Here is a 417,319-nt window from a genome sequence, read left to right as displayed (position 1 = left end):
GTAGAGGACGTTCTGCAGGCGCGCCGGCTGGGTGAGCGGGCGCAGCGTGCGGGGCGCGGGGCGGTGGCGTGCGGTCACCGCCCCATCGTCGCACCTGGCGGTCGCCGGGAATGAGAGGCCGCCCGCGAGGCGTTGCCCGCATGATCCCGAACATCGCAGGAGGAACGCGTGCTGATCACCGCAGTGACGCCCGGGGAGAGGGCTGGCGCGAGCGCGCTGGTCGCACCGCACGGTCTAGGCTGGACGACGATGCAGAACGACCCCCAGCCCTTGACCGACGACACAGAGGCCCGCGCCGCCGCGCTCGCGGACGCCGCTGTGGACGTGGCGACCGAGACCCCGGAGGAGCGCGCGGCGCGCTTCGAGCGTGAGGCGATGCCGCTGCTGGACCAGATGTACAGCGCCGCTCTCCGCACGACGCGCAACCCCACGGACGCCGAGGACCTGGTCCAGGAGACCTACGCCAAGGCCTTCGCCGCCTTCCACCAGTACCGTCCGGGCACCAACCTCAAGGCCTGGATGTACCGCATCCTGACCAACAGCTACATCAACACCTACCGCAAGAAGCAGCGCCAGCCGCTGGAGTCCGACGCCGCCGAGATCGAGGACTACCAGCTGGCCCGCGCGGCCTCCCACCACTCCTCCGGGCTGCGCTCGGCCGAGACCGAGGCGCTGGACCACCTTCCCGACAGCGACGTGAAGGAGGCGCTGGCCTCGATCGGCGAGGACTTCCGGCTCGCCGTCTATCTCGCGGACGTGGAGGGCTTCTCCTACAAGGAGATCGCCGAGATCATGAGCACGCCGATCGGCACCGTCATGTCCCGGCTCCACCGGGGGCGCAAGCAGCTGCGCGAGCTGCTCACCGACTACGCCGTCGAGCGCGGCGTCATCTCCGCCGAGGAGGGCCGGTCATGAGCCAGCACGAGGACCGGGCCGCGGACTGCGCAGACGTCGTCCTGCGGCTCTTCGAGTACGTCGACCACGAGCTCGGTCCCCTCGACGGTGACCGGATCAGGACCCACCTCGAGGAGTGCGGCTCCTGCCTGGCCGAGTACGAGCGCGACCTCCTCATCAAGGCCCTCGTCCGCCGGGCCTGCGCCTGCGAGCAGGCGCCGGCCGAGCTGCGCACCCAGATCCTGACCCGGATCACCGCCACCCGGGTGACGTGGGGCCAGCCCGGCTAGGACGACGCAGGCCACCAGGCAGCACGAGGCCCGGCCCACCCCTGGGGTGGACCGGGCCTCGTGACGTCCGGTCGGACCGGTCTCAGGCGTTGGGCTTGCGCCCGTGGTTCGCGCCCTTCTTCTTGCGGTCACGACGCTTGCGTGCGCGCTTGCTCATGAGTGCCTCCTCGTGCTGGGGTCGTGGGTCTGGGGTCGTGGGTCTGCGACGGGCCCGGGATCGGCCAGGGGTCGCAACGCTCTATCATCGCACACAGGCCCGACCGGCTCCCACTGGGCTGTGATGCGCGTCACAGCAATGGTAAAGACTTGTTCAAGTCTGCGGCACAGCTCTGGTCGCCGACGATCGGCTGTGCCAGATTGGACGGAAGACCAGGCGAGATCCCTGCTGGTCGACGTCCTCCTCGGACGCAGCATCACGAAAGGACCTTCCCGTGCTCCAGCTCCTGCTCGACCTCCTCAGCTCCGGTTTCCTCGACCTCGTCAGCGAGATCCAGATCATCTCCTGGGAGGACTGACGCCTCAGCACCGCCCGACGCGGGGTCTGCGCCACACCGGCGCGGGCCCCGCGTCTGCGCGTGTCTGGGTCTACGTCCTCTGCCTGGCGGCGGCGGCGGCCGTCCTGGTCTGGTGGGGGCTGCGCCTGGAGCCTGACGACGGTGCGGAGCCGGGCGTCGTGATGATCCTCGTGGTCCTGGGCAGCGTCGGCGTCAACCTGCGTGAGCGCGACCTGGGACCGCACCTGGGTGTCTCGCTGGCCACCGTGGTCCTGGCCGCAGCGCTGCCGCTCGTCGGCGTGGGCGCCGTGGTCGTCGGTCTGGTCTCCTACGCGCTCGACCTGCGCCCGCAGCGGGCGCAGACGAGGGCCTTCAACGTCAGCATGACCGCGTGCGTGGCGGCGCTGGGGGCGGTGGTCTACCTGGTCCTGGGTGGACAGCGGGTCGAGGACGCCACGGGCGGGGCGCTCCGGCTCCTCGTGGGGGTGGGGGCCCCGCTCCTGGCCGCCTACGTCGCCATGTTCGTCGCCAACGCCTTCCTGTATGCCGTGATGTCGCGTCTCGTGCGCGGCACCCGGGTCGTCACCACGGCGTGGCAGGCCGTGCGCAGACTGGGGCTGGCCTACGTGTCCCACGTGGTCATCGCGTTCCTCTTCGCCGTGCTGTGGGGTCCGGCGGGGCTGGGGGCGCTGAGTGCTCTGTTCGTCCTCGGGCCCCTCGTCGCGGCGCACTGGTCGATGGGCCGGGAGGCGCTGGCCCGACGGGAGCACGAGGAGACCGTCGTCACGTTCGTGGCCGCTCTCGAGGAGGCCGACCCCGGCTCCGTGGGCCACAGCGCGCGGGTGGCCGAGCTCGCGGACCTGCTGGCGCCCCACCTGGGCTTCGACGCCCGCGAGGCCCAGGACCTGCGCTACGCCGCCCTCCTGCACGACATCGGCCTGGTCACCACGCGGCACCAGCTGGCCGAGGACCCGGCTCGTGACGAGGTGGCCTACCTCACGGCTCTCAGCGTCCACCCCGAGGCCGGGGCCCGGGTGCTGGCCGGGCTGGACTTCCTCACCGGGGCGCTGCCGGGGATCGCCCACCACCACGAGCGCTGGGACGGTCTGGGCTTCCCGTCGGGGCTCAGCGGTGAGGAGATCCCGCTGACGGCCCGCGTGATCGCCGTCGCGGACGCCTTCGACGCGCTCACGGGCGTCCCCGGGGGCCTCGAGCCCGCCGCCGCTGTCGAGCTGCTGCGTGAGCGCGCCGGCAGCCACCTGGACCCGGAGATCGTCGATGCCCTCGCGGCGGTGCTGCCCCAGGTCGTGCTGGCCAGCAGCGTCCCGGGGCCGGTCACGATCGGCCTCCGGGACCAGCTGGCTCCCGCGTCGGTGGCACCGGACGGGATGCCGGACCACGACCACCCGTCCGTGAGCGACGCCTTCGCGGCGTGGCAGCCCGAGGGGGTGCGCAGCCCATGACGCTCGCTGTCGCGCTCGTCGCCTTCGTCACCCTCCTGCTGGGGGAGGCCTGGCGGGTGCCGGAGCCGGGACTGTCCCGCGAGGCTCCTCTGGCCCAGGCCACCATCGTCGCGCTCGTCATCTCGACGTCCTGGCCCGTGCCTGCCCGCCAGCCGGAGGCCGGGGGACAAGGGTGGCTCGTGCTCGGTCCCTACGTGGGTCTCGTCGGTCCCCTGCTCCTGGCGGTCCTGGCCACGCTGGTGGTCGCCCTCGTCCGTGGTCCGCTCCGGTCGGTGCCCGGGGAGCTGCTCCGCTCCGCCCTGACCGCCCTCGTCACGGGCGTGCTGGTGCGGGTCCCGCTCCCCACCGGGCGGACGTTGCACGACTACGCGAGCAGCGCGCCCGGGGCGCAGCGGGGCTTTGTGGCGTTGCTCCTCCTCCTGGCGGCGGCGGCGGCCGTGGCGGCGCCGCTGCTGGTCAGGGCCCTGGCCCGCGCCAGGCTCGACCAGGAGCCCTTCTGGTCGGTGACCGGCGCCGAGCTGCGCCGGCACGGCCTCCTGGCGGCGGCCGCGGCGACGACCGGTGTCGTCACCGCGCTCGCGGTCCAGGTGCTGGGGCCGGTGTCCTTCGTCCTCGTGCTCGTCCCGCTCATGGTCCTGCTCCCCGCGGTCGGCCGACAGCGCCAGATCCGCGCGGCCCAGCGGCAGACGATCTTCGCCCTGGCTCGGCTCACCGACCAGGCGGGGCTGACCTCGAGCGGCCACGCGGCGCGGGTCGCGCGGTTGGCCGTGCCCGTGGCCCGGGAGGTGGGGGTGGAGGACGCGGACCTCGCCGACGTCGAGACGGCCGCCCTCCTGCACGACGTGGGTCAAGTGGGGCTGCGCCGCCCCATCCCGGACGGCGCGACCACCGAGGTCTCCGCGGTGGACCAGCGGCGGGTGGCGACGGCCGGCGCCGCGATCCTGGCGAGGACCGCGGAGCTGTCCCGGCTCGCTCCCACCGTCGCCGACGTGGGCATCCCCCACCACCGGGCCGTCGTGCGGGGGGACGTGCCGCTGGCCTCGCGGGTGGTGCGCGTGGCGTCCGCCTACGACGACCACCTCGCCTCGGCGCGACCGGTCGACGCGGTGGTCAGGCTGCTGCGCAGCACGCCCCACGAGTACGACCCCGCCGTCGTCGGAGCCCTCGTGCGCCACCTCGAGCGCCGGGGCACGCTCTCGACAGGCGAGGCGGCCGCGCTGCGGGCGCTCGCGGCGGCGCGAGGCCCGGCGGCGTAATCTGGGCGGGTGCTGCTCGCCATCGACACCTCCACGACCGTCATCGGCGCCGCCGTCCACGACGGGACCTCGGTGCTGGCCGCCGTGCGGCACGAGGACGCCCGACGGCACGGGGAGCTGCTCGCCCCGGCGGTCCAGCAGGTCCTGCAGGACGCCGGTGTCGACCGGCGGGAGCTGGCGGAGATCGTCTGCGGCACCGGTCCCGGGCCGTTCACCGGTCTGCGGGTCGGCGTCGTGACCGCACTGGTCCTGGCGCACGCCCTCGGACTGCCCACGCCCCGCGGGATCTGCTCGCTGGACGCGCTCGCCCATGACCTCGTCGGCCGGCACGTCGGTCCGCTGCTCGTCGCGACCGACGCACGGCGCAAGGAGGTCTACTGGGCCACCTACCACCTTGACGGCTCGGCGGCGCGGCGGGTCACCGGGCCTGCCGTCGCCCGCGCGCAGGACCTCCCCGAGGAGGTCCGCTCGCTCCCCGTGGTCGGGCGAGGTGCCCAGCTGTATGCCGAGGCGCTGCCCCGGGCCGTCCCGGACGCTCCCCGCGACGTCGACCCCGTGGCCCTGGCCGACCTCGCCGTCGCCCTGCGCTCCGGGGACCATCCCGACGCCCACGCCGGTCCGGACCGCGGGCTCCTGGCCCCGGAGCCGCTCTACCTGCGCCGCCCGGACGCGGTGGCCAACGTGCCGGCCGGGCCGACCCGATGAGGCTGCGGGACGCCGACTGGCGGGACCTGGCACCGATGGCCGAGATCGAGGCGCGGTCCTTCCCGGCCGACGCCTGGCCCCCGGCCACCTTCTGGGCCGAGCACGCGGCGCGGCCGCGACGCAGCTACGTCGTCGCGATCGACGAGCACCGCGTCGTGGGCTATGCAGGGCTTGACCTGGCCGGGGACGTCGCGGACGTGATGACGGTGACGGTCCACCCCGACCGACGCGGCACCGGGCTCGGCGCGCACCTGCTGGAGGAGCTGCATACCCGCGCCAGGGCGGCGGGAGCCGCCGCCGTCATGCTCGAGGTCCGCGCGGACAACGGTCCGGCGCGTGGGCTCTACGGGTCCCGAGGCTACGCGGTGGTGCACACCCGGTCCGGCTACTACCGGTCCGCGGACGGAGGCCCGTCCGTGGACGCCCTGATCATGCGCAAGGAGCTGTCGTGAGCGAGCAACCCCTGGTCCTGGGGATCGAGACCAGCTGCGACGAGACCGGCGTCGGGATCGTGCGCGGCCAGACGTTGCTCGTCGACGCCGTGGCCAGCAGCGTCGACGAGCACGCCCGGTTCGGGGGTGTCGTGCCGGAGGTCGCCAGCCGCGCCCACCTGGAGGCGATGGTGCCCACCGTCGAGCGGGCCTGCCGGGACGCCGGGGTCCGTCTCGAGGACCTCGACGCGATCTCGGTGACGGCCGGTCCCGGCCTGGCCGGCGCGCTGCTCGTCGGCGTGGCGGCGGCCAAGGCGCTCGCGGTGGGCCTGGGGGTGCCGATCTACGGCGTCAACCACCTGGCGGCCCACGTCGCGGTGGACATCGTCGAGCACGGCCCCCTGCCCGAGCCGACGATGGGTCTGCTCGTGAGCGGCGGGCACTCCAACCTGCTGCTCGTCCCCGACGTCACCCACGACATCCGCAGCCTGGGGTCGACGATCGACGACGCGGCCGGGGAGGCCTTCGACAAGGTCGCCCGGCTGCTCGGGCTGCCCTTTCCTGGCGGTCCTCACGTCGACCGGGTGGCGCGCGAGGGAGACCGGGTCGCGATCGACTTCCCGCGCGGTCTGACGAGCGGGCGTGACCTGGAGCGGCACCGCTTCGACTACTCCTTCTCCGGGCTGAAGACCGCGGTCGCCCGCTGGGTCCAGGCGCGCGAGGCGGCGGGGGAGCCGGTGCCGGTGGCAGACGTCGCGGCGAGCTTCCAGGAGGCCGTCGTCGACGTGCTGACCCGCAAGGCGGTGGCTGCGTGTCGGGAGCACGGGGTGGACGACCTGCTGATCGGCGGTGGCGTCGCGGCGAACAGCCGGCTGCGGGCGCTCGCCCAGGAGCGCTGTGACGCCCACGGCATCCGGCTGCGGGTGCCGCGCCCGGGTCTCTGCACCGACAACGGGGCGATGGTCGCGGCGCTTGGCGCCCAGATGGTCAGCAAGGGCCGCCAGGCCTCCCGCCTGGACCTGCCCGCCGACTCCAGCCAGCCCGTGGAGCAGGTCAGCAGCTGAGCGCCGGTTGCGCGCCGCGCTCCGGGCGCGGATCATTGCCGCTCGTGCGACGCGTCCTGAGCCACCCTGCGCGGCTGGTGAGCCTCGGCTTCCTCCTGCAGATGGTGGTGGGCACGGTCCTGCTCCTCCTGCCCGTCTCGCGCGCCGAGGGCGCACCCGCCGACCTGCTCGTCGCCGCCTTCACCACCGTCTCCGCGACCTGCGTGACCGGGCTCATCACGGTCGACACCGCGACCTACTGGTCGCCCTTCGGCCAGGTGGTCATCATGGGGCTCATCCAGGTCGGCGGGATCGGCGTGATGACGCTGGCGACGCTGCTCGCCCTCACCGTCCGCGGCCGGCTCGGGCTGCGGACCTCCCTGGCCGCGCAGGCTGACTCGCACAGCCTGGACCTGGGTGACGTGCGCAGGGTGGTCCTGCGGATCGTCGGTCTCGCGCTCACCATCGAGGCGTTCATCGCGGTGCTGCTGACCCTGCGCTTCGCCCTGGGTTACGGGATGGGCTGGGGGACGGCGGTCTGGCACGGTCTGTTCCACGCCGTGTCGTCGTTCAACAACGCCGGCTTCGCGCTCTACACCGACAACGTCATCGGCTTCGTGGGCGACCTCTGGATCATCGGTCCTCTCTGCCTGGCGCTGATCCTCGGCGGCCTGGGCTTCCCGGTCCTGCGCGAGCTGCTGTCCGGAGCGCCCGCCCGACGGTGGAGCGTGCACACCCGCCTCACGGTGTGGGGCACCTCGACCCTGTTCGTGCTGGGCATCCTGGCGTTCTGGTTCTTCGAGGGGGCGGCCGGGGGCACGCTGGCCCACCTCCCGCCGGCCCAGCAGGCGGTCGGGGCGCTCGCGGGTGGCGTCTTCCCCCGCACGGCCGGCTTCAACGCGGTCGACTACGCCCACGTCACCGAGGAGACGGAGGCGATCACCATGGTGCTGATGTTCATCGGGGGCGGGAGCGCCGGCACGGCAGGTGGTGTGAAGGTGACGACCTTCCTCCTGCTCGCCGCGGTGATCTGGGCCGAGGTGCGCGGTGAACCCGATGTCGTCATCGGCCAGCGCAGGGTCGCCGCGCCGGTCCAGCGGCAGGCCCTGACGGTCGCCCTCCTCGCGGTGGGCCTGGTCATCGGTTCGACGCTGGTGCTCATGATGCTCACCGACATCCCGTCGTTGGACCTGGGCTTCGAGGTGATCTCGGCCTTCGCGACGGTCGGCCTGTCGACCGGCATCACCGCCCAGCTGCCGGCGGCCGGGCAGGTCCTCCTCATGGTCCTGATGTTCCTGGGGCGCGTCGGCACCATCACGGTCGCCAGCGCCATCGCCCTCAACACCCGTCACCGGCACTACCGACTCCCGGAGGAGAGACCCATTGTTGGCTAGGTTCAGCAAGCAGGCCCGCGCGGCGAGCACCGATCCCGTCCTCGTCGTCGGCCTGGGTCGCTTCGGCAGCGCCGTGTGCGAGTCGCTCGTCCGCCAGGGCGTCGAGGTGCTCGCGGTCGACACCGACGAGGCCCGCGTCCAGGAGTACGCCGACGAGTTCACCCACACGGTCCGGGCCGACGCCACCGACGGGGAGGCGATGCGTCAGCTGGGCGCAGGCGACCTGACCCGGGCCGTGGTCGCCATCGGCTCGGACATCGAGGCGAGCGTCCTGTCGGTCATCACGCTGGCGGAGGCGGGGGTCGACACGATCTACGCCAAGGCCATCAGCCGCAAGCACGGCAAGATCCTCACGAGCATCGGGGCGACCCATGTGATCTACCCCGAGCACGTCATGGGTCAGCGGGTGGGTCACATGGTCACGGGCGGGCTCTCGGACTACCTGGAGTTCGAGGACGAGTTCGCGATCGCCCGGTGCTACGCGCCCGAGGAGACGTGGGATCGTCCGCTGTCCGAGTCGGCCGTCCGCAGGAAGCACACCATCACGGTCGTCGGGGTCAAGCGGCCGGGCGAGCCGTTCACGTATGCCGTGCCCGAGACCGTGGTGCACCGGGGCGACGAGCTGGTCCTCTCGGGCCGCATCGCCGACGTCGAGCGCTTCACCGCCCTGGCGCCGCGGGCCTGACGACGATCGCGGAGGGCGTCCCCGCGACCCTGGTCAGCACGAGCGTGGCCTCCGCCGCTCCCCGGCCGCCGCGCAGCCGCAGGTCGGCACGGAAACGGTCCGGGTCGGTGGGCACGCCGCGCTTCTTCAGCGTGACCCGCGCGATGCCGCGCTCCCGGAGCCAGGCGCGCACCACCTTGGCGTGCAGGGGCAGCACCTCGTCCACCGCGAACCACCGCACCCAGGGCAGGGCGACCGGCGCCGGCGCGCTGACGTAGCCGACGTCCGCGTCCAGCTCACGACCGCCGACGGCCTCCGCGCAGGACGGGGCCAGCCCCGCCGCAAGGACGGCCCGGTCGGGCTCGGCCAGCCACGGCCCGACCTGGTCCTGTGCGGTCAGCGGCTCCGGCGGGGCGGCAGCCGGTCGCACGGTGACCCATGATCCGCCCGCCCCGACGACGGCGCTCACGCCCGGTCGTCGCACGGCGCCGCCCCACCACACCACGCACTCGACGACCTCGCCGTCCACCGAGACCCACTCGGCCTCGGCGCCGGTGGGCAGGTCGGCGGCCGAGAAGCCGGGGGAGAGCTTGGCCCCGGTCGCGCGGGCCGTGCGACCGACCGCCCGGACGTGCTCCCAGCTGGGCGTGAGCTCGCTGAGCCGGAAGAGGCGACGGGTGCGGCCGCGCGCGTCGGCGACGCCGGGCCGGCGGCGCGCGGGGTCGAGCCAGGCTCCGTCGCCCGGGGGCACCTCGACCGTGGTGGCGTCCGCCTGCACGACCCTCGCCCGCGGGTACGGCGCGAGGTTGGCCGCTGCGGCGACGGCCACGGTCTCGTCGCGTTCGACGGCGGTCACCGCGAGCCCGGCCCGGGCGAGCGCCAGGGCGTCCAGACCCAGCCCGCTGCCCAGGTCCCAGACGTGCTGCACGCCCGCCTCGACGAACCTCTGCGCGTGCCGCTCCGCAACGGCTGTGCGCGTCGCCTGCTCGAGGCCGTCCGTCGTGAGGAGCAGGGTGTCGGCCAGCGGCCCGAGCCGGTCACGGGCGCGCGCCCGCAGCCGGGACTGCGTGAGCGCCGCCGACACCAGGGCCGGGTCCACGCCCTCGGCACGCAACCGGGCGGACAGCGCGATGACCTGACCCTCGTCATACCGGGGGAGGGAGGCCAGCAGCGCCCGTCCCTCGGGGGCGGCGAGCCGGGCCATCAGCGCGGCGGTGCCGCCGGGGCCGGGCGGTGCGGGGTCGTCGTCGGTCACCGGTCCATTGTCGCTGGGTAGATTGACCGTCATGCGCCTCACGCTGACCAGCCGGGATCGCGGACTGCTCCGCCGCGTGCGGAGGTATGCCGTGCGGGGGGCCGGTCTCGGTGTCGCTGCCCAGCTGACCGTGGCGGTCGGGCTGATGGCCGGCGACGCCGTCCGCAAGCGGCGCCGCACCGACGAGCCCACGGCTCCGGCGGACCCCCCGCTGCGCGCCAGGGTGGGCGACGACGTCACCACGACCTACACCTACGGCCAGGACCTGTACGACGACATGCTGGCCGCCATCGACTCGGCCGAGGAGTTCATCTACCTCGCGTCCTACATCTGGAAGGGCGACGAGACCGGTCAGGCGTTCAAGGAAGCGGTCGTGCGGGCGGCCGAGCGGGGGGTGCTGGTCTGCGTCGTCTACGACGGCTTCGCCAACCTCGTCGTGCCGAGGGAGTTCATCCGCTTCCCCGACCCGGTCCACGTGCTGCGCTTCCCGGTGGTGCGCTCCGGCCTGCCGATCATCGACTTCCGCCGCAGCGGCCGGGACCACCGCAAGATCCTCGTCGTGGACGGACGGGTGGGCTTCGTCGGGGGCTACAACATCGGGTCGCTGTACGCCACGCACTGGCGCGACACCCACGTGCAGCTCGAGGGGCCGTCCGTGTGGGAGCTGCAGAACGCGTTCGTGGACTTCTGGAACCGCCACCGGCGGGCCGAGCTGCCCGAGCTGCCCGACTCGGGGTCGCCCCACTGGAACGCCGCGATCCGCGCGGCCCGCAACGAGCCCAGCCGGCTCGTCTACCCGGTGCGGGCGCTCTACCTGGAGGCCATCGACCGCGCGACCGACCGCGTCTGGATCACGCAGGGCTACTTCATCCCGGACCGGGAGATCCTCGACACCCTGCTCAAGGTGGCCGCCCGCGGGGTCGACGTGCGGGTGATCATGCCGGAGCGCTCCAACCACATCCTGGCGGACGTCGTCGCTCGCTACTACTGGCACGACCTGCTCGCGGGAGGTGTGCGGATCTTCCTCTACCAGGACGTGATGGTGCACGCCAAGACCGCCACCATCGACGGGGTCTGGGCCACGATCGGCACCGCCAACATCGACCGGCTCTCGCTGGTCGGCAACTACGAGATCAACCTCGAGCTCGTGGACGACACGCAGGCGGCGCACATGGAGGAGATCTTCCGGCGCGACCTGCAGCGCTGCCGGGAGATGACCATGGAGGAGTGGCAGGGTCGTCCGTGGCACTACCGCGCGGCCGAGCGCATCCTGCAGCCGCTGGAGTGGGCGCTCTGAGCGGAGGGCCGGCGTCGTGGTCCTCACGGCTGTGCCGTCCGTCACTGGCACTCGGCTTGACCGAGTGCTAAGACCGGCCTAGATTTCCACTTAGCACTCTCGGCACGCAAGTGCCAGTCGTCCACCGGCAGGCTGACCCCCGCGACGGCGGCCCACCTGGTGGAGGACGAGTCCTGAGCACCATCTCACACCACCACGCCGGGGCCGTCAGGCCGCCCGGCAGAACGAAAGGGAAGGGTAACCGTGTCGGTTTCCATCAAGCCCCTCGAGGACCGCATCGTCGTCAAGACCGTCGAGGCCGAGCAGACCACCGCGTCCGGCCTCGTCATCCCGGACACCGCCAAGGAGAAGCCCCAGGAGGGCGAGGTCCTGGCCGTCGGCCCGGGCCGCTGGAACGAGGACGGCGACGAGCGCGTGCCCATGGACGTCAAGGTCGGCGACCGCGTCCTCTACAGCAAGTACGGCGGCACCGAGGTCAAGCACGGCGGCACCGAGTACCTGATCCTCTCGGCGCGCGACGTCCTCGCCATCGTCGGCTGAGTCACCGTCCTTCGTCGGCTGACCGCTGACATCCCAGCCTGACCCACGCCCCGCGCGCCCGGCCGACGCCGAGGTGGGCGGGGCGTGGGTGCGTGCACACGTCATACCGAAAGGAGCTGACCGCCGATGGCGAAGCAGCTGAAGTTCAACGACGAGGGTCGCAAGGCCCTCGAGCGGGGCGTCGACGCCCTGGCCAACGCCGTCAAGGTGACGCTCGGCCCGAAGGGCCGCAACGTCGTCCTGGACAAGAAGTGGGGCGCCCCCACGATCACCAACGACGGTGTCACCATCGCCCGTGAGGTCGAGCTGGAGGACCCGTACGAGAACCTCGGCGCCCAGCTCGCCAAGGAGGTGGCGACCAAGACCAACGACGTCGCCGGCGACGGGACGACGACCGCGACGGTCCTCGCCCAGGCGCTCGTCAAGGAGGGTCTGCGCAACGTGGCCGCCGGTGCGGCCCCGTCCGGGCTCAAGCGGGGCATCGACGCGGCCGTGGCCGCGATCAACGACCGCCTCCTGGAGACCGCCCGTGAGCTCCAGGGCCGCGACGAGATCGCCCAGGTGGCGAGCCTGTCGGCCCAGGACAAGGAGATCGGCGAGCTGATCGCCGACGCCTTCGACAAGGTCGGCAAGGACGGCGTCATCACCGTCGAGGAGTCCTCGACCACCGCGATGGAGCTGCAGTTCACCGAGGGTATGCAGTTCGACAAGGGCTACCTCTCGCCCTACTTCGTCACCGACACCGAGCGCATGGAGGGGGTCCTGGAGGACGCCCTCGTGCTGCTCCACCAGGGCAAGATCTCCTCGGTCGCCGATCTCCTCCCGCTGCTGGAGAAGGTCGTCGGCGCCGGCAAGCCGCTGCTGATCATCGCCGAGGACGTCGAGGGCGAGGCGCTGTCGACGCTCGTCGTCAACAAGATCCGTGGCACCTTCAACGCCGTCGCGGTCAAGGCGCCCGGCTTCGGCGACCGCCGCAAGGCGATGCTGCAGGACATGGCCATCCTCACCGGCGGCCAGGTCGTCGCGGAGGAGGTCGGTCTCAAGCTCGACCAGGTCGGCCTCGAGGTGCTCGGCTCGGCTCGCCGCGTCGTGACCACCAAGGACTCCACGACCATCGTCGAGGGTGCCGGTGACGCCCAGGTCGTCGCGGACCGCGTCGCCCAGCTCCAGGCCGAGGCCGCCGCCACGGACAGCGACTGGGACCGCGAGAAGCTCCAGGAGCGGATCGCCAAGCTGGCCGGTGGCGTCTGCGTCATCAAGGTCGGTGCCCACACCGAGGTCGAGCTCAAGGAGAAGAAGCACCGCATCGAGGACGCCGTCTCCGCGACGCGCGCCGCGATCGAGGAGGGCATCGTCGCGGGTGGCGGCTCCGCCCTCGTGCACGCGGCGCCGGCCGTGGACGCTCTCGAGCTCTCCGGTGACGAGGCCGTCGGCGCGCAGGTCGTGCGTCGCGCCGTCGTCGAGCCGCTGCGGTGGATCGCCGAGAACGCCGGCCTCCAGGGCTACGTGGCGACCGCCAAGGTCGCCGAGCTCCCTGTCGGCCAGGGCCTCAACGCCGCGACCGGTGAGTATGGCGATCTCGTCGCCGCCGGCGTCATCGACCCGGTGAAGGTGACGCGCTCGGCGCTGCGCAACGCGGCCTCGATCGCCTCCATGGTGCTGACCACCGACACGCTCGTCGTGGACAAGCCGGAGGACGAGGACGAGGACGGCCACGGTCACGGCCACTCGCACTGACCCACGCAGTGACGCGGTCGGCCCCCGCACCCGGTCAGGGTGCGGGGGCCGACCGCGTCATGGGCTGTCCGTGGCGATCGCTAGGACGCCTCGGGGGTGGTGAGTGGAGAGGTCGCGGGGCGAGCGGTGATCTCCGGGAGGACCGGGGTCTCACCCGCGTCGACGGCGTCGTGGTAGGCCTGACGCTCGTCCTCGGTCATCCCTCCCCACACGCCGTAGGGCTCTCTGGCCTCGAGCGCCTGGGTGCGGCACTCGAGGAGCACGGGGCAGGTCGCGCAGACCTGCTTGGCGCGCTCGTCACGCCGACGGCGCGCGGGACCGCGCTCTCCCTCGGGGTGAAAAAAGACCTCGGGGCTCGCGGTCCTGCAGGCCCCCTGGTACTGCCACTCCCACAGCTCGGCGACCGGTCCTGGTTGATTGACGGCGTCTGCCACCTCGGAGTACTCCTCTCGACAGGCACGTTCAGTGTAGTTCGGAGACGTCGGTGCGAGAACCCGCCCCCGCTGGGCCATGGCACACGCGACGTCCTGTGTCATGCTAAGCGGAAGCCGCCTGGCAGGGGCGGATCCGCGGGAAGGGACTGTCAGTGTCGCTTGTCCAGCTCGAGGCACCGATCGGTGCTGCCGGGGTCCAGGAGCTGCGCGCCCTCGTCCCCGCCGCCCGGCAGGGGGAGGAGCGCGCGTCCAGCGAGCTGCTCGTGCAGGTGCACCGCATCGCCCACCGCTACGCCCGGGCCCGGCTGGGCACCTACCCGTCCGCGATCGAAGTCAGCGACGACGTGGCCCAGGAGGTCTGCCTCGGCGTCCTGCGGGCCCTGCCCCGCTACGAGGAACGTGGCCTGCCGTTCGAGGCCTTCGTCTATCGCATCGCTGCCCGCAAGGTGGCCGACGCCCAACGGGCGTTCGCGCATGGGCCGGTCACGGTCGACCACGCCGCCTCGGACCTCTTCGACGAGCCGGTCGACAGCCACGAGCACGACGTGGTCGCCCGCGACGAGGCGTCCCGGGCGTGGGTCCTGATGGAGTCGCTCCCGCCCCGGCAGCGGGAGGTCCTCGTCCTGCGGGTCGCGGTCGGCATGTCGGCTCAGGAGACCGCCGACGCCCTGGGGATGACCGCGGTGTCAGTGCGCGTCACCCAGATGCGGGCTCTCCGCGAGCTGCGACGGCGCTGGGCCGAGGGGAGCCCGCGATGAGCGTCCGCCGGCTGGACCACGCGGAGCTCGAGCGCACCGCACGCGTGCTCGACGACCTCGGCGCCCGGCGGCACCCGGCGGGCGGGTCGGACGACCCGCTCCTCGCCGCTCTGGCTGACTGGACCACGGCGATCGACACGGCGACGTCCTCGGGCGTGATCCGACCTGCCAGGGCTGGCGCTCGGCGCCTGGCCCCCGTGACGCCGCTGGCACCTGCGACCGTCAGGCGAGGCGGTCGGCACCGCGTGGTGCGTCGCGCCGTCGGAGGCAGCCTTCTCACGGCGATGGCTCTGGCCGGGTCCTCGGTGGCGGCCGCGCTCAGCGGAGGCCAGGTGCCGGTGCTCAGCGGCCTCGGGACGGTCCTCGTCGATGCCGTGCCGATGCTCGACGCGCCCGTCGATGTCGGCGTGCCCGTCTCGCCGCCACGCGTGGACGCCACGGGTGGCGGCGGGCCGGTCAGTGCGCCCGTCGACGGCTCGGCACCCCTGGCCGTCGACCTCTCCTCGCTGTCGACTCCCGCGACGGCAGACGCGCCGACGGCCGACGCGCCGACGGCAGACGCGCCGACGGCAGACGCGCCGATCGCGGTGGCGCCGGGCGCCGCCAGACCTCGTGCCGGCAGCGCGGTCCACCGCGACGAGCTCGCACCGCCCCGCGCGCCCGGTGCCGGACAGGGTGCAGCGCTGGGCCTGCCCAGGGCACCCGGCGACGGGGCACCGCCCGCTCACGGCCGCCCGCTGGTGCCGCCGCAGTCCTGGCTCAGCCCGCCACCGGGTCTCGGCGACCGCGCCGGTGACGAGGTAGCGAAGGGAGGGGCGGACCGCCCGGGCCGGGCCGTCGGCGCCTCGCACGGCCGCACCGGAGGGCGGGCCGAGGCGGTGCGCCAGTCTGGCGAGCGCGGAGGCAAGGGCGTCGAGCGCCCCGGCCGTCCGTCGCCGGTGGACCAGCCCGAACCCCCGGCCACCCGCCCCGCGAACACGCCGTGCGCGGCCGCCCCTGGCGAGCCGCCCAGGTCCGGGCCCCGTGACGACATGGCCCCGCCCGCGGGGCCGCCGGTGGAGACCGGGCCGCCCTGCGAGGCGGGCCCGGCCACCGACCCGCCGGCGGAGACCTCGCCGCCGGCGGACGCCGAGCCGCCGGTCGTGGTGCCCCCGTCAGACCCTGCGCAGCCCGCGCCTCCGACGGCCACAGAGCCGCCGGCGGACCCCGCACCTCCCGCGGCGGAGGAGCCAGCGCCTCCGGCGGACGCAGAGCCTCCGGCGGATCCCGCGCCTCCGGCGGTCCCGGAGCCTCCCGCGGAGACGGAGGACCCGCCTCCTGCGGTCGGGTCGCCGTAGCGGCGGGGGCTGTCTGTCAGCAGCACTAGAATGGGGTGCCTATGACCCCGGCTGACGAGAACGCACCCCTGCCGCCCGCCTTCGCCAGGATGGGCCTGACCTACGACGACGTCCTCCTGCTGCCCGGCGAGACCGACCTCACCCCGGACGAGATCGACACGACCAGCCGACTGACCCGGGAGATCAGCCTCCGGCTGCCGCTGGTCTCGGCGGCCATGGACACGGTCACCGAGGCCCGGATGGCGATCGCCATGGCGCGTCAGGGCGGCATCGGCATCCTGCACCGCAACCTCTCGATCGAGGACCAGGCCTACCAGGTCGACCTCGTCAAGCGCACCCAGACAGGGCGCATCACCAACCCGATCACCATCGGTCCGGACGCGTCGCTGGAGGACCTCGACCGCATCTGCGGGCAGTACCGCGTGTCCGGTCTGCCGGTCGTGGACGAGGGAGGCCACCTGCTCGGGATCTGCACCAACCGCGACCTGCGCTTCACCCCCGTCGCCGAGTGGGAGCGCACCCTCGTCCGGGACGTCATGACGCCGATGCCGCTGGTGACGGCGCCCTCCGACGTCAGCCGGGAGGACGCCACGGCCATCCTGCGGGCGCACAAGCGGGAGCGGCTCCCGCTCGTCGACGCCGAGGGGCGGTTGGCAGGCCTCATCACGGTCAAGGACTTCGTGAAGTCCGAGCAGTTCCCGAGGGCCAGCAAGGACGGGGAAGGTCGGCTGCTCGTCGGGGCGGCCATCGGCTACTTCGGTGACGCCTGGGAGCGGGCCACGACGCTCATCGACGCCGGGGTCGACGTGCTGGTCGCCGACACCGCCCACGGCCACGTGCGCATGCTGATCGAGATGGTGCAGCGGCTCAAGGCCGACCCCGCCACCCGGCACGTCCAGGTCGTCGGCGGCAACGTCGCGACGGGGGCGGGTGCGCGCGCGTTCGTCGAGGCCGGCGCGGACGCCGTCAAGGTGGGCGTCGGCCCGGGGGCGATCTGCACCACCCGTGTCGTGACGGGCGTCGGGGTCCCGCAGCTCACGGCGGTCCACGAGGCGGCCATGGCCGCCCGGGAGTCAGGCGTGCCGGTCATCGCCGACGGCGGGATGAAGTACTCCGGAGACATCGCCAAGGCTCTGGTCGCCGGGGCCGAGTCGGTGATGATGGGCTCCATGCTCGCCGGCTGCGAGGAGAGCCCGGGAGAGCTGATCTTCGTCAACGGCAAGCAGTACAAGAGCTACCGCGGGATGGGCTCCCTGGGCGCGATGAGCTCGCGCGGCAAGAAGTCCTTCTCCAAGGACCGCTACTTCCAGGCGGAGGTCACCAGCGACGACCAGCTGGTGCCCGAGGGTGTCGAGGGCAAGGTCGCCTACCGCGGCGCGGCCGCGGCCGTCGTGCACCAGATGGCGGGCGGCCTGCGGCAGGCGATGTTCTACGTCGGCGCCCGGACCGTGCCCGAGCTGCAGGAGAAGGGCCAGTTCGTGCGCATCACGCAGGCCAGCCTCCAGGAGTCGCACCCGCACGACATCGAGATGACCGCCGAGGCGCCCAACTACGCCTCGCACTGACGCAGACGGACGACGCCCCTCGACCCGGCCGGGTCGAGGGGCGTCGTGCGTGCGGCGGCCCGGCGCGGGCCTACGCGAACTGCCAGGAGCGCTTGGACAGGCCGTACCAGAAGCCGTCGATCGCCGTGTCGGCCTCGACCCCGCCGGAGGCCTCGGCGGCACCGAGCGCAAGGTAGAGCGGCGCCCAGTGCTCGGTGCGCGGGTGAGCCTGCCGGGCGGCCGGCGCGCGGTGCTCGAAGTCCAGGACGGCGTCCACGTCGCCCCGGGCCAGCGCCTCGGCGGCCCAGTGGTCGAACTCCGCCGAGGGGGTGGGCGGCGGCGCCGCGGAGTCGTTGCGCGGGTTGAACCAGGCCAGGTTGTGCGTGGTGAAGCCGGACCCGACGATCAGCGTCCCCTGGTCGCGCAGCGGCGCGAGCCGGCGACCGAGCTCGAAGAGCTGACGGGGGTCGAGCGTCGGCATCGACATCTGCAGCACGGGGATGTCCGCGTCCGGGAACATCTCGACGAGCGGCACGTAGGCGCCGTGGTCGAGGCCACGGGTCTCGTCGCGGTGGACCCCGCCGTGCACGAGGTCACTGACCAGACCCTCGACGTCGTCGGCCAGCTCGGGGGCGAGCGGGGCGTCATACGTCACGGTGTAGTACTTCTGGGGGAACCCCCAGAAGTCGTAGACCAGCGGCTGGGCCGTGGTGGTCGCGGAGAGCGACAGTGGAGCGTTCTCCCAGTGCGCCGACACCATGAGGATGTTGGTCGGGGTGGGCAGGTCGGCCGACCAGCGGGCCAGCTGCTCGGTCCACACGGCGTCGTCCGCCAGGGGCGGGGCACCGTGCGAGAGGTAGAGGATCGGCATACGCGAGGGCGCGGTCTGGGTGCTCACGGTCCTAGTATGCGTGATGTGTCACCTATCTGGCAAGGGTGCCGCTCCTCGGAGTGTGTGTCGGGATCCGGGGCTCACGCTGGGTAGCCTGTCCGGGTGAGCGAGATCGAGATCGGCCGTGGCAAGCGCGGCCGCCGGGCCTACACCTTCGACGACATCGCGGTCGTCCCCTCCCGGCGGACCCGCGACCCCGAGGAGGTGTCCATCTCCTGGCAGATCGACGCCTACCACTTCGAGCTGCCCGTGCTGGCGGCCCCGATGGACTCGGTGATGTCACCGCAGACGGCGATCGAGGTGGGTCGGCTGGGCGGTCTCGGCGTGCTCGACCTCGAGGGTCTGTGGACGCGCTACGAGGACCCAGGTCCCGCGCTGGAGGAGATCGCCACGCTCCCTGCCGAGCGCACCACCGCGCGGATGCGTGAGCTGTATGCCGCGCCCGTGCGCCCCGACCTGATCACCCGTCGCCTGCGGGAGGTGCGCGAGGCTGGTGTGACCGTCGCCGGTGCCCTCTCGCCGCAGCGCACCCAGCAGTTCTGGAAGGTCGTCGTCGACGCGGGTGTCGACCTGTTCGTCATCCGCGGCACCACCGTGTCCGCCGAGCACGTCTCCTCCCGCGCGGAGCCGCTCAACCTCAAGCGGTTCATCTACGAGCTCGACGTCCCGGTCATCGTGGGCGGGGCGTCCACCTACACCGCGGCGCTGCACCTGATGCGCACCGGCGCGGCTGGGGTCCTCGTCGGCTTCGGCGGGGGCTCGGCCCACCGCACCCGCACCACGCTGGGCATCCACGCCCCGGCGGCGACGGCCATCGCCGACGTGGCCGCCGCGCGCCGTGACTACCTCGACGAGTCCGGTGGTCGCTACGTCCACGTCATCGCCGACGGCGGGGCCAGCGTGTCCGGGGAGATCGTCAAGGCCATCGCGTGCGGCGCCGACGCCATCATGCTCGGTGCCGCGCTGGCCCGGGCGAAGGAGGCGCCGGGCCAGGGCTTCCACTGGGGCTCCGAGGCGCACCACCCCGAGCTGCCGCGCGGGGAGCGCGTGGACGTCGGCACCGTCGGCACGCTGGCCGAGATTCTCGTCGGGCCGGCCACGGGGGCGGACGGCACCACCAACATGACGGGAGCCCTGCGCCGGGCGATGGCGACGACGGGCTACACCGAGCTCAAGGAGTTCCAGCGGGTGGAAGTGGTGGTGGCTCCGTATGGGGCGCAGTGACGGCCGCGACCTGGACGCGACGGAGTCCTACCGCTCCTGGGCCACGGACGGCGAACCCGGCTACGACGAGTACTCCGTGCGGTCGGACGACCGGTGGGGCTCGGACGAGGGGATGACGCGGGCCCGCCGCCGGCTGCTCGTGCGCAAGGAGAGCACGTACGTCAGGCGCCGACGCGTGGTCTTCGGCGGGCTCGGGGTGCTCGCCGCCCTGCTCGTGGTCGCTCTCCTCTCCCTCACCCTGGGACAGGGCGGTGCGGGCAGGGCCCTGGCTGACATCGCCGCCGGCAAGGACGCCGGTCAGGACCCCGGGGCGGTCGTCGCCCCACCCGGCGACACGGCGCCGTCGGCCTCGGACGGGAGCGCGGCCGATGACGCGGCGGCCACGACCCAGGCCGAGGAGGCCGCGGTCTGGCAGCAGCAGCCTGCGCCGCTCGAGCACGCCAGCGACCTCACCGCGCTGACCCAGGTCGACTACATCACCGAGGGGACGCCCAAGTCGATCGTCTCCTCCGGGCACGGGCTGATGATCAGCAACAACATGATGTACAGCCACACCTCCTCGGTCTGGGACAGCCGCAGCCGCGAGGTGCTGACCCGCCTGGACGACGCGGTCGACCTCAGCGACTTCGGGATCGAGGGGCATCCCGGGATCTCGCAGGGCTCTCCGGTCGAGGCGACCTGGACCGCCGACGGCCGCTACGCCTACGTCTCCAACTACTCGATGTACGGCGAGAACTTCGGCGTCGAGGGCTTCGACGACTGCTTCAAGGACAGCGGCGTCGGCGCCTCGACGGTCTACCGGTTCGACGCCGAGGAGATGGCCTGGGACCAGGTGATCACGGTGGGCGCGGTGCCGAAGTACCTCGAGATCACGCCGGACCAGTCCACGCTCCTCGTGAGCAACTGGTGCGACTACACCGTCTCCGTCGTCGACATCGCGACCGGCAAGGAGACCGGCACCCTCGACGTCGGCCGCAACCCCCGCGGCATCGTGGTCATGCCGGACAACCGGACCGCCATCGTGACCGCCATGTGGAACCAGCAGGTCTGGCGCCTCGACCTGGAGGAGATGACGAGCGAGGTCGTCATGGAGACCCCGCCGGGTCCGCGGCACCTCAACCTCACCGCCGACGGCTCCCTCCTCTATCTCGTCGTGGCCCGCTCCGACGTCATCTACAAGCTCGACGCCAGGACCATGGAGATCCTCGACGAGGTCAACCCCGGGCTCGAGCCGCGCAGCATGGCGATGTCCCCGGACGAGAAGGCGCTCTACGTCGTCAACTACGACGAGGCGACGGTCTCCAAGATCCGCACCTCGGACATGGAGGTGATCGACAAGGTCAACGTCGACGCGGTCCCGATCGGCATCGACTACGACCCGGTGACCAACACCGTCTGGGTGGCCTGCTACAACGGCGGCGTCTACGTCTTCGACGACCAGAGCACCCTGCTGGCCGCCGCAGGCTGATCACCTACCCTGACCCGGTGATCAAGACCGCCCTGCGACCCGGCTGGCTGGCGCTGCTGGCCCTGCTCGTCGCCGTGGTGGTCTCCTTCTACCAGCTCGGTATGTGGCAGCTCGGCGTCTCGTCCAACAAGGCCGCGCGCGAGCTGGCCGCCGCGCAGGCCGCGCGCCCCACCCAGCCGTTGGAGCAGGTCACCGGGCCGCACCAGCCGTTCCCGGCGGACGGCGCCGGGCTTCCGGTCTCGGTCGAGGGGGAGTATGACGCCTCCCTCCAGTTCCTCGTCCCGGACCGGCTGTTGGAGGGGGAGCGGGGCTACTGGGTGGTGACCCCGCTGCGCACCGGGGCCGCCGGCGAGCAGGCCCTGCTGCCGGTCCTGCGCGGCTTCGTCGCCGATCCCGCCGACGCCGACCAGCCGTCGGCCGAGCCGGTCTCGGTGGTCGGCACGCTCGCCCCCTCCGAGTTCGCGCCCGCCGGCCCAGAGGTGCCCGGCCAGCGCACCGGGATCGACACCGCGGACCTCGTCAACGACTGGGGCGAGCCGCTCTACAACGCGTTCGTCTTCCTTGCCGAGGAGGACCCTGCCCTGACCTCCGCCGGCGTCACCCGCGTCCCGGCCCCCGTGTTCGGGGAGTCGGGCATCGACCCGCGCAACGTCGGCTACGCCCTGCAGTGGTTCGTCTTCGCCCTCTTCGCCGTGTACATGTACTACCGCTTCCTCCGCCAGGCCGCGCACCCCGCGCCCGCGCCGAGTCCTGCACCCGCCCAGCCCACGTCATACCCAGGAGACACCGCATGACCCCCCGCGCCAAGCTCGCCTTCTTCCGCATCATGGCTTTCGTCGTGGGCGTCGGCCTGCTGCTGCTCACGCTGCACATGGTGCTGCGCTACGGCTTCGACAACCACGCCCTGGCGTGGTGGCCCGTGCCGCACGGCTGGGTCTACATGGTCTACCTCGTGGCCGTGGCCCTCCTCGGCTTCGAGCTGCGCTGGGGCCTGGGCACCATGGTCGGCGTCATGCTCGCCGGCTGCGTGCCGTTCCTCTCCTTCTGGGTCGAGCACAAGGTCCACGAGGACGCCGCCGCGCGGATCGCGGCGCGCGAGGCCGGCACGGATAAGGTGTCCGCGTGACCTCCCCGCTCGATGCCCGCCCTGTCCTCGTCGTCGACTTCGGCGCGCAGTACGCCCAGCTGATCGCCCGCCGCGTCCGCGAGGCGAGCGTCTACAGCGAGATCGTCCCGCACACGATGTCGGCCGCGGAGATGCTGGCCAAGGACCCTGCCGCGATCATCCTCTCGGGTGGCCCTTCCTCGGTGTATGCCGAGGACGCCCCGGTCCTCGAGGAGGCGGTCGTCACCTCGGGCGTGCCTGTGTTCGGCATCTGCTACGGCTTCCAGGCGATGTCCCGCGCGCTCGGCGGCGAGGTCGAGCGCACCGGCCAGCGTGAGTACGGCGAGACCCGGGCGAGCGTGTCCGGCGAGGACAGCACGCTCTTCGCCGGCCAGCCCGCGGACCAGGTCGTGTGGATGTCGCACGGCGACTCGGTGAGCGTGGCCCCCGAGGGGGCACGGGTGACCGCGCAGACCCCCGGGGCGCCCGTCGCCGCGTTCGAGGATGACGAGCGCCGCCTCTACGGCGTCCAGTGGCACCCGGAGGTGCTGCACTCCGCCCACGGCCAGCGGGTCCTCGAGAACTTCCTGCACCGCGGCGCCGGCATCGAGCCGACCTGGACGAGCGGCAACGTCGTGGAGCAGCTCGTGGACGACATCCGCGCCCGCGTCGGCGACGACCGCGTGATCTGCGGCCTGTCGGGCGGCGTCGACTCCTCGGTGGCGGCCGCCCTGGTGCAGCGCGCCGTGGGGGACCAGCTGACCTGCGTCTTCGTCGACCACGGTCTGCTGCGCGAGGGCGAGGCCGAGCAGGTCGAGCAGGACTTCGTCGCGGCGACCGGGGTGGACCTCGTCGTGGTCGACGCGCGCGAGCGCTTCCTGTCCGCGCTGGCCGGGGTCAGCGACCCGGAGGAGAAGCGCAAGATCATCGGCCGCGAGTTCATCCGCGTCTTCGAGCAGGCGGCCCGCGACGTGGTGGCCGCCCATGCCGGTGCCGAGGCGCAGGCGCACGGCGACCACCCCGTGAAGTGGCTCGTGCAGGGCACCCTCTACCCGGACGTCGTCGAGAGCGGCGGCGGCACCGGCACGGCCAACATCAAGAGCCACCACAACGTCGGCGGTCTGCCCGACGACCTGCAGTTCCAGCTCATCGAGCCGCTGCGCACGCTCTTCAAGGACGAGGTCCGTCAGGTCGGCCTCGAGCTCGGCGTCCCCGAGACGATCGTCTGGCGCCAGCCCTTCCCCGGCCCCGGCCTGGGGATCCGCATCGTCGGCGAGGTGACCGGCGAGCGGCTGGAGATCCTGCGCCAGGCCGACGCCATCGCTCGTGCCGAGCTGACCGCAGCGGGGCTCGACCGCGACGTGTGGCAGTGCCCTGTGGTGCTCCTCGCCGACGTCCGCTCGGTGGGCGTGCAGGGCGACGGGCGCACCTACGGGCACCCGATCGTGCTGCGCCCGGTCTCCAGCGAGGACGCGATGACGGCCGACTGGACCCGGGTGCCCTACGACGTGCTGGCCCGCATCTCCTCGCGCATCACCAACGAGGTCGAGGAGGTCAACCGGGTGGTCCTCGACGTGACGAGCAAGCCGCCGGGCACCATCGAGTGGGAGTGAGCGGTATGCGGCCACGCACCACCGCAGCGCTCGCAGCCGGCAAGGTGGCCCGCTTCGCCTCGCGGCTGCGGGGTGGCGGGTCCGCCCTGCCCGGCCTGGTGACCGAGCGGATCGACCCTGCCGTGCTGCGGCATACCCTCGGATCCCTGCCGCGCGGCGTCGTCGTGGTCTCCGGGACCAACGGCAAGACGACGACGACCAAGATGCTCGTGGCGCTGCTGCGCGCCCACGGGCTGAGGGTGTTCACCAACCCGACCGGCTCCAACTTCACGCGCGGGGTGATCTCCTCGATGCTGGGGGAGATCGGGCTGCGGGGTCGGCTGGACGCCGAGGTCGCCGTGGTCGAGCTGGACGAGGCGCACGCGCTGCACTTCGCGGCTCAGGTGCGCCCGACCCACGCCCTGCTGCTCAACGTCGCCCGCGACCAGCTCGACCGGTTCGCCGAGATCGACCACACCGCCCAGCTGCTGACCCGCCTGGGGGAGCAGACCACCGAGGCGGTGGTGCTCAACGCCGACGACTCCTTCATCTCCCGGATCCAGGACCGGCTGCGGCCGGGCGTCCAGGTGCGCTGGTTCGGCGTCGACCCGACGATCGCCGACCGGCTGCCCGAGCTGCAGGAGGCCGACGTCCGCTTCGAGGACGCGCAGGCGCGTCCGGACCTGGACGGTGAGGACGCCCTGCTGCTGCCGGCGGACGACGGGCGCTCCTTCACCGTGCGCATCCCGGGCGGTCAGGACGTCGGACCCGTCACGCTGCGCCAGCGCGGGCTGGCCGCCATGATCAACGCGACGGCGGCGACGACGATGGCCAGGCAGCTGCTCGGCGAGGACTTCTCCGTGGCGGTCGCGGTGCGGGCGCTGGAGGCCGTCAACCCGCCGTTCGGGCGCGGTGAGGTGATCGACGTCGACGCGTCGCCGCTGGAGCTCGTGCTCGTGAAGAACCCCGCCGGTTTCACGGTCGCGCTCGGGACCTACGGCAACGAGCCGGTCGCGACCATGGTGGCGATCAACGACAACTACGCCGACGGGCGTGACGTGTCCTGGCTCTACGACGTCTCGTTCGAGTCGCTGCGCGAGCGCGGCGTCGCCCTCACCTCGGGCGTGCGCGGGTGGGACATGGCGCTGCGCCTGCGCTACGACGGCGTGGAGGTGGGTGAGGTGGAGACGGACCTCGACGTGGCGCTCGACCGCTTCCTGGCCGCGCACGCGGGGCAGCCCACCCGGATCTTCTGCACCTACACCGCGATGATGCACCTGCGTCGTCGGCTGGCCGACCGCTTCGGTCTGGCGCGCTTCGGAGAGGACCCCGCGGCATGAGCACGCAGAGCTCCCGTTTGCTGCCCGACGCGGTGGCGGGCCTCGCCGGTCGCCCGGCAGACAAGGGTGAGGTCCACCTCGTGCACCTCTACCCACGGGAGATGAGCATCTACGGCGACCTCGGCAACACCCGCTGCCTGGCAGCCCGGCTGCGGTGGCACGGCTACACCCCGGTCGTCCACGACCACCACCCCGGAGCCCCGTGGCCGGAGCGAGCCGACCTGCTGCTCGGTGGCGGGGGCCAGGACAGCGGGCAGGTGCGCGTGCAGGACGACCTCGCCGTCCACGCGGACCGGCTGCGTGAGCTGGCGGCCGACGGTGTGCCGATGCTGATGATCTGCGGGATGTACCAGCTCTTCGGCGAGGCCTTCATCACCGTCGAGGGGCAGCGCCTGCCCGGGCTGGGCATCCTCGACGTGACGACGCGCGGCAACGCCACGAGGATGATCGGGCCGGTCGTCCTGGACACGGAGTTCGGCCCGGTCGTCGGCTACGAGAACCACTCCGGCTCCACCGTGCTCGGCGAGTCGCAGCAGTCCTTCGGCCGGGTCCGTCACGGCAGCGGCAACAACGGCTCCGACGGCACCGAGGGAGCCCGCACGCACAACGTCATCGGCTCCTACCTCCACGGCCCGGTCCTGCCCGCCAACCCGGCGCTGGCCGACGGCCTCCTCGAGGTCGCAGCGCGCCGGGCGACGGGCGGGTGGGCGCCGGAAGAGATCGACGACGCGATCGCCCACCAGGCCCACGACCGTCAGGTCCGCAGGCTCCTCGGCTGAGGGCGCTGGGCTCAGCCGAGGGCGGCGTCCATCAGTCGCTGACCGGCCGCGTCGAAGAGGTCGCGCATCTCGCCCTCCGGGTAGCGGGCGGCCAGGGCGGTCGCCGTGAGGGCTGCACCGACGAGGATCTCCGGGCGGCGGTCGGCGCGCGGGTCGAGGCGCGGGTCCGGCCACGGGTCGGGCCAGGGGAAGGGCCAGCGACGGGGCCAGCCGGTGCCGCACCAGTCCTCCAGATCCTCCCAGAAGGCGTGGACCGCGGACTCCTCACGCCCGCCGACGACGATGATGCCGCGGGCCATGGCGAGCATCACCCGCTGGCCGATCTCCGGCGGCTCGGGCGGGAGGGGCTGGGGGTTGAGCGCCACCGACTCGAGCCGGTGCCGCCACCCCTGCGGGCCACCACCGACGATCTCCCAGAGGCGATCGTCGAGGTGGGCGAAGAACCCGAGCCGGTCCCCCTTGGTCAGGAGCCGGGCGAGGTCGTGAGCTGAAGCCATGGGAGCCTCCCTGGTCACTGTGGCCGGCGCTCGCCGGCATCCTCACAGAGGAGGGCCCGACGTCCGCAGATACGCCAGGGCCACCCTGGACGCGGAGGTCAGCCGCGCGCCTCGGCGGCACCGGCGCGCCGGTGCATGCCGACCCGCCAGGCGGCCAGGGCAGCGACCCCGAAGGGCACCACGACGAGGTGCGCGTACACGGCATACAGCAACGCCGTCGCGGAGGCGGCACCCGGGCTGCCACCGAAGAGGACCAGCAGCCCGGCGGTGCCGACCTCGGTGACGCCGAGGCCTCCGGGGGTCACGGCGAGGGCGGTGAGCAGCTGGCGGAAGGTGTAGGCGGCGATCAGCTCGGCGACAGGCAGGTCCAGACCCACCGCGCGGGCGGCGAACCAGTAGAGCCCGAAGAGCAGGACGAACATCCCGGCCATGCCCAGCGTCATCTCGACGCCACCGCGACGGACCAGTGTCTCCACGCGGCGCCGCTGGTCGGTCACGAGGTGGTCCACACGCCGGAGCCGGTCGCCGCGACCCACCCAGCCGGCGACGGTCTCCACGGCGCGCACGACCCCGGCGGCGACGGAGTCGCTGAAGATCATCAGCGCGGCGAGCACGATCAGCCCGGTGCCGACCGCACCGGCGATGAGGGCGGCCCGCACGACGATCGCCGGTGCGTCGACGGGCCCGGCCACGAGGATGAGGCAGCCGACGACGGGCAGCGCGATGCGGGCCAGCAGGTTCCACAGCGCGGTCACGAGCATGGAGCTGGAGATCTCGCGGGAGGCGAAGCCCCACGAGCGCAGCATGACGAAGGACAGGGCCGCCCCGACCGCTGCCCCCAGCGGCATCACGTTGGAGACGAGCGAGGCCACGGCGTTGACCTTGAGCGCCTGGAGGTGGGAGACCCCGGGCAGCGACCCGCGCACCACCCAGGTGTAGCAGAACAGGCCCGCGATGAGCAGCCCGGCCATCGCGAGGGCGTGGCCGGGCTCCACGCGGGCGAGCTGCGCGCCGATCTCCGACCAGGTGGTGCGCAGGATGCGGGGGAGCCCGAAGGCGATGAGCAGCACCACTAGCACCAGCCCGGCCACCGACTTGGTGACGTCGCGCCACCCCAGCGGGCTCAGGCCCGGGCCCTGCTCGCTCGCCTCTTCGCTCATGCCACCCCGTCGCTCTCCACCCCGTCGCTCTCGGCCCCGTGCGCCTGCGCCCTCGCCCCCTGCGGGGAGAGCAGCCACCACAGTCCTACCACGGGCAGGACGAGCGGGATGAAGAGGTAGCCCTGCCCGAAGTGGCTCCACACCGTGGCGTCGGGGAACATCTGCGGTGCCAGGTAGCTCCAGGCACCGACGGCCAGGACGCCCGCCAGCTCCACGGAGAGCGCCACCACGCTCACCCACCAGGCCCGCGGTCCCCGCGACGCGAGGGAGACCAGCGCCACGACATACACGACCGCAGCGACGGCGGACAGGGTGTAGGCGAGCGGCGCCTCGGAGAAGCGGGTCGAGATCTGGGCGGCCGAGCGGGACACCGTCCCGATGACGAAGACGAGGTAGAGGGCCAGGATGACCCGGCCGGGCCCGTGGCGCCGGTCGCCGGCGTGGGCCAGCGAACGGCTCACGGGGTCATCCCCACGCCGTACCAGATCTGGGCCGCGCGGGCCGCCATGACGGCCGCCGTGAAGGCGGCGACCGAGAGCACGAAGGTGCTCCACCGGGTCCGTTCCTCCCTGGCCCAGACCAGGGCGAGCGCGGGCAGCATGACGACCGTCACGAGGTAGGCCCACAGCTCCCAGGCGGGCCCGACCGGGGACTCGCCCCGCAGCTGGCGGACCAGGTAGAGCACGGCATAGCCGAGCACACCCAGCTGCAGCAGCAGGGTCAGAGCCACGGTGACGCGGCCCGGCGGACGGCCGTTGAGGCCGGCGACGAGGGTGACGAGGGCGACGACGAGGCCGCCCACGAGGGCGGCCAGGGTCGGGGAGTCGAGGTAGGCCGATGAGCCGGTCACGCGCGTCCGTCCAGGGTCACGGGAGGAAGAAGCACAGGCCCCAGGGTATGTCGCGTGGCTGGGGACGAGCCGAAGGTCGCTGTCGGTGGGCGCGCCTAGGATGGTCGCCAGGATGAGCAACCTCTTCGACCACCTGTCCTTCGACCTTCCGCTGCCCTCGATGGCGCCCGGCGCCGCGAGCGGGCACGCCGAGGACGACGCCCACGCCGTCGACCACCGCGGGGTGCCCTCGTGGGCGCTCGGCGAGGGGGAGGCGCCCGCGCCCGAGGGTCGACCGACGGCCCGGACGGCGGACGGCCGGACCGTCGAGGAGCTGCTGGCGGGGCTCAACGAGCCGCAGCGCGAGGCGGTCACGCATGCGGGGAGCCCGCTGCTCATCGTCGCCGGCGCGGGGTCGGGCAAGACCCGGGTGCTCACGCACCGGATCGCCTACCTGCTGGCCGAACGGCACGTGCACCCCGGGCAGATCCTGGCGATCACCTTCACCAACAAGGCGGCCGCAGAGATGCGTGAGCGTGTCGAGACGCTCGTGGGTCCGCGGGCCAAGGCGATGTGGGTCTCGACCTTCCACTCAGCGTGCGTGCGGATCCTGCGTCGCGAGGCCCAGACCGCGGGGCTGAAGTCCTCCTTCTCCATCTACGACGCCGCGGACAGCCAGCGGCTGATGGGGATGGTCATCCGTGATCTCGACCTGGACCCCAAGCGCTACCCGGCGCGGGCGTTCCTGGCGAAGGTCTCCAACGCCAAGAACGAGCTGGTCGACGAGGAGACCTTCGCCGCGCAGGTGGGCAACAACCCCTACGAGCAGAAGGTCGCCGAGGCCTACACGCTCTACCAGCGGCGGCTGCGGGCGGCCAACGCGCTCGACTTCGACGACATCATCTCGACGACGGTGCACGTGCTGCGTGCGTTCCCCGACGTGCGCGAGCACTACCGCCGGCGCTTCCGGCATGTCATGGTCGACGAGTACCAGGACACCAACCACGCGCAGTACGCCCTGGTGCGCGAGCTCGTGGGGGTGGAGGGGGACATCGTCGACGGGGGCAGCCGGGCGCTGCCGCCCGCCGAGCTGTGCGTCGTCGGTGACGCCGACCAGTCGATCTACGCCTTCCGCGGCGCGACCATCCGCAACATCGTGGAGTTCGAGGAGGACTACCCCGACGCGCGGACGATCCTGCTCGAGCAGAACTACCGCTCGACCGCGACGATCCTCTCGGCGGCCAACGCGGTGATCGCCCGCAACCCCAAGCGCCGTGAGAAGAAGCTGTGGACGGACGCGGGGGAGGGCGAGCGGATCGTGGGCTACGTCGCCGACAGCGAGCACGACGAGGCCTCGTTCGTGGCGCGCCGCATCGACGAGCTGGGCGACCAGCGCGGGGTACGGCCGGGGGACGTCGCGGTCTTCTACCGGACCAACGCCCAGTCGCGGGCGCTGGAGGAGATCCTCGTCCGGACGGGGCTGCCCTACAAGGTCGTCGGTGGGACGCGCTTCTACGAGCGCAAGGAGGTCAAGGACGCGCTCGCCTACCTGCGGGTGATCGCCAACCCGGCCGACGACGTCAACCTGCGCCGGATCCTCAACACGCCCAAGCGCGGGATCGGCGACCGGGCCGTCGGAGCCGTCTCGGCGCTCGCCGAGCGGGAGCGCATCCCGTTCGTCGCGGCGCTGGGCCGGGCCGAGGACGCGCCCGCGATCGCGAGCCGCTCGGTCGCGGCGATCCACGGGTTCACCGCGCTGCTGGAGGGACTGGGTCAGATCGCGGCGGACCCGGACAGGGGCGTCGGGGATCTGCTCGAGGAGATCCTCGACCGTTCTGGCTACCTCGCCGAGCTGCGGGCGAGCCCCGATCCTCAGGACGAGACGCGCGTGGAGAACCTCGCCGAGCTGGTCTCGGTGGCCCGGGAGTTCGACGAGACCTACCCGGAGGGCGGGCTCGTCGACTTCCTCGAGCAGGTCTCGCTGGTGGCCGATGCCGACGAGATCCCCGAGGGTGACGAGTCGTCGGGGGTGGTGACGCTGATGACCCTGCACACGGCCAAGGGGCTGGAGTTCCCCGTGGTCTTCCTCACCGGCATGGAGGACGGCACCTTCCCGCACCAGCGCAGCCTCGACGACCCTGACGAGCTCGAGGAAGAACGACGCCTGGCCTACGTCGGCATCACCCGCGCGCGGGAGCAGCTCCACATCTCGCGTGCCGGCAGCCGGGCCGCCTTCGGCGCGCCGCAGTACTTCCCGCCGTCCCGCTTCCTCGACGAGATCCCGGACCACCTCATCACCTGGGAGCGCACCGACGCCGACCGCTCGAGCTTCGGCGGGCGCCGCTCGGCCTCGGAGGGGATGAGCTGGGGCGGCGGGTATGCCGCGCGCGGCGGGTCGGGCGGCTTCGGGGGCCGTCCTGAGGTGGTGCGGCTCAACCCGCGGGGCAGCGCGCCCCGCAAGGAGCGCTCCGCGCAGGAGGTGGCCGAGATCGAGGCGCTGTCCTCCGGCGACCGGGTCAGCCACGACACCTTCGGGCTCGGCACCGTCGTGCGGGTCGAGGGCACCGGCAAGCACACCATGGCGCACGTCGACTTCGGTGGTGACACCGGCGTCAAGCGGCTCCTCGTGCGCGTGGCCCCCCTCGTCAAGCTCTGATCCCCATTCCCACCGAGCGCGTGACGTGGTTGCAGGGAAGGCCGGAAGGAACCACTCGGTGCCTTCGGCGGGCTGTGGGGCAACCACGTGGCGCGGTCGGTGGGGCGAATAGGGTGGTCGGCCGTGAGCACCTCGACGACGAGACCTGAACCGACCACCTCCCGACCCAGCCTGGCGCGCCTGCGGGAGATCGCGCCATACCTCTCCCGCTGGCTGGCGACGCAGGTCGAGTGCCGGCAGGTGCCGGGCGCCCAGGTCGCCGTCCGGCTGGGCGAGGAGCTCGTGCTCTCCGAGGCCTACGGCGTGGCCGATCTCGCGACGGGGCAGCCGCTGACGACGGAGCACATCTTCCGCGTCGCGAGCCACAGCAAGACCTTCACCGCCGTCGCGGTCCTGCAGCTCGTCGAGCAGGGGCGCCTGCGGCTGGACGACACCGTCGCCGACGTGCTGGAGGACTACCGCGAGACCCCGCTCGCGCAGGTCACGGTCCGCGAGCTGCTCAGCCACACCGGCGGCGTCATCCGCGACGGCGTCGACTCCGACTTCTGGCAGCTCGACCGCCCCTTCCCGGACGCCGACGCGCTGCTGGCCGTGGCCCTCGAGCACGGCGCGACCTACGAGCCGCAGGAGCACTTCAAGTACTCCAACATCGGCTACGGCGTCCTCGGCGCGATGGTGGAGCAGGTGACGGGCACGGGGTATGCCGAGCACGTCACCTCGGCGGTCCTCGCCCCCCTCGGCCTGACCTCCACCACCCCCGAGCTGACCGACGCGGCGCTGGCGACCGCGGTGACCGGCCACAGCCGCCCCCACGGGCGGACCCGGGACAGGGTCACCGTGGATCACGTGGGGACCGGCGCGCTGGCCGCGGCGACCGGCTTCGCGTCGACGGCCGAGGAGCTCAGCCGGTTCTTCGGGGCGCTGGCCCTGGGGTCGGGGGAGCTGCTCACCGACCGCAGCCTGCGGCTCATGCACCGCCCCGAGTCGACGTTCACCCGGCGCGGGGTGCAGGTGTCCTACGGGATGGGTCTCATCGGCGCCACGATCGGCGAGCGGAGGACGGTGGGCCACTCCGGCGGCTTCCCTGGGCAGATCACGCGCACCATGGTCGACCCCGCGACCGGCCTGGTCGTCTGCGTGCTCACCAACGCCGTCGACGGCCCGGCCGAGACGCTGGCGACCGGACTGGTCCAGCTGGTCGACGTGCTCACCAAGGACTCCGCCGACTGGCAGGCACTCCCGGACGGAGTCACCCCGGACGACCTGGACCGGCTGACCGGGCGTTATCTCTCGCTCTGGGGAGAGGTCGACGTCGTCCGCGGCGGTGACCGGCTGGTCATGCTCGATCCGACGACCCCGGGACCGTTGGACGCCCTCGAGGAGGTGCGGGCGATCGACGCGACCACGCTCCGCGTCGAGGACAAGGACGGCTTCGGCGGGTCGGGGGAGCGGGTGCCCTTCGAGATCGACGAGGAGGGACGGGTGGTCAGGCTGCGCATCACCGGCGTCAGCTCGTGGCCCGAGGAGACCTACCTGGCCCGGCGCGGCGCCTCCTGGACCCACGCGCCAGGGCAGGCCGCGCCCGTCCCGGCGTCATGATCGGCGCCCTCGCTGCGATATCCTGCGCGCCATGACCCCATCCCCGCTGCGTGTGGTCGTGGCCAAGCCGGGCCTCGACGGCCACGACCGCGGTGCCAAGGTGGTCGCCCGTGCGCTGCGCGACGCCGGCGTCGAGGTGATCTACACCGGGCTGCACCAGACCCCGGAGCAGATCGTCGCTGCCGCCGTCGCCGAGGACGCGGACGCCATCGGTCTGTCCGTCCTCTCCGGGGCCCACCTGACCCTCTTCAAGCGGGTCCTGGACCTCCTCGCGGAGCAGGACGCCTCCGACATCGTCGTCTTCGGCGGGGGGATCATCCCGGACGACGACGTGGTCGCCCTCCGCGAGATGGGGGTCGCCGAGGTCTTCACGCCCGGTGCGAGCACGACCGCGATCACCGACTGGGTGCGCGAGCACCTGGCCCACCAGACCCCAGCCGGGCCCGCCTGAGCGCGGACCCGCCCGACGCCATACCTCTGCCCTGAACACCATCACTCACACGACGGGAAGCTGACCTGTGGATCTGTTCGAGTACCAGGCACGTGACATGTTCGAGAAGCACGGGGTGCCCGTGCTCGCCGGTGCGACGGCCGACACCCCGGAGGCGGCCCGCGACGCCGCCGAGGAGATCGGCCCCAAGTCCGGTGGCGTGACCGTCGTCAAGGCCCAGGTCAAGACCGGCGGCCGCGGCAAGGCCGGTGGCGTCAAGGTCGCCAAGAGCGCCGACGAGGCCGAGCAGCACGCGGCCGCCATCCTCGGCATGGACATCAAGGGTCACACCGTCCACCGCGTGATGATCGCGCAGGGCGCCAGGATCGCCGAGGAGTACTACTTCTCGATCCTGCTCGACCGCGCCAACCGCTCGCTCCTGGCCATGTGCTCCAAGGAGGGCGGTATGGAGATCGAGCAGCTTGCCGTGGAGCGCCCCGAGGCCCTGGCCAAGGTCGAGGTCGACGCCAACACCGGCATCGACGAGGCCAAGGCCCAGGAGATCGTCGACCAGGCCGGCTTCGACGCCGAGACCGGCGCCAAGATCGTCCCGGTCCTGCAGAAGCTGTGGACCGTCTACCGCGACGAGGACGCCACGCTGGTCGAGGTCAACCCCCTCGTCAAGACCGAGGACGGCGAGATCGTCGCGCTCGACGGCAAGGTCACCCTGGACGGCAACGCCGACTTCCGCCAGCCGCACCACGCCGAGCTGGAGGACAAGGCCTCGACCGACCCGCTCGAGGCGCAGGCCAAGGAGCTCGACCTCAACTACGTCAAGCTCGACGGCAACGTCGGCATCATCGGCAACGGCGCGGGTCTGGTCATGTCGACGCTCGACGTGGTCGCCTACGCCGGGGAGGACTACACCGGCGGCGTCGCCAAGCCGGCGAACTTCCTCGACATCGGCGGTGGCGCCTCGGCCGAGGTGATGGCCAACGGTCTGCACGTCATCCTCGGTGACGAGCAGGTCAAGTCGGTCTTCGTCAACGTCTTCGGGGGCATCACCGCGTGCGACGCGGTCGCCAACGGCATCGTCAAGGCCCTGGAGATGCTCGGCGACGAGGAGACCAAGCCCCTCGTCGTGCGCCTCGACGGCAACAACGTCGAGGAGGGCCGCCGCATCCTCGCCGAGGCCAACCACCCGCTGGTCTCCATCGAGGACACGATGGACGGCGCCGCCCGCAAGGCCGCCGAGCTGGCCGCCGCCGCGAACTGACCGCCCCAAGACTGACGCAAAGGATCACGAGACCAACCATGGCGATCTTCCTCAACAACGACTCCAAGGTCATCGTCCAGGGCATGACCGGCTCCGAGGGCATGAAGCACACCCAGCGCATGCTCGCCTCCGGCACCGCCGTCGTCGGCGGCGTCAACCCGCGCAAGGCCGGCACGGAGGTCGAGTTCGAGGGCGGCACGACCGTCCCCGTCTTCGGCACGGTCGCCGAGGCGATGGAGGCCACCGGTGCCAACGTCTCCGTCGTGTTCGTCCCGCCGGCCTTCGCCAAGAGCGCGGTCGTCGAGGCCGTGGACGCCGGTATGCCGCTGCTCGTCGTCATCACCGAGGGCATCGCGGTGCGCGACACGGCCGAGTTCTGGGCCTACGCCCGCGACAAGGGCACGACCCGCATCATCGGCCCGAACTGCCCCGGCCTGATCAGCCCCGGCCAGTCCAACGCCGGCATCATCCCGGCCGACATCGCCGGCCCCGGCAAGATCGGCCTGGTGTCCAAGTCGGGCACCCTGACCTACCAGATGATGTACGAGCTGCGTGAGATCGGCTTCTCCACCGCCGTCGGCATCGGTGGTGACCCGATCATCGGCACCACCCACATCGACTGCCTCGAGGCCTTCGAGGCCGACCCGGAGACCGTCGCGATCGTCATGATCGGCGAGATCGGCGGCGACGCCGAGGAGCGCGCGGCCGCCTACATCCAGGAGCACGTCACCAAGCCGGTCGTCGGCTACGTGGCGGGCTTCACCGCGCCCGAGGGCAAGACGATGGGCCACGCCGGCGCCATCGTGTCCGGCTCCTCCGGCACCGCGCAGGCCAAGAAGGAGGCCCTCGAGGCCGCCGGCGTCAAGGTCGGCAAGACGCCGTCCGAGACCGCCCAGCTCATGCGCGAGGTCATCGCCTCCCTCTGAGTCACCCGCACCACGCCCCGGGGCGGCACCTGGACCACGGTGCCGCCCCTCGGCATACCCGGATTCTCGAGGGCCTCGCCCGACCGCTGTCGGCCGCGAGCGGCGCGCCTCCCCGGGCAGCGGGGGTCCCCGGGACACCATGGCTGCGTCATGACTCTCCTGCAGCGACCCGAGACCTCCCAGGACGAGCCCCCGGGCCCGGACCCGACCCCCGGACTCACGCTCGGCCGCGTCGTCGAGCTGCTGACCGCCGCCGTCGCCGGCGCCGTGTGCGTCCTCCTGGGCGTGCTCGCCGTGGCCGTGCCGGTCCTGGTCACCTGGCTCGCCGACGAGCGCAGCACGGCGTCGTTCTGGCAGAGCGTCGGGGTCTCCGTCGACTTCTGGGCGCTCGCGCACCGCGCCGAGGTCCGGGCGCCCGGCGCGGACGTCGTGCTCGCGCCGCTGCTCCTCACCGCGGGCCTCGTCGTCCTGTGCTGGTACGCCGCCCGCCAGGTCGTCTTCAACCGTCCCGACCTCATGGCCCGCGTCCCGCTGATCCGCGGCTGGCGCTCGGCCTGGCACGCGCTCGGCGGCGAGGACGCCACCGCGTTCGTGGCCGGGTATGTCGTCGCCGGCCTTCTCGTCGCCCACACCGCGAGCTTCGGGCTGGCTCCGGTCTGGCTGCCGAGCCTGGTCCCGGGGGCGGTGCTCGTCCCGCTGCTGTCCGTGGTGCTCGTGTGGTGGCTGGAGCACCGCCGCGACGACCATCCGGCGGTCGACGCGGGCCTGCGCTGGGTGCGTCGGCGCACCCCCGTCCTCGTGAGCCGCGGCGTGCCGGCCGCGGTCGAGGTGCTCGTGGGCCTGTCGGCGGTCTGCTTCCTCATGGTGGTGGGGCTGCTGCTCATCCGGGGGGAGCGGGTCCTCACGCTCTACGGCGCGCTGGACGCCGGGGTGGTCGGCACGACGGTGCTGACGGTCGGGCAGCTGCTGGCGCTGCCCAACCTCATGCTGTGGGCGCTCGCCTGGCTGACGGGCGCGGGGCTGACGGTCGGCACGGTGCACGTCGGCTGGACGGAGTCCACGCCGGGCGACCTGCCCGTCCTCCCCGTGCTGGGTGCGCTGCCCGAGCCGGGCGCCATGCCGCCGGGGCTGTGGGCGATGGCTCTGGTGCCGCTCGTGGCGGGCGGCTGGCTGGGCTATCGCGCCGTCGACGGGACGCCGCGGCTGGCGAGCTGGTGGACCAAGACCCAGATCGCGCTGTTCGGCGCCCTCGTCGTGGGAGTGGCAGCGCTGGTGCTCGGCTGGCTCGCCACCGGGGGTCTGACGCCGGGACTGCTGGGCACCGTGGGCGTCGAGCCGTGGCGCTTCGCAGCACTGCTGACCGCCGAGGTCGCGGCCGGTGCTGTGCTGGTCGTCACCGTCCTGCACCTCAGCGGGGCCCGGCGGGTCGTCCCTCGGGGCGGACCTAGACTGCAGGCGTGACCACCGCCCCGCCCGCGCAGCCTGCCTCGGTCGTCGTCCTCGTCTCCGGCTCCGGCACCCTGCTGCAGGCGCTGCTCGACGCTGCCGCCGACCCGGGCTACGGGGTGCGCGTCGTCGCCGTGGGGGCCGACCGGGACGGGATCGAGGGTCTGGCGCGCGCCGAGCGCGCCGGCGTCCCGACCTTCGTGGTCCGGCTGGGCGACCACCCCGACCGGGCAGCCTGGGACCTCGCCCTCGCCGACGCGATCGGTGCCCACGACCCCGACCTCGTCGTCTCGGCCGGCTTCATGAAGATCATCGGCGAACCCAGCCTGAGCCGGTTCCGGATCGTCAACACCCACCCGGCGCTCCTGCCCAGCTTTCCCGGTGCGCACGGCGTGCGGGACGCGCTGGCCCATGGCGTGAAGGTCACCGGCACCACGCTCTTCGAGGTGGACCCCGGCGTCGACACCGGCCGGATCCTGGCCCAGCGAGCGGTCGAGGTGCTCCCGGGCGACACCGAGGAGACGCTCCACGAGCGCATCAAGGGCGTCGAGCGGGCGATCCTCGTCGAGGAGCTCCCTGGGCTCCTGCGAGGTGACCTCGCACCCTCCGCCCACGGCTAGACTGGCCGCACACGACTGGCGCGGGTGGTCCACCACCGGGGAGTGAGAGTTCGTGGGCATCGCCCGCCTGGGTGCCCGCCGGAGCATGCCGCATCGCTGCAGCACGTCCGCACACCGCCGACCGCGAGGAGCACCACGTGACCACCGACCAGCGCCCCGTCCGCCGCGCTCTCGTCTCCGTCTACGACAAGACCGGGCTCGAGGACCTCGTCCGCAGCCTGCACGAGGCGGGCGTCGAGATCGTCTCCACGGGCGGCTCCGCCCGGCTCGTCGAGAGCCTCGGCCTGCCGGTCACCAAGGTCGAGGACCTCACCGGCTTCCCGGAGTGCCTGGACGGTCGCGTCAAGACCCTCCACCCGCGCGTGCACGCCGGCATCCTGGCCGACACCACCAACCCCGACCACGTCCGCCAGCTCGAGGAGCTGGACGTCGAGGGCTTCGACCTGGTCGTCGTCAACCTCTACCCCTTCACCGACACGGTGATGTCCGGGGCGTCGCAGGAGGAGTGCGTCGAGCAGATCGACATCGGCGGTCCGACCATGGTGCGCGCGGCCGCGAAGAACCACCGCAGCGTCGCCGTGGTCACCAGCCCCACGGCATACCCCCAGGTCGTCGAGGCCGTGCGCGCCGGCGGTTTCACCCTCGCGCAGCGGCAGACCCTCGCGGCGCAGGCCTTCGTCCACACCGCCACGTATGACGTGCACGTCGCCTCGTGGATGGGCAACGTCGTGGCCGACACCAGCGACGGCACCGGGTTCCCGGCGTGGGCCGGAGCCACCTGGGACAAGGCCGCGGTGCTGCGCTACGGCGAGAACCCCCACCAGCGCGCCGCGCTCTACGTCGACGGCTTCGTGCCCGAGCCCGGCCTGGCCCAGGCCGAGCAGCTGGGCGGCAAGGAGATGTCGTTCAACAACTACGTGGACGCCGACGCCGCCCGCCGCGCCGCCCACGACCACGGCGACCGCCCCACCGTCGCGATCATCAAGCACGCCAACCCCTGCGGCATCGCCGTCGGCGCCGACGTCGCCGAGGCGCACCGCAAGGCGCACGAGTGCGACCCCGTGTCGGCCTTCGGCGGCATCATCGCCACCAACGTCCCGGTCACCCGGGCGATGGCCGAGCAGGTCGCCGAGGTCTTCACCGAGGTGGTCGTCGCTCCCGACTTCGACGAGGACGCCCTCGAGCTGCTGCGCGGCAGGAAGAACCTGCGGCTGCTCAAGGCGTCCTCCCCGAGCCGGGGCGGCATCGAGACCCGTCCCATCTCCGGGGGCCTGCTCATGCAGTCCGTGGACGCGCTCGACGCCGAGGTCGAGGGCGGGGGGGACGACGCGTCCCGCTGGCGGCTCGTGGCCGGGGACCCGGCCGACGAGGCGACGCTGGGTGACCTGCAGTTCGCCTGGCGCGCCGTCCGCGCGACGAAGTCCAACGCGATCCTGCTGGCCGACGACGGCGCGAGCGTCGGTGTCGGTATGGGGCAGGTCAACCGGGTCGACTCCTGCCACCTCGCGGTGAGCCGGGCCGGTGAGCGGGCGGCCGGCTCCGTGGCGGCCTCTGACGCCTTCTTCCCCTTCGCAGACGGTCTGCAGGTGCTCCTCGACGCTGGTGTCCGGGCCGTGGTCGCGCCCGGCGGATCGGTCCGCGACGAGGAGGTCGTCGAGGCGGCGCGCGCTGCTGGCGTCACCCTCTACTTCACCGGGACCCGGCACTTCGCGCACTGAGCCCGGCGGCACGGGAGCCGCCCGCAGGCCGGTTCCGGGCGCCGCTAGAGTCAGGCCATGACCACACTCGTGCTCACCGTGATCGGCGACGACCGTGCAGGTCTCGTCAGTGCGCTCGCCGACGTCGTCGACGAGCACGGCGGCAGCTGGGGCCGTAGCCAGCTCGCCGAGCTCGCCGGCAAGTTCGCCGGCATCGTGACCGTCGAGGTCCCTCAGGACCGCGTCGAGGCACTCACCGCAGCCCTCGAGCCGCTGCATGGCGTGCTTGACACGACGGTCCACGAGGCCGCGGCCGCCTCGGCCGAGCACGAGGGGACGGCCTACCGCCTGGAGCTGGTCGGCAACGACCACCCGGGCATCGTGCGCCAGGTCAGCGGCGCACTGGCCGAGCAAGGGCTGAGCATCGAGTCGCTGGAGTCACGCACGGTGCCCACCCCCGAGTCCGGTGGTCAGACGTTCGAGGCGGAGATCGTGCTGCGCCCGGCCACGGGCGCTGACCTCGACGCACTGCAGAACGCCCTGGAGGGGCTCGCCGACGACCTCATGGTCGACATCACCCTGGAAGCTGAGGAGTCATGACCGCGACGATGCTGGACGGCAAGGCCGTCCTCGCGACCATCAAGGACGAGCTGCGTGTGCGTGTGCAGGCGCTGGCCGAGCGCGGGGTCGTGCCCGGGCTGGGCACCGTCCTGGTCGGGGACAACCCCGCCAGCACGTGGTACGTCGGCGCCAAGCACCGCGACTGCGCGGAGATCGGCATCGCGAGCATCCGGCGCGACCTGCCCGGCGACTCCTCGCTGGAGGAGGTGCTGGGTGTCGTCGACGAGCTCAACGCCGACCCCGCCTGCACCGCCTTCCTGGTGCAGCAGCCGACCGGCCTGGACGAGTTCGCGATCCTCTCACGGGTCGACCCGGCCAAGGACGTCGACGGCCTGCACCCGCACAACCTGGGCTGCCTGGTGATGGGCGAGCCGGCGCCGCTGCCCTGCACGCCGGTGGGGGCCGTCGAGCTCCTGCGTCGCTACGAGGTGCCGATCAAGGGTGCCGAGGTCGTCATCGTCGGTCGCGGGCTCACGGTCGGACGCCCGCTCGGCCTCATCCTCACCCGCCGCAGCGAGAACGCCACGGTCACGCTGTGCCACACCGGCACCAAGGATCTTGCGGCCCACACCCGCAACGCCGACATCATCATCGCCGCAGCCGGTGTCCCCGACATCATCACCCCTGACATGGTCAAGGAGGGCGCGGCCGTCCTGGACGTCGGCGTCTCCCGCCGGGACGGCAAGATCGCCGGCGACGTGCACCCCGACGTCGCCGAGGTCGCCGGGTGGCTCACCCCCAACCCCGGCGGCGTGGGTCCGATGACGCGGGCCATGCTCCTGGTCAACGTCGTGGAGGCGGCTGAGCGCGCCGCCGGCGTCGTCCCGGCGTGACCGCTCCGGGGGACGACCCCGAGGCCGAGGTCCGGGCGGCGGCGCCGCGCCAGCCGCTCGGGCTCTGGTGGCTGGCCGTCATCGGTCTGGCCCTGGCGGGCCTCCTGCTGGTGACGAGCAACCTGCGTGCCTACGGGTATGCCGTCGGCGTCACCCTCGCCGTGCTCGCGCTGCTGCGCGCGACCTTGCCCGAGCCCGCGCTGGGCGGCCTCGTGGTGCGCCAGCGCTGGACGGACGTGGCGACGCTGTCCTTCCTGGGATCGGCCGTGGCCATCCTGGCCAGCACGCTGCGGCTCACGGACCTGTAGGTCGCCGAGCTGCCCCGACAGCGACGGGCCGCGGCGGTCAGATCGACCGCCGCGGCCCGTCGCCGTCCGTGAGGGAGGTCAGCCCAGCAGGCCGAGCTCGGTCACCGCCTTGCGCTCCTCGTCGAGCTCGGCCACCGACGCGTCGATCTTGCCGCGCGAGAACTCATCGATCTCCAGGCCCTGGACGATCTCCCAGCGGCCGTCCTTGACGGTCACGGGGAAGGAGCTCACCAGACCCTCCGGCACGCCGTAGGAGCCGTCGGAGCGGACCGCCATCGAGACCCAGTCGCCCTCGGCGGTGCCCTCGACCCAGGTGCGGGCGTGGTCGATGGTCGCGGACGCGGCGGAGGCAGCGGAGGAGGCACCGCGCGCCTCGATGATCGCCGCACCACGCTTGGCGACGGTGGGGATGAAGGTGTTGGCCAGCCACTCCTGGTCGCCGACGGCCTCCGCGGCGTTCTGGCCGGAGACCTCCGCGTGGAACAGGTCGGGGTACTGGGTGGCGGAGTGGTTGCCCCAGATCGTCATACGACGGATCTCGGTGACCGGCACGCCGAGCTTGGCAGCCAGCTGGCTGATGGCACGGTTGTGGTCCAGGCGAGTCAGCGCGGAGAAGCGCTCGGTCGGGATGTCGGGCGCGTTGCTCATCGCGATGAGGGCGTTGGTGTTCGCCGGGTTGCCGGTGACCGTGACCCGGATGTCGTCGGCGGCCACGTCGTTGAGGGCCTTGCCCTGCGGGGCGAAGATGCCGCCGTTGGCCTCCAGCAGGTCGCCGCGCTCCATACCGGGGCCGCGCGGGCGGGCACCGACGAGCAGGGCGTGGTTGACGCCGTCGAACACCTTCGTGGCGTCGTCCCCGATCTCCACCTTGGCCAGGGTCGGGAACGCGCAGTCGTCCAGCTCCATCACGACGCCCTCGAGCGCCTTCAGCGCCGGCGTGATCTCCAGCAGCCGCAGCTCGACGGGGGTGTCCGGACCCAGCAGGGCACCGCTGGCGATGCGGAAGAGCAGGCTGTAGCCGATCTGGCCGGCGGCGCCGGTGACGGCGACCTTGACAGGAGAGTTCACGACGGAGATCCCTTCGGGAGGTGGGGCAGGTCGGACCCGCCGACGTCGGCGTGAAGCCGGGGATCGCTGCGCCCGACGCTAGCACCCGCGGGGTGGCTGACCCGAGCCTGTCGACCTCCGCACCCAGAATCTCGGGTGGCCGATGTGAAGGAACCCGATTACGGTAGTCGGCGGACCGGGCGAGGGTGACCCCCCGAGGGGCGCTGAACGTGCCCCGACCCTGCCTGCCGGAAGGAAGGATTGAGCGATGGGTTTCTTCGACAAGGTCAAGGACGCGCTGACCACCTCTGACGCCGAGCGCGCTGAGAAGGCGCAGGAGGCCGCCGACAAGGCCACCCAGGAGTACCGCGAGACGGCCGACCAGGCCAAGGCCGAGTACCGCGACGAGGCCAAGGAGGCCAAGGAGCGCGAGCTCGAGGCGCGCCAGAAGGCTGCCGAGGCCCGCGAGAAGGCCGGTCTGCAGGCGGAGGAGAAGGTGGAGGCCAAGGCCGAGAAGGCTGAGGACAAGGCTGCCGAGGCGCGCGAGAAGGCCGAGAAGGCCGCCGAGGAGCGCGAGGAGAAGGCCGCCTCCCGCGACGCGGACAAGCCGGACTACCGCACCTACACCGTCAAGTCCGGCGACACGCTCTCCGGCATCGCCGCTCAGTACGGCGTCGACTGGCGTGAGATGGCCCGCCTGAACAAGCTCGACAACCCGGACCTGATCTACCCCGGTCAGGTCTTCAAGGTGCCGAACAACTGAGGATCCGCACCTGGTGGTCGGGCCCCGGAGCGTCTCGCTGCGGGGCCCGACCCGTGCGCGGCGGAGGCCAAGTAGGGTGTGGCCCGTGACCACCGACGGATCCGCACCCTCTGTCTCCCCGGTGGTCGGGGTCGCGATCCCGGTCCCCGAGCCCTGGGGCAGCTACCTGCAGCAGCAGCGGCGCGACTACGGCGACTCCCGCGCCGACCACACCCCCACGCACGTGACCCTCCTGCCGCCGACCCCGCTGCGGCCCGACCAGATCCGACCCTTCCGTGAGCACCTGGCCCACGTGGCCCGGAGCCAGCCCAGCTTCGAGGTCGTGCTCCGTGGCACCGGGACCTTCCGTCCCGTCTCCGAGGTCGTCTACGTCCAGCTGGCGCAGGGGGTCAGCAGCTGCGAGCGCCTGGAGAGCGCCGTCCGCTCCGGGCCTGTGGAGCGCACGCTGGCCTTCCCGTACCACCCGCACGTCACGGTGGTGCACGACGGGCCCGGGCATGTCCTCGACCGGGCCTTCGAGGACCTGGCCGCCTTCACCTGTCGTTTCGAGGTGGAGTCGTTCCGCCTCTACCTCCACTCCGGCGACGAGGTGTGGAGCCAGGTGGAGGACTACCGGCTCACGCCACGGACCGGCTGAAGTCCCGGATCGCCAGCGCGTAGTGGTCGAGCAGCTGCTCGACCAGCGCGGGCCAGGAGCGCGTCACCACCCGGTCGCGCGCCGCGAGCCCCATCCGCTCGCGCAGCTCGGCCGCCTCGGGGCCGACGAGCGGCGCCACCTTGGCGGCCAGGTCGCCCGGCCGGTCGGGGTCGAAGAGGTCGCCGGTGACCCCGACCTCGACGAGGTCGAGCGGACCGCCGCGCGCGGGCGCGACCACCGGGAGGCCGGCCGCGGCCGCCTCCTGGATGGTCTGCCCGAAGGTCTCGCGGGTGCCGGTGTGCACGAAGACGTCGAAAGCGGCATACGCCCGGGCCAGGTCCTCGCCCTCGCGACGACCCAGGAAGACGGCGCCGGGGAGGCTGGCGGCGAGCATCTCGCTGCTGGGACCCTCGCCGACGAGGACGAGCCGGGTGCCGGGCACCCTGGCCAGCTCGACGAGTCGGTGCAGCTCCTTCTCCGGGGCCAGCCGGCCCACGTAGCCCAGCAGCGTCTCTCCGCGGGGGGCGAGCCGGGCCCGGAGCGCAGCGGTGCCGGGGTCCGTGCGGCGGGCGGGGTGGAAGAGGTCGGAGTCCACGCCCCGGCCCCACTGGGCGATCCGGGGGACGTCGTGGGCGGCGAGGTCCTGCAGCGCCGCGCTGGAGGGAGCGAGGGTGAGGTCTGCCTGCTGGTGGATGCGCCGGATCCAGCGCCAGGCCGCCCGCGCCGTCAGGTCGCCGGCCGGCCCCGAGTGCTGCCGGATGTAGGACGGCATGTCCGTCTGGTAGATGGCCACGGACGGTATGCCGAGCGCGCGCGCCGCGGTCAGGCCCCGCACCCCCAGCACGAAGGGGGAGGCGACGTGCATGACGTCCGGCCGGAAGCGGTGGAGCACCGTCTCGATCTCGTAGGAGGGCAGGCCCACCCGGAACTGGCGCACCGGCACGCTCGTCACGCTGTGCACCGGGAAGCCTGCGTAGTGCTCCGGGGTCATGGTCGGGCTCCACGGGCTGGTGCCGGGGGCGATGACCAGTGCGTCATGGCCCTGGGCGCGCAGCGACTCCAGCACCTTGCACACGCTCGTGGTCACGCCGTTGAGCGCGGGCAGGAAGGACTCGGTGACGATGGCGACCCTCACGTGCTCCAGCCTCGCGGGAGCCGGTGTGTCGGCGGCGACATCCGGGGGTGTGTCGGGTGATCGGCGGGTGACGAGTGGATGACCGATGGCATCGCGCAGACGTCCCGTCGACGACGGCCGCCCGCGGTGCGCTCCTGGGGGATGGCTCAGGTCAGCTCCTCCCTGCCCGTGCCGTGGAGCAGCGCCACGACGTTCCTGACCTCCTGCGCGCGCTCGCGCGTGGTGACGAGCAGGGCGTCGGCCGTGTCTACCACGACGACGTCGTCCAGGCCCAGCGTGACGACGGTCCTCCCGGACCGCGCGACCACCACACCCGTCGAGCCGACGTTGACGACCTTGTCGGGGTCCCCGAGGACCCGGAGGCCCTGGTCGTCGGCGGAGTCTTCCAGAAGATCTGCGAGAGAGGCGAAGTCGCCGACGTCGTCCCAGTCGAACGGTGCCTTCACGACCGCCACGCGTCCCGCGGCGGCCGCGGGCTCGGCCACGGCGTGGTCGATGGCCACCGCGGTCAGCGTCCCCCACAGCTCCTCGAGCCGCGCCGGCGCCGCGGCGATCTCGCGCAGCACCTCGACCATCCGGGGGTGCTGCTGGTCCAGCAGCTCCAGCAGGACGGTGGCGCGGACGACGAACATGCCGGCGTTCCACAGGTAGTCGCCGGACTCGAGGTAGGTGCGGGCCCGCTCCGCGTCCGGCTTCTCGACGAACGCCCGGACGTGGTGGGAGTCGGGGGAGTCGGCCGTCTGCAGGCGGGGGCCGACGCGGATGTAGCCGAAGCCGGTCGCCGGGTGGGTGGGGCTGATCCCGAGCGTCACCAGCCACCCCTCGCGGGCGGCGCGCACCGCCTGCCCCACGCGGTCGTGAAAGACGTCGAGGTCACCGATGACGTGGTCGGCGGCGAAGGAGGCGAGGACCGCCTGGGGGTCTCGCCGTTCCAGCACGGCGGCGGCCAGCCCGATCGCCGGCATCGAGTCGCGGGCCGACGGCTCGACGAGCAGGTCGCGCAGCTCCGGCACCTGCGCGCGCACGGCGTCGGCGTGCCGTCGGCCGGTGACGACCATCACCCGGTCGCCCACGAGGGGGCGCAGGCGGTCGACGGTGGCCTGGAGGAGGGTCCGTCCGCTGCCGGTGAGGTCGTGGAGGAACTTGGGGGAGCCGGCCCTCGACAACGGCCACAGCCGCGTTCCCGACCCCCCGGCGGGGATCACCGCGGTGAGGTCGGGGATCCCGTCGACGACATGCTCTGCGGAAGGCATGCGGTTCAGTGTATGGAGCCTCTTAGGGTTGACCCATGACGTCCGCTCCCGCGCCCACCCCCAGGCCAGCCGCACCGGCGACGAGGCGGGTAGCCCGCCTGGCTGCCGACGCGGCATACGCGCGCCTCGCCCGCCCCCTCCTGTGGCGCCTCGACGCCGAGACCGCGCACCACGGCACCGTGGTCGCGGCCGACCTGCTCGGACGCGTCCCGGTGACGCGCGCGCTCACGAGCCTGGCCGGGTATGCCGTGGGCCCGGCGGTCGAGCCCGACCCCGTGGAGGTGCTCGGGCTGCGCTTCCCGCACCGCGTGGGTCTCGCCGCGGGCATGGACAAGGACGGCCGTGGGCTCGCGAGCTGGGGAGCCCTCGGCTTCGGGCACGTCGAGCTGGGGACGGTCACGGCCAGGCCCCAGCCGGGCAACCCGCGCCCGCGCCTGGTCCGGCTGCCGCGCAGCCGCGCCGTCATCAACCGCATGGGCTTCAACAACCAGGGGGTCCACGCCCTCGCCGACCGCCTCCGGGCCGCGCGTGAGGCGGGACTCGTCCGCATCCCGGTGGGCGTGAGCATCGGCAAGAGCAAGGTCACGCCGGTCGAGGATGCCGTGGGGGACTACCTCGAGTCGGTCGCGGCGCTCGAGGGTCTGGCGGACTACCTGGCGGTCAACGTCTCCAGCCCCAACACCCCCGGGCTGCGCTCCCTGCAGGACGCCGGTCCGCTGGCCGAGCTGCTCGGCGCCGTGGTCACGGCCGCGGGGGCGACGCCCGTGCTGGTCAAGCTGGCCCCCGACCTCACCGACCACGCGCTCGACGAGGCGCTGGAGGTCGCCGTCGGGGCCGGGGTGTCTGGCGTCATCGCGACCAACACGACGCTGTCCCGCGAGGGGGTGCACCGCGTCGACGCGCTGACGGCGCAGAGCGAGGCCGGCGGCCTCTCGGGGGCGCCGCTCACGATGCGGGCGCGCGAGGTCGTCGCCCACGTCGCCTCCCGCACGGACCTGCCGGTCATCGGGGTCGGTGGGGTCATGAGCGGCGAGGACGCCCGGGCGCTGCTCGACGCCGGCGCCAGCCTGGTGCAGCTCTACACGGGGCTCGTCTACGCCGGTCCGGGGCTGGTGGGCGCCGCGGTGGAGGCCACCGCCCGGCGGTAGTCTGCGGGCATGTCAGAGGCGACCACGGAGTCCGGACTGCCGATGAAGGCCGTCTACGGGCCGGATGACCTGCAGGACTTCGACCCTGCCACCATGCTCGGCGAGCCCGGGAGCTACCCGTTCACCCGGGGTGTCTACCCCAGCATGTACACCGGCCGGCCCTGGACCATGCGCCAGTACGCCGGCTTTGGCACCGCCGCCGAGTCCAACGCCCGTTACCGCGAGCTGGTCGCCAACGGCACCGGCGGACTGTCCGTCGCCTTCGACCTGCCGACCCAGATGGGCTACGACTCCGACCACCAGCTGGCCGCTGGCGAGGTCGGCAAGGTCGGCGTCGCGATCGACTCGGTCGACGACATGGCCGTCCTCTTCGACGGCCTGCCGCTCGACGAGGTGTCGACCTCGATGACGATCAACGCGCCGGCCGCCTCGCTGCTGCTCATGTACCAGCTCGTGGCGGAGGCGAACGGCATACCGGCCTCCAGGCTCACCGGCACCATCCAGAACGACGTGCTCAAGGAGTACATCGCGCGGGGCACCTACATCTACCCGCCGGCGCAGTCGCTGCGGCTGATCTCCAACATCTTCGCCTACTGCCACGCCGAGATCCCGCGCTGGAACACCATCTCCATCTCCGGCTACCACATGGCCGAGGCGGGGGCGACGCCCGTGCAGGAGATCGCGTTCACGCTGGCCAACGCCAAGGCCTACGTGCAGGCGGCCGTGGACGCGGGGCTGCAGGTCGACGACTTCGCGCCACGCCTGTCCTTCTTCTTCGTCGCGCGCACCACGCTCCTGGAGGAGGTGGCGAAGTTCCGCGCGGCCCGCCGGATCTGGGCGCGGATCATGAAGGAGGAGTTCGGCGCCCAGAACCCGAAGTCGATGATGCTGCGCTTCCACACGCAGACGGCGGGGGTGCAGCTCACCGCCCAGCAGCCGGAGGTCAACCTCGTGCGGGTCGCCGTCCAGGGGCTGGCCGCGGTGCTCGGCGGCACCCAGTCGCTGCACACCAACTCCTTCGACGAGGCGATCGCGCTGCCGACCGCCAAGGCGGCGCGGCTGGCGCTGCGCACCCAGCAGGTGCTCGCCTACGAGACCGACGTCACCAGGACGGTCGACCCGTTCGCCGGTTCGTATGTCGTGGAGAGCCTCACCGACGAGGTGGAGGAGGCGGCCATGGAGCTGATCCGAGCCGTCGACGACCGCGGGGGAGCGGTGCACGCGATCGAGCAGGGCTTCCAGAAGAGCGAGATCGAGCGGTCCGCCTACGAGACCGCCCTCCAGATCGACTCCGGCGAGCGGGTGGTGGTGGGGCAGAACCGCTACAGGATCGAGGACGAGGAGCGCTACGAGCCGCTCCGGGTCGACCCGGCGATCGAGGTGGCGCAGGCCGAGCGGCTGGCCCGGCTGCGCGCGGAGCGGGACGGCGACGCGGTCGACCGGGCCCTGGACGGGGTGCGGGCGGCCGCGCGAGGCACGGACAACGTCCTCTACCCGATGCTCGACGCGCTGCGCGCCCGGGCCACGGGTGGCGAGGTGGCCGACGCGCTCCGGGAGGTCTGGGGGCAGTACACGCCCCGCGAGACGTTCTGAGGAGGGTACCGCCACGGATGTACCCTGGGACGAACGCCGCGCCGCGTCGTGGGTTCCGGGCCCTGTCTCGACCTGGAGTGACCTGATCCGGGCGCGGCCTACCCATGACCGCCGATCCGTAGCGAAGAAGACGTGACCATCGACACCGCCAACCATCCTCGCCCCACCGCCACCGCTGGGGGCCAGGCCCCGCCCGCACGCACGATGGTGGAGCGCGTGGCTCACGAGGTGGACGCCCTGGCCGAGGAGCTGGTGGAGCTGCGTCAGGCGGTCCACGCGCATCCTGAGCTCTCCTGGCACGAGCTGCGCACCACGTCGATGCTCGTCGACCGCCTGACCGCGGCCGGGATCGCGCACCGCACCCTGCCCGGCTCCGGTCTGGTCGCCGACCTCGGCGCGCCCGAGCCGCGGTTCCGCGTCGCCCTGCGGGCCGACCTGGACGCGCTCCCGCTCGAGGAGGTCACCGGGCTGCCGTTCGCGTCCCGGACGCTCGGCGTCTGCCACGCCTGCGGTCACGACGTGCACACGGTCGGTCTGCTGGGTGCCGGGCTCGCCCTGAAGGCGCTGGAGCCGGAGCTGGTCGCGCAGGGGCTCGCCGTGCGTCTGCTCTTCCAGCCCGCCGAGGAGACGATCCCCGGCGGGGCGCACGCGGTGATGGAGCACGGTGGTCTGGACGGCGTCGACCGCCTCTACGCCCTCCACTGCGACCCGTCGATCGACGTGGGCACGATCGGTCTGCGGGTCGGCCCGATCACCGCCGCCTCCGACTCCGTGCACGTCACGCTGACCGGGCGCGGGGGCCACACCTCCCGCCCGCACCTGACCCAGGACCTGACGTATGCCCTCGGGAAGGTCGTCACGGAGGTGCCGGCGGTGCTGTCGCGCCGGCTGGACCCGCGGTCCGGCACCACGCTCGTGTGGGGCGTGGTCCGGGCCGGCTCCGCGCCCAACGTCATCCCGACCCAGGCCGAGTGCATCGGGACGGTGCGCATGCTCGACTCCGAGACCTGGGACTCCGTGGCCCCGCTGGTGGAGGAGATCGTGCACGCCGTCGTCGCGCCCTACGGCGTGACCGCCACCGTCCTGCACACCCGCGGTGTGCCGCCGGTGGACAACGACAACGCGGCCGTCGTCGCGATGTCCCGGGCCGCGATGTCGCTCCTCGGGGCCGGGGCGGTGCTGCCGGCGCGCCAGTCCATGGGTGGCGAGGACCTGGGCTGGTACCTCACCGAGGTGCCGGGCGCGATGGCTCGTCTCGGTACCCGCACGCCCGGCGGTCCCACCTACGAGCTGCACCAGGGAGACCTGGTGGTGGACGAGCGCGCGGTGGCCATCGCGGCCAAGGTCCTCGCCTCGAGCGTGTTCACCTCGGTCGGGGCCGACGAGCACGTCTGACCGGCAAAGGTCACGAATTCGTCACCTTTCCGTCGACAGGAGGTCACCTCCCCGAAGGATGTGCGAAGCCGAGATAGGATCGGGGCGGCAACCCTTCCTGCTCACAAAGGAGTTCCCCGTGCGTCGGGTTCTGAAGCTCGCGGCCGTCGGTGCGGCCGCCACCATGGTGCTGGCCGGCTGCGGCCAGGCTCCGGACAGCAACACCGGCTCGACCGGCTCGGCCGGTGGCACCGCCGACGCCGGCAGCACCTCGACCGGCGAGGCCGCCGGCGACTTCAAGGCATGCATGGTCTCCGACTCCGGCGGTTTCGACGACCAGTCGTTCAACCAGTCGGGCAAGGAGGGTCTCGACGCAGCCAAGGACGAGCTGGGCATCGAGACCGTCGAGGTCGAGTCCCAGGCCGACACCGACTACGCCACCAACGTCAACAACCTCGTCTCCCAGGGCTGCAACCTGACCATCGGTGTCGGCTTCCTGCTCGAGGACGCCATCCAGACCGCGGCCGAGGGCAACCCGGACAGCAACTTCGCGCTGATCGACTCCGCCTTCTCCGATGCCGAGTTCAAGCCGGTCGAGCTGGACAACGCCAAGCCGATCCTCTTCAACACCGCCGAGGCCAGCTTCCTCGCCGGTTACCTGGCGGCCGGGATGACCGAGTCGGGCACCGTCGCGACCTTCGGCGGTATGCAGATCCCGTCCGTCTCGATCTTCATGGACGGCTTCGCCGACGGCGTCGCCAAGTACAACGAGGACAACGGCAGCGACGTCAAACTCCTCGGCTGGGACAAGGACAAGCAGGAGGGGGCCTTCTCCGGCGACTTCGAGAACCAGAGCCAGGGCCAGACCCTGACCGAGCAGTTCATCGCCCAGGGCGCGGACATCGTCATGCCGGTCGCCGGCCCGGTCGGCCTGGGTGCCGCCGCCGCTGCTGCCGGTGCCGACGGCGTGAAGCTGATCTGGGTCGACTCGGACGGCTACCTCACGGCCGCTGAGTACAAGGACCTCATGCTGACCTCCGTGATGAAGCAGATCGGTGCGGCGGTCCAGGACACCGTCGCGCAGACCGTCGAGGGCGGCTTCACCAACGAGCCCTACGTCGGCACCCTCGAGAACGGCGGCGTCGGCCTGGCCGAGGTCCGCGGCGCCGAGGTGCCCGCCGAGCTGCAGACCAAGCTCGACGAGTACAAGGAGCAGATCATCTCCGGCGAGCTGAAGATCGAGACGCCGAACGCGCCGTGACGCGCGTCTGACCGGCGTCGGACGATCCGGCGACCCACCGCATGACGGCCCGGCCCCAGGGGGGCCGGGCCGTTACGCTGTCCCTCCGAGGCGGTCCACCGCCTCTCACCGCCCCACCCGTGAGGTGCTGATGAAGCAGGAACTGCCATGAAGCTCGAGCTGCAGGGCATCACCAAGGTGTTCGGTCCCCTCGTGGCCAACGACCACATCGACCTGGTGGTCGAGCCGGGGGAGATCCACGCTCTGCTCGGCGAGAACGGCGCCGGCAAGAGCACGCTGATGAACGTCCTCTACGGTCTCTACGACCCGGACGACGGCCAGATCCTGCTCGACGGGCAGCCCGTCAGGTTCAAGGGCCCGGGCGACGCCGTCGCAGCCGGCATCGGCATGGTGCACCAGCACTTCATGCTCGTGCCGGTCTTCACCGTCGCCGAGTCGGTGGCGCTGGGCTACGAGCCCACCGGGGCGGCCGGCGTCCTCAAGCTGGACGAGGCGCGGCGACGCGTCACTGAGATCTCCGACCGCTTCGGCTTCCACGTCGACCCCGACGCCCTCATCGAGGACCTTCCGGTCGGCGTGCAGCAGCGCGTCGAGATCATCAAGGCGCTCTCCAGGGACGCCAAGGTGCTCATCCTCGACGAGCCGACCGCCGTCCTGACGCCCCAGGAGACCGACGAGCTGATCGGGATCATGGGTGAGCTCAAGGAGTCCGGCACCTCGATCGTCTTCATCACCCACAAGCTGCGCGAGGTCCGCGCCATCGCCGACCGCATCACCGTCATCCGTCGGGGCAAGGTCGTGGGGGAGGCCAGCCCGACGTCCACCGAGACCGAGCTCGCCTCGCTCATGGTGGGCCGGTCGGTCAACCTCTCGGTCGAGAAGGCACCCGCCGAGCCCGGCGTGGCCGCCTTCCAGGTCGAGGGTCTGAGCGTGATCGCCCCCAACGGCACCCTGCTGGTCGACAACCTCACCTTCGACGTGCGCGGTGGCGAGATCCTGTGCGTGGCGGGCGTCCAGGGCAACGGCCAGACCGAGCTGGCGGAGGTCATCCTGGGCCTGGAGGAGGCCGACGCCGGCCGGCTGACGCTCGACGGCACCGACCTGCTGGCCCGGTCGGTGAAGCAGCGCCTGCGTGCGGGCATCGGCTTCGTGCCGGAGGACCGCTCGACCGACGGGGTCGTGGCCAGCTTCAGCATCGCCGAGAACCTCATCCTCGACCTCTACGACACCGAGCCCTTCGCGCGCGGCATCTCGCTGAGCCCGGCGAAGGTGGCGGCGAACGCCGAGCGACGCACCGAGGAGTTCGACGTTCGCTACACCTCGGTGCACGACCCCATCTCCACGCTCTCCGGCGGCAACGCGCAGAAGGTCGTCCTGGCCCGCGAGATGTCCCGGCCGCTGCGCCTGCTCGTCGCCTCGCAGCCCACCCGCGGACTCGACGTGGGCTCGATCGAGTTCGTGCACAAGCGCATCGTGGCCGAGCGGGACAACGGCACCCCGGTGCTCATCGTGTCCACCGAGCTCGACGAGGTCCTCAACCTCGCCGACCGCATCGCGGTGATGTACCGCGGCAGGATCGTCGGCATCGTCGACGTGGCCGAGGAGAACGCCCAGGCCGGGGGAGTGAGCCGCGACATGCTCGGCCTGATGATGGCCGGGGTCCCCATGGACGAGGCACGCGCCCAGGCGGCCGAGCACCGCTCCGTCCTGGGCCAGGCCGACCTGGACGGCGACGGCATACCTGATGCGGCGCCGGAGGCGCCCACCGCAGTCTCGACGGAGGCGACCACGACGCCCACCCCCACCACCGAGAGGCAGGACTCGTGAGCGACCAGCCCCACGCGAGCAGCTCGCACGGCTCCGACGCCGGCAGCGAGCAGGCGGTCGCCGCCGCGCCGCCGGCCGCCGTCGGCACCGAGGGCGGGCACGGCCCGACACGACGCGACGACGACGGGGGGTCGGTCCTGCACCAGATCCTGTCCGGCAGCGCGCTCATGTCGGCCCTGGCCATCGTGCTGGCGCTGCTGCTCGGCGGGCTCCTCATCGCCTTCGCCGACGAGGACACCCGAGCGGCCTCCAGCTATTTCTTCGCGCGCCCGACCGACACCCTGGCCGCGGCGTGGGACGCCATGTGGCAGGCCTACGTCGCCCTCTTCCGCGGCTCCGTCCTCGACTGGCAGGCCGACAGCGTCGTCGGGATGGTCAAGCCGCTGACCGAGTCGATGGTCTTCTCCGTCCCGCTGATCCTCGCCGGCCTGGGCATCGCGGTCGGCTTCCGCGCGGGGCTGTTCAACATCGGTGCCCAGGGGCAGATCATCGTCGGTGCCATCGTCGCCGCCTGGCTCGGCTTCGCCGTCGACCTGCCTCCGGTCGTGCACCTGCTGGTCGCGGTCCTCGGCGGCGTCGTGGGCGGGGCGGTCTACGCCGGCATCCCGGGCGTGCTCAAGGCCCGCTTCGGGGCCAACGAGGTGATCGTCACGATCATGCTCAACTACATCGCCGTCTACCTGATCAGCTACATGCTCAAGCAGCCCTCGTTCAACCCGGGACGCACCGGGCAGCGCAGCCCAGCCGTCCAGCCCGAGGCGCTCTACCCCGCGCTCGTCCCCGACGCGCTGGTCGAGAACGACTTCCGGCTCCACTGGGGCTTCGTCGTGGCGATCCTGGCGACGGTCTTCGTCTGGTGGCTGCTCGAGCGGTCCACGACGGGCTTCCAGATCAGGGCCGTCGGAGCCAACCCGGCCGCCGCACGCACGGCCGGCATGTCGGTCGGCCGGATCACGATCATCACGATGGTGATCGCGGGCGCGCTGGCCGGTCTCGCGGCCGGAGGGCAGGTGCTGGGCACCGAGCGTTCGCTGACCGCCGGGGTGGCGGCCTCCTTCGGCTTCGACGCGATCACCGTCGCGCTGCTGGGGCGCTCGCGCCCGTGGGGCACCTTCTTCGCCGGGCTGCTCTTCGGCGCCCTCAAGGCCGGCGGCTTCCTGATGCAGTCGCTCACCCAGACCCCGATCGACATCATCCTGGTCGTCCAGTCGCTCATCGTGCTGCTCATCGCGGCGCCGCCGCTCGTCCGCTCGGTCTTCCGGCTCCCGGCCCCGACGCCCAGACCGCGCCGGCCCCGCCCGGCCCGCACCACCCCGAAGGAGGTAGCGGCATGAGCGCCGCGACCGTTCCCCACGCCCGAGACGTCGACGCCCCGACGACGGCGCGGCCGAAGGTCAGCGTGAAGACGCCCGTCGTCTACGCGCTGGCCGCGCTGGTGACGCTCGCGCTCCTGCTGCCGGGCGTGGGCGCGGACGAGTCGACCACCTTCCAGTTCAGCGCCGGCGCGGAGTGGTTCTCCCTGCCCAACCTCACGGTCCCCGCGCTGATGACGCTCGTGGTGCTCACCGTGGTGATGGCGGCCGCTGCCGCGTGGGCCTTCGTCCTCGTCCGGCAGCGGCGCCACGCCCCGCCCTGGCTGCACGTCGTCGTCGGGCTGGCCTTCGTGCTGGCCTTCCTCACCTACGCCGGTGCCGGGAAGACGTCGGTCATCCCGATGGTGTCGCTGCTCGCCGGGGCCCTCGCCCTGTCGGTGCCACTGGTCTTCGGTGCCCTCTCCGGTGTCATCTGCGAGCGCTCGGGCATCATCAACATCGCCATCGAGGGGCAGCTGCTGTTCGGTGCGTTCGCCGCCGCGGTGACGGCCTCGGCGCTCGGCAGCGGTTACTGGGGGCTGATCGCGGCGCCCGTCGCGGGCGCGCTCGTGGGCGCCCTGCTCGCCTGGTTCGCGGTGAGCTACCAGGTCAACCAGATCATCGTGGGCGTGGTCCTCAACACCCTGATCCTGGGCCTGACCGGGTTCCTTTTCGCGACCGTGCTCTCGGACAACAAGGCGCTGTGGAACACCCGCATGCCGCTGCCCCGCCTGCGGATCCCGGTCCTGGCCGAGATCCCGGTCCTCGGGCCGGTCCTGTTCAACCAGACCGTGCTGATCTACCTTATGTACGTCATCGTCGTGGTCCTCAACGTCATGCTCTTCCGCAGCCGCTGGGGCCTGCGCACCCGCGCGGTCGGTGAGCACCCCAAGGCCGCGGACACCGTGGGCATCAAGGTCAACGTGCGCCGGGTCTGGAACACCATCCTCGGCGGTGCGGTCGCGGGCCTGGGCGGGGCCTTCTTTACGGTCGGCTCGGGGCTGGCGTTCGGCCGCGAGATGTCGGCCGGCACCGGCTTCATCGCGCTAGCCGCGATGATCCTGGGCAAATGGAACCCCTACGGCGCGGTCGCCGCGGCCCTGCTCTTCGGCTTCTCCAAAAACCTCGGCAACGTGCTGTCCACCATCGGCAGCGGGGTCCCCTCGGAGCTGCTGCTGATGCTGCCCTACCTGATCACGATCTTCGCCGTCGCCGGCTTCGTGGGGCGGGTCCGCCCGCCCGCGGCCGAGGGCATTCCCTACACCAAGAGCTAGAGAGGTATGGAGTGAGCGACCCCGTGGACTGGGACGTGCTGCACGCCGCCGCCGTCGAGGTCATGCGGCGCGCCTACGTCCCGTACTCCCACTACCCGGTCGGGGTGGCCGGCCTGGTCGACGACGGTCGGGTGGTGCGCGGGTGCAACGTGGAGAACGCCGGCTACGGCGTGACGCTGTGCGCCGAGTGCGGGATGGTCTCCGACCTGGTCGCCGGTGGCGGCGGACGTCTGCTCGCGGTGTGGTGCGTCAACGCCGACGGGGACACGATCATGCCCTGCGGCCGCTGCCGTCAGCTGATCTGGGAGCACGGGGGAGCGGAGTGCCGGCTGCAGACCCCGCGCGGGATCCTGCGGATGGACGAGGTCCTGCCCCAGGCCTTCGGGCCCGACGACCTCGCGGCCGTCGAGCACCCCACCCCCTGACCGGACAGGCGTTCCTGCCACGGCCGCACCCACCACCCGACCGGACAGGCGTTCCTGCCACGCCCACACCCACCACCCGACCGGACAGGCGTTCCTGCCACCACAGCACCCGCCACCCGACCGGACAGGCGTTCCTGCCACGGCCGCAGCGGCACTACTGCCTGTCCGGTCGGAGTGAAGGGGCGCTCAGGCGAGCGTGTTGACCGGACAGGCGTTGCTGACACGACCGCAGCGGCACTACTGCCTGTCCGGTCGGCGTGGAGGGGCGCTCAGGCGAGCGTGTTGACCAGGCAGGCGCGCGGCATACCGGCATCGAGGGCGAGCTGGGCCGCCTCGGGCGACCGGGCGATGTAGACCGCGCGTCCGCCGATGCCCTGCACCCGCTCCTGGAGCGTGCGGACCGTCCCGGCGTCCACCACGACGCGGCCCTGCTCGGCCGGGAGGAACGGCGCGTCGCCGAAGGTGCCGCTGGTGTCCGACCCCGTGCGCGCCACCTGCGTGACGTGAATCGGCCGCTGAGAGAGACCGGCGGCGAGGGCCGCGAGGATGCCGCCGTTCGCGGGGTCGCCGCCGTCCACGGGCACCGAGAAGCGGGTCGCTGCGCCCTCGCCGGTGATCTCCTGCAGGACGTACTTGGCGTGGCGCTCCCGCGTCATCACCGAGTAGGTGAGCGCCGGCGTGCCGTCCAGCTCAGCCTCCGCCGCCAGGACGAGGGCCTCGGCGCCCAGCCCGACGGCCAGCGTCTGGGCGCAGCTGAGGGTGGCCGCCATCCGAGGGGTGGAGACCGCGGCCACGACACGCTCGTTGCGGATTGCGATGATGGTGGGGAACATCGGCTGCGCCCCTGCCGTCCCATCCCCGGTGCGCGAGCGGCGCAGCAGTTCGGTCACGGGAGGAACGACGAGCGTCATGATGTCAGCGATGAGCACGCGGGACAGGATGTCACACGAGGGCGGGAGCCGATGAACATGCGCAGACTGCCCGTCTGGGGCTGGATCCTCCTCGCCTTCGTGACGCTGCGGGTCGCGGGCGAGCTGGACATCCCGGTCCTTCCCCTCCTGGTCCTCGGCTGGGTGGCGTACACGGTCTGGGGCCACAAGCTCGGCCGTGGGCGCTCAGGTCGGCCCGGCGGGACGCTCGGACGGGTCGAGCGCCCGCAGGGGGTCGCCTGGCCCCAGGAGACCTCCCGACCGACCTCGCCCGGGCCGCTCCAGCCGGACAGCCCGATGCCGACGATCGACGTGCCGCGTTACCCGGGAGCGGCGGGGCAGGGTATGTCGTCGCTCGGCTCCGATCCCGCGGTCTCCCTCGCGCAGCTCCAGCTGGGCCAGGTCGGTCGTGACCTCGACCAGGCCGCGGGCAGCGGCGACGACAGCCGGGTGGAGCAGGCTCTGCGGCGCGCGCAGAGCACGGTGCAGCAGGTGAAGGGCTCCCTGGAGGTGGCGGGTAGCCCCGAGGCCAGCAGGCTGCGCGCCTCGCTGGACGGCCTGGGAGGTGCTGTCGCCAGGGCCCTGGCGGAGACGCCGGGACCGGGGCGCTCGTCGCTGGTGCAGCGGATCATCCAGACCTGCCGGGGCCCGGCGCTCTAGCGGGACGGCATACCCGCAGGTCGCAGGCGATGCGCGAGACTGGTCCCATGAGTGAGTCCTTCGACGCCGTCGACATCATCCGGACCAAGCGTGACCGGGGCGAGCTGAGCCCCGAGCAGATCGCCTGGGTGGTCGACGCCTACACCCGCGAGGTCGTGGCGGACGAGCAGATGTCCGCGCTGGCGATGGCGATCCTGCTCAACGGCATGAACCGCCGCGAGATCGGCGACTGGACCGCGGCGATGATCGCCTCGGGCGAGCGGATGGACTTCTCCGGCCTCTCGCGCCCGACCGCCGACAAGCACTCGACCGGCGGTGTCGGCGATAAGATCACCCTGCCGCTCGCCCCCCTCGTCGCGGCCTGCGGGGTGGCGGTGCCGCAGCTGTCGGGGCGCGGGCTGGGCCACACGGGCGGCACCCTCGACAAGCTGGAGGCGGTGCCGGGCTGGCGCGCCGCGCTGTCCAACGAGGAGATGTTCGCGCAGCTGGAGGACGTCGGCGCGGTGATCTGCGCGGCGGGCTCGGGGCTGGCGCCGGCGGACAAGCGGCTCTACTCCCTGCGCGACGTCACCGGCACCGTCGAGGCGATCCCGCTCATCGCCTCCTCGATCATGAGCAAGAAGATCGCCGAGGGGACCGGGGTGCTCGTCCTCGACGTCAAGGTCGGGTCGGGTGCGTTCATGAAGACCCAGGCGGACGCCAGCGAGCTGGCCCGCACCATGGTCGAGCTCGGCACCGACGCGGGCGTGCACACCGTCGCCCTGCTCACCGACATGTCGACTCCGCTCGGGCTCACCGCGGGCAACGGGCTGGAGGTGCAGGAGTCGGTCGAGGTGCTGGCCGGCGGCGGCCCGGCTGACGTCGTCGAGCTCACCCTGGCGCTGGCTCGCGAGATGCTCGCTGGGGCGGGCCGTGGGGACGTCGACCCCGCCGACGCGCTCGCCGACGGCCGGGCCATGGACGTGTGGCGCCGGATGATCGCCGCCCAGGGCGGCGACCCGGACGCCCCGCTCCCCGTCGCCAAGGACACCCACGTCGTCACCGCACCGGCCGACGGTGTGCTCACCAGGCTGGACGCGCTCGCCGTGGGCGTCGCGGCGTGGCGCCTGGGTGCCGGCCGGGCCCGCAAGGAGGACCCGGTGCAGGCCGCGGCCGGGGTGCAGATGCACGCCAAGCCGGGTGACCCCGTCCGCGCGGGTCAGCCGCTGCTCACGCTGCACACGGACGAGCCGGACCGGTTCGCCCGGGCGCTCGAGGCGCTCGAGGGCGGGTATGCCGTGGGCTCAGCCTCCGAGGTGGAGGCCCCCGCGCAGGTGGTCATCGACCGGATCGCCTGAGGTCCGCCCGCGGCACGATCGCCTGTCCGGTCCGGCACGATCGCCTGTCCGGTCCGGCACGATCGCCTGTCCGGTCGGGCACGACGCCTGTCCGCCCGCGGCACGATCGCCTGTCCGGTCCGGCACGATCGCCTGTCCGGTCGGGCTGAGGGGACGGAAGCCTCAGCCTCAGCCTCAGTAGCCCTGGCCGTCGGCGCCGGCGACGTCGGCGCCCGGCTGCGGGACGACGAGCGTCCCTGCGGCCTCGCGCTCACGGGCGCCGGCGAGCAGCGCAGCGGTCGAGGACGTGCCGATGCGGGTGACGCCCTCGGCGCACATCGCGAGCAGCGTGTCGATGTCGCGCACGCCGCCGGAGGCCTTCACCTGCACCTGCGGCCCGGTGTTCGCGCGCATCAGCCGCACGTCCGGCAGGGTCGCGCCACCGCCGGCGAAGCCGGTCGAGGTCTTGACGAAGTCGGCTCCCGCCTCCTCGCTGGCGCGGCAGGCGGCGACCTTCTGCGCCTCGTCCAGCAGGGCGGTCTCGAAGATGACCTTGACGATCCGGCCCTCGGCGTGGCCGACCTCGACGACGGCCGCGATGTCCTCGCGCACCGCGTCCACGTCGCCTCCGCGCAGCCGGCCGATGTTCAGCACCATGTCCAGCTCGGTCGCGCCGTCGGCCAGGGCCTGCCGCGCCTCGGCGACCTTGGCCGCCGTGGACGTCGTGCCGTGCGGGAAGCCGATGACCGTGCAGACCTGGGTCCTGTGGCCCTCGACCGCGGTCAGGGCCAGCGAGACGTCCGACGGCCGCACGCACACCGACCAGATCTCCTCCCGCGCGAGCTCGCGGCAGGACACCTCGACCTCCTGCGGCGTCAGCTCGGGCTTGAGCAGGGCGTGGTCGATGAGATCGGCGACGTCCTGGACGGTCAGGGCGCTGCCCGGCGCGTACGTGTTCGGCATACCCCCGAGTCTAGGGCGGCCGAGGGCGGGGCCCGCCTGCCTAGGATCGGGCCATGACGACCCTCGACACCCGTGAGCTGCCCAAGGTCGTGCTCCACGACCACCTCGACGGCGGGCTGCGGCCCGCGACCGTGCTCGAGCTTGCGCAGGAGCAGGGGTATGCCGCGCTGCCCGCCTCGGACGTGGGGACGCTCGCCGCGTGGTTCGCCGACGCGGCGGACTCGGGATCCCTGGTCCGCTACCTGGAGACCTTCGACCACACGGTCGGGGTGATGCAGACCGAGGACGCGCTGGCCCGGGTCGCGCGCGAGTGCGTCGTGGACCTCGCCGAGGACGGGGTCGTCTACGCCGAGGTGAGGTATGCCCCCGAGCAGCACCTCCAGCGCGGGCTGACGCTGGACCAGGTGGTGGAGGCCGCCAATCGCGGCTTCCGCGAGGGCGAGGAGGAGGCTGCGAGCGCCGGCCGGCGGATCAGGGTACGGGTCCTGCCGAGCGCGATGCGGCACGCGGCACGCGCCGTCGAGATCGCCCAGCTCACCGTGCGACACCTGGGCGACCAGGTGGCCGGGTTCGACATCGCCGGTGCCGAGGACGGCCACCCGCCCACGCGGCACCTGGCGGCCTTCGACTACCTGCGTCAGCACAACGCGCACTTCACGATCCACGCGGGCGAGGCGTTCGGGCTGCCGAGCATCTGGGAGGCGATCCAGTTCTGCGGGGCCGAGCGGCTGGGTCACGGCGTGCGCATCGTCGACGACATCCGGCTGGACGGCCGCCCCGTGACCGACGACCTGGCCGGCGCCATCCGGTGGGCGGCGGTGGAGCCAAACGCCTTCGAGCTGGGCCCGCTCGCGGCCTACGTTAAGGACCGTCGGATCCCGCTGGAGATGTGCCCGAGCAGCAACGTGCAGACCGGTGCCGCGGAGTCCATCGAGACGCATCCGATCTCGCTGCTCAAGGACCTCAACTTCCGGGTCACGCTCAACACCGACAACCGCCTGATGAGCGCCACCTCGATGAGCCGGGAGGCGCAGCTGCTCGTCGACCGTGCGGACTGGCAGCTGAGCGACCTGCGGCGGGTCGCGGTCAACGCCATGAAGTCGGCCTTCCTGCCCTTCGACGAGCGCCTCGAGATCATCGAGGGCGTCCTCAAGCCGGCCTACGACGTCGGCTGAGGACGATCTAGCTCAGCAGACGGGAGCGCAGGGCGTCGGCGCGCTCCATCCGCTGCTCGTCGCGGCGCCGTCGCTCCGCGAGCACGGCCGCCAGCACCGACTCCGGGTGCGCCTGGGGCGGCGGCGGGGGAGCGACGTGGGGGAGGAGCGCGGCATACAGCTCGGAGGCGGTGCGCCCCCGGGCCTCGGGGGTCAGCGACCCGGTGCGCTGCAGGAACTGCCGCACCGCGACGGCGAGCGCGGCCGGGAGCACGCCGAGGTCGGCCTGGGCCGCCCAGGCGCGCAGCTCCTCCGGCATCACCGGCCCCTCGGGCAGGCGCAGGCGGACCCGGTCGCGCACGACGTAGGTCCCGGCGAGCAGGTCACCGATGCGACGGGCCTTCTCGTTGGTGGTGGCGACGAGCAGCGCCAGCCCGCCGAGCGTCATCCACAGCTCGACCGTGCCGGCCAGCGCGCGGATGATCGCGTGCCGCAGCCCGATCGGGCCGGTGTCGTCACGCACGGTGCGCAGCCCCATGACCAGCTTGCCGACCGTGCGACCGCGGGTCAGCGTCTCCAGGGTGATCGGCAGCCCGGCCATGACCACCGCCACCAGCACGACCCCGAAGGCCTGCCCCAGGGCGGAGTCGCGGGCGAAGAGCTGTGCCGGCAGCACCAGGACGAGGAGCAGCACCCCCGCCGCCACCACGACCAGGTCGATGAGCCCCGAGACCATCCGCAGCGGCAGCGCCGCCGCAGGCAGCTCGATCTCGACCGCCTCGCTGGTGACGAAGCGCTCGCTGTCGAAGATCCCCCGCTGGGCCATGGCGGGCAGGCTACCCCGGTCCCCGGCCGTGCACCCGAGGAGCCGCGCGGGGAGCCCGGCGCGACGGCATACAGTGACGGGGTGGACCTCGACGCGCTGGTGGGACGTCGACGGGGGGACTGGCAACGGCTGGCGACCCTGTCGCGGCAGCGCCACCTGTCCGGGGCCGAGGCGGACGAGCTGCTGGACGGTTACCAGCGTGCCGCGACCGACCTGTCGACCGTGCGGTCGTCCGCGCCCGACGCGCAGGTGGTCGCGCACCTGTCCACCCTGATCGCCACGGCCCGGGCCCGGGCCTCGCGCGTGCCGACCTTCAGCTGGGAGGGGGTGGGGCGGTTCGTCGCGGAGGACTTCCCCGCGGCGCTCTACCGCCTGCGCTGGTGGTGGGGCATCACGGCGCTGGCCAACGTCGTCGTCGGTCTCCTGCTCGGCTGGTGGCTCACCGCGCACCCAGTCGTCGAGAACAGCCTGCTCACCCCCGAGGAGGTGCAGCTGCTGGTCAACGTGCAGTTCGAGTCCTACTACTCCGAGCACGCAGCCTCGAGCTTCTCGACGCTCGTGTGGGTCAACAACGCCTGGGTGGCCGCGCGCTGCATCGGGATGGGGGTGCTCGGCGTCCCGGTCGTCTGGCTGCTGTGGCAGAACATCGCCAATGTCGCGGTGATCGGCTCCCTCATGCACAGGCACGGCCGGGGGGAGGTCTTCTGGGGCTTGATCACCCCGCACGGCCTGCTGGAGCTGATGGCGATCTTCGTCGCGGCCGGAGTGGGGCTGCGGCTGTTCTGGGCCTGGGTAGCGCCGGGGCCGCGGACCCGTCTCGCCAGCCTCGCGGCCGAGGGGCGCACGGCGGCCGGTGTCTCCGTCGGGCTCGTGATCGTGCTGCTGATCTCAGGCGTCATCGAGGGCTTCGTGACGCCGTCGCCGCTGCCGACGTGGGCGAGGGTGGGCATCGGTGTCCTCGCCCTGCTGGGGTTCTTCGTCTACGTCTTCACGCTGGGGCGCCGCGCGGCGCGCGCCGGCGTCACTGGTGACGTCGCGGAGGAGCTGCAGGCGGCGAGCGCGCCCACCGTCGGCTGACCAGCTGGCCGGTAGCCGGCTGACGGGCTGACGGGATCCGTGCCGGCGACACGCCGTCCGCGACCGGCTCCAGCGAGCACGTGCACGCGTGAGCGGCTGTGCTCGGGCGTGTCGCCGGGACAGATCAACCTCGCTGGCCCTGGGGACGGGTCGGCACCATCCGACGCCCACCACCTCACGCTGACCCCCGACCCTCCCACCCCGCGCTCACACAGCCAGCCGCCAGGCCTCCACCTCGGCGGCCAGCTCTGCAGCCCGGGCCGCCGGGAGCCACGAGCCGGTGAAGCTGTTGGTGGCGAGCCTGGCCAGGTCGTCGCGTCCCAGTGCCGTCTCCGCCCTGAGCGCCGCGTAGTTGTCGTCCACGTAGCCGCCGAAGTAGGCCGGGTCGTCGCTGTTCACGGTCACCAGCACGTCCGCGGCGAGGAGCTGCGGGAGCGGGTGCGCGGCGATCGACCCGACCGCCCGCAGCCGCACGTTGGACAGCGGGCAGACGGTCAGCGGCACCTGCTCCTCGCGCAGGCGCGCCACGAGGTCCGGGTCGTCCGCCGCGCGGATCCCGTGGTCGACGCGCTCGACGCCGAGCACGTCGAGGACCTCGGTGACGTTGGACGCCGGTCCCTCCTCGCCCGCGTGGGCGGTCAGGCGCAGCCCCTCGGCCCGCGCCCGCAGGAAGACGTCCGCGAACGGCGCGGCCGGGTGCCCGACCTCCGCGGAGTCCAGCCCGACCCCGGCGATGGGAGCGCCCGCTCGCAGCAGCGCCTCGAGCACCTCCATCGCCTCGCCGGCCGGCCTGTCCCTGAGGAAGGCCGCGACGAGCAGGCTCGAGACGCCGAGCTCGGCACCGAGCGCCATGCCGGCGGCAAGTCCCTCGACGACCTCCTCGATCGGTATGCCGCGCGCCAGGTGGGCCTGCGGGTCGAACATCACCTCCGCGTGGCGCACGTGCGCGACGGCCGCGCGCCGCAGGTAGGCCGCCATCAGCTCCGCGAAGTCCTGCGCCGTGCGCAGCACCGCGGTGTTGGCGTAGTAGAGGTCGAGGAAGGACTGCAGGTCAGTGAACGCCAGGCGCGCCCTCAGGTCCTCGGCATCGGCATACGGGAGGGGTATGCCGATGCGCTCGCCGAGGGCGAGCACCATCTCGGGCTCGAGCGTCCCCTCGACGTGCAGGTGCAGCTCGGCGCACGGGGGCGTGTCCATGCCTCCGACACTAGGCCCCCGACGCGCTGGCCGTCAGACGCCGATGTCCTCGTAGGAGCGGGGGTCCTCGACGGGCTCGAGGTGCAGGTTGACGCGCAGGTCGGGGTACTCCGCGAGCAGCGCGTCCGTGAGGTCCTCGGCGACGTCGTGGCCGTGCTTGACGGTCCAGGCACCGGGCACCAGCAGGTGCATCTCCATGAAGCGCCGGTGGCCGGACTCACGGGTGCGGAAGGCGTGGAAGCGCACGTCCTCGCCGTCGAAGCCGGCGATGAAGGTCTCGATCACGCCCCGGATCCGCTCGTTGTCCTCGGCCGGCAGGGAGACGTCCATGAGGCCCGCGGTCGAGCTGGCGATCAGGCCCCAGCCGGTCACCAGGATGTTGACGCCGACCGCGAAGGCGATGATCGGGTCCAGGCGCTCCCAGCCGGTCAGCCACACCAGGAGCACGCCCACGACGACGCCGACCGAGGTCCACACGTCGGTGAGAAGGTGCTTGCCGTCGGCGGTCAGGGTGATGGAGCGGTGAGCGCGGCCGGCGCGCAGCAGCACCCAGGCGACGCCGCCGTTGACCACGGAGGCCACGACGGAGATGAGCAGGCCGACGCCGACGTTCTCCAGCGGCGCCGGGTTGAGGAAGCGCTCGACGGAGGCCACGAGGATGACCGCGGCGGCGACGAAGATCATCACGCCCTCGACGGCCGCGGAGAAGTATTCGGCCTTGCTGTGCCCGAAGTTGTGGTTGCGGTCCGGCGGACGCAGCGCGACCCGCAGCGCCATGAGCGCCACCACCGCGGCCACCAGGTTGACCGTCGACTCTGCGGCGTCGGAGAGCAGTCCTACCGAGTCGGTGACCAGCCACGCGGTGCCCTTGAGCGCGATGGTGACGACGGCCGCGGCGATCGAGAGCCAGGCGAAGCGCGTCAGGTCCTCGGGGGCGGGGTGACGCGTGCTGAGGCTGGGCTTCTCGGGCTTGGGCTGGGTCACGGGCACGCTCGCAGAAGGGTGGGTCGGGCGGGGGCTCGGCCCGATTCTACCGACGGGGGCCACCATCGCTCAGAGCAGGCCGCGGGCCTTGAGCGCGAGGTAGTGGTCGGCCAGCGCACCGGGCAGCCGCTCCGGCAGCTCGTCGACGACCGTCACGCCGAGGAGCCCGAGCGCGGCCGCCGTGCGGCGCCGCAGCGCCTCCGTGCGCTCCGCCGCGGCGGCGTCCCAGACCGCCTGGAGGGAGGAGACGTCCGCCCGGAGCGCCTCGAGCGCCGGGTCGGCCACCGAGGCCACGACAACCCGGTGGTGGGCGGTCAGCGTGGGCAGCACCGGCAGCAGACCCTCCTCCACCGCCGCCGGCTCCAGCGGGGTCAGCAGCACCACCAGCGCGCGGCGCCGGGCCAGCCCCGTGACGGCGCCCGCCAGGGTCGTCCAGTCGGCCTCGACCAGCACCGGCTCCAGCGGCGCCATGGCCGTCACGAGGCGGTGGAGCAGGGCGCTGCGGGTCGAGGCCCCGCCCGCCTGCGAGCCGACGCGTGCCCGCACGACGCGGTCGCCCGCCAGCAGGTCGACCCGGTCGCCGGCGTGCGCCGCCACGGCGGCCAGGAGGAGCGCGGCGTCCATGGCCGCGTCCAGCCGCGGCTCGTCGCCGACCCTGGCGGCGCTGGTCCGGGAGGTGTCCAGGACGATGACGACGCGGCGGTCGCGCTCGGGCTGCCAGGTGCGGACCACCACGTGCTGGCGTCGCGCCGTGGCCCGCCAGTCGATGGCCCGGACGTCGTCGCCGTCGACGTAGTCGCGCAGCGCGTCGAACTCCGTGCCCTGCCCGCGGGTGCGCACCGCGGAGCGCCCGTCCAGCTGGCGCAGCCGCTCCAGCCGGCTCGGCAGGTCGCGACGCGAGCGGAACGGCGGCAGCACGCGGACCACGCCGGGCACCAGGACGGTCCGCTGCCGACCGGCCAGGCCGAGGGGGCCGTGCACCCGGACCGTCACCCCCGCCGCCCGCCGGTCACCGCGACGCGTCGGGCGGAGCCTGGTCGTCACCGTGCGCCGTCCGCCCGCGGGCAGGTCGAGGGTATGCCGTGCGCCCTCCGCCCCCGCGGACGGCACCCACGCGTCGCGCAGCCGGCCCCGGAGGTGCCGCTCTCCCGTGCCGGTGAGCGTCAACGTCGTGGTGGTGGGCTCGCCCAGGCGGACCTGGGGGTCGGGCGACCGGGTCAGCTGCACCGACCGCGGCGAGGGCGTGAGCAGCAGGTCGACCGCCACGAGGGCCGCGACGCCGAGCAGCCACAGCAGCGCTACCGTGCCCGCCGCGGCCGGCCACAGCGCGACGGGGACCAGCCCCAGCAGCACCAGGGCGACGACGGGGCCACGCAGGACCATGCCGGTCAGCGGGGGACGTCGACGGAGGCCAGGACCGAGGACAGTACGGCTGCCGTGGTGACGCCCTCGAGCTCGGCCTCCGGGCGCAGGGACACCCGGTGACCCAGGGTCCCCGGGGCCAGTGCCTTGACGTCGTCGGGCGTGACGAAGTCGCGGCCGGACAGCCAGGCCCACGCCCGTGACGTCGCCAGCAGGGCGGTGGCGCCACGGGGGCTGACCCCGAGCTGCAGCGAGGGGGTGGCGCGGGTCGCGCGGGCGAGGTCCACGACATACCCGATGACCTCGGGGGAGACCTGCACGCGGCGCACGGCGGCCGCCCCGGCGGCGAGGTCGTCGACGGAGGCGACGGGGCGGACGCCGGCGGCGGCGAGGTCGCGCGGGTCGAAGCCGCGCGCGTGCCGGACGAGGACCTCGACCTCCTCGTCGCGGGGCGGGGGCGGCAGCACCACCTTGAGCAGGAAGCGGTCCAGCTGGGCCTCCGGCAGCGGGTAGGTGCCCTCGTACTCGACCGGGTTCTGGGTCGCGGCGACCAGGAACGGCGCGGGCAGCGCATGGCTGGTGCCGTCCACGGTGACCTGCCGCTCCTCCATCGCCTCGAGCAGGGCCGACTGCGTCTTCGGCGGTGTGCGGTTGATCTCGTCGGCGAGGAGCAGGTTGGTGAAGACCGGCCCGGGCCGGAAGGTGAAGTCGCTGCGGCCGGTGTCGTAGACCATCGAGCCGGTCACGTCGCCCGGCATGAGGTCGGGGGTGAACTGCACCCGGGTCGTGCGCAGGTCGAGCGCGGCGGCCAGCGCCCGGACCAGCAGCGTCTTGGCCACGCCGGGCACGCCCTCGAGCAGGATGTGACCGCCGGCCAGCAGGGCCACGAGCAGCCCGGAGACGGCCGGGCGCTGGCCCACCACCGCCTTGCCGACCTCGTCGGTCACGGCCTGGAGCGCCTCGCGCGCACGGGCGTCCCGGCCCGGGTCGGGAGCGTCGGACGAGGAGACGAGGTGGTCGGGGTGACCGGGGTCAGGCGTGGGCTGGGTCATCGGTGCAGTCCTTCCTCGAGGGAGCGCAGCTCCCGGGCGGTGGTCACGAAGTCGGTGTCGTCGGTCGCCGACGGATCGGTGAGCAGACGCGAGGCCTGGTCGCGCGGCCGGCCGGTGGCGGTGGCCACGGCGTCGACCAATGCCCCGGGATCGGCGGCGGGGGACAGGCCGAGGCGCGCGGCGGCCCGGTGCCGTGCGCCGGCCTGCAGTGCCGCGAGGGCGTGCGGCCGGTCACCGGCCTGCCGGTAGAGGCGCCCACGGCTCCGCGTCGTCTGCGCCGCGTGGACCACCGCGGGCAGCGGCTCCACGACGACGGGTCCGAGCCGCCGTCCCTGCCACAGCGCCAGCGCCAGCACCGCGGCACCGAGCAGGACGACGGCGGGGGTCGCGCTGCGCGGGAGGACGTCCCACAGCCCCTGCGGAGCGCCCTGGCCGGCGTCACCCGGCTGCGGCGTCACCCAGAGCAGCTCCGGGCTGGCCCCCAGCAGGCGCAGCCCCAGGGCCGCGTGGGCCGCCTCGGTGACACGACCGTTGGTCAGTGCGGAGGAGAAGCCGACGAGGCTGACCTCGGCGTGGTCGGTGGTGGCGGGGAAGGTGAGCAGCGCCCCGGCCCTCGCCCCGCCGACGTTGTGCCCGGGGCTCGGCGGGAAGCAGGCGACCGCCCCGGACGTCGCGGTCGAGTCCAGCTGCACGTCCCAGGCCACGACCTCGTCGCCGTCGCGCACGCGCGGGTCGGCACAGGCACCGGTCAGCCGGGCGCCCGTCGGCCAGGTGGTCCGCACGTCGAGCCCGAGCGCGGTCCCGAGGTCCTCCTGCGGCCCGGGGACGAGGACGACGAGCCGGTCGGCCTCGCGCGTCCGGTCGAGCAGCTGCGCCCCCGCCTCCGGCGTGAGGTATGCCGTGCCCGTCACCAGGACGGTGGTGCCCGGTGCCACCTGCTCGGGCAGGGCGGCCGTGCCGAGGACGGTGCGGACCGTGACCCCCTGGCTCTGGAGCACCCGGGCCAGGGCCTGACCCCCCTCGCGACCAGGGTTGTCCGGCGCGAGACGCTCGCCGGACCGCGTCCCCGCCAGCAGCGCGGCGACCAGACCCGCGGCGAGGACGAGGACCACCCAGGGCGCCCAGCGCCGCACCGCCCTCACCGCGGCGGCCCCGTCGGCGCTGGCAGCGGTCCGGTCGGAGCCGGCAGGCTCGTCGGCGCCGCCAGCGCCTCGTCGAGCGCGTGCACCTGCGCAACCTGCTCTGCGTCGGCGTGCCGTCCGCCGTAGCGCACCGCGTCGAAGCGGTCGGCCGCCACGCCCAGGTCGCCCGCGTGTGCGGGGAAGACCGCGGCGAGCCGGACCGCGACCTCGTGCGCCGTGCGAGCCGGTGCGGCGTCGAGAACGCTGCGTTCGTGGGCGGCCGCCGTCACGGCGCGGTAGCCGTCGAGCAGGGCGCTGTCGAGGTCTCCCGCGGTCGCCGAGGAGCGGGAGCGCTCGCGGTAGGCCGCCGCCGAGAGCTGGCCCTCGGCCCCGAAGACGCGGTCTCCCCGCGGCGCTCCCGTCAGCCCGGCCCGGCGCCACCGGTCGCGCGCGGCGAACCAGAGCAGCCCGGCCACGGCGGCCACCACCAGCGCGATGGCCACCCAGGAGGTCCAGGCGGGCAGCTGGCCGTCGAGGGAGAGGTCGGGGAGCCGGTCGCGCAGCCAGGTCAGGGCGCGGCGCACCCAGGACTCGCGCACGGCATACCCGGGCCGGTCCAGCTCGGCCTCGAGCCAGCTGCGGGCGCTGTCGCGGTCCGGGTCGACCGGGACCGCCGCCACGACCGGCATCTCAGCGGGCGCGGGCTGCCGCCCGGGCCTGCGCGGAGCCGATGAGCGTGACGTCGAGGCCCTCGCGACGGATGCGCTGGTCGAGGTAGACCAGCGCCGTGACCCCTGCCGAGAACGGGATCGCGAAGGCCTGGACGACGAGCTGCACGACGTGGTCGGTCAGCAGGACGACCGGGTGCGTGGAGGACAGCCCGCCCGAGATCCCGTCGAGGGCGAGGAACACCCCGATCGTCACGGGCAGCTGCACGGCCGTGGAGAAGATCGTGGTCAGGATGCCGGCCAGCAGGGTGATCCCGAACACCCGCCAGGCCTGCCGGCCCCTGGTCAGCGCCCACGAGCGTCGCAGCGCGCTCCACGGACCGGCCTTCTCGAGCACGACCGCCGCCGTCGTCAGCGACACCTTCGCGGAGAGCCAGCACACGAGCACGACCGCACCGAGACCCACCAGGACCAGCGCCACGACCAGTGCCGCCAACACCCCACCGGAGGCGGCGTCGATGGCCACGAACAGGCTGGCGACCGCGACGACGAGGGCGACGGTGGCCGCCACGAAGACGAGGGCGATGAGCAGCACCGCCCCGAGGAGAGCGGGGATCCGGCCGCGCACCGCAGCCCAGGTCTGGCCCAGGGTGACGCGGTCGCCGAGGACCGCCTCGCCCACGACATGGACGATCATGCCGGCCAGCGCGATCGAGGCCAGCCCGCCGAAGAGGACGCTCAGCATCGTCGTGAGCGCGGCAAGGTCCTCCTCGGCCAGGTCGACCGATCCCGTCAGCAGCACCGAGATCAGGTAGGAGGGAACGAGCAGTGCCGACAGCACGACGAGGGCCGTGCCGATCGTGGCGGCGGGGTTGCGCCGCATGGTCTGCAGAGCCCCGGCGAAGATGTCGCCGAGGAAGAGGGGACGCAGCGGCACGACGCCGGGCTGGTGCATGCGGGCCAGCTGCTCCGGCGGGAGGCTCTGCCAGGGGTATGCCGTGCCGCCGGGCGCGCCCTGGGGCGGCGGGAGCGGCATACCCGGGATGGGGGAGGGGGAGCCGGGCGGGGGGAGGGGCGGCGGCGCCGCGGTGGGTGCCCCAGGCGGCGGAAGGTCGGGGCGTGCCCCCTGGTCGTATGTCATCATCCCCTGCTCCTCATCTCGGTCCGGCGTCGAGGGTCGGTGCCCCGGGAGCCCCGGCCAGACCGCTCACCCGGCGCTCCGCCTCCGCGGCCGTCATCGGCTCCGCCCCCAACGCCTGCTGCGCGGCCACGATACCGGGCTCGGCGCGGCGCAGGACGTGCCCGCGGCGCCAGAGCGTCAGCGGCGACTTCCGGCGTTCGGCGAGATCACGGACGAGCCGCCGGCCGAAGGTGAGCCAGGGCCGGTTGCGGATGCACCACGCACCGGCCAGCAGGTCCCGCTCGCGCAGCAGCGAGATCGTGTGCGCGGCGAAGATCCCCTCGGCCACGACCACCGGGTGGTCGTCGGAGGTGACGAGGTGGTGTCCGGTGATGCGGGAGGTGGAGATGTCGTACAGCGGGACGTCGGTGCGCCCCGTCCGGCACAGCTGCTCGAGCGCCTCCACCGCGGCGTCGAGGTGCCAGGAGCGGACGTCGTCCCAGTCCGGCAGCCCCAGCGGGCTCATCGGCAGGACGGGGTCGCCGGCCTCGCGGTAGAAGTCGTCCAGCTGCATGAGCGGCCAGCCGTAGGTCGCGTGCAGTCGGCGCGCCAGCCGCGACTTGCCCGCGCCGCTGGGCCCGGCGAGCACGAGCACGCGCGTGCCCTGCCACGCCCCGCGTCCGGCTCCGTCCATGGAGGGAGAGTGTAGGCGGGCGGGGGGACATCCCTGAGCGGAGGAGCGGGGGTGACCTTCCCGTCTGAGAGGATCTGGCCCGTGAAGAACGGTCGCTCCCCCGCCCCCTCCGGCACGCCCCTGCGGGTCTACCGCACCCTGCCCGCCCGCGTCCTGGGGTGGGTGCTGGTCGCCGTCGCGGTGGCGCTCGCGGGGCTGACCCTCTGGGACGTGTTGACCGACCGTGCGGCGGGGCTGCTCGGGCCGGTCGCTCTGATCGTCGGGCTCGCGACCGCGGGCTGGGTGGTCTTCCTGCGCCCCTCCGCCGTCCTGTATGACGACGGTGTGCTGCTGCGCAACGTGGTGACCGACGTGGTGGTGCCCTTCGGGGCGATGCGGGAGGTCACGCACCAATGGGCCCTGGAGCTGACGGACGAGGCGGGCTCCAGGCACGCAGCCTGGGCGGTGCCGGTCCGGCGCGAGCTGGTGCGACGTCGGGCGATCGACGACTTCGCCGAGACGACGCGGCGGCGCGGCTACGAGGGCGTGACGGCCCAGGGCGCTGCGGACGAGGTGCAGCGGGCCCTGCAGCGCTGGCGCCTCGACGGCGGCGACCACGCGGCCGCCCCGACCGTGGCCACCCGCACGATCGCCTGGGCGCCCGTCGTGCTGGTCGTCCTCTCCGTGGCCCTCGGCGTCGCCACCCTCCTCCCCTGACACCCCCGGCCCACCCCGCCCACCCCACCCCACCGACTGGGTCAACCCCAGGACCGGTCGGCCGATGTGTGATCACCGGCAGGTGGTCGAGGGGTGATCTACCGGTACCGGTGCGGTATGGCCTGGCGTGACCTCCCGAGTCGTTCGGGCCGTGGCAAGACGGTATGGAAGCGGCACCGCCGCTTCAGCCAGGAGGCACCTGGGACAAGATCCACCAGGCGCTGCTTGCCCGGGCGACGGGGCCGGAGAGGAGTGGAGTGGAGTGGACGGTGAGCGTGGACTCCACGATCAATCGGGCCCACCAGCACGCCACCAACATGCCGTGGGAGAAACCAGCCGCCAAGGACGGCGACAGCGAGCAGGACCGGACGAGGCCTCGACGCTGACCGAGTTCCTCGGGCAAGTCAGGGGGGCTGAACCGAATCACAACAATCCTGGTCAGGACGGGTGGGCGGACCTGTACACCGCACCGGTCCACCCGCAACGTCGTCGAGCGGTCCTTCAACACCGTCAAGCAATGGCGCGGCCTGGCCACCCGCTACGACAAGCTCGCCATCGTCTACCGCGGAGCCGCCGTCCTACGCGCCATCACCATCTGGCTGAAGCATCTTGAGAGACACGCCCTAGTTGTGATCGAGATGTGGTACGTCTACGGCAAAAGTGGACGGCTCAGAGCGCGGTGAGCTCCTCCATCGCCGACCGCACGGCGGCCAGGCGCGCCTTCGCCTCCTGCCGCGCGTCCCCGAGACCCTCTACACCGCCCTGGACCGGCACGACCGCCTCCAGGTAGACCTTGAGCTTGGGCTCGGTCCCGCTCGGGCGCACGATCACGCGCGTCTGGTCCGCCAGGAGATAGCGCATGCCCTCGGTCGGTGGCAGGCCCTGCGCGCCCTCGGCCAGGTCCTCGGCCGAGGTGACGGCCACGCCGCCCAGCTCGGCCGGTGGTTCGCCCCGTAGGCGCGCCATGACCGGCGGGATGAGCGAGAGGTCGCTCACCCGCACCGAGAAGGCGTCCGTCTGGTGGACGCCGTGACGCACGGCCAGGTCGTCGAGGACGTCGAGCAGCGTGCGGCCCTCGACCTTCAGCCCGGCCGCCAGCTCGGCCACCAGCAGCGCCGCCGTGACGCCGTCCTTGTCCGGCACGGTGGCCGGGTCGACGCAGTAGCCGAGCGCCTCCTCGTAGCCGTAGGCGAGCCCCGGCACCCGCCCGATCCACTTGAAGCCCGTCAGTGTCTCCTGACCCTCCAGGCCGGCCTCCGCGGCCATGGCACCGAGCAGCCGGGAGGAGACGATCGAGCGCGCCAGCACGCGACGCGCGCCGGTGGCCCGGCCGCGTTCGATCACGTGCTGCCCGAGCAGTGCACCCACCTCGTCGCCGCGCAGCATCCGCCACACGCCGCCGTCCTGCACCGCCACCGCGCACCGGTCCGCGTCCGGATCGTTCGCGATGACCAGGTCCGGCCGCACCCGTGCCGCAAGCTCCAGGGCGGCGTCGATCGCGCCGGCCTCCTCGGGGTTGGGGAAGGCGACGGTCGGGAAGGCCGGGTCGGGCTCGGCCTGGCTGGCGACCACCTCTGGAGCGGGGAACCCGGCGCGCCCGAACGCCTCCAGCACCACGTCCGAGCCGACGCCGTGCAGGGCCGTGTGCACGACCGACAGGTCGCGCGACGAGCTCGGGTCGAGGACCGCGACCGCGGCGTCGAGGTAGGCCTCGAGCACCTCGTCGCCCAGCGTCTCCCAGCCGTCGTCGGCCCGGGCGACCGTCGAGGCGGCGCGCACCCGGTCGATCTGCGCCGAGATGTCGCTGTCCGCCGGCGGCACGATCTGCGAGCCGTCGCCGAGGTAGACCTTGTAGCCGTTGTCCTGCGGCGGGTTGTGGCTGGCCGTCACCATGACGCCGGCGTCCGCACCCAGCCAGGTCGTCGCGAACGCCAGCACCGGCGTCGGCAGCGGACGCGGCAGCACCATGGCCCGCCCGCCGGCCGCAACGACCACGGCTGCGGTGTCGCGCGCGAAGACGTCCGAGTTGTGGCGGGCGTCGAAGCCGACGACCACGACCGGTCCGCGCCGCTCGCCCGCGGCGTCGAGCTGATTCTGCAGGTATGCCGTGAGCCCGGCGGCCGTGCGGATCACCACGGCCCGGTTCATCCTGTTCGGCCCCGCCCCGAGGGCGCCCCGCAGGCCGGCCGTGCCGAACTCCAGGAAGCCGGAGAACCGGTCGGCAAGGTCGGTGAGCGCAGTCTCGTCGCCGGTCGCCGCGGCGTCGACGACCGCGGTGAGCTCGTCGCGGGTGAGCGGGTCGGGGTCGTCGCCGACCCAGGCGCGGGCCTCCTGCAGGAGGGCGTCGGAGCCGCCCGGGAGGGCGGCGTCGTGCGGGAAGGGCGACGTGGACGGCATACCGGAGCTCCTCAGATGCGCTCGACGATGGCGGCCAGCAGCCGACCGCAACGCTCCGCGGCGGCCTGACCGGCCTCGATGACGTCCTGGTGGTCGAGCGGGGCGTCGCTGATGCCGGCTGCGGGGTTGGTGACCAGGGAGATGCCGAGCACCTCCATGCCGGCCTCGCGCGCGGCGATCGCCTCGAGCGTGGTCGACATGCCGACGAGGTCGCCGCCGATGATCTTGGCCATCCGGACCTCGGCCGGCGTCTCGTAGTGGGGGCCGGGGAACTGCACGTAGACGCCCTCGTCGAGGCTCGCGTCGACGTCGCGGGCCAGCTCGCGCAGCCGGGGCGTGTAGAGGTCGGTGAGGTCGACGAAGGTCGCACCCTCCAGCGGCGAGGTGGCGGTGAGGTTGATGTGGTCGCTGATGAGCACGGGCGTGCCGGGTGCCCATTCCGGGCGCAGTCCGCCGCAGCCGTTGGTGAGCACGACGGTCCGGCAGCCGGCGGCCGCGGCGGTGCGGATCGCGTGGACGACGGCGCGCACGCCGCGGCCCTCGTAGAAGTGCGTGCGGGTGCCGTAGACGAGGACGCGAAGGCCGTCCGGGAGCGGGATCGAGCGCATCGTGCCGGAGTGTCCCTCGACCGCGGCGGCCGCGAAGCCCGGGACGTCGGTGTTGTCGATCTCGCAGTCGGCCCGGCCGAGGAGGTCGGCGGCCTGCTTCCACCCGCTGCCGAGCACCAGCGCGACGTCGTGACGGGCGGCGCCCGTGCGTTCGGCGATCACCTGCGCGGCTGCCTGGGCGACGGCGCGCGGGTCGGTGCGGGGGTCGGAGAGATCGGGAAGGACGTCGGTCACCGCACCTAGGGTAGTAGCGCTCACGAGGCAAGGGTGCCGAGATGGTTGGATAGGGGCCGTGAGTTCTGCAGACAGGTCGGTCGTCGTCATCGGTGGTGGCCCGGGTGGCTACGAGGCCGCGCTCGGCGCGGCGCAGCTGGGCGCGGAGGTCACGGTCGTCGAGCGGTCGGGTCTCGGCGGCGCGGCCGTGCTCACCGACTGCGTGCCGAGCAAGGCGCTGATCGCCACCGCCGACTTCATGGACCGCTTCAGCGCGGCCAAGCGGATCGGCGTGCACTTCGACGGTGCGGAGGTGCCGGCCGACCAGGGGGTCACCGCTCACATCGCGGACGTCAACGCCCGGATCATGGACCTGGCCCGTGCCCAGAGCCGCGACATCCACGAGCGCCTCGAGTCGATGGGTGTCGAGGTGGTGCAGGGCGCCGGCCGGCTCGCGGGGCCCGGCGTCGTCGAGGTCGTCGAGGGGGTGGGAGCGGTCGCCTCCGGCGAGGAGCCCGCACCGCACGGCCAGGACCGGGAGAAGGCCGTGGCGACTCGCCGGATCGACGCCGACGTCGTGCTGATCGCGACCGGCGCGCGCCCCCGGGTCATGGACACCGCCGTGCCCGACGGGGAGCGGATCCTGACCTGGCAGCACATCTGGAACCTCACCGAGCTGCCCGAGCACCTCGTCGTCATCGGCTCCGGCGTGACGGGTGCGGAGCTGGCCCACGCCTATCTCGGGCTCGGCTGCCAGGTCACGCTGATCTCCTCGCGCGACCGCGTGCTGCCGGGGGAGGACCCCGACGCCGCCAACGTGCTCGAGGAGGTCTTCCGTCGCCGGGGTATGACGGTCCTCAACCGTTCGCGCGCCGGGGCCGTCCGCCGTGAGGGTGACGGCGTCGTCGTGACCCTGGACGACGGGCGCGAGGTCACCGGCTCGCACGCGCTGCTGGCCGTCGGCTCGATCCCCAACACCACGGACATGGGTCTGGAGGAGGCGGGGGTCCGCCTGGGCAAGCGGGGGCACGTCGAGGTCGACCGCGTGTCCCGCACCAACGTCCCCGGCGTGTATGCCGCGGGAGACTGCACCGGCGTGCTGCCCCTCGCCTCGGTGGCCGGGATGCAGGGCCGGATCGCCGTGGCGCACGCGCTGGGCGACGCAGTGGCCCCGCTGTCGCTGGGCAAGGTCAGCTCCAACATCTTCACCGACCCCGAGATCGCCACGGTCGGCGCCAGCCAGGCCGACGTCGACGAGGGCCGCGTGGACGCCCGGGCCGTCATGCTGCCGCTGAGCAAGAACCCCCGCGCCAAGATGCAGAACACCTCCGACGGCTTCGTCAAGCTCTTCGCCCGCAGCGGCAGCGCGACGATCGTCGGCGGCGTCGTGGTCGGTCCTCGCGCCAGCGAGCTGATCTTCCCGATCGCCCTGGCCGTGGCCAACCGCCTCAACGTCGACCAGTTCTCCTCGACGTTCACGGTCTACCCCTCGATGAGCGGCTCCCTCGCCGAGGCCGCCCGCCAGCTCCACGAGATCGCCGACTAGACGCCCCACCGTGCTGAGTCGTTCACGGCAGCCGGACCTTCGGGCACACCGAGCCCCATTGACGCCTCCGGTGGGGTGAGAGCAACCACCTGACCTGCGCGGTGGGGGGTGATGGCGGTGGGGGTGACGGGGGAAGGGGCGGTCAGTCCTTGAGCTCGCAGAGGACGGCGCCGTTGGTCACCGTCGCACCCACGGAGGCGGAGAGGCCGGTGACGGTGCCGGCCTTGTGGGCCTTGATCGGCTGCTCCATCTTCATCGCCTCGAGCACGACCACGACGTCACCCTCGGCGACGGTCTGGCCCTCCTCGACGGCGATCTTGACGATGGTGCCCTGCATCGGCGCGGTCACGGCGTCGCCGGAGGCCGCGGCCCCGCCGCCACCACCGCGCGAGCGCTTCGGCGCCTTCTTGCGCGCACCCGCGCCGTTGCCGCCCGCAGCGGCACCGCCGCCGAGCGCGAGACCGGCCGGCAGCGACACCTCGAGGCGCTGGCCGCCGACCTCGACGACGACCTTCTGACGCTCGCTCTCCTCGGGGGCCGGGCCGTCGGCCGTCGGGCCGGAGTAGGCCTCGATCTGGTTGTCGAACTCGGTCTCGATCCACCGGGTGTGGACGGTGAACGGCTCGCCGCCCTCGGGCGCGAAGGCCGGGTCGGAGACGACGACCTGGTGGAAGGGGAGCACGGTCGGCATACCCTCGACCACGAGCTCGCCGAGCGCGCGGCGCGCGCGCTCCAGGGCCTGCTCGCGGTCGCGGCCGGTGACGATGAGCTTGGCGATCATCGAGTCGAACGCGCCGGCGACAGTGTCGCCCTCGACGATCCCCGAGTCCCAGCGCACGCCCGGTCCGTGGGGGACCACCATCCGGGAGACCGTCCCCGGCGCAGGCATGAAGTCGCGCCCCGCGTCCTCGCCGTTGATGCGGAACTCGAACGAGTGCGCGTGCGGGGCCGGGTCGTCAAACCCCAGCACCTCGCCGTCGGCGATGCGGAACTGCTCGCGCACGAGGTCGATGCCGGTGACCTCCTCGGTGACCGGGTGCTCGACCTGGAGACGGGTGTTGACCTCGAGGAAGGAGATCGTGCCGTCCCGGGCGACGAGGTACTCGCAGGTGCCGGCGCCGACGTAGCCCGCCTCCTTGAGGATGGCCTTGGACGCGCGGACGAGCTCAGCGTTCTGCTCCTCGGTCAGGAACGGGGCCGGCGCCTCCTCGACGAGCTTCTGGTTGCGGCGCTGGAGCGAGCAGTCACGGGTCGAGACGACGACGACGTTGCCGTGCTGGTCGGCGAGGCACTGCGTCTCGACGTGACGGGGCCGGTCGAGGAACTTCTCGACGAGGCACTCGCCGCGGCCGAAGGCCGTCACGGCCTCGCGCACCGCGGACTCGTACAGGTGCGGGATCTCCTCCATCGTGCGCGCGACCTTGAGGCCGCGACCGCCACCGCCGTAGACCGCCTTGATGGCGATCGGCAGCCCGAACTCCTCGGCGAGCGCGACGACCTCGTCGGCGTCCTTGACCGGGTCCTTGGTGCCCGGCGCCAGCGGGGCGCCCGCCTTGACGGCGATGTGCTTGGCCTTGGCCTTGTCACCGAGGGCGTCGATCGCGTCCGGGCCCGGGCCGATCCAGGTCAGCCCGGCGTCGATGACGGCCTGGGCGAAGTGGGCGTTCTCGGCGAGGAAGCCGTAGCCCGGGTGCACGGCGTCGGCGCCGGCCTGCCTGGCGATGTCGAGCAGCTTCTCCTGCACGAGGTAGGACTCGCCGGGCGTCGACCCGCCCAGGGCGTAGGCCTCGTCGGCCACCTTCACGTGCAGCGCGTCACGGTCGGGGTCGGCGTAGACCGCGACGGAGCCCAGACCTGCGTCCTTGCAGGCGCGGGCGATGCGGACGGCGATCTCGCCACGGTTGGCGATGAGGACCTTGCTGATCGGCATGGGGGACACACTAACGGCAGGGGTATGCCGTGCACGCGCACCGGGGCAGGCGCGCTCCGCGTCGCATCAGGCGAGCCGCTCGAGGTCCTCCTCGCACCGCTTCTCCAGCTCCTCGAGCTCGCGCAGGCCGTCCTGCACGTCGCGCAGCCGGCGCTGCAGCTCGGCGCGCCGCTCGCCGATCTGGGACAGCAGGTAGCGCAGCTGACCGGCCTCGCCGGGCTGGTCGTCATACATGTCCAGGATGGTCGCGACCTCCTCCAGCGGGAAGCCGAGCCGGCGCCCGCGCAGGATCAGCGCGAGCCGCGTCCGCTCGCGGCGGGAGTAGATCCGGCGCTGCCCCTCGCGCTCGGGGGAGAGCAGCCCCAGCTGCTCGTAGTGACGCAGCGCGCGGTGCGTCACGTCGAAGTCGTCGGCCATCTGGGCGATCGTCCAGGTGGTGTCGTCGGTCACGGGTTGTCCTAACGTCAAGTCACGGTGCCGCCCCATCGTGCTTGACGTTGACGCTCACGTCAAGCACGATGTGCACGTGTTCGAGCTGACCCAGGATCACGAAGACTTCCGCCGCGTCGTCCGCGACTTCGCCGAGGGCGAGATCGCGCCTCATGTCGAGCAGTGGGACCGCGAGTCGCACTTCCCCGTGCACCTCGTCCCGAAGATGGGCGAGCTGGGCCTGTTCGGGCTCGAGGCGCCCGAGGAGTTCGGCGGCGCCGGCATGGAGGGGGAGGGCTTCTCCTACCTGTGCGTGGCCATCGAGGAGCTCGGCCGCGTGGACCAGGCCATGGGCATCACCCTGGAGGCGGGCGTCGGTCTGGGCATCAACCCGATCCAGACCTACGGCACCCAGGAGCAGAAGGAGCAGTGGCTCCCCGACCTGCTGGCCGGCCGCGCGCTCGCCGGCTTCGGCCTGACCGAGCCGGAGGCCGGCTCCGACGCCGGCGCCACGAAGACCCGCGCCCGGCTCGAGGACGGCGAGTGGGTCGTCGACGGCGCCAAGGCCTTCATCACCAACTCGGGCACCGACATCACCTCGGTCGTCACCGTCACCGCCCGCACCGGCGAGACCGCCGACGGCAAGGCCGAGATCAGCGCGATCATCGTCCCGAACGGCACCCCCGGCTTCACCGTCGAGCCCGCCTACCGCAAGCTGGGCTGGCACATCTCCGACACCCACGGCCTCACCTTCGAGGGCGCCCGCGTCCCGGAGTCCAACCTGCTGGGCGAGCGCGGCCACGGCTTCAAGCAGTTCCTCAAGACCCTCGACGACGGCCGCATCGCCATCGCCGCGCTCGCGGTCGGCTGCCTGCAGCGGATGCTCGAGGAGACCACCCGCTACAGCCAGGAGCGGCTCGCCTTCGGCCGGCCGATCGCGGTCAACCAGGGCGTCTCCTTCCAGGTCGCCGACATCGCGCTCATGACCGAGGTCGCCCGCACGCTCACCTACAAGGCCGCCTGGCTCAAGGAGCAGCAGCACGCCGGAAAGCGCTCGGTCGCCGAGGTCAAGCAGGCCGCGGCCATGGCCAAGCTCTACTCCACCGAGGCCGCCGTCACCGCGACCCGGATGGCCACCCAGATCTTCGGCGGCAACGGCTTCATGGAGGAGTACCCCGTCGCCCGCTTCTACCGCGACGCCAAGATCCTCGAGATCGGCGAGGGCACCTCCGAGGTGCAGCGCATGCTCATCGCCCGCGGCCTCGGCCTGCCGGCCTGAGCCGCCCGGCCCCTGACAGGATGCCCGGTATGACGTCGTCGTCGCCCTCGAGCCCCACCCCCAGCACCAACCCCTTTCCCGACCCCCGGGTCGGTGACCTGCGGACCCGGCTGGAGTCGGCATACCAGGCCTCCGACGCGCCGCCGGAGAAGGCGAAGGCCAAGCTCGACAGCCAGGGCAAGATGTACGTCCGCGACCGGATCGCGCTCCTCTTCGACGAGGGGACGTTCGTCGAGGACGGGCGCTACGCCAACGCGACCGCGCAGGGGCTGCCCGCGGACGGCGTCGTCACCGGGCGCGGCGAGGTGGACGGGCGGCCGGCGATCGTCGTCGCCAACGACCCGACCGTCAAGGCCGGTTCGTGGGGCGCGCGGACGGTCGAGAAGATCATCCGGGCCACCGAGGCCGCGCTGCGCGAGGAGCTGCCGGTCTTCTGGTTCGTCGACTCCGCCGGCGCGCGGATCACCGACCAGGTCGACCTCTTCCCGGGGCGCCGCGGCGCAGGACGGATCTTCCACAACCAGGTCGCGCTGTCGGGCAAGGTCCCGCAGATCTGCTGCCTCTTCGGGCCCAGCGCGGCCGGCGGCGCCTACATCCCGAGCTTCACCGACGTCATCATCATGGTCGAGGGCAATGCGTCGATGTACCTCGGCAGCCCGCGTATGGCCGAGATGGTCGTGGGGGAGAAGGTGAGCCTGGAGGAGATGGGCGGTGCCCGGATGCACTGCACCGTCTCCGGCGTCGGCGACCTGCTCGCGGCCGACGACGAGGAGGCCATCGACCTCGCCAAGCACCTCTTCTCCTACCTGCCGGAGACCTGGCACGACCCGGTGCCCAGCTACGCGCCGGAGGCGCCGGCCGGCCCGCTGGACCGCGACACCGTGCCCGAGGCGGAGTCGGTGCCCTTCGACGTGCACGACGTCATCGAGGGGCTGGTCGACGCCGACAGCTTCTTCGAGATCAAGCCGCTCTTCGCGGCAGAGCTGGTCGTGGGCCTAGGGCGGATCGAGGGGCAGACGGTCGGGATCCTGGCCAACAACTCCGCGGTCAAGGGCGGCGTGCTCTTCACCGACTCCGCCGACAAGGCCGCTCGCTTCATCTGGCTGTGCGACGCCTACGGCATCCCGCTGCTCTACCTGGCCGACGTGCCCGGCTTCATGATCGGCAGCGAGGTCGAGCGCGGCGGCATCATCCGGCACGGGGCGAAGATGGTCTCGGCGGTGTCCGAGGCGACCGTCCCGCAGCTGTGCGTGGTGGTCCGCAAGGCCTACGGCGCCGGGCTCTACGCGATGGGTGGCCCGGGTTTCGGCCCCGAGGCGACGATCGCCCTGCCGACCGCACGGATCGCGGTGATGGGTCCGGAGGCGGCGGTCAACGCGGTCTTCGCCAACAAGATCGCCGAGATCGAGGACCCGACCCAGCAGGCCGCCTTCGTCGAGGCGCGCCGGGCCGAGTATATGGAGGACGTCGACCTCGAGCGCCTCGCCGCCGACCTGGTGATCGATGCGATCGTCGAGCCGGAGGACCTGCGCGAGGAGATCGTCCGACGCTTCCGGTATGCCGCTCGCCGCGACCGTCACTTCTCCACCCGGCACCGTCCTATCCCGCCCGTGTGAGATCGGGGCGTCCGCGATGCTCCGTTAGAGTGGGCCGCGGTCGCGACGTGGAGGGGATCCGCAGATGGTTCGGGGTATGGCGTCCGTGCTGGCGTGCGCGCTGGTGCTCACCGGTTGCACTGGAGGTGGGCAGGAGCCCGCCCCGCACGAGGTGGCGGCGGTCTCGGCACCTCCGGCCGACGCCGGCGCGACGACGACCGGCGCGCCCCAAGGGGACGCCGCCGGCGACCCGCTCACCCGCTGGCTGACGCCCGTTGAGCTGACGGACTCGCCTCGCGCGCTGACCGCGCTCGAGCGCTCGATGCTGTTCGAGCCCGGCCCGTTCGCCAAGCGGGCCGCCACCCCGGCCGAAGCGCTCCTGAGCGACGCCGAGCGTGAGCAGGCCGCCGCGGCAGCGGCCGCCCTGGAGCCGCAGACCGAGGAGGAGTGGATCGGCGCCGTGCTCGCGCAGGTCCACGGCGCCTACGCCGACGACGTGCGCGACACCGTCTTCTTCGACACGAGCACCGGTGACGGCTCGGCTGCGCCGACATCCGGCCTGTCCCCGGTGCAGGACGTCGGCACCAACCACTACGCGCTCGTCCTCGATGCGAGCGGCTCGATGGCGGCCGCCGGCTCGACCGGGACGCGGATGGAGGAGGCCAAGACCTCGATCGAGCGGTTCGTCCAGCAGCTGCCCGACGGCAGCAGCATCTCTTTGCGGATCTACGGGCACGAGGGCAGCAACGACGAGGAAGGCAAGGAGGAGTCCTGTGCCTCCAGCGAGGTGGTCTTCGAGGGCGAGAGCTCAGACCGTGCGCGGCTCACGCGCGCCCTGAGCGGCGTCGTCCCGGTGGGCTACACGCCACTGGCCACGGCCATCGGCGACGCGCGAGCCGACATCCCCGCCGAGGCGACCGACAGCATCGTCTACGTCGTCACCGACGGTCTGGAGACCTGCGGGGGCGACCCGGTAGCGGCGGCGCGGGCGCTGGCCGGCACGGAGGTGCGGCCGGTCGTCAACGTGATCGGCTTCCGGACGGGCGACGCCGACCAGGCTGCGCTCGCGGCCATCGCCGGGGCTGGTGGCGGGGAGTTCACCGCTGCCGGGTCCGGCGCGGAGCTCGAGGCCTACTGGGCGGAGGAACGTCGGCGGCTGGAGGCGGCCTGGGCAGCGTGGCGCCAGGAGGAGGCGAGCCGCATCACGGAGGTGGGCGAGGACAACAAGATCTCGGCCAACGTCATCGGCGAGCGGATCAAGACGACGTCCACCGTGGAGTCGCAGGCCGGCAAGGACGTGGCTCGTCAGCTGGAGACCGAGGGCCTGATCGATGCTGAGACGTCGTCGGCCATCTGGAGCTGGTTCGACGACCGCAGCACACCGATCTGGAACTACGGCAACGACACGGCCTCGGAGAACTGGGTCGCCTCCGACGACCAGGCGGATGCCGACAGGGCAGCGGTCTACGAGCAGGCCGACCGCAGCTGGAGCGAGTACTACCGCGGCGAGGACGACTAGGCCCGGCCGCGCCGCCACCGACCGAGCAGGTGCACCAGCCCCGTCCGGCGCGCAGCGCCCCGCAGCGGCGAGGCGAGGTTGGCGCCGACGGCGACGCCCAGGGCGAGCGCGACGACCACCAGGGTGACCTCCCAGACGGCGCCGGCCGCCACCGCGGGGGAGATGTCGGCCTGCGCGACGGAGATCAGCCCCAGCGACCCGGGGACCAGCAGCCAGAAGCTGGGCAGGAAGGCCACGGCACGGGGCAGCTCCGGGCGGACGAACTCCACGAGTGACGCCGCCAGGCCGGCGACGAGGGCACCGACGAAGGCGCCGGCCCACCGCATACCCAGGACCTCCTGTCCGACGGCCTGGGCGAGGTAGGTGGCCAGCACCGTGAGCAGCACCCAGGGGACGACGTGCGGCGGCAGGGACTCCATGAGCGAGATGGCGACCGTGACCACGACGACGCCGAGCAGGGGTGCCCACCAGCCCAGCCCCACGGGCCGGGCCGGGTCCAGCAGCGCGGCGTCGACGCGCAGGAGGCCCGCCGCACCGCCGACGCCGAGGGCGAAGAGCAGCATCTGCAGGGTGCCGTGGGCCAGTCTCCCGGTGCCCGCCACCATCGAGCCTGCGGCGAGCTCCGTGAGACCGGTGACGATGGTGGCCCCGGGCAGGATGACCGCGATCGGCGCGACGAGGGTCCACAGCGGCGCCTCCACCCACCCGGCCGAGGCGGCCGTGAACGCCGCGACCGACGTGGCGAACGACGCGGCGAGCGGGACGAGCGTGCGGACCGCGCGGCTGCTCCTGGAGAGGAGCAAGAGGAGCACGGTGACCGGCGCCAGGACCGCCGCGAAGAGGACCGAGCTCCCCACGGGCGTCAGGATGAGCGCGATGCCGACCGCGGAGAGCACGACACCGACCGGGAGGCCGACCCGGGTGTAGCGGTGCGGCTGGGCCCGCAGCGTCGCCAGCCGGGCGAGCGCCTCGTCGGCGGTGGTGCGGCCGGCGCGGAGCCCGGCGACGAGACTCGCGACGTCGGCGACCTGGTCGAGGCGTATGCCGCCCTCGACGCGCTCGAGAGCGGTCGCGCGCCCGGGGGCGAGGGCGACCATCACCCCCGTGGGCATGCAGGTGACCTGCGCGTTGGGGTGACCCAGGGCTCGCGCGACCTCGCGCACGTCGTCCTCGGCCTCGTGCACCGGCGACCCGCCGGCCAACATCCCCGCGCCGAGCCAGGCGAGGAGCCGCCGGTCGCGGTCCTCGGCCGTCTCGGTCGTGCGCGCGGGCTCGGTCACGGCATCCATTGTGACGTCCTCCCCGGCACGTTCTCGGACACGGTCTGCTCATACGGCCTCGAGACAGCCGGACGCTGGGCGCGTCTCGCTGGGGAGGGCCGTCGGCCACCGGTGGGTAGCATGGGCGGCATGCCGATCCTCGGGAAAAGTCTTGCCACGTGGCGGACAGCGTGGCGACAGCGCGAGGTGATGGACACCTACATCTTCCCCGTGGACGGCCCCGGCCCAGCGGCTGACCCGGCCCGCAGCCTGGTGGATGCCACGGCCACCCTCCTGGAGCGTATGCGTCGTGACTACCCGGAGGACCTGACTCAACGCAAGTACGCCTTGCTGGTCAAGCGCCTGAAACATCCCGCAGATCGCACTCTGGTCATCCTCGACGAGGCGGGGGAGCCCTGCGGCTACTGCCACCTCACCTACGGGGACACGGAGAACGCCCGGATCGGGCTGCGGGTGCCGGTGTCGGCGCAGCAAGGGTACTTCTGGGACGACCACGTCTTCGTCACCCACCGGCGCCGCGGCCTGCACGCCTACTCGATCGCGCGGCGGCTGGAGCTGCTGGCAGCCGACGGCCGCACCGAAGGTCTCACGATGATCTCGCGCGGGAACACCGCGTCCCGTGCCTCCTACGCCGCCTTCGGAGCGGGCCGGACCAGGCAGCATCTGGTCCTGCGGAAGGTCAGGCGCACGATCTCGTTGCCCGCCTGGATCTGGATGCCCCCCGCGTGATCGAGACGGTGATCTGCAGCACGACCGAAGAGCTCGCGCAGCTGCGGGACGAGTGGGAAGCGCTAGAGACGCCGGACGGTGCGTACTACACGACGCACCGCTTCGTGAGCGCATGGTGGGGAAGCTACCAGGACGCGCCGGGCTACCGCCTGCACGTCGTCGTGGTCCGTCAGGACGGTCGAGCCGTCGGGATCGCGCCCTTCGCCTTCCGTCCGGAGGAGCGCGACGGTCGGACGGTCGACGTGCTGCGCTGGGCCAGTCACGGCGACTACATGTGCGTCCTGGTGGCTCACGACGCAGCCGCAGCGGCGCCCGCGACCGTCATGGCCAGGGTGCTCGACGAGCTCCAGCGGATCATCGACGACGGTGAGGCCTTCAGCGTCCATCTGCCGAGCGTCCAGTCCGAGTCGGACTTCGCGTGGCACGTGCGGACCTCGCAGCGCTACCACCAGAAGCTGACCTTCCTCATCGAGAACCCCTACATCGACCTGCGGCGTCCGCGCACCGTCCCGTCGCACGCACGGAAGTACCGCAACCAGTTCCTGCGTGACCGCGAGGCGTCCTTCACAGTGTTCCGCGGTGATGAGCACGGCATCCTCGAGCGCATCGCGGAGGTCCACCGTGCCGAGAAGGAGCATCTCGTCGAGGCGCGTTCGCGCACCGAGCGTCACTCCTTGTACGAGGATGACCGCCGGGTCGAGCACCTGCGCCGGGTCTTTCACGACACCGACGACACCCTGACCTTCGCCTTCCACGAAGGAGATGCGGCAACGGGACGTGTGCTCGCCTACCGGACCGTCTTTCGGCACGGACGCAGGCTCTTCTCATGGAACAGCGCCTACCTGCCCGAGATGGAGCGCTACCGGATGGGCAAGGTGCTGCAGCTGCAGATCGTCGAGCATCTTGAGGCGAGCGAGCTGACGGACGAGATCGACGAGTTCGATCTGGGCGCGGGCAAATACCCCTGGAAGTTCGAGTGGACCCCGCTGCACCGTCCCACCTATCGCTTCCTGCTCAAGCCTGGGACTCCGAAGACGCCGACCATCACGAAGCCGACCACCATGAAGCCGATCACCATGAAGCCGGAGTCAGAGCAGCCGATGAAGAGCCAACCGTCAGCCCCCGTGCCCTCACGTCTGCCTCTGTGGCGCAGAGCCGCCCGCCGGGGTGTGCGGGAGACGCTCGCGAGACTCCCGGAGCGTCACGCGGACACGGTGCGGCGGATCGTCCGCACCCGACGCCCGCGCCGCGGGACCGTGGTGTGGTACGTCCCGCACGCGGACGACGAATCGATTTTCATGGGAGGTGCGATCGCCTCCGAGAGGGGCCGCCGCAACATCGTCGTCCTCCTGACCCGCGGTGACGCCTCGCAGGCCATCGCTGGCGTCGGCGCCAAACTGGGACGTGCGCTGAGCGTCGACGAGTTCGTCGCCGCCCGCGACCTGGAGTTCCGGGCCGCGCTGAGCCACCTCGGTGTCCGCGAGCAGGACGTCGTCCGTGCGAACCTGCCTGATGGTGCGCTGACGGCCGAGCTGGTGCTGGAGGTGGTGCGCAGGCAGGCGCGGCGGCACCCGGGAGCCTCTCACCGCACGATGAGCTACCTCGACGTGCACGCCGACCACGCCGCCGCGGGCCGCGCGCTGCGCCTCGCCCACGCAGAAGGCCTGGTCCGCGACGCCCGGTTCTACCTTCCCGTGCCGCAGGTCGTCGACGAGCGCGCTGCCCGGGTGGAGCTCGACCCGACGGCGATCAAGGCCAAGGCCGCCGCGCTGAGGGAGTACCAGCAGTGGCGACCGGAGGAGGGCCGCCTGGCGGTGGGGTGGCGCAGTGTCGCCGACCTCATCGTCTTCCACCGCAGGACGCCGCACGAGCGGGTGCACGGGCCGGATCTGGACTGACCGGCACCCGCGAGCACCAGCCCGCGGACGAGCTCAGGCCAGGTGCTCGGCCCACCAGTCGAGAATGTGCTCGAAGCGCTGCACCCGGTGCCTGGGCTGGCCGGACCTCGTCAGCTCGTGGCCCTCGCCGGGGAAGACGAGCAGCCTCGTCGGCACGCCGTTGCGCCGGAGGCGGGAGAAGAGCCGCTGACCCTGCTCGAGCGGGCAGCGGAAGTCGCGCTCGGAGTGGATGACCATCGTCGGGGTCGTGATGTTGTCGGCCCAGGTCAGCGGCGACTGCTCGTGCGCGAAAGCACCGACGTACTCGTCGCCGAAGAACCAGCCGATGTCCGAGGTCCCGGCGAAGGAGTCCCACGCGTTGACCGCGCGCTCGCTGATCGCGGCGGTGAACCGGTCGGTGTGCGCGACGAGCCAGGTCGTCATCAGCCCGCCGTAGGAGCCGCCCTGCACGCCCACCCGCGTGGCGTCGAGGCCGGGCAGTGTCAGGGCGTGGTCGAGCAACGCCGTCAGATCGGCGACGTCGACGGTGCCGATGGCCTCCTTGACCGCCCGTCCGTGGGTCGCGCCGTAGCCCGAGCCGCCGCGCGGGTTGCCCATCACCACGGCATACCCGGCGCCGGCGAGGACCTGCGCCTCGTCGAAGAGGTTGCCGGAGTACTGGGTGTAGGGACCGCCGTGGATCATCAGGACGACCGGGTGGCCGCCCTTGCGCGGGGCCTTGCCGGTCGGCCGGAACAGCCAGCCGTGGACCGGGTAGCCGTCGTTGGCCGTGGTCTCCAGCTCCTCGGGCTCGATCGGCGCGGCGCGGCCCCTGAGGTGCCGGCCGAAGTCCGTCACCGGGGCCAGTTGCTCGCCGACGGGCGCCACGAACAGCTCGGAGTATGACGTGCGCGTCCCCGCGACCGCGGCGACGACGCCGCCACCCACGGCCACCGCGCTCACGCTGACGCTGCCGTCGAGCAGCACCTGCCCGGTGTCCACGTCGCGGACGACGGTGTCGCCGCGGGTCTCGAAGGCGGCGACGAGCGTGCCGCCGACGCCCAGGGCGGGCGGGCAGGCGAGGTGGTCGGTCTCGGGGTCGGTGAGGGCCTCACCAGCGCTCCGGCCGTCGGCCTTGGCGTCCTTGGGCACGGCGGTGAGCCGCCGCAGCACGGGGTTGCGGGCCACGAAGTCCTGCCCGCTCTCACCGAGGCCGCCGACCCCGTAGACGACGCTGCCGTCCCCGGCGACGTGGGCGCTGCCGACCGAGCCGGTGCCGTCGGTGTGCCGGCGGAAGCCCTTGCCCCGCAGGTCGACCGAGCAGAGGTCCGAGACGAGCGTGTCGGGCCGCCAGGTGCCGCGCCGGTCGCGCGAGGCGATGAACCCCACGCGGTCGGCGGACAGCCAGACGGGGGAGCGGTCGTCACCCGCGCCGGTCGTCAGTTGCGTGCTCTGCGGGAGCTCCTCCGCGTCCTCGCCGTCGTCCTCGGCGAGCCCGGCGAGGTCCACGACGAAGATCTTGCTGGGACGGTCGAGGACGTAGCCCAGGCCGTCGGCCAGGTAGGCGCTGTGCTCGATGAGCCGCGGCGCCTCCTGATCGGGCTTGACCTTCTCGTCGGTGCCGTAGCGGCCCTCCTCGGGGAGGCGCGCGGCATACGCGATCGCGGTGCCGTCGGGGGACCAGGCGAACCCGCCCACCCCGAGCTTGTGCTCGGTGAGCCGGCGGGCGTCGCCGCCGTCGGCGGGTATGACGTGCAGCTGCGGCGGGCCGTCCTCGCCGGCGCGCAGGAAGGCGATCCGGCTGCCGTCGGGGGAGTAGGCGGGCGAGCCGTCGCGGGTGCCGCGGGTCAGCCGCCGGGCCGGCCCGTCGGCCGCCCCGTCCGCCAGCGGCTGGCGCCACAGGCTGGTCCGGTAGCGGTTGTCCTCCACGTCGGGCCGGCTCACCGCGAAGAGCACGTCGCGGCCCTCCGGGTGGACGGTGAGGGCGGACAGGGTGCGGATCGTGGTCAGGTCGCTCGGCTGCACCCGCCCGAGCGTAATGGCCTCCCGGGCGGGTCCGTGGGTGGCCTCGCCTACGCTCGTCCCATGCAGCAATACCTGGATCTCCTGGAGCGGATTCGGATCGAGGGCGTGCAGAAGGGGGACCGCACCGGCACCGGCACGCTGTCGGTCTTCGGCCACCAGATGCGCTTCGACCTCACCGAGGGCTTCCCGGTGCTCACGACCAAGCGGCTGCACCTGCGCTCGGTGATCGGTGAGCTCCTGTGGTTCCTGCGCGGCGACACCAACGTGCGTTGGCTGCAGGAGCGCAAGATCTCGATCTGGGACGAGTGGGCCGACGAGGACGGCGACCTCGGCCCCGTCTACGGGCACCAGTGGCGCTCGTGGCCCGCTCCCGACGGCGGCACGATCGACCAGATCGACCGGCTGGTCACCGGCCTGCGCACCAACCCCGACTCCCGGCGCCACATCGTGAGCGCCTGGAACGTCGCCGAGGTCGACGACATGGCGTTGCCGCCGTGCCACACGCTCTTCCAGTTCTACGTCGCGCCCGCGGCTCCCGACGACGAGGACGGGCGGGGCTGGCTGTCCTGCCAGCTCTACCAGCGCAGCGCCGACACCTTCCTCGGCGTCCCGTTCAACATCGCCAGCTACGCCCTGCTCACGCACATGGTCGCCCAGGTCACCGACCTGCGGCCCAAGGACTTCGTGCACACCATCGGCGACGCGCACCTCTACCTCAACCACCTCGACCAGGCGGCCGAGCAGCTGACCCGGACGCCGGGGCCGCTGCCGACTCTGTGGCTCAACCCCGCGGTCAAGGACCTCGACGCCTTCGAGCTGGAGGACGTCGAGGTGCGTGACTACGTCGCGGCGCCCACGATCAAGGCCCCGATCGCGGTATGACGTCGCGCTTCCAGGTGGTCCCCGCCGCCTACGTGGCGCTCCTGCGGGACGGGGAGCAGGGCACCGAGGTCCTGCTCCAGCTGCGCCGGGGCACCGGCTACATGGACGGTCGCTGGGCGCACGGCGCGGCCGGCCACGTCGAGCTGGGGGAGAGCGCGCTGCAGGCGGCCGGCCGAGAGGCGGTGGAGGAGCTCGGGGTGAGGGTCGACGTGGAGGACCTCGCCCACCACGCGACCGTCCACCGCACGGTGGCTGCGCACCGACCGTCGGAGGAGCGGGTCGACCTCTTCGTCTCGACCCACCGCTGGACGGGCGAGCCGTCCGTGCAGGAGCCGGACAAGGTGGCCGACCTGCGGTGGTGGCCGCTGGATGACCTGCCGGACCACGTCGTGCCGCACGAGCGGGCGGCGCTGGAGGTGCTGGCCGGCCGCTCGTCGCAGACGCTGGTGACCCTGGGGTTCGACCAGACCCTGACCCTGGTGGCCGCGGTCGGCCGCAACGGGGTGATCGGTGACGGGTCCTCGATGCCCTGGCACCTGCCCGAGGACCTGCGGTTCTTCAAGGAGACGACGATGGGCGGCACGCTCCTCATGGGGCGCGGCACCTGGGACTCGATCGGCCGCGCGCTGCCGGGGAGGCGGACGATCGTCGTCACGCGTCAGCAGGACTGGTCCGCACCCGGCGCGGAGGTCGCCCACTCCCTCGAGGAGGCGCTGGCGCTCGCGGGCGACGTCGAGGTCTTCGTCGTCGGCGGGGGGCAGATCTACGCCCAGACGATCGAGCACGCCTCCCGCCTCGTGCTGACGGAGGTCGACCTCGAGCCTGAGGGCGCGACCCGCTTCCCCGACGTCGACCCGGCCGTGTGGCGAGTGGCTGAACGCCGTCCCGGCTCCGGCGACGTCGCCGCGTGGGTGACGTGGACCCGAGTGTGATCCAGATCACGATACTTCTGCGTAACGACACCTGACCGGCCCCCGATATAGACAGTGATCGCGCTGCTACCTGGACCCCCCGAGCGGGTAGCAGCGCGATCTTGCGTCTCCGGCCAGGCCCCCGCGCAACCCCCCGTCGGCTCGCCCACGGACCCCCGGGCGGGATGGTTTCCCGACCGCCCCGCCCGCGTATCCTGGCCCCCATGAGTCACCCCCACCCCGAGCTCACCGCCCCCGGACCGCTGCAGGACGGGGGCGTCCGCGTCATCCCGCTCGGCGGGCTGGGCGAGGTCGGTCGCAACATGGCCGTGCTCGAGCACCGGGGCAAGCTGCTCGTCATCGACTGCGGGGTGCTCTTCCCCGAGGAGCACCACCCCGGCATCGACCTGATCCTGCCCGACTTCGGCCCCATCGAGGACCGCCTCGACGACATCGTCGCCGTCGTCCTGACCCACGGGCACGAGGACCACATCGGCGCGGTGCCCTACCTGCTCCGCCTGAAGAACGACATACCCCTGGTCGGGAGCCAGCTGACCCTGGCCCTCGTGGAGGCCAAGCTCAAGGAGCACAAGATCAAGCCCTTCACCCTCGGGGTGAGGGAGGGCGACCGTGAGGCGCTGGGGCCCTTCGACTGCGAGTTCGTCGCGGTGAACCACTCGATCCCGGACGCGCTCGCCGTCTTCGTGCGCACCTCCGGCGGCAACGTGCTGCACACCGGCGACTTCAAGATGGACCAGCTGCCGCTGGACGGTCGGATCACCGACCTGCGGGCCTTCGCCCGGCTGGGGGAGGAGGGCGTGGACCTGTTCATGACCGACTCCACCAACGCCCACATCCCCGGTTTCACCACGCCCGAGCGCAACATCACCCCGGCCATCGAGCGCGTCTTCCACCAGGCCGAGCGGCGCATCATCGTCGCCTGCTTCGCCTCGCACGTGCACCGCGTCCAGCAGGTCTTCGACGCCGCGGCGGAGTCCGGGCGCAAGGTGGCGATGGTGGGGCGCTCGATGATCCGCAACATGGGGATCGCGGCCGACCTCGGCTATCTGCACATCCCCGACGGCGTCCTGGTGGACCTGGGCAAGCTCACCCAGCTGCCGGACGACCAGCAGGTGCTGATCAGCACGGGGTCGCAGGGCGAGCCGATGGCGGCGCTCTCGCGGATGGCCAACGGTGACCACAAGATCGAGGTCGGTGAGGGCGACACCGTGCTGCTCGCCTCCTCGCTCATCCCCGGCAACGAGAACGCCGTCTACCGCGTGATCAACGGCCTGACCAGGCTGGGCGCCAAGGTCGTCCACAAGGAGAACGCCCTCGTCCACGTCTCGGGCCACGCCAGCGCCGGCGAGCTGCTCTACTGCTACAACATCGTGCGTCCGCGCAACGTGATGCCGGTGCACGGCGAGTGGCGGCACATGGTCGCCAACGGCGACCTGGCGGTGGCGACCGGTGTGCCGCGCGAGAACGTCGTGCTCGCCGAGGACGGGGTCGTGGTCGACCTCGTCGACGGCCAGGCGCGCGTCGCCGGGGCGGTGGACGTCGGCTACGTCTACGTCGACGGCTCGCTGGTCGGCGCGGCCGACGAGACCATGCTCAAGGACCGCCGCATCCTGCGCGACGAGGGCTTCGTGACGATCATCGTCGTGCGGGACGCGTCCACCGGTGCCATCGCCGCCGGCCCGGAGATCCAGACCCGCGGCTTCGCGGAGGGCGAGGACGTCTTCGAGAAGGTGCGGCTCAAGCTGGTCTCCGCGCTGCAGGAGGCGCAGAGCAACGGGGTGCAGGACACCTACCAGCTGCAGCAGGTCATCCGCCGCACCGTCGGGTCGTTCGTGGGTGGACGGCTGCGCCGTCGCCCGATGATCATCCCGATCGTCATCGACGCCTGAGGCTACGCGGCCGCCGGCCTGTCCGGGCACCGAGCCGCCGGCGTGGCCGGGCCGAGTCACCGGCCTGTCCGGGCACCGAGCCGCCGGCGTGGCCGGGCCGGGCTGCCGGCGTGGCCGGGCCGAGCCACCGGCGCGTAGATAGATGACATGACAGACAGAGTTATTCGGTCAAGGAGCGGGTTGTTCACCGCTCCTGGACCGAATAACTCTGTATGACGTGTCACCCAGAGGGTAAGGAGGGGCACCCGTGCCCCGAGCGGCCGGCCGGACGCGCACACGGCGGAGCTGGACGCGCGCGGCGGGCCACCACGCGGGCGGCGGGGCCTCAGTCCTCGATGGCGCGCGGGCGGTCCTGGTCCCGCCGCTGCGCGAGGCGTCGCGCCTGCTCGGCGATCTGGGCCTCCGTCGGCTCCCGGTCCCACGACATCGACGCACGGTGCAGGCCCAGACCGAGGCCCCACCCCATGGCCGGCCAGACCGGCCAGAAGTAGCCCGCGCCGGTGATCAGCCAGATGGCGACCAGCAGCGCCATGACCGCGAGATAGACGGTGAGGTGGATGCGGAAGGCCTTCACCGCCTCGAGGTGCTTGAGCGCCGCGGCGCGGAGCGCGGGGTCGGCCGCCGGGTCCGGGGTGAGGGGCGGGGCGGGGCGCTGCGGGTCGTAGCTCGGGAGCGGCGGCGGGACGCGGCTCGGGTCCTCGGTCATGATCCCAACGTAGTCCGCTTGCGGCCCGGCGGCCACGGACTTCCACGGCCCACTCGCACCCGCCCCCGGCGTGTGAACCGTGTGACGGACGTGGTCATTGGTACCGTGCGACGGTGGCCAAGTCTGTGACCTCCTCCAGCCGCCCCCGCAGCAGCGGGCCGCGCGCCGGCTCGAGCGCGAGACCCTCGTCGGGGCGCTCGGGCTCCGGCTCGGGCGCGTCCCGGTCCCGCGGCGGGCGCGCTCCCGAGCCGCGCCCCGGCGGCTCCCTGCCGGGCAAGGCCTACCGCGGCATCGCCGGCGCCGCCGGTGGCACGGTCCGCGCGATGAGCGACGCGGCCCACGACCTCGAGCCCGAGCACCGCCGCGACGGTGCGGGCTTCCTGCTGCTCGTGCTGGCCGTCATCGTCGCGCTGCGCGAGTGGTGGCAGCTGGACGGGCTCTTCGGCGACATCGTCCACTCGGTCGCCGCCGGCACCTTCGGCCGGGTGGCCCTCGTCCTGCCCCTCGTCCTGCTGTTCTTCGCGATCCGCAACTTCCGCAAGCCCACCGAGGGCCAGGCCACCAACCGGATGTCGATCGGCACGATGGCCATGCTGCTGTCGGCCTCGGGCATCACCCACCTGGCCACCGGCGCCCCGGACTACGCCGAGGGTGCCCACGCCCTCGAGGGCAGCGGCGGCATCCTGGGCTTCATCCTCTCGGCCATGCTCTCGGCCGCGATCACCGCGACCGGCGCCTACGTCGTGCTCTCCGTGCTGGGCGTCTTCGGCTTCCTCGTCCTCACGCGCACCCCGGTGCACCGCATCCCGGACCGGCTCCGCGAGCTCGAGCAGCACCTCTTCGACTCCGCCCGCTTCGACGACGTCGACCCGGTCACCGGCGAGGTCCTGCCCCGGCGTCGCCGGGCCCGCGCGGACCTCGACGAGCGCGACGGCGACGTCGCCTTCGAGCAGGCCGCCGAGGTCGAGCGGGGCAAGGGCGGGCGCTCGCTGCGCGCCGGTGCCCGTCGCTCCCGCGACGCCGAGGTGTATGACGTGGACGCCACCGGCGAGGTGCCGGCGCCCACCAAGGGTGGGGCGGCACGGCATACCCGGGGCACCGGACTGGCGGACGTGCCCGCCGGCGACGCGACCGAGGAGATCCCGGCGCTGCGGCCCGGGCAGAAGCGCCCGAGCCCGCCGAGCGCGGTCGAGAAGGTCAAGGCCGCCGCCCAGGCCGAGAAGGCCCCGCTCGAGCCGCCGCCCACCACCCAGCTGCCGCAGCGGGTCGAGCAGCTGCAGCTGGCCGGCGACGTCACCTACACGCTGCCCGACTCGGCCCTGCTCAAGCCCGGCAGTCCCCATAAGGAGCGCTCCGAGGCCAACGACCGGGTGGTCGACGCGCTCACCGGTGTGCTCGAGGACTTCAACATCGACGCGCAGGTCACCGGCTTCACGCGTGGCCCGACGGTCACCCGCTACGAGGTGGAGCTCGGTCCCGGCGTCAAGGTCGAGCGGATCACCGCGCTCTCCAAGAACATCGCGTATGCCGTGGCCTCCGCCGACGTGCGCATCCTCTCGCCGATCCCCGGCAAGTCCGCCGTCGGCGTGGAGATCCCCAACACCGACCGCGAGAACGTCAACCTCGGCGACGTGCTGCGCAGCCAGGCGGCGCGCAACAACACGCACCCGATGGTCATGGGCGTCGGCAAGGACGTGGAGGGCGGCTACGTCATCGCCAACCTGGCCAAGATGCCGCACATGCTCGTGGCCGGCGCGACGGGCTCGGGCAAGTCGAGCTTCGTCAACTCGATGATCACCTCGATCCTCATGCGCTCGACGCCGGACGAGGTGCGGATGATCCTCGTCGACCCCAAGCGGGTGGAGCTGACGGCCTACGAGGGCATCCCGCACCTCATCACGCCGATCATCACCAACCCCAAGAAGGCCGCCGAGGCGCTGGCCTGGGTGGTCAAGGAGATGGACCAGCGCTACGACGACCTGTCGGCCTTCGGCTACAAGCATGTCGACGACTTCAACAAGGCGATCAAGGCCGGCAAGGTGACGCCGCCCCCGGGGTCGCAGCGCGTCATGCAGCCCTACCCCTACCTGCTCGTCGTCGTCGACGAGCTCGCCGACCTGATGATGGTCGCCCCGCGCGACGTCGAGGAGTCGGTCGTGCGCATCACCCAGCTGGCGCGCGCCGCCGGCATCCACCTCGTGCTCGCGACCCAGCGTCCGTCGGTCGACGTGGTCACCGGCCTGATCAAGGCCAACGTCCCGTCGCGGATGGCGTTCGCGACCTCCTCCCTCGCGGACAGCCGGGTCGTGCTCGACCAGCCCGGCGCGGAGAAGCTCATCGGGCAGGGCGATGCGCTCTTCCTGCCGATGGGGGCGAGCAAGCCGATGCGCGTCCAGGGCGCCTGGGTGGGCGAGTCGGAGATCCACGACGTCGTCGCCCACGTCACCGGGCAGCTCAAGCCGACCTACGTCGAGGAGGTCGCGGCGGCGCCGGCCAAGAAGCAGATCGACGAGGACATCGGCGACGACCTCGACCTGCTGCTGCAGGCGGCCGAGCAGGTCATCACGACGCAGTTCGGCTCGACGTCGATGCTGCAGCGCAAGCTGCGCGTCGGCTTCGCCAAGGCGGGCCGTCTCATGGACCTCATGGAGAGCCGTGGCATCGTCGGTCCGTCCGAGGGGTCGAAGGCCCGCGAGGTGCTGGTCCGGCCGGACGACCTCGAGGAGACGCTGGCCGTCCTGCAGGGCCAGGAGCCCGCGCCCCGGCCGGAGGTCGAGACCGACACCGCGCCCTTCGACGCCGACGCCGCCGAGGTCGTCGACGAGGGCGAGGGGTATGCCGTGCCCGAGCCGGTGGCCCCGCAGCGCAACACGCGCTACGACGGCGACCCGGTCTCCGGGACCTACGTCGAGGACGAGGGCGAGGAGGAGTCCGAGGACGCCTGGGAGCTCACGGACCGTGGCGGCGGGCGCGAGCGCTACTGACGGGCGCGGCTGACGCGGGCTGCTCACTCGAGCTGCTCACGCAGGCTGCTCACCGGGCTGCTCACCAGACCGGCGTCCCCGCCGAGAGTCCGGGAGGGCCGGCGCCCGGCCGTAGACTGAGGCCCATGCCCGCCACCCGCTCCGTCGCCGTCGTCACCCTCGGCTGCACCCGCAACGAGGTCGACTCCGAGGAGCTGGCCGGCCGGCTGGCCGCCGAGGGCTGGACCCTCGTGGACGACGCCGGCGAGGCCGACGTGGCCGTGGTCAACACCTGCGGGTTCGTCGAGCAGGCCAAGAAGGACTCCATCGACGCGCTGCTGGAGGCCAACGACCTCAAGCGCACCGGCCGCACCCAGAAGGTCGTGGCGGTCGGTTGCATGGCCGAGCGCTACGGCCAGCAGCTGGCGGCCGAGCTGCCCGAGGCCGACGCCGTGCTCGGCTTCGACTCCTACGCCGACATGTCCGGTCACCTCCAGCGCATCCTCGCCGGCGAGGCCACCGCCTCCCACGTGCCGCGCGACCGTCGCACGCTCCTCCCGCTCGCGCCGGCCGCACGGCATACCGCCAGCGAGCACGTCGCCCTGCCGGGCCACCAGCAGCGCGCGGAGGAGGCCGAGCTGGCGCAGGTCGCGCCGGCGAGCGGCCCGCGCGTCGTGCGTGCCCGGCTCGACGACCGCCCGTGGGCGCCGCTGAAGATCGCCTCGGGCTGCGACCGGCGCTGCGCCTTCTGCGCCATCCCGATGTTCCGCGGCAGCTTCGTCTCCCGGCGGCCGGAGGAGATCCTCGCCGAGGCCGCGTGGCTGGGGGAGCGGGGAGTCAAGGAGGTCTTCCTCGTCAGCGAGAACACCACCTCCTACGGCAAGGACCTCGGCGACCTGCGCCTCGTCGACAACCTCCTCCCGCAGCTGGCGGCCACCGAGGGCGTCGAGCGCGTGCGGGTCTCCTACCTGCAGCCGGCCGAGATCCGTCCCGACCTGCTCGACGCGATGGCCCGCACCCCGGGGGTCGTGCCCTACTTCGACATCTCCTTCCAGCACGCGAGCGGCCCGCTGTTGCGGCGGATGCGCCGCTTCGGCGACCGCGCCTCCTTCCTGGCGCTGCTCGACCAGGTGCGCGAGCGGCTGCCGGAGGCCGGCATCCGCACCAACGTCATCGTCGGCTTCCCGGGGGAGACCGAGGAGGACCTCGCCGAGCTCACCGCCTTCCTCGAGGCCGCCCGCCTCGACGTCGTCGGCGTCTTCGGCTACTCCGACGAGGACGGCACCGAGGCGGAGGGCTTCGAGGGCAAGCTCGACGAGGCCACGATCGCCGAGCGCGTCGCGCGGGTGAGCGCCCTCGTCGAGGAGCTGACCGCCCAGCGCGCCGAGGAACGGATCGGCACGTTCGTCGAGGTGCTCGTGGAGGGCGTCGAGGACGACGGAGACGACGAGGAGCCCCGGCTCGTGGGGCGCGCGGGGCAGCAGGGGCCGGACGTCGACGGCGTCACCCACCTCGTCGACGAGGACGGGGGTATGCCGCAACTCGCCCCGGGCGCGATCGTCACCGCCGAGGTCGTCGCGACCGAGGGGGTCGACCTGATCGCCATACCGGTGAGCGCCGACGAGGCGCCCGAGGAGGACTGACGTGATCCACGACCCCGACGGCCCCGACATCGCGACCGCCCCGGAGGCGCCGCAGGCCTCCCCGTGGAACCTGCCCAACGCACTGACCGTGCTGCGCATGCTCATGGTGCCGCTGTTCGTGTGGCTGCTCATGCGGGAGTCGGGCGAGGACGTCTCCGACCGGTGGTGGGCCGCTCTCGTGTTCGTCGTGGCGACCGCGACCGACTGGGTCGACGGGCACCTCGCGCGCCGCAACGGCCTGATCACCGCGTTCGGCAAGCTCATGGACCCGATCGCCGACAAGGCGCTGATGGGCTCGGCGCTGATCTGCCTGTCCCTGCTCGGCGAGCTGCCGTGGTGGGTGACCGTCGTCATCCTGGTCCGCGAGATCGGCATCACGCTGATGCGGTTCGTCGTCATCCGGCGCGGTGTCATCCCGGCCAGCCGCGGCGGCAAGCTCAAGACGGCCCTGCAGGCGGTCGGCCTCACCCTCATGCTCACCCCGCTCGACGGCGTCGTCGGGACGGCCGGGCTCTGGATCATGTATGCCGCGCTCGTCGTCACCGTGGTGACCGGCGTCGACTACCTGAGGCAGGCGTTCGGACCCCGGCCCGCGCCGGCGCGATGACGGCCGCACCGGTCACGACCGCGGCCCGCGTCGTCGGGCTGCTGCGCGAGGCCGGGCAGACCGTGGCGGCGGCCGAGTCGCTCACCGGTGGGCTGGTGACGGCGGCGCTGACCGACGTGCCGGGGTCCAGCGCGGTCGTGGCCGGGGGAGTCGTGGCCTACACGCCGGCAGCCAAGATCGAGGTGCTCGGTGTCCCGCCGGGGGTGGTCGAGGGGCACGGGGTGGTCTCGAGGGAGTGCGCCGAGGCGATGGCCGACGGGGTCCGGGCGCTGCTGGGGGCCGACTGGGCCCTGTCCACGACGGGCGTGGCGGGTCCCGGGCCGAGCGACGGGCACCCCGCCGGCACGGTCCACATCGCGGTCGTCGGTCCCCGCGACACGCCGGGGCTGCCGGCGCTGCCGGGGGAATCAGGGCGGGTGCACCGCGCGTTGTCACTGGTCGGCGACCGGACAGCCGTGCGCGTCAGCGCCGTCGAGGCGGTGCTCCAGCTCCTGGAGGAGGCTCTGCGCGGCGGTCTGTCAGCGCCGGGAGGTACGGTAGGGATCTCGTCGACCGACGGGACCGACGCAGCAGAGGAGGGCTGACCATGGTGCTGCTACGACGTGAGCTGGGTGACGTCCTGCGTGAGGAGCGCCAGCGCCAGGGACGCACCCTGCGCGAGGTCAGCTCGCAGGCCGCCTGCTCCCTGGGCTACCTGTCCGAGGTGGAGCGCGGCGAGAAGGAAGCCTCCTCCGAGCTGCTCGCCTCCATCTGCCGGGCCCTGGAGGTGCCGCTGTCGGACATGCTGTCCGACGTGGCCGACCGGGTCAGCCTCGCCGAGGCCGCTGAGACGCAGATGACCGCCGTGCTGACCGAGGGCCTGGCCAAGCCGATCCGTCGGGCTCAGGTGGGCGCCCGCCGGGGCGCCGTCGTCACCGCAGCCTGAGCCCCGGCGGCGTCTTTTCTCCGGGCTCACGGTCGGGCTTACGACAAAGACCTGTCAGGGGCGTTCGTCCTGCAGGTAGGACGAGCGGTGACCCAGCGGCAGCTGTCTGGCGCCGTCGTCGTGCGCGGCGATCCCGCCCTGGCAGGCCGGGCAGTAGGCCAAGAAGCGCTGCTGCGGCTGCTGTCCCACCGTCGCCCACCTCACGACCGTCCCGCAGCGGTGGCAGGGCAGTCCCCGCCGCCCGAACACCCAGGTGTCCTCGGAGACCCCAGGGCGCCCCGTGGTCACCAGCCGCCGGTCGCGGCAGCTCTGGACCATGAGCCGGCGGGTGGTGCGCAGCAGGTCCGCGAGCGCCTCGACGTCGACGTCACCGGCAGGCGTCCACGGGTGAAGGCCGGCCAGGAACAGCGGCTCGCTGGCCCAGATCGTGCCGATCCCCGCAACGTTGCGCTGGTCGAGCAGCGCCTCGACGAGCGGTCGACGGGGCACCTGACGGAGGTTGGCGACCGCGCGGTCCAGGTCGAAGGCCGGGTCGAGCAGGTCCGGGCCCAGATGACCGACCACGGCCGCCTCGTCGGCAGTGCGGACGAGGTCGAGCATGCCGAGCTGGTCGCCCACGGCGACGACCTCGGTCGTCCACAGCAGCGCCCGCACGGTGTGCCGGCCGCCTAGTGCTCGGCGGCGCGCCACCGGGTGCACCCGCCAGGAACCGTCCATCCGCAGGTGGCTGTGCAGGGTCAGGTCGCCCTCCAGGCGGTGCAGCAGATGCTTCCCGCGCGGCACCACCTCGACGGTGCGCCGCCCGGAGAAGTCCGCGGTCGCCAGCGCGGGGTAGCGCAGATCGCTGCCGACAAGCACCTGCCCGGCGAGCGCGCGGTGCAGCCGCCGCGCGGTCAGCCAGACGGCGTCCCCCTCAGGCACCGCGTCCCTGGGCGTGGTACTCGACGTTGGGGACCATCGCCAGAGCCGTGGACACCCGGTTGGTCATGTTGAACATCCCGATGACCTGGATCGCCTCCAGGATCTGGTGGTCGTCCAGGCCGACCGCCCGGAGCGGCTCCAGGTCCAGCGCTGTCACCTCGGCGGGACGCAGGGTCAGCTGCTCGGCGTAGGCCGCGAGCGCCGCCTCGCGCGGCGGCAGCTGGGCCTGGCGCCAGTTGACGGCGACGAGATCTGCGGTGACCGGGTCCCCGGAGTAGTGGCGCAGTGCGGCACCGTGCGAGACGGCGCAGTACGTGCAGCGGTTGAGGCCGCTGACGACCACTGCGAGCAGCTCGCGCTCGGCGTTGGTGAGATGACCCTCCTTGTTGACGAGGAGGTTGAAGTAGGCCCACCACGCCTGGAACTGCTCGCCGTTGTAGGCCTGGGCGACGAAGACGTTGGGGACGAAGCCGAAGACCTCCTGCGACTTGTCCCAGAGTCGACGCACGCCCTCGGGCACGTCGTCGCGGGCGGGCAGGGGGAGAGCCGAGATGGTGGGATCGTGCTGCGGCTGGGTCATGGAGCGACCCTAGTCCCGGCCCGCGGCCGACGACCGGGCAGCGCCATGGCGGCCAGGCTCAGCACGACCACCGTGATCCCGAGCGCGCTGAGGCTGCCGAGCACCTCGCCCAGCACGAGCACGCCGAGCAGGGTCGCGGTGACCGGCTCGGCGAGCGAGAGCGTCGCGACGGTGCTCGAGGGAAGCCCGGCCAGACCGTGCTGGAACAGGACGTACGACAGACCGGTGGCCACCAGGCCCAGCCACGCGACCATGAGCGCACCGCGCGCGCTCAGCACCCAGCCCAGGTCCGCGCCGGCCACCGCGGGGAGCAGGACCATGGCTCCGACGCCGAACATCCCGGCCATCACGGTGACGCCGTGAGCGCCCCGGAGCAGCAGCGTGCGCGCGGTGACGGTGTAGCCGGCGTAGGACAGGCCAGCACCGAGAGCGCCGGCGACGCCGAGCGGGTCCACGCCCGCCCCGGCCGCCCCCCGCGCCGAGGACCAGGAGGACGACCCCGACGACAGCCCCGGCCGTCGCCGCGCCCCACCGGCGCGTCAGGCGCTCGCCGAGGAGCAGCCCCAGAGCGCCCGTCGCCAGCGGCGCCACCCCGAGCGCGACGACCGTGCCCACGGCGACCCCGGCGCGATCCACCCCGAGGAAGAAGCAGGCCTGGTAGGCCGCCACGCACAGGCCGCCCAGCAGGAGGACGGCGCCGGCGGGGAGCCGCCCGGTCCCCGCGCCGAGGACGCGAGGATCGCCCTGCGCCGCGCGTCGCGGCATACCTCGAGCGGCGAGCAGGCCGAGCACCACAGCGCCCACGGCGATCCGCAGGGCTCCGACGCTCACCGGGTCCGTGCCGTCCGGCCCGAGGGCCTGGGCGGTGCCGGTGGTGCCCCACAGGGCGGCGGCGCCGACGGCGGCCAGCGCGGCGGTGGTCGGTCTCTCTGGTGCTGGCACGAGCGACATTCGATCACGCGAGCCCGACGGTGGCGGCCATCACCTGCGCAGGCGCAGACCCTGGGGAGCCGTGTGGAAGCCGGCTCGGACCAGCGCGGTCGCCAGCGGGACCGCCGACCCGAGCGCCGGGTCCCCGTCGATCTTGGTGACCGTGAGGCCGCCGAGGGCGCCGGACCTGACGGCCCCGACGAGGGCTCCGGCGACGGCGTCCCAGACCGCCTCGGGCTCGGCCGCCGACGCCGCCGGGTAGGTCAGCGCCGTGCGACCGCCGCGCTCGAGGTAGAGAACGAGCTGCCCATCGACCAGCACCACCATCGACCCGGCCTTGCGCCCCGGCCGGTGGGTGCCACCTGCACCCGCCTCCTCGCCCTCGGTCCGTCCCTCCGCGGCGACGCCCCTGTCCGGCCAGGGCACGCTCGCGCCGTACGGGTTCGCAGGGTCGGTGGCAGCCAGCAGCACGACCTCGGGCGTCCGCGGTGCCTGGTCACGCGCCTCGCCGTCGAGCGCGCGCAACCGGTCGATCGCCCCCGCGGTCCCGAACTGCGCCGCGCCCAGACCCTCCACGACATACCCGCGACGGACCCGACCCGCCTCCTCGGCACCGGCGAGGACCCGGTAGACGCCGGCATACCCGCCGGGGATGCCCTCCGCGACGACGGATCCGCGGGTGAGCACGCCGTAGCGGTCGAGCAGCTGCTCAGCCGTCGCGAGTCCCCGCACCGTCGGGTCGACCTCGACCTGCGGCAGGAGCGCCCACCGGCCGACGGCGGTCGGCGGCCCCGAGCGGACGGGCATCGCGGGGCGGGACGGGCGGCTCCCCAGGGCGACCGAGGTGCGTGACCACCGTCCGGCACGCGGCGCCCGGCGGGTCCGGTGCGCCGTGCGCCCGCCGCCCAGGAGGCCGCGCACCGGCGCGAAGGTGTCGGCGCTGAGCGCCCCGGCCCATACGAGGTCCCACAGCGTGGCGTTGAGGGCCTGGTCGTCGGTCAGGCCGAGGGCGTCGGTGAGCGAGCGGAACAGGTAGGCGCCCCCGGGGACGCGCTCGAGCACCTCGCGCACCCGCGCGGCCAGCTCGCCCTCGACGCTCTCGGGCTCCGCCAGCGTGAGGTATGCCGTGTCCGCCAGGTGGAGGGAGACCCAGCCGTCGTCGCCGGGGAGGCTGCCGTGGCCCTGCCACAGCACCTCGCCGCCGGTCATGAGCTCGTCGAGCAGCGCGGGGGAGTAGTCGCGCACGCGAGCCGGGAGCACCAGGCTCTCCAGGGACGAGGCGGGCAGACGGGCGCCGGCGAGCTGCTCGACCGCCCGGAGGACGCCGTCGACCCCGCGCAGCTGCTCACCCTCGCCGGAGCCGAGACCGGTCGCGCCCTGCCAGCGCGGCAGGAAGCGGGCATAGGTCCGCTGGGGGACCGGCTCGACCTCCTGGCGCAGGGCCGCGAGCGAGCGCCGGCGCAGGAGCCGCAGCACCTCGGCGTCGCAGAGGTCGTCGTGGCCGGTGCCGTGCGGGACGAGCGCGCCCTCGGCCATCCGGCCGGTGGACACCAGTCGGCGGGTCGCGTCGCGCACGACCGCCGCGCCCAGGCCCAGGCGAGCGGCCAGTGCTTCCAGCGTGAACGGCCCGTGGGTCCGGGCGTAGCGGACCACGAGGTCGCCGAGCGGGTCCTCGACGCCCTCGAGGTAGGCCGCGGGAACGCCCACGGGGATGGCGGTGCCGAGCGCGTCGCGCAGCCGGGCGGCGTCCTGCGCGTCCGCCCACCGGTCGTCGCCCCCGACGCGCACCGGGATGACGCGGCGGGCTCCCGCGAGCTCGTCGAGCCAGCCGTCGACCAGGCCGCGCGACTCCTCCTGGGTGCGCTCCCGGAGCTCGGCGGTCGAGAGCGGGCCGAGGACGCGCAGCAGGTCGAGCAGGTCCTGGGTGTCGCGCGCCGCCCGCTCGGGCGTCAGGCGCTGCAGCTCGGCCTCCGTGCGGACCACGACCTCGGGGTCGAGCAGGTCGCGGAGCGAGGCGCCCTCACCGCGGCCAAGCAGCTCGGCCAGCAGGGCGGGGTCGAGCGACAGCGCCGCCGCGCGACGCTCGGCCAGGGGAGAGTCGCCCTCGTAGAGGAACTGGGCCATGTAGCCCATGAGCAGGGACCGGGCGAACGGCGAGGGCTGGGCGCTGGCGACCGACACGACCCGCACCTGGCGCGAGGCCACCCCGCGCATCAGGTCGACGAGGGAGTCCACGTCGTAGACGTCCTGGACGCACTCGCGCACCGCCTCGAGCACGATCGGGAAGGTGGGATAGCGCGCCGCGACCTCCAGCAGCTGTGCCGAGCGCTGCCGCTGCTGCCAGAGCGGCTGGCGCCTGCCCGGGTTGCGCCGCGGCAGCAGCAGGGCCCGCGCGGCGCACTCGCGGAAGCGCGAGGCGAACAGCGCCGACCCGCCGATCTCCTGGGTGACGAGGTCGGCCACCTCGTCCGGGTCGAGCGTCAGCAGCTCGACGATCTCCGCGTCGAGCCGAGCCTGCTCCTCCCGGGTGTCAGCGCCCCCGCTACCGCGACCGTCCTCGTCCCAGCCGCCGAGGTCCGGCATCCGCAGCACGATCCCGTCGTCCGCGGCCAGCGCCTGCACGTCGGTCCCGTAGCGCTCCCGCATCCGCGCCGCCAGGCACAGCGCCCACGGCCCGTGCACCGGGCGGCCCCACGGCGAGTGCACCACCACCCGCCAGTCGCCGATCTCGTCGCGGAAGCGCTCGACGACGACGGTCCGGTCGTCCGGCAGGTGCACCGTCGCCTCGCGCTGCTCCTCCAGGTAGGTGACGAGGTTGTCGGCCGCCCAGCGGTCGAGGCCGCGGCCGGTGAGCGACTCCAGGGCGGCGGAGCGCGGCATACCCGCGGTCTCGCGCACGAACGCGCCGACCGCCGCGCCCAGCTCGGCGGGGCGCCCCTGCGCCTCGCCCTTCCAGAACGGCAACCGGCCCACCTGCCCCGGCGCCGGCGTGACCAGCACCTGGTCGTGGGTGATGTCCTCGATCCGCCAGCTGGTCGTGCCGAGGGTGAAGACGTCGCCGACCCGCGACTCGTAGACCATCTCCTCGTCCAGCTCACCCACCCGACGGCCCGGGCCGTCGCCGGTCGCGAGCATCACGGCATACAGGCCGCGGTCGGGGATCGTGCCGCCGGAGGTGACGGCGAGCAGCTGGGCGCCGCGCCGGGCGGTCAAGGTGTCGGTCACGCGGTCCCACTCGATCCGTGGGCGCAGGTCGGCGAAGTCCTCGCCCGGGTAGCGGCCCGCCAGCATGTCGAGCACCGCGTCGAACAGCGGCCGGGGGAGCGCGGCGAAGCTCGCGCTGCGCCGCACCAGGTCGAAGAGGTCGGGGACCGCCCAGTCCTCCATCGCGACCATGGCCACGACCTGCTGGGCGAGGACGTCGAGGGGGTTGGTGAGCACGTGCAGCTGCTCGATCATCCCGGCGCGCATGCGGTCGACGACGACCGCGGTCTGGACCAGGTCGGCGCGGTGGGTCGGGAAGAACACGCCCGCGCTGACCGCGCCCACCTGGTGGCCGGCACGACCGACGCGCTGCAGCCCGGAGGCGACGCTCGGCGGGCTGGCGACCTGGACGACGAGGTCGACGGCTCCCATGTCGATGCCGAGCTCGAGGCTGCTCGTGGCGACCACGGCAGGCAGCTGCCCGGTCTTGAGGGCGTCCTCGATGACCGCCCGCTGCTCCTTGCTCACCGACCCGTGGTGGGCGCGCGCGAGCGCCGGCGGGGCGCCCTGGCTGGCCCCGGACTGCGCCATCACCTGGGCGGGGGCGCGGGACGTTCCGGTATGGCGTGGCGCCCCGGACCCGGCCTCGTCCCCGTCCCGGTCCGAGTCGGCTCCGGTCGCCTCGAGGCGCTCGTCCCAGTCCTCGTTGAGCCGTGCGGTGAAGCGCTCGGCGACCCGGCGTGAGTTGGTGAAGACGAGGGTGGAGGTGTGCTCGGTGATCAGGTCGGCGACGCGCCGCTCGACGTGCGGCCAGATCGAGGCGCGTTCCTCGGGGTCGGGGGCGGGCGCCCAGACGTCGCCGTCCCCGTCGCCGTCGAGGTCGGGGAGCACCGGGCCCGGGCCGCTCATCCAGTCATCGGGCTGGGCCGCCCGCTCCTGCGCGGTGGCCCGCTGTGCGGGTGCGGTCGGGGCACCGCCCGCGGCAGGCCCGGGCAGCTCGGTCGCGCCGGGGTCGGACATGTCGGGGACCGGCACGACCACGCGCAGGTCCCAGCGCTTGGTCGACTCCGGCTGGACGATGCTCACGGGCCGCCCGCCGGCGAGGTAGCGCGCGACCTCCTCGACCGGACGCACGGTCGCCGACAGGCCGATCCGCTGGGCCGGCCGCTCGAGGAGCGCGTCGAGCCGGTCGAGGGTGAGGGCGAGGTGGGCGCCGCGCTTGGTGCCGGCGACCGCGTGGACCTCGTCGACGATCACCGACTCGACGCCGGTCAGCGCCGAGCGGGCCTGGGAGGTGAGGAGCAGGAAGAGCGACTCGGGCGTCGTGATGAGGATCTCGGCGCCGTCCCGGGCGAACGCCCGGCGGTCTGCTGCCGGGGTGTCGCCGGAGCGGACCGCGACCGAGACGCGCGGCGACGGCATACCGAGGCGAGTCGCGGCGTGGCCGATGCCGACGAGCGGGGAGCGGAGGTTGCGCTCGACGTCGACGGCCAGGGCCTTGAGCGGGGAGACGTAGAGGACGCGGCAGCGGCCGCGCTCGCTGCCGTCCTCACGGACGGCCGGCTGCGGCGGCTCCGCGTGGGTGGCGACGATGCGGTCGATCGCCCACAGGAACGCCGAGAGGGTCTTGCCCGATCCGGTGGGAGCCACGACGAGGGTGTGGTCGCCCCGGCTGATGGCCTCCCACGCTCCGGCCTGGGCCGCAGTGGGGCCGGGGAAGGAGGCGTCGAACCACGCCCGCGTGGCGGGAGAGAAGCGGTCGAGGACCGCCTGGTGCGGCTGCGTGGTCACGCGACCACTGTGCCACCGGCCACCGACAGACGTCGGCGCCGGTAGCCGGACGTCAGCGCTGGTCGCCCGACTGCGGCACCAGCCTGCGGCGCTTGCTCAGGTCGACCCGGTTGCCGTAGGCGCCGGTGACCTCGGGGACCGGCGGACGCTCCATGTCCCGCATCCGGTGGTGCTCGGTGATGTAGGTCGGGCGCCAGAGCTTCAGCGCGACGAGCAGCTTCTGCCACCAGGCCAGGTCCTGCCGAGTGCTCACGTGTCCTCCAGTGCTGGGAGCGGTCGGGTCTCCCGCCAATCCTCTCACGCGCCGGGTAGCGTGACTGCGCGTGGAGGGGGAGCGGCGGGCGCGGCTGAGACGCAGGTACCTGAGCCTCGGGATCGGCGAGCTGGTCGCCGCTTCCGTCTTCACCGCTGTCGGTATGGCGCAGCTCGCCCCGCGCCTGCCCGGCACCGCGGGCGCGGTCGCGCTCTGGTCGGCGCTCGGGCCGCTGGTGCTCGTGCTCGTGCAGGCCGGGGTCTACTGGTTGCTGGCGCGGTCCTGGGTCGGCCTCGTGGGCCGGACCATGCCCGCCGGCGCGGCGACGGCATACCGGGCCTTCCAGCTCGCCAACCCGCTGCTCCTGGCGGCCGGTCTGGTGGGGCTGGTCCTGGCTCGCCCGGGCAGTGCGGTGCTCAGCGTCCTCCTCGGCGGCGTGTGGCTGTTCGGCGTCGTCGAGCACGTGAACTACTACGTCGCACGGCTCGCCTGGCCGGTCGGTCGGTGGTGGTCAGGGGTGCGCAGGTGGGCGACGCCGCGGCTGGTGCTGGACCTGCGTGAGGCCAGGGGGTCGCTCCGCTAAATGGGTGGAGGTGTGTCGGAGGGCAGACCTACGCTGGGACACCTGATGCGCGACTTTCCTCCCACCGTGACGGCCTGGACCCCAGGCTCGTCCCACGTGCCCGACACCCGCGGCCCCGGACGCTTCCTCTGGTGGCTCATGCGGCAGCAGGGCGACCTCATGGTCGCCGCCTGCCTCTGCAGCCTGCTCTGGATGCTGCCGACGGCGATGACCCCGTGGGTCTTCGGTCGCGCCATCGACGAAGGCATCGTCGCGGGGGACACGGGCCGCACCCTCATGTGGTGCCTGGTGCTGCTGCTCATCACGCTCGTCGGCGCCAGCAGCGGGGTCTTCTACCACACGGTCGTCGTGCGCTCGTGGCTCGTCGCCTCCTACGGCCAGACCGGCCTGGTGACCAACAAGACGACCCGTCTCGGGCACGTGCTGACCCGCCGCGCGCCGACCGGTGAGGTGCTGTCGGTCAACGGCAGCGACGGCGAGCAGTTCGGCCACTTCGTCGAGATCGTCTCGCGCCTGGTCGGCAACGTCATCGCCTACGTCGTGGTGGCCGTCATCGTGCTCCAGATCTCCGTCCCGCTCGGGCTGGTCGTGCTGCTCGTCGCGCCGCTGCTCGTCGTCGTGTCCTCGGTGCTCCTGCGGCCGCTGTCCGCCGCGCAGACCCGCGAGCGCTCGCGCGACTCCGAGCTGACCTCGATGGCGACCGACATCGTCGCCGGCCTGCGCATCCTGCGCGGCATCGGCGGCGAGCGGATCTTCGGCGACAACTACGCCGGGCAGAGCCAGCGCGTGCGTCGGGCGGGGGTGCAGGCGGGCGGCTGGGCCGCGTTCGTGGAGTCGGTCGGGGTGCTGCTGTCCGGCCTCTTCCTCGTGACCCTCATGGTCCTCGGCGTGCGGGCGGTCGGCCGGGGCGAGCTGCAGATCGGTCAGCTCGTGACCTTCCTGGGCTACGCGCTGTTCCTCGTGCAGCCGATCCGCGTGGTCTTCGAGGCGGCGCAGCAGATCACCCGCTCGTTCGTGTCGGCGCGCAAGACCATCGGCGTGCTGGGCACCCCCGACCCCTGGCCGGTGCGCGAGCGCCAGGCCGTCGACCACCGCGCCGAGCTGGTCGACGAGGTCTCGGGCCTCACCGTGCGGCCGGGGCTGCTGACCATGGTCGTCAGCGCGGTCCCGGACGACTGGGCCGCGCTGGCGGACCGCCTGGGTCGCTACCTGCCCGGTGAGGACTCCATGCCCGCCGACGAGGACGACGAGGTGACCGGTCGCGCGGCCAAGCGCGCGCATCGCGAGAAGCTGCGCGCACGCGCCGAGCTGGCCCGCCGCGACGCCGAGCGCGCCGAGCGGCCCTGGGGCGTGCGGCTGGGCGGGGTGGACCTGGCAGCGCTGCCGATCGAGCAGGTCCGCGAGACGGTCCTGGTCAGCGACACGGGTGCGCACGTCTTCGCCGGGACGCTCCAGGACGCCGTCGACCCGCACGGGAGGCTGACCCTGCCGCAGGCCGAGGCGGCGCTGTATGCCGCGGCCGCCGAGGACGTCTTCGACCTCATGCCCGGTGGCTGGCAGGGCGTGCTCGACGAGCGCGGCCGTGGGCTGTCCGGAGGTCAGCGACAGCGGCTCGTGCTCACCCGCGCGCTCGCGGCCGACGCCCCGGTGCTCGTCCTCGTCGAGCCCACCTCGGCCGTCGACGCGCACACGGAGGCGCGGATCGCCGAGCGGCTCCCGGAGCACCGCCGGGGTCGGACCACCGTCGTCATGACGGCCTCCCCGCTCCTGCTCCACCACGCCGACGAGGTGGCGCTGCTCGAGGGCGGCCGGGTCGTGGCCGTCGGCAGCCACCACGAGCTCGTGGCCACGCACGACGGCTACCGGCGGACGGTGCTGCGCGGCGACGCGGCCGAGCCCGAGGCCGTTCTCGACGCCCACGAGCCCTGGGAGGTGCCGGACGAGCCTGCCCAGCACCACGCCATACCCGAGCACCTTCCTGACCACGTCTCGGACCACCACCCGGAGGAGGTGACCCAGTCATGACCGTCCCCGACCTCGACGCCGCGCGTGCCGCAGAGTCGACCCGCACCTGGCGCGACGCCACCGATCGCCCGCCGGCTGTCCCCGACGCGCTGCGCGCACCGGCACCCGGCACGGTGAGCACGGGGGAGCGCTACCGCCTCCTGTGGGAGCGGCACCGGCTGCGGCGCGAGCGCGCCCAGGACAACCTGGTCGCCAGCCGCACCCCCGTGCGCGGGCTGCCGGTGGCCTCCTCGGGCACGGTGGTGGCCTACCTGCGCGAGCTGCTCGGACGCCGCTGGGTCTTCGTCGTGCTCGTCACGCTCGCCAACGCGCTGGCGGCGGCCGCCGGCTTGGCCGTGCCGATGCTCCTCGGGCGCCTCGTCGACCAGGTCGTCGAGGCCGGTGGGAGTCCGGCGGCCGGCGTGGTGTCGGACTTCGCGCTCGTCGTCGTGGGCGTCCTCGTGGCTCAGGCCGTGCTGACCTTCCTGGCCAAGTGGCTCGCCGCCGTGCTCGGGCAGGACGTCCTCGCCGAGGCCCGCGAGCACGTCATCCGGGCCGTCCTGCGGCTGCCGCTGGGCAAGGTCGAGTCGGCCAGCACCGGCGACCTCGTCACGCGCGTGACCCGTGACGTCGGCTCGATGAGCGGTGCGGTGCGCTGGGCGCTGCCGGAGTTCATCATCGGCGTGGTCACCGTGCTGCTGACGGTCGTCGCCATGGTGGTCAACTCCTGGGCGCTCGCCGTGCCGACGCTCATCACCGCGTCGCTGTCGCTGTGGCAGGTGCACCGCTACCTCCAGCAGGCGCCGGCGGCCTACCTGCTCGAGGGCGCGACCTACTCCCTCATCAACACCACGCTCACCGAGACGGTCGAGGGCGCGCGCACCGTGGAGGCCTTCGGTCTGCAGGCCGAGCGCCGGCAGGCCTCGGTGGACGACATCGAGGTGAGCGCGCAGGCCGAGCGTTACGGCCTCGTCCTGCGCAACCAGCTCTTCGCGATCATGGACATGGCCTTCTCGATGCCGCGCGTGATCACGCTCGTCGTGGGCGCCCTGCTCTACTCGCGTGGTGCCGTGACGCTGGGCCAGATCACCGCGGCGATGCTCTACATCGAGACCTTCTACGGCCCCTTCGACCGGCTCGTCGGCACCATCGACCGGCTCCAGGTCGGCATCGCGTCGACCACGCGCCTGCTCGGCATCGCCGAGGTGCCGCCGGACCGCGAGGCCGGCGAGGCGCTCCCGGTCGGCAGCGAGCTGGTCGGGCGCGACCTGCACTACGCCTACCGCGAGGGCGTCGACGTGCTGCACGGCGTCGACGTCGCGCTGCGGCCGGGGGAGCGGCTGGCGATCGTCGGGCCGTCAGGGTCGGGCAAGTCCACCCTGGGCCGTCTGCTCTCCGGCATCCACGGGCCGCGGTCGGGTTCCGCGTCTGTCGGTGGCGTCGAGCTCGTCGAGCTGCCGCTCGACGTGCTGCGCACCGAGGTCGCCCTGGTCACCCAGGAGCACCACGTCTTCCGGGGCTCGGTCCGCGACAACGTGGTCCTCGCCCGGGACGGCTCCACCGACGAGCAGGTATGGCGTGCCCTCGAGACCGTGGACGCCGCCGGCTGGGTGCGTGCGCTCCCGCAAGGACTGGACACGGTCCTTGGCTCGGGACACCAGGCGCTCACGCCCGCGCAGGCGCAGCAGGTCGCGCTGGCCCGGCTGATCCTGGCCGACCCGCACACGCTCGTCCTGGACGAGGCGACCTCGCTCATCGACCCACGCACCGCCCGGCACCTCGAGGGGTCGATGAACGCCCTGCTCACCAACCGGACGGTCGTGGCGATCGCGCACCGGCTGCACACCGCGCACGACGCGGACCGCATCGCGGTCGTGCAGGAGGGCCGGATCGTGGAGCTCGGCTCGCACGAGGAGCTGATGGCCGCCGACGGCGAGTATGCCGCGCTCTGGCGGGCCTGGACCAGCTGAGAAGGCTGGGCCGAGAAGGCTCAGCCGGGCCGGTCAGACAACCGCATCAGGTCAGACAACCGCACCAGGTCGGACAACCGCATCAGGTCATACAACCGCAGCCAGTCAGACAACCGCAGCCGGTCAGACAACCATGCTTGTGCAGCGCTGTTGCGTCACAAGGAACGCCTGGGCGTTCGTGGTGTCACAACAGCGCTGCACAAGCATCTACTCGGAGTCGTGGGCGATCCTGCCGAGGGTCTTCGGCCGGAGGCGCTCGTCGGACTTCTGGCGCAGGCGGCGCGGGGTGAGACCCACCTGCCGGTTGTAGCCGTCGACGATCGCGGCGCGCAGCTCGCGCGAGGTGTCGTAGGGGTCGTCGGCGTCGTGGACGATCGTGTCGACCAGCCCCTGGCTGCGCAGGTCCTCGGCGGAGGCGCGCATCGTCTCCAGCGTCATCGCCACCTGGTCCACCGAGGGGTTGGCCTCGGCATACAGGATCGTCGCGGTCGACCGGGGCTCGGAGACGAAGCCGAGCGCACTGTCCAGCATGACGGTGTGGCGTCCGAAGGGGGTCGTCGCCAGGCCGCCGCCGCTGCCCATCGCGCCGCTGATGACCGACACGGTCGGGAACGGGTGAGACGCGGAGGTCTTGATGCTCTGGGCGATCGCGCGGGACTGGCCGCGACGCTCGGCGGCCATCGTCGGCAGCGCACCCAGGGTGTCGGTGAAGAAGACGATCGGCAGGCCCCAGCGCTGCGCGGCCTGCATCATGCGCACGCCGTACTCGAAGTCCTCGGGGCCGGGGTTGGCCGGGCGCTTGCCGACGTAGCCGGAGGAGATCGTGTAGCAGGGCTGGTCACCGATCACCATGAAGGTCTGGTCACCGATCGTGCCGAGGCCGGCGATGATGTTGGGGTACTTCTTCTCGTCCTCGAACCGGACGTGGTTGTAGAACGGCACGGCCGTGTCGAACACCGTCTGGAGGAAGAACTCGGTGTCCAGACGGCTGGCGCTCGCGGCGATCTCGTTGTAGCGCGCCATGAGCGCCTCGCGAGTCGCCATCTCGCCGTTGCGGTCGCGCCGGTCGCGCGGGATCTGCACGGTCTGCTCGGGCACCTGCCGCTCCCACAGCGCGGCGCTGAAGCCCTCCGGGCCGCTCGTGACCGGCCGGCCGCCGGCCACCACGTCGCCCGGTCGCGGGGCGCCCTCGGGACGCGGCTTGAGCCGGGTGGTGCTGCGGCCGGCCTTGAAGATGCGGCCGAGCCACTCGATGAGCTCGTCGACGTCCTTGACGAGCACGTCGACGTTGCGGTCGAGGTAGTTGGCCTCGGCGCTCTGCATGCCCTTGGGCACGGCCTTGCCCTCGAAGGTCTCGATGACGCGGGCACCCGCGAAGCCGTAGTCGGTGCCCTCGAGCGCGACGACGAGGTCGGCGACCGGGACGGCGCTCGCGGACATGCCGCCCCAGACCTGGCCTGCGAGGACCGAGATGTAGGGACGGTTGGTCGTGTGCTGGAACTTGTTGGCCGCAGCGGCCATCCGCTGCATCTGGACCAGTCCGAGGACGTTCTCGTGCTGGCGCACGCCGGAGGAGGCGCCCATGCTCACCAGCGGCAGCTTCTCGCGCTCGGCCAGCCGGGCCGCCTGCACGAACTTCTCGCCCGCCACCTCGCCCAGCGAGCCGGCGAAGAAGGCCCAGTCCACGACATACACGACCGCGCGCTCGCCGTTGAAGTTGCCGATCCCGAACTTCGCCGACTCGGTGGCACCGCTCTTGGCCTCGGCGTTGAGCAGCTTGTCCTTGTAGTGCTCGATGGTGTCACCGACCCGGCGCTGCAGGCCGATGAGGTCGTCGACCACGCGCAGGTGGCCGTGCCGCTCCTGCAGGTGGACACGCTCGACGAAGGCGCTGATCGCCTGGTTGGGGTTGAGCTTGGGACGCGACTCGTAGAGGTTGGCCACCGTGCGTGGGACCACCGGTCGCAGGTCCAGCATGTCGCGGGTGACGCCGCCGTCGCCGGTGACGTAGTCGGCGTCGTGGTCCTCGTGGGGATCGGGACGCTTCGGCGAATCGGTCATTCCCGAAAGGCTAGCAGCGCGACGCCGTCAGTCCCGACACTGCCGACGCGAGAACGACGGCGGATAATGACGCACCGTGGTCGCGGTCCTCCAAGGGTTCTGGCTGATCGCGGCGGTCGTCGCGGTCGGCTGGGTGCTCGCGCACACGCGGCTCTTCGGCGCCACGGAGCAGCGGGTGCTCGCCCGGCTCACCTTCTGGGTGGGCTCGCCGGCCCTGCTGTTCCTCGTCGTCGCCGACGCCGACGTCCACGTCCTCTTCTCCGGCTTCCTGCTCGCGACCCTCGCCGGGATCCTGGTGACGGCCGCGGCATACCTGCTCCTGGCGCGCGTGGTGCTGCGACGACCGCTGACCCACACGTTGATGGGCGGCATGGGCGTCACCTACGTCAACTCCAACAACCTGGGCGTGCCGATCGCCGCCTACGTGCTCGGCGACGCGCAGTGGGCCGCGCCGATCCTGCTGGTCCAGCTGCTGTTCCTGCAGCCGACCTGGCTGGCGGCGCTGGACGCCAGCGGTGAGGGCAGGGTCTCGCTGGGACGGCTGCTGCGATCGCCGTTCACCAACCCGCTGACGATCGGCAGCCTGCTGGGCCTGGCCGTCGCGCTCAGCGGGGTCACCGTCCCGCCTCTCGTGCGGGACCCGGCGGAGCTCGTCGGTGGTCTGGCGATCCCGGGCATGCTGCTGGCCTTCGGGATCTCGCTGCGCCTCTCGCCGCCGCCGAGGGGCAAGGGCACGCTCGCCGAGCTGGGGCTCATGGTGCTGCTCAAGCTGGGGCTGATGCCGCTCGTCGCCTGGTCCACCGCTGTCGGCCTCGGTCTCTCGGAGCAGGAGGTGCTGGCCGCGGCCGTCATGTCCTCGCTGCCGACCGCGCAGAACGTCTTCGTCCTCGCGGTGGCCTACCGGCGTGCCGAGACGGTGGCCCGCGACTGCGTCTTCGCCACGACCCTGCTCGCGATGCCCGCCATGCTCGTGGTCGTGGCGCTCGTCGGCGGTGCGTAGGCTGGCCCGATGCGGCTGAGCGAGTTGTGGGTCCTGCTGGAGCAGGAGTTCGGACGGGGGTATGCCGCGGTCGTCGCCGAGCAGCAGGTGCTGGCGTCGCTGGGCGGACGCACGGTGGACCAGGCGCTCGCGGACGGGGAGCAGGCGCGCCGGGTGTGGGAGGCCGTCGTGCGCGACCTCCACGTGCCGCCGGAGCACCACTTCCTCCCCGAGCCCCCACGGCGCGACTGACATCAGGCTCGGGCCGGCAGGCAGGGCGCTCAGGCCGTCACCCGTGGAAGGCCGGTCGCCGTGTCGGGTCCCCGTGAGCCCTGCGTCCCGTGCTTGCCGTCACGCGGTTCTCGGGAACGGTCCCGAGAACCGCGTGACGATCATCGCGGGACGATGGCACGGGACGATGGCCCCCGTGGTGTCAGGAGGTCTCGAGCGCGTCGCGGATCTTGCTGATCATCGCCGTCTCCTCGGGCGCCACCCCGTCGGAGGCGCTGGCGACGCGGTCCACCGCTGCCAGGATGACGTCGCGGTAGCCGGCCGCCTGCTCAGGAGCCTTGGCGCGCAGGACCGTCATGGCCTGGCCGAGCTCGCCGAGGACGGTCGTCTCCACCTCCTGCGGGCTGCCGGTCGGAGGTGTGGGGAAGCCGCCCTCGCGCAGGAGCTGCTGAACCTCGGCGGGAGCCTCCTGCAGCGCCTTGGAGCCGGCCATCGACTCCTTGAACATCGCGAAGAAGCCGGGGTCGGACCTCGAGACGAGGGCCATGGCGCCGAAGGCGGACCTGCGGATCACGTCGCGGTCGTCATCGGTCAGAGGCGTGGTGCTGGGGTTCTCGGTCATGGCACCACCCTGCCCCGCGGACCGCTGCCTGTCATCCGCAGAGCGGTCAGCCCAGGTCGTGCTCGAGAAGCAGCTCGGCGATCTGCACCGCGTTGAGCGCCGCGCCCTTGCGCAGGTTGTCGTTGCTGACGAACATCACGAGGCCGCGCCCGTCCGGCACGCTCTGGTCGACGCGGATCCGACCGACGAACGAGGGGTCCTGGCCGGCCGCCTCGAGCGGCGTCGGCACGTCGGCGAGCTGGACACCTGGGGCGTCGCCCAGGAGCGCGGTCGCCTGCTCCGGGGTGATCGGGGCACCGAACTCAGCGTGGATCGCCAGGCTGTGACCGGTGAAGACGGGAACGCGCACGCACGTGCCGGAGACGGCGAGCCCGGGGATGTCGAGGATCTTGCGCGACTCGTTGCGCAGCTTGACCTCCTCGGAGGTCTCGCCGTCCTCGACGAGGTCGCCGGCCATCGCGAGCACGTTGAAGGCGATGGGCGCGACATACGCCGCGGGCTCCGGCAGCTGCACGGACGCGCCGTCGTGGGTGAGGGCCTCGACGGGCACGTCGGAGGAGAGCGCGGCCCGCACCTGGTCGCCCAGCTCGCTCACGCCGGCCAGGCCCGAGCCCGACACGGCCTGGTAGGTCGCCACGCGCAGGCGCTCGAGGCCGGCGGCCTCGTGGAGCGGCCGCAGGACCGGCATCGCCGCCATCGTGGTGCAGTTGGGGTTGGCCACGATGCGGGAGCCGCCCTCGCCGAGCGCCAGGGCGATCGCCTCGGGGTTGACCTCGCTGACCACGAGAGGGACGGTGTCGTCCATCCGCCACGCGGAGGAGTTGTCGACGACGACGGCCCCGGCCGCCGCGAAGCGGGGGGCGTGCGCGCGGGAGGCGCCGCCCCCGGCGGAGAAGAGCGCGACGTCGATGCCGGACAGGTCCGCGGTCTCGACGTCCTCGACGACGATCTGGCGCGACACGTCATACCCCTCGACGCCGTTGGGGGAGCCGTCCCAGGGCAGCTCGGTGCCGGCGGAGCGCGCCGAGGCGAAGTAGCGGACCGAGGCGACCGGGAAGGCGCGCTCGGCGAGCAGTCGGCGCATCACGGCGCCGACCTGGCCGGTGGCTCCGACAACCGCGACGTGCAGGTGGCGCTGGTGGCCCGTCATCGTGGTCACCGTCCCGTCCCGCCGTAGACCACGGCTTCCTCGTCGGCGTCCAGACCGAAGGCGGAGTGCACAGCGCGCACGGCCTCGGTCAGGTCGGCCTGGTCGCAGATCACCGAGATCCGGATCTCGGAGGTGCTGATCATCTCGATGTTCACGCCCGCGTCGGCCAGCGACTGGAACAGCCGGGAGGCGACCGAGGGGTTGGAGCGCATGCCCGCGCCGACCAGGGAGAGCTTGCCCACGTGGCTGGTGTAGAGGACGTCGGCGAAGCCCATCTGCTCCTGCAGGGCCCGGACGGCGGCCACGGTCGTAGTGCCGTCCGCCTCGGGGATGGTGAAGGAGATGTCGGAGGTGTGCGCGTCGGACGTGGAGACGTTCTGGACGATCATGTCGATCGAGACGCCGGCCTTGGAGACGGCGCCGACCACCGCTGCTGCGGCGCCGGGACGGTCGGGGATCCCGACGGCGGTCACCTTGCCGAGCGAGGTGTCGTGCGCGATGCCCGAGATGATGGGCTCTTCCATGGTGTCCTCCGTGAGGGGTCGGCCGACGAGGATCCACGTGCCCTCCTGGTCGGAGAAGCTGCTGCGGACGTGGAGCGGGACGTGGAACCTACGCGCGTACTCGACCGCGCGCAGGTGCAGGATCTTGGCGCCGTGCGCCGCCATCTCGAGGGTCTCCTCGATGGTGAGGCGGGTCACGCGGCGGGCGGTGGGGACGATGCGCGGGTCCGCGCTGTAGAGGCCGTCGACGTCGGTGTAGATCTCGCAGACGTCGGCCTCGAGCGCGGCCGCCAGCGCGACGGCGGTGGTGTCGGACCCGCCGCGACCAAGGGTGGTGACGTCGTCGTCGACGGAGACGCCCTGGAAGCCGGCGACGATGGCGACCGCGCCCTCGTCAAGAGTGGCGCGCACCCGCTGCGGCTGGACGTCGAGGAGGCGGGCGCGGCCGTGCGCGGTGTCGGTGCGCATGCCGGCCTGGGCTCCGGTGAAGCTCTTGGCCGGCACTCCGAGACGCTGGATCGCCATGGCCAGCAGGGCCATCGAGATGCGCTCGCCGGCCGAGAGCAGCATGTCCATCTCGCGCTCGGGCGGGGTGCCCGGGGCGATCTGGGCGGCGAGGTCGAGCAGCTCGTCGGTCGTGTCACCCATCGCGGAGACGACGACGGCGACCTGGTTGCCGGCGCGGTGCGCGGCGACGACGCGGTCGGCGACACGGCGCATCGCCTCGGCGTCGGCGACGGAGGAGCCGCCGAACTTCATCACGAGCAGGGTCATGGGAGGCTTCCTGGTCAGGGGTATGACGAGTTCCAGGGGAGACGGCGGCGTCGGGGTCCCGTGGGATGGTGATCAAGTGTAGGGGGCCGCGGGCGTGCGCTTGACGTCAGGGAACGGGGGGCGGCGGACGGGTGTGGGCGACACGCCGTCGAGAGGTGCTGTTTCGTACAGATATTCGATTAGTGTTGTCCACACGGTGCCGCTCGGCGGGCGCGTCGTCCACAGGTATGGCGTGGACGCGCGGGTCTGTCGGTGGTGGCGCCTAGCGTCTGGCAGGACACGGACGAGGCGCCTCCGGAGGGAGGGTCGTCGGCCGGAGGTCGGTCGCAGGCAGGCGCGCTCACCACGAGGACGAAGGAGCAGGACATGGCCACGAAGACGGCACCCAAGAGCACCGAGCGGGGGGCGGGCAGCGACAAGCTGCGCGCGCTCGAGACGGTGATGGCCCAGATCGAGAAGCAGCACGGCAAGGGATCGGTCATGCGCCTCGGCGACGAGGACCGCCCGCCGATCCAGATCATCCCCACCGGGTCCATCGCGCTCGACGTGGCGCTCGGTGTCGGCGGCCTGCCCCGCGGCCGCGTGGTGGAGATCTACGGTCCGGAGTCCAGCGGTAAGACGACGGTCGCGCTGCACGCGGTGGCCAACGCCCAGAAGGCCGGCGGCATCGCGGCGTTCATCGACGCCGAGCACGCGCTCGACCCGGAGTACGCCAAGAAGCTCGGTGTCGACACCGACGCCCTCCTGGTGAGCCAGCCCGACACCGGTGAGCAGGCGCTGGAGATCGCGGACATGCTGATCCGCTCCGGCGCTCTCGACATCATCGTCATCGACTCGGTGGCGGCGCTCGTGCCCCGGGCCGAGATCGAGGGCGAGATGGGCGACAGCCACGTCGGTCTCCAGGCACGGCTGATGTCGCAGGCGCTGCGCAAGATCACCGGTGCCCTCAACACCACCGGCACCACCGCGATCTTCATCAACCAGCTGCGCGAGAAGATCGGCGTGATGTTCGGCTCGCCCGAGACCACGACCGGTGGCAAGGCGCTGAAGTTCTACGCCTCGGTCCGCATCGACGTCCGTCGGATCGAGACGCTCAAGGACGGCACCGATGCGGTCGGCAACCGCACGCGCGCCAAGATCGTCAAGAACAAGGTCTCCCCGCCGTTCAAGCAGGCCGAGTTCGACATCCTCTACGGCCAGGGCATCTCGCGGGAGGGCGGCCTGATCGACATGGGCGTGGAGCACGGCTTCGTGCGCAAGTCCGGCGCCTGGTACACCTACGAGGGCGACCAGATGGGGCAGGGCAAGGAGAACGCCCGGCAGTTCCTCAAGGACAACCCCGACCTCGCGGACGAGATCGACCGCAAGATCAAGGCCAAGCTCGGGATCGGCGTGCGTCCCGAGGGAGTGGACGACCTGCCGGCCGGGGTGGACCCGGTCACCGGTGAGGTCCCGGTCGACTTCTGATGCCGGCCGCAGACCGGCTGTCCGCCGCCCGCGAGGCGCTCGCGGCCGCTGAGGCGGCTGCGAGCGGTTCCGGACTCCGTCCTGCGCCCGGCCCCGACGGTCCGGGTCGGACCGAGGCTGCGCCGGACCCCCACGCGGTGGCTCGCAAGATCGTGCTGCGCCAGCTGGCGATGGGGCCGCGGACCCGTCGCCAGTTGGAGGACAAGCTGCGCGAGCGAGGCTGCGAGCGTGAGGTCGCACTGCGCGTGCTGGACCGGATGGCCGAGATCGGTCTCGTGGACGACGAGGCCTACGCCGAGATGTACATCCGGTCCAAGCAGGAGACGAAGGGTCTGGCCGTCGAGGCGCTACGCCACGAGCTGCGGGCCAAGGGCGTGCCCGACGGCATCGTGGACGCCTCCCTCGAGGAGATCGACCCCGAGCACGAGAAGGAGCAGGCCAGGGCGCTCGTCGCCCGCCGGCTGCGGACCATGCGGGGGCTCGACCGCGAGGTCCAGACCCGCCGGCTGGCCGGGTTCCTGGCCCGCAAGGGTTACGGCTCGGGAGTGTCCTACCAGGTCATCCGCGAGGCGCTCGACGGCCTGCCGGAGCACCGGCGCGACTGACCGGACAGGCGGTACGGCCGGACCGGACAGGCGAGATGGCCGGACCGGACAGGCAGTACTGCCTGTCCGGTCCGGCCTTCTCCAAACCTGACGACCGCTACTCGTCCTCGTCGTGGACCGGCTCGTCGGTGGGCAGCCACTCCTCCTCGGTGAGCTCGGCGTCGTCGTCGAGGTCGACGTAGTGCATCGCGGACTCCTCGGGTGAGTCCCAGCTCGTGGCGCGCCCCTCGTGCGCGATCATCCGCGCCTCGCGGTCCGGGCCCAGGCCGCGGTCGGGGCGATGATGCGCCCCACCCGCACGCCGTCGCCGCCGTAGTGGTCGAGCTCGGCGCGGATCGCGTCGGGGTCGTCCCCGCCCACCATGCCGTCGTCCTCGTCGAGGCCGGACTCGTTGTCGGGGGCGCCGTAGGCGGAGTAGGGGTCCGGCACCTCCTGGCGGATGCGCTGGTCGATCGTCTCCTCGCGCGACTGCTCCTCGGCGGTGACCCCGTAGGCGAGCGAGCCCAACGGCCGGTCAGCGGCCACGATGCCGCGGTCGAGCACGTCCCCGTCACCGTCGAGGGTGTCTTCGGGCTGCAGCTGGTCCTCGGCGTCGACGCTCCACACTCCGAGGTCGTCGCCCATCTGCTCGCGGTCGGCCTGGTCGCTCATACCTGCTCCTTCGCTGGTGTGCCGTCAGGGACGTCATCGCCTGTGTCTGACAGCCTACGCCGGACGTGATGGGCTACTCCTCATGAGCCTTCCCGACTGGCCGGTCCTCAAGCTCGCGGGTCCCGAGCGGGACGAGCGCACCAACCGCCACCTCGCCTACCTGCTCGCGTGGGTGGCCGGCGTGCTCAACTCCGTGGGGTTCGTCGCGGTCGGCTTCTACACCTCGCACATGACCGGCATCACCGCCAGCGTCGCCGACCATCTCGTGCTGGCCGGCTGGCGCCTCGTCGGCCTGGGCGTGGTGTCGATCGTGTTCTTCATCCTCGGCGCCATGACGTGCGCCATCCAGTTCAACTGGGCGCGGCGTCGGCACCGCAGCGACCGGTTCGCGATCGTCCTGCTGACGGAGGCGCTGCTGGTGCTGTTGCTGGGCGGCATCGCGGACCAGTTCACCTGGCGCCACCGCGAGTGGCCACTGGTCGCGGTCCTCTGCTTCGTCATGGGCCTGCAGAACGCCCTCATCACCAAGGTCTCAGACGCCACTATCCGCACCACCCACGTGACCGGGATGATCACCGACATCGGGATCGAGCTGGGCAAGTCGGCCTACCGCGACCGGATGGTCGACACCGACCCCGTGCGCGGCGACCTCGCCAAGCTCACCATGCTGGCCATGCTCGTCGGCCTGTTCTTCCTCGGTGGCGTGCTGGGCGCCCTCGGCTACCTTGCCCTCGGGTTCGTCGTGCTGCTGGTCCCCGCGGCGCTGCTGCTGGTCGTGGCCGTCCCGCCCCTCGTGGACGACGTACCCTAGACGGTGCGATGAGCACCAAGACCTATGACGTCCGCACCCACGGGTGCCAGATGAACGTGCACGACTCCGAGCGACTGGCCGGCCTCCTCGAGACCGCCGGCTACGTCGATCTCGCCAGCCTGCCCGCGACCGAGCGTCCCGAGGTGGCCGACGTCGTCGTCTTCAACACCTGCGCCGTCCGCGAGAACGCCGCCAACAAGCTCTACGGCAACCTCGGGCAGCTGCGGCCGGCCAAGCTGGCCAACCCCGACCTGCAGATCGCGGTCGGCGGCTGCCTGGCGCAGAAGGACCGCGCCACCATCGTCGAGAGGGCCCCCTGGGTCGACGTCGTCTTCGGCACCCACAACGTCGGGTCGCTGCCCGCGCTCCTCGACCGCGCCCGCCACAACAAGGCCGCCGAGGTCGAGATCCTCGAGTCGCTCGAGACCTTCCCCAGCACCCTGCCCACCCGGCGCGACTCGGCATACTCCGCCTGGGTGTCCATCTCGGTCGGTTGCAACAACACCTGCACGTTCTGCATCGTGCCCGCGCTGCGCGGCAAGGAGAAGGACCGCCGCCCGGGGGAGATCCTCGCGGAGATCGAGGCGCTCGTCGCGCAGGGCGTCGTCGAGATCACCCTGCTCGGCCAGAACGTCAACACCTACGGCGTGGAGTTCGGCGACCGGCTCGCGTTCGGCAAGCTGCTGCGCGCCTGCGGCCAGGTCGAGGGGCTGGAGCGGGTGCGCTTCACCAGCCCGCACCCGGCCGCGTTCACGGACGATGTCATCACCGCGATGGCGGAGACGCCCAACGTCATGCCGAGCCTGCACATGCCGCTGCAGTCGGGCTCGGACCGCGTTCTCAAGGCGATGCGCAGGTCCTACCGCTCGGACAGGTTCCTCGGGATCCTCGACCGCGTCCGCGAGCAGATCCCCGACGCAGCGATCACCACCGACCTCATCGTCGGCTTCCCGGGGGAGACCGAGGAGGACTTCCAGGACACCCTCGACGTCGTGCGCGCCTCCCGCTTCTCCAGCGCTTTCACCTTCCAGTACTCCATCCGCCCCGGCACCCCCGCCGCGACGATGGAGGACCAGGTGCCCAAGGAGGTCGTGCAGGAGCGCTTCGACCGTCTCATCGAGCTGCAGGAGGAGATCTCCTGGGCGGGCAACCGCGAGCAGGAGGGCCGCGAGGTCGAGGTGCTCGTCGCTCCCGGCGAGGGCCGCAAGGACGCCGAGACCGAGCGTCTGTCCGGCCGCGCGCGCGACAACCGCCTCGTCCACTTCGCCGTCCCCGCCGGCGCCGAGCGTCCGCGCCCCGGCGACACCGTCACCGTGGCCGTCACCTACGGCGCGCCCCACCACCTCCTCGCCGACTCCGGCGTGCAGGGCGGGGTGTATGCCGTGCGCCGCACCCGCGGCGGCGACGCCTGGGCGGCGCTCCAGGAGGGGTCCGAGCCGGGCTCGGGGGCGACGCGCAAGCCGGCGGTGAGCCTCGGCATACCCAGCATCGGCGCGCCGCCCGCGCGCGAGGTGAGCGCGCCCGCCTGCTCCGTCCTCGACTGAGTGGGCGTCCGCGACCGGCTGCGCGCCGTCTTCGCCGACACCAGGCCGCTGCACAACGAGCACTTCCGGCGCCTGTGGGTCGCCAACATCATCACCGTGATCGGCGCCCAGCTGACCGTGGTCGCCATCCCCGCGCAGATCTACGCGATCACGCAGAGCTCGGCGATGGTCGGTCTGGCCGGCCTGTTCGCGCTCGTGCCGCTCGTCGTCTTCGGCCTCTACGGCGGCGCGCTCGCAGACCACCACGACAAGCGCACGCTGCTGCTCCTGACGACCACCGGACTCATCGCCACGAGCGGGCTGCTGTGGTGGCAGGCGGCTGCAGGCGTGGAGGACGTCTGGGTGCTGCTGGGGATCTTCGCGCTCCAGCAGGCCTGCTTCGCCGTCAACCAGCCCGCGCGCGCGGCCCTGCTGCCGCGGCTGATCCCCGCCGAGCAGCTGCCCGCCGGCAACGCGCTCAACATGACGGTGATGCAGTTCGGCGCGATCGGTGGGCCGCTCGTCGGCGGTGCCCTCATCCCGGTCCTGGGCTTCCCGGTGCTGTATGCCGTGGACACGGTCTTCCTGCTCGCGACGCTCTGGGCCGTGCTGCGGCTGCCGCCCATGCCGCCGACGGGCGCGCCCGTGCGCAGGGTCGGGCTGGGCTCGGTGCTGGACGGGCTGCGCTACCTGCGCTGGCACACCGTCCTGCTCATGAGCTTCGTCGTCGACCTCATCGCGATGATCTTCGGTATGCCGCGCGCGCTCTTCCCGGAGATCGCGCACGAGTCCTTCGGGGGGCCGCTCGCCGGTGGGATCGCGTTCGCGCTGCTGATGGCGGCCATCCCGCTCGGCGGGGCGCTGGGCGGCGTCTTCTCCGGGTGGGTCAGCGGCGTGGAGCGGCAGGGCCGGGCGGTCGTGCTGGCCATCGTGGTGTGGGGGCTGGGGATCGTCGGGGCCGGCGCGGCCGTGATGGCGGCCGGCCGGGCGGGCGGGTCGGTGACGCTCGGGCCGGCCGGGCCCGAGGGTTCGTCGCTGCTGTGGACGCTGCTGGTCCTGGCCGTGCTCTTCCTCGCGGTGGCCGGGGCTGCCGACATGGCCTCGGCGGCGTTCCGGACCACGATGCTCCAGGAGGCGGCCTCGGACGAGGTCCGCGGCCGGCTCCAGGGCGTCTTCTTCGTGGTCGTCGTGGGCGGCCCCCGGGTCGCGGACGTGCTGCACGGCGGCGCGGGAGCGGTGCTCGGCCCGGGCCTGGCGACCCTCGTCGGCGGGGTGCTCGTGGTGCTGGGCGTGCTGCTGGCGGCGCGCCTGGCGCCGGTGTTCACGGCCTACCGCGTGGAGCGCTGAGGCGCGCGAACCCGGCTACGATCCACCGGTGAGCCGAGGCACCGTCGACGACCTGAGGTCCGCGTCGCGCGTTCTCCTCTATGGGGTGACCGGCTCGGGCAAGTCGACGGCCGCCGTGCGGCTGGGGGAGCTGCTCGGGCTGCCCGTCCACCTCGTGGACGAGGAGGTCGGCTGGCTCCCGGGCTGGGTCGAGCGGCCGACCGAGGACCAGCGGGCCATCGCCGCCGGCATCGTCGCGCAGGACACCTGGGTCCTGGACAGCGCCTACGGGAAGTGGTCCGACCTGGTCCTGGCGCGGGCGGAGGTCGTCGTCGGCCTGGACTACCCCCGGTGGCTCAGCCTGGGGCGGCTGGTGCGTCGCACCCTCGGCCGATGGGCGATGCGGACGCAGATGTGCAACGGCAACGTCGAGACCGCCCGGCAGATCCTGTCCCGGGACTCGATCCTGCTGTGGCACGTCCGCAGCTTCCCCCGCAAGCGCGCGAGGATGCGGGAGTGGGAGAGCCGGCCGGACGGCATACCGGTCCTGAGGCTGTCGCACCCGCGCGAGCTGGAGCGCCTGCTCGGTGAGCTGGAGGTGCCGTCGCTCTAGGCGTCGCCGGCCGCGTGGTCGTGCTCGTGGTCGTCGTGCCGGTGGTGCTGGTGGTGATCGGCCTTGCGCGCCTCGACCTTGCGGCGGTGCTCGGCCTCCATCCGGCCCAGCTCCGCGAGGGCCGCCGGGCGGTGGTGGAACCGGCGGACCGAGTAGACCAGGAGCACGTGGGCGATGAGGCTGGACCCGAGGACGGTCCAGCCGACCGGGGTCCCGCCGAAGAGCCACCACCGCTCGTCGAGCGGCCACCAGTCGGGGGCCGGGGGCGCCAGGACCCAGACCACCCCGATCGCGCTCATCGTCAGCGCGACGAGGGCGGACAGGGCGACGCGGAGGCGGGTCTCGACGCCCTCGGCGGCGCCGCGCAGCGCCTTGAGCTTCACGGGCTCGGTGAGGTTCTTGGCCCAGGCGTACTGCGTCGAGAGGATCGCCAGCCCCGCGAAGGTCAGCAGCAGACCGGGACCGGGGAGGAAGAGCGCGAGCACACCGAGGGTCAGCACCGTCCACCCGAGGGTCTCGAGGGCCAGGCGCTTCACGGCACCGGCGGCGAAGTCGCGCACGGGGCACAGACTAAGCGGCCGGGCTGACATGTGCGATCCTGCCCGGCGTGACGTGGATGGCGATCGGCCGGGACGAGCTGCTCGCCCGCAGCGGGCACGACCCGATGGTGCGCTGGACGACCGGGCCCGAGGTGCTGGCGGTGGCTTCGGACCAGGGCTGGGCCTATGTCGACCCGTGGCGTCCGTCGGGTCACTGGGGCGGCCTGGCCGAGGTGGGCCCGGGCGCCGCTGCCGGAGCGGAGGACGGAGCGCTCGCCGCCCTCCTGGAGCTTGCGGAGGTGCGGTCGGTAGGGGTCGAGTGGTTCTCGACCGCGCCGCACCGCCCGCTGGCCACCCCGACGGGCCACCGGATCACGGGCTCCGGCCGCTGGACCTTCATGGTGACGACGCGCGCGGAGGGGCTGCCGGCCGCGCCGGAGGGGCTCGTCGAGCTGGACGACGCGGAGGACACGCAGCAGATCGGTGACTTCGGCCGCAGCCACAACCCGGACTTCGAGGGCCACCCCGGGCGCGGTCTGGCCAGCCTGTGGCTGGGTGTCCGTGACCGCGGCGGGCTCGCCGCCGTCGGTGCGCTCCACACGCTCGCGACGGGCGCTCCGCACCTGGCCGGGATCGTGGTGCGCCCCGACCTGCGCGGCCGCGGGGTGGGCGCGGGGCTCACCGCCGAGCTCACCCGTCGCGCGGTGGCGCGGCACGGCGTCGCCACGCTCGGCGTCTACACCGCCAACGCCGTCGCCGTGCGTCTCTACGAGCGCCTCGGGTATGCCGTCGCGCGGCACCTGCACACGCGCTCGCTCGCGCCGTCGCCGGCCGTGGCCGACCTAGGATGACCGTCATGCCCTACGCCGAGCCGGTGACGCTGACCGGCGACCTCGTCACGCTGACACCCCTCTCGCCGCAGGACCACGACGGTCTGGTCGCGGCCGCCGGGGACGGCGACCTCTGGGGGCTGACGTACACCTCGGTGCCCCGCCCCGAGGCCATGGCGGCGGAGATCGAGCGTCGGCTCGGGCTGCTGCGGGAGGGGCGGATGGTGCCCTTCACGGTGCGCCGCAGCGCGACGGGCGAGCCGGTCGGGATGACCACGTTGATGAACCTCGACGAGCCGAACCGCCGTCTCGAGATCGGCTCGACATGGCTGGCGCGCTCCGCGCAGGGCACCGGCGTCAACGCGGAGGCCAAGCTGCTCATGCTCGCTCACGCCTTCGAGACGCTGGGCTGCCACGCCGTGGAGCTGCGCACGCACTGGCTCAACCGGCAGTCCCGGGCCGCCATCGAGAGGCTGGGCGCCAAGCTCGACGGGATCCTGCGCCAGCACATGGTCATGCCCGACGGCTCCGTCCGCGACACCTGCGTCTACTCGGTCGTGGCGGCCGAGTGGCCGGCCGTGCGCGGGGAGCTGCAGCGGCGGCTCGGCACCCGCCTGGCGGGAGCGTCGGCATGAGCCCCCGCAACGCCACCACCGACCCGACGCCGCGCGAGCTGCTGGCCGGGCGCGTGGCCGTCGCTCTCGTCGTGCTCGAGGCCGTGGCGCTGGTCGGCATCGCGGTGTTCTACCTCTACGAGCTGGCCACCGGCAAGGGCACCGACCCGATGGTGGTCATCATGTCGGTGGCGACCATGGCGGTCTTCGTGATCGGCCTGGCCTACTCCGCGAAGGGGCTGTGGCACCGCCACCCCCGCGCCCAGGCGCCGGTCATCGCCTTCAACTTCCTGCTCGTCGCGCTCGGGATCGCGATGTTCCAGTTCGCGCCCTGGTGGCTGGCGACGATCCTGCTCGTCGGCAGTGCCGCGACCGTGGCCTGCGTGTTCCTCATGGGCCGGCTGGAGGGTCACCCCAGCAGCACCTGAACCCGCGTGCACCTCCCTCGGTCGACGAGCACGCCCCGGCCCGGCACGGCCGGGTGGCCCAGCGGCGCCCGGACGCCCAGCACCGCCCCGTGCTGGGCGTTCTGCGGCTGGAGGAGCAGCCCCCGCCGTGCCCGGGCCACGTGGGGCACCAGCCCGCGGTAGAGACCCGCGCACGCGTCCGCGTCCGCGCCCACGAGCAGCCGGCCCGAGGTGCGCGTCGCCCAGTCGAGGACGAGGTCCTCCGTCGGGGTGCCGACGAGCAGGTGAGCCTCGTCGACCATGACGGTCGTCGTGCCCGGTTGTTGGAGGTGCCGGGCCAGCTCTCCGTCCTCCCAGCTCCCCGGCGCGACGTGCACGGTGGTGGGCCCGGGCGCACCGGCGAGCCGTAGCAGCGTGCTGCTCACCCCTGACCTGGGCGGGCCGACGACCAGGAACGCGCCGATGGGCTCGGGCACCGGCGAGGCCTCGTCGCCGCCGACCGCCCAGCTCTGGCCGTGGGCCCGCAGCGGCAGCCTGACCACGCGCGGTGGCGGAGCGCACTGGCCCGGTGCTCCAGGCGGCTGCCCGGCCGGCCCGCTCGTGGGCGCAGGGGTCCCGTTCGCCTCCTCAGGCCGACCGTCGCTCAGCAGGACCTGCGCTACCGTCCCGTCGCTGGTGCGGACCATCCGCCCGGGCGGCTGGTGCCTGGGCAGCTGGGAGGCCCTCAGGCCCGCCATCGCCAGGTCGCCGGGATCGTGCAGGCGCAACGCCCACACCTCGGGAAGGTGCGGTGCGATCTTGCCCCCCAGCAGGGCACGGTCGCCGCTGACGGCGACGAACACACCGGCGGCCGGCCCTTCGCGGAGCAGTCTGAGGAGGAGGTCGACGCCACGACCCGCCTCGAGCTCGGCATACGCCTCCACCCACCTGTCCCACCCGTCGACGAGCACGACGACCGGTGGCAGGTGAGCGCCAGAGCGCACTCGCTCCTCGGCCAGGGCCAGCAGCACCTCCAGCACCCGGAGCCCGTGCGCGCGGTCCTCAGGCCCGACCCAGGCCCGCACGCGGGGGTCCTCGCCCAGCCCGGTGCCCTCCAGCCCGCGCCCCACGTCCAGGACGTAGAGCCAGGCGCCGGGAGCCGAACGGGCGAGCGCCACCAGCGCGGTCGTCCGGCCGGTCCGCGCGGAACCGACCACGCCGACATGCCCCCGCAACGCCCACCCGAGCGCTGCCCGGCGCTGCTGTCCGGGCAGGTCGACGAGCGCCCACGGCCTGGCGTGGGGCGGCATACCCTCGAGCGGCTCCACCCCCTCCAGCTCGGCGTCGCCCACGACGTCCGGGAGGGGCGCGAGCCAGACCGGCGGCGGGCGCACGTCGCCGGCCGCCGCGACCAGGACCTCCACCAGGTCCTCCAGGTCCGCGGCGGTGTCCTCCTCAGTGGCCTCGGTATGCAGTTCCGCCCAGCCGTGCCAGGCGTCGGTCACCTCGCGGACCGACCACTCGTTCGACACCCGGCGCCGCGGCCGCCCGACCGGTGCCACGTGCAGGGGCTGCGGGGTCGTCGACCCGGTGCGCAGCAGGGCGCGCCCGGGCTCACCCTCCGGCAGCCGGGCCGCGTCGGGGCACTCCAGGACGTCCAGGCTGTCGGCCACGTCACGGACGCGCAGGGCGATCCGCAGGTTGACGTTGGCGCGCAGGTCGGCCCCCACCACCCCGGCGGGTCGCTGGGTGGCGAGCACGAGGTGGAGGCCGAGGCTGCGCCCGACCGCGGCGAGCCGGACCATCCCGGCCATGAAGTCCGGGAGCTCCTCGGCGAGCACCCGGAACTCGTCGACCACCACGACGAGCCGGGGAAGGTCGCCGCCGCGGTAGTCACGCACGTCCCGCACCCCGGCCTCCGCCAGCCGCCGTTCCCGCCGCGTGAGCTCTGCGCGGAGCGAGAGGAGGACCCGTTCACCCAGGTGAGGGTCCAGGTCCGTGACCAGCCCGACCGCGTGGGGTAGACCGGCGCACCCGGCGAGCGAGGACCCGCCCTTGTAGTCCACGAGCAGCACCGACAGCGCAGACGGTGGGTTGAGCAGGGCCAGGCCGACCACCAGCGAGCGCAGCAGCTCGGACTTGCCGGATCCGGTGGTGCCGGCGACGAGGGCGTGCGGACCCTGCTTCGTCAGGTCGACGACCACGGGGGCGCCCTCGGCGTCCAGACCCAGCGCGACTCCCATCGAGGGACCGTCCGCCCACCCACGCCGGGCCTGTTCGGGGCTGACCGGCCAGGGCAGGAGGTCGCCGAGGCGCGGCGGCTCCGACGCACCGCCGGAGCCGGACGTCCCGGTCGTCAGGCCAGCCATCCGCCGCGCGAGGGCCCGGGCGGGAGCAAGCCCGAGCAGCGTGGGTATGAAGCGTGCCGACGGGCGGCCGGGCCTCTCCAGGGTGGCCAGGTCGTGCGCGTGCAGCACGACCCGGGTGACGCCCTGGGGTGCGTCGCGCACGTCGTCCACCAGCACCAGGTCCTCGCCCCACCGCAGCTGTAGAGGCAGGCCGTCCGCAACGCGCGGACGGGTGTGCGGGATCCAGGCGAGCAGGTCCCACGAGGCCTGGTCGGAGAGTTCATCAGGGGACACCACCACCGCGAGCTCGTCCGGCGGATGACCGGTGACCAGCTGAAGGAGCCAGGAGCGCGCGGCCGCGTCACGCAGGTGCGGCGCGCCCACGACCGCGACGGGACCGTCCAGCGCCAGGACCACAGGCAGGCCGTCACTCTCGAGCGGACGACCGTCGACCACCACGCCGGTCGGGCCCGCACCCACCCCCAGGACCACGAGGGGGTCCTCGCCACGACGCCCCCAGAGCACGGTGCTCGGGGCCGGGCACAGCGCCCGCACCGCACCGGCGACCCCGGGCGTCAGCTGCCATCGGACGGCACGCTCGTGATCGACACAGCTGGCGGCGCGCACACGGATGTCGTCGACGGCGTTGCGCCACGTGTCGAGCTCCTCCGCGTGCTCCCTGGCCGCGGACTTCCTGTCGCCCAGGTGCTGCCCGAGGACCATCGCAGGTCCTAGCAGACCCAGCACGAGGACGAGCGGCATCCGCAGCACCGCGGCGGCGACCAGCGAGGCCAGGAGCGGGAGTCCCCAGGTCCAGACGCTGGGCGGTCGCACGGAGCGTCGCGAGGGCTCAGCCGGTGTCCGCAGCTCTGCGTCGGCCAGACCAGGCCGGGCACGAGGCCAGGGCTTCACCAGCAGCCGGCCTCCGCACACCGTCCCCGGCATGGGGGCATGGTCGTCCACCTCGAGCGACAGTGCCGAACCCCCGGCCAGCAGCACGCTGCCCGCAGGCCAGACCGGGCCTGCCGCAGCATCCGCGACCTCGGCCGCTGACCCTCCCTGAGTCCGCACGCCGTTGGTGGACCCGAGGTCCTCGACCTCGAAGCCGGCCCGGCCGTGCCGCACCCGCAGGTGCCGCCGGGACAGGCGAGGGTCGTCGATGGTCAGGTCGCACAACGGGTCCCGACCTACGCTCGCCCAGCGTCCCGGTTCGAGCGGGAGGAACAGACCGGCATCGGGCCCGGCCACCACCAGGATCCGGCTGCTGGACGCGCGCCGAACGGCGGACCGAGCGGTCACGGCATACCCGTGCCGGGGAGGGTCGACAGGGCCCGACCCCGTCGCGCCGAGGCGCTCTCGCAGCTCCTCGCCGCTGGCACCTTCCGGGGCGTCGACGAGCCAGGTCCTGGGGCGCTCGGGCCCGCCTGAGGTCACCATGATCCGCACCCCTGCATCGTGGGTGACGCCCGTCCCGGGCCGACCAGACTGTCCACAGGGCCTTCGTTGTCCACAGGTTTGGTCAGCGTTTGGTCAGCGTTTGGTCAAGACCCTTTACAGTGCTGGTGCCGGGCTGGTGACATGGGTCGCCGAGGGCGGAGGACCGCCTGTGGGAGGGTCTGGCGGGAGGGACACCGGTATGCCGAGCGCGCTGCAGCTGCTCGAGGAGGACGTGCGCGAGCTGATCCGAGAGCGACGCCTCGACCCGACGCGTGACGACGTTGCCGTCCGGGCGCTCATCGGGGAGGTGCTCGACGACCACGAGGACCGGGCGCTCGTCCACGGGCTGGGGACCGTCGACCGCGCGGAGACGCAGCGGGTGCTGATGGAGTCGGTCGCGGGTTTCGGTCCGCTCCAGGCCTACCTCGACGACCCGACCGTCGAGGAGATCTGGATCAACGAGCCCAGCAAGGTGTTCGTCGCCCGGCACGGCCGCCCGGAGCTGACGCCCACCCTGCTGACAGAGACACAGGTGAGAGACCTCGTCGAGCGGATGCTCCGCTCGAGCGGACGCAGGGTGGACCTCAGCAGTCCGTTCGTCGATGCTTCGCTGCCCGACGGAAGCCGCCTGCACGTGGTGATCCCTGACATCACGCGACGACACTGGGCGGTCAACATCCGCAAGTTCGTGGTGGCCGCAGACCACCTGGACGACCTGGTCAGGCTGGGCAGCCTCACCCAGCAGGCGGCGACCTTCCTCGAGGCTGCCGTGGTCAGTGGCCTGAACATCCTCGTGGCCGGCGGCACCCAGGCCGGCAAGACCACGATGCTCAACTGCCTGGCCGCCGCGATCCCCGCGCACGAGCGGGTGGTCACCTGCGAGGAGGTCTTCGAGCTGAAGATCAACGTGCGGGACGTCGCCGCCATGCAGTGTCGTCAGCCCAGCCTCGAGGGCACCGGAGAGGTCCCGTTACGGCGCCTCGTCAAGGAAGCCTTGCGGATGCGTCCCGGCCGGCTCATCGTCGGCGAGGTCCGTCAGGCCGAGAGTCTGGACCTGCTCATCGCGCTGAACAGCGGGCTGCCCGGCATGTGTACCCTGCACGCCAACAGCGCTCGCGAGGCGGTCACCAAGATGTGCACCCTGCCCCTGCTGGCGGGTTCCAACGTCTCCGCCAGCTTCGTCGTGCCCACGGTCGCGTCCTCCGTCGACCTCGTCGTCCATCTCGCCCTCGAGGCCGACGGGCACCGAAGGGTCCGCGAGATCGTCGCGCTGCCCGGCCGCGTGGAGGGGGAGGTGGTCGAGGTCGCCGACCTGTTCGTCAGGCGAGGCGGACGCCTGGAGCGTGCGGACGGCTTCCCTCCGCACGCCGAGCGCTTCGAGCGCGCCGGCCACGATCTCCGGGCACTGTTGGCGAGCGCGTGATGGAGGGTGCGCTGTGGGGGCTGGTCCTGGGGCTCGGGCTCGCGTCGGTCTGGTGGTCGTTCTGGCCCCGCGAGACGGTCGTGGTGACCAGGCGTCGTCATCGCCGTGTCCAGCAGCTCGCGGACGACTTGGCCCTGGCAGGCCTCCACGGCACCGGCCCGTGGACGTTCGTCGGGCTGGTGATGCTCCTGTCGCTCGTGGTCCTCGTCCTCGCGTATGCCGTGACCCGGGTGCTGCCGGTCAGCCTCTGCTTCGCCGTGATGGCGGGCTGGGGGTCGTTCGCGGTGGTCGGAGCCCGGGCCCGCAGTCGGCGCTCGCGGCTGCGCGACGTCTGGCCCGACGTCGTCGACCACGTCCTCTCGGCGGTCCGTGCGGGACTCGCGCTGCCCGAGGCTCTCGTGCAGCTGGGGGAGCGGGGCCCGGTCGAGCTGCGGCCGCAGTTCATCGACTTCGGCGATGACTACCGCGCCTCCGGCCGGTTCTCGGAGGCTCTGGACCGGCTCAAGGACCGCCTGTCGGACCCGGTCGCCGACCGTCTCATCGAGGCCCTGCGCATCGCCCGTGATGTCGGCGGGACCGATCTGGGGAGGGTGCTGCGCACCCTGTCAGCCTTTCTGCGTGAGGATGCCCGTGCCCGTGCCGAGCTGGAAGCCCGGCAGAGCTGGACTGTGAACGCCGCACGCCTGGCCATGGCGGCACCCTGGGCCGTCCTGCTCCTGCTCGCCACCCGCGGAACCACGTTGGACGCCTACAGCTCCCCGACGGGTGCCGCCGTGCTCCTGGTCGGGGGCGGCGTGACCGTCGTGGCCTACCGGCTCATGATCGCGATCGGGCGCCTGCCCGAGGAGCAGCGGGTGCTGAGATGACAGCGGCGCAGTGGTGGGGCGCCCTGTGCGGGCTGATGCTGGCCGTGGGTCTGATCCTGACCTACGCCGGTCTGCCCATGACCAGGCGCATCGACCTCGGCGCCCGGATCGAGCCCTACCTGGACCGGGGCCCGCAGCGGACGAGGCTCCTGCGGCTCGACGACCCGCAGCCGTGGCATCTCGCGGATGTCCTCCAGCCCACGATGCGCAGGCTGGGTGCCGGGCTCGATCGAGTCCTCGGAGGCGCCGAGTCGGTGCGTGCCCGGCTTCAGCGCGCCGGCCTGTCGGCCGACGTCGAGGGGTTCCGCGTGGAGCAGGTCCTGTGGGGCAGCATCTCAGCCGTGCTGGTGGCCGCACTGGGGTCGGTGCTGTGGTGGGCCAGAGGTGCCAGCCTCCTCGCCCTGGCGGTGCTGATCGGCTGCGCCTTCGTCGGCGGGGTCGTTCTCCGGGATTGGTTGCTGAGCCGGTCCGCCGAGCGGCGCGAGCGTCGCATCATGGCTGAGTTCCCTTCCATCGCAGAGCTTCTCGCCCTCTCGGTGACCGCGGGCGAGGGGACCGTCCAGGCCCTGGAGAGGGTGACACGACTGTCGCGAGGAGAGCTCGCGGCCGAGCTCGAGCTGTGTCTGGCCCAGGCGCGCACCGGAGCGAGCCTGCCCGAGGCTCTCCAGGAGCTGAGCAGACGGACCGGGCTCAGCCCGATCGTCCGCTTCGTCGACGGGATCGTGGTCGCCATCCAGCGCGGCACCCCGCTCGGCGATGTCCTGCGCGCCCAGGCGGCCGACGCCCGGGAGGCCGCTCGCCAGGCCCTCATCGAGGAGGGCGGCAAGCGCGAGATCTCGATGATGGTCCCCGTCGTCTTCCTCGTGCTGCCGGTCACCGTCCTGTTCGCCGTGTTCCCCGGCGCCACCCTCCTTCAGGTCGCCCTCTGACGGTCTCTTAGCCATCACCTCGAAGAAACCCACCCACCCAAGGAGAAAGAACGATGAACATCCGTCGACTGCGTCCTCACCGCCCTGCTCTCCCTTTCCTCCATCGCCTTCGCACCTGGGCGGCCGAGCCCGAGCGCGGGGACGTGCCCGGCTGGGTGCTCATCACGATCATGACGGCCGGTCTGGTGGCGGCGCTCTGGCTGGTGGCCGAGCCTCTGCTCACGGGGATGTTCGCCGACGCGATCGCCGAAGTCGGCGGGTGACAGGCAGTTTCAGGACGCTCCAGGGCCGGCGACGCGGCCGGGCACCGCTGTCCCACTCCTGGGAGAGGGGCGCGGCGGTCTCCGAGTTCGCGATGCTCGCCGGCCTGGTCAGCGTCCTCGTCCTCGCCGCCCTCCAGCTCTCGTTCGCCCTGCATGTGCGCAACACCGCAACCGCCCACGTCATCGAGGGAGCCCGGCACGGGGCGAGAGCCGACCTCGCTCCGGAGGACGGCGCGCGGCGGGCCCGGGAGCTGCTCGGGACGAGCGTGTCCGAGGACCGACAGGCGGCGGTGACCGCGGAGCGGGTCACGGTCGCCGGCATGGAGGTCGTGAGGGTGACCGCGATGCTCACCCTGCCGGTGTTCGGCCCCTTCGGGCCGGGAGGTGCGTTGACGGTGACCGGCCAGGCCTACGCGGAGGGGCAGTGAGCAGCGCGTCTCGCTCACGAGTCGACAGGCGGCCGGAAGGACCCGATCGGGGGTCGATGACGGTCGAGGCGGCCTTCCTGGTCGTGCTGCTGGTCGTCCCGCTCTTCTACCTCGTCGGCACGCTGGGCCGCCTCCAGGCCGGGGCGTATGCCGCGTCCGCCGCCGCGCGTGAGGCGGGCCGGGCGGCGGTCACGGCCGAGGCTCCTGAGCAGGCGGCCGAGCGTGCCCGCGCCGCCGCTGGACTGGTGCTCCAGTCGCACGGCTTCGACGACGGTGAGGGCACGGTCACGCTGGCGTGCGGGGGAGAGGAGTGCCTGGTGCCCGGGAGCACCGTCGTAGCGGACGCCGCGGTCGTCGTGGTCCTGCCCCTCGTCCCCGACTTCGTCCGGGGCGCGGTGCCGGCGCAGATCACGCTGACGGCACGGCATACCGAGCCGGTCGACGAGTTCCGGGAGACCGGGTGAGCGCGGGAGAGGGTCCGGGCGAGCGCGAGAGCGGACAGATCAGCATCCTGCTGCTCGGGATGGTCACCCTCACCCTGAGCGTGGTGCTCGCCGTGGTGGGGATGACCTCGGTGCAGCTGGCCCGGATCCACCTCCTCGACGCGGCCGACGCCGCAGCCCTCGACGCCAGCGACGCGCTGGCCCGCGAGCTCGTGTACGCCGAGGGTCTGGGCTCGGGGGTCCCGCTGTCGGACGAGACGGTGGTGACCGCTGCCTCGGAGCACCTGGCCACGCGCACCATGCCGACGCGCCTCAGCGGGTGGTCCGTCGCGCCGGGGACGGGCACGCCGGACGGACGCACGGCGGTGGTGGGGGTGACGGGGGTGGCGCGCGTGCCGGTGCTGGGCACGCTGCTGGACCAGTTCGGCTCGGGCGTGCGGATCACCGTCACCTCGACCGCTCGCAGCGACCTCGTGCCCTGACAGGTGGCGGCCGTAACGCCTGTCCGGTCGAGAGCGGACAGGCGGCCGTAACGCCTGTCCGGTCGAGAGCGGACAACCGGCCGCTGAGAGGATGGCCCGGTGCGTGACATCACCCGGGAGGTCTTCGAGGCCGTCCTCTTCGACAACGACGGCACCCTGACCGACTCGACGGCCGCGGTGGAGCGGGCCTGGCAGGCCTGGGCGGCCCACCACGGCGTGCCCCTCGAGCGCCTGGTCGGCTTCCACGGCGTGCCCAGCCGAGGGATCGTCGCGGCCGTGGTGGACGACCACATCGACGTCGACCTCGCGACGGCCGACATCGACCGGCGCGAGCTCGAGGACCTGGAGGGGGTGCTGCCGCTGCCAGGGGCGGCGGCGGCGCTGACGGCTCTCCCCGGTCGGGCCGCGGTCGTCACCTCCGCGAGCCGCGAGCTGGCCGACCTGCGGCTGGCGGCCGCCGGGCTGGTGGCGCCGGAGGCGTACGTCACTGCCGACGACATCACGCGCGGCAAGCCCGACCCGCAGCCCTACCTCATCGCGGCAGAGCGGCTGGGCGTGGACCCGGCACGCTGCCTCGTCGTCGAGGACGCCCCGGCCGGGCTGCGCTCGGGCCGGGCCGCGGGGGCGGCGACCCTGGCCGTGACCACGACCAGCACGGAGCAGGCGCTGCGGGACCTGGCCGACCTCGTGGTGGCGGACCTGTCCGCCGTGGTCTTCGAGGTCGTGGACGGCGGGGTCAGGGTCCGCGTCACGGACTGACCGCCCGGACGTGCAACATCGGGCCCTGCCGTGACACTCTCGACCTATGGCGGGGATCCAGAAGCGTGTCCGTGCGCGTGCCGTCCTGACGTTCGTGACCGGGCTGCTGGGGCTCACGCTCGTGGTGCCAGGTCCGGCGAGCGCCGACATGCCGGCCCCGAACGAGGCAGGCTCGGCAGCGGTCCAGCCCGAGGCAGATCTCGGGGCGGCCGCGACGGCGACCGCGACGGCGACGCCGATGGTGGCGGTGCCCTCCTCCCGTCTCGCCGGTGCCAACCGCTACGAGACGGCCGCGGCGATCTCGCGAGCCAGCTTCCCGTGGGGAGCGCGCACGGCATACCTCGCGCGGGGAGACCTCTTCGCCGACGCGATCGCCGCCGGGTCGCTCGCCGACGGCCCGGTCCTGCTCGTCACCTCGCGGTGCGGGTCGCTGCCCGAGGCGGTGGCCACCGAGCTGGGCCGGCTCGACCCGGACCGCGTCGTCGCCCTCGGCGGTTCCCTCGCGGTCTGCGACGAGACGCTGCGGGTCGCGGCGGAGGGGCGGACGGCCGAACGGCTCGGGGGAGCGGACCGGTTCGCCACCGCCGCGCTCATCGCCCGGCGTGCCTTCCCCGAGGGCGCCCGCACCGTCTACCTCGCCGAGCACCGCGAGTCCGCTGACGCGGTCGCCGGCGGGACGCTCACCGACGGGCCGGTCCTGCTGGTATGGCGTGGCTCGGCCGTCCCTGCGGACGCCACCGTGGCGGCGGTCGAGGCGCTCGGCCCGGACAGGGTGGTCGCCCTGGGCGGTGCGTCGGCCGTGACCGACCAGGCGCTCGCCGCGGCTGCCGCCGGCCGGACCACGGAGCGCGTCGCCGGCGCCAACCGCTACGAGACCGCGGCCCTCATCGCGGCACGGGCCTTCCCTGACGGGAGCGACCGCACCTACCTGGCCAACGGGGTGACGATGGCCGACGCCGTGGCCGGCGGCAGCCTCAGCCGCGGTCCGGTGCTGCTCGTGCCGCCGGAGTGCCGGGTCCTGCCGGAGGCGACCTGGCGGCGCATCAGCAGCGCGCCCCCGGCGCGCGTCACCGCGCTCGGCGGCACGGCTGCGGTCTGCACCGAGCAGCTGGCGACCGGTGCGCGGATGGCCGTCTTCAGCCCGTGGGAGAGCGCCGGCCCGGGACGCCTGCACGACCTCGTCACCAAGACGCGCGCGGTCGACCCGCTGCACTACGTGCCGTCCGACCTCACCCCATGGCGGACGACCCGACACGAGCTGCGGCCTGAGGTCGACACCATGCTCGAGGCGCTCTTCGACGGGGCCGCGGCGGCGGGGAAGTCGGGCCTCTACGTGCGCAGCGCCTTCCGCAGCTACGAGGAGCAGCAGGAGACCTATGACTACTGGGTCGACCTGGTGGGGCGGGAGGAGGCCGACCTGATCTCCGCCAGACCGGGGCACAGCGAGCACCAGCTCGGCCTGGCGGTCGACCTCGGGTCACGCTCCTGCGACGGGTGGGACTGCTTCGACGACACCCCCGAGGGCCGGTGGGTGGTCAGCAACGCCCATCGCTACGGCTTCATCGTGCGCTACCCCGAGGGCGGCACCCGGGTGACGGGCTACTCCTACGAGCCGTGGCACCTGCGCTACGTCGGTCCGCGCGCGGCGTGGATGATGCACGTCCGCGACCGGCGCTACTGGGACACCTATCAGCCGGTGGCCGTGGCCGACGCGACCCTCTGACCCGGCTGGTCGCGGGCCGGCACGCCGAGCTCGGCGAGCAGCGCCCGGACCCGGGCCTCGAGCTCGTCCGCGATCCGGCGGGCCGTGGGCAGGTCGACTGCGTAGGGGTCGTCCACGTCCCAGCGCACCGTGCGGCGCCCGGTGAGGTGCGTCTGGTCGGGCTCGCACCCGATGAGCACGATCACGTCGGCGGCGTCCAGGGCGTCCTCGTGGACGTCGGCGGGGAGCGGGTTGTGCAGCACGACCCCGCGCTCCGCGAGCACCTCCGTCGCGTGCGGGTTGAGCCGTCCGGTGGGCCTCAGCCCGCCGGAGCGGGCCAGCACGTGACCGTCGGAGAGGTGCTCCGCGATCGCTGCGGCGACCTGCGAGCGGCCCTCCCCGTGCTCGCAGACGAAGAGCAGCTTGGGGCGGGGGGAGAGGGGGCGGCCCTGCGCGCGCGCAGCCGCGAGGAGCTGGTCACGGACCCAGTGGTCGACCAGCGCCGGGACGAACTCGGGGTGCTGACCCGTCGACTCCAGCTCGGCCCGCTTGCGCTCCACGAGCGCCGCGATCTCCCTCCGCGAGAAACCGTCCCCGAAACGATCCGCCAGGCTGTCGAGGACTCTCCGGAGCGCCGCCTCGTACATCGGTGTCCCTGCCCGCATCACGCACCTCCCGGTAGGTGAACATCTGGTTAACAGCAAGTGTACGCCGGGGGAGGGTGAAGCGATGCGACAACACGCCCTACTTACGGTACCGTAACCTACGTCAGCGAAACCTACGTCACCGTAGGTTTCACCCCGACCGAAGGTTTCTCCCGCATGGCAGCTGTCCCCGCCGAGACCGTCCACGAGCTCGCGCCCGCGCGCCCCTCCCGCCGTCGTCCGGTGGTGATCCAGGGCGGCATGGGCGTGGCCGTCTCCGGCTGGAGGCTGGCCCGCGAGGTGGCCAGGGCCGGCCACCTCGGAGTGGTCTCCGGCACCGCGATGGACGCGGTGCTGGCGCGCACGCTCCAGGACGGCGACCCGGGCGGCCACTACCGACGGGCGCTGGACGCCTTCCCGAGCCGCCCGATGGTGGAGCGGGTGCTGGCGAGCTACTACGTGGAGGGCGGCAAGGCGCCGGACGCGCCATACAAGCCCATCCCCAAGCTCACCCTGCAGACGGCGCGCGCCGGGCAGGAGCTCGGCGTGCTGGGCAACTTCGCCGAGGTGTGGCTCGCCAAGGAGGGCCTCGGCCCGCACGCGGTGGTGGGCATCAACTGCCTCGAGAAGGTGCAGATGGCGACCCCGACCGCGATCCTCGGCGCGATGCTGGCCGGCGTCGACTACGTGCTGATGGGCGCGGGCATCCCGCGCGAGATCCCGCAGCTGCTGCGCTCCCTCGCCAAGGGTGAGAAGGGCGCGATCACGGCGGACGTGCTGGGCGGCACGCTGCACCGCACCATCACCGTCGACCCGCAGGACCTGCTCGGTGACGACCTGCCGGCGCTCGAGCGGCCCGACTTCCTGGCGATCGTCTCGGTCGACCAGCTGGCGTCCTACCTGCACCGCGACCCGGAGATCCGCCCCGACGGCTTCGTCGTCGAGCGGCCTCCGGCCGGCGGCCACAGCGCGCCGCCGCGGGGCAAGATGCAGCTCGACGAGCACGGCGACCCGGTCTACGGCGCCCGTGACGAGGCCGACCTGACCAAGATGGCCGCGATCGGCCTGCCCTTCTGGATGGCCGGTGCCTACGGCACGCCCGAGCAGGTCGCCGAGGCCGTCGCCGCCGGCGCGGTGGGTGTCCAGGTCGGGACGCTCTTCGCGCTCTCCCTCGACTCCGGGCTCACCGCCGGTGCGCGCGGCCAGCTGCTGGACCGCCTGCGCGCGGGGGCGCTCACCGTGCGCAACGACCCCAGGGCGAGCCCGACGGGCTTCCCGTTCAAGGTCGCTCAGCTCGAGGGCACCGCCAGCGAGCTCCCGGTGTATGAAGCTCGCCCGCGCCTCTGCGACCTGTCCTACCTGCGCCAGCCCTACCAGCGCCCGGACGGCGAGGTCGGCTACCGCTGCGCGTCCGAGCCGGTCCACATGTACGTCAAGAAGGGCGGCGCCGAGGAGGACACCCGCGGCCGCAAGTGCCTGTGCAACGGGCTGATGGCCAACATCGGCCTGGGCCAGCACCGCAAGGACGGGTATGTCGAGGACCTGCTCGTCACCCTCGGTCAGGACCTGGCCGGGGCCTACGAGCTGATCAAGCGGCACACCCAGGGCTGGCGCGCCGTCCAGGCGCTGCAGTACCTCCAGGAGCACCTGCCCTCCGTGCGGCTCGCCGCCGTCTGAGCCTGGCCCCGCGGCGGCGCGGGCCGCGCTGACTCCCGGCGTGGACATGGCAACTGGCGGTAGCCTCGGCTATGGCCCCCGGACCAGACCGGGTGCGCCGCAGGGGCTCGGGCCTGCGCGCACGTCTCCGGCGACTGCCCCGGCTCCTGCTCTGCGCCTCTCTCCTCGTGCTTCTGGGTGCCTGGCCCGCCGTGGGACAGGGTCATGAACCGTCCCCGTCGCTCGCCACTGCGGACCCGAGCGTCTGTGCAGAGGCGGAAAGACTCATCGCGGAGGGGCAACCCTCCGCAGCACTGACGCTGATCGACCGCCACCGGGGCACGGACGCAGCGGCCAGCACCGCGGCCCTGGGCGTGGAGGCATACCGACCCGCGGACACGTGCGAGCCGGAGCGGGAGAAGGCGCTTGTGCACCTCCAGCGCGGCGCCTCCTACGCCGCGCTCGCGGCACGGCTCGGTGGGGGAGATCCATCTGACGCGGCTGAGGTCACCACCGCCCCTGCCACCGAGCAACGCGACTGCCCCGGGCTCACTCCCGGCGAGGTGCTCACCGCGCAGGAGGCGCAGCAGCGCGCCGAGGCCTGTGACCGCACGCACGTCCTCGCGACACCGCAACCGGAACAGCTGCTGCCCACGCTCGCCAAGGGGTGGGCATCCGCCACGAAGAACGTCCTGACTCCCCTCGCAACCCTCCTGCTGCCGGCCGCGATCGTGGCCCTCGCGATCCTGGTGGCTGCGCGGCTCCTCGTGCCGCTCGTGCCGCGCTGGCCCAGGATCGATCATCTGCGGTCACGGCGCTTGGTCACCTGGGGTGTCGCGAGCGTCCTCGCCGCCTCGGCGTGCCTGGTGATCGGGCTGGCGGGCGGGCCCCAGTGGCTCGTCGTGGCGCTCGGGGTGTCCACGGCCGCCGTCCTCGTGATCACCGCGTTGACCGTGCAGGGGACGTTTGCGTCGCAGACGGCCTTCCTCATCACGGTGGTCGCTCTGCTCGGCGGCGTGGTGGCGCTGGCCGTCCTGGACGTCCGCATCGGTCGGCCGGCGTTGCTGCTCGTCGGTGTCGCCGCAGCGGTGTGCGCCGCAGCGCTGGTGGCGTTGGAGATGGCCACCCGCCTGAGGCTCTCGATCTCCGTCCGGGACGCGGAGGGCGGTGTGCGGGAGTCCGAGCTGACGCACCTGGTCGCGCTGCTGGAGGAGATGGGCGGTGACGGACCGCGTGGACTGGAGGTCCCACGCGGCGCCGACGTGACGGCGCTGACGGACAGCGTGATCACCACCGACCCCACCGGCAAGGTGCTCAAGGCCCTCTGGGCGGCCTGGAAGCTGCTGGTCGGCCCGATCCCGTGGCTGGTCGTGGTGGACCAGGACGACCAGGACCGGTCAACGTGGTGATGACCAGGAACGGTAGAGCAGCGGGGTCGGCCGTGGTCCGCCCGGCGGAGCTGTCGGAGGGGCTGGGCTCCGAGGCTGCGCGAGCGCGGCTGGATCCGTACAGGTTCGTCGCAGCCGCCGTCCTGGTGCAGCTGGCGCGCCACCACGACCTCCGGGGTCTGTATGGCGTCACAAGCTGGACGAGTCTGGGACTGCACTGCACGGCGACCATCGACCACAAGGACCGGACGCAGGAGGGTGAGGCGAAGGCGCTGCTGACGCTGGCGCTCCACCATCAGCCCGACAACCTTCCTGCCCAGCTCGCGCTCGAGCGGCTGCTGCACCGCAAGGCCACCACCGACGAGGAGCTGCGCAGCTTCGGCGACTGGTTGCGCACCTTCATCGGCCGTCTCGAAGACCGAGGACTCGGCGCCACGCCGCTGGCGCTGCGGGCGCACTACCTGCTGGTGACGTCCATCATCAACCGGACGTTCGGCACCTGCCCCGGCCAGGATCTTGGCCTCGGCGTCGCCGTCACGACCTTCGGCAAGGCGGTCGGGAAAGCTCGAGCGCAGCCTCAGGCCGCCAACGACGAGGTGACCGCCTTCATCGACCAGATGGACGCCAAGGTCGCCTGGGTCTCGGACGCCTACCTGGGCAGCGGTCCCAGGGTGCTGGACGAGTCGACACCAGCCGCTGCCTACTCGTCAGCGTGCTACGTCGCGTCGAGGGAAGAGATGGACACGCACGAGGCGGTCCGCCTGCTGAGAGGCGCCGACCGCCACCCGGAGTACGCCGACTGGCGTGCCAAGGACCCCCAGCTCGCACGGCTGCGGGCCCAGGGCGCGTATCGGACGGCCTTCCTGGACGCCGCTCGGGACAGCGTCGTCGACCTGCCCATCTTCCGACCCCACCGCGAGCGACTGTCCGGGCTGGGGTTCACGACGACCACGGACGTCGACCGCTTCCGGGGCCGTGAGCCGGACCTGGCGAGGCTCCTCGGCGCAGATCCGGCCGAGGCCCGCCGCCTCACCGACGCGGCCGCCCTCGCCGTCTCCGCCCACGAGGCCCTTCAGCCCCACGCCGTCGAGGTCGTCCACGAGCTCGTGGAGAAGGGGGTCCTCGACTCGTCAGCGGCCCGGGCCGCCGTCCGCACCCACGCCGATGCGGTGGCGGCGTCGATCGTCATGGTCCTGACGGACCGGCTCGCCGTGGTCCCCGATGACCTCAGGACCAAGCTTGGCGCGTGGCTGCGCGGGATCTGACCTCTGCTGCGTCGTCGGTATGCCGTGCCCGTCGCCTCTCGCGGCGGGCCCGACCCGGCCGGTCGCGTAGTCTTGATCCTCGTGGCAGTCGACTTCGAGAACGAGATCAAGGCGCTCCGCACGACGATGTCGTCCGTGCGCGAGGTCACCGACCTGACGAGCCTGCAGGCGCAGATCACCGACCTCGAGACGCAGGCCTCCGCTCCTGACCTCTGGGACGACGTCGAGAAGGCGCAGCAGGTCACCTCGGCGCTCTCGCGCGCCAAGGCCGAGCACGACCGGGTCACCGGCATGGACTCCCGCATCGACGACCTGGAGGCCCTGGTCGAGCTGGGCACCGAGGAGAGCGACGCCGAGACCCTGGCCGAGGCCGAGAAGGAGCTCGCCGGGCTCCAGCGCGACGTCGAGCAGCTCGAGGTCCGCACCCTCCTCAACGGTGAGTACGACGAGCGCGAGGCGGTCGTGACGATCCGCTCCGGGGCCGGTGGCGTGGACGCGGCCGACTTCGCCGAGATGCTCATGCGGATGTACCTCCGCTGGGCCGAGCGCAACGGCTACCCGACCGCGGTGCTGGACACGTCATACGCGGAGGAGGCGGGCCTGAAGTCGGCGACCTTCGAGGTCAAGGTGCCCTACGCCTACGGCACGCTGTCCGTCGAGGCAGGCACCCACCGCCTCGTCCGGATCAGCCCGTTCGACAACCAGGGTCGCCGCCAGACCAGCTTCGCCGCGGTCGAGGTGATCCCGCTCATCGAGACCACCGACACCATCGAGATCCCGGAGTCGGAGCTGAAGATCGACGTCTTCCGCTCCAGCGGCCCCGGCGGCCAGTCCGTCAACACCACGGACTCAGCCGTGCGCATGACGCACATCCCCACCGGTCTCGTGGTCTCGATGCAGAACGAGAAGAGCCAGATCCAGAACCGCGCCGCGGCGCTGCGCGTCCTGCAGTCGCGTCTGCTCCTCCTCAAGAAGCAGGAGGAGGACGCCGCCCGCAAGGAGATGGCCGGCGACGTCAAGGCCAGCTGGGGAGACCAGATGCGCTCCTACGTGCTGCACCCCTACCAGATGGTCAAGGACCTGCGCACCGGGCACGAGGTCGGCTCCACCGCCGCTGTCCTCGACGGCGACATCGACGCGTTCATCGAGGCCGGCATCCGCTGGAAGCGCGCGCAGGAGAAGGCGACCGACTGAGTCGGCCGCGGCAAGGAGCGGTATGACGCAGCTCGCCCCCGTGGACCAGGCGCGCCTCGCGGCGCTGCGCGACCTGGTCACCTCCGGGATCACCCGCGATCTCGACTGGCGGCGCTCCCGGCTGTCCGCGCTGCGCGCGATGGTCCTCGAGCACGAGGAGGCGCTCACCGAGGCTGTCCGGGAGGACGTCGGCAAGCCCCACCTGGAGGTCCGGCTCACCGAGCTGTCCTTCGTCGTGCAGGAGATCGACCTGCTCCTCGCCAACCTCGCGCGCTGGACCGCGCCGCGCCGGGTCGGCCTGCCGGTGACGCACCTGCCGGGCAGCGCGCACGTCCAGCTGCAGCCCAAGGGCGTCGTGCTGGTCATCGGGCCGTGGAACTACCCCGTGCAGCTGCTGCTGACGCCGCTCGCGGGCGTCCTGGCCGCAGGCAACACCGCGGTCGTCAAGCCCAGCGACCTGACGCCCCGCGTGGCGGCGCTCCTGGCGGAGCTGCTGCCGCGCTATCTGGGAGCCGACACCGTCGAGGTGGTCGTCGGCGGGGTGCCGGAGACGACGGCCCTGCTGCAGGAGCGTTTCGACCACATCTTCTTCACCGGCTCGCCGAGAGTGGGTCGGATCGTGATGCGGGCCGCGGCGGAGCACCTCACGCCGGTCACCCTGGAGCTCGGCGGCAAGTCGCCCACCTTCGTCGACGGCACGGTGGACCCGGACCTGGCCGCGCGACGGATCGTGTGGGGCAAGTTCACCAACGCCGGTCAGACCTGCGTCGCGCCGGACTACGTGCTGGTGACCCGCGACGCCCGGGACGCGCTCCTCGAGGCGCTCGCCGGCGCGGTGGAGGACTTCTTCGGCGCCGACCCGAGCCGCAGCGACGACCTCGGCCGCATCGTCAACGCCGACCACCACCGCCGGCTCGTGGAGCTGGTCGAGAGCTCCGGCGGCCACGTCGTCCTGGGCGGCGACCACGACGTCGACGACCGGCACTACCTCGCTCCCACCGTGGTCGTCGACGTCCCGCTCGACGCCCCGCTGATGTCGGACGAGATCTTTGGTCCGGTCCTGCCGGTGATCGGGGTGTCTGACGCCGCCGAGGCGGTCGGCATCATCAACGGCCGCGAGCGGCCGCTGGCTCTCTACGTCTTCTCCGAGGACCGCGCGACGCGCGAGTTATTCGAGACGCGCACGATCTCCGGCGGGCTGGCCCACGGGGCCCCGCTCATCCATCTCGCGGTGCCGGGTCTGCCCTTCGGCGGGGTGGGGGAGTCGGGCATGGGCCGCTACCTGGGCCGTGCCTCGATCGAGGAGCTCTCCCACCACCGGTCGGTGCTGAACAAGCCGCTCGCCCCCGACACCCTCGCCGCGGTCTACCCGCCCTACCCCGCGTGGAAGCGGTCTGCGGTGCGCGCGCTCATGGCCCCGCTGCGACGGGGCCGACAGGCCCGCGAGGTCCCTGCGTCGGTCCTGACCGGCGTCGGCCTCGTGACGCGCCTGCTGCGCGGCCGCCCCTGAGCCTGCGGACCCACCAGCACGCCGACGGGCGGCGCCCCCGGAGGGACGCCGCCCGCCATGCGGCGGACCGGGCTCAGCCGCGACCGCCCCTGCCCCGGCTCCCGGTGTCCAGACCGACGACAGCCGGGTCATGGTCGGAGCTGGCGAACTGGTCGGGGGCGTAAAAGTCCACGACGTTGTAGAGGCGACGGCTGTACTGGAACGCGATGGACTCGTCACCGTTGATGTCCCAGATGCCCGCACCCGTGACCAGGCGCATGGCCTCGGCGTTGGCGAAGACGTGGTCGAGCGACCCGAGGCGCCCGCTGAACTGGTAGCTCGCCGAGGTCGGCTCGTACTGCTTGACCACGTTGGTGTAGCCCGCGTCCTCGATGATCTGCACCGGCGTCTCCTTGCTGTAGGCGTTGAAGTCGCCCAGGAGGAAGGTGGCCTCGTCGCCGAACATCTCCTCGACCCAGGAGGTCAGCGCGGCCGCCTGCGCCTCGCGCGAGGGGTTGGCCAGGCCCTGGCCGGTCCCGTCGTCCTCGCCCGAGCCCTTGGACTTGAAGTGGTTGGCCACGGCCGTGAACGGCCTGCCGGTGTTGAGCGCCTTGAACTGCTGCGCCAGCGGGTAGCGGGCGTTGGCGAAGGCGTCGTCGAGCTGGATGACCGAGGCCCCGAGCGCCTGCACGGCGGTCCGGTCGTAGATGAAGGCGGTGCGGATGACGTCCTCGTTTTCGGGCACGACGACCGGCGACTCGGCATACGCCCAGCGCGTGCTTCCCTCGGCCGCGTTCAGGCTGCTCACCAGCTCGGCCAGGGTCCAGTCGCGGTGGTGGTCGACGTAGCTGATGCCGGCGGAGTTCTCGATCTCCATGAGGGCGACGACCTCGGCGTCCAGGCCGCCAATGGCGGCCAGGATCTTGGCCTTCTGGTCCACGAAGCTGTCCTCGTCCCAGGCGCCCCGGACCTCGCAGTAGTTGGTGGCGACAGGATCGCCATACATGTCGGCGTAGTAGTCGCAACCCTCCTCGTCCATCCCGAGGTCGGTGAAGTAGTTGAGGACGTTGAAGGCGGCCATCTGGATGTTGCCTCCCGCCTCCGGCACGTCGACCTCACGGTCGTTCTCGGTGACCAGCGGGTCGTGCTCGTCGGTGGCGCCGACAACCTGACCGGTGGGCTGGTAGTTCCACTGGAACCGGTAGTCGAGGATGACGGGCTGCTCGAACGTCACCTGCGAGGCCGTGCGCATCGGCTCGGTGGCCGACAGGTAGGGGAGCGGGGACTCCTTCGCGTCGGTGTTCCTCATGTAGTCCCAGCTCGAGCCGTCGTCGAGGGTGATGAGACGGCGCTGGTTGTCGGCCTCGTAGGCGAGCGCCGCCGGTCCCGGCTCCACGACCTCCGTGGCCTGGTAGAGCGGCTCCTCGCCGGCGACCAGGCCGAGCTGGCCGTACTGGTTGAGCTGGTAGTTGTTGGTGATGGTGTAGGTGCCCTGGGGGAGCACAAGCATCCCCTCGTAGGGCTCCTTGTCGGCGTCGGCCGCCGGCACCCCAGCCAGCTGAGTGGCCTCCACCGGCTCGCAGCCGGTGATCTCGGTCGCGAAGGCGTCGGTGAGCTCGGTGAGGCCGCGGTACTCCTCGACGGTGGCCTCCACGCTCACGCAGTCCCCGACCTGCAGGTTGCGCGCCATCCAGCCGCTGTAGACGAAGACGCCGTCCGAGGCCTCGCCGGCCGCCTTGGCGGCGCCGCCGGTCCCCGGGGTCTGGAGGTATACGCCGTTGAACCCGCCGGTGGGATAGGTCGCGGTGACGACGCCGCTGGTGATGACCTCCTGGCCCACCAGGGGTGAGGCTGCGCCGGTGCCCTGGATCTGCGCGATGGTCGCCTCGACCGGACCCGGGTCGTCCGGCGGCGTCGCGCCGCCGGAGTTCTGCGGCATCGGGGTCCCCACCGTGAAGTCGGCGGAGTTGTCGTCGGTGTCCACGCCGTCCGTGCGGCTGGCCGACGTCGTGTTGGTCAGGGCGGGGGCAGCGGTGCCCTCCCGCAGCGACGCGGTGCCGTAGCCCACCGTGTCCAGGACCGCGCCGGTGGCGTCGGACAGCACGACCGAGCCGCTCGTGCCCGACATGGTGGCCGAGCAGGTCGCGTCGGGAGTGGGAAGGGCCGTCGTGCCGCCGGAGCCCTTCGCCTGCTGCACGAGGTAGCGAGAGCCGGCCGCGACGGAGCCGGAGAGCGTGCACGTGTTGCCCAGGTTGCCGGACGCTGAGTAGTACTTCACCGTGAAGCCGTCGACCGAGACGGCGGACGTCGTGGTGTTGTGGAGCTCGACGAAGTCGTGGGTGTAGGTGGCGCCGGAGTTGCCGCCGCCGCCGTAGACCTCGTCGACCACCAGGCCGGGGCCGGCCGCTCCGGCCAACGGCGCCAGCGACACGAGGCCGGCGAGCGAGAGACTGGCGGCCGCCGTGGCCGCGAGCCCGCGTCGTGCGCGGGAGGTGAGGGTCATGTCTTCTCCAGAGAGGGAGGCGCAGGTCACGGCTGCTCCGGTGAGCGGGGACGAGGTCACGCTAACCCGTCGGTAGCCTTCATGGGGCCTGACGCGACCGCCCGTCGCGAACTGTTCACGCGACGGACGTCGCCACGCCGCCCTCAGGAGCTGGCGGCGCCGCCGCCCAGCGGAGAATGCTTGGTCTCAGATATCACATCCGTTACCGTGGGTCCCGGCCGTCACCCCAGTCACGGAGATCACCTGCGTCCCATGATCACGCTCGAGAACGTCAGTCTGCGCTACGCCAAGGGTGATCCCTGGGCGCTGCAGGACGTCGACCTCGACGTCACCCGCGGGGAGTTCTGCTTCGTCGTCGGTCAGACCGGCTCCGGCAAGAGCTCGCTCCTGCGCCTCGTCATCCTCGAGCACGAGCCGACCCGCGGCCGGGTGCTGGTGGCAGGGCACGACCTGGGTCAGCTGCCGCACCGGCGTGTCCATGTGCTCCGTCGCCAGATCGGGACGGTCTTCCAGGACTTCCGGCTGCTCTCGGGCAAGACCGTCTACCAGAACGTCGCCTACGTCCTGCAGGTGCTCGGTGCCCCCGGCCACGAGATCCGGCAGCGGGTGCCGGAGACCCTCGCCCTGGTCGGCCTGCAGGAGCGGGCCAAGCGCCTGCCGCACGAGCTCTCGGGCGGTGAGCAGCAGCGGGTCGCGATCGCCCGGGCGATGGTCAACAAACCGCCGATCCTGCTGGCCGACGAGCCCACCGGCAACCTCGACCCCGACACCTCGGCCGAGATCGTGGCGATCCTCGAGCGCATCAACCGCGCAGGCACCACCGTCGTGATGGCCACCCACGACACCTCGATCGTCGACCAGTTCCGCAAGCGCGTCGTGCAGCTGCACGAGGGTCGGGTCGTCCGCGACCAGGCCGAGGGCGGTTACCGGGAGGTGACCCGGTGAGGCCCGGCTTCCTCCTCGGCGAGGTCGCCAACGGGCTGCGCCGCAACGTCTCCATGGTCGTCTCGGTGGTCCTCGTGACCATGGTCTCCCTGTTCTTCCTCGGCATCGGGCTGCTCGCGCAGCAACAGGTCGACACCGCCAAGGGCTACTGGTACGACAAGGTCCAGGTCTCGATCTTCCTCTGCACCCCGGACAGCACGGACGTCGCCTCGTGCGCAGCCGGTGCCGTGACGCCGGAGCAGCGGGAGCAGATCGCGGCGGACCTGGAAGGTCTCGAGCCGCTCGTCACCCAGGTCTACTACGAGTCCAACCAGGACGCCTACGACCGGTTCCGCGAGCAGTTCCGCAACTCGCCCGTGCTGGACACCATCCCGCAGGAAGCCATCCCGGAGTCCTTCCGCGTCAACCTCTCCGACCCCAGCAAGTACGAGGTGATCCGGCAGGCCTTCGAGCAGGCACCCGGCGTGGAGAGCGTCGAGGACCAGCGGGAGGTGGTGGACAAGCTGTTCACCTTCCTGGGCGTGCTGAGCATCGGCGCCCTGGCGCTCGCCGTGGCCATGGTCGGCTGCGCGGTGCTGCTGATCTCGACGGCGATCCGGCTGACCGCGTGGTCGCGCCGGCGCGAGACAGCCATCAAGCGGATGGTCGGCGCGTCGGCCTTCTCGATCTACCTGCCGTTCGTCCTGGAGACCGTGGTCGCGACCCTCGTCGGGGCGGCGCTGGCGCTCGGTCTGCTCTGGGCCACCGTCCGCTTCGGCATCACCGGCTTCCTGTCCGAGCTGCTGGCCGGCCAGAGCGGCCTCATCAGCCTGGTCGGTGAGCGCGACCTGTGGCTGATCACCCCCTTCCTGGTCGGCGGAGCTCTTCTGCTGGCCGTACTCACCGCCTGGGCGGCACTGCGCCGTCACGTCAGGGTATGAGGAGAACCGTCATGACCGACCGTCCCCGCACGCGCACCGTCCGCGCCGTCGTCGCCCTCGCCCTCGCGGGCGTGCTCGTCGGTGGCCCAGCGCTCGCCGACGACCTGGACGGCATACGGGACCGCCTCCGCGACGTCGAGGAGCAGCAGGAGCGGGTCGGCAAGGACCGGGCGACCTCCAAGGAGAACGCCGCAGAGCTCGACGAGGAGCTCGAGCACACCAGCAAGGAGCTCAAGGCTGCCGAGGCCCGCCTGAGCGAGACGACCGCCAAGGTCGCGGAGGCCCGGATCGTGCTCTCCGAGGCTGAGGCGGACCTGGCGGACGCCGAGGCTGAGGCGCGGCGCATCGAGTCCGAGCTGGCCGTGGCGCGCGCCGACGAGGCCAGCATCGAGGAGGCGCTGGCTGACAACGAGGCCGAGCAGGAGCAGAGCCGGGAGACGATCGGCGCGATCGCCAGGGACAGCTACAAGCAGGGTGGTCTCGGATCGCTGGCGACCACGCTCGAGCTGCTCTCCGGCGAGGCCGACGCCGTCGACCGGATGGCCATGGCCCGCACGGTGCTGCGCGTCCAGGACCAGCAGATCCGCGCCCTCGCCACCCAGGAGGCGCAGGCCGTCGCGGAGCAGGACCGGCTGACCGGCGTGCGGCAGGACATCGCCTACCTGCTCGCCCAGGCCGAGGCCAACGTGGTCGCCATGGAGCAGGCCAGGGCGGCCGCCGAGGAGGCCAAGACCTCCCTCGAGGCGCTCGAGGCGGAGCAGGCGGCGGACAAGGCCGAGCTGGAGAAGGAGAAGGCCAAGGTCGCCAAGGAGCTGGCCGCCGAGCAGAAGCGCACCGAGGACCTCAACGACGAGCTGCGTGCCCTGGCCCGTTCCAAGCACGGGATCAAGGCCGAGGAGAAGGCCGAGCTGGCCCGTATCGCCAAGGAGGAGGCCCGTCGCAAGGCGGAGGAGGCGGCGCGCCGCAAGGCTGCGGAGGAGGCGGCGCAGCGCAAGGCCGCCGAGGAGGCGGCCCGGCAGCGTGCCGCGCAGCGTGAGGCCGAGCGGCAGCGCCAACTGGCTGCCGACGCCCAGCGACGCCAGGACGCTGCCGCGGCGGCCGAGGCGCAGCGTCGTGCCGCTGCCGCGCAGGCGGAGGCCGACCGGGCCGCCCAGGCCTCCCGCGACGCCGCGGCCCGCGAGGCCGCTCAGCGCGAGGCTGCCCGGCAGGCGGCCGCCCGCGAGGCGGAGCGTCAGCGCCAGGCCGCGCAGAACTCCTCCAGCGGTTACCTCTCCTACCCGGTCAACGCTCCCACGACCAGCGAGTTCGGGATGCGCCTCCACCCGGTGCTGGGCATCTGGCTGCTCCACTCAGGCCTGGACTTCGGCGCCCCCTGCGGCACGCCGATCTACGCGGCTGCGGACGGCGTCGTCTACGGCACTCTCTACGACGATAGCCGCGGCAACTACGTGGTGCTCGACCACGGCGTGCAGCGCGGGGTCAACCTGACCACGGCATACCTGCACCTCCAGAGCTTCGCGGTGTCCGGGGGCCAGTCGGTCTCGCGGGGTCAGGTCATCGGCTACGAAGGGACGACCGGGTCCTCGACGGGGTGCCACCTGCACTTCGAGACCCGCGAGAACGGCACGCCGGTCAACCCGCGCGGCTGGCTCTGACCGCTCCCCGCTGGCGCGGGAGGCGCGCGGCGTCAGCCGTGGCGCTTGAGGTGCGCCGACATCGCGCGCTCGGCCTCGCGGCGGTCCTGCCGCTCGCGCAGCGTCTGCCGCTTGTCGTGCAGCTTCTTGCCCTTGGCCAGCGCGATCTCGACCTTGGCGCGCCCGTCCTTGAAGTAGAGGGACAGCGGGATGATCGTGTGCCCGGCCTGCTCGGCCTTGGTGACGAGCTTGTCGATCTGCTCACGGTGCAGCAGCAGCTTGCGCCGACGGCGCGCGCTGTGGTTGGTCCACGTCCCCTGGCTGTACTCCGGGATGTGGACGCCCTCGAGGTAGAGCTCGCCGTTGTAGGCGGTCGCGTAGCCGTCGACGAGCGACGCACGCCCCTGCCGCAGCGACTTCACCTCGGTCCCGGTCAGCACGAGCCCGGCCTCGACGGTGTCCTCGATGAGGTACTCGTGTCGGGCCTTCTTGTTGCTGGCGATGAGCTTGCGACCGGTTTCCTTGGGCATGGCCGACCCAGTCTAGGTGAGGGGCGGGTATGCCGTCGCCCAGGTTTCGGGCGTCCCGCGCCTCCGGTTGCCGGACCCGGCGACCCCGGGCAGGGTGGAGTGCATGACTACCGCACGAGAGATCATGACCGCTGCGATGCACACCGTGACCGAGGACCAGTCGCTGGCCGAGGCGGCCACGCTCATGCGCGACCAGGGTGTCGGGGCCCTGCCGGTGCTGGCTGCGGACGGGTCGCTGCGCGGCATCGTCACCGACCGCGACCTCGTCGTGCGTGGCCTGGCCGAGGGGGCTGACCCTGCCTCGACGACGGTGGGGTCGCTGGCCCAGGGGATCGTCTCCACCATCACCCCGGACGAGGACGTCGACCGTATCATCGACACGATGGGGGACCAGCAGATCAAGCGGCTGCCGGTGCTCGAGGACGGCCGGCTGGTGGGCATGATCAGCGAGTCCGACCTGGCGCGCAACGTGTCCGACGACAAGGTCGCCCACTTCGTCCAGATGGTCTACGGGCGAGGCTGACCCGCGGGCGTCGACGCGGGAATCTGGTTGGCCCCTCCCGCGTTGACGCACTAGAATCACCACTCTTGACAACTGCACAGCGTGAGGCACCCCATGGGGGTGATCGGTTTCGACGTTGTACGGCACTTCAGGGGAAGCGGGTCGAGGAGGCAAGGTCATCTCGTCAACGCTCCTTGCGAAACCAATAGCTGCCAACTCCAAGCGCAGCGACTTCGCCCTCGCCGCCTGAGCGAGCCCGAAGTCTGTCAGCCTGAGGTCGTCCTCGACTCAGTGTCTGGCATCAGCTAGAGGACTTGCTGCACCGGTTGGCCACGGGCCGGTGCGGGACTGCTACGTGGCTGGGCCTGTCAGGGAACGTGCGCGCGCGAGCCCTGGGGCCGAGAAACTCCATAGCGCGCTGCACCCGGAGAAGCCCTGATTTCCCGGCGACGGACGCGGGTTCGATTCCCGCCACCTCCACCCTCGTGCCTCACGCTGTGCAGGTCCTTCCCGCAGCCGGAATGTCCCGCGTCCCCACGCGGGGTCTGCCGGTCTCGGCGGACTGGCCTGCCGGGCCGAGGTGCGTGACATGGCGACTCCGCCCAGAGTCGTCGGACATCTGTCCCGGCGACATGCCCGGGTGGCGGCGGCCAGAGACTGCACATGCGCGCTCTGGTCGGTCCTCGTCGGGCGTGTCGTCAGGACGGAAGCACTCTCGTTGCCGCGTGGAGCACGGCTACGCTCGTCCGACATCGCCGCCGGTGGAGTGTCGATGTGGGACTACTCGTTCGCGGCACCTCCGGACTCACCGAGGGGGGAGAACGCTCCATCCAGGGGTGCGCCGTGACCCCGGGGTCAGACCGGGAGCGGGTTCTCGCGACCGGCCGGGTGAGGCGTCGGCATACCCAGGCCGTTCTCGAAACCCCACCGGACCGCGTCCGGACGCCTGGTCACGCCGATCTTGCGGTAGGCCATGCGGATGTAGGTCTTGACGGTGTTGGCGGACAGGTTCGTCTGCAGGGCGATGCACTGGTTCGTCAGACCGTCGGCGATGAGCACCAGCATCTGGCACTCCCGTGGTGACAGCTCGTGATCGTCTGCGACGCGGTCCCGGCGCGGCACCTCGCCGGCCCGGCGCGGTCGTCCCGCCACGGGGCCCATCGCCCCCACCCGGAGGACCGTGCTCACCAGCTCCGCGCTGGCGGCCCGCTTGTCGACGTAGCCCGAACAGCCTTCGGCCAGCAGCTCGGCGACCAGCCGGTCCGGGGCGTGGAAGGAGTGCAGGACGAGCCGACCGTGCCGGTGCTGGCCCAGCAGCTGCGGCAGCGCCGCGCTGCGGGACTCCCCGCCGGGCACGGGGTCCCACAGCGTCACGTCAGCGTCTCCGTCGGACGAGTGCGTGGTGCTGACGACAGGGCGGACTCGCCGCACGTAGGGAGCGAGGGTGGCGCTCACCCCGTGGAGCACCAGCGGGCAGTCGTCGAGGACCGCGACGTCCAGCAGCCACTGGCGTTCGCTCGTCTGGCTCGTGGCAGGCTCCACCCCGGTGGTCATCGCGACCACCAGCAGCGCGGGGCCTGGATGTCTGTGTCAGGCATGTGTCGCTCCGACGGTAACGTCGCCCACGACGAGAACTTCTCAGTCGGCTTCGAGAGCGGCTGGTGAGGGGCGGCGCGAGTGCGCGGGCCCTTTCCGTCAGCTACTCCTGACCAGCAGCGTGCGGTCAGAGGCGCGAGGAGACCTCCCGCAGCAGGTCCTCGGGAGCCAGCTACATCGAGGGGTACTCCCCGTGCCACAGCTGCGCCCCCTGCTCGTCGACGAGCACGAACCCGTGGCCGGGCAGCCCCTCGTGCATGCCGGTCCCCAGGGCGCCATAGGCCTGGGAGACGGTCCCGTCGTCGAGGAGGTATGGCGTGGTGACGCCGAAGCGGTCCAGGTCCGGTTGGATCTGGGCGACAGCGCCAGCGAGATCAGGCCGACGACCACGACAGGCCGTGCGGCAGCGTCTCCGGGCAACGACAGGACCCCGCCACCTGGGCGGTGACGGGGTCCGGGCGCTCGCGGTGAACGGGGGCGGCGGTCAGGCCTGCGAGGCCGCCATCTTGGCGCGGACCTCGTCCATGTCCAGGGCCTTGACCTGCGTGATGACCGAGTCGAGGTCGCGGGCCGGGAGCGCGCCGGACTGCCGGAAGACGAGGACCCCCTCCTTGAAGGCCATGATCGTGGGGATCGAGGTGATGCCGGCGCCGGCGGCCAGGGCCTGCTGGTCCTCGGTGTCGACCTTGCCGAAGACGACGTCCGGGTGCGCGTCGGCGGCCTGGTCGTAGATCGGGGCGAACATCTTGCACGGACCGCACCAGTCGGCCCACCAGTCGACGAGGACGATGTCGTTGTCGGTCACGGCCGACTCGAAGGTGTCGGTGGTCAGGTTCACGGTGCTCATGGGGGCGTCAACGCAGCGGGGTGCGCGGGTCATTCCGACCATGCAGGAGAATGACTCGCCATGAGCGCCGTTCCCTCCGTCTCCAACTCCATCACCGTCCGTCTGGAGCTGCCCGCGCGCGTGACCGCGGTGAGCGAGATCACGACCGCCGTCTCGGACGTGGGCGGGATGGTGACGGCCGTCGACATCAGCGAGTCGGGCACCGAGCGGCTGCAGGCCGACCTGACGATCGCCACCCATGGCACCGGGCACGCAGCCCAGGTCGTGGAGGCCGTCGCGGGCGTGGACGGCGTCGAGATCGGCCGCGTGAGCGACCGGACCTTCCTGGCCCACCTGGGCGGCAAGCTCGAGGTGCGCTCCAAGATGCCGATCCGCAACCGCGACGACCTCTCCCTGGTCTACACCCCGGGCGTGGCCAAGATCTGCCAGGCCATCGCCGAGAACCCCGAGGACGCGCGCAGCCTGACCATCAAGCGCAACACGGTCGCGGTGGTCACGGACGGCACGGCCGTCCTGGGCCTGGGCAACATCGGCCCGCTCGCCGCCATGCCCGTCATGGAGGGCAAGGCCGCGCTCTTCAAGCGGTTCGCCGACATCGACGCCTTCCCGATCTGCCTCGACGCGCACGACGCCGACGAGATCGTCCGGATCGTCAAGGCGCTCTCGCCCGGCTTCGCCGGCATCAACCTGGAGGACATCTCGGCCCCGCGCTGCTTCTACATCGAGGCCCGGCTGCGCCAGGAGCTCGACATCCCGGTCTTCCACGACGACCAGCACGGGACCGCGATCGTCGCGCTCGCGGCGCTCCGGAACGCCCTGCGCGTGGTCGGCAAGGACCTGGGAGACGTCAAGATCGTGATGTCCGGCGCCGGGGCGGCGGGGTCGGCCATCATCCGCCTGCTGCTGCGAGCCGGGGCCCGGGACCTCGTCGTGGCCGACGTCGACGGCATCATCCACTCCCGCCGGGCGGACGTCGTGCGCGGCGACAACGGCAACCTCGCCTGGATCGCCAGCCAGACCAACCTCGCGATGGAGAGCGGCACCCTCAAGGACGCGCTCGTCGGGGCCGACGTCTTCATCGGGGTCTCCGCGGGCAACATCCTCACGGGTGACGACATCGCGCAGATGAACGAGGACGCCGTCGTCTTCGCCATGGCCAACCCGGTCCCGGAGGTGGACCCGGTCGAGGCGGGCAGGCACGCGACCGTGGTGGCGACCGGACGCAGCGACTTCGCCAACCAGATCAACAACGTGCTCGTCTTCCCGGGCGTCTTCCGCGGTCTGCTCGACGCGCAGAGCGACCACATCGACGACGACATGCTGCTCGCGGCGGCGCGGGCGCTCGCCGACGTCGTCGCCCCGGAGGAGCTCAACCCGACCTACATCATCCCCAGCGTCTTCAACGCCGAGGCCACCAAGGCGGTGGCGCGCGCGGTGGAGCAGGCCGCCCGCGCCCGCAAGGAGGCGGTGGAGGGCTGAGCCCCCGCCAGCTCCTGCTCGGCCGTCTCCTCCTGGCGCTGCTGCTGGCGCTCCAGGGGTATGCCGTGTACGCGCCCTCGGTCCCGGGTCCGGGCGGTGTCCCGGGGCTGGACAAGGTGGCGCACCTGCTGCTCTTCGCCCTGCCCTCGGCGCTGGCGTGGCTCCTCGGGGCACGATGGGTCGTCACCCTGCTCGTGGTGCACGCGCTCGTGAGCGAACCGCTCCAGGGGTGGGTGTCGCCGCTGCGCCAGGCCGACCCGTGGGACACGGTCGCCGACCTCGCTGGGGTCGTGCTGGGGGTGGTCGTGGCTCGGTGGCCCCGCGAGGACGGGCACCGTCCGTAGCGTCAACTGTTAAGGGTGGACGGGGGGTTCACGTCGCGTGAACACTCTCGACCACGCTCACCGCGTAGCCCGCGTCCCACGGGTTTCCCCTTCACACGCTAGGACCAGCAATGACGCATCCTCGCCCCCTGGCCGCGCTGCTCACCGCAGCGGGTCTGATCCTGCCGGCAGCCGCCCTGGCCGCCGTTCCGGCGGCGGCGGCCCCGACGGTCGCGCCGCCGCCAGCCCTCACGACGGCGCCCACCCCGCCGACCGCCGCCCAGGCCTCCGCGCAGGGCTACGACGAGATCATCGTCGCCTTCGCCCCCGGCTCAGCGAGCACGGCCGCCAAGCGCAGCGCCGCGCTCGACGCAGCCGCCGTCGCCCAGGGCGTCGAGCTGCGGGAGGTGCGCACCCTGGGCACCGGAGCACGGCTCGTCTCCGTCGACGAGACGCTCTCCGGCGCCCGGCTCGAGGGGCTGCTGCGCTCCCTCTCCTCCCGCCAGGACGTGGAGTATGCCGAGCCAAACCTGCGCATGTACCCCACCGCCACGCCCAACGACCCCGCCTACTCCGACCAGTGGCACTACTTCGAGAACACAGGGAGCCTGCGGCTGCCGTCCGCGTGGGACCGGGCTGACGGCCTGGGCACGGTGGTGGCGGTCCTGGACACCGGCATCACCTCCCACCCCGACCTCAACGCCAACGTCGTCTCCGGCTACGACATGATCTCCGACTCCTGGTCCGCCCGCGACGGCAACGGCCGGGACAGCAACCCGGCGGACCAGGGCGACTGGATGGCGGCGGGGGAGTGCGGCAACGGCTACCCCCAGTACACCTCCAACTCCTCGTGGCACGGCACCCATGTCGCCGGCACCGTCGCCGCGGTCTCGAGCAACGGCACCGGCGTGGCCGGTGTGGCCCCCAAGGCCAAGATCTCGCCGGTCCGCGTCCTCGGTCGCTGCGGAGGCACGCTCGCCGACATCGCCGACGGCATCACCTGGGCCTCGGGCGGCTACGTGTCCGGCCTGCCGAGCAACGCCTCCCCGGCCGACGTCATCAACATGAGCCTCGGTGGTGGTGGCTACTGCGCGTCCACCTACCAGTCGGCCATCAACGGAGCTGTCCAGCGCGGAGTCCCCGTCGTCGTGGCGGCCGGCAACGACAACCAGAACGCCGGCAACGTCCAGCCGGCCAACTGCTCCAACGTGATCACGGTCGGCTCGACGGACCGTCAGGGCAACCGGGCCTACTACTCCAACTACGGCACCGTCCTCGACATCTCCGCGCCCGGCGGCGAGACAGACGTCAACCAGGCCAACGGCGTCCTGTCCACCCTCAACACGGGCACGACCTACCCCGCCTCGTCCAGCTACGCCTACTACCAGGGCACGAGCATGGCCACCCCGCACGTGGCCGGTCTGGTCGCGCTCATGCTGGGTGAGAAGTCGATGACCCCGTCGGCCGTCGAGACCGCTCTCAAGGACTACTCACGACCTCTGCCGGGCAGCTGCAGCGGCGGCTGCGGCGCCGGGATCGTGGACGCCACGGCGACGATCAACGGCATACTCGGCGGCACCACCCCGCCGCCCCCGCCCGGCGGCATCGTCAACGGTGGCTTCGAGTCCGGCGCGACCGGGTGGAGCGGCGACACATGGACGATCAACACCGAGAGCTACCCCGCGCGCACCGGGTCCTACAAGGCCTGGCTCCTCGGCTACGGCACGACCACCCAGGAGGACATCTCCCAGACCGTCACCGTGCCCTCGGGCGGGACGCTGAGCTTCTACCTGCGGGTGGACTCCGCCGAGACGACCACCACCACCGCCTACGACACCATGCGGGTCCAGCTCCACTCCACCAGCGGGTCGCTCCTGAGGACCCTGGCCACGTACTCCAACGTGAACGAGACCTCGGGCTACGTCCTGAAGAGCTTCGACCTGTCGGGCTACGCCGGCCAGCAGGTGCGGCTGACCTTCGACGCGCAGGAGGACACGTCATACCAGACCTCCTTCCTCGTCGACGACGTGTCGCTCAACTGACGAGGAACCAGCGGCCTAAGATGCACGGCCTATGAGCCATGCCTCTCGCGAGGACGTGGGCGAACGCGAGTTCGCCCACGTCCTCCGCGCTGCCGTGCAGCGCCGGGGCCTCGGGCTCGAGCGGCTGCGGGAGCGCCTGCAGGCGCGAGGGGCCTCGGTGAGCGTCGCGACGCTGAGCTACTGGCAGTCGGGGCGCAGCCGGCCGGAGCGTGCTGACTCTCTCCGGGCCCTGGCCGTGCTGGAGGACATCCTCGAGCTGGACGACGGCGAGCTGCGAGGTCTGCTCCCGCCCCCGCGCCCGCGCGGTCGCCTCAGCCCACCCACGGTCGAGCGCAGCAGCCTGATGCCGAGCGGTGACGTCGTCAAGTCGCTGCTGGGAGAGCTGGGCGTCGACGAGGCGGCACTGACCAGGCTCTCGCTGCACGACATCTACCACCTGCACGAGGACCGGCAGACGCGCGTCCAGCGTGTCCGGCAGGTGCACCGGGCGGAGTCCCCGGACGCCCGCTCCTGGCCGGTGGTGCACATGCTCGTCCCGGCGCCGGACACACCGCCCCGCATCACTCCTGTCCAGGGTTGCGTGATCGGGGCCCACCGCGAACGGGCCGACCTGGGCCTCGCGGTGGCCGAGCTGGTGCTGCCCCGGCCGCTCGACCGGGGCGACACGGCCCTCACGGAGTACGAGGTGGACGTCGTCGCCAACGGCGAGCCCTGGACGGACCTGGAGCGCGGGCTCCCGCAGCGCCTGCGCGAGCTCGTGCTCGAGGTGCACTTCCACCCGGCCGACGTCCCCAGCTCGTGCGTCGCCTACACGGTGGTGGACGGGGTCGAGGAGTGGTGGCCGCTGAGGCTCCAGGGCGGGCTGGCCCACCTGATGCTCCGCGACTTCGGGCCGGGCACCTGCGGCATCCGCTGGGAGTGGTGACGGTGCCGCGTCGGGTGGGAGCGCTGCAGGACCTGAGGCAGTATGGAGAAGACGGTCTGGAGGGAGGGCACGGATGGAGACGACGACAGGCAAGCTCCTCGTCGCCACGCCCCTGACCGGCGACGTCTTCGAGCGCAGCGTCGTCCTCGTGCTGCACCACGACGAGGAGGGCGCCCACGGGCTGGTCCTCAACCAGCCCCTCGACGCCACGGTGGACGTGGTCCTGCCCGAGTGGCAGCCGTTCGTGAGCGAGCCGGGCGTGCTCTTCCGCGGCGGTCCCGTCGGGCCCGACACCGCGATGGGCCTGGTCAGCGTGCCGGGTCACGGCCCGGAGGACGCCCCGCTCGGGACCCAGCTGCTCTTCGGCGGGCTGGGCCTGGTCGACCTCGACGCGCCGGCACCGTTGGTCGTCCCGGAGCTGGCCGCCTTCCGGATCTACGTCGGCTACGCCGGGTGGGGCGCCGGGCAGCTGGACAGCGAGCTGGCGCGCGGCGCCTGGTATGTCGTGAGCCGCGAGCCCCGGGACGCCTTCCACGACGACACGCGTGACCTCTGGAAGGACGTGCTCCTGCGGCAGCGCTCGTCGCTGTCGCTGGTGACCACCTTCACCGAGGACAGCCAGCTCAACTGAGCGACGCGCCTAGACTGGGGGCATGTCGTCCGTCCACCTCTCCGACCAGCCGCTCGACGCGCCCGAGGCCCCGAGCGGACCGCAGACCCAGACCGCGCTGCTGGAGCGCACGGACACCCGCGTCGAGCCGAGCCTCGACGAGCCGGGCGACCACGAGCGCTTCTCCCACTACGTCCGCAAGGAGAAGATCCTCGAGAGCGCGCTCAGCGGCGCCCCGGTCATCGCGTTGTGCGGCAAGGTGTGGGTGCCGGGCCGCGACCCCGACAAGTTCCCGGTCTGCCCCATGTGCAAGGAGATCTACGAGGGCCTGCGCGACCCGCAGGACGGCGGCGACGGCTCGTCCTCCGGCGGTGAGTGACGGGGCCCCTGCCCCGGCGGCCGACACGCCATACCACGACTGACCCGGACCACCCGGCGCGTCCGCGCGCCGGGTGAGTCGTGCCCGAGACCTTCCTAGACTGGACCCCGCCATGTCGACCTCTGCCGCCTCGCACCTGTCTCCCGCCTACCCGGAAAGGGCCGCCTGGGGCACCGCCGGCAAGCTGCGCGCGTGGCAGGCCGCCGCCCTCGAGCGCTATCTGACCGAGCGCCCGCGCGACTTCCTCGCGGTGGCCACCCCGGGCGCCGGAAAGACGACCTTCGCGCTGCGGGTCGCGACCGAGCTGCTCGACCGGGGTGAGGTCAGCCGCATCACGATCGTGGCTCCGACGGAGCACCTCAAGGTGCAGTGGGCCGAGGCCGCAGCGCGTGTCGGCATCCGCATCGACCCGGGTTTCACCAACGCCCAGGGTCGGCACGCGCGCGACTTCGACGGCATCGCGGTGACCTACGCGGGTGTCGCGAGCAAGCCGCTGCTGCACCGGGCCCGCACCGAGGCGGCCCGGTCGCTGGTCATCCTGGACGAGGTGCACCACGGCGGCGACGCGCTGTCGTGGGGCGACGCGGTCCGCGAGGCGTTCGAGCCGGCGACGCGACGGCTGGCGCTCACCGGGACGCCGTTCCGCTCGGACACGGCGGCGATCCCGTTCGTGCGCTACGAGATGGACCACGAGGGCGTGCTGCGCTCGGCGGCCGACTTCACCTACGGCTACGCCGACGCCCTGCGCGACGGCGTCGTGCGCCCCGTCATCTTCCTGTCCTACGGCGGCACCATGCGCTGGCGCACGAAGGTCGGCGACGAGCTCGAGGCGCGGCTCGGTGACGCGATCACCAAGGACCTGACGAAGCAGGCCTGGCGCACCGCGCTCGACCCCGCGGGGGAGTGGGTGCCCTCGGTGCTGCGCGCGGCCGACAAGCGTCTCACCGAGGTGCGGCGCCACGTGGAGGACGCCGGCGGTCTGGTCATCGCGAGCGACAAGACCGCGGCGCGCGCCTATGCCCGGCAGCTGCGCGGGATCACCGGGGAGGCGCCCACGGTGGTGCTCTCCGACGACGCCGGGGCGTCCGCCAAGATCGAGGAGTATGCCGCGGGCAGCTCCCGGTGGATGGTCGCCGTGCGCATGGTGTCCGAGGGCGTCGACGTGCCGCGTCTGTGCGTCGGCGTCTACGCCACCTCGACGTCGACGCCGCTGTTCTTCGCCCAGGCGGTGGGGCGGTTCGTGCGGGCGCGGCGGCGCGGGGAGACGGCGTCGGTGTTCCTGCCCAACGTCCCTCTGCTCCTGGGCCACGCGGGCTCGATGGAGGTCGAGCGCGACCACGCGCTCAACAAGAAGCGCTCGGAGGACGAGGAGGGACTGTGGTCCGAGGAGGACGGTCTCGTCGCCCGGGCCAATGCCACGGAGAACGCCTCGGGTGAGCTGGAGGGAAGTTTTGAGGCGCTGCAGTCGGCGGCGGAGTTCGACCACGTGCTCTTCGACGCGCAGCAGTTCGGCCTCGGCGGGCTGCCGGGCTCGGAGGACGAGGAGGAGTACCTCGGCCTGCCCGGCCTGCTCGAGCCGGACCAGGTGGCCGAGGTGCTGCGTGACCGCCAGCGCAAGCAGGTCAAGCGTGGCGGCGGCCGGGAGCGGGCAGAGGCCCTCTCCGCGCACCGGGCCCTCGCCGAGCAGCGCAAGGAGCTGAACAAGCTGGTGTCGGCGTATGCGCAGAAGAAGGGGCAGCCGCACGCGATCGTGCACGCCGAGCTGCGACGCACCTGCGGCGGGCCCGAGCTCGCCACCGCCACGACCGAGCAGGTCCAGGCGCGCATCGACACGATCCGGCAGTGGTTCGTGGGGCGTCGCTGACCCGGTCTTCCCTCGCCGGGGGGTGCAGTCAGACCGGGTCCGCTCTCGCTCGGCGCGTGCGGTCAGACCGGCACTTTACCTAGGGCTCGTCGTGCGGGCCTGCTGTGCTGCGGCCGGCGGGGGCGGCGTGCGGAAGGTGCCGGTCTGACTGCACGGTGACGGGCCGGCTCAGTTGTCGTAGAGGCGGTTCTTGGAGGTGAGGACCTGCAGCGGGGTAGCGGGTCCGTCGATGGTGGCGGTGCCGGGAATGGTCCGCCACGCATCGCCGTCGACGCTGACCATGCCTCCGTATTCCACGCTGATGCTCGGGTTGACCTGGGCTGCCGTGGTGTAGGTGTGCGTGATGTCGCCGCCGGGGTAGCCGCCGCCGAGGCTGGTGGTGGGGCCGATCGTGGTGCCGTCGCCGGTGACGTAGGTGACACCGACCAGGGTCGGGCGGATGCGGACCTGGTGGCCGACGATGGTGGTCGTGTCGATCTCCTCGGGCGCGAACCCGGCCTCGGGCCAGGAGAGCTCGTAGTAGACGGGCAGGTTGACCAAAGTGCGCGCGTCGGGCGGCTGGACGAGCAGCTGCGGGAGGGCGAAGTCGGTGCGGTGAAACTGCTCGAGGATCATCGCGTCCGTGAGGACTGTCGCGGGCTCGCCCGATCGCGCCGGCACCGAGTCGGTGTAGCAGGTCGGGCCGAGCGGGGTCCATCCACCGACCACCCCTGACCCACGGACCGTTCGGCGGTAGATGATCGAGCGCGGCCCGGAGGAGTCCGGGACGTACTCCTCGCAGTAGCTGACCGCGAACCCGCAGATCTCCAGGCGGGGATTGTCCGGTGAGTTCGGAGGTATGCAGTCGATCACCCCGACGTACTCGTACCAGGAGTCGGGTCGCTCAGCAGAAGATCCTGGCGGGTACGAGTTGGCCATGTTCGAGACCTCTTCGCGCGAGTAGCCGACCCTGGTACCACCTTCGTCTTCGACACAGCCAAAGAAGCCGTCATCGCCAAGGTCGTCGCATGGGGCCCCGACCATGGCGACGACAACCACATCGATCACGAGGCCTGCTCGACTTGAATCTCCGCAACGGACCATCCGTCGCGCCACGTCAGTGTGAAGACAGCAGTGCCTCGTTGCTGGGCAGACTCAGCGGTCTCGGATTGCGTGAGGTCACTGCTGACGATCGTAGATTCACCGCTCTGTACCGCTCGCAGATCGTCGACGACAAGGTAGGTGAAGCCGGGTTTCGGCGTTTCGGGGATTAGGCCCAAGATTCCAGCGCATGACTGGCAGCGAGCGTCGCTCAGCTCGACGGGCATGGCTTCGGAATTGGCGCTCGCGAAGGCGTAGTTGAACGAGTCGATGTAATGGTCCACAAACGCTTCGGCGCCAGCCTCGGTCTGCTCCTTGGCCTCGGCGGGCATCGTGGGTGGCCCGTCGTCCGCAGCCTCCTCGGTCTGCTGGGCCTCGGTCGTGGTGGCGGCCGCGTCGGCCGGGGGAGCGCTGGTGGTCAGCGCGTCCTCGGAGGCGGGCGGCTGGGCCGGCGCGGTGGATGAGCCGCAGCCGGCGAGCAGGGTCAGGCTCGCGACGGCAGCGGCGATCGACAGGCGGTTCACGTCATACCCCTCCAGACGGTGGCAGTCCGCGCTCTGGCGCGGGCGGTCATCACCGGCCAGTCTGCCGCATACCGAGCAGCCGTTCGGTTGTCCACAGGTAAAGGTTTCGTAAGAACTTTGCCGTGGCGCAGACCGGTGCCCTGGTGACCGCCAGGTGCCGGTGGCTACCCTGACGCGGTGACCACGCAGCGCCGCGCCGAGACCTCGCAGACCCTGGACCGGGGTCTGCAGGTGCTCCTGGTGCTCGGCGAGCCGGGGCGCGTCCGCGGCGCGACGATGAGCGAGCTCGCGGCGGCGCTGGGGCTGTCCCGGCCGGTGGTGTACCGGCTGGTGGCCACGCTCGAGGCGCGCGGTTTCGTCTCCCGCGCGGGTGACGGTCGGGTGCGGCTCGGGCTCGGGATCACCCGGCTCCAGCTGGCCGTCCGACCGATGCTGGTCGAGGCGTCGAGGCCGGTGCTCCGGGCCCTGGCGGACGAGCTGGGAGCCACGGCCCACCTGACCGTCGCCGAGGGGGACCAGGCGCTCGCCCTCGTGGTGGTGGAGCCCAGCTGGACCGACTTCCACGTGGCCTACCGCGTGGGCAGCCGGCATCCGCTCAGCCGCGGCGCGGCCGGCCGCGCGATCCTCGAGGCGCGCCGGGGCGCACCGGCCGCCGTCGTCACCAGCGGCGAAATCCAGCAAGGAGCGCACGGGCTGGCCGCGCCGGTCCCCGACGTGCCGGGGCTCGAGGCCTCCGTGGGCGTGGTGTCCACCTCGGCCCTCGATGACCCTTCTGTCGCGCGGGCCGTGGTGGCCGCGGCCGCCGACGTGGCGCGCGCCGTCAGCGCGGGGTGACGTCGTTGCGGACCAGCGGGAGCGTCCGGTACTCCACGCGCGTGGACAGACAGATCACCGTCGAGGAGCGCTCCACCAGCGGGTGACCCACGACCGCGTCGATGACCCGCTGCAGGTCAGCGTTGTCGTGCGCGACGATCCGGCACAGCAGGTCGCCCGACCCCGTGATCGTGTGCGCCTCCAGGACCTGCGGGATGCGCGCCAGGTGCTCCACCACCGGCCCGCCACCGGTGCCCTGCCGGATCTCCAGGGTCGCGAACGCCATCACCGGGTAGCCCAGGCCCGCCGGGTCCAGTTGCGGCGCGAAGCTGCGGATCACCCCGCGCGCGACCATCTTGTCGAGCCGGCTCTGGACCGTGCCGCGGGCCACGCCGAGCGTGCGTGAGGCGCCCAGGACGCCGACGGACGGGTTCTCCTCGAGCAGGAGGAGCAGGCGGGCGTCCAGGTCGTCGATGGCATCGGGCATGGACATAGTGTGCAGCATCTCGGCGATATAACCGGGCATCCTGTGCACCCTGACCACCTCAACACGGCGAGCTTGCGCGTCATACCGTCAACGTTCAGGCTCGCCCCATGACCGACACCGCCGTCCAGCTGACCGATCAGGAGCGCGATGCCGAGCTTGAGCTCGACCAGCTCAAGCAGCTCGTGGGCCTGGTGCCCTACGACGAGTCCACCGACGTCTTCCCCGTGACCGGCTGGGACGCGATCGTCTTCGTCGTCGGCAACGCCACCCAGACCACCCACTTCTACCAGTCCGCGTTCGGTATGGAGCTGGTCGGCTACTCCGGCCCCGAGACCGGCAACCGCGACCACAAGGCCTTCGTCCTGAAGTCCGGCTCGATCAAGTTCGTCATCAAGGGCGGCGTCGACCCGGACAGCCCCCTGCACGAGCACGTCCGCGCGCACGGCGACGGTGTCGTGGACATCTCCCTGGAAGTCCCGGACGTGGACCGCTGCATCGCGCACGCCCGCTCGATCGGGGCCACGATCCTGCAGGAGCCCGAGGACCTCGAGGACGAGCACGGCAAGGTGCGCGTGGCCGCGATCGCCACCTACGGCGAGACCCGCCACACCCTGGTGCAGCGCGTCAACGTGATGGAGGAGGGGTCCGTGTACTCCGGCCCCTACCTGCCGGGGTACGTCGCGAGGAGCTCCACCTACGCCAAGCGCGAGGGCGAGCCGAAGCGGCTCTTCCAGGCGCTCGACCACATCGTGGGCAACGTCGAGCTCGGCAAGATGGACGAGTGGGTCGAGTTCTACAACAAGGTCATGGGCTTCGTGAACATGGCCGAGTTCATCGGTGACGACATCGCCACCGACTACTCCGCCCTGATGTCCAAGGTCGTCGCCAACGGCAACCACCGGGTCAAGTTCCCGCTCAACGAGCCGGCGGTGGCCAAGAAGAAGTCGCAGATCGACGAGTACCTCGAGTTCTACCGCGGCCCCGGTGCGCAGCACCTGGCCCTGGCGACCAACGACATCCTGTCCACCGTCGACCACATGCGCGCCAACGGGATCGAGTTCCTCGACACGCCCGACTCGTACTACGAGGACCCCGAGCTGCGCGAGCGGATCGGCAAGGTCCGGGCGCCGATCGAGGAGCTGCAGAAGCGCGGCATCCTCGTCGACCGCGACGAGGACGGCTACCTGCTGCAGATCTTCACCCGCCCGGTGCAGGACCGTCCGACGGTGTTCTTCGAGCTTATCGAGCGGCACGGCTCGCTCGGCTTCGGCAAGGGCAACTTCAAGGCGCTCTTCGAGGCAATCGAGCGCGAGCAGGAGCGGCGCGGCAACCTCTGAGCCCGCGCCGGTGCACAGCGTCCCGTGACGGCGGACGGCATACCTCAATGGGGAGGTATGCCGTCCGCGCTCTTCTCTGCGGGGCGGCGGGCCGCCTCGCGTGCTCTGTCCACAGCCCACGGTGTCCTGGTCGGACGGACGCTCGTGACGTGGGAGAGTGGGCCACATGAGTCAGCAAGCAGGGTGGTACGACGACCCGCAGAACGCCGAGAACCTTCGCTACTGGGACGGGGTCCAGTGGACGAACCACACCAGCCCCAAGCAGAAGCCCGACCTCGACCGCGCCGGGGCGCCGGCCCAGGAGGCCTACGGTCAGCCCGGGGGACCGTTCGCCGGCCAGCAGCAGCAGGGCCAGCCCTACGGGCAGCAGCAGTACGGGCAGTACGGACAGAACAACCCCTATGCCGGCCAGACGGGTCAGCAGCCCTACCAGGCCATGCCGGGGGGCTTTGCCACCCAGACCGACGAGCGCACCCGCACGCCGGACGGTCAGCCGCTGGCCGGCTGGTGGCACCGGGTCGGGGCGCGACTGCTCGACAGCATCGTCATCGCGATCGTCGGGGGGCTGGTCGCCAACACCCTGGTTCCCGGCGTGTGGGCCGACTACACGGACTGGGCGCTCAGCGCCACCGACCCCGCAGCCCAGCCCCCGGCGGAGCTGATGGGACGGGTGGCCCAGTGGTCGTTGGTGCTCGCCGTGGTCGGCTTCGTCTACGAGGTGGTCATGGTGGCCCTCGTCGGCGGCACGCTCGGCAAGCTGATGACCGGGCTGCGGGTGCGCCTGCGCGACCAGCCGGGGCTGCCGGGCTGGGGCGCGGCGCTCATCCGCTCCCTCGTCTACCAGCTCAGCGGCGTCTTCGCCCCGGTCTACCTGCTCAACGTGCTGTGGCCGCTGTGGGACGGCAAGCGCCAGGCTCTCCACGACAAGGCCGCGAAGACCAACGTGGTCAAGAAGCGCTGAGGAGCCGGGTCACACCGCGGGGCGGATCGTCCCGCTGACCTCGCCGAGGGTCAGGACGCTGCCGTCCGGCCCCGGCGCGGTCGCCCGGATGGTCACCGAGTCGCCGTCCTCGAGGAAGGTCCTGCTGGACCCGTCCGCGAGGGTGAGCGGCTCGGTGCCGTTCCAGGTGAGCTCGAGCAGGCTGCCGCGCTCGTCCACCGCCACGCCGGAGGTCGTGCCGGACGCGAAGAGGTCGCCGCTGGACAGGCTCGCCCCGTTGACCGTCAGGTGGGCGAGCATCTGGGTGGGGGACCAGTACATCGTCCGGTAGGGCGGTCGCGAGACGACCTCGCCGTTGAGAAGGACCTCCAGCCGCAGGTCCAGGCCGTAGAGGTCCTTGCCCAGCAGGTAGGGGAGCGGGGTGGGGTCCTGCTGCGGCAGCGGGATCTTCGCCGCCTCCAGGGCCGCCATCGGGGTGATCCACCCGGCGAGCGTGGACGCGAACGACTTGCCGAGGAAGGGGCCGAGCGGGACGTACTCCCAGGCCTGGATGTCCCGCGCCGACCAGTCGTTGAACAGTGCGACACCGAAGATGTGGTCGCCGGCCTCGTCGACGGTCACACGGCTGCCGACCGGGGTCGAGCCGCCCACGACGAAGCCCACCTCGGCCTCGATGTCGAGCTTGACGCTGGGGCCGAAGACCGGCGCGGGGTCCTGGGGTCCCTTCCGCTGCCCGCAGGGACGCACCACGTCGGTGCCGCTGACGACGACCGTGGACGAGCGCCCGTGGTAGCCGATCGGCAGGTGCTTCCAGTTGGGGGTCAGGGCCGCGCCGTCGGGGCGGAAGATCGCGCCGACGTTGGAGGCGTGGTGCTCGCTGGCGTAGAAGTCGACGTAGTCGCGGACCTCCAGGGGAAGGTGCAGCGCGACGTCCGCCAGCGGCACGAGGTGCTGGTCCAGGGCGCCGGTCGGGAGGGTCTCCTGGAGCCAGCTCCGCAGCTCGGCCCAGGCCTGGGGCCCGAGGTCCAGCAGCGCGTTGAGGGTGGGCATCGCCAGGGCGTCGGCCCACGGCGTCCCGGCACCCGCCGCGGCCAGGTCCAGGGCGTGGTCGCCGACCCGGACGGCGAGGTGCACGCTCTCGTCGACGCCGATCGCGCCGTAGGGCAGGTGGTGGAGGTCGAGCGGGGTCATCAGGCTCCTTCGGGTATGCCGAGCTCGTGCAGCTCGTCGAGGGGGTCGGTCACGCCGCAGCAACCGAACGAGGCGAGACGCGAACGGACGGCGGCGACGTCAGCGGCGTCCAGCATGCGGACGATCTCGGCGAGCGCACGCCCGTCCCGGACGTCGAGACGCTCGGCGACGGCCCCGGCGGATGCCCCGCCAGAGAGGTCGTGGGTGGCGAGCAGCACGTTGAGCACGCCGTGGTGGAAGCCGTGCTCGTCCTCGCCCGCGACCGCGTGGTGCAGGCCGCCGGTCAGCTTGAAGGTGAGCCCGCGCTCGCGGGTGCCGACCAGGAAGGCGGCCAGCTCGTCCGGGGACGGCGCGGGAGCCTGCGCGGTGGCCTGGGTGCGCAGCTTGGCCAGGACCGGATGCGACGCCTCCTCCACCGCGGCGGCGATCTCGTCGAGAGCCACGCGCTGGGCCTCGGGGTCGCGGGGCACCTCCACGGCCACGGGGACACCGAGCGAGAGCGCCCGGCGCCAGTCACCGTCCGCGTCGTGGGCGACCTCGACGGCGACGACGGTGAGCCAGGGACTGGCGGCGAGGGTCTCCACCGCCGAGAGCAGGTCCGTCACGGCGGTGCCGGCGCGGGCGATGACGGCCACCCCTACCGGTCCCCCTGGGCTGGCGGCGGCCACGTCGACGAGGGAGGCTGCACCGGAGATGCCGATGAGGAGGGGGCCGAGCAGGTCGCCATACCGGCCGGCGCGGAGCGCCAGGTGCTCGGACCAGGCCCGCTCGACAGGTGCGTTGCCCGGCGGGAAGACGGCCGCGTCGTCGACCAGGTCGAGGAGGAGCGCGCGGGACACGGCCATCGTTGACATGCCCGGCACGCTACTGCATGGTGGCCAGAGAGCACTCTCTCCGTCCGGATATCGGACGGCCTGCCTCCACGACGATCGGAGCCGACATGGCCTACTACCGCACCGCCGGCGCCGTCCCACCCAAACGGCACACGCAGCACCGGGACGACCAGGGCAACCTCTACTACGAGGAGCTCATGGGTGAGGAAGGCTTCTCCAGCGACTCGAGCCTCCTCTACCACCGCAACATCCCCTCGGCCATCGCCGGCGCCCGGGTCTGGGACCTCGGTGACATGTCGACCGTGCCCAACCACCCGCTGCTGCCGCGCCACCTCAAGCTGCACGACCTGGAGTTCTCGTCGGGGACGGACGTGGTGACAGGGCGCCGGCTGGTGCTGGGCAACGGCGACGTGCGGCTGCTCTACGTCGTGGCGGACGCGCCGAGTCCCTACTACCGCAACGGGATCGGCGACGAGTGCGTCTACGTCGAGCGCGGGGGCGCCCGCGTGGAGACCGTGTTCGGAGCCTTCGAGGTCGGGCAGGGCGACTACCTGATCATCCCGCGCGCCACGACGCACCGGTGGATCCCACGGGTGGAGGGGGACGAGGGCTTCACCGAGCCGCTGCGCGCCTACGTCATCGAGGGCAACTCCCATATCGGCCCGCCCAAGCGCTACCTGTCCAGGTTCGGCCAGCTGCTCGAGCACGCCCCCTACTGCGAGCGCGACCTGCGCGCCCCCGAGGGCCCCCTGCTGGCAGCGGACCTCGGCCTGGACCCGCAGGAGCACACCGAGGTCTACATCAAGCACCGCGGCGGCGGTGAGCACAGCAGCGGCGGCCTGGTCGGCACCATCTACACCTACCCGTACCACCCCTTCGACGTCGTCGGCTGGGACGGCTGCCTCTACCCCTACGCCTTCAACATCCGCGACTACGAGCCCATCACGGGCCGGGTCCACCAGCCGCCGCCCGTCCACCAGGTCTTCGAGGGGTGGAACTTCGTCGTCTGCAACTTCGTGCCGCGCAAGGTGGACTACCACCCGCTGTCGATCCCGGTGCCCTACTACCACTCCAACGTCGACTCCGACGAGATCATGTTCTACGTCGACGGCGACTACGAGGCGCGCAAGGGGTCGGGGATCGGCAAGGGCTCGATCTCGGTCCACCCGGGCGGGCACGCCCACGGGCCCCAGCCCGGGGCCATGGAGAAGTCGATCGGCGTCGACTACTTCGACGAGACGGCGGTGATGGTCGACACCTTCCGCCCGCTGGAGCTCGGCGAGGCCGCGCGGGCCGTCGACGACGGTGTCTACTCGCAGAGCTGGAGCCGGAGCCTGGGGGCCGGCAGCGGCCGTCCTGACGCCGGGTCGCCCGGGCAGGACGAGGTGTTCAGCACGAGCTGACGCCGCTGCCGCGGGGCCGGGGTCAGGTCAGCCTGACCCCGGCCTCGCGCAGCTCGACCAGCGCCGCCTGCGTGGTGTCCGGCGACACCCCGGCGACGAGGTCCAGCAGCACCGTGGCCTCGAAGCCCTCTCGCACGGCGTCCAGCGCCGTCGCCCGGACGCAGTGGTCGGTCGCGATGCCGACGACGTCGACCTCGCGCACCTCGCGCTCGCGGAGCCACTCGGCCAGGCCGGTGCGGCGTCCGTGCGCCTCGGTGAACCCCTCGAAGCCGCTGTATGCCGCGGCGTGCTCGCCCTTGCGGAAGACGGCGTGGACGTGCTCCAGGGCCGGAGCCAGCTCGGCGCGGAACTGCGCGCCCTCGGTGCCGGCGGCGCAGTGCACCGGCCAGGTGGTGCGGTAGTCCGGCTCCGTCGACCAGTGCTCGCCAGGATCGACGTGCCAGTCCGCGGTGGCAGCGACGGCGGAGTAGTCCTGCCCGTGGTCGCGGAGGTGCTCCCCGATCGCCACGGCGACCGCCGTGCCGCCCTCCACCGCCAGCGACCCGCCCTCGCAGAAGTCGTTCTGGACGTCGACGATGATCAGCGCTCTGCTCATGGGTCCGCTCCTTCAGCTCCAGTCGTCGAGATAGGTGGTGGGGATCGCGGCCTCGCCGTGGGACAGGCGCAGCGCCTCCCGGGGCAGCTCCGCGCGGGCCATCGCGTGGTGCGCGCGGGCGGTCCCGGCGTCGGTCGGGGCGACCACCTCGCCACGCTCGACCAGGCGCACCAGCAGCTCGCGGTCGTCGCCGTCGTCCTGGGGACGCTCGTCGATGCCGATGATCTCCGCCTGGGCGACGCCGTCGGCGGAGCGGCGCCGGAGCGCGAACTTGCGCCCGCCCACCGAGGCCTTGTCCTTGCTCGCCTTGGCCACCCCCTCCATCACCCCGGCGTCGCTCTCGCGGCTCACGAGCTTGTAGACCAGCCCGGCGGCCGGGTGCCCGGAGCCGGTCACCACGTTGGTGCCGACGCCGTAGCGGTCGACCGGCGAAGCAGCCAGGGCGGCGATCGCGTGCTCGTCGAGGTCGGAGGTCACCACGATCTTGGTGCCGTGAGCGCCGAGCGCGTCCAGCTGGGCCCGCACCTGCTGCGCCTGACCCACGAGGTCGCCGGAGTCCAGCCGCACCCCGCCCAGAGCCGGCCCGGCGAGCTCCACCGCCAGCTCGACCGCCGCGCGGACGTCGTAGGTGTCGACGAGCAGCGTCGTGCTCAGCCCCAGGCTCGCGAGCTGGTTGGCGAAGGCGTCGCGCTCGTCGTCGTGGAGCAGGGTGTAGGAGTGCGCGGCCGTCCCGGCCGTGGGTATGCCGTGCCGGCGCCCCGCCTCGAGGTTGGAGGTCGACCCGAAGCCGGCGATGTAGGCGGCGCGCGCCGCCGCGACCGCCGACCCCTCGTGGGTGCGGCGCGAGCCCATCTCGATGCACGGACGCTCACCCGCCGCGGCCGTCATCCTCGAGGCGGCCGACGCCACCGCCGAGTCGTGGTTGAGGGTGGACAGCACCAGCGTCTCCAGCACCACGCCCTCGGCGAAGGTCGACTCGACCACGAGCAGCGGCGAGCCGGGGAAGTAGACCTCGCCCTCGGCATACCCCCAGATGTCGCCGGAGAAGCGGTAGTCGGCGAGCCAGTCGAGGGTGCGCCCGTCGACGATCCCGCGGTCGCGCAGGAAGCCGATCTCCTCCTCGCCGAACCTGAAGTCCCGCAGCATCTCCAGGAACCGCCCCGTGCCCGCCACGACGCCGTAGCGCCGCCCGTCCGGGAGGCGCCGGGCGAAGGTCTCGAAGACGCACGGCCGGTCCGCGTGCCCGCTCTCGAGGGCGGCCTGGATCATCGTCAGCTCGTAGTGGTCCGTGAGGAGGGCGGTGCTCGCGTTCACCGGACCAGCCTAGGACGGGGCGTGTCTAGAGTGGACACGTGCCGATCGACACCCCCCAGCCACCCGCGCCGCCCACGGGCCCGCAGACCACCCCGCAGCAGCAGGGCGGGGTCGCGGTGCTCGAGCGGCCGGAGGCGGACACGCCCTGGGTCACCCTGGTGTGGAACGACCCGGTCAACCTCATGTCCTACGTCACCTGGGTCTTCCAGACCCACTTCGGCTACCCGCTGGCCCGGGCCGAGGCCCTGATGATGGACGTGCACACCAAGGGGCGCGCGGTCGTGTCCACCGGCTCGCGCGAGAAGTGCGAGGCCGACACCGAGGCCATGCACGGCTACGGCCTGTGGGCCACCTTCCAGAAGGACGACTAGGTATGGCGAGCCCGTTCCGGCACCGCGGTGGACGGCTGGTGGCCGACTTCGACGCCGAGGAGGTCGCGGTCGTCCGTCACGTCCTGGAGCTGACGCGCGCGTTCGTCGCGCCCGAGCGACCCGAGACCGGCGACCCCTTCCTCGACCTCGTCGCGGGGCTCGGTGACGAGGTCGATCCTCAGGAGCCGGCCGACCCGGCCCTCGCGCGACTCCTGCCGCCGGCCTCCCGCGAGGACGCCGAGCAGGCGGCGGAGTTCCGCCGCCTGACCGAGCACGGCCTCCGTCAGCGCAAGGCGGCCACCATCGCGACCGCGATCGCGGCGCTGGACGGCGCCACCCCGCCCACGCTGGAGATCGACCTCGACCAGGCCAGGGCGCTGGCGGTCGCGCTCACCGACGCCCGGCTCATCCTGGGGGAGCGGCTCGGGCTGCGCACGGACGAGGACTCCGAGCGCCTGCACGAGCTGCTCGACGCCGCCCTGGCGGGCGAGGTGGAGCTGGACGACGCCACCGCGCAGAAGATGGCCTACTACGACTTCCTGTCCTGGCTGCAGGAGTCGGTCACGGGGGCGCTGCTGCAGGGCAGGTGAGATCGCCGGGCCAGTAGGCTGGCCCGCATCATGACGACTCATCCTGCCCCTGCCGCGAAGTCACCGACCGAGGACACCGAGGTGACTGGCGCCGACGTCCGCGCCCGCTTCTGCCCCAGCCCCACCGGCACCCCGCACGTCGGTCTGGCGCGCACGGCGCTCTTCAACTGGGCCTTCGCGCGGCACCACGGCGGCACGCTGGTGTTCCGCATCGAGGACACCGACGCGGCACGGGACAGCCAGGAGTCGATGGACCAGATCGTGGAGGCCCTCGACTGGCTCGGCATCGACTACGACGAGGGTCCCGGGGTGGGCGGCGACCACGGCCCCTACCGCCAGAGCGAGCGTCGGGACCTGCACGTCGACGTCGCCCGCCGGCTGCTCGAGGCCGGGTTCGCCTACGAGTCCTTCTCCACGCCCGAGGAGGTCGAGGCCCGCCACCGGGCCGCCGGGCGCGATCCCAAGCTGGGCTACGACAACGCCGACCGCGACCTCACCGAGGAGCAGGTGGCGGCGTTCCGGGCAGAGGGCCGTGAGCCGGTGCTGCGGCTGCGGATGCCGGACGAGGACATCACCTTCCACGACCTGGTCCGCGGCGAGGTGACCTTCCCTGCCGGGTCCGTGCCCGACTACGTCATCGTCCGTGGCAACGGCCAGCCGCTCTACACCCTCGTCAACCCGGTCGACGACGCGATGATGCGCATCACCCACGTCATCCGGGGCGAGGACCTGCTGTCCTCGACCCCCCGCCAGATCGCGCTCTACCGCGCGCTGATCCAGATCGGCGTGGCGGAGCGGGTCCCCACCTTCGCCCACCTGCCGCTCGTGCTGGGGGAGGGCAGCAAGAAGCTGTCCAAGCGCGACCCGCAGTCCAACCTCTTCCTGCACCGGGAGCGCGGGTTCGTCCGCGAGGGGATGGTCAACTACCTGGCGCTGCTCGGCTGGGCCATCGGGCCGGACCGGGACCTGTTCAGCCCCGAGGAGCTGGTCAGGGCCTTCGACGTCCGCGAGGTCAACCCCAACCCGGCGCGCTGGGACCAGAAGAAGGCCGAGTCCATCAACGCCGACCACCTGCGCCGGCTCCCGCTGGAGGAGTTCACCTCCCGTCTTCTTCCGGTGCTGCGCGAGGCGGGGGTGCTCGGCCCGCAGTCAGGGATGGGCGAGCTGGCCCGCCTCAAGGACGTGGCCGACCTTATCCAGACCCGCGTCCAGGTGCTGTCGGAGGCGGTGCCGCTCGTCCGCCCGTTCTATGTCCGCGGCGAGGAGCTGGAGATCGCCGACGACGCCCGGGCCCAGCTCAAGGACGACAGCCCGGCGGTCCTGGACGCCGCCATCGACGCGCTCGAGCCGATCTCCGGGGCTTTCCCCCAGCCCCTCGGCGGCGGCGTGGAGTGGACGCCGGAGCGGATCGAGGAGGCGCTGCGGGTGGCGTTAATCGAGGGCCTCGGCCTCAAGCCGCGGTTCGCCTTCGGACCACTGCGCACGGCCGTCTCCGGCCAGCGGATCAGCCCGCCGCTGTTCGAGTCCATGGCCATCCTGGGCAAGCACGAGACCATGGCGCGGCTGCGCCGGCTCCGCTCGGAGCTCTGAGGGCCAGGGCGCCGGGTCGCCCCGCTGCGGACCGGACCCGGATTTGGGTCCGGCGCCGCGGCACGGTAAGGTTTCTCCTCGGTTCGCCGGTCGGGAAACCGTCCGGGGATACCCCTTGGGGTATGGTGTAATTGGCAGCACGACTGATTCTGGTTCAGTTAGTCTAGGTTCGAGTCCTGGTACCCCAGCGCGACGATCGGCGCCAGCCGATTTCGCGGAGAGAATGCCGATGAGGTAGAGTCTCTCCTCGGCGCAAAACGCGCCAAAGCGCACGGCCCCGTTGTGTAGTGGCCTAGCACGCCGCCCTCTCAAGGCGGTAGCGCGGGTTCGAATCCCGTCGGGGCTACACCGTGCGAAAGGCCCCCATCGCCCCGGCGGTGGGGGCCTTTCTCCTTGCCTGGCAAGCGCCTCTGCCGTTGCCCGCCAACGGTTCTCGCGGCTAGGTTGGCGGCATCGAACGGCGGGACCACCCGCACGCTGACGGACGGGAGCACCGATGAACAAGGCTGACCTGATCGAGGCGCTGGCACCCCGGGTCGGGGGCCGCGCGGCCGCGACCCTGGCCGTCGAGGGCCTGGTCGACCTGGTCCTGCGCGAGGTGGCGGCGGGCGGCAGCGTGGTCGTCACCGGATTCGGGACGTTCGAGCGTGTCGACCGGGCGGCGCGCACCGGCCGCAACCCCCGCACCGGCCAGGCCGTGCCGATCGACGCGACCAGCTCTCCGCGGTTCCGGCCGGCCGCCTACTTCAAGGACGTGGTCAACGACCCCGACAGGCTGCCCACGGAGGGCCTGGCGGGAGTGCGCGTGGCCAGCGACGGCAGCGCTCCCCAGCGTGAGGGGGTGCCGGCGAGCGTGCGACGGGGCGCGCCCGGAGGAAGCTCCACCAGGCAGGGCTCCACAGCGCGGGCTGCCACCGGCGGGGCCCCAGCCCCCGTGCCGGCCACGACGACCAGCACGCCGACCCGCACGCGCAGGACCGCGTCCACCGGCACGCCCAGCACGGTGCGTGCCACCCGGGTCGCGGAGGCGCCCGTCGAGGAGGCTCCGACCGTCGCCCCGTCGCGTGGCCTCGTCACCGGTGGTGAGGAGATCACCCGCACGATGATCAACGCCAAGAAGGCACAGCTTGCCCGGGCCAAGGACGAGGCGTCGACGAAGAAGGACCGCTCCAAGGCCGGCACGAAGGACACCAGGAAGGCCGGCACCAAGGACGAGAAGAAGTCCGGCAAGAAGGACGCCAAGAAGGACGCCAAGAAGGGCAAGAAGGGCGGCAAGGGCAAGAAGGGCTGAGCCCTACACCGGCAGCAGCGACGCGGCGCCCACGACCAGGCCGCCCACGCAGACCAGCCAGAAGAGCCCCACCCACACCACCGCCGGTGCGCCGGTCAGGGCGGCCAGCTGGTCGGCGTCGCTGCTGCGGTCGCGCCGGCGTCGACGCTGCCGCTGCAGCTCGGTGACGGAGCGTGGGGCGCCGAGCAGCAGGAGCCACACCAGCAGGTATGCCGTGCCCGTGACCAGGGGCGCGGGCGCCGCCCACGACAGCGCGGCGACCCCGGCCCCGACGGCCAGCACGACGAGCAGGCCGTAGACATTGCGGACCATCAGCAGCACCGCCGCGCAGGCCAGCACCAGCGCCCAGAGCAGGCCCGCGGCATACCCCCGACCGAGCAGGAGCGCGCCCAGGGCCCCGACCACGGCGGGCGCCGGATAGCCGGCCAGGAGGGTGAGCAAGAGCCCCGGTCCCCGCGCGCTCCCGCGCGAGACCGTCAGGCCGGACGTGTCAGCGTGCAGACGGATGCCGCGCACCGAGCGCCCCGCCAGACGGGCCACCAGCGCGTGGCCCAGCTCGTGGACGAGGGTCACCAGGTGACGGGCGAGGCGGTAGCCCAGCGGGCTCCAGGTGACGAGCAGCGCGAGCACACCGAGCACGAGGGCGGCCGGCCAGGACAGCGGTGGCTGGACGGAGGTGGCCCGGTCCCAGATCTCGCTCAGCACCGGGGCACTATCGCAGACCTGCCCCTAGATTGGCTGGATGGTCCACGAGCTCAGCCGACGTGACGCCCGCAGGGTCGCCGTCCGGGCCCAGCTGCTCACCCGCGAGCGCCCCGGCGACGTCGTCGAGACGGTGCGCGAGCTCACGCACCTGCAGATCGACCCCGTCACGGCTGTTGCGCCCGCCCAGCACCTCGTGCTGTGGACGCGGCTGGGGTCGGCCTACGACCCGGGCGAGCTCGACCGGCTCCTGGCCGAGCGGGTGCTGGTCGAGCTGCTGGGGCACGTCCGGCCGGCCGAGGACCTCGCGCTCTACCGGGCCGAGATGGCGGCCTGGCCGACGTCCCACCCCGGCAGCGACGAGCTGCGTCCCTACCAGCGGGCCAACGCCGACTGGGTGGCCGCCAACGACCGCGCCCGGCGGGACATCCTCGCGGCCCTGGAGTCGGAAGGACCGTCCGTGACCGGGGCGCTGCCTGACTCGGTGGAGGTGCCGTGGCGCTCGAGCGGCTGGACCGATGCCAAGAACGTCCAGCGGCTCCTCGACTTCATGACGGCGCGGGGCGAGGTGGCGGTCTCTGGCCGCGAGCGCGGTCAGCGCGTCTGGGACCTGGCGGGACGGGTCTACCCCGACGGGCCCACCGTGCCTCTGTCCGAGGCGCGCGAGGAGCAGGACCGGCGTCGGCTGGCCGCCCTGGGGCTGCTGCGCCCGCGCGGCCCGCAGTGCCCCACGGAGTCCGTCGACGGGGGCACCGCGGGGGAGGAGGCCGTCGTCGAGGGGGTCCGGGGGACCTGGCGCGTCCATCCGGACTACCTGGACGGGGCGTCGTGGCGCGGCCGCGCGGCGCTGCTCTGCCCGATCGACCGCCTCGTCTTCGACCGCACCCGGATGGGCGAGCTGTTCGCGTTCGACTACGTGCTGGAGATGTACAAGCCCAGGGCCCGGCGGCGGTGGGGCTACTACGCGCTGCCGGTGCTGGACGGTGACACGCTCGTCGGCAAGCTCGACGCCACCGCCGACCGCAAGGCCGGTGTGCTGCGGGTCGACGCCCTGCACGAGGACGGCGCCTGGAGCGCCGCCCGGCGGGAGCGCGTGGTCGCCGAGATCGAGGACCTCGCCACCTGGCTGGGTCTGGAGGTGCGGCTGCCCGACCACCTCGGCCGTCCCTGAGTCAGCGGATCGTCTCGCCCTCGCCGATCCCGACGATCCACAGCCGGGTGAGGTGCGCACCAGGGGTCTCGGGGTCCTCGGGCTCGACCTCGACGGAGACCCGCTGGCCGGTCCGCAGGTGCCGCAGCGAGCTGGCGTCGAAGACGGCCGCGTCGAAGGGCAGCAGCCGGCCGGTGTCGAGCAGCACGCTGCCCGTCCGGGTCTCGAGGTCGAAGGAGTGCACGCTCGCCTGCATGGCACCTCACTCTAGGTGCGCCAGGGCGGCGCGCGTGGCCGGACCCAGGCCCAGGGCCAGCGCCTCGCCCAGGTCGGCCCAGGTGTCCACGTCCCTGCGCAGCCGGGGCAGGTCCAGCGGCAGGAGCGTGGCGGTCGACGCGTGCCGCGCCGCGGACCCGGCCCCGAACCGTGGTTCGGGGTGTCCCTGGGTCGAGGTGAGCAGCACCGTGCCGCTGCCCTGGGCGTCGGGGACCACTGCGGAGGGGTATGCCGCGCACGCGTCGAGCGCGGCGTTCAGCTCGGCGGGGGTCAGGGTGGGCAGGTCACCGAGCAGGACGGCGAACCAGGGCCCGGCGGACGCCGCGAGACCGGCGCGCACCGCCGCGTCGAGCCCTTCGTCGGGATCCGGCACCACCGCGGCACCCAGCCCGGCGGCCGCCCCGGCTGCGTCCAGGTCGGAGGTGACGACGGTGACCTGGTCGGGGGGAACGGCACGGCATACCGCCTCCAGGGTGTCCCGGGCCACGGCGCGGGCGAGCTCGGGCCGGGAGAGCGGCGGGGGCGGGGCGAGCCGGCTCTTGGCCAGGTGCGCGTGCTTGACGGGGATCACGACGTGCCACGGCGTCGGCTCCGGCTCGATCCTCACGCACGCATCCTCGCGAGCGGGGCGGTGCGATGCAAAGATGAGGCCCGTGAAGCGCCGCCCCATCACCCAGAAGCTGCCGTGGTCCTACGACCTCGTGATCGGGGTCGTGCGACCCGTGCTGCTCGCGATCACCCGGCGCGAGTGGACGGGCGGGGAGCACCTGCCCCCGGAGGGCGGGTTCATCGTCGCGAGCAACCACTACTCCGAGGTGGACCCCTTCATGCTGGGCCACTACCTCGTCGACCACGGGCGGGCGCCGTTCTTCCTGGCCAAGTCGGCGCTCTTCGAGGTCCCCGTCGTGGGGGCCGCGCTGCGGCACCTGCAGCAGGTGCCGGTCTACCGCGCCACGTCGCGGGCCGGGGACGCCCTCGTCGAGGCGGAGAAGGCGCTGCGCGAGGGCAAGTGCGTCGCGATCATGCCCGAGGGCACGCTGACCCGCGACCCCGACCTGTGGCCGATGAGGGCCCGACCCGGCGTCGGCCGGCTGGCGCTCGCGAGCGGTGCTCCGGTGATCCCCGTGGGCCAGTGGGGCGCGCAGGAGGTGCTGGCGCGCTACGCCCGGCGGCCCGGCAACCTCCTGAAGCGCCCGGTGCAGAAGGTCAAGGCCGGTCCGCCGGTCGACCTCTCCGACCTCCTGGACCGCGCCGACGACCCGCGCGCGCAGATCGAGGCGACGGCGCGCGTGATGAAGGCGATCACCGCGCTGGTGGCCGAGCTGCGGGGCGAGACGCCCCCGGACCGCCCGTACGTCATGAAGCCTGGCGAGCAGGACCGGAAGGAGCGTTCGTGAGCAGGTCGGCGGTGCTGGGGGCCGGCAGCTGGGGGACGGCCTTCGCGCAGGTGCTGGCGGACGGCGAGGCGACCGAGAAGGTGACGCTCTGGGCACGCCGCGAGGAGGTGGCCCGCGGCATCGCCGAGGAGCACCGCAACCCGGACTACCTCACCGAGACGGTGCTGCCCGCGAAGGTCACGGCGACCACCGACCCCGCAGCGGCGGTGGAGGGCGCCGAGCTCGTCGTGCTGGCCGTGCCGTCGCAGAGCCTGCGCGCCAACCTGGAGGCGTGGGGCTCGACCATCCCGCGCGAGGCGATCGTCGTCTCGCTCATGAAGGGCATCGAGCTCGGCACCGGGCTGCGGATGAGCGAGGTGATCGAGGCCTCCGGCATCGAGCGCGACCGCATCGTGGTCGTCACCGGACCCAACCTCAGCCGGGAGATCGCCCAGCGGCAGCCGGCCGCCAGCGTGGTCGCGGGCACCGACCACGCGGCGGCCGAGCGCGTCGCCGAGCTGGTGGTGCAGCCCTACTTCCGCCCCTACACCCAGACCGACGTGGTGGGCGCCGAGATCGGTGGGGCCGTCAAGAACGTCATCGCGCTCGCGGTGGGCATGGCCGAGGGCCTGGGCTACGGCGACAACACCAAGTCCTCGCTGATCACACGCGGTCTGGCGGAGATCACCCGGCTCGGGCAGGCGCTGGGGGGTGAGCCGGCGACGCTCATGGGCCTCGCCGGCGTGGGCGACCTCATCGCGACCTGCATGTCGCCCCTGTCGCGCAACCACCGGGTCGGCGTGGCCCTGGGGCGCGGCGTCCCCGTCGAGGAGGTCCTCGCGGTGCCGCACGAGACCGCCGAGGGCGTGAAGTCGTGCGGAGCCGTCGTGGCCCTGGCCGGGCGCAACGGCGTGAGCATGCCGATCTGCGAGGGCGTCACGGCGGTGGTGGCGGGTCAGGCGACCCCCGAGCAGCTCACCACCGCCCTGATGACCCGTGCGCTCAAGCACGAGCGCGCCTGACCCGGGCGGCGGGGCGCGCCATACCGGAGCAGGGCCGGGGGCCGACTAGCATCGGGCGCGATGAGCACCGACCCAGCCAGCCCCGACCGCATCCGCGTGGCCGTCGTCTTCGGCGGCCGCTCCGAGGAGCACGCGATCTCGTGCGCCACCGCCGCGAGCGTGCTGCGCACGCTGGACCGCGAGCGCTACGACGTCGTGCCGATCGGGATCACCGGCGAGGGCCGGTGGGTGCTCGTCGACGACGAGCCCGGCGCGCTGGAGATCCGTGACGGTCGGCTGCCGCGGGTGCCCGACACGGGACGCCAGGTCGTCGTGCCGATGGGCGGTCGGGACCGCGACCTGCGGGTGGTGGCCGAGGACGGCACCACGACCGACCTGGGTGAGGTGCACGTCGTCTTCCCGCTCCTCCACGGGCCGTTCGGTGAGGACGGCACGATCCAGGGGCTGCTCGAGCTGGCCGACATCCGCTACGTCGGGTGCGGGGTCCTGGCCTCGGCGGCCATGATGGACAAGCACGTGATGAAGCTGATCTTCGCGGCGGCCGGCCTGGCGGTGGGCCCCTACGCGGTCATCAGCGACCTCGACTGGCGCCGGGACCGCGCGGCCGCGCTGGACGCCGCCTCGTCGCTGCACTTCCCGGTCTTCGTCAAGCCGGCGCGCGCCGGGTCCTCGGTGGGGGTCTACAAGGTCGACCACCCCGACGAGCTCGAGGCGGCCGTCGAGAAGGCGCGCGTCCACGACCCCAAGGTGCTCGTGGAGCAGGGGATCGTCGGTCGCGAGATCGAGTGCGGCGTGCTCCAGGGGCGGGGTGCCGAGCTGCCGCGGGTCAGCGAGTGCGGCGAGATCACCGTCGTGGGCGGGGGGCACGAGTTCTACGACTTCGAGGCCAAGTACCTCGACGAGGACAGCGTCCGGATCAAGGTCCCGGCCGACGTCGCTCCCGAGGTGCGCGAGGAGATGCGGCGGATCGCGCAGACCGCGTTCGAGGCCGCCGGCTGTGAGGGGCTCGCGCGCGTCGACTGCTTCGTGACCGCGGGCGGTGAGGTCATCATCAACGAGATCAACACCATGCCCGGCTTCACGCCCTTCTCGATGTACCCCCAGGCCTGGGCGGCGTCCGGGATGACGTATGCCGAGCTCGTCGACGAGCTCATCGCGCTGGCGCTGGAGCGGCCGCTCGGGCTGCGCTGACGCGCTCGGCCGACGCCCTCCCCCCGGGGCAGGCCCTCAGCCGGTGGCCGCGGTGCAGCGGCCCAGCGTCTGCTCGATCTGCGAGGCGGCCTCGGTGAAGGCGGGCAGGCGCAGGGGGGCGCTGTCGTAGGCTGCCGGCACGAGCACCTCGATCGCCGGGGTCCGGCCGTAGGTCGTGAACATCGTGCCCCCGTCGTCGAGGGTGGTGGCCACCCAGTCGATGCCGTTGATGTCGATGCAGGGGTCCTCGGTCGGGCCCAGCGGCTGCTTGCCGCAGCGGGCGACGACAGGCGGGTCGCCCCAGGCGGCGACGCCGCGTGACTGCACCGCGGTGACGCGAGGCTCGAGGTCGCCGACGCGCGCGGGCCAGTGGTCGGCGACCGCCCGGCAGGCCACGGAGTCCGACTCCCCGAACGGCACGGCCTTGACGGCGTCGTCCGCGCAGCCGCCCAGAGCAGTGAGCAGGAGGATCGCCGTCGCCGTCAGAACTCGACGACGGTGCATGTGGTGGTGCGGGTGATCCTCGGGACGGCCTGGACCTTGGCGATGACCTCTCGCCCCAGCTCCTGCACGGTGTGCGCGGTGACGACGGCGATCACGTCGTAGGGGCCGGCCACGTCGTCCGCCGACTCGACGCCGGGAAGCTCACGCACCGCGGTGGTCACCGAGGCGCTGGCGCCGACCTCGGTCTGGATGAGGATGTAGGCCCTGATCACTGTTGCCTCCTGGTGGCTGTCCTCCGGAGGTTACCGTGCTCTCCGTGACTGACGTGACTCGTGGCGACACTCTTGGCGACGCAGGTGAGGCCGGGGTGCTGGCCGAGGTGTTCGCGGCGCTCGCCGACCAGCCCACGGCAGGCGTCCTGGTCGGCCCCGGGGACGACACCGCGCTCGTGCGGGCGCCCCGCGGGTCGGTGCTCGCCACCACCGACACGATGGTGCGAGGACGCGACTGGCTGGACGAGTGGAGCTGTGCCGAGGACGTCGGGGTCAAGGTCGTCACCCAGAACCTCGCCGACCTCGCCGCGATGGGCGGGGTGGGGACGGGACTGCTGGTGACGCTGGTCGCCCCGCCCGACCTGCCGCTGGCCTGGGCGCGCGGGCTGACCGAGGGCATCGCCTGGGCCGCGGCCCGCGCGGGGGTGCCGGTGGTCGGGGGAGACCTGTCCTCGGCCCCGGCGGGCACGGTGACCGTCACCGTCGCCGCGCTCGGCGAGCTGGGCGAGGGCGTGGCGCGGCCGGTGCTGCGCTCGGGTGCGCGCCCCGGCGAAGTGCTGGCGGTGTCCGGTCCGCTCGGGCGCTCCGGGGCGGGCTGGCAGCTGCTGCGGGCCGGTGCCGAAGCGTCGGGTCAGGGACGGCAGGGCCCGCTCCAGGCCCTCCTCGACCACCACCGGCGACCCCTGACCGACCTGACCCAGGGCCCGGTCGCAGCCCGTGCCGGGGCCACCTCGATGATCGACGTCTCGGACGGTCTGGTCAGGGACGCGGACCGGGTCGCGCGCGCCAGCGGGGTCGTGCTCGAGCTCGACGAAGGGTCGGTGCACAGCATCGCCGACGCGCTGGTGCCTGTGCTCGGTCAGGACGAGGCAATCCGCCAGGTGCTCAGCGGGGGAGAGGAGCACGAGCTGCTCGCCACCTTCGCGGACCCGGCCGCCGTGCCGGACGGTTGGGTCCTCCTCGGGTATGCCGTGGGGACGGACGCGCCGGGGGTCCGGCTGGGCGGGCGTCGGCTCGACCCGTCCGTGGGCGGGTGGGACCACTTCGGCGGGTGAGATGCGAAAAGCCGGCGGCACCGTGAGGTGTCGCCGGCTCGCACGCCGGGGGGCAGGAGGTCAGCGGGTGACCTTGCCGGCCTTCAGGCAGGAGGTGCAGACGTTGAGACGCTTCGGGGTCGCGCCGACCATCGCACGCACGCGCTGGATGTTCGGGTTCCAGCGGCGCTTGGTGCGGCGGTGGGAGTGCGAGATGCTGTGACCGAAGCTCGGTCCCTTGCCGCAGACGTCGCAAGTGGCAGCCACGGTGTTCTCCTGGTCTGTATCGGTGGTCGGTCGGAAGTGTGTGGGCCGGCGTCCTCGGGGGCCGCCAGGCAACCGGACTAGCGTACCGGACGCCCCGTCCGCCGCCCAAATCTGCCCGACGGTGGCCTCGGGTCGTCGCTGCTACGGGCTAGGTTAGGTGCGTGCCCAGCCCTGTCCTCGACCTGCGCACCGCCCGGCGCTGGGCGGTCACCGCGCGGGTGATGCTCGCGGGCGCCCGGGACCGGATCGACGCGCTCAACGTCTTTCCGGTCGCCGACGGGGACACGGGCACCAACATGTACCTCACCTTCGACGCCGCCCTCGACTTCGTCCGGGGGCAGTTCCAGCTCGGCGCCGGCACGGACCGGCTGGACGAGGGGCTGCGGCTGATCGCACGCGGCATGCTGCTCGGGGCCCGGGGCAACTCCGGGGTGATCCTCTCGCAGCTGACACGCGGGCTGTCCGAGGCGGTCGGGCCTGACGTCGAGGCGGCCGGGCCGGAGGAGATCGCCCTGGCCTTCGAGACCGCCGCCCGCACCGCCTGGGACGCCCTGGCCGCGCCCGTGGAGGGCACGATCCTCACCGTGGCCCGCGCGGCCGCGGAAGGGGCCAGGGCCGCGGTGGACCGCGGTCGACCGCTCTACGGCGAGCCTGATGACCAGCTCCTGGTCGGGCACGTCGTCAGCGAGGCGCTCTCCGAGGCGCAGCAGGCGCTGGCCGACACGCCCCGGCTGCTTCCCGCGCTCGCCGTCGCCGGCGTCGTCGACGCGGGCGGGGCGGGCCTGGTCCTGGTGATCGAGGCCCTGCAGGCTGTCCTGGAGGACCGGCCCCACCTGGCGGTGGACGACCTGCCCACCTGGTGGCAGCAGCCGACGGCGACCCCTGACCTGCCGGGGTCCGCGAGCTGCGCCTCAGGACCTGGCGCCCCGGGAGCCGCTGGCGAGCTGGACGGAGAGGTCGAGGTGATGTTCCTGCTGACGGAGTCTGACGCGGAGCGCGCCGACCGGCTCCGTGCCCACCTGAGCCGCATCGGCAGCTCGGTCGTGGTGGGTGGGGGCCCGCAGGACTACCAGGTCCATGTGCACCTGGACGACCCACGCCTGGCGGTCGAGGCGGGCAGCCTCGCCGGCGTGGTCGTCGACGTGCGGCTCACCTCGCTCGCCGACGGGACGGCCCTGCCCGCCGCGCGGCTGTCGCACGGTGCGGCGTCGCAGGGACGGTCCGACGCCCCGCCGGTCGAGCCTCCACCCATCGCCGTCGTGGCCTGCGGCCTGGGCGAGGGTGTGCACGACCTCCTCGTGCGTGCCGGCGCGCAGGTGGTCCCCTCCGGTCCGCGGCACCGCGCCTCGGCCGGGCAGCTGCTCGCGGCGATGCGGGCCAGCGGGGCCCGCGACGTCGTGGTGCTGCCCAACGACAGGGACACGGTCCTGGTGGCCCAGGCGGCCGCGGAGGAGGCGACCCGGGAGGGGATCGCGGCGCACGTCGTCCCGACGGGCACGCTGGTCCAGGGCCTGGCCGCCCTGGCGGTGCTGGACCCCTCGGGCCGGCCCGCGCAGGTGCTCGCAGCGATGGCTGACGCCGCGAGAGCCTGTCGTCCTGGGGCCCTGACCCGGGCGGAGCGGGACGCCGAGACACCGGTCGGCCACTGCCGGACGGGGCAGTGGCTGGGCATCGTCGACGGCGACATCGTCGCGGTCGGGGACGACCTCGAGCCGGTCGCGGCCGTCGTGCTGGACGGTCTGTGGCACGAGGCCGCCGAGGTCCTCACCGTGCTCACGGGCGCGCGCGCCGAGCCCGGCGGCCTGGCGACGCTGCTCGCCGAGGTGGAGACGCGGCATACCGGTGCCGAGATCGTCGTCATCGACGGCGGTCAGCCGACCTACCCCTACCTCCTCGGCGTCGAGTGAGGAGGGCCCGGGGATGAGCGTGGACCTCGACACCCGCCTGCGGACCGTCGTGGGCGCCGGCGCCAAGAGGCTGGAGGAGGCGCGAGGGTTCCGGACCGTCGGCGACCTGCTCGACTTCCTGCCGCGGACCTACCTCGACCCTGACCGGTCGACCGCCTTCCACGAGCTGCCCGAGGGCGAGGACGTCGTGGTCGTCGGCACGGTGACGGCCGCGACGACCCGCCAGATGCGGGCCCGGCGGGGCCGGATGCTCGTCGTCACCGTGAGCGACGAGGTGGGCGGCCAGCTCCAGCTGACCTTCTTCAAGCCCTTCGGTCACCAGGACCGCCTGGTGCCCGGGGCGCAGGTGGTGTGCTCGGGGCAGGTCGGGCGCTACGGCCGGACGGTGCAGCTCACCCATCCCGACTACGCCGTGCTCAACGACCCGACGGGCAAGAGCTCGGGCGGGTGGCTGCTGGGCGGCCTGGTGCCGGTCTACCCCGCGACGGCCAAGCTCAGCCCCATCGTCCACGGCGACCTGCTCGACCTCGTGCTGCACGCGGTCACCGGCCTCGACGACCCGCTGCCCGCCGAGGTGAGGGCCGAGCACCGGCTGCCCGAGCTGCTCGAGGCCTACCGGCTCGTGCACCGGCCCCAGGAGGACGCCGAGCACCGCCGGGGCCGCTGGCGGCTGAAGTTCCAGGAGGCGTTCGTCATCCAGGCGGCGTTGGCGCGCGCCCGGCTGGCGAGCGACGCCACGCCGGCCGCCCCGCGCAGGGCCGTGCCGGGCGGACTCGTCGACGAGCTGCGCTCCCGGCTGCCGTTCCGACTCACGCAGGGCCAGGAGGAGGTGCTCGGCGAGATCACCGCGGACCTGGCCCGGGAGGTGCCCATGCACCGGCTCCTGCAGGGCGAGGTCGGCTCGGGCAAGACCGTGCTCGCGCTCCTGGCGATGCTCGCGGTGGTGGACGGCGGGGGCCAGGCGGCCCTGCTCGCGCCCACGGAGGTGCTGGCGGCCCAGCACTACCGTGCCATCACCGCGATGCTCGGCCCGATCGCGGAGGGCGGGATGCTCGGCGGCCTGGACAACGGCACCCGGGTCGCGCTCCTCACCGGCAGCCAGTCGGCGGCCCAGCGCCGCGCCAACCTCCTCGCGGCCGCCTCGGGGCAGGCCGGGATCGTCGTCGGCACCCACGCCCTCATCCAGGACACCGTGCAGTTCGCCGAGCTCGGGCTGGTCGTCGTCGACGAGCAGCACCGCTTCGGCGTGGAGCAGCGCGACGCCCTTCGCGCCAAGGCTGCGCTCGCCCCGCACGTGCTCGTGATGACGGCGACGCCGATCCCGCGCACGGTCGCGATGACCGTCTACGGCGACATGACCACCTCGACCCTGCGCGAGCTGCCCCGCGGGCGCCAGCCGATCACCACCCACGTCGTCACCGGCGAGAAGGACTCCTGGGTGCAGCGCACGTGGCAGCGCGTCGCCGAGGAGGTCCGTGGCGGGGGCCAGGTCTACGTCGTCTGCCCCCGGATCGGGGCCGAGGACGACCCGGACCTGCCGGGCGGCGACACCGTCGGCCCCGGGCTGCCGCTCGGCGCGGACGGCCCGGGGGAGGGCTTGGTGGGCGAGGAGGAGAGCTCGGAGGTGCCTGGCCTGCACGGTGTCCACCAGGTCACCCGCGCACTGCGCTCGCTCCCCGCCACCCGCGACCTCCAGGTCGCCACGCTCCACGGACGGATGCCGGCCGAGGACAAGGACGCGACCATGCGGGCCTTCTCCTCCGGCCAGCTCGACGTGCTGGTCTCGACGACGGTGATCGAGGTCGGCGTGGACGTGCCGGACGCGACCACGATGGTGGTCATGGACGCGGACCGCTTCGGGATCTCCCAGCTGCACCAGCTCCGCGGCCGGGTCGGACGGGGCGGTCGGCCCGGGCTGTGCCTGCTCATGACCCAGGGCGCCGAGGGCGACCCAGGAGCCGTCGAGCGGCTGCAGCAGGTCGCCTCGACCGGCGACGGCTTCGAGCTGGCCCGCCTCGACCTGGAGACGCGTCGCGAGGGAGACGTCCTCGGCGCCAGCCAGAGCGGCGGGCGCAGCGGCCTGAAGTTCCTCCGGCTGGCCCGCGACGAGGAGCTGATCGTCGCCGCGCACGAGGCCGCCTGGGCCACGGTCGAGGGCGACCCCGACCTCGCCGGGCACCCGGCCCTGCGTCGCGAGCTCGACCGCCTGGACGCCGAGCGCGCCGCCTTCCTGGAGCGGGGGTGAGCCCGTGACACGCATCATCGCGGGCCGCGCGGGCGGCCGCACGATCGCCGCGCCCCGCGGCAGCGCGACCCGCCCGACCACCGACCGCGTGCGTGAGGCGCTGTTCTCCCGGGTCGAGGCCCTGATGGACCTGGACGGGGTGCGCGTGCTCGACCTGTATGCCGGTTCCGGCGCCCTCGGTCTCGAGGCGCTGTCCCGGGGCGCCGCGCACCTCACCGCCGTGGAGCGGCACCGGGCGACGGCGGCCCTGGTGGAGCGCAACGCCCGCGACCTGGGCCTGGCCGACCTCGTGCAGGTGCGGACCGGGGCCGTGGAGCGCGTCCTCGTCGCCCGGCCCGAGGGTGAGGGGCCCGATCGTCCCGGGGACGGCTTCGACCTGGTCCTCCTCGACCCGCCCTACCCGCTCGACGAGCACGATCTCGCCGACGTGCTGGGGCTGCTGGTCTCGGGCGGCTGGCTCGCCGAGGACGCTCTCGTCGTGGTCGAGCGCAGCGCCCGGTCGCCGCGGCCGGCCTGGCCGACCGGCCTGGTCCACCTCGACACCCGGACCTACGGCGAGACCGCGCTGCACCTCGCCGAGCCGGTCCGGGGCGGACCGACGAGCGAGGACGACGAGCGCGTGCCACGATCCCTGGCATGACGGCATACCCCATCCCTCGTCCTGTGTCCGGTGACGTCGTGGACCTGATCCTCGACGACCACCGCCTTTTCGAGACCCTCATGCGCGAGATGCGCGACGCCACCGCCGACCGGGAGGCTGCGCGCGCCGCGTTCGCGGACGTGCTCGTGGCGCACGGCGAGGCCGAGGAGACCGAGGTCTACCCGCGGCTGGAGAAGAAGACGGACGACGTGGACGCGGAGGAGGTGCACCACGGGGAGGAGGAGCACGCGCAGATCAACGAGGCGCTGCTCGCCCTGCTGGAGTGCAAGGGCACCGACACCCAGAAGTTCGACGACGCGGTCGAGAAGATGAACGAGGTGCTGCAGCACCACATCACCGAGGAAGAGCTGACGATCCTCAACCCGGCGCGCGAGGAGGTGTCCGAGGCGGAGCGTGCCACGCTCGGTGAGGCCTTCGTCGCCGCCCGCAGCAAGCACCTCGACGCCGGAGCCGGCTCGGTCGACAACGTCCGGGCGCTGGTGAAGAAGGCGCACGACGAGGGTCTCCTGCCGGCCGAGGGCGAGTAGCAGGGGCGCGGACGGGCGGGCCCAGTAGGCTCCCGCGGTATGACGACGCCCGTCCGCCGCTGCGTGTGCCCCGGCTCCTTCGACCCGGTGACCAACGGCCACGTCGACGTGATCGTGCGCGCCGCGGCGCTCTTCGACGAGGTCGTGGTCGCCGTGCTCCACAACCCCGCCAAGCGCGGCACGTTCCCGGTGGAGCAGCGCCTCGAGCTCATCGCCGAGGCGCTGCCCGCCGACGTGCGTGAGCGGGTGCGCGCGGAGGCCTTCGCGGGCCGGCTGCTCGTCGACGTCTGCCGCGACGTCGGTGCCGGCGCGATCGTCAAGGGGTTGCGGGGTGGCACGGACTTCGCCTACGAGCTGCCGATGGCGTTGATGAACCGTCACCTCACCGGCATCGAGACCATGTTCCTGCCCGGTGACCCCGCGCTCGAGCACGTCTCGAGCTCGCTGGTCAAGGAGGTGCACCGCTACGGCGGTGACGTGACCGGTCTGGTGCCGGACGGGGTGCTCGCCGCGCTGCGCTCGCTGGTTTGAGTCGGAGGCCCCCGCTCGGCTAGTCTGGTGCGTCGGTCCTGTCCACCTGCGCCCGCAGCGGACGTGGACCGTTCCCACGCACGACGCACAAGCACGAGGACGCGATACATGGCTGCGCACGAGACGGCGCGCACCTGGGTGGTCGACACCCGGGAGCTGGTCCGCCGGCCGGGCACCATGAAGGAGCTGTCCTGGACGCTGACGACGCCCGAGCTCATCGGGACCGACGTCATCAGCATCCCGGCCGGTGCTCAGGTCGACATCGACCTGCGGCTCGAGTCGGTGGTCGAGGGCGTCCTCGCGACGGGGACGGCCACGGCCACGGCGCGCGGGGTGTGCGTGCGGTGCCTGGACGACCTCGAGGTGGGCCTCGAGGCCCCGTTCCAGGAGCTGTTCGCCTATCCCGCAGCCCGCAAGGGTGAGGGCAGGGGCCCTGCGAAGGGTCCTGCGGACGAGGCCGAGGACGAGCAGTACGAGCTCGACGGCGACCTGATGGACCTCGAAGAGGTCGTCCGGGACGCCGTGGTGACCGCGCTGCCCTTCCAGCCGGTGTGCCAGGACGACTGTCCAGGACTGTGCTCCGAGTGCGGGGCACGCCTGGCGGACGACCCGGACCACCACCACGACGTGATCGACCCCCGGTGGTCGGCGCTGGCCAACCTGGCCGCGCAGGCCGACGACGACGAGAAGAAGAGGAACTGACGTGGCCGTCCCCAAGCGGAAGATGTCGCGCTCCAACACCCGCAGCCGCCGGGCCAACTGGAAGGCTGCGCCCATCGCGCTGTCGACCTGCCCGCAGTGCGGCTCCGTGCGCACGCCGCACCAGGCCTGCACCTCCTGCGGCACCTACGCCGGTCGCCACTACGTGGCCGCCGAGCGCACCGAGCACCAGGACTGAGCGTCCCGCAGACCAGCATGCGCCCCGTCGCCGAGCTCAACGACATCCTCGAGGGGATCGTCGGGGGCCGGTGCGACGAGGCGCTGCTTCTGCGTGCCCTCACCCACCGGTCGTACTCCTACGAGAACGACGGCGTGCCGCACAACGAGCGGCTGGAGTTCCTCGGGGACTCGGTCCTGGGCGTGGTCGTGACGGACACGCTCTACCGCACCCACCCGGACCTGCCCGAGGGGCGGCTGGCCAAGCTGCGTGCGGCGGTGGTCAACTCCCGCGCGCTCGCGGAGGTCGCCCGCGGCATCGGCCTGGGCGACTTCGTGCTGCTCGGCAAGGGTGAGGAGACGACCGGCGGCCGGGACAAGTCCTCCATCCTGGCCGACACGACCGAGGCGGTCATCGGGTGCGTCTACCTCTCCGTGGGCAGCCCTGCGTCCGAGGCGCTGATCCACCACCTGATCGACCCGCTGCTCAAGCGCAGCGCCGCACTCGGGGCCGCCCTGGACTGGAAGACCAGCCTCCAGGAGGTCGCGGCGGCGGACGAGCTGGGCGTGCCGGAGTACCGCGTGGAGTCCGAGGGGCCGGACCACGACAAGAAGTTCACGGCGCAGGCCGTGATCGCGGGCGAGGTCCGCGGCACCGGCTACGGCCGGTCCAAGAAGGGGGCCGAACAGCGCGCCGCCGAGGACGCCTGGAGGGCGCTCACCGGGCAGACCGTGGGGTCCTGACCAGGTGCCCGAGCTGCCCGAGGTCGAGGTCGTCCGTCGGGGCCTGGCCGACCACGTCGTCGGCCGCACCGTCGAGCGCGCCGTCCTGACCGGGGCGCGCGTCGCCCGCCGCCACGCGGCCGGACCCCAGGACCTCGCCGACCGTCTGGTCGGCTCGCGCATCGTCACCGCGGACCGCCGGGGCAAGTACCTCTGGCTCGTCCTCGCCCCTCCCCACGACGACCCGCAGGCCCTCGTGGTCCACCTGGGCATGTCCGGGCAGATGCTCGTCGAGCCGGCCGACGCGCCCCGCGAGAAGCACCTGCACGCGACGATCGACTTCTCCGACGACGGGCCCCAGCTGCGTTTCGTCGACCAGCGCACCTTCGGCGGCCTGGCGCTGACCACGCTGCACGACCCCGTCGAGGGGCACCCGCACGGCATACCCGAGCCGGTCCGGCACATCGCGCCCGACCCCCTCGAGCCGGCCTTCGACCGGGCGGCCACGGTGCGGCGCATCAAGGCCAGGAGCAGCGAGATCAAGCGGGTGCTCCTGGACCAGTCGGTCGTCAGCGGCGTGGGCAACATCTACGCCGACGAGGCGCTGTGGAGAGCGGGGGTGCACGGCCGGCGCGCGGCGACGGCGCTGACGAAGCCCACGATCGGCCGCGTGCTCGACCACGCCACCGCGGTGATGACCGAGGCGCTGGGGCAGGGCGGCACGAGCTTCGACGCGCTCTACGTCAACGTCAACGGCGCGAGCGGCTACTTCGACCGGTCGCTGTCGGCCTACGGCCAGACCGGGCGGCCGTGCCCGCGGTGCGGGACGCCCATCGTGCGCGAGCAGTTCATGAACCGCTCCAGCCACTTCTGCCCGCGCTGCCAGACCCGGCCGCGCTGGTAGCTGGCGAGGCCGCGTGCGCCGCTCAGGTGTGCAGCGGCGCCTCCTCCTGCGGGTAGATGACGCCGAGCTCGCGCCGGGCGCTCTCCATGATGGTCATGATCGCGACCGTGTCCGCGTGCGGGACGACCGGGGACTCGAGCAGGCCGAGCCGCAGGCAGCGGTGGAACTCCTCGACCTCGTGCAGGAAGTGCTCGCGCGGCGCCTCCACCCACTCGCTGCTGTGACCTCGGTGGATCGTGAAGGACTCCGGGTCGTTGACCGGCCCGTGCACCTCGATCCACCCCTCGGTGCCGCGGATCACCGTGCGCGACCCGCCGTGGCTGCGCGAGTCGCACAGCACCTGGACCACCGCGCCGTCCTGGGTCATCCACTGCAGCGCCACCAGGTCGTCGGCACCGGTCGGGCAGGTAGAGCCGAGGACCTGCAGGTCGGTGGGGTGGCCCGCGAGCAGGTGGGCCAGGGTGACGGGGTAGACGCCCAGGTCCAGCAGCGCGCCGCCACCGTTGGCGAGGTCGAAGAGCCGGTGCGACTCGTCATACCGGAAGGGGACGGTGAAGGCGGCGGCGAACGAGCGGACCTGGCCGACCTCGCCGCGGCGGACCCGGTCCACGATCTCGCGGACGACGGGGAGGCAGCGCGTCCACATGGCCTCCATGGCCAGCACCCGCCGCTCGCGGGCCGCCTCGAACACCGACTCCGTGTCGGCGACGGTGAGCGCCAGGGGCTTCTCGACCATCACGTGCTTCCCCGCAGCCACGGCCGCCAGGGCCTGCTCGGTGTGGAAGGGGTGGGTGGTGGAGATGTAGATGGCGTCGACGTCGCGGTCGACGTAGAGATCGTGGTAGCTGCCGTAGACCCGCGCTCCTCCGTGCGCGTCGGCAAGCGCGCGGGCCCGGCCCGGCTCCCGCGAGGCGACCGCGACCAGCTGCCCGCCCGCGCTGCGGCGGACAGCGTCGGCGAAGGCGGGGGCGATGCTCCCCGCCCCGAGCAGCCCCCACCGCACCGGGCGGTCGTCGAGGGGAGGGTATGCCGTGCCTGCACCGTGTGCGTCCATGGCTCCACCGTAGTGCCGAGGGCGTCCTAGTCTGCGGGGTATGACACGTGCGCTCGTCTTCGTCCGCGGCCGGGTCCAGGGCGTGGGCTTTCGCTGGTGGACGAGGGCGCGGGCCCTGGAGCTGGGGCTGGTCGGGCACGCCCGCAACATGGCGGACGGACGGGTGGAGGTGCTCGCCCAGGGGTCGCCGGAGGCGGTGCAGGCCCTCGTCGACCTGCTGCGCGAGGACCCGTCGACCCGGAGCAGACCCGGTCGGGTGGACTCGGTCGTCGTCCAGCACCACGCGCCCCGCGAGGGGCTCGACGGCTTCCTGGAGCGTTGACCTGCCGGGATCCGGCCGCACGCGCGGGTATCGTGGCGGCAACCATGACCCGCCGACCGTGAGAAGCCCGCCCGCGTGTACGTCAAGAGCCTGACCCTCAAGGGGTTCAAGTCGTTCGCCTCCGCGACGAGCATGCGCCTGGAGCCGGGCATCACCTGCATCGTGGGCCCTAACGGGTCGGGCAAGTCCAACGTCGTCGACGCGCTCGCGTGGGTGATGGGGGAGCAGGGCGCCAAGAGCCTGCGCGGCGGCAAGATGGAGGACGTCATCTTCGCCGGCACCACAGGCCGGCCGCCGCTGGGTCGCGCCGAGGTGTCGATGACCATCGACAACAGCGACGGCGCCCTGCCGATCGACTACAGCGAGGTGACGATCACCCGCACGATGTTCCGCACGGGCGGGTCCGAGTACGCCATCAACGGCACCTCCTGCCGGCTGCTCGACGTGCAGGAGCTGCTGTCCGACAGCGGCATCGGCCGCGAGATGCATGTCATCGTCGGCCAGGGCCAGCTGGACGCCGTGCTGCGGGCGACCCCGGAGGAGCGGCGCGGGTTCATCGAGGAGGCGGCCGGGGTCCTCAAGCACCGCAAGCGCAAGGAGCGGGCGCTGCGCAAGCTGGAGTCGATGGAGGGCAACCTCACCCGGCTCACCGACCTCACGGCCGAGATCCGTCGGCAGCTGGGGCCCCTCGGCCGCCAGGCGGAGACCGCGCGTCGCGCCGCGACCATCCAGGCCGACGTGCGCGACGCCCGGCTGCGGCTCCTGGCCGACGACCTCGTCCAGCTGACGAGTGCCCTGGAGCAGGAGCTGGCCGACGAGCGGGCGCTGGTGCGTCGGCGGGAGGCCGCCCAGGCGGCGCTGGCGAGCGCGGAGGAGTCGGTGACCAGCCTGGAGCGCGAGCGCGCGGCAGCCGCGCCGGCGCTGACCGAGGTGCAGGACCGGTGGTACGCCCTGTCCTCCCTGGTCGAGCGGTTCCGCGCGCTCCGCGACCTGGCGCGGGAGCGGGTCCGGCTGCTCGGCGCCGAGGAGGAGGAGCTGCTCCGCGAGGAGCACGGACGCGGCGGCCAGGGTGGCCGGGACCCCGAGCAGCTCCGCGCCCAGGCCGAGCAGGTGCGCGCCGAGGAGACCGCGCTGCTGGCCACCGTCGCCGACCTGGCCCGCCGCCTGGGTGAGGCCGAGAAGGAGCGCGGGGCGGCCGAGGCCGCTCACGCGGAGGAGCAGGCCCGGCTGCAGCGGCTGGCCCGCGCCGCCGCGGACCGGCGCGAGGGCCTGGCCAGGCTGGCCGGGCAGGTCGCAGCCCGCCGCTCGCGGGTCGAGGCGGGGGAGGGCGAGATCGCCCGGCTCACCGCGGCCGCCCAGGCGGTGCTCGACCGGGCCGCGGCCGCCGAGCAGGAGTTCGCTGCGCTGGAGTCCACCGTCCTGGACGTCGAGGAGGGCGAGGAGGACCTGGACCAGGAGCACGAGGCCGCGGAGGAGCGTCGCGCCGCCGCCGAGGACGCGGTGGTGCGGATCATGCAGGAGCTGCGCTCTGCGCAGGCCGAGCAGTCCGCCCTGCAGGCGCGGGTCGAGGCGCTGTCGCTGAGCCTGCGCCGCACCGACGGCGCGAGCGCCCTCCTGGCGGCCGCTGACGGCGGCTCCGGCGGGGTCGAGGGCGTGCACGCCGCGCTGGGCAGCCTCCTGCGCGTCGAGCCCGGTCGCGAGGGAGCCGTCGCCGCCGCTCTCGGCTGGGCGGGGGAGGCCCTCGTCGTCGACGGTCTCGACCCGGCCCGCGCCGCCCTGGGGTGGCTGCGCGAGCACGACCAGGGTCGCGCCGGGCTGCTGGTCCCCGGCTCCGCGGTCGACGTGGACCGGGCCGGGTGGCCCGCCCTGCCGGGGTATGCCGTCTGGGCGTCGGACGTCGTGAGCTCGCCCGACGAGGCCGTGGGCCGCGCGGTCCTCGCCCTGCTCGAGCGCGTCGCACTGGTGGAGGACGAGGACGACGCCGTCCGCCTGGTCGGCGAGGTGCCCGGCCTGACCGTCGTGACGGGTCAGGGTGACGTCTTCGGCCCCGGGTGGGTCCGGGGTGGCTCGAGCGCCGCGCCCAGCCTGATCGAGCTGCAGTCCGCCCACGACGAGGCCGTCCAGGGCGTCGCCGCCGCTACTGCCCGGGCAGAGCGGCTCACCTTCGAGCTCGGCACGGCCCGCACCGAGCTCGCCGAGGCGGAGCTGGCCGCGGACACCGCCCTCGACGCCCTGCACGACAACGACGCGCGGATGACGGCCGTCGCGGAGCAGCTCGCCCAGCTCGGCCAGACCATGCGGGGTGCGCGCGCGGAGCACGAACGCACCGCCGCGGCCATCACCACCGCCGAGCAGGGGCTGGCGGCCACCCGGACCGAGCTCGCCGACCTCGAGCAGCGGCTCGCCGCCGCCGAGGAGGAGCCCGGCCAGACAGAGGAACCCGACACCGCCGAGCGCGAGCGGCTGGCCGAGGCCGCCGCCCGGGCCCGCAGCGCCGAGACCGAGGCACGCCTGTCCCTGCGCACCCAGGAGGAGCGCGCGAAGGCGCTCGCCGGCCGCGCCGAGGGTCTGGAGGCCGCGGCCCGCAACGAGCTGGCCGCGCGGCAGCGCGCCGCGGCCCGGCGCGCGCGGCGGGCGGAGGAGCGTCGCACGGCGGACGCGGTGGCGACGGGCGCGGCATACCTGCTGGACCACGTCGAGCGGCTCCTCGCGACCGCGGCGGCCGCGCGGGAGACGGCCCGCGAGCAGCAGGCCGAGGTGGACCGGGCGCTCGCCGAGGCGCGCGCGCGGGCCCAGGCCGTGGCCGCGGAGCTGCGCGAGGTGACCGACTCGGTGCACGCCGACGAGATCGCGCGCGCGGAGCAGCGGCTGCGCATCGAGGCCCTGCAGACGCGTGCCGTCGAGGAGCTGGGGGTGGACCCCGAGACCCTTGTCGAGGAGTACGGCCCCCACCTGCCGGTCCCGCACGTGCCCGGGCCCGACGAGGACCCCGAGGCCGACGACTTCCCCGAGCCGGCGCCGTTCGTCCGCGAGGCGCAGGAGAAGCGCCTGCGCGCGGCCGAACGACGGCTCGCCCAGCTCGGCCGCGTCAACCCGCTGGCGCTGGAGGAGTTCGCGGCGCTGGAGGAACGGCACACCTTCCTCGTCGAGCAGGTCGAGGACCTGCGCCGCTCCCGGGCCGACCTGCTGCAGATCGTCAAGGAGGTCGACGAGCGGGTCGAGCGGGTCTTCACCGAGGCGTTCCACGACACGGCGGCCCAGTTCGAGAGGGTCTTCTCGCGGCTCTTCCCCGGCGGCGAGGGGCGGATCACGCTCACCGACCCCGACAACATGCTCACCACCGGCATCGAGGTCGAGGCCCGCCCGCCGGGCAAGAAGATCAAGCGGCTGTCGCTGCTGTCCGGCGGCGAGCGGTCCCTGACCGCCGTGGCGCTGCTGGTGGCGATCTTCAAGGCGCGGCCGAGCCCGTTCTACATCATGGACGAGGTGGAGGCGGCCCTGGACGACACCAACCTGGGCCGGCTGATCACGCTCTTCGAGGAGCTGCGCGACAGCAGCCAGCTCATCGTCATCACCCACCAGAAGCGCACGATGGAGATCGCCGACGCGCTCTACGGCGTCTCGATGCGCGGCGACGGCGTGACGACGGTCGTCAGCCAGCGGGTCAAGGACGTCGCGCCCGCGGCCCTGGCGGAGGAGTCGGCGTGATCCAGGTCTTCGGCGGAGGTGCCTACCCCGCCTACGTCATCGACGACGAGACGCTGCGCGAGGAGCTGCTGTCCACCGAGGACACGCGGGAGTGGCTGGAGGAGACGCCCGACGCGCCGGACGCGGTGTCGTTCTGGCGGATGCTCGGGGAGCTCGACCGGGCGCTGGAGGTGGGGGAGCGGGTCCTCGCCTCCCGGGAGGAGGGCACACCCGGCTGGGGAGCCGCGGCGGTCCGCCTCGCCCACGTGCACCACTGGCGGGAGGAGTATGCCGCGGCGCACGCCCTCCTCGACCGCGCGGAGGCGGCGTTCGGTGAGGACCAGGCCATGCGGGCCTTCGTGCTGCAGCACCGGGCCAAGGCGCTCTTCGACGAGGGGCGGCCGGAGGAGGCGGCCGGGGCCGCGAGGGAGGCGCTGGCGCTGCGCGAGGGCAGGGCCGACCCGGCGCTCGTGGGGTCGACCCGGCAGACGCTCGTCCGCATCCTGCGGGACCTGGCTCCGTAGGATCGGCGGGTGACCGCACCCCGACGCATCCGCCGCCTGCCCGAGAGGTCGCGCACCGAGCGCGCCGATCTCGACGCCGTCCTCGACGCCACGCTGGTCGCGACCCTCTCGACCGTCGTCGACGGGGCGCCGTGGGTGGTGCCGATGCTCGCGGTGCGCGACGGCGACCGGATCCTCCTGCACGGGTCCACGGGCGCGGGCGCGCTGCGGCACGTCGCAGCCGGGGCGCCCGCGGCGGTCAGCGTCGTCCACCTGGACGGCGTGGTCGTCGCCCACAACACCTTCGACTCCTCGGCCAACTACCGCTCCGCGGTCGTCTACGGCACGCTCGAGCCGATCGTCGACCCCGACGAGCGGCGGCGTGCGCTGGAACGGGTGTCCGACGCCGTCCTGCCCGGTCGGGGCGAGGAGGTCGTGCCCATGACCGACAAGGAGCTGGCGGCCACGCAGGTGATGGCGATGGCGATCACCGACGGCGAGTGGCTGGTCAAGGTCCGCACCGGTGGACCTGGCGCCGCTCCGCCCGGGACGACGGCCTGGACGGGCGTGGTGCCGCTGCGGGTCGTCGCCGACGAGCCGGTCGCGGACGAGCGCTGCCAGGGGGAGCCGGTGCCCGCGTCGGTGCGGGAGCGGGTGGCGCGCGGGGCGGCCGCCGGAGGCTCCTGACCCGGGTGTGAGGCGTCTCACGTCCTTCACGCTCCGTCGCTGCATGGCGGACCGGTCGGGCCCGTCGGATCAGGGACACGCGGGGTGTTCGGGTTGGTCAGGGGCCACTGTCGTTGTCACACTGGTCACATGCTCGCTCTCGTGCTGTCCATGCTGTTCTGCGTCGCCATCGGCTCCGGTGTCGTCGGTTACGTCATGCTCGAGGCGCGTCGCGAGGGGCGAGGCGAGTTCTGGACCCCGGAGGGGGAGGAGCTCATCGCCGGGGCGCGGCGCACGACCGAGAAGGTCCGCGCCCGCAGCGGGGAGCTCGTGGGGACGGCAGCCGAGAAGACCCGGCGGGTGGTCCGGGACAAGGTCTATGCCGAGCCGACCGAGCCCGCCGAGGACGAGCCGTCCGAGGTGCGCCGCGCGAGCTGAGCGCGGACGACATACCTGAACGACCGGATCCCTGAACGACCGGATCCCTGAACGATCGGAGCCGGGCGCCGCGAGGTGCCCGGCTCCGACGTTGGGGAAGTGTCAGGGGCGTCTGCGAGGATGGCGCCCGTGGGACCGATCAATGAGCTCTGGGAGATCCTGACCCTCGTCACCGTCGTGGTCGTCGGCGCGCTAGGCGTGCTGGTGGCGCTGGTGCGCGGACGCGGTGGTCGAGGGGCGTCGCCGACGCTGCCGCGCACCGGCAGGCGCGAGGGCGACGTCCTGGTCGACGACCGCGACCGCGCTGCGGACGCGGGGACCGAGGTCCCCAACCGCGGCGGCGGAGTCCTCGTCGAGGAGCCCGAGGCGCCCGTGGCGCCGGGGCTGGAGCGCCCCGAGTCGGCCCGGGGGCGGCTGCAGCGGCTGCGCGCCCGCCTGGCGCGCTCCAACTCCGCGATCGGCAACGCCCTGCTGGCGCTGCTCTCCCGCGGGGGCCTGAGCGACGAGGACTGGGAAGCGGTCGAGGACACCCTGCTCGCCTCCGACCTCGGCGTCGAGGCCACCCAGGAGCTCGTCGACTCGCTGCGGACCCAGGTGCGGGTCGACGGCACCACCGACCCGGCCCAGGTCCGGCAGTGGCTGCACGAGGACCTGCTGCGGCTCGTCGACCCGTCGATGGACCGCCGGATCGCCGCGAGCCGCGAGGACGGGCACCCCGCGGTCATCCTCGTGGTCGGTGTCAACGGCACGGGCAAGACGACCACCGTCGGCAAGCTCGGGCGGGTGCTCGTGGCCGAGGACAAGGACGTCATCTTCGGGGCGGCGGACACCTTCCGCGCCGCAGCCGCGGACCAGCTCACGACGTGGGGGGAACGGGTGGGGGTGCCGACCGTCCGCTCGCACCAGGAGGGTGCCGACCCTGCCTCGGTGGCCTTCGAGGCGGTCAAGGCCGGTGTGGAGATGGAGGCCGACGTCGTGCTCATCGACACGGCGGGCCGGCTGCACACCAAGCGGGGGCTCATGGACGAGCTCGGCAAGATCAAGCGGGTCGTCGAGAAGCAGGCGCCCGTGGGCGAGGTCCTGCTGGTGCTCGACGCCACCACTGGTCAGAACGGCATGCGTCAGGCCGAGGAGTTCGCCAAGGAGGTCGACATCACCGGCATCGTGCTGACCAAGATGGACGGCACGGCCAAGGGCGGCATCGTCGTCAACGTCCAGCGCAAGCTCGGTGTCCCGGTCAAGCTCATCGGCCTTGGCGAGGGCCCGGACGACCTGGCGCCCTTCGACCCGGAGGCGTTCGTCAGCGCGATCGTCGGCTGACCGGTCGCCGAGGACACGAGCGAGGGACGAGCGAGGCCCGCAGGGGGCCGCGGAAGCCGACAGGAGTGTTCGTCGGCTGACCGGTCGCCGAGGACACGAGCGAGGGACGAGCGAGGCCCGCAGGGGGCCGCGGAAGCCGACAGGAGTGTTCGTCGGCTGACAGCCGCGCGAGGACCCGCAGCGGAGCGAGGACCGGAGGGCGGCGCGGAAGCCGGTACCCCGCTTCCCGAAGACAGGAAAATGCACCTGAGACACCGTCGACGACGGCGCATCAGGTGCATTTTCCTGTCCTGCGTCAGGCCTCTGCTCGGACGGCGGAGCTGCCGGGGCGGTTGCGCGGCTCGTCGGGGTCGTCGAGAGCCCAGGCCACGGCGGCCGTGCCGATGCGGCCCAGCGGGGCGGCCACGCCGCGCAGCAACGGTGTCGGATAGCGCAGACCGAGCATCTCGCGCGCATACTCCGGCAGCAGCTCGACAGCCCCGGCCGCGAGCATCCAGAAACCGGGCCGAGCCGCAGCGGGCAGCGGCGGGTCGTGCAGCAGGAAGCGGACCACGTCGAGGGCGCCCGGCGTCGTCTCCAGCTCGGGACGGTATGCCGCGAGCGACTCCTGGAGCGCCTGCACGGTGCGCGGGGGGTCGGCGATCCCGAGGCGGGTCGCGACATACGCCGCCTGGTCGACGTAGCGGTCGGCCTCGGCCGCGGTGAGGGGCGTGCGGGAGTAGCGCTGGTGGGCGACGAGGAAGCTGTCGATCTCGGCCACGTGCACCCAGCGCAGCAGGTGCGGGTCGGTGGCGGAGTAGGGACGCCCCTGCCGGTCCGACCCTGAGACGGTCTCGTGGATCCGGTTGATCTTGTCCAGGATCCGCTCCGCCGACTCCGACGGACCGAAGGTGGTCATCGCGAGGAACTCGCTCGTGCGCTGCAGACGCCCCCATGGGTCGTCGCGGTAGCCCGAGTGCTCGCCGACCCCCGCCATCGCCAGCGGGTGCAGCGACTGGAGCAGCAGCGCCCGGATGCCGCCGGCATACATCCCGGCATGGCCCTGGACGCGGCAGATGGGGTCGTCGGGGGCGAACCGGCGCTCGCCGGGAGCCAGCCAGATCGCGTGGGCGCGTCGCTCGGCGTCCGGGCCGGCGACCCTCCTGCGCAGGGACTCGGCCAGGCCGCGCCTGGCGACGGAGATGGGGGACCGCACGCGTCCAACGTATCCTTACCGGGTGTTCAACTCCCTCTCCGACCGCCTGACGCTCACCTTCCGCAACCTCAAGCGCAAGGGCACCGTCACCGAGTCCGACCTCAACGCGACGATCCGCGACATCCGGCTCGCGCTCCTCGACGCCGACGTCGCGCTGCCGGTCGTCAAGGAGTTCACCGGCCGCGTCCGCGAGCGGGGGCTCGGCGCCGAGGTGCACCAGGCCCTGAACCCGGCGCAGCAGATCGTCAAGATCGTCAACGAGGAGCTCGTCGCCATCCTGGGCGGCCAGACGCGGCGGCTGAACCTCGCCAAGAACCCCCCGACCGTCATCATGCTGGCGGGTCTGCAGGGGTCGGGCAAGACCACGTTCGCGGGCAAGCTGGCCCACCTGCTCAAGGGGCAGGGCCACACCCCCCTGCTCGTCGCGGCCGACCTGCAGCGCCCCAACGCCGTCACCCAGCTCGAGGTCGTCGGCGAGCGGGCCGGCGTCAGCGTCTTCGCGCCCGAGCGGGGCAACGTCTTCGGCCACGACGCCGCGCTGGAGTCGGGCGAGGGCACGCGCTCGTTCGGCGACCCGGTGGACGTGGCCGTCGACGGCGTCGAGGAGGCCCGCCGCAAGGGCCACGACGTCGTCATCATCGACACCGCCGGTCGTCTCGCCGTCGACGTCGACCTCATGCGCCAGGCCAGCGACATCCGGATCGAGACCGACGCGGACGAGGTCCTGTTCGTCATCGACGCGATGATCGGCCAGGCCGCGGTCGAGACCGCCAAGGCGTTCAGCGACGGGGTCGGGATCACCGGCTCGGTCCTGACCAAGCTCGACGGTGACGCCCGCGGTGGTGCCGCGCTGTCGGTCGCGACCGTGACCGGCCAGCCGATCCTCTACGCCTCGACCGGCGAGGGCGTCAAGGACATCGAGCTCTTCCACCCCGACCGGATGGCCTCCCGCATCCTGGACATGGGTGACGTCCTCACCCTGATCGAGCAGGCCGAGAAGGCCTTCGACGCGGCGCAGGCGCGGGAGATGACCCGCAAGTTCCTGGCGGACGAGGACTTCACCTTCGAGGACTTCCTCGACCAGATGGCCGCGATCAAGCGGATGGGCTCGCTCAAGCAGATGCTCGGCATGATGCCCGGCATGCAGGGCATGCGCGCCCAGCTCGACGCCCTTGACGAGCGGGAGTTCGACCGGGTCGAGGCGATGGTCCGCTCCATGACGCCTTTCGAGCGGCACCACCCCAAGCAGATCAACGGCTCGCGCCGCGCCCGCATCGCGCGGGGCTCCGGCGTGCAGGTCTCCGAGGTCAACCAGCTCATCGAGCGCTTCGGCGAGGCGCAGAAGATGATGCGCCAGCTCAAGAAGGGCGGCGGCATCCCCGGTATGCCGGGCATGCCCGGCCTCGGTGGGCCCGGCGGCGGCAAGCGCGGCAAGGCGGCTCCGAAGAAGAAGGGGAAGTCGGGCAACCCGGCCAGGCGCGCCCAGCAGGAGCGGGAGGCCGCCCAGAAGCAGCAGGCGGCCCGCGAGGCCTCGATCGAGAACGCCTTCGGCGCAGGCGCCGGCAGCGCGTTCGGTGCCGACCAGGCCGGCGCCGGGGCGGACCTGTCCGGGCTGAAGCTGCCCGCCGGGTTCGAGAAGTTCCTCGACCCCGGCAAGAAGTAGCCGGTTCCTCGGCGGTGACTCCCCCGCGCACGGGGAGGGAACACGGCATACCCCAAGGTTGTTGACCCGTCAACGAAACCGATCGACAGGGAGTATGACGTGAGCGTGCAGCTGGGTCTGGACACCTTCGGCGACATGACGCTGAAGGACGACGGGACGCCGGAGACCGGTGCCCAGGTCATCCGCAACCTCGTGGACCAGGGCGTCCTCGCCGACCAGGTGGGCGTCGACTTCATCGGCGTCGGTGAGCACCACCGGCCGGACTTCGCGGTCAGCGCGCCGGACGTCGTCCTCGCGGGGCTGGCCACGCGCACCGAGCGCATCCAGCTCGGCACGGCCGTCACGGTGCTGAGCAGCGACGACCCGATCCGCGTCTTCGAGCGGTTCTCGACCATCGACGCGCTCTCCGGCGGGCGCGCCGAGGTGGTCCTGGGGCGCGGCTCGTTCACGGAGTCCTTCCCGCTGTTCGGCTTCGACCTGCGCGACTACGACACGCTCTTCAGCGAGAAGCTCGACCTGTTCAGCGCGCTGCTCGACGAGGGCCCGGTGTCCTGGGAGGGCACGACCCGGCCCCCGCTGGTCGAGCAGGAGGTGTGGCCCAAGACGGAGTCGGGTCGGCTGACCGCGTGGATCGCGGTCGGTGGCTCGCCGCAGAGCGTGGTGCGGGCAGCGTCATACCGGATCCCGCTCATGCTCGCCATCATCGGCGGGCCCGCCCAGCGCTTCGTGCCCTTCGCCGACCTCTACCGCCGCGTGCTGGAGGAGGCGGGCGCGCCCCAGCTGCCGGTCGCTGTGCACTCGCCCGGCCACGTCGCCGAGACCGACGAGCTCGCGCGTGAGCAGCTCTTCCCGCACTTCAAGGCCAACCGCGACCGGATCGGCGCCGAGCGCGGGTGGGGACCGGTGCGGCTGGAGGACTACCACTCCGAGATCACCCACGGCTCGCTCTACGTCGGCTCCCCGGAGACCGTCGCCCAGAAGATCGCGGCGACGGTGCGGGCGCTCAAGCTCGACCGCTTCGACCTCAAGTACGCCAACGGCCCCATGCCGCACAGCCAGCTCATGCGCTCGATCGAGCTGTACGGCACGCAGGTCGTCCCGCGGGTCCGGGAGCTGCTCGCCGAGGGCTGAGCGCTCAGGCGGCCGGGCGTTGTCGGTGCCCCGTGCCAGAGTGCGGGGTATGTCGTCGCTCGCCCGGTGCTCGATCGTCCCGCCCTACGTGCTGCGCCGCCTCGCGCAGGCAGACCCTGACGTCGCCGCGGCAGTGGAGTTCACGTTGCGCGACAGCAGCGACGTCCGCCACCGACGCGAGCTCACCGCCACCCGCTGGCCGCAGGGCCGGCCGCCCGGCGAGCGGCCGCACGGCCAGCCCGACGGCCCGGGGATCATCGCCTGGCCGATGCAGCGGCGCCTGGAGCCCGAGGCGCCCGGGACGCCCGGGGAGGAGCCCCGGGTCGAGCCCGACGCCGCACCACGGCGCGCGGTCCACGACGCGCAGCACGGGACCAGCCTGCCGGGCGTGCTCGTGCGCGGGGAGGGCACGGACCCCTCAGGGGACCGGTCCGTCGACGAGGCCTATGACGGGCTGGGGGCCACGTGGCGCCTGCTCGCGGAGGCGTTCGGGAGGGACTCTCTCGACGCGCGGGGCCTGCCTCTGGTCGCCACGGTCCACTACGCCCGGGACTACGACAACGCCTTCTGGGACGGTCGACAGATGGTCTTCGGTGACGGTGACGGGGTCTACTTCGCCGGCTTCACCCGCAGCGTCGACGTCGTCGCCCACGAGCTCGCGCACGGGCTGACCCAGTACACCGCCGGACTGACCTACGTCGGGCAGTCCGGCGCCCTCAACGAGTCGGTCTCGGACGTGTGGGGCGCCATGGTGCGCCAACGGGTGCGCGGGGAGACCGTCGACGAGGCCGACTGGCTCATCGGTGCAGACGTCTTCACCGACCGCGTCCAGGGCGTGGCGCTGCGGTCCATGGCTGCTCCAGGCACGGCCTACGACGACCCGGTCCTGGGCAAGGACCCCCAGCCCGCGCACCTGCGCGACTACGTCGTCCTGCCGCACGACGCCGACAACGACAACGGCGGGGTGCACATCAACTCCGGCATCCCCAACAAGGCGTTCCACCTCTTCGCCACCGCACTGGGTGGTCAGGTGTGGGAGCGGGCCGGGCAGGTGTGGTTCGACACCCTCACGACGCGCGGGCTCCTCCCGCGCGACGTGGACTTCGCCGGGTTCGCGGCCGCGACGGTCGAGACGGCCGTGGTCCGGCACGGTGCCGGGTCGGAGGTGGAGGTGGCGCTGCGGTCGGCCTGGGAGGGTGTCGGGCTGGAGGTTCGGGCCGCGTGAGCACCCCGGCGCGCTCGCGCGGCTTCACCAGGGTCGAGCTGGAGTCCTTCCGCGACGCGGAGGTCCCCGACCTCCTGCCCCTCGAGGGTGCGGGCGCGGTTCCGGTCCTGCTCCTGTTCGTCGGCATCAACCCCGGGCTGTGGACCGCGGCGACCCAGACCCACTTCGCCCACCCCGCCAACCGTTTCTACCCGGCGCTGCTCGAGGCGGGCATCCTCGAGCGTGGGGTCGACCCGGCCGCAGGCATGACCATGGAGGACCGGCAGCATCTGCGTTCGCGCGGGATCGGGATCACCAACCTCGTCCGGCGCGCGACGGCCCGGGCCGACGAGCTGTCGGCGGCCGAGCTGCGCCAGGGCGGCGAGCGGTTGCGCGCCACGGTCCGCCGCGTGCGGCCGCGAGTGGTCGCGGTGGCGGGCGTCACGGCATACCGGAGCGCCTTCGGTGTGCGGCATGCCTCGGTGGGGGAGCAGCCCGAGCCCTTCGAGGGAGCGCGGCTGTGGGTGGTCCCCAACCCCAGCGGCCTCAACGCGCACGAGACGGTGGCGACGCTGGCCAGGGCCTACGCCGAGCCTGCCCGCGCCGCCGGGGTGCTGCCCCCGCTAGCCTGACCTGACGTCAAACCCGCAAGGAGGCGAGATGAGCGCACCGGCGCTGCATGTGCGAGGCAAGGTCCTGGTCGGCCCGGAGGAGGTGCTCGAGGAGATCTGGGTGCTGGACGGCGTCGTGAGCCTGACTCCGCCGGTCTCCGGCGAGGTCGAGACGATCGACGGGTATGCCGTCCCCGGCCTCGTCGACGCCCACTGCCACGTGGGCCTCGAGGCGCACGGTGCGGTCGACGACGAGCGCGCCGAGCAGCACGCGCTCGCCGACCGCGACGCCGGCGCGCTGCTGCTGCGCGACGCCGGCAGCCCCGCCGACACCCGCTGGGTCCAGGAGCGCGAGGACCTGCCCCGCCTGATCCGCGCGGGTCGCCACATCGCTCGGACGAAGCGCTACCTGCGCAACTTCGCCTGGGAGATCGAGCCGGAGGACCTGGTGGAGTACGTCCGGCAGGAGGCGCGCAACGGCGACGGCTGGGTCAAGCTCGTCGGCGACTGGATCGAGCGGGAGAGCGGGGATCTGGGGATCTGCTGGCCGGTCGACATCCTCACCGACGCGATCGCCGCCGCGCACGAGGAGGGCGCGCGGGTGACGGCGCACTGCTTCGGCGAGCAGTCGCTCGTCGACTTCGCCGCCGCCGGCACCGACTGCATCGAGCACGCCACCGGGCTCACCGACGACACGATCGACACCTTCGCGCGGCAGCAGATCGCGATCGTGCCGACGCTGGTCAACATCGACAACTTCCCGATGTTCGCCGAGGCGGGCCGGGGCAAGTTCCCGACCTACGCCGACCACATGATGGACCTCTACGAGCGCCGCTACGAGACCGTCGCCAAGGCGCACGAGGCCGGGGTGCCGGTCTACGTCGGCACAGACGCCGGCGGCCAGCTCCCGCACGGCCTCGTCGCGCGTGAGGTCGAGGCTCTGACCAGGACCGGTATGTCGAACGTCGAGGCGATCGGTGCCGCCACCTGGTCGGCGCGCGACTGGCTCGGTCGGCCGGGGATCGCCGAGGGCGAGTCCGCCGACATCGTCGTCTACCGTGACGACCCGCGGGAGGACGTGCGCACGATGGCCGATCCCTACCGCGTCATCCTGCGCGGCCACGCCCACGAGCGGTCGGGCGCCCAAGGCTGACCGGACAGGCGGTCGTGCCAAACCGGACAGGCGGACGTGCCAAACCGGACAGGCGCACGTGCCGGACCGGACAGGCGGTCGTGCCGGACCGGACAGGCGCACGTGCCGGACCGGACAGGCGGCTACGCGGCGTCGCTCTCGTCCCCGCCGTCCTGCGCGGGCTCGCCGAGCTGCATGAGCAGCTCGTAGGCCTTCACGGCGAGGAAGGCCGGAGGCTCCTCCGCGAGCACGGACTCCCGCAGCAGGGCGACTGCGCGACCCAGCAGGTCCTCGCGGGCACCGCGCCGTCGGAGGAGGTTGACCTCGTCCTCGAGCACGCGCTCGAGCAGCAGCGGCGACATCGTCGGGCCCTCGGCGAAGCGCTGCCCGTGAGCCATCCACTGCCACAGCTGCATGCGCGCCAGCTCGACGGTGCCGAAGTCCTCGATGTGCCCATGGTGCACCAGGGTCCCCTCGCCCGCCAGCCACCCCGTCAGGTACGCGAGGGAGGACCGCAGCGCCGTCCGCATACCGGTCAGCGTGGCGCTGCCCGGCAGCGCGCTCACGTCGCGCAGTGCGGAGGGATCGACGGTGACCGTGACCTCCTGTCCTCCGCTGAGCCGCTCCTGGGCGCCGGTGCCGACGGCCTCGTCGCGGTCCTCGAACGGCTCGCGCACGACGGGCACCATGCCGGGGTGCACCGCCCAGGCTCCGTCGAAGCCCTGCTTGGCCTCGCGCGCCTTGTCGCGGTGGATCCGGGCATGGGTCATCGCGACCGACTCGTCGAACGGACCGGTGGGGGCGAGGGTGACGGGGCCGCCGACCGCCTGCACGCCGCGCCGGTGGCAGGTGCGGACGATGACGTCGGTGTACGTGCGCAGGAAGCGCGTGTTCATCGTGAAGGCGTCCCGGTCGGGCAGGGCGTGGTCCGGGCGGTGCCCGTAGAGGCGCAGGTAGGAGAAGACGTAGTCCCAGCGTCCGGCCGCGAGACCGGTGACCCGCTCGCGCAGGGCGTAGAGGATCTCCTCGAGCTGGTAGGCGGCCTGGACCGTCTCGACGAGCACGCTCACCCGGGTGCAGCCCGAGGGGAGGCCCAGGGCCTCCTCGGCGCGGGTGATCATCGCGTCCCACCACCGCGCCTCCTGCCACGTCTCGAGCTTGGGCAGGTAGAGGTAGGGGCCGGTGCCGTTGGCCAGGAGCGTCCGGGCCGACAGCGCCAGGAAGGGCACCACGTCGGCGACGGCGGCGCTCAGCACCTCGCCGTCGACCTGCGCGTGCGCCTCGTCGAGGTGCAGCCCCCGGGGGCGGACCATGAGCGTGGGCACCTGGGGCCGCGCGTCCCCGGTCCGGGTCGTGGCCACCTCGGCGATGACCCGCTGCGCGGCCTCGAGCCGTCGGTGCGTGGGGACGAGCATGTCCTCCAGGTCGGCCACCCACACGTCGGCGCCGGAGGCGAGCGCGCCGGTGGCCGCCTCGGCGGTGGCGGGTGTCGCCAGCTCGACGAGCCGGTAGGTCAGGTCGGCCGGCGGCGGGGCCACGCGCCAGGAGGCGTCCTCGCGGATCTCCCGCGTCTCCTCGAGCTGGGCCAGCTCCGCCCCGTCGTGCACGGCGCGCGCCAGCTCCTTCCGCGCGGCCAGCAGGGCGTGCCGCTCCTCCCGGGTCGCGCGCTCGACCGTCTCCAGGGCGACGAGCTGCTCGGAGTCGAGCAGGTGGCTCAGGTAGCTCTCCATGATGGCCTTCCTCAGCAGCGGTGAGCAGGAACAGGAACGGTGCCGGGCTCCCTCGAGAGCCCGGCACCGTGGTCCTCGAGGATCAGTGGTGGAACTGCTCCGACTCCGTGGAGCCGGTGAGCGCCGTGGTCGAGGAGTCCGGGTTGACCGCGGTGCTCACAGCGTCAAAGTACCCGGTCCCCACCTCGGCCTGGTGACGGACCGCCGTGTAGCCCTGCTCGGCGGCCGCGAACTCGGCCTCCTGGAGCTGGACGTAGGACGTCATGCCGTCGCGGGCGTACCCGTGCGCGAGCTGGAACATCGAGTGGTTGAGCGCGTGGAAGCCGGCCAGGGTGATGAACTGGAAGGCGTAACCGAGCTCGCCCAGCTTGTCCTGGAACTCGGCGATCTCCTGGTCGGACAGGGCCGCCTTCCAGTTGAAGGACGGGCTGCAGTTGTAGGCCAGCTTCTGCTCGGGGAAGTCCTTGTGCAGCTCCTGCGCGAACTCCCGGGCCAGGCCCAGGTCGGGGGTGCCGGTCTCGACCCAGATGAGGTCGGCGTAGGGCGCGTAGGCCTTGGCCCGGGCCAGCACCGGCTCGATGCCGTTGCGGACGCGGAAGAAGCCCTCGGAGGTGCGCTCGCCGGTGGTGAACGGCTGGTCGATCTCGTCGACGTCGCTGGTCAGCAGGTCGGCCGCCAGGGCGTCGGTGCGGGCGATGACCAGGCTCGGGACGCCGAGGACGTCGGAGGCGAGGCGGGCCGAGTTGAGGGTGCGCACGTGCTGGGAGGTCGGGACGAGGACCTTGCCGCCCAGGTGGCCGCACTTCTTCTCGGAGGCCAACTGGTCCTCCCAGTGCACGCCGGCCGCACCGGCCGCGATCATCGACTTCATCAGCTCGAAGACGTTGAGCGGGCCACCGAAGCCGGCCTCGGCGTCGGCGACGATCGGCACGAAGTAGTCGGTGTCCGTCTCGCCGTTCATCCAGGCGATCTGGTCGGCGCGCTTGAGAGCGTTGTTGATCCGGCGGACGACGGCCGGGACCGAGTTGGCGGGGTACAGGCTCTGGTCGGGGTAGGTCTCGCCGGCCAGGTTGGCGTCGGCGGCGACCTGCCAGCCCGAGAGGTAGATGGACTCAAGGCCACCCTTGACCATCTGCACGGCCTGGTTGCCGGTCAGGGCGCCGAGCGCGCGGGTGAACGGCTTGGTCTGGATGGCCTCCCACAGGCGCTCGGCGCCGCGGCGGGCCAGCGTGTGCTCCTCGACCACGGAGCCGCGCAGCTTGATGACGTCCTCGGCCGAGTAGCGGCGCTCCACCCCCGCCCAACGGGGGTTCTCGGCCCACTCGCGCTCGAGCTCGACGGCGAGCTCGGCCGGGGTCAGCGGCTGGGTGGTGGTCTGCTCGTGCTCGGTGGTGGTCATCGTCGACCCCTTTCGGTATGTCGTTTGACGGTGTGTCGTTCTTCGGTATGTCGTTGCCCTCGCCCCGGGTGGAGCGGCGGGTGGTGTGCGGCTGCTTGTTGACAAGCCTGCCGGGGGAGAACACCCCGGACTACCGTTTCCTGGTGTCAAGAACCGGAGTTCTTTCGCTATCGTGCAGTCATGACGACTGCCCAGGGACGGGTCCTGCCCTTCGCCCCCTCCGAGCGTCTCGAGGGGGCTGAAGAGGCTGCGTCGACGACGGACGCGGTGGCCCTCGGGCGCAGGGTGCGTCACCACCGTCGCTCCGCTGGGCTGACGCTCGCGGAGCTGGGGGAGCGGGTCGGGCTCTCCGCCTCCGCGCTCTCCCTCATCGAGAACGGCCGGCGCGAGCCGCGGGTCACCACGCTGACGGATCTCGCGCGCGCGCTCGGCGTAGAGGTGTCGGGCCTGCTGTCCGGAGGTGCGCCGACCCGTCGCAGCGCGCTGGAGGTGAAGTGGGAGCGGGCCCAGCGCTCGCCCGGCTTCGACGGGCTCGGCATACCTTCAGTGCGGGTCGGCCCCGGCCTGCCCGACGACGCCCTCGAGGCCCTCGTCGGCCTCTACGAGACCGTCGCCGGGCTGCAGCAGCAGCGGGCGGCGACGCCGGAGTACGCCCGGCTTGCCAATGCGGAACTGCGCCGGAGGATGCGCGAGGCCGACAACTACTTCCCGCAGATCGAGGCGCTGGCCGCCGACCTGGTGCGGGTCGTGGACCACAGCCACGGCCCCGTCACCCGCGAGGCGGTCAACCGGATCGCCCGGCACGCCGGCTTCGAGATCGAGCCGGTCACCGACCTGCCCGCCTCGACCCGGACCGTGACCGACCTGGAGCACCGTCGCATCTACGTCCCCACCCGCGGGGGGCACGACCTGCGGGCGACCGCGCTGCAGGCGCTCGGGCACGCGGTCCTGGAGCACGAGGCGCCGCGCGACTACGCCGAGTTCCTCGCCCAGAGGGTGGAGATCAACTACTTCGCCGCGGCCGTGCTGATCCCGGAGTCCAGCGCCGTGCCCTTCCTCGAGCGGGCCAAGGCGGCGCGCGACATCGCGCTGGAGGACCTGCGCGACGCCTACGCCGTGTCCTACGAGACGGCGGCCCACCGGTTCTGCAACCTGGCGACCCGGCACCTGCAGCTGCCCGTCCACTTCATGCGCATCAGCTCCGACGGCGTCATCTACAAGGCCTACGAGAACGACGGCGTGCGCTTCCCGATGGATGCGACCGGCGCCATCGAGGGCGCCCGGGTCTGCCGGGCCTGGACCGCCCGCGTGGTCTTCGACCGCCCGCAGGGCGAGGTCTACCACCAGTACACCGACACCGGCCGGGGCACCTTCTGGTGCACCGCCGTGGCCGAGCAGACGCCCGCGGGTCGCTTCTCGGTGAGCCTCGGCGTGCCCTTCGACCAGGTCCGGTGGATGCGGGGGCGGGACACGACCGAGCGACGGGTGTCGCGCTGCCCCGACCCGCGCTGCTGCACCCAGCCGCCGCCCGAGCTGTCCCGGCGGTGGCAGGGCAAGGTGTGGCCCAGCGCCCGGGCTCACTCCCACCTGCTGGCCGTCATGCCTCCGGGCGTCTTCCCCGGGGTCGACGAGACCGAGGTGCTGCGCTTCGTCGCCGAGCACGCGCCGACCGGCGCCCCGGGGTGAGGCGTCGAGCCAGGTCCGTTCGTGTTGGGCACGCGCAGCGGATCTGGCACAATGGACCGCTGTACCCGTCCGGCCCCTCGGCTGGACCGGACGCCTACACACCGGGCCACGACTCCCCGCAGCGACTCGCCGCGGTCTCGCCGTGCCCCTCAATCCAGAACAGGAGACACCGCACTCGTGGCTGTCAAGATTCGCCTGAAGCGCATGGGCAAGATCCGTGCACCGTTCTACCGCGTCGTCGTCATGGACTCGCGCTCCAAGCGCGACGGCCGGGCGATCGAGGAGATCGGCAAGTACCACCCCACCAAGGAGCCCTCGCTCATCGACATCGACTCCGAGCGTGCGCAGTACTGGCTCGGCGTCGGCGCGCAGCCGACCGAGCAGGTCGCCGCGCTGTTGAAGATCACCGGTGACTGGCAGAAGTTCAAGGGTGAGCCGGGCGCCGAGGGCACCCTGAAGGTCAAGGAGAGCAAGCCGGACAAGAAGGCGCTCTACGAGGCCGCGCTCGCCGCTGCCGACAAGGAGGACGGCGGCGCCGCCCCCGACGTCAAGCGCAAGTCCACCAAGAAGGCCGCCGCGCCCGCCGCCGAGGAGACCGCCCCGGCCGCCGACACCGAGGGCTCCACGGCTGCGGAGGGCACCGGCGAGGCCGCGACCGACACCGAGGCTGCCGAGGGCACCCAGACCCCGGCCGACAACGAGGCCTGAGCGTGCTCGAGGAAGCCCTGGAGCACCTGGTCAAGGGCATCGTCGACCACGACGGTGACGTCGTGGTCCGCACCAAGGGCGCCCGTCACGGCGACGTGCTCGAGGTCCGGGTCCACCCGGACGACCTCGGTCGCGTGATCGGCCGTCGCGGTCGCACCGCCAGCGCCCTGCGCACCGTGGTCGGCGCCCTCGCCGGCAACGGCAGGGTCCGTGTCGACATCGTCGACACCGACCGGCTCCGCTGAGCACCCGCTCGACCCTGGCCCGCCCGGCGCACCTGCACCGGGCGGGCCGTCGTCATACCTGCCCCCGACAGACGTGGAGGACGAGATGACCGATGGATTCGTGGCCGCCCGCATCGGCAAGCCCCATGGCCTGCGCGGCGAGGTGACCGTCCAGGTCCACACCGACGACCCTGAGGGTCGCTTCGTGGTCGGCGAGAGCTTTGCCACCGACCCCGCCGAGCGTGGCCCCCTGCGGCTGCGCTCGGTGCGCGTCCACCAGGGCATCTACCTGCTCGGGTTCGAGGGGCACACGGACCGGGACGCGGCCGAGGCCCTCCGCGGGACCCGGCTGCTCGTCGACGAGGACGGGCAGGGCGACGAGGACGAGGGCTGGCGCGAGGAGGACCTGGTCGGCTTCGAGGTCGTCCTGCCCGACGGGAGCCCGGTGGGCACCGTCTCCGCGCTGCACGTGCGCCCGGTGCAGGACCTCCTCGAGGTGCGCACCGAGCGCGGCGAGGTGCTGATCCCCTTCGTCGAGGAGCTCGTCCCCGACATCGACGAGGACGCGCGCCGCGTGGTCGTCGACCCGCCCGCCGGCCTGCTCGAGCTGGGGGAGGAGTAGACCGTGACGCTGCGGGTCGACGTCGTCACGATCTTCCCCGACTACCTGGCCCCGCTGGAGCTCTCGCTCATCGGCAAGGCTCAGCGCGACGGCCTCCTGGAGGTCCACGTCCACGACCTGCGCGACTGGACGCACGACCGGCACCGGACGGTCGACGACACGCCCTACGGCGGGGGCGCGGGGATGGTCATGCGCCCCGAGCCGTGGGGGGAGGCGCTGGACGAGGTATGCCGTGCCTTGCCCGGGCGGACGCCGCACCTGGTGGTGCCGGGCCCGGGCGGCGACCGCTTCACCCAGGAGGTCGCCTACCGCCTCGCCACCGAGGACGACTGGTTGGTCTTCCTCTGCGGTCGGTACGAGGGCATCGACGAGCGTGTCTACGAAGAGTTCTCCGCCCGCTACCCGCTGTCCGTGCTGAGCCTGGGCGACTACGTGCTCAACGGGGGAGAGGTCGCGGTGCTCGCCATGACCGAGGCCATCGCGCGCCTGGTGCCGGGGGTCATCGGCAACGCAGCGTCCCTGGTGGAGGAGTCGCACACCGGGGGGCTGCTGGAGTACCCCGTCTACACCAAGCCGCCGGTGTGGCGCGACCACGAGGTGCCGCCGGTGCTGCTGTCCGGGCACCACGGCGCGATCGCGGAGTGGCGGGACCAGCAACGGCTCGAGCGCACCGCCCGCCGCCGACCCGACCTGCTGGAGGCCTACGAGGCGCAGCAGCGACGCGGTGCGGACGACGCGACCGGCTGGGACGCGCCCCGCGCCTGAGCTACGGCATGGGTCACGGGCGCACGTGCTCGTGCGCGGCATACCCCTGCAGGTAGAGCAGTGCGGTGAGGTCGCCGTGGTTGACCCGTGCGTCGCACTGCGCCGCGACCGCCGGCTTGGCGTGCAGGGCGACGCCGGTGCCGGCGAGGTGCAGCATGTCCAGGTCGTTGGCACCGTCGCCCACCGCGATCGCGTCCTGCGGCGTCAGCCCCAGCCTGGCGGTGATCTCCTGCAGCGCGGCCACCTTGGCCTCCCGCCCCACGACGGGCTCGACGACCTCTCCCGTGAGCCGGTCCCCGTCGACCGCCAGCGTGTTGGCGCGGTGCTCGTCGAAGCCGAGGCGGGCCGCGACCGCCGACGTGAAGTGGGTGAAGCCGCCGGAGACGAGCGCGGCATACGCGCCGTGGGCGCGCATGGTGGCGACGAGCTCCGGGCCCCCGGGGGTGAGCGTGATGCGCTCGGCCAGGACGGTGTCCACCGTGGACGCGGGCAGGCCGGCGAGCAGGCGCACCCGCGCGTGCAGCGCCTCGGCGAAGTCGAGCTCGCCGTTCATGGCTCGGGCGGTGATCCCGGCGACGTGCTCGCCGACCCCGGCGTGCGCGGCCAGCTCGTCGATGCACTCCTGCTGGATCATCGTGGAGTCCATGTCGGCCAGCAGGACCCGCTTGCGCCGGCCGGCTGCGGGCTGGACGACCAGGTCGAACCCGCGCTCCTGCCACCGCTCCCACTCCTGCCACAGGTCGTCGGGGACGCGGGCCACGTCAGCCTCGACGGCCACCCCGGCGGCCAGCCACCGTGGTGGACCCGCCGCCCAGTGGGACGGCAGGTCGCGCAGGGCGGCCTCGGTCAGGTCGGCTCTGCCGGGCGGGGCGAGCAGGTTCAGCACGTGCACGCCGGCGAGCCTACCGGCGCGTTTGGCCACCCCCGATCGTGTCTGGCAGAATTGTGCGTCGCGTCCCGGTCACGCGTCACCCACCTCGCGCCCCTGCCACAGGGGGAGCTGCGCGAGCGGCGCGGGGCCGAGCGACGACATACCGACAAGGCAGTGCCCCGAAGGGCACCCAAGCGTCGTGGGTGACCTGTGGCATCGACGGCAGGAGAACAGACATGCACAAGCTCGACGAGCTCGACGCTGCCAGCCTGCGCAGCGACATCCCGGACTTCCGCGCCGGCGACACCGTCAACGTCCACGTCAAGGTCATCGAGGGCAACCGCTCCCGTGTCCAGGTCTTCAAGGGCGTCGTCATCCGCCGTCACGGTGGTGGCCTGGGCGAGACCTACACGGTCCGCAAGGTCTCCTTCGGCGTCGGCGTGGAGCGCACCTTCCCGGTGCACTCCCCGAACGTGGAGAAGCTCGAGGTCGTCACCCGCGGTGACGTGCGTCGCGCCAAGCTCTACTACCTGCGCGACCTGCGCGGCAAGGCCGCCAAGATCCGCGAGCGTCGCGACGCGGTGCCGGCCAAGGCCGCCGCGCAGACCGAGCAGGCCTGAGCGACCAGCACCTGCAGCGATCCCCCGTCAGGACCCCGTCCGGGCGGGGGATCGCTGTCTGTCCCAGCCCGCGGGGTAGGGTCAGTCAACGCCACCCGGGGCCGACGTCCACGGGGGCCCGAGCCAGAGGACGAGGACGGCACACGAGCGTGAGCGAGGCCAGCAGGGACCAGGTCCCCGGCGAGGAGTACGACCAGGCGCCGCCGACCCGTCCCGAGCGTGAGGAGCGGCACCAGGGGGGCTTCTGGCACGCCGTGAGGGAGGTGCTCGGCATCGCGGCGACCGCCCTCGTCATCTCCTTCGTCATCAAGACCTTCCTGGCGCAGGCCTTCTGGATCCCCTCGGGGAGCATGGAGGACACGCTGGTCTACGGCGACCGGGTCATGGTCAGCAAGATCCAGGCGGGGGCGATGGAGGTCGAGCGGGGCGACATCGTGGTGTTCGAGGACCCCGGCGACTGGCTCCCGCACATGGTGCCCGTCGACCGCGGGCCGGTGATGGACGTGGTGATGAAGGGCCTGCAGTTCGTGGGCGTCGCGCCGGTCTCCGAGGGCAACCACCTGATCAAGCGGGTCATCGGCGTGGGGGGCGACCACGTGGTCTGCTGCGACGACCAGGGGCGGCTGAGCGTCAACGGCCAGCCTCTCGAGGAGGACTACCTCTACCCGGGCGACGTGCCCAGCACCGTGGACTTCGACGTCACGGTCCCCGAGGACAGCATCTGGGTGATGGGCGACCACCGGTCCAACTCCCGCGACTCCCGCGCCCACGACGACGGCACCGGGGCGACCGGTGCGGTCCCGCGCGACCACGTCGTCGGCCAGGCCTTCGTGCTGCTGTTCCCGCTGGACCACGCGACGTGGTTCAGCCGCCCGAGCACCTTCGAGGCGGTGCCCGAGCCGTGACCGCCACCGCCACCCGGCGCCCCGCGACGCGCAGGCCGAGCCTGCGGGTCGAGCGGACGCTGCAGCGGGACGGGTATGCCGTGCTCGTCGGCATGGACGAGGTGGGTCGTGGCGCGCTCGCCGGCCCGGTCACCGTCGGGGTCGTCGCGATCGACGAGTCGTGCCGCAGCGCCCCCGCGGGGGTGCGCGACTCCAAGCTCCTCGCGCCCGCCGCCCGCGAGCGGCTGGTGCCGCGGATCGAGCGGTGGTGCCTGGGCCATGGCGTCGGGCACGCGAGCCCCGCCGAGATCGACGAGATCGGCATCATGGCGGCGCTGCGCCTCGCCGGCGAGCGCGCCCTGGCGCAGCTCGCCCTCCGTCCCGACCTGGTGCTCCTCGACGGCAACCACGACTGGCTCACCGATCCCGCGCGGGTGGGCCTGCTGGGGCTGGCCGACGGCAGCCCGGAGCCGCCGCCCGTGCGCACGATGATCAAGGCTGACCTGCGCTGCTCCTCGGTGGCGGCCGCGTCGGTCCTGGCCAAGGTGCGCCGCGACGCCCTCATGGTCGAGCTCGCCCCGGGCCACGCGGCATACCGTTGGGAGCAGAACAAGGGCTACGCCGCGCCGGAGCACCTGGACGCGCTGCGGGAGCTGGGGCCCAGCGAGCACCACCGCCGCAGCTGGCGGATCACCGGCAACGTCACCGAAGGAGGCACCCTGTGAGCGCCGAGGACCTGGAGCGCTACGAGACCGACATGGAGCTCGCGCTCTACCGCGAGTACCGCGACGTCGTCGGCCTGTTCTCCCACGTCGTGGAGACCGAGCGCCGCTTCTACCTGGCCAACGAGGTGGACGTGCAGGTGCGGACCGGGGGCGGGGAGACCTGGTTCGAGGTGACGATGACGGACGCGTGGGTCTGGGACGTCTACCGGCCGGCGCGGTTCGTCAAGAAGGCCCGCGTCATCACCTTCAAGGACGTCAACGTCGAGGAGCTGGCCAAGAGCGAGCTGGAGATCCCCAAGGGCCCGCAGTTCGGTCGCTGACCGTCCACATCCCCCTGGGCGCCGGCGCGCTCGTCCACAGGTGCGTGCCGGGGCCTTGAGCTCGTGCCGCCCCCGGTCTTGGCTGGGGGTCAGGCCGCGGCTGGCGCGGTCGGACGAGGGCGGGAGTGGCGATGGAGGGGACGGGTATGCCGTGGCGCGAGGCGCGCGGTGTCGGCGACCACGGGGAGGACCTGGCCTGCGAGCACCTTGAGGCGCTCGGGTGGCAGGTGCTGGACCGCAACTGGCGGTGCAAGGAGGGGGAGCTGGACGTCGTCGCCCTGTCCGACGACGGGGAGCTGGTCTTCTGCGAGGTCAAGACGCGCCGCTCCACACGGTGCGGGCTGCCGGTCGAGGCCGTGGGTCACGAGAAGGCCCGGCGCCTGAGGCGGCTGGCCTGGGCGTGGCTGCGCGAGCACGACCGCAGACCGGACCGCTTCCGGATCGACGTGATCGGGGTGCTGCTCACGGCGGGGGACCCGCCCGCGCTCCACCACCTGAGGGCGGTGGCCTGATGGGGTTCGGCCGCACCCGTGGCCTCACGCTCGCCGGTGTCGAGGGTCACGTCGTCACCGTCGAGGCGCACGGCTCGGACGGGCTGCCGACCTTCGTGATGAGCGGCATGGCCGACACGGCCGTGCGTCAGGCGCCGGACCGCGTCCGCCCGGCCATCACCAACCTCAAGCTCTCGCTCCCGGCCCAGCGCTGGACGATCAACCTCTCGCCGGCGAGCCTGCCCAAGTCCGGTGGCGGCCTCGACCTGGCCATCGCGACCGCGCTGCTCGCAGCGGAGCAGCACGTGGAGGCAGGTCTGGTCGCGGGTGTGGCGCATCTCGGGGAGGTCGGCCTGGACGGCACGGTGCGGCCGGTGGCCGGGGTCCTGCCGATGGTCGCCGCCGCAGCCGCCGCCGGGATCCACGAGGTCGTGGTCTGCGCGGCGAACGCCCGCGAGGCCGCGCTGGTCGAGGGCGTCACCGTGCACCCGGTCCGCTCGCTGCGCGACGTCGTGGACCACTACCGGGCCCGCTCCGCGGGCCTGACCCATCCGTTGCCGCTGCCCGGGGCGCCACCGCACGAACCCGACCAGGCCAAGGACCTGCGCGACGTGGTCGGACAGGCACAGGCCAGGTGGGCGCTGGAGGTGGCGGCCGCGGGTGGGCACAACGTCCTGCTCGTGGGTCCTCCGGGAGCGGGCAAGACGATGCTCGCCGAGCGCCTGCCCGGGCTGCTCCCCGACCTCGACCCGACGGACGCGCTCGCGGTCACGGCGATCCACTCGGTGCTCGGGGCCCTCCCGCGCAGCGACGCGCTGGTCGACCGGGCGCCGTTCGTCGCTCCGCACCACAGCGCCTCCATGGCTGCCGTGGTCGGTGGGGGCTCCGGCGCCGTGCGGCCTGGCGCGGTGTCGCGTGCCCACCGCGGGGTCCTGTTCATGGACGAGGCACCAGAGTTCCGCAGGGACGTGCTCGACGGGCTCCGGCAGCCCCTGGAGTCCGGGGAGGTGGTGGTCGCGCGGGCGGACCGCCACGTCCGGATGCCCGCCCGCTTCCAGCTCGTGCTCGCGGCGAACCCATGCCCGTGCGGCGGAGCCGGGGCGTGCACGTGCGCGCCGGCCCGGAGAGCCGGCTACTTCAGCCGTCTCTCCGGCCCGTTGCTCGACAGGATCGACCTCAAGATCGGTGTCAGCCGCGTCTCGCGTGCCGACCTCTCGCTCGGCCCGGGGGAGTCGAGCGCCGACGTCGCGGCCCGGGTGCGTGAGGCTCGTGAGAGGCAGCGGCGACGATGGGCCGGGTCCCGGTGGAGGCTCAACTCGGAGGTGCCGGGATCGGTGCTGCGCAGCGGCCCCTGGCAGCTGCGTGCCGAGGACCGGCGACCTCTCGACCGCAGGCTGGACACCGGTGAGCTCACCCTGCGCGGGCTGGACCGCACGCTGCGGACCGCGTGGACGCTCGCGGACCTGGCCGGGGAGGCTCGGCCCCGCTCCCAGGAGGTCCACCAGGCCCTCAGCCTGCGCGAGGTGCACGGGGTGAAGGCTGCATGAGCGCGCCCATGACACCCGCCCGGGAGCCCTGGCGCTCGGAGCGTGGCGCCCGGACCCTGCTCTCCCGGATCGCCGAGCCGTACGACGAGACGGTCCAGGAGCTCGTCGCCGAGCACGGCGTGCTGGACCTGGTCGGCTACGCGGTCCGCGACGGCAGGACCCCCGACGGCGTACCCCTGACCCGGCTGCTCAGCCGTCTGGGACGGAGCCTGGGCGTGGACGAGGAGCAGGTCACGAGGGCGCTGGGCGTCAGGGTCCTCGTGCCCGGCGACGCGGAGTGGCCGGCCGGCCTGGACGACCTGACGGCCGTCCCGTGGGCGCTCTGGGTCCGGGGCCCGTTGCGGCTCGACGAGGCGGCTGACGGGGCGGTCGGGGTCGTCGGCTCCAGGGCCAGCTCCAGCTACGGTGACGAGGCGGCGGCGCGCATCTGCTTCGATCTGGCCGAGCGGGGCCGGACGATCGTGTCCGGCGCCGCCTACGGCATCGACGCCGCGGCCCACCGCGCCGCGCTCGCGGCCGACGAGGGCCGGACCGTCGCCGTCCTGGCCGGCGGCGTCGACGTCGCCTATCCCCGGTCGAACGCCGAGCTCATCGCACGGGTCGGCCAGCACGGTGCGCTGGTGAGCGAGACCCCGCCGGGTGGGGCACCCGCCCGCATGCGCTTCCTGTCGCGCAACCGCATCATCGCCGCGCTGTCGGTGGGCACGCTGGTCGTCGAGTGCGGACTGCGTTCGGGTGCGCGCAACACCGTGGCGCACGCCCGGGAGCTGGACCGGCACGTCATGGCGGTCCCTGGCCCCGTCGGGTCGGCCCTGTCCGCCGGCTGCCACCAGGAGATCCGGGCGGGAGCAGTGCTCGTCACGGACGCCGACGAGGTGATCGAGCTGGTGGGACGGATGGGGGAGGACCTGGCCCCGGTCAAGCGCGGGGGCAGGGTGCCGCAGGACGACCTCGACCCCGAGACCCGTCGCGTCTGGCAGTGGCTGCGGCCTCGTCGGTCGGTCAGTGTCGACGAGGTCATGGTCCGGTCCGGTCTGGGCCTCGGTGAGGTGCTCGTGGCGCTCTCGGAGCTCGAGGAGCGCGGCCTGGCCGAGCAGCTCCTCGACGGCTGGAAGCGGCGGTCGGGATGAGTCTCCGGCGGCACAGCGTCGCCATCGCCGCCCTCACCCTTGCTCTGGCGGCGCCGGCGCCGCTCGCCGCCGGTGTCCCAGCGGTGACGGAGAGCCGGGGCGAAGGGGCTGGCGCCTCAGGCGCGGAGGCTGACACCCGTCGCCCGGAGGCCGGCACCACGGCGGGGGCGCTGGCCGCAGCCCTCGGGCTGCGCAGCCTGCAGGAGACCGACAGTCGTTCCACGGCGGCCTGGGGGTGGCCGCTGGTCGGGCGGCCCGAGGTCGTCAACGCGTACGACCCTCCCGCCCAGCGCTGGCTCGCAGGTCACCGCGGTATCGACCTGCGTGGCGTCGAGGGCGAGCCGGTGCTGGCGGTCGACGCGGGAGTCGTGTCCTTCAGCGGTGAGATCGCCGGTGTCGGGATCGTGTCGGTGAGCCACGCCAGCGGTCTGCGGTCCACCTACCAGCCGGTGGAGGACAGGGTCGGGCGCGGGACCCGGGTGGCGCGCGGTCAGCGGCTGGGCCTGCTCGGGCCGGGGGCGCGGGGACACTGCCCGCCGCACGCCTGCCTGCACCTCGGGGCCCGACGCGGCGACACCTATGTCGACCCCACGCCGCTGCTGCAGGACCTCGAGCTCAGCCTGCTGCCGGTCGAGGACGGGTAGGCGCACGACCCGCCGCGCCAGCGCCCGCCACGGGTCCAGTTCCTCCATGCCCTGCGGCTCACACCTGGGCTCAGGCCCGGGGATGGGCCTGCTGGTACGCAGTGCGCAGCCGCTCGACCGACACGTGCGTGTAGATCTGGGTCGTGGCCAGGCTCGCGTGACCCAGCACCTCCTGGACGGTGCGGAGGTCGGCGCCTCCCTCCAGCAGGTGGGTGGCCGCGGAGTGACGCAGCCCGTGCGGGCCCATGGGCGGCGTGTCCGGAAGGTGGGCCAGCAGGTCCTGCAGCGCCGAGCGCACCTGGCGCTGGTCGACCCGCCGTCCCCGTCGGCCCAGGAACAGCGCGGGCCCCGACGTGGCGGTGACCAGCGTCGGTCGGGCGGTGTCCAGCCACTGCCGCAGCGCCCCCGCGGCGGGGGCTCCGAAGGGGACGATGCGTTCCTTGTCGCCCTTGCCGAGCACCCTGGCGGTGCCCTGGGCGAGGTCCACGTCGTCGACGTCCAGGCCCGTCAGCTCACCCACCCGCATGCCGGACGCGTAGAGCAGCTCCACCATCGCGCGGTCGCGGACCCGGACAGGGTCCTCGTCGTCGGCTGCCACGGCCGCGAGGCCCATGAGCTGGCTGGCCTGGGACTGGCGCAGCACGCCCGGGAGGTGCGCGTCCCTGCCTGGGGCCACGAGCCGCAGCGCGGGGTCCACCGACAGATGACCCTGCCGGCGCGCCCACCGGAAAAAGGTCTTGGCGGCGGCCGCACGTCGGGACACCGTCGAGCGGGAGGCGCCGGCCTGCCCCTGGCTCCCGAGCCAGCCGCGCAGGTCCGCCAGCCGAACCTCGTCGATGGTGTGCACACCCGACTCGGCGAGGTAGCTCTGCAACGAGCGGAGGTCACCGAGGTAGGCGCGGACCGTGTGGGGCGAGCGTCCCTTCTCGACCAGGAGGTGCTGCTCGAAGCCGGGCAGCAGCTCCTCGGACCAACCAGGCGGCTGCTCGCGCCGTGCCGGAGGGGACTGCTCAGCGGGCGACATACCCGCAGGGTGTCACCGGGCCCCCAGCGCGCGGAGCCGACGCGCCGCCTCGCGGAGAACGTCCTCGCGCTTGCAGAAGGCGAACCGCACCAGGGAGGCCACCGGTGCCCGGTCGTCGCAGAACGCCGACACGGGCACGCCCACCACACCGACCTCCTCGGGCAACCGGCGGCAGAAGTCCACCGCGTCCGTCACCCCGTGGCCGGCGAAGTCGGCGATCACGAAGTAGGTGCCCTGGCACGGGCTGACGGGCACGCCCACGTCGCCCAGCGCCTCGACCAGCAGGTCACGCCGGTCCTGCAGGGAGCGGGCGAAGCCGGTGAAGTAGTCGTCGGGCAGCCCGAGACCCAGCGCGACGGCCGGCTGGACGTGGGTCACGCCGACGAAGGTGAGGAACTGCTTGGCCGCAGCCACGGCGCTGACGAGCTCTGCCGGCCCGGTCACCCACCCGGTCTTCCAGCCGGTCAGGCTGAAGCTCTTCCCGACCGAGGAGATCGTCAGCGTGCGGTCGGCCATCCCGGGCAGGCTGGCCATCGGCACGTGCGCCAGGCCGTCGAAGACCAGGTGCTCGTAGACCTCGTCGGAGATCACGACGAGGTCGTGCTCGAGGGCCACGCGGGCCACGGCCTCGAGCTCGGCGCGGTCGAAGACCTTGCCGGTCGGGTTGTGCGGCGAGTTGATCAGGATCACCCTGGTGCGATCGGTCACGGACGCGCGCAGAGCCTCCACGTCGAGCGACAGCTCGGGGAAGGAGAGCGGCACCGTGCGGCGGACACCACCGGCCATGGCGACGCACGCGGCATACGAGTCGTAGTAGGGCTCGACCATGAGCACCTCGTCGCCCGGCTCGACCAGCGCCAGGAGGGAGGCGGCGATGGCCTCGGTCGCCCCGACCGTGACGAGGACCTCGCTCTGCGGGTCGACGGACAGACCGTAGAAGCGCTCTTGGTGGGCGGCCACCGCCTCGCGCAGCACCGGAAGGCCCCGGGCGGGGGCGTACTGGTTGAGGCCGTCGCGCAGGCCACGGGCCGCGGCCTCGACCATCTCGGCGGGGCCGTCGGTGTCCGGGAAGCCTTGTCCGAGGTTGACCGCGTCGAACTGCAGGGCTCGCTGGGTCATCTCGGCGAAGACCGTGGTGCCGAAGGGGGCGAGTCGCGCGTTCAGCCGGGCCGTCATGGCGCCACGCTATCCCGGCCCTCGCGCGCGTTCGGGAGCACGTCCGGGAACGGGTAGGATAGAGGCACGTGCGGTGTGTCCCCATGCCGCACGAATTCGCGCCCGGGCACGGTCGGCAGCCGCCGACGGCCCCTCCCGCGGTCCCGACGCCAGCCGGCGGCGGGTGGGAGGAGTCCCCTGGCCAGGACTCAACTGCACCTACAACGGAAAAGGAGACCTCGGCATGGCCGTCGTCACCATGCGCCAGCTCCTCGAGAGCGGCGTCCACTTCGGGCACCAGACCCGTCGCTGGAACCCCAAGATGAAGCGCTTCATCATGACCGAGCGCAACGGCATCTACATCATCGACCTGCAGCAGTCGCTGACCTACCTCAACGAGGCCTACGACTTCGTCAAGCAGACCGTCGCCCACGGCGGCAGCATCCTCTTCGTCGGCACCAAGAAGCAGGCGCAGGAGTCGATCGCCGAGCAGGCGACCCGCGTCGGTATGCCGTACGTGAACCACCGCTGGCTGGGCGGCATGCTCACCAACTTCACCACCGTCTCCAAGCGCCTCGCGCGCATGAAGGAGCTCGAGGAGATCGACTTCGACGACGTGGCCGGCAGCGGTCACACGAAGAAGGAGCTCCTCATGATGCGTCGTGAGTACGAGAAGCTGAGCAAGGCGCTCGGCGGTATCCGCGACATGCAGAAGGTGCCCTCGGCCATCTGGGTCGTCGACACCAAGAAGGAGCACCTCGCCGTCACCGAGGCCCGCAAGCTGGGCCTGCCGGTCATCGCGATCCTGGACACCAACTGCGACCCCGACGAGGTCGACTACAAGATCCCCGGTAACGACGACGCCATCCGCTCGGTCACCCTGCTGACCCGCGTCGTGGCCGACGCCGTCGCCGACGGTCTCATGTCGCGCTCCGGCGGTGGCGCCGGCGCGTCCACGGGTGCCGAGAGCGAGCCGATGGCCGAGTGGGAGCGCGAGCTGCTCGCCGGCGCGGACGCCGAGCAGGCGGCGGCCCCCGCGGCCGAGACCGAGGCGGCCCCCGCGGCCGAGGCGGCTGCCGAGGCTGCGGCCGAGGCGCCCGCTGCCGAGACCACCGAGTCCTGACCACCGCTTTTCCGCACTGCTTTTCCGCAACTAAGGAGCGAGACAGCACCCATGGCGAACTACACCGCCGCTGACATCAAGGCCCTGCGCGAGGCGACCGGCGCCGGGATGATGGACGTCAAGAAGGCTCTCGACGAGGCCGAGGGCGACCGCACCAAGGCCACCGAGATCCTGCGGGTCAAGGGCCTCAAGGGCGTGACCAAGCGCGAGGGTCGCTCGGCCTCCAACGGCCTGGTCCGCGCCCACGTCGAGAACGGCGTCGGCACCCTGGTCGAGGTCAACTGCGAGACGGACTTCGTGGCGAAGAACCCGAAGTTCGGCGAGCTGGCCGACAAGGTCCTGGCCCAGGCCGTGGCCGTCGAGGCGACCGACGCGGAGTCCCTGCTGGCCTCCGAGCTTGACGGCAAGTCCGTCAAGGAGGTCCTGGACGAGGCCAACGCCGGCATCGGCGAGAAGATCGAGGTCCGCCGGGTGGCGCGCGTCACCGGTGAGAAGGTCGTGAGCTACCTGCACAAGACCAACCCCGACCTTCCCGCACAGATCGGTGTCCTCGTGGCGACCACCGGTGGCGACGAGCAGGTCGCCCGTGACATCGCGATGCACATCGCGGCGTTCTCGCCGTCCGTGCTGACCCGTGAGGAGATCGACGCCGAGACTGTCGCCAACGAGCGCCGGATCGCCGAGGACACCGCCCGCGAGGAGGGCAAGCCCGAGCAGGCTCTGCCCAAGATCGTCGAGGGTCGCGTCAACGGCTTCTTCAAGGAGAACGTCCTGCTCGACCAGGCGTTCGCCAAGGACGCCAAGAAGACGGTCGGCCAGGTCGCCAAGGAGGCCGGCGCCGAGGTCATCGGCTTCGCCCGCTTCAAGGTCGGCGTCTGACCGACGTCGCCTGACGGCACCACGTCGGAGGGCCCGCCACCGCAGCCGCGGTGGCGGGCCCTCCCGCATGTCCGAGGTCAGCCGGACGTCGACGTCGCGTCCAGCCCCAGGTCCAGCACGGGCGCGCTGTGCGTGATCCAGCCCGCGGAGACGAGGTCGACGCCGGCCTCCGCGAGAGCGGGCGCCGTCTCGGCGGTGATCCGCCCGGACGCCTCGGTCACCATCCTCCCGCCGACCATCCGCACCGCCTCGGCCGTCGTCTGCGGCGACATGTTGTCCAGCAGCACGGCGTGCACGGGGTCGCGCAGCAGCTCGTCGAGCTGCTCGAGGCTGTCGACCTCCACCTCGATCGCGACGAGGTGGCCCACCCGTGCCCGCACCCGGCGGACCGCCTCGGTGACCGACCCGGCCACGGCGAGGTGGTTGTCCTTGACCAGGACGGCGTCGTCGAGGCCGAACCGGTGGTTGACCCCGCCACCGGCCCGCACCGCGTGCTTCTCCACCGCGCGCAGGCCGGGGGTCGTCTTCCGGGTGCAGCACACCCGTGTCCTGGTGTGCGCGACGGCGTCGACGAGCGTGGCGGTCGCGGTCGCCACCCCGCACAGGTGACCCAGGAAGTTCAGTGCCACCCGTTCGGCGGCGAGCAACGACCGGGCCGGCCCGCTCACGCGGGCGACCGCGTCCCCGGCGCGCAGGCGGTCCCCGTCCCCGAGGTATGCCGTGAACGTCGCCCTCGGGCCGACGAGCTCGAAGGCCAGGGCCGCGAGGTCGAGGCCGGCGAGCGTCCCGCTCTCGCGCGCGACGATCTCGAAGGTGTGGTGCGTGTCGTGCGGCACCACGGACTCGGAGGTGAGGTCACCGGCCAGTCCCAGGTCCTCCAGCAGCGCAGAGCGCACCAGGGGCTCGGTGACCAGGCGGGTGAGAGGGGACAGCGGGTCGTTCATCGGGCGGCTCCCGTGAGGACGAGGTCAGGGACGGGGGGTGAGGTCAGCGCGTCGGCGAGCGTCAGCTCGGTGTGCACCGCCTCGGGTGCGCTCTGGTGGCTCGAGGCACGCGCTGGACCCGGGCCGGAGCTGCGAACGTGGCCGGAGCTGGGAACGTGGACTGCCACCGGGGCGTCCGTCCGCGTGTGCGCACCGCGGCTCTCCTCGCGCGCCCGGCACGCGTGCAGCACCAGGAAGGCGACGAGGGTGGCGTCGTCGACCAGCTCGGGGTCGGCCTCGACCGCGGGGGCCAGCACGCTCTCGGCCGCGGCCAGGGTGTCGCCGTCCCTGAGGACGCCGGCCGCCCGGTCGAGGAGGGAGCGGACGCGCCCCAGGGCAGGCAGGTCGCTCGTGGGAGCCGTGGCGGGCCTGGCCGCGGGCGAGAGGCTCGGGGCCTCGGTCGCGGTGCCGAGGATGTCCTCCGCGGCCCAGCCGGCGCACACCACGGCCTCGAGCAGAGAGTTGCTGGCCAGCCGGTTGGCACCGTGAAGGCCGGTGCTCGCCACCTCGCCGACGGCCCACAGGCCGGGAACGGTGCTGCGGCCGCGGCCGTCCACCGCGATGCCGCCGCAGTGGTAGTGGACCGCGGGCCGCACCGGGACGAGGTCGTGTGCCGGGTCGATCGCCGCAGCCCGGCAGGCACGTGCGACGGTGGGGAAGCGGGCGGCGAAGCTCCGGCCGATCGCGGAACGGGCGTCGAGGTAGGGCTGGGCGCCGGTGGACAGGTGCGCCCACACGGCGCGGGACACCACGTCGCGGGGGGCCAGCGGGTCGGTGAAGGGCCGGCCGGCGGCGTCCACGAGGAGTGCCCCCGCGCCACGCACCGCCTCGCTGACCAGCGGCATCGGGTCGAGACCCACGTCGAGCGCGGTGGGGTGGAACTGCACCATCTCCAGGTCGCGCAGGACCGCGCCCGCCCTGGCGGCCAGCGCGAGGCCCTGGCCCCGCGACCCGCGCGGGTTGGTCGTGTGAGCCCACAGGCCGCCGACGCCACCGGTCGCGAGCACCACCGCGTCCGCGGGCAGGCTGAGCAGCTTTCCGTGGTGCTCGGTGAGGAGCCCGACCACCCTGCCGTCCTCGACGAGGACCCGGCGGGCGCGCGCGCCCTCGAGCACCGTGATCGCCGGCTCCGCGAGCACGGCTGCCACGACCGCCGCGAGGATCTCCGCGCCCGTCCCGTCACCGCCGGCGTGCACGATCCGGTGCCGGCGGTGCGCGGCCTCCAGGCCGAGCCGCAGCGTGGAGTCGGACGCACGGTCGAAGCGGGCGCCGAGGCGCTCCAGGAACCGGACCGCCTCGGGGGCCGCCCCGGTGACTCGCTCGACGACCGCAGGGTCGCAGAGACCAGCACCGGCTGCGAGCGTGTCCGCGGCGTGCAGTGCCGCCGAGTCGTCGCTGCCCAGCGCCGCGGCGATGCCGCCCTGCGCCCACCCCGTGGACGTGCCGTCGCCGAGCGGCCCGGCCGAGATCACGGTGGTGGGTCGGGGGGCCAGGCGCAGCGCCGTCACCAGGCCCGCCAGGCCACCGCCCACGACGAGCGCGCGCGTCATACCGCGAGCATCCTCTCCACCGCCGCCCGCGCACGGACGGCCACCGCCGGGTCGATGGTGACCTCGTTGGTCATCGTCTCCAGGCTGCGGCGGATCGTGGCCAGGGAGTTGCGCTTCATGTGCGGGCAGAGGTTGCAGGGCCGCACGAACTCGACCTCGGGGTGCTCGGCCGCGATGTTGTCGCTCATCGAGCATTCCGTGACGAGGGCCACCTGGCGGGGGCGGCGGGTCACGACGAAGTCGAGCATCTGGGCGGTGGACCCGGCCAGGTCGGCCTCCGCCACGACGTCCGGGGGGCATTCGGGGTGCGCCAGCACGACCGCGTCCGGGTGTGTCGCCCGCAGGTGACGGATGTCGTCGGCGCCGAAGCGCTCGTGGACCTCGCAGTGGCCGGGCCAGGTGATCACGTCCACGGAGGTCTGGCGCGCGATGTTCTGGGCGAGGTACTCGTCCGGGATCATGATGACGCGGTCCGTCCCGAGGGACTCCACGACGCGCAGCGCGTTGCCTGAGGTGCAGCAGACGTCGCTCTCGGCCTTGACCTCCGCCGAGGTGTTGACATAGGTCACGACCGGGACGCCCGGGTGCTGGCGGCGCAGCTCGCGGACGTCGGCCGCGGTGATCGACTCGGCCAGCGAGCAGCCGGCCCGCAGGTCCGGGATGAGCACCGTGCGCTCGGGGTTGAGCAGCTTGGCGGTCTCCGCCATGAAGTGGACCCCGGCCAGCACGATGACGTCGGCCTCCACGTCCTGCGCCTCCCGGGCCAGGGCCAGGGAGTCACCGACGATGTCGGAGACGCAGTGGAAGATCTCGGGCGTCTGGTAGTTGTGCGCCAGGACGACGGCGTTGCGCTCGGCCTTCAGCCGCAGGATCGCCTCGATGTCCTCGGCGAAGAAGGGCCACTCGACCTCCGGGACGACGTGGCGCACCCGGTCGTAGAGATGGGCCGTGCGTTGTGCGGCGGTGCTGCCCGTCGTCGGGGACACTGGGGCAGGGATCGTGGTAAGGGGCATCGTCGGACCTCCGTCGCGCACCTATGCTTCGTTTGAGCATTACTAGGCGACGCGAGTGTATATGCTCAGCATGAGCATCGACAAAGCGGCTGGTCAGCGGGGGCGCGGCAGCTTGGTGCCGCTCGCCAGTCGCTCCTCCAGCACGGCGCGCCGGAAGCGGTAGAGCCGGGCCGGGCGGCCCCCGGTGGCGGTCTCGGTCGCGCCGGTGGGCTCCACGAGGTCCTGCGCCGTGACGAGTCGGCGGAAGTTCTGCTTGTGGACGGTCTGCCCGGCCACCGTCTCGACGGTCGACTGCAGCTGGCCGAGGGTGAAGCTGTCGGGCACGAGCTCGAACACGACGGGGTGGTACTGGATCTTCGCGCGCAGCCGCGCGATGCCGGTCGCCAGGATGCGGCGGTGGTCGGCCCACATCCGCTCGCCGGGCACCAGGGTGCCGCCGGCCTCGGGGATGAGCCCGGCCTCGTAGAGGAGCTCGTAGCGCTGCAGCACCAGCTCCGGGGACCAGGGCTGCTCGCCGAGCCCGAAACAGACTCCCGCCCGCAGCTCCCGACGGGCGCGCTCGTCGCGGTCGTCGACCTGCCCTGCCCAGGACCGCAGTGCCGGCTCGACCACGTCGGCGACCAGGGCGCCACCCTGGGACCCGGGGCGGTGGTCCTCCCAGGGCAGGTAGGCGTACCAGTCCCGCCAGCCGGCGCCCTCCGTCACGTCGCGCGCGAGACCGAGGTAGGAGACCGAGACCACGCGGCCGCCGGCGCTGCTGCGGTCCGGGTCGGCGAAGGTGTACAGCTGCTCGACGTAGCCCAGCGAGTGCCCGGTCTGCTGCTCGACCCAGGCGCGCAGGCCCGCCTGCATCGAGCGGTGCTCGCTGCGCAGCGGCCCCGACGGCAGGCGAGTGCCCTCGTCGGCCGTGAGCACCAGGGCCTGCCCGCCGGACACCGCGGTCAGCACGGCCACGAGCTCGGCACCCACGCGTTCTCCCGTCACCTGTCCATCTTGCCGTGCCGGCGCCCCGTCGATGCGCAGCCGCGGCCCCGCGTGTGGCAGGATCGACCGACCGCTCCACCGACCAGGAGGTTCCTGCCTTGACGACGTCGGCGCCCAGCACCGCGACCGTTCCGACCCCCACCTCCCTGCCCGTCGAGGACGATCCGCACACCGGGCGCAGGGTGCTGCTCAAGCTCTCCGGTGAGGCTTTCGGCGGCGGTCAGGTGGGGCTCGACCCCGACGTCGTGCGTGGGATCGCCCGTCAGATCGCGGCAGGTCACCGTGCCGGGACGCAGGTGGCCGTGGTGATCGGTGGCGGCAACTTCTTCCGCGGCGCCCAGCTGCAGCAGCGCGGGATGGAGCGGGCCCGGGCCGACTACATGGGCATGCTCGGCACCGTGATGAACTGCCTGGCCCTCCAGGACTTCCTGGAGAAGGAGGGCGTGGACACGCGGGTCCAGACCGCGATCACCATGGGCCAGGTCGCCGAGCCGTACATCCCCCGCAAGGCGATCCGGCACCTCGAGAAGGGCCGGGTCGTCATCTTCGGTGCCGGGGCCGGTATGCCGTACTTCTCCACCGACACCGTCTCCGCCCAGCGCGCGCTGGAGATCAAGTGCGACGCGGTCCTCATGAGCAAGCACGGCGTGGACGGCGTCTACACCGCCGACCCGCGTACCGACCCGGCCGCGAAGAAGCTGGACACGCTGACCTTCTCCGAGGCGCTCTCCAGCAACCTGCGGGTCGTGGACGCGGCCGCGTTCAGCCTCTGCATGGACAACCACCTGCCGATGCTCGTCTTCGGCATGGAGGGGGAGGACGCCATCACCCGCGCCATCAAGGGTGAGAAGATCGGGACACTGGTCACCGCGGGCTGACCGCCACGACCACCACGCACGACGCGACACGAAGGAGCAAGACCACATGTCTGAGGTCATCGACATGGCCCTCATGGAGGCCGAGGAGAAGATGGACAAGGCTCTGGAGGTGGCGCGCGACGACATGGCCAACATCCGCACCGGCCGCGCCCACCCCGGGATGTTCTCCAAGCTCGAGGTCGACTACTACGGCTCGCCCACCCCGCTTCAGCAGCTGGCCTCCTTCACCGTGCAGGACGCCCGGACCCTGCTCATCACGCCCTACGACAAGAGCGCGATGAAGGACATCGAGAAGGCGCTGCGTGACTCCGACCTGGGTGCCAACCCCAGCAACGACGGCAACGCCATCCGCATCGTCATGCCGCAGCTGACCGAGGAGCGTCGCAAGGAGTACATCAAGCTCGCCCGCGGCAAGGGCGAGGACGCCAAGGTCTCCGTGCGCAACGTGCGCCGCCACGCCAAGGACGCCATCGACAAGGCCGTCAAGGACGGCGAGATCGGCGAGGACGAGGGCTCGCGCGCCGAGAAGGAGCTGGAGGCGCTGACCAAGAAGCACGTCGACGCCGTCGACGAGATCCTCAAGCACAAGGAGTCCGAGCTGCTCGAGGTCTGAGCGGCCGGCACGTCCACGGCATACCCATGACGGACCAGGACGCCGGGCGCGATCCCGGTCGAGGCGCGACCTCGTCGCGACGCGCCTACCGGACCCTGACCGGGAGCGGGCCCGGCCCCCGACCTTCGCGCGCCGGACGCAACCTGCCCGCCGCCATCGGGGTGGGTCTGATCCTCGGCGTCCTCGTCGTGGGCAGTCTGGTGCTGCTGCCCTGGGCGTTCGTCATCCTCGTGACGATCGCGGCAGCCATCGGCGTGTGGGAGCTGGACCACGCGATGCGGGAGGGGCGGATCAGGCCCCCCTTCCCGCCCCTGCTCGCCGCGGTCCTGCTCGTGCCCCTCGCCTACGTGGGGGGCCCCGAGGCGCTGGCCGTGGGTTTCGCGGCCTCGGTCGCGCTCGTGCTGCTGTGGCGCTCCACCGGCGAGCCCGACGGCGCCGCCCGCGACGTGGCGGGCGGTGTCTTCATCGTCGCCTACGTGCCGCTCCTGTGCGCGATCACCTCGCTCATGCTGGCGGAGCCCGACGGGGTCGGCCGCATCCTCACCTTCGTCCTGGTGACCGTGGCCAGCGACACGGGCGGGTATGCCGTCGGCGTGCTGCGCGGGCGGACGCCGATGGCGCCGGCGCTGTCCCCGAAGAAGTCGTGGGAGGGCTTCGGCGGCTCGGTGGCGACCAGCGCCCTCGTCGGCGCACTCGCCGTCACCCTGCTGCTGGACGGCAGGTGGTGGGCCGGTGCCGTGGTCGGCGCCCTGGCGGCGGTCTTCGCCACCGTGGGCGACCTGGCCGAGTCCTCGATCAAGCGGGACCTCGGCATCAAGGACATGGGACACCTGCTGCCGGGCCACGGCGGCATCATGGACCGCCTCGACTCGATGGTCGTCAACGCCCCGGTGTGCTGGGTCCTGCTGAGCCTGCTCGTCTGACGGGGTGGTCGGCCCGGCGGGGTCAGACCGTCGCCGCGAGCTGGCCGCAGGCTCCGTCGATCTCCGAGCCGCGGGTGTCGCGCACGGTCGTGGGTATGCCGTGCGCGAGGAGTCGCTCGACGAACTGCTGCTCGACCCCGGGGCGGGAGGCGGTCCACTTCGACCCGGGCGTGGGGTTGAGCGGGATCGGGTTGACGTGCACCCACCCGCGTCCTCGCGCGTTGAGCTTCTCGCCGAGCAGGTCGGCGCGCCACGCGTGGTCGTTGATGTCCCGGATCAGGGCGTACTCGATGGAGACGCGTCGGCCGGTGGCGTCGAAGTAACGGCGGGCCGCGTCGAGCGCCTCGTCGACCTTCCACCGCGTGTTGATCGGGACGAGCTCGTCGCGCAGCTCGTCGTCCGGCGCGTGCAGGGACAGCGCCAGGGTCACCGGGATGCCCTCGGCGGCCAGCTTGTCGACGGCCGGGACCAGACCCACGGTCGACATGGTGATGCCGCGGGCTGACATCCCGAGGCCGGCGGGGGAGGGGTCCACGAGCCGGCGGATCGCGCCGATCGCCTGCTTGTAGTTGGCCAGGGCCTCGCCCATGCCCATGAAGACGACGTTGGAGACGCGCAGCGCCTCGACCGTGTCTCCCTCGCAGGCGTGGTCCTCGGTGCTCTCGCCGGGAGCGGTCGCCAGATCCCCGTGACGCAGGGCGCGGGCGGCCGCGACCACCTGCTCCACGATCTCCGCCGTCGACAGGTTGCGGGTGAGCCCGGCCTGCCCGGTCGCGCAGAACGGGCAGTTCATGCCGCACCCCGCCTGGCTGGAGATGCACATGGTCACGCGGCCTGGGTAGCGCATGAGGACGGACTCGACGAGGGCCCCGTCGTGCAGCCGGTGCACCTGCTTGAGGGTGGCTCCCGCGTCCGCAGAGAGCGTGCGGACTGGACTGAGGAGCGGCGGCAGCAGCGTGGCGACCAGCTCCTCGCGCCCGGCCTTGGGCAGGTCGGTCATCTGCGCGGGGTCGGTGACCAGCCGCTCGAAGTAGTGGCGGCTCACCTGGTCGGCGCGGAAGCCGGGGACGCCGAGCTCCTTGGCCCATTCCTTGCGGCCGGCGACGTCGAGGTCGGCCAGGTGCGTGGGCGCCTTCCCGCGGCGGGGCGCGGTGAAGGTCAGGGTCCCCGGTGCGGGGCGGGTCGTGGGCGTCGGCAGCTCGGTCATCCCCACCAGTGTCTCAGGTATGCCGCGCGCCCGGGCTCGCTCGGTGTCAGGGGATCATCGGCCAGTCCGGCGGCGGGTCCTCGCCCACCCGGCCGTCGACGGCCTCACGCAGCAGGTCCGCGTGCCCGGTGTGCCGGTCGTACTCCTCCACGAGGTCGTGCAGGTGCCGACGGGCCGTCGGCCGGGCGTCCTCGAACTCGAGGTGACCCGGTCGGTCGAGACCGCCCTCCGCCAGCACGCGCGCCAGCCGGGCCCGGGACCGCCCGACCGCGGCCGCCCAGAGACCGTAGACCTCCTCGGCGGTCTCGTCCGGCTCCACGCTGAACTGCCACCGCTCCACGTCGTCCTCCGGCGCGAGCGACCACGTCTCCGGACGTTCGCCCAGGATCCGCCAGCCGAAGACGTCGTCCTCGCACATCGCGAGGTGCTTGAGCAGCCCGCCCAGGCTCAGGGCCGAGGAGGGCACCGCACGGACGCGGAGCTGGTGCACATCGAGCCCGTCGACCTTCCACCGAAAGGTGGCGCGCAGGCGCTCCAGGGTGCCGACGAGGTGCTCGACGTCGGTGCCGGCCAACGGGGGTTCCCAGGGTGGATCGGTGCGTGTCATGCAGGGGAGGCTAGCCCTGGTCGCGGACAGCGGGTGTCCGCGACCGGACGCCGTGGGTGACCACTGCCGCCGCCTCGTCGACCGTGTCCACCAGGTGGAGGACGGCGCTCATCCGGCGCTCCCGGGCCAGGGCCTGCAGCAGCGGCCAGACGGGCAGCTGCTCCGTCCAGTGCGCCCGCCCCACCAGCACCAGCGGCGGGAGGGGCTGCTCGGCGAGGTCGACCTCGTAGTACAGCCGGGTCGCCATCTGAAAGACCTCCTGCACCGTCCCCGCGGCTCCGGGGAGCACCACCAGGCCGTCCCGGGAGTGGGCGAGCAGCAGGTCCTCGCGGACGGCGTTGGAGAAGAACTTCGCGATCTGCTGCGCGAAGGCGTTGGGCGGCTCGTGACCGTAGTACCAGGTCGGGATCCCCAGACTGCGCAGCCCGGTGCCGCCCCGCCCCTGCCCGCGCTGGGCGAGGGCCGGCCGCACCCAGGCGGCGATGTCGGGGGCGAAGTCAGGGACGCCTGCGAGCGCGTGGAGCGCGTCGGCCAGCACCGCCTCGTCGCTGGCCCAGGCCCCGAGGTTGGCGGCCTCCATCGCGCCGGGTCCGCCGCCGGTCACGACCAGGGCGCCCGCCTCGGCCAGCCGGTGCCCGAGCAGTGCCGCTGCGGCGAAGTCGTCGCTGCCCCGCCGCAGGGCGTGGCCGCCCATCACGCCCACGACGACACGCCCCAGGACCAACGAGGTCAGCGCGTCCGACATGGCGTCGTCGTGGATGGCCCGCAGCGCGGTGACGTAGGCGTCGTGCCGGATGGTCGCGTCCTCGAACCACGCATAGGCCCGGGCGTCGACCGTGCCCGCGTAGCCGTCGTCCTCCAGCCCCGCGTACAGCTCCTGCGGGGTGTAGAGGTGGGCGCGGTAGGGATCCACGGGTGAGCGGTGGGCCGCGGGGAAGATGATCGTCCCGTGCTCGCGCAGGTGCTCCTCGATCTCCTCGTCGAGCCGCCCGCCGAGCACCACGATGTCGCTGAGGTCGGACCGGGCCAGGAGCAGCTCGCGGTCGCGGCGCAGGTCCAGGCCCTGGAGCCGGAGCGCGTGCAGGGGCGCCGACGAGCGGAGCAGGCGGGCCCAGGTCTCACCGTCCTCGACCTCCCTCCCGGCGACCGGGCCGGTGCTCTGCGCCCGGCGGTAACGCACCTCCTGCGCGGCGCGGAGACCCACCGGCACCGAGGACACCCGGGCGGAGACGGGTCGCTGGCTGAGCTGCATACGTAGACCCTAGGCAACCGGGTGACGGCCCGCCGGTCGGCGGGCCGCAGCCGTCGGGCGCACGAGGCAGGCCGTCGACCGACGCTCGCGCCCCCTGGCCCCTCCGGTGCGACGGTCGGGTGTTGACTGACCTCATGAGCAACGACGCCCAGCAGCAGTACCGCGACGCCGTGGCCCGCAGCCTGGAGGACCCCGAGAGCTTCTGGGGCGAGGCGGCCGACCTGATCACCTGGATCACCCGGCCGGAGCGTGCCCTCGACGACGCCGACGCCCCGTTCTACCGCTGGTTCCCGGGCGGGCGGCTCAACGTGTGCTTCAACGCGCTCGACCGGCACGTCGTCCACGGGCGCGCCGACCAGACCGCGCTCGTCCACGACAGCCCCGTGACCGGCACCACCAGGTCGTTCACGTATGCCGAGCTGCTCGACCTGGTCGCCCGGTTCGCCGGTGTGCTGCGCGACCTCGGCGTCGTCAAGGGTGACCGCGTGGTCATCTACATGCCGATGGTGCCCGAGGCCGTGGTGGCGATGCTGGCCTGCGCCCGCATCGGCGCGGTGCACTCGGTCGTCTTCGGCGGCTTCGCCCCGGCCGAGCTGGCGGCCCGCATCGAGGACGCGGAGCCCAAGGTGGTCGTGTCCGCGAGCTGCGGCATCGAGCCGAGCCGCGTCGTCGCCTACAAGCCCATGCTGGACGAGGCGATCGAGCGGTCCGCGCACAAGCCCGACCACTGCGTGATCCTGCAGCGCGAGCAGCTCCACGCCGAGCTGGGGGAGCGCGACCTGGACTGGAAGCAGGTCATGAACCCGGACGCGGTGGCGCCGGCGGCCTGCGTGCCGGTCGGGTCGACCGACCCGCTGTACGTCCTCTACACCTCGGGCACGACCGGGCGCCCGAAGGGGATCGTGCGGGACAGCGGCGGGTATGCCGTGGCGCTGCGCTGGTCGATGACCGAGCTCTACGGGGTGCAGCCCGGGGAGACCTGGTTCTGCGGGTCCGACGTGGGCTGGGTCGTCGGGCACTCCTACATCGTCTACGCGCCGCTGCTCACCGGCGCGACGACGATCCTCTACGAGGGCAAGCCGGTGGGCACGCCCGACGCGGGGGCGTACTGGCGCCTCATCCGGGAGCACGGGGTCGTGTCGGCCTTCAGCGCCCCGACGGCGGTCCGGGCGATCAAGAAGCAGGACCCCGACGCCACGCTGCTCAAGGACGGCGACCTCTCCTCGCTGCGTGCGCTCTTCCTGGCGGGGGAGCGGCTGGACCCGGACACCTGGCAGTGGGCGACCGACCACCTCGGCGTGCCGGTCGTCGACAACTGGTGGCAGACCGAGACCGGCTGGCCGATCGCGATCAACCCGGTGCGCGAGGGCGAGGCGCTCTTCGGGATCAAGCCCGGCAGCCCCACGCTGCCTACCGCCGGGTATGACGTGCGCGTGCTCGACGAGCGCGGCGAGCAGGTCCCGGCCGGCACGGAGGGGGCGATCTGCCTGCGGCTGCCCATGCCGCCCGGCACCCTGCCCACGCTGTGGCGTGACGACCAGCGCTACGTCGACAGCTACCTGTCGGCGTTCGACGGCTACTACCTCTCCGGGGACGGCGGGTATGTCGACGACGAGGGCTACGTCTTCGTCATGGGCCGGACCGACGACGTGCTCAACGTCGCGGGCCACCGGCTCTCCACCGGCTCGCTCGAGGAGGCGCTCGCCGGGCACCCCGCCGTAGCCGAGTGCGCGGTGATCGGCGTCCACGACGAGCTCAAGGGCCAGGTGCCTCGCGCCCTGGTCGTCCTCAAGGCGGGCACCGACCCCGACGAGGCCGGTCTGCAGACGCTGCGGCAGGAGCTCGTCGCGCGGGTCCGCAGCGAGGTCGGCGCCGTGGCCGCGCTGCGGCAGGTCGACGTCGTCGACGCGCTGCCGAAGACCCGCTCGGGCAAGATCCTGCGCAAGACGATGAGGCAGATCGCCGACGGCCAGGAGGCTGCGGTCCCGTCCACCATCGAGGACGTCTCCGTGCTCGACGCGCTGACCCCGGTGCTGCGGGGAGGCGGTGGCTGAGCCGGGGCCGGCCGCCGGCAGCCTGTGGACAACCGGCTCTCGGCGGCTGGCCGGCCTCCTATCCTGCTCGTGACGTCGGGCCAGCCGGCCTGACGCCGCAGGGAGGGAGGCAGGGATGGGCACGGGCACGATGCAGGTGGACGTGAACGTGGACGTAGACACGGACGCCCTCGGCGCCGCAGCCGTGCGGCTGACGCGGGTCGCCGAGACGGTGGAGGGCATCGGGAGGTGCGTACGGCAGCGGTGCGACGCGGCGGCCGAGGGAGCCGGGGGAGCCCAGCTCTCCGGCGCCCTGACGGTGCTCGGACGGGTGCTGGCAGCGACGTTGGCCCGGTCGGCCGACGCGACGCGACTGGTGGGGGCGGCGACCGGCGTGGCGGCCGCCGATTACCGGACGGTCGAGGAGGCGCTCGTCGCCCGGTGGACCGGGGGAGGTCGGCCATGAGCGCGAGCGTCCTCGCCGCGGACCCCGAGGGGATGCAGGTGGTGGCCGCGGCGCTGCGGGTGCTGTCGGCCGACCTCGTCGACGCGGCCGACGGCGTGGCGGACGGCGGAGGGCTCGACGGCTGGCGCGGGCTGGCGGCCCTCGAGCAGGGGGCCAGGCGTGCGGCGAGCGCTGCCGCGGTGCGCTCGGTCGCCTCGCCGCTGGAGGAGGCGGCGCACCAGCTGGACCGGATCGCCGCTGTCGCCAGCGAGCTGGGTGGGCGCGTCCGCCGTCATCTCGCCGTCGCCGAGGCCCTTGTCGACGAGCGGGCCCGTCTGCTCTCCTACGGTGCGCAGACGGACGACCTCGCCGGTCAGGGCTGGCGTTCCCGGCTGGCCGAGGTCGAGGCGGAGATCACCCGGCTGCGACGGCTCGTGGCGGAGGCGGAGGAGGAGTTCGACCGCGCCCAGCAGGGTGCCGCCAGCGGGCTCGGGTGGCTCACGGATGGGATGCGGACCTACGACGACCTGAAGCTGCTGCGGGAGGTGGTCACCCACGCGCGTGACGCGGGCAGGGCCGGCCTGGGTCTGAGCATCGTCGCGATGGAGCTGCGCCGTCTGCACCGGCAGACGGTGCCGGGCGGCGAGCGGATCGCGCGTCGGGTGGCCCAGGGGATGCAGCGGGCCCAGCGGCTCGTGGTCCAGAAGCCGAAGGGCTGGATCAAGCGGCTGCCCGTGGTCGGCAGGGTCGCGACGGGCCTGGCCATGAAGGGGGTCCCGGTGATGACCCTGGTGGACGCGGTCCCGGACGTGGTCACCGGGGGCGGGCACGGCGGGTGGCGTGGCACAGCGACCCGCGTCCTGGCCGGGGCCGCCGTGGTCGGCGTCGTCGGGGCGGTCGTCGTCTCCTCGCCCGTCGCGGTGCCGGCCGGCATCGTCGCCGCCGGGGCCTACCAGGCGTGGGTCGCGGGCGGCTGGATCTACGACAACCGCCGCGAGATCGGCGGCGCGACCCGGCGGGTCTGGCGGCAGGGCGGCACAGCCGTCAGCACGGCGCGGGAGGTGGCCCGGTCCGGGCTGCGGAGGCTGCGCGACCGACTCTCAGACCAGCTCCGCGCACCGGTGGCCGGAGACCGCCTGGTCGGGGTCGCGCCGTGATCCTCGTCCTGGCCGTCACCGCCGCGGAGCTCACCGAGCTGGAGGACGCCCGGCGTGCCGACCACGGGCAGCCTCCCCAGGCCGAGAGGGCGGCCGTGGCGCTGGAGGCCCGCAGCTCCCTCCGCGCCCGCGGGCTGCTCGACGCCGCGGGCCGTCTGCAGGTGGACGACAGCGACGAGAGCCTGCTCCTCACGACCGTGCTCGACGTGCGGCTGACGGCCACCCGCACCCTGGTCGTCGAGCGCGTCGTGGCGCCAGAGCCTGGCCAGGACGCCGCTGGGCAGGGGTTCGTGCGGGGCGTGCGGCTGGTCCACCTGCTCGACCGCGAGGAGGGTGCGGTCGTGGAGGACCTGCTGGAGGGTGACGTGCGCCACCTGTGGATCGCCCCCGACCGGGAGCAGCTCCTCGACGCGGTGACCTCGGTCACGGTCCCCTCGTCAGCGCTCGCGGGGCAGGGGCCTCCGCGGCGGGTCCCGGCCACGGATCCGACGTTGCTGGCCGCGTCGCTCGACCACCCGACCTGCCTCGCCGAGCTGACCGTCGTGGAGGGCGGGGAGCCGGTGGCGGGAGAGCTCCTGGCGCTGGGGCCCCGCGGGTGCTGGTCGACCGGCATCGACCGCTCGGAGGCTCCGCCCGCGGTTCTCGAGTACCGCCCGGTGCCACCCGGCCACGTCGCCGCCTGGGTGGCCCGAGCCGCACGGCAGGGCACAATGACACGGTGACCCAGCGCTCCGTGACCCTGCTCGGTTCGACCGGTTCCATCGGCACCCAGGCGATGGACGTCGTGCGCGCCCACCCCGACCGGTTCACCGTCCGAGCCCTTGCCGCCGGGGGTGGGGACGTCGAGCTGCTGGCGCGACAGGCGGTCGAGCTGGGCGTCGAGCAGGTGGCGGTCGCCCGCGACGACGCCGCCACGGTGGCCCGGCTGACGGAGGCGCTCGCGGGGGCCGCGCGCGAGGCGGGACGCACGGCATACCGACCGGAGGTCCTGGCCGGACCCGAGGCCGCGACGACGGTGGCCGGCAACGGCGCCGACGTCGTGCTCAACGGCATCACGGGCAGCATCGGCCTGCGGCCCACCCTCGCGGCTCTGGCAGCCGGCAGCACCCTGGCCCTGGCCAACAAGGAGTCCCTCATCGTCGGGGGTCCTCTCGTCAAGGCGGCCGCGGGCCCGGACCAGATCGTGCCCGTCGACTCCGAGCACAGCGCCATCGCCCAGTCACTCCGGAGCGGGCGGCGCGAGGAGGTCCGCCGCCTCGTCGTGACCGCGAGCGGCGGCCCTTTCCGCGGCCGCAGCCGGGAGGAGCTGCGCGGCGTCACGCCGGCGCAGGCGCTCGCGCACCCGACCTGGGACATGGGGCTGGTGGTCACCACCAACTCCGCCACCCTCGTCAACAAGGGCCTGGAGGTCATCGAGGCACACCTGCTCTTCGACGTGCCGTTCGACGACATCGAGGTCGTGGTGCACCCGCAGTCCGTCGTCCACTCGATGGTCGAGTTCAGGGACGGGTCCACGATCCTGCAGGCCTCGCCCCCGACCATGCACATCCCGATCGCCCTGGGCCTGTCGTGGCCCGAGCGGCTCGCGGACGTGGCTGCCCCGTGCGACTGGACGCAGGCCTCGACCTGGGAGTTCTTCCCGCTGGACCACGAGGCCTTCCCGGCGGTCCGGCTCGCCGTGCAGGTAGGCCGCGAGGGTGGGACCTTCCCGGCCGTCTACAACGCCGCCAACGAGGTGTGCGTCTCGGCCTTCCACGCCGGCCAGCTGCCGTTCACCGGGATCGTCGACACCGTCGCGTCGGTGGTGGAGGAGCACGCGGGAGAGGCCGGGAACGGAATCCGCGGTTCGTCGGTTGAACTCGACGTGGACCAGGTGCTCGCCGCCGACGCCTGGGCACGCACCGTCGCCACCGACCTGGTGGCCGCCAGCACCGAGGAGCGGGTCTGATGCTGCTGTACGTCCTGGGCGTCCTCGTGATCGCCGTGGGGATCGCCGTGTCGATCGCGCTGCACGAGGTGGGTCACCTCGTCCCGGCGAAGATCTTCGGCGTCAAGGTGCCGCAGTACATGGTCGGCTTCGGCCCGACCCTGTGGTCCACCCGGCGCGGAGAGACCGAGTACGGCATCAAGGCGATCCCCCTCGGGGGCTACGTCCGGATGATCGGCATGTTCCCACCGCGGGCACAGGACGGCGGGCGGCTGCGACGCGCCACCTCCAACCCGGTCCAGCAGATGATCGAGCAGGCCCGGCAGGACTCCCTGGACGAGGTCGGTCCCGGCGACGAGGACCGCGTCTTCTACCGGCTGCCCGTCTGGCAGCGGCTGGTCGTCATGGCAGGGGGGCCGCTGATGAACCTCGCGATCAGCGTGGTCCTGATGACCCTCATCCTCACCGTCCACGGCATCGGCACCAACGTCCCGACGGTCTCCGCGGTCGCCCAGTGCGCCCCGGCCGACGTCACCGACGACAACTGCGCCGGCCAGCCGGCCTCGCCTGCCGTCCGGGCCGGGTTCCAGGTCGGCGACACGATCCTGGCCGTCGACGGCACACCTGTGACGGGCTGGGCGGACACGACCTACGCCATCCAGAACGCCGGGGAGCAGGCGACCTTCCTCGTCGAGCGCGACGGCCGCGAGCTCACGCTCACCGCCGACCTGGTGATGCGCGAACGACCCCTGGTCCAGCCGGACGGCACGGTCACGGTCGATGCGCAGGGGGAGCCGGTGCTGGGCCCGGTCGGCTTCCTCGGCGCGTCGCCGACCTTCGTCTACGAGCCGCAGCCGGTGACGGCGGTCCCAGGCGTGGTCGGGGACATGTTCACCGGGACCGCACGTGTCATCTTCACCCTGCCGCAGCGCATGGTCGACGTCGCCCAGGCGGCGTTCGGGACCGAGGAGCGGGACGCCGAGGGTCCGATGTCGGTGGTCGGCGTGGGCAGGGTGGCGGGGGAGGTGACGTCCGGAGACGTCCTCGGCGGCACCCTGGGGGAGCGGCTCTGGATCGTGCTCGCCCTGATCGCCTCGCTCAACATGGCGCTGTTCGTCTTCAACCTGGTCCCGCTGCTTCCCCTCGACGGCGGGCACATCGCCGGCGCCCTGTGGGAGGGCCTGAAGAAGGCGTGGGCGAGAGTGCGCGGACTGCCGGTCCCCGGACCGGTGGACACCGCCAAGGCCCTGCCCGTCGCGTATGCCGTGGCCGTCGGGCTGCTCGGCATGACGGCGCTGCTGATCTATGCCGACATCGTCCGACCGGTCAGTCTCGGCTGACGTCCAGGGTCGTCCTGAGATACTGGGTCCATGACTGCTGGCACCCCTGTCTCGCTCGGCCTCCCGTCGCTGCCCCCGCCGGTCCTGGCGCCCCGTCGCAAGACGCGCAAGATCAAGGTGGGCAAGGTCGAGGTCGGGGGTGACGCGCCCATCTCCGTGCAGTCGATGACCACCACACCGACGACGGACATCAACGCCACTCTGCAGCAGATCGCCGAGCTGACGGCGGCGGGCTGCGACATCGTGCGGGTCGCCTGTCCGAGCCAGGACGACGCCGACGCCCTGCCGGCCATCGCCCGCAAGTCGCAGATCCCGGTCATCGCCGACATCCACTTCCAGCCCAAGTACGTCTTCGCGGCCATCGACGCGGGGTGCGCCGCGGTCCGCGTCAACCCGGGCAACATCCGCAGGTTCGACGACCAGGTCAAGGAGATCGCCCAGGCCGCCAAGGACGCCGGCGTCTCGATCCGGATCGGCGTCAACGCCGGCTCCCTGGACAAGCGGCTGCTCGACAAGTACGGCAAGCCCACCGCCGAGGCGCTCGTGGAGTCGGCGGTCTGGGAGGCCAGCCTGTTCGAGGAGCACGACTTCCACGACTTCAAGATCTCCGTGAAGCACAACGACCCGGTCGTGATGGTGCGCGCCTACGAGATGCTCTCGGAGCGTGGCGACTGGCCGCTGCACCTCGGCGTGACCGAGGCGGGGCCGGCCTTCCAGGGCACCATCAAGTCCTCGGTCGCCTTCGGTGCGCTGCTGTCCAAGGGCATCGGCGACACGATCCGCGTGTCCCTCTCCGCGCCGCCCGTGGAGGAGGTCAAGGTCGGCAACCAGATCCTGCAGAGCCTCAACCTCAAGCCGCGCAAGCTGGAGATCGTCTCCTGCCCCTCCTGCGGCCGGGCGCAGGTCGACGTCTACACCCTCGCCGAGGAGGTCACGGCCGGCCTCGAGGGCATGGAGGTGCCGCTGCGCGTCGCCGTGATGGGCTGCGTCGTCAACGGCCCGGGGGAGGCTCGCGAGGCCGACCTGGGCGTGGCCTCCGGCAACGGCAAGGGACAGATCTTCGTCAAGGGCGAGGTCATCAAGACCGTCCCGGAGAGCCAGATCGTGGAGACGCTCATCGAGGAGGCCATGCGCATCGCCGAGGAGATGGAGCTGACGGACGATCAGGGCGGCGCGCCCACCGTCACGGTGGGCTGACCGACTAACGTTCGGTCATGGCACCGGACCCGATCAGCCGTCAGACCGCAGCCCGGTCGACCTGGGACGAGGGGTGCACCGCCTGGCACCTGCTGGACCGCACCGACCTGGGGATCGACCATCAGCTGCTGCCCCCGGGAGCCTCGACCCGGGCCCACGCCCACGACCGCTCCCGCCAGTTCTTCTACGTGCTCCGGGGCAGGGCGACCGTCACGCTCGGACCCCAGACCGCGCACGTCGGGGCGGGCGAGGGCATCGAGGTGCCCCCGCGGGTGCGTCACGAGGTGCGCAACGAGGACGGGGACGAGCTGGAGATGCTGGTCATCTCCACCCCGAAGGTCGTCGGCAAACCTCATGCCCGTAGCAGCCTGGGACGCACACGGGGTGGCCTGGTCGTCGGGACCTACCTGAGACCCACGCGGTCCGGCGACCTGCGCACCGTCGTCGACATCGAGGAGGCCCTCGACACCCGGCAGTGGATCGGGCAGGGGGGCCTGGACTGGCACCGCAGCGTGCTCGAGGACCCGGACATGGAGCACTGGGTCCTGGTCGACCGCCTCGACCGGATCGTGGCGTTCGGGATCATCGCGGGCGTCAGCGAGCCGGGCCACGTGGAGCTGCGTCGGATGGTCGTCGCCCCGGAGGGTCGCGGCCAGGGTCTGGGGCGTCTCCTGCTGCGCAAGCTCCTGGAGCAGGCGCGCGCGCGCCCGCAGGTGTCCCGCGTCTGGCTCGACGTCGGCGAGGACAACACCCGCGCACGCAGCCTGTACCGCTCCTTCGGCTTCGTCGAGAAGCCGGCCCCGTCCTGGGCCTCGCTGCTCGAGAACGGCCTCTACATGGAGTGGAACGCCACCTCGGGCGAGAGCTGACGACCTACCCTGTCCGGTATGTCGATGCCCGGGTTCCTCCCCACCCGCCAGCTGATCCTCGTGGACCTGCTCGCGCTGATGCTCGCGACCCGGCCGGGGGAGCGGGCCGTCGTCGCGGTGGACGGCCCGGACGGGGTGGGCAAGACCCGCATGGTCGGCGAACTGGTGGCGCTGGCACCGCTCGTGGCCGGACGCCAGGTGCTGAGCGTGTCCGTCGACGGGTTCCACCACCCACGCTCCCTCCGGTATGCCGCCGGCCTGGACGCTGAGTCCTTCTACCGCGACTCCTACGACTACGACGCGCTCAGGCGCGAGGTGCTGCACCCGTTCCGGCGGGGGGAGGCCTTCCGTCCCGCGGTCCGGGACGTGGACACCGACCGACCGCTCCACCCGGCCCCCGTCGAGGCCGAGGACGACGCGTTGCTCATCGTGGAGGGCATCTTCCTGCGGCGTCCCGAGCTGCGCGGCGAGTGGGACGCGACGTGCCTGGTCACGGCCCCGCCCAGCGTCACGGTGCCGCGCGGGAAGGCTCGGTTCCCCGGCTCGCGCGTGGCGGGCGACGAGGACCCCGAGCATCCCGTCAACGCGCGCTACGTCGGCGGGCAGCGCCTCTACGGTCTTCAGTCCCGGCTGTGGCAACCGACGTGGATCGTCGACAACACCGACCTGCAGCGTCCCGAGCTGCTCGTGCCGGACCCCGAGGACCCCCAGTGGTTCGACGACGAGGCCTGAGGCGGGGGCAGGTCCTGGAATGACGGACGCGCCGACCCGTTCGGGTCGGCGCGTCGGTCGGGCGGTCGTTGCTCAGGCGTCCTCGGACTGCTCCGCGACGGCGGCCTCGGCCTTCTCGGTGTCGTCGTCGACCCAGTCGAAGGTCTTGGTGACCGCCTTCTTCCAGGTGCGGTAGAGGCGCTCACGCTCGGCGTCGTCCATCTGCGGCGTCCAGCGCTTGTCCTCGGCCCAGTTGTCGATGACGTCCTGCTCGCCGGAGAAGAACCCGACCGCGATGCCGGCCGCGTACGCCGCGCCGAGCGCGGTGGTCTCGGCCACCTTCGGCCGCACGACGTCGACGCCCAGGATGTCGGCCTGGAACTGCATCAGCGTCTCGTTGGCGATCATGCCGCCGTCGACGCGCAGCTCGGAGAGGTCGACGCCGGAGTCGGCGTTCATGGCGTCCAGCACCTCACGGGTCTGGAACGCCGTGGCCTCCAGGGCCGCCCGCGCGATGTGGTGCTTGTTGACGTAGCGCGTCAGGCCGACGATCGCGCCGCGGGCGTCGTCCTTCCAGTAGGGCGCGAAGAGCCCGGAGAAGGCGGGGACGATGTAGCAGCCACCGTTGTCCTCGACCTCCTTGGCCAGGGTCTCGATCTCCGGGGCGTCCTTGATGAGCCCGATGTTGTCGCGCAGCCACTGCACCAGCGACCCCGTCACCGCGATCGATCCCTCGAGCGCGTAGACCGCGTCCTGCTCGCCGATCTTGTAGCAGACCGTGGTGAGCAGGCCGTTCTCGCTCGGCACGATCTCGGTGCCGGTGTTGAGCAGCATGAAGTTGCCCGTGCCGTAGGTGTTCTTGGACATGCCCTTCTCGAAGCACGCCTGGCCGAACGTCGCCGCCTGCTGGTCACCGAGGATGCCGGCGATCGGCACATGGAGCTTGTCGCTCTCCCCGTAGACCTCCGAGGACGAGCGGATCTCCGGCAGCATCGACATCGGGATGCCCATGTCAGCCGCGATGCTCTCGTCCCAGGCGAGCGTCTTGAGGTCCATCAGCATGGTGCGCGAGGCGTTCGTGACGTCCGTGACGTGCACTCCGCCGTTCACGCCGCCCGTCAGGTTCCAGAGGACCCAGGAGTCGGTGTTGCCGAAGAGCAGGTCACCGGCCTCGGCCTTGGCCCTGGCACCCTCGACGTTGTCCAGGATCCACTTGACCTTCGGACCGGAGAAGTAGGTGGCGAGCGGCAGCCCGCAGACCGCCTTGTACTTGTCGGCTCCCTCGTCACCACCGAGCTCGGCGACGATCTTGGAGGTGCGGGTGTCCTGCCAGACGATGGCGTTGTACACCGCCTCGCCGGTGGTCCTGTCCCACACCACCGTCGTCTCGCGCTGGTTGGTGATGCCGATGGCGGCCAGGTCACGGCCGGTGAGGTTGGCCTTGCCGAGCGCCATGCCGATGACCTCGGTGGTGTTGGCCCAGATCTCGGCGGGGTCGTGCTCGACCCAGCCAGCCTTCGGGAAGATCTGCTCGTGCTCCTTCTGGCCCACGGAGTGGATCTCGCCGCTCTTGGTGAACACGATCGCCCGGGTGCTGGTGGTGCCCTGGTCGATCGCGAGGACGTATTCAGCCATCTGTCTTCGTTCCCTTCACATCGTCGTGCTGGTAGGTGAGGTGGCCGGTTCAGGCGATGGCGGCAGCCAGGAGGCCGCCGAGCACGCCGCCGATGATCGGGCCCACGACCGGCACCCAGGAGTAGCCCCAGTCGCTGGAGCCCTTGCCGGGGATCGGCAGGATGGCGTGCGCGATGCGCGGACCGAGGTCACGCGCGGGGTTGATCGCATAGCCGGTCGGACCACCGAGGCTGGCGCCGATCCCGACGACCAGGAGCGCGACGGCCAGCGGGCCGAGCTGGGAGGGCGTGTGCGCGAAGTGCAGGATCACGAAGACGAGCACGAAGGTGCCCAGGATCTCGGTCACCAGGTTCCAGCCATAGCTACGGATCGCCGGACCGGTCGAGAAGACGGCCAGCTTGGTGGCCGGGTCCGCCTCCTCGTCGAAGTGCTGCTTGTAGGCCGCCCAGGCCAGGACCGCGCCGAGGAAGGCGCCGACCATCTCAGCGGCGAGGTAGAGGAGGGTGTTGACGAGGTTCACCTCGAGGGCCGCCGAACCGCCGAAGTTGTCGGCGCCGTTGGCGACGAGGCCCAGGGTCACGGCCGGGTTGAGGTGGGCTCCGGACTTGAAGGCCACGTAGACGCCGGCGAACACCGCCAGACCCCAGCCGAAGTTGATGAGCAGCCAGGCGCCTCCTCCGCCGCCGCCGAACCCCTTGGTCTTCGGCAGGATCGCGTTCGCGACCACGCCGGCACCGAGGAGCAGCAGCATCCCGGTGCCGAGCACCTCGGCCAGAAAGACTTCTCCCACGTCATCGTCCTTTCAGGTGGGAAGGATGGTCGGGCGGGGCGCCCGGCCATGCCACGGACCGATGCTGGTGCTCAACGGTCCATGGAGCTCAGGGGCGCCACCTCGCCGTGGCGGTCGCGGACGCGCACCGCGGCGGCGTCGTCCTGCTCGAGCGCCGCGGCCTCCTCGGCCTGCGCACGAGCGGTGTACTTCTCGAGCTCGTCGCGGACCCGGTCGGTGCTCCAGCCCAGCCACTGCTCGGCGATGGAGGCCACCTCGTCGACGGCGGCCAGGCCCTTGTGCGGGTACTCGTAGATGATGCGGGTGCGCCTCATCATCAGGTCCTCCAGGTGCAGCGCCCCCTCGCTGATGCAGGCGTAGGCGACCTCGGCCCGCAGGTAGGCGGGGGCGTGCGCGAGCGGTCGCGCCATGGACGGGTCCTCGGCGATCAGGTCGAGCAGCTCCTCGATGAGCGAGCCGTAGCGGTGCAGCAGGTGGTCCGTCAGCTGCTCGCTCCAGCCGAAGCGGGCCCGCAGGGCAGGCATGCGGCGGCGCATGGCGCTCTCGCCCACGGCACCCAGCAGCGGGATCTCGTGCGTGACCGACGGCAGCTCGGCCGCGCGCTCACCGAGGGCGAAGTCGACCGCGTCCTTGGCCATCACCCGGTACGTGGTGAGCTTGCCGCCCCCGATGACCGTCAGCCCTGGGACCGGGGACGCGACCGTGTGCTCGCGGCTGACCTTGGCCGAGTCCGTGCCCTCCTTGGTGCCCGGCTGAAGGAGCGGCCGGAGACCGGCATACCAGCCCACGACGTCCTCGCGCGTCAGCGTCGTGGTGAGCACGGCGTTGGCGTGCTCGAGCACGTAGTCGATGTCTGCGGAGGTGGCCACGGGGTTCTGACGGCTCTCGTGCCAGGGCGTGTCCGTGGTGCCGATGATCCAGTAGCGCGACCACGGGATGAAGAAGAGCACCGACTTCTCGGTCTGGAGGAACAGCCCGGACGAGCCCTCGATCCGTTCCCGCGGCACCACGAGGTGGATGCCCTTGGAGGCGAGCACCCGCAGCCCGCCCTCGGTGTCCGCGAGCTCCGAGACCTCGTCGGTCCACACGCCGGTGCAGTTGATGATGTGCCGGGCCCGCGCCTCGATCTCCTGCCCCGACTCGAGGTCGCGCAGCAGCGCGCCGACCGCCCGACCGTCGTCGTCCTTGAGGATCTTCACGACCTCGGTACGGCTCGCGGCCTGCGCGCCGTAGGAGTGCGCGGTGCGCACCAGGGTCGCCACGAGCCGGGCGTCGTCGACCGTCGCGTCCCAGTACTTGACGGCGCCGATCGCCGTCTCGTGGCGCAGCGCCGGGAACTCACGGTGCAGCCGACCACGCGTGGCGTGCTGGTGGATCGGCAGGGCCCGCCGGCCGGGCATGAGGTTGGCCAGCAGGTCGTAGAGCGTGACTCCCGCGCCGTAGTAGGCGCGCTGCCACACCCGGTGCTCGAGGGGGATGAGGAAGGGCATCGGCTTCACCAGGTGCGGCGCGAGCGTCTTCAGCAGCAGGCCCCGCTCGGTCAGTGCCTCGTGGACGAGCTTGAAGTCGAGCATCTGGAGGTAGCGCAGACCCCCGTGCACCAGCTTGGTGGACCACTGCGAGGTGCCCGAGGCCCAGTCCTGGGCCTCGACGATCACGGTCGAGAGCCCGCGGGTCGCGGCGTCCAGGGCCGTCCCAGCACCTGTCACCCCACCACCGATGACCAGCACATCCAGGGGCTGGCCGCCCGACCCGCTGGCGCGCAGCGCCTCGAGGGCCTCGTCACGGCTCCGGCCGGTGAGCGGCTTGTTCTGCATCGCTGTGGTGCTCCTCGTCCTCGCGGGCGGACTGCGTCATCGATGGCGCTCTCAGTTCACCGACACTAATGCAGATCGACACCGTTTCGCTCGGTAAGGCAGGCTGGGCCCATGCTGCGCAGTCTCGGTGCCGTCCGCGCTCTCGGGATGCCCGACGTCGAGGACGCCCTGGACGTGTGCGCCGAGGACCCGGTGACCAACGTCTTCGTCGCTGCGCGCATCGTGGAGAGCGGCCTCGCGGGCACGCGGGGACCGTTGTTCGGCTACGAGGCCGGCGGGGAGCGCGCGCTGTGCTGGTGCGCCGCGAACGTCGTGCCGGTCGGTGCGAGCAGCCGGGCGATCGCCGCGCTCGCCGGCAAGGTCGTCAAGCGACGCACGTGGGCCAGCTCGGTCTTCGGGCCGGCCGACCAGGTGCTCGAGCTGTGGGACCGGCTCGAGCGGCACTGGGGTCGTCCTCGGGAGATCCGTCGCAACCAGCTCGTCCTGACCATGACCGAGCGGCCGTCGGTGCTCGGCGTCGCCGCTGACCCCGCCGTGCGGCCGGCCCGCCCCGACGAGCTCGACCTCGTCGTGCCGGCAGCCACCGCCATGTTCACCGAGGAGATCGGCTACCCGCCCTACACGGGGACGGGCACGGCATACCGGCAGGGCGTGGACGGACTGATCCGACGTGGCCACACCTTCGTCCGGGTCGAGGCCGGCGAGGTGGTGTTCAAGGCGGACCTGGGGTCGGTCGCCCTGGGGGTCGCCCAGGTCCAGGGTGTCTGGGTGCACCCGCGATGGCGTGGGCAGGGCGTGGCCGCCCCGGCGATGGCCGCGGTCGTGGAGCAGGCCATGGCCACGGTGGCGCCGGTGGTCACCCTCTACGTCAACGACTTCAACGCACCGGCCGTCGCGACCTACCGACGGGTGGGGTTCGTGCAGACGGGGACGTTCGCGACCGTGCTGCTCTGAGGCCCGGCCTTCCTCAGCCGGCCAGCCGGGCGTGGAGGAAGGACCACGGGAGCGCGTGCCAGGTCGCCCACTGGTCGGCCGTGCTCGCGCCGCCGTGACCGCCCTCGGTGTTCTCCCAGTAGGTGACGTCGCGGCCGTGCTCCTCCAGGAGGGCCGCCATCTTGCGGGCGTGACCGGGGTGGACGCGGTCGTCGCGGGTCGAGGTCGCGAGGTAGACCGGCGGGGTGGGTCGGGCCGGGTCAAAACGCTGGTAGGGCGAGAAGGTCGACAGCCAGGCCCAGTGCTCGGGGTCGTCGGGCTCGCCGTACTCCGCCGTCCAGGACGCCCCCGCGAGCAGCAGATGGTAGCGGCGCATGTCCAGCAGCGGGACCTGGCACACCACCGCGCCGAAGTCCTCCGGGTAGAGCGTCAGCATGGCGCCGACGAGCAGTCCGCCGTTCGACCGGCCGGTGCACCCGAGCCGGGCCACGCTCGTCACGCCGCGCGCCACGAGGTCCCGGGCGACCGCGACGAAGTCCTCGTAGGCGCGGTGGCGCTGGCCGCGCAGGGCCGCCTGGTGCCACCGGGGGCCGAACTCGCCACCGCCGCGGATGCCCGCGACGACGTGGACGTGGCCGTGGGCCAGCCAGGACCGGCCGACGATCGGGTCGTAGGCCGGGGTGAGGGCGTGCTCGAAGCCGCCGTAGCCGTGCAGGACCGTGGGTGTGGTGCCGTCGAGCGGCAGGTCGGCGGGGCCGACCTGCCAGTAGGGCACCGCCGTGCCGTCGGCGGACCTGGCCCAGTGCTGGGACACCTCAAGGCCGGTCGCGTCGAAGCGGGGCGGTGCCGCCTTGAGCAGCTCCACCTCCACCGAGGACCGGGCGTCCTCGCCGACGCGCGCGACGGACAGGGTCATGGGCTCGAGGAAGCCGGTCGTCACGAGCCACAGGTCGTCGCTGTCGTGGTCGTCGACCGCGGAGACGCTCACGGTCCGCAGGCCGAGGTGGAGCAGGTCGGTGAGGTCGACCGACCGCCAGGTTCCGTCGGCAGCGGGGGAGTGCAGCTGGACCGTATGACGCACGTCGACGAGGGCGGTCGACACGAGGTGGTCGGCGGTCCAGGTCGCGTCGACGAGCGCCGAGCGCTCGTCCGGGGTGAACACGGCCGTCCACCGCGCCGCCCCGGCCAGCACGTCGTCGAGCCCGGCGACCAGCAGCGAGCCCGCGGGGAACCCGTCCATCTCGTGGCGCAGCCTCAGGCTCACCAGGTCGCCGTGCACGTCGGCGTCGGCGCTGGCCGGCACCGGGAGGGGGACCGGCCCCTCCGCGCCCAGCACGAGGACCTCCTCCTCGTAGAACGCCAGGGCCCGGCGCAGGACGGTGCGCCCGGAACGCTGGTCGTGGGAGACGAACAACCCCAGGTCGGACTCCTCGACCGTGTGCACCGCCGCGGCCTCCGCGACAGGCGTGCCCCGCCGCCACAGCCGGGCCGTGCGCGGGTAGCCGGAGCGGGTGGGGCCGGTCGGGTCGTCAGCGGTGGTGAGCCACACGTGGTCGCGGTCGTGCCACGCCAGGCGCCCCTTCGCCTCGCCCTTGGCGAAGCCTTCCGGCGCCGGCACCCACTGGAGCGTGGTCAGGTCCAGCTCCCGCGTCGTGCCCGCGTCGGCGCCGCCGCGGGACAGGTGCACGAGGGCGCGGTCATGCGTGGGTCGGAGCACCTGCGCCCCCTGCCACACCCATGGCACCCCCTCCGCCGCGCCGAGCGCGTCGACGTCGAGCAGGACCTCCCAGCTCGGCTCCTCGGTGCGGTACGACTCCCAGGTGGTGCGACGCCATACCCCCCGGGGGTGGTCCGCGTCGGTCCAGAAGCCGTAGAGGTGGTCGCCGACCTGACTGACCAGGGGTATGCGGTCGCTCGCCTCCAGCGCCTCCCGGATCCCCGCGTGCAGGGCGGGGTAGCGCTCGCCGTCCCGGAGCGCGTCCTCGGCGGCGCGGCTGCGCTCGGTCACCCAGCCGAGGGCTTCCTGGGAGTCGACCTCCTCCAGCCACTGGTGCGGGTCGGGCAGGGCGCCGTCGGTCGGCGTGCTGGACGTGCTGGACGTGCTGGACGTGTTCACCGCCCCACCTCATCACAGGTCCGGCACCGGTCGCGTCCCCACCCTTGGGCTCGGCGCGGTCACGGATGTAGGCTGCCGGGGTTGCGTGTCCATCCGTTCCCACGCATAACTATTCATGCCCGCCACGAAGTGGGCGTCAGTCGGAGCCTGACGTGTCGGCCCCGCGCAGCGAGACGACGATCCCGGTCATCACCAGCGCGCACCCGAGGAGCATCCGTCCGCTCACCACCTCGTCGAGCAGCAGCCACCCCCCGAGCGCGCCGAAGACCGCCTCGAGGCTGAGCAGCAGGGCGGCGTGCGAGGGCTTGGCGTGCCGCTGGGCGACCACCTGCAGGGTGTAGGCGACGCCCACGCTGAGCAGGCCCGCGTAGAGCACGGCGCCGGCCGCGGGACCGAGCCCGGAGAAGGGCCGTTCCTCCACGACCAGCGCGACACCGGCCGACAGCAGCGCGCACGCCGCGAACTGCACGGCCGAGAGCCGCAGCGCGTCCACCGTGCGCACGAAGTGGTCGATGACGAGGATGTGCAGGGCCCAGAAGGCGGCACCGGCCAGGACGAGCAGGTCGCCGGTGGCGATCGTCAGCTCGTCGGTCATGCTCAGCAGGTAGAGCCCCGGCACCGCCAGGCCCAGCCCCACCCACACGGCAGGTGCCGCGCGGTGGCCGATCGCCAGACCGAGCACGGGCACGAGCACGATGTAGAGGCCGGTGATGAAGGCGGCCTTGCCCGCGGTGGTCGTCTCCAGGCCGAGCTGCTGCAGCCCCGCCGCCGAGAACAGCACGGCACCGGCGGCGAGCCCCGGCAGCAGCGAGGACCGCCCCTGTCCGGGGGAGGGGGGCCTCTCGTCGTAGACCTCGCCGGCCGGTGGTTCCGGCACCACGAGCGGGGCCCGCCGGCCCTGCCGCGCGAACCACCAGACGAGCGGCAGCAGGGACGCTGCCCCCAGGGCGAAGCGCGCGGCGTTGTAGCTCATCGCCCCCATGTGGTCGGCCCCCAGGCGCTGGGCCACGAACCCGAGCCCCCAGATGGCGGCGGTCAGGACGAGGAGCAGGTTGGCGCGGGTGCGCAGCGCGGTTCCCTCGTCCGCGGACGGGGTGTGCCGCGCTGACGGCTCGGACCGGGGCGTCACGCCCGCCCCTGCGTGGCCAGGTCGCGCTGCACGTACGGCGGCGGCGCGACGGCATACCCCTGGAGAAGCCAGCGGACCGCCGGCGCGAACCGCTCCGCCCAGGCCGACTCGAAGTGGTAGGCCTGCGAGTCGTACAGGTAGCGCAGCGGCACCCCCGCCCCGCGCAGGCGGGCGGCCAGCCGCTCGGCGGCGACGACGTAGTGGCGCCGGACGTCCTCGTCGAGGTGATGCTCCCGGCCGCCGACGTCGAGGTAGACCCGGCCGTGCGTCCGCGGCTTCGCCAGCGCCTCCTCGACGTCCGCCAGGCCCCGCTCGCCGTGGGCCGTGTCCGGCCACCACCAGGCGGGGGAGAAGACCCCGGCGCCGCCGAAGACGTCCGGCCGCGTGCTCCACAGGTAGGCACTCACGACGCCGCCGAGCGAGCTGCCGGCCGTGACGGTGTGCTCGGGCTCCGGGCGGGTGCGCAGCGCGGCGTCGACCGCCGGCTTGAGGTGGTCGGCGAGGAAGGCCGCGTAGCGATCCGCCCGGCCGCCACCGACGCCGGGCAGGTGGTAGGGCGTGTACTCGTCCGCGCGCTCGGTCAGATGGCAGGGCACCGCGACGACGATCGCCGGGAGGCCCTCCTGCGCCAACCGGGTCATCGCGGCATCGACGCCCCAGGAGACCCCTCCGAAGGCCCGCTCGTCCAGGAAGACGTTGTGGCCGTCGTGCAGGTAGAGCACCGGGTAGCGGTCCTCGCCGACGTCGTGGCCCGGCGGCAGCCAGACGTAGACCTCGGCGCGACGGTCCAGGCCCGGCAGCTCGACGTCACGCCAGGAGCGCAGGTCACCCCGGAGCCCGAGGTGCGGGATCGGGCGGAGGTCGGCGGCGGGAAGACGCATGGCTGCAGCGTAGGCGGGCCGGTGCCGGGGTGAGTCAGGTGCCCGTCCGCGTGCTGGATAGGTTGGCGTCCATGACGTATGACGTGTCCGCCGTCCGGGCGCAGTTCCCGGCCCTCGCCGGGGGCACCGCGCACTTCGACGGCCCCGGCGGCTCGCAGACGCCACGCCGAGTCGCCCACGCGGTCGCCGCCACGCTCGGCAGCTCGATCGCCAACCGCGGCACGGTCACCGCCGCCGAGCGCCGGGCGGAGGAGGTCGTCGTCGCGGCCCGGGAGGCGATGGGGGACCTGCTCGGCACCGACCCCGGGACGGTGATCTTCGGCCGGAGCATGACCGCCAACACGATGGACCTGGCGCGCACCCTCGCCCGCAGCCAGGGCTGGGGGCCGGGCGACGAGGTGGTCGTCACCTCCCTGGACCACGACGGCAACGTGCGGCCCTGGATCCTCGCGGCCGAGGCGGTCGGCGCCACCGTGCGGTGGGCCGAGATGGACCCCGAGACCGGCGAGCTGCCGCCCGCCAACGTCGAGGCCGTGCTCTCCGCACGCACGCGCCTGGTGGCCGTCACCGGTGCCGGCAACCTCGTAGGCACCCGTCCCGACCTGCCGGCGATCATCGAGTCGGCCCACGCGGCCGGGGCCCTGGTCCACGTGGACGCAGTCCACCTCGCCGCGCACGCGTCGGTGGACCGCGAGGCGCTGGGGGCCGACCTCGTCGCCTGCTCGCCGTACAAGTTCTTCGGGCCGCACCTGGGGGTGACCGCCGGTCGCGCGGAGCTGCTGGAGCAGCTGACTCCCGACAAGCTGCTGCCCTCGCCCGACCGGGTCCCCGAGCGGTTCGAGCTGGGCACGCTGCCCTACGAGCTGCTCGCGGGCACCACGGCCGCCGTCGACTTCATCGCGGACCTGGCGGAGCTGGCGGGCGCGGCGACGCCTGAGCACGCGGGACGCTCGCGCCGGGAGCGGCTCGTCGCGTCCTTCGCCGCGATGGAGCACCACGAGGACGGCCTGCGTGAGCGCGCCGAGACCGGCCTCGCCGGCATCGACGGCGTGACCGTATGGTCGCGCGCAGCCCGCCGGACCCCCACGCTGCTCTTCACCCTGGACGGCGTGGAGCCGGCGGCCGTGCACCGCCACCTGGCCGACCTCGACGTCAACGCTCCGGCGAGCCACTTCTACGCCTGGGAGTGCAGCCACCGGCTGGGGCTGGGCGCGGAGGGGGGAGTGCGGGTCGGCATGGCTCCCTACTCCACCGCGGAGGAGGTCGACCGGCTCCTCGAGGGTGTCGCGGAGCTGGCCGCGCGCCGCTGAGCGCGCGGAATCCCGTCGTCGGAGGCGCTGGCTGGCGGGTACGCTCAGACGGTCCACCACCCCTCACCAAGGAGTACCCCCTCGTGGCCATGCGCCTGTCGACCCTGTTCCTGCGGACCCTGCGCGAGGACCCGGCCGACGCCGAGCTGCCCGGGCACAAGCTGCTCGTGCGCGCCGGCTACATCCGGCGCGCCGCCCCGGGCGTCTACACCTGGCTGCCGCTGGGCCTGAAGGTCCTGCGCAGGGTCGAGGAGATCGTCCGCGAGGAGATGGACGCCATCGGCGGCCAGGAGCTCAGCTTTCCCGCGCTGCTGCCGCGCGAGCCCTACGAGGCGACCAACCGGTGGACGGAGTACGGCGACAACCTCTTCCGCCTCACGGACCGCAAGGGTGCCGACATGCTCCTCGGCCCCACCCACGAGGAGATGTTCACCCTCGCCGTCAAGGACATGTTCAGCTCCTACAAGGAGCTGCCGCTGACGCTCTACCAGATCCAGACCAAGTACCGCGACGAGGCGCGCCCGCGCGCCGGCCTGCTCCGCGGCCGCGAGTTCATCATGAAGGACTCCTACTCCTTCGACGTCGACGACGCCGGGCTGGAGGCCGCCTACCAGCGGCACCGCGAGGCCTACGTGCGGATCTTCGACCGCCTGGGCTTCGACTACGTCGTCGTGTATGCCGATTCCGGCGCCATGGGCGGGTCGGCCAGCGAGGAGTTCCTCGCGGTGAGCCCGATCGGCGAGGACACCTTCGTGCGCTGCGAGGCCAGCGGGTATGCCGCGAACGTCGAGGCGGTCGTCGTGCCCCAGGCCGCTCCCGTCGCCGCGGACGTCGTCGCCGCGACCCCGGCCGCGCACGTCGAGGACACCCCCGACAGCCCGACCATCGAGACGCTCGTCGCGCAGTCCGACGCCATGCACCCCCGCGCGGACGGGCGGGCCTGGACGGCGGCCGACACGCTCAAGAACGTCGTCGTCATGCTCACCCACCCCGACGGCACGAAGGAGCCCCTGGCGATCGGTCTGCCCGGCGACCGCGAGGTGGACGTCAAGCGCCTCGAGGCGCAGGTCTCGCCGGCCGAGTGGGAGCCCTTCTCCGAGAAGGACTTCGAGGCCTTCCCCATGCTGGTGAAGGGGTACATCGGTCCGAGGAGCCTCGGTCTGGAGAGCTCCTCGAAGATCCGCTACCTCCTCGACCCCTCGGTCGCGGAGGGCTCCGCGTGGGTCACGGGCGCCGACGAGCACGGCAAGCACGTCTACGACCTGGTGCTGGGCCGGGACTTCAGCGCGGACGGCACGATCCAGGCCGCCGAGATCCGTGAGGGCGACCCGAGCCCCGACGGCGCCGGTCCGCTGACGCTGGCGCGCGGCATCGAGATGGGCCACATCTTCCAGCTCGGCCGCAAGTACGCCGAGGCGCTGGACCTGAAGGTGCTCGACGAGAACGGCAAGCTCGTCACGGTGACGATGGGGTCCTACGGGATCGGTGTGTCCCGCGCGGTGGCGGCCGTGGCCGAGTCGACCCACGACGAGCTCGGCCTCGTGTGGCCGCGCAACCTGGCGCCGGCCGACGTCCACGTCGTCGCGACCGGCAAGGACCAGGCCGTCTTCGACCACGCCGAGCGCATGGTCGCCGACCTGGAGGCCGCCGGCCTGTCGGTCGTCTTCGACGACCGGCCCAAGGTCAGCCCCGGCGTGAAGTTCAAGGACGCGGAGCTGCTCGGCGTGCCCACGATCGTCGTCGTCGGCAAGGGCCTCGAGCAGGGCAGCGTCGAGATCAAGGACCGGGCCACCGGCGAGCGCCGGGAGGTCCCGGTCGAGCGCGGTGTGGCCGAGGTGCTCACCGAGGTGCGGGGCGCCCGGCCGGCGCCCGCGGACCCGGCCTGACGGCATACCCGGCCGTGCTGGAGGGTCTTGACCCAGGCGTCCTGCTGTTCCTGGCCGTGGCCGGGCTGGCCGCGGGGTTCGTCGACGCGGTCGTCGGGGGTGGCGGGCTGATCCAGCTGCCCGCCCTCCTCGTCGGTCTGCCCGGCGCCAGCCCGGTGCAGCTGCTCGCGACCAACAAGCTGGGCTCGATCATGGGCACGACGACCAGCTCGGTGACCTACTACCGACGGATCCGGCCCGATCTACGCACCGCCCTGCCGCTCGCCGGGGCAGCGTTCGCGGGCAGCCTGGGCGGCGCCGCTCTCGCGTTCCTGATCAGCAAGGCCGCCTTCAACCCGATCATCCTGGTCGTGCTCGTCGGCGTTGGCGTCTACACCCTCGCCAAACCGTCGATGGGCCAGCTCCAGCGGCTGCGCTTCGGGCACCGGCACCCCCGGCGCCACCTCGCCGCCGCGGCGCTCATCGGTGTGGTCATCGGTGCCTACGACGGTGCGCTGGGCCCCGGCACGGGCTCGTTCTTCGTGTTCGCGCTCGTCAGCGTGCTCGGCTACGGCTTCCTGGAGGCGAGCGCGAAGGCCAAGATCGCCAACCTGGCCACCAATCTCGCCGCGCTGGTCGTCTTCGTGCCGCAGGGGGCGGTGATCTGGCAGGTCGGCCTGCTCATGGGTGCCTGCAACGTCGTCGGCGGCTACCTCGGCGCCCGGGTCGCGGTCTCGCGCGGCAGCCGCTTCGTGAGGGTCTTCTTCGTCCTCGTGCTCGCGGCGTTCATCGTCAAGATCGGCTACGACACCGCGGTCCAGCTGCTCGGCTGACGGCCGGGCGTGGGCTCAGGGGTGCGCCGGGTCCGCGTCGCACCCGCCCAGGCTGTCCACGGTGGCCGTGGTGCGCTGCCAGGTGTCGGGGTAGTTCTGCGGGGAGACCAGCTGCACCACGTGCGGGCCGGTCGGGAACTCGGCCAGACGGATGTCGACGCGCGTCGGCTGGTAGCTCATCGAGGTCGTCACGACGCCCTCCTCGTCGCGGCGCAGGGTGAAGCTCGCCACCATGCCCTCCTGCGTCGCGGGCAGGAGCCCGAACTCCGGTGCCTGGTTGGACAGGAAGTTGCCCATCCCGTAGATCACGTGCTTGCCGTTGATGCGCGCGCAGGGCTGGATGACGTGGACGTGGGTGCCGATGATCAGGTCGACGTCGTCGGAGGCCAGGAGCTCGGCGGCCAGCTCCTGCTGGACGGTGTTCGGCATCGACTGGTACTCGTCGCCCCAGTGCATGCTCACCACGACGAAGTCCGCGCCGTCCTCCTTGGCGGCGTGGGCCTGCTCGAGGATGCCCTCGCTGCCCTGGACGGGCCAGGAGGCCTCGGCCAGCCAGGGCGCCTCCCCGGGCACCGTGGTCGTCGGCGTGCCGGAGTTGGGGTAGGTGTAGGTGAAGGCCAGGTGCGCGACGCGGGCCGTCCCGCTGGAGGTCTCCACCGGGTAGACCTCCGCGCGCCCGGCCCGGCGCTCGTGGGCGGTGGGACCGGCATACCCCATCCCGGCGTCGCGGAGGACCTGCTCGGTCGCCTCGAGGCCCGCGAGACCCTGGTCCATGGTGTGGTTGGAGGCGAAGTCGCACCCGTCCACGCCGGCGTCGGCGAGGGCGTCCGCCATCTCGTGCGGGGTGTTGAACACCAGCGTGTCGGGCACCGACAGGTTGGTGTCGTCGGGGGACAGGGGCGTCTCCAGGTGGCACAGCGTGAGGTCCCCGGCCGAGAGGAGCGGCCTCACCTCCGCGAACATCGGGGTGTAGTCGTATCCCGTGCCTCCGGCGTAGCGCTGGGCGGTGACGGTCACCCGGGAGTGGGTGAGGATGTCGCCCGTGGCCGTGACCGTGACCTCGAGCGGCCCGCTGGGAGGCGCGGGAGGCGCGGGAGGCGTGGGCGGCGTCGCGGTGGCTGCCTCCGGAGGCTCGGGCGGCTCGGGCGGCTCGGTGACCGGCAAAGCCGCCGTGCCCTCGGCGTCGACCGGTCCGTCCGTCCCGAACGCCCCGCACCCGCCCAGCATCGTCACCGCGGCCACCGCTGTCACCAGTCGTGCCCCGCGCCCCCTCAGGTCCATGGGGACACGCTACGCCTGCCGGCCGACGGGCGGCGTCCCGGTCACGGGCCGGCCGTGACCCGCGAGAGCAGCTCGGGCTCGGTCAGGGGCAGGCCGCACACCGTGCCGCGGCACACCGTGGCGCTGCGCCGCCCGTCCTGCGGCGGTGTGCCCGGGTCGTCGACCACGACGAGCGCGGGGACCGGGGTATGCCGTGCCGCCCGGGCCAGCTCGTCCTCGCCCGGGTCGTCGGCGGGGGAGAGCCGGACCACCAGGGGCCCGGCCGCGAGCTCCTCCGCCGCCACCAGCGCCCACCCGGCGAACCGCGGTGCCTGGCGGGCTAGGGGTGCCGCATGCCCGAGCGCCTCGGCGGCGCGTTCCAGCCGGGCGGCGTCGGAGGCCTGGGCGCCGTAGCGCAGCACCGCCAGCGCCAGCGAGCTCAGGCCACCGGGCTCGGCGTTGTCCCCGGAGGCGGCCGGTGGGATCACCAGGCGCTCGGCGTCGTGGCCGGTCGCCGCGACGCCGCCGTCCTCCTCGCCGAAGAGGTCCAGGGCGGTCGTCAGGAGCGACCCGGCCTCCTCGAGCCAGCCGGCCTCGCCGGTGGCCCGGTGCAGGGCGAGCAGACCGTCGACGAGGTTGCCGTAGTCCTCAGCGACGCCCAGCGCCGACCCCACCACCCCGTCGCGCGAGCTGCGGCGCAGCCGGCCGTCGACCACGTGCCGGTCGACGACGAAGCGCGCGCACCGGGCGGCCACGTCGACCCAGTCCGGTTCCCCGAGCACCCAGCCGGCGTGCGCGAGCGAGGCGATGACCAGGCCGTTCCAGGCGGTCACCACCTTGTCGTCGCGAGCCGGCTGGGCGCGGAGCGTCCGACGCAGCAGCAGGCGCTCGCGGGCGCCCCGCCACCACGCCGCGTCATCGGGGTCCTCGCGCAGCTGGAGGGTCGAGGCGCCGTGCTCGAAGGTTCCCGCGTGCGTCACCCCCAGCAGGGCCGCGGCCCGCTCGCCGTCCTCGTCACCCAACGCCAGCCGCAGCTCGCCGGGCGTCCACACGTAGGTCTGTCCCTCGACACCCTCGGTGTCCGCGTCCAGCGAGCTCGCGAACGCCGCCTGCGGGGTCCAGAGCTCGTCGAGCAACCAGCCCACCGTCTCCCGCACCACGCGGGTCGCCCACGGCCGGGCCACCTCGTCCACTCGAGCCAGATCGGCATACACCCCGAGCAGGAGCGCGTTGTCGTAGAGCATCTTCTCGAAGTGCGGGACCACCCAGGCGCGGTCGACGGCATACCGGGCGAACCCGCCGGCGAGCTGGTCGTAGGTGCCCGAGCGGGCCATCGCCTCGCACGTCTCCCGCACCATCAGCAGCGCGCGCTCGTCACCCGTGCGCGCGTGGTGGCGCAGCAGGAAGGCCAGGACCATCGACGGCGGGAACTTGGGGGCGCCGCCGAAGCCGCCCCACTGCGGGTCGAAGTCTGCGGCGAGGTCGCGGGCGGCGGCCGCGAGGTCCTCGTGCGTCAGCGGCGCCCCTGCTCCCGGACGAGGCGCGGAGCGGATCGCCTCGACGATCCTGGCGCCTCCCTCGCGCAGCCGGTCGCGGTCCTCGCGCCAGGCATGGTCCGCGCCGGCGAGCAGCTGCAGCAGCTGCTCCCTCGGCAGGTAGGTGCCCGCCCAGAACGGCTCGCCCTCGGGCGTCAGCAGACAGGTCATCGGCCAGCCCCCATGGCCGGTGAGCGCGGTCGTGGCGGTCATGTAGGCCGCGTCCACGTCCGGCCGCTCCTCCCGGTCGACCTTGACCGCGACGAAGCCCGCGTCCACCGCGCGGGCGACCTCCTCGTCCTCGAAGGACTCGTGCGCCATCACGTGGCACCAGTGGCAGGCGGCGTAGCCCACGGAGAGCAGGACCGGCACGTCGCGCCGTCGGGCCTCGGCGAACGCCTCCTCCCCCCACTCCCACCAGTCGACGGGGTTGTCCGCGTGCTGCTGGAGATAGGGCGAGGTGCTGCGCGCCAGGCGGTTGGGCATGCCCTCACGGTATGCCGTGCCCGGCGCCCGGTCCTGCCCGCTCAGCCCGGCTGCATGGCCTTGACGATGGTGACCGCCTTCTCGACCCATCTCGCGGCGTCGGCGTCGGCCGCGCCGAGGGCCCAGACGGCGGAGCGGACGAGGCGGACGATCGTCATGGCGCGGGCGCGGTCCTCGTCGAGCCCGGCCGTCTCGCACAGGATCCCGACGCGCAGCCGGAGGTGGCCGCGCGGGTCGTGCGCGGCACGGACCTCGGCCCAGCGGTTCCAGAGCGCCGGGGCGACCGCCCAGTGCGGGTCGCCGGCCAGCGGCTTGGGGTCGATCGCGACCCACTCGCCCGGCAGGTCCCGGCGCAGCACGTTGAGCTGGTGGAGATCGCTGTGCACCAGCCGGGCGTCGAGCACCTCCGCGCCCTCCGTGAGCAGGTCGGCGGCCAGCGACGCTGCCTGCACCGACATCCGGCGAGGCAGCAGGTGGGCGGCGTCCGCGTCGGCGTGAAAGCGTTCCAGCTCCTCGACGGTCGTCACCAGCTCGCCGGACAGCGGTGGTGCCCAGCCGGGCGACGGACGGTCCAGGCCCCGCAGGACCTCGCCGAGGGCAGCGACCGAGTCGACGGCGGACCCGCTGGTGAGGTCCGGGTCGGCGTCGAGACGTTCGAGCAGGAGCGTGCCGGACGGTGGGTCGGCGGCCAGCAGCCGCACGGCGTGCTGTCCGCCCCAGGTGCGCAGGGCGAGGTGCTCGGTGTCCGACTCACGGTGCGGCCAGCCCACCTTGAGGACGGCGGGGGTGCCTGGAGCGGTGCTCACCGGCACCACCAGGGCGGTGCTCCCCGCGCGCAGCGCGGCGGTGGTGTCGAGCCGCAGGTGCCAGCGGGCGAGCGCGTCGTCGACCAGCCGGGGCAGCTGGTCGAGCCACGTCGTGCCGTCCACGCGGGGGGCCGAGCCCGGGCGTGGGGAACCGGGGTCCGCGTCCCGTCCGGTGAGATCGCGCACCAGCGCCGACGGGATCTCGGCGCGGCGCAGCACCCAGGTCACGGCAACGTCATACCCGGGAAGGGCTCGGACGGTCCGCCCAGCTCGCGCGACCAGCGGGTCGCCTCCGCGACGACGCGCACCGCAGCCATGAGCTGGTCGGCGCGGCCCACGAGGCGCTCGGCGGCCTGCAGGGTGGCGGGCGCGATGTCGGCCACGAGCGAGCTGGCCAGTCTCTTCCTCTGGTCCGCGTCCTCGAGCGGCTCGGGCAGGTCGTAGCCGAGCGGCGGCGCGGGCGCGGCCTCGCCCGCCAGGGTCGTCAGCTGTCGCGTCAGCGCGCGCACCTGGTCCAGCACCCCGAGGTAGGTCTCGCGTTCCTCCCCGGTGGCGCGCGCAGCGACGACCTCGAGTCCGAAGACTGCCGGCCGGGTCGCCTGCAGCACCCGCACGGCGTGCACGCCGGACGGACCGGTGAGGGGCGCCCAGTCCACCCGGGCGCCCAGCAGGTGCGCCGAGTCGGCCTGCTCCGCGGCGAGGCTGACGAGCATCGCCAGGTTGGTGGGCGTGGACGTGGCGATCTCGGCGACCACCGAGGGCAGCTGGGCGCGCAGGAGGCGGCCCACGTCGATCGCCTCGGGTCCGGCCGACGTCGTCGCGGCGGCCTCGTCACTGTCCCCGTCCCCGTCGCCGTCCTGCCGCGGGGCGGTGGTGCCGGCCTCGTCGTCGGCCGGAAGGTCGGTGAGAGAGGGCTCCTCCAGAGGGGGCAGCGCCAGGCCACCGAGCGTGATGAGCTGCTCGATCCGGGCGATCTGCGTCTCCCACCGACCGTCCAGGGCCTTGGCCCGTCCGGGGACCCTGGTCGCCCTGAGCATGCTGAGGTGGGCGTGGATCCGCTGCCGGGCGGCGACGAGCAGCTCGGTGTCGTCGGGCCAGGTGGTCGGGTCGTCGGGCACGACCCGGCCGGTCGGGGAGCTGTCGTCGCGACCCGGTGAGTCGCACGCGGACAGGAAGGCGGCGGACCCGCCGAGCACGAGACCCCGCAGCAGGCTGCGGCGACTGGGTCGAGGCATGACGGGTGACATCTCAGGCGGTAGGGTAGACGGTCCCGGACCGGAGAGCAGCCACCCGCGTGGCGCCCGCCGGTCCACCACGCGCACCGAGCGCGTGCGGACAGCAGAAGAGAGGGCAGGAGGCCGGTCGGATGGACACCCGCGAACGTGCAGCACAGGTCACGACCGAGGTCTCCCGGACCCTCGCCGGGACCGGGGTGGTCGTCGACGACGTGAGCGTCCAGCAGGCCGGCCGCCGGCGGCTCGTGCGCGTCTTCCTCGCCCGCGACCTGTCCGGGCTCGCCGAGGGGGACGACACCAGCACCGTGGAGCCGCTGACCCTCGACGAGGTCGCGGACGCCACCCGGGCCGTGTCCGCCGCGCTGGACGCCTCCGACGCCATGGGGGAGTCCGCCTACACCCTCGAGGTGAGCTCGCCGGGGCTGGACCGCCCCCTCACCACCCGCGACCACTTCCGCCGCAACGTCGGCCGTCTCGTCGCGGTCGCGCTCACCGACGGCGGCACCCTGGACGGGCGCCTCGTCGCCGTCGGAGCCGACGGCATCCGCCTGACCGACAACACCGAGCGCCAGCTCGCCTGGGAGGAGGTCGCGAAGGCGACCGTCCAGGTCGAGTTCGCGCGCGCCGAGAAGAAGGACCACTGATGGACATCGACATGGCTGCGCTGCGCCTCCTGGAGCGCGAGCGGGAGATCCCCATGGACGTGATCGTCCAGGCCATCGAGCAGGCGCTCCACTCCGCCTACACCAAGACCGAGGGCCACTACCGCCACTCGCGGGTCGAGCTGGACCGCGCCAGCGGCCACGTGACGGTGTGGGCACGCGAGGACGCCGAGCAGCAGGAGGACGGCACCTGGGGGGAGCCGGGCCCCGAGTTCGACGACACCCCGGAGGGCTTCGGCCGGGTGGCTGCCGCCACCGCGCGCCAGGTGATCACCCAGCGGATGCGCGAGCTCGAGGACGACGCGGTGCTCGGCGACTTCCGGGCGCGTGAGGGCGACATCGTCTCCGGCATCATCCAGCAGTCCAACGACCCGCGGTTCGTCCTCGTCGACTTCGGCACGGTCGAGGGTGAGCTGCCGACCGCCGAGCAGGTGCCGGGGGAGAGCTACGAGCACGGCCAGCGGATCCGCTGCTTCGTCGTGAGCGCCAAGCGCGGGCCGCGCGGACCGCAGATCATGCTCTCCCGGACCCACCCCAACCTCGTGCGCCGGCTGTTCGCCCTGGAGGTGCCCGAGATCGCCGACGGGAGCGTGGAGATCGCGGCCGTCGCGCGCGAGGCGGGCCACCGGACCAAGATCGCGGTGCACTCGAGGGTCCCCGGCGTCAACGCCAAGGGCGCCTGCATCGGCCCGATGGGCCAGCGGGTGCGGGCCGTGATGGCCGAGCTGCAGGGCGAGAAGATCGACATCGTGGACTACAGCGACGACCCCGAGGTCTTCGTCGCCTCGGCCCTGTCGCCGGCCAAGGTCCAGTCGGCCCGGATCGTCGACACGAAGACCCGGCAGGTCCGCGTGGTCGTGCCCGACTACCAGCTCTCGCTCGCCATCGGGCGCGAGGGCCAGAACGCCCGGCTGGCGCACCGCCTGACCGGGTGGAAGATCGACATCCGGGCCGACACGGAGGAGCAGGTCGAGGACGCGTCCGGGTCGGCCGGGCGCGCCTGAGCGGTGTAGAGTGGTGGACGCTGTTCGGACCACCTCCGACTCCTCCGTGCCCTTCGGCGTGCCCAGCACGCCGGTCCGCACCTGCGTGGGGTGCCGGGGTCGGGACGAGCAGTCCGCTCTGCTGCGGGTCGTCGCGGTCCCGGACCCCGACGGGGGCACCGAAAGGTGGCTCCTCGTGCCGGACCCCCGACGACGAGGCCAGGGCCGCGGTGCCTACGTGCACCCCGACCCGACGTGCCTGCAGACCGCGATCGCCCGGCGGGCGTTCGGACGGGCGCTCCGCCTCCCGGCTGGAGCCTCGACCGATGCCTCCGCCGTGCAGGAGCGGTGGGCCGAGCAGTGAGGCGCGGGGCCGCTGGCCCCGCGGTGCAGCACGTGACATGTCGACACACGGCACGGTCGTCCGACCATGCCGTCCCCAGGCGGGCCCTCCCGGGCCTGTCATCGAGTTATCCGGAAGCGGGTTTGACGCTGATGAGCACCCGATGAGTACTCAGCGATGAGCACCCTCCAGCACTAGTCACGGCACTGCCCCTGCGGGCCGGGTCGTGGCGCAACTACCAAGGAGACACCACACCGTGGCCAAGGTCAGGGTCTATGAGCTCGCCAAGGAGCTCGGGATCGAGAGCAAGGAGCTTCTCGCCCACCTCAAGGACCAGGGAGAGTTCGTCCGGTCGGCGTCGTCGACCATCGAGCCGCCTGTCGTCCGCAAGATTCGTGAGAACCCGCCCGCGACGGCCCAGCCGTCCGGTGACGGGGCAGCCGCGTCCGGACAGGCGGCCGGCAAGCCGGCCCCCCGTCCGGCCACCCCCGGCCCCAAGCCGGGCGCGCGGCCGGCTCCCGCACCGTCGGCGGCCCCCCAGCAGACGCCGGCGGCCCGCGCCGAGTCGCGTCCCGCCCCGAAGGCCTCCGGTCCCGCGACGGACGTCTCGGTCAGCTCCGAGCGCCCGGCGGCCACGCCGGCCGCCCGCGAGGCCGACCGGTCGACCCCCGGACCGCGCCCCACCTCCGACGCGACGCCGGCCGGGCCACGCCCCGGGCCGGCCCAGCCGGCGGCGGGCGAGCGCCCGCGCCGCGGTGCGCCCACCCCGGGTCCTGCGGCCCGCCCGTCCGAGCGCGGCGCCGCGGAGGCCGGACAGGGCCCCCGTCCCGCACGTCCTGGGGCCAAGCCGGGCCCGCGCCCGGGCAACAACCCCTTCTCCTCCAGCCAGGGGATGGGTCGCGAGCGCCGTGGCGGCGACCGGGGCGAGCGTCCGGGTGGCGCCGGTGGCGGTGCGCCGCGTCCCGGCAACAACCCGTTCGCGCCCAGCCAGGGCATGCCGCGTCCGGGTGGCACCCGTGGCACGGCGGCCGGTCCGGGCGGTCCCCGTCCTGCTCCGCGTCCGGGCGGCCCGCGGCCCAACCCGGGCATGATGCCCGAGCGTGCGGCCGTGCCCCGTCCGGGCGAGCGTCCGGCCCGCCCCGGCTCCGGTGGCCGTGGGCGTCCCGGTGCCCCGGGTGCGGGTGGTCCCGGCGGCTACCGCGGTGGTCCCGCAGGCGGCCCCGGTGGCGCTGCCGGTCGGGGCGGCGGCCCGCGCGGTCGTGGCGGCACCCAGGGCGCGTTCGGACGAGGCGGCGGAAAGGTCCGCGGCCGTAAGTCCAAGCGGGCCAAGCGCGCCGAGTTCGAGCAGATGCAGGCGCCCGCCATCGGCGGCGTCAACGTCCCTCGCGGCAACGGCATGACCGTCACGGTCCGCCGTGGCGCCTCGCTCACCGACTTCGCCGACAAGATCAACGTCGACCCCGCGGCACTGGTCACCGTGCTCTTCCACCTCGGTGAGATGGCCACGGCGACCCAGTCTCTCGACGAGGACACGTTCGGTGTGCTCGGTTCCGAGCTCGGCTACGACATCCGCGTCGTGTCCCCCGAGGAGGAGGAGCGCGAGCTCCTCAGCTCCTTCAACATCGACCTGGAGGCCGAGGCGGAGTCCGAGTCCGACGAGGACCTGGAGGCCCGTCCTCCGGTCGTGACCGTCATGGGTCACGTCGACCACGGCAAGACCCGCCTGCTGGACGCCATCCGGCGCTCCGAGGTGGGTGCGGGAGAGGCCGGTGGCATCACCCAGCACATCGGCGCCTACCAGGTGCGGACCGAGCACGAGGGCGAGGAGCGGGCGATCACCTTCATCGACACCCCGGGTCACGAGGCGTTCACCGCCATGCGTGCCCGTGGTGCCAAGGTGACCGACATCGCGATCCTCGTGGTCGCCGCGGACGACGGCGTCATGCCGCAGACGATCGAGGCGCTCAACCACGCGCAGGCGGCCGACGTGCCGATCGTCGTCGCCGTCAACAAGATCGACGTCGACGGCGCCAACCCGGCCAAGATCCGACAGCAGCTCACCGAGTACAACCTGGTGGCCGAGGAGTACGGCGGCGAGACGATGTTCGTCGACGTCTCCGCCAAGCAGGGCACCAACATCGACGAGCTGCTCGACGCCGTCCTGCTCACCGCGGACGCCGCGCTCGACCTGCGGGCCAACCCCGACAAGGACGCGCGTGGTGTGGCCATCGAGGCCAACCTGGACAAGGGCCGCGGCGCTGTCGCGACCGTCCTCGTCCAGCAGGGCACGCTGCGCGTCGGCGACGCGATCGTCACCGGCTCCAGCCACGGCCGCGTCCGCGCGATGCTCGACGAGCACGGCAACAACGTGCAGGAGGCGACCCCGTCGCGTCCGGTGCAGGTGCTCGGTCTGGACACGGTGGCCCGGGCCGGCGACACCTTCGTGGTGGCGCCCGACGACCGGACCGCTCGCCAGATCGCCGAGAAGCGCGAGGCTGCCGACCGGCAGGCCGCGCTGGCCAAGTCGCGCAAGCGGATCAGCCTGGAGGACCTCAACAAGGCCCTCGCCCAGGGCAAGGTCGAGACCCTCAACCTCATCCTCAAGGGCGACGTGTCGGGCTCGGTCGAGGCGCTCGAGGACGCGCTGCTCCAGATCGACGTGGGCGAGGAGGTCGACCTGCGGATCATCGACCGCGGCGTCGGCGCCATCACGATGAACAACATCAACCTGGCCGTCGCGTCCAACGCCATCATCCTGGGCTTCAACGTCCGGGCCGAGGGCCAGAACGCCGACTACGCCGACAAGGAAGGCGTCGAGATCCGCTACTACAGCGTGATCTACCAGGCGATCGAGGACATCGAGAACGCCCTCAAGGGCATGCTCAAGCCCGAGTACGAGGAGGTCGAGACCGGCACCGCCGAGATCCGCGAGATCTTCCGCAGCTCCAAGTTCGGCAACGTCGCGGGCTCGCTCGTCCGCAGCGGCACGATCAACCGTGGCGCCAAGGCCCGCATCACCCGCCAGGGTGTCGTCATCACCGAGGGCCTGGAGATCGCCGGTCTGCGGCGGTTCAAGGACGACGTCACCGAGGTCCGCGAGGGCTACGAGTGCGGAATCAACCTGGGCTCGTTCAACGACGTCCAGGTGGATGACCTCATCACCACCTACGAGATGCGCGAGATCCCGCGCAGCTGACCTCGTCAGGGATGACGCGCCGGGCCGGCTCCGCCTTCGGGCGGGGCCGGCCCGCTGCGTCGTCCACGCCCGTCCGGGGTCCCGCACGGTCGGAGGACCGTCCGTCCGACGACTAGGATGGTCCAGCCCGTCCCGCCACCGACTCAGGAGGTTGCCATGGCCGACCAGGCCCGTGCCCGCAGGATCGCCGAGCGGATCAAGCAGCTGGTGACCCAAGGACTGTCCCAGGTCGTCAAGGACGAGCGCGTGGGCTTCGTGACCATCACCGACGTGCGCGTGACCGGCGACCTCCAGAACGCCAGCGTCTTCTACACCGTTCTCGGCACCGACGAGGACCGCACGACGGCCGCCGAGATCCTGGAGACCTACCGGGGGCGGCTGCGCTCCTTCGTCGGCAAGGGCCTGGGCATCCGACTCACGCCGACCCTCGAGTTCATCCTCGACGCGCTGCCCGAGGACGCCCAGCACCTGGACGAGCTGCTCCGCAAGGTCGCCGAGCGCGACGCCGAGCTGGCCGCGGCCCGCCGCGAGTCCGGCTACGCAGGAGAGCCCGACCCCTACCGCAAGCCCCGGGCCGCCGACGAGGACGAGGACGCCCAGGAGTGACCTCGCCCGACCCGGCGCCCGTCGGCGACGGACTTCTCGTCGTCGACAAGCCGGCCGGCTGGACCAGTCACGACGTCGTCGCACGCCTGCGCCGCCTCTGCCGCACGCGCCGGGTCGGCCACGCCGGCACGCTCGACCCGATGGCGACCGGGGTCCTCGTCGTGGGCGTCAACAGGGGCACCAAGCTGCTCACCTTCCTCGTCGGTCACGACAAGGGGTATGCCGCGACCGTGCGCCTGGGCCAGTCCACCCTCACCGACGACGCCGAGGGCGAGGTCACCGGGGGAGCCGACGCGGCGCACGTCACGCCTGCCCAGGTCGCGGAGGCCGTGCGGGCCCTCACCGGCGAGATCCAGCAGGTACCCAGCGCGGTGAGCGCGATCAAGGTCGACGGCAGGCGCTCCTACGCGCGGGTCCGCTCCGGCGAGGACGTCGCGCTGGCCTCCCGACCGGTCACCGTGAGCCGCTTCGAGGTGCTCGGCTCGCGGCGTGCCGAGGTCGACGGTCGCGTCGTCCTGGACGTGGACGTCGAGGTAGACGTGTCCTCGGGCACCTACGTGCGGGCGCTGGCCAGGGACCTCGGTGCCGCCCTCGGCGTGGGCGGTCACCTCACCGCGCTGCGACGCACCCGCGTGGGTGGGCTGACCCTCGAGCACGCGGTGAGCCTGGAGGAGCTGGACCCGGAGACCGGACCCGGCCCGACCGCAAACCTCGTCGACCTCGCAGACGCGGCCCGCGCCGCCCTGGCCACGAGGGAGCTCACCGAGCCCGAGGCGAGAGCCCTGGGGTTCGGGCAGAAGGTCGCCTCGGCGCGACCGGGGCGCAGCGAGCCGGTGGCCGCGTTCGGCCCGGACGGCACCCTCGTCGCCATCCTCGACGAGTCGCGAGCGGACGCGCGACCCCACGTCGTCCTGGCACCGGCGGGCGCGAAGTAGAGTTACCGCCGTGCACCGCTGGACCAGCCTGGACGACGTCCCCGCCGACCTCGGCCCGACGGTCGCCACCCTCGGCAACTTCGACGGGGTCCACCGCGGGCACCGGGCGGTCCTGGACACCGTCACCTCCATCGCACGGGAGCGGGGGCTGGCCTCGGTGGCCGTCACCTTCGACCCGCACCCGGTCGCCGTGCTCCACCCGGAGCGGGCGCCGCAGGAGATCGCCGGGCTCGACCACCGCCTCGACCTGCTGGAGCAGGCCGGGCTCGACGGGGTGGTCGTCGTCGAGTTCACCCGGGAGTACGCCCTCCTCACGCCGGAGGACTTCGTCCGGCAGACCTTCGTCGACGGCCTCCGCTCGCAGGTCGTGGTCATCGGCCACGACTCCCGGTTCGGCCTGCACAACAGCGGCGACGAGTCGACGATGCGCGCGCTGGGGGAGCGGTACTCCTTCGAGGTCGTCGTCCAGGGCACGGTCGGGGAGATGGACCATGGCCTGCGCTCCTGGTCCTCCACCGCGCTGCGCGCCGCGATCGCCGCCGGGGACATGGAGGCCGCCACCGAGATCCTCGACCGCTACCACCGGGTCTCGGGGGAGGTCGTCCACGGGCACCACCGCGGTCGCGAGCTGGGCTATCCCACCGCCAACCTCGCGACCGACAGCGAGGGCCTGGTCCCCGGTGACGGGGTCTACGCCGGCTGGCTGGAGCGCCCCGTCCTCCCGCCGGACCACCCGGACCGACGCCTTCCCGCGGCGATCTCCGTGGGCACGAACCCGACCTTCGACGACGTCGTCCAGCGCACCGTGGAGGCCTACGTCCTGGACCGCACCGACCTCGACCTCTACGGCGAGACCGTCTGGGTGGAGTTCGTGACCCGCCTGCGGGCCAACGAGAGGTTCGACTCGCTGGAGGCGCTGATGGACCAGATGGCTCTGGACGTCGAGCGCGCGCGGGACCTGCTGCGCGGCTGAGCGGACGGGAGCGGTATGCCGCCCGCGCTGCGGGAACGTCTCGCCCGCACCGACTGGGGACTGTTCGTCGCCGCGCTCGGCCTCTCGCTCGTGGGCGCCCTGCTCGTCTGGTCGACCACCCGGGACTCCGTCGGGGCCGCGCTCGCCGTGCGCCACCTGGTCAACGCGGCCGTGGGTGCTGTCCTCGCGGTGGCCCTCGTGGCGGTCGACGTGCGCTGGTTGCGAGCCGTCGCGCCGTGGGTCTACCTGGCCGGGACCGCCGGGCTCGTGCTGGTGCTCACGCCGCTGGGCCAGACGGTCAACGGCTCCCGCTCGTGGCTGTTCCTGCCTGGAGGTTTCTCGCTCCAGCCGGCCGAGCTGGCCAAGATCGGCCTGGTGGTCGGGCTGGCCATGATCCTGGCCGAGGGTCGCGACCCGCTCCGGCCCCCGTTGTGGCGCGAGGTGCTGACGGCCTGGACGGTGGCCGCCGTGCCCGTGCTGCTCATCCTGCTGCAGCCCGACCTGGGCAGCGCCCTGGTGCTGGGGGTGCTGACGGTGGCGGTGGTGGCCGCCTCGGGCGCCGCGGCGCGGTGGACGTGGGTGGCCGTGGTCGGCACCGCGACCGCCGTGGTGCTGGCCGTGACCCTCCCGCTTCTCGACCCCTACCAGCTCGACCGGTTGCTCGCCTTCCGCGACCCCGACCTGGACCCTCAGGGGATCGGGTACCAGACCCGCCAGGTGCGCCTGGCGATCGGCTCCGGGGGCTGGACCGGCACCGGACTGGGCGAGGGACCCCATACCCAGGGAGGCTTCATCCCGTTCCAGCACACCGACTTCATCTTCTCGGTGGCGGGGGAGGAGCTCGGCTGGCTCGGAGCCGTCGGGCTGGTGCTGCTGCTCGGCTTCCTCGTGCTGCGGGCGATGGTCGTCGGGCTGCGCAGCGACGAACCCTTTGGGCGCCTCGTGGCCGTGGGCGTCGGCGCGTGGCTCGGTTTCCAGACCTTCGAGAACGTCGGCATGAACCTGGGCCTCATGCCGGTCACCGGACTGCCGCTCCCGTTCCTGTCCTACGGCGGGTCGTCGATGCTGGCGTGCTGGCTCGCGATCGGTCTGGTGGCGTGCGCCCAGCAGCGCTGGCGGGTCTCACGCTGAGCACCGGGAACACGGCCGGGCCGGGTGTTGGCGTAGCCGGTCAAACCTGCAAGGATGCGGGGACCGTGGCTGGCGACGAAGGAGTGCAGATGGCCCGTTCCGTGACCGACGAGGTCTCCGACCTGAGCAGGCTCGACAGGCGCGCGACGAGCGTCGCGCACCTCTTCCGGGACCGTGTGGCTCAGACGCCGCGCGGCGAGGCGTTCCGCTCCCCGGAGGGTGCGGGCTGGACCTCCCTCTCCTGGGAGCAGACCCGCGACCGTGCCTACGCGCTCGCCGCCGGGCTGGTCGACGTCGGTCTCGAGCCCGAGGAGCGGGTCTCGGTCATGTCCAGCACCCGGATGGAGTGGATCCTGACCGACCTGGCGATCATGTGCGCCGGCGGGGCCACGACCACCATCTACCCCACGACCGTCGAGGACGACGTCGCCTACATCGTGGCCGACTCCGGCAGCCGGGTCGTGGTGGCCGAGACCCCCGAGCACGTCGAGGCGCTGCGGCACCGCCGTGCGGAGCTGCCGGACGTCCTGGCCGTCGTGGTCCTCGACGGCGAGGGCGACGGGGACTGGGTGCTGACCTTCGACGAGCTCGAGGCGCGCGGCACCGCCCTGCTCGCCGCCGAGCCCGGGCTGGTGGACGCACGCATCGACCAGCTGACCCCCCAGCACCTCGCCACCATCATCTACACCTCGGGCACCACCGGGCGGCCGAAGGGAGTCCGCCTCACCCACGACAACTGGACCTACATCGGCGCGGCCGTCGACTCGATCGGCATCCTCGGGCCCGACGACCTCCAGTTCCTCTGGCTGCCCCTGTCCCACGTCCTCGGCAAGATGTTCCTCATCCTGCCGATGCAGATGGGGTTCCCGACGGCCGTGGCCGGCGACGTCACGAAGATCGTCGACAACGTGGCCGTCGTGAAGCCGACCTTCATGGCCGCGGCACCGCGGATCTTCGAGAAGGCCTACGGCAAGATCACGACGATGGTGGCCGCCGAGGGCGGGGTCAAGGCCAAGCTGTTCGACTGGGCGTTCGGTGTCGGACGCGAGGTCGGCGAGATCCGCGCCGGCGGGGGAGAGCCCTCCGGCGTCCTGGCCCTGAAGTACCGCCTCGCCGACAAGCTCGTCCTGTCCAAGGTGAGGGACCGCTTCGGCGGACGGGTGCGCTTCTTCATCTCCGGCTCCGCGGCCCTCAACCCCGACGTCGCCCGGTGGTTCGACGCCGCCGGCCTCACGATCATCGAGGGTTACGGGCTCACCGAGACCACGGCCCCGGCCACGGTCAACCGCCCGGACCCGCAGGCCAACGTCTTCGGCACCGTCGGCTGGGTGCTGCCCGGCACCCAGGTGCGGATCGCCGAGGACGGGGAGATCCTCGTCAAGGGTCCCGGCGTGATGACCGGCTACCACAACCAGCCCGAGGCCACCGCCGAGGTGCTGCAGGACGGCTGGTTCGCCACCGGCGACATCGGCACCCTCGACGAGCAGGGCTACCTGACCATCACCGACCGCAAGAAGGACCTCTTCAAGACCTCGGGGGGCAAGTACGTCGCGCCCTCGCACATCGAGTCGATGTTCAAGGGGATCTGCCCCTACGCCAGCCAGCTGGTCATCGAGGGTGACGGCCGCAAGTTCGTCTCGGCGATCATCACCCTCGACCCGGACGCGATCACCGCCTGGGCGGCCCACCACGGCATGGCCGGCGACTCCTACGCCCAGATCGTCTCCTCGCCCCAGTGCCGGGAGATGGTGCAGGGGTATGTCGACGAGCTCAACTCCCAGCTCAACCGGTGGGAGCAGATCAAGCAGTTCCACATCCTCGACCACGACCTGTCGGTGGAGGAGGGGGATCTGACCCCCAGCATGAAGCTCAAGCGCAAGCAGGTCATCCAGAAGTACAAGTCCGAGCTGGACGCCTTCTACGCCGAGTCCTGACGACCTCGCCCCGGGGTGGCCCCCGGGGCGAGCGTCGCCGAGGATTCGCGGAAGCCCCGTCACGCTGCATACCCTTGACGTCATGCCTGCCGCACCCGCTCCGACCCGCCCCGCGCACGGGGAGTCCTGGCTTCCTGCGCTGGAGCCGCTGCTGGAGCAGGTCGCCAAGCCGGTGCAGTACATCGGCGGCGAGCTCAACAGCCAGGTCAAGGACTGGGACTGCGGAGGTGCGACGACCGCGCGCTGGGCGCTGATGTACCCGGACGCGTACGAGATCGGGCTGCCCAACCAGGGCGTCATGATCCTCTACGAAGTCCTGAACGAGCAGCCGGACGTCCTCGCCGAGCGCACGTATGCCGTGTGGCCGGACCTCGAGGCCCTCATGCGCGAGAGCGGCGTGCCGCAGTTCACGGTCGACGGGCACCGCAGCGTGCGCGACTTCGACGTGCTGGGCCTGAGCTTCTCGACCGAGCTGGGCTACACGAACATGCTCACCGCGCTCGACCTGGCCGGGATCCCGCTCCACGCGCGCGACCGGGGCGAGGACGACCCGATCGTGATCGCCGGCGGGCACGCGAGCTTCAACCCCGAGCCGGTCGCCGACTTCCTGGACGCGGCGATCGTCGGTGACGGGGAAGAGGCCGTGCTGCATGCCTCCAAGGTCATCAACGCCTGGAAGGCGGCGGGACGGCCCGACGGGCGCGAGGGGCTGCTGCTCGAGCTCGCCCGCAGCGGGGGCGTCTACGTGCCCGCGTTCTACGACGTGTCCTACCTGCCGGACGGCCGCATCCAGCGGGTGGCGCCCAACCAGCCCGGCGTGCCGTGGCGCGTGGCCAAGCACACGGTCATGGACCTCGACGCCTGGCCCTACCCCAAGCAGCCGCTCGTCCCGGTCACCGAGTCGGTGCACGAGCGCATGTCGGTGGAGATCTTCCGCGGCTGCACCCGTGGCTGCCGCTTCTGCCAGGCGGGCATGATCACCCGGCCCGTGCGCGAGCGGTCGATCACCGGCATCGGCGAGATGGTCGAGAAGGGGCTGGCGGCGACCGGGCTCGACGAGGTGGGCCTGCTCTCGCTGTCCTCGGCCGACCACTCCGAGATCGGCGCGATCACCAAGGGTCTGGCGGACCGTTACGAGGGGAGCCAGACCGGTCTGTCGCTGCCCTCCACGCGCGTCGACGCCTTCAACATCGAGCTGGCCAACGAGCTCACCCGCAACGGGCGGCGCTCCGGGCTGACCTTCGCCCCCGAGGGTGGCAGCGAGCGCATGCGCAAGGTCATCAACAAGATGGTGACCGAGGAGGACCTCATCCGCACGGTCGCGGCGGCGTACGCCGCCGGTTGGCGGCAGGTCAAGCTCTACTTCATGTGCGGGCTCCCGACGGAGACCGACGAGGACGTCCTGGCGATCGCCGACCTCGCCAAGAAGGTCATCGACACCGGGCGCGAGGTCTCCGGCCGGCGCGACATCCGGTGCACCGTCTCGATCGGCGGTTTCGTGCCCAAGCCGCACACCCCCTTCCAGTGGGCGGCGCAGCTGGGGGCCGAGGAGACCGACGCGCGGCTGGCCAAGCTGCGCGAGGCCGTCCGGTCCGACCGCCGCTACGGCTCGGCGATCGGCTTCCGCTACCACGACGGGCAGCCGGGGATCGTCGAGGGACTGCTCTCCCGCGGCGACCGTCGCCTCGGTGCCGTGATCGAGCGGGTATGGCGCGCCGGTGGCCGGTTCGACGGCTGGAACGAGCACTTCTCCTACGAGCGCTGGATGACGGCGGCCGAGGAGGGCCTGGCCGAGCACCCCGTCGACGTCGCCTGGTACACCACCCGCGAGCGCGGCGAGCACGAGGTGCTGCCCTGGGACCACATCGACTCGGGGCTGGACAAGGAGTGGCTGTGGGAGGACTGGCTGGACGCTCTCGACGAGCGTGAGGTCGAGGACTGCCGCTGGACCCCGTGCTTCGACTGCGGCGTCTGCCCGCAGATGAACACCGAGATCCAGATCGGCCCGACCGGCAAGACCCTGCTCCCGCTCTCGGTCGTCCGTACCTGACCGACCCCACCTCCACCGGGTGCGTGGAGGGGTTGCTCAGTCCTCGACGCGGAAGCCGACCTTCACACCGACCTGCCAGTCGGCCACGGCACCGTCCACCAGGTGGCCACGCACCTCGGTGACCTCGAACCAGTCGAGGTGGCGCACGGTCCGAGCGGTCGTGGAGATGGCGTTCGTGATCGCCTGCTGGATGCCGTCCGGAAAGGTGCCTACGACCTCGGCGACCTTGTAGACGTGGTTGCTCACGGTGACCTCCTTGGTCGGGTGCTGGTCCGGTCCAGTCTCCTCGGCCCACCTCACCAGGGCAACCATGTGGTGGGATGGCTCCATGTCTGCCCCTGATGACACAGATGCCAACGCGTCGGCGACGTCTTCACGATGACCATCACCAACGGCAAGACGCGTGACAACCACGTCGTGGAGTTCGAGGAGGGTCGACGCCTCGCCTGGAAGCCGGCCTCCCCGGGGGAGCCGCCGGCCGGGCACCTGTGGCGCTGGGAGCTCGAGCCTCGCGACGACGGCACGACCACGGTCACGCACACCTACGACTGGAGCAAGCTCACCGACCCCTCGCGCATGGCCCGTGCCCGTACCACCACGCCGGAGATGCTCCAGAGATCGGTGGACCGACTGGCGGCGCGCGTCGAGTCTTGACCTGACGCGTCCGGTGTGGCTGGGAGCAACCACACCGGACGCTCGGCGGGTCAGGCGATCTTGCGGGCGCGGATGATCCCGTCGATCGCGAGGATCTGAGACTTGAGCTCGTCGCGGACCTCGCCCTCGACGTCGACGAGGGTGTAGGCGAAGTCGCCCTTGGACTTGTTGGTGAACTCCGAGACGTTGAGCCCGGCATCGCCGAGCGCGGCGGTGATCTGGCCGATCATGTTGGGCTTGTTCTCGTTGAAGATCCCCAGCCGGGTCGTGCCCGGCGTGCGGGCCATCTGCACCTCGGGGAAGTTGACCGAGTTGCGGATGTTGCCGTGGAGCAGGTAGTCCGAGAGCTGGTCCACGGCCATGACCGCGCAGTTGTCCTCGGCCTCTCCGGTGGAGGCTCCCAGGTGAGGCAGGGCCACGACCTTGGGGTGGACCGCGCCGGCCTCGGTCGGGAAGTCGTTGATGTAGGCGTGCAGCTGCCCCGCGTCGAGCGCCGCCAGCACGGCCGCCTCGTCCACGACCCCGCCGCGGGCGAAGTTGAGCACGACCCCGCCGCGCGGCATGAGCGCCACGCGCTCGGCGTTGACCAGCCCCTTGGTCCCCTCGACGAGCGGGACATGGAGAGTGACCATGTCCGATCGGGAGAAGAGCTCCTCGACGCTGGTCACCTGCTCGACGTTGGGGGAGAGCTGCCAGGCGTTCTTGATCGTCAGCGCCGGGTCGTAGCCCAGCACCCGCAGGCCCAGCGAGTGCGCGGCGTTGGCCACGAGGACGCCGATGGCGCCCAGCCCGATCACGCCGAGCGTCCGGCCGGGGAGCTCGAAGCCGGCGTACCGCTTCTTGCCCGTCTCCACCTGGACGTCGAGCTCCTTGCCGTGCAGGCCCTGCTCCGCCACGAGGGTGCGTGTGTAGTCGGCCGCGTGGAACAGGTTGCGCGCGGCCAGGAGCATGCCGGCGATGACCAGCTCCTTGACGGCGTTGGCGTTGGCGCCGGGGGTGTTGAAGACGGGGATGCCGAGGCTGGCCATCTTCTCGACCGGGATGTTGTTGGTCCCCGCGCCCGCACGCGCCACGGCATACAGGCTCTCGGGGATCTCCATGGAGTGCAGGTCGGCGGACCGCACCAGGATGCCGCGGGGGTCGGCGATGTCCGTGCCGACGTCGAAGAGGTCCCGGTCCAGCCGCTGCAGGCCGACGGGGCTGATGGCGTTGAGGGTCTTGATCGCGAAGGTCATGGGTCAGCCGTTCTGCTTCTCGAAGTCGGTCATGAAGTCGACGAGGGCCTGGACGCCCTCGATCGGCATGGCGTTGTAGATGCTGGCACGCATCCCGCCCACGCTGCGGTGCCCGCCGAGCCCCGACAGACCCGCCTCCGCAGCGGCCTGGACGAAGGGCTTCTCCAGGGCGGGGTCGGGGACGAGGAAGGGCACGTTCATCCACGAGCGCGCCTCCTTCTGCACCGGGTTGGAGTAGAAGTCGGAACCGTCGATGGCCCCGTAGAGCAGCTCCGCCTTGGCGCGGTTGCGCTCGGCCATGGCGGTCAGGCCACCCTGCTGCTCGACCCACTCCAGGACCAGCCCGACGAGGTACCACGACAGGGTCGGGGGAGTGTTGAGCATGGAGTCGGCCTCGGCCATCGCGGTCCAGTCGATCATGCTCGGCGTCTCCGGGCGGGCGGTGCCGAGCAGGTCCTTGCGGACGATCGTCACGACCAGCCCGGACGGACCGAGGTTCTTCTGGGCACCGGCATAGATCACCCCGAACCGGGACACGTCCAGCGGGCGCGACAGGATCGTGGAGCTGGCGTCGGTGACGAGCGGGACGTCGCCCGTCTCCGGCACGTACGGGAACTCCACGCCACCGATCGTCTCGTTGAGGGTGTAGTGGAGGTATGCCGCTCCCGCCGGCACCTCGAGGCTGCCCTGGGCCGGGACGCTGGAGTAGTTGGACTCCTTCTCGTCCGCGACGACCTGGACGTCCAGGTACCTGCGGGCCTCGGCGATCGCCTTCTTGCTCCAGGCGCCGGTGTTGACGTAGGCGGCGCTGGAACCGGGAGCGGTGAGGTTGAGCGGCACGCCGGCGAACTGCCCCGTCGCACCACCCTGCAGGAACAGGACGGCGTAGTCGTCGGGCACCCCGAGCAGGGAGCGCATGCGGGCCTCGGCCTCGGCGGCGATCGAGACGAACTCGGGACTGCGGTGCGACATCTCCATGACTGACATCCCGGACCCTCGCCAGTCGGTCAGCTCGGACTGGGCGCGCTCGAGCACCTCGAGCGGCATCGTGGCGGGGCCTGCGGAGAAGTTGTACACGCGCACGGGTTCATACCTCTGGGGTTGGGTGGTCCGGGCGCGGCAGACCGGACCCGGAGGGACTCGGCGTCGAGACTTGGCCCCTACGGTAGCGGTCGACCCCCGCCACGACGACCGTCAGCAGTGTGGCGTGGCGCACGTCGGCAGGTAGCCTGGGCGCCCATGGCCGGCTCCCGACGCGTCCCAGAGGGCCCCGCACCCGACCCCGCGGTGCAGAAGCTGCGCATCCGCTACGCCAAGCGTGGCCGGATGCGCTTCACCTCCACACGCGACTTCCAGCGTGCCCTCGAGCGGGCCGTGCGGCGTGCCGGGCTGCCGATGGCCTACTCCGGCGGGTTCCACCCGCACCCCAAGATCTCCTACGCGAATGCCGCACCCACCGGCGCCGCGAGCGAGGCGGAGTACGTCGAGATCTCGTTGACCCGCGTCGTGGACCCCGCTGCGGTGGCCCCGGTCCTGGACGCCTCCCTGCCCGAGGGTCTGGACGTCATCGAGGTCGTCGACGCGGCAGACCTGCCCGGCGCCCTGGCCGACCGGCTGCAGGGGAGCGTGTGGGGCATGCGCTTCCTCGCGGCCCGGGGGGAGGCGTGGGACGCCGAGGGTATGGCGCGCGCCGTCGCCTCGTTCCTGGCGGTCCCCGAGCTCCACGTCCCGCGGATGATGAAGAAGGGGCCGCGCGACCTCGACGTCCGCGCCGCGGTCCTGGACCTCGCGGTGGCCGACACCCTCGTGCCCGGGGTGGAGGCCGACCCGGACGGTGGCGACGTCGTCCTGCTGGCCTCGCTGCTGCACACCACTCCCACGGTGCGTCCCGAGGAGGTGTGGACGGCCCTCCGGCAGGTGAGCGGGCTCGACCTGCCCCGGCCGGTGAGCACGCGCCTGCGCCAGGGACCGGTCGTGGACGGGACCGTGGCAGAGACGCTCGACGACGGGTCCGTGTGAGATACTGACCACCGGTCCTGCAGGTGTCACACCGCCTGCCGGACCCGGCTCGAGATCGCGGGCGCCCTCCGAGGTGCGCCCCAGACGCCATACGGCGCGTCGACGACTCCCGCCGGCCGCCCGGTGCCGCGCCTCCCGCGCGAACTGAGGCGGAGACCAGGACGACTTCCGTCCAGGGCCCTTCCGGACCCGGACGACTGCACCCGCGCCAGGCGGGGAGCGGGCCGTACCCCGGCCCGGGTGTGGCTTCCCCGTCCGGCTGGAAGGACACCCGGTGTCTGACACGAACACCACGCCCGACGCAGCGCACGCCGACGAACAGAGCCGGGCCGAGCGCGCGGCCGCGCTGGCCCAGGAGCTGAGCGCCGAGGCCCTCTTCGGGGTGAGCCGGGTCGAGGAGGTGGCCGACGCCGGGGGCGAGCCTGAGACCGACGTAGAGCCCGAGACCGACGCCGAGCCCGAGGACGAGGAGCAGCACGAGGACCCGGTGGGGGGCGACGTGCAGGAGCCGGCCGAGGAGGACGCTGCCGTGCAGGAGGCGGCCCAGCCGTCGGGGGACGAGACGGAGGGGGAGCCGGAGGAGGAGAGCGCGGGCGAGGCCGAGGAGGAGCCGTCGGCCCAGGCGCCCGCTCTGCCGTCCTTCGGTCTGCTCTTCCAGGCGCCGGACCTCAGCGACCTGCCGCGGCGCCGCTCGCGCCGGGCCACGGCTGCCGTCACCACGCCGCCGGAGCTGCCGGTCGAGCCCGAGCCCGCGCCCCTGGACGGGGCCGAGACCGACGGCGCACCCGACACGGCCGAGACCGGTGAGGACGAGGCCGGCCAGCGCAACGGACGCCGGCGTCGGCGCGGGGGCAAGGGCCGGCGGGGCCGGGGCCAGGGCGAGGTCGAGAGCTCCGAGCAGCCGCTCGAGGCCGACGACACCCCCCAGCCCGAGGGCGGGGAGCAGGACGGGGACGACTCCGAGGAGGGGGCGCCCAGCGCCTCCACGCGCCGGCGCACCCGCAGCCGCAGGGCACGTCCCGAGGACGGCGCCGCACCGGCCGACGACACCAACGGCGACGAGCAGTCGTCGGGCGACGAGGAGACGAGCAGCACCCGTCGTCGCCGTCGGCGTCGTCGCAGCGGCGAGTCCGGCGGCGCCGAGCGCAGCGCGCGGGACGAGGTCACCTCGGTCAAGGGGTCGACCCGCCTGGAGGCCAAGCGCCAGCGGCGCCGTGAGGGCAGGGAGGCCGGCCGTCGCCGCACGATCATCAGCGAGGCGGAGTTCCTGGCGCGCCGCGAGAGCGTCGACCGCGTCATGGTCGTGCGCGGCCTCGAGGACCGCACGCAGATCGCGGTGCTCGAGGACGGCGTGCCCGTCGAGCACTACGTCTCGCGCTCGGCGCAGAGCACGATGGTCGGCAACGTCTACCTCGGACGCGTCCAGAACGTGCTGCCGAGCATGGAGGCCGCCTTCGTCGACATCGGCAAGGGTCGCAACGCCGTGCTCTACGCCGGCGAGGTCAACTGGGACGCCGCCGGCCTGGGCAGCGAGCCCAAGCGCATCGAGAACGCGCTGAAGTCGGGGGAGTCCGTCCTGGTCCAGGTGACCAAGGACCCCATCGGGCACAAGGGCGCCCGGCTCACCTCCCAGATCTCGCTCCCGGGTCGTTTCCTGGTCTACGTGCCGGGCAACTCCATGACGGGCATCTCCCGCAAGCTCCCGGACACCGAGCGCGCCCGGTTGAAGAAGATCCTCAAGGAGGTCGTCCCGGATGACGCCGGGGTGATCGTGCGGACGGCGGCCGAGGGTGCCTCCGAGGCCGAGCTGCGTGCCGACGTGGAGCGCCTCACCGCCGCCTGGGAGCGGATCTCCAAGGCCGCCCAGGCCAAGAGCACGAGCGCTCCGACGCTGCTCCACGGGGAGCCGGACATGACCGTCCGCGTGATCCGCGACGTCTTCACCGAGGACTTCTCCCGGCTGGTCGTCGCCGGCGAGCAGGCCTGGTCGGAGGTCAAGCGCTACATCGACGACGTCGCGCCGGACCTGGCGCCGCGGGTGGAGAAGTACACCGGCACCACCGACATCTTCTCGACCTACCGCGTCCACGAGGCCATCGCCAAGGCGATGGACCGCAAGGTGTGGCTGCCCTCTGGCGGGTCGCTCATCATCGACCGCACCGAGGCCATGACGGTGGTCGACGTCAACACCGGCAAGTTCACCGGCTCCGGGGGCAACCTGGAGGAGACGGTCACCAAGAACAACATCGAGGCGGCCGAGGAGATCGTGCGCCAGCTGCGGCTGCGCGACATCGGCGGCATCATCGTCATCGACTTCATCGACATGGTGCTCGAGAGCAACCGCGACCTGGTCGTGCGGCGCCTGCTCGAGTGCCTGGGACGCGACCGGACCAAGCACCAGGTCGCCGAGGTCACCTCGCTGGGTCTGGTCCAGATGACGCGCAAGCGGGTCGGGTCGGGCCTCATCGAGGTCTTCTCCGAGACCTGCACCCATTGCGCGGGCCGCGGGATCGTCGTGCAGGCCGAGCCGGTGGCCGCCCGCAACGGCAACGGCAACGGCAACGGCCACCAGCACCAGGCCGACAACGGCAGCGGCTCCGAGAGCGGCTCCGGGTCGTCCAAGCGCGGCCGCCGGGGCCGGGGGAGCGGGGCAGGAGCCGGGTCGGCCGAGTCCGCCGCCGAGCCCAAGAACGTGCTGAACCCGCCGCGGCCCAACGGCCCCACGCCGGCCCAGATCGCCGCTGCCGCCCACGCCGCCGCGCTGAACGCCGGTGCCGCGCCCGAGGCCGAGGCGGACAGCCCCGCCATACCGGTCGAGGAGTCGCCGGAGGTCCCGACCCAGGCTCCCGCGCCGGAGACGGCCGCCGACGTCACATCGGAGGCCCCGCTGCCGGTCGCCGACACCGACGAGAGCGCACCCCCGGTCGCCAGGACCGAGACGGTCGATGACTCTGTCGACGCGCCGGTCGCCGAGGGCGTCGTCGTCGAGGTTGCTGAGGTCGAGGAGGCTGCTGTCGCCGAGGCCGCAGTCGTCGACGCGGCCCCGGTGACGGAGGAGAAGCCGAAGCGCCGCCGCCGCGGTCGCGCGTCGGCACCGGCCGGCCCGCCCACGGCAGCGGAGTCCTCCGCCCAGGAGTAACCGTGAGCCGACGCGCCAGTTTGGTCCCAGGGGCCACGACACGGTAGTCTGGTGCGTCGGTTCGCCCCGCTCCGGGACGGGTCAGGAATCCACCGCGCTCGCGCGATGGACGGCCCGGCCGAGCAGGGATGCAGACCCCATCAGACGCAAACGCAGGAAGTGAGTTCAACGTGTACGCGATCGTCCGCGCTGGCGGCCGCCAGGAGAAGGTCTCCGTCGGTGACGTCCTGACCATCGACAAGGTCGAGGGCAAGAAGGGCGACACCGTCGAGCTCGCTCCCCTCCTGCTGGTCGACGGCTCCACCGTGACCACCGACGCCGACGTGCTCGGCAAGGCGGTCGTCAAGGCCGAGGTCATGGGCGCCGCCAAGGGCCCCAAGATCATCATCCAGAAGTACAAGAACAAGACCGGGTACAAGAAGCGCCAGGGCCACCGCCAGCCGCTGACCCAGGTCAAGATCACCTCGATCGACGCCTGACGGCGTAGCACACCCAGGGAGGCAGAGCTATGGCACACAAGAAGGGTGCGTCCTCGACGCGCAACGGTCGTGACTCCAACGCGCAGCGTCTCGGCGTGAAGCGCTTCGGCGGTCAGGTCGTCGGCACCGGCGAGATCATCGTCCGTCAGCGCGGGACCCACTTCCACCCCGGTGAGGGCGTCGGTCGCGGCAAGGACGACACGCTGTTCGCCCTCGTCCCCGGCGTCGTCGAGTTCGGCGCCAAGCGCGGTCGCAAGACCGTCAACGTGGTCGAGGCTGCGGCCGAGACCGTCGACGCCTGAGCGTCCGACACCACTGACACCGCGACGCCGGTGGGGCCAGCTGGCTCCCACCGGCGTCGCGTCGTTCCCACCCCGTCCGGGTCTGACGCGCACGTCATACCCCTGAGAGGATGACCTCATGGCCAACTTCGTCGACCGCGTCGTGCTCCACCTGCGAGCCGGCAACGGAGGCCACGGTGTCGCCTCGGTGCACCGGGAGAAGTTCAAGCCGCTCGGCGGCCCCGACGGTGGCAACGGCGGCCACGGCGGCGACATCGTATTCCGCGTCGACCCGCAGGTCACCACGCTGATCGACTACCACCACAGCCCCCACCGCAGCGCCCCCAACGGCAAGCCGGGCGAGGGCAGCGAGCGCAACGGCGCCCAGGGGGAGACCCTGGTGCTGCCCGTCCCGTCGGGCACCGTCGTCACCACGCGGTCCGGGGAGGTGCTCGCCGACCTGGTCGGGGAGGGCGCGGAGTATGTCGCGGCGCAGGGCGGGCGCGGCGGGCTCGGCAACAAGGCGCTGGCCTCCCCACGGCGCAAGGCGCCCGGTTTCGCTCTCCTGGGTGAGCCCGGCGAGGAGACCGAGGTGGTCCTGGAGCTGAAGACGCTCGCGGACGTGGCGCTCATCGGCTTCCCCTCGGCCGGCAAGTCGTCCCTGGTCAGCGTGCTGTCGGCCGCGCGTCCCAAGATCGCCGACTACCCGTTCACGACCCTCGTGCCCAACCTCGGCGTCGTCACGGCCGGTGGCGAGCGCTTCACGATCGCCGACGTCCCCGGCCTGATCCCGGGCGCCAGCGAGGGCCGGGGGCTCGGGCTGCAGTTCCTGCGTCACGTCGAGCGCTGCCACGTGCTCGTGCACGTCATCGACTGCGCGACGCTCGAGCCCGGCCGCGACCCGCTGACCGACCTCGAGGTCATCGAGGCCGAGCTGGCCGCCTACGTCCCGCACGGCGAGCTGGGCGGCATACCGCTCGCCGAGCGCATCCGCGTGATCGTCCTCAACAAGGCCGACGTCCCCGAGGCGCGCGAGCTCGCCGAGATGGTCCGGCCGGACCTGGAGGCGCAGGGTTACGAGGTGCACATCGTCTCGGCCGTCGCGCACCAGGGGCTCAAGGAGCTGACCTTCGCGCTGGCAGGCCACGTCCGGCGCGCCCGCGAGGAGCAGATCGTCGTCGAGCCGACCCGCGTGGTGCTGCGCCCGAAGGCGATCGACGACAGCGGCTTCGAGATCGTCCGCGAGCAGACCGCGGACGGCGAGGTGTTCCGCGTCGTGGGGGAGCGGCCCACCCGCTGGGTGCGGCAGACCGACTTCGCCAACGACGAGGCGGTCGGTTACCTCGCGGACCGCCTCAACAGGCTGGGCGTCGAGGACGCGCTCCTCAAGGCGGGAGCGGTGGCCGGATCGACCGTGCTCATCGGGGCCGCCGACGACGCGGTGGTCTTCGACTGGGAGCCGACCATGTCCTCGGGTGCCGAGCTGCTCGGCGCGCGCGGCAGCGACCTGCGTCTGGAGGACCGCGCGCGGCCGACGCGTGCGGAGAAGCGCGAGGCCTTCCACGACAAGATGGACAAGGCCGCGGCCGCCCGGGAGGAGATGGCCGCCGAGCGTCGCGCCGGGAAGTGGACCGACCCGGAGTGATCTCCCGGCTCCGCCCGGGACCGTGCGGGCCCGACCGGGTCGATGCATGAATATGCACGATTATGGAATAGTATTCGCTCATGTTCGAGACCACCGGCGACCGTCGCGCCATCCGTGACGCGCACCGCCTGGTCGTCAAGGTGGGGTCGTCCTCGCTGACCGGGCCGGAAGGCGGGCTGGACGGATACCGTCTCCAGGCCCTCGCCACGGCGCTGGCCAAGAAGGCGCTCGAGGGCACCCAGATCGTGCTCGTCTCCTCCGGGGCGATCGCGGCCGGGATGGCACCGTTGGGTCTGGCGCGCCGCCCCAAGGACCTGGCGACCCAGCAGGCAGCCGCGAGCGCGGGGCAGGGGCTGCTCATGACGGCCTACACGCAGGCCTTCACCATGCACGGCGTGCGCGTCGGGCAGGTGCTGCTCACGGCGGACGACATGCACCGCCGCAGCCACTACGTCAACGCCTCGCGGACCCTGGAGCGGCTGCTCGAGCTCGAGGTGGTCCCGGTCGTCAACGAGAACGACACGGTCGCCACCGACGAGATCCGCTTCGGCGACAACGACCGTCTCGCCGCGCTCGTCGCCCACCTCGTGGACGCGGACGCCCTGCTCCTGCTCTCCGACGTCGACGCGCTCTACGACGGCCATCCCAGGCACCCCGGGTCGCGGCGCATCCCGCACGTGGCCTCGCCGACGGACCTGGAGCACGTGGACGTCTCCGGAGCCGGTTCCCAGGTCGGCACCGGCGGGATGGCGACCAAGGTGGCCGCGGCCCAGATGGCCACAGCCGAGGGGGTGACGGTCCTGCTGACCAGCGCCGACCAGATCGTGGCCGCGCTCGCCGGGGACGCCGTGGGCACCCTGTTCACGGCGACGGGCAGCAAGAGCCCGGCGCGGCGGCGCTGGCTCGCGCACGCCAGCAGCAGCTCGGGGCGGCTCGTCCTGGACGACGGCGCCGTGCAGGCGGTGGTGCGGCGTCGCACGTCGCTCCTGCCCGTCGGCATCACCCGCCTGGAGGGACGCTTCGCCGCCGGCGACACCGTCGAGCTGTGCGACGGGGAGGGACGGGTCGTGGCGCGCGGCCTCGTCGGTTACGACTCCGCGGAGCTTGCCCCGCTGGTCGGCCACCGTCTGGAGCGGCCGGCCCGGCTGCGCACGGGAGAACCCGCCCCGCGCCCGGTGGTGCGCCGCGACGATCTCGTCGTCCTCTGACGAGGGACCGGCACCGCAACCGCCCTACCCAGACCATCCACGCCATACCGAGACGAGCAGGAGCACGCCGATGAGCACGACCGCCCCGATCCCCGTCGACGTCCGTGACGCCGTCCACGCCACGGCGCGCCGCGCCCGGGCCGCCAGCCGGCAGCTGGCGCTGCTCACCCGGGCCGAGAAGGACGCGGCGCTGACGGCCCTGGCCGACGCGATCGACGCGGAGGCGCAGAGCGTCGTGGCGGCGAACGTCGAGGACCTCGAGCGCGGCCGCGCCAAGGGTCTGCCGGCCAACCTCCTGGACCGCCTGACCCTCGACGTCGAGAGGGTGCATTCTGTCGCGTCGGCGCTGCGCGACGTCGCGGCGCTGCCCGACCCGGTGGGCGAGGTCGTGCGTGGGTCGACCCTGGCCAACGGGCTGCAGATCCGCCAGGTGCGGGTCCCGATGGGGGTCGTGGGCATGATCTACGAGGCCCGTCCCAACGTCACGGTCGACGCGGCCGGGCTCGGCCTCAAGAGCGGCAACGCGGTCATCCTGCGCGGCGGCTCGGCCGCCGCCTCCACCAACGTCCGGCTGGTCGAGATCCTGCGCGCGGCCCTGGAGGCCCGCGGCCTCAACCCCGACGCCATCAACCTCCTCACGGAGGGAGGCCACGACGCGGGCCGGGCGCTCATGACCGCGCGGGGCCTGGTCGACCTCGTCATCCCGCGCGGGGGCGCCAGCCTGATCCAGACGGTGGTGACGGAGTCGACCGTGCCGGTCATCGAGACGGGCGTGGGCAACTGCCACGTCTACGTCGACGCCGCCGCCGACCCGGAGATGGCGGTGCGGATCGTCACCAACTCCAAGACCCACCGCACCTCGGTGTGCAACGCGGCGGAGTCCCTGCTCGTCCACCGGGCGATCGCCGACACGGTGCTCCCCGCGATCCTGCGGGAGCTGGGCGCGGCCGGCGTCACCGTCCACGGCGACCCTGAGGTCCTCCGGTATGCCGAGACCGTCGGTGTCGCGCACGTCCCCGTCACCGACGAGGACGACGACACGGAGTTCCTGTCGCTGGACATCTCGGCACGCGTCGTCGACGACCTCGACGCGGCCATCGCGCACGTCCAGGAGCACACGAGCGGGCACACGGAGGCGATCGTCACGGGGGACCGCGCGGCCGCGCGCCGGTTCACCACCGAGGTCGACGCCGCCGCCGTGATGGTCAACGCCTCGACGCGCTTCACCGACGGCGGCGAGTTCGGCTTCGGCGCCGAGATCGGCATCTCGACGCAGAAGCTGCACGCCCGGGGACCGATGGCCCTGCCCGAGCTCACGACCACCAAGTGGGTCGTGGAGGGTGACGGTCAGGTGCGCTGAGCGCCGTCCCACCAGTCGAGGACCAGGATGCCCACGAGCGTGAGCCACGGCGACGGCTGGCCGGGCGGGACGTCGACCTCGAACCACACCTCGCCACCCAGCCGGACGTCCTGGAGCCAGCGGCCGTCCGGGAGGCGCTTGTCGCGCACGACCTGGACGGCCTCGGCCAGCCGCGGGTCCGGCGGACCGACCGCACGACCGAGCGTGGCGTCCAGGAGGTCGGCCCGCCGGAAGTGGTCCAGGGCGCGCAGCACGCTGTAGCGGGCCCGGCCCGGGTAGGCGAACTCCGTCACGAAGGGGCCGATCAGCTGCCCGGTGCTCGTGCGCCTCATCAGGCCGCGTTCCAGGAGGTACTCCTCGCCGCCGCGCCGCAGGTCGCGCAGCCGTGCGGCGTCCGTGCGCACCTCGCCGCGCGCGGCCGCCTCCTCCCGGTAGCGCAGGGACACGAGGACGTTGAGCGTGCTCTCGACCGACGACACGGTCGCGCCGTCCCACTCCCAGGCGCAGTTCCAGCCGCCGTCGGCCATCTGGTGGTCGGCGAACCACTGCTCCAGGCCCGACACATCGGCGCCCAGCCAGGTGCCGTTGGCCAAGGTCCAGCCGTTGATGCAGCAGTCGACCTCGCCGCCCCAGTAGGGGAGCTCGTCGTACTCCCAGCGGGCGTTGCGCGCCAGCCGCTCGGCCGTGTCGCCCAGCGCTGATGCCTCCACGCCCCACTCGCGCAGCGTGTTGAGGGTCCAGGTCGTGGCCGTCCAGGGCTGGGGTCGGTCAGCCTCTTCCAGGTCCCAGCCGGCCGGGAAGAAGGACCCGCCGGCCCACTGCCCGTCGGGGTCCTGCAGGGAGAGCAGCCGCGCGCCATACCCCTCCCGAGCGACGCGGGCGCGCGTCGCGCTCCACACCGCCTCCGGCTCGCCGAGCAGGTCGCGCTCGACCTGCCACCGCAGCGCAGGGTCGGTGTCCCTGAGCCAGCCGGTCGGGGTGCCCTGGGTCATGGGTGCAGGGTATGCCGTTCGCGCTCGTCCGTGAGGGAGTCGTGAGCGACGTAGTAGGTCGGGCGGCGCTGCAGCGAGGTGTAGATGCGGCCGACGTACTCGCCGAGGATGCCCAGGCACAGCAGCTGCAGGGCGCTGAACGCCGCGACGATCATCACGGTCGACGTCCACCCGGCGATGGTGTGCCCGGTGAGCTTGGCCACGAGGGCGTAGCCGAGCAGGGCGACGGCGAGCAGGAAGCCGCCGAGCCCGAACCAGGTGGCCAGCTTCAGCGGGGCCCGGGAGAAGCCGGTGACGGAGTCGAGGGAGAGCCGCACCATCGTGGCCAGCGGGTACTTGCTCGTGCCCGCGGCGCGCTCCTGCCGGGCGTAGCCGACGGTGGTGGAGGGGAACCCGAGCGCGGGGACCACCAGGCGCAGGACCCGGTGGTCCTCGGGCAAGGCGTTGACGGCGTCGACGGTGGCCCTGGACATCAGGCGGTAGTCACCGGCGTGGTCGGGCGCGCCGGTGGCCCCCATGAGGCGCATCGTGGCGTAGAACAGGTGGGCGGTGCGGCGCTTGAAGGCGGTGTCGCTCGACCGGTCGGTGCGCACGCCGTAGACGACGTCGACGCCCTCGGCGCGCGCCCGGGCGATCATCTCGGGGATCACCTCGGGAGGGTCCTGCAGGTCGGCGTCGAGCGTGACCACCCAGTCGCCGCGGGCCGCCGCCAGGCCGGCGGAGATGGCGGCCTGGTGGCCGGCGTTGGCGCGCAGCCGGAGCACACGGAGCTGCGGCCAGGTCCGTCGGGCCGCCTGGAGCAGCACGGGCGTCCGGTCCCGGCTGCCGTCGTCCACCGCGACCAGCTCGTAGGGCTCGTCGAGGCCGTCCAGCACGGGGCGCAGCCGCTCGACGAACAGCGGCAGCACCTCGGCCTCGTCGTACATCGGCACGACGACGGAGAGGACGGGGTGGGGCGCTGACGGCATACGACCACTGTATGTCGCAGGCACCGGGGTATCGTGTCCCGCATGACGTCTGCGCTGTCCCAGGTCCTGGCCACCTCCGCCGAGGAGGGAGGTCACCACCCGGTCGTCAACGAGCTGATCTTCGAGCCGATCTGGTTCGGCGTGATCGCGATCGCGACCTTCCTGCTGCTGCTCGGCCTGCTGTGGTCCTTCCGCAACACCCTGGCGCTGGACCCGCACGGCGTGGCCGAGGGCCACCAGGACCCCGACGCGCACAGGGGCACCGGGCACTGATGCGTCTCGGGGTGATGGGTGGGACCTTCGACCCCATCCACCACGGGCACCTCGTGGCGGCCAGCGAGGCCGCGCACCTGCTCGGGCTCGACGAGGTCGTCTTCGTCCCCACCGGCCAGCCCTACCGCAAGGACGTCACCAAGGTCTCGCCGGCCGAGCACCGTTACCTGATGACCGTCATCGCGACGGCGTCCAACCCGCGCTTCACCGTCAGCCGGGTCGACGTCGAGCGCGACGGGCCGACCTACACGCGGGACACGCTCCGCGACCTGCGCCGGCTGCGGCCGGACGACGAGCTCTACTTCATCACCGGCGCGGACGCCCTGGCGCAGATCCTGTCGTGGGAGGGCGTCGAGGAGCTGTGGGAGCTCGCGCACTTCGTGGGCGTCACCCGACCCGGCTACGAGCTCTCGGAGGCGGGGCTGCCCGAGGACAAGGTCACCCTGCTGGAGGTGCCCGCCATGGCCATCTCCTCCACCGACTGCCGTGAGCGCACGGCCGCGGGCGAGCCGGTCTGGTACCTCGTGCCCGACGGCGTCGTCCAGTACATCGGCAAGTACCACCTCTACCGGGAGGAAACCCAGTGAGCGCCACCACGCGCGCCAAGGAGCTCGCGCAGGCGGCCGCCGTCGCCGCGCACGACAAGCTCGCCCAGGACGTCGTCGCCCTCGACGTGTCGGGCCAGCTGGTCCTGACCGACGTCTTCGTCATCGCCTCCGCACCGTCGGAGCGCCAGGTCTCCGCCATCGTGGACTCCGTGGAGGACCGGCTCCTCCAGCTGGGCTCCAAGCCGCTGCGCCGCGAGGGCCAGCGCGAGGGCCGCTGGGTGCTGCTCGACTTCGGCGACATCGTCGTGCACGTCATGCACGCCGAGGACCGTGAGTTCTACGACCTCGAGCGGCTCTGGAAGGACTGCCCGCCGATCGTGCTGCCCTCGCCGGCTCCGCCCGAGAGCGCCTGAGCGGCACGGTGCGCCGCGTCATCGTGTGGCGGCACGGCGAGACCGGCCACAACGCCTCGGGCATCTACCAGGGCCAGCTCGACGTGCACCTGTCCGACCGTGGCCGGCAGCAGGCCGCAGCGGCTGCCCAGGCCCTGTGCGACCGGGGCGTGGCACGCCTGGTCTCCAGCGACCTCGCCCGCGCCGCCGACACAGCCGACGCCCTGGCCGCGCTGACCGGCCTGACCGTCGAGCACGACGAGCGGCTCCGCGAGATCCACGTGGGGGAGTGGCAGGGTCTGCCTCACTCCGAGGTGGTCAGGCGCTACCCCGACGTCGTCGAGGCCCTGGACCGCGGCGAGGACGAGGTCCGCGGGGTGCACGGGGAGCGCGTGGTGGACGTCCAACGTCGGGTCCGTGCCGCCTTCGACGACCTCGTGGCCAGGCTCGCGCCGGACCGGACCGCCGTCCTCGCGACGCACGGCATGGCCAGCCGGGCGCTGGTCGCCGACGTCGTGGGTCTGAGCTACCGGCAGGCGTGGCTCTCTCTCGTCGGGCTGCACAACTGCCACTGGGCCGAGCTCGTGGAGCACCGCACCGGGTGGCGCCTGGAGGCCTGGAACCGCGGTGTCACGGCCAGCGTGGGCAGCGTGACCGACCGCTGACCAGGGACGAAAGGGCTGCTGACCTGGGATTTGGAGTTCCGGGACCGATCTGGGTAAAGTACTCCAGTCCTCACGACGAGGGGCTGTAGCGCAGTTGGTAGCGCACCTCCATGGCATGGAGGGGGTCAGGGGTTCGAATCCCCTCAGCTCCACCAGCAGGACACGAAGGCCGGGCACCGCGAGGTGCCCGGCCTTCGTCGTCCGCGGTCCTCGGCGACGCTCAGGGAACGGGGAAGTAGCGCCGCACCTGGGTCATGACCTCGGCGAAGAGGCCCGGGTCGAGCGGCACACCCGGCCGTCGCACGACCGAGGGGTCCAGGCGCAGCAGCCGGTTGACCCGGGCCTCGCTGGGTCGACGCCGCCGATCCCAGGCACCGGCACCGATGTCGACCCAGAACCGGCCCTCGGCCGCCTCCTGCGCCGCGTCGAGGTCGTGGTCCCTGCTGGTCAGCTGCAGGGCGAGCAGCCGGTCGCCGTCACGTCCCACGACGAGGACCGGACGGTCCTTGCCGCGTCGCGCGTCCTCCTCGAAGGTCACCCACGCCCAGGCGACCTCTCCCGGGTCCGCGAGGTCGTCGTCCACGGGGCCGTAGGAGTACGCGGCCGGCTGTGCCGTCCCGGGCGTGAGGACCTGCGTGGGCGGATGCTCTGCTTCCGGGAGGTTCCCTGACGAGGACATGACGTCACGCTAACGACATTCCTCGGACCATCTCGGCGAGGGGTCTTGCGCAGTCGGCCACCTTCGTGAAGAGTGCAGGACAGCGCCTCCTCAGTCCCGGAGAAGGCCCCGACGTCAGAAGAAGGTGTCGACGTGGACAACCTTGCAGTGCTCACCCTGCTGGCCATCGCGCCCATCGCCCTGGTCGGCGTGCTGCTGGCCGGGTTCCGCTGGCCGGCCAAATACGCCATGCCGGTGGGCTACGTGGTCACGGTGATCATCGCCATGCTGGTCTGGAAGATGCGCCCCGGTGCCGTGGCCGCAGCCACCGTCGAGGGCGTGATCATCGCCGTCTCGCTTCTCTACATCGTCTTCGGCGCGCTGCTCCTGCTCTCGACCGTCATCGCCAGCGGTGCCATGAGCACCATCCGCGCCGGCTTCACCTCGATCTCGCCCGACCGCCGCATCCAGGCCATCATCATCGGCTGGCTGTTCGGCTCCTTCATCGAGGGTGCCTCGGGGTTCGGCACCCCGGCGGCCGTCGTCGCCCCGCTCATGCTGGCGCTGGGCTTCCCCGCGATGGCCGCGGTCATGGTCGGCCTGATCATCCAGTCCACGCCCGTCTCCTTCGGCGCGGTGGGCACCCCGCTGATCGTCGGCGTGGGGCAGGGCCTCAGCGGCGACCCGGGCGTCGCTGCCCGCGAGGCCGAGCTGGGCATGGACCACATGGAGTATGTCGCGCACATCGCCCAACAGGTGTCGGTGATCCACGCGATCGCCGGCCTGCTCATCCCGCTCATGATCTCGGTCTTCCTCACCGGTTTCTTCGGCGAGCGCCGCAGCTTCGCCGAGGGCCTGAAGGTCTGGCCGTTCGCGATCTACGCCTCGCTGGCGATGACGGTGCCCTACGTCCTGGTCGCCTTCCTCTTCGGCCCGGAGTTCCCGTCGCTGCTCGGTGGCCTCATCGGTCTGGCGCTGGTGATGTTCACCTCCAGCCGCGGCTTCCTCATGCCGAAGGAGACCTTCGAGTTCGGTCCCCGGGCGAGCTGGGAGGAGCGCTGGATGGGGTCGGTGGACACCGACCACCTCGACGAGCTGAGCCACCGCAAGATGGGCATGGCGGTCGCCTGGGCGCCCTACGTGATCGTCGCGGTGCTGCTGCTCGCCACCCGTCTCATCGTGCCCCTGCAGGACGCCCTGCGCTCGGAGAACCCTGCGGTCACCGTCCCGTTCGAGAACATCTTCGGCTCGGGCATCTCGACGACCTGGCAGTGGCTCTACAGCCCCGGCACCGTGTTCATCCTCACCTGCCTGATCACCTACGGCCTGCACCGGATGGACCGTCAGCAGATCCGCGAGACGTGGACCATCGCCGGCAAGCAGCTCCTCGGCACGGCCGTCGCCCTCGGGTTCGCCGTCCCGCTCGTGCGCATCCTGATCCGGTCCGGCGCCGACTTCACCGAGTCGGGCCTGAACTCCATGCCGGTCACCCTCGCCGAGGGGGCCGCGGCCATGGCGGGGGCCAACTGGCCGCTCATCAGCCCGTTCATCGGAGCGCTGGGCGCCTTCGTGGCCGGGTCGAACACCGTGTCCAACCTCACCTTCGCCCTCTTCCAGTTCCACACGGGTGCCGAGATCGGGGTCTCTCCGGACACCGTGGTCGCGACCCAGGCGGTCGGTGGAGCGGGTGGCAACCCGGTGGCGATCCACAACATCGTCGCCGCCTCGGCGACGGTCGGCCTGCTGGGTCGCGAGGGTGACCTCATCCGCAAGACCGCGCTGGTCACCTTCTACTACTGCCTCGTCGCGGGCGCCGTGGGTTACTTCATGATCTATGGCGTCGCCCTGGTCGGGCTCCTCCACACCGCGGTGCTGGTCGCGATCCTCCTGGGCGCGCTCTGGTGGATGCTCGACCGGGAGAAGAAGCTCCCGGCTGTGCAGACCCCGGTCGACGTCTGAGGTCGACGGCCCATGACAGGGCCCCGGTCCGCTCGCGCGGACCGGGGCCTTGTCGTCGTGGGCGGTTCAGGCCAGGCGTTCTCCGGCGATGGAGGCGTCCAGCAGTGTGGCCGTGTGCACGAAGGGGACGGGGCGCCCGGCCCGCTCGAGTGCCTGCGTGATCTGCATCAGGCACCCGGGGTTGGCCGTGACGAGCAGCTGAGCGCCGGTGCTGAGGATGTTGGCCGCCTTGCGGTCACCGAGCTCCTGCGCAGGCTCGGGGTTGAGGATGTTGTAGACCCCGGCCGAGCCGCAGCAGATCTCGGCGTTCGGGATCTCGACCAGTCGCAGGCCCGGGATCGCGCGCAGAAGCTGTCGCGGCTGGCTGACCACACCCTGGGCGTGGCGCAGGTGACAGGCGTCGTGGTAGGCCACGGTCAGCTCCTGGCCCTCGGCGGTGACCGGGTGCCGGGTCGCCACCGGCCCGAGGGCGACGAGGATCTCCGAGAGGTCACGGACCTTCGCGCTGAACGCGCGCGCCCGGTCCGCGTAGGCCGGGTCGTCCGCCAGCAGGTGGACGTACTCCTTCATGCTCGAGCCGCACCCGGCCGCGTTGACGACCACGTGGTCGACGCCCGCGTCCTCGAAGGTGTCGATGAGGCGCCGGGCGAACTCCGCGCCCTCCTCCTCGCGGCCCACGTGCACCGACAGTGCGCCGCAGCAGCCCTGCCGGCGAGGGGCGATGACGTCGCAGCCCTCCGCTGCCAGGACGCGTGCGGTGGCGACGTTGACGTCCCCGAAGAACTCCCGCTGGACACAGCCGGTCAGCATCCCGACGACGGCCCTGCGCTCACCGACGGCCGGGGTCCTCTCAGGGACCTCTGCGCGCGGGCCCAGCGGCGGCGCGAGCGACTGCATGACCTCCAGCTGGGGGCTGATCCGCCCGACGAGCCCGGTGCGGGCGACGAGGTCGAGCACCCCCGTCCGCTGCGCGAGGCGCAGCGGCCCACGCAGCGCGCGGAGGCGCTGCGGGTAGGGAAACAGCCCGAAGATGAGGCTGCGCAATGCCTTGTCCTTGGCCGGACGCTCCACCCGGCGCTCGACCTGGGCCCGGGTGGCCTCGATGAGCCGGTCGTACTGGACGCCCGACGGACAGGCCGTCACGCAGGCCATGCAGCCGAGGCAGGCGTCCCAGTGGTCGACCGTCGACTCCGTGAGCGGACCACCCTCGCTGGCCGCGCGCATGAGGTCGATGCGGCCGCGCGGGCTGTCCATCTCCTCGCCCCACAGCTGGTAGGTCGGGCAGGTCGTGAGACAGAACCCGCAGTGCACGCAGTCGTCGAGCAGGTCGGGGCTGGGCGGCCGGTGGTCGTCGAACGCGGGCTGCGCCAGCACCCGGGAGCGATCGCCGCGCGCGGTCGGCATCCCCAGGTCGACAGGGGTCGATCGGTCGCTCATCTCACAGGCCTCCCACGAACCGTCCGGGCGCGAGGGTGCGCCGCGGGTCGAACTCTTGCTTCACCCGGCGCATCAGCTCCAGTCCGGGGACGGCGCCCCAGCTGTCGAGGCCGGGCTTGGTCTGCGGCGGTGCGTCGAGCACGACCAGCGAGCCACCGAGGCGCGTGGACACGCTGCGCAACCGCTGGACGTGGTCGTGCACCTCGTCGCCGGGCGGCAGCGTGACGTAGAGGACGCCGGACCCCGCAGAACCGGTGGCGGTGCCCTGGACCGCCGTCACCTCCTCGAGGAGCTGCGGTATGCCGCTCAGGCGCGCCGTGGCCTTGAGCAGGACCGGACGGGAGCCGTCGGGCACCGGTGTGCCGCCACGCTGCCCCGGGTGCAGCAGGACTCCCCACCACGGGGGAGCGACGTCGTGCACCCGGGCCTCGCAGCCGAGCGTCGCGAGCCGGTCACGCAGGGTCTCGGCCCGCGCGGTCGCGCCCGCCTCGGTGCCGGACAGCAGCGTGACCACGGCGGGGCGGACGCCGGGACGCACGCGCACCTCGACGGCGTGCGGCACCTCCTGGCTCTGCACGACCTCGGCGAGGACGGCAGCCAGCCGGTCCGGCTCCACCGACGTGCCCACCCAGCGGTCCGCCTCGGGCAGCGGGTGCAGCCGGACGGTCACCTCGGTGATGACGGCCAGCGAGCCGTAGGAGCCGCAGAGGAGCTTGGACAGGTCGTAGCCGGCGACGTTCTTGACGACCTTGCCGCCCGCCTTGGCGACGGTGCCGTCGGGGCGGACGAACCGGACGCCGATCACGAGGTCGCGCATGGCGCCGACCCACGTGCGGCGCGGGCCCGAGAGGTTGGTGGCCACCGCCCCGCCCAGCGTGGAGCCGCCGGGGCCGTCGGGCCGGTCGACGGCCACGAGGTCGTCCACCACGAGCTGGTGGCCGCCCTCGGCGAGGTGGGCGGCGAGGCGGGCGAGCGGCATACCGGCACCGGCGGTGGCGATCAGGTCACCGCGGGAGTGCTCGACGAGCGCGTCCATCCTCGTCGTGTCGAGGACGACGTCCACCCGCTCGGGGGGCGTGCCCCACGCGAGCTTGGTCCCGTGACCGCGGACGACGACGGCGAGGCCGTGCTCGTGGCAGGCACGCAGCAGCGCCGAGGTCTCCTCGGTCGAGGCGGGCGAGGCGACCACCTGCGTCGTCACCCCGTCCACGGCGTCCGCCGCCGTGGCCTCGCGGGCCTGGCAGGCAGCACCGATGAGGTCGAGCACGCTCCCTGTCATCAGAAGACCTCCACGCCGTCGGCCGTCAGCGGATGCGCACCCTGGACGACCCGGGGCCGCTCACCGCACAGCCGCGGGGTCGGGTAGACCTTGCCCGGGTTGGCGAGCCCCTCGGGGTCGAAGGCGCAGCGCACCAGCTGCATCGTGTCCAGGTCGTCGTCCGTGAACATCCGCGGCATGTAGCGGGCCTTGTCGGCCCCCACGCCGTGCTCACCGGTGATCGACCCACCGTGCTCGATGCACAGGTCCAGGATCATCCCGGAGACCTCCTCGGCCCGCTCGGTGGCGCCCTCCTCGGACGCGTCGAAGAGCACGAGCGGGTGCAGGTTGCCGTCTCCGGCGTGGAAGACGTTGGCGACGCGGACGCCGCGCTCGGCGCTGATCTCGCCCATCCGACGCAGGACCTCGGGCAGGGCGGTGCGGGGCACGACGCCGTCCTGCACGATGTAGTCGGGGGAGATGCGCCCGACGGCGGCGAACGCCGACTTGCGGCCCTTCCAGATCTCGGCCCGCTCCGCCGCGTCGGTGGCCATCCGGAACTCGAACGTGCCCGCCTCGCGGCAGATCTGCTCGACCCGGGCGTACTCGTGCTCGACCTCCAGGGCGGAGCCGTCCAGCTCCACGACCAGGACCGCCCCGGCGCCGGCGGGATAGCCGCAGCTGACCGCCTTCTCGGCGGCCTCGATCGCCAGGGCGTCCATGATCTCGATGGCGGCCGGCACGATGCCGGCCGCGATGATGGCGCTGGTCGCCGCGCCGGCCTGGTCGGTGCTCGCGAACCCGGCCAGGACGGTGCGGACCTCCTGGGGCAGCCGGGTCAGCCGCACGGTGGCGCGCGTCGCGACGCCGAGCGTCCCTTCCGACCCGACGAACGCGCCCACGAGGTCGTAGCCCGGTGCGTCGGGTGCCTCGGTGCCGAGCGTCACCTGCTCGCCCTGCGGCGTCACGACGTCGAGGGAGAGCACGTGGTTGCTGGTGAAGCCGTACTTGAGGCAGTGCGCGCCGCCGGAGTTCTCCGCGACGTTGCCGCCGATCGAGCAGATCTGCTGACTGCTGGGGTCGGGGGCGAAGTAGTAGCCGTGCGGGTTGGCGGCCTTGCTGACCTGCAGGTTGATCACTCCCGGGTCGACGACGGCCCGCTGGTCCTGCGGGCGCACCTCGTGCAGCGTGCGCAGCCGGCTGGTGACCAGGAGGACGCCCTCCGCGTGGGGGAGGGCGCCTCCCGACAGACCGGTGCCCGAGCCGCGCGCCACGAACGGCACGCCACGGCGAGCGCACGCGGTCACCGTGGCTGCGACCTGGTCGGCGCTGTCCGCGAGGACCACCAGCGCGGGACGGACGCGGTAGGCGGCGAGCCCGTCGCACGCGTAGGTGTCCAGCTCCGACGGATCGGTCAGGAGCTGGCGCTCGGGCACGACGCCGCGCAGGTCGGCGAGCACCTCGGTGACGCTCCCTCGGGAGCCGGCTGACGTCATACCCCGGACCTCTCTCTCACGGACCGCTTCGTCCTCCACCCTAGGCCTGGCGGTCAGGGCATCGCCTCGTAGGCCGGCACGGTGAGGAAGTCGGCGTAGTCGTCCGCGACGGCGACCTCGAGGAAGAGTCGCGTGGCGTCCGCGTAGTCCTCCGGGGAGCCCGGGAGCGTGGGGACCACCTCGTCGACCAGGCGCTCGACGAGCTCGCTCGTGACGGTCTCGCCGGTGTCGGCCAGCGTGACCTGGTTGTGGATCCACTGCCACACCTGACTGCGGGAGATCTCGGCGGTCGCGGCGTCCTCCATGAGGTTGTGGATCCCGACGGCGCCCCGGCCGGTGAGCCACGTGGCGAGGTACTGCAGACCCACGTCGATGTTGGCCCGCAGGCCCTGCTCGGTCACCTCCCCAGGTGTCGACCGGACGTCGAGCAGCTCGGCCGCCGTGACCGAGACGTCCTCACGCAACCGGTCGAGCTGGTTGGGGCGGTCGCCGAGCACGGCGTCGAAGACCTCCAGGCAGGTCGGCACCATCCCCGGGTGCGCCACCCAGGAGCCGTCGAAGCCGTCGTTGGCCTCGCGGGACTTGTCGGCGCGCACCTTGTCGTAGGCGGCCTTGTTGACGTCCTCGTCCTTGGACGGGATGAAGGCCGCCATGCCGCCGATCGCGTGCGCGCCGCGCTTGTGGCAGGTCCTGACGAGCAGCTCGGTGTAGGCGCGCATCATCGGGGCCGTCATCGTCACCGCGTTGCGGTCGGGGAGCACGAAGTCCTCACCCCGGGTGCGGTAGGTCTTGATGATGCTGAACAGGTAGTCCCAGCGCCCGGCGTTGAGGCCCGCGGAGTGGTCGCGCAGCTCGTGCAGGATCTCCTCCATCTGGAACGCGGCGGGGTAGGTCTCGACGAGGCAGGTCGCGCGGATCGTGCCGCGCGGGATCGCCAGGGCGTCCTGGGCCAGGTTGAAGGCGTCGTTCCACAGCCGCGCCTCGAGGTGGTGCTCCATCTTCGGCAGGTAGAAGTAGGGGCCCTTGCCGGAGTCGATCTGCAGGCGGGCGCTCGCGCACATGTAGAGCGCGAAGTCCACGAGGCTGCCGGAGGTGCGCTCGCCGTCCACCGTGATGTGCTTCTCGTCCAGGTGCCAACCCCGCGGCCGCATGACGATCGTCGGCAGCTGGCTCTGGTCGGTCGTCGAGAGGGCGTACTCCTTGCCCTCGGGGGAGGTGAAGGTGATGGTGCCGGCGATGGCGTCGCGCAGGTTGATCTGGCCCTCGACCACGTTGGCCCACATCGGGGTGTTGGCGTCCTCCTGGTCGGCCAGCCAGACGCGTGCGCCGGAGTTCATCGCGTTGATGGTCATCTTGCGGTCGGTGGGGCCGGTCATCTCGACACGGCGGTCCTCCAGGCCCGGTGCAGGCGGAGCGACGCGCCACGAGTCGTCCTCGCGCACCGAGGCGGTCTCGGGCAGGAACCCGAGGTCCTGGCCGGCGGCCACCGCGTCGACGACCTCGGCGCGGGCGCGGAGCCGCTCCTGGCGACGCGGCTCCAGCTCACGGTGCAGCGCGGCGATCAGCTCCAGAGCCTGGCGGGAGAGCACCTCCTCGTAGCCGGGACGCAGCTCGCCGGTCACCTGCACGCCCTCGGGCAGGTCAAGGGTGACGGCGGGGGTGGGGTTCTGCTCGTTCATGGCGCTCCTCGGGGTGGGTCGGGGATGCTCAACCAGGGGTGAGTTTCCGTGATGCGGAAGAAGTGCGTCGTGCAGTGAAAGACTACCGTGTGCCGTTGTCGTGCGGCCAGCCCCGGAGGCATCCGATCTGCACGGCTCGTACAGTGAGGTCGTGAGCAGTCACGAGATCGTGGTCGAGGAGGAGCGCCCGGGGCGCGAGGAGCTGGTCGAGCTCTATACCGCGGTCGGCTGGTCCGCCTACACGGACGACCCGGACACGCTGGAGGAGGCGGTCCGCAACTCCACCCGGGTCGTGACGGCGCGGTATGGCGACCAGCTGCTGGGGCTGGCGCGCGTCATCTCCGACGGTGCGAGCATCGCCTACCTGCAGGACGTCCTGGTCCGCCCCGAGCTGCAGCGCGAGGGCGTCGGGCGCAGCCTCGTGCTCGCCGCGCTCGAGCCTTTCGCGCACGTCCGGCAGAAGGTGCTGCTCACCGACGACGAGCCGCGGCAGCGCGCCTTCTACGAGTCGCTCGGGTACACCGAGATCCGCGACCACGGCGACGGCACCCTGCGGGCGTTCGTCCGGATCGACGGGGCCGCGCCGGACATGTCCGAGCAGACCTGACCCGGTCCGCCGCCGTGGGACACTAGGAGGACTGCCCAGCCCACGACATACCTGACGAGGTCGAGACCCAGCGTGTCACCCCTTGCCCGCCCCGCCACGGTGCCCCAGCCGGCCGCCACCCCGCCGGAGCGCATCCGCAACTTCTGCATCATCGCCCACATCGACCACGGCAAGTCGACGCTGGCGGACCGGATGCTCCAGGTCACCGGCGTCGTCGACCAGCGGCAGATGCGCGACCAGTACCTCGACCGCATGGACATCGAGCGCGAGCGCGGCATCACGATCAAGAGCCAGGCCGTGCGGATGCCGTGGGCGACCGCGGAGCACACGCACATCCTCAACATGATCGACACGCCCGGGCACGTCGACTTCACCTACGAGGTGAGCCGGTCGCTCGCGGCGTGCGAGGGGGCGGTGCTGCTCGTCGACGCGGCCCAGGGGATCGAGGCGCAGACGCTCGCCAACCTCTACCTGGCGATGGAGAACGACCTCACGATCATCCCGGTCCTGAACAAGATCGACCTCCCGTCGGCCCAGCCCGAGAAGTACGCCGAGGAGATCGCGGGCCTCATCGGCTGCGACCCCGAGGACGTCATGCGGGTCTCGGGCAAGACGGGCGTGGGCGTGCCCGAGCTGCTGGACCGCATCGTCGAGCTCATCCCGCCGCCGGTCGGCGACCCGGACGCGCCGGCGCGGGCGATGATCTTCGACTCGGTCTACGACACCTACCGCGGCGTCGTGACCTACGTCCGGGTCGTGGACGGCGCGCTGTCGCCGCGCGAGCGGATCGCCATGATGTCGACCAAGGCGACCCACGAGCTCCTCGAGATCGGTGTGATCAGCCCGGAGCCGGTGCCGTCCAAAGGCCTGGGCGTGGGCGAGGTCGGCTACCTCATCACCGGTGTGAAGGACGTCCGCCAGTCCAAGGTCGGAGACACCGTCACCGGCGAGCGCCGGCAGGCGAGCGAGGCGCTGGGCGGCTACAAGGACCCCAAGCCGATGGTCTTCTCCGGGCTCTACCCGATCGACGGCTCCGACTACCCCGACCTGCGCGAGGCGCTGGACAAGCTCAAGCTCAACGACGCGGCGCTGGTCTACGAGCCGGAGACGTCGGCGGCGCTGGGCTTCGGCTTCCGCGTGGGCTTCCTCGGCATGCTGCACCTGGAGATCGTCCGCGAGCGGCTCGAGCGCGAGTTCGGGCTCGACCTGATCTCGACGCTGCCCAACGTCGAGTACGAGGTCACGCTGGACGACGGCAAGGTCGTCGAGGTGACCAACCCCAGCGAGTTCCCGTCCGGGCGCATCGACTCGATCACCGAGCCGGTGGTGCGGGCCACGATCCTGGCGCCGAGCGAGTTCATCGGCGCGATCATGGAGCTGTGCCAGACGCGGCGCGGCACCCTGCGCGGCATGGACTACCTCTCGCCGGAGCGCGTCGAGATGCGCTACACGCTGCCGCTGGCCGAGATCGTCTTCGACTTCTTCGACGCGCTGAAGTCACGCACCCGCGGTTACGCCTCGCTGGACTACGAGCCCGACGGCACCCAGGTCGCCGACCTCGTCAAGGTCGACATCCTGCTCCAGGGCGACACCGTCGACGCGTTCAGCGCGATCGTGCACAAGGACAAGGCCTACGCCTACGGCGTGCAGATGGCCGGCAAGCTCAAGGAGCTCATCCCGCGCCAGCAGTTCGAGGTCCCGGTGCAGGCGGCCATCGGCGCGCGGGTCATCGCGCGGGAGACCATCCGCGCCATCCGCAAGGACGTGCTCGCCAAGTGCTACGGCGGTGACATCAGCCGCAAGCGCAAGCTGCTGGAGAAGCAGAAGGAGGGCAAGAAGCGGATGAAGATGGTCGGCTCCGTCGAGGTGCCGCAGGAGGCCTTCATCGCCGCGCTCTCCCAGGACGCCTCCGCAGGCGAGAAGTCCAAGAAGTGAGCGACTCCCGCCCGGGGGCCCGCGGGCACTACGCCCTCGGACATCCGGTCATCGGGCCGCGCCCGCTGGCGCGCACGCGCTCCTTCACGCGTCGCGGCGGGCGTATGCCGCACACCCACCAGCAGGCGTGGGACCGGCACGCCGGGGAGGTGCTGCTCGAGGTGCCGCGCTCGCTGGGCGAGCGGTCCACGGCGGTGGACCCCTCCTACCGCCTGGACGTGGGGGAGGCCTTCGGCCGCCGCGCGCCGCTGGTGGTCGAGATCGGCTCGGGCGCGGGCGACGCGCTCGCGTCCGGCGCGACCGCGCGTCCTGACTGGGACTTCCTGGCGTTCGAGGTATGGCGTCCCGGCATAGGACACGCGCTCCTCAAGCTGGAGCAGGCCGGCGGCGGAGCGGTCCCGCCCAACGTGCGGATCCTCGAGGCCGACGCGGCGCTCGCCCTGCGCACCGTGCTGGAGCCGGGCGGGGCGCACGAGGTGTGGACCTTCTTCCCCGACCCGTGGCCCAAGGCGCGGCACCACAAGCGACGGATCGTCACCCCGGAGTTCGCCGACACCGTGGTGCGGCTGCTCGCGCCTGGTGGCACCTGGCGACTGGCCACCGACTGGGACGACTACGCCGAGTCGATGCAGGAGGTGCTGGACGCGCACGCCGGGCTGCGACTGGTGTCGACCGAGCGCGCGCCGCTCCGGCCCGTGACCCGGTTCGAGCGCCGCGGCGTCGAGGCGGGACGCGCCATCACGGACCTGGCGTACGTCCGGATCTGAGCACAGGGCGCGCCATCACGGACCTGGCGTACGTCCGCATCTGAGCACAGGGCGGGCCATCACCGACCTGGGGCAGCGCCGCATCTGAGCGCACGGTCGGCCAGGTCCGCCTCGACGCAGGTCGCCGAGAGCCCCAGTCTCGCCCCCGCCCGAGGCCCTCTTGCCTGCGAGAGTGGGGCACTGGGTAAGTGTCCGGGAGCGATGCCACGATCGTGAGCTCACCTTGTGGACGACGGGCGGGATGGATGCCCTGGGACGGGCACCCTGGTGCCATGTCGCGGCTCGACCTCACCAGACCGTTCACCACCGCGCGGGGGCTGGCCGCCGGGCTGACGCGCGCGGACCTGGAGTCCGAGCGCTTCCGGCGCATCGTCCACGGCGTGCACGTGGCCGCCGCGGCCGCCGCGGCTGACCCCGTGCTGGCGGACGCCAGGGCGGCGCTGATCGTGGCGGCGAGCGAGCGGGCCGTCGTCTCGCACCACCTGGCGGCCCGGGTCTACGGCGCCCCGGTGCCGGACACGCCATACCTGCACGTGTCGGTGCCTCACGACGTGAAGCGCCGACGCAGGGAAGGCGTGGTCGTGCACCACTCCGGCCGGGGTGGCACCACCTTCCGGTCGGTGCGGATCACGAGCGCGGTCGACACCTTCCTCGACCTGGCGGCGCACCTCGACCTCGTCGACCTGGTCGTGCTCGGTGACGGACTGGTCCGCAAGCGCCGGACGACGCAGGCCGCGCTCGTGGCGGCGGCCGCCTCGGCGAGCGGACGGGGAGTGCGGCTGGCCAGACGTGCGGCCGGTCTGGTCCGACCGGGGGTGGACTCGCCGATGGAGTCACGGGCCCGGCTGCTGCGTGTGCTGAGCGGACTGCCCGAGCTGGAGACCGACATCCGGTTCTTCGACGACCGGGGGCAGCTGCGGCGGCGGCTCGACGCGGGAGACCGCGCAACGAGGACGGCTGTCGAGTACGACGGGCGTCAGCACATCGAGCGCGAGCAGCACTGGGAGGGTGACATCGGACGGCGTGAGGAGTTCGAGGACGAGCAGTGGCGGATCGTGACCCTCGTCAGCAAGGACATCTACACCACTCCCGGCGAGACGGTCGCCCGGCTGCGGCGGATCTTCGCCCAGCGCGGCATCCCGATGGGGAGGGCCTCGGACGAGTGGCGTCGCTACTTTCCCGGCCGCTCCTGAGGCGCCCTGGCGACGAGGCCTGCCGAGTGGCCCACTCTGGTGACCCTCAGGCCCTGGCGCTCACACGAGAGTGGGGCTCTGGGTGGGTCATTGCCCCACCGCGCGGCCGCGCAGTCTTCCAGCCGCGCAGCCGCCCAGTCGCTGAGTCGCTGAGTCTCTGAGTCGCTCAGCAGCTCAGTCGCCGACGGTGTCGCGCGCCCGCTTGACGAGCCGCGGGTCCGGGCGCAGCACGACGTCGTGGTCCTTGCCCTCATACTCGAACAGGCTGAGGAAGTGGCGCATCGCGTTGATGCGGGCGCGCTTCTTGTCGTTGGACTTGATCGTGGTCCACGGCGCCCAGTCCGTGTCGGTCCGACGGAACATCTCTTCCTTGGCCGCGGTGTAGTCGTCCCAGCGGTCGAGCGACTCGAGGTCCATGGGCGAGAGCTTCCACTGCCGGACCGGGTCCAGCTGACGGATCGCGAAGCGCGTGCGCTGCTCGGTCTGGGTCACCGAGAACCAGAACTTGGTGATCGAGATGCCCGAGTCGACGAGCATGCGCTCGAACAGCGGGGCCTGCTCCATGAAGGTCTCGTACTCCTGCTCGGAGCAGAAGCCCATGACGCGCTCCACTCCGGCACGGTTGTACCAGCTGCGGTCGAAGAGCACCATCTCCCCGGACGTCGGCAGGTGCTGGACGTAACGCTGGAGGTACCACTGCCCGGCCTCCACCTCGGTCGGCCTGTTCAGCGCCACCACGCGCGCGCCGCGGGGGTTGAGGTGCTCGGTGAACCGCTTGATCGACCCGCCCTTGCCCGCCGCGTCGCGGCCCTCGAAGACGAGCACGTGACGGCTGCCGTTGTCCTTGGCCCAGTACTGGAACTTCAGCAGCTCGACCTGCAGCAGCCACTTCTCGACCTCGTAGTAGTCGCGGGTCATCCGCTCGCTGTAGGGGTAGTCCTCGCGCCACGTGTCCACCGCGCTGCCCGACGGGGAGATCAGGTCGGGGTCGGAGCCCTGGTCGTCGCGGACCGTGTAGCCCTCGTCCCGAAGGCGGTCGATGTATTCGCGAAGACGTTGCTGCACGTCGCCGACAGTATCGCCCCAGGGTGACGATCCGGTGAACGACCGTGGCGTCGGGCGCGGGTGGGACACTGGGAGGTATGCCGTCCGCCTTCCCTCCCGGTGATCCCGCCCCGGTCGACGGCTCGCTCCCCGCGTCCGCGCTCGTCGGTATGCCGTCGCGCACCTTCTCGGTCTACGTCCACGTGCCCTTCTGCCGGGTCCGGTGCGGGTACTGCGACTTCAACACCTACACGCTGCCCGAGCTGGGGGAGACCCTGCCGGTGGTGGGGCAGGTCCCGGGCCCCATGGGTGACTTCGTCCGGGCGGCGCACGAGGAGCTGCGTCTGGCCGGGCGGGTGCTGGCGCCCGGGACCCCGCCGGAGGTGTCGACCGTCTTCCTCGGCGGCGGCACGCCGACCATGCTCCCGCCCGAGCTGCTCGGGGGGCTGCTGGACGGCATACGCGCGCAGTGGGGACTGGCGGCAGGCGCGGAGGTGACGACCGAGGCCAACCCCGACACCCTCACCCCGGAGGTTGCCGAAAGGCTTGCCGCACAAGGCTTCACGCGGGTCAGCATCGGCATGCAGTCGGCCGTCCCGCACGTCCTCGCCACGCTGGATCGCACCCACGACCCGGCCAACGTCGCCACCGCCGTGGCCGCGGTGCGCGGCGCCGGGATGCAGGTGAGCCTGGACCTGATCTATGGCACGCCCGGGGAGTCGCTGCAGGACTGGCGGCGCAGCCTCGAGGTCGCCGTCGGACTGGCACCGGACCACGTGTCGGCCTACGCGCTCGTCGTGGAGGAGGGCACCAAGCTGGCGGCCAGGGTGCGCCGCGGCGAGGTCCCCGCGCCAGAGGACGACGACGAGGCCGACAAGTACGAGCTCGCGGACGAGTTGCTCGGCGCCGCGGGCTTCCGGTGGTACGAGATCTCCAACTGGGCCAGCGCCCCGGGCACCGAGTGTCGTCACAACATCGCCTACTGGCGCGGCGGCGACTGGTGGGGCATCGGCCCGGGGGCGCACAGCCACGTCGGTGGAGTGCGGTGGTGGAACGTCAAGCACCCGCGCGCCTACACGGAGCGGCTCGCGCGCGGCGAGAGCCCGGCCCATGCCCGCGAGGTGCTGGACGAGGAGCAGCGGCACGACGAGACCGTGCTGCTCGGGTCGCGGCTGGCGGAGGGCCTGCCGGTCACGGCCCTGGCGGGCCAGGGCCGACGGGCGGTCGCCGGCCTCGTGGCCGACGGCCTGGTGGACGGGGTCGCCGCCGTGCGCGGACGGGTGGTCCTGACCCGGCGCGGACGGCTGCTGGCCGACACCGTGGTCCACCGGCTGCTGGCCGCCTGAGCGAGAAAGTTCACCGACACGCCATACCGAAGAGGGCTGGTGGACGGCTGCTCGCGGTAGAACGGGATCAGCCCTGCCGGGTATGAGCCGGCAGGGCTGATCCGTTCCTGTCCCGGTGGGCCATCCCCCCGCAGACAAAGGTGTGGCCCGTCCCGCGAAGTATGAGTTCGCGGGTCGGGCCACACGACCAGCCGTGGTGCCAGCTGGACGGTCGCACAGGTGCCGGAGGCTCGAACCCTGCATCACAAAGGGCTGTTCGAAGAACGACGAATCCTCGACAAGTCTTGCGACCCGCTCTCCCGAAGGAGTGCGTACAGACTGTTCTACGCCTCTCCGGCGCCGGGCGCAAGGGGTTGGTCGAAAAAACTCCCTGCGACCGGCGTCAGGGTCGTCAGCTGAGGATGCGCACCTGGAACGGGTAGTCGTAGACCTCGCCGCGGTTGGCGGCCAGGGCGGCCTTGAGGTGCACCCAGATCTGCGCGATGAAGATCACGATCCAGATCGGGACCGCCCAGAGGAGGCCGATCCCGAGCGTCACGATGACGCTGATCCAGGTCAGGACGGAGGCGACCGTCAGGCCGATGTTGAAGTTGAAGGCGCCGGCGGCGGCGGCGCGGACGGCCCGGCTGCGGTCCTTGTAGAAGAGCCACACGAGCAGCGGGCCGAGGAACGGCAGCCAGCCGGCACTGAGGAGCATGGCGGCCGGAGCGGACAGGTGGGCCAGGAGCATCATGGTGCGCTCCTCGCCGTTGACGGCCGGGGTGCCCGGTGCCTGGGGGTAGGGATGGTTGGGGTGGGGGTGCTGGCTCATGGTGGCCCTCCTGCGGTCATGGAACGGTGACGAAGTCGATGAGCTCTTCGACGCTGGCGAGCAGCGTGGGTTCCAGGTCGCTGTAGGAACGCACGGTGCTGAGGATCTTCTTCCAACCTAGGGCGACGTCGGCCTGGGTGCTATGGGGATAACCCAACTCTTCGAGCACCCCGTGCTTCCACGAACGCCCCTTCTCGATGACGGGCCAGGCGGTCAGGCCGAGGCGTGCGGGCTTGACCGACTGCCACACGTCGACGTACGGGTGCCCGAGGATCCGCGCGTGCGGGCTGACCTTCTCTGCCTCCGCCACGATGCGGCTCTCCTTGGTGCCGGGGACCAGGTGGTCGACGAGGATGCCGAGGCGCCGGTCGGCCGTGGGGCGAAAGTCGCGGATCGCCGCCGCGAGGTCGTCGACCCCGTCGAGCATCTCCACGACCACGCCCTCGACCCGCAGGTCGTCGCCCCAGACCTTCTCGACGAGCTCGGCGTCGTGCTTGCCCTCGACCCAGATCCGGGAGCCGCTGGCCACGCGTGCCGCCTGCCCGACCACGCGCACCGACCCGCTGGCGGTCCGGCTCGCGGCCTGCTGCGCCGCCTGGACCTGCGCGCGGCGCTCGGCCGTCGGCGCGGTGAGCACGACGGGGGCACCGTCGATGAGGAAGCCCGGTCCCAGCGGGAAGCCCTTGACCCGGCCGCGCCGGTCCTCGAGGTGGACCACCTGCATGCCACCGGCCTTCTCGACACGCACGACCGCCCCGACCCAGCCGGTGTCGACGTCCTCCACGACGGTCCCCGTCACCGCCTCGACCTCCTGGGCGCGCCCGCGGCGCGGCGCCCTCCAGTCGGTCTTCAGCACGTCAGCTCCATACCGGTCCATCACGGGCACCGAGGGTATGCCGTGAGACGGGTGTGGCGGGTGAGGCTCGCCACGCCTCGATCACTCCCCAGACCCGACCGGACAGGCGTTGCTGCCGGACCGGACAGGCGTTGCTGCCGGACCGGACAGGCGTTGCTGCCGGACCGGCCGTCCTGCCTGTCCGGTCGGCGAGGGGCTGCGCGGGCGGTGCTCTCAGTCGACTGCGCGCGGTCGGGTCATGTCGGCCGGGACCACCCAGGCGTCGAACTGCTCTGCGGTGACCTCGCCGCTGGCCAGCGCCGCCTCCCGGAGGGTCGTGCCCTCCTTGTGCGCCTTCTTGGCGATCGCGGCAGAGCGGTCGTAGCCGATGTGCGGGTTGAGGGCCGTCACGGTCATCAGGTTGCTCGCGAGGTTGGCCTCGATGCGGGCGGTGTTGGGCACGATCCCGACGGCGCACCCGTCGTTGAAGGCGCGGCAGGCGTCGGCGATCAGTCGGATGCTCTCGAGCACGGCGTGCACCATGACCGGCTTGAAGACGTTGAGCTGGAAGTTGCCCTGCGTCCCGGCGAAGGCGACCGTGGCGTCGTTGCCGAAGACCCGAGTCGCCACCATCGTCATCGCCTCGGACTGGGTGGGGTTGACCTTGCCGGGCATGATGCTCGAGCCCGGCTCGTTCTCCGGGATGAGCAGCTCGCCGATGCCGTTGCGTGGGCCCGAGGCGAGCCAGCGCACGTCGTTGGCCATCTTCATCAGCGCGCCCGCGAGCGTGCGCAGCGCCGCCGAAGTCTGGACCAGGGCGTCGTGGGCCGAGAGGGCCGCGAACGTGTTGGTCGCCGACTGCAGCTCCAGGCCTGCCTCCTCGCCCATCTTCCGGGCGGCGAGCTCGCCGAAGCGCGGGTGGGCGTTGAGCCCGGTGCCCACGGCCGTGCCGCCGATCGCGAGCTCGCGCAGCCCCTCGCCGGCGTGGCGGACCTCCGCCATGGCGTAGTCGATCTGCGCGACCCAGCCACCGATCTCCTGACCCAGCGTGATCGGGGTGGCGTCCTGAAGGTGGGTGCGCCCGACCTTCACGACATCGGCATACTCCTCCGCCTTGCCCGCCAGCGTCTCGCGCAGCACCGCGACGTCGCCCTCGAGCCGGTCGCGCAGCTCGAGCAGCACCGCGATGTGCATGGCGGTGGGGAAGGTGTCGTTGCTGCTCTGCCCCCGGTTGACGTGGTCGTTGGGGTGCACCGGCGTCTTGCTGCCGAGCTCGCCGCCGGCCAGTTCGATCGCGCGGTTGGCGATGACCTCGTTGGCGTTCATGTTGCTCTGGGTCCCGGACCCTGTCTGGAAGACGACGAGCGGGAAGTGGTCGTCGAGCTCGCCCGCGATCACCTCCTCTGCCGCGCGGACGATGTGGTCCGCGACGTCCTGGGGTAGCTCCCCGAGCTCGGCGTTGGCCTGGGCGGCGCCCTTCTTGAGGATCCCCAGCGCCTTGATCAGCGGTCGCCCCCACACGAAAGTATCCCGCCCGATGGGGAAGTTGTGGATGCTGCGCTGCGTCTGCGCGCCCCAGTAACGGTCGGCGGGGACCTCGACCTGACCCATGCTGTCGCTCTCGGTGCGCACCTGGCTCATGCCCCGATCGTAGGACGACACGGCGCCAGGGCGGCTGGCACGAGCGCCTGTCCGGTCGGGAGGGGTGGGTGGCACGAGCGCCTGTCCGGTCGGGAGGGGCCGAGCACCCGGCAGACCCGCGTAGACTGGCACTCAGTGCCAGAGAGTGCCAGACCGCCAACGCCAGGGGAGGTGAGCCGACCATGAGCGACGACCGTCGCCTCGAGGTGCTCCGCGCGATCGTCCAGGACTACGTGAAGACCTCCGAGCCAGTGGGCTCCAAGGCGCTCCTGGAGCGCCACCGGCTGGGTGTCTCGGCCGCGACCGTCCGCAACGACATGGCCGTCCTCGAGGAGGAGGGCCTCATCACGGCGCCGCACACGAGCGCCGGCCGGGTGCCCACCGACGCCGGCTACCGCCTGTTCGTCGACCGGCTCTCCACCGTCAAGCCGCTCTCGCGCGCCGAGCGCACCGCGATCGAGCAGTTCCTCGGTGGCGCCGTCGACCTCGACGACGTCGTGTCCCGCACGACCCGGCTGCTGTCGAGCCTGACGCAGCAGGTCGCCGTCATGCAGTACCCCAGCCTGTCGCGCTCCACGGTCCGCCACGTCGAGCTCGTCCCGGTGGGTGGCACCCGTCTGATGGTGGTGCTCATCGCCAACACGGGCCGCGTGGAGCAGCGCGTCGTCGACGTCGGCCGCGACCTGTCCGGCGACGAGCTGGCGGTCGCCGACCTGCGCTCGCGGATCAACGGCGCGGCCGTGGGGCAGCTGCTCTCGATGATCCCGGCGCGACTCGCCTCCGTGCTCGACGCCGTGCCCGTGGACGACCGGCGGGTGGCCGAGTCCGTCGCGGCCGCCCTGGCCGACGCCGCTGCTGCGGACACCGAGGAGCGGGTCGTGCTGGCCGGCACCGCCAACCTGGCGCGGGTCGGCACGGACTTCCCGACCTCACTGTCGTCGGTGCTCGACGCGCTCGAGGAGCACGTCGTCCTGCTCCGGCTGATCGGGGGCATGTCCACGCTCGCGAGCGGCGAGGCCGGGGACGCCGTCGCCGTGTCCATCGGCCACGAGAACCCCTACGAGCCGCTCCAGACCACCTCGGTCGTCGCCACCCGGTATGGCGTGGTCGGCGGCCTGGGCGTGCTGGGCCCGACCCGGATGGACTACCCCCAGGCGATGGCCGCGGTGCGCGCCGTCGCCCACTACGTGGCCGAGATCCTGGAGGGGTGAGACACCCCGCGCACCCGACCCCGGGCATACCTCAGGCCCTCCGACCGTTGACCACCGCTGACGCACGCCGACCCAAGGACGCCCCGAACCAGTGAACGACTACTACGCAGACCTCGGTGTCTCCCGCGAGGCCACCCTCGAGGAGATCAAGCGCGCCTACCGCAAGAAGGCGCGGACCCTGCACCCTGACGTCAACCCCGGAGCCGACGCCGAGAGCGAGTTCAAGCGCGTCTCGCAGGCCTACGACGTCCTCGCGGACGCCGACAAGCGGGCGGCGTACGACCGCGGACAGGACCCCTACGGCGGCGCCACCGGCGGCTTCGGCCAGGGCTTCTCCTTCAGCGACATCATGGACGCCTTCTTCGGCGGCACCGCGGCCGGCGCGCGCGGCCCGCGCTCGCGTGTGCAGCGGGGCCACGACGCGCTCGTCCGCCTCGACATCGACCTGCGCACCGCCGTCTTCGGCGGCGAGGAGACGCTCACGCTCGACACCGCGATCGGCTGCGCCACCTGCTCGGGCTCGGGCGCCCAGCCCGGCACCGGCACGAGCACCTGCCAGGTCTGCGCCGGCCGCGGCGAGATCCAGCAGGTCCAGCGATCCTTCCTGGGCCAGGTCATGACCTCCCGACCGTGCCAGGCGTGCCGCGGCTACGGCGACGTCATCGAGCACCCGTGCTTCGACTGCTCCGGCGAGGGGCGTGTGCGCACCCGCCGGGACCTGACCATCAAGGTCCCCGGCGGCGTCGACAGCGGCACCCGCATCCAGCTGGCCGGTGAGAGCGAGGTGGGCCCCTACGGCGGCGAGCCCGGCGACCTCTACGTCGAGATCGCGGTCGCCGCCGACGACACCTTCACCCGTCGGGGCGACGACCTCCACTGCACCCTCGAGGTGCCGATGACCGCCGCCGCGCTCGGCTCGACGATCCCGCTGGACACGCTGGACGGGGAGCGCGAGGTGGTCGTCGACGAGGGCACGCAACCCGGCGAGACCGTGCGCCTGCCCGGCCTCGGCGTCAACCATCTGCGTCACGAGGGGCGCGGTGACCTCGTCGTCCACCTGGACGTCCGGGTCCCCACCCGTCTCTCCGACGAGCAGCGCGAGCTCCTGACGCGCCTCGCCGAGGACCGCGGTGAGACCCGGCCGCAGGGCCGCCTGGCCTCCGCCGGTCAGGGCCACGGCCGCAAGGGCAAGCTCTGGGACGCGCTGCGCGGCCGGTGAGGACGTGACCGCACCCCTCTTCCTCGTCGCCGCCGGCTCGCTGCCGGACGGCACGACCGAGGTCCACCTCGACGGCCCGGAGGGCCGGCACGCCGCCGACGTGCAGCGTCTGGGCCCGGGCGAGCAGGTGCTCCTCTCGGACGGCACGGGCCGGTATGCCGTGTGCTCGGTCTCCCTCTCCCACCGCGGCGCGCTCGACCTGCGCGTCGAGGAGCTGGGGGAGCAGCCGACGGCGCCGCTGCGGCTCGTCCTCGTGCAGGCCCTGGCCAAGGGCGACCGCGACCTGCTGGCGGTCGAGACCGCAACCGAGCTGGACGTCGACGAGATCGTGCCGTGGCAGGCCGACCGCTCCATCGTGCGCTGGCGCGCCGAGCGGGCCGAGAAGGCCCACCGCAAGTGGGAGCAGACCGTCGTCGCCGCGGTCAAGCAGTCCCGCCGGGTGCGGGTGCCCGATGTCGCGCCGCTGGCGCACCGGGCCGAGCTGCTGGGCCGCGTCACGTCCGCCGACCTGGCGCTCGTGCTGCACGAGTCCGCGAGCCGAGCGCTGACCGACGTGACCCTGCCCAAGGCCGGCGAGGTGCTCCTCGTCGTCGGCCCCGAGGGCGGCGTCAGCGACGACGAGCTCACCGCCCTCACGGGTGCGGGCGCCGTGGCGGTGCGCCTCGGCTCGACGGTGCTGAGGACCTCCACAGCCGGACCCGCTGCGCTTGCCGCCCTGCACACCCGTGCGGGGTGGCGGTGAACCCAGCCCCCGCCGCACCAGTCCCCACCTCGATCTTCGCGCCCGGCCTGCGCAGCGCCTCGGTCGGTGCGGCCGGCCTGATCGCCCTCTTCGCCCTCGAGTACATCGCGGTCGGAGCAGCCATGCCGACGGTCGCGGCCGCCCTCGACGGCTACGCGCTCTACAACCTCGCCTTCGGCGCGACCGTCGCCGCCAGCGTCGTCGGCATGATCGTGGGGGGCTGGTGGTGCGACCGCAGCGGTCCCGGCCCCGTCGTGGTCGCGGGATCGGCGCTCTTCGCCGCCGGACTCCTCGTGGCCGGCCTCGCCCCCGGGATGGAGATCTTCGTCCTGGGACGGGGTCTGCAGGGCCTGGGGTCGGGCCTGTCGACCGTCGCGGTGTATGTCGTGATCGCCCAGCGGATCCCGGACGCGCGACGACCCGCCGTCTTCTCGCTGCTCGCGGCCGCCTGGGTCGTACCGGGGCTCGCCGGCCCGCTGCTCACCGGACTGCTCGTGGAGCAGCTGTCCTGGCGCTGGGTCTTCCTGGGGGTGGCACCCTTCGTGGTGCTCTCCCTCCTCGTGCTGCGCCCTGCGCTACGGGGCACCCACCCCGGGGCGGACGCGCCATACCTGCGCCCCTCCACCATCGCCTGGGCCGTCGCGGCCGCCGTGAGCGTGGCCCTGCTCAACCTCGCCGGGGAGCGGGTCGAGGGGCTGGAGTGGCTGGTCGGGGGCGCCGCGGTCGTCGTGCTGCTCGGCTCCGCCCTGCGCCTGCTGCCGCCGGGCACCCTCACCCTGGGCCGCGGTCTGGCCTCGGTGATCGGGGTGCGGGCGGCGCTCGGCGCGAGCTTCGTCACCGCCGAGGCCTATCTGCCCCTCATGCTGCGGGACGAGCACGGCTACTCACCCGCGCAGGCGGGTTCGGTCCTCGCCGCGGCCAGCGTGACGTGGGCGCTCGGTTCCTGGCTCCAGGGGCGTCTGCCCGAGACCACCGACCGCTACCGCGTGATGCTCGTCGGGGTCGTCGTGTTCACCGCCATGATGGTGCTCCTCGGGCTCGTGGTGGTGGTCGCCGGGCCAGGGTGGGTCGTCGTTCTGCTCTACGGGCTCGCCACGCTCGGCGTGGGCCTGGCCTACCCCACGACGACGTTGCTCACGATGCGGCTCTCCCCGCCGTCGGAGGTGGGGCGCAACACCTCTGCCCTGGCCGTCGGGGAGGCGCTGGGCAGTGCCGTGGCGCTGGCGCTCGCCGGTGTCGCGTTCGGCGCCTTCTACGGCAGCCAGCAGCACACCGCCTTCGTCGGGACGCTGGCGGTGGCCGTCGGCGTCGGCGCGCTCTCGGTCCTCTCCGCCTCCCGGACCCGCGAGACGCCGCCGGGGGCGCGGGTGGCGGATGCGCCTGCCGTGACGGGGGCCGACGCCTAGACTGGGGCACCTGATGACAGACCTTCCCCGCCAGCGGCCCACCCCCACCCACACCGTGGTCGTCCCGGAGGACGTGCCGATGGTGACCCTGCTCGGCCCCCAGGACGAGCTGCTCCGCACGATCGAGCGGGCCTTCCCGCGCGTCGACGTGCACGTGCGCGGCAACGAGTTCCGCCTCACCGGTGACACGGGGGAGATGGCCCTCGTCGAGCGCCTGGTGGACGAGCTCCTCTCGGTGGCCGCCACGGGCCAGCCCCTCAACCGCGACGCGGTGGAGCGTTCGATCGGCATGCTGAGGGCCTCGACCGCGGAGCGCCCGGCCGACGTGCTGACGATGAACATCGTCAGCAACCGCGGCCGCACGATCCGCCCGAAGACCCTCAACCAGAAGCACTACGTCGACGCGATCGACGCGCACACGATCGTCTTCGGCCTCGGCCCGGCGGGCACCGGCAAGACCTACCTGGCCATGGCCAAGGCGGTCGCCGCGCTCCAGGCCAAGCAGGTCAACCGCATCATCCTGACCCGCCCGGCCGTCGAGGCGGGGGAGCGGCTGGGCTTCCTGCCCGGCACCCTGAACGACAAGATCGACCCCTACCTGCGGCCGCTCTACGACGCCCTGCACGACATGGTCGACCCCGAGTCGATGGCAAAGCTCATGGCGGCCGGCACCATCGAGGTGGCGCCGCTGGCCTACATGCGCGGGCGGACCCTCAACGACGCGTTCATCATCCTCGACGAGGCGCAGAACACCTCGCCGGAGCAGATGAAGATGTTCCTCACCCGGCTCGGCTTCGGCTCCAAGATGGTCGTCACCGGGGACACCACTCAGGTGGACCTGCCGGGCGGGATCCAGTCCGGACTCAAGGTCGTCCAGCACATCCTCGAGGGCGTCGAGGACATCCACTTCGCCACGCTCACCAGCCAGGACGTCGTCCGGCACCGCCTCATCGGCGACATCGTGGAGGCCTACGGCCGCTACGACGCACGGCAGCGCCGCGGGGCTGAGGGGGAGACCGACCGTCCGCAGCGACGCAGGCCGGCCCCGCGCAGGGGTGCACGGCCCGTCGCGCCGGTGCGCGACGTCATACCGGAGCAGGCGGAGCCGACCGACCACGGGAGGGAGGGCTGATGAGCATCGAGGTCCTCAACGAGTCTGGCGAGGTGCCCTCGCCGGTGCCGGAGCAGGAGCTGGCGGACCTGGGGCGTCATGTGCTCGCCCAGATGCGCGTGCATCCGCAGGCGGAGCTGACGATCACCCTGGTCGACGAGCCGGCGATGGCTGCCCTGCACGAGCAGTGGATGGACCTGCCCGGTCCGACCGACGTCATGAGCTTCCCGATGGACGAGCTGCGGCCGGGCCGCGAGGGGCAGGAGCCTGAGCCGGGTCTGCTCGGGGACGTCGTGCTCTGCCCGTCCGTGGCCCGGGCGCAGGCGCAGGCGGCCGGCCACGCGGTGGGCGACGAGCTGCTGCTCCTCACCACCCACGGCATCCTCCACCTGCTGGGCTTCGACCATGCCGATCCGGCCGAGGAGCGCGAGATGTTCGACCTGCAGCGCACCCTGCTGCTCACCTTCCTGGCCGAGCGGGGCCGCACGACGACGGCGGCGCCGGAGGCTGGTGGGACCGCCGGATGACCTCGCTCGTCCTCCTCGCGATCGCCACCACGGTCATCGCGTTCCTGCTCGCCGCCGGCGAGACCGCTCTGCAGCGGGTCGGCCGTCACCGGGCGGCCCAGCTGCTCGAGGAGCGCCGTCGCGGCTCCCGGGCGCTGGCGCGGATCATGGCCGACGCCTCGCCGTACCTCGCCGTCGCCACCTTCGTGCGCGTCACGGCCGAGGCGGCCACGGCCGTCCTCGTCACGGTCGCGGTGGACATCGTCGCCGACTCGCACTGGCGGACCGCCCTCGTCGCGACGGCGATCATGGCCGTGGTCTCCTTCGGGGTGGTCGGGGTCTCGCCGCGGACGCTGGGTCGCCAGCACGTCGAGTCCGTCGCCCTGCTCGCCGCTCCCGTGGTGCGGCTGCTGCGCCTCTTCCTCGGCCCCGTCGCCAAGCTGCTGGTCGTCACCGCCAATGCCGTGACCCCGGGCCGGGGGTATGCCGAGGGCCCCTTCGCCTCGGAGTCCGAGCTGCGCGAGCTGGTCGACCTGGCGGGGGAGTCCTCGGTCATCGAGGACGAGGAACGGGAGATGATCCACTCGATCTTCGAGCTGGGGGACACGGTGGCCCGGGAGGTGATGGTGCCGCGGCCCGACCTGGTCACCATCAAGTCCGAGAAGGTCCTCCGGCAGGCCATGTCCCTGTTCCTGCGCTCGGGCTTCTCCCGCGTCCCCGTCGTCGGCGAGGACACCGACGACGTGCTGGGGATGCTCTACTTCAAGGACGTCGCCCGCTACGCCAACGCCCATCCCGACGCCGTCGGAGCCGTCGTCGTCACCGAGGTGATGCGCCCGGTCCAGCGTGTGCCGGAGATGAAGCGTGTCGACGCGCTGCTGCGCGAGATGCAGCAGGCCCGTCAGCACGTCGCGCTGGTCATCGACGAGTACGGCGGCACCGCCGGCCTCGTCACGATCGAGGACGTCCTCGAGGAGATCGTCGGCGAGATCACCGACGAGCACGACCGCGAGCAGGCGGACGTCGAGCAGGTGATGGATGCCGACGGCAGGGAGCTGACCCGGGTGCCGGCCAACCTGCCGGTCGACGACCTCGCCGAGATGTTCGACGTCGAGATCGAGACCGAGGACGTCGACTCCGTCGGCGGTCTCCTCGCGACCGTGATCGGCCGGGTCCCGATCCAGGGGTCGGTCGGCGAGGTCTCCGGCCTGGAGCTGACCGCGGAGCGGATGGCCGGCCGCCGCCGTCGGGTCGCCACCGTCCTGGTGCGTCGCCTCGAGCCCACCGCCCACCCTGACAGCCCGTCCGAGCACGTGCGTGAGCCCGTGCCCGCCCCGACCGAGGAGGACCAGCGTGCCCGCTGAGACCGGACCCAGCACCACGGCATACCGCAGCGGCTTCGCCTGCCTGGTGGGTCGTCCCAACGCCGGCAAGTCCACCCTGACGAACGCCCTCGTCGGGGAGAAGGTCGCGATCACCTCCTCCAAGCCGCAGACGACGCGCCACACGATCCGCGGCATCCGCACCGACGACCGCGCGCAGCTCGTGCTCGTGGACACCCCCGGCCTGCACCGGCCCCGCTCGCTGCTCGGTCAGCGGCTCAACGACCTCGTGCGCGAGACCCTCCTGTCGGTGGACGTCATCGGCTTCTGCCTGCCCTCGGACCAGCGCATCGGTCCGGGGGACACCTACATCGCCAAGGACCTGGCCGAGCTCCAGCGGGTGCGCAGGGTGCCGGTCGTGGCCATCGCGACCAAGTCCGACAGCGTCGACCGTGACCGGCTCGCGGAGCACCTCGTCGCGATCGACGGGCTGGGCGACTGGGACGCGATCATCCCGTGCTCGGCGGTGAGCGGCGAGCAGGTCGAGCAGGTGGCGGGGCTGCTGGCCAGCTTCCTGCCGGAGTCGCCGCCGCTCTACCCACCCGACCAGGTCAGCGACGAGCCGACGCTCGTGATGATCGCCGAGCTCGTGCGCGAGGCCGCTCTCGAGGGCGTCCGCGACGAGCTGCCGCACAGCCTGGCCGTCCAGGTCGAGGAGGTCGTCGCGCGCGAGGGTCGACCGGAGGACGACCCCATGAGCGACGTGCGCGTCAACGTCTACGTCGAGCGGCCGAGCCAGAAGGCGATCATCATCGGCCGGGGCGGCTCCCGGCTGCGGGAGGTGGGCACGACCGCCCGCGCCGGGATCGAGCGGCTGCTCGGCCACCGCGTCTACCTGGACCTGCACGTCAAGGTCGCCAAGGACTGGCAGCGCGATCCCAAGGCGCTGGACCGGCTGGGGTTCTGAGCGCCGGTCCGACGGCCGGGGCGCCGTCCCCGCCCCTGCGCGAGGCGGGCGTGGCAGAGTGGGTCCATGAAGAAGCTGCTCAACGATCCGGCAGATGTCGTCGTCGAAGCGCTCGCGGGCATGGCGGCTGCCCATCCCGACCGGCTCGACGTCGACCTGGAGCACAAACTGGTGCTGAGGGCAGGCGGGCCCGTGCAGGGAAAGGTCGCCCTCGTCTCCGGGGGAGGCTCGGGGCACGAGCCCATGCACGGCGGCTACGTCGGCACCGGCATGCTGCACGCCGCCTGCTGCGGCGAGGTCTTCACCTCCCCGGTGCCTGACCAGATCCTCGCCGCGACCCAGGCGGTCGACGGCGGCGCCGGGGTCCTGCACATCGTGAAGAACTACACCGGCGACATCATGAACTTCGAGATGGCCGCGGAGATGGCCGCCGAGGGCGGAGGCGCCCAGGTCGCGTCGGTCGTGACCGACGACGACGTCGCCGTGCAGGACAGCGCCTACACCACCGGTCGCCGGGGCGTCGGCGTGACCGTCCTCCTGGAGAAGATCGTCGGGGCGGCCGCCGAGGAGGGCCGCTCCCTCGAGGAATGTCTCGCGCTGGCCCAGAAGGTCAACGGCCAGGGCCGTTCCATGGGTATGGCGCTCACCTCCTGCACCGTCCCCGCGGCCGGCAAGCCCACCTTCGAGCTCGGCGAGGACGAGATGGAGCTGGGGATCGGCATCCACGGCGAGGCCGGCCGTGCCCGGGTGCCCCTCGCTCCCGCCCGCGAGATCGCCGAGGATCTGCTCGGACCGGTCGTCGCGGACCTCGGGCTCGCGCGCGGCGAGAGCGTTATCGCGATGGTCAACGGGATGGGCGGCACGCCCCTGCTGGAGCTCTACCTGATGTACAACGAGGTCCACCGCATCCTGGCCGCGGCCGGTGTCACCGTGGCCCGCAACCTGGTCGGCAACTACATCACCTCCCTGGAGATGGCCGGTTGCTCGGTCACGCTCCTGCGGGCCGACGACGAGCTGGTCCGGCTGTGGGACGCCCCCGTCGACACTCCCGGGCTGCGGTGGGGGGTGTGACGGTGGCCGACGTGAGCCAGTTCCGCGCCTGGATCGCCGACACCTCGGCCATGCTGACCGAGCAGGCCGAGCACCTCACCGACCTCGACCGCGCCATCGGGGACGGTGACCACGGGACCAACATGGCCCGCGGTTTCGCTGCCTGCGCCGCACTGCCGGACGCCGACGGCGAGGGGATCGACGCCTACCTCAAGAAGGTGGGCATGACCCTCGTCAGCCAGGTCGGGGGCGCCTCGGGCCCGCTGTACGGCACCTTCTTCCTGCGCTTCGCGGCGCCGCTGGCCGGGGCGACCTCCGTCGGTCCCACCGAGGTCGCGCAGGCGCTGCGCGCCGGGGTGGACGGCGTGGTCGCCCGCGGCAAGGCGGAGGTCGGGGACAAGACCATGTATGACGCGCTCGCGCCGGCGGTGCGTGCCTTCGACGGGGCGGCGAGCGGCGGCGCCGACCTGGCCGGATGCCTGGAGGCCGCGGCCGTGGCTGCGGCTGGCGGCAGGGACTCCACGGAGCCGCTCGTCGCCCGCAAGGGCCGGGCCTCCTACCTCGGCGAGCGCTCCGCCGGTCATCTCGACCCGGGCGCCACGAGCGCGACCATGCTCCTGGAGTCGGCCGCCCGCAGCCTCGGTTGAGGATCGGGCGCCGTGATCTCCCTGGTCGTCGTCTCACACAGCCACGCCCTCGCCGAGGCCGCGGTGACCCTGGCGATGGAGATGGCGCCGCCCGACGGTGCCCCGCACGTCGGCATCGCGGCGGGACTGGACGAGCGGACCATCGGCACGGACGCCGCTGCGGTCGCCGAGGCGATCTCCGCCGCGGACGAGGCGTCCGGGGGAGAGGGGGTCGTCGTGCTGCTCGACCTGGGCAGCGCGGTCCTGTCCGCGGAGATGGCGCTCGAGCTGGTGGACCCTGAGGTCGTCGGACGGGTCGTCCTGTCGCCGGCCCCCCTCGTCGAGGGCCTCGTCGCTGCCGTCGTCGCGGCCGCGGCAGGGCTGGACGCGGCCGCCGTGGCGCGGGAGGCCGAGTCGGGCCTCGGCGCCAAGCGCACGCACCTCGGCGGCGAGGAGGTCCGCACCGAGGCGCTGCCCGGGCAGCTGACGGCTGACGAGCCGTGGCCGCACGCCGTCGAGCTGCCGGTCGTGGCGGAGCACGGCCTGCACGCCAGGCCGGCAGCCCGGCTGGTGGCGAGGGTGGCCGACGTGGCGCCCGGAACCGAGGTTCGGGTGCGCAACCTGACCGTCGGCCGGGGACCTGTCGACGCCCTCAGCCTGTCCGGGGTGGCGACCCTCGACGCGCAGCAGGGGCACGTGCTGCTGGCCGAGGCCCGGGGCCCGCTGGCGGAGGACGCGCTGGAGGGCCTCGTGCGGCTGGCCGAGGAAGGCTTCGGCGACCTGCCGGGCGGCACCGGCGACCAGCTGGCCGTGGCCAGTGCGCCCGTCGCTCTCGTGGACGAGCCCGGGGTGGCCGGTTCCGGGCTCGAGGCGGCCGTGGGTCCGGTCGTCCGGACCGCAGCCGAGCTGGACCTGCCCGACATACCTGTCGAGGACACCGGGACCGAGCACCGCCGGTGGATGGAAGCCGTGCACTCAGCGGTGGCGCGCCTGGGCGAGCTCGCGGCGACGACGCGTGGACGGCTGGGGGCCGGGGCGGCCGAGGTGTTCGAGGCGCACGCGGCCCTGCTGCGCGACCCTGCCCTGACGGCCGCGGTCGAGCGACGGCTGGGCACCGGGCTGGGGGCGCTGCGGGCCTGGCAGCAGGTGGTGGAGGAGGCCGCTGCCCGCTTCGAAGGGCTGGCCGACCCCTATCAGCGCGAGCGTGCGCAGGACGTGCGCTCCGTGGGGGACCGGGTCCTGAGGATCCTCGCGGGGCTGGAGGACCCGGATGACCTCGGCGAGGGGATCCTCGTCGTGGACGAGCTGGACCCTGCGCTCGCGATCTCCCTGGACGCCCGGGCGGTCCGGGGTGTCATCACCCTGCGGGGCGGTGCAACCGGCCACGGCGTGCTGGTCGCCGCGGCCCGCGGCGTGCCTGTCCTGACGGGCGCCGAGCGCCTCCAAGGCGTCGCGACCGGCACCGTGGTGGCCTTCGACGCACGGTCCGGACGCCTGGAGGTGGATCCGCCGGCGGAGGTCCTGGCGGAGTTCGAGCGGTTGCTCGAACGACGCGGAGAGGCCCGGAGGCGTGCGATGGTGGCGGCCCACGACCCCGCGGTGACCACCGACGGCGTGGCCGTGCCGGTCCGCGCCAACGTCACCTCGGTCGGGACGGCGCGTCTCGCGGCGGAGGCTGGTGCGGAGGGTTGCGGGCTGGTCCGCACGGAGGCGCTCTTCGGACAGCACCGACAGGCTCCCACGGTCGCGGAGCAGGCCCGGGCCTTCGCCTCGATCGCGGAGGCGCTCGCCCCTCACCCCGTCACGCTGCGCACCTGGGACGTCGGGGGTGACAAGCCGCTCCCGTTCATCCCCTCCCGGGAGGAGGCGAACCCCTTCCTGGGGGTGCGGGGCATCCGGGCCTTCCGTACGGACCGGACCCTGCTGGTGGACCAGCTCGAGGCGGCGTGCCGGGCCGCCCAGGAGCACCGCCTGCAGGTGATGTTCCCGATGGTGACCACGAGGGAGGACGTCGAGCTGGGGCTCGAGGCGCTCGACGAGGCGGTGCGTCGCACGGGCACGCCTCGCCCGGCCGGCCTGCGCGTCGGCATCATGGTGGAGGTGCCCGCGGCGGCCCTGCGGGTGGGCGACCTCGCCCGGGGGCTGGACTTCGTCTCGATCGGCAGCAACGACCTCAGCCAGTACGTCCTCGCCGCCGAGCGGGGGAGTGCGGCGGTCGGGCCCTGGGCCGACCCGCTCGAGCCGGCCGTGCTGCAGATGGTGCGCGACGTGTGCCAGGCGCTCGACGGCTCGCTGAGCGTGAGCGTGTGCGGCTCGATGGCCGCTGACCCGGACGTCGCCGGGCTGCTCGTCGGCCTGGGGGCCGCCGAGCTGAGCGCGTCGCCGGCGAGCGTCGCGGCGGTGAAGGAGAGGCTGCGTGCGGGGTCGCTCGCCGACTACCGCGCGCTGGCCGACGCCGCCCTGGGCTGCGGAAGCGCCCGGGAGGTGCGGGCCCTGCTCGAGGCCAGGGCCGTCAGCGCACTCCCCGCTGGCGGAACTGCACGCTGATCCTGGGCCCGGTGGGCTGGCTCGACTTGGGGACGCAGTGGTCCCAGGTGCGCTGGCAGCTGCCGCCCATGACCAGCAGGTCGCCGTGGCCCAGGACGTGGCGGAGGCTGTGACCGCCCCCGCGCGGGCGCAGCAGGAGAGCGCGCGGTGCACCGAGGCTGACGATGGCGACCATCGTGTCCGCCCAGGAGCTGCGTCCGGTGCGGTCGCCGTGCCACGCCACGCTGTCGCGACCGTCACGGTAGAGACACATCCCGGCCGTGACGAAGGGGCCGCCGGCCTCCTCGAGGTAGTAGGCGTCGAGCGCTGCGCGCGCCTGGACGAGCACCGGGTCGGGCAGCCGCTCGCCCTCCCGGTAGAAGCGCAGGAGGCGGGGTGTGGCGACCTGCCGGTCCCACATCTGCCGCTCCTCGCCGTGCCACTCCACCCCTGCCGGGCCGCCCAGCGTGAGACGGGCGAAGAGCTGGTCGGAGCCGGTCACCCACCCGGGGCGCACGTCGATCCAGGCGCCGTGGTCGAGCGTCTGCCGCCGGACGGCGCCGTCCAGCGGGCGCAGCCCGACGTCGTCCACCTGGTCCAGGAGCGAGCCCTGCAGCATCATGCTCCTACTGTAGAACAGGTGTACGAATGTGTCGAGAGCGAGGTCGTGGTGTGTCCCGTGCCGCAGGCGGCGGTACCTCGGGGGACAATGGACCATGCCCACCTATCGCGAGGCCGCCATCGTGCTGCGCACGCACAAGCTGGGCGAGGCCGACCGGATCGTCACGCTCCTCACGCGGGGCCGGGGCCCCGTGCGCGCGGTGGCCAAGGGCGTCCGCCGGACCAAGAGCAAGTTCGGGGCGCGGCTGGAGCCGGGGATGGTCGTCGACGTCCAGTGCTACGAGGGTCGCAACCTCGACACCATCACACAGGCGGACTGCCTGGCGACCTACGGCGAGGCCATCACGCGCGACTACGCCGCCTTCACCGCCGCCAGCGTGATGCTGGAGACCTGCGAGCAGCTCACCGAGGAGGGTCAGGGGTCGGTGCCGCACTTCACCCTCCTCGCCGGTGCCCTCGCGGCGCTCGCGGGCGGCGCCCACGACCCGCGCCTGGTGCTCGACTCCTACCTCGTGCGCGCGCTGGCGATCGCCGGCTGGCGCGCGAGCTTCGTGGACTGCGCGCGCTGCGGCATGACCGGTCCGCACCGGGCCTTCCACGTCCCCTCGGGCGGCGTCGTCTGCCCGGTATGCCGCCCGCCCGGCTCGAGCGCCCCGGCACCCGAGAGCCTGGAGCTGCTCACCGCCCTGTATGCGGGAGACTGGGCCGTCGCCGACGCCAGCCAACGGCGTCACCGCAGCGAGGCGAGCGGCCTCGTGGCGGCATACCTGCAGTGGCACCTCGAGCGCGGGGTGCGGTCGTTGCGGCACGTCGAGAGGATCCACTGACCCATGGCCGGTGCACGCGCCTACCAGCAGCCCTTCCCGCACCCCAGCGGCGCCCGCCCGCCCGCCGTGCCCCAGGACCTGGTGCCGCGGCACGTCGCGATCGTCATGGACGGCAACGGCCGCTGGGCCAACCAGCGTGGGCTGAGGCGCACCCAGGGACACGAGGCGGGGGAGGCGAGCCTGCTCGACGTCATCGCCGGCGCGATCGAGATCGGCGTGACGTGCATCAGCGCCTACGCCTTCTCGACGGAGAACTGGCGGCGTAGCCCCGACGAGGTCCGCTTCCTGATGGGCTTCAACCGGGAGGTCATCCACCGGCGCCGCGACGAGCTCGACTCGTGGGGCGTGCGGATGCTCTGGTCGGGGCGGACGCCCCGGCTCTGGCGGTCGGTCATCTCCGAGCTGGAGCGCGCCGAGGAGCAGACGCGGGGCAACGACCGCATCACGCTCAACTTCTGCGTCAACTACGGGGGTCGCGCGGAGATCGCCGACGCCGTGTGCCGGATCGGTGAGGACGTGAGGTCGGGTCGGCTGTCGCCGCGCGGGATCGACGAGCGCACCATCGGCCGCTACCTCTACCACCCGGAGGTGCCGGACGTGGACCTCTTCGTCCGCAGCTCGGGGGAGCAGCGGACCTCCAACTTCCTGCTGTGGCAGAGCGCCTACGCCGAGATGGTCTTCCAGGACGTCCTCTGGCCGGACTACGACCGGCGCAACCTCTGGGCCGCCATCGAGGAGTATGCCGCGCGCGACCGCCGCTACGGCGGCGCCGTGGACACGCCGAGCGCCTGAGCCGGGAGGCGTCATACCCTCCGGGCGAGGGCCCTCCTCGCGCCTGTGCAGAACGCCTGTCCGGTCGGTCCGGAACGCCTGTCCGGTCGGTCCGGAGCGCCTGTCCGGTCGGTCCAGAGCGCCTGTCCAGTCGGTCCAGAACGCCTGTCCGGTCGGTCCAGAACGCCTGTCCGGTCCGTGCAGAACGCCTGTCCGGTCAGGAGTGGTGGGTGCGGGCGGCGCACTCCCGGCAGGTGCCGAAGATCTCCAGCGTGTGCTCGACGTCGGTGTAGCCGTGCTCGTCGGCGACCCGGTCCGCCCAGCGCTCGACCGCCGGGCCCTCGATCTCCACGGTCCGTCCGCAGCTGCGGCACACGAGGTGGTGGTGGTGCCCGGTGGAGCAGCGCCGGTAGACGGCCTCACCCTCGTCGGTGCGGATCATGTCCACCTCGCCGTTGGCGGCGAGCGCGGTCAGCGTGCGGTAGACGGTGGCCAGGCCGACCTTGTCGCCGGCCTCGCGCATCCGGGCGTGCAGGTCCTGGGCGCTCGTGAAGTCCTCGCTGCGCCCCAGCCGCTCGATGACGGCCGACTGTTGGCGTGTCGGGCGACGTCGCTGGCTCGGTGCGGTGCTCATCGGTTCGCCTCCTCGGGCTCGGGCTGGACGTGCGCTTCGTCGGCGTGCTCGTCGTAGTGGCCCTCGTGGGCGGCGTGACGGTGACCGTCGTGCAGGTAGTCCACGTGGTCACCGTGCGGGACCGCGGCGTGACCGCAGTCCGGGCCGTGCTCGTGCAGGTGTCGTTCGGCGTGCCGGTGCCGTCGCCGGGCCAGGGCCCGCCGCAGCGACCCGGCCAGGGCCGCGGCCACGAAGACCGCGATCGCCAGCAGCACCACCGTGCCGCCCGCGGCGGTGTCGAGCTGGTAGGAGGCCATGACCCCGCCGACAGAGGCCAGCACGCCGAAGCCGACCGCCCAGCGGCCGGCGGCCCGGAAGCTGCCGGAGAGCTGCTGGGCGGCGGCGTTCGGGATGACCATGAGGGCACTGATCAGCAGCAGGCCGATGACCCGCATCGCCACGACGACGGTGACGGCGGTGAGCACGCCGAGGACGATGTTGAGCGCGAGCACGGGCAGGCCGCTGGCCCTGGCGTACTCCTCGTCGCCGGCGACCGCGAAGAACCGCTGGCGCAGCAGGAGGACCACGCCGGCGATGACGACCGAGAGGGCGGCGAAGAGCGCCAGCTCCTCCCGGGAAGTGGTCGTGATCGAGCCGAAGAGGAAGCCGGTGAGGGTGCCGGTCTGGGCGCCGTCGGCGCGATTGATGATGACGACCCCGGCGGCGATACCCCCGTAGAACATCAGCGCGAGCGCGAGGTCGCCGGACGTGCGGCCCCGGGCCCGGACGAGCTCGATGAGCACCGAGGCCAGCACGGCGGCCACGAGCGCAGACCACACCGGGCTGTTCTGTGTCGCGACGCCGACGGCGACACCCGCGAGCGCGACGTGCCCGATCCCGTCGCCGACGAGGGACAGCCGGCGCTGGACCAGGAAGATCCCGACCATCGGCGCGACGAGCCCGACGCAGAGGGCGGCGAGCAACGCGGTGCGCATGAACTCCAGCGAGAGCATCTCGGACATCACCGTGCCCCTCCCGTCTCCCCGGTCCGGGTATGCCGCCCGTCGGGGGCGGCGGGTCCGCGGCCTGCGGCCCGGGCCAGCTCGGCCTGGTGCACGGCATACCCCTCGGGGGTGCCGTCGTAGGTGAGGTGGCCGGAGTCCACCTCGACGATGCGGTCGACGACCCCGCGAAGGGCGCTGAGCTCGTGGGTGACCACGACCATGGTGGTGCCCGCCTCCCCGAGCCGCCGGAGGACCCCCGCGAGCACCTGCTGGCTGGTGCGGTCCACGCCGGCGGTCGGCTCGTCCATGACGAGCACCTCGGGGCGGGCGACGAGCGCGCGGGCGATCAGGACACGGCGCTGCTGGCCCCCGGAGAGCGTCTCGACGTCGAACCGGGCCCGGTCGGCCAGCCCGACGGTGTCCAGCGCGGCCAGGGCCGGGGTGAGCGCGTCGCGACCCAGCGGGCGCCACCAGGGTCGGCTGGACAGCAGTCCAGTCAGGACGACCTCGAGGACCGTGGCGCGCACCCCGCCCGTGAGCGTGTGCCGCTGGGGGACGTAGCCGACCCTGGTGCGGTCGCGCAGCCGGGCGAGGGGCGTGCCGAGCACGCTGACCTCGCCCGAGAGGTGCTCGGACAGGCCCAGGAGGCCCTTGACCAGCGTGGTCTTGCCCGACCCGTTGGGGCCAAGGACGGCGACGACCTCGCCACGACGGACGCTCAGGTCGACGTCGGTGACGACGGGCCGCCCCTGGTAGCCGAACGCCGCCTGGTGGAGGCGCACGACCTCGGTGGATCTCACGAGCACCCCTGACCCTGGCGGAGGGCAGCGAGGTTGGCGCGCATCACGGCCAGGTAGTCCTGGCCGGCCGACGCGTCGGTGATGCCCTCGACAGGGTCCAGCGTCAGCACCGCGACGCCCGTCTCGACCTCGAGGGTCCGGGCGATCGCGTCGCCCAGAAGCGGCTCGGTGTACACGGTGGTGAGCCCGTCCGCCTCCACCATCGCGGCCACCTCCGCGAGCCGTGCCGGCGAGGGCTCGGACTCGGGGGAGATGCCGCTGATGCCGGTCAGGTGCAGGTCGTAGCGGTGGCCGAGGTAGCCGAAGGCGTCATGCGTGGTCACCACCTCCCTGCTGGTGCAGTCCGCCAGTCCGGCCTCGAGCTCGCCGTCGAGCTTCTCGAGGTCCTCCCGCAGGGCGGCCGCGTTGGCGCGGTAGACCTGGGCGCCGTCCGGGTCGACGGTGGCGAGCTCCTCCGCGACGGCGTCGGCGACGTCGGCGTAACGGACCGGGTCGAGCCAGAAGTGGGGGTCCTCGGCGCCGTGCCCGTGGTCGTCGTGGGACTCCTCCTCGTCGGCGTGCTCGTCCTCGCTGTGCTGGTCGTCGTCGCCGTGCTGGTCGTCGTCGCTGTGCTCGGCATGCTGCTCCGCGGTCTCCCGGAGCGCGAGCAGGTCGGCGGCCGGCACCACGTCGAACGTCGTGCCGGAGCCGGACTGGGCGACGGCGTCGTCGACAGCCGGCTGCATCCCCGAGGCGTAGACCACCAGGTCGGCCGAGCCGATCGTGCCCACCGTGCGGGGGCTGAGCTCGACGTCGTGCGGGTCCACGCCCGCGGCCGTGAGGGTGGTGATCTCCGCCCGGTCCCCGGCGAGTCGTCCGAGGATGTACTCGACGGGGTAGAAGCTGGCCACCAGCTGGACCTGCCCGCCGTCGTCACCAGCGTCGGTCCCGGTCTGCGCCGGGCCGGAGCAGGCGGTGAGCGGGACGATCGTGAGGGCGGTCAGGGCCGCGAGGCGGGAGCGGAACGGCATACCGCCATGGTGTCGAAGATGAGAATGATTGTCAAAACGAGGACGATCAGCCGCGGGGCAGCAGCTGCACCACGGTCACCACCGCGAACAGGACGAGGACCGCCACCCGCATGACTCGCTCGACCGCGGTCAGCCGGGGCCAGGACAGGTAGAGCAGCCACAGGATGAACGCCACGGCGACGACCACGAGGACCCAGCCGACGGGGCCCCCGAGGAACCCACCCCCGAGCAGCAGCAGGAGAAGGACGAGGAAGGGCAACCAGACCGGCAGACGGGCCAGCAGCTGCAGGGCCGGCAGGGACGCCTGCTCGATCCTGCGCCGCACGGGCCCGGGGGTGGTCGTGGTGCGCTCGGTGGGGGAGGCGGGATCGGACACGAGCCCAGCGTAACGACGGGTCCGGAGGGGCCGCGGACGGGCCGTAGACTGCCGCCCATGGCTCAGACCTCCACCGTCGATCTCGTCGTCTCCCTCGCCAAGCGCCGCGGCTTCGTGTTCCCCTGCGGGGAGATCTACGGCGGGACGAGGTCGGCCTGGGACTACGGGCCCCTGGGAGTGGCGCTCAAGGAGAACATCAAGCGCCAGTGGTGGCGCTCCATGGTGCAGATGCGCGACGACGTCGTCGGCCTGGACTCCTCGATCATCCTCCCGCGCCAGACGTGGGTCGCCTCCGGTCACGTGGGGGAGTTTTCGGACCCGCTGACCGAGTGCCAGTCCTGCCACAAGCGCTTCCGCGCCGACCACCTGCAGGAGGGCGTCGCGGCCAAGCTCGCCAAGAAGGGCCAGGTCGTCGACCCCGACGACGTGCCCCTCTCGGACATCACCTGCCCCAACTGCGGCAACAAGGCATGGACCGAGCCCCGCGAGTTCAACATGATGCTCAAGACCTACCTGGGCGTCATCGAGGACGAGTCGGGCCTGCACTACCTGCGGCCCGAGACGGCTCAGGGCATCTTCATCAACTTCGCCAACGTCATGGGGGCCTCCCGCAAGAAGCCGCCGTTCGGCATCGCCCAGACCGGCAAGAGCTTCCGCAACGAGATCACGCCGGGCAACTTCATCTTCCGCACGCGGGAGTTCGAGCAGATGGAGATGGAGTTCTTCGTCAAGCCGGGCGAGGACGAGGAGTGGCACCAGTACTGGATCGACGAGCGCACTCGGTGGTACACCGACCTCGGCATCAGCGGCGACAACCTGCGCCACTACGAGCACCCCGCGGAGAAGCTCTCGCACTACTCCAAGCGCACCGTCGACATCGAGTACCGCTTCAACTTCACCGGGAGCGAGTGGGGCGAGCTCGAGGGCGTGGCCAACCGCACCGACTTCGACCTGTCGACCCACGCGAAGCACTCGGGCGCCGACCTGTCCTTCTTCGACCAGACCACGGGGGAGCGTTACACCCCCTACGTCATCGAGCCGGCGGCCGGCCTGTCCCGCTCGCTGATGACCTTCCTCGTCGAGGCCTACACCGAGGACGAGGCGCCGAACGCCAAGGGCGGCGTGGACAAGCGCACCGTGCTGCGCCTCGACCCCCGGCTGGCGCCGATGAAGGTCGCCGTCCTGCCGCTGTCGCGCAACGCCGACCTGTCACCGAAGGCGCGTGACCTCGCAGCCGCCCTCCGCAAGAACTGGATGGTCGACTTCGACGACGCGGGCGCCATCGGACGTCGCTACCGCAGGCAGGACGAGATCGGCACGCCGTTCTGCGTGACCGTTGACTTCGACACGCTCGAGGACCACGCGGTGACCATCCGGGAGCGCGACACCATGGCGCAGGAGCGCGTCGCGCTCGACCAGGTCGAGGCCTACCTCGCCCAGCGCCTCCTGGGCTGCTGAGGCGATCCTGCGGTGCTGCGCCTTGACGTGAGGCCACGGCTGCCGCACACTGCCGTCGTCCCGCACATCCCCCGATGAAGAGGGTTCTTGTCCATGTCTGACTTCCTGAGCGACGCCAACGCCATCGTCTGGTCCAGCCCGCTCGTCTACCTCTGTCTCGCCGCAGGCCTGTACTTCACCATCCGCCTGCGTCTGGTCCAGGTCCGTCACATCCCGGGCATGCTGGAGCAGCTGCGCAAGGGTGAGTCGTCCGAGGCCGGCGTGTCCTCCTTCCAGGCCCTGGCGATGAGCCTCGCCGGACGCGTCGGCATGGGCAACATCGGTGGCGTCGCGACCGCGATCGCCTTCGGTGGCCCCGGTGCCGTCTTCTGGATGTGGGTGATGGCCTTCCTCGGGGCGGCCACCTCCTTCATCGAGTGCTCCCTCGGCCAGGTCTACAAGGAGCGCGACAAGGAGGGCGAGTACCGTGGCGGCCCGGCCTACTACATCGAGAAGGGTCTGGGCATGCGCTGGTACGGCATGCTGTTCGCCTTCGTGACCGTGCTCGCGATGGGCCTGCTGCTGCCCGGCGTCCAGGCCAACGGCATCTCCTCCTCGATGGAGAACGCCTGGGGCCTCGACCCCCGCATCGTGGCGATCGGCGTCGTGATCGCGCTGGCCTTCATCGTCGTGGGTGGTCTCAAGCGCATCGCCGTCTTCGCCAGCATGGTCGTGCCGTTCATGGCGATCGCCTACATCCTGCTCGCGCTCATCATCCTCTTCGTCAACATCACCGAGGTCCCGGCGATGTTCGCCCTGATCGTCCGCAGCGCCTTCGGCCTGGACGCCGCCTTCGGCTCCATCCTGGGTATGGCGGTCATGTGGGGTGTCAAGCGCGGCCTGTACTCCAACGAGGCCGGCCAGGGCACCGGCCCCCACGCGGCTGCCGCCGCCGAGGTCTCGCACCCCGCCAAGCAGGGTCTGGCGCAGGCCTTCGCCGTCTACGTCGACACGCTGTTCGTCTGCACCGCCACCGCGATCATGATTTTGTCCACGGGCATGTACCGCGTGCACGAGGGCGGCAGCGCGGACGGCGCGGTCATCCACTCGGGCCCGGCCGAGGTGGCCGACGTCGAGGTGGGCCCCGCCTTCACGCAGGCCGCCCTGGACTCCGTCTTCCCCGGCCTGGGCGGCACCTTCGTGGCGGTGGCGCTGCTGTTCTTCGCCTTCACCACGATCGTGGCCTACTACTACATGGCCGAGGTGAACCTCACCTACCTGCTCCGCGGGCGCTCGCACACGGTGCACGTCTGGTCCTACCGCGTCCTGCAGCTGATCGTGCTCGTCGTCGTGGCCTACGGCACGCTGACGACGGCGGACGACGCGTGGGCGGCCGGTGACCTGGGGGTCGGGCTCATGGCCTGGCTCAACATCATCGCGATCCTCATCCTGCAGGGACCGGCCATCAAGGTCCTCAAGGACTACGAGGCGCAGAAGAAGCAGGGCGTCGACCCGCAGTTCGACCCCCGCCCGCTCGGCATCAAGAACGCCACCTTCTGGGAGGAGCGTGCCGACCGTCTGGCGGTCGGCCCCGACACCGCCCTGGAGGGCGACGCGCGCCGCTGAAGCCGGCACACCCCTGGAGAGGAGCCGTGGGCAGTACAGCCCACGGCTCCTCTTCGTGCGTCCGCTCAGCCGCCGAGGATCAGCCCCAGCCCGATGGTCACCATGACGACCGCGATGAGCGCGTCGAGGACCTGCCAGGAGCGCGGCCTGGCGAAGAACGGGGCCAGGGCGCGGGAGCCGAGACCGAGAAGGGTGAACCACATCGTGCTGCCGAGCACCGTGCCGGCGTAGAACCACCAGCGGCCCTGCGGGCCGTGCGTGGAGGCGATGGTGCCGAGCAGCGTGACGTCGAGGTAGACGTGGGGGTTGAGGAAGGTCAGGGCCGCCATCGTGAGCAGAGACCGCCACAGGCTGGTGCTGCGCGCGGACCCGTCCGCCTCGAGGGTCTCGCCCGGGTGCATCGCGCGCCAGGCTGCCTGGAGCCCGTAGCCGATCACGAAGAGCCCACCGCCCCACCGGGCGATGGTGAGAAAAGCCGGCCAGGTCGCGACGAGGGCGCCGATCCCGAGGACGGCCAGGCCGATCAGGATCGCGTCGGCCAGGACGCAGAACACGACGAGCGGGCCGACCTGCTGGTGGCGCAGCCCCTGGCGGAGCAGGTAGGCGTTCTGGGCGCCGATGGCGACGATGAGGCCAAGACCTGTCAGGGTCCCGGTCAGGAGGAGGGTCAGCTCGGTCACGGCACCACCGTAGAGGCGTCGATCGGATCACCCAGCATCAGAATCATGAAGGATTCTGCCGGACCCTTAGCCTGGCTGTATGTCGCTCGACCCCGTCTCGCTCCTCACCCTCAGCACCGCGGTGCGTGAGGGCACGTTCGAGCGGGCGGCCGCCCGGCTGCACGTGACGCCGTCGGCGGTCTCCCAGCGTGTCAAGGCGCTCGAGCGGTCGGTGGGGCAGGTCGTGGTCAGTCGCACCAAGCCGGTCACGCCCACGCCGGCGGGGGAGGTGCTGCTGCGCCTCGCCGGCCAGTGGGACCTGCTGGTCCACGACGCCCTGGCCGAGCTCGTCCCGGACGCCGAGGACGGGCGGGGCGTGACGGCATACCCGCAGGTGCCTGTGGTCGTGAACGCGGACTCGCTGGCGACCTGGATCCTGCCCGCGCTGGCGCAGGCCCAGGCTGAGCTGGGCGTCGTGCTCGACCTGGTCCGCGAGGACGAGGAGCACGCCAGCGACCTCGTGCGCGCCGGCTCGGCCCTCGCGGCCGTGACGGCAGACCCGACACCGGTGGCCGGGTGCCGTCTGACCCCGCTGGGGGCGCTCCGTTACGTCGCGGTCTGCACCCCGGAGTTCGCGGCCCGGTGGCTGCCCCGCGGGCCGCGGCCGGCAGACCTGGACCGCGCCCCGATGGTCCGTTTCGACCGTAAGGACACCATGCAGTACCGCGTGGCCCGGAGGTGGGCGCGCCGCGAGGTCGACCCGCCCACGACGTTCGTGCCGTCGAGCCTGGAGTTCGCCGAGGCCGTGCGGCTGGGGATGGGCTGGGGGATGGTGCCGCAGGACTGGGCCGAGAGCGAGATGTCCGCCGGCCGTCTCGTGCCGGTCGGGCCCCGCCCCCACCATGACGTCCCCCTGCACTGGCTCGCCTGGCGGCTGCCCTCGCGCACCCTGGACGTGCTGACCCGCTGCGTCACCGAGGAGGCCGCGCGCACCCTGCGGCGCACGGATTCGGGGCGGCGCGCCGACGGTGGGACAATCGACGGGTCATGACTGTCACCGCTCCCGTCCTTCCCCCGCTGCAGATCGGCCCGCACACGATCGACGCCCCGGTCGTCCTCGCGCCCATGGCCGGCATCACCAACCGCGCCTTCCGACGGCTGTGCCGGGAGTACGGCGACGAGGGCCTGGCCGCGGCCGGCGGTGAGCTGGGCGTGGGAGGCTCGGGGTGTCTCTACGTCAGCGAGATGATCACATCGCGCGCGCTCGTGGAGCGGACCCCGGTCTCGATGAAGCTCATCGAGCACGACGCCGAGGAGCAGCCGCGCTCCGTGCAGCTCTACGGCGTGGACCCGGTGACGGTCGGTGCCGCCGTGCGGATGCTCGTCGAGGAGGACCGCGCCGATCACGTCGACCTCAACTTCGGCTGCCCGGTGCCCAAGGTCACCCGCAAGGGTGGCGGCTCGGCGCTGCCCTGGAAGACCGACCTCTTCCGCGGGATCGTCCGCGCCGCCGTGCGCGAGGCCGAGGCGGGCGGCATACCGGTCACGGTGAAGATGCGGGTGGGCATCGACGCCGACCACGAGACCTTCCTCGAGGCCGGCCGGATCGCCGAGGGGGAGGGCGTGGCGGCCGTCGCCCTGCACGCGCGGACGGCCGCCCAGGCCTACTCCGGACAGGCCGACTGGTCGCGCATCGCCGAGCTCAAGGCCGCGGTGACCTCGATCCCGGTCCTGGGCAACGGCGACATCTGGTCCGCCGACGACGCGCTGCGGATGGTCGAGGAGACGGGCTGCGACGGCGTCGTGGTCGGGCGCGGCTGCCTGGGCCGGCCGTGGCTGTTCACCGACCTGGCCGCCGCCTTCGCCGGCTCCCGGGTGCGGGTCGAGCCGACCCTGGAGGAGGTATGCCGCGTGCTGCGCCGGCACGCGGAGCTGCTCGTCGACTTCCACGGCGACGAGGGCAAGGGGTGCCGCGACATCCGCAAGCACATCGCCTGGTACACCAAGGGCTTCCGGGTCGGTGGCCAGATGCGGCACCAGCTCGCCCTGGTCGACACGCTCGAGGACCTCGACCGTCTCATCGACGGTCTCGACCTCGACCAGGCCTGGCCGCGCGAGGGCGCCGACGGTCAGCGGGGTCGCGCCGGATCGCCGCGCGTCGTGGCCCTGCCGGACCGGTGGCTGGAGTCGCGCGAGCTCGACGACGCCCAGCGGGCGGCCGTCGCCCAGGCCGAGCTGGACGTCTCGGCGGGCTGAGCGGGCGAGTCCTCGGGGCGCTCGTTAGGGTGGGAGGGCTTCACCCCAACGACCGACGAACGGAGATCGACCATGGCCGGGCTCGAGGGCAAGAACGTGGCATTCGTCCTGACGGACGGGTTCGAGGACAGCGAGCTGACCAGTCCCTGGCAGGCGGTCGTCGACGCCGGCGGCACGCCCCACCTCATCTCGCCCAAGGACGGCGAGGTCGAGGGCAAGAAGGGGCACACCCAGGCCATCGACGTGCCCGTCGCGGACGCCTCGGCGGAGGACTACGACGCGCTGGTGCTGCCCGGTGGGACCGCCAACGCCGACAAGATCCGGATGGACGATCACGCCGTCGCCCTCACGAGGGCCATCGTCGACGCGGGCAAGCCGGTCGCCGCGATCTGCCACGGCGCCTGGATCCTCACCGACGCGGACGCGGTGCGAGGGCGTCGGATGACGTCCTACCCGTCGCTCCGGACGGACCTGCGCAACGCCGGTGCGGACTGGGTCGACGAGGAGGTCGTCGTGGACGAGTGGCTGGTCAGCAGCCGCACCCCGGCGGACCTCCCGGCCTTCAACCGCGAGCTCGTCCGGCGGTTCTCGGGCTGAGGACCCTGGCCGGCCCGGCTCGGCTGGTCGCGAGCAGGCTCAGGCGGGCCCGGTCGCCACGGGGCGGTCGGGCCCGCTGATCCAGTCGCTCCAGCTGCCGACGTAGACGGCGGGCGTGGGGAGCCCCACGGCCTCGAGCGCGAGTGCCACGTGGGCGGCCTGCACGCCCGACCCGCAGTAGACCGCCGAGGCACGCTCGGGGTCCGCGCCGGCCTCGTGCATGAGGGCGGTGATCGCGTTGGCGGGCAGGAAGCGTCCGTGGTCGTCGAGCAGCTCGAGCGCAGGCAGGCTGCGGGCTCCCGGGATGTGCCCGGCGACCGGGTCGATGGTCTCGTTCTCCCCGCGGAAGCGGTCCGCTGGGCGCGCGTCGAGCAGCTGCCCACCGCGGTCCACCCAGTCCTGCACCCCGATGGCGTCCACGGTGGGGCGCCCTCCGGCCTCGAGCACCACGTCGCCAGGGGGGACCTCGACCGGGCCGGACTCGACCGGCAGACCGGCCTCCTGCCAGGCGGCCAGACCGCCGTCCAGCACGTGGGCCTCCACCCCGAAGTAGCTCGCGACCCACCACGCTCGGGCCGCCCCGAGCGAGGCCCGCGCGTCGTAGAAGACGACCGGCCGCCCGCTGCGGACGCCGGCCGCACGCAGCCCCTCCTGCACCCGCTCAGGTGAGGGCATCGGGTGACGGCCGCCCGCACCGGACGCCGTGACCGGGTCCGAGAGCGCCGACTCGAGGTCCAGGAACGATGCCCCCGGCAGGTGACCCTCGAGGTAGCTCTCGCGGTTGTGCTGCTCGCCCCCGCCGAGCACCCACCGGACGTCCACGAGCGTGGGGCGGCTCTCCTGCGGCCCGTCGAGGAGCTCGGCGAGCTCGGCGGCGCTGACCAGGGGCGAGGTGGGCTCGATCGGCATAGGCCCGACCCTAGCCGGGGTTGGTGGCAGAGTGGAGGCATGTGCCGCAACATCCGCCCGCTGAACAACTTCGCCCCGCCCGCCACGCGGCAGGAGGTCCACGACGCCGCGCTTCAGTACGTCCGCAAGGTCGCGGGCGCCAGCCGCCCGGCGAAGGCCAACGAGCAGGCGTATGCCGTGGCTGTCGCCGCGATCGCCGAGGCCACCCAGACGCTGCTGGACAGCCTGGTGACCACCGCACCGCCCAAGGACAGGGAGACCGAGGCCGCCAAGGCGCGTGCCCGGGCCCAGGCGCGCTACGCCTGATGCCTGGGTTCTACCTGCGCCCCGAGGCCCCGGGGCCGCGTCACCCGAGCCTGGAGCCCACCGCGTGGCCGGGGACGACCTGGACGCGCGTGCGGCACGTCCTCAACTGGGTCAACCTCTCCACGCCGTTCGGTCTCCTGGTGGCCGTGGTGGGCGGTGCGCGTGTGCGGCGCGGGCCCGGCCTCAGCTTCCTGGCGGACTACTACCGCTGGACCTTCCCGGCCGGTGGCGCGTTCACGGTCGGCGACGTCGTCATCACCCGCCACGACCTGGACCTTCTCGCGGCCCAGCGGCCGACCCTGATGCGCCATGAGCTGGTCCACAGCACCCAGTGGGCCTACTGCCTCGGGCTGCCCTTCGTCCCGCTCTACGTCGCGTCGATGGCGTGGTCGTGGCTGCGGACGGGGGACCGGGCGGCGCGCAGCGTCTTCGAGCGGCAGGCGGGTCTGGACCTCGGTGGCTACCGTGACGTGGCCGTCCGCCCGCTCGGGCCGGTCGTCGGCCGGGGCGCGCGTCGCCTGGCGGACCTGCTGCGCGGGCGGAGCGGGCTCGACCGCGGCGCCGAGCTCGGCACGGCAGACAGGGCGACCGAGACGGAGCAGGGCGGTCACTGAGGCATCACCCCGTCGCCGGTGCGCAGGACCCCCTCACCGAGCGGGACGAGGCGGACGCCGAACCACGTCTTCCCCTCCCAGCGCCGGTGCCGGGCGAGCGTCGCCACGGGCTCGGGGCCACCCTCCAGGGTGACCGGGTCGACCGTCGTCATGACGCACCGGTCGCACACCTCGGTGACGCGGAAGTCCACCTCGCCCAGACGGACGGTGCGCCAGGTGTCCTCCGCGAACGCCTCCGCCCCGTCGATGACGACGTTGGGCCGGAACCGCACCATGTCCAGCTCCGGTCCGGTCCCCACCCACTCCTGGAGCCGGGCGAGCGAGGTCTCGGAGGTGAGCAGCAGGGGGCCAGCGTCGGCCAGCGAGAGGACGTCCCCCTCGAGCCCGCCGTGCGCGCCGGAGACCCGACGCACCGTCGGGTCCTCCTGCCAGACCAGCCGCACCGGTCGGCCGAGCCGCTCGGAGATCCACCGGCTGACGTCCGCGTCGGCCGGCGCGGCGAAGCCCTGGCGGGAGTGGCTCACCGGGACCGGGGGCAGACCGAGCGGCGTGTCGACCAGGATGCTGCCCCCGTGCCTGTCGTGGATGCGGACGGTCTCCTCGTCGACCTGCTCGGCGCGCAGGCCCAGCATCGCGCGCACCGCGCGAGCGGTGACCTTCTCGCCCGCATCGTCGACCAGGCCCCAGCGCCGGTCGCCCTGCAGACCCCACGGCTCCACGACCGCCTCCTCCACGGGGTCGCCGGCGAACGACTTGACCGGGTAGACACGCAGCTCGGTGATCCGCATCCGGCCAGCCTCGCACGCGGGGCGCGCCCGCACGGCATACCCTCGAGGCGTGAGCACCCCCACCGGCGTCGACGTGCCCGGCTACGCCGACACCGACCGGGAGCGCTGGGTCGCCGAGGACCCCGCCCAGAAGCGGTCGGACCGGCACGACTTCGCGCGTGACCGGGCCCGGGTGCTGCACTCCGCCGCGCTGCGCCGGCTGGCCGCCACCACCCAGGTCGTGCAGCCCACGAGCGACGACTTCGTGCGCAACCGGCTCACGCACTCCCTCGAGGTGGCCCAGATCGGCCGCGAGTTCGGCGCGGCGCTCGGGTGCGACGCTGATCTCGTCGACACCGCGTGCCTGGCCCACGACATCGGCCACCCGCCCTTCGGTCACAACGGCGAGGCGGTCCTGGCCGAGCTGGCCGCCGGCATCGGCGGGTTCGAGGGCAACGCCCAGACCCTGCGTGTCCTCACCCGCCTCGAGGCCAAGCGCTGCCACGCCGACGGGCGGTCCGCCGGGCTCAACCTCACGCGCGCCAGTCTCGACGCGGCCACGAAGTATCCGTGGTCGCGGGGCGACCACCCCCACGGCGGCCGCAAGTTCGGCGTGTATGCCGATGACGCCGACGTCTTCGCGTGGATGCGCGAGGGCAGCCCGCCTGGGCAGCCCCACCGGCGCTGCCTCGAGGCCCAGGTCATGGACTGGGCCGACGACGTCGCCTACTGCGTCCACGACGTGGAGGACGCCATCGCCTCCGGGCGGGTGGACCCGGCAGCGCTGCGCTCGACGGTCGAGCAGGACGAGGTCGTGGCCGTCGCGCACGCGTGGTACGCCCCGGACCTGCCGGCCGAGCAGCTGCGCGAGGGCCTGCGTCAGGTGCTCGGCTCCGGCTGGGTGCCGCAGACCCACGACGGCACCCGGCACGACCTCGCGGCGCTGAAGGACATGACCTCCCGGCTGATCGGGCACTTCGTCCACACCGTCGAGCGCGCGACGCGTGAGCGATACGGTGCCGGGATGCTGAGCCGCTACGCCGCCGACCTCGTCGTGCCGGACGACGTCCGCGCCCGGGCGGCCGCCCTGAAGGCCGTCGCGGCCCACTTCGTCATGCTCAGCGAGGAGCGACGCCAGGTGATGGACCACGAGCGCGAGGTGATCGCCTCGCTCGTCGAGCGGTTCCGCGACGACCCCAGCCTGATGGACCCGATCCATCAGGAGGCCCACGACGCCGCGGCCGACGACGCGGGTGCCCTGCGGGCCGTCGTGGACCAGGTGGCCAGCCTGTCCGACGCGCGGGCGCTGGCGACCTGGGCCCGCCCGGAGGTGTCCCATGGGCGTGCTTGACCTCCTCGACCTGCCCGTGGTCGGGGCGCCGATGGCCGGTGGCGTGAGCAGCCCGCTCCTCGTGGCCGCGGTGAGCGACGCCGGCGGGCTGGGGATGCTGGCGGCCGGCTACCGGACCCCTGAGCAGCTGGCGGCCGACCTCGTCCACACCCGTGACCTGACGGACCGCCCCTTCGGCGTCAACCTCTTCGTCCCGCACCGCGTCGACCGGGAGCGCCACGAGGGGGAGGTGGCGGCCTACAGCGAGGCGCTGGCCCCCCTGGCGAGAGAGCTCGGTGTCGAGCCGGGGCTGCCGGTCTGGGGCGACACCGACCACTGGGCGGACAAGGTGGCGCTCGTGGAGACGTTGGCCCCCGCCGTGGTCTCGTGCACCTTCGGCGTCCCGGGCGCCGACATCGTCGAGCGCTGGCGTCGGGCCGGCAGCGAGGTGCACGTGACCGTCTCCAGCGCCAGCGAGGCGGTGGCGGCGGAGGCGGCCGGTGCGGACGTGCTGGTCCTGCAGGGCCACGAGGCGGGAGGGCACCGCGGCAGCCACGACCCGCAGGTCGAGCCCGAGGTGGTCGACCACCTCGGCCTGCTCGAGACGATCCGTCCGCTCACCGCGCTGCCCCTCCTCGCAGCCGGAGGGGTGACCACGCCGGGTGACGTCGGCCGCGCGCGCGAGGCCGGGGCCGCCGCGGTCCAGGTGGGCACGGCGCTGCTGCTGGCCACCGAGTCCGGTGCCTCGCCGACCTACCGTGCCGCGCTCCGGCACCCCGACCTGACCGAACGGGTCACCACCCGCGCCTTCACCGGGCGCGTCGCCGGGGCGGTCCGCAACCGCTTCGTCGACCGGTATGCCGCGCTCGCCCCCCGAGCCTTCCCCGTCGTCGACCAGGTCAGCAAGCCCGTGCGAGCTGCCGCCGCTGCGGCCGGGGACGTGCACGGGATCCACGTGTGGGCGGGCGTCGGCTGGAGAGCCTGCCAGGAAGCACCGGCAGCAGACATCGTCGGGGGGCTCGGCCGGTGAGCACCGCCCGCGCGGTGCCGGACCAGGTCCTGCCGCGTGGGGTCCGGCTCGGCCCGGGGACGGACCTGGGCGGGTCCGCGCGCTCGCAGGTCCACCGGCACACCGTCCTTGAGGGCCCCGACGACTGGGGGACGTCCGTGGTGGTCAAGCGCTTCCTGCCGCAACCGCCGGGCCGCGGGGCGGCGATGGGCTACGAGCGCGAGCGGGTGGGGCTCCAGCTGCTCCCTGGCGCACCGCGCCTGCTGGCGGCCGACGACGGCACCCGGACCGTGGTGATGGAGGACCTGGGGGCCGAGCCGACGCTCGCCGACGTCCTCCTGGCCGACGCCTCCCCGCAGGCGAGCGCGACGGCATACTGGCAGATCGTGGAGTGGGCCGCCGCCCTGGGCGGCACCGTCCGGGCAGACCCCGCTCTGCTCGCGGCAGCACGGGACCGTCTCGGCCCTGCGGTCGCCGAGGACCGGCGCGCGCGGGCCGACTTCCCCCGGCGCGGGCTGGAACGACTCGCCGAGGTGACCGGCTCCCGCTCCGCCGCGGCCGCCAGGGCAGAGCTCCTCGACGCGGTGGAGCGGCTCGAGCGGGACACGGCTCGGCACGTCCTGGGGCCCGGGGACGCCTGCCCCGACAACGCGGTCCTCACCCCTGGCGGGGTGCGGTTCCTGGACCTCGAGGGGGCCGGCGTCCGCCACCTGGCCTACGAGGCGGCCTACGCCGCCGAGCCCTTCTCGACGTGCTGGTGTGTCTTCCGGCCGCCCGCGGGGCTGACCGTCGCCATGCTGGAGGCCTTCACCTCCAGCGCCGAGCAGCAGCTGCCGGGGCTGGCGAAGGACCCGGCGTGGGCGCGTCAGGTGCGGGAGGCGGTCGCCGCCTGGGTGCTCAGCGCCACCGGCTGGCTGATGGACGCGGCGCTGGAGGACCGGGGCATCGCGCCGGACGGACGCCTCGGGCCGCGTGCCCGACCCCTGCTCGCGTCGCGCTGGCGCCGGGTGGCGGCGGAGTGCAGGGCCGACCTGCCCGACGTGGCGAGGGCGTGCGAGGAGGCCGCCACGTGGGCTGCGCGCACCTGGGGCACGGCCGCGTCCGAGCTGCCGGGCTATCCCGCGTTCGTCGGCGACGGCAGCGGCCGGTCCTGAACCCTTTCGGGCCCCCGTGCGACATGCTGGTGTGAGCAGCATCGTCATCGATCTCGCGAAGGAGGGGGACGTGGTCACGACCGACCCCGCCTACAGCGAGTTCGTCCATGCCCGTCGGGGCAGTCTCCTGCGCGCCGCGTACCTGCTCTGCGGGGACGCGGCGCTCGCCGAGGACCTGGTCCAGGAGGCCCTCATCGCCCTGGCCGAGCGGTGGGAGTCGGTGGACCACCCCGACGCCTTCGTGCGGCGGGTCATCTACAGACGGCGGGTCTCGTGGTGGCGCCGGTCCCGGCGCGAGACCACCACCGCCTTCCTCCCGGACCCCGGCGTCGACGACGGCAGCGACGTCCGCGCGCGGGACGCGGAGGTCCACGACGTGCTGCGGCTGCTCCCGCCCCGCCAGCGGGCGGCCCTCGTGCTGCGCTACTTCGAGGACCTCACCGAGGCGCAGACCGCCCAGGTGATGGGGGTGGCCACCGGGACGGTCAAGAGCCTGTCCCACCAGGCGGTGACGCGGATGCGCGCCGAGCTCGAGACGAGACGGGTCCAGCAGGCGGACGAGGAGGACAGGCCATGATCGACCGGCACGGTGCCACGGTCCCGTCGCGTGACGAGGCGGCCGACCTCGCGGACGTGCGCGAGGCGCTCGAGCGGGCCGCCAGCCTGCACTTCGACCCGGATCACGACGTGCACGCACACTGGACGGCTGGTCGACGACGCCGCGGCCGCAAGCGTGCCGGAGCGGCGCTGCTCGCAGGAGCGGCCGGGGTCGCGGCGGTGGCCGCCGTCTGGCAGAGCGGGCTCCTGGGCGGTGCCACCGGGCCAGAGCCGACGGTCGCGGCGGTGCCGGACGGCTACACGACCTTCGTCTTCGCGGCCGCGGGTGCGGGGTCGGTGCCGGACGGGTCCCTCGCGGATGCCGGCGAGCCGCGGGTGCCCACCGCGGGAGAGCTCGACGGCACCACGTGGACGCTGGTCGACCAGCTCTGGGAGGACGACCGGTCGGCGGGGGAGATCGTCGGGGCGGACCCTGGCAGCACCGAGCTGCGCTTCGGTGACGGTCAGACGGTGGCCGGCTGGGGCTTCGTGGCGGACGACTGCGGGGGCGGCTGGTTCCAGGAGGAGCTGTCCCTGGCTGGGGACGGGCGGTTCGCGGCCGGTGGCCTCGGGACCGACGACCAGGGCTGCCCGGCCGCCGCCCAGCGGTCCGAGGACTTCTGGATCGACGCGCTCGGAGGGGGCGGCTTCCTGCGCGTGGTGGGGGACGACGAGTGGCTGCTCGTCTCGGTCGAGGCACCGGCGCTCACCGCCGACCCCGCCGAGACGACGGCCCCGGGCACGGACGAGCCCACGACGCCGGTGCCGTCCACGGACGAGCCGTCGCCCGACACCTCCTCGGACGAGCCGACGAGCGGAGGGACCTCGACCGACGAGCCCGACACCGATGCTCAGCTGCCCGGGTTCACGGACCCGGGTGAGCCGGTGGTCAGCCAGGGCTGGCCCGGGGGCGGGGGAGAGCTGTTCGCCCCCACGGTCCGGGCGGGTCGCCACGACGGCTTTGACAGGGTGGTCCTCGACCTCACCGGGACGGGCACGCCCACCTGGCGCGCGGCATACCCGGACGAGCCCCTGCGTGACGGGTCCGGACTCCCGGCAGGGGTGGCGGGGGACTCGGTCCTCGAGGTCGTCGTGTCCGGCATGGCCTACCCGGAGCCGGGTGACCCGGTCTACGACGGCGGTGACTTCGGGCTCGACACCCACACGCTCGGGGCGGTCGTCGAGGTGATCAGGACGCCACCGTTCGAGGGGCAGCTGCAGCTGTTCGTCGGGATGAGCGGTGAGCGGCGCCCCTACCGCGTCTTCCTGCTGCAGGACCCCGCGCGGTTGGTGGTCGACGTCGAGACCGGTGGGTGATCCGGCGGCCAGAGCTCAGGCCGGCTCCGGCTCCTCCGGCGTCTCCTCGCCCGCGGCCTCGTCGCGCTCGGCCCACTCCAGCAGCGGTGCGATGTCGAAGACGGCGTCGTCGATCCCGGCGTGCAGGTCGCCGAGCTCGGCATACCTGGCGGGCATGGTGAGCATCGTGAAGTCGGCGGGGTCGCAGTCGGCCACCTCGTCCCAGCGCAGCGGAGCGGACACCCGTGCGTCGGGGGTGGCGCGCACGGAGTAGGCGGCCGCGATGGTGTGGTCGCGGGCGTTCTGGTTGAAGTCGACGAAGACCTTGCGCGGGTCACGGTCCTTGCGCCACCACGTCGTGGTGGCCTCGTCGGTGCGCCGCTCGACCTCGCGGGCGAACGCGAGCGCGGCCCGGCGCACGTCGGCGAAACCGTGCTCGGGCGGGATCCGGACGTAGACGTGGATGCCCTTGCTGCCGGTGGTCTTGGGCCAGCCCGTCGCGCCGAGCTCGTCGAGGACCTCCCGGGCGATGCCGCAGACCCGCCGCACGGTGGCGAAGTCGCAGTCGTCCCCGGGGTCGAGGTCGATCCGCCACTCGTCGGGCTGCTCGACGTGGCCTCGCCGGCTGTTCCACGGGTGGAACTCCACGCACGACATCTGCACCGACCAGATCACCTGGGCGAGCTCGGTCACGCAGAGCTCGTCCGCGGTGCGGTTCCACCGTGGGAAGGTGATGCGGACGGTCTCCATCCAGTCGGGGGCCCCGTGCGGGAGGCGCTTCTGGTGGACGCGCTCGCCGGCGATGCCCTCCGGGAAGCGGTGCATCATGCACGGGCGCTCCCGGAGGGCGTTGACGATGCCGTCGCCGACGGCCACGTAGTACTGCGCCAGGTCGAGCTTGGTCAGACCCAGCTCCGGGAAGTAGACCCGGTCAGGGTTGCTGATCCGCACCGTCCGCCCGCCGACCTCGAGCTCGGTCGCGGGACTGCTTGCCCTGGCCATGCGGCTCAGCCTAGCGAGGCTGCGGTATGGCGCTCCTGCTCGTCCTCGTCGCGGGCCTCAGGTGCGGGGTCACGCACCAGCAGGGCGATCCCGGCGACCACCACCGCGAGCACGACGCCCACGACCAGCGCCGCCCGGACTCCGCCGTCGAGAGCCTCGACCGCCGGGGCGCCGTCAGCCAGGATCGCGGACTGCCGCCAGGACAGCACGGCGATCGACAGGGCCGTGCCCGCGGCCGCCGCGACCTGCTGGACGCTGCCGATCATGGCGCTGCCGAAGGGGTAGAGGTGCGGCGGGAGCGAGGCCAGGCCGCCGGTGAACATCGGCGTGAACATCAGCGCCAGGCCGATGCTGGCCACGACGTGGCACAGCAGGAAGCTCCACCAGGGCGCTCCGAGCGTGGAGGCGACGAGGCCTGCCAGCGCCACGAGGACCATGAACGCACCCGGGATGACCAGCCGCCGGGCACCGATCCGGTCGAACCACCGGCCGACCCTCGGGCCCATCAGGCCCATGGCGAGCCCGCCAGGCATCAGGAGCAGGCCGGTCTGGAGCACCGACAGCCCGCGGACGTTCTGCAGGTAGAGCGGCAGCAGGATCATCACCCCCATCAGGGCCATGAAGGCGACCGAGCAGAGGGCGACGGCCACGGCATACGGGCGGTGGGAGAGGACCCGCAGGTCCAGCAGCGGGGTGCTGCGGCGCTGCAGGGACAGCTGGCGCCAGACGAAGAGCGCCAGACCCAGGGCGCCGACGACGAGGGCGATCGGTGCGGGCGAGAGGGGTGCCGAGCCGGACCGCGATCCTGCGCCGCCCACCTCGGCCAGGCCGTAGACGAGGGCGCCGAACCCGACCGCGGAGAGCAGCACGCTGAGGCCGTCCAGGCGTGGGCGGGGTCCGGACGGTTCCGGGATGCCGGCGGCGCGCAGGCCGCGGGAGCCGAGCAGGAAGACGGCCAGGGCGATCGGCAGCACCAGGGCGAACAGCCAGCGCCAGCCGAGGAACTGCAGGACGATCCCGGAGACGGCCGGGCCGAGGGCCGGAGCCACCGACATCGCGAGGGTCACGTTGCCCATCACGCGACCGCGCGCGTTCGGCGGGACCAGGGTGAGCAGGGTGGTCATGAGCAGCGGCATCATCACGGCGGTGCCGCTGGCCTGGACCACGCGGCCGATGAGCAGGATGGTGAAGGTCGGCGCCAGCAGGTTGATCGTCGTCCCGAGCAGGAAGAGCGACATCGCCAGCCGGAACGCGCCCCGCGTGCCCAGCCGCTGGAGCAACCACCCGGTCGTGGGGATGACCACGGCCAGGGTCAGCATGAAGCCCGTCGACAGCCACTGGACCGCGCGCTCGTCGACGTGGAGGGAGTCCATGAGCGGGGGCAGGGCGTTGACCAGCACCGTCTCGTTGAGGATGACGACGAAGGCCGCGACGGTCAGCGTCCTCAGCACGGTCAGGGTCGAGGGCGAGAGGGCCTCCGGGGCCGGCGCTGCGTGCGCGGGGGGCTGTGTCATGGGGAGTCTGACCTTGATCGTCGTCGGCGTTCATCGGTGAGGGCGCATCTCGACGTCGAGGTGCTCGAAGGGCCCCGGATGTGGACAGGGCCGAAGGTCCAACGCTGACAGACCTAGACTCCTTCCCACAACCGGTTGACCGCTGAAACGGAGGTGCCTGTGGCCCGTCGCATCCGGGGCGAGGACGTCCAGACCGTCAAGGAGCGCGCCTCGATCGACGAGGTGGTGCGCGGTGCCGGCGTGAACCTGCGCGGCGGGGGAGTGGGCACGCTCAAGGGCCTGTGCCCCTTCCACGACGAGAAGACACCGTCGTTCACGGTGCGCCCCGCGGTGGGCTACTTCCACTGCTTCGGCTGCGGTGAGGGCGGGGACGTCATCGACTTCGTCTCCAAGATCGACCACCTGACCTTCTCCGAGGCCGTGGAGCGGCTCGCCGACCGCCTCGGGATCGTGCTGCGGTATGACGAGTCCGCCGGCCCGGGCGGGCGCGAGGGTCCCCAGGTGCCGGTCGGGCAGCGGACCCGGCTGATGGAGGCGCACCGGGTGGCCGAGGAGTTCTACCACCAGGCGCTCCTGCAGAGCCACGAGGGTCGGGTTGCCCGGGTCTTCCTGCACGACAAGGGTTTCAACGGCAAGCACGCCGCGCAGTTCATGGTGGGCTACTCCCCGCAGTCCGGCCAGGCGCTCACCGACCACCTGCGCGCGAAGGGGTTCACCGAGGAGGAGCTCGTCGTCGGCGGGCTGTCGGCGAAGGGTGGCCGCGGTCTCTACGACCGCTTCCGGGGACGGGTGATGTGGCCGATCCGCTCCATCGCCGGCGACACGGTCGGCTTCGGCGCCCGGCGGCTCTACGACGACGATCGGATCGCCGCGAAGTACCTCAACACCGCCGAGACCCCGATCTACAAGAAGACCGGCGTGCTCTACGGGCTGGACCTGGCCAAGAAGGCGATCTCCACCGAGCGGCGGGCGGTCGTGGTCGAGGGCTACACCGACGTGATGGCGGCGCACCTGTCCGGTGTCGGCACGGCGGTCGCCACCTGCGGCACGGCCTTCGGGACCGACCACATCGCGATCCTGCGGCGCATGCTGCGGGACGAGCCCGGCCGGGCCCCGGCGCGGGTCATCTTCACCTTCGACGGCGACGCCGCTGGTCAGAAGGCCGCGATGAAGGCGTTCGAGCAGGACCACCGGTGGGCGGCGCAGAGCTTCGTGGCCGTGGCGGCCGACGGCCAGGACCCCAACGACCTGTGGCTGAGGGAGGGGGAGGATGCGGTGCGGGCTCTCGTCGACTCCGCGCAGCCGATGTTCGAGTTCGCCGTGCGGACGACCCTCGCGCCCTACGACCTGGGCCTGGCCGGGGAGCGCGTCCAGGCGATGCGTGCCGTCGCGCCGATCCTGGCCGGGATCAAGGACGCGACCCTGCGGCCGGAGTATGTCCGCGACGTGGCCGGCTGGATGGGCGTCGACCCGCAGGCGCTCACCGTCGAGGTCAACCGGGCGCTCCACTCCGAGGACCGTGGTGCTCGCGAGCGGGCGACCGGTCGCGCGGCGGAGCAGGAGCAGGCCGAGGAGCGGCATCCGCCGGTGCCCAGGCCCGACCTGACCGACCCGGTGCAGATGGCCGAGCGCAACCTGCTGCAGGTCGCGCTGCAGTATCCCCTGGCCATCATCGCCGAGGACATGGACGAGCTGGGTCCGGACCAGCTGCGGGCCCCGATGCACCAGGCGGTGTGGCACGCGCTGCGCCAGGTCGGCGGGGTGCGAGCGGCTGCGTCGATGAGCGCCACCCGGTGGAACCAGGCGGTCGTGTCCCAGACCCCGCCCCTCGTGCAGCCGCTGGTCCACGAGCTGGCGGTGGCGCCGCTGCCCACGCGGCTGGACCCCCTCTCGGGCCTGCCCCCCGAGACGTATGTCGACTCGTTGGTGCAGAGGGTGCGCCTCGCCGGGCTCGAGCACCAGATCGCACAGACGATGGGGGCAGCGCGCCGCGCGGGCCCCGGCTCCCCGGAGGCGCGCCGCCTCTCGGAGGAGCTCATGCTGCTGCAGCGGCGGTTCGCTGCGCTCAAGGACGGAAGGACGGACGGATGAGCATGTTCAGGCGACGTGGGGCCGAGGGTGAGCCGGTGGTGACCAAGCCGGAGCGGTCGGCTGACGACGTGCCTCAGGGTGCTCGGGCGCAGCTCGGTCGCGGCGAGCAGCTGCTCGCCAGCGCCCAGGAGGACGCGACGGGCCACTGGCTGCTGCTGACGACCTGGCGGCTGCTGGAGCGGACCGAGGGCGGGGAGACGCAGCTGGAGCGACCCTGGCACGAGGTGGACGCGGGCGCCTGGAACCCGGAGACGTGGATGCTCGCTGCCTCGTTCGTGGACGGCATCGAGGGCCGGCAGTGGTCCCTTCAGCGGCTGACCGGGCCTGGCATGGTGCCGGAGGTGTTCCGCGAGCGGACCTCGGCCAGCGTGGTCCTCGCGCGGGTCGTGGACCTGGGCCCGCGACGGTCGGCGCGGGTGACGGTCCGCAACGACCTGCGCACCCGCGAGCTCGTCGAGCAGGTGCTGCTGGGCCGGGGGAGTCGGCAGGACGACGTGGCGCTCGCGGAGCAGGTGCTCCTGGCGCGGCAGGAGCTGCGGGGCCAGGTGGGCATGGACCCCACGCCCTGAACCGGAAGGACTTGAGACCTCGTCGGGCCGGATTTCAGCGGCGGGCCGACCCTTTGCTACAGTCTGTCCTCGCACACATTCCCCTGTAGCTCAATTGGCAGAGCAGCCGGCTGTTAACCGGCAGGTTGTTGGTTCGAGTCCAACCGGGGGAGCGTGACGAGAGGCCCTCCGACCGGCGCACGAGCAGGTCAGAGGGCCTCTCTTTGCCTTCGGATCGCCACGCTCGCAGTGGTCGCGCGCTGCCGGGGCTGACGGCCACCCGATCGACGGCGCTGCGGGATGCGCCATGATGACCGGATGGGTGCGGCGAGGGAGACATCATCGAGTACGGAGCGTCAGGGGCGCTCCCCTGAACACAGAGCTCTGTCCGTGGGTCTGGGAGTGGTCGGCGCGTTCCAGGTGGCGCTCGCCCTCGGGGCTCCGTGGGGCCGCGCCAGCTATGGCGGTGCTCACCCCGGCGTGCTGCCTGACCGCCTCAGGGTCGTGAGCGCGGGAGCCGCCGCGGTCTACGCCGGGCTCGCCGTGGGGATCACCAGCCATGGCACTCCGGTCAGGGTGCGCCGCCATCTGCTGACCGGCATAGCCGTGCTGATGGGCGTCGGTGCCGTCATGAACGGCCTCTCGCCGTCCAGGCCCGAGAGGGCAGTGTGGGCGCCCACGACCGCCGTGCTGTCAGCCCTGGCCTGGCGGGCTCGCAGAGACTCCTGAGGACGGTGGCCCTCGGTCCGGCACAGTCGGGCGATCCGTCCTGACGACACGCCCGACCAGGACCGACCAGAGCGCGCATGTGCACGCTGGGGCAGACACCACCCGGGTATGCCGCCGGGACAGATCCACCGACACTGGCGGAGCGGTGATGTCAGGTGCACTCCTGCTCGGCGTGCCGGCGACGGAGGGATGCGGCCCGTCGGCGCAGCCGTCAGTCGCGCCCGATGCCGCGGTGGGCGGACCGTGAGACGTCGTCCTCGAGGTTGGTGTGGACGTGTCCCGCAGCGTCCTCCATGACCTGGGCACCGTCGACGGTGCCGGCGCCCAGCGTGCCGGTGTCGGCGTGGACCACGCCGCCGGCCGACCGGCCCCGGCGCCGCTGGCGCGACTCCACCCACTGGGCGATCCGCTGGATCGTGTAGTTGACGACGATGTAGAGGACAGCAGCCACGACATACGCCTGGAGGGGTGCCCCCTTCGCCGAGCCGACGTCACCGGCCGCGCGGGTGAGCTCGGGGTAGAGGATCATCACCGCCAGCGCCGAGTCCTTGAGGATGACGATGACCTGGCTGACCAGGGTGGGCAGCATCGCGCTGAGCGACTGGGGGACCAGGATGATGCGACGGGTCTGCGAGGGGGACAGCCCGATCGACAGCCCGGCCTCGCGCTGGCCCGAGGGCAGCGAGGCGACGCCGTTGCGGATGACCTCGGCGAGCACGGCCGAGTTGTAGAGGACGAGCCCGGTGACCGCGCCGGCGAGCGGGTTCGTGCTGTCCGGCAGCCAGCCGCGGTCGACGAGGAAGTAGAACGCGAAGAGCATCATGATGAGCACGGGCACCCCGCGGAAGAACTCCACGAAGAGGGTGGCGGCCCAGCGCAGCACGGTGATCTCCGACATTCGCGACATCGCGAGCGCCAGGGCGAGCACCATCGAGACCACGATGGCGATGGCGCCCGCCTGGAGCGTCGCGAGCAGTCCCGGCAGCAGGTAGTAGCGCCAGGAGTCGGGCTGCACCACCCAGCTCCACAGCGCCGGCTCGAGCTGCCCCTTGGCCTGGAAGCGCATGAGCACCCAGGCCAGGGCGCCGAGGAGCGCGAGGAGCCCGACGATGGCCAGCATGCGGTGCCTGGCCCGGGCCCGGGGGCCGGGGGCGTCGAAGAGGACGTTGGCGGCGGTCATCGCTTCACCGCCAGGCGGTGCGCGAGGAAGGACGTGGCCAGACCCATCGGCACCGTGAGGATGACGAAGCCGAGCGCGATGAGGCCGAACGCCGTCCAGAGCAGTCCTGGGTCGAACTCCGCGACGTTGCGCATGACCAGTGCCGTCTCGGCGACGCCGATGGCTGCCGCGATCGTGGTGTTCTTGGTCAGCGCGATCAGCGTGTTGCCCAGGGGTGTCACCGCCCCGCGGAACGCCTGGGGCAGGATGATCTCGCGCAGGCTCTGGCTGAACGTCAGCCCGATGGAACGCGCCGCCTCGGCCTGGCCGAGAGGGATGGTGTTGACGCCGGACCGGATGGCCTCGCAGACGAACGCCGCGTGGTAGACCGAGAGCGCGAGGACCGCGAGCCGGAAGTTCTGGGTGGCGATGTAGCCCCCGGGCGCGTCACGCGAGGCGAGCACGAGGCCCAGCACCCCCGACAGGGCGATGCTGCTGAAGATCATGATGAGCGTCAGCGGCGTATTGCGCACGAGCGTCACGTAGGTCGCGCCGAGCTGGCGCAGGATGCCCACCGGGGACAGGCGCATGATCGCCACGAGCGTCCCGATGACGGTGGCGAAGAGCGCCGACCACAGGGTCAGCTTGATCGTCATCCAGAACGCGGCGAGTAGCCCGAACTGCTCGAAAATGGTCTGCATGGGTCTCCGTGGGTCCTGACCCGGAGGGTATGCCGCGCGGCGCGGCATACCCTCCGGTGTCGTCGGGCGGACGAGGTATGGCGTGAAGCCGCGCCTCAGCAGTTGCCGCCGGCCTCCGGCGGGTTCAGCTCCTTGTTGTACTCGTAGCCGGCCTCGCCGAGGTTGTCGGAGATGATCTGCTCCATCGTGCCGTCCTCCCAGAGGCCGTTGAGGATCTCGTTGATCTCCTCGCACTGCTCGGAGTCCTTGGGCAGGCCCACGCCGTAGTTCTCCGTGGAGAAGGTGCCGCCGACCAGCTTGAGCTTGCCCTTGTAGGTGTCCTGGGCGGCGTAGCCGGCGAGGATCGCGTCGTCGGTGGTCAGCGCGTCCAGGGTGCCGTTGGCCACCTGGGCGGCGCACTCGGAGTAGGTGCCGTACTCCTGGAGCTCGACCCCGGGGATCTCCTCCTTGATCTTCTCCGCGGAGGTGGACCCCGTGACCGAGCAGAGGAGCTTGCCGTCGAGCGAGTCGTCCAGACCGGTGATGTCCGAGTCGGCGCCCACGAGCAGGCTCTGGCCTGCGACGAAGTACGGGCCGGCGAAGGAGACCTCGGCCTTGCGCTTGTCGGTGATGGAGTAGGTCGCGAAGATCATGTCGACCTGACCGGTCTTGAGCAGCTGCTCGCGCTGCGGGGAGGGGGCCTGGACCCAGGTGATCTTGTCCTCGGCCACGCCCAGACCCTCGGCGACCTTCTTGGCCACCTCGACGTCCATGCCGGTGTAGTTCTCGCCGTCCTTGAGGCCCAGGCCGGGCTGGTCGAACTTGATGCCGATCTTCAGGCCGTCGCCGTCGGCGCCGGCGCCGTCGCCGTCGCTGCCGCAGGCGGACAGGGCCAGGGCCGCGGCGGCCGCCACGGCGGCGATGCGGAAGGAAGTGCTCATCTGCTGGATCTCCTTGGTGAGGTGTTTCAGTGGGTGAGGATCTTGCCCAGGAAGTCCTTGGCCCGGGCCGAGCGGGGGTGGGTGAAGAACTCCTCGGGGGTGTTCTCCTCCACGATGGCGCCGTCAGCCATGAAGACGACCCGGTCCGCGGCCTTGCGGGCGAAGCCCATCTCGTGGGTGACGACGATCATCGTCATCCCGCTGTGGGCCAGCTGGGTCATGACGTCCAGGACCTCGTTGATCATCTCCGGGTCGAGCGCAGAGGTGGGCTCGTCGAAGAGCATCACGGTCGGCTCCATGGCCAACGAGCGGGCGATCGCCACGCGCTGCTGCTGTCCGCCGGAGAGCTGCGCGGGGTACTTCGCGGCCTGGTGCTCCACGCCGACCCTCTTCAGCAGCTCCATCGCCCTGTCCTTGGCCGCGGCCGTCTTCAGGCCCCGGACCTTCGTCGGGCCCAGGGTGACGTTCTCGAGGATCGTCTTGTGCGCGAACAGGTTGAAGGACTGGAAGACCATGCCGACGTCGGCGCGCAGCCTGGCCAGGTCCTTGCCCTCCTGCGGCAGCTCCTTGCCCGCGATGGTGATCCGTCCGGACTCGAAGGTCTCGAGCCGGTTGATCGTCCGGCAGAGCGTCGACTTGCCCGAGCCCGACGGCCCGATCACCACGACCACCTCACCCTCGTGCACGGTGAGGTTGATGTCCTTGAGCACGTGCAGGTCGCCGAAGTGCTTGTTGACGTTCTCGAGAACGACGAGCGGGCGGTCCGGGGTACGGCGGGGACCGTCGTTGGTGTCCGTCATGCCTCGAACCTTAAACGTATAGGGGCGCGGACGTGCAAGCTTTGCGCGTGTTGTCACCGCATCGTGACCAAAGATCTGGTGGGCCAGCAGGGGCTTGAACCCTGGACCGACGGATTATGAGTCCAACACGGCTGATCCTGTCCTGTCGGTCAGGAGCCTAGCCCGTCGGCTTCAAGCGGCATCAGGAACTCCGCCCTGCGATCGAATCCGGGTTGGTTCTCGGCAGTGGCGTAGCAAAGCGATAGCAGGCCCGTCTTGACATGTGATGTCTCCAGGCTGGCGTGCACGCCCGGGTGCGCGGCCCGCTAGAAGACCCACTTGATGCGTGAAGCACAGGCTTAGGAAGTGACGGCCCCGCGCCTACCGTATTCACTCATGCGGCGGGCTTGCCAAGACGTGGAACGACTGTGCCCAGGCTGCGTCGGCTTGGCCGTTCAGCGTTGCTCTCCATTCGTACCTTTGGCCAGCGACCAGCGGTAGCCCCCCGCTGACGTTCAGCGTCAGGGGCAGCCGAACCGCGGCACCTCGTGGCATCCCCGGAGGTCGTCCAGCCTGTGCAGTGGCGTCCAGCGTCAGGGGCTGATCACCGAACGGCCCGGGCACTGTGACGAGGTGTCCGTCCGCATCGACAAGTTCGATGTGTAGCGCGATGTCCCGGTTCGTTTCATCCCAGTCAACGTCGAGCAACACGACGAGCGCCATCGGAGAGGTCGGCGTGCCGATGGCAGTCCATCCGAGACCAAGGGCGTGCACCTTGCCCTGTGCCTCTTGCGCCGAGTCGGCCAGAAGTAAGGTCAGTTTCACGCTGGCACGTGCAGTCGAACGGTGTGATGCACGGGCGTGTACCTCATGGGTACGGGCGTCAATGTGGTGGTCGTGGTCCCTCGGGAGAGGGAGGGGGCTGCGCTCATCAGCAGCACTGTGAGGGGCTCCTGAGCGAGGTTGCGAGTCCAGTCCACGTCGAGGTACACCTTGCGTCCGTCGATCTCCACGACGCGTGCCATGTAGACCATCTCGTCTTCACGGGCGTCGGCGAGGACCTCGTCGCCGACCTGCACCTCACCTTGGATCCTGCGCATGCTGGCAACCACCAGCCCGTCGTGGGCTCGAGCATTGAAGTCCACTGGGATGCGGATCATCGTGCCTTCCTCTCCTCGGCTGGCCTGGGGTTAGGCTTCGGCCCATCGAAGCAGTCGATGAAGACCTGCGCCTGTAACTCTGTCATCGGAACCTGAAAATACACATGGTAGTGATTGGGCTGCTCGCCGTCAGCCACCTCGTGGCGGATCTCGAAACCAGCCGCACGGAGGTCGCCCGCCCGTGCGGTCTGGACCTGCCCATGCCGCAGGTCAGCCGTCCGGCAGATTCGGAGCAACAGGTCGCTCTGGTCCTCCGTGGGGCTGGCCTGGCCCGCATACACCGACAACACCGCGACACCATCCGACTCTATTGCGTCCTCGACCCGGTCTGCCACCGACGAGGCATCACGAGCGATGCCACCCCTCACGACGAGGGCGTCGTCGGCGAGCGTCATGTGGACACCGTAACGGGATGTCTGATCGGGTGCAGGGGCGTGGGGGGTCCAAGCGACCGCCGAGTCAGCGAGAGTGCTCGACGAGCCCTGCACCACCACGTTGGCTGTCCTATGTTCGGGAACCGCTCACACCTGGCATCACTCCACCCTGCAGGCCGCTCAGACTCTCTCCAACGGCCCGATCCCATGGCTCAGCCGGTACGTCAGCACAGTCAACATGTTGTCAAAGCCTGGACGACACATGCAACGCTGAGCTAATGCGCCAGGGCCGACGCCTCTGGTGATCCGCAACTTTGTGACACTCAGCGCGGTGCTTTCCGCAGGTCTCTGCAGTTACTGCGGCGTCCGTCCGCCGGGTCGCACCGCCATGCCACAGACCTGCAACGGCGACTGACATCTCGCACCCATCATCTGCGTCCCCCTATGTTCTCGCGGGCGCACGCGATTGGGGACCGCAAGAAACGCAGGTCTGACTTGAGTCGTCGGCTTACGAGTCTGAGGCTCCCCTGTCTATCAGGGGCACTCACCGGGAAGCGGCGAATCGCAGGCTATGTCGACATCCTCCATCAGGGGATCTGGACTAGACACTATGACCCCGAAGGACATAGCCGCGGCCACGAGGCACATCACCCCGTACCCACGAATCCCTACCCACACCTTGCTTCCATCGGTCTGACCTACCTGCGCGAATGAGATGAGTGGGTACTGCAACAGGATGAGTCCACCGAGGATGTTGACCGGCCGCCATTGCGCCCTTTCCATCCACACTGGGTAGATCGGATTGAAAAGGATTGCCAGGAGCAGTAACACGGGGGAGGCCATCAAGAGCCAGGATCGTCGACCCTCGCCGTCCGCCTGGCTCGCCTGCCACCCATCCCAAACCACAAGCAGGCTGACGACCATGACCATCCAACGTAACCCGAGGTAGTAATCGGAGTTCAAAGGCAGGACCGCAGCGAGGAGCATTATCCCGGTTAAGACGGCTAGGAGCTTCACCACCCTGTTCGGCGGCCGATCATCGGGCGAGTCGGCACTCAAGGGGTCGCTTAAGTGGCGATGCTGCTCGGCGCTATTCATTCTCGGAGTGTGCTGTTGCTCCTGGCCGTGCCGGCGGGCCGACTCCGTGTCCTGCCGGTCGTGGCGCTGCCCCTGAGACACGTCAGGGCCCGGGACCGCAGCGCGCCCAGCCGTGTTAACGGTCGTAGAGTGCTTCGGACTGGTGTGCTGAGTCCACTGCCGACCATCCCAGAACCGCATGCTGCCGGTGTCCAGCGGGTCGTCGTACCACCCTGCGTGCGGGAATTGCGGAGTCACCGGGTCACCTCCTCTAGCCACGATCCACCGATCACCCAGTTAGAGAAGCCCGGCGTCGCTCGTTCCCCGACGGAGGCAAGACACGCTTGGTAGATCTCCGCGACGGTGTGCCGGGCTCCAGGATGTGAACCAACCCGCGTCAAGGCAGCATCCCCCTCCATAGGGCGGACCCTACACGCCTGGGGGCCACGCCACTCCCGGTACCCGATGACCTTCTTACCTCAGTAGAGTGACGCCGCTGGGGACGAGTAAAGGGGTCAGAAGGGGGTCGGATGCCGGGGCCTGGCGTTGCGTAGAGTCACAGGCATGAAGCAGCTAGATGACGTGTGGTTCGACCGCGATCTGCCGGTCCTACGAGAAGTGGCGCGCCGTATCGACGGCGGCGAGCCCACGCCCACCGTGACATCGGTTGCAGAGTCGTTGAGCATGGAAGTTGACGTGGTCCAACTCGCAGCGAAGGCGCTCGAGAGGCGCGGCTACGTGGGCACCCTTGGCACCGCCGGTCGCGCCGTCCTGAGGTTCAAGGACCTATCTGGATCTGCCTATCTCGTGACTGGGCTGCACCCCAGCGGCGATGACTTCAGGGAGCGCTTAGTGAGCATCCTGGAAGGCCTCGCCGAGCGGGCCGACAACGAGGACGATGCCTCAGCACTTCGAAAGACGGCCACGCAGTTTGGCGTTCTCTCCCGCGACGCGCTCGCCGGTCTCGCAGCGTCCATGGCTACTGCGGGAATCTTGGGCTGACCCTCAAGACGGGCAAGCGATGCCGTGGCTTCATGTGCAGCCAGAATGGACGCTGGTCTTGCATGCTGCCAGGTTCACGCCCGTCCTGAAGGGTGGCCAAGGGGCTTCTCCGCGCAGGCATGGGAGGAGGGCCTGCACCAAGCGGGGAATTCGGGCTAGGACACTCGGATTACCTATCCGTTCCATGACTCATTTACGCAGGTCAAAGGGGTAGTGCTAACACTGCGCTACCAGCAGCTGTCGCCGACTCGTGGCGTGTTACGGCACGCTGCGATCCTCCGAACCAACGTTGTTCATCCGTTGAGTGTCTCTCACCCGCAGACGAGGGAGTCCATCTACGACGGCCATCGTCTCCAAGCTCACGGCAACAATCCGAGCCAACAAATTCAGGATGTATCGGGGGTCGCCGACCTCACGTGCCCAGTCGTTGGGGTCGTTCACGATACCGGAGTCCTTGTCGGTACTAACCTGGTAGCGATCGATGATCCACTCGATCGCCGAGCGGGATCCGAGAAGGTATCTATAGGCGCCCTCTGGAATTCCGCTCAGTGTGATTCTCGAGTTATAGATGATCGAGGACCGGTCGGCTACGTGCTTCTTGGTCGCTGGATCGTGCCGCTTGTCGAAGCGCATTTTCTCCACACGAAAGAAGTCGTATGCAGCCTCGCCGTCCGGCGCGGGAATGTCGAGCCCTTCCAGCCGGTGGGGTGCGATGCTCTCGTATCCGAGGTGCAGCTCGAACAGTCGCCGGCCGGCGTCGACGTATGGCGAGGGGTCGGTCACAAGCGGGATGCGCGGCAAGGATTTTTTCAAGTCTGCTTGGTAGTTCTCCCGATAGTCGGGAGAGTGCAGGATCCCGTAGCAGTAGAAGAAAATGTCGTCCTTGCTGATCGTGTCACCGTAAGTGCCTCTGAACAGAGTGAGCGCGTCGTCCGTGATGTTGTCGATCCTGCGATATCCGTCGATGATCTCCCCGTCATCGCTATCGAGACTAAGGAGGCCGCCGTCCTCGACGGCCTCGTACCGCCAGCGGGCAAAGAACTGTCCGGCGTTCGAGCCGTAGAGGGCTAGATCCGGAATCGAGTCAGTCGCTAGGACAGAGAAAGGTTTCGAGGAACCGGGGTTGACCGCGTAAAAACCAATATTGGAGTGCCGGGCCGTCGGAAAGAAGCGCGGAACTTGACCGGAGATGTGGATCAGGCCGCGGTTGAAATTAACATGCTGACGAAAGAAGGGGCGGTACATGGCCGTGGCCACAAAGCCTTCATGGTTCAGGGGGCGAAGCGCGGCGAGTCGATTCTTCAGGCTGAGCGTCCACGAGATATGGCGCGGATCCGTGTCGATGAAACCGGCGACCAGTTCCTTCGGTCTTTTAGCATTGCCTTGAACGTGCTGTTCGAAACCTTTCACCTGTCGATTGAATGCGTCGATCGTCCGATCGATGTTGTCAGCGAGGCGCTCACGGTCCGATTGGTAGACCCACGCATCGCGGCCGGACTCGAGGCCACGGCCGTAAAGACCGAATATTGCTGGACCGTCGGTATCGAGATCGTGCTTGACGCCGAGGGGCAGGAATGACTCGAACTGGCTACTGCGTTGGTTTAGCCAGTCGCCGTGCTCGTTGGGAGTGATGAGCTGCACGTCCGTAAGGCTCTTTACCGAGCGCGCTTCAGAGACGGCGCGAATCTTCTGGCCCGCCGACAGGCCGTCCCCGACTTGGGAATAGTGGATCTGCGCCGGCCCGGACCTAGCCGGGTCCTTTACGAAGACAGTAATGGCGATCGTTGCCCGTGAGCCGCCCTTGCTGCTCTTCATCTCTTGGCCAGACGGGCCCCAGCCAGCGAACTCGAAGACTGGCCTGCCCTCTGCGCGACCTGCCTCGCCAGCAACGCGTCCGTTTCCGCGGAGATTGTAGATGTGGATGTCGCTAAACTCAGTAGCCAGGCTCTGTCGCATTTGGCTGCCCACGTTCGAATCAAGCCAGCCTCCGTTCGTGACGTAGGCAATCACGCCGCGCTCCCCGAGTCGAAGAGTTGCCCACCGGATGGCACGGATGTAGGCGTCATACAGCGAGTTGTTTCCCCCTCGGCCTCGTTTGGATGAATAAGCGTCCGCGATTGCCGCATCGAGGCCCGGGTACCTTACATTCGGGTTGTTGTCATTCGCGGAGTCCTGTCCGGCCGAGTAAGGCGGGTTGCCAACGATCACGGTGATCGGTAGTGCTCGCTGCCGGGCAATGCGCTTGCTGGTGGCGGGGAAAACGGTCAGGGCATCGGTGTCATTATCCTCGTAAGACTGGAAAGTGTCGGTCAGTACTAGGCCGGGGAAGGGCTGGTAGGCGGCCTTGTTGTCGAGGTGCCCGCGGACGATGTCTTGGTAGGTGGTCTCGATGTTGACGGCGGCGATGTAGTAGGCCAGTAGAAGAATCTCGTTGGCATGAAGCTCGGTCGAATACTTGCGCGCCAGGTCGTGCGGATGGATCAGCCCGAGCTGGAGGAGACGAACCATGAACGTCCCGGTCCCCGTGAACCCATCGAGGATGTGCACGCCCTCGTCACTCAGCCCTTGGTCGAAGTGCTCACGGAGTGCGTCGTCGGCCGACCGAAGGATGAAGTCGACGATTTCGACCGGCGTGTAGACGATGCCGAGCCGGTCGACAGTCTTGGCGAACGCGGTGGCGAAGAAGGTGTCGTAGAGCTGGACGATGAGCTTCTGCCGGCCCTCTGCGCTGTCCACTCCCTGGACCCGCATGCGAACGGAGTCGTAGAACTTTTCAAGGGAGTGGTTCTCGTCGTCAATGTTGTGCTCATCTAAAGCGGCCAGCATCGACTCCATCGTCTGGGCGACGGGGTTGTGCTCGGTGAACGCGTAGCCCGCGAAGAGGGCCTCGAACACGGGCCGGGTGATGAGGTGCTGAGCAAGCATGTCGACGGCGTCGTCGCGGGTGATGCCCTCGTTCAGGATCCCGCGCAGGCCATGCAAAAACGTGTCGAACTCTTTGGTGACCTTGTAGTCGCCACCGTCGAGGAGGGCGGTGATGCGGGTGGTGTGCCGGGAGGCGATGTCGGCGATGTCCTTCGCCCACTCGTGCCAGTAGCGGCGGGAGCCGACCTTGGCGACGATTTTGGCGTAGATTGCGTCACGCCACTCGTCCAGAAACGCCAAGGGGAGCACTCCCTGCCCACCGCTACTCTCGCGGTCACGGTCCTCAGCACCGGGGACGCCGATGACGTTGACCTTTTCGTCACGGGCCTTGACCAGTTCGATGCGGTTTACCATCGCGTTGAATCGCTCGTCGTGGGCGCGCAGCGCCTGCAGGACTTCCCAGACAACCGCGTACTTCTTGTTATCGCGCAGGGCCTCCTCGGCGGTCATCCCCGCGGGGATGCCGATCGGCAGGATTATGTACCCGAATTCTTTGCCGGGTGCCTTGCGCATCACCCGGCCCACCGACTGGACGATGTCGACCACGGACTTGCGCGGAGACAGGAACATCACCGCGTCCAGTGCCGGTACGTCCACTCCTTCTGACAGACATCGGGCGTTTGTCAGAATTCGGCAGGTACCGTCGGGGACGGGCGCCCGCAGCCAGTCCAGGCGGGTGTTGCGTTCCAGCGCATTGAACGAGCCGTCTACGTGCCTGATCTCGCACGCCAACACCGGCTCCCCGGTCTCTCCATCCTCGAGGTAGTGCGCCGCAGCATACTGTTCAACCGTCTGGGCGAAGAGGGACTCAATCTGCTTGGAGTCCTTGATCGTTCCGGCGAACGCGACGGCTCGCTGCATGGGGGCCGGATCCGACGCGAATGAGTGTTCGGCTGAGCCACGCTTGGCCAGCCCGTTCCAACAGCCGACAATCTTCGCAGCGTCGTCCAAGCGCAACTCGTTGCCGTCGTCTGCTAGCTGCAGTTGGAAGGTACGCGACACGCTGGCCTCGTCGACCGCCAGCACGAGAACCTTGTAGTCGGTTAACAAGTCCTTGGACACCGCCTCTCCGAAGGAGAGCCGGTGCAACTCGGGCCCGTAGATGGACTCGTCGTCCATCGACGCGAGGACTGCGCTGGCCTGGCCCGCCTTGGCCTTGCTGCTGTCGTCGTAGAGGCGCGGGGTCGCCGTCATGTAGAGCCGCTTGCGACCCTTCAAGTAGGAGTCGTCATGGACACGGACGAAGGCTGACTCGTCTTCCCCTGCAAGGGTGACACCAGTGGTTCGGTGCGCTTCATCGCAGACGATTAGGTCGAACGAAGCCAGTTCACCCTGCGACTGGGCCTGGGCGATCACGTCGATCGATTGATACGTGGAGAACACCACCGTCATCGATGAGTCGTCCCCTAGCGCCTGGTTGAGCCGGGCTTCGAGCACCGCGACGTTGGTTGTAGACGGCAGCGCCAGGTCCACGGCCGAGATGTCCTCATCCGTGGCCTTGGAACGGGCGGTGGCTTTGCGGTCCGAGCACACCGCGATTGGGGTCAACGGCAGTTCGGCCTCGGTGGCCCACTCCCGAAGCGTCTGAGACAGCAGACTGATTGAGGGCACCAGGAACAGCACCGAGCCGCCAGCACCCACCAACCTCTCGGACAAGCGCAGCGAGGTGAACGTCTTGCCCGTCCCGCAGGCCATGATCAGTTTGCCCCGGTCACCTGTGGTCAGGCCTGCGCTGACCGCTTCGACCGCCTCGCGCTGGTGCGGGCGCAGGCGCTTGCGATCGCTGACCGTCAACTCCTCCGGCGCGGACCAGGTGAACTGGCCCCAGTCCACGCCCGATGCCTCCAGGTCGGCCAACCCGATGCGCCGCACGGGGATCTGCTGCCCTTGCAGCGCGTCCTCTGCGTGTGCGTTCCACTTCTCTGTGGTGGAGACGATGATTCGCTGGTTGAAGCCTTGCTTCCCCGAGGCGGAGAGGAAGGAGTCGATGTCGTGCTTCCCGATCGTGGAGGTCGGTGCGTAGAACTTGCACTGGATCGCGACGTTGCCACCCGTCAATCGGTCCACGGCGACCAAGTCGATGCCGGTGTCATGCTTTCCGTCTCGGCCGGGCCAGTCCTGCCACAACCACACGTCACTGAACTGGTCGGCGAACACAGGGTCGGTGCGCAGGTAGGAGAGCATTAGCCGTTCGAGCTTGCTCCCCTTGTCGGCCTCAGACGTAGCTGCGCCCCTCAGCTCCTCGAGGACCTCGTAGATCGTCGTCGACATGGGTGAATCCTGCCCCACGGGCTCCTGGCGCCAGCGGCGGGGTCCAACGAGGGCAGTGCGACGACCGCCGGCAGGACTCATTGTCAGACGACGTTCCGATCTTTCGCGATCTTGTGGAAGATGGCTTTGGGATGTGCACGCTCCCACATGGACTCTGCCAGCGCCTCTTCCGGAGTGGACAGCGTTCCCAGTCCCTCCTCTAGCCACTCCAAGAGCGCCTCCTCGTTGTCGCGGAGCGCGAGCCAGTCCGCAGCTGGCACATCGTCCGTCGCGGCTGCCTGTGACGCCGGGTCCACGACGGCCCGTGGCCGCCTGCTGTTGGCGGAATGATCGATGATCTGGTCAGTGTGACCTGTTGACTGATCTGGTGGGGGGGTCTCAGGCCCCCCTTCCCGTGCACCACGACCCCCCTTCGGCCGCATTGCCGCCCCCCTTGCTGCACGTGCGCCCTCCTGTGCCTCATCAACCGCAGTCGCGGTGAGGTGTTCCGGGATGGTGAGCTGGTAGGTGTTGGCCTGCCGGTAGGCCACGGAGTTGCCGCCGCGGTAAGTGACCTTCAACCAACCCTGCTCTTCGAGGACCTTGACACTCCTGCGTGCCGTGCGTTCGTCAACGCAGGCGTCCGCGGCCAGGCGCTCGTTGCCAGGGTAAGCATTGCCTCCGGTCTCGTCAGCGTAGGTAGAGATGGACATGAGGACGCGGTACTGGGCGTGAGTCAGGGCCGATGCTCCGCGAAGGTACTTCTGCCAGATGAACTTGTTGAACTTCGACATGGGGGTTCCTTAATAGGAGCGCCCCACCCCTTCGTCAGGGGTGGGGCGCTACGGGGGCGATCAGGCGACTTCCTGCAGCCGGACATGGACTGTGCCCCGCCACAGGCGAACCACGGACCCGTGCCGACTAGCCCTGGAGGACGTGGTGAAGCCGACGGGCTCGATGTACTTCGCCTTCAACATGGCCTGCGTGAGCGCACCCCACGAGCTCGGGTGCTGGGGCTCCCACACGCAATACGGCGGCTGGCGGAGCGCATCGATGGTGAACGTGGCACCCGAGACCGCCAGGTCAACGAGGGCGCGCTCGGCACAGTCCCGCCACCACGGGTCGGGGTGGGCGTTGAAGGGAAGAACAGTGTCAGTCATGGGTTTCTCCTAGAGGTATGGCTGGTTGAGCGGTTGCAGGGATGGTGGGGAGGTCGGGCTACGGGTCCGTGGCTGTCGCTTCGATGCCGACCAGGGCCAGCAACTTGGGCACCGGGACGAGGAGGCGCCGACCGCCCAGGCGGAGGGTCGGGAGGTTTCCGGACGCAGCGGCGCGGTAAGCGGCGTCACGTCCGATGCCGAGGAAGGCGCCCGCCTCAGGAATGGAACAGGTCGCCCGCCCGTGCAGCGTTGCGGCCTGTGCGTGGGCGCTCACACCGCCTCCGGGAGGGGAGCGGCGGGAAAGATGTCCCTGACGGCCACGCCGAGGCGGCGGGCGATGCGCACCCTCGTCAGGGGCGCCGGGGTGCGCTGTCCGTGCTCCAAACGGCACACGTAGCCCTTGGAGAGCCCGGTCAAGTCGGCGACCTCATCGAGCGTCAGGCGGTTCCGCTCGCGCCAGTCACGCAGCGGACGGTTCTTGCTGGTAGTCATGGTTCCTCATCGGTTTCGATTACTGCAGGTGACCCGTTCGGTGTTCCGAACGGATGACACTGTTGTAGACCACGTTGATTGGTCTTGTCAACCGGACAGATGAGATGTACCTTGTTGGACGTGACTGAGGCAACGGACGTGGAACCGGAAGGCGGCCTGCCCATCGGCGCCCTCGTAGGGCGCAACGTGGCACGGCTGCGAGCGGAGCGAAGGTGGACGCAGATCGAGCTGCGGGAGAGGTGGGTGCAGGTGGGCTTGGCATGGCCACGCCCGAAGCTGTCGGCTCTGGAGTCGGGTCGTCGAGACGCCGTCTCCTTGGGGGAGCTCGTCCTCATGGCGATCGCCTTCCAGGAGCCTCTGACGGAGTTGGTGCGTTACGACGGCCCAGGCGATCGAGAGATCGCCTTGTCCCCGGCTTCAAGTCAAGTGACCGCAGAGGCCCTGGCGAGCCTGTTCGGAGGGAGTCCACCCACCGGGGCCGAAGTCCTGGTGTTCGGACCCGAGGAAGGCGACGCCTCGCTCGTCAAGCTCGGAACTCCCGTGCAAGCGGACGTTGAGCTTGCTGTCCGCTTGGGCGTCCCTCCCCAAGAGGTCATCCAGACTGCGATGAGGCTGTTCAGTGGCAACTCGCTTCATCAAGAACGAGATGCCCGCGCCGAGTCGCTGCTTGAGCTGAAGGGCTCCGACGCTGATCCCCGGGCCTACCGAGGCCATGTGACGCGTGAACTGTCCGCTCAGGTGGAGAAGAGTCTGCGCGACAGGGGGATCCTGTCGTGAGCGCCGAGGCCAAGATGCGCGACGGCATCATCCAGCGAGGCAAGACCTGGTCGTATGTCGTGCGCGAGCGAGACCCCCAGACGGGCAAGACAAAGCCGCGCTGGGTAGGGGGGTTTCCAACCCGCACCGCCGCCAAGAAGGCTCGCGATGCCGCCCGGCACGCCGTAAACCGTGGAACGTACGTGCCTCCTGCAGCCCTGACCGTAGGGGAGTGGCTTGATACCTGGATGGAGGCACATGCCGTCTCGCTGAAGCCGTCCACGGCGGCGTCCTATCGGGCCAACATCGAGCGCTATCTGCAGCCACACCTGCGGCACGAGCGCCTGCAGTCACTGTCGCCGTCCCGGCTGTCAACCGTCTTCCGGGAGCTCTACGAGCGCGGAGGCAAGGGCGGAAGGCCGCTGTCCGCCAGGACGGTCGAGTTCGCCAGGGCGGTGCTACGAAAGGCTCTCGACGACGCCGTGACCGAACGCGTTCTCGAAGTGAACCCCGTGGTGGGCACAAAGCGACCCAAGGTCGATAAGCCGAAGCACACCGTCTGGGATGGCGAGCAACTACGGGCCTTCGTCCGTCACGTCGAGGACCAGGGTGACAGGTTCGCCGCGCTATGGATCCTCGCCGCCGGCACAGGCATGCGTCGAGGTGAACTCCTCGCGCTGCGCTGGGATCAGGTCGACCTCGAAGGTGGGGTGGTGCACGTCGAGCGGTCCGTGACGCAGGTCGGCAAGGAGCTGCACTACGGCACCCCGAAGAACCACGAGCGCCGCTCCGTGGCGATCGACGGACAGACCTTGGCCGCGCTGCGTGCCTGGCGCAAGTCGCAGGCCGCTGAGCGGCTGGAGTGGGGCCCTGCATACCTCGACGCCGAGGGCCTGGTCTTCACCTGGGAGAACGGCTCCCCGGTGCTCGGCGACTACGCCTCCAAGCAGTTTGTCCGCGCCCAGGCCGGCGCGGAACTGCCGAGGCTCACGCTGCACGAGGTGCGCCACACGCATGCCAGCATCCTGCTGCGCGAGGGCGTGCCGGTGCACGTCGTCTCGGCTCGCCTCGGTCACAAGGATGCGAGCGTGACGCTGAACGTCTACGCCCACCACATCCCGGAGGACCACACCCGCGTCCTGGACGTGTTCAGCAGGGCGGTGTGGGGCGCATGAGCGCGCTCGTTAGCGGATCGTTAGCACGCCGCACGGTTGTGCGAGGACAGAGGAAGTCCCCGCAGGCCGTTGACCTGCGGGGACCCGGGTGGGCCAGCAGGGGCTTGAACCCTGGACCGACGGATTATGAGTCCGCTGCTCTGACCGGCTGAGCTACTGGCCCCGACCCGCCATCCTAACGGGGCCGGCCGGGTCTACCGACGCAGGTAGTCCTCGAGCACGTCGCGCTCGGCCTCGAGCGAGTCCAGCCGGGCCTTGACCACGTCGCCGATCGAGACGATCCCCTGCAGCGAGCCGTCGCGCAGGACCGGCATGTGACGGTGCCGGCCCTCGGTCATCCGCGCCGCGAGGTCGTTGAGCTCGTCCTCGGGAGCACACGTGTTGACCTCGTCGGTCATGATCGAACCGACGGCCGCGTGCGTGTCCACCCCGCCGCGTAGATGATGAACCACGTCACGCTCGGAGACGATCCCCACGACCTGGTCGTCGTCGACGACGACGACGGCTCCGATCTTGTTGTCGTCCAAGGTGTTCAGCAGATCAGCCACGGTCGCGCTCGCGGAGAGGGTGACCACGGAGCTGCCCTTCTTCTTGAGGAGGTCGGCGACGCGCATACGTCAAACTAGCACGCGGCGAGGGGAGTGCGTGGGGGCTCCGGGTGCCGTGGTCTGCAGCGAGTCAGGACACGCCGAAGGGGCTCCCGGCCATCGGCACGGGAGCCCCTTCGTGAGGTGTTCGGAGGTCAGCCGTTGATGCGGCCGTACCAGATGCCGCCGTAGACGGGCGCGCCGTAGGTGACGCCCGAACCGGGGTTCAGCGCCTCCACGACCATGCCGTTCCCGGCGTAGATGCCCACGTGGTAGAACTGCGAGGTGAAGACCAGGTCGCCCGGCTGGGGGTTGGAGACCGGCGTCACGGCAGCCATCTGACCAGAAACCGTGCGGGGGATGTCGATGCCCATCTGCTGGTAGACCCACCAGGTGAAGCTCGAGCAGTCGAAGGTCGAGGGCGGGTTGCCACCGAGCACGTAGGGGTATCCGACGTACTGCAGCGCGATGCCGACGGCATTGCCACCCACGGGGGCGGGAGCCGGGGCCGGCGCGGGGGCCGCCTGCTGCGTCGGGGCCGCCTGCTGCGTCGTCCGGGCGGCCTGCTCGGCCGGCGCCGACTCCTCGGCGGTGGTCTGCTCGGCGGTGGACTGCTCGGCGGGGGCGGCCTCTGCCTCGACCTCGACCGTCTCCTCGACCTCGACCGTCTGCCCGGTGAAGGCAGAGTTGCTGAGGACGGTCGCCACGGAGGCTGCGTCCTCGGGCGCCTTGCGCGCCTCGGAACGGTCGGCCGCGACCTGGTCGCGCAGCTCGGAGAGCGAGCTGCTGCGCAGGCTGGCCAGCGCGGCAGCCTGCTCCTGCACGTCTGTCGTGCTCGCCTCGGCGGAGGTGCCTTCGACGGCGGACGCGGTCGCGTCCGTGCCGGAGGGCTCCTGACCGAGAGTCGCTGCCCCAGCCGTCGCGACCGTACCGGCCACGAGACCGCCGATCATGATGGCGGCGGCGCCGGTACGGGGGACGGCGCCGGTGGCGCGGTGCTTGCCGGTGGACTTCATACAACCTCCGGGGCAGCGAGACGACTCGCCGCCCGGTCTCTCGAGCGGGGCAGCAGTGGGCACAGGGAGACCCAACAGGTGCCAGGACCTTTCGAAACGCACAGCCCAAGAACATGGGGGACACGGGATGGCGCTGTCACAACATTACGGAAAGATCACGGAAACGCCAACCCGACACCCGGGCGTGTGACACATCTGACAGGCGCACGACGAGGCCCGGCGAGCCTCTGCGGACCCGCCGGGGGTGTGGCCGCCGGCCCGTCGTGGCCGGTGCGAGGCGGCCTCAGCCGACCTTGTGAAGCCAGGTCGGAGGCGCGCCCTCGCCCGCGTGGCGGTAGACCTCGAGCTCGTCGTCCCAGTCGGTGCCGAGGGTGCGGTCGAGCTCGGCGCACAGCCGGACCCCGTCGCCCGCAGCCTGCTCCACGATGCTCCGCAGACGGTCCTCGTTGACGACGACGTCGCCGTTGGCCGAGAGACGCGACTGGTGGATGCCCAGGGACGGGGTGTGCGTCCACCTCATGCCGTCGCTGCCGCGGCTGGCTTCCTCGACGACCTCGTAACGCAGGCCGTCCCAGCCGCGCATGGCGCTGGCGATGTAGGCACCGGTGCCGGCCTCGCCGGTCCAGGAGAACTCGGTGCGCATCGTGCCGGGCTCGGCAGGCTGAGGCACCCAGTCCAGGCTCACCCGGGTGTCCAGGACACCCTCGAGGGCCCAGGCGATGTGCGGGCACAACGCGGTGGGGGTGGAGTGAATGAACACCACCCCGCGGGTCATGACTCGGGGCATGACGGCGGACATCCTGGCCTCCTGTGTGGTGAGGGACGTCTTCCCCAACGACCTCGACCACCACCGACCAACACCTCATGCACCCTGTGCGGTTGTCGAGTCACAGTGTGCTCTTAATTCACTCCAGTATCAAGTGGAACGCGAGTGTCGCACCGACTCGTGGATCGCGAGCATCCGCTCGGCAGAAGTCTGCCAGTTGAACAGCTCGGCCTGGTCACGGGCGCGTCTGCGAGCACCGGGCCGGCGCAAGAGCGCCTCGACGCCGTCGGCGAAGGCGGCCGGGGTCGAGGCGGCGACGTGCCCGCCGTCCCCCACGACCTCCTGGAGGGCGCCCTCATCGGTGGCGACCGTGGGCACTCCGCAGGCCAGCACCTCCAGGGCCGCGAGCCCGAAGGTCTCCAGCGGGCCGGGCGCGAGCGCCACGTCGGCGGCGCCCATCCGGGCGGCCAGCTCGCTGCGGTCGGTGATGTAGGCGTGGAAGACGATCGGGAGGTTCTGGGCGCGCTCCATGAGCTCGGCCCGCAGGGGGCCGTGCCCGAACACCGTCATGTGGACGTCGTGGCCGCGGCGGACCAGCTCCCGGACGGTCTCGACGGACAGCGCCGGCCGCTTCTCGGGGGAGAGGCGACCGCAGTGCACCAGCTCGATCCGCCTGCTCGGGTCCGGTGCCGCGTCGAGGTCGCGGCTCGGTCGGAACGTCTCCAGGTCCACACCGAGGGGGACGACGTGGGCGCGCACGCCGATGCGCTCGAACTCCTCGGCCGAGAACCGGCTGGGGGTCACGATCGCGTCGTAGTCCACGGCGCTGCGGTGGTTGATGAGATTGGCGGACAGCTGGGAGGCGAGGTCCGGGAGCAGCGTGCGGCGCACCAGGATCCCGGTCATGTTCTCGTGGCTGATCATGATCGAGCCGATGCCGCGGCGGCGCGCCCAGCGGCCCATCCAGCGGGTCGTCGACCGGTCGGAGACCTCGAGCGCATCGGGGCCGATGGCGTCCATGAGGCGCGACAGACCGGTGCGGTTGAACATCAGCGAGTAGCCCGCGCCCGGGATCGGGGTCGCCGGCACGCGGTAGACCATGCCCTGGCTCTCCTCGGTGATCTCCTGGCCGGGGCCCGGGATGATCAGCGAGGCCCGGTGCCCCCGGGCCTGGTAGTGCTCGCCCCAGGCGCGCAGGGCGGTCTTGATGCCCCCGGATGTGGGACTGACGAAGTTGGCGACGCGCAGGATGTGCATGACGGCGGTGAGCCTACCCGCCCCCACGACGCACGACGCCCCCCGCTCTGCCGTGAGCGGGGGACGTCTCGTGCGGAGGCCGGGGCGCGCTCAGCGGTAGGTCTTGAGCGCGAGCGCGACGTTGACCCCACCGAAGCCGAAGGAGTTGTTGATCGCCGCGACGTCGCCCTCAGGCAGGGAGCGCGGACCCCCGGTGACGACGTCGAGGTCGATCTCTGGGTCCCGGTTGTCCAGGTTGATGGTCGCCGGGATGCGCCGGTCGTGGAGCGTGAGAGCGGTCAGCACCGCCTCCAGGGCACCGGCCGCCCCGAGCAGGTGGCCGGTCATCGACTTCGTCGCGGTCACGGCGAGGTTGGCCGTGTGGGCGCCGAACGCGCGGTGGATCGCCCGCGTCTCGGCCAGGTCGCCGACGGGGGTCGAGGTCGCATGGGCGTTGACGTGCAGGATGTCGGTCATCGCCAGCCCGGCGTCGGAGACGGCCTCCTCCATCGCCCGGGCCGCGCCCGCGCCCTCGGGCTCGCCGGCCGTGATGTGGTAGGCGTCCGAGCTCATGCCGACCCCGGCCAGCTCGGCGTAGATGGTGGCCCCGCGGGCGAGCGCGTGCTCCTCGGCCTCCAGCACGAAGACGCCGGCACCCTCGCCAAGGACAAAGCCGTCGCGGTCGACGTCGTAGGGGCGCGAGGCGCGCTCGGGGGCGTCGTTGCGGCCGGACAGCGCCGTCATGGCGGCGAACGCGGCGATCGGCAGCGGGTGGATCGCCGCCTCGGTGCCGCCGGCCACCATGACGTCGGCGCGGCCGGAACGGATCATCTGGAGGGCGAGCCCCATACCCTCCGCGCCGGAGGCGCAGGCGCTGACAGGGCAGTGTGCGCCGGCCCGGGCGCCGAGGTCGAGCGAGACCGCCGCGGCGGGCCCGTTGGGCATCAGCATCGGGACGGTGAGCGGGAAGACGCGGCGTGGGCCACGCGTGCGCAGGACCTCCCACTGGTCGAGCAGCGTCCAGACGCCACCGATGCCGGAGCCCATCGCCACGCCCAGGCGCTCGGGCTCGACCTCCGGGCGGCCGGCGTCGGCCCAGGCCTCGCGGGCGGCGATGAGGGCGTACTGGCCGGCGGGGTCGTTGCGGCGCACCTCGACCTTCGTGAGGACGTCGGCGGGGGAGGTGTGCAGCTGTCCGGCGAAGGTCACCGGGAGCTCGTGCTCGGCCACCCACTCCTGGGTGAGGGGACGCACACCCGACCGGCCGGCCAGGATCGCCTCCCAGGTCTCGGGTGCTGTCCCGCCGACGGGTGTGGTCGCGCCGATGCCGGTCACGACGACGCGGCGGGGGGACGTGGTGGGGGTGGGGGACATCGGCGTCGGCTCCTGTGGGGGCGGGTCGAGTGGTCGGGGGTGGTCGGGCCGGGCGCCCCGGCGTCGGACGGGGTCTGCCGTCGCGCGCCGGGGCGCTCCCGGCCCGGCAGGGGTCAGCCCTGGTTGTTGGCGATGTAGGTGACGGCGTCCCGGACGTGGGTGAGGTTCTTGACCTCGTCGTCGGGGATGCGGACGCCGAACTTGTCCTCGGCGTTGACCACGATCGTCATCATCGACAGCGAGTCGATGTCCAGGTCCTCGGTGAAGGACTTGTCCATCTGGACCTCCTCGGGCTCCAGGCCGGTCTCCTCGTTGACGATCTCAGCCAGGCCCTCGAGGATCTCCTGCTCGGACAGTGCCATTGTTTCTCCTTCGGTGTGCGGTTGGGCTGACCCGGTGCGTGCACCCGCCGGGCCTCGGGAGCTCAGGGAGGCGGGCGGCCTCAGGGCATCACGACGACCTGCGCGGCATACACCAGCCCGGCGCCGAAGCCGATCTGCAGCGCGAGGCCGCCGCTGGGGGCCTCGCCCTCGTCGAGCATCCGCGCCATGGCCAGCGGGATGGAGGCTGCGGAGGTGTTGCCGGTCTCGGCGATGTCCCGGGCCACCGGGACGTGCTCGGGCAGGCCGAGCCGCTTGATCATCGCGTCGGTGATCCGCACGTTGGCCTGGTGCGGCACGAAGGCGTCCAGGTCGCCGGGGGTCAGACCTGCGGCCTCGACCGCCTCGACGGCGACCTCGGCCATCGAGAAGACGGCCCAGCGGAAGACGGTCTGGCCCTGCATGACGAAGGCGGGCCACTCGATGGCCTCCTCGCGGTGCTCCTCGACCATCGCCGGACGCAGGTCGGTCCACGACTCGCGCTGGGTGATGACGTCGGCCTTGTCGCCCAGGCTGCCCCACAGGGTCGGGCCGATGCCCGGGACGTCGGAGACGCCGACCACGGCCGCGCCGGCCCCGTCGCCGAAGATGAAGGCGGAGCCACGGTCGTACTTGTCGGTGAAGTCGGAGAGCTTCTCGACCCCGACGACGAGGACGTAGTCGGCGGTGCCTGCCCGCACCATGTCGTTGGCCAGCGAGATGCCGTGGCAGTAGCCGGCGCAGGCGGCGGAGATGTCGAAGGCCGCCGGGTTGGGGATCTGCAGACGGTGCGCGAGGATCGGTGCGGCGGCCGGCGTCTGGTAGGGGTGGCTCACCGTCGCCATGATCACGACGCCGATCTGGTCGGCGCTGATGCCGGCGCGGTCCAGGGCCTGGCGCGCGGCGGCCTCGGCCATGTCCACCACGGTCTCGTCCTCCCGCGCGAAGCGGCGCGTGACGATGCCGGACCGCTGCTGGATCCACTCGTCGGAGGAGTCGATGAACTCGCAGATCTCCTCGTTGGTCACCACCCGCTCGGGGCGGTAGCCGCCCAGGCCGTGGATGCGGGCGTGCCGGATGGAGCCCGGGACCGTGATGGTCTTGCGGCCGGTGGTGCTCGGCTCGGCGGTGGTGTCGGTCACGGCGTGTCCTCCTGGGTGGTGGTGGCGTGCTCGGTGACCATCCGGCGGGCGGCCTCGAGGTCGTCGGGCGTCTTGAGGGCGAGCAGCTCCACGCCCTTGAGCGCGCGCTTGGCCAGGCCGACGAGGGTGCCGGCGGGGGAGAGCTCGATCATGCCGGTGACCCCCAGGGCGGCGAAGGTCTCCATGGTCAGGTCCCAGCGCACCGGGTTGGAGACCTGGCTGACCAGCCGGTCGAGCGCCTCGCGACCGCTGGTCACCGCGGCGCCGTCCGCGTTGGACAGCAGGGTCACCCCGGGGTCGCTGACCTCCATCCCCTCGGCGAGTGCGCGCAGGCGGTCGACCGCCGGGCTCATGTGGTGCGTGTGGAAGGCGCCGGCGACCTGCAGGGGGATGACGCGGGCCCGGGCCGGCGGCGCGGCGGCGAGCGAGGAGAGCTGCTCGAGCGTGCCCGCCGCGACGACCTGGCCCGCGGAGTTCATGTTGGCGGGGGTGAGACCGCACGACTCGATCGCCGCGCTGACCTCGTCGGGGTCGCCGCCCACCACGGCGCTCATCCCGGTCGGCGTGAGGGCGGAGGCCTCGGCCATGCCGCGTCCGCGCTCGCGGACGAAGACCAGGGCCTGCTCCTCCGTGAGGACCCCGGCCGCCGCTGCCGCGGTGATCTCCCCGACTGAGTGGCCGGCGAGCGCGCCGACGGCGCCACCGGTCGGGCCGCCGGGCAGGTCGAGCGCGGCGAGCGTGAGCAGGCCGGCACCCACGATGAGCGGCTGGGCGACCGCGGTGTCCTTGATGGTCTCGGCGTCCGAGGTTGTCCCGTGGGCCACGAGGTCCAGACCGCTCAGCTCCGACAGCGACGCGAGGTGGTCCTGGGCGCCGGGGAGCTCGAGCCAGGGGCTGAGGAAACCGGGGGTCTGGGAGCCCTGTCCGGGCGCGACGATGACGAGCACCAGACCACTGTGCCTGGAGGAACCCGCCGACGCCCTCATGGTTCCCGACGAGGTTTGGGACCAGGCTTTGTGCAGTTCCTACAAGATCGGGCGAACCTCGCTCAGCGGCGCCGACCCCGCTGCCCGATCCGCCCGAGGGCGATCGCCACCTGGATCACCCACGCGTCGCGCGGGGAGTGCGGGTCGAGACCGACCAGCTCGGCGGTGCGGCGCAGGCGGTAGCGGACGGTGTTGGGGTGCAGGAAGAGCTCGCGGGCCGTGGCCTCCAGCACCGTGCCGTGGTCGAGGTAGGCCTGCACCGTCTCCAGGAGCGTGGAGGGGTGGGCCTTGAGCGGTGCGTAGACGCGGTCCACCAGCGCCCGGCGGGCGGGGAGCTCACCCATGAGGGCGCGCTCCGCGAGGAGCTCGTCCGCGGCGACCGGTCTCGGGGCGTTGGCCCAGGCGTAGGCGGCGTCCGCGCCGGAGATCGCTGCCCGGGCGCTGCGGCCCGCCGCGAAGAGGTGAGGCACACGAGGGCCGACGACGACCGGACCGGGTGCGAAGAGCGCGGAGAGGTGGGCGGCGTCCTCCAGCGGGTCGTCGGTCCCACCGAGGATGCACACGAGCCGGGGGCCCTGGGCCGCGGTCAGCGCCTCGCGACCCAGGCCGACCGCCGCCTCGCGCACCGCCGCGAGGGATGCGGCTGAGTCACCCTCGGGCAGGGCGCCGACGACGACGGCCACCCCGGAGACGTCCTCCCAGCCCAGCTCGGCGGCGCGGGAGGCCAACGTGTCGTCAGCCTCCCCGCGGATGACAGCGTGCACGACGAGCGACTCCAGCCGCGCGTCCCAGCGGCCCCGGCGCTCCGCCGCGCCCGCGTAGGCCGCCGCCGCGGCGAACGCCACGTCACGCGAGTAGCGCAGCACCGCCTCGCGCAGCGCCGCCTGCTCACCCTCGGGCACGAGGTCGGGGACGGCGTCCTCCACCGTGGCGATCGCCGTCCGGGTGAGGTCGAGCGCCTGCCGCAGCGAGATGGTCTGGGCCAGCGACTTCGGGGCGCTCGCGAACATCTCGCCGGACACGGCCGTCGGGGGGCACCCCTCGGCATACCAGCTCAGGAGGGCGTTGATGGCGGCCTGGCTGATGAGCAGGACCCACGACCGGTCGTCGGGGGAGAGCTCGCGGTACCAGGCGTGCTCCGCCTCCATGCGGCGCGTGGCGAGCGTGGCCAGCGCGCCCGAGCGCCGAGGAAGCTCCTCGGCGCCCGGGCCGACGACAGGTGCGCTCAGGCGTCGCCCCCGGTGGTGCCGGACGTGCCCGCCGAGACGTCGAGGAGACGGTACTTCTCGGCGGCCTGACGCGGGACGTCAGGATCGATCTCGCCGCGGTCGGCCAGCATCTGGAGCGCCTTGACCGCCATCGACGGGCCGTCGATGTGGAAGAACCGGCGAGCGGCGGCCCGGGTGTCGGCGAAGCCGAAGCCGTCCGCACCGAGGGCGTAGTAGTCCTCGGGCACCCAGGGCGCGATCAGGTCCTGCACCGAGCGCATCCAGTCGCTGGTCGCGATGACCGGGCCGGTGCCCTCGGACAGACGACGGGTCACGTAGGGGACACGCCGCTCCTTCTCGGGGTGCAGGAAGGCGTCCTCGTCGCACTCCATCGCCTCGCGGCGGAGCTCGGACCAGGACGTGACGGACCAGACGTCAGCGCTCACGCCCCAGTCCTCGCGCAGCAGCTCCTCGGCCTCGAGGGCCCACGGCACCCCGACGCCGGAGGCGAGCAGCTGGACGTGGCGGCCCTCGCCGGTCGGCTCCGCACGCTTGATGCGGTGCATGCCCCGGATGATGCCCTCGACGTCGACGTCCTCGGGCTCCGCCGGCTGCAGCATGGGCTCGTTGTAGACCGTGAGGTAGTAGAAGATGTCCTCCGGCTTCTCGCCGTACATCCGCCGCAGGGCGTCGGGCAGGATGTGGGCCATCTCGTAGGCGTAGGCCGGGTCGTAGGCCACGCAGGCCGGGTTGGTGGAGGCCAGCAGCAGGGAGTGCCCGTCGGCGTGCTGCAACCCTTCGCCCGTCAGCGTGGTGCGGCCGGCTGTCGCACCGATCATGAAGCCGCGCGTCAGCTGGTCGGCCGCCGCCCAGATCCCGTCGCCCGTGCGCTGGAAGCCGAACATCGAGTAGAAGATGTAGAACGGCACCATGTGGACACCGTGGGTGTCGTAGGAGCTGCCCGCCGCGGTGTAGGCCGCGACCGAGCCACCCTCGTTGATGCCCACGTGCCAGATCTGGCCGCTCGTGGACTCCTTGTAGGCCAGCATCAGGTCGGCGTCGACGGAGGTGTAGTTCTGGCCGTGGACGTTGTAGATCTTCGCCGTGGGGAAGAAGCTGTCCATGCCGAAGGTGCGCGCCTCGTCCGGGATGATCGGCACCAGGTGCTTGCCGAACTCCTTGTCGCGCATCCACTCCTTGAAGATGCGGACCAGGGCCATGGTGGTCGCGACCCGCTGCTTGCCGGAGCCCTTCTTGGCGACGTCGTAGACCTTCTCCTCGGGCAGCGCGAGAGCCGCGACCCTCTCGGGCTCCCGCTTGGGGAGGTAGCCGCCCAGCTTCGTGCGCCGGTCCTTCATGTACCGGATCGCCGGGTCGTCCTCGCCCGGGTGGTAGTACGGCGGGCGGTAGGGGTCGGCCTCGAGCTGCTCGTCCGTGATCGGGATCTTGAGGCTGTCGCGGAAGCCCTTGAGGTCGTCAAGGGTCATCTTCTTCATCTGGTGCGTGGCGTTGCGGCCCGCGAAGTGCGAGCCGAGGGAGTAGCCCTTGATCGTGTGGGCCAGGATCACCGTGGGCTGACCGGTGTGGGCCATCGCCGCCTGGTAGGCCGCGAACACCTTCCGGTAGTCGTGGCCGCCGCGCTTGAGTCGCCACCAGATGTCGTCGTCGCTCCAGTCCTTGACCATCTCCTTGGTGCGCGGGTCGCGCCCGAAGAAGTGGTCCCGGATGAAGGCGCCGTCGTTGGCGCGGTAGGTCTGGTAGTCCCCGTCGGGGGTGGAGTTGAAGAGGTTGACGAGCGCGCCCGAGGTGTCGCGGGCGATGAGCTCGTCCCAGCCGCGGCCCCAGAGGACCTTGATGACGTTCCAGCCGGCACCGCGGAACTGGCTCTCCAGCTCCTGGACGATCTTGCCGTTGCCGCGGACCGGGCCGTCCAGGCGCTGCAGGTTGCAGTTGACGACGAACGTCAGGTTGTCGAGCTCGTCGTTGGCTGCCACGTGGAGCAGGCCACGCGACTCCGGCTCGTCCATCTCGCCGTCACCGAGGAAGGCCCAGACGTGCTGCTGGCTGGTGTCCTTGATCCCGCGGTTGTGGAGGTACTTGTTGAAGGCCGCCTGGTAGATGGCGTTCATCGGGCCCAGGCCCATCGACACCGTGGGGAACTGCCAGAAGTGCGGCATGCTCCGCGGGTGGGGGTAGGACGGGAGCGGCTCGGCGTCGCCGTGCTTCTTGCTCTTCTCCTGGCGGAAGCTGTCCAGGTCGGCCTCGTCGAGACGCCCCTCGAGGAACGCACGGGCGTAGATGCCGGGGGAGGCGTGACCCTGGAAGAAGATCTGGTCGCCGCCGCCCTCGTGGTCACGGCCCCGCCAGAAGTGGTTGAAGCCGACCTCCCACAGGGTGGAGATCGAGGCGTAGGTCGAGATGTGGCCACCGACCGAGATGTCGGGGTGCTGGGCGCGGTGCACCATGACCGCGGCGTTCCAGCGGATCCAGGCGCGGTAGCGACGCTCCATGTCCTCGTCGCCGGGGAACCAGGGCTCACGCTCCGGCGGGATGGTGTTGATGTAGTCGGTGGTCGTCAGCGACGGGATCCCGACCTGCGAGTCACGGGCGCGCTCGAGCATCCGCAGCATCAGGTAGCGGGCTCGCTGCCGGCCCCCGGCGTCGATGGCGCCGTCGAGCGAGTCCAACCACTCCTGGGTCTCCTCGGGGTCGGTGTCCGGCACCTGGCTGGGCAGACCGTTGAGGATCGGACCGACGGGGCGCTCCGTAGGCATCTTCAGATGTCCTTTCGAACGTAGGGGCACACTCGGGCCCAGTCTGTCACGGCGTGTGACGTGACGTCGGGCCGCCTGTCCTGGGCGGCGCGCCCGGTCGCGTCTTTACATCCGGTGGGCGATCTAGTTTTCTAGTGGCCACCATGGCAAGCGACAACGACAAGGTGGAGGCCGCTGACCCCGGCCAGCTGGGCGTCCCGGTGCGCAAGATGGGCTTCGCCCCGGGGCAGGTGGTCATCGAGTACGGCTACGACGAGGACGTCGCCGAGGACCTCCGTGACGCGATCGAGGCCGTCACCGAGGGACCGCTGGAGGACGAGGACTACGACGGCGTCGTCGACGTCGTCCTCCTGTGGTGGCGCGAGGGCGACGGTGACCTCGCCGACGAGCTCATGGACGCGCTGACGACCATGGAGGACGGGGGGTTCATCGCCCTCCTCACCCCGGGCGCCCGGCGTGACGACCGGGTGGCCGCCCACGACGTCCAGGAGGCGTGCACCACGTGCTCGCTGACCGCCTCCGGGGCCGTGGCCCTGGGCGACTGGGTCGGTCAGCGGCTGGTCGGCCGCAAGTGACACCAGGCCTCGGCCCGGGCGACCGGGCTCCCGAGCTCGTCCTGCCCGACCAGCACGACGACCCCGTGCGACTCTCGGAGCTGGTGGCCGACCGGCACGCGCTCCTGGTCTTCTTCCCCTTCGCCTTCTCCCCGATCTGCACCGGGGAGCTGCTCGAGATCCAGCTCAACATCGACGAGTTCGTCAACGACCGCGTCCAGGTCGTGGGCGTCTCGTGCGACCCCCGGCACGCGCTGCGCGCCTGGGCCGCCAGCGAGGGCTACCGCTTCCCGCTCCTGTCCGACTTCTGGCCGCACGGCGCGGCGAGCCGCGCCTACGGCGTCTTCGACGAGGACTCGGGTATGGCGATCCGCGGCACCTTCCTCGTCGACCCGACCATGACGGTGCGCTGGAGCCTGGTCAACCCTCGTGGTGAGCAACGCCCGATCGGCCTGCTGCACGAGGCGGTCCGCAGCATCTGAGCCGGGGCCGGGCCCGTCGTTCGCAGGCAGGGGTCCCGGGCTGGCACAATGGCACGCCGGACACCTCGCAGCCCCGCGCTGGGGTGTCCGCACGGGCCTGTAGCTCAGTTGGTAGAGCGCCGCGTTTACACCGCGTAGGTCGTCGGTTCGAGCCCGGCCGGGCCCACGTGCAGAACAGCAGAGAGGACCAGGCCGCCGGAGCGGGCGTGCCGACGCTCGCCCGGGTGGTCGAGGTGCTGGAGGGGTTCTACCCGCCGGCCACCGCCCAGTCCTGGGACCGGGTCGGGCTCGTGGCGGGCGACCCTGAGCAGCCGGTCTCCACGATCCTGCTCGCGGTGGACCCGACCCTGGCGGTGATCGGCGAGGCGGTCGGGCTGGGCGCGGACCTGATCGTCACCCACCACCCCTTGCTGCTGCGCGGCATCCACTCCGTCGCCCCGACGACCGCGAAGGGCGCCGCGGTGACGGACCTCGTCGTCAACGACGTCGCGCTCTACTGCGCCCACACCAACGCCGACGTGGCGGACCCGGGGGTCGGCCAGGCCCTGGCGTCCGCCTGCGGGCTCGAGCAGACCGAGGCGCTGACCGTCTCGGAGGCCCAGGAGCTCGGCCGCGTGGGTGAGCTCCCGGACAGCGTGACACTGCGCGACCTGGCCGAGCGGCTGGGTGCGGCCCTGCCGCCGACCGCCGGCGGGATCCGGGTGGCCGGGCCCGCTGACGCACCCGTCCGCCGGGTGGCCGTGCTCGGCGGTGCGGGCGACTCCGAGCTCGCCGCCGTCCGCCGCAGCGGTGCCGACGTGTACGTCACCGCCGACCTGCGCCATCACCCCGCACTGGAGGCCCGGGAGGAGGCGCACGCCCGCGCCCGGCTGCGGGGCGGCCCCGGGGCAGGGGTGGCGGAGACGCCATACCTCATCGACGCGGGACACTTCGCCAGCGAGTGGCTGTGGCTCCCCGGACTGCGGGACCGGCTGGCGGCGGCCCTGCCGGATAGCGTGAGCATCGAGATCTCGACCGTGCGCACCGACCCGTGGGACTTCGTGGTCGGTGCCACCCCACCCCCTGAACCAGGAGACGACGCGTGAAGGCGACCCCCCAGATGCAGGCCAGGCTGCTGGACCTGCAGGAGCTCGACACCCGGCTCAGCCAGCTCGACCACCAGGCCAGGACGCTGCCCGAGCTGATCGACATCGCGCGGCTCGAGGCCAGCGAGGCGGACCTGCGGGCCGAGGTCGTGCGCGCCGAGACGCAGCTGAGCGACCTGGAGCGCGAGGTGGCCAAGGCCGAGGCGGCCGTCCAGCAGGTCCGCGACCGGGCCGCTCGCGACGAGGCCCGGCTCGCCGCCGGCACGGGCACGGCCAAGGACCTCCAGGGGCTGCAGCACGAGCTGGAGTCGCTCGCCCGGCGCCAGTCGGTGCTGGAGGACGAGGAGCTCGAGGTCATGGAGCGGGTGGAGGCGGCGCAGCGGGTGGCCGAGGCCGCCGTGGACGCCCGTGACGAGCACGCGACCCGCCTCGCCGAGCTGCGCGCCGCCCGCGACGAGAAGCTCGCCGTCATTGCGGCCGACCGCGAGGACGTGGCTTCGGGACGCCCAGCCGTCGCGGCCGACGTGTCCGCCGAGCTGCTGGCGCTCTACGACCGCATCCGCGCGCACAGCGGCACCGGGGCCGCGCCACTGCTGCAGCGTCGCTGCGGCGGGTGCCGCCTGGAGCTCAACGTCGTCGACCTGGGCCGGTTCCGCACTGCGGCGGAGGACGAGGTCCTGCGCTGCGAGGAGTGCGGCCGGATCCTCGTCCGGACCCCGGAGTCGGGTCTGTGACGCTGCCGACCGCGCTGGTCGTCGAGGCCGACGGCGGCTCCCGGGGCAACCCGGGAGTGGCGGGCTACGGTGCCCTCGTGCGCGACGCGCGCACCGGCACCCTCCTGGCCGAGCGTGCCGCCCCGCTGGGGAGGGCGTCGAACAACGTCGCGGAGTACGAGGGACTCATCGCCGGGCTGCAGGCGGTGGTCGACGGCTACCTGACGGACGGGCCGCTGGTCGAGGTGCGGATGGACTCCAAGCTCGTCGTCGAGCAGATGTCCGGCCGCTGGAAGATCAAGCATGCCGACATGCAGCGGCTGGCGCTCCAGGCTCGGCGCCTGGTCGACCAGGTGCGCAAGGCTGGCGGCTCGGTGGAGTTCCGCTGGGTCCCGCGTGACCACAACAAGGCGGCCGACGCCCTGTCGAACCTGGGGATGGACGGCCGCACCGTGCACCGCGACCACGGGGCGGACGACAGCTCCGGTCCAGGGCCGAAGGAGACGACGGGCGCGCCTGCCCTCGCCACTCCCACCTTCGGCGATCCGCGCGCCCCGCTCAGCGACGTCGTCGTCTCCCCGGAGACGGTCCCGACGCTGGAGGGCCAGACCCGGCTCATCCTGGTGCGCCACGGCGTGACCGACTTCACCCAGACCCACCGTCTCGACGGTCGCGGCGGCGCCGACCCCGCGCTCAACGCGACGGGGCTGTCCCAGGCCCGGGCCGCCGCCCGCGCGGTCAAGGACCTCGTGGACCGCTCCTCCCGCGGGCCCGTCACCGTGGTGTCCAGTTCGCTGCGCCGCGCCCGGCAGACCGGGCAGGAGATCGCCGACCTCCTCGGCGTCGAGCGTGAGCAGGACGCCGACTGGGACGAGCAGGGCTTCGGCGAGTGGGACGGTCGCGCGATGCCGGACCTCGTCGCCGAGTCCGGTGAGGACCTTCTCCGACTCCGCACGGACGCGGACTTCGCGCCCCAGGGCGGGGAGACGCGACGCCAGCTCGACGCGCGGGTGGCCTCGGCTCTCGGGCGCGCGCTGGCACGGGGCGGCACGGTCGTCGTGGCGACCCACCGCGTGGCGCTCATGTCGGTCCTGTGCCGACTCCTGGGGATCGACCACGACCGTGCCTGGTCCATCGCCACGGCGCCGGCGTCTCTCACCGCGGTCGAGGTGTGGCCCGACGGCGGCGTGCAGGTGGCCTTCGTCAACGACACCTGGCACCTGCGCGACCTCTGAGCCGACGCCCGGTCAGGCGGGCTGCACGTCGAGCACCCACGGTCGCCCGGGGCGTGCGGGGGGCGACAGCTCCACCTCGAAGCGCGGGGTCAGCAGTCCCGGCAAGGCCTTCGGGTGGCGCGGGTCGGCTGCCTCCTGGCAGAGCGCCCTGGCGACGAGCCCTCGCGTGTGCTTGGCCATGTGGGTCGCGCCCGGCACGCGCACGGTGACCCAGCGCTCGGCCAGCGGGCCCTGCGGGACCCAGGCCGCGGCATACGTGCTGGAACGGCAGTCGACGACCAGTCCGCGTCCGGCCGCCTCGACCAGCACCTCCTCCAGGTGGGGGCGCCAGTGGCTGGCGAGCGGGCCGACCCCGGGCAGGTTGACGCCCATCGACAGGCGGTAGGGCGCCACGCGGTCGCTCATCCGCAGCGCGCCGTAGAGAGCGGAGACGACGACGAGGCGGCGGTTGGCCCGGCGCGTCGACGCCGGGTCGAGGCTGGCGAGGTCGAGGGCGTCGTAGAGCACCCCGGTGTAGAGGTCCCGGGCCGCGAGGGTGGGGGCATCCTGCAGGCGGGTGTTCCGCGCGATCTCCTCGCCCAGCGAGGCGCTGACCCCGAGCACGGAGGGGGCGTCCTCCCGTCGGCTCGCGGCCGCCAGAGCCTCGCCGACCTCCAGCCGGGGCGCGGTCAGGGAGGGGGAGGAGAGGCTCTCGGGGCGGAGCGCGGAACCCCTCGCCCGGGTGGCCTTGGACTCGGACGGCGGCAGGAGGATGAGCACGTCAGGCAGGGTAGGCCACGTAGGGTGGCGCTCATGATCCAGCGTGCGACCAAGCTTGCCGGCGCCCCGACGACCGAGACCGGGCGGCTGCTCACCCAGGCCTTCGCCGCGGCGCGCCAGGAGCAGGAGGTCCCGCTGGACTTCCCGGCCGAGGTGCTGGAGGAGGTCGAGCAGGCGCTCGCCACGCCGGACCTGCCGGAGCGGGACGAGACCTCCGTGCCGTTCATCACGATCGACCCGCCCGGCTCGATGGACCTCGACCAGGCGATGCACATCGAGCGTGACGGGGACGGCTACCGCGTCCGTTACGCCATCGCCGACGTCCCGGCGTTCGTGCGGCCGGGCGGAGCCGTCGACGCGGAGGCGCGGCGGCGCGGCCTGACCGTCTACTGCCCGGACCTGCGGGTCCCGCTGCACCCGCCGGCCCTGAGCGAGGGGGCCGCCAGCCTGCTGCCCGAGGAGCAGCGACCCGCCTTTGTCTGGGACATCCGGCTCGACGCCGAGGGCGTGCACTCACAGGTCGAGCTCTACCGCGCCATGGTCCGCTCCGTGCGCCGCTACACCTACGACGAGGTGCAGACGCTCGTCGACGGCGGGGAGGGCGAGGAGGTCCTGCAGCTGCTGAAGGTGGTCGGGGAGCTGCGCGTCAAGCAGGAGGCGGCCCGCGGCGGCGCGAGCCTGCCCATGCCTGAGCAGGAGGTCGAGCAGACGGACGAGGGCCAGTACGTCCTGCGCCTTCGCCCGCTGCTGCCCGCCGAGGACTGGAACGCGCAGATCTCCCTCCTCACCGGCATGGTGGCCGCCCAGCTGATGCTCGAGGGCCGGGTCGGGATCCTGCGCACCATGCCCGTCCCGCCCCACGACGCCGTCCAGCGCTTCCGGCGCGAGGCGCGCGCCCTAGGGGCCGAGTGGCCCGAGGGTATGCCGTACGGCGAGTTCCTGCGCACGCTCGACAAGTCCGACCCCGCCCACCTCGCGGTGGTCCAGGCGGCCACGTCCTTGTTCCGGGGAGCCGGCTACACCGCCTTCGACGGCGAGCTGCCGCCCGCGGAGCAGCAGGTGCAGGCGGCGATCGCCGCGCCCTACGCCCACGTGACCGCGCCGTTGCGGCGGCTCGTCGACCGCTTCGGGCTCGTCGTCTGCGAGGCGCTGAGCAGCGGCGACGAGGTGCCGGGCTGGGCACGGGAGTCGCTGGCCGGCCTGCCGGAGGTGATGGAGGAGGCTGACCGCCGGGCGCGCGCCGTGGAACGCGCCTGCGTGAGCGCCGTCGAGGCGGCCGTCCTGGCCGACCGGGTGGGCCAGGAGTTCGAGGCCGTGGTCGTCGACGGGACCGAGAAGGGCGTCGTCGTGCAGCTGACCGACCCCCCGGTCAGCGAGCGGGCGCGCGGCACGGCCGAGATCGGCAGCGTGGTGCGCGTCCGGGTGGAGCGCGTGGACGTGCTCAGCGGCCAGGTGGATCTCCTGGTCCTCGGTCCATGAGCGGAGGGCGGCGACCGCGCGTGGTCGCCACCGACTGCGACGGGACCCTGCTGCGCACCGACGGGACGGTCACCGACTACACCCGCGGGGTCCTGCACGACGTGCGCGCGGCCGGAGTCGGCGTGGTGCTGGTCACCGCCCGGCCACCCCGCTGGATGGACGAGCTCGCGGACCTGGGCGTCGAGGGTCTCGCCCTCTGCGGCAACGGAGCCTTCACCTACGATCTCTCGAGCCGTCGGATCGTCTCCCACCGGCTCCTGGAGGCCGAGGTCCTGGGCGAGCTGATCGCGGACCTGCGTGACGGCATACCGGGCATCCGGCTGGCCACGGAGGGGCTCGAGGGGCTGGCGCGCGAGCACGCCTATCGCGGCAGCCGCGTGCACGGGCCGGAGTGGATGGTCTGCGAGGCCGAGGAGCTGGCGGGCCGTTCGGTGGGCAAGGTGCTCGTCCGCCACGAGGTGATGGAGACGGAGGAGCTGACCGCGATGGTGGCCGCGATCGTGGGGGAGCGGGCCGAGGTCTCGCACTCCGGCGCCGTCCGGCTGGCCGAGATCGGACCCCGGGGAGTGACCAAGGCGGTGGCGCTCGCGCAGTGGTGCGACGAGCAGGAGCCGGAGATCACGGCGTCCGACGTCTGGGCCTTCGGGGACATGCCCAACGACCTGCCGATGCTGACCTGGGCGGGGCGCTCGTTCGCCGTCGCGAACGCCCATGCGGACGTGCGGGCTGCCGCGGACGAGGTGGTCGCCAGCAACGACGAGGACGGCGTCGCCCGCACCCTCGTCCGGCTCCTGGAGGACGGCTGAGGATGCTGAACGCGACAGGAGCCGTCTCCGCCGACGTGGCGCACCCGCGCTGGCCGTTCCATCGCGCCTGGCTCGTCGCGGCGGTCACGCTGCTCGCGCTGGTCGCCGCTGCGGCCTTCCGGTCGACCACCGGAGCGCTCTTCGCGCCGCTGGAGGAGGAGTTCGGCTGGAGCCGCACGGATCTGTCGGTGGCGGTCACCGTCAATCTCGTCGTCTACGGCCTCGTCGCCCCGTTCGCGGCCGTGCTGATGGACCGGTTCCCGGTGCGCTGGGTCGCGGTCGCAGCGCTGACGCTGGTCGCCGCCGGGGCGGGGCTGACCGTCCTGATGAGCGCGGTGTGGCAGCTGGTGCTCCTGTGGGGTGTGCTGGTCGGCGTCGGGACCGGGGCGATGGCGCTGGTCTTCGGGGCAGTGGTCGCCAACCGGTGGTTCTCGACCAACCGCGGTCTGGTGATGGGGATCTTCTCGGCGGCCAACGCGTGCGGGCAGCTCGCGTTCCTGCCGCTGGTCGTGCTGGTGGCCGAGCGGCACGGTTGGCGGCCGGCCGCGCTCAGCGTCGCGGGCTTCGCCCTGCTCATCGTGCCGCTGCTGCTGTGGCCCTTCGCGTCGCGGCCCTCCGACGTGGGCTGGCGAGCGTGGGGGGAGCGGCCCGCCGACATGGCCACGGCAACAGTCACGGCCACGGCCACGGCCACGGAGCCTTCGGTCCGCCGGAGCCTCGCCCGCGAGACGGTCGCCGTCCTTGTGGAGGCCGGACATCACCGCGCGTTCTGGATCCTCTTCTTCACCTTCTGGGTCTGCGGGTGGTCGACCAACGGGCTCATCCAGACCCACTTCATCCCGGCGGCCCACGACCACGGGATGCCCGTCACGACGGCGTCGGGCCTGCTCGCGCTCATCGGCATCTTCGACGTCGTCGGGGTGATCCTGTCCGGCTGGCTCACCGACCGGGTGCGACCGTGGATCCTGCTCGTCGGCTACTACACCTTCCGCGGGCTGTCGCTGCTCTTCGTGCACTCGCTCCTCGGCCCCGAGGTCAGCCCGCCGATGTGGCTGTTCATCGTGTTCTACGGGCTCGACTGGGTCGCGACAGTCCCACCCACTGTGGCGCTGTGCCGCGAGCACTTCGGCCTGGAGCGGTCGGCTGTCGTCTTCGGCTGGGTGTTCGCGGCGCACATGGTCGGGGCGGGCGTCGGCGCGTTCGTCGCCGGTGCCGGACGCGACGCGTCAGGGTCCTACCTGATGGCGTGGGTGACCGCGGCGCTGCTGTGCTTCGCGGCCGCGGCGAGCCTGTTCTTCCTGCCCCGCACCCCGGTCGACACCGACGTCGCGGACGGGCTGCCCGCCTCCGACGGGGAGGTCGTGCCGCGTCCCTGAGGAGGCGCCGCGCACGTCCGGGAGGTGTGGTGGATGAGCCGGCCGGTACGCCGGGTTCTGTCCCTCCGCGCCGTCGCCGGCACTGCGGAGGTGGCGACCATCCATCTAGGACGACCGTTGCCGGTCGCCTCCAGCGGCCTACCCGTGCGCTCGGGCGGGCAGCCCTCGGACGCGCACTGTCTGGCCTTGCTCCAGGTGGGGTTTACCTAGCCACGCCAGTCACCTGGCGTGCTGGTGGTCTCTTACACCACCGTTTCACCCTGACCCGTCGCCGAGGCGGCGGGCGGTCTGTTTTCTGTGGCACTGTCCCGCGGGTCACCCCGGGTGGCCGTTAGCCATCACCTTGCCCTGTGGAGCCCGGACGTTCCTCGGCGGAGATCCCCTGAGGGGTTCCGACGCGGCCGCCTGGCCGACTCATCCACGAGGGTCTATTCTACCCGCGCATCACGGGTCCCCCCGGTCCTCGAGGACGAGGTCCATCATCGGCAGGAAGTCCCCGTACGTGACCCCCGCAGGCAGGTGCGGCCGGATCACCTGCTCCAGCACCTCCCACGACCGAGGGTGCTGGGCGGCGTAGCGGGTCAGGGCTGCGCCCGCGACCTCCTGCGGCACCGGGTATGCCATGGCCGTCGCCTCCCGCACCCGCCCGGTGCTCACCCGGCAGCGCGGGTCCTCGAGGAGGTTGCGGTACCACTGGGACGAGGGGCCGAGGCCGGACACCACGCGGTAGGTGCCCGCTGCGGGCCGGTCGACGACCTCCAGACACACCTGGCGGAGCACGCCGGAACGGCGCCCCCGGTGCTCGAGCATCAGCACCCTGGGCCCGAGCAGCCAGCCCAGGCCGGCCCGGTAGAGCGGGAGCGGCGACCTCGCCAGGCGGCGGTCGTGCAGGAAGCGAGAGGCGACCCGGCCGGCCACGCCGCCCAGCACCGACGTCATACCGAAGTCGGGCCGGAGCCGCGCAGGTCGTGCAGCTCGACCCCTCCGTCCGCGCCGAAGCCGACGATGTGCCGCAGGTAGATGTCACGCCCGGGCTCGGTCACGAGCCCGTCGTGGATCGGGATCACGCCACGCGCAGGTCCGATGCGTCGGACGAACTCGACGGTCTCGGACACCTTGGCCCACGGTGCGTTGACGGGCACGCACAGCAGGTCGACCGGTCCGGGGTCGGCGTCGAGCGCGTCGCCGGGGTGGAAGAGCGTCGGCCCGTCGTGCGTGCTGACCACTACGCCGCGGTTGCCGATCCGCTCGATGAATTCGTGGATGACCGCGTGCTGCGCGCCCACGGTCCGGACCGAGATCCCGCTCAGGTCGACGGTCTCGTCAGTGGTGAGTCGTTCGGTGCGGTCCGCCAGCCCGGCCGAGGTCAGCACCTCGGCGGTCTGCGGCTCGACGAGGAGCCGTGCGCCGGGGTTGTCCCGGATCAGGGCGGGCACCTGCGCCGGGTCGCAGTGGTCGGGGTGCTGGTGCGTGACGACCACGGCCGTGAGGTCCCTCAGGGCTGAGACGTCGGAGAAGTTGCCCGGGTCGATCAGGACGCGCGCGCCGGAGCTCTCGACGAGGAGACAGGCGTGGCCGAGGTGAGTGATCTCCATACCGCGACGGTATGCCGTCAGGCGCGCCTTCGCTGCGGTCAGGTGGGTATGTCGGTGGTGTCTCGTACGTTTGTCCTATGAGAGTGATGGGTGCGGGCGGGGCGGTGCTGCGGACAGGCTGGGAGCAGGTGCGGCGTCCGGGGCTGTCGGCTGGTGTGACGGTGGGGCAGGTGGTGGGTGCCGGGGTGGCGCGGGCGCGCGATGAGCTGGTCTGGGCCGAGGTGGGGGCGCACCGTGCGGGTCTGCTGCAGGAGGCCGAGCTGGTGGGGGGCCTGGAGGTGCTGGGGGAGACGGCGGCGTCGTTGTCGCGGGCCCGGTTGCGGGTGGCGTGCGAGGTCGCGCAGAGGGGCCTGCACCTGGGCAGCGGGTTCACCCTGGGGGACTGGTTGGCCCCTCGCTGCCCGGACCTGGACGCGGCGCAGGTGCGGGACCTGGCCCGGGTCGCGGCGGCGTCGCGGGAGGGGGTGTACGCGCCCCTGGTGGAGGCGGCGGTCCGCGGGGTGTTCTCGATCGGGCGCGCGGCGGCGTTCCACCGGGCGCTGGTGCGGATCCGGCGGGCGGTGGACGACGAGGAGTTCACCCGGGCGGTGGCGCTCCTGGTCGGTGCCGGGGCGCAGCCGTTGTTCGGGGAGCGGGACATCGCCCGGATCATCGCGGCGCTGCTGCGGGCGTGCCTGCCGGAGAAGAGCCACGAGGAACGAGCCCGGGCGGGCCGGCAGCTGCGGGACGTGCACGAGTCGAACCTGGCCGGCGGGACGGTCAAGCGGATCGTGGTGACCTTCGGGGACGCGGGGGACTACGAGGCGGTCCGGGCGGTGCTGATGTCGCCGTTGGCGGCGCCGGCGAGCAAGGAGACGCAGGAGGCCACCGGTGAGGTCGACACCCGCACTCCGGGGCAGCGCCGCTACGACGCGTTGATGACGGTGCTGCGCCGCGGGGTCGCCGGGACCAGGGGGCAGCCGACGACGGCGAAGGCCACCCTGGTGGTGACGATGGCCCTGGACACCTTGCGCCGCGACAGCGCTGCCTCCGGTGGTGGCCTGCCGGGGGCGGGGCACACCCTGGAGGGAGCCACGCTCAGCGCGGCGACCGTGCGGCGGCTGGCGTGCGAGGCGGACGTGATCCCGATGGTGCTGGGCGGGCCGAGCGAGGTCCTGGACCAGGGCCGGCGGCGCCGACTGGTGACCCCGGGGCAGCGGATCCGGCTGGCGGCCCGGGACCAGGGGTGCACGATCCCCGGGTGCAGCGTGCCCGCGACCTGGTGCGAGGCCCACCACGTCATCCCCTGGGCCCGCGGCGGACGCTCGGACCTGTCCAACTACGCCCTGCTCTGCCCGCGCCACCACACCTGGGTCCACGAGCACGGCCGCACCGCCAGAGTCACCACCCGCGGCGTCGTCTGGCTCCTCCGACCATGACCCCGCCCCGCACCCGGACCGACCGTCCGGGGCGAGAGCCTGCCCACGAGGTGATGAGAGATACGATCGACCCCCGTGGAGTTCCTCAACGGCACGCAGCCGACGCACGACCTGACCTACAACGACGTCTTCATGGTCCCGTCTCGATCGGCCGTGACCTCGCGGCTGGACGTGGATCTCACGACGGCGGACGGGGTGGGCACCACCATCCCTGTCGTCGTGGCCAACATGACCGCCGTCTCCGGCCGCCGGATGGCCGAGACCGTGGCCCGGCGGGGCGGCGTCGCGGTGCTCCCGCAGGACATCCCGCTCCCCGAGGTCGGCAAGACCGTCGAGCGGGTCAAGGCAAGCCACACGGTGTACGAGACCCCGATCGTCATCGAGCGCTCCGCTCCCGTCGCCCAGCTGCTCTCCGTAATGCACAAGCGTGCGCACCACGCGGCCGTCGTGGTCGAGGCCGGGCGCCCGATCGGCCTGGTGACCGAGGCGGACACCGCCGAGGTCGACCGGTTCGCGTCGGTCGGCGACGTGATGGTCGTCCCCCGCCTGGTCCTCGAGGAGGGCGTCGACCTTCGCGAGGCCTTCGACCTCCTCGAGCAGCACCGCGTCGAGCTCGCCCCGGTCGTCTCCGGCGGACTGCTCCGCGGCATCGTGACGCGCACGGGCCTGCTGCGCTCGGCCATCTACACCCCGGCGCTCGATCCCGAGGGCCGCCTGTGCATCGGTGCCGCCGTCGGCATCAACGGTGACGTGCCCGGCAAGGCGGCCGAGCTGCTGGCGACCGGCGCTGACGTGCTCGTCGTCGACACCGCGCACGGTCACCAGGACAAGATGATCGAGGCGCTGCCCCACGTGGTCGCGGCGCGCGACGCCCACGAGGCCGCCACCGGCCGCCGCGTGCCCGTGGTCGCCGGCAACATCGTGGCCCGATCCGGTGTGGAGGACCTGGTCGCTGCCGGTGCCGACATCATCAAGGTCGGCGTCGGGCCGGGCGCGATGTGCACCACCCGGATGATGACGGGCGTGGGCCGTCCGCAGTTCTCCGCGGTGCTCGAGTGCGCGGAGGCCGCTCGTGGGCTGGGTGCCCAGGTGTGGGCCGACGGCGGGGTGAAGTACCCCCGCGACGTGGCCCTCGCCCTGGCCGCGGGTGCGGCCTCGGTGATGATCGGCTCCTGGTTCGCCGGCACGCTCGAGTCGCCCGGAGACCTGATGCGGGACGTCGACGGCCGCGCCTACAAGGAGTCCTTCGGCATGGCCTCGGCGCGCGCCGTCCGCAACCGCACCCGTGACCTGTCGGCCTTCGACCGCGCACGCTCGGCCCTGTTCGAGGAGGGCATCTCCTCGGGGCGGATGTTCCTGGACCCCCAGCGGCCCGGCGTCGAGGACGTCCTGGACCAGATCGTCTCGGGCGTGCGCTCGGCCTTCACCTACGCCGGAGCACGCAGCATCGGTGAGTTCCACACCCGTGCCGTCGTCGGGGTGCAGGGCGCCGCGGGCTACGAGGAGGGCCGTCCGCGCCACACCTCCTGGTAGCCCCTGCGACGAGGGGCGTGGACGACCCGGCAGCGCGGTCCTGTCCGCGGAGATGGCTCGGCGCCCATGACGAAGGCCGCGACCTGAACGGGCGCGGCCTTCGTCGTCAGCGGGGCCGGGCAGCGGCGTGACGGCTCAGCCGGCGTTCGCGGCATACCAGGCGGCACCGACGATGCCGGCCTCGTTCTTGAGCTCGGCCGCCACGATCGGCGTGCGCAGCTCGAGGCGGGGCAGGAACTTGTCCGCCTTCTTCGACACGCCACCGCCGACGATGATCAGGTCGGGGGAGAAGAGCATCTCGACGGTCTCGTAGTAGCGCTGCAGCCGCTTGGCCCAGTCCTTCCAGGACAGGTCCTCGCGCTCCTTGACGCTGCTCGCCGCGCGGGTCTCGGCGTCGTGACCGTCGATCTCGAGGTGGCCGAGCTCGGTGTTGGGCACCAGCACGCCGTCGACGAAGAGGGCCGACCCGATCCCGGTCCCCAGTGTCGTCAGCAGCACGACACCCTTGACGTCCTTGCCGGCCCCGTAGTGCACCTCGGCCACGCCCGCGGCGTCCGCGTCGTTGACCACGTGGACCTCACGGCCCAGCCGCTCGGTCAGCAGCTGGTCGGCGTCCGTGCCGATCCAGCTCGGGTCGATGTTGGCGGCGCTGCGCACCACCCCGTGCTGGACGACGGCGGGGACGGTCACGCCGACGACGGAGCCGTCCGGCACGACGTCGGAGAACTGCTCGACGACGAGGGCGACCGTCTCCAGCACGTCCGCCGGCCGGGCGCCCTCGGGGGTGTCCAGCCGGACGCGCTCGGCCGCGAGCGCGCCCCGGGTCAGGTCGACCGGGGCCCCCTTGATGCCGCTGCCGCCGATGTCGATGCCGAGGACGAGGTTGTCAGCCATGGGGGACAGGGTATGACGTGTCGTGCCTCAGGCCTGGGTCAGGATCTCCGCACCGTCCTCGGTGATGAGGATCGTGTGCTCGAACTGGGCCGAGGGGCGCAGGTCAGCGGTCGTCACGGTCCACCCGTCCGCCCACTCCTGCCACTCGTGCGTGCCCAGGTTGAGCATCGGCTCGATGGTGAAGGTCATCCCCGGCTCGATGAGGGTGTCGTAGGACGGCGCGGCGTCGTAGTGGGGGATGACGAGGCCGGAGTGGAAGGCCTCGCCGACCCCGTGGCCCGTGAAGTCGCGGACGACGCCGTACCCGAAGCGGTCGGCGTAGCTCTCGATCACGCGGCCGATGACGTTGATCTGGCGGCCGGGGCGGGCCGCCTTGATGCCGCGGGCGAGCGCCTCGCGGGTGCGCTCGACGAGCAGCCGGGTCTCCTCCGCCACGTCGCCGGAGAGGAAGGTCGCGTTGGTGTCGCCGTGGACACCTCCGATGTAGGCCGTGATGTCGATGTTGCAGATGTCCCCGTCGCGAAGCTCGCGGTCGTCGGGGATGCCGTGGCAGATGACCTCGTTGACCGAGGTGCACAGCGACTTGGGGAAGCCCCGGTAGCCGAGCGTCGAGGGGTAGGCGCCGTGGTCGAGCAGGAACTCGTGCCCGGCCTTGTCGATGGCGTCGGTCGTGACGCCCGGGCGCACCATGGAGCCGCACAGCTCCAGGGCCTGGGCCGCGATCCGGCCGGCGACCCGCATCTTCTCGATCGTCTCCGCGTCCTTGATCTCCGATCCCTGGAAGGGGCGCGGGGCGGGACGGTCGACGTACTCCGGTCGCGCGATCGAGGCCGGCACGGGCAGGCGTGGGCTGACGGTTCCGGCGGCGATCGGCGCGAGGGTGGGCATAGGCTGAATTCTACGTGCCGTCGCCCGACGGCCTGCCCGAGCAGAGGTGGAGGAGAGGGTATGCAGTTCTGGTTCAACACCAAGACCGGCCAGGTCGAGTCCGGGGACGACCCCGAGCGCGCGCGCAGCGCTGACCTGATGGGCCCCTACGAGTCCGAGGCCGACGCGGCGAGGGCCTACGAGATCGCCGCCGAGCGCACCGCCGCGTGGGACGAGGAGGACCGCGCGGAGGACGAGTGGGCCACCGGGGACGCCGGGGCGTCGAACTGGGACAACAACCCGCTCAACGACTGACCTTCCGCACCGCCCGTGGTCGACCAGGACGTCCTCGTCGAGCGTGTGCTGCGTGCCGTGGAGCAGGTGCCCCCCGGGCGGGTCGTCTCCTACGGCGACCTGGCCGGGCTCGTCGGCATCGGGCCACGCCAGGTGGGCTCGCTCATGCGCCACTGGGGCGCCAACGTGGCCTGGTGGCGGGTGACCAACCACGCCGGGGACTTCCCGGCCGACCTGCTCGCCCGGGCTCGCCCCCACTGGGAGCGGGAGGGCATCGAGGTGAAGCCGAACGGGCTGGGGTGCCGCATCGCGGCATACCGCGTCGACCTCGAGCAGCTGGCGCGAGACTACGCCTGCGCCACGGACGGGCTGGGCGGGAGCGATACGGCAGGATGAGCGCATGAACCGCCAGCAGGAGTACGTCCTCCGCACGATCGAGGAGAGGGACATCCGGTTCGTCCGGCTCTGGTTCACCGACATCCTCGGCACCCTCAAGTCGGTCGCGGTCGCCCCGGCCGAGCTGGAGCAGGCCTTCACCGAGGGCATCGGCATCGACGGCAGTGTCATCGAGGGCTTCACGCGGGTCTACGAGGCGGACATGGTGGTCCAACCCGACGCCGACTCCTTCCAGGTGCTGCCGTGGCGCGAGCGCTCCGCCCGGATGTTCTGTGACATCCGGATGCCCGACGGCACCCCTGCGCCGACCGACTCCCGCCACATCCTGCGCCGGGCGCTGGACGCGGCCAGCGAGGAGGGGTTCACCTTCTACACCCACCCCGAGATCGAGTTCTACCTGTTCAAGGAGCCCTACGACCGCACCGTGGGCCCGCAGCCGGTCGACCAGGCGGGCTACTTCGACCACGTGGCGCGCGGCGACGGGCACGACTTCCGCCGCGCGGCGATCGACACGCTGGAGCAGATGGGGATCAGCGTCGAGTTCAGCCACCACGAGGGCGGACCGGGGCAGCAGGAGATCGACCTGCGCTACGCCGACGCCCTGTCGATGGCGGACAACATCATGACCTTCCGCACCGTGGTGCGTGAGGTCGCCCTCCAGGAGAATGCCTTCGCCTCCTTCATGCCCAAGCCGCTGGCCGCGCACCCGGGCTCGGCCATGCACACGCACATGTCGCTCTTCGAGGGCGACTCCAACGCCTTCTACGAGCCCGGCGCGCCCTACGAGCTGTCCCAGACCGGCCGCCGGTTCATGGCCGGCGTGCTCGCCCACAGCCGCGAGATCTGCGCCGTCACCAACCAGTGGGTCAACTCTTACAAGCGGATGTGGGGTGGGGGAGAGGCGCCCGCCTACGTCTGCTGGGGCCACAACAACCGCTCCGCCCTCGCCCGCGTGCCGATGTACTCCATCGGCAAGGGGCACTCGCGGCGCATCGAGGTCCGCTCGATCGACTCGGCGTGCAACCCCTACCTCACGTATGCCGTGCTCCTCGCCTCCGGCCTGCGGGGCATCCGCGAGGGCTACGAGCTGCCGCCCGAGGCGGAGGACGACGTGTGGGCGCTCACCGACGCCGAGCGTCGCGCGCTCGGCATCGACCCCCTGCCGCAGAGCCTCGGCGAGGCCGTCGCGGTGATGGAGGAGTCCGACCTCGTCGCCGAGGTCCTGGGCGAGCAGGTCTTCGACTTCTACCTGCGCAACAAGTGGCAGGAGTGGGGCGAGTACCGCTCGCAGGTGACCCAGTTCGAGCTCGACCGCTACCTCCTGCACCTGTGAGGCGGGGCAGGCCGTGACCGTGGACCCCGCGGGCGCCCGGGCGCGGCACGGCCGGGGCCAGCCCGGCGAGACGCCGGCGGGCGGAGAGCTCGCCCGGGCCGGCTTCGCGAGCACGGCGCGGGCCGCGGCCCTGCTCACCGAGGTCCTCGACCGGCTGCCCGCCGCGACGGACGCCTCTGCGCTGGTGGCCGACCTGGCGACGGTGGCGGACCCCGACGCCGCCCTCCTTACCCTGGTCCGGCTGCTGGACCCCCGCAGCTCCGGCGCGTCGGGCGAGGCGACCGCGGCCGCCACCGTGCCCGTCGTCGCCGCGGGCGGCGAACCGCGACGGCGCCTGCTCACGCTGCTCGGCGGCTCGGTGGCGCTCGGCGAGCACCTCCTGCGTCACCCCGAGCACCTCGCCGACGTGGCCGCCGGGGCCCCGCCGGACCCGGACGCGGTGGTCGAGGCCGTCAGGGGCCTGCACGGCAGGGAAGGTGCCGAGACCCTTCGGGTGGCCTACCGGGGCCAGCTGGCCCGGATCGCGACGGCCGACCTCACCGACGCCGACCCGCTCGCGATCATGCCTCAGGTGGGCTCCTGGCTGGCCGACCTCGCCGGGGCGGCGCTGGAGGGCGCGCTGCTGCTGGCACGCGCCGAGACGGAGGGGGAGCAGACCTGCGCGCTCGCCGTCGTCGGCATGGGCAAGACCGGCGGCCGCGAGCTGAACTACCTCAGCGACGTCGACGTCATCTTTCTCGCCGCACCCCGTGAGGGAGCTGACGAGTCAGAGGCGATGGCGGTGGCCACCCGGCTGGCGAGCGCGGTCATGCGGATCTGCAGCCAGCCGACGGCGGAGGGGGCGCTGTGGCAGGTCGACGCCGCGCTGCGCCCGGAGGGTCGGCACGGACCTCTCGTCCGCACGCTGCGCGCCCATCGCGAGTACTACGAGCGCTGGGCCCAGACGTGGGAGTTCCAGGCGTTGCTCAAGGCTCGCCACGTCGCCGGCGACGCGGCCGTGACGCAGGAGTGGCTCGAGATCGTCCAGCCCATGGTGTGGTCGGCCTCCGCACGCGAGGACTTCGTGGTCGACGTCCAGGCGATGCGGCGGCGCGTCGAGCAGCACGTGAAGCCCGCGGAGGTGGACCGGCAGCTCAAGCTCGGGCCCGGCGGTCTGCGCGACATCGAGTTCAGCGTCCAGCTCCTCCAGCTCGTCCACGGGCGGGCCGACGAGTCCCTGCGGTCGCGGACCACGCTGGAGGCGCTCGCCGCGCTGACCGCCGGCGGCTACGTCGGCCGGGACGACCTCAAGGTGCTCGACGAGGCCTACCGTCTCCTGCGCTGTCTCGAGCACCGCGTCCAGCTGCACCGGCTGCGCCGCACCCACCTGATGCCGACCTCCACCCCCGAGCTGCGTCGGCTGGGGCGCTCCCTCGGCGAGCGCGGGGAGGCCGACCGTGCGGTCCTCCAGCGGTGGCGCGCGGTCCAGCGCGACGTGCGGCGGCTGCACGAGCGCCTGTTCTACCGCCCGCTCCTGACGGCGGTCGCCCGCCTGTCCACCGACGAGGCCCGCCTCACCCCGGAGGCGGCGCGGGAGCGGCTGGCCGCCCTCGGCTTCCGCGATCCGGCCGGGGCGATGCGGCACCTCGGCGCGCTCACCGAGGGGGTCAGCCGTCGCGCCACCATCCAGCGTCACCTGCTGCCGGTGATGCTCGCCTGGTTCGCCGACGGCGCCGACCCGGACGCCGGCCTCCTCGCCTTCCGGCAGATCAGCGACGCGCTGGGCTCGACGCACTGGTACCTCGGCATGCTGCGCGACGAGGGCAGCGCCGCCCAGCGGCTCGCCCGCGTCCTCTCCTCGAGCCGGTATGCCGTGGACCTGCTCCTCCGCGCCCCGGAGAGCGTCTCCCTGCTGGGGGACCCGGCCGGCCTGGTGCCCCCGGAACGTGACGCCCTCCTGAGCCGGATGGCCGCGGCCGCCTCCCGGCAGACCACCGTCGAGGACGCCTTCCAGGCGGTTCGCGCCGTGCGAGCCCGCGAACTGGTGCGCACCGTGCTCGGGGACCTCGTCGGGGACTGGGACGGGGAGCAGGTGCGGGGTGCGCTGACGGACGTGACCGACGCCTGCCTGACCAGCGCTCTCGACATCGCCCGGAGCGCCGTCCTGGAGCGGCGCGGCGAGGAGGCCGCGACGGCGATGCTCGTCGTCGGCATGGGGCGCCTGGGTGGCCGCGAGCTCGGCTACGCCAGCGACGCCGACGTCATGTACGTCCACGACCCGCTGCCCGGGGCCGACCCCGAGCGTGCGGCGGCGCAGGCGGCGGAGATCGTGGCCGAGCTGCGCAAAGGACTGTCGGGCAACGGTCCGGACCCCACCCTGGAGCTGGACGCGGACCTGCGGCCCGAAGGTCGGTCGGGCCCGCTCGTGCGCAGCCTCGACAGCTACCGCACCTACTACGCGCGCTGGTCGGCCGGGTGGGAGTCGCAGGCGCTGCTGCGGGCTCGCCCGGTGGCTGGTGACGATGGTCTCGCCGAACGGTTCCTGGAGACGATCCGGCCGCTGCGCTGGCCGGCCGGGGGCATCCCCGACCAGACGGTCAGGGAGATCCGGCGCCTCAAGGCCCGCATGGAGTCCGAGCGGCTCCCGCGCGGGGCGGACCCCCGCACCCACCTCAAGTTGGGGCTGGGTGGGCTCTCGGACGTCGAGTGGGTGCTGCAGCTGCTCCAGCTCCAGCACGCCGACGCCCACCCGGGCCTGCGCACGACGAGCACGACGCAGGGTCTGGCCGCGGCCGTCGCGGCCGGACTGCTCGCCGCGGACGACGCCGAGGTGCTCGGGTCGGCCTGGCGCCTGGCTTCCCAGATCCGCGACGCCGGGGTGGTATGGCGTGGCCGCCCGGTCGACTCCGTGCCCAGCGGCCTGCGTGACGCCGAGGGCCTGTCGCGCATCATGGGCCGGCCCCCCGGTCGGGGAGCTGCCCTCGCCGACGACTGGAGACGGGCGGGCCGGCACGCCCGCAGCGTGGTGGAGCGTCTGCTCTACGGCGACGCGCCGCCCCGCCCCGGAGCCCGGGCCGAGCCGGCCCAGCGGGGTCCGGGTCGGTCGCGACCCGGCCGGGCCGCCGGCTTCCGGGGTGTCGACCCGGCCGGACCGCCCCGCTCCGCCGACCGTTTCCCGCGGACACCCCCGCAGGGCCGGACCTGACGTCGGGCGGCCGACGGCTCGCGTGAGGTGTCCGACCCGTCGGTCCACCCTCACCGGTGGCCGGCGGTCCGCTCCGTAGGATGTCCCGGTGACCCCGACCAGCGAACCGGCACCCCGGCCGACAGCGTCGTCGCGTGCGCCGTCGGGGCCGGTGGACCCGGACCCGCTGCCGCGGGGCCTCGTGCTGCTGCGGGGTGCGCGCGAGGAGATCGACGAGTGGGTCGCGCGCGCCGTGGTGCCCCTGGTGGTGGTCCCCGCGGGCCGCTGGCGCCTCGCGGTGCTGTCGGGACCGACGAGCGTGGCGCCGCCGTACGACGACGGTGCGCTCCTGTTGGCCGGGCGGCCGGTCACCCCCAAGGCCGGTCCGTCGCTCGGCTTCTTCGAGATCGACGGGCGGGCCGTCATCACGGTGCAGGGAGCAGCCCGCCGGCGCACGCCCGCGTGGGTCGTCTGGGAGCCGGACGTCGGGCTGCTGAGGCCCCCCGGTCTCGACCTCGCCGGTCCGGCCGAGCTGGTCCGGGTCGCCGGAGCTGCGGGTTCGGTCCGCGACGAGCTCGTCGACCTGCTCCACGAGACCAGGAGCCGGCCGGTGACGATGCTGCAGGCCGTCCTCGCGACCCTCGACCTCCCTGGCGCGCGTCTCCTCGGTGACCCCCGGCTGGCTGCCGGCATGGACGGCGCGGTGCGTCACGAGCCGCAGGGGCGCGAGGTGCTGCGCTTCGAGGACAGCGTGGCCGACTCGGTGCGGCTGCGTCGCGAGCTGGGAGCGCTGCCGTGACCGCGGGCGCCGCCCTCCGGCTGCTGCCTGCCGTGGACATCGCGGGCGGGCGTGCGGACCAGGTGGTCGACGCCGGTCCGGACGACCCCTACGAGGTCGCGTCACGCTGGGTGGAGCACGGTGCCGACCACCTGCACCTGGTCGACCTCGACCGCGCCTTCGGCCGCGGCGACAACGCCCGCCTGCTCAGCACGCTCGTGGAGCGGCTCCCCGTCCCGGTGCAGCTGTCGGGAGGCCTGGCCGACGAGGCCGCGATCGACTGGGCGGCGTCGACGGGTGCCCGGCGCCTGGTCCTCGCCAGCTCGGTGCTCGCCGATGCCGACCTGCTCGAGCGGGTCGTCAGTCGGCACGGCGGCGACCGCGTGGTCGTCGCCGTCGACGTGCGCGCCGGCCAGGTGGTCAGCAGAGGGACGACCCTGTCACTGGGTCCGCTGACCGACGTGGTGGGCAGCCTGCCCGTGCTGCGCGAGGTGGCGCACGTGCTCGTGGCTGACGCCTCCCGCGACGGGACGCGCTCCGGCGCCGACCTTGATCTCTTCACCGCGGTCGCCGGGCTCGTCGCTCCCGCCCGGGTCGTGGCGTCCGGGGGCGTCGCGACGCTCGACGACCTGCGGGCGCTGCGCGCCCTGGTGCCTGCGGGCGTCACCGAGGTGGTCCTCGGCGCGGCCCTCTACCACCACGCGTTCACCCTCGGCGAGGCGCTGGAGGTATGCCGATGACGCACCGCTTCTCCTCCCACGAGCCGACGCACGGGCACGACACGGGCGGCGTGCCCTGGGCAGGCCGGACCCTGACCGGCACCGGTTTCGACGGCGACTCCGGGACTGCCGATCCAGAGCTCGCCGCGCTGCTCGCCCAGGAAGCGCCCGACGAGGTCGCGCTCGTGGCCGCGGTCGGCGCGGCCCGGCTGATCGTGCCGATCGTCGCCGTGCCGAGCGAGATCGACGACAGCAGCGGCATCCCGGTGGACGCCCGGAGCGACATGGCCTCGGTGACCCTCGTGGCTCCTGACGGGCAGCGGGCGATGCCGGCGTTCACCAGCACCGCCGCCCTGGCGGCGTGGAACCCCGACGCCCGACCGGTGCCGGTGACCGCCCAGCGCGCCGCCCTCGCGGCCGTGCAGGAGGGCTGCGACGTCATACCGCTGGACCTGCCGGCCCCGCCGGGCAGCCCGGCGGCGACCCTGCGTCCGTCGATGGTGTGGGCGCTGGCGATGGCGCGCCCGTGGCGGCCGGCCCACGAGGACGAGCACGTCGCGGCGGCGGTCGCCGCGGCCCTGGCCGGTGAGTCGCACGTCGTGTCCCACACGCTGGCCGGCGCGGAGGGCGGAGCCCTGCGCGTGGAGCTGGAGCTGGCCCCGGGGCTCACCCAGGAGCAGGTCCGCGAGCTGCTCGTGAGCGTGGGGGAGCGCATCGCCGCCGACGGCGAGGCACGCGCCCGCGTCGACGCCCTCGCCTTCGCGGTCCGCAGCGCCTGAGCCGCGGTGGCGGCCGTCTGACCCAACCGACGGAGACGGCCCCGCACCGTTCACTGGTGCGGGGCCGTCCCTGCGCGCGCCGGGCGCGCGCGGCATACCGAAAGGTCAGCGGCGCCCGCCGACCAGGTCGCCGTCATCCTCCAGCAGGGACGCGACGTCCCCGGCGTCGCCGGGCGTGGTCGCCCCGGGGACGGTGTCGCCGACGAGGGCGGACGCCGCCGCCTCGATCCGCTCGCCGATGCCCTGGTCGATGTTGCGCCAGTACGCGTAGACCCGCTCGCGGACCTGCGGCTCGACGGCGGGCATCATCCCGGCCACCGTCTGGACCAGGCGCTCGCGCACCTCGTCGGTGTAGACCTCGCGCACGAGGGTGCCCGGCTGGCCGAAGTCGTCGTCGTCCGCGCGGAGGTTGTAGGCCTGTCGCACGAGCTCGCCGTCCGCCTCCCAGCCGTTCTCGACCGGACCGGTGCGGTCCGACCACGGACGGCCGTAGCCGTTGGTCGCGTAGGTCGGCTGGCTGCCCGAGTGCAGGTAGGCCATCGGGCCGTCGAACTGGTAGGCGTTGACCTGCACCTTGGGCTGGTTCACCGGCAGGTGCGTGAAGTTGGCGCCGATACGGTGCCGCTGCGCGTCGGGGTAGGAGAAGACGCGCGCGAGGAGCATCTTGTCCGGCGACAGGCCGGTGCCCGGGACCTGGTTGGACGGGCTGTAGGCGACCTGCTCGATCTGGGCGAACCAGTTCTCCGGGTTGCGGTTCAGGGTCAGCGTGCCGACCTTGTGGAGCGGGTAGTCCGCGTGCGGCCAGACCTTGGTCAGGTCGAACGGGTTGTAACGGTAGGTCGAGGCCTCCTCGTACGGCATGACCTGCACCGAGAGCGTCCAGCTCGGGTGGTCGCCGCGCTCGATGGCCTCGAAGAGGTCCCGTCGGTGGAAGTCCGCGTCGGTGCCCGCCAGCTCGGTGGCCTGCTCGTTGGTGAGGTTCTCCACGCCCTGGTCGCTGTGCCAGTGGTACTTGACGAAGAAGCGCTCACCGGCGGCGTTGACCCACATGTAGGTGTGCGAGGAGTAACCGTTCATCGTGCGCCAGCTGCGGGGCAGGCCGCGGTCGCCCATGAGGTAGGTGACCTGGTGGGCCGTCTCGGGGTTGGCGGTCCAGAAGTCCCACTGCATGTTCGGGGAGCGCAGCCCGCTGTCGGGCGTGCGGCGCTGCGAGCGGATGAAGTTGGGGAACTTCATGGGGTCGCGCACGAAGAACACCGGGGTGTTGTTGCCGACGATGTCCAGGTTGCCCTCGTCGGTGTAGAGCCGGACCGCGAAGCCGCGGACGTCCCGCCAGGTGTCGGGGGAGCCCTGCTCGCCGGCGACGGTGGAGAAGCGGACGATCGACTCGGAGGAGGCGCCCCGCTGGAAGACGGCGGCCTTGGTCCAGGCGGAGACGTCCTCGGTCGTCTCGAACACGCCGAAGGCGCCCGAGCCCTTGGCGTGCGGCAGCCGCTCCGGCACCTTCTCGCGGTCGAAGTGCGCGAGGTTCTCCACCAGGGCGACGTCGTGCAGCAGCAGCGGGCCGTCGGGGCCGACGGACAGGCTGTTGCGGTCGGAGTCGTTGGGGGCTCCGTTGCTCAGCGTGGACCCCGTGGCGGCGACCCCTGCGGCCCCCTGGTGCTCGGCGTTGACGAATCCGGGCGAGATGTCGGACATGCGATCTCCTCTACTTCATCGGGTGGTCAGGACTGGCAGTCGGGACAGAGGCCCCAGTAGATGACCTCTGCCTCCTCGGCGGTGAACCCCTGCTCGGTCACCGCCGATGTCTCCAGGCACGGGGCGAGGCCGGTGCTGCACGGCACGTCCACGACGAGGTGACAGCTGCGGCATACCGCGTGGTGGTGGTTGTCGCCGAGCTCCAGCTCGAACCTGGCCGGCGAGCTCGCCGGCTGGATCCGGCGGAGCACGCCCCCCTCGGAGAGGGCGGTGAGGACGTCGTAGACGCCCTGGACCGACACCGGCGCGGAGTCCTCACGGGTGAGCCGGAGCAGCTCGGCCACGTCCACGTGCGGGTGGGTGCGCAGCGCCTCGAGCACCGTGAGGCGGGGGCGGGTGACCCGGAGCCCCGCATGCCGGAGCAGGTCGGTGGAGGTCGGCATGCCCTCATCCGATCACGTTTTCTTGAGTCAGTCAAGTTATGGCCCGCCCCGCCGCCGGTCGGCGGGAGACCTCTGCGTGTCTGCTACCATGGAGGACGACCAGTCGGGTGCAGTGGTGCCCGACGTGCAAGAGGGGCTCCGGCCTCCACCCGCGTCGACCAGCAGGTCGCCGGGTCCGAAGGTCCGCCACCTCGGCCGAGGCCGAGGTGAGTGTATGACGTGGCGAACCCACGGCATACCCGTCCGGCGTCGCCCGGTCGAGCGGGCCTGTCGGTCGAGGCCTCTTGCGCACCCGGTGCCAGGAGGCCTTTCTGGTGCCCGGGGTCCCACGCCAGACTTCGAAGGAGCAAGCAATCAGCGAGCCTCGCATCAATGACCGCATCCGGGTGCCGGAAGTGCGGTTGGTGGGCCCCAACGGGGAGCAGGTCGGCATCGTGCGCGTCGAGGACGCGCTGCGGCTGGCGGCCGAGGCCGACCTCGACCTCGTCGAGGTGGCCCCGATGGCGCGCCCGCCGGTCGCCAAGCTCATGGACTACGGCAAGTACAAGTACGAAGCCGCCATGAAGGCCCGTGAAGCCCGGAAGAACCAGATCAACACGGTCATCAAGGAGATCAAGCTCCGACCCAAGATCGACGCCCACGACTACGGCACCAAGAAGGGCCACGTCGAGCGCTTCCTCAAGGCGGGCGACAAGGTCAAGGTGACGATCATGTTCCGCGGCCGCGAGCAGTCCCGCCCCGAGCTGGGCTTCCGGCTGCTGCAGCGCCTCGCGGAGGACGTCGCGGAGCTGGGTTTCGTCGAGAGCGCCCCGCGCCAGGACGGCCGCAACATGGTCATGGTCATCGGGCCGGCGAAGAAGAAGACCGCGGTCCGCCAGGAGAAGCGCCGCGACGCCGAGCGCGCCGCCGCCGAGGCTCATGGCCAGACGCCCGCCGAGGCGACCGTGACCGAGACGGCCCCGACCGAGCAGGCCACGACCGAGCCGGTGGCGTCCGCCGGGCCGGCCGCCACCCAGGAGACCACCGAGCAGGAGTGAGCACCGGACCGGCTGCGGCCGGCACCCGCCACCCGAACCCGACGCCCGCCACCGCGGGCCGAGAGCGAATCACGAAGGAGATCGGCCCATGCCGAAGATGAAGACCCACAGCGGTGCCAAGAAGCGCTTCCGCGTCACCGGCACCGGCAAGGTGATGCACCAGCGCGCCCGCCACGTGCACAAGTTCCAGGAGCGTCGCGCCTCGCAGGCCCGCCGCCTGGTCAACGACACCGTCGTCGCCGCGAGCGACGTCCGCAAGGTGAAGAAGATGCTCGGCCTCTGAGGCTGAGCGGCTGAGCACCTCACCTACATCACCTTTCGTCAAGCAGAACTAGTCAAGGAGTACTCACGTGGCACGCGTGAAGCGGGCGGTCAACGCCCAGAAGAAGCGCCGGGTCGTCCTGGAGCGCGCCAGCGGTTACCGCGGTCAGCGCAGCCGGCTCTACCGCAAGGCCAAGGAGCAGGTCACCCACTCGCTGGTCTACAGCTACAACGACCGTCGCGCCCGCAAGGGTGACTTCCGTCGCCTCTGGATCCAGCGCATCAACGCCGGCGCCCGGGCCAACGGCATGACCTACAACCGCTTCATCCAGGGCCTCAAGGCCGCGGGTGTCGAGGTGGACCGCCGCATGCTGGCCGAGCTCGCCGTCAACGACGCCGCCGCCTTCGCGACGCTCGTCGAGCTGGCCAAGGCCAACGTCCCGGCCGAGGGCGACACCTCCGCCGCCTGAGCCACGGCTCACCACCGACGCCCCAGCGCATGACCGCCGTCGACCCGAACCTGCTGAGCAACGCTCGCAGCGACCGGGTCCGGCAGGTCGCCGCGCTGGGGCGTCGTGCTGTCCGCGACAAGCAGGGGCTCTTCCTCGTCGAGGGGCCCCAGGCGGTCCGGGAGCTGCTCCGGTATGCCGCGCCCGCCACCGACGCTCTGTACGTCACCGAGGCCGCAGCCGCACGGCATACCGACATCATGGGGCTGGCCGAGGAGGCCGGCGTGCGCGCACACGCGTGCACCGAGCAGGTGCTCGCCGCGATGGCGGACAGCGAGGCGCCCCAGGGCATGGTGGCCGTCGCGCGGCGCGTGGACGTGCCCCTCGAGGCGGCGCTCGATGCGGTGGGGGATGACGGGTTCGCCGTGGTCCTGACCAACGTGCGCGACCCCGGCAACGCCGGCACCGTGCTGCGCGGCGCTGACGCGTTCGGCGCCGCGGCGGTCCTGGTGAGCGCGGCGTCGGTCGACGTCTACAACCCCAAGGTGGTGCGCTCGACCGTCGGGTCGCTCTTCCACCTGCCGGTCAGCGTGGGGACGCCCGTGCCCGAGCTGCTCTCGGCCTGCCGTGCGCGGGGGATCCGGCTCCTCGCCGCCGACGGCTCCGGCCCGACCTCTCTTCCCGACGTCGACCTGCACGGTGCGCACGCCTGGGTCATGGGCAACGAGGCGTGGGGGTTGGAGCCGGAGACGCTCGCCCTCTGCGACGACGCCGTCGCGATCCCGATCCAGCGGGCCGAGTCGCTCAACCTGGCGATGGCTGCGACCGTGTGCCTGCACAGCTCTGCAGCGGCTCGGCACTGAGGCCGGGCGAGCCGCGCTCGAACTTCCTGCTCAGATCCTCCTGAGGGCAGGGTTGGGGCGGGCCTTGCGGTCCTCGCGCGCGTCGCCAGCAAGCGCGTGCAGGAGCTCCAGCACGGTGCTCTCCCGCACGGACTCCCGCACTGCGCCCAGGCGCCGGGTGGCCTGGTCGATCCAGACGCTGAGGGCCTCCGCGTGCGGCTGTGCCTCCTCCACGAGCTGGTCGACGCGTTCGACGACCCGCTCGTCGTCGGCGACGCCGCTCTCGCGCACCAGGGTGAGCCGCTGGTGGAGGGTGGCGAGCTGCCCGAGGTGGAAGAGCCACGTCTCGTTGGGCAGGATGCCGGCAAAGTGCCAGGGGTGGATGCCCGCCACGTCGTCGCCCATCTCGACGAGCAGCGCCCCGACGTCCGCCAGCACCTGCTCGGGCGGTGTGAGACCGGTGGACCGGACCGGCACGGCCATCTCCCGGCGCGGCGGCTCGACCGGGTGCACCTCCGGGACCGCCCGGTTGAAGCGCACCGCGAAGGCGTTGGTCTCCACGCCCTGGTGGAGCCCCACGAGCACGCCCGACTCCGAGGGCGTCAGGTGCAGCAGGGTCACCGTGGCCGGCTCGTCGGTGCGCAGCGGGAAACGGTAGTAGCTCCTGCTCATCGTCGACCTCCCCGGTGCTCGTGGGCTGCTTCTCCCAGACTAGGCCGGGCGCCCCGGGAGCGCGCCCGCCGATCGCCCGCGTGCGCGGGCCACTCACGAGAGTGGCTCGTCCACGCCATACCGGGCAGGAGCGTGCCTGGACCACTCACCGGAGTGGGTCCTGCACGCCATACCGGGGGAGACCGTGCCTGGACCACTCACCGGAGTGGATCGTGAACAGGGTCGAGACCACGACTCCGCGTTCCCTAGACTTGCGCAGGTGTCAGGACCCAACACCAACTACGACCCCGTCGAGGTCGCTGCGCTCGCGCCCGAGGCGCTGGAGGCCAACGTCGCCGACGCGCTCGACGCCATCGCGGCCGCGACCTCGCTCGAGGAGCTCAAGGCCGCCCGGCTCGCCCACGCGGGTGAGCGCTCGCCGCTGGCCCTCGCCAACCGCGAGATCGGAGCGCTGCCGCCGAGCGCCAAGGCGGACGCCGGCAAGCGCGTGGGTCAGGCCCGCGGCCAGGTCAACCAGGCCCTCGCGGCCCGCCAGGTCGAGCTCGAGGCCGAGCGCGACGAGCGCATCCTCGTCGAGGAGGCCCTCGACCTGACCGTCGCCCCGGCCCGACACCCCGTCGGTCGGCGGCACGTCCTCACGGTGACGGCGGAGCGGATGGCGGACGCCATGGTGGCCCTCGGCTGGGAGATCGCCGAGGGTCCCGGCGTCGAGGCCGAGTGGTTCAACTTCGACGCGCTCAACTTCGACAAGGACCACCCTGCGCGTCAGATGCAGGACACCTTCTTCGTCGACCCCGCCGACGCCGGCCTGGTCCTGCGGACCCACACCTCGCCGGTGCAGGCGCGCAGCCTGCTCGAGCGCGGTGTCCCGCTGTATGTCGCGGTCCCCGGCAAGACCTTCCGCACCGACGAGCTCGACGCGACCCACACGCCGGTCTTCCACCAGCTGGAGGGCATCGCGATCGACGAGGGCCTGACGATGGCGCACCTCAAGGGCACCCTCGACCGGCTCGCCGAGGCCATGTTCGGCCCCGGCATCACCAGCCGGCTGCGCCCCGCGTTCTTCCCGTTCACCGAGCCCAGCGCCGAGATGGACTTCCGCTGCTTCGTCTGCCGGGGCGAGGACCCGGGGTGCCGCACGTGCGGTGGCACCGGCTGGATCGAGTGGGGCGGCTGCGGCATGGTCAACCACAACGTGCTCCGCGCCGCCGGGGTCGACCCGGAGCGCTACCAGGGCTTCGCGTTCGGCATGGGCGTGGAGCGCACCGCGATGTTCCGCCACGGGATCGAGGACATGCGGGAGATGATCGAGGGAGACGTGCGCTTCAACGCGCAGTTCGGGATGGAGATCTGATGCGGGTTCCGGTCGACTGGCTGGGCGAGTATGTCGAGCTGCCGGCAGGGGTGACCGGCGAGCAGATCGCTGCTGCTCTCGTCGCCGTGGGGCTGGAGGAGGAGGGGCTGCACGGTGGCGACGTCGCCGGCCCCCTCGTCGTGGGGCGCGTCCTCGAGAAGCACCCCGAGCCGCAGAAGAACGGCAAGACGATCAACTGGTGCCAGGTGGACGTCGGCGACTCCAACGGGACCGGCGAGCCGCAGGGCATCGTGTGCGGGGCGCACAACTTCGAGGTCGGCGACCTCGTCGCGGTGATCCTGCCCGGCGGCGTGCTGCCCGGCAACTTCCAGATCTCAGCGCGCAAGACCTACGGGCACGTCTCCGCCGGGATGATCTGCTCGGTCCGTGAGCTCGGGATCGGCGAGGACCACGACGGGATCATCGTCCTGCCCCGCCTGCTCGGCGAGCACCACGTCGAGGAGCTCGGCCTGCAGCCCGGCGACGACCTCATCCCCGTCCTGGGGCTCGACCGCGAGGTCGTCGAGGTCAACGTCACGCCCGACCGCGGCTACTGCTTCAGCCTGCGCGGCGTCGCGCGGGAGTACTCCCACTCGACGGGCGCGGCATACACGGACCCGGCCCTGATCCCGGTCGACCCCGCGACCCAGGACGGGTATGCCGTGGAGCTGGCCGACGCCGGCATCCCTGAGCTGGACGGCGTGCCCGGCTGCGACCGGTATGTTGCGCGGATCGTCCGTGGCATCGACCTGACGCGCGAGACGCCGGAGTGGATGCAGCGTCGTCTGCTCGAGGCGGGGATGCGGCCGATCAGCCTGGCCGTCGACGTGACCAACTACGTCATGCTCGCGCTCGGCCAGCCGCTGCACGCCTTCGACCTCGCCACGCTCCAGGGACCGATCGTCGTCCGCCGGGCCGTCGCGGGGGAGCGGCTCCGCACCCTCGACGACGTCGACCGCGTGCTCGACCCCGAGGACCTGCTCATCACCGACTCCGGGACCCGGATCCTGGCCCTGGCCGGGGTCATGGGTGGGGAGGACGGCGAGGTGACGCCGGGGCAGACCACCGACGTCCTCATCGAGTCGGCCCACTTCGACCCGCGCTCGGTCGCCCGCTCCTCGCGGCGCCACCGGCTGTCCTCCGAGGCCGCCAAGCGCTTCGAGCGCGGTGTCGACCCGGACGTCACCGACGCGGCCGCCCAGCTGGCGGTCAACCTGCTCGTCGAGCACGGCGGCGGCACGGCCGACCCGGCGATCACCGACGCCGACCAGCGCGTCGCCACGCGGGGGCCGATCGAGCTCGACGTGACGATGCCGACCCGCTACGTCGGGGTCGACTACACCCCCGAGCGCGTCCGGGAGATCCTGACGATGATCGGCTGCGAGGTCCGGGAGCTGGGCCAGGGCACGATCTCGGTCACCCCGCCCGGCTGGCGTCCTGACCTCACCGATGCCCCCACCCTGGTCGAGGAGGTGGCGCGGGTCGACGGCTACGACAAGATCCCCTCCGTCGTGCCGCGCGCCATCGGCGGCCGTGGTCTGACCCACGGCCAGCGGGCCCGCCGCCGGGTCGCCGGAGCCCTCGCCGGCCAAGGGCTGCACGAGGTGCTCACCTACCCGTTCGTGGGGGAGTCGCGCTTCGACGAGCTGGGGCTGGCCGCCGACGACGTGCGCCGCACGGCGCTCCGACTCGCGAACCCGCTCTCCGACGAGGCGCCGCTGATGCGCACGGAGCTGCTGCAGACGCTCCCGGAGGCGCTGCGCCGCAACATCTCCCGCGGATCCCGTGACGTCGCGCTCTTCGAGATCGACACGGTCACCCTGCCGGACCATGCCGCCCAGGCCCCGGTCCCGGGTGTCGGCGCGCGCCCGGATGACGCTGTGCTGCAGCAGATCCGCGACGCCGTCCCGGGGCAGCCGTGGCACGTCGCCGTGGTGGCGGCGGGTCAGGCCGACCGCTCCGGCTGGTGGGGCAAGGGTCGTCCGGTCGACGTCACGGACGTGGTGGCCTGGGCGCACTCGGTCGCGGACACCCTGGGTGTCCCGCTGCGGCGGGTCCAGGCGGAGCGCGCGCCCTTCCACCCCGGTCGCTGCGTCGAGCTGACCCTCGAGGACGGCACCACGGTCGGCTTCGTCGGCGAGCTGCACCCCAAGGTCGTCCAGCGGCTCGGCCTGCCCGACCGCACCTCGGCCGCCGAGCTCGACCTCGACGTCCTCGTCGCCGCGAGCGAGCGTCCCACCCAGGTGCGGCCGCTGTCCACGCACCCGATGGCCTCCTCCGACGTGGCGCTGGTCGTCCCGCGGAGCACCCGCTACGGCGACGTCGAGGCGTCCCTGCGCGCCGGCGCCGGGGAGCTGCTGGAGAGCGTGGAGCTCTTCGACGTCTACGTCGGCGACCAGCTCGCGGCCGACCAGCAGTCGCTGGCCTTCCGGATGCACTTCCGCGCTCCTGACCGGACCCTCACGACCGAGGAGGTCAACGCCGCCCGCGACGCGGCCGTCGCCCGGGCGGCCAAGGACCACGGAGCGGTCCAGCGGTGAGCGGCACGGCGTCGACGGCCCCGGTCGCCCTGGTGACCGGGGCCTCCCGCGGCATCGGCGACCATCTGGTCCGGGCGCTCCTGGACGCCGGGTGGCGCGTCGTCGGGCTGTCCCGTTCGGGCCGGGTCGCGGAGGGCGCCGAGGGTATGCCGTGCGACGTCACCGACGCTGGCGCGGTCGAGCGGGCCGTCGCCGAGGTGGTCGACCGCCACGGGCGGATCGACCTGCTCGTCAACAACGCCGGCCTTATCGAGACCGAGCAGCCGCTCTGGGAGGCCGACGTCGACGAGTGGTGGCAGGTGATGGTCACCAACGTGCGCGGTCCGTTCCTGCTGACGCGGGCGGTGGTGCCGCACATGATCGCCGCCGGGGGCGGACGGATCATCAACCTCAACTCGGGCTCCGGCACGCGCGAGAGCGACGTTCTCACGGCATACCACGCCTCGAAGTCGGCGCTGGCGAGACTGACCGGGGGAGTCGCCCTGGCCGGCGCGGAGCACGGCGTGCTCGCCTTCGACATGGCACCTGGCGTGGTCGAGTCCGACATGACGCGCTCCATGGAGCTGCACCGCGGACGCACGGAGTGGACCGACCCGGAGGACGTCACGGCACTCGCCCTGGCCATCGCCGACGGCGAGCTCGACGGCTTCAACGGCCGCTTCGTGCGTGCCGGCACCGACGACCTGGACGAGCTGCGCGAGCGCTCGCGGTCCGGTCTCGGTGAGGGTGTGAGGATGCTGAGGCTCCGCCCCTGGGGCGACGGCGACCCCGTCGCGGGCTGATCCGGTGTACGGCGTCCGCCTCGCCTGGGAGGACCTTCCCCACGACCTGCGCTCGTGGGTCGGGGGCGTCCTGGGCGGTCCGGTCGTGGCCGCCGTCTCCCAGCCGGGCGGCTTCTCGCCCGGCACCGCAGACCGCGTGGTGACCGCGTCGGGACGTCGTGCCTTCGTCAAGGCCGTCAGCCCGGCACAGAACTCCGGCAGCCCAGACCTTCACCGCCGCGAGGCCGAGGTGCTGCGCACCCTCACCGACCTCGTGGAGGTGCCGCAGCTGGTCGACGCCTACGACGACGGGGAATGGGTAGCGCTGGTCATCGAGGACGTGGAGGGGCGTCACCCGCTGGTCCCCTGGACGGACGCGGAGCTGCGCTCGAGCCTCGCCGCCCTCACCCACCTGGCCGGCAGGACTGCGCCGGCCGCCTGGCCAGCCCTCCACGAGGAGCTGGTCGGCGAGTTCGGGGCCTGGGCGCGGATCCGGGACGCCGGTCCCGCCGAGGAGGCCACCCCGCTCGACCCGTGGGTCGTCGACCGGCTCGACGGGCTCGTGGCCCTGGCCGCCCGGACCCTGCCGCGGCTCGCGGGCGGGTCCATCGCCCACACCGACGTGCGCGCCGACAACCTTCTCGTCACCCCGGACGGGAGCGTCCGGCTGGTGGACTGGCCCTGGGCCTCCCGTGGCGCCCCGTGGGCCGACGCGGTGATGCTGCTGGTCAACGTGCGTTGGGGTGGTGACCTCGACGTCCGACCACACCTGGGTGCCGTGCTCGACCTCGGCGCGAGTCACGAGGACGTGCTCGGTCTGGTCGCGGGGCTGGGTGGCTTCTTCACGGAGGCCGGCACCCGACCGCCCGCAGCAGGACTGCCTACGCTGCGTGCGTTCCAGCGCGAGCAGGGGCACGCCTGCGTGCGGCTGCTGCAGGAGCTCTGGGACGGCTGAGCGCTGTCGCGTCGCCGGTCAGGGGACCGCGACCCCTGCGGACGCCGCGCGGTGCGGATAAACATGCAGAGGTCTGTATAGTCACACTGGTGACCAGCATCCCGATGACGCGTGGGGCCCGCCATCAGCGGATCGCCGACCTGCTCGAACGGCACGCCGTGGTGTCGCAGGGCGAGCTGCTGGACCTCCTGGGGGCGGACGGCATCTCGGTGACCCAGGCCACCCTGTCGCGCGACCTCGTCGACCTCGGCGCCGTCAAGGTGCGCCGCGGACGCCAGCTGGTGTATGCCGTGCCCGGCCAGGGCGGTGACTCCACCCCTCGGCCGGCCCAGGACAACCACGAGGTCTCGGCGCGGCTGCACCGGCTCTGCCAGGAGCTGCTCGTCAGCGCCCGTGCCGTCGGCAACCAGGTCGTGCTGCGGACCCCGCCGGGGGCGGCGCAGTACCTCGCGTCGGCGATCGACCGCAGCGACAACCCGGACATCCTGGGCACCATCGCCGGCGACGACACGATCCTCGTGATCACCACGGACGCCGCCGGCGGCCCGGCCACCGCGCACCGGCTCCTGGCCCTCGCCGACGACTCCGACGCCGAGCGTGACCTCGGCTGAGTGCCGGCCGCCGGACCGACCGTTCCCGGATGGGAGGATGAACGCATGACTGTGAGCCTCTGGGGAGGCCGCTTCACCGGCGGCCCGAGCGACGCCCTGGCGGCGCTCAGCAAGAGCACCCACTTCGACTGGCGCCTTGCGCCCTACGACCTCGCGGGGTCCCGGGCCCACGCGCGCGTCCTGCACAAGGCCGGGCTGCTCTCCGACGAGCATCTCGAGATCATGCTCGGGGGCCTGCGACGACTGGGCTCCGACGTGGCGTCCGGGGCGTTCGTCGCGGCCCAGGACGACGAGGACGTGCACACCGCCCTCGAGCGTGGGCTGATCGAGCGCGTCGGTGCGGACGTGGGCGGGCGCCTGCGGGCCGGCCGCTCGCGCAACGACCAGGTCGCCACCCAGTTCCGGATGTACCTCCGCGACCAGGCCCGGCTCCTGGGCGGCAAGGTCCTCGACGTGGTGCAGGCGCTCGTCGACCAGGCGGCTCGCCATCCCGAGGTCGCCATGCCGGGTCGCACGCACCTGCAGCACGCCCAGCCGGTCCTGCTGGCCCACCACCTGCAGGCCCACGCGTGGGCGCTCGTGCGTGACGTCGAGCGGCTCGCCGACTGGGACGTCCGCGCGGCGGTCTCGCCGTACGGCTCCGGCGCCCTGGCGGGCTCCTCCCTCGGGCTGGACCCCGAGGCCATCGCCCATGACCTGGGTATGCCGCGTCCGGTGGACAACTCCATCGACGGCACCGCCTCCCGCGACTTCGCGGCGGAGTTCAGCTTCGTCACCGCCATGATCGGGGTGAATCTCTCCCGCATCGCCGAGGAGGTCATCCTCTGGTCCACGGCGGAGTTCGGGTTCGTCCGCCTGGACGACGCCTTCTCCACCGGGTCGAGCATCATGCCCCAGAAGAAGAACCCCGACGTGGCCGAGCTCGCGCGCGGCAAGTCCGGCCGCCTGATCGGCGACCTGGCCGGGCTGCTGGCCAGCCTCAAGGGCCTCCCGCTCGCCTACAACCGCGACCTGCAGGAGGACAAGGAGCCGGTCTTCGACGCCGTCGACACCCTCGAGGTGCTCCTGCCCGCAGTGTCGGGCATGGTCGCCACCCTGACCTTCGTGCCCGAGCGGCTGGAGGAGCTGGCGCCCCAGGGCTTCTCGCTCGCGACCGACGTGGCCGAGTGGCTCGTCCGGGAGGGCGTGCCCTTCCGTGTCGCGCACGAGGTGGCCGGGGAGTGCGTGCGCGTCTGCGAGGGGCGGGGCATCGGGCTGGACGAGCTCTCCGACGAGGACCTCGCGGGGATCAGCGAGCACCTGACCCCGCAGGTCCGCTCGGTGCTGACGGTGCGCGGGTCGCTGGCGTCCAGGTCCGCGATCGGCGGCACGGCACCGGTACGGGTGCACGAGCAGCGTGCCCATCTCATGAAGCAGGTGGCGCGGCTGCGCCACTGGGTCTCGGAGATGCCGCAGGTCCGTGACTGACCCGGCGGTGCCGGACCGGGGGTTCTTCGCCAGGCCGGTGCTGCAGGTCGCGCCCGACCTCCTCGGCGCCGTCGTCAGTGCAGGCGGGGTCAGTGTCCGTCTCACCGAGGTCGAGGCGTATGCCGGCACGCGCGACCCGGGATCGCACGCCTTCCGCGGTCCGACTCCCCGCACGCGCGTCATGTTCGGCCGGGCCGCGCACCTCTACGTCTACTTCTCCTACGGCATGCACTGGTGCGTGAACGTGGTCTGCGGGCCCGAGGGCGAGGCGAGCGCAGTGCTGCTCCGTGCCGGGGAGGTCGTCGAGGGGGAGGAGATCGCGCGCTCCCGCCGGGACGCCGGCCGTGCCCGACCGCACCCGCACCGGGACCTCGCGCGCGGACCGGCCCGACTCGCCTCCGCCCTGGGGCTGAGCAGGGAGCACGACGGACTCGACCTGCTCGACCCACGCAGCTCCGTGGAGGTCAGGCTGGGCAGCGGCCGCCGTCCAGGCGTGAGCACGGGGCCGCGGGTGGGGGTCTCGGGAGACGGCGGGGACGCCTCGCTCTACCCGTGGCGCTTCTGGCTGACCGACGACCCCACGGTCTCCGTCTACCGGCCGGCCACGCCGCGACCCGTACGCTAGACCCGGCGAGAACGCCATACCCGGACAAGAAGAAGGACAGCTGGACGTGACCACGGCACCGACCATCCTCGACGAGCTCGAGTGGCGCGGTCTGCTCGCGCAGACCACCGACGAGGACGCCCTGCGCGAGCACTTCGCCGCGGGGCCGGTGACGGTCTACTGCGGGTTCGACCCCACCGCCCCGAGCCTGCACTTCGGCAACCTCGTCCAGCTCGTGCTGCTGCGTCGCCTGCAGCGCGCGGGCCACCGGGTCATCTGCCTCGTGGGGGGATCGACCGGGCTCATCGGCGACCCCAAGCCGACGGCCGAGCGCGTCCTGAAGACCAAGGAGCAGACGGCCGGCAACGTCGACAGGATCAAGCAGCTGGTGCAGCCCTTCCTGGACTTCGAGGGCGACAACGCCGCGACGCTGGTCGACAACCTCGACTGGACCGCCCCGCTGTCGGCGCTCGACTTCCTCCGCGACGTGGGTCAGCACTTCCGGGTCAACCAGATGATCCGCAAGGAGGCGGTCGCGGCGCGGCTGAACAGCGAGATCGGCATCTCCTACACCGAGTTCAGCTACCAGATCCTGCAGGCCATGGACTTCCTGCACCTGTTCCGCACCTTCGGCTGCACGGTGCAGACCGGTGGCCAGGACCAGTGGGGCAACCTCACGGCCGGCGTGGACCTGATCCACCGCGTCCTGGGGGAGCGTGCGCACGTGATCACGACCCCGCTGCTCACCGACGAGAACGGCAACAAGTTCGGCAAGTCGGAGGGCAACGCCGTCTGGCTCTCGGCCGACATGACCAGCCCCTACGCCTTCTACCAGTACTGGATCAACATCGCGGACTCCGAGGTCGGCAAGCTGCTGCGCGTGTTCACCGACCGCACGGCGGAGGAGATCGCCGAGCTCGAGAAGGCCACCGTCGACACCCCGCACCTGCGGTCGGCGCAGCGCGCTCTGGCCACGGACGTGACGACGCTCGTCCACGGGGCCGAGGCCACCGCCCAGGTCGAGCACGCCAGCCAGGTCCTCTTCGGCAAGGGAGATCCCACGGCTCTTGACGCGGGGACCCTCCGCGATGCGACCGCCGAGCTGGCAGGGGGAGAGGTGCCGGTCGGCAGCACGGTCGTCGACGCCTTGGTGGCCGTCGGTCTGGCGGAGAGCAAGGGCGCGGCACGGCGGCTCATCGGTGAGGGCGGGGTGAGCGTCAACAACGTCAAGGTCAACGGCGTGGACGACGTCCTGGACGAGCAGGCCTTCCTGCACGACCAGGTCGCCCTCGTCCGACGGGGCCGCAAGCACATCGCCGCGGCCCGGAAGGCCTCTTGACCTGCGGATTTGTGCCCGGCGACGTGCGTGTCCTAGAGTTACTCCTCGCCGCTCCGACAGGGAGGCACGGACACCGAGAGGTGGCCGGTCCCGGGCGCGGACCATCCTGTGACTGTCCGGCTCGCACGAGCCGGGCGCGGATTTGACTCCGAAAAGCCAGCGCGGATAGCCTAGGAAAAGGTTAAAGCAACGGCTGAAAGCACTGCCACGAAAGGCGGGGCGCGGATTTGACTCCGAAAAGCTGGCGCGGATAACCTAGAAAAAGGTTGCCGAACAGTACCGACAGTTTCGCTCGAAAGGGCGAGACACGGATTTGACTCCGAAAAGTCGGACAGGATAACCTGAACGAGGTAGCCCCGCAGAGCGAAAGAGCGACAAGCTCCTGGCTCTGAGGTGTGCGTCCGATCCTTGAGAACTCAACAGCGTGTCAGTTTATTGATGCCAAGTTTTTG

At 72.3% G+C, this 417,319-nt stretch carries 392 protein-coding genes, 6 tRNA genes, 2 other RNA genes, 2 pseudogenes and 1 riboswitch; of the genes and pseudogenes, 260 read left to right on the top strand and 142 right to left on the bottom strand.

Annotated elements, in window-relative coordinates; translation table 11 throughout:
* Positions 1 to 249 precede the first annotated feature (249 nt).
* A complete protein-coding gene (locus IEV65_RS09820; RefSeq protein ID WP_188430268.1) occupies positions 250 to 915 on the top strand; it encodes a sigma-70 family RNA polymerase sigma factor in 666 nt (221 codons plus the stop codon).
* Positions 912 to 1,184 carry a mycothiol system anti-sigma-R factor gene (gene rsrA / locus IEV65_RS09815; RefSeq protein ID WP_188430266.1) on the top strand — a complete coding sequence of 91 codons (273 nt, stop codon included), beginning with the start codon at positions 912 to 914 and terminating at the stop codon, positions 1,182 to 1,184. The genes IEV65_RS09820 and rsrA overlap by 4 nt, the downstream gene beginning before the upstream one ends.
* An 82-nt stretch (positions 1,185 to 1,266) precedes the next feature.
* Here rsrA and IEV65_RS15975 read toward each other — a convergent pair whose 3' ends face one another.
* Positions 1,267 to 1,341 (bottom strand): 50S ribosomal protein bL37, encoded by a 75-nt coding sequence (locus tag IEV65_RS15975; protein WP_369299113.1) that lies wholly within the window; start codon positions 1,339 to 1,341, stop codon positions 1,267 to 1,269.
* Positions 1,342 to 1,860: 519 nt separating this feature from the next.
* Here IEV65_RS15975 and IEV65_RS09810 point away from each other — a divergent pair.
* The 7 genes from IEV65_RS09810 to IEV65_RS09780 are packed head-to-tail and all read left to right on the top strand — an operon-like array spanning position 1,861 to position 8,655.
* On the top strand, positions 1,861 to 3,141 hold the full coding sequence (locus tag IEV65_RS09810) for an HD-GYP domain-containing protein (RefSeq protein ID WP_229735146.1): 1,281 nt from the start codon (positions 1,861 to 1,863) through the stop codon (positions 3,139 to 3,141).
* Complete coding sequence (locus tag IEV65_RS09805) at positions 3,138 to 4,397, top strand: HD-GYP domain-containing protein (protein ID WP_188430262.1); 1,260 nt, start codon at positions 3,138 to 3,140, stop codon at positions 4,395 to 4,397. Before IEV65_RS09810 ends, IEV65_RS09805 begins: the two co-directional genes overlap by 4 nt.
* Positions 4,398 to 4,406: 9 nt before the next feature.
* On the top strand, positions 4,407 to 5,102 hold the full coding sequence (tsaB, locus tag IEV65_RS09800; RefSeq protein ID WP_188430260.1) for a tRNA (adenosine(37)-N6)-threonylcarbamoyltransferase complex dimerization subunit type 1 TsaB: 696 nt from the start codon (positions 4,407 to 4,409) through the stop codon (positions 5,100 to 5,102).
* A gap of 35 nt (positions 5,103 to 5,137) precedes the next feature.
* Entirely contained in the window at positions 5,138 to 5,554 is a 417-nt protein-coding gene (gene rimI, locus IEV65_RS09795; protein WP_229735130.1) for a ribosomal protein S18-alanine N-acetyltransferase, read from the top strand.
* Positions 5,551 to 6,597, top strand: a complete 1,047-nt coding sequence (gene tsaD, locus IEV65_RS09790; protein WP_188430256.1) for a tRNA (adenosine(37)-N6)-threonylcarbamoyltransferase complex transferase subunit TsaD — start codon at positions 5,551 to 5,553, stop codon at positions 6,595 to 6,597. The genes rimI and tsaD overlap by 4 nt, the downstream gene beginning before the upstream one ends.
* A gap of 44 nt (positions 6,598 to 6,641) precedes the next feature.
* Complete coding sequence (locus IEV65_RS09785; RefSeq protein ID WP_229735129.1) at positions 6,642 to 7,970, top strand: TrkH family potassium uptake protein; 1,329 nt, start codon at positions 6,642 to 6,644, stop codon at positions 7,968 to 7,970.
* Positions 7,963 to 8,655 carry a potassium channel family protein gene (locus tag IEV65_RS09780; protein ID WP_188430255.1) on the top strand — a complete coding sequence of 231 codons (693 nt, stop codon included), beginning with the start codon at positions 7,963 to 7,965 and terminating at the stop codon, positions 8,653 to 8,655. The genes IEV65_RS09785 and IEV65_RS09780 overlap by 8 nt, the downstream gene beginning before the upstream one ends.
* Here IEV65_RS09780 and IEV65_RS09775 read toward each other — a convergent pair.
* Complete coding sequence (locus tag IEV65_RS09775; protein WP_229735128.1) at positions 8,630 to 9,889, bottom strand: class I SAM-dependent methyltransferase; 1,260 nt, start codon at positions 9,887 to 9,889, stop codon at positions 8,630 to 8,632. The genes IEV65_RS09780 and IEV65_RS09775 overlap by 26 nt on opposite strands.
* Before the next feature lie 31 nt (positions 9,890 to 9,920).
* On the opposite strand from IEV65_RS09775, the gene IEV65_RS09770 reads away from it, so the two are divergent.
* The 3 genes from IEV65_RS09770 to groL all read left to right on the top strand — a co-directional run bounded on the left by IEV65_RS09770 (position 9,921) and on the right by groL (position 13,463).
* The gene (locus tag IEV65_RS09770) at positions 9,921 to 11,186 is read left to right on the top strand and encodes a phospholipase D-like domain-containing protein (protein ID WP_188430251.1); all 1,266 of its coding nucleotides are present in this window, start codon (positions 9,921 to 9,923) and stop codon (positions 11,184 to 11,186) included.
* A 243-nt stretch (positions 11,187 to 11,429) separates the two neighbouring features.
* Positions 11,430 to 11,726, top strand: a complete 297-nt coding sequence (gene groES / locus IEV65_RS09765; protein ID WP_188430249.1) for a co-chaperone GroES — start codon at positions 11,430 to 11,432, stop codon at positions 11,724 to 11,726.
* 126 nt (positions 11,727 to 11,852) lie between these two features.
* Entirely contained in the window at positions 11,853 to 13,463 is a 1,611-nt protein-coding gene (gene groL, locus IEV65_RS09760) for a chaperonin GroEL (RefSeq protein ID WP_188430247.1), read from the top strand.
* 80 nt (positions 13,464 to 13,543) lie between these two features.
* Here the strand turns inward: groL and IEV65_RS09755 are convergent, their stop codons facing one another.
* A complete protein-coding gene (locus tag IEV65_RS09755) occupies positions 13,544 to 13,897 on the bottom strand; it encodes a WhiB family transcriptional regulator (RefSeq protein WP_229735127.1) in 354 nt (117 codons plus the stop codon).
* Positions 13,898 to 14,049: 152 nt separating this feature from the next.
* Between IEV65_RS09755 and IEV65_RS09750 the strand changes: the two genes are divergently transcribed.
* The 3 genes from IEV65_RS09750 to guaB are packed head-to-tail and all read left to right on the top strand — an operon-like array spanning position 14,050 to position 17,557.
* Positions 14,050 to 14,655 carry a sigma-70 family RNA polymerase sigma factor gene (locus tag IEV65_RS09750; RefSeq protein ID WP_229735126.1) on the top strand — a complete coding sequence of 202 codons (606 nt, stop codon included), beginning with the start codon at positions 14,050 to 14,052 and terminating at the stop codon, positions 14,653 to 14,655.
* Positions 14,652 to 15,992: a hypothetical protein gene (locus IEV65_RS09745; protein ID WP_188430243.1), complete on the top strand. Its 1,341-nt coding sequence runs from the start codon at positions 14,652 to 14,654 to the stop codon at positions 15,990 to 15,992. Before IEV65_RS09750 ends, IEV65_RS09745 begins: the two co-directional genes overlap by 4 nt.
* Positions 15,993 to 16,033: 41 nt before the next feature.
* Entirely contained in the window at positions 16,034 to 17,557 is a 1,524-nt protein-coding gene (gene guaB / locus IEV65_RS09740; protein ID WP_229735124.1) for an IMP dehydrogenase, read from the top strand.
* Between the two features lie 70 nt (positions 17,558 to 17,627).
* Here the strand turns inward: guaB and IEV65_RS09735 are convergent, their stop codons facing one another.
* Entirely contained in the window at positions 17,628 to 18,407 is a 780-nt protein-coding gene (locus IEV65_RS09735) for a dioxygenase family protein (RefSeq protein WP_188430335.1), read from the bottom strand.
* A gap of 123 nt (positions 18,408 to 18,530) precedes the next feature.
* On the opposite strand from IEV65_RS09735, the gene IEV65_RS09730 reads away from it, so the two are divergent.
* Genes IEV65_RS09730 through IEV65_RS09700 form a run of 7 tightly spaced genes read left to right on the top strand, consistent with a single transcriptional unit; the run spans position 18,531 to position 25,936 of the window.
* A complete protein-coding gene (locus IEV65_RS09730; RefSeq protein WP_188430241.1) occupies positions 18,531 to 19,652 on the top strand; it encodes a GuaB3 family IMP dehydrogenase-related protein in 1,122 nt (373 codons plus the stop codon).
* Positions 19,639 to 21,120, top strand: a complete 1,482-nt coding sequence (locus tag IEV65_RS09725) for a beta-propeller fold lactonase family protein (protein ID WP_229735123.1) — start codon at positions 19,639 to 19,641, stop codon at positions 21,118 to 21,120. The genes IEV65_RS09730 and IEV65_RS09725 overlap by 14 nt, the downstream gene beginning before the upstream one ends.
* 17 nt (positions 21,121 to 21,137) lie before the next feature.
* Positions 21,138 to 21,914, top strand: coding sequence for an SURF1 family protein (locus IEV65_RS09720; protein WP_188430239.1), 777 nt, complete (start codon positions 21,138 to 21,140; stop codon positions 21,912 to 21,914).
* Positions 21,911 to 22,246, top strand: a complete 336-nt coding sequence (locus tag IEV65_RS09715) for a DUF3817 domain-containing protein (RefSeq protein ID WP_188430237.1) — start codon at positions 21,911 to 21,913, stop codon at positions 22,244 to 22,246. Before IEV65_RS09720 ends, IEV65_RS09715 begins: the two co-directional genes overlap by 4 nt.
* Positions 22,243 to 23,838 carry a glutamine-hydrolyzing GMP synthase gene (gene guaA, locus IEV65_RS09710; RefSeq protein WP_188430235.1) on the top strand — a complete coding sequence of 532 codons (1,596 nt, stop codon included), beginning with the start codon at positions 22,243 to 22,245 and terminating at the stop codon, positions 23,836 to 23,838. The genes IEV65_RS09715 and guaA overlap by 4 nt, the downstream gene beginning before the upstream one ends.
* 5 nt (positions 23,839 to 23,843) lie before the next feature.
* Positions 23,844 to 25,157, top strand: coding sequence for a Mur ligase family protein (locus tag IEV65_RS09705; protein ID WP_188430233.1), 1,314 nt, complete (start codon positions 23,844 to 23,846; stop codon positions 25,155 to 25,157).
* The gene (locus tag IEV65_RS09700; protein ID WP_188430231.1) at positions 25,154 to 25,936 is read left to right on the top strand and encodes a type 1 glutamine amidotransferase; all 783 of its coding nucleotides are present in this window, start codon (positions 25,154 to 25,156) and stop codon (positions 25,934 to 25,936) included. The genes IEV65_RS09705 and IEV65_RS09700 overlap by 4 nt, the downstream gene beginning before the upstream one ends.
* Positions 25,937 to 25,947: 11 nt before the next feature.
* Here the strand turns inward: IEV65_RS09700 and IEV65_RS09695 are convergent, their stop codons facing one another.
* From IEV65_RS09695 to IEV65_RS09680, 4 genes are all read right to left on the bottom strand, one after another.
* Positions 25,948 to 26,433, bottom strand: coding sequence for a hypothetical protein (locus IEV65_RS09695; protein WP_188430229.1), 486 nt, complete (start codon positions 26,431 to 26,433; stop codon positions 25,948 to 25,950).
* A 98-nt stretch (positions 26,434 to 26,531) separates the two neighbouring features.
* Entirely contained in the window at positions 26,532 to 27,593 is a 1,062-nt protein-coding gene (locus IEV65_RS09690) for a lysylphosphatidylglycerol synthase transmembrane domain-containing protein (protein ID WP_188430227.1), read from the bottom strand.
* On the bottom strand, positions 27,590 to 28,054 hold the full coding sequence (locus tag IEV65_RS09685) for a hypothetical protein (protein ID WP_188430225.1): 465 nt from the start codon (positions 28,052 to 28,054) through the stop codon (positions 27,590 to 27,592). Before IEV65_RS09685 ends, IEV65_RS09690 begins: the two co-directional genes overlap by 4 nt.
* Positions 28,051 to 28,443 carry a hypothetical protein gene (locus tag IEV65_RS09680; protein WP_188430223.1) on the bottom strand — a complete coding sequence of 131 codons (393 nt, stop codon included), beginning with the start codon at positions 28,441 to 28,443 and terminating at the stop codon, positions 28,051 to 28,053. The genes IEV65_RS09685 and IEV65_RS09680 overlap by 4 nt, the downstream gene beginning before the upstream one ends.
* A gap of 112 nt (positions 28,444 to 28,555) precedes the next feature.
* Between IEV65_RS09680 and pcrA the strand changes: the two genes are divergently transcribed.
* From pcrA to IEV65_RS09625, 11 genes are all read left to right on the top strand, one after another.
* Positions 28,556 to 31,078 (top strand): DNA helicase PcrA, encoded by a 2,523-nt coding sequence (pcrA, locus tag IEV65_RS09675; RefSeq protein WP_188430222.1) that lies wholly within the window; start codon positions 28,556 to 28,558, stop codon positions 31,076 to 31,078.
* A gap of 123 nt (positions 31,079 to 31,201) precedes the next feature.
* Positions 31,202 to 32,677 (top strand): serine hydrolase domain-containing protein, encoded by a 1,476-nt coding sequence (locus tag IEV65_RS09670; RefSeq protein ID WP_188430220.1) that lies wholly within the window; start codon positions 31,202 to 31,204, stop codon positions 32,675 to 32,677.
* A 31-nt stretch (positions 32,678 to 32,708) separates the two neighbouring features.
* Positions 32,709 to 33,128 (top strand): cobalamin B12-binding domain-containing protein, encoded by a 420-nt coding sequence (locus IEV65_RS09665; protein WP_188430218.1) that lies wholly within the window; start codon positions 32,709 to 32,711, stop codon positions 33,126 to 33,128.
* 67 nt (positions 33,129 to 33,195) lie between these two features.
* On the top strand, positions 33,196 to 34,383 hold the full coding sequence (sucC, locus tag IEV65_RS09660) for an ADP-forming succinate--CoA ligase subunit beta (RefSeq protein ID WP_188430216.1): 1,188 nt from the start codon (positions 33,196 to 33,198) through the stop codon (positions 34,381 to 34,383).
* A gap of 38 nt (positions 34,384 to 34,421) precedes the next feature.
* Positions 34,422 to 35,309 carry a succinate--CoA ligase subunit alpha gene (sucD, locus tag IEV65_RS09655; protein ID WP_188430214.1) on the top strand — a complete coding sequence of 296 codons (888 nt, stop codon included), beginning with the start codon at positions 34,422 to 34,424 and terminating at the stop codon, positions 35,307 to 35,309.
* 150 nt (positions 35,310 to 35,459) lie between these two features.
* On the top strand, positions 35,460 to 36,770 hold the full coding sequence (locus IEV65_RS09650; protein ID WP_188430212.1) for a cell division protein PerM: 1,311 nt from the start codon (positions 35,460 to 35,462) through the stop codon (positions 36,768 to 36,770).
* The gene (purN, locus tag IEV65_RS09645) at positions 36,767 to 37,375 is read left to right on the top strand and encodes a phosphoribosylglycinamide formyltransferase (RefSeq protein WP_188430210.1); all 609 of its coding nucleotides are present in this window, start codon (positions 36,767 to 36,769) and stop codon (positions 37,373 to 37,375) included. Before IEV65_RS09650 ends, purN begins: the two co-directional genes overlap by 4 nt.
* Position 37,376: 1 nt before the next feature.
* Positions 37,377 to 37,455, top strand: a riboswitch (ZMP/ZTP riboswitch).
* Positions 37,456 to 37,512: 57 nt separating this feature from the next.
* Positions 37,513 to 39,093 (top strand): bifunctional phosphoribosylaminoimidazolecarboxamide formyltransferase/IMP cyclohydrolase, encoded by a 1,581-nt coding sequence (purH, locus tag IEV65_RS09640; protein ID WP_188430208.1) that lies wholly within the window; start codon positions 37,513 to 37,515, stop codon positions 39,091 to 39,093.
* Positions 39,094 to 39,150: 57 nt separating this feature from the next.
* Complete coding sequence (locus tag IEV65_RS09635) at positions 39,151 to 39,672, top strand: glycine cleavage system transcriptional repressor (RefSeq protein WP_188430206.1); 522 nt, start codon at positions 39,151 to 39,153, stop codon at positions 39,670 to 39,672.
* The gene (locus IEV65_RS09630) at positions 39,669 to 40,526 is read left to right on the top strand and encodes a bifunctional methylenetetrahydrofolate dehydrogenase/methenyltetrahydrofolate cyclohydrolase (protein WP_188430204.1); all 858 of its coding nucleotides are present in this window, start codon (positions 39,669 to 39,671) and stop codon (positions 40,524 to 40,526) included. Before IEV65_RS09635 ends, IEV65_RS09630 begins: the two co-directional genes overlap by 4 nt.
* The gene (locus IEV65_RS09625) at positions 40,523 to 40,834 is read left to right on the top strand and encodes a DUF3017 domain-containing protein (protein ID WP_188430202.1); all 312 of its coding nucleotides are present in this window, start codon (positions 40,523 to 40,525) and stop codon (positions 40,832 to 40,834) included. The genes IEV65_RS09630 and IEV65_RS09625 overlap by 4 nt, the downstream gene beginning before the upstream one ends.
* 78 nt (positions 40,835 to 40,912) lie before the next feature.
* Here IEV65_RS09625 and IEV65_RS09620 read toward each other — a convergent pair whose 3' ends face one another.
* Positions 40,913 to 41,902, bottom strand: a complete 990-nt coding sequence (locus IEV65_RS09620) for a malate dehydrogenase (RefSeq protein WP_229735121.1) — start codon at positions 41,900 to 41,902, stop codon at positions 40,913 to 40,915.
* Between the two features lie 247 nt (positions 41,903 to 42,149).
* On the opposite strand from IEV65_RS09620, the gene IEV65_RS15660 reads away from it, so the two are divergent.
* Positions 42,150 to 42,644: a LysM peptidoglycan-binding domain-containing protein gene (locus IEV65_RS15660; RefSeq protein ID WP_229735120.1), complete on the top strand. Its 495-nt coding sequence runs from the start codon at positions 42,150 to 42,152 to the stop codon at positions 42,642 to 42,644.
* A gap of 85 nt (positions 42,645 to 42,729) precedes the next feature.
* Positions 42,730 to 43,281, top strand: a complete 552-nt coding sequence (locus IEV65_RS09610) for a 2'-5' RNA ligase family protein (protein WP_188430199.1) — start codon at positions 42,730 to 42,732, stop codon at positions 43,279 to 43,281.
* Here the strand turns inward: IEV65_RS09610 and IEV65_RS09605 are convergent.
* Positions 43,262 to 44,416: a glycosyltransferase family 4 protein gene (locus tag IEV65_RS09605; RefSeq protein WP_188430198.1), complete on the bottom strand. Its 1,155-nt coding sequence runs from the start codon at positions 44,414 to 44,416 to the stop codon at positions 43,262 to 43,264. The two genes, IEV65_RS09610 and IEV65_RS09605, sit on opposite strands and share 20 nt — an antisense overlap.
* A 146-nt stretch (positions 44,417 to 44,562) precedes the next feature.
* Positions 44,563 to 45,669 carry a mannose-1-phosphate guanylyltransferase gene (locus IEV65_RS09600; protein ID WP_188430196.1) on the bottom strand — a complete coding sequence of 369 codons (1,107 nt, stop codon included), beginning with the start codon at positions 45,667 to 45,669 and terminating at the stop codon, positions 44,563 to 44,565.
* A gap of 35 nt (positions 45,670 to 45,704) precedes the next feature.
* Here IEV65_RS09600 and IEV65_RS09595 point away from each other — a divergent pair, with 35 nt between their 5' ends.
* The 8 genes from IEV65_RS09595 to IEV65_RS09560 all read left to right on the top strand — a co-directional run bounded on the left by IEV65_RS09595 (position 45,705) and on the right by IEV65_RS09560 (position 55,923).
* The gene (locus tag IEV65_RS09595) at positions 45,705 to 46,817 is read left to right on the top strand and encodes a quinone-dependent dihydroorotate dehydrogenase (protein ID WP_188430195.1); all 1,113 of its coding nucleotides are present in this window, start codon (positions 45,705 to 45,707) and stop codon (positions 46,815 to 46,817) included.
* A 9-nt stretch (positions 46,818 to 46,826) separates the two neighbouring features.
* The gene (locus tag IEV65_RS09590) at positions 46,827 to 48,410 is read left to right on the top strand and encodes an acyl-CoA mutase large subunit family protein (protein ID WP_188430194.1); all 1,584 of its coding nucleotides are present in this window, start codon (positions 46,827 to 46,829) and stop codon (positions 48,408 to 48,410) included.
* A 204-nt stretch (positions 48,411 to 48,614) separates the two neighbouring features.
* Positions 48,615 to 49,805, top strand: coding sequence for an amidohydrolase (locus IEV65_RS09585; protein WP_188430327.1), 1,191 nt, complete (start codon positions 48,615 to 48,617; stop codon positions 49,803 to 49,805).
* Between the two features lie 118 nt (positions 49,806 to 49,923).
* Entirely contained in the window at positions 49,924 to 51,045 is a 1,122-nt protein-coding gene (locus tag IEV65_RS09580) for a BMP family lipoprotein (RefSeq protein ID WP_229735119.1), read from the top strand.
* A 147-nt stretch (positions 51,046 to 51,192) separates the two neighbouring features.
* Positions 51,193 to 52,872: an ABC transporter ATP-binding protein gene (locus IEV65_RS09575; protein WP_188430192.1), complete on the top strand. Its 1,680-nt coding sequence runs from the start codon at positions 51,193 to 51,195 to the stop codon at positions 52,870 to 52,872.
* The gene (locus tag IEV65_RS09570; protein WP_188430191.1) at positions 52,869 to 54,206 is read left to right on the top strand and encodes an ABC transporter permease; all 1,338 of its coding nucleotides are present in this window, start codon (positions 52,869 to 52,871) and stop codon (positions 54,204 to 54,206) included. The genes IEV65_RS09575 and IEV65_RS09570 overlap by 4 nt, the downstream gene beginning before the upstream one ends.
* Positions 54,203 to 55,498 (top strand): ABC transporter permease, encoded by a 1,296-nt coding sequence (locus tag IEV65_RS09565; protein ID WP_188430189.1) that lies wholly within the window; start codon positions 54,203 to 54,205, stop codon positions 55,496 to 55,498. The genes IEV65_RS09570 and IEV65_RS09565 overlap by 4 nt, the downstream gene beginning before the upstream one ends.
* 11 nt (positions 55,499 to 55,509) lie before the next feature.
* On the top strand, positions 55,510 to 55,923 hold the full coding sequence (locus tag IEV65_RS09560; protein WP_188430187.1) for a cytidine deaminase: 414 nt from the start codon (positions 55,510 to 55,512) through the stop codon (positions 55,921 to 55,923).
* Positions 55,924 to 56,192: 269 nt separating this feature from the next.
* Here IEV65_RS09560 and IEV65_RS09555 read toward each other — a convergent pair whose 3' ends face one another.
* A complete protein-coding gene (locus IEV65_RS09555; protein ID WP_188430185.1) occupies positions 56,193 to 56,852 on the bottom strand; it encodes a hypothetical protein in 660 nt (219 codons plus the stop codon).
* A gap of 39 nt (positions 56,853 to 56,891) precedes the next feature.
* Here IEV65_RS09555 and IEV65_RS09550 point away from each other — a divergent pair, with 39 nt between their 5' ends.
* On the top strand, positions 56,892 to 57,512 hold the full coding sequence (locus IEV65_RS09550; protein ID WP_188430183.1) for a hypothetical protein: 621 nt from the start codon (positions 56,892 to 56,894) through the stop codon (positions 57,510 to 57,512).
* A gap of 47 nt (positions 57,513 to 57,559) precedes the next feature.
* Positions 57,560 to 58,849 carry a thymidine phosphorylase gene (locus tag IEV65_RS09545; protein ID WP_188430181.1) on the top strand — a complete coding sequence of 430 codons (1,290 nt, stop codon included), beginning with the start codon at positions 57,560 to 57,562 and terminating at the stop codon, positions 58,847 to 58,849.
* Positions 58,850 to 59,023: 174 nt separating this feature from the next.
* Here the strand turns inward: IEV65_RS09545 and deoC are convergent, their stop codons facing one another.
* Positions 59,024 to 59,791 (bottom strand): deoxyribose-phosphate aldolase, encoded by a 768-nt coding sequence (gene deoC, locus IEV65_RS09540; protein WP_188430179.1) that lies wholly within the window; start codon positions 59,789 to 59,791, stop codon positions 59,024 to 59,026.
* Between the two features lie 53 nt (positions 59,792 to 59,844).
* Here deoC and IEV65_RS09535 point away from each other — a divergent pair, with 53 nt between their 5' ends.
* The gene (locus IEV65_RS09535; protein ID WP_188430178.1) at positions 59,845 to 60,966 is read left to right on the top strand and encodes an adenosine deaminase; all 1,122 of its coding nucleotides are present in this window, start codon (positions 59,845 to 59,847) and stop codon (positions 60,964 to 60,966) included.
* A gap of 7 nt (positions 60,967 to 60,973) precedes the next feature.
* Here IEV65_RS09535 and IEV65_RS09530 read toward each other — a convergent pair whose 3' ends face one another.
* Positions 60,974 to 61,771 carry an RDD family protein gene (locus IEV65_RS09530; RefSeq protein ID WP_188430176.1) on the bottom strand — a complete coding sequence of 266 codons (798 nt, stop codon included), beginning with the start codon at positions 61,769 to 61,771 and terminating at the stop codon, positions 60,974 to 60,976.
* A gap of 81 nt (positions 61,772 to 61,852) precedes the next feature.
* Between IEV65_RS09530 and IEV65_RS09525 the strand changes: the two genes are divergently transcribed.
* A complete protein-coding gene (locus tag IEV65_RS09525) occupies positions 61,853 to 62,848 on the top strand; it encodes a stage II sporulation protein M (RefSeq protein WP_188430174.1) in 996 nt (331 codons plus the stop codon).
* 207 nt (positions 62,849 to 63,055) lie between these two features.
* Here IEV65_RS09525 and IEV65_RS09520 read toward each other — a convergent pair whose 3' ends face one another.
* The 8 genes from IEV65_RS09520 to IEV65_RS09485 form a co-directional block, all read right to left on the bottom strand.
* Entirely contained in the window at positions 63,056 to 64,045 is a 990-nt protein-coding gene (locus tag IEV65_RS09520) for an adenosine deaminase (RefSeq protein WP_188430172.1), read from the bottom strand.
* Positions 64,046 to 64,078: 33 nt separating this feature from the next.
* Positions 64,079 to 65,035, bottom strand: a complete 957-nt coding sequence (locus IEV65_RS09515; protein ID WP_371870165.1) for a cation diffusion facilitator family transporter — start codon at positions 65,033 to 65,035, stop codon at positions 64,079 to 64,081.
* Between the two features lie 63 nt (positions 65,036 to 65,098).
* The gene (locus tag IEV65_RS09510) at positions 65,099 to 66,412 is read right to left on the bottom strand and encodes a DUF58 domain-containing protein (RefSeq protein WP_188430168.1); all 1,314 of its coding nucleotides are present in this window, start codon (positions 66,410 to 66,412) and stop codon (positions 65,099 to 65,101) included.
* 5 nt (positions 66,413 to 66,417) lie between these two features.
* A complete protein-coding gene (locus IEV65_RS09505; protein ID WP_188430167.1) occupies positions 66,418 to 67,443 on the bottom strand; it encodes an AAA family ATPase in 1,026 nt (341 codons plus the stop codon).
* Complete coding sequence (locus tag IEV65_RS09500) at positions 67,440 to 68,576, bottom strand: DUF4350 domain-containing protein (protein ID WP_188430166.1); 1,137 nt, start codon at positions 68,574 to 68,576, stop codon at positions 67,440 to 67,442. Before IEV65_RS09500 ends, IEV65_RS09505 begins: the two co-directional genes overlap by 4 nt.
* Positions 68,577 to 68,581: 5 nt before the next feature.
* Positions 68,582 to 69,244: a DUF4129 domain-containing protein gene (locus IEV65_RS09495; RefSeq protein WP_188430165.1), complete on the bottom strand. Its 663-nt coding sequence runs from the start codon at positions 69,242 to 69,244 to the stop codon at positions 68,582 to 68,584.
* A gap of 10 nt (positions 69,245 to 69,254) precedes the next feature.
* Positions 69,255 to 70,376, bottom strand: a complete 1,122-nt coding sequence (locus tag IEV65_RS09490) for a DUF7847 domain-containing protein (protein ID WP_188430164.1) — start codon at positions 70,374 to 70,376, stop codon at positions 69,255 to 69,257.
* Between the two features lie 10 nt (positions 70,377 to 70,386).
* Positions 70,387 to 71,046: a uridine kinase family protein gene (locus IEV65_RS09485; RefSeq protein WP_188430163.1), complete on the bottom strand. Its 660-nt coding sequence runs from the start codon at positions 71,044 to 71,046 to the stop codon at positions 70,387 to 70,389.
* Positions 71,047 to 71,127: 81 nt separating this feature from the next.
* On the opposite strand from IEV65_RS09485, the gene IEV65_RS09480 reads away from it, so the two are divergent.
* The gene (locus tag IEV65_RS09480) at positions 71,128 to 71,742 is read left to right on the top strand and encodes a hypothetical protein (protein ID WP_188430161.1); all 615 of its coding nucleotides are present in this window, start codon (positions 71,128 to 71,130) and stop codon (positions 71,740 to 71,742) included.
* Positions 71,743 to 71,835: 93 nt separating this feature from the next.
* Complete coding sequence (locus IEV65_RS15655) at positions 71,836 to 72,015, top strand: hypothetical protein (protein WP_371870164.1); 180 nt, start codon at positions 71,836 to 71,838, stop codon at positions 72,013 to 72,015.
* A 396-nt stretch (positions 72,016 to 72,411) separates the two neighbouring features.
* Here IEV65_RS15655 and IEV65_RS09465 read toward each other — a convergent pair whose 3' ends face one another.
* Entirely contained in the window at positions 72,412 to 74,139 is a 1,728-nt protein-coding gene (locus IEV65_RS09465; protein ID WP_188430157.1) for a phospho-sugar mutase, read from the bottom strand.
* Positions 74,140 to 74,150: 11 nt separating this feature from the next.
* Positions 74,151 to 74,981: a purine-nucleoside phosphorylase gene (locus IEV65_RS09460; protein ID WP_229735118.1), complete on the bottom strand. Its 831-nt coding sequence runs from the start codon at positions 74,979 to 74,981 to the stop codon at positions 74,151 to 74,153.
* Positions 74,982 to 75,039: 58 nt separating this feature from the next.
* Here IEV65_RS09460 and IEV65_RS09455 point away from each other — a divergent pair, with 58 nt between their 5' ends.
* Positions 75,040 to 76,506 (top strand): NAD(P)H-quinone dehydrogenase, encoded by a 1,467-nt coding sequence (locus tag IEV65_RS09455; protein WP_188430154.1) that lies wholly within the window; start codon positions 75,040 to 75,042, stop codon positions 76,504 to 76,506.
* Between the two features lie 142 nt (positions 76,507 to 76,648).
* On the opposite strand, the gene IEV65_RS09450 is transcribed toward IEV65_RS09455, so the two are convergent.
* Together IEV65_RS09450 and IEV65_RS09445 are read right to left on the bottom strand one after the other, a co-directional pair.
* The gene (locus IEV65_RS09450) at positions 76,649 to 78,436 is read right to left on the bottom strand and encodes an acetyl/propionyl/methylcrotonyl-CoA carboxylase subunit alpha (protein ID WP_188430152.1); all 1,788 of its coding nucleotides are present in this window, start codon (positions 78,434 to 78,436) and stop codon (positions 76,649 to 76,651) included.
* 66 nt (positions 78,437 to 78,502) lie between these two features.
* The gene (locus IEV65_RS09445) at positions 78,503 to 78,886 is read right to left on the bottom strand and encodes a MerR family transcriptional regulator (protein WP_308642568.1); all 384 of its coding nucleotides are present in this window, start codon (positions 78,884 to 78,886) and stop codon (positions 78,503 to 78,505) included.
* A 76-nt stretch (positions 78,887 to 78,962) separates the two neighbouring features.
* Between IEV65_RS09445 and IEV65_RS09440 the strand changes: the two genes are divergently transcribed.
* The 3 genes from IEV65_RS09440 (at position 78,963) to IEV65_RS09430 (ending at position 83,258) form a co-directional block, all read left to right on the top strand.
* The gene (locus tag IEV65_RS09440; protein ID WP_188430147.1) at positions 78,963 to 80,144 is read left to right on the top strand and encodes an acyl-CoA dehydrogenase family protein; all 1,182 of its coding nucleotides are present in this window, start codon (positions 78,963 to 78,965) and stop codon (positions 80,142 to 80,144) included.
* A 29-nt stretch (positions 80,145 to 80,173) separates the two neighbouring features.
* Positions 80,174 to 81,760 (top strand): acyl-CoA carboxylase subunit beta, encoded by a 1,587-nt coding sequence (locus IEV65_RS09435; protein ID WP_229735117.1) that lies wholly within the window; start codon positions 80,174 to 80,176, stop codon positions 81,758 to 81,760.
* A 76-nt stretch (positions 81,761 to 81,836) separates the two neighbouring features.
* Entirely contained in the window at positions 81,837 to 83,258 is a 1,422-nt protein-coding gene (locus IEV65_RS09430) for a VWA domain-containing protein (RefSeq protein ID WP_188430144.1), read from the top strand.
* On the opposite strand, the gene IEV65_RS09425 is transcribed toward IEV65_RS09430, so the two are convergent.
* Positions 83,255 to 84,538 (bottom strand): threonine/serine exporter family protein, encoded by a 1,284-nt coding sequence (locus IEV65_RS09425; RefSeq protein WP_188430142.1) that lies wholly within the window; start codon positions 84,536 to 84,538, stop codon positions 83,255 to 83,257. The genes IEV65_RS09430 and IEV65_RS09425 overlap by 4 nt on opposite strands.
* A gap of 129 nt (positions 84,539 to 84,667) precedes the next feature.
* Here IEV65_RS09425 and IEV65_RS09420 point away from each other — a divergent pair, with 129 nt between their 5' ends.
* Together IEV65_RS09420 and IEV65_RS09415 are read left to right on the top strand one after the other, a co-directional pair.
* Complete coding sequence (locus tag IEV65_RS09420; protein ID WP_188430140.1) at positions 84,668 to 85,267, top strand: hypothetical protein; 600 nt, start codon at positions 84,668 to 84,670, stop codon at positions 85,265 to 85,267.
* The gene (locus IEV65_RS09415; protein ID WP_188430138.1) at positions 85,264 to 87,165 is read left to right on the top strand and encodes a GNAT family N-acetyltransferase; all 1,902 of its coding nucleotides are present in this window, start codon (positions 85,264 to 85,266) and stop codon (positions 87,163 to 87,165) included. The genes IEV65_RS09420 and IEV65_RS09415 overlap by 4 nt, the downstream gene beginning before the upstream one ends.
* A 33-nt stretch (positions 87,166 to 87,198) precedes the next feature.
* Here the strand turns inward: IEV65_RS09415 and IEV65_RS09410 are convergent, their stop codons facing one another.
* Positions 87,199 to 89,169, bottom strand: coding sequence for an alpha/beta hydrolase family protein (locus IEV65_RS09410; protein WP_188430136.1), 1,971 nt, complete (start codon positions 89,167 to 89,169; stop codon positions 87,199 to 87,201).
* A 60-nt stretch (positions 89,170 to 89,229) separates the two neighbouring features.
* Here IEV65_RS09410 and IEV65_RS09405 point away from each other — a divergent pair, with 60 nt between their 5' ends.
* The 3 genes from IEV65_RS09405 (at position 89,230) to IEV65_RS09395 (ending at position 92,872) form a co-directional block, all read left to right on the top strand.
* Complete coding sequence (locus tag IEV65_RS09405) at positions 89,230 to 90,051, top strand: thymidylate synthase (protein ID WP_188430134.1); 822 nt, start codon at positions 89,230 to 89,232, stop codon at positions 90,049 to 90,051.
* Positions 90,048 to 90,983: a dihydrofolate reductase gene (locus tag IEV65_RS09400; RefSeq protein WP_188430132.1), complete on the top strand. Its 936-nt coding sequence runs from the start codon at positions 90,048 to 90,050 to the stop codon at positions 90,981 to 90,983. The genes IEV65_RS09405 and IEV65_RS09400 overlap by 4 nt, the downstream gene beginning before the upstream one ends.
* Positions 90,984 to 91,186: 203 nt before the next feature.
* Complete coding sequence (locus tag IEV65_RS09395; protein WP_188430130.1) at positions 91,187 to 92,872, top strand: ribonuclease J; 1,686 nt, start codon at positions 91,187 to 91,189, stop codon at positions 92,870 to 92,872.
* 325 nt (positions 92,873 to 93,197) lie between these two features.
* Here IEV65_RS09395 and IEV65_RS09390 read toward each other — a convergent pair whose 3' ends face one another.
* Positions 93,198 to 93,578 carry a 2TM domain-containing protein gene (locus tag IEV65_RS09390; RefSeq protein WP_188430129.1) on the bottom strand — a complete coding sequence of 127 codons (381 nt, stop codon included), beginning with the start codon at positions 93,576 to 93,578 and terminating at the stop codon, positions 93,198 to 93,200.
* 323 nt (positions 93,579 to 93,901) lie between these two features.
* Here IEV65_RS09390 and IEV65_RS09385 point away from each other — a divergent pair, with 323 nt between their 5' ends.
* The 5 genes from IEV65_RS09385 (at position 93,902) to IEV65_RS09365 (ending at position 99,716) form a co-directional block, all read left to right on the top strand.
* A complete protein-coding gene (locus IEV65_RS09385; protein ID WP_229735142.1) occupies positions 93,902 to 96,562 on the top strand; it encodes an FtsK/SpoIIIE family DNA translocase in 2,661 nt (886 codons plus the stop codon).
* Positions 96,563 to 96,687: 125 nt separating this feature from the next.
* Entirely contained in the window at positions 96,688 to 98,184 is a 1,497-nt protein-coding gene (rimO, locus tag IEV65_RS09380; protein ID WP_188430125.1) for a 30S ribosomal protein S12 methylthiotransferase RimO, read from the top strand.
* Positions 98,185 to 98,188: 4 nt separating this feature from the next.
* A complete protein-coding gene (gene pgsA / locus IEV65_RS09375; protein WP_371870166.1) occupies positions 98,189 to 98,791 on the top strand; it encodes a CDP-diacylglycerol--glycerol-3-phosphate 3-phosphatidyltransferase in 603 nt (200 codons plus the stop codon).
* Positions 98,788 to 99,375, top strand: coding sequence for a CinA family protein (locus IEV65_RS09370; protein ID WP_188430121.1), 588 nt, complete (start codon positions 98,788 to 98,790; stop codon positions 99,373 to 99,375). Before pgsA ends, IEV65_RS09370 begins: the two co-directional genes overlap by 4 nt.
* Positions 99,376 to 99,377: 2 nt before the next feature.
* Complete coding sequence (locus IEV65_RS09365) at positions 99,378 to 99,716, top strand: helix-turn-helix domain-containing protein (protein WP_188430119.1); 339 nt, start codon at positions 99,378 to 99,380, stop codon at positions 99,714 to 99,716.
* Positions 99,717 to 99,770: 54 nt separating this feature from the next.
* On the opposite strand, the gene IEV65_RS09360 is transcribed toward IEV65_RS09365, so the two are convergent.
* The 6 genes and pseudogenes from IEV65_RS09360 to IEV65_RS09340 form a co-directional block, all read right to left on the bottom strand.
* Complete coding sequence (locus IEV65_RS09360) at positions 99,771 to 100,637, bottom strand: Fpg/Nei family DNA glycosylase (protein WP_188430117.1); 867 nt, start codon at positions 100,635 to 100,637, stop codon at positions 99,771 to 99,773.
* Complete coding sequence (locus tag IEV65_RS09355) at positions 100,630 to 101,217, bottom strand: peroxidase-related enzyme (protein ID WP_188430115.1); 588 nt, start codon at positions 101,215 to 101,217, stop codon at positions 100,630 to 100,632. Before IEV65_RS09355 ends, IEV65_RS09360 begins: the two co-directional genes overlap by 8 nt.
* Positions 101,214 to 101,672 (bottom strand): EamA family transporter, encoded by a 459-nt coding sequence (locus IEV65_RS15645; protein ID WP_229735116.1) that lies wholly within the window; start codon positions 101,670 to 101,672, stop codon positions 101,214 to 101,216. The genes IEV65_RS09355 and IEV65_RS15645 overlap by 4 nt, the downstream gene beginning before the upstream one ends.
* Positions 101,673 to 101,760: 88 nt before the next feature.
* A pseudogene (locus tag IEV65_RS15970) lies at positions 101,761 to 102,168 on the bottom strand (EamA family transporter); the annotation flags it as partial.
* 30 nt (positions 102,169 to 102,198) lie between these two features.
* Positions 102,199 to 107,142 (bottom strand): Lhr family ATP-dependent helicase, encoded by a 4,944-nt coding sequence (locus IEV65_RS09345; protein ID WP_188430113.1) that lies wholly within the window; start codon positions 107,140 to 107,142, stop codon positions 102,199 to 102,201.
* 52 nt (positions 107,143 to 107,194) lie between these two features.
* Positions 107,195 to 107,395 (bottom strand): hypothetical protein, encoded by a 201-nt coding sequence (locus IEV65_RS09340; protein ID WP_188430111.1) that lies wholly within the window; start codon positions 107,393 to 107,395, stop codon positions 107,195 to 107,197.
* A 70-nt stretch (positions 107,396 to 107,465) separates the two neighbouring features.
* Between IEV65_RS09340 and IEV65_RS09335 the strand changes: the two genes are divergently transcribed.
* The 3 genes from IEV65_RS09335 to IEV65_RS09325 all read left to right on the top strand — a co-directional run bounded on the left by IEV65_RS09335 (position 107,466) and on the right by IEV65_RS09325 (position 111,952).
* On the top strand, positions 107,466 to 107,978 hold the full coding sequence (locus IEV65_RS09335) for a hypothetical protein (protein WP_188430110.1): 513 nt from the start codon (positions 107,466 to 107,468) through the stop codon (positions 107,976 to 107,978).
* Between the two features lie 96 nt (positions 107,979 to 108,074).
* Positions 108,075 to 110,003, top strand: a complete 1,929-nt coding sequence (locus IEV65_RS09330) for an ABC transporter transmembrane domain-containing protein (RefSeq protein WP_229735115.1) — start codon at positions 108,075 to 108,077, stop codon at positions 110,001 to 110,003.
* Complete coding sequence (locus IEV65_RS09325) at positions 110,000 to 111,952, top strand: ABC transporter ATP-binding protein (protein WP_188430105.1); 1,953 nt, start codon at positions 110,000 to 110,002, stop codon at positions 111,950 to 111,952. Before IEV65_RS09330 ends, IEV65_RS09325 begins: the two co-directional genes overlap by 4 nt.
* 207 nt (positions 111,953 to 112,159) lie before the next feature.
* On the opposite strand, the gene IEV65_RS09320 is transcribed toward IEV65_RS09325, so the two are convergent.
* Positions 112,160 to 114,013, bottom strand: a complete 1,854-nt coding sequence (locus IEV65_RS09320; RefSeq protein ID WP_188430103.1) for a carboxyl transferase domain-containing protein — start codon at positions 114,011 to 114,013, stop codon at positions 112,160 to 112,162.
* A gap of 76 nt (positions 114,014 to 114,089) precedes the next feature.
* Between IEV65_RS09320 and IEV65_RS09315 the strand changes: the two genes are divergently transcribed.
* Entirely contained in the window at positions 114,090 to 115,013 is a 924-nt protein-coding gene (locus tag IEV65_RS09315) for an AEC family transporter (protein ID WP_188430102.1), read from the top strand.
* Positions 115,014 to 115,022: 9 nt separating this feature from the next.
* Positions 115,023 to 115,244, top strand: a complete 222-nt coding sequence (locus IEV65_RS09310; RefSeq protein WP_188430100.1) for a DUF3046 domain-containing protein — start codon at positions 115,023 to 115,025, stop codon at positions 115,242 to 115,244.
* Between the two features lie 181 nt (positions 115,245 to 115,425).
* Here the strand turns inward: IEV65_RS09310 and IEV65_RS09305 are convergent, their stop codons facing one another.
* The 3 genes from IEV65_RS09305 to IEV65_RS09295 are packed head-to-tail and all read right to left on the bottom strand — an operon-like array spanning position 115,426 to position 118,272.
* On the bottom strand, positions 115,426 to 115,845 hold the full coding sequence (locus tag IEV65_RS09305) for a hypothetical protein (protein ID WP_188430098.1): 420 nt from the start codon (positions 115,843 to 115,845) through the stop codon (positions 115,426 to 115,428).
* Positions 115,846 to 115,891: 46 nt separating this feature from the next.
* Entirely contained in the window at positions 115,892 to 116,995 is a 1,104-nt protein-coding gene (locus IEV65_RS09300) for an aspartate-semialdehyde dehydrogenase (RefSeq protein WP_188430096.1), read from the bottom strand.
* A 5-nt stretch (positions 116,996 to 117,000) separates the two neighbouring features.
* Positions 117,001 to 118,272 (bottom strand): aspartate kinase, encoded by a 1,272-nt coding sequence (locus IEV65_RS09295; protein WP_188430094.1) that lies wholly within the window; start codon positions 118,270 to 118,272, stop codon positions 117,001 to 117,003.
* Between the two features lie 366 nt (positions 118,273 to 118,638).
* Between IEV65_RS09295 and recA the strand changes: the two genes are divergently transcribed.
* Together recA and IEV65_RS09285 are read left to right on the top strand one after the other, a co-directional pair.
* Complete coding sequence (gene recA, locus IEV65_RS09290; RefSeq protein WP_188430092.1) at positions 118,639 to 119,739, top strand: recombinase RecA; 1,101 nt, start codon at positions 118,639 to 118,641, stop codon at positions 119,737 to 119,739.
* The gene (locus IEV65_RS09285) at positions 119,739 to 120,344 is read left to right on the top strand and encodes a regulatory protein RecX (RefSeq protein ID WP_188430090.1); all 606 of its coding nucleotides are present in this window, start codon (positions 119,739 to 119,741) and stop codon (positions 120,342 to 120,344) included. The genes recA and IEV65_RS09285 overlap by 1 nt, the downstream gene beginning before the upstream one ends.
* Positions 120,345 to 120,441: 97 nt before the next feature.
* Here the strand turns inward: IEV65_RS09285 and IEV65_RS09280 are convergent, their stop codons facing one another.
* Positions 120,442 to 120,585 carry a hypothetical protein gene (locus IEV65_RS09280; RefSeq protein ID WP_188430088.1) on the bottom strand — a complete coding sequence of 48 codons (144 nt, stop codon included), beginning with the start codon at positions 120,583 to 120,585 and terminating at the stop codon, positions 120,442 to 120,444.
* Positions 120,582 to 120,995 (bottom strand): hypothetical protein, encoded by a 414-nt coding sequence (locus IEV65_RS09275; protein ID WP_188430086.1) that lies wholly within the window; start codon positions 120,993 to 120,995, stop codon positions 120,582 to 120,584. Before IEV65_RS09275 ends, IEV65_RS09280 begins: the two co-directional genes overlap by 4 nt.
* Positions 120,996 to 121,077: 82 nt before the next feature.
* Between IEV65_RS09275 and IEV65_RS09270 the strand changes: the two genes are divergently transcribed.
* From IEV65_RS09270 to IEV65_RS09255, 4 genes are read left to right on the top strand one after another with little or no spacing between them, the layout of a single operon-like run.
* Positions 121,078 to 121,806 carry a YoaK family protein gene (locus IEV65_RS09270; protein ID WP_188430084.1) on the top strand — a complete coding sequence of 243 codons (729 nt, stop codon included), beginning with the start codon at positions 121,078 to 121,080 and terminating at the stop codon, positions 121,804 to 121,806.
* 8 nt (positions 121,807 to 121,814) lie between these two features.
* Complete coding sequence (gene miaB / locus IEV65_RS09265) at positions 121,815 to 123,350, top strand: tRNA (N6-isopentenyl adenosine(37)-C2)-methylthiotransferase MiaB (protein ID WP_188430082.1); 1,536 nt, start codon at positions 121,815 to 121,817, stop codon at positions 123,348 to 123,350.
* Positions 123,351 to 124,676 carry an MFS transporter gene (locus tag IEV65_RS09260; RefSeq protein ID WP_229735113.1) on the top strand — a complete coding sequence of 442 codons (1,326 nt, stop codon included), beginning with the start codon at positions 123,351 to 123,353 and terminating at the stop codon, positions 124,674 to 124,676. It begins immediately after the preceding gene.
* A 28-nt stretch (positions 124,677 to 124,704) separates the two neighbouring features.
* On the top strand, positions 124,705 to 125,268 hold the full coding sequence (locus IEV65_RS09255; RefSeq protein WP_188430080.1) for a P-loop NTPase family protein: 564 nt from the start codon (positions 124,705 to 124,707) through the stop codon (positions 125,266 to 125,268).
* Here IEV65_RS09255 and IEV65_RS09250 read toward each other — a convergent pair.
* On the bottom strand, positions 125,265 to 125,828 hold the full coding sequence (locus tag IEV65_RS09250; RefSeq protein ID WP_229735112.1) for a PGPGW domain-containing protein: 564 nt from the start codon (positions 125,826 to 125,828) through the stop codon (positions 125,265 to 125,267). The two genes, IEV65_RS09255 and IEV65_RS09250, sit on opposite strands and share 4 nt — an antisense overlap.
* A gap of 56 nt (positions 125,829 to 125,884) precedes the next feature.
* Here IEV65_RS09250 and IEV65_RS09245 point away from each other — a divergent pair, with 56 nt between their 5' ends.
* From IEV65_RS09245 to IEV65_RS09235, 3 genes are read left to right on the top strand one after another with little or no spacing between them, the layout of a single operon-like run.
* Positions 125,885 to 126,658: a GNAT family N-acetyltransferase gene (locus tag IEV65_RS09245; protein ID WP_229735141.1), complete on the top strand. Its 774-nt coding sequence runs from the start codon at positions 125,885 to 125,887 to the stop codon at positions 126,656 to 126,658.
* Positions 126,659 to 126,663: 5 nt separating this feature from the next.
* On the top strand, positions 126,664 to 127,272 hold the full coding sequence (locus IEV65_RS09240; RefSeq protein WP_188430076.1) for a GNAT family N-acetyltransferase: 609 nt from the start codon (positions 126,664 to 126,666) through the stop codon (positions 127,270 to 127,272).
* Entirely contained in the window at positions 127,269 to 127,679 is a 411-nt protein-coding gene (locus IEV65_RS09235; RefSeq protein ID WP_188430074.1) for a hypothetical protein, read from the top strand. The genes IEV65_RS09240 and IEV65_RS09235 overlap by 4 nt, the downstream gene beginning before the upstream one ends.
* Here the strand turns inward: IEV65_RS09235 and IEV65_RS09230 are convergent.
* Positions 127,661 to 131,422: a type VII secretion EssC family protein gene (locus tag IEV65_RS09230; protein ID WP_188430072.1), complete on the bottom strand. Its 3,762-nt coding sequence runs from the start codon at positions 131,420 to 131,422 to the stop codon at positions 127,661 to 127,663. The two genes, IEV65_RS09235 and IEV65_RS09230, sit on opposite strands and share 19 nt — an antisense overlap.
* Before the next feature lie 199 nt (positions 131,423 to 131,621).
* Here IEV65_RS09230 and IEV65_RS09225 point away from each other — a divergent pair, with 199 nt between their 5' ends.
* The 9 genes from IEV65_RS09225 (at position 131,622) to IEV65_RS09185 (ending at position 138,738) form a co-directional block, all read left to right on the top strand.
* A complete protein-coding gene (locus tag IEV65_RS09225; RefSeq protein WP_188430069.1) occupies positions 131,622 to 132,845 on the top strand; it encodes a TadA family conjugal transfer-associated ATPase in 1,224 nt (407 codons plus the stop codon).
* A complete protein-coding gene (locus IEV65_RS09220; protein WP_188430068.1) occupies positions 132,845 to 133,711 on the top strand; it encodes a type II secretion system F family protein in 867 nt (288 codons plus the stop codon). Before IEV65_RS09225 ends, IEV65_RS09220 begins: the two co-directional genes overlap by 1 nt.
* Positions 133,708 to 134,640 (top strand): type II secretion system F family protein, encoded by a 933-nt coding sequence (locus tag IEV65_RS09215; RefSeq protein ID WP_188430066.1) that lies wholly within the window; start codon positions 133,708 to 133,710, stop codon positions 134,638 to 134,640. Before IEV65_RS09220 ends, IEV65_RS09215 begins: the two co-directional genes overlap by 4 nt.
* 53 nt (positions 134,641 to 134,693) lie before the next feature.
* Positions 134,694 to 134,903, top strand: coding sequence for a hypothetical protein (locus IEV65_RS09210; protein WP_229735111.1), 210 nt, complete (start codon positions 134,694 to 134,696; stop codon positions 134,901 to 134,903).
* A complete protein-coding gene (locus tag IEV65_RS09205) occupies positions 134,900 to 135,331 on the top strand; it encodes a TadE/TadG family type IV pilus assembly protein (RefSeq protein ID WP_229735110.1) in 432 nt (143 codons plus the stop codon). The genes IEV65_RS09210 and IEV65_RS09205 overlap by 4 nt, the downstream gene beginning before the upstream one ends.
* A gap of 56 nt (positions 135,332 to 135,387) precedes the next feature.
* The gene (locus IEV65_RS09200) at positions 135,388 to 135,795 is read left to right on the top strand and encodes a pilus assembly protein (RefSeq protein ID WP_229735109.1); all 408 of its coding nucleotides are present in this window, start codon (positions 135,388 to 135,390) and stop codon (positions 135,793 to 135,795) included.
* The gene (locus IEV65_RS09195) at positions 135,792 to 136,256 is read left to right on the top strand and encodes a pilus assembly protein TadG-related protein (RefSeq protein WP_188430062.1); all 465 of its coding nucleotides are present in this window, start codon (positions 135,792 to 135,794) and stop codon (positions 136,254 to 136,256) included. The genes IEV65_RS09200 and IEV65_RS09195 overlap by 4 nt, the downstream gene beginning before the upstream one ends.
* A gap of 99 nt (positions 136,257 to 136,355) precedes the next feature.
* A complete protein-coding gene (locus IEV65_RS09190; protein ID WP_229735108.1) occupies positions 136,356 to 137,015 on the top strand; it encodes an HAD-IA family hydrolase in 660 nt (219 codons plus the stop codon).
* Positions 137,016 to 137,061: 46 nt separating this feature from the next.
* Positions 137,062 to 138,738 (top strand): cell wall-binding repeat-containing protein, encoded by a 1,677-nt coding sequence (locus IEV65_RS09185; RefSeq protein ID WP_188430060.1) that lies wholly within the window; start codon positions 137,062 to 137,064, stop codon positions 138,736 to 138,738.
* Here the strand turns inward: IEV65_RS09185 and IEV65_RS09180 are convergent.
* Entirely contained in the window at positions 138,705 to 139,382 is a 678-nt protein-coding gene (locus IEV65_RS09180; protein ID WP_188430058.1) for an arsenate-mycothiol transferase ArsC, read from the bottom strand. The two genes, IEV65_RS09185 and IEV65_RS09180, sit on opposite strands and share 34 nt — an antisense overlap.
* 156 nt (positions 139,383 to 139,538) lie before the next feature.
* Here IEV65_RS09180 and IEV65_RS09175 point away from each other — a divergent pair, with 156 nt between their 5' ends.
* The 5 genes from IEV65_RS09175 to IEV65_RS09155 all read left to right on the top strand — a co-directional run bounded on the left by IEV65_RS09175 (position 139,539) and on the right by IEV65_RS09155 (position 146,374).
* Positions 139,539 to 141,038 carry a nitronate monooxygenase gene (locus IEV65_RS09175; RefSeq protein ID WP_188430056.1) on the top strand — a complete coding sequence of 500 codons (1,500 nt, stop codon included), beginning with the start codon at positions 139,539 to 139,541 and terminating at the stop codon, positions 141,036 to 141,038.
* 407 nt (positions 141,039 to 141,445) lie between these two features.
* Entirely contained in the window at positions 141,446 to 142,426 is a 981-nt protein-coding gene (locus IEV65_RS09170; protein WP_188430054.1) for a hypothetical protein, read from the top strand.
* 32 nt (positions 142,427 to 142,458) lie between these two features.
* Positions 142,459 to 143,670, top strand: coding sequence for a hypothetical protein (locus IEV65_RS09165; RefSeq protein WP_188430052.1), 1,212 nt, complete (start codon positions 142,459 to 142,461; stop codon positions 143,668 to 143,670).
* Between the two features lie 81 nt (positions 143,671 to 143,751).
* Positions 143,752 to 144,864: a peptide chain release factor 2 gene (prfB, locus tag IEV65_RS09160; protein ID WP_188430050.1), complete on the top strand. Its 1,113-nt coding sequence runs from the start codon at positions 143,752 to 143,754 to the stop codon at positions 144,862 to 144,864.
* A 22-nt stretch (positions 144,865 to 144,886) separates the two neighbouring features.
* Positions 144,887 to 146,374: an aldehyde dehydrogenase family protein gene (locus IEV65_RS09155; protein WP_188430048.1), complete on the top strand. Its 1,488-nt coding sequence runs from the start codon at positions 144,887 to 144,889 to the stop codon at positions 146,372 to 146,374.
* A 73-nt stretch (positions 146,375 to 146,447) separates the two neighbouring features.
* Here IEV65_RS09155 and IEV65_RS09150 read toward each other — a convergent pair whose 3' ends face one another.
* On the bottom strand, positions 146,448 to 148,856 hold the full coding sequence (locus tag IEV65_RS09150) for an ExeM/NucH family extracellular endonuclease (protein ID WP_188430046.1): 2,409 nt from the start codon (positions 148,854 to 148,856) through the stop codon (positions 146,448 to 146,450).
* A 252-nt stretch (positions 148,857 to 149,108) separates the two neighbouring features.
* Between IEV65_RS09150 and ftsE the strand changes: the two genes are divergently transcribed.
* The 3 genes from ftsE to IEV65_RS09135 are packed head-to-tail and all read left to right on the top strand — an operon-like array spanning position 149,109 to position 152,376.
* Positions 149,109 to 149,801 carry a cell division ATP-binding protein FtsE gene (ftsE, locus tag IEV65_RS09145; protein ID WP_188430044.1) on the top strand — a complete coding sequence of 231 codons (693 nt, stop codon included), beginning with the start codon at positions 149,109 to 149,111 and terminating at the stop codon, positions 149,799 to 149,801.
* Positions 149,798 to 150,721 (top strand): permease-like cell division protein FtsX, encoded by a 924-nt coding sequence (ftsX, locus tag IEV65_RS09140; protein WP_188430042.1) that lies wholly within the window; start codon positions 149,798 to 149,800, stop codon positions 150,719 to 150,721. The genes ftsE and ftsX overlap by 4 nt, the downstream gene beginning before the upstream one ends.
* Positions 150,722 to 150,732: 11 nt before the next feature.
* A complete protein-coding gene (locus IEV65_RS09135) occupies positions 150,733 to 152,376 on the top strand; it encodes a M23 family metallopeptidase (RefSeq protein ID WP_188430040.1) in 1,644 nt (547 codons plus the stop codon).
* A 32-nt stretch (positions 152,377 to 152,408) separates the two neighbouring features.
* On the opposite strand, the gene smpB is transcribed toward IEV65_RS09135, so the two are convergent.
* The gene (smpB, locus tag IEV65_RS09130) at positions 152,409 to 152,885 is read right to left on the bottom strand and encodes an SsrA-binding protein SmpB (RefSeq protein ID WP_188430037.1); all 477 of its coding nucleotides are present in this window, start codon (positions 152,883 to 152,885) and stop codon (positions 152,409 to 152,411) included.
* A gap of 103 nt (positions 152,886 to 152,988) precedes the next feature.
* On the opposite strand from smpB, the gene IEV65_RS09125 reads away from it, so the two are divergent.
* Both IEV65_RS09125 and ssrA read left to right on the top strand, forming a co-directional pair.
* A complete protein-coding gene (locus IEV65_RS09125; RefSeq protein WP_188430035.1) occupies positions 152,989 to 153,408 on the top strand; it encodes a CBS domain-containing protein in 420 nt (139 codons plus the stop codon).
* A gap of 95 nt (positions 153,409 to 153,503) precedes the next feature.
* Positions 153,504 to 153,870, top strand: a transfer-messenger RNA (tmRNA) gene (ssrA, locus tag IEV65_RS09120).
* A 372-nt stretch (positions 153,871 to 154,242) separates the two neighbouring features.
* Here ssrA and IEV65_RS09115 read toward each other — a convergent pair.
* Together IEV65_RS09115 and trxA are read right to left on the bottom strand one after the other, a co-directional pair.
* Positions 154,243 to 154,941, bottom strand: a complete 699-nt coding sequence (locus IEV65_RS09115; protein ID WP_188430033.1) for a helix-turn-helix transcriptional regulator — start codon at positions 154,939 to 154,941, stop codon at positions 154,243 to 154,245.
* A 526-nt stretch (positions 154,942 to 155,467) separates the two neighbouring features.
* Complete coding sequence (gene trxA / locus IEV65_RS09110; protein WP_188430031.1) at positions 155,468 to 155,830, bottom strand: thioredoxin; 363 nt, start codon at positions 155,828 to 155,830, stop codon at positions 155,468 to 155,470.
* Between the two features lie 60 nt (positions 155,831 to 155,890).
* On the opposite strand from trxA, the gene IEV65_RS09105 reads away from it, so the two are divergent.
* From IEV65_RS09105 to IEV65_RS09075, 7 genes are all read left to right on the top strand, one after another.
* Positions 155,891 to 157,309, top strand: a complete 1,419-nt coding sequence (locus IEV65_RS09105; protein ID WP_188430029.1) for an NAD-dependent malic enzyme — start codon at positions 155,891 to 155,893, stop codon at positions 157,307 to 157,309.
* A 65-nt stretch (positions 157,310 to 157,374) separates the two neighbouring features.
* Positions 157,375 to 157,653, top strand: coding sequence for a VanZ family protein (locus IEV65_RS09100; RefSeq protein ID WP_188430027.1), 279 nt, complete (start codon positions 157,375 to 157,377; stop codon positions 157,651 to 157,653).
* Between the two features lie 110 nt (positions 157,654 to 157,763).
* The gene (locus IEV65_RS09095; RefSeq protein WP_188430025.1) at positions 157,764 to 159,674 is read left to right on the top strand and encodes a S8 family serine peptidase; all 1,911 of its coding nucleotides are present in this window, start codon (positions 157,764 to 157,766) and stop codon (positions 159,672 to 159,674) included.
* A gap of 31 nt (positions 159,675 to 159,705) precedes the next feature.
* Positions 159,706 to 160,599, top strand: a complete 894-nt coding sequence (locus IEV65_RS09090) for a helix-turn-helix domain-containing protein (protein WP_188430023.1) — start codon at positions 159,706 to 159,708, stop codon at positions 160,597 to 160,599.
* Between the two features lie 73 nt (positions 160,600 to 160,672).
* On the top strand, positions 160,673 to 161,230 hold the full coding sequence (locus IEV65_RS09085) for a YqgE/AlgH family protein (RefSeq protein WP_188430022.1): 558 nt from the start codon (positions 160,673 to 160,675) through the stop codon (positions 161,228 to 161,230).
* A gap of 22 nt (positions 161,231 to 161,252) precedes the next feature.
* Positions 161,253 to 161,588, top strand: a complete 336-nt coding sequence (locus tag IEV65_RS09080) for a DUF3039 domain-containing protein (RefSeq protein ID WP_188430020.1) — start codon at positions 161,253 to 161,255, stop codon at positions 161,586 to 161,588.
* A gap of 112 nt (positions 161,589 to 161,700) precedes the next feature.
* Positions 161,701 to 163,452 carry a DEAD/DEAH box helicase gene (locus IEV65_RS09075; RefSeq protein ID WP_188430018.1) on the top strand — a complete coding sequence of 584 codons (1,752 nt, stop codon included), beginning with the start codon at positions 161,701 to 161,703 and terminating at the stop codon, positions 163,450 to 163,452.
* Between the two features lie 168 nt (positions 163,453 to 163,620).
* Here IEV65_RS09075 and IEV65_RS09070 read toward each other — a convergent pair whose 3' ends face one another.
* Positions 163,621 to 164,370 (bottom strand): hypothetical protein, encoded by a 750-nt coding sequence (locus tag IEV65_RS09070; RefSeq protein WP_188430016.1) that lies wholly within the window; start codon positions 164,368 to 164,370, stop codon positions 163,621 to 163,623.
* A 125-nt stretch (positions 164,371 to 164,495) separates the two neighbouring features.
* Positions 164,496 to 165,056, bottom strand: coding sequence for a DUF6318 family protein (locus IEV65_RS09065; protein ID WP_188430014.1), 561 nt, complete (start codon positions 165,054 to 165,056; stop codon positions 164,496 to 164,498).
* Between the two features lie 177 nt (positions 165,057 to 165,233).
* On the opposite strand from IEV65_RS09065, the gene IEV65_RS09060 reads away from it, so the two are divergent.
* Positions 165,234 to 165,890, top strand: a complete 657-nt coding sequence (locus IEV65_RS09060; protein WP_188430011.1) for an IclR family transcriptional regulator — start codon at positions 165,234 to 165,236, stop codon at positions 165,888 to 165,890.
* On the opposite strand, the gene IEV65_RS09055 is transcribed toward IEV65_RS09060, so the two are convergent.
* Complete coding sequence (locus IEV65_RS09055; RefSeq protein ID WP_188430009.1) at positions 165,877 to 166,356, bottom strand: Lrp/AsnC family transcriptional regulator; 480 nt, start codon at positions 166,354 to 166,356, stop codon at positions 165,877 to 165,879. The genes IEV65_RS09060 and IEV65_RS09055 overlap by 14 nt on opposite strands.
* A gap of 107 nt (positions 166,357 to 166,463) precedes the next feature.
* Between IEV65_RS09055 and hppD the strand changes: the two genes are divergently transcribed.
* Both hppD and IEV65_RS09045 read left to right on the top strand, forming a co-directional pair.
* The gene (hppD, locus tag IEV65_RS09050; RefSeq protein WP_188430007.1) at positions 166,464 to 167,693 is read left to right on the top strand and encodes a 4-hydroxyphenylpyruvate dioxygenase; all 1,230 of its coding nucleotides are present in this window, start codon (positions 166,464 to 166,466) and stop codon (positions 167,691 to 167,693) included.
* A 166-nt stretch (positions 167,694 to 167,859) separates the two neighbouring features.
* The gene (locus tag IEV65_RS09045; RefSeq protein WP_188430315.1) at positions 167,860 to 168,654 is read left to right on the top strand and encodes an RDD family protein; all 795 of its coding nucleotides are present in this window, start codon (positions 167,860 to 167,862) and stop codon (positions 168,652 to 168,654) included.
* A gap of 9 nt (positions 168,655 to 168,663) precedes the next feature.
* Here IEV65_RS09045 and fahA read toward each other — a convergent pair whose 3' ends face one another.
* Positions 168,664 to 169,824 (bottom strand): fumarylacetoacetase, encoded by a 1,161-nt coding sequence (gene fahA, locus IEV65_RS09040; RefSeq protein ID WP_188430005.1) that lies wholly within the window; start codon positions 169,822 to 169,824, stop codon positions 168,664 to 168,666.
* Positions 169,824 to 170,678: a hypothetical protein gene (locus tag IEV65_RS09035; protein ID WP_188430003.1), complete on the bottom strand. Its 855-nt coding sequence runs from the start codon at positions 170,676 to 170,678 to the stop codon at positions 169,824 to 169,826. The genes fahA and IEV65_RS09035 overlap by 1 nt, the downstream gene beginning before the upstream one ends.
* An 86-nt stretch (positions 170,679 to 170,764) precedes the next feature.
* On the opposite strand from IEV65_RS09035, the gene IEV65_RS09030 reads away from it, so the two are divergent.
* The gene (locus IEV65_RS09030) at positions 170,765 to 172,060 is read left to right on the top strand and encodes a homogentisate 1,2-dioxygenase (RefSeq protein WP_188430000.1); all 1,296 of its coding nucleotides are present in this window, start codon (positions 170,765 to 170,767) and stop codon (positions 172,058 to 172,060) included.
* A 22-nt stretch (positions 172,061 to 172,082) separates the two neighbouring features.
* Here the strand turns inward: IEV65_RS09030 and IEV65_RS09025 are convergent, their stop codons facing one another.
* Both IEV65_RS09025 and IEV65_RS09020 read right to left on the bottom strand, forming a co-directional pair.
* A complete protein-coding gene (locus IEV65_RS09025) occupies positions 172,083 to 172,655 on the bottom strand; it encodes an isochorismatase family protein (protein WP_188429998.1) in 573 nt (190 codons plus the stop codon).
* A gap of 12 nt (positions 172,656 to 172,667) precedes the next feature.
* Positions 172,668 to 173,969 (bottom strand): nicotinate phosphoribosyltransferase, encoded by a 1,302-nt coding sequence (locus IEV65_RS09020; RefSeq protein ID WP_188429996.1) that lies wholly within the window; start codon positions 173,967 to 173,969, stop codon positions 172,668 to 172,670.
* Between the two features lie 38 nt (positions 173,970 to 174,007).
* Here IEV65_RS09020 and clpS point away from each other — a divergent pair, with 38 nt between their 5' ends.
* The 6 genes from clpS (at position 174,008) to IEV65_RS08990 (ending at position 177,811) form a co-directional block, all read left to right on the top strand.
* Entirely contained in the window at positions 174,008 to 174,340 is a 333-nt protein-coding gene (gene clpS, locus IEV65_RS09015) for an ATP-dependent Clp protease adapter ClpS (RefSeq protein WP_188429994.1), read from the top strand.
* A gap of 2 nt (positions 174,341 to 174,342) precedes the next feature.
* Positions 174,343 to 174,930 carry a DUF2017 family protein gene (locus IEV65_RS09010; protein WP_188429992.1) on the top strand — a complete coding sequence of 196 codons (588 nt, stop codon included), beginning with the start codon at positions 174,343 to 174,345 and terminating at the stop codon, positions 174,928 to 174,930.
* 30 nt (positions 174,931 to 174,960) lie between these two features.
* Entirely contained in the window at positions 174,961 to 176,520 is a 1,560-nt protein-coding gene (gene gltX, locus IEV65_RS09005) for a glutamate--tRNA ligase (RefSeq protein ID WP_188429990.1), read from the top strand.
* A gap of 116 nt (positions 176,521 to 176,636) precedes the next feature.
* Positions 176,637 to 176,708: transfer RNA gene (locus tag IEV65_RS09000), tRNA-Gln, on the top strand.
* A gap of 85 nt (positions 176,709 to 176,793) precedes the next feature.
* Positions 176,794 to 176,866: transfer RNA gene (locus IEV65_RS08995), tRNA-Glu, on the top strand.
* Between the two features lie 150 nt (positions 176,867 to 177,016).
* On the top strand, positions 177,017 to 177,811 hold the full coding sequence (locus IEV65_RS08990) for an HU family DNA-binding protein (protein WP_188429988.1): 795 nt from the start codon (positions 177,017 to 177,019) through the stop codon (positions 177,809 to 177,811).
* 3 nt (positions 177,812 to 177,814) lie between these two features.
* On the opposite strand, the gene IEV65_RS08985 is transcribed toward IEV65_RS08990, so the two are convergent.
* Positions 177,815 to 178,516, bottom strand: a complete 702-nt coding sequence (locus IEV65_RS08985; protein ID WP_188429987.1) for a M50 family metallopeptidase — start codon at positions 178,514 to 178,516, stop codon at positions 177,815 to 177,817.
* Between the two features lie 37 nt (positions 178,517 to 178,553).
* Between IEV65_RS08985 and IEV65_RS08980 the strand changes: the two genes are divergently transcribed.
* Positions 178,554 to 179,684, top strand: a complete 1,131-nt coding sequence (locus IEV65_RS08980) for a DNA glycosylase AlkZ-like family protein (protein WP_188429986.1) — start codon at positions 178,554 to 178,556, stop codon at positions 179,682 to 179,684.
* A gap of 1 nt (position 179,685) precedes the next feature.
* Here the strand turns inward: IEV65_RS08980 and IEV65_RS08975 are convergent, their stop codons facing one another.
* Together IEV65_RS08975 and cofC are read right to left on the bottom strand one after the other, a co-directional pair.
* Entirely contained in the window at positions 179,686 to 179,919 is a 234-nt protein-coding gene (locus IEV65_RS08975) for a hypothetical protein (RefSeq protein WP_188429985.1), read from the bottom strand.
* A 6-nt stretch (positions 179,920 to 179,925) separates the two neighbouring features.
* Positions 179,926 to 180,546, bottom strand: coding sequence for a 2-phospho-L-lactate guanylyltransferase (cofC, locus tag IEV65_RS08970; RefSeq protein WP_229735107.1), 621 nt, complete (start codon positions 180,544 to 180,546; stop codon positions 179,926 to 179,928).
* Positions 180,547 to 180,583: 37 nt separating this feature from the next.
* On the opposite strand from cofC, the gene IEV65_RS08965 reads away from it, so the two are divergent.
* From IEV65_RS08965 to IEV65_RS08955, 3 genes are read left to right on the top strand one after another with little or no spacing between them, the layout of a single operon-like run.
* A complete protein-coding gene (locus tag IEV65_RS08965; RefSeq protein WP_188429983.1) occupies positions 180,584 to 181,336 on the top strand; it encodes a lysophospholipid acyltransferase family protein in 753 nt (250 codons plus the stop codon).
* The gene (locus tag IEV65_RS08960) at positions 181,333 to 182,337 is read left to right on the top strand and encodes an NAD(P)H-dependent glycerol-3-phosphate dehydrogenase (protein ID WP_188429982.1); all 1,005 of its coding nucleotides are present in this window, start codon (positions 181,333 to 181,335) and stop codon (positions 182,335 to 182,337) included. Before IEV65_RS08965 ends, IEV65_RS08960 begins: the two co-directional genes overlap by 4 nt.
* Before the next feature lie 60 nt (positions 182,338 to 182,397).
* Entirely contained in the window at positions 182,398 to 183,528 is a 1,131-nt protein-coding gene (locus tag IEV65_RS08955) for a D-alanine--D-alanine ligase family protein (RefSeq protein ID WP_188429981.1), read from the top strand.
* Between the two features lie 36 nt (positions 183,529 to 183,564).
* On the opposite strand, the gene IEV65_RS08950 is transcribed toward IEV65_RS08955, so the two are convergent.
* Entirely contained in the window at positions 183,565 to 184,032 is a 468-nt protein-coding gene (locus IEV65_RS08950; protein ID WP_188429980.1) for a DUF3515 family protein, read from the bottom strand.
* Positions 184,011 to 184,244, bottom strand: coding sequence for an Lrp/AsnC ligand binding domain-containing protein (locus tag IEV65_RS08945; protein WP_188429978.1), 234 nt, complete (start codon positions 184,242 to 184,244; stop codon positions 184,011 to 184,013). The genes IEV65_RS08950 and IEV65_RS08945 overlap by 22 nt, the downstream gene beginning before the upstream one ends.
* Positions 184,245 to 184,288: 44 nt before the next feature.
* Between IEV65_RS08945 and thiL the strand changes: the two genes are divergently transcribed.
* Positions 184,289 to 185,299 carry a thiamine-phosphate kinase gene (gene thiL / locus IEV65_RS08940; RefSeq protein ID WP_229735106.1) on the top strand — a complete coding sequence of 337 codons (1,011 nt, stop codon included), beginning with the start codon at positions 184,289 to 184,291 and terminating at the stop codon, positions 185,297 to 185,299.
* A 60-nt stretch (positions 185,300 to 185,359) separates the two neighbouring features.
* On the opposite strand, the gene rpmB is transcribed toward thiL, so the two are convergent.
* The gene (gene rpmB, locus IEV65_RS08935) at positions 185,360 to 185,545 is read right to left on the bottom strand and encodes a 50S ribosomal protein L28 (RefSeq protein WP_084617151.1); all 186 of its coding nucleotides are present in this window, start codon (positions 185,543 to 185,545) and stop codon (positions 185,360 to 185,362) included.
* Positions 185,546 to 185,706: 161 nt separating this feature from the next.
* On the opposite strand from rpmB, the gene IEV65_RS08930 reads away from it, so the two are divergent.
* From IEV65_RS08930 to mutM, 9 genes are all read left to right on the top strand, one after another.
* Positions 185,707 to 187,452, top strand: a complete 1,746-nt coding sequence (locus IEV65_RS08930; RefSeq protein ID WP_188429977.1) for a DAK2 domain-containing protein — start codon at positions 185,707 to 185,709, stop codon at positions 187,450 to 187,452.
* A gap of 13 nt (positions 187,453 to 187,465) precedes the next feature.
* Complete coding sequence (locus IEV65_RS08925) at positions 187,466 to 189,697, top strand: ATP-dependent DNA helicase RecG (RefSeq protein WP_188429976.1); 2,232 nt, start codon at positions 187,466 to 187,468, stop codon at positions 189,695 to 189,697.
* A gap of 4 nt (positions 189,698 to 189,701) precedes the next feature.
* On the top strand, positions 189,702 to 190,337 hold the full coding sequence (rsmD, locus tag IEV65_RS08920; protein ID WP_188429975.1) for a 16S rRNA (guanine(966)-N(2))-methyltransferase RsmD: 636 nt from the start codon (positions 189,702 to 189,704) through the stop codon (positions 190,335 to 190,337).
* Positions 190,334 to 190,885: a hemerythrin domain-containing protein gene (locus IEV65_RS08915; RefSeq protein ID WP_188429974.1), complete on the top strand. Its 552-nt coding sequence runs from the start codon at positions 190,334 to 190,336 to the stop codon at positions 190,883 to 190,885. The genes rsmD and IEV65_RS08915 overlap by 4 nt, the downstream gene beginning before the upstream one ends.
* Before the next feature lie 39 nt (positions 190,886 to 190,924).
* The gene (coaD, locus tag IEV65_RS08910; protein WP_188429973.1) at positions 190,925 to 191,416 is read left to right on the top strand and encodes a pantetheine-phosphate adenylyltransferase; all 492 of its coding nucleotides are present in this window, start codon (positions 190,925 to 190,927) and stop codon (positions 191,414 to 191,416) included.
* 108 nt (positions 191,417 to 191,524) lie between these two features.
* Positions 191,525 to 192,118, top strand: a complete 594-nt coding sequence (locus tag IEV65_RS08905) for a YceD family protein (protein WP_188429972.1) — start codon at positions 191,525 to 191,527, stop codon at positions 192,116 to 192,118.
* Position 192,119: 1 nt separating this feature from the next.
* Positions 192,120 to 192,314 carry a 50S ribosomal protein L32 gene (gene rpmF, locus IEV65_RS08900; protein ID WP_188429971.1) on the top strand — a complete coding sequence of 65 codons (195 nt, stop codon included), beginning with the start codon at positions 192,120 to 192,122 and terminating at the stop codon, positions 192,312 to 192,314.
* A 17-nt stretch (positions 192,315 to 192,331) separates the two neighbouring features.
* Positions 192,332 to 193,036: a ribonuclease III gene (gene rnc / locus IEV65_RS08895; protein ID WP_188429970.1), complete on the top strand. Its 705-nt coding sequence runs from the start codon at positions 192,332 to 192,334 to the stop codon at positions 193,034 to 193,036.
* Positions 193,037 to 193,040: 4 nt separating this feature from the next.
* On the top strand, positions 193,041 to 193,919 hold the full coding sequence (gene mutM / locus IEV65_RS08890; protein ID WP_188429968.1) for a bifunctional DNA-formamidopyrimidine glycosylase/DNA-(apurinic or apyrimidinic site) lyase: 879 nt from the start codon (positions 193,041 to 193,043) through the stop codon (positions 193,917 to 193,919).
* 22 nt (positions 193,920 to 193,941) lie between these two features.
* Here mutM and IEV65_RS08885 read toward each other — a convergent pair whose 3' ends face one another.
* Positions 193,942 to 194,973: a Gfo/Idh/MocA family protein gene (locus IEV65_RS08885; RefSeq protein WP_188429966.1), complete on the bottom strand. Its 1,032-nt coding sequence runs from the start codon at positions 194,971 to 194,973 to the stop codon at positions 193,942 to 193,944.
* Positions 194,974 to 195,013: 40 nt separating this feature from the next.
* On the opposite strand from IEV65_RS08885, the gene IEV65_RS08880 reads away from it, so the two are divergent.
* From IEV65_RS08880 to ftsY, 6 genes are all read left to right on the top strand, one after another.
* Positions 195,014 to 195,295: an acylphosphatase gene (locus IEV65_RS08880; RefSeq protein ID WP_188429964.1), complete on the top strand. Its 282-nt coding sequence runs from the start codon at positions 195,014 to 195,016 to the stop codon at positions 195,293 to 195,295.
* A gap of 75 nt (positions 195,296 to 195,370) precedes the next feature.
* Positions 195,371 to 199,003: a chromosome segregation protein SMC gene (smc, locus tag IEV65_RS08875; protein ID WP_188429962.1), complete on the top strand. Its 3,633-nt coding sequence runs from the start codon at positions 195,371 to 195,373 to the stop codon at positions 199,001 to 199,003.
* Entirely contained in the window at positions 199,000 to 199,506 is a 507-nt protein-coding gene (locus IEV65_RS08870) for a hypothetical protein (RefSeq protein ID WP_188429960.1), read from the top strand. The genes smc and IEV65_RS08870 overlap by 4 nt, the downstream gene beginning before the upstream one ends.
* Before the next feature lie 9 nt (positions 199,507 to 199,515).
* Positions 199,516 to 200,172 carry a pyridoxamine 5'-phosphate oxidase family protein gene (locus IEV65_RS08865; RefSeq protein WP_188429958.1) on the top strand — a complete coding sequence of 219 codons (657 nt, stop codon included), beginning with the start codon at positions 199,516 to 199,518 and terminating at the stop codon, positions 200,170 to 200,172.
* A 129-nt stretch (positions 200,173 to 200,301) separates the two neighbouring features.
* A complete protein-coding gene (locus IEV65_RS08860) occupies positions 200,302 to 200,589 on the top strand; it encodes a hypothetical protein (RefSeq protein ID WP_188429956.1) in 288 nt (95 codons plus the stop codon).
* A 129-nt stretch (positions 200,590 to 200,718) separates the two neighbouring features.
* On the top strand, positions 200,719 to 201,909 hold the full coding sequence (ftsY, locus tag IEV65_RS08855) for a signal recognition particle-docking protein FtsY (RefSeq protein ID WP_229735105.1): 1,191 nt from the start codon (positions 200,719 to 200,721) through the stop codon (positions 201,907 to 201,909).
* A gap of 295 nt (positions 201,910 to 202,204) precedes the next feature.
* Here ftsY and IEV65_RS08850 read toward each other — a convergent pair whose 3' ends face one another.
* Complete coding sequence (locus IEV65_RS08850; RefSeq protein ID WP_188429953.1) at positions 202,205 to 203,104, bottom strand: oxygenase MpaB family protein; 900 nt, start codon at positions 203,102 to 203,104, stop codon at positions 202,205 to 202,207.
* 22 nt (positions 203,105 to 203,126) lie between these two features.
* Here IEV65_RS08850 and ffh point away from each other — a divergent pair, with 22 nt between their 5' ends.
* The 5 genes from ffh (at position 203,127) to IEV65_RS08825 (ending at position 208,866) form a co-directional block, all read left to right on the top strand.
* Complete coding sequence (gene ffh / locus IEV65_RS08845; protein WP_188429951.1) at positions 203,127 to 204,767, top strand: signal recognition particle protein; 1,641 nt, start codon at positions 203,127 to 203,129, stop codon at positions 204,765 to 204,767.
* A gap of 99 nt (positions 204,768 to 204,866) precedes the next feature.
* Complete coding sequence (locus IEV65_RS08840; protein WP_188429950.1) at positions 204,867 to 205,898, top strand: LLM class flavin-dependent oxidoreductase; 1,032 nt, start codon at positions 204,867 to 204,869, stop codon at positions 205,896 to 205,898.
* 49 nt (positions 205,899 to 205,947) lie between these two features.
* Entirely contained in the window at positions 205,948 to 207,123 is a 1,176-nt protein-coding gene (locus tag IEV65_RS08835) for a M4 family metallopeptidase (protein ID WP_188429948.1), read from the top strand.
* Complete coding sequence (locus IEV65_RS08830; RefSeq protein WP_188429946.1) at positions 207,120 to 207,734, top strand: mismatch-specific DNA-glycosylase; 615 nt, start codon at positions 207,120 to 207,122, stop codon at positions 207,732 to 207,734. Before IEV65_RS08835 ends, IEV65_RS08830 begins: the two co-directional genes overlap by 4 nt.
* A gap of 28 nt (positions 207,735 to 207,762) precedes the next feature.
* Positions 207,763 to 208,866: an amidohydrolase family protein gene (locus IEV65_RS08825; RefSeq protein ID WP_188429944.1), complete on the top strand. Its 1,104-nt coding sequence runs from the start codon at positions 207,763 to 207,765 to the stop codon at positions 208,864 to 208,866.
* A 122-nt stretch (positions 208,867 to 208,988) separates the two neighbouring features.
* On the opposite strand, the gene IEV65_RS08820 is transcribed toward IEV65_RS08825, so the two are convergent.
* Positions 208,989 to 210,575, bottom strand: a complete 1,587-nt coding sequence (locus tag IEV65_RS08820; RefSeq protein ID WP_188429942.1) for an aldolase/citrate lyase/malate synthase family protein — start codon at positions 210,573 to 210,575, stop codon at positions 208,989 to 208,991.
* Between the two features lie 82 nt (positions 210,576 to 210,657).
* Positions 210,658 to 211,974, bottom strand: coding sequence for an isocitrate lyase (gene aceA / locus IEV65_RS08815; RefSeq protein WP_188429940.1), 1,317 nt, complete (start codon positions 211,972 to 211,974; stop codon positions 210,658 to 210,660).
* 180 nt (positions 211,975 to 212,154) lie between these two features.
* On the opposite strand from aceA, the gene IEV65_RS08810 reads away from it, so the two are divergent.
* The 5 genes from IEV65_RS08810 (at position 212,155) to trmD (ending at position 215,979) form a co-directional block, all read left to right on the top strand.
* On the top strand, positions 212,155 to 213,660 hold the full coding sequence (locus tag IEV65_RS08810) for a helix-turn-helix transcriptional regulator (protein ID WP_188429938.1): 1,506 nt from the start codon (positions 212,155 to 212,157) through the stop codon (positions 213,658 to 213,660).
* A gap of 177 nt (positions 213,661 to 213,837) precedes the next feature.
* Positions 213,838 to 214,368 carry a 30S ribosomal protein S16 gene (rpsP, locus tag IEV65_RS08805; protein WP_188429937.1) on the top strand — a complete coding sequence of 177 codons (531 nt, stop codon included), beginning with the start codon at positions 213,838 to 213,840 and terminating at the stop codon, positions 214,366 to 214,368.
* A 2-nt stretch (positions 214,369 to 214,370) separates the two neighbouring features.
* A complete protein-coding gene (locus IEV65_RS08800; protein ID WP_188429935.1) occupies positions 214,371 to 214,613 on the top strand; it encodes an RNA-binding protein in 243 nt (80 codons plus the stop codon).
* A gap of 85 nt (positions 214,614 to 214,698) precedes the next feature.
* Entirely contained in the window at positions 214,699 to 215,214 is a 516-nt protein-coding gene (gene rimM / locus IEV65_RS08795; protein ID WP_188429933.1) for a ribosome maturation factor RimM, read from the top strand.
* Positions 215,215 to 215,223: 9 nt separating this feature from the next.
* Complete coding sequence (gene trmD / locus IEV65_RS08790; RefSeq protein ID WP_188430311.1) at positions 215,224 to 215,979, top strand: tRNA (guanosine(37)-N1)-methyltransferase TrmD; 756 nt, start codon at positions 215,224 to 215,226, stop codon at positions 215,977 to 215,979.
* 13 nt (positions 215,980 to 215,992) lie between these two features.
* On the opposite strand, the gene serB is transcribed toward trmD, so the two are convergent.
* Positions 215,993 to 216,871, bottom strand: a complete 879-nt coding sequence (gene serB / locus IEV65_RS08785) for a phosphoserine phosphatase SerB (RefSeq protein WP_188429931.1) — start codon at positions 216,869 to 216,871, stop codon at positions 215,993 to 215,995.
* Between the two features lie 215 nt (positions 216,872 to 217,086).
* Between serB and rplS the strand changes: the two genes are divergently transcribed.
* The 8 genes from rplS (at position 217,087) to IEV65_RS08745 (ending at position 223,211) form a co-directional block, all read left to right on the top strand.
* Positions 217,087 to 217,470, top strand: a complete 384-nt coding sequence (gene rplS / locus IEV65_RS08780; RefSeq protein ID WP_188429929.1) for a 50S ribosomal protein L19 — start codon at positions 217,087 to 217,089, stop codon at positions 217,468 to 217,470.
* A gap of 149 nt (positions 217,471 to 217,619) precedes the next feature.
* Complete coding sequence (lepB, locus tag IEV65_RS08775; protein ID WP_188429927.1) at positions 217,620 to 218,375, top strand: signal peptidase I; 756 nt, start codon at positions 217,620 to 217,622, stop codon at positions 218,373 to 218,375.
* Positions 218,372 to 219,079 carry a ribonuclease HII gene (gene rnhB, locus IEV65_RS08770; protein ID WP_188429926.1) on the top strand — a complete coding sequence of 236 codons (708 nt, stop codon included), beginning with the start codon at positions 218,372 to 218,374 and terminating at the stop codon, positions 219,077 to 219,079. Before lepB ends, rnhB begins: the two co-directional genes overlap by 4 nt.
* Entirely contained in the window at positions 219,076 to 219,399 is a 324-nt protein-coding gene (locus tag IEV65_RS08765) for a DUF2469 domain-containing protein (protein ID WP_188429923.1), read from the top strand. Before rnhB ends, IEV65_RS08765 begins: the two co-directional genes overlap by 4 nt.
* A gap of 146 nt (positions 219,400 to 219,545) precedes the next feature.
* On the top strand, positions 219,546 to 219,911 hold the full coding sequence (locus tag IEV65_RS08760) for a YraN family protein (RefSeq protein ID WP_188429918.1): 366 nt from the start codon (positions 219,546 to 219,548) through the stop codon (positions 219,909 to 219,911).
* Complete coding sequence (locus IEV65_RS08755) at positions 219,911 to 221,437, top strand: YifB family Mg chelatase-like AAA ATPase (protein WP_188429916.1); 1,527 nt, start codon at positions 219,911 to 219,913, stop codon at positions 221,435 to 221,437. Before IEV65_RS08760 ends, IEV65_RS08755 begins: the two co-directional genes overlap by 1 nt.
* On the top strand, positions 221,434 to 222,567 hold the full coding sequence (gene dprA, locus IEV65_RS08750) for a DNA-processing protein DprA (protein ID WP_188429914.1): 1,134 nt from the start codon (positions 221,434 to 221,436) through the stop codon (positions 222,565 to 222,567). Before IEV65_RS08755 ends, dprA begins: the two co-directional genes overlap by 4 nt.
* Positions 222,564 to 223,211 (top strand): M23 family metallopeptidase, encoded by a 648-nt coding sequence (locus IEV65_RS08745; protein WP_188429912.1) that lies wholly within the window; start codon positions 222,564 to 222,566, stop codon positions 223,209 to 223,211. The genes dprA and IEV65_RS08745 overlap by 4 nt, the downstream gene beginning before the upstream one ends.
* A gap of 70 nt (positions 223,212 to 223,281) precedes the next feature.
* Here the strand turns inward: IEV65_RS08745 and IEV65_RS08740 are convergent, their stop codons facing one another.
* Positions 223,282 to 224,235: a tyrosine recombinase XerC gene (locus IEV65_RS08740; RefSeq protein WP_188429910.1), complete on the bottom strand. Its 954-nt coding sequence runs from the start codon at positions 224,233 to 224,235 to the stop codon at positions 223,282 to 223,284.
* A 12-nt stretch (positions 224,236 to 224,247) separates the two neighbouring features.
* The gene (locus IEV65_RS08735; protein ID WP_188429908.1) at positions 224,248 to 225,411 is read right to left on the bottom strand and encodes a pyridoxal phosphate-dependent aminotransferase; all 1,164 of its coding nucleotides are present in this window, start codon (positions 225,409 to 225,411) and stop codon (positions 224,248 to 224,250) included.
* Positions 225,412 to 225,634: 223 nt separating this feature from the next.
* On the opposite strand from IEV65_RS08735, the gene rpsB reads away from it, so the two are divergent.
* Together rpsB and tsf are read left to right on the top strand one after the other, a co-directional pair.
* Positions 225,635 to 226,513 (top strand): 30S ribosomal protein S2, encoded by an 879-nt coding sequence (gene rpsB, locus IEV65_RS08730; protein ID WP_188429906.1) that lies wholly within the window; start codon positions 225,635 to 225,637, stop codon positions 226,511 to 226,513.
* A 51-nt stretch (positions 226,514 to 226,564) separates the two neighbouring features.
* Complete coding sequence (gene tsf, locus IEV65_RS08725; protein ID WP_188429904.1) at positions 226,565 to 227,392, top strand: translation elongation factor Ts; 828 nt, start codon at positions 226,565 to 226,567, stop codon at positions 227,390 to 227,392.
* 77 nt (positions 227,393 to 227,469) lie between these two features.
* Here the strand turns inward: tsf and nadC are convergent, their stop codons facing one another.
* The 4 genes from nadC to IEV65_RS08705 all read right to left on the bottom strand — a co-directional run bounded on the left by nadC (position 227,470) and on the right by IEV65_RS08705 (position 231,922).
* Positions 227,470 to 228,336 (bottom strand): carboxylating nicotinate-nucleotide diphosphorylase, encoded by an 867-nt coding sequence (gene nadC, locus IEV65_RS08720; protein WP_188429902.1) that lies wholly within the window; start codon positions 228,334 to 228,336, stop codon positions 227,470 to 227,472.
* Positions 228,333 to 229,925: an L-aspartate oxidase gene (locus IEV65_RS08715; RefSeq protein ID WP_188429900.1), complete on the bottom strand. Its 1,593-nt coding sequence runs from the start codon at positions 229,923 to 229,925 to the stop codon at positions 228,333 to 228,335. Before IEV65_RS08715 ends, nadC begins: the two co-directional genes overlap by 4 nt.
* A complete protein-coding gene (gene nadA / locus IEV65_RS08710) occupies positions 229,922 to 230,938 on the bottom strand; it encodes a quinolinate synthase NadA (protein ID WP_188429898.1) in 1,017 nt (338 codons plus the stop codon). The genes IEV65_RS08715 and nadA overlap by 4 nt, the downstream gene beginning before the upstream one ends.
* A 93-nt stretch (positions 230,939 to 231,031) precedes the next feature.
* Positions 231,032 to 231,922: an NUDIX hydrolase gene (locus IEV65_RS08705; RefSeq protein WP_188429896.1), complete on the bottom strand. Its 891-nt coding sequence runs from the start codon at positions 231,920 to 231,922 to the stop codon at positions 231,032 to 231,034.
* 146 nt (positions 231,923 to 232,068) lie between these two features.
* On the opposite strand from IEV65_RS08705, the gene pyrH reads away from it, so the two are divergent.
* Genes pyrH through IEV65_RS08690 form a run of 3 tightly spaced genes read left to right on the top strand, consistent with a single transcriptional unit; the run spans position 232,069 to position 234,336 of the window.
* Positions 232,069 to 232,800: a UMP kinase gene (gene pyrH, locus IEV65_RS08700; protein ID WP_188430309.1), complete on the top strand. Its 732-nt coding sequence runs from the start codon at positions 232,069 to 232,071 to the stop codon at positions 232,798 to 232,800.
* A gap of 46 nt (positions 232,801 to 232,846) precedes the next feature.
* Positions 232,847 to 233,413 (top strand): ribosome recycling factor, encoded by a 567-nt coding sequence (gene frr / locus IEV65_RS08695; protein ID WP_188429894.1) that lies wholly within the window; start codon positions 232,847 to 232,849, stop codon positions 233,411 to 233,413.
* Between the two features lie 26 nt (positions 233,414 to 233,439).
* Complete coding sequence (locus IEV65_RS08690; protein ID WP_188429892.1) at positions 233,440 to 234,336, top strand: phosphatidate cytidylyltransferase; 897 nt, start codon at positions 233,440 to 233,442, stop codon at positions 234,334 to 234,336.
* 22 nt (positions 234,337 to 234,358) lie between these two features.
* On the opposite strand, the gene rlmN is transcribed toward IEV65_RS08690, so the two are convergent.
* From rlmN to IEV65_RS08675, 3 genes are read right to left on the bottom strand one after another with little or no spacing between them, the layout of a single operon-like run.
* Complete coding sequence (rlmN, locus tag IEV65_RS08685) at positions 234,359 to 235,543, bottom strand: 23S rRNA (adenine(2503)-C(2))-methyltransferase RlmN (protein ID WP_188429890.1); 1,185 nt, start codon at positions 235,541 to 235,543, stop codon at positions 234,359 to 234,361.
* A 46-nt stretch (positions 235,544 to 235,589) separates the two neighbouring features.
* Positions 235,590 to 236,150 (bottom strand): mycothiol transferase, encoded by a 561-nt coding sequence (locus tag IEV65_RS08680; protein ID WP_188429888.1) that lies wholly within the window; start codon positions 236,148 to 236,150, stop codon positions 235,590 to 235,592.
* Between the two features lie 10 nt (positions 236,151 to 236,160).
* A complete protein-coding gene (locus IEV65_RS08675; RefSeq protein WP_188429886.1) occupies positions 236,161 to 237,402 on the bottom strand; it encodes an LOG family protein in 1,242 nt (413 codons plus the stop codon).
* A gap of 134 nt (positions 237,403 to 237,536) precedes the next feature.
* Between IEV65_RS08675 and IEV65_RS08670 the strand changes: the two genes are divergently transcribed.
* The 9 genes from IEV65_RS08670 to IEV65_RS08630 all read left to right on the top strand — a co-directional run bounded on the left by IEV65_RS08670 (position 237,537) and on the right by IEV65_RS08630 (position 247,102).
* The gene (locus IEV65_RS08670) at positions 237,537 to 239,456 is read left to right on the top strand and encodes a propionyl-CoA synthetase (RefSeq protein ID WP_188429885.1); all 1,920 of its coding nucleotides are present in this window, start codon (positions 237,537 to 237,539) and stop codon (positions 239,454 to 239,456) included.
* 115 nt (positions 239,457 to 239,571) lie between these two features.
* The gene (locus IEV65_RS08665; RefSeq protein WP_188429884.1) at positions 239,572 to 239,901 is read left to right on the top strand and encodes a hypothetical protein; all 330 of its coding nucleotides are present in this window, start codon (positions 239,572 to 239,574) and stop codon (positions 239,899 to 239,901) included.
* Positions 239,898 to 241,037 (top strand): hypothetical protein, encoded by a 1,140-nt coding sequence (locus IEV65_RS08660; RefSeq protein ID WP_188429883.1) that lies wholly within the window; start codon positions 239,898 to 239,900, stop codon positions 241,035 to 241,037. The genes IEV65_RS08665 and IEV65_RS08660 overlap by 4 nt, the downstream gene beginning before the upstream one ends.
* Positions 241,034 to 241,759, top strand: coding sequence for a hypothetical protein (locus IEV65_RS08655; RefSeq protein WP_188429882.1), 726 nt, complete (start codon positions 241,034 to 241,036; stop codon positions 241,757 to 241,759). Before IEV65_RS08660 ends, IEV65_RS08655 begins: the two co-directional genes overlap by 4 nt.
* Complete coding sequence (gene dxr / locus IEV65_RS08650; protein ID WP_188429881.1) at positions 241,756 to 242,985, top strand: 1-deoxy-D-xylulose-5-phosphate reductoisomerase; 1,230 nt, start codon at positions 241,756 to 241,758, stop codon at positions 242,983 to 242,985. The genes IEV65_RS08655 and dxr overlap by 4 nt, the downstream gene beginning before the upstream one ends.
* Positions 242,985 to 244,304, top strand: a complete 1,320-nt coding sequence (locus tag IEV65_RS08645; RefSeq protein WP_188429879.1) for a M50 family metallopeptidase — start codon at positions 242,985 to 242,987, stop codon at positions 244,302 to 244,304. Before dxr ends, IEV65_RS08645 begins: the two co-directional genes overlap by 1 nt.
* Before the next feature lie 30 nt (positions 244,305 to 244,334).
* A complete protein-coding gene (ispG, locus tag IEV65_RS08640) occupies positions 244,335 to 245,501 on the top strand; it encodes a flavodoxin-dependent (E)-4-hydroxy-3-methylbut-2-enyl-diphosphate synthase (protein WP_188429877.1) in 1,167 nt (388 codons plus the stop codon).
* Between the two features lie 17 nt (positions 245,502 to 245,518).
* A complete protein-coding gene (locus IEV65_RS08635) occupies positions 245,519 to 246,370 on the top strand; it encodes a GNAT family N-acetyltransferase (protein WP_188429875.1) in 852 nt (283 codons plus the stop codon).
* Between the two features lie 18 nt (positions 246,371 to 246,388).
* Positions 246,389 to 247,102 (top strand): nucleoside/nucleotide kinase family protein, encoded by a 714-nt coding sequence (locus tag IEV65_RS08630; RefSeq protein ID WP_229735104.1) that lies wholly within the window; start codon positions 246,389 to 246,391, stop codon positions 247,100 to 247,102.
* Positions 247,103 to 247,174: 72 nt separating this feature from the next.
* On the opposite strand, the gene glpK is transcribed toward IEV65_RS08630, so the two are convergent.
* The 3 genes from glpK to IEV65_RS08615 form a co-directional block, all read right to left on the bottom strand.
* Entirely contained in the window at positions 247,175 to 248,716 is a 1,542-nt protein-coding gene (gene glpK, locus IEV65_RS08625) for a glycerol kinase GlpK (RefSeq protein WP_188429873.1), read from the bottom strand.
* A gap of 49 nt (positions 248,717 to 248,765) precedes the next feature.
* Positions 248,766 to 249,467 carry an MIP/aquaporin family protein gene (locus IEV65_RS08620; RefSeq protein WP_229735133.1) on the bottom strand — a complete coding sequence of 234 codons (702 nt, stop codon included), beginning with the start codon at positions 249,465 to 249,467 and terminating at the stop codon, positions 248,766 to 248,768.
* 110 nt (positions 249,468 to 249,577) lie between these two features.
* The gene (locus IEV65_RS08615; RefSeq protein ID WP_188429869.1) at positions 249,578 to 251,323 is read right to left on the bottom strand and encodes a glycerol-3-phosphate dehydrogenase/oxidase; all 1,746 of its coding nucleotides are present in this window, start codon (positions 251,321 to 251,323) and stop codon (positions 249,578 to 249,580) included.
* A 111-nt stretch (positions 251,324 to 251,434) separates the two neighbouring features.
* Here IEV65_RS08615 and IEV65_RS08610 point away from each other — a divergent pair, with 111 nt between their 5' ends.
* Entirely contained in the window at positions 251,435 to 252,277 is an 843-nt protein-coding gene (locus IEV65_RS08610; RefSeq protein ID WP_188429867.1) for a GNAT family N-acetyltransferase, read from the top strand.
* 13 nt (positions 252,278 to 252,290) lie between these two features.
* Here IEV65_RS08610 and IEV65_RS08605 read toward each other — a convergent pair whose 3' ends face one another.
* The 3 genes from IEV65_RS08605 to IEV65_RS08595 form a co-directional block, all read right to left on the bottom strand.
* Positions 252,291 to 254,372, bottom strand: coding sequence for a prolyl oligopeptidase family serine peptidase (locus IEV65_RS08605; RefSeq protein WP_188429865.1), 2,082 nt, complete (start codon positions 254,370 to 254,372; stop codon positions 252,291 to 252,293).
* Positions 254,373 to 254,508: 136 nt separating this feature from the next.
* Positions 254,509 to 255,501, bottom strand: coding sequence for a DMT family transporter (locus tag IEV65_RS08600; RefSeq protein WP_229735103.1), 993 nt, complete (start codon positions 255,499 to 255,501; stop codon positions 254,509 to 254,511).
* Complete coding sequence (locus tag IEV65_RS08595) at positions 255,498 to 256,382, bottom strand: alpha/beta hydrolase (protein ID WP_188429863.1); 885 nt, start codon at positions 256,380 to 256,382, stop codon at positions 255,498 to 255,500. The genes IEV65_RS08600 and IEV65_RS08595 overlap by 4 nt, the downstream gene beginning before the upstream one ends.
* Before the next feature lie 71 nt (positions 256,383 to 256,453).
* Between IEV65_RS08595 and IEV65_RS08590 the strand changes: the two genes are divergently transcribed.
* The 3 genes from IEV65_RS08590 to IEV65_RS08580 all read left to right on the top strand — a co-directional run bounded on the left by IEV65_RS08590 (position 256,454) and on the right by IEV65_RS08580 (position 260,390).
* Positions 256,454 to 257,692, top strand: coding sequence for a cysteine desulfurase-like protein (locus tag IEV65_RS08590; protein WP_188429861.1), 1,239 nt, complete (start codon positions 256,454 to 256,456; stop codon positions 257,690 to 257,692).
* A gap of 89 nt (positions 257,693 to 257,781) precedes the next feature.
* A complete protein-coding gene (locus tag IEV65_RS08585) occupies positions 257,782 to 259,578 on the top strand; it encodes a proline--tRNA ligase (RefSeq protein ID WP_188430303.1) in 1,797 nt (598 codons plus the stop codon).
* A gap of 14 nt (positions 259,579 to 259,592) precedes the next feature.
* Complete coding sequence (locus tag IEV65_RS08580; protein WP_188429859.1) at positions 259,593 to 260,390, top strand: sulfite exporter TauE/SafE family protein; 798 nt, start codon at positions 259,593 to 259,595, stop codon at positions 260,388 to 260,390.
* Positions 260,391 to 260,405: 15 nt separating this feature from the next.
* Here the strand turns inward: IEV65_RS08580 and IEV65_RS08575 are convergent, their stop codons facing one another.
* From IEV65_RS08575 to IEV65_RS08560, 4 genes are read right to left on the bottom strand one after another with little or no spacing between them, the layout of a single operon-like run.
* Positions 260,406 to 261,671 (bottom strand): CapA family protein, encoded by a 1,266-nt coding sequence (locus IEV65_RS08575; RefSeq protein WP_188429857.1) that lies wholly within the window; start codon positions 261,669 to 261,671, stop codon positions 260,406 to 260,408.
* A 41-nt stretch (positions 261,672 to 261,712) separates the two neighbouring features.
* A complete protein-coding gene (locus IEV65_RS08570; RefSeq protein WP_188429855.1) occupies positions 261,713 to 263,671 on the bottom strand; it encodes a thioredoxin domain-containing protein in 1,959 nt (652 codons plus the stop codon).
* A 41-nt stretch (positions 263,672 to 263,712) separates the two neighbouring features.
* Positions 263,713 to 264,705 carry an aminoglycoside phosphotransferase family protein gene (locus IEV65_RS08565; protein ID WP_188429853.1) on the bottom strand — a complete coding sequence of 331 codons (993 nt, stop codon included), beginning with the start codon at positions 264,703 to 264,705 and terminating at the stop codon, positions 263,713 to 263,715.
* Positions 264,702 to 265,712, bottom strand: a complete 1,011-nt coding sequence (locus IEV65_RS08560; protein ID WP_188429852.1) for a DUF4439 domain-containing protein — start codon at positions 265,710 to 265,712, stop codon at positions 264,702 to 264,704. The genes IEV65_RS08565 and IEV65_RS08560 overlap by 4 nt, the downstream gene beginning before the upstream one ends.
* Before the next feature lie 131 nt (positions 265,713 to 265,843).
* Between IEV65_RS08560 and rimP the strand changes: the two genes are divergently transcribed.
* The 10 genes from rimP to IEV65_RS08510 all read left to right on the top strand — a co-directional run bounded on the left by rimP (position 265,844) and on the right by IEV65_RS08510 (position 278,525).
* Positions 265,844 to 266,356 carry a ribosome maturation factor RimP gene (gene rimP / locus IEV65_RS08555; RefSeq protein ID WP_188429851.1) on the top strand — a complete coding sequence of 171 codons (513 nt, stop codon included), beginning with the start codon at positions 265,844 to 265,846 and terminating at the stop codon, positions 266,354 to 266,356.
* Positions 266,356 to 267,378 carry a transcription termination factor NusA gene (gene nusA, locus IEV65_RS08550; RefSeq protein ID WP_188429850.1) on the top strand — a complete coding sequence of 341 codons (1,023 nt, stop codon included), beginning with the start codon at positions 266,356 to 266,358 and terminating at the stop codon, positions 267,376 to 267,378. The genes rimP and nusA overlap by 1 nt, the downstream gene beginning before the upstream one ends.
* Before the next feature lie 13 nt (positions 267,379 to 267,391).
* Positions 267,392 to 267,721, top strand: coding sequence for a YlxR family protein (locus IEV65_RS08545; protein ID WP_229735102.1), 330 nt, complete (start codon positions 267,392 to 267,394; stop codon positions 267,719 to 267,721).
* Between the two features lie 235 nt (positions 267,722 to 267,956).
* Positions 267,957 to 270,896: a translation initiation factor IF-2 gene (gene infB / locus IEV65_RS08540; protein WP_188429849.1), complete on the top strand. Its 2,940-nt coding sequence runs from the start codon at positions 267,957 to 267,959 to the stop codon at positions 270,894 to 270,896.
* A gap of 156 nt (positions 270,897 to 271,052) precedes the next feature.
* Positions 271,053 to 271,502: a 30S ribosome-binding factor RbfA gene (rbfA, locus tag IEV65_RS08535; protein ID WP_188429847.1), complete on the top strand. Its 450-nt coding sequence runs from the start codon at positions 271,053 to 271,055 to the stop codon at positions 271,500 to 271,502.
* Positions 271,499 to 272,437 (top strand): tRNA pseudouridine(55) synthase TruB, encoded by a 939-nt coding sequence (gene truB / locus IEV65_RS08530; RefSeq protein WP_188429845.1) that lies wholly within the window; start codon positions 271,499 to 271,501, stop codon positions 272,435 to 272,437. The genes rbfA and truB overlap by 4 nt, the downstream gene beginning before the upstream one ends.
* Before the next feature lie 10 nt (positions 272,438 to 272,447).
* Positions 272,448 to 273,410 carry a bifunctional riboflavin kinase/FAD synthetase gene (locus IEV65_RS08525; protein WP_188429843.1) on the top strand — a complete coding sequence of 321 codons (963 nt, stop codon included), beginning with the start codon at positions 272,448 to 272,450 and terminating at the stop codon, positions 273,408 to 273,410.
* A gap of 15 nt (positions 273,411 to 273,425) precedes the next feature.
* Positions 273,426 to 274,541 (top strand): rod shape-determining protein RodA, encoded by a 1,116-nt coding sequence (gene rodA / locus IEV65_RS08520; RefSeq protein ID WP_188429841.1) that lies wholly within the window; start codon positions 273,426 to 273,428, stop codon positions 274,539 to 274,541.
* Positions 274,542 to 274,630: 89 nt separating this feature from the next.
* Positions 274,631 to 276,475: an AMP-dependent synthetase/ligase gene (locus IEV65_RS08515; RefSeq protein ID WP_188429839.1), complete on the top strand. Its 1,845-nt coding sequence runs from the start codon at positions 274,631 to 274,633 to the stop codon at positions 276,473 to 276,475.
* Between the two features lie 82 nt (positions 276,476 to 276,557).
* Positions 276,558 to 278,525: a TIGR03960 family B12-binding radical SAM protein gene (locus IEV65_RS08510; RefSeq protein ID WP_188429837.1), complete on the top strand. Its 1,968-nt coding sequence runs from the start codon at positions 276,558 to 276,560 to the stop codon at positions 278,523 to 278,525.
* A 36-nt stretch (positions 278,526 to 278,561) separates the two neighbouring features.
* On the opposite strand, the gene IEV65_RS08505 is transcribed toward IEV65_RS08510, so the two are convergent.
* Entirely contained in the window at positions 278,562 to 278,771 is a 210-nt protein-coding gene (locus tag IEV65_RS08505; RefSeq protein ID WP_188429835.1) for a dodecin, read from the bottom strand.
* A 132-nt stretch (positions 278,772 to 278,903) separates the two neighbouring features.
* Here IEV65_RS08505 and IEV65_RS08500 point away from each other — a divergent pair, with 132 nt between their 5' ends.
* Positions 278,904 to 279,179: an SRPBCC family protein gene (locus IEV65_RS08500; RefSeq protein WP_188429833.1), complete on the top strand. Its 276-nt coding sequence runs from the start codon at positions 278,904 to 278,906 to the stop codon at positions 279,177 to 279,179.
* A gap of 50 nt (positions 279,180 to 279,229) precedes the next feature.
* On the opposite strand, the gene IEV65_RS08495 is transcribed toward IEV65_RS08500, so the two are convergent.
* Positions 279,230 to 280,414, bottom strand: a complete 1,185-nt coding sequence (locus IEV65_RS08495; protein WP_188429831.1) for a phosphoglycerate dehydrogenase — start codon at positions 280,412 to 280,414, stop codon at positions 279,230 to 279,232.
* Positions 280,415 to 280,417: 3 nt separating this feature from the next.
* Positions 280,418 to 281,497: a 3-phosphoserine/phosphohydroxythreonine transaminase gene (gene serC, locus IEV65_RS08490; protein ID WP_188429829.1), complete on the bottom strand. Its 1,080-nt coding sequence runs from the start codon at positions 281,495 to 281,497 to the stop codon at positions 280,418 to 280,420.
* Positions 281,498 to 281,653: 156 nt separating this feature from the next.
* On the opposite strand from serC, the gene IEV65_RS08485 reads away from it, so the two are divergent.
* The 7 genes from IEV65_RS08485 to IEV65_RS08455 all read left to right on the top strand — a co-directional run bounded on the left by IEV65_RS08485 (position 281,654) and on the right by IEV65_RS08455 (position 290,545).
* Positions 281,654 to 282,433 (top strand): TIGR03936 family radical SAM-associated protein, encoded by a 780-nt coding sequence (locus IEV65_RS08485; RefSeq protein WP_188429827.1) that lies wholly within the window; start codon positions 281,654 to 281,656, stop codon positions 282,431 to 282,433.
* A 274-nt stretch (positions 282,434 to 282,707) separates the two neighbouring features.
* Complete coding sequence (locus tag IEV65_RS08480; RefSeq protein WP_229735101.1) at positions 282,708 to 285,572, top strand: Rne/Rng family ribonuclease; 2,865 nt, start codon at positions 282,708 to 282,710, stop codon at positions 285,570 to 285,572.
* A 170-nt stretch (positions 285,573 to 285,742) separates the two neighbouring features.
* A complete protein-coding gene (rplU, locus tag IEV65_RS08475) occupies positions 285,743 to 286,051 on the top strand; it encodes a 50S ribosomal protein L21 (RefSeq protein ID WP_188429825.1) in 309 nt (102 codons plus the stop codon).
* A 29-nt stretch (positions 286,052 to 286,080) separates the two neighbouring features.
* On the top strand, positions 286,081 to 286,353 hold the full coding sequence (gene rpmA, locus IEV65_RS08470; RefSeq protein ID WP_188429823.1) for a 50S ribosomal protein L27: 273 nt from the start codon (positions 286,081 to 286,083) through the stop codon (positions 286,351 to 286,353).
* Between the two features lie 118 nt (positions 286,354 to 286,471).
* Entirely contained in the window at positions 286,472 to 287,977 is a 1,506-nt protein-coding gene (obgE, locus tag IEV65_RS08465) for a GTPase ObgE (RefSeq protein WP_188429821.1), read from the top strand.
* Positions 287,978 to 288,057: 80 nt separating this feature from the next.
* A complete protein-coding gene (gene proB / locus IEV65_RS08460; protein WP_188429818.1) occupies positions 288,058 to 289,185 on the top strand; it encodes a glutamate 5-kinase in 1,128 nt (375 codons plus the stop codon).
* A 70-nt stretch (positions 289,186 to 289,255) separates the two neighbouring features.
* Positions 289,256 to 290,545, top strand: a complete 1,290-nt coding sequence (locus tag IEV65_RS08455; RefSeq protein WP_188429816.1) for a glutamate-5-semialdehyde dehydrogenase — start codon at positions 289,256 to 289,258, stop codon at positions 290,543 to 290,545.
* Here the strand turns inward: IEV65_RS08455 and IEV65_RS08450 are convergent.
* Both IEV65_RS08450 and IEV65_RS08445 read right to left on the bottom strand, forming a co-directional pair.
* The gene (locus tag IEV65_RS08450; protein ID WP_188429814.1) at positions 290,533 to 291,537 is read right to left on the bottom strand and encodes a prenyltransferase/squalene oxidase repeat-containing protein; all 1,005 of its coding nucleotides are present in this window, start codon (positions 291,535 to 291,537) and stop codon (positions 290,533 to 290,535) included. The two genes, IEV65_RS08455 and IEV65_RS08450, sit on opposite strands and share 13 nt — an antisense overlap.
* Positions 291,534 to 292,505, bottom strand: a complete 972-nt coding sequence (locus IEV65_RS08445) for a glycosyltransferase family 2 protein (protein WP_188429812.1) — start codon at positions 292,503 to 292,505, stop codon at positions 291,534 to 291,536. Before IEV65_RS08445 ends, IEV65_RS08450 begins: the two co-directional genes overlap by 4 nt.
* Positions 292,506 to 292,547: 42 nt before the next feature.
* Between IEV65_RS08445 and IEV65_RS08440 the strand changes: the two genes are divergently transcribed.
* From IEV65_RS08440 to IEV65_RS08420, 5 genes are all read left to right on the top strand, one after another.
* A complete protein-coding gene (locus IEV65_RS08440; protein ID WP_188429810.1) occupies positions 292,548 to 292,778 on the top strand; it encodes a hypothetical protein in 231 nt (76 codons plus the stop codon).
* A gap of 14 nt (positions 292,779 to 292,792) precedes the next feature.
* Positions 292,793 to 293,365: a nicotinate-nucleotide adenylyltransferase gene (gene nadD, locus IEV65_RS08435; protein ID WP_229735132.1), complete on the top strand. Its 573-nt coding sequence runs from the start codon at positions 292,793 to 292,795 to the stop codon at positions 293,363 to 293,365.
* Positions 293,362 to 293,739 carry a ribosome silencing factor gene (gene rsfS, locus IEV65_RS08430; RefSeq protein WP_188429807.1) on the top strand — a complete coding sequence of 126 codons (378 nt, stop codon included), beginning with the start codon at positions 293,362 to 293,364 and terminating at the stop codon, positions 293,737 to 293,739. Before nadD ends, rsfS begins: the two co-directional genes overlap by 4 nt.
* Positions 293,740 to 293,747: 8 nt before the next feature.
* Positions 293,748 to 294,383 (top strand): histidine phosphatase family protein, encoded by a 636-nt coding sequence (locus tag IEV65_RS08425; RefSeq protein ID WP_188429805.1) that lies wholly within the window; start codon positions 293,748 to 293,750, stop codon positions 294,381 to 294,383.
* Positions 294,384 to 294,462: 79 nt separating this feature from the next.
* Positions 294,463 to 294,538, top strand: a tRNA-Ala gene (locus IEV65_RS08420).
* Between the two features lie 65 nt (positions 294,539 to 294,603).
* Here IEV65_RS08420 and IEV65_RS08415 read toward each other — a convergent pair.
* Complete coding sequence (locus IEV65_RS08415; RefSeq protein ID WP_188429803.1) at positions 294,604 to 295,062, bottom strand: type II toxin-antitoxin system PemK/MazF family toxin; 459 nt, start codon at positions 295,060 to 295,062, stop codon at positions 294,604 to 294,606.
* Positions 295,063 to 295,194: 132 nt separating this feature from the next.
* Between IEV65_RS08415 and IEV65_RS08410 the strand changes: the two genes are divergently transcribed.
* Positions 295,195 to 297,000, top strand: a complete 1,806-nt coding sequence (locus tag IEV65_RS08410) for an L-lactate permease (protein ID WP_188429801.1) — start codon at positions 295,195 to 295,197, stop codon at positions 296,998 to 297,000.
* Positions 297,001 to 297,066: 66 nt separating this feature from the next.
* Here IEV65_RS08410 and glcF read toward each other — a convergent pair whose 3' ends face one another.
* The 4 genes from glcF to aceB are packed head-to-tail and all read right to left on the bottom strand — an operon-like array spanning position 297,067 to position 302,870.
* The gene (gene glcF / locus IEV65_RS08405) at positions 297,067 to 298,437 is read right to left on the bottom strand and encodes a glycolate oxidase subunit GlcF (RefSeq protein WP_188429799.1); all 1,371 of its coding nucleotides are present in this window, start codon (positions 298,435 to 298,437) and stop codon (positions 297,067 to 297,069) included.
* A 1-nt stretch (position 298,438) separates the two neighbouring features.
* Positions 298,439 to 299,716, bottom strand: coding sequence for an FAD-binding oxidoreductase (locus IEV65_RS08400; protein WP_188429797.1), 1,278 nt, complete (start codon positions 299,714 to 299,716; stop codon positions 298,439 to 298,441).
* A complete protein-coding gene (locus IEV65_RS08395; RefSeq protein ID WP_188429795.1) occupies positions 299,716 to 301,191 on the bottom strand; it encodes an FAD-linked oxidase C-terminal domain-containing protein in 1,476 nt (491 codons plus the stop codon). Before IEV65_RS08395 ends, IEV65_RS08400 begins: the two co-directional genes overlap by 1 nt.
* A 53-nt stretch (positions 301,192 to 301,244) precedes the next feature.
* Positions 301,245 to 302,870: a malate synthase A gene (gene aceB / locus IEV65_RS08390; protein WP_188429794.1), complete on the bottom strand. Its 1,626-nt coding sequence runs from the start codon at positions 302,868 to 302,870 to the stop codon at positions 301,245 to 301,247.
* Positions 302,871 to 303,021: 151 nt separating this feature from the next.
* Between aceB and IEV65_RS08385 the strand changes: the two genes are divergently transcribed.
* The 4 genes from IEV65_RS08385 (at position 303,022) to IEV65_RS08370 (ending at position 307,372) form a co-directional block, all read left to right on the top strand.
* Complete coding sequence (locus tag IEV65_RS08385; RefSeq protein ID WP_188429792.1) at positions 303,022 to 303,477, top strand: GNAT family N-acetyltransferase; 456 nt, start codon at positions 303,022 to 303,024, stop codon at positions 303,475 to 303,477.
* A 72-nt stretch (positions 303,478 to 303,549) separates the two neighbouring features.
* Positions 303,550 to 305,412: a translation elongation factor 4 gene (lepA, locus tag IEV65_RS08380; protein ID WP_188429791.1), complete on the top strand. Its 1,863-nt coding sequence runs from the start codon at positions 303,550 to 303,552 to the stop codon at positions 305,410 to 305,412.
* Positions 305,409 to 306,179 (top strand): tRNA (guanosine(46)-N7)-methyltransferase TrmB, encoded by a 771-nt coding sequence (trmB, locus tag IEV65_RS08375; RefSeq protein WP_229735100.1) that lies wholly within the window; start codon positions 305,409 to 305,411, stop codon positions 306,177 to 306,179. The genes lepA and trmB overlap by 4 nt, the downstream gene beginning before the upstream one ends.
* Before the next feature lie 272 nt (positions 306,180 to 306,451).
* Positions 306,452 to 307,372, top strand: a complete 921-nt coding sequence (locus IEV65_RS08370) for a hypothetical protein (RefSeq protein WP_188429789.1) — start codon at positions 306,452 to 306,454, stop codon at positions 307,370 to 307,372.
* Positions 307,373 to 307,546: 174 nt separating this feature from the next.
* On the opposite strand, the gene ppk2 is transcribed toward IEV65_RS08370, so the two are convergent.
* Positions 307,547 to 308,437, bottom strand: a complete 891-nt coding sequence (gene ppk2, locus IEV65_RS08365; protein ID WP_188429788.1) for a polyphosphate kinase 2 — start codon at positions 308,435 to 308,437, stop codon at positions 307,547 to 307,549.
* A 77-nt stretch (positions 308,438 to 308,514) separates the two neighbouring features.
* Here ppk2 and hemW point away from each other — a divergent pair, with 77 nt between their 5' ends.
* A complete protein-coding gene (gene hemW / locus IEV65_RS08360) occupies positions 308,515 to 309,762 on the top strand; it encodes a radical SAM family heme chaperone HemW (protein WP_188429787.1) in 1,248 nt (415 codons plus the stop codon).
* A 391-nt stretch (positions 309,763 to 310,153) separates the two neighbouring features.
* Here the strand turns inward: hemW and IEV65_RS08355 are convergent, their stop codons facing one another.
* The 3 genes from IEV65_RS08355 to fumC all read right to left on the bottom strand — a co-directional run bounded on the left by IEV65_RS08355 (position 310,154) and on the right by fumC (position 313,049).
* A complete protein-coding gene (locus IEV65_RS08355) occupies positions 310,154 to 310,573 on the bottom strand; it encodes a DUF4870 domain-containing protein (RefSeq protein ID WP_229735099.1) in 420 nt (139 codons plus the stop codon).
* A gap of 16 nt (positions 310,574 to 310,589) precedes the next feature.
* The gene (locus tag IEV65_RS08350) at positions 310,590 to 311,453 is read right to left on the bottom strand and encodes a DUF3097 domain-containing protein (RefSeq protein ID WP_188429786.1); all 864 of its coding nucleotides are present in this window, start codon (positions 311,451 to 311,453) and stop codon (positions 310,590 to 310,592) included.
* Between the two features lie 189 nt (positions 311,454 to 311,642).
* Positions 311,643 to 313,049, bottom strand: coding sequence for a class II fumarate hydratase (gene fumC / locus IEV65_RS08345; protein WP_188429785.1), 1,407 nt, complete (start codon positions 313,047 to 313,049; stop codon positions 311,643 to 311,645).
* A gap of 182 nt (positions 313,050 to 313,231) precedes the next feature.
* Here fumC and hrcA point away from each other — a divergent pair, with 182 nt between their 5' ends.
* The 11 genes from hrcA (at position 313,232) to ptsP (ending at position 325,756) form a co-directional block, all read left to right on the top strand.
* Positions 313,232 to 314,260: a heat-inducible transcriptional repressor HrcA gene (gene hrcA / locus IEV65_RS08340; RefSeq protein WP_188429784.1), complete on the top strand. Its 1,029-nt coding sequence runs from the start codon at positions 313,232 to 313,234 to the stop codon at positions 314,258 to 314,260.
* A 91-nt stretch (positions 314,261 to 314,351) separates the two neighbouring features.
* Positions 314,352 to 315,479 (top strand): molecular chaperone DnaJ, encoded by a 1,128-nt coding sequence (gene dnaJ / locus IEV65_RS08335; RefSeq protein ID WP_188429783.1) that lies wholly within the window; start codon positions 314,352 to 314,354, stop codon positions 315,477 to 315,479.
* Between the two features lie 4 nt (positions 315,480 to 315,483).
* Positions 315,484 to 316,221 carry a 16S rRNA (uracil(1498)-N(3))-methyltransferase gene (locus IEV65_RS08330; RefSeq protein ID WP_188429781.1) on the top strand — a complete coding sequence of 246 codons (738 nt, stop codon included), beginning with the start codon at positions 315,484 to 315,486 and terminating at the stop codon, positions 316,219 to 316,221.
* A complete protein-coding gene (locus tag IEV65_RS08325; protein WP_229735097.1) occupies positions 316,218 to 317,627 on the top strand; it encodes an MFS transporter in 1,410 nt (469 codons plus the stop codon). The genes IEV65_RS08330 and IEV65_RS08325 overlap by 4 nt, the downstream gene beginning before the upstream one ends.
* A 13-nt stretch (positions 317,628 to 317,640) precedes the next feature.
* Entirely contained in the window at positions 317,641 to 318,759 is a 1,119-nt protein-coding gene (locus IEV65_RS08320) for a PhoH family protein (protein WP_188429778.1), read from the top strand.
* A complete protein-coding gene (ybeY, locus tag IEV65_RS08315) occupies positions 318,759 to 319,265 on the top strand; it encodes an rRNA maturation RNase YbeY (protein WP_188429776.1) in 507 nt (168 codons plus the stop codon). Before IEV65_RS08320 ends, ybeY begins: the two co-directional genes overlap by 1 nt.
* A complete protein-coding gene (locus tag IEV65_RS08310) occupies positions 319,262 to 320,608 on the top strand; it encodes a hemolysin family protein (RefSeq protein WP_188429774.1) in 1,347 nt (448 codons plus the stop codon). Before ybeY ends, IEV65_RS08310 begins: the two co-directional genes overlap by 4 nt.
* Entirely contained in the window at positions 320,598 to 321,533 is a 936-nt protein-coding gene (era, locus tag IEV65_RS08305) for a GTPase Era (RefSeq protein WP_188429772.1), read from the top strand. The genes IEV65_RS08310 and era overlap by 11 nt, the downstream gene beginning before the upstream one ends.
* A 66-nt stretch (positions 321,534 to 321,599) precedes the next feature.
* Positions 321,600 to 322,604 (top strand): dihydroxyacetone kinase subunit DhaK, encoded by a 1,005-nt coding sequence (dhaK, locus tag IEV65_RS08300; protein ID WP_188429770.1) that lies wholly within the window; start codon positions 321,600 to 321,602, stop codon positions 322,602 to 322,604.
* Positions 322,605 to 322,615: 11 nt separating this feature from the next.
* A complete protein-coding gene (gene dhaL, locus IEV65_RS08295) occupies positions 322,616 to 323,230 on the top strand; it encodes a dihydroxyacetone kinase subunit DhaL (RefSeq protein WP_308642567.1) in 615 nt (204 codons plus the stop codon).
* Positions 323,231 to 323,242: 12 nt separating this feature from the next.
* Positions 323,243 to 325,756, top strand: a complete 2,514-nt coding sequence (ptsP, locus tag IEV65_RS08290) for a phosphoenolpyruvate--protein phosphotransferase (RefSeq protein ID WP_188429766.1) — start codon at positions 323,243 to 323,245, stop codon at positions 325,754 to 325,756.
* Here ptsP and IEV65_RS08285 read toward each other — a convergent pair.
* The gene (locus IEV65_RS08285) at positions 325,722 to 326,357 is read right to left on the bottom strand and encodes an alpha-ketoglutarate-dependent dioxygenase AlkB (RefSeq protein ID WP_188429764.1); all 636 of its coding nucleotides are present in this window, start codon (positions 326,355 to 326,357) and stop codon (positions 325,722 to 325,724) included. The genes ptsP and IEV65_RS08285 overlap by 35 nt on opposite strands.
* 94 nt (positions 326,358 to 326,451) lie before the next feature.
* On the opposite strand from IEV65_RS08285, the gene recO reads away from it, so the two are divergent.
* A complete protein-coding gene (recO, locus tag IEV65_RS08280; protein WP_188429762.1) occupies positions 326,452 to 327,183 on the top strand; it encodes a DNA repair protein RecO in 732 nt (243 codons plus the stop codon).
* A 3-nt stretch (positions 327,184 to 327,186) separates the two neighbouring features.
* A complete protein-coding gene (locus tag IEV65_RS08275; protein ID WP_188429760.1) occupies positions 327,187 to 327,975 on the top strand; it encodes an isoprenyl transferase in 789 nt (262 codons plus the stop codon).
* 196 nt (positions 327,976 to 328,171) lie between these two features.
* Here IEV65_RS08275 and IEV65_RS08270 read toward each other — a convergent pair whose 3' ends face one another.
* From IEV65_RS08270 to IEV65_RS08250, 5 genes are read right to left on the bottom strand one after another with little or no spacing between them, the layout of a single operon-like run.
* Positions 328,172 to 328,588 carry a Fur family transcriptional regulator gene (locus IEV65_RS08270; RefSeq protein ID WP_188429758.1) on the bottom strand — a complete coding sequence of 139 codons (417 nt, stop codon included), beginning with the start codon at positions 328,586 to 328,588 and terminating at the stop codon, positions 328,172 to 328,174.
* Positions 328,585 to 329,589 carry a metal ABC transporter permease gene (locus tag IEV65_RS08265; RefSeq protein WP_188429756.1) on the bottom strand — a complete coding sequence of 335 codons (1,005 nt, stop codon included), beginning with the start codon at positions 329,587 to 329,589 and terminating at the stop codon, positions 328,585 to 328,587. Before IEV65_RS08265 ends, IEV65_RS08270 begins: the two co-directional genes overlap by 4 nt.
* On the bottom strand, positions 329,589 to 330,371 hold the full coding sequence (locus IEV65_RS08260; protein WP_188429754.1) for a metal ABC transporter ATP-binding protein: 783 nt from the start codon (positions 330,369 to 330,371) through the stop codon (positions 329,589 to 329,591). The genes IEV65_RS08265 and IEV65_RS08260 overlap by 1 nt, the downstream gene beginning before the upstream one ends.
* The gene (locus IEV65_RS08255) at positions 330,368 to 331,381 is read right to left on the bottom strand and encodes a metal ABC transporter substrate-binding protein (RefSeq protein ID WP_188429753.1); all 1,014 of its coding nucleotides are present in this window, start codon (positions 331,379 to 331,381) and stop codon (positions 330,368 to 330,370) included. The genes IEV65_RS08260 and IEV65_RS08255 overlap by 4 nt, the downstream gene beginning before the upstream one ends.
* 46 nt (positions 331,382 to 331,427) lie before the next feature.
* The gene (locus IEV65_RS08250; protein ID WP_188429751.1) at positions 331,428 to 331,757 is read right to left on the bottom strand and encodes a DUF6703 family protein; all 330 of its coding nucleotides are present in this window, start codon (positions 331,755 to 331,757) and stop codon (positions 331,428 to 331,430) included.
* Between the two features lie 57 nt (positions 331,758 to 331,814).
* On the opposite strand from IEV65_RS08250, the gene IEV65_RS08245 reads away from it, so the two are divergent.
* Both IEV65_RS08245 and IEV65_RS08240 read left to right on the top strand, forming a co-directional pair.
* The gene (locus IEV65_RS08245) at positions 331,815 to 333,215 is read left to right on the top strand and encodes a glycine--tRNA ligase (protein ID WP_188429749.1); all 1,401 of its coding nucleotides are present in this window, start codon (positions 331,815 to 331,817) and stop codon (positions 333,213 to 333,215) included.
* Between the two features lie 93 nt (positions 333,216 to 333,308).
* Positions 333,309 to 334,820, top strand: coding sequence for an alanine/glycine:cation symporter family protein (locus IEV65_RS08240; protein ID WP_188429747.1), 1,512 nt, complete (start codon positions 333,309 to 333,311; stop codon positions 334,818 to 334,820).
* Between the two features lie 65 nt (positions 334,821 to 334,885).
* Here IEV65_RS08240 and IEV65_RS08235 read toward each other — a convergent pair whose 3' ends face one another.
* Positions 334,886 to 335,500 carry a LysE/ArgO family amino acid transporter gene (locus tag IEV65_RS08235; protein ID WP_229735096.1) on the bottom strand — a complete coding sequence of 205 codons (615 nt, stop codon included), beginning with the start codon at positions 335,498 to 335,500 and terminating at the stop codon, positions 334,886 to 334,888.
* A 79-nt stretch (positions 335,501 to 335,579) separates the two neighbouring features.
* On the opposite strand from IEV65_RS08235, the gene IEV65_RS08230 reads away from it, so the two are divergent.
* The 3 genes from IEV65_RS08230 (at position 335,580) to IEV65_RS08220 (ending at position 338,332) form a co-directional block, all read left to right on the top strand.
* Positions 335,580 to 336,530, top strand: a complete 951-nt coding sequence (locus IEV65_RS08230) for a LysR family transcriptional regulator ArgP (protein ID WP_188429745.1) — start codon at positions 335,580 to 335,582, stop codon at positions 336,528 to 336,530.
* Positions 336,527 to 337,735: a tRNA dihydrouridine synthase DusB gene (gene dusB / locus IEV65_RS08225; RefSeq protein ID WP_188429743.1), complete on the top strand. Its 1,209-nt coding sequence runs from the start codon at positions 336,527 to 336,529 to the stop codon at positions 337,733 to 337,735. The genes IEV65_RS08230 and dusB overlap by 4 nt, the downstream gene beginning before the upstream one ends.
* A 72-nt stretch (positions 337,736 to 337,807) precedes the next feature.
* Positions 337,808 to 338,332 carry a type 1 glutamine amidotransferase domain-containing protein gene (locus IEV65_RS08220; protein ID WP_188429741.1) on the top strand — a complete coding sequence of 175 codons (525 nt, stop codon included), beginning with the start codon at positions 337,808 to 337,810 and terminating at the stop codon, positions 338,330 to 338,332.
* Positions 338,333 to 338,371: 39 nt separating this feature from the next.
* Here IEV65_RS08220 and IEV65_RS08215 read toward each other — a convergent pair whose 3' ends face one another.
* The gene (locus IEV65_RS08215) at positions 338,372 to 339,241 is read right to left on the bottom strand and encodes a sulfurtransferase (RefSeq protein WP_188429739.1); all 870 of its coding nucleotides are present in this window, start codon (positions 339,239 to 339,241) and stop codon (positions 338,372 to 338,374) included.
* A 39-nt stretch (positions 339,242 to 339,280) separates the two neighbouring features.
* Here IEV65_RS08215 and IEV65_RS08210 point away from each other — a divergent pair, with 39 nt between their 5' ends.
* The gene (locus IEV65_RS08210; RefSeq protein WP_188429738.1) at positions 339,281 to 339,547 is read left to right on the top strand and encodes a DUF2277 domain-containing protein; all 267 of its coding nucleotides are present in this window, start codon (positions 339,281 to 339,283) and stop codon (positions 339,545 to 339,547) included.
* A complete protein-coding gene (locus IEV65_RS08205) occupies positions 339,547 to 340,161 on the top strand; it encodes a hypothetical protein (protein WP_188429736.1) in 615 nt (204 codons plus the stop codon). Before IEV65_RS08210 ends, IEV65_RS08205 begins: the two co-directional genes overlap by 1 nt.
* Here IEV65_RS08205 and IEV65_RS08200 read toward each other — a convergent pair.
* A complete protein-coding gene (locus tag IEV65_RS08200) occupies positions 340,155 to 340,949 on the bottom strand; it encodes an MOSC domain-containing protein (protein ID WP_188429734.1) in 795 nt (264 codons plus the stop codon). The genes IEV65_RS08205 and IEV65_RS08200 overlap by 7 nt on opposite strands.
* Before the next feature lie 49 nt (positions 340,950 to 340,998).
* Between IEV65_RS08200 and IEV65_RS08195 the strand changes: the two genes are divergently transcribed.
* Genes IEV65_RS08195 through IEV65_RS08175 form a run of 5 tightly spaced genes read left to right on the top strand, consistent with a single transcriptional unit; the run spans position 340,999 to position 346,335 of the window.
* Positions 340,999 to 342,279, top strand: a complete 1,281-nt coding sequence (locus IEV65_RS08195) for a deoxyguanosinetriphosphate triphosphohydrolase (protein WP_229735095.1) — start codon at positions 340,999 to 341,001, stop codon at positions 342,277 to 342,279.
* Complete coding sequence (locus IEV65_RS08190) at positions 342,266 to 343,288, top strand: nitronate monooxygenase (RefSeq protein ID WP_188429732.1); 1,023 nt, start codon at positions 342,266 to 342,268, stop codon at positions 343,286 to 343,288. Before IEV65_RS08195 ends, IEV65_RS08190 begins: the two co-directional genes overlap by 14 nt.
* Positions 343,285 to 344,421 (top strand): hypothetical protein, encoded by a 1,137-nt coding sequence (locus IEV65_RS08185; protein WP_188429730.1) that lies wholly within the window; start codon positions 343,285 to 343,287, stop codon positions 344,419 to 344,421. Before IEV65_RS08190 ends, IEV65_RS08185 begins: the two co-directional genes overlap by 4 nt.
* Before the next feature lie 31 nt (positions 344,422 to 344,452).
* Positions 344,453 to 344,998 carry a SigE family RNA polymerase sigma factor gene (locus tag IEV65_RS08180; protein WP_229735094.1) on the top strand — a complete coding sequence of 182 codons (546 nt, stop codon included), beginning with the start codon at positions 344,453 to 344,455 and terminating at the stop codon, positions 344,996 to 344,998.
* Positions 344,995 to 346,335: an AMIN-like domain-containing (lipo)protein gene (locus IEV65_RS08175; protein ID WP_188429728.1), complete on the top strand. Its 1,341-nt coding sequence runs from the start codon at positions 344,995 to 344,997 to the stop codon at positions 346,333 to 346,335. The genes IEV65_RS08180 and IEV65_RS08175 overlap by 4 nt, the downstream gene beginning before the upstream one ends.
* Positions 346,336 to 346,350: 15 nt before the next feature.
* On the opposite strand, the gene ligD is transcribed toward IEV65_RS08175, so the two are convergent.
* On the bottom strand, positions 346,351 to 347,316 hold the full coding sequence (ligD, locus tag IEV65_RS08170; RefSeq protein ID WP_188429726.1) for a non-homologous end-joining DNA ligase: 966 nt from the start codon (positions 347,314 to 347,316) through the stop codon (positions 346,351 to 346,353).
* A 5-nt stretch (positions 347,317 to 347,321) separates the two neighbouring features.
* The gene (locus IEV65_RS08165) at positions 347,322 to 348,830 is read right to left on the bottom strand and encodes a DHA2 family efflux MFS transporter permease subunit (protein ID WP_188429724.1); all 1,509 of its coding nucleotides are present in this window, start codon (positions 348,828 to 348,830) and stop codon (positions 347,322 to 347,324) included.
* A 159-nt stretch (positions 348,831 to 348,989) separates the two neighbouring features.
* On the opposite strand from IEV65_RS08165, the gene dnaG reads away from it, so the two are divergent.
* The 4 genes from dnaG to IEV65_RS08145 all read left to right on the top strand — a co-directional run bounded on the left by dnaG (position 348,990) and on the right by IEV65_RS08145 (position 352,198).
* Positions 348,990 to 350,921, top strand: coding sequence for a DNA primase (gene dnaG, locus IEV65_RS08160; RefSeq protein WP_188429722.1), 1,932 nt, complete (start codon positions 348,990 to 348,992; stop codon positions 350,919 to 350,921).
* Positions 350,918 to 351,490: a hypothetical protein gene (locus tag IEV65_RS08155; protein WP_188429720.1), complete on the top strand. Its 573-nt coding sequence runs from the start codon at positions 350,918 to 350,920 to the stop codon at positions 351,488 to 351,490. The genes dnaG and IEV65_RS08155 overlap by 4 nt, the downstream gene beginning before the upstream one ends.
* Positions 351,491 to 351,569: 79 nt before the next feature.
* Positions 351,570 to 351,642, top strand: a tRNA-Asn gene (locus IEV65_RS08150).
* Between the two features lie 217 nt (positions 351,643 to 351,859).
* Positions 351,860 to 352,198, top strand: coding sequence for a hypothetical protein (locus IEV65_RS08145; protein ID WP_229735093.1), 339 nt, complete (start codon positions 351,860 to 351,862; stop codon positions 352,196 to 352,198).
* A gap of 211 nt (positions 352,199 to 352,409) precedes the next feature.
* Here the strand turns inward: IEV65_RS08145 and IEV65_RS08140 are convergent, their stop codons facing one another.
* The 9 genes and pseudogenes from IEV65_RS08140 to IEV65_RS15965 all read right to left on the bottom strand — a co-directional run.
* Complete coding sequence (locus IEV65_RS08140; protein WP_188429718.1) at positions 352,410 to 353,378, bottom strand: amino acid ABC transporter permease; 969 nt, start codon at positions 353,376 to 353,378, stop codon at positions 352,410 to 352,412.
* Positions 353,375 to 354,058 (bottom strand): amino acid ABC transporter permease, encoded by a 684-nt coding sequence (locus tag IEV65_RS08135; protein WP_188429717.1) that lies wholly within the window; start codon positions 354,056 to 354,058, stop codon positions 353,375 to 353,377. Before IEV65_RS08135 ends, IEV65_RS08140 begins: the two co-directional genes overlap by 4 nt.
* A gap of 95 nt (positions 354,059 to 354,153) precedes the next feature.
* Positions 354,154 to 354,978 carry a glutamate ABC transporter substrate-binding protein gene (locus tag IEV65_RS08130; protein ID WP_188429715.1) on the bottom strand — a complete coding sequence of 275 codons (825 nt, stop codon included), beginning with the start codon at positions 354,976 to 354,978 and terminating at the stop codon, positions 354,154 to 354,156.
* A gap of 26 nt (positions 354,979 to 355,004) precedes the next feature.
* On the bottom strand, positions 355,005 to 355,778 hold the full coding sequence (locus IEV65_RS08125) for an amino acid ABC transporter ATP-binding protein (RefSeq protein WP_188429713.1): 774 nt from the start codon (positions 355,776 to 355,778) through the stop codon (positions 355,005 to 355,007).
* A gap of 369 nt (positions 355,779 to 356,147) precedes the next feature.
* Positions 356,148 to 356,582: a DUF6941 family protein gene (locus IEV65_RS08120; RefSeq protein WP_188429711.1), complete on the bottom strand. Its 435-nt coding sequence runs from the start codon at positions 356,580 to 356,582 to the stop codon at positions 356,148 to 356,150.
* Entirely contained in the window at positions 356,579 to 356,917 is a 339-nt protein-coding gene (locus tag IEV65_RS08115) for a hypothetical protein (RefSeq protein WP_188429709.1), read from the bottom strand. The genes IEV65_RS08120 and IEV65_RS08115 overlap by 4 nt, the downstream gene beginning before the upstream one ends.
* Positions 356,914 to 357,312 (bottom strand): hypothetical protein, encoded by a 399-nt coding sequence (locus IEV65_RS08110; RefSeq protein WP_188429707.1) that lies wholly within the window; start codon positions 357,310 to 357,312, stop codon positions 356,914 to 356,916. The genes IEV65_RS08115 and IEV65_RS08110 overlap by 4 nt, the downstream gene beginning before the upstream one ends.
* A 513-nt stretch (positions 357,313 to 357,825) precedes the next feature.
* Complete coding sequence (locus IEV65_RS08105; RefSeq protein ID WP_229735092.1) at positions 357,826 to 358,389, bottom strand: DUF6804 family protein; 564 nt, start codon at positions 358,387 to 358,389, stop codon at positions 357,826 to 357,828.
* Positions 358,390 to 358,524: 135 nt separating this feature from the next.
* A pseudogene (locus IEV65_RS15965) lies at positions 358,525 to 358,626 on the bottom strand (DUF2510 domain-containing protein); the annotation flags it as partial.
* A gap of 306 nt (positions 358,627 to 358,932) precedes the next feature.
* Between IEV65_RS15965 and IEV65_RS08100 the strand changes: the two are divergent.
* Positions 358,933 to 359,370, top strand: a complete 438-nt coding sequence (locus IEV65_RS08100; protein WP_188429703.1) for a hypothetical protein — start codon at positions 358,933 to 358,935, stop codon at positions 359,368 to 359,370.
* A gap of 258 nt (positions 359,371 to 359,628) precedes the next feature.
* On the opposite strand, the gene IEV65_RS08095 is transcribed toward IEV65_RS08100, so the two are convergent.
* From IEV65_RS08095 to IEV65_RS08085, 3 genes are all read right to left on the bottom strand, one after another.
* Positions 359,629 to 364,566: a DEAD/DEAH box helicase gene (locus IEV65_RS08095; RefSeq protein WP_188429701.1), complete on the bottom strand. Its 4,938-nt coding sequence runs from the start codon at positions 364,564 to 364,566 to the stop codon at positions 359,629 to 359,631.
* Between the two features lie 83 nt (positions 364,567 to 364,649).
* Positions 364,650 to 365,339: a helix-turn-helix domain-containing protein gene (locus IEV65_RS08090; RefSeq protein ID WP_188429700.1), complete on the bottom strand. Its 690-nt coding sequence runs from the start codon at positions 365,337 to 365,339 to the stop codon at positions 364,650 to 364,652.
* Positions 365,340 to 365,975: 636 nt separating this feature from the next.
* On the bottom strand, positions 365,976 to 366,197 hold the full coding sequence (locus tag IEV65_RS08085; protein WP_188429698.1) for a helix-turn-helix domain-containing protein: 222 nt from the start codon (positions 366,195 to 366,197) through the stop codon (positions 365,976 to 365,978).
* 120 nt (positions 366,198 to 366,317) lie between these two features.
* On the opposite strand from IEV65_RS08085, the gene IEV65_RS08080 reads away from it, so the two are divergent.
* Both IEV65_RS08080 and IEV65_RS08075 read left to right on the top strand, forming a co-directional pair.
* The gene (locus IEV65_RS08080) at positions 366,318 to 366,974 is read left to right on the top strand and encodes a helix-turn-helix transcriptional regulator (protein WP_188429696.1); all 657 of its coding nucleotides are present in this window, start codon (positions 366,318 to 366,320) and stop codon (positions 366,972 to 366,974) included.
* Positions 366,971 to 368,128 carry a site-specific integrase gene (locus IEV65_RS08075; protein ID WP_229735091.1) on the top strand — a complete coding sequence of 386 codons (1,158 nt, stop codon included), beginning with the start codon at positions 366,971 to 366,973 and terminating at the stop codon, positions 368,126 to 368,128. The genes IEV65_RS08080 and IEV65_RS08075 overlap by 4 nt, the downstream gene beginning before the upstream one ends.
* Positions 368,129 to 368,217: 89 nt before the next feature.
* Here IEV65_RS08075 and IEV65_RS08070 read toward each other — a convergent pair.
* From IEV65_RS08070 to aceE, 11 genes are all read right to left on the bottom strand, one after another.
* Positions 368,218 to 368,291, bottom strand: a tRNA-Ile gene (locus IEV65_RS08070).
* A gap of 31 nt (positions 368,292 to 368,322) precedes the next feature.
* Positions 368,323 to 368,742, bottom strand: coding sequence for a CBS domain-containing protein (locus tag IEV65_RS08065; protein WP_188429694.1), 420 nt, complete (start codon positions 368,740 to 368,742; stop codon positions 368,323 to 368,325).
* A gap of 128 nt (positions 368,743 to 368,870) precedes the next feature.
* Positions 368,871 to 369,731, bottom strand: a complete 861-nt coding sequence (locus IEV65_RS15630) for a C40 family peptidase (protein ID WP_229735090.1) — start codon at positions 369,729 to 369,731, stop codon at positions 368,871 to 368,873.
* Between the two features lie 283 nt (positions 369,732 to 370,014).
* Positions 370,015 to 370,530, bottom strand: coding sequence for a DUF3145 domain-containing protein (locus IEV65_RS08055; protein ID WP_188429692.1), 516 nt, complete (start codon positions 370,528 to 370,530; stop codon positions 370,015 to 370,017).
* A 117-nt stretch (positions 370,531 to 370,647) separates the two neighbouring features.
* Entirely contained in the window at positions 370,648 to 371,754 is a 1,107-nt protein-coding gene (locus IEV65_RS08050) for a glycosyltransferase (RefSeq protein ID WP_188429690.1), read from the bottom strand.
* A gap of 90 nt (positions 371,755 to 371,844) precedes the next feature.
* Positions 371,845 to 373,107, bottom strand: a complete 1,263-nt coding sequence (gene fabF, locus IEV65_RS08045) for a beta-ketoacyl-ACP synthase II (RefSeq protein ID WP_188429689.1) — start codon at positions 373,105 to 373,107, stop codon at positions 371,845 to 371,847.
* A gap of 113 nt (positions 373,108 to 373,220) precedes the next feature.
* On the bottom strand, positions 373,221 to 373,469 hold the full coding sequence (locus IEV65_RS08040) for an acyl carrier protein (RefSeq protein WP_188429687.1): 249 nt from the start codon (positions 373,467 to 373,469) through the stop codon (positions 373,221 to 373,223).
* An 80-nt stretch (positions 373,470 to 373,549) separates the two neighbouring features.
* The gene (locus tag IEV65_RS08035) at positions 373,550 to 374,608 is read right to left on the bottom strand and encodes a beta-ketoacyl-ACP synthase III (RefSeq protein WP_229735088.1); all 1,059 of its coding nucleotides are present in this window, start codon (positions 374,606 to 374,608) and stop codon (positions 373,550 to 373,552) included.
* Positions 374,605 to 375,555, bottom strand: a complete 951-nt coding sequence (locus IEV65_RS08030; RefSeq protein ID WP_188429685.1) for an ACP S-malonyltransferase — start codon at positions 375,553 to 375,555, stop codon at positions 374,605 to 374,607. The genes IEV65_RS08035 and IEV65_RS08030 overlap by 4 nt, the downstream gene beginning before the upstream one ends.
* 101 nt (positions 375,556 to 375,656) lie before the next feature.
* The gene (locus tag IEV65_RS08025; protein WP_188429683.1) at positions 375,657 to 376,742 is read right to left on the bottom strand and encodes a PucR family transcriptional regulator; all 1,086 of its coding nucleotides are present in this window, start codon (positions 376,740 to 376,742) and stop codon (positions 375,657 to 375,659) included.
* A gap of 77 nt (positions 376,743 to 376,819) precedes the next feature.
* Positions 376,820 to 379,576 carry a pyruvate dehydrogenase (acetyl-transferring), homodimeric type gene (gene aceE / locus IEV65_RS08020; protein WP_188429681.1) on the bottom strand — a complete coding sequence of 919 codons (2,757 nt, stop codon included), beginning with the start codon at positions 379,574 to 379,576 and terminating at the stop codon, positions 376,820 to 376,822.
* A gap of 143 nt (positions 379,577 to 379,719) precedes the next feature.
* On the opposite strand from aceE, the gene IEV65_RS08015 reads away from it, so the two are divergent.
* The 6 genes from IEV65_RS08015 (at position 379,720) to IEV65_RS07990 (ending at position 383,645) form a co-directional block, all read left to right on the top strand.
* Positions 379,720 to 380,151 (top strand): DUF3052 domain-containing protein, encoded by a 432-nt coding sequence (locus IEV65_RS08015; RefSeq protein WP_188429679.1) that lies wholly within the window; start codon positions 379,720 to 379,722, stop codon positions 380,149 to 380,151.
* Complete coding sequence (locus IEV65_RS08010) at positions 380,148 to 380,612, top strand: peroxiredoxin (protein WP_188429677.1); 465 nt, start codon at positions 380,148 to 380,150, stop codon at positions 380,610 to 380,612. The genes IEV65_RS08015 and IEV65_RS08010 overlap by 4 nt, the downstream gene beginning before the upstream one ends.
* A gap of 93 nt (positions 380,613 to 380,705) precedes the next feature.
* Positions 380,706 to 380,778 (top strand) — tRNA-Val (locus tag IEV65_RS08005).
* A gap of 40 nt (positions 380,779 to 380,818) precedes the next feature.
* Positions 380,819 to 381,697, top strand: coding sequence for a Nif3-like dinuclear metal center hexameric protein (locus tag IEV65_RS08000; protein WP_188429675.1), 879 nt, complete (start codon positions 380,819 to 380,821; stop codon positions 381,695 to 381,697).
* Complete coding sequence (locus IEV65_RS07995; protein ID WP_188429673.1) at positions 381,694 to 382,431, top strand: zinc ribbon domain-containing protein; 738 nt, start codon at positions 381,694 to 381,696, stop codon at positions 382,429 to 382,431. Before IEV65_RS08000 ends, IEV65_RS07995 begins: the two co-directional genes overlap by 4 nt.
* Entirely contained in the window at positions 382,428 to 383,645 is a 1,218-nt protein-coding gene (locus IEV65_RS07990) for a histidine phosphatase family protein (protein WP_308642566.1), read from the top strand. Before IEV65_RS07995 ends, IEV65_RS07990 begins: the two co-directional genes overlap by 4 nt.
* 12 nt (positions 383,646 to 383,657) lie before the next feature.
* On the opposite strand, the gene IEV65_RS07985 is transcribed toward IEV65_RS07990, so the two are convergent.
* Positions 383,658 to 384,404, bottom strand: a complete 747-nt coding sequence (locus IEV65_RS07985) for a YaaA family protein (RefSeq protein WP_188429671.1) — start codon at positions 384,402 to 384,404, stop codon at positions 383,658 to 383,660.
* Between the two features lie 33 nt (positions 384,405 to 384,437).
* Between IEV65_RS07985 and IEV65_RS07980 the strand changes: the two genes are divergently transcribed.
* From IEV65_RS07980 to IEV65_RS07970, 3 genes are read left to right on the top strand one after another with little or no spacing between them, the layout of a single operon-like run.
* Positions 384,438 to 385,883, top strand: coding sequence for an RNB domain-containing ribonuclease (locus IEV65_RS07980; protein ID WP_188429669.1), 1,446 nt, complete (start codon positions 384,438 to 384,440; stop codon positions 385,881 to 385,883).
* The gene (locus IEV65_RS07975; RefSeq protein WP_188429667.1) at positions 385,880 to 386,689 is read left to right on the top strand and encodes an HAD family hydrolase; all 810 of its coding nucleotides are present in this window, start codon (positions 385,880 to 385,882) and stop codon (positions 386,687 to 386,689) included. The genes IEV65_RS07980 and IEV65_RS07975 overlap by 4 nt, the downstream gene beginning before the upstream one ends.
* A 2-nt stretch (positions 386,690 to 386,691) precedes the next feature.
* On the top strand, positions 386,692 to 388,065 hold the full coding sequence (locus IEV65_RS07970; RefSeq protein WP_188429665.1) for an MFS transporter: 1,374 nt from the start codon (positions 386,692 to 386,694) through the stop codon (positions 388,063 to 388,065).
* A gap of 30 nt (positions 388,066 to 388,095) precedes the next feature.
* Here the strand turns inward: IEV65_RS07970 and rnpB are convergent.
* The 3 genes from rnpB to IEV65_RS07955 form a co-directional block, all read right to left on the bottom strand.
* Positions 388,096 to 388,482: RNase P RNA component class A (gene rnpB / locus IEV65_RS07965), an RNA gene on the bottom strand.
* Positions 388,483 to 388,509: 27 nt separating this feature from the next.
* Complete coding sequence (locus IEV65_RS07960) at positions 388,510 to 389,004, bottom strand: nitroreductase family deazaflavin-dependent oxidoreductase (RefSeq protein ID WP_188429663.1); 495 nt, start codon at positions 389,002 to 389,004, stop codon at positions 388,510 to 388,512.
* Entirely contained in the window at positions 389,001 to 389,660 is a 660-nt protein-coding gene (locus IEV65_RS07955) for an MBL fold metallo-hydrolase (RefSeq protein WP_188429661.1), read from the bottom strand. The genes IEV65_RS07960 and IEV65_RS07955 overlap by 4 nt, the downstream gene beginning before the upstream one ends.
* A gap of 77 nt (positions 389,661 to 389,737) precedes the next feature.
* On the opposite strand from IEV65_RS07955, the gene IEV65_RS07950 reads away from it, so the two are divergent.
* On the top strand, positions 389,738 to 391,078 hold the full coding sequence (locus IEV65_RS07950; RefSeq protein WP_188429659.1) for an HNH endonuclease signature motif containing protein: 1,341 nt from the start codon (positions 389,738 to 389,740) through the stop codon (positions 391,076 to 391,078).
* A gap of 75 nt (positions 391,079 to 391,153) precedes the next feature.
* A complete protein-coding gene (locus IEV65_RS07945) occupies positions 391,154 to 392,611 on the top strand; it encodes a GuaB1 family IMP dehydrogenase-related protein (RefSeq protein WP_188429656.1) in 1,458 nt (485 codons plus the stop codon).
* Between the two features lie 135 nt (positions 392,612 to 392,746).
* Here the strand turns inward: IEV65_RS07945 and ppgK are convergent, their stop codons facing one another.
* The gene (gene ppgK / locus IEV65_RS07940) at positions 392,747 to 393,505 is read right to left on the bottom strand and encodes a polyphosphate--glucose phosphotransferase (protein WP_188429654.1); all 759 of its coding nucleotides are present in this window, start codon (positions 393,503 to 393,505) and stop codon (positions 392,747 to 392,749) included.
* A gap of 27 nt (positions 393,506 to 393,532) precedes the next feature.
* A complete protein-coding gene (map, locus tag IEV65_RS07935) occupies positions 393,533 to 394,393 on the bottom strand; it encodes a type I methionyl aminopeptidase (protein WP_188429652.1) in 861 nt (286 codons plus the stop codon).
* Between the two features lie 60 nt (positions 394,394 to 394,453).
* Here map and IEV65_RS07930 point away from each other — a divergent pair, with 60 nt between their 5' ends.
* The 7 genes from IEV65_RS07930 (at position 394,454) to IEV65_RS07900 (ending at position 401,834) form a co-directional block, all read left to right on the top strand.
* Positions 394,454 to 394,687: a methionine aminopeptidase gene (locus tag IEV65_RS07930; protein WP_188429650.1), complete on the top strand. Its 234-nt coding sequence runs from the start codon at positions 394,454 to 394,456 to the stop codon at positions 394,685 to 394,687.
* Between the two features lie 15 nt (positions 394,688 to 394,702).
* Entirely contained in the window at positions 394,703 to 395,062 is a 360-nt protein-coding gene (locus IEV65_RS07925) for an MGMT family protein (RefSeq protein WP_188429649.1), read from the top strand.
* Positions 395,063 to 395,066: 4 nt separating this feature from the next.
* Complete coding sequence (locus tag IEV65_RS07920) at positions 395,067 to 396,395, top strand: glutamine synthetase family protein (protein ID WP_188429647.1); 1,329 nt, start codon at positions 395,067 to 395,069, stop codon at positions 396,393 to 396,395.
* A gap of 13 nt (positions 396,396 to 396,408) precedes the next feature.
* On the top strand, positions 396,409 to 399,579 hold the full coding sequence (locus IEV65_RS07915; protein ID WP_229735086.1) for a bifunctional [glutamine synthetase] adenylyltransferase/[glutamine synthetase]-adenylyl-L-tyrosine phosphorylase: 3,171 nt from the start codon (positions 396,409 to 396,411) through the stop codon (positions 399,577 to 399,579).
* Positions 399,580 to 399,667: 88 nt separating this feature from the next.
* Positions 399,668 to 400,357: a hypothetical protein gene (locus IEV65_RS07910; RefSeq protein ID WP_188429645.1), complete on the top strand. Its 690-nt coding sequence runs from the start codon at positions 399,668 to 399,670 to the stop codon at positions 400,355 to 400,357.
* A complete protein-coding gene (locus IEV65_RS07905) occupies positions 400,354 to 401,076 on the top strand; it encodes a HisA/HisF-related TIM barrel protein (RefSeq protein ID WP_188429643.1) in 723 nt (240 codons plus the stop codon). The genes IEV65_RS07910 and IEV65_RS07905 overlap by 4 nt, the downstream gene beginning before the upstream one ends.
* Positions 401,067 to 401,834 (top strand): SseB family protein, encoded by a 768-nt coding sequence (locus IEV65_RS07900; protein ID WP_229735084.1) that lies wholly within the window; start codon positions 401,067 to 401,069, stop codon positions 401,832 to 401,834. The genes IEV65_RS07905 and IEV65_RS07900 overlap by 10 nt, the downstream gene beginning before the upstream one ends.
* Positions 401,835 to 401,939: 105 nt before the next feature.
* Here the strand turns inward: IEV65_RS07900 and IEV65_RS07895 are convergent, their stop codons facing one another.
* Positions 401,940 to 403,532: a catalase gene (locus tag IEV65_RS07895; RefSeq protein WP_188429641.1), complete on the bottom strand. Its 1,593-nt coding sequence runs from the start codon at positions 403,530 to 403,532 to the stop codon at positions 401,940 to 401,942.
* 26 nt (positions 403,533 to 403,558) lie between these two features.
* Positions 403,559 to 403,975, bottom strand: coding sequence for a Fur family transcriptional regulator (locus tag IEV65_RS07890; protein ID WP_188429639.1), 417 nt, complete (start codon positions 403,973 to 403,975; stop codon positions 403,559 to 403,561).
* 404 nt (positions 403,976 to 404,379) lie between these two features.
* Here IEV65_RS07890 and infC point away from each other — a divergent pair, with 404 nt between their 5' ends.
* The 4 genes from infC (at position 404,380) to IEV65_RS07870 (ending at position 406,585) form a co-directional block, all read left to right on the top strand.
* The gene (gene infC / locus IEV65_RS07885) at positions 404,380 to 405,012 is read left to right on the top strand and encodes a translation initiation factor IF-3 (protein WP_371870163.1); all 633 of its coding nucleotides are present in this window, start codon (positions 404,380 to 404,382) and stop codon (positions 405,010 to 405,012) included.
* 88 nt (positions 405,013 to 405,100) lie between these two features.
* A complete protein-coding gene (gene rpmI, locus IEV65_RS07880; protein ID WP_188429637.1) occupies positions 405,101 to 405,295 on the top strand; it encodes a 50S ribosomal protein L35 in 195 nt (64 codons plus the stop codon).
* Between the two features lie 67 nt (positions 405,296 to 405,362).
* Complete coding sequence (rplT, locus tag IEV65_RS07875; protein ID WP_188429635.1) at positions 405,363 to 405,743, top strand: 50S ribosomal protein L20; 381 nt, start codon at positions 405,363 to 405,365, stop codon at positions 405,741 to 405,743.
* Between the two features lie 29 nt (positions 405,744 to 405,772).
* On the top strand, positions 405,773 to 406,585 hold the full coding sequence (locus IEV65_RS07870) for a TrmH family RNA methyltransferase (RefSeq protein WP_188429633.1): 813 nt from the start codon (positions 405,773 to 405,775) through the stop codon (positions 406,583 to 406,585).
* Positions 406,586 to 406,615: 30 nt separating this feature from the next.
* Here the strand turns inward: IEV65_RS07870 and IEV65_RS07865 are convergent, their stop codons facing one another.
* The gene (locus IEV65_RS07865; RefSeq protein WP_188429631.1) at positions 406,616 to 407,236 is read right to left on the bottom strand and encodes a hypothetical protein; all 621 of its coding nucleotides are present in this window, start codon (positions 407,234 to 407,236) and stop codon (positions 406,616 to 406,618) included.
* 259 nt (positions 407,237 to 407,495) lie between these two features.
* On the opposite strand from IEV65_RS07865, the gene pheS reads away from it, so the two are divergent.
* The 8 genes from pheS to tyrS all read left to right on the top strand — a co-directional run bounded on the left by pheS (position 407,496) and on the right by tyrS (position 416,867).
* Complete coding sequence (gene pheS, locus IEV65_RS07860) at positions 407,496 to 408,590, top strand: phenylalanine--tRNA ligase subunit alpha (RefSeq protein ID WP_188429629.1); 1,095 nt, start codon at positions 407,496 to 407,498, stop codon at positions 408,588 to 408,590.
* Positions 408,590 to 411,130 carry a phenylalanine--tRNA ligase subunit beta gene (gene pheT, locus IEV65_RS07855; RefSeq protein ID WP_188429627.1) on the top strand — a complete coding sequence of 847 codons (2,541 nt, stop codon included), beginning with the start codon at positions 408,590 to 408,592 and terminating at the stop codon, positions 411,128 to 411,130. The genes pheS and pheT overlap by 1 nt, the downstream gene beginning before the upstream one ends.
* On the top strand, positions 411,127 to 411,912 hold the full coding sequence (locus IEV65_RS07850) for an SDR family NAD(P)-dependent oxidoreductase (protein WP_188429625.1): 786 nt from the start codon (positions 411,127 to 411,129) through the stop codon (positions 411,910 to 411,912). The genes pheT and IEV65_RS07850 overlap by 4 nt, the downstream gene beginning before the upstream one ends.
* A gap of 4 nt (positions 411,913 to 411,916) precedes the next feature.
* Positions 411,917 to 412,846 carry an aminoglycoside phosphotransferase family protein gene (locus tag IEV65_RS07845; RefSeq protein ID WP_188429623.1) on the top strand — a complete coding sequence of 310 codons (930 nt, stop codon included), beginning with the start codon at positions 411,917 to 411,919 and terminating at the stop codon, positions 412,844 to 412,846.
* A 104-nt stretch (positions 412,847 to 412,950) separates the two neighbouring features.
* Positions 412,951 to 413,457, top strand: a complete 507-nt coding sequence (argR, locus tag IEV65_RS07840; RefSeq protein ID WP_188430269.1) for an arginine repressor — start codon at positions 412,951 to 412,953, stop codon at positions 413,455 to 413,457.
* Positions 413,458 to 413,502: 45 nt separating this feature from the next.
* A complete protein-coding gene (gene argH, locus IEV65_RS07835; protein ID WP_188429621.1) occupies positions 413,503 to 414,924 on the top strand; it encodes an argininosuccinate lyase in 1,422 nt (473 codons plus the stop codon).
* Positions 414,917 to 415,549: a DNA-3-methyladenine glycosylase gene (locus IEV65_RS07830; RefSeq protein WP_188429619.1), complete on the top strand. Its 633-nt coding sequence runs from the start codon at positions 414,917 to 414,919 to the stop codon at positions 415,547 to 415,549. The genes argH and IEV65_RS07830 overlap by 8 nt, the downstream gene beginning before the upstream one ends.
* A gap of 46 nt (positions 415,550 to 415,595) precedes the next feature.
* Entirely contained in the window at positions 415,596 to 416,867 is a 1,272-nt protein-coding gene (tyrS, locus tag IEV65_RS07825) for a tyrosine--tRNA ligase (protein ID WP_188429617.1), read from the top strand.
* Positions 416,868 to 417,319: the final 452 nt, after the last annotated feature.

Source organism: Ornithinimicrobium tianjinense, assembly GCF_014636495.1.
In the GTDB taxonomy this organism is placed as follows: Bacteria; Actinomycetota; Actinomycetes; order Actinomycetales; family Dermatophilaceae; genus Ornithinicoccus; species Ornithinicoccus tianjinensis.
The sequence above is the reverse complement of the archived record's forward strand: the minus strand, read 5'-3'. Positions and strand labels throughout refer to the sequence as shown.

What these genes read in the sequence shown, in the direction of transcription:
- IEV65_RS09430 (WP_188430144.1), top strand. Translation starts at nt 81,837, where the DNA reads ATGGCGTCCGTGCTGGCGTGCGCGCTGGTGCTCACCGGTTGCACTGGA.
- IEV65_RS08275 (WP_188429760.1), top strand. Translation starts at nt 327,187, where the DNA reads ATGGCCGGTGCACGCGCCTACCAGCAGCCCTTCCCGCACCCCAGCGGC.
- rimP (WP_188429851.1), top strand. Translation starts at nt 265,844, where the DNA reads ATGGACACCCGCGAACGTGCAGCACAGGTCACGACCGAGGTCTCCCGG.
- IEV65_RS08055 (WP_188429692.1), bottom strand. Translation starts at nt 370,530, where the DNA reads ATGTCCGCCGTCATGCCCCGAGTCATGACCCGCGGGGTGGTGTTCATT.
- argH (WP_188429621.1), top strand. Translation starts at nt 413,503, where the DNA reads ATGACTGTGAGCCTCTGGGGAGGCCGCTTCACCGGCGGCCCGAGCGAC.
- IEV65_RS08615 (WP_188429869.1), bottom strand. Translation starts at nt 251,323, where the DNA reads ATGCAGAACAAGCCGCTCACCGGCCGGAGCCGTGACGAGGCCCTCGAG.
- tsf (WP_188429904.1), top strand. Translation starts at nt 226,565, where the DNA reads ATGGCGAACTACACCGCCGCTGACATCAAGGCCCTGCGCGAGGCGACC.
- IEV65_RS09010 (WP_188429992.1), top strand. Translation starts at nt 174,343, where the DNA reads ATGGCGAGCCCGTTCCGGCACCGCGGTGGACGGCTGGTGGCCGACTTC.
- IEV65_RS08090 (WP_188429700.1), bottom strand. Translation starts at nt 365,339, where the DNA reads ATGTCGAAGTTCAACAAGTTCATCTGGCAGAAGTACCTTCGCGGAGCA.
- IEV65_RS09745 (WP_188430243.1), top strand. Translation starts at nt 14,652, where the DNA reads ATGAGCGTCCGCCGGCTGGACCACGCGGAGCTCGAGCGCACCGCACGC.
- IEV65_RS08155 (WP_188429720.1), top strand. Translation starts at nt 350,918, where the DNA reads ATGAGCATGTTCAGGCGACGTGGGGCCGAGGGTGAGCCGGTGGTGACC.
- IEV65_RS08265 (WP_188429756.1), bottom strand. Translation starts at nt 329,589, where the DNA reads ATGTCCGAGATGCTCTCGCTGGAGTTCATGCGCACCGCGTTGCTCGCC.
- IEV65_RS07895 (WP_188429641.1), bottom strand. Translation starts at nt 403,532, where the DNA reads ATGTCCGACATCTCGCCCGGATTCGTCAACGCCGAGCACCAGGGGGCC.
- IEV65_RS08820 (WP_188429942.1), bottom strand. Translation starts at nt 210,575, where the DNA reads ATGGAGAGCTACCTGAGCCACCTGCTCGACTCCGAGCAGCTCGTCGCC.
- IEV65_RS08990 (WP_188429988.1), top strand. Translation starts at nt 177,017, where the DNA reads ATGAACAAGGCTGACCTGATCGAGGCGCTGGCACCCCGGGTCGGGGGC.
- IEV65_RS09035 (WP_188430003.1), bottom strand. Translation starts at nt 170,678, where the DNA reads ATGTCAACGATGGCCGTGTCCCGCGCGCTCCTCCTCGACCTGGTCGAC.
- IEV65_RS08140 (WP_188429718.1), bottom strand. Translation starts at nt 353,378, where the DNA reads ATGACCGCCGCCAACGTCCTCTTCGACGCCCCCGGCCCCCGGGCCCGG.
- trxA (WP_188430031.1), bottom strand. Translation starts at nt 155,830, where the DNA reads ATGAGCACCGTGAACCTGACCACCGACACCTTCGAGTCGGCCGTGACC.
- rsrA (WP_188430266.1), top strand. Translation starts at nt 912, where the DNA reads ATGAGCCAGCACGAGGACCGGGCCGCGGACTGCGCAGACGTCGTCCTG.
- IEV65_RS08670 (WP_188429885.1), top strand. Translation starts at nt 237,537, where the DNA reads ATGAGCAACGACGCCCAGCAGCAGTACCGCGACGCCGTGGCCCGCAGC.
- IEV65_RS09230 (WP_188430072.1), bottom strand. Translation starts at nt 131,422, where the DNA reads ATGGTGACCTCAGGCGGGCCCGAGCGCCCCAGGACCTGGCTCGTCGAC.
- IEV65_RS09565 (WP_188430189.1), top strand. Translation starts at nt 54,203, where the DNA reads ATGAGCGCCGCGACCGTTCCCCACGCCCGAGACGTCGACGCCCCGACG.
- dusB (WP_188429743.1), top strand. Translation starts at nt 336,527, where the DNA reads ATGACTGTCACCGCTCCCGTCCTTCCCCCGCTGCAGATCGGCCCGCAC.
- IEV65_RS08510 (WP_188429837.1), top strand. Translation starts at nt 276,558, where the DNA reads ATGCCTGCCGCACCCGCTCCGACCCGCCCCGCGCACGGGGAGTCCTGG.
- IEV65_RS08415 (WP_188429803.1), bottom strand. Translation starts at nt 295,062, where the DNA reads ATGTCCTCGTCAGGGAACCTCCCGGAAGCAGAGCATCCGCCCACGCAG.
- IEV65_RS09180 (WP_188430058.1), bottom strand. Translation starts at nt 139,382, where the DNA reads ATGCGGGCAGGGACACCGATGTACGAGGCGGCGCTCCGGAGAGTCCTC.
- IEV65_RS08395 (WP_188429795.1), bottom strand. Translation starts at nt 301,191, where the DNA reads ATGACGTCAGCCGGCTCCCGAGGGAGCGTCACCGAGGTGCTCGCCGAC.
- IEV65_RS08585 (WP_188430303.1), top strand. Translation starts at nt 257,782, where the DNA reads ATGCGCCTGTCGACCCTGTTCCTGCGGACCCTGCGCGAGGACCCGGCC.
- IEV65_RS08015 (WP_188429679.1), top strand. Translation starts at nt 379,720, where the DNA reads ATGGCAAGCGACAACGACAAGGTGGAGGCCGCTGACCCCGGCCAGCTG.
- rbfA (WP_188429847.1), top strand. Translation starts at nt 271,053, where the DNA reads ATGGCCGACCAGGCCCGTGCCCGCAGGATCGCCGAGCGGATCAAGCAG.
- IEV65_RS08925 (WP_188429976.1), top strand. Translation starts at nt 187,466, where the DNA reads ATGAGCGTGGACCTCGACACCCGCCTGCGGACCGTCGTGGGCGCCGGC.
- IEV65_RS08040 (WP_188429687.1), bottom strand. Translation starts at nt 373,469, where the DNA reads ATGGCACTGTCCGAGCAGGAGATCCTCGAGGGCCTGGCTGAGATCGTC.
- dhaK (WP_188429770.1), top strand. Translation starts at nt 321,600, where the DNA reads ATGAAGAAGCTGCTCAACGATCCGGCAGATGTCGTCGTCGAAGCGCTC.
- IEV65_RS08715 (WP_188429900.1), bottom strand. Translation starts at nt 229,925, where the DNA reads ATGACGCGCGCGCTCGTCGTGGGCGGTGGCCTGGCGGGCCTGGTGACG.
- IEV65_RS08125 (WP_188429713.1), bottom strand. Translation starts at nt 355,778, where the DNA reads ATGACGGACACCAACGACGGTCCCCGCCGTACCCCGGACCGCCCGCTC.
- IEV65_RS08595 (WP_188429863.1), bottom strand. Translation starts at nt 256,382, where the DNA reads ATGCGTCTTCCCGCCGCCGACCTCCGCCCGATCCCGCACCTCGGGCTC.
- ispG (WP_188429877.1), top strand. Translation starts at nt 244,335, where the DNA reads ATGACTGCTGGCACCCCTGTCTCGCTCGGCCTCCCGTCGCTGCCCCCG.
- glcF (WP_188429799.1), bottom strand. Translation starts at nt 298,437, where the DNA reads ATGAGCGACCGATCGACCCCTGTCGACCTGGGGATGCCGACCGCGCGC.
- fahA (WP_188430005.1), bottom strand. Translation starts at nt 169,824, where the DNA reads ATGACCCCGCTCGACCTCCACCACCTGCCCTACGGCGCGATCGGCGTC.
- IEV65_RS08755 (WP_188429916.1), top strand. Translation starts at nt 219,911, where the DNA reads ATGGGGTTCGGCCGCACCCGTGGCCTCACGCTCGCCGGTGTCGAGGGT.
- IEV65_RS08635 (WP_188429875.1), top strand. Translation starts at nt 245,519, where the DNA reads ATGGCACCGGACCCGATCAGCCGTCAGACCGCAGCCCGGTCGACCTGG.
- IEV65_RS09105 (WP_188430029.1), top strand. Translation starts at nt 155,891, where the DNA reads ATGAGCGCCGTTCCCTCCGTCTCCAACTCCATCACCGTCCGTCTGGAG.
- IEV65_RS07960 (WP_188429663.1), bottom strand. Translation starts at nt 389,004, where the DNA reads ATGACGTCGGTGCTGGGCGGCGTGGCCGGCCGGGTCGCCTCTCGCTTC.
- IEV65_RS09355 (WP_188430115.1), bottom strand. Translation starts at nt 101,217, where the DNA reads ATGACCCAGCCGCAGCACGATCCCACCATCTCGGCTCTCCCCCTGCCC.
- IEV65_RS08680 (WP_188429888.1), bottom strand. Translation starts at nt 236,150, where the DNA reads ATGACACGCACCGATCCACCCTGGGAACCCCCGTTGGCCGGCACCGAC.
- IEV65_RS09385 (WP_229735142.1), top strand. Translation starts at nt 93,902, where the DNA reads ATGAGCGACGCGGCCCACGACCTCGAGCCCGAGCACCGCCGCGACGGT.
- IEV65_RS08575 (WP_188429857.1), bottom strand. Translation starts at nt 261,671, where the DNA reads ATGGACCTGAGGGGGCGCGGGGCACGACTGGTGACAGCGGTGGCCGCG.
- IEV65_RS09045 (WP_188430315.1), top strand. Translation starts at nt 167,860, where the DNA reads ATGAGTCAGCAAGCAGGGTGGTACGACGACCCGCAGAACGCCGAGAAC.
- IEV65_RS09715 (WP_188430237.1), top strand. Translation starts at nt 21,911, where the DNA reads ATGACCCCCCGCGCCAAGCTCGCCTTCTTCCGCATCATGGCTTTCGTC.
- IEV65_RS09510 (WP_188430168.1), bottom strand. Translation starts at nt 66,412, where the DNA reads ATGGTCCTGCGTGGCCCCGTCGTCGCCCTGGTGCTGCTGGGGCTGGTC.
- IEV65_RS09585 (WP_188430327.1), top strand. Translation starts at nt 48,615, where the DNA reads ATGGTGGAGCGCGTGGCTCACGAGGTGGACGCCCTGGCCGAGGAGCTG.
- ftsE (WP_188430044.1), top strand. Translation starts at nt 149,109, where the DNA reads ATGATCACGCTCGAGAACGTCAGTCTGCGCTACGCCAAGGGTGATCCC.
- IEV65_RS09135 (WP_188430040.1), top strand. Translation starts at nt 150,733, where the DNA reads ATGACCGACCGTCCCCGCACGCGCACCGTCCGCGCCGTCGTCGCCCTC.
- IEV65_RS09490 (WP_188430164.1), bottom strand. Translation starts at nt 70,376, where the DNA reads ATGATGACATACGACCAGGGGGCACGCCCCGACCTTCCGCCGCCTGGG.
- nadC (WP_188429902.1), bottom strand. Translation starts at nt 228,336, where the DNA reads ATGAACGACCCGCTGTCCCCTCTCACCCGCCTGGTCACCGAGCCCCTG.
- IEV65_RS08440 (WP_188429810.1), top strand. Translation starts at nt 292,548, where the DNA reads ATGACGTCTGCGCTGTCCCAGGTCCTGGCCACCTCCGCCGAGGAGGGA.
- IEV65_RS08200 (WP_188429734.1), bottom strand. Translation starts at nt 340,949, where the DNA reads ATGCGGATCACCGAGCTGCGTGTCTACCCGGTCAAGTCGTTCGCCGGC.
- IEV65_RS09055 (WP_188430009.1), bottom strand. Translation starts at nt 166,356, where the DNA reads ATGCCCGATGCCATCGACGACCTGGACGCCCGCCTGCTCCTCCTGCTC.
- IEV65_RS09820 (WP_188430268.1), top strand. Translation starts at nt 250, where the DNA reads ATGCAGAACGACCCCCAGCCCTTGACCGACGACACAGAGGCCCGCGCC.
- IEV65_RS09705 (WP_188430233.1), top strand. Translation starts at nt 23,844, where the DNA reads ATGCGGCCACGCACCACCGCAGCGCTCGCAGCCGGCAAGGTGGCCCGC.
- IEV65_RS09280 (WP_188430088.1), bottom strand. Translation starts at nt 120,585, where the DNA reads ATGATCGCGCACGAGGGGCGCGCCACGAGCTGGGACTCACCCGAGGAG.
- IEV65_RS09390 (WP_188430129.1), bottom strand. Translation starts at nt 93,578, where the DNA reads ATGACCGAGGACCCGAGCCGCGTCCCGCCGCCGCTCCCGAGCTACGAC.
- IEV65_RS07865 (WP_188429631.1), bottom strand. Translation starts at nt 407,236, where the DNA reads ATGAGCAGGAGCTACTACCGTTTCCCGCTGCGCACCGACGAGCCGGCC.
- rplS (WP_188429929.1), top strand. Translation starts at nt 217,087, where the DNA reads ATGCACAAGCTCGACGAGCTCGACGCTGCCAGCCTGCGCAGCGACATC.
- smpB (WP_188430037.1), bottom strand. Translation starts at nt 152,885, where the DNA reads ATGCCCAAGGAAACCGGTCGCAAGCTCATCGCCAGCAACAAGAAGGCC.
- IEV65_RS08240 (WP_188429747.1), top strand. Translation starts at nt 333,309, where the DNA reads ATGTCTGACTTCCTGAGCGACGCCAACGCCATCGTCTGGTCCAGCCCG.
- IEV65_RS07970 (WP_188429665.1), top strand. Translation starts at nt 386,692, where the DNA reads ATGCTGAACGCGACAGGAGCCGTCTCCGCCGACGTGGCGCACCCGCGC.
- fumC (WP_188429785.1), bottom strand. Translation starts at nt 313,049, where the DNA reads ATGAGCCAGGTGCGCACCGAGAGCGACAGCATGGGTCAGGTCGAGGTC.
- IEV65_RS09075 (WP_188430018.1), top strand. Translation starts at nt 161,701, where the DNA reads ATGTCGACCTCTGCCGCCTCGCACCTGTCTCCCGCCTACCCGGAAAGG.
- IEV65_RS09030 (WP_188430000.1), top strand. Translation starts at nt 170,765, where the DNA reads ATGGCCTACTACCGCACCGCCGGCGCCGTCCCACCCAAACGGCACACG.
- pheT (WP_188429627.1), top strand. Translation starts at nt 408,590, where the DNA reads ATGCGGGTTCCGGTCGACTGGCTGGGCGAGTATGTCGAGCTGCCGGCA.
- IEV65_RS08220 (WP_188429741.1), top strand. Translation starts at nt 337,808, where the DNA reads ATGGCCGGGCTCGAGGGCAAGAACGTGGCATTCGTCCTGACGGACGGG.
- IEV65_RS08500 (WP_188429833.1), top strand. Translation starts at nt 278,904, where the DNA reads ATGACCATCACCAACGGCAAGACGCGTGACAACCACGTCGTGGAGTTC.
- IEV65_RS08455 (WP_188429816.1), top strand. Translation starts at nt 289,256, where the DNA reads ATGAGCACGACCGCCCCGATCCCCGTCGACGTCCGTGACGCCGTCCAC.
- IEV65_RS08130 (WP_188429715.1), bottom strand. Translation starts at nt 354,978, where the DNA reads ATGAGCACTTCCTTCCGCATCGCCGCCGTGGCGGCCGCCGCGGCCCTG.
- ybeY (WP_188429776.1), top strand. Translation starts at nt 318,759, where the DNA reads ATGAGCATCGAGGTCCTCAACGAGTCTGGCGAGGTGCCCTCGCCGGTG.
- IEV65_RS08105 (WP_229735092.1), bottom strand. Translation starts at nt 358,389, where the DNA reads ATGAATAGCGCCGAGCAGCATCGCCACTTAAGCGACCCCTTGAGTGCC.
- IEV65_RS08110 (WP_188429707.1), bottom strand. Translation starts at nt 357,312, where the DNA reads ATGACGCTCGCCGACGACGCCCTCGTCGTGAGGGGTGGCATCGCTCGT.
- IEV65_RS09155 (WP_188430048.1), top strand. Translation starts at nt 144,887, where the DNA reads ATGACGCAGCTCGCCCCCGTGGACCAGGCGCGCCTCGCGGCGCTGCGC.
- dprA (WP_188429914.1), top strand. Translation starts at nt 221,434, where the DNA reads ATGAGCGCGCCCATGACACCCGCCCGGGAGCCCTGGCGCTCGGAGCGT.
- IEV65_RS09505 (WP_188430167.1), bottom strand. Translation starts at nt 67,443, where the DNA reads ATGACCCAGCCCACGCCTGACCCCGGTCACCCCGACCACCTCGTCTCC.
- IEV65_RS09225 (WP_188430069.1), top strand. Translation starts at nt 131,622, where the DNA reads ATGCCGAGCGCGCTGCAGCTGCTCGAGGAGGACGTGCGCGAGCTGATC.
- fabF (WP_188429689.1), bottom strand. Translation starts at nt 373,107, where the DNA reads ATGTCCCCCACCCCCACCACGTCCCCCCGCCGCGTCGTCGTGACCGGC.
- IEV65_RS09210 (WP_229735111.1), top strand. Translation starts at nt 134,694, where the DNA reads ATGAACATCCGTCGACTGCGTCCTCACCGCCCTGCTCTCCCTTTCCTC.
- IEV65_RS09150 (WP_188430046.1), bottom strand. Translation starts at nt 148,856, where the DNA reads ATGACCCTCACCTCCCGCGCACGACGCGGGCTCGCGGCCACGGCGGCC.
- recA (WP_188430092.1), top strand. Translation starts at nt 118,639, where the DNA reads ATGGCCACGAAGACGGCACCCAAGAGCACCGAGCGGGGGGCGGGCAGC.
- IEV65_RS09220 (WP_188430068.1), top strand. Translation starts at nt 132,845, where the DNA reads ATGGAGGGTGCGCTGTGGGGGCTGGTCCTGGGGCTCGGGCTCGCGTCG.
- IEV65_RS09595 (WP_188430195.1), top strand. Translation starts at nt 45,705, where the DNA reads ATGACGTCCGCTCCCGCGCCCACCCCCAGGCCAGCCGCACCGGCGACG.
- IEV65_RS09370 (WP_188430121.1), top strand. Translation starts at nt 98,788, where the DNA reads ATGACGGCCGCACCGGTCACGACCGCGGCCCGCGTCGTCGGGCTGCTG.
- IEV65_RS08880 (WP_188429964.1), top strand. Translation starts at nt 195,014, where the DNA reads ATGACACGTGCGCTCGTCTTCGTCCGCGGCCGGGTCCAGGGCGTGGGC.
- IEV65_RS09285 (WP_188430090.1), top strand. Translation starts at nt 119,739, where the DNA reads ATGCCGGCCGCAGACCGGCTGTCCGCCGCCCGCGAGGCGCTCGCGGCC.
- IEV65_RS08215 (WP_188429739.1), bottom strand. Translation starts at nt 339,241, where the DNA reads ATGCCGATCGAGCCCACCTCGCCCCTGGTCAGCGCCGCCGAGCTCGCC.
- IEV65_RS09695 (WP_188430229.1), bottom strand. Translation starts at nt 26,433, where the DNA reads ATGGCTTCAGCTCACGACCTCGCCCGGCTCCTGACCAAGGGGGACCGG.
- IEV65_RS08975 (WP_188429985.1), bottom strand. Translation starts at nt 179,919, where the DNA reads ATGCAGGCGAGCGTGCACTCCTTCGACCTCGAGACCCGGACGGGCAGC.
- IEV65_RS09530 (WP_188430176.1), bottom strand. Translation starts at nt 61,771, where the DNA reads ATGGCCCAGCGGGGGATCTTCGACAGCGAGCGCTTCGTCACCAGCGAG.
- guaB (WP_229735124.1), top strand. Translation starts at nt 16,034, where the DNA reads ATGACCCCGGCTGACGAGAACGCACCCCTGCCGCCCGCCTTCGCCAGG.
- IEV65_RS15630 (WP_229735090.1), bottom strand. Translation starts at nt 369,731, where the DNA reads ATGAAGTCCACCGGCAAGCACCGCGCCACCGGCGCCGTCCCCCGTACC.
- hemW (WP_188429787.1), top strand. Translation starts at nt 308,515, where the DNA reads ATGCCGTCCGCCTTCCCTCCCGGTGATCCCGCCCCGGTCGACGGCTCG.
- IEV65_RS09090 (WP_188430023.1), top strand. Translation starts at nt 159,706, where the DNA reads ATGAGCCATGCCTCTCGCGAGGACGTGGGCGAACGCGAGTTCGCCCAC.
- IEV65_RS08690 (WP_188429892.1), top strand. Translation starts at nt 233,440, where the DNA reads ATGACGGACCAGGACGCCGGGCGCGATCCCGGTCGAGGCGCGACCTCG.
- IEV65_RS08645 (WP_188429879.1), top strand. Translation starts at nt 242,985, where the DNA reads ATGCTGCTGTACGTCCTGGGCGTCCTCGTGATCGCCGTGGGGATCGCC.
- recO (WP_188429762.1), top strand. Translation starts at nt 326,452, where the DNA reads ATGCCCACCTATCGCGAGGCCGCCATCGTGCTGCGCACGCACAAGCTG.
- proB (WP_188429818.1), top strand. Translation starts at nt 288,058, where the DNA reads ATGTTCGAGACCACCGGCGACCGTCGCGCCATCCGTGACGCGCACCGC.
- rimO (WP_188430125.1), top strand. Translation starts at nt 96,688, where the DNA reads ATGCCCGCCACCCGCTCCGTCGCCGTCGTCACCCTCGGCTGCACCCGC.
- IEV65_RS08905 (WP_188429972.1), top strand. Translation starts at nt 191,525, where the DNA reads ATGGCTGCGCACGAGACGGCGCGCACCTGGGTGGTCGACACCCGGGAG.
- IEV65_RS09485 (WP_188430163.1), bottom strand. Translation starts at nt 71,046, where the DNA reads ATGGACGGAGCCGGACGCGGGGCGTGGCAGGGCACGCGCGTGCTCGTG.
- IEV65_RS09125 (WP_188430035.1), top strand. Translation starts at nt 152,989, where the DNA reads ATGACTACCGCACGAGAGATCATGACCGCTGCGATGCACACCGTGACC.
- rpmI (WP_188429637.1), top strand. Translation starts at nt 405,101, where the DNA reads ATGCCGAAGATGAAGACCCACAGCGGTGCCAAGAAGCGCTTCCGCGTC.
- aceA (WP_188429940.1), bottom strand. Translation starts at nt 211,974, where the DNA reads ATGACCACCACCGAGCACGAGCAGACCACCACCCAGCCGCTGACCCCG.
- IEV65_RS07900 (WP_229735084.1), top strand. Translation starts at nt 401,067, where the DNA reads ATGCCGATGACGCACCGCTTCTCCTCCCACGAGCCGACGCACGGGCAC.
- rodA (WP_188429841.1), top strand. Translation starts at nt 273,426, where the DNA reads ATGCCGCCCGCGCTGCGGGAACGTCTCGCCCGCACCGACTGGGGACTG.
- IEV65_RS09300 (WP_188430096.1), bottom strand. Translation starts at nt 116,995, where the DNA reads ATGACGGGCCACCAGCGCCACCTGCACGTCGCGGTTGTCGGAGCCACC.
- IEV65_RS09575 (WP_188430192.1), top strand. Translation starts at nt 51,193, where the DNA reads ATGAAGCTCGAGCTGCAGGGCATCACCAAGGTGTTCGGTCCCCTCGTG.
- IEV65_RS08320 (WP_188429778.1), top strand. Translation starts at nt 317,641, where the DNA reads ATGACAGACCTTCCCCGCCAGCGGCCCACCCCCACCCACACCGTGGTC.
- IEV65_RS08100 (WP_188429703.1), top strand. Translation starts at nt 358,933, where the DNA reads ATGAAGCAGCTAGATGACGTGTGGTTCGACCGCGATCTGCCGGTCCTA.
- IEV65_RS09305 (WP_188430098.1), bottom strand. Translation starts at nt 115,845, where the DNA reads ATGACCGAGAACCCCAGCACCACGCCTCTGACCGATGACGACCGCGAC.
- IEV65_RS09590 (WP_188430194.1), top strand. Translation starts at nt 46,827, where the DNA reads ATGTCAGAGGCGACCACGGAGTCCGGACTGCCGATGAAGGCCGTCTAC.
- IEV65_RS09400 (WP_188430132.1), top strand. Translation starts at nt 90,048, where the DNA reads ATGACGTCGCGCTTCCAGGTGGTCCCCGCCGCCTACGTGGCGCTCCTG.
- IEV65_RS09235 (WP_188430074.1), top strand. Translation starts at nt 127,269, where the DNA reads ATGAGCCCCCGCAACGCCACCACCGACCCGACGCCGCGCGAGCTGCTG.
- IEV65_RS07980 (WP_188429669.1), top strand. Translation starts at nt 384,438, where the DNA reads ATGATCCAGCGTGCGACCAAGCTTGCCGGCGCCCCGACGACCGAGACC.
- IEV65_RS09810 (WP_229735146.1), top strand. Translation starts at nt 1,861, where the DNA reads ATGATCCTCGTGGTCCTGGGCAGCGTCGGCGTCAACCTGCGTGAGCGC.
- IEV65_RS09690 (WP_188430227.1), bottom strand. Translation starts at nt 27,593, where the DNA reads ATGAGCGAAGAGGCGAGCGAGCAGGGCCCGGGCCTGAGCCCGCTGGGG.
- rpmA (WP_188429823.1), top strand. Translation starts at nt 286,081, where the DNA reads ATGGCACACAAGAAGGGTGCGTCCTCGACGCGCAACGGTCGTGACTCC.
- IEV65_RS09095 (WP_188430025.1), top strand. Translation starts at nt 157,764, where the DNA reads ATGACGCATCCTCGCCCCCTGGCCGCGCTGCTCACCGCAGCGGGTCTG.
- deoC (WP_188430179.1), bottom strand. Translation starts at nt 59,791, where the DNA reads ATGCCGAACACGTACGCGCCGGGCAGCGCCCTGACCGTCCAGGACGTC.
- IEV65_RS08630 (WP_229735104.1), top strand. Translation starts at nt 246,389, where the DNA reads ATGTCGATGCCCGGGTTCCTCCCCACCCGCCAGCTGATCCTCGTGGAC.
- IEV65_RS09215 (WP_188430066.1), top strand. Translation starts at nt 133,708, where the DNA reads ATGACAGCGGCGCAGTGGTGGGGCGCCCTGTGCGGGCTGATGCTGGCC.
- IEV65_RS07930 (WP_188429650.1), top strand. Translation starts at nt 394,454, where the DNA reads ATGCAGTTCTGGTTCAACACCAAGACCGGCCAGGTCGAGTCCGGGGAC.
- IEV65_RS09270 (WP_188430084.1), top strand. Translation starts at nt 121,078, where the DNA reads ATGAGCCTTCCCGACTGGCCGGTCCTCAAGCTCGCGGGTCCCGAGCGG.
- rimM (WP_188429933.1), top strand. Translation starts at nt 214,699, where the DNA reads ATGACCGATGGATTCGTGGCCGCCCGCATCGGCAAGCCCCATGGCCTG.
- IEV65_RS09025 (WP_188429998.1), bottom strand. Translation starts at nt 172,655, where the DNA reads ATGAGCAGAGCGCTGATCATCGTCGACGTCCAGAACGACTTCTGCGAG.
- IEV65_RS08980 (WP_188429986.1), top strand. Translation starts at nt 178,554, where the DNA reads ATGGTCCACGAGCTCAGCCGACGTGACGCCCGCAGGGTCGCCGTCCGG.
- argR (WP_188430269.1), top strand. Translation starts at nt 412,951, where the DNA reads ATGACGCGTGGGGCCCGCCATCAGCGGATCGCCGACCTGCTCGAACGG.
- IEV65_RS09185 (WP_188430060.1), top strand. Translation starts at nt 137,062, where the DNA reads ATGGCGGGGATCCAGAAGCGTGTCCGTGCGCGTGCCGTCCTGACGTTC.
- IEV65_RS09650 (WP_188430212.1), top strand. Translation starts at nt 35,460, where the DNA reads ATGACTCTCCTGCAGCGACCCGAGACCTCCCAGGACGAGCCCCCGGGC.
- IEV65_RS09395 (WP_188430130.1), top strand. Translation starts at nt 91,187, where the DNA reads ATGAGTCACCCCCACCCCGAGCTCACCGCCCCCGGACCGCTGCAGGAC.
- IEV65_RS08190 (WP_188429732.1), top strand. Translation starts at nt 342,266, where the DNA reads ATGGGCGTGCTTGACCTCCTCGACCTGCCCGTGGTCGGGGCGCCGATG.
- IEV65_RS08955 (WP_188429981.1), top strand. Translation starts at nt 182,398, where the DNA reads ATGAGCACCGACCCAGCCAGCCCCGACCGCATCCGCGTGGCCGTCGTC.
- IEV65_RS08660 (WP_188429883.1), top strand. Translation starts at nt 239,898, where the DNA reads ATGAGCGCGAGCGTCCTCGCCGCGGACCCCGAGGGGATGCAGGTGGTG.
- IEV65_RS09325 (WP_188430105.1), top strand. Translation starts at nt 110,000, where the DNA reads ATGACCGTCCCCGACCTCGACGCCGCGCGTGCCGCAGAGTCGACCCGC.
- IEV65_RS08675 (WP_188429886.1), bottom strand. Translation starts at nt 237,402, where the DNA reads ATGCAGCTCAGCCAGCGACCCGTCTCCGCCCGGGTGTCCTCGGTGCCG.
- IEV65_RS08860 (WP_188429956.1), top strand. Translation starts at nt 200,302, where the DNA reads ATGCTCGCTCTCGTGCTGTCCATGCTGTTCTGCGTCGCCATCGGCTCC.
- IEV65_RS09115 (WP_188430033.1), bottom strand. Translation starts at nt 154,941, where the DNA reads ATGACCACCGGGGTGGAGCCTGCCACGAGCCAGACGAGCGAACGCCAG.
- hrcA (WP_188429784.1), top strand. Translation starts at nt 313,232, where the DNA reads ATGAGCGACGACCGTCGCCTCGAGGTGCTCCGCGCGATCGTCCAGGAC.
- nadA (WP_188429898.1), bottom strand. Translation starts at nt 230,938, where the DNA reads ATGCCCCTTACCACGATCCCTGCCCCAGTGTCCCCGACGACGGGCAGC.
- IEV65_RS07870 (WP_188429633.1), top strand. Translation starts at nt 405,773, where the DNA reads ATGACCGCCGTCGACCCGAACCTGCTGAGCAACGCTCGCAGCGACCGG.
- rnc (WP_188429970.1), top strand. Translation starts at nt 192,332, where the DNA reads ATGCGCCCCGTCGCCGAGCTCAACGACATCCTCGAGGGGATCGTCGGG.
- IEV65_RS09435 (WP_229735117.1), top strand. Translation starts at nt 80,174, where the DNA reads ATGACGTCGTCGTCGCCCTCGAGCCCCACCCCCAGCACCAACCCCTTT.
- IEV65_RS08760 (WP_188429918.1), top strand. Translation starts at nt 219,546, where the DNA reads ATGCCGTGGCGCGAGGCGCGCGGTGTCGGCGACCACGGGGAGGACCTG.
- IEV65_RS08735 (WP_188429908.1), bottom strand. Translation starts at nt 225,411, where the DNA reads ATGACGGCCCGGCTGAACGCGCGACTCGCCCCCTTCGGCACCACGGTC.
- groL (WP_188430247.1), top strand. Translation starts at nt 11,853, where the DNA reads ATGGCGAAGCAGCTGAAGTTCAACGACGAGGGTCGCAAGGCCCTCGAG.
- IEV65_RS08355 (WP_229735099.1), bottom strand. Translation starts at nt 310,573, where the DNA reads ATGAGCCAGCACCCCCACCCCAACCATCCCTACCCCCAGGCACCGGGC.
- IEV65_RS08590 (WP_188429861.1), top strand. Translation starts at nt 256,454, where the DNA reads ATGACGTATGACGTGTCCGCCGTCCGGGCGCAGTTCCCGGCCCTCGCC.
- nusA (WP_188429850.1), top strand. Translation starts at nt 266,356, where the DNA reads ATGGACATCGACATGGCTGCGCTGCGCCTCCTGGAGCGCGAGCGGGAG.
- obgE (WP_188429821.1), top strand. Translation starts at nt 286,472, where the DNA reads ATGGCCAACTTCGTCGACCGCGTCGTGCTCCACCTGCGAGCCGGCAAC.
- IEV65_RS09520 (WP_188430172.1), bottom strand. Translation starts at nt 64,045, where the DNA reads ATGGACACGCCCCCGTGCGCCGAGCTGCACCTGCACGTCGAGGGGACG.
- IEV65_RS08445 (WP_188429812.1), bottom strand. Translation starts at nt 292,505, where the DNA reads ATGCCGTCAGCGCCCCACCCCGTCCTCTCCGTCGTCGTGCCGATGTAC.
- IEV65_RS08620 (WP_229735133.1), bottom strand. Translation starts at nt 249,467, where the DNA reads ATGCTGCTGCTCCTCGGTGCCGGCGTGGTCGCGAACGCGATCCTGCCG.
- IEV65_RS08115 (WP_188429709.1), bottom strand. Translation starts at nt 356,917, where the DNA reads ATGATCCGCATCCCAGTGGACTTCAATGCTCGAGCCCACGACGGGCTG.
- rimI (WP_229735130.1), top strand. Translation starts at nt 5,138, where the DNA reads ATGGCCGAGATCGAGGCGCGGTCCTTCCCGGCCGACGCCTGGCCCCCG.
- IEV65_RS08825 (WP_188429944.1), top strand. Translation starts at nt 207,763, where the DNA reads ATGAGCGCACCGGCGCTGCATGTGCGAGGCAAGGTCCTGGTCGGCCCG.
- IEV65_RS08255 (WP_188429753.1), bottom strand. Translation starts at nt 331,381, where the DNA reads ATGCCGTTCCGCTCCCGCCTCGCGGCCCTGACCGCCCTCACGATCGTC.
- IEV65_RS09405 (WP_188430134.1), top strand. Translation starts at nt 89,230, where the DNA reads ATGCAGCAATACCTGGATCTCCTGGAGCGGATTCGGATCGAGGGCGTG.
- IEV65_RS08745 (WP_188429912.1), top strand. Translation starts at nt 222,564, where the DNA reads ATGAGTCTCCGGCGGCACAGCGTCGCCATCGCCGCCCTCACCCTTGCT.
- coaD (WP_188429973.1), top strand. Translation starts at nt 190,925, where the DNA reads ATGACGACGCCCGTCCGCCGCTGCGTGTGCCCCGGCTCCTTCGACCCG.
- IEV65_RS09770 (WP_188430251.1), top strand. Translation starts at nt 9,921, where the DNA reads ATGCGCCTCACGCTGACCAGCCGGGATCGCGGACTGCTCCGCCGCGTG.
- IEV65_RS07920 (WP_188429647.1), top strand. Translation starts at nt 395,067, where the DNA reads ATGAACCGCCAGCAGGAGTACGTCCTCCGCACGATCGAGGAGAGGGAC.
- IEV65_RS08310 (WP_188429774.1), top strand. Translation starts at nt 319,262, where the DNA reads ATGACCTCGCTCGTCCTCCTCGCGATCGCCACCACGGTCATCGCGTTC.
- IEV65_RS09245 (WP_229735141.1), top strand. Translation starts at nt 125,885, where the DNA reads ATGGCGATCGGCCGGGACGAGCTGCTCGCCCGCAGCGGGCACGACCCG.
- pcrA (WP_188430222.1), top strand. Translation starts at nt 28,556, where the DNA reads ATGAGCAACCTCTTCGACCACCTGTCCTTCGACCTTCCGCTGCCCTCG.
- ligD (WP_188429726.1), bottom strand. Translation starts at nt 347,316, where the DNA reads ATGGCCAGGGCAAGCAGTCCCGCGACCGAGCTCGAGGTCGGCGGGCGG.
- IEV65_RS08245 (WP_188429749.1), top strand. Translation starts at nt 331,815, where the DNA reads ATGGCTCAGACCTCCACCGTCGATCTCGTCGTCTCCCTCGCCAAGCGC.
- aceB (WP_188429794.1), bottom strand. Translation starts at nt 302,870, where the DNA reads ATGAACGAGCAGAACCCCACCCCCGCCGTCACCCTTGACCTGCCCGAG.
- nadD (WP_229735132.1), top strand. Translation starts at nt 292,793, where the DNA reads ATGGGTGGGACCTTCGACCCCATCCACCACGGGCACCTCGTGGCGGCC.
- IEV65_RS09365 (WP_188430119.1), top strand. Translation starts at nt 99,378, where the DNA reads ATGGTGCTGCTACGACGTGAGCTGGGTGACGTCCTGCGTGAGGAGCGC.
- IEV65_RS09465 (WP_188430157.1), bottom strand. Translation starts at nt 74,139, where the DNA reads ATGCCGTCCACGTCGCCCTTCCCGCACGACGCCGCCCTCCCGGGCGGC.
- IEV65_RS08450 (WP_188429814.1), bottom strand. Translation starts at nt 291,537, where the DNA reads ATGACCCAGGGCACCCCGACCGGCTGGCTCAGGGACACCGACCCTGCG.
- IEV65_RS07890 (WP_188429639.1), bottom strand. Translation starts at nt 403,975, where the DNA reads ATGCCGACCTCCACCGACCTGCTCCGGCATGCGGGGCTCCGGGTCACC.
- IEV65_RS08210 (WP_188429738.1), top strand. Translation starts at nt 339,281, where the DNA reads ATGTGCCGCAACATCCGCCCGCTGAACAACTTCGCCCCGCCCGCCACG.
- IEV65_RS08495 (WP_188429831.1), bottom strand. Translation starts at nt 280,414, where the DNA reads ATGACCTTCGCGATCAAGACCCTCAACGCCATCAGCCCCGTCGGCCTG.
- IEV65_RS09450 (WP_188430152.1), bottom strand. Translation starts at nt 78,436, where the DNA reads ATGCCGATCAGCAAGGTCCTCATCGCCAACCGTGGCGAGATCGCCGTC.
- IEV65_RS09085 (WP_188430022.1), top strand. Translation starts at nt 160,673, where the DNA reads ATGGAGACGACGACAGGCAAGCTCCTCGTCGCCACGCCCCTGACCGGC.
- IEV65_RS08085 (WP_188429698.1), bottom strand. Translation starts at nt 366,197, where the DNA reads ATGACTACCAGCAAGAACCGTCCGCTGCGTGACTGGCGCGAGCGGAAC.
- IEV65_RS09600 (WP_188430196.1), bottom strand. Translation starts at nt 45,669, where the DNA reads ATGCCTTCCGCAGAGCATGTCGTCGACGGGATCCCCGACCTCACCGCG.
- IEV65_RS08165 (WP_188429724.1), bottom strand. Translation starts at nt 348,830, where the DNA reads ATGACACAGCCCCCCGCGCACGCAGCGCCGGCCCCGGAGGCCCTCTCG.
- frr (WP_188429894.1), top strand. Translation starts at nt 232,847, where the DNA reads ATGTCTGAGGTCATCGACATGGCCCTCATGGAGGCCGAGGAGAAGATG.
- IEV65_RS08835 (WP_188429948.1), top strand. Translation starts at nt 205,948, where the DNA reads ATGTCGTCGCTCGCCCGGTGCTCGATCGTCCCGCCCTACGTGCTGCGC.
- ppgK (WP_188429654.1), bottom strand. Translation starts at nt 393,505, where the DNA reads ATGGCTGACAACCTCGTCCTCGGCATCGACATCGGCGGCAGCGGCATC.
- IEV65_RS08135 (WP_188429717.1), bottom strand. Translation starts at nt 354,058, where the DNA reads ATGCAGACCATTTTCGAGCAGTTCGGGCTACTCGCCGCGTTCTGGATG.
- IEV65_RS09295 (WP_188430094.1), bottom strand. Translation starts at nt 118,272, where the DNA reads ATGACCCTGCTCGTGATGAAGTTCGGCGGCTCCTCCGTCGCCGACGCC.
- hppD (WP_188430007.1), top strand. Translation starts at nt 166,464, where the DNA reads ATGACCGACACCGCCGTCCAGCTGACCGATCAGGAGCGCGATGCCGAG.
- IEV65_RS09630 (WP_188430204.1), top strand. Translation starts at nt 39,669, where the DNA reads ATGACCGCGACGATGCTGGACGGCAAGGCCGTCCTCGCGACCATCAAG.
- IEV65_RS08950 (WP_188429980.1), bottom strand. Translation starts at nt 184,032, where the DNA reads ATGCACCGTCGTCGAGTTCTGACGGCGACGGCGATCCTCCTGCTCACT.
- IEV65_RS08885 (WP_188429966.1), bottom strand. Translation starts at nt 194,973, where the DNA reads ATGGACGCACACGGTGCAGGCACGGCATACCCTCCCCTCGACGACCGC.
- IEV65_RS09535 (WP_188430178.1), top strand. Translation starts at nt 59,845, where the DNA reads ATGACGACCCTCGACACCCGTGAGCTGCCCAAGGTCGTGCTCCACGAC.
- IEV65_RS08050 (WP_188429690.1), bottom strand. Translation starts at nt 371,754, where the DNA reads ATGCACATCCTGCGCGTCGCCAACTTCGTCAGTCCCACATCCGGGGGC.
- IEV65_RS09700 (WP_188430231.1), top strand. Translation starts at nt 25,154, where the DNA reads ATGAGCACGCAGAGCTCCCGTTTGCTGCCCGACGCGGTGGCGGGCCTC.
- IEV65_RS07975 (WP_188429667.1), top strand. Translation starts at nt 385,880, where the DNA reads ATGAGCGGAGGGCGGCGACCGCGCGTGGTCGCCACCGACTGCGACGGG.
- IEV65_RS08285 (WP_188429764.1), bottom strand. Translation starts at nt 326,357, where the DNA reads ATGATGCTGCAGGGCTCGCTCCTGGACCAGGTGGACGACGTCGGGCTG.
- IEV65_RS08400 (WP_188429797.1), bottom strand. Translation starts at nt 299,716, where the DNA reads ATGACAGGGAGCGTGCTCGACCTCATCGGTGCTGCCTGCCAGGCCCGC.
- IEV65_RS08485 (WP_188429827.1), top strand. Translation starts at nt 281,654, where the DNA reads ATGGCCGGCTCCCGACGCGTCCCAGAGGGCCCCGCACCCGACCCCGCG.
- IEV65_RS09735 (WP_188430335.1), bottom strand. Translation starts at nt 18,407, where the DNA reads ATGCCGATCCTCTACCTCTCGCACGGTGCCCCGCCCCTGGCGGACGAC.
- IEV65_RS08740 (WP_188429910.1), bottom strand. Translation starts at nt 224,235, where the DNA reads ATGTCGCCCGCTGAGCAGTCCCCTCCGGCACGGCGCGAGCAGCCGCCT.
- IEV65_RS09070 (WP_188430016.1), bottom strand. Translation starts at nt 164,370, where the DNA reads ATGGCCAACTCGTACCCGCCAGGATCTTCTGCTGAGCGACCCGACTCC.
- gltX (WP_188429990.1), top strand. Translation starts at nt 174,961, where the DNA reads ATGACGACTCATCCTGCCCCTGCCGCGAAGTCACCGACCGAGGACACC.
- IEV65_RS08515 (WP_188429839.1), top strand. Translation starts at nt 274,631, where the DNA reads ATGGCCCGTTCCGTGACCGACGAGGTCTCCGACCTGAGCAGGCTCGAC.
- IEV65_RS09320 (WP_188430103.1), bottom strand. Translation starts at nt 114,013, where the DNA reads ATGACCGATTCGCCGAAGCGTCCCGATCCCCACGAGGACCACGACGCC.
- IEV65_RS08270 (WP_188429758.1), bottom strand. Translation starts at nt 328,588, where the DNA reads ATGAGCACCGCACCGAGCCAGCGACGTCGCCCGACACGCCAACAGTCG.
- IEV65_RS08610 (WP_188429867.1), top strand. Translation starts at nt 251,435, where the DNA reads ATGCTGCGCAGTCTCGGTGCCGTCCGCGCTCTCGGGATGCCCGACGTC.
- IEV65_RS08370 (WP_188429789.1), top strand. Translation starts at nt 306,452, where the DNA reads ATGTCGCGGCTCGACCTCACCAGACCGTTCACCACCGCGCGGGGGCTG.
- rlmN (WP_188429890.1), bottom strand. Translation starts at nt 235,543, where the DNA reads ATGACCGAGCTGCCGACGCCCACGACCCGCCCCGCACCGGGGACCCTG.
- IEV65_RS08665 (WP_188429884.1), top strand. Translation starts at nt 239,572, where the DNA reads ATGGGCACGGGCACGATGCAGGTGGACGTGAACGTGGACGTAGACACG.
- IEV65_RS08175 (WP_188429728.1), top strand. Translation starts at nt 344,995, where the DNA reads ATGATCGACCGGCACGGTGCCACGGTCCCGTCGCGTGACGAGGCGGCC.
- IEV65_RS09545 (WP_188430181.1), top strand. Translation starts at nt 57,560, where the DNA reads ATGAGTGAGTCCTTCGACGCCGTCGACATCATCCGGACCAAGCGTGAC.
- aceE (WP_188429681.1), bottom strand. Translation starts at nt 379,576, where the DNA reads ATGCCTACGGAGCGCCCCGTCGGTCCGATCCTCAACGGTCTGCCCAGC.
- IEV65_RS09420 (WP_188430140.1), top strand. Translation starts at nt 84,668, where the DNA reads ATGCCGATCCTCGGGAAAAGTCTTGCCACGTGGCGGACAGCGTGGCGA.
- sucD (WP_188430214.1), top strand. Translation starts at nt 34,422, where the DNA reads ATGGCGATCTTCCTCAACAACGACTCCAAGGTCATCGTCCAGGGCATG.
- IEV65_RS09200 (WP_229735109.1), top strand. Translation starts at nt 135,388, where the DNA reads ATGACGGTCGAGGCGGCCTTCCTGGTCGTGCTGCTGGTCGTCCCGCTC.
- rpsB (WP_188429906.1), top strand. Translation starts at nt 225,635, where the DNA reads ATGGCCGTCGTCACCATGCGCCAGCTCCTCGAGAGCGGCGTCCACTTC.
- IEV65_RS09310 (WP_188430100.1), top strand. Translation starts at nt 115,023, where the DNA reads ATGCGGCTGAGCGAGTTGTGGGTCCTGCTGGAGCAGGAGTTCGGACGG.
- IEV65_RS08915 (WP_188429974.1), top strand. Translation starts at nt 190,334, where the DNA reads ATGACGGCATACCCCATCCCTCGTCCTGTGTCCGGTGACGTCGTGGAC.
- IEV65_RS09550 (WP_188430183.1), top strand. Translation starts at nt 56,892, where the DNA reads ATGCGCAGACTGCCCGTCTGGGGCTGGATCCTCCTCGCCTTCGTGACG.
- miaB (WP_188430082.1), top strand. Translation starts at nt 121,815, where the DNA reads ATGAGCACCAAGACCTATGACGTCCGCACCCACGGGTGCCAGATGAAC.
- IEV65_RS09725 (WP_229735123.1), top strand. Translation starts at nt 19,639, where the DNA reads ATGGGGCGCAGTGACGGCCGCGACCTGGACGCGACGGAGTCCTACCGC.
- IEV65_RS08095 (WP_188429701.1), bottom strand. Translation starts at nt 364,566, where the DNA reads ATGTCGACGACGATCTACGAGGTCCTCGAGGAGCTGAGGGGCGCAGCT.
- IEV65_RS07950 (WP_188429659.1), top strand. Translation starts at nt 389,738, where the DNA reads ATGAGAGTGATGGGTGCGGGCGGGGCGGTGCTGCGGACAGGCTGGGAG.
- map (WP_188429652.1), bottom strand. Translation starts at nt 394,393, where the DNA reads ATGCCCACCCTCGCGCCGATCGCCGCCGGAACCGTCAGCCCACGCCTG.
- IEV65_RS09175 (WP_188430056.1), top strand. Translation starts at nt 139,539, where the DNA reads ATGGCAGCTGTCCCCGCCGAGACCGTCCACGAGCTCGCGCCCGCGCGC.
- IEV65_RS08965 (WP_188429983.1), top strand. Translation starts at nt 180,584, where the DNA reads ATGAGGCCCGTGAAGCGCCGCCCCATCACCCAGAAGCTGCCGTGGTCC.
- IEV65_RS09665 (WP_188430218.1), top strand. Translation starts at nt 32,709, where the DNA reads ATGACCCCATCCCCGCTGCGTGTGGTCGTGGCCAAGCCGGGCCTCGAC.
- IEV65_RS09635 (WP_188430206.1), top strand. Translation starts at nt 39,151, where the DNA reads ATGACCACACTCGTGCTCACCGTGATCGGCGACGACCGTGCAGGTCTC.
- IEV65_RS08065 (WP_188429694.1), bottom strand. Translation starts at nt 368,742, where the DNA reads ATGCGCGTCGCCGACCTCCTCAAGAAGAAGGGCAGCTCCGTGGTCACC.
- IEV65_RS09240 (WP_188430076.1), top strand. Translation starts at nt 126,664, where the DNA reads ATGCCCTACGCCGAGCCGGTGACGCTGACCGGCGACCTCGTCACGCTG.
- IEV65_RS09275 (WP_188430086.1), bottom strand. Translation starts at nt 120,995, where the DNA reads ATGAGCGACCAGGCCGACCGCGAGCAGATGGGCGACGACCTCGGAGTG.
- IEV65_RS08205 (WP_188429736.1), top strand. Translation starts at nt 339,547, where the DNA reads ATGCCTGGGTTCTACCTGCGCCCCGAGGCCCCGGGGCCGCGTCACCCG.
- IEV65_RS08025 (WP_188429683.1), bottom strand. Translation starts at nt 376,742, where the DNA reads ATGGAGGCGGAGCACGCCTGGTACCGCGAGCTCTCCCCCGACGACCGG.
- glpK (WP_188429873.1), bottom strand. Translation starts at nt 248,716, where the DNA reads ATGGCTGAATACGTCCTCGCGATCGACCAGGGCACCACCAGCACCCGG.
- IEV65_RS08810 (WP_188429938.1), top strand. Translation starts at nt 212,155, where the DNA reads ATGACGACTGCCCAGGGACGGGTCCTGCCCTTCGCCCCCTCCGAGCGT.
- IEV65_RS09805 (WP_188430262.1), top strand. Translation starts at nt 3,138, where the DNA reads ATGACGCTCGCTGTCGCGCTCGTCGCCTTCGTCACCCTCCTGCTGGGG.
- IEV65_RS08230 (WP_188429745.1), top strand. Translation starts at nt 335,580, where the DNA reads ATGTCGCTCGACCCCGTCTCGCTCCTCACCCTCAGCACCGCGGTGCGT.
- IEV65_RS15660 (WP_229735120.1), top strand. Translation starts at nt 42,150, where the DNA reads ATGGGTTTCTTCGACAAGGTCAAGGACGCGCTGACCACCTCTGACGCC.
- IEV65_RS08560 (WP_188429852.1), bottom strand. Translation starts at nt 265,712, where the DNA reads ATGCCTCGACCCAGTCGCCGCAGCCTGCTGCGGGGTCTCGTGCTCGGC.
- IEV65_RS09080 (WP_188430020.1), top strand. Translation starts at nt 161,253, where the DNA reads ATGTCGTCCGTCCACCTCTCCGACCAGCCGCTCGACGCGCCCGAGGCC.
- IEV65_RS08570 (WP_188429855.1), bottom strand. Translation starts at nt 263,671, where the DNA reads ATGCCCAACCGCCTGGCGCGCAGCACCTCGCCCTATCTCCAGCAGCAC.
- IEV65_RS07955 (WP_188429661.1), bottom strand. Translation starts at nt 389,660, where the DNA reads ATGGAGATCACTCACCTCGGCCACGCCTGTCTCCTCGTCGAGAGCTCC.